Genomic DNA, 461,373 nt, shown 5'->3' on the forward strand with positions numbered 1-461,373 from the left:
TGGACGAGCTGTATGCGATCCGCGGGAGCATCGACAACTTCGACGCCCAGCTGGTTTACCTGCTGGCCGAACGCTTCAAGGCGACCCAGCGCGTGGGGCACCTGAAGGCCACGCATCAGCTGCCCGCCAGCGACCCCAACCGGGAAAAGGCCCAGATCGAGCGCTTGCGCCGGCTGGCCCACGAGGCGCACCTGGATCCGGAATTCGCCGAGAAATTCATGAATTTCATCATTTCCGAGGTCATCCGCCACCACCAGCACATCTCCGACAACCACCGGGGCCCCGCCGCCGATGCCTGAAACGCAGGACCTCTCGGCCGTTCCGGCACGCCGCCAGGATGTGCACGTCACCTCCTTCTGCCAGTTCCCGGGCACCGATCCGCTGGAGATCCACCGGGTCATCCGCGGGGAGCTGGGCGAACCGAACCTCGCCGTGCTGCCGCAGCTGCCTGACCGCGGCGTCGGAGCCGACGCCCTGGGCCGCAGCGCCACCATGGCCGCCGAGCTGGGTTTCGATCTGCAGCCGCACGGCTGGCGCATCGGGGTGCCCGATGGCATGGATGCCCGGCGCGCCCGCAGCCTGCTGCGCAGCGATGAGAACCTGCTGGCCGACGTGGCAGGTGCCGAGAAGAAGCGCCCGACCCGGCTGCTGGTCGATGTGCTCGGGCCCTGGAGCCTTGCCGCCGGCCTGCACCTGGCCAGCGGCGAAAAGGTGCTGTCCGACCACGGGGCGCGGCGCGACGTCATCGAGGCCTACGCCCACGGGGTGCGCGAGCACCTGGATCGGATCACCCGCGCCACCGGCATTACCGGGTTCACCCTGCAGCTCGACGAGCCGCAGCTTCCCGCCGCACTGGACGGCACCGTGCCCACCGCCAGCGGCTACCGCACCTTGCGCTCCATCCCGCGCAGCGAGGTGCGCACCAGCTATTCCGGCTTCCTGGCCGTGCTGTCCGGCGGGCAGGACCCCTCGCCGCTGCGCGTGACGGTGAACCTTCCCGCGGCCGACGTCTCGTGGATCGAGCGGGTCGACCTGCTGCACCAGGCGGGCATCGACGGATGGCTGCTGGACCCGGCCGCGATGGGCCACCGGCATTGGGAACGCGCTGCGGGCCTGGTCGAAACCGGCGCCCAGCTGTTCTTGCAGCTGCTGCAGCCCGGCGGCCGCGCCCCGGGTGTGGTGCAGGGCGTGAAAACCATCCTGCGCCCCTGGCGGCAGTTGGGCCTGCCGCTGTCCAGCCTTTCGGCCCTGACGCTGATGCCCGCCGGTTCCTTCGCCTCCAGCAGCGCGGCCGAGGTCGTGGACTGCCTGGGGCACCTGACCGGCTACGCCCAAGCCCTGGAACAGACCCGGGTCGACGCCTAGCTGGGGGATCTGCCTCCAATGGCGGGGCTTTGCGCCAGTCAACCGGCTGAATCGGGGGCTGGTCATGTATCTTAGAAACAATGGCGGTAGCTTAGCTGCGCACTGGTGACCAGCCGGTTGGGCGGGGCCGTGCAGTCCTGCCCCTGCCGGCAGGCCGCCCGCGGCTGTCCTAGCATTTCAGGGGGAAATTGGATGAAGGCACGAATTCTTGTTGTCGACGATGACGAGGCGTTGTCGGAAATGATCGGCATCGTCCTGCAGAACGACGGCTTCGAGGCCTCCTTCTGCTATGACGGTTCCGGGGCGCTGGAAGCCTTCCGCGAGTCAAACCCCGACCTGGTGCTGCTGGACCTGATGCTTCCGGGCATCGACGGAATCGAGGTCTGCAAGCAGATCCGCGCCGAATCCGACGTCCCGGTGGTCATGCTCACCGCCAAGTCGGACACCGCCGACGTGGTCCGCGGCCTGGAGTCCGGCGCGGACGACTACGTCCCCAAGCCCTTCAAGCCAGCCGAGCTGGTGGCCCGCGTGCGCGCCCGCCTGCGCCCGAACGAAACCCATGCGGCCGAGACCCTGCAGGTCGGCGAGGTCGCCATCGACGTGGCCGGCCACCGGGTGACCCGCGGCGGCACCGTGGTGTCGCTGACCCCGCTGGAATTCGACCTGCTGGTGACCATGGCGCGCAAGCCGTGGCAGGTCTTCAGCCGCGAGCAGCTGCTCGAAGCGGTCTGGGGCTACCGACACGCGGCCGATACCCGGCTGGTGAACGTGCACGTGCAGCGCCTGCGCTCCAAGATCGAGGTCGACCCCGAGAAGCCGCAGATCATCCAGACCGTGCGCGGTGTCGGATACAAGGCTGGATCGGCAAGTTGAACACGCACGCGCCGACCGGAAAAGAACTTGTCCCGGTCGATGTGCGTGTCCATGGCATTCCCCAGGCCCCGCGGTTCTACCGGCTGAAGCACTGGATCCGCCGTCCCGTGGAAGCGGTGCGCAACCGCTGGCAGCGCCATCTGCTGTTCCGCACAGTGATCTCCACGCTGCTGTTCACCTCGCTGGCGCTGCTGGCCGCCGGCGCGTTCCTCTCCAACCAGATCGCCTCCACGCTGTTCCAGGAACGCTTCAACCAGATCGAGAAGGAATCCGAGCGCGGCCTGACGCAGGCGCGCTCCATCCTCGAATCCGCCGCCACCACCGACCGCGCCTCCACCCAGGCCCTGGTGAACTCCACCTTGGCCACCCTGGAGGGCGACGGCGCCACCGTCATCCGAGACTTCGTGCTGATGCCCATCGCCGGGGACGAGAACCTCTACGTCGGCCCCATGGCCTCCGGTTCGCTGACTACCCGCGTGGTGCCCGAGGACCTCGCCGAATCCGTGGCGGGGGAACAGGGCATCTACTGGCGTTCCATCGAGCTGGGCGTCGAGGGCGACCAGTATCCCGGGCTGATCATCGGAACCAAGGTGCTGATCCCGCCGGGCCGAGAATACGGCCTCTACCTGGTCTACGACCTGTCCAGCGTGCAGGACACCCTGGCCTTCATCAACCGCGCCATGACCTTCACCGGGCTGGTGCTGCTGGCAGTGGTCGGCTTCGTCGCCTGGTCTGTGGCCCGCACCGTGGTGCGCCCGGTGGCCGACGCCGCCTACGTGTCCGAGCGCATCGCCGCCGGCGATCTGGACCGCCGCATGAAGGTCTCCGGCCGCGACGAGGTGGCGCGCCTGGGCACCGCCTTCAACCACATGGCCGCCTCCCTGCAGGAGCAGATCACCGCCCTGAACAACCTCTCGGCCATGCAGCAGCGTTTCGTCTCCGACGTCTCCCACGAGCTGCGCACCCCGCTGACCACCGTGCGCATGGCCGCCGAGCTGATCCACGACGCCCGCGAGAACTTCGACCCGCTGACCGCGCGCTCCGCCGAGCTGATGTACAACCAGATCGAGCGCTTCCAGAACCTGCTCAACGACCTGCTGGAGGTCTCGCGCTTCGACGCCGGCGTGGCAGTGCTGGACCGCGAATCCACCGACCTGAACGTGATTGTCGGGAAGGTCATCGTCACCGCCACCCCGGTGGCCGACGAATACGGCACCGTCATCCGGCTGAACTCCCCGCCCGAGGGATGCGTGGCGGAAGTCGACCCGCGCCGCCTGGAACGCGTCATCCGCAACCTGGTGCTCAACGCCGTGGAGCACGGCGAGGCGCAGCCGATCGACGTGACCATCGGCGCCAACGAATCAGCCGTGGCGGTCACCGTGCGCGACTACGGCATCGGCATGTCCGAGGAATCCTGCAAGCACGTCTTCGACCGCTTCTGGCGCGCCGACCCGGCTCGCGCCCGCACCACCGGAGGCTCGGGCCTGGGCCTGTCCATCGCGATGGAGGACATCAGGCTGCACGAGGGCCGACTGGAGGCCTGGGGCGAACTGAGCATCGGCTCGGTCTTCCGTGTCACCCTGCCGCGCACCGCCGCGGACACCATCGACTCCTCGCCGCTGCCGCTGGAACCGGCCACCGTGCAGACCCTGGACGAGCCGCAGGGTGACAGCTTCCCGCTGACCGGCGAAGTCCCCAAGATCGGCTACACCCCGCTGGTGCTGCCCGAGGACGACGATCTGGACGACGACATCGCCGATCCGGGCGCGCCGATTCCGCCCGCCTCGTCGGAGGAGAAATAATGCGACGCACGCTGATTTCGCTGCTGGCCATGCTGCTGGGAGTGGCGCTCACCGCCACCGGCTGCGCTTCCATCCCGCGCTCCTCCCCGGTCAAGCAGATCGAGGCGCATTCGGAGGACTCCGAGTCGGAGTCCTACAGCTACGCCGCGGACGGGCCCGCCGACGGCGCGGATGCCAGGGCGATCGTCGACGGTTTCGTGGCCGCCGGCCGTTCGGTGGCGGAGGACTACGCAGTCGCCCGCGAGTTCCTCACCCCGGAGCTGAGCCGGCAGTGGCGCGGGGACACCAGCACGCTGATCTACGAGGCTGTCAACGTGGTCAACGGCGCCGAGACCAACCAGTACACGATCCAGCTGGAGATCATCGGGGCGGTGGATGCCCAGGGCGTGCGCACCATGTACCCCGACCATTCAACCCGCGCGGTGGACGTCGCCGTGTCCAAGGTCGACGACCAGTGGCGCATCTCCGACGCGCCCAACGGCGTGATGCTGGAAGCCTCCACCTTCAACAAGATCTTCTCCGCCCAGACCCTGTACTTCTACAACGCCACCTACCGCTATCTGGTGCCTGACATCCGCTGGTTCGCCACCGGCAGCGGCACCGCAACCTCGATGGTCGAAGCGCTGCTGGAGGGCCCAGCGCCGTACCTGGAAAATGCCGTGGTCTCCGCTTTCAGCTCCGCCGGATCCCTGGTGCGCTCCGCGGTCCCGGTGCGCGACGGCACCGCGACCGTCGACCTGAGCAAGGCGACCTTCCAGGACGCCACCGACCAGATGCTGCTGCTCATGGACCAGCAGCTGGAAGCCACCTTGATCCCCTTGAGCAGCGTGACGAAAGTGCAGATGCTGCAGGAGGAAACCGAGATCACGCTGGCCGACCAGAGCATCACCATCGAGCCGGCGCAGGTCGACCCCAGCACCCCGGATACGCTGATCGGCATCGCGGACAAGTCGCTGGTCTACGTCAAGGGGCTCTCGGTCATCCCCGTCGGCGGGCTGCCGGATATCTCGCGCTACAATCCGCGCGAACCCGCCATGTCGCCCATCGGCAACCGCTACGCCTTCCTGAACGGATCGCGCAAGCAGCTGTGGACCATCGGCGAGGACGGCTCGCTGGACCTGGGCCTTGAAGGCGAATCACTGATCCAGCCGTCCATGGACTTGGCCGGCTGGACCTGGACGGCGGACAACCACGACAAGAACCCGCTGCGCGCGGTGCCCGACAGCATCGCGGGCAAGGGCGAAGCCCGCACGATCAGCGTGCCGTGGCTGGAAGGCTCCAGCGTCAGCTCGCTGCGCATTTCCCGCGACGGGGCCCGGGCGCTGATCGTCGCCACCAAGGACTCGGCAACCACCGTGTACGTCTCCGGAGTGATCCGCGATTCCGACGGGGTGCCGCGAGGCCTGAGCAAGACGCCGATGAAGATCTACCCCGACGTCCCGGTGAACACCGCGGTCTGGGAATCCGATCGTTCGATCATCGTCGCCGAGCTGAGCCTTACCGAGCCGGTGCTGGCCGAGCAGATCACCTTCCAAGGTGGCAGCAAGCACCTGCAGGTGCTGCTGGGCATGGTGGGCATCGCCGCCGGCACCGGAAAGCAGCGGGAAGTCTACGCCGAATCCCAGGACCAGCTGTTCAGCCTGGTGGGCAACTCCTGGCATGTGCTGGACGACTACGCCAAGGACATCTCCTACCCGGGCTGACCGGAGCGCACCGCGGCATCCACAATCGGCGTCCAGCGCCGGCGGCCATGCCGCGGCCGCGCCCATCCTGGAGCATGGGCTCCAACGACCGGGAAATCCTGCGGGACCTGGACCAGCTGTATGGCCAGCGGGTTCCGCAATGGGTGCGCTTTGCACTGCGCGAAACTTGCAACTTCCTGCTGCCTGCCAGCTGTGCGGTCTGCGGCAGGGCCGATGACAGGCTGTGCCCCACCTGCCGCGGCGCGGTGCGCCGCCAGCTCTGCCTCCCGCCGCTTCCCGACAGCCAGAGCCGCTACCTTGAACTGCCGGCGCTGGCCGGACAGATCCCCGTGGCGGCTTGCGGCGTCTACGGCAACGAGCTGGCCCGAGCCATCCTGTCCTACAAGGACCACCAGCGGTATTTCCTGAAAGAGCTGTTTTCGCCCTACCTCGCCGCCGCCCTGAATGCCTCGCTTGTTCCGCAGTCCCGCGCCCGGCGCACACTGGTCGTTCCCATGCCCACCTCGCTGAAGGCGATTGCGCGCAGGGGATACCGGCCGGTGGAAGCCATGCTCCAGTCGGCCGAGCGCCTCGGACTGCTCGACGCAGGGCTGGAACTGTCACCGGTGCTGCACTACCGGATGGGCCAGGTGTTCAGCGGGGCCCAGAAGAGCAAATCCGGCTCGGACCGGCGCGGGCAGCACGCGCAGCTGATTGCCGAGATCCCGCGTGTTCGCCAACAGCCGATCCTGCTTGTCGATGACGTGATGACCACCGGTTCCACCCTGCAAAATGCCGCAATTACCTGTAATAACGCGGGATACGACGTGCTCGGAGGGGTAGTGCTGGCACTCACTCGACCGCCGGGCGATGACCGGGGTGGACAATTACGCTGACCGCGATAGGAAATGTCCGCGTTCGGTACTTGAATCTGGGCCGCCGTGGCCTAAGGTGAAGTATGGGTTGCATCACACAGATGCAGCGAAGCCCATCTTCAGTTCGAAGAGATCAAACTTCCGAACTGTTGTGTCACCCGACTCAATTTTGGAGGACACCATGGAGCTGAACTACAGCGGACGCAACATCACCATCTCGGACCGTTTCCGGGAGTATGTTGATGAGAAAATCACCAAGGTCGACCAGCTGGCCACCAAGATCCAGCGCATTGACGTCAAGGTCGTCAAGGAAACTCACGCCCGTGACCAGAGCACCGCACTGTCCGTGGAACTGACGGTTGTCGGTCGAGGACCGGCAATCCGTGCAGAAGCCCGTGGGGCTGACAAGTTTGCAGCCTTCGATGTCGCATTCGCCAAGCTGCTTGAGCGTCTGCGCAAGGCCCGCGACAAGCGCAAGGTGCATCGCGGAAACCATGCCCCGGTGGCAGTCCATCAGGCCACCAGCGCGCTGCCGGTTGTTCCGACGGACAAGTCCCTCGTTGAGGAAACTCTCGCAGCCCAGGCCGCCGCCGAAGCGGAAGAAGCTGAAGCGAACGCCGAGTACTCGCCGGTCGTGATCCGCCGGAAGTCCTTCCCTGCCGAAGTCATGAGCGTTGACGACGCAGTGGACCGCATGGAGCTGGTGGGGCACCCGTTCTACCTCTTCGTCGATGAAGCCACCGGCGAGCACTCCGTGGTCTACGGCCGCACCCAATACCAGTACGGTGTCATCACCCTGGATGCTTCGCTCAGTGACGAAACCGAGTCGACCACCGAGACTCGCGGCTACCGCGACAAGGCAATGGCGACCGAGGGTTAGCCATTAGCGATCCAGCAAACAAGGGCGGTCGGCGCACCCTGAGCCTGTCACAGGCTCGACGGGTTGCGCTGGCCGCCCAAGGCTTGTCCCGGGCCCGCCCGGACAAGCCCGTGACTCTCCGGCGGATGAACTCGACGCTGGAGTCCATCGCCCAGCTGCAGATCGATTCGATCAACGTTGTCCAACGAGCCCACTACATGCCGCTTTTCGCGCGGCTTGGTGCCTACGACATCGGTGCGCTGGACAGGCTGGTGGCGCGCAAACGCGGCCCGATGACCGAATACTGGGCGCACGAAGCCAGCTATGTGCGCAGCGAGCTCGTCGCGGACCTGATCACCTGGCAGCGGCGCGGCTGGATCGACCGTTCGGACCTGTTCACAAGTGAGCACCGCGAACTGACCGACAACGTGCTGTCCTATCTCGCCACGCATCCGGGCACCACCGCCCGCGAGCTCAGCGCCGCGCTGGACATCCAGCCGGTCGGGGAGAAGCAGCACTGGGGCTGGAACTGGAACGATACGAAGTTCGTCACCGAAGCGCTGTTTGCCCAGGGCCGGATCCTTGCGCTGGGCCGCAGCAGCCAGTTCGAACGCCGCTTCGCGCTGGCCGAGGACGTGATCGACCTGCAACGGGCTCCTGTCCCGGGCGACAAGCGGTCCGCCCTTCGCCGGCTGGTGCTGCGGGCGATGCGCGCACTGGGCGTGGGCACCGCCCACTGCATCGCCGAATACTTCCGGCTGCCCGCCACCCAGGTCGCCGCACTGCTGCGCGAACTGGCCGCAGAGCGGCTGATTGAGCAAGTTGAGGTCGCCGGCCTCGCCGAAAACTGTTACCAGCTGCCCGGAACCGTCATTCCGCGCAGCGTCCAACCCGATCTGCGCCTGCTCTCGCCCTTCGATTCGATGGTCTTCAACAGGCGCAGGCTGGAGCGCTTCTTCGGCTTCGAATACCGGGTGGAAATCTATGTTCCGCAGGCCAAGCGGCGCTACGGGTACTACGTTTTTCCGATGCTCTACGGCGAGGACTTCGTTGGCAGGGTGGATCTGAAAGCCGACCGGAAAAACGGGGTGCTGCAAGCCAAGTCGGTGCATTACGAACCCGGAGTTTGCCCGGAAGTTTCGGGCGAGCTGGATCGCGAACTGGGGCGAATGGCGCGGTGGCTCGGGTTGGCCGCGGTTGAACGTTGACTGTGAACTGCCTGTTTGGTGCGTTGCCGTTCACCATAAGAACACCGCAGAGACTATCGAAATAGCGTTTGACGACGTTTTCCTCACGTAGACTAATTACGCCAGATTTACTGTGCTTGAGATATTGGGAGCTACCACGTGGCATCATTGCTAGAACGTATTTTGCGTACCGGCGACAAGAAGACCCTCAAGGTCCTTCGTAAGTACGCCGACACGATCAATACGTTGGAAGACGAGATTCGCGAACTTTCGGATGAAGAACTCCAGCGGGAGACCGAAAAGTTCCGGGCCCGACTGGCAGATGGTGAATCGCTGGACGCCCTGCTTCCCGAAGCATTCGCCGTCGTGCGCGAAGCCGCGGACCGCGTGCTGGGCATGCGCCACTTCGACGTCCAGCTCATGGGCGGCGCTGCGCTGCATATGGGCAATATCGCCGAAATGCGCACCGGTGAAGGCAAGACCTTGGTCGCGACCGCACCGGCCTACCTCAATGCCCTGACCGGCAAGGGTGTGCACGTGGTGACCACCAACGACTTCCTCGCGCAGTACCAGTCCGACCTGATGGGCCGCGTATTCCGCTTCCTTGGTCTGAGTTGCGGCTGCATCCTGGCGAACATGGATCCGGCCACCCGCCGCAAGCAGTACGCCGCCGACATCACGTACGGAACCAACAACGAATTCGGTTTCGACTACCTGCGCGACAACATGGCCTGGAGCAAGGACGAGCTCGTCCAGCGCGGCCACCACTTCGTTATCGTCGATGAGGTCGACTCGATTCTCATCGACGAAGCCCGTACCCCGCTGATCATCTCCGGGCAGGCCTCGGGCGACGTGAACCGCTGGTATGTCGAGTTCTCCAAGATCGTGGCCCGACTGACCCGCGAGGACGACTACGAGGTCGACGAAAAGAAGCGCACCATCGGCGTGCTTGAGAGCGGCATCGAGAAGGTCGAAGACTACCTGGGCATCGACAACCTCTACGAGTCCAACAACACCCCGCTGATCGGCTTCCTGAACAACGCCATCAAGGCCAAGGAGCTGTTCAAGAAGGACAAGGACTACGTTGTGGTCAACGGCGAAGTCATGATCGTCGACGAGCACACCGGCCGTGCGCTGCAGGGTCGCCGCTACTCCGAAGGCATGCACCAGGCCATCGAGGCCAAGGAAAGCGTGGAAATCAAGGCCGAGAACCAGACCCTCGCCACCGTCACCTTGCAGAACTACTTCCGCATGTACGAGAAGATCTCGGGCATGACCGGTACCGCCCAGACCGAAGCCGCGGAGTTCTACGGAACCTACAAGCTTGGCGTCGTGGAGATCCCGACCAACAAGCCGGCGATCCGCCAGGACCAGCCGGATCTGATCTACAAGAACGAGATTTCCAAGTTCAACGCGGTTGTCGAAGACATCGAAGAGCGCCACAAGACCGGCCAGCCGATCCTCGTGGGCACCACCAGCGTGGAGAAGAGCGAATACCTCTCCCGGCTGCTGGCCAAGAAGGGCATCCGCCACGAAGTGCTCAACGCCAAGCAGCACGCTCGTGAAGCCGCCGTGGTCGCCATGGCCGGCCGCAAGAACGCCGTGACCGTCTCGACCAACATGGCCGGCCGCGGTACCGACATCATGCTCGGCGGCAACGCCGAATTCCTCGCGGTGGCGGAAATGGAACGCCGCGGCCTGGATCCGGAAAACCACGCCGACGAATACAACAAGCAGTGGGACGACGTCTTCGAAGCGGCCAAGAAGACCGTTGCCGCGGAAGCCGAGGAAGTCACCAAGCTCGGCGGCCTGTACGTGCTGGGCACCGAACGCCACGAATCGCGCCGCATCGACAACCAGCTGCGCGGCCGTGCCGGTCGCCAGGGCGACCCGGGCGAATCCCGTTTCTACCTGTCGATGACCGACGACCTGATGCGCCGCTTCAACTCCGGCATGGCCGAGCGCATCATGAACAACCCGTCGATGCCCGATGATGTGGCCCTGGAATCCAAGATCGTATCCCGCGCCATCGAATCCGCGCAGGCCCAGGTGGAAGGCGTCAACGCCGAGCAGCGCAAGAACGTGCTGAAGTACGACGACGTCATGAACCGCCAGCGCGAGGCCATCTACACCGACCGCCGCGCCATCCTGGAAGGAGACGACCTCCAAGAGAAGGTCGGCCACTTCCTGGAAGACGTCGTGAAGGCCATGGTCACCGAGGCCACCCAGGTCGGCGACGCGGACGACTGGGATCTGAAGCAGCTGTGGACCAACCTGAAGCAGCTGTACCCGATCGGCATCACCATGACCGAGGTCATCGAAGAAGCCGGCGGCCTGGGCCGCCTCTCCGCCCAGTTCCTTGAACGCGAGATCCTCTCCGACGCGCAGTACCAGTACGAGCTGCGCGAGAATCGCGTGGGCTCCGGGGTCATGCGCGATCTGGAGCGCCGCGTGGTGCTGTCGACCATCGGCCGCAAGTGGCAGGAACACCTGTACGAGATGGACTACCTCAAGGAAGGCATCGGCCTGCGGGCGATGGCTCAGCGCGATCCGCTGGTTGAATACCAGCGCGAGGGCTACACCATGTTCCTGACCATGATGGAATCCATCCGCGAGGAAAGCATCGGCACCCTGTTCAACCTGGAGATCCCGAGCGGTTCCGAGGAATCCAGCCAAGCGCAGGGGGAGCCGGCGAACCAGCCGACGAACCTGCAGTTCACCGGCCCGGATGAGGAAGGCCATGCGAACACGACCCGTGCCCAAGCCGCCAAAGCCGAAGGCAAGTCGGAGAAGAAGGCCAACAAGAAGAAGACCAAGAACAGGCGCTAAAGCATTTCCACGCTTGTGACCTGCCACCGTCCGTGCCATGGCTCTACACGAAGAGCCACGGCGCGGACGCGGTATTTAAAGCCCAGGATCACCGTACATTCCCATCCGCCGCCCAGGGTGCTGCGCAGCCGCATGGACTGCACCTGCCCATGGCTGGTGCCCGGTTCAGGGGCGGTCTTGTAGCCGTCGGTCTCGATGAGCGCCTGGTCCCGGAGCTTGCGGATGCAGTCCGGGTTCATCACGAAGTTCAGTTGAGAGACCGTGCGATAGCCGGCAATGATCTCGAAGACCGCTCGGGACACCGCATGCGAGAGCCTGACCACGTCGATTCGTTCGCGAGGAAAGCCGGGACCGCGGTGGAAAATGTGGTCCATCGGCACCGCGATGGCTGAAGGGGTTCTGCCTTCGGCTGACGCCAACGGCAGCTGGCAGCGGCCGCGGGAACTCTTGTGCTGGTTCAGGACTTCTCTGCGTGCTTCGCTTTCCCTGACCGTGTACGCCAGGTCCTGGAAGCCAGTATCGATGCTCATGGGGGACTCCTCGTTGTGTGCTGGATGACGTGCGGCGGCAGGATGCGCCGCCCGGTTCACTGCAGGGGTGGAAGCACGAGAACCGCTCCGACCTGGAGCAGGTCCGGGTCCGCGCCGATGACCGTGCGGTTCAGCTCGTAGATGCGGGGCCACAAGGCGGAGATTTCCGCGATGGTCGCCTGCCGACCGAGCATGTGCGCGGCGATGCTCCACAGCGTCTGCCCCTCGGCGACCACCACCTCCTGCCGCGCGTCCCGGGGCGGCTCAGAGGATTGCTTCTGCCCGCCGACGATCCGGGCCATGGGCACATTGACGGGTTCGGCGGACCAGCGCGGCGAGGGCAGTCGGTCAACGGGGGTGCCTGGCTCGGAGGTCATGCTGGTGCGCGCGCCTGACGACGCCGCGGACTGCGAGGCCGCGAGGGCGTGTTGGGCGGGATCCGGAGCTGCCCAAGCGGCGGCAACAGCCGTGGAGGACAACGTCAGCGACGCGCCCAAGGCCGTGCCCAGCACGCTGCGCGCCAGCCGAGGGGCCACCCGTTGCAACAGCCGCAGGGTGCGTTGATGCTGCCGGGCCGCGGCCCAGGTGATGGCGCGGGCCGTGACGGTGCGCAGGGTGTAGAGCCCTAGGAAAAGCGCCGCGGCGTAGAGCGCGGGGAGGGCGACGGTGCCTGGACCCGGGTTCGCGGAATCGAAGACCGGGCGTTCTTGCCAGATCCAGAACGCAAGTCCTGCCAGGATGATGCCGCTCCCCAACGCCAGCAGCGTCAGGAGAATCATTCGTCGCAAGCCATCCATAGTTAGAACTCTTTTCATCTCATTTGACGCGATTTGATGAAGTTTGACTCACATGATGACAGCTTGGATCTATTTTGTGAAGAGGGTTTCGCCAACAAGTTTTCGCTCGTACAGTGGGCACATGCGTTGGGATTCACTTTTCGAGGACCTCGAATCACAGCTTCAAGCGCAGCTTGAGGCGCAATTCCGCGACGAGGTCGCCGAAAACATCCGCATTGAACGCGCTACCGAAAACCTGGCGGGAAAACTCAGGGCGTTGACCGGTCGCACCGTGCAGCTGCAGCTGCCAGGCTCTGTCGAAGCAGTGGGTACGGTAGGGCCGATGGGGGAGGACTACCTCTGCGTGGACGCCGAGGCCTCCAACCTGCTCGTCACCCTGCGAGCCATCCGGCGGATCACCGTGCCCCGCTCGTCAAGGCCCACAGCCCTGCCAAGACCCGAGCCCTCGCCCGTCAAGCTGCCGGCTCTATTGCGCGGGCTGCTGCGAGACCGGAGTCGGATGCGGATCCACGACGGGCATGGCGAGCTGCTGGCCGAAGGCACACCCACCCAAATCGGCCAGGACTTCTTGGTGATCGCCGCCCATCCGCGAGACGAGTTCCCCCGGGAATCCAGCATTACTGAACATTCGATCGTGCCTCTTGCCGCCATCGGGTGGATCTCGATTCCCCGGGGTTACTAATCCACAGTTTTCAACTTCGGCCTTTCGCGCTCCACCAACTTGTCGTAGGCTCGGCTCACATATATCCATGTGTTGGAGGTGCGTGCCGTGCCAGCAGAACGACGTGCGAACGAGTCCCATCCTGCCGCCGCGGCGAGGATCAAGCGGCCCAGCTGGAAGGATCCCCGGTTGGCTCTCGGCGCGGTGCTGGTGACCGCATCGGTCATCGGCACGGTCTACCTGGTGCGCGGCATGAACGAAACGACCACCGTGTACGTGGCCGGTGCGAATATCACCCTGGGCGAGCAGCTCACCAGCCGCAACCTCAAGCCGCAGGAAGTCCAGCTCGGCGATTCGCTGGCCAAGTACCTGGAAGAAGACACCCTGGATCTGGGCAATGCGCGGGCCAACACCTTCATCGGCGCCGGCGAGCTCATCCCGCTGTCATCGATCACCAGCAGCGAGCTCGGTTCGCGCCGCCCAGTGAACCTGGAGCTGCCGGCAGACCTGAGCGATGCGATTACGCCTGGAAGCTTCGTGGATGTCTGGGTCGCCCGGCGCGAAGCAGGCGGCACCAGCTACGGCGTGCCCGAACAGCTGGCGGTAATGGTCGAGGTCTCGGCCCGCGTCGCCCACGCCGGCGGGCTGGTCGGTAACAACGGAACGAACCTGGAGCTGCTGGTTGAATCCGACAAGCTGGAGGCTTTCCTGCAGGCTCTGGCCAACGATGCGCGGATCACCGTGATCTACAACCCTGCAGGCGGGCAGCAATGAGCATTTCGGTAGTGGTGCTCGGGCGCGACGAGCATCTGGTGCGCCAGATCGAGGGGTATCGCGGAGAGCTGATCGTGGTCAGGGTCTGCGACGACGCGGCGGAGGCCATCGCTGCCTGCACCGCCGGTGCGGTCGATGTCTTGCTGGTTTCCGAGCGGGCTCTCATGCCGCCGATGGAGCAAGTCGACCAGCTGACCGTACAGCGCACCATGGTTGCGCTGCTGGATCCGAAACCCGAGCGCACCGCCGCCGTCCCGGGACTTGTGGAAATCCAGGACACCGTCGGCATGGTCGAGCTTGAAGCGCTCATCACCCAGGCACTGGTCGGCCTTGGCCAGGAGGCAACGGAGCGGGAACCCGGATCCACGACAGCTCAGGGCAGCGGAGCGGGACGCGAGGGCAGCATCGTCTGCTTCTGGGGCTCCCCGGGCTCCCCGGGGCGCAGCACCGTCGCGCTGAACTACGCGGTCGAAGCCGCGGTGGCCGGGCTCTCTGTGGTGCTCCTGGACGCCGACACCTATGCCGCCTCCCTGGCAATCCAGCTCGGCCTGATGGACGAATCGGCCTCGATCGCCCAGATGTGCCGTGTGGTCGACTCAGGCTCCCGCGACCCGGCCCGCCTCCGCTCCGCCTGCCTGGCCGTCGAGGTCGCAGAATCCACGCTGATGGTCGCCACCGGCATCCCTCGGGCCAGCCGCTGGCCCGAGGTCCGTGCCGCGGCCCTGCGCAGGGCCGCGCTGACCCTTCGCGCCCACCATGATCTGGTGGTGCTCGACGTGGCGCCCTACATCGAGCTGGACGAGCAACTCAGCTTCGACACCCAGGCGCCCCAGCGCAACGCGGTCACCGTGGAAATGCTGCAGTGCGCCGATGAAGTTTTTATGGTGGTCGCCGCCGACAGCCTGGGCATTCCCCGGGCATTGCGGGCCATTGACGAACTCGAGGAAAAAGTCCCGGGAATCGAGGTGAAAATCATCTTCAACAAAGTATCCTCGGGTAATTCCGGACACGGACCCAAGCGCCGTATTCTGGAGGCCTGGGAGCGTTTTGGACCAACGCACCCCGTCGTTGGATTTCTGCCCAATGACAACCCAATTTGCCATGCTGCAATCTTGGCTGGAAGCCCATTAGTGGAAATAGCTCCCAAAAGTTCATTACGTTCAGAAATCCGGTCGTTGGCTGGCATTAAATCTTCGGATTCCCCGGCTAAGGGGAAGACTCGTCGATTGGCAAAGAACCTGTGAGCCCGAAGCGCTGGAAACATGTAATGTGGGTAAAACTACGGGTCCGCAAAGGCGCGGACCAATCGAACCGTTCTTGGAGGCGTTCACTTGAACTCGTCGGATTCCAGCATGACTGAATCATTCATGGAGGAGACTCTCACCCCAACCCTGGTGAGCGAGTACTACGGCCAGATCGCGAAAGAGGATGTTGCGGCCTACAGGCCCAACGAACTCGAATCGCGTGTTGCCGCCCATCTGGAAATCGGCTATCAGCGCGAAGCTGATCACGCCAACGTCGCCATCACCCGCAATGCGGGCATCTCGGTGGTCAACATCGTCACCGACGACATGCCGTTCCTGGTGGACTCGGTCACCGCGGCGCTCGTCAAACGAGAAGCACCCATCCAGCTTGTGGTCCACCCGACCTTCGTGGTTTCCCGCGACCGCGCCAACGGCCAGATCCAGAACCTACGCCACACCGGCACCCAGCACATGGCCAGCGGCGACACCGCTGCGCTGTCGGATTTGAGCACATTGGTCTCCTCCGACTCGCTGACCAAGATCGAATCGTGGATCTCGGTGGAGCTTGCCCGCGAGCTGAGCGACGAGCAGGCCGAAGCCATCATCACCGACCTCTACCACGTCCTGGGTGACGTGCGCGTCGCCGTGAAGGACTGGCCGGCCATGCTGGACCAGGCCAAGGCCATCGCCGAGAGCCTGCCGCAGACCACCAACGCCGGCCAGATCGCCGAGCTGGAGCAAGCCGTGGAGCTGCTGAACTGGATGGCTGACGACAAGTTCACCTTCCTGGGCTACCGCGAATACGACCTGGACACCGTGAACGGCGAAGACGTCCTGGTGGCCCGCCCCGGCACCGGCCTGGGCCTGATGCGCGAACTGGAAAACCAGGGCCCGCAGCACCTGACCAAGCGAGGCCGCATCACCGCCCGCGACAAGCGCGCGCTGATCGTCACCAAGGCCAATGCCCGCTCGACCGTGCACCGCGGCGTCTACCTGGACTACGTGGGCGTCAAGAGCTTCGACGCCAACGGCGAGGTCAACGGCGAACGCCGCTTTATCGGCCTGTTCTCCTCCAGCATGTACACCTCCAGCGTGAAGTCCGTCCCGGTCGTGCGCGAAAAGGTCAAGGCCGTGCTGAAGAATACCGGATTCGCCCGCAACTCGCATTCGGGCAAGGACATCACCACCATCCTGGAGACCTACCCGCGCGATGAGATGTTCCAAATCTCCGTGGAAGACCTGACCTCCACCGCCCTGGGCATCCTGCGCCTGCAGGAGCGCCGCCGCACCTCGGTATTCATCCGCACCGACGACTACGGCCGCTTCGTCACCGCCATGGTCTACATTCCGCGCGACCGCTTCTCCACCATGGTCCGCCACCGCGTGGAGCATGAACTGCAGACCTCCTTCAACGCCGACTCCGTGGAATACGAGGCCCAGCTGGGTTCCGGCGCGCTGGTGCGCCTGTTCTACCGCCTGCGCCTGCAGCGCCACGGCCTGGTCCCGGTCGTCGACCGCAAGGCCCTGGAGAACCGCATCGCCATGGCAGTGCGCTCCTGGTCCGACGCCATCGTCGACGCCGCCCGCGACAGCCTGGAAGCCGGCGTGGCCAACCAGCTGTCCAACACCTGGGCCGAGGCCTTCCCCGCCTCCTACAAGGTCCAGTTCGAAATCGACGACGCGCTGAACGACATCGAGCTGCTCGCCGAGCTGCAGGAGCCTGCTGCCGCCGCCGGCCCGGTCGTCTCCTTCTACGACCCGAAGACCGACGACGAAGACGCGCTGGTCACCAAGCGCATGAAGATCTACGTCGACCGCCCGCTGCTGCTTTCGCGCATCCTGCCGGTGCTGCAGGACCTCGGCCTGGACGTCGTTGACGAGCGCCCGTACGAGCTGAACCCGGAGGGCATCGGCCAGCGCTTCATCTACGACATGGGCCTGAAGGTCGACGAGTCCGTCGACTTCTCCGCCATCCAGGACAAGCTGGCCGCCGCCTACGCCGCGGTGGTCCGCAACGACGCCGAATCCGACAGCCTCAACGCCCTGGTGCTGCGCGAAGGCCTGGACTGGCAGGAAGTCGCGATGCTGCGCGGCTACGCCCACTACCTGCTGCAGCTGGGTGTGCCGAACTCGACCGGCTTCATCGCCAACGCCTTGGTCAGCAACGCCGCAGTCACCCACGGCATCGTGGAACTGTTCCACGCCACCTTCGACCCGAAGCTGAGCGCCGAGCAGTCGCAGGCGCTGCGCGCCTCCGCCCATGAGAAGATCACCGAAGCCCTGGAGGCCGTGCCGACGCTGGACGCCGACACCCTGCTGCGCCGTTTCGTCAAGGTCATCGAGGCCACCAAGCGCACCAATTACTACGCCGAGAACCAGCAGGCGCTGGCCTTCAAGCTGGCTCCGGAGGAAATCGACTTCGCTCCGTTCCCGCGTCCGAAGCACGAGCTGTGGGTCTACTCGCCGCGTGTTGAAGGAACCCACTTCCGCTTCGGCGCCGTCGCCCGCGGCGGCCTGCGCTGGTCGGATCGCCGAGAGGATTTCCGCACCGAGGTGCTGGGGCTGGTCAAGGCGCAGATGGTGAAGAACTCCGTGATCGTGCCGACCGGCGCGAAGGGCGGCTTCTACGCCAAGCAGCTGCCCAACCCGGCCGTTGACCGCGGCGCCTGGATGGAGGAAGGCAAGGGCGCGTACCGCGTTTTCATCCGCACCCTGCTGGAGCTGACCGACAACCTGGTGTCCGACGAGAACGGCGAGCACGTCGTGGCCCCGCCGAACGTGGTGCGCCGAGACGGGGACGATACCTACCTGGTGGTCGCCGCCGACAAGGGAACCGCGAGCTTCTCCGACACCGCGAACGAGATCTCCGAGGAAAAGGGCCACTGGCTGGGCGACGCCTTCGCGTCCGGCGGCTCGGTAGGCTACGACCACAAGGGCATGGGCATCACCGCCCGCGGCGCCTGGGAATCGGTCAAGCGCCACTTCTTCGAGCTGGGCATCGACACCCAGACCCAGGAGTTCACCGCGGTGGGCGTGGGCGACATGTCCGGTGACGTGTTCGGCAACGGCCTGCGACGCACCAAGACGATCAAGCTGGTCGCCGCATTCGACCACCGAGACATCTTTCTGGACCCGACCCCGAACCCGGAAGCAGCCTTCGAGGAGCGCGAGCGCCTCTACCACCTGCCGCGTTCCAGCTGGGCGGACTACAACCGCGAGCTGATCTCCGCCGGCGGCGGCGTCTACTCGCGCAGCTTGAAGTCGGTGCCGGTCAGCCCGGAGGTCCGCGAGGTCCTGGGTCTGGACGCCTCGGTCACGGCCATGTCGCCGAACGAGCTGCTTAAGGCCATCCTTTCGGCCCCGGTCGACCTGCTGTACAACGGCGGCATCGGCACCTACGTGAAGTCCTCCGCGGAGAGCCACGGCCAGGTCGGCGACCGCGCCAACGACTCGATCCGCGTGGACGGTGCGGATCTGCGGGTGAAGGTCGTCGGCGAAGGCGGCAACTTGGGCATGACCCAGCTGGGCCGCATCGAGGCGGCGCTGAACGGGGTCATCCTGAACACCGACGCCATTGACAACTCGGCCGGCGTGGACACCTCCGACCGCGAGGTGAACATCAAGATCTTCGTTGACCGCCAGATCAAGGCCGGCAACATCGATCCAGCCGAGCGCAAGGAATTCCTGCTGTCGATGACCGACAACGTGGGCGACCTGGTGTTGCAGACCAACTTCAACCAGAACGTGCTGCTGCTGAACGAAAAGCATGCCGCGCAGACCTGGGCTCCGGCCTACGAGCGTCTGATGCAGTGGCTCGAGGTGCACGCGGACCTGAACCGGGAACTGGAGTTCCTGCCCAGCTCCGAGGAGCTGGAAGCGCGCCGTGCCGCCGGCGGCGTCATGACCGCACCGGAGCTGTCGGTGCTGGCCGCCTACGCGAAGATCCAGCTGGCCCACGCCTTGTCCGAATCCGACCTGGCCGATGACCCATACTTCGCGCAGACCATGCGCCGGTACTTCCCGGAGCACCTGGTGGAGCGATTCGGAGACCAGCTGCAGTCCCATCCGCTGCGCAAGGAGATCATCGCCACGGTGATCGCCAACGACATGGTGAACATCGGCGGCATCACCTATGTGTTCCGCGCGATGGAGGAAACCAGCGCCAGCGAAGTGCACATCGCCAAGGTCTTCTGCGCCCTGCGCGAGGTCTACCGCTTCGACGCTCAATTCGACGCGATCAACTCCCAGCCTGCCGGCACCGACGTGGACTACTGGGGACGCCAGCACCACGACATGCGCCGCCTGCTGGACCGGGCCACCCGCTGGTTCATCAACCGCGTCGACCAGGAACTGCTGGTCGGCCAGGCGGTGGAGCGCTACGAGTCGATCGTGACCCAGCTGCGCGAAGAGCTGCCGCAGCTGCTGCGCGGCGACGACCAGGAACGTTTCCAGCAGTGGCATGCGGATGCGTTGGCCAACGGCATCGGCGAACGCCGCGCCAGCATGTGGGCCTCGCAGTTCGAATCCTTCGCGCTGCTGGACGTGGCGGATCTGGTGCACCGCACCCAGGAGGACGTGGAGAAGGTCTCGCAGACCTACTTCATGCTCTACAACCTGTTCAATGTCGACACGCTGCTGAACCGCATCACCAACCTGCCGCGATCCGACCGCTGGCAGGCGCTGGCCCGCGCGGCCATGCGAGACGACCTGTACAGCACGATCATCGACCTGACCAACGACGTTCTGGAATCCTCGGGCCAGATCACCGACGTGGCAGAGCGTGTTGCGGCGTGGGAAGAGGCAAACGCGGCTAATCTGGATCGTGCGAAGGCAATGTTCGCTGAAGTGAACAGCCTGGAACGCGATGACATGGCATCGCTGTCCGTGGCCCTTCGCCTGCTGCGTTCCATCGTCCGGAGGTAATCACCCCTAATGGCCCTCATCACCGAAGATCTACGTCGAAAAGCCGACCTCGGCCCCGGTGATGAGGACTGGCTCCACCTGCTGGTGGGGGATTGGCAGCTGGTCGCGGACCTCGCGTTCGCAGACCTGGTGCTCTGGTTCCCCACCGGCGATGGATCCTATGTCGCCTTGGCGCATGTGCGCCCGTCCACCTCGCACACGACCTTCCACACCGACTTCGTCGGTGAGCGCATCCGCAAGGATCTGCGCATCATGGTGGACCGCGCCTGGGACAGCCGAACCATCCAGCGTTCGGCCGAGCATCCCGGCGCCGATTTGATTCCTGGACTGACCACCGTTCAGGCTGTCCCGCTGGTTCGCCAGAACCGGACCGTCGCGGTGATCACCTCGCACTTCGACCGCAACCAGTCGCGCACCCCCTCGAACTTGGAGCTCGTCTACCGGCAAAGCGCAGACGACTTGCTGGCCATGGGCACCAAGGGGCTGTGGCCCGACTTCGCCAGCCCCACCGGCTCGCGCCGCGGTGCGCCCCGCGTGGGCGACGGCTTCATCCGCTTGAGTGTGGAAGGGACGGTGGAATTCGCCAGCCCCAACGCGGTCTCAGCTTTCCGCCGCCTCGGCGCCGCCGACGTGCTGCAGGGCCAGCCGCTGGCCGACCTGACCATGGCGCTGGTTCGCGACCGCCGTGTGGTCGATGAAACCCTCCCATTGGTCCTCCAGGGCAAGATGCCGTGGCGCACTGAAGTCGAGTACCGCGGCGTCACCCTCTCCCTGCGCGCTATCCCGCTGCGCGATGAATCCAAGCGCTGGGGCGCACTGGTCCTGTGCCGGGACGTCTCGGAACTGCGCCGGCGTGAAAAGGAGCTGGTGACCAAGGACGCGACCATTCGCGAGATCCACCACCGGGTGAAGAACAACCTGCAGACCGTGGCGGCGCTGTTGCGCATGCAGTCGCGGCGCATGAGCTCGGACGAAGGCAAGCAGGGTCTGGAACAGGCCATGCGCCGGGTATCCACGATTGCTTCGGTCCACGACTTCCTGTCCAAGGGACTGAACGAAACCGTGAAGTTTGACGACCTGATGGACCGCCAGTTCCGCCTGATCGTTGAAATCGCTTCGCCGGGGCAGAAGATCTCCACGTGCCGCGAAGGGGAGTTCGGCATGCTCGACGCCGACTTGGCCACCCCGCTGTCGTTGGTGATTAATGAACTGGTGACCAATGCCGTGGAGCACGGCTTGGCCAACCGCGACGGACAGGTGGCACTGATCGCCGAACGCTATCTCGGCACCGACTCCAAGGACTGGCTCAGGGTGACCATCGAGGACGACGGCCACGGGCTGCCGGAAGGGGAGCGCCGTGAAGGTCTCGGCCTGCAGATCGTGCGCACCCTGGTGACCAGCGAGCTGTCTGGGGAAATCCGCTGGCTGCCCGGTGACGAGGGGGGAACGCGGGTAGTCATCGAAATGCCGCTGACCCTGGATCGGCGGGCCTAGCGTCGCAAGACCGCGAAACGGCCAGCTGGTGCGCGCACGCCGGGCGCAATGCAAGGGGCGGCCCGGAGAAGTGGAAACTTCTCCGGGCCGCCCCTTGCGCAGTATTTAGCGGTACTGCTTCATCAACGACTTTACGCTGGCCACGTAGCGCTTGGTGTCGTCGTACATGCCGTACTTCTTCACGCCGCCGAGGCCCTGGTAGTACGCGGCGATGGCATCGTCCAGGTTGTCGGTGTTGTCGAGGTTGTAGCGGATGACTGCAACACCTGCGGTCACGTTGTCCTGCGGGTTGAGCAGGTTCAGCTTCTTGCCCAGGCGGGAGGACATCCACTCGCCGGTGCTCGGGATCACCTGCATGGCGCCCAGGGCGTTGGCGGGGGAGACCGCACGCATGTTGAATCCCGACTCCTGCATGGAGTGCGCCAGCGCCAGCGCCGGGTCAACGCCCATGCGGTTGGCGGTGGACACGATAATGCTTTGCATCTCGCTGCGGCTCGGCACCGAGATCGAGTCCAGGTAGTCCTTGTTCTCGTTCGCGCTGCTGACCACGTGGTCGGCATAGGTGCGGCCGAGGAAGGTGTTGCCAATCTTCTTCTTGGATCCACCGGTGGAGGTCGAGGACACCGAGGAGCCGCTGACCTTGACCTTGGTCCCGATCTGCAGCGGGGTCGAGGTGCTCAGCTGCGGGTTCTTGTCCAGCAGGTCTGACAGCTTCATTCCGTGCTTGGCCGCAATGCCGCCGAGGGTGTCGCCGGACTTCACCGCGTAGCTCGAAGCCTTGGACGATCCGCCCGAAGGCTTGGACGACGAGGAGGACGAAGAGGACGACGAAGCGCTGCCCGAGACCTTGATCTTGTCGCCCGGGAAGATCGGCTTGGAAGCCGAAATGCCGTTCAGGCTCAACAGGGTGCCCAGCTTCATGCCGTTCTTGGACGCGATGCCGCTGAGGGTGTCGCCCGACTTCACGGTGTAGCTCGCTCCGCCGGAAGGCTTCGAGGAAGACGAGGACTTGCCCGAGGAGCTGGAGGAGTTGGCCGAGCCGTTGATGGTGAGCTTGTCGCCCGGGAAGATCGGCTTGCTGGCCGAGATGCCGTTCTTGCTCAGCAGAGCCGAGAGGCTCATGTTGTGCTTGATGGCAATGCCGCCGAGGGTGTCTCCGGCCTTCACAGTGTAGCTGGCCGAGCCGGAACTGGTCGACGAGGACTTGCTCGACGATGACCGCTTGCTGGAGCTTTCGGCTGATCCGCCATCGACCTTGACCTTGTCGCCCGGGAAGATCCTCGTGCTGGAGGAGATGTCGTTTTTCTTCAGCAGGTCGGACAGGCTCATCTTGTGCTTGGCCGCGATCGCGCTGAGCGTGTCGCCGGACTTTACGGTGTAGCTGCTGGTTGCGGATGTGTTCGAAGACTTCGAGGACTTCGACGACGAGGAACCGTGGCCTGGCACCTTCAAGGTCTTGCCAGCGACGATGAAGTCGCTCTTGAGGTCGTTCAGGTCTTTCAGCTTGGAAACGGTGGTCTTGTACTCCACCGCCAAGCTGGACAAGCTGGCGCCTGCCGGGATCTTGATTTCCTTGGTGCTGGCCTTGGCAGGCAGGCCCAGGGAAGGCACGCGGGAAGCAATCAGGTGTGCCTTGATCTGATCTTCAGCGATCTTGATGTTTTCGGGTGTTACCGACTTCGCGGCCGAGCCTGGGGTGTTTACCGATACTGCTGGCGCTGCGTACGCAGCCGGGGCCAAGGCGAGGCTGCCGATGACAGCAGCGGGGATCGCTGCACCTGCGACAACACCTAGCGCATGCGTGGAGACATGGGTCGCTTTGTGGGGCATAGAGTCATTCCTCATTTGTACGGTTGCGATAATCGCGAACAGTCACAAGTGCACCTGAACCGGCTGCTTCAGGAGTTGTTTGTGTTGCAATTGTTATCAAAGTGATACATGAAAATTTACACTACTTGTGTGACGCATGGAAACAGCTGTGACTGGTTTGAACAAAGTTTCTGCGGTGAATCGCAATTTATGGGAACCTTAAGGGGTGAATGACATTCAAGAACTTGTTGGCCAGTGGCTGACCCTGCCCGATCTGGCCGAAGAACTAGACATTGATATTCGCCGCGTGCATCGCATGCTTGATGAGCGTACGATCGTGGCTCTACGCATCGGCGAGCGCAAGGTTCGTTCGGTTCCTGCGGAATTCGTTCAGGATGGCGCGGTTGTCGAGAGCCTCAAGGGTACCTTGTCGGTGTTGAAGGACTCGGGCTACTCCGATGAAGAGAGCGTCAAGTGGCTCTTCACCGAGGACGAGTCGCTTCCGGGCACCCCGATGAACGCGCTGCGCTCGGGCCGCAAGACCGAGATTCGCCGTCGCGCGCAAGCATTGGCTTGGTAGATACACGAAGCTTTGTATAAAGAATAGGTCTCGACATTCCTTTATTTGGAAGGAAAGTCGAGACCTATTGTTATCTATCGGTGATGTTCCGCAGGGCTAGCTACTGCGTTTGGTGACTGCATCGCTGAGGAACTTCATGCCGGCCAGCGCGAGGTCGTGGGTCTGGATTTCTCCCAGAGCCTGCAAGGACTGGACAGTTAGTTCGCTGATGCTGCGTTCGGTCTCCTGCAACGCACCGCTGCCCTGCAGGATAGTACTGAGCTTGTGCACTTCAGCGTCGGACAAGTCCAGGGCGCCGAGCCTGTTCTGGATGAAGTCCTGTTCCTCAGGGGACGTCAGCAGCAGTGCGTGGGCGATGAGTTCGGTCCGCTTGCCTTCACGCAGGTCGTCCCCGGCCGGCTTGCCGGTGATCTCGGGATCGCCGAAGACTCCCAGCACGTCGTCTCGAAGCTGGAACGCCTCGCCCAAGGGCAGTGCGAACGCGCTGTAGCTATCGAGCAGCTCAACGTTCGCGCGGGCGAGCGCACCGCCGAGCAGAATCGGATTCTCGGTGGAGTACTTGGCCGACTTGTAGCGGACGATGGTCCGGGCGCGCTTCACGGCTTCGGCCGGATCGTAGGCGGGGCCGGCCGACTCTTCGAGTACGTCGAGATACTGCCCGGCCATGACCTGGGTCCGCATGCGATTGAAGATGGTGCGCGTAGCGGCGTCAACGCTTGGAATCGCCGCGAAAAGCTCTTCACTCAACGAAAGGCACAAATCGCCGGTCAGGATGGCGCTGGCCATGCCGTAGTTCGCGGCGCTGCCGGACAAGCCCAGCGACTTGTGCTGCGCTTCAAAGTGCTTGTGCACACTCGGACGCCCGCGGCGGGTATCCGAATTGTCGATGATGTCGTCGTGGATCAACGCCGCGGCTTGGAAAAGCTCCAGCGCGGCGCCCAGCTGGATGACCTCTGCAGAATCCCTGGCGCCGCCTGCGCCCAGGAATCCCCAGTAGGCGAATAGCGGACGGAGCCGCTTGCCGCCCCGTGTCAGATCCCGAATCGCGTTGACGATTTCAGTTGCGCTGGTGGTAATTGACGAGACTTCATCATTCTTGTCGGAAAGGAAGTCCTCAAGCTTTGCGGCAACGGCGTCCGTATAGCTCCGGCTCAGCTCCTGGACTTCAGGCTCAAAGGCCGAGACGGTTTCAGGCAACGACATGCAAAATCAATTCTCCGCGTGAAGGGGCAGATGGCTAGGATCAACTCTACCGGGAATCCGGGAGGATATTTCCCGGATGCCATGGGCAAGTGCAAATGCAGTTCCGGGGTGTTCGGCCGCCAGCGCACTGTCGGAAGCGCGCACTAATATAGCTGTCATGAATGACAAAGAGCATCGCGCGATCCTGCACGTGGACATGGATGCCTTTTTCGTCTCGGTGGAACTTATCGACCATCCCGAACTTCTCGGCGAGCCAGTGATCGTCGGATTCCCGGGTGGGCGCAGTGTGGTCCTGTCGGCCTCCTACGACTGCCGGGCCAGGGGAGTTCATTCGGCCATGCCGATGAGCCAGGCGATTGCGCTGATGCCCGAAGCAAACATTGTCGAGCCGGTCCCCGGCAAGTACAACGCCATTTCCGAACGGATCATGGCTTACCTGCACACCGTGACCCCGGTGGTGGAACAGGTCAGCGTCGATGAGGCATTCCTCGACGTTACCGGGAGCATGAGGATGCTCGGAGGGCCGGTTGCCATCGGCCGGCGGATTCGAGAGCACATCCAGAGCGAATTCGGCCTGCCTTCCAGCGTTGGCATCGCCCGCAACAAGTTCGTGGCCAAGTTGGCTTCGACGTATGCCAAGCCGAACGGGATGACGGTCGTCGCGCCGGAACGCACCCTGGAATTCCTGCATCAGCTTCCGGTCACCAAGATGTGGGGAGTGGGCAAACGAACGGCAGACCAGCTCCACTCGCTGGGCATCGACACCGTGGCCCAGCTCGCGGCCGAACCTGAATCTCGGCTCGTACAGAAATTCGGGGAGCATGGCCGGGCTCTGTATTTGCTGTCCCGGGGCATAGATAACCGCCCGGTGCAACCCGTGCGGGAGGAGAAGAGCCTTTCCGCCGAACATACATTTTCCACGGATATCCGGGACAAGGACGTACTGGAGCGCGAACTGCTGAGGCTCGGGCACCGGGTCGGCCAGCGGTTGCGCGCCCAAGACAAAGTGGCTCGCGGCGTGGGAATCAAGTTGAAGTACCAGGATTTCAGTGGGATCAACAGGTCCAAGACCCTCGCCGCCGCAACAGATTCATCTTCGATGATCAGTTCCGAAGCGATTAGCCTGTTCCGCAACCTGTGGCCGCTGGCCCAGCCCATCAGGCTGCTTGGGGTCAGAGCCGAACGGCTTGAAGACTCGGCACAGGGGATTCAGCTGAGCCTGGATCCCAGAGACGAAAAAACACGGGAGGCCGAGCGGATCGCCGACCTGATCAGCCAGAAATTCCCGACGTCCTCCACCGGTCCGGCGCGTTTTCTGCGACCCAAGGAGTAAAGAGCATGTTTTGCCTACCAATGCCTAAGTTAACAGTGGTTAAGATCAACTAGCAGGGCGACGTCAAAAGAGACTATCCTAGAAGTGGGTTCGAATTATGACTGGGAACTTTTCCCGAGCATGAGGCGTTGAACCTGTAGACGGTGCATGATCGTCTGAAAGTCATTGGAAGGAGAAGGCGATGCCGCTATCGGAACACGAGCAGCGTCTGTTGGAGCAGTTGGAAAAGCAGCTGCACGAAGACCGTCGCTTTGCCTCCAACATGAAAGCCCCATCAAGCACGGGGCGGCTTTCAACCCGCAACATCGCGCTGGGTATCCTCTTGGTCATTCTCGGGCTGGCCGGTTTGATTTTCGGTATCTCCCAGCAGATCATCGTTGTTGGTGTCATCGGATTCGCGGTGATGTTCGGTGGAGTCATGTTGGCGTTGAAGAAGTCGGCAGCAGGAAAAATCGGCCAGGGCGCCAAGCCCCGCGCAGGATCCAATGCCAAGAACAATTCTCAGTTCATGAGTGGACTCGAAGAAAAGTGGAACCAGCGCAAGCGGGACCAGTCTGACGGCTAGAGCTGATCGCATTTAGAGGTGTAACCCGAGGGTTGCACCTCTTTGTTTTTTAAATTGTCTTTTGGGCCATTCCACAGGCCGTGCGGCATGATGGCGCTTTGGGCGGCCGGAAGGTCCTGCGCGGTGCCTCGCCGCCGACATGGCCGGGATTGCGATTCTCGGCAATTTCCTAGGGAACCATTTCCGGTTGTCGAACCACCGACTCCACTTCCCTCCCCAAGCCCCTCCACCTTCCACCACTGAGGGCCCAAATCCCGAAAACACGTGCATTTTCGCGCCTTATAGGGATTCTTCCGCACTTTTCGGTCCACAGCTGCCCCTGGAGCCTCCACTGCATTTTCTCCTTTAAACACGCGGAAATACGCTATTTTTTATGTCTAAACCTTCGGCAAACCCAGGTAGGTGCGTTGACAGTGGAGGGTTGTGGAGTAAAGTGGAGTGCAGTAGAGGGAATCGGGGATTCTGACCACTTCGCGGAGAAAGGCGGTGTGCATGTTCCTTGGAACTTACACGCCGCGACTCGACGAAAAGGGGCGCCTGATTCTGCCTGCCAAATACCGTGACGAGTTAGCTTATGGGCTGGTCTTGACCCGGGGACAGGAACGCTGCATCTACGTCTTCAGCCAACGAGAGTTCGAGAAGCAACATGAGCAACTTGCTCAGGCTTCGCTGACATCCCGCAAGGCCAGGGACTATGCCCGCGTGTTCCTTTCCGGTGCGTCTGATGAAGTTCCCGACAAGCAGGGGCGAGTCACAATCCCGCAGGTGCTTCGCACCTATGGCGGTCTCGACCGCGAGGTAACGGTGATTGGTGCGGGTAACCGCATCGAGATCTGGGATTCCGCAGCGTGGCAGCAGTACCTGCAGGAACAGGAAGAAGTGTTTTCCGAGACCGACGAGGATTAGTCGTCCGATCAGGGGCGGCCACTCAGGTCAACCAAGCAGCTGGGATGAGATCTCCAGCCACCTTGAAGGCGAAATCTTCTGGCTTCACTTCCCCGGAGCCAGAATGTCTCGCCGTCAACGGTTGGAGGGGGATCTGATCTCAGCACCGATTTGAACGCGAAAGGGGGCGCAGTGACGAATCAGGATTCCCAGCGACCAGCATCAGAACGACATGTTCCGGTACTTCTGGATCGTTGCGTCAATCTGCTGGCTCCGGGTATTGAACGAGCCAACGCAGAGGGACGTCGGGCAATCGTCGTCGACTGCACCCTGGGCATGGGCGGCCATTCGGAGGCCATCCTCCAGCGGTTCGAGAATCTCCACCTGATCGGCCTGGACCGCGACGAGCAAGCCCACGAGCTTGCCGGGGCCCGTCTGCGTCCCTTCGAGGACCGCATCGACCTCGTCCACGCGGTCTACGACGAGATCGCCGACGTTGTAGCCGATCTCGGTTTCCCCGGCGTCGACGGCGTGCTGTTCGACCTCGGCGTCTCCTCCCTCCAGCTAGATGAGCGTGAACGGGGGTTCGCCTACTCCTATGATGCTCCGCTGGACATGCGTATGGATACCTCGGCCGGACCTACCGCTGAAGATCTGGTCAACGACCTTGAACGCGAGGAACTGCTGCGGATCATCCGCCAATGGGGCGAAGAGAAATTCGCCGGCAGGATCTCCACTGCGATTGTCGAAGCCCGGGCCAAGGCACGGATCACCACCACCGCCCAGCTGGTGGACGTCATTCGATCCGTTGTTCCCGCCGCGGCGGCCCGCAACCACGGGCATCCGGCCAAGCGAACCTTCCAGGCACTGCGCATCGCCGTGAACGAAGAACTGGACGTCCTGGAGCGAGCCATCCCGGCCGCCATGGGCGCACTGAACATCGGAGGCCGAGTGGTGGTCATGAGCTACCACTCGCTGGAAGACAAGATCACCAAACGACACTTCGTCCAGGGATCGACCTCCTCGGCCCCTCCGGGATTCCCGGTTGAGCTGGAGGAACACAAAGCTGAGTTCAAGGTTCTCACCAAGGGAACCGAAAAGCCCAGCGAAGCTGAAATTGCAGAAAATTCACGTGCCGCCTCAGCCCGCCTGCGGGCCGTGGAACGAGTTCTGAAGAGGAGCTAGTATGAGCCAACGAGCCCAGCGCCGAGTGCAAAAGAACGCAGCCATGACGGCCCAACCAGTTGTTGACGGCAGTGCTGCCCGCGCCGTGCGCCCCGAGCCCGTTTCCGCTAGCGATCTCAAGTTTGCTGACACGCCTCAGCGCGTGACTCTTTCCTTGGTCCCACGGATCAACGAGACGAACAAGCGATCCATGGTCGTCACCTCGGTGGTCATGGTCATGTTATTCGTCGCGGTCATCGTGGCCCTGGTCCTGATGAACACCTCGGTGGCCCAGCGCCAGTACGACATCGTTTCCCTGCGCAATCAGGAACGCGCCCTCTCCCAGGAAAACCAGGCGTTGCTCAAGGACGCCCAGTCGCTCTCGGCACCGCAGGCACTGGCTCGCAAGGCTTCCGACCTCGGACTCGTCGCCCCGGGTGCGCCCGGACTGATTGACCTCTCTGAGGGAAAGATCACCCAGCCAGCTGAAGAAGCGGTCAAGGGCGACAAGAACGCGACGAATTACGACACTCTGCCGCTACCGGGCGAAAGCATCAACGGCACCAAGAAGGCCAAGGCCGCTGAAGAGAAAGCGAAGTCCACGACGCCCGAAACCACGGTTGGCAAGCAGACTTCCGAAAAGCCTGAGAAGGCCGCGGCAGCAGAGACCAAGCCGGAGACGGTCGAACGCAAGGTCGGGGACGACGGACGCCCCGTATTCACCGAGGGCGAGCTCAACGGCGGCACGATACCGGCGCCGACCATGAAATCCCCGACAGACTAAGGTTCGCTTCCTAAGCTTGAACACAGGGCGGCAAGTTGGCTGTCACCAATCCACGATGAAGGAAAGTTGGGTTCACCGTGAGTTCGACTGTCGCTGATACCGCGAAGAAACGCATGCGCTTCGTCTTGCTGCTGTCCATCCTGCTGCTGGTCATCATCGCCGGTCGACTCTTCTGGGTGCAGGGCATCAACCCCGCGGCGGCGGCCAAGGAAGCGGCCGATACGCGCAACCGCGTGGAGACCATCGCGCCCACCCGCGGATCCATCCTGGACAAGAACGGCAACGTCCTCGCCGTGTCGGTGGACCGCTACGACCTGGTTGTCGACCAGCGGGACCAGAAGGACACCATCCGGCGCAAGGCGCGCGACGGCTCCAACTCCCGCGAGCGGATTTCCTGGGAACAAGCAATCAAGGAACTGGCCGAGGTGCTCGACCAGGATGTCGACGAGCTGACCAAGGCCATCCGCCCGCAGGACGGCGCAAAGCCCAAGGGCTACGTCATGATCGCCAAGAGCGTCACCCCCGAGGTTCGCAACGAGGTTATGGAAATCGGCATTCCGCGACTGAACTCGGTGCTGCGCAGCGAACGCCAGTACCCGCAGGGCGTCATCGCCGGCCCGCTGCTGGGCTTCGTACGGAACTCCGAGGACCAGAAGGGCGTCGTCGGCGCCGAAGGCCTTGAACTGAGCCAGGAAGACCATCTCGCCGGCACCGCCGGCAAACGCAAGTTCGAGGTCAGTGCCGACGGCGTGCGCATCCCGACCACCGAACTGGAAGAGACCCCCGCAGTCAACGGCCAGGACGTGCTGCTGAGCATCGACAACGACATCCAGTACGTGGCCCAGCGCGCCGCGGAAGCCAAGCAGAAGCAGTTCAACGCCGAGTGGGCCACCGTCATCGTGCAGGAGGTCAAGACCGGCAAGCTGCTGGCCATCGGCGACTCGGCAGAGCTGGACCCCAACAACCCGGGCGCCACCGAACCTGAATTCCGCCGCTCGGTCTCCATCACCCGCGCCTTCGAGCCGGGCTCCACGGGCAAGGCGGCGATCTTCGCCGCGGCCATCGACCAGGGCAAGGTCAAGCCCCTGGACGAGTTCAAGGTCCCGAACAAGAAGACGTTCACCAAGGAGACCATCAACGACTCGCTGCCGCACGCCACCTACGACATGACGGCGGCTGGCATCTTCGCCCGCTCCTACAACACCGGCACGGTGATGGTGGGCAATCAGGTCAGCAAGCAGACCCGCTACGACTACATGCGTGCCTTCGGCCTGGGAACCCCGATCGACGTCGGACTGAACGGCGCCAGCGCCGGACAGCTGGCCGCCCCGGAAACCTGGGACCGCCGCCAGCAGTACACCACGATGTTCGGGCAGGGCTACTCGCAGACCGCCCTGCACACCGCATCCATCTTCCAGACGTTGGCCAACGGCGGCGTGCGCATCCAGCCCAGCCTGATCGACGGGTACCGCAACGAGGACGGCTCGATCTCCGAACCGGCCGAGCGCAAGGAAACCCGGGTTGTGAAGGAATCAACATCATCCGAGATGCTCAAACTCATGGAATCGGTCGTTGAGTCGGGAACCGGTACTAAAATGAAGATACCGGGCTACCGCGTTGGCGGTAAGTCCGGAACCGGCCAGGCCGCCAGCGCGAAGGGCTATGACGGTTACACGTACTCCTTCGCCGGCGTCGCCCCGCTGGACGACCCGCAGTACGTGGTCGTAGCCACGATGTACCGGCCGCAGGGCAATTGGCGCAACTTCACGGTGGCGGACACGTTCACCGAAGTGATGAGCCATACGTTGAATACGTACAACGTGCCACCGAGCACAAGCGATTCAGAGGCGTACGACGTCTTTGTAGGTGAGGAACAAAAGAAACCTTGGTAGTCCAGGAACCCGGCACGCCGCGCGCGCTGGAACGTCATTTGCGTCCGCAGTCAGTTGCGGAAACCAGCTTCGAGGAACTGTGCGCGGCGCTCGGCGCCGTGCGCGGTTCGCTGAACCCGGCGGCGAACCCCTTGGTTCGCGGGGTCAGCCTGAACCCGCAGGTGGTGCAGCCCGGGGATGTCTTCCTGGCGATCTCCGGCGCGCGCCGCCATGGGGCGGAGTTCGCCGCCACCGCGGTGGCCAACGGGGCACTTGCACTGATCACCGACGCCCAGGGCCTGGCCCATCTGCCGGCGGACTTTCAGCTGCCGGTGGCGACCGTGGAGAACGTGCGGGCCGTCGCCGCCGCCGCGGCCCAGCGCATCTACGGCACCGCCACCCGCTGCCCGCAGCTGTTCGGCGTAACCGGCACCAACGGCAAGACCACCACCACCTTCATGATCCGCTCCATCCTGGAGGCCCTGGGCACGGAGACCGGTCTGGTCGGCACCATCGAGATGTCCGCGCGTGGGCAGATCATTCCCAGCGTGCTCACCACCCCGGAATCCACCCAGCTGCACGGGGTGCTGGCCAGCATGGCCGAGCAGCAGGTCGACGCGGTGGCCATGGAGGTCTCCAGCCACTCGCTGAGCTACGGTCGGGTGGACGCCCTGTCCTTCGCGGTCGCCGGCTACACCAACCTCACCCAGGACCACCTGGACCTGCACGGGACCATGCAGGAGTACTTCGAGACCAAGGCCCAGCTGTTCACCCCCGAGCGAAGCCAACGCGCCGTGGTGATGGTCGACGACGCGTACGGCCAGCAGCTGGCCGACCGCGCGCTGGTCCCCACGGAATCGCTGAGCCTGGATGCCGGTCACCCGGGCGCCGACTGGCGTGTGGAGAACCTGCAGCACTCGGGCCTGGGCCACAGCTTCAACATCACCCACCGCGACGGACGCACCCTAAGCACCCGCACCGGGCTGCCTGGCATGTTCAACGTGGCCAACGCGGCGCTGGCGGCGCTGATGGTGCTGGCCAGCGGGGTGCCGCTTCACGCGCTGCAGCAGGCGCTGGACGCCAGCGACCCGCTGTCGGTCGCGGTGCCCGGACGCATGCAGGTGGTCGGCGAGTCGCCGGTGGCAGTGGTTGACTTCGCGCACAATTCGGACGCGCTGGCCAAGGCCCTGGACTCGGTGCGCCCGGGCCCCGGGGGACGGCGCATCATCGTCTTCGGTGCTACCGGCGACCGCGACACCACCAAGCGCCCGGACATGGGCGCGGTGGCGGTACGCCACGCGGATATCGTGATCGTCACCGACGACGACCCGCACGGGGAAGACCCGGCCCCGATCCGCGAGCAGGTGGCCGCCGGCGCCGCCCGCGCCATCGAGGCCGAACGCCCCGAGGTGCAGCTGCACAACATCGCGCCACGCGCCCAAGCCGTGGAGTTTGCTGTGAGTTTGGCGGGAGCCAACGACGCGATCCTCGTGGCAGGCCGCGGGCACGAAGTCAGCCAAGACGTCGCGGGAATGGACGTCGAACTTGACGATCGAGTGGAACTGGCCAATGCCCTGAAACTTCATGGTTTTGTGACCATTCCCTAGCACGCCCAAGTCCACCAACGTCATCGCCCGAGTGTAAAGTCCTTATTGCCATGATTGAACTGTCTTTGACCGACCTGCTGAGCATCACCGGAGGGAAAGCGACGAATACCGTCGCCCCCGGCACCGTGGTGACCTCGGCGACCACCGATTCCCGCGACGTCGTACCAGGCTCGCTTTTTGTCGCCAAGCCCGGAGAGTTCTCCGACGGCCACGCCTTCATCGACGCCGCGCTGTCCTCCGGGGCCGTACTGGCGCTGGCCGAGCGTGTCACGCTCGACGAGCAGCGCCGCGAGCACCCGGCGGTCATCGTCCCGGATGCCGTGGAAGCCATGGGCAAGATCGCGGCCCACATCGTCGCCTACCTGAAGCAGAAGAACGATGCGGTGGTTGTGGGCATCACCGGCTCGGCCGGCAAGACCACCACCAAGGACCTGCTGGCGGCCATCCTCTCCGAGGTCGCGCCGACCGTCTCGCCAATCGGCTCCTACAACGGCGAGGTCGGCGTGCCGCTGACCGTCTTCAATGCCACCGAGGACACCAAGTACTTCGTGATCGAGATGGGTGCCACCGGTATCGGTCACCTGACCTACCTGACCGACATGGTCCACCCGAAGATCGGCGTGGTGCTCTGCGTGGGCACCGCGCACGCCGGCGAATTCGGCGGCGTGGAGAACATCGAGAAGGCCAAGGGCGAGCTGGTCGAGGCGCTGGACGCCGACGGCATCGCCATCCTGAACGCCGAGGACCCGCGCGTGGCGCGCATGGCCTCGCGCTCCGGGGGAGCGGTCCGCTTCTTCGGCACCGGGAGCAAGCCGGTGGAGGGCGCCGGGGTCTGGGGCGCCGACGTGGAGGTCAACTCCCAGGGCCAGCCCGAAATGACCCTGCAGTTCCCCGACGGCTACTCCCAGCGCATCACCTCCGGCCTGCTCGGCCGCCACCACGTGGCGAACATCCTGGCAGCTGCCAACGCCGCCTACGCCCTGGACATCGATCCCGCGCTGATTGCCCGCGTGCTCAACGGTCGGAAGGCAGGAAGCCGCTGGCGCATGGAGCGCGTCGAGCGCGCCGACGGCGTGAGCATCATCAACGACGCCTACAACGCGAATCCCGAATCCATGCGCGCCGCACTGGTGACCCTGGCCGAGCTGGGCCTGCCCAGCGGCGAGACTCCGGGGCGGCGCACCTGGGCGGTGCTCGGTGAAATGCTGGAGCTGGGCGACGAGTCAATCCACCAGCACGACCTGCTGGGCCGCCTGGCGGTGCGGATGAACATCAAGAAGCTCGTGGTCGTCGGCCGCGGCGCGAAGGCGGCCTACAACTCCGCGGTGCTGGAAGGCAGCTGGGGCGACGAGGCGTTTTTCGTAGAGAACGTGGACGAAGCCCGCACCCTGCTGCAGGAGCAGCTGGAGCCGGGGGACATCGTCCTGTTCAAGTCCTCCAACGGCGCCGGCCTGCGCCATCTGGGTGATGACATCGCAGCATTCGTGAAGGAAGGCGAGAACGCATGATCGCATTAATCGTAGGAGCGGGCATCGCCCTGCTGCTGACCGTGGTGTTCATGCCGCTGTACATCAAGCTGCTCACGAAGAAGCAGTACGGACAGGTGGTCCGCGACGACGGGCCGATGTCCCACGCGGTGAAGTCCGGAACGCCCACCATGGGCGGCGTGGTCTTCGTGCTGGCGGTCTTCATCGCCTACTTCCTGACCCACGCCATCCTGGGCATGATGGGCCGGGCCAGCGCGGGCATCACGGCCAGCGGCCTGCTGGTGCTGCTGCTCTTCGGCGGCATGGGCCTGGTCGGCTTCCTGGACGACTTCATCAAGATCTTCAAGAAGCGTTCGCTGGGCCTGCGCGCCTGGCAGAAGATCGTGCTGCAGGCAGTGGTGGGCATCAGCTTCGCCGTGCTGGCGCTGCAGTTCCCCAATGACCAGGGGCTGACCCCTGGCTCCACCGCGATCTCCTTCCTGCGCGACACCAACATCGACTTGGCCTTCGCCGGACCGATGGTCGGCCTGATCCTGTTCGTCCTCTGGGCCAACTTCATCGTCACCGGCACCACCAACGGCGTGAACCTCACCGACGGCCTGGACGGCCTGGCCACCGGCGCCTCCATCATGGTCTTCGGCGCCTACACGCTGATGGGCATCTGGCAGCAGAACCAGGCCTGCAGCAACGCGAACGCGCTGGACGTGTGCTATTCGGTGCGCGACCCGCAGGACCTGGCCATGCTCGGCGCCATCCTCTCCGGCGCGCTGATCGGCTTCCTGTGGTTCAACGCCAAGCCGGCCAAGATCTTCATGGGCGACACCGGCTCGCTGGCCATCGGCGGCGCCGTCGCGGCCTTCGCGATCCTCTCCCGCACCCAGTTGCTGCTGGTCATCATCGCCGGCCTGTTCGTCATCATCTCGCTGTCCGTGATCATCCAGGTGGGCTACTTCAAGATCTCCGGCGGCAAGCGCGTGTTCAAGATGGCCCCGCTGCAGCACCACTTCGAGCTGTCGGGTTGGTCCGAGGAAAACGTCGTCATCCGCTTCTGGATCCTGGCAGGCCTGTTCGTGGCCGCAGGTCTGGGCATCTTCTACTCTGAATGGGTTGTCGCACTGTGAGCGCAAACGCCAATGCCGCACTGGCCGAACTGACAAGCTGGGATTCGAACTGGAAAGGCCTGCGCGTTCTCGTGGCGGGCCTGGGCCTGTCTGGCTTCTCCGCCGCCGACACGCTAATCGAGCTCGGAGCCGTCGTCACCGTCCTGGACGGCCGCGACGACGAGCTGAACCAGCAGCGCGGGGAAACCCTGATGATCGTCGGCGCGCACCAGGTGCTGCTGGGCGCCGAGCACGTCACGCACCTGCCGCAGGTGCAGGACCAGCAGCCGCAGCTGGTGCTCGCCTCGCCAGGCTGGAACCCGCGCCACCCGGTCATCGCCGAAGCCACCGAGGCAGGCATCCCGGTCTGGAGCGACATCGAGCTGGCTTGGCGCGTGCAGAACCGCGCGGGGCGCACGGCGCCGAAGTGGCTGGCCATCACCGGCACCAACGGCAAGACCACCACCGTGGGCATGACCGAAGCGATCCTGCAGGCCGCTGGCCTGAAGGCCATCGCCGTGGGCAACGTCGGCACCCCGATCCTGGACGCCGTGCGCGAGCCGGTGGACTACGACGTGTTCGCCGTGGAGCTGTCCAGCTTCCAGCTGCACTACACCCACAGCATTTCCCCGGTCGCTTCCGTGGTGCTGAACATCGCCGAGGACCACGTGGACTGGCATGATGGGTTCGAGAACTACAAGGCCGACAAGGCCAAGATCTACGAGCGCACGCAGATTGCCGCGATCTTCAACGTCGCCGACGAGGTCACCCTCGACATGGTGGAGAACGCAGAGGTCATCGAGGGCTGCCGCGCCATCGGCTTCACCACCAACACCCCGTCGGTGTCCATGGTCGGAGTGGTCGAGGACCTGCTGGTGGACCGCGCATTCATCGAGGACCGCCGCACCAATGCGGTGGAACTGATCGCGTTGAAGGACATCGGCGAGATCGTCCCGCGCCACACCGCTGCGAACGCAGCGGCCGCCGCCGCGCTGACCCGCGCCTTCGGCGTTCAGCCGGAAGCCGTGCACCGCGGCCTGAGCGGCTTCGACGCCGGCGCCCACCGAATCCAGGCTGTCGCCCGCCGCGACGACATCCTGTGGATCAACGACTCCAAGGCCACCAACCCGCACGCGGCCGACGCCTCCCTGGCGGCCTTCACCAAGGTCGTCTGGATTGCCGGCGGCCTGTCCAAGGGCGTGGACTACCACGAGCTGGTGGCCAAGCACGCGGCCCGGCTGCGCACCGTGCTGCTGATCGGCACCGACATCCAGGGGCTGCGCGAAGCGCTGGCCGAGCACGCGCCGAAGGTCGAGGTCATCGACATCACCGCCGCGGTGCACGATGAAACCGGCACCCTGCCCAGCGGCGCCCAGGTCATGGCCCGCGCCGTGCACACCGCAGGGAAACTTGCCCAGGCGGGGGACACGGTGCTGATGGCACCGGCCGCCGCGTCCATGGACCAGTTCAGTTCCTACGCCCAGCGTGGCAACGCCTTTATCAGCGCGGTCAGTGATCTGATGGATAGTGGTTCCACGGATCAGAATTCCGACGACTAACAGCACGCAAGAGAACCCGGCCAGTGCCGGAAAGCAACAACAGACGGGGGCATTGGTGGTGACCAAGGAGCGCAAGCAGCCGCAGGGCGCCAAGGCCGAAACCGGGAAGACCGCCGCCTCCGGCAAGAAGCCCGGCCTGCGCCCGCAGGGCGGGATCTTCAGCGGAGTCGAGAAGGCCAGCGCACGCCTGGCCTCGACCGACTACTGGCTGGTGCTGGTGACCTCGATCTTCCTGTCGGTGTTCGGCGTCATCATGGTGCAGTCCTCCGCCTCCGTCGAAGCAATCGCGGCCGGACGCAACGGTTTCACCGTGGCCCTGTCCCAGGCGATGTTCGCAGGAGTCGGCATCGTCTGCATGCTGGTCATGCAGTTCATCCACCCCTCCAAGCTCAAACGCCTCGCGTGGATCGCCGTGGGTGCCGCGATGGCGCTGCTGTTCCTGGTGGCGTTCACGCCGCTGGGACATGAAGTCCTCGGCAACCGCAACTGGATCAAGATCGGTGGATTCGGCCTGCAGCCCAGCGAATTCGCCAAGCTCGCCTTGGCGGTGTTCTCCGCCTTCATGCTCGAGAAGAAGCAGCACCTGCTGGGCGACATGAAGCACCTGATGATTCCGATCCTGGCACCGGTCGGCGCCATCATTCTTTTGCTTGTGGTGCTCGGCAAGGACGTGGGCACCGCCCTGGTGCTCATCATGATCCTGGCCACCGCGATGTTCCTGGGCGGCCTGCGCATGAAATGGCTGCTGGGCTTGGGCGCCGCAGGGTTCGCGCTGCTGACCGTCCTGGTCATGGCCTCGGCCAACCGCCGCGGACGCATCAAGGCATGGCTGGGCATCGACTGCGGCAGCGGAGACCAGTGCTACCAGTCGAACATGGGTATGCACGCCTTCGCCTCCGGCGGCTGGTTCGGCGTCGGCCCAGGCCAGTCCCGCATGAAATGGTCCTACGTACCCGAAGCGCAGAACGACTTCATCTTCTCCATCCTCGGTGAAGAGTTCGGCTTCATCGGCGTGATCTTCGTGCTCGCCTTGTTCGCCATCCTCGCCCTGGCCATGTACCGCATCGCCATGCGCGCCACCGACCTGTACACCCGCGTCCTCATGGGCTGCCTGATGTCCTGGATCATCGGCCAGACCTTCGTGAACCTGGGCACCGTTTCCGGCGTGCTGCCGGTCATCGGCGTGCCGCTGCCTTTCATCTCCTCCGGCGGTTCCGCGATGCTCGCGGTCATGCTTGCCATGGGCTTCGTGCTCTCCTCGGCCCGCCAGCAGAAGCAAGACCAAGTGGTCTCCGTCGTTCCTTCCACCAAGCCGGCGGCCAAACCCAAGCCCAAGCGCTGAGCCCACGGACCGGGCCCGGCACCCCCGCGGACGGTTCTCACCGAGCGCACCACAGAATTACCAACGGCACCCGCTGCCGACCAACCCAAGGAGTACACCAGCACCATGAGCGAACCGATTCGACTGGTAGTCGCCGGCGGCGGCACGGCCGGGCACATCTCGCCCATGCTGGCGATCGCCGACGCGGTCAAGGACGAAAACCCGGCCGCGCAGATCACCGCGCTGGGCTCGCCCGGGGGACTGGAAACCCGGCTGGTGCCCGAAGCCGGCTACCCGCTGGAACTGATTCCAAAGGCCCCGATGCCGCGCAGCATCAATCTCGACGTGCTGAAGTTCCCCTTCCGCTTCGCCAAGGCAGTGAACCAGGCCAAGGCGGTGCTGCGCCGGAGCAACGCGCAGGCGCTGCTGGGAGTTGGCGGCTACGTCTGCACCCCGGCCTACCTGGCCGCCAGGAAGCTCGGTGTCCCGATCTTCGTGCACGAAGCGAACTCGAAGGCCGGCATGGCCAACAAGCTCGGCGCCAAGCACGCTGCCGCCGTGGGCACCACCTTCGCCGGCACCGGGCTGCCCGGCGAGGAACAGGTCGGCATGCCCATGCGCTCCAACGTGGCCACCATGGACCGCGCCGCGCTGCGCGACGAGGCCCGGGCCCACTTCGGGCTGACCGACGACCGCCCGGTGCTGCTGGTCACCGGCGGCTCCTCGGGCGCGCTGAGCCTGAACAACGCCGTCGCCCAGTCCCTCCAGCAGCTGAACGCCGCCGGCATCCGCACCGTGCATATCACCGGCCGCGGCAAGCAGCTCACCGACGACTCCGGCGCGCTGCTGGCCCACGAGGGCTATACCCAGGTCGAATACGTTGACCGCATGGACTACGCCTACGCCGCGGCGGACCTGATGGTCTGCCGCTCGGGCGCCGGAACCGTCTGCGAACTCGAAGTGGCAGGCACCCCCTCGGTGCTGGTTCCGCTGCCGATCGGCAACGGCGAGCAGAAGCTCAACGCCCGCGAACTGGTCCAGGCCGGCGGCGCGCTGCTGGTCGAGGACAAGGACTTCTCCGCCGGCTACATCGCCGAGCATGTCATCCCATTGCTGGGCGATCGGCATAAACTGGAAGGGATGTCGCAGGCCGCCTCCTCACTGGGACGGCGCGACGCCGCGCAGATCATGGCACGGAAGATCATCACCGAAGTTTCATCCCGGGCACTGCCGGGACAGGAAGGCTAGAACATGTCGAAGCGAGCCGACGAGCTCAATGCCGAATTGGGCAAGGTACACCTCATGGGTGTTGGCGGTGTCGGAGTCTCGGCCGTGGCCCGGCTCATGCTGGACTACGGGCTGAGCGTCTCGGGATCCGACGCCAAGGACCTGCCGGTGATGGACGGGTTGCGCGAACGCGGGGCCCGCATTCATGTCGGCTATGCGCCGGAGAACCTGGGCGACGCGGACACCGTGGTGATCTCCTCGATCATCAAGCCGGGCAATCCCGAATACGACGAGGCAGTGCGCCGCGGACTGCGCATCCTGCACCGCTCCCAGGGGCTTGAAGCGACCATGCGCGGCCATGACCGCGTCGTGGCGATCGCCGGAACCCACGGCAAGACCACCACCACCTCGCTGACCGCCCACATGCTCAAGTCCGTCGGGGCCGTGCCGAGCTTCGCGGTGGGCGCCAACATCCCGAGCCTGGGTACCAACGCGGAACTGGGCAACGGAGGCTACTTCGTGGCCGAGGCCGACGAATCCGACGCATCGTTCCTGAACTACCGCCCGGACGTCATCATCGTGACCAACGTCGAGGCGGACCACCTTGATCACTACGGCACCGCCGAAGCAGTGCACCAGGCCTTCGTCGACTTCGCCCAGCTGCTGCCCGAGGACGGGCTGCTGATCTGCTGCGCCGACGATCCCGGCGCCAACGAGCTCGCGCACAAGATGCGCCAGAGCCGCAGCGACCTGCGGGTGCAGACCTACGGTTTCTCCGATCATGCAGACCGCCGGCTGAGCGATGCCCGCGCTCTGGACAACGGCCGCTTTGCCGCCACCATCGAATGGGGCAGCGGACAGGAGCACATCCTGAACCTCGCGGTGCCCGGCCAGCACAACCTGCTCAACGCCGCCGCGGCGCTCTCGGTGGGCATCGACGCCGGCGTGGACGTGGACGACGCGCTCGAAGCCCTGGCCGGCTTCACCGGCGCGGCCCGCCGCTTCGAGTTCAAGGGCGAAGCCGACGGTGTGCGGGTGTACGACGACTACGCCCACCATCCCACCGAAGTCACCGCCGCGCTGAAGGCCGGCCGCGTGATGGCGGGGGAGGGCAAGCTGCACGTGCTCTTCCAGCCGCACCTGTTCTCCCGCACCAAGGAGTTCTACCGCCAGTTCGCCAGCGCGCTCTCGCTCGCGGACACGGTGACCCTGCTGGAGATCTATCCCGCCCGCGAGGAGCCCATCGAGGGTGTCGCCAGCGAGCTGATCGCCGAACGCGTCGAAGTGCCGGCCCATGTGTTCGCGCCGGAGGCCGCGGTGGCCCATGTGGTGGAAAACGCCGAGCCCGGCGACGTGATCATGACCGTGGGAGCAGGAGACGTCACCTACCTCGGCGGCCGGCTGCTCGACGCTTTGTCCTGAGACCCGCTCGACGAACGCAACCCTAGGAACCAATGGACGAAAAAGCCAAGGTCGTTGAACTTCCGCCCAGCCCGGAGAAGAGGCGGCGCAAGATCATGCTCATCGGCGCAGCCGCCATCGTGGTGCTCAGCCTGGTCGTGGTCTTGGTGCTGAGTTTTTCCCCGGTGCTGGCAGCCAAGAAGATCGAGGTGACCGGGACCAAGCTGCTGAGCGAAAAGCAGCTGCTCGAGTCGCTGGCGCCCTTGGAAGGCACGCCGCTTCCGCGGATTTCCGAAGCCAAGGTCGAAGAGCTGCTCGGTGAGCAGCCGGCGATCGACAGCGTCGTGGTTCGGGCCCAGATGCCCAACACCCTGGTGGTGGAGATCCATGAGGAGGTTCCGGTGGCGATCCTGGTGGACGGCAAATCCAACTTCCTGGTGTCCGACACCGGCGCCAAGCTGAAGAAGCTCGGCGCCAAGGACAAAACCAAGTTGCCGAAGATCAAGGCCTCGGATGCCACCAAGGATCCAGAGCAGTTCAAGTTGCTGACCTCGATTCTCAGCGGGGTCGACGCCAAGGTGCTGGAGCAGGTTTCCACCGCTTCGTTGACCGAAGCGGGATTCATGGAACTTGCTTTGCCGCAGAAGCGTACACTGATTTGGGGCAACGGGGAGAAGGCGGCGTTGAAAAATCAGGTGACACAGATTTTCCTGAATAATTCAAAGGACAGCGCGGAGGCGAAGAAGACCATCGACGTCTCCAATCCGGAAAATCCGGTGACCTATTAAGTACGTCAGACTTGGGCGCGGGATGAACATTCTGAGCCAAAATTCTGGAAAGATAGGTTTGAAGTAGCGACACGCCTAGGCGGTCGTTGCACAAAGACCATACGACTCATAGCGTTCTTAATAACGATCGCTTGACAGAAACCTGACCTTCAGGCTAAGGGTGAAGGTTTCGGCATGGGTCGGATTCATGTAGCACATCTAACAAGGGAAGCGGGACGTGGCAGCTCCACAGAACTACCTCGCGGTCATTAAAGTCGTCGGTATCGGCGGTGGCGGTGTAAACGCAGTCAATCGTATGATCGAAGTCGGTTTGAAGGGCGTTGAATTTATCGCCATCAACACCGACGCTCAGGCACTGCTCATGAGCGACGCCGACGTCAAGTTGGATGTTGGACGTGAGCTGACTCGCGGTCTGGGTGCAGGCGCCAACCCTGAAGTTGGACGCCAGGCAGCCGAGGACCACGTCGAGGAGATCGAGGACGTCCTGCGCGGCGCCGACATGGTCTTCGTCACCGCAGGCGAAGGCGGCGGCACCGGTACCGGTGGCGCCCCTGTCGTTGCCCGCATCGCACGCTCCCTGGGCGCGCTGACCATTGGTGTGGTCACCCGCCCGTTCACCTTCGAAGGCCGCCGCCGTGCCAACTCGGCAGAGTCCGGCATCGAGGCGCTGCGCGACGAGGTCGACACCCTGATCGTCATCCCTAACGATCGTCTGCTGTCCATTTCGGACCGCAACGTGTCCGTTCTGGACGCATTCCGCCAGGCCGACCAGGTCCTGCTCTCCGGTGTCCAGGGCATCACCGACCTGATCACCACCTCGGGCTTGATCAACCTCGACTTCGCCGACGTGAAGTCCGTCATGCAGGGCGCTGGCTCCGCACTGATGGGCATCGGCTCGGCCCGCGGCGAGGACCGCGCGGTGAAGGCGGCCGAACTGGCCATCGCCTCGCCGTTGCTGGAAGCCTCCATCGACGGCGCGCACGGTGTGCTGCTGTCCATCCAGGGTGGTTCGGATCTCGGCCTGTTCGAGATCAACGAAGCCGCCCGCCTGGTCCAAGAAGTCGCCCACCCGGAAGCAAATATCATCTTCGGCGCCGTCATCGACGACGCACTGGGGGATGAAGCCCGCGTGACCGTGATCGCCGCCGGCTTCGACGAGCCGGACGTGACCAGCAAGCCGATGTCCGCACCGGCCCTGTCCAAGCCAGCCGTCAGCCGTGCAGCAGAGCCAGCTGCACCTGCCGCGCCTGCTGCTCCCGCCGTTGTCCCGCCGGCCGCCCCGGCACCTGCAGAGAAGCCTGCCGCAGAGCAGAACCCTTTCCAGGACCTGCCAGACGTTGTCGATTCGGACCTGAACGGCTCCAACGACGACCTCGACGTCCCGGACTTCCTGAAGTAAGAACAGCAGGAAGCTGAGCAGTGCTACATTTCGCGTCGAACCTCGATCCGAGCATCCAGCTGGCCTTCACGACGCAGGCCGAGGGAAACCTCGCCCTGCATGTGAATGACGATCCCCGCCTCGTGGCGGAGAATCGTGCCAGGCTGGAGGACTCGATCGGGGTTCGACGTTTTTCCCTGAATTTCATGAACCAGATCCACTCCACGCTGATCCATGCGGTCGACGGTGCGCAACGCACCTCGTGGAGCGACCCGGAGGCGCCGACCTGCGATGCGCTGGTCGACCCCTCAGGGCTTGAACCGCTGGCGGTCATGGTCGCGGACTGCCTGCCGGTGCTTTTCGTGGGGCGCAATCCAGAATCCGGCGGCAGTCTCACGGCCGCTGCCCACGCCGGACGCCGCGGACTGCTGGACGGAATACTGTCCAAGACCGTACACCAGCTGCGTTCCCACGGCGCGGTGCAGATCGAGGCCGTCATCGGCCCTTCGATCTGCGGCAACTGCTACGAAGTGCCGCAGCAGATGGCCGAGGAATCCGAGCAGCTTCGTCCGGGAATCCGCACCCGGACTTCCTGGGGAACCGAGGCGCTGGATCTTCCGGCCTCCGCGGCCCGGGAGCTGGCGGAACTGGACGTCCAAGTCCAGCTCAGCGGTCTCTGCACCTTGGAAGATGAACGATTTTTTTCATACCGCAGATCTACTGACTCGGGCCGACTTGCAGGACTTATTTGGCGCGAGTAACACCCGTGTGCGACACACCGGTGAGAAAATCTCGAATGAACATTGCTACCTGAATTCTGTGCGGTAGCGTCGAAGTAGCGGAATCATGCATGGGGTGCATGAACGGGACAAATTAGGAGAATTATCGTGGCTGACGGACTGCGCAAAGCAATGGTCTATCTCGGCTTGGCGGACGCCGTCGAGCACGAAGAGGCTGTGGTAGATAAGGCAGAACCGAAACCTCCGGTTCGCGTCGTCGAAGACCCTGCTCCGAAGCGTCCCGCCGAATCCCCGCGCCCGCAGCCAGTCGTTCGCGCGGCCGCTCCGCAACCAACAGCCACAGAACCGGATGCCGAATACCGTGCACCGGTAACCCCCATCAAGCGTGCCCCTTCAGTGAGGGATGAGGATTCCGAATTGCGTCAGATTACAACCGTGCACCCTCGTTCTTACAACGATGCCAAAATCATCGGTGAGAACTTCCGTGACGGCATTCCGGTGATTATGAACGTCACCGACATGGGTGAAACCGACGCCAAGCGTTTGGTGGACTTCTCCGCTGGCCTCGTCTTCGCGCTGCACGGATCGATTGAGCGAGTCACTAACAAGGTGTTCCTGCTCTCGCCGTCCACCGTCGAGGTGCTGGGCGAGGACCGCAAGCAGTCCGAAGCCCAGGCAACCTTCTTCAACCAGAGCTAAGACGCCAGGAGCGAGCGCACAAAAATGGTGTTCGGGATTATTTATCTCGCCTTAGCGATCCTGCAAATTCTGCTTCTGATGCGAATTGTGCTGGATATAACTGAAAACTTTGCCCGCCATTGGCGTCCCAAGGGCATCGCGCTGGTCGTCGCGTCGTTCGTCGTGTCGATCACCGATCCGCCGCTGCGGTGGCTCCGCGGGAAAATCAAGCCCCTGGATCTCGGCGGTATCCGCCTTGACCTGTCCTTTTTGATTTTCTTCATCGTCGTCATGATCGCGAAGGTCATCGTCGGCAATCTGGGGGCGAGCACAGGTATCTGAGTAGGAGTTTCTCCTCCAGCTAGGGGATTGTAGGCATAGCGCCTACAAGGTAGATTCAAAGAAAAAGAGACTCGGGTGAAGACCCGATTTCGTATTTAGTGTCCAAATCGTTATATCCTTTAGGAAATAGTGCTCCGACTTCACCGGTCGCGACACTGAAGAACGGTAAGTGTTTCGCAGGGCAACCAAAGGCCTTGCGGAAATGATCCCAGCATTGAGGTGACCCAATGGCTTTGACGCCAGAAGACGTAGTCAATAAGCGCTTTCAGCCGACCAAGTTCCGTGAAGGCTACGACCAGGACGAGGTAGATGACTTCCTCGACGAGATCGTGGTGGAGCTGCGTCGCCTAACCGGTGAAAACGAGACTCTCCGCCGCCGTCTGAGCGAACTTGGCGAAGACGCAAACGTTGTAGCCAAGGAACAGGCTGTTCCGGCTCCAGTATCCGCTGCTCCAGCTGCCAAGCCAGCCGAGGATAAGAAGGCTGAAACCAAGCCTGCCGAAGAAGCCAAGGCTGCTCCGGCTCCAGCTGCCAAGCCGGCAGAAGAGAACCAGGCCGAGCCAGCTCCGGCTGCCAAGCCTGCCGAGAAGAAGGTCGAAGCAGCTCCTGCAGCAGCACCGGCCGTCGCTCCTTCCGCCGAATCGGCTGCCAACGTTCTTGCCATGGCCCAGCGCCTGCACGACGAATACGTCGCATCCGGTGTTGAGCAGCGCGACAAGATCATCTCCGATGCCAAGACCGAGGCAAACTCCTTGGTCACCTCGGCAGAAGAGAAGAGCCGCAAGACCCTGTCTGCCCTGGAGCAGCAGAAGTCCGTCCTCGAACGCAAGCTCGAGCAGCTGCGCGGCTTCGAGCGCGACTACCGTGCTCGCCTGAAGACCTACATCGAAGGACAGCTGCGCGACCTCGAGTCGCAGGGTTCGATCGATGGCGCAGCAGGCAAGGCCAACTAACTGCCTGCGGTTCAACGCTTGAACTGGTCATAAAGTAAGATCATCGGTGGTGCACGGATTCTTTCCGGCACCACCGATGACGTTTAAAAGGAATTAATGGGTAACACCGTGAGTGAACCACAAGCGGGCAGCGCCGCCGCAAAGGCCAAACGCTACACCGGACTCGGCCTGATCATCGCCCTGATTGCCCTGGTTCTTGACCAGGGCGTGAAGCTCTGGGTCGAAAACAGCATGGAGCTGGGAGAGTCCTTCGAGGTGATCCCGGGGTTCTTTGACATCCACTACATCCTGAACCCGGGCGCCGCGTTCTCCATGGGCGAGAACTTCACCGTTGTGTTCACCATCCTGCAGGCCACGGTGGCCGTGGTCGTCACCTACCTGTTGTTCCGCCGGGTCAAGATCCGCAGTTGGTCCATTGTCCTCGGCAGCCTGCTGGGCGGCGTGCTCGGCAACCTGGGCGACCGATTGTTCCGCGAACCTGCCTTCGGTTTCGGCCACGTGGTCGACATGTTCTCGGTGACGAACTTCGCGATCTTCAACGTCGCCGATTCGTTCATCGTGTGCTCCATGATCGTGGTCGCCTACATGCTCATCCGCGGCATCAATCTGGACGGCACCATCGGGGACAAGCCGAAGGACAGCGGCTCCGCAGCCCAGGGCGACGACCCGCAGAAGCCTGCTTCATGAGCCCCCTGATGGACGCATCGCACCATGCCCTCTCGGTCGACGAGGCCGACGCCGGATCCCGGCTGGATGCTTACCTGGCGCGCGTACTGCAGATTCCCCGCACCCTGGCCTCCAGCCTGTGCAAGGACTCACAGGTGCAGGTCAACGGGAAAACTATTGCCAAGTCACTAAAGCTCAAAGCGGGGGACAGGCTGTCGGTGACCATACCGGCCCAAGCCGACCCGCTGGAAATCAGGGTGGAAGCCGTGAAAGACCTGAAGATCATCGCCGACGATGACGACTACGTTGTCATCGACAAGCCCGTGGGCGTCGCCGCCCACCCGTCGCCGGGCTGGGTCGGTCCGACCGTGGTCGGGGCGCTGATGGCCGAAGGCTACACGATCTCCACCTCCGGAGCTTCCGAGCGTCAGGGTATCGTGCACCGGCTCGACGTGGGCACCAGCGGACTGATGGTGGTGGCGAAGTCCGAACGCGCCTACACCGCCCTGAAGCGCGCCTTCAAGGAACGCACTCCGAAGAAGATCTACCACGCAGTCGTCCAAGGCCTGCCAGATCCGCTGGAAGGCACCATCGACGCACCCATCGGCAGGCATCCAGGGCACGACTGGAAATTCGCCGTGCTGGACGGCGGACGAAACTCGGTCACCCACTACAAGGTCATCGAGGCCTTCGGCCGCGCCAGCTTGGTGGAGGTGCACCTGGAAACCGGGCGCACCCACCAGATCCGCGTGCACTTCTCCGCATTCGGCCATCCCTGTGCCGGCGACCAGACCTACGGCGCCGACCCGAAGCTGGGGGCCGCGCTTGGGCTGACCAGGCAGTGGCTGCACGCCAAGCGCCTGGGCTTCGAACACCCGGTCACCGGGCAGTGGATGGAATACGAGAGCGAATACCCCTCGGACCTGTCCGGCGCGCTGGAGCTGCTGCGCGAGGGAACCTTCTAGGAACACCATGGAACGGGGTGCACCTGTAAGCGCCGGCGCGGCCCGGAAATTTTCCGGGCGGCTGTATCTCTTCCCACACCTGGTTCAGGCTCGAGGACTTCCGTGCCGGCTGTCGCTAGACTGGTTTGGTGAGCGCGACACGTGACGGATTTGTCCATCTTCATACACACACCGAATACTCCATGCTGGACGGGGCGGCCCGGCTAGGCGAACTGTTCGCCGAGGCCAACCGGCAGGGCATGGAAGCCATGGCGATCACCGACCATGGCTACCTCTTCGGAGCTTTCGACTTCTGGCGCCAAGCCACCGGTGCCGGCATCAAGCCGATCATCGGCGTGGAAGCCTATGTCACCCCGGGTACCCACCGCACCGACAAGACCCGCGTCAAGTGGCGCACCGAGGAACGCCAGAAGGGCGACGACGTCTCGGGCGGCGGCCTGTACAACCACATGACCCTGTTGTCCTACAACAACAAGGGCATGGACAACCTCTTCAAGGGCTCCTCGCGCGCCTCGCTGGACTCCGTGTTCGGCAAGTACCCGCGCTGGGACCGCGAGCTGCTCAACGACCACCACGAGGGCCTGATCGCCACCACCGGCTGCCCCTCGGGCGAGGTGCAGACCAAGCTGCGCTTGGGGCAGTACGATGCCGCGAAGGCCGCAGCCGCCGAATTCCAGGACCTGTTCGGCAAGGAGAACTACTTCTGCGAAATCATGGACCACGGCCTGGAAATCGAACGCCGAATCACCAAGGACCTGCTGCGGCTGGCCAAGGAACTTGCCATTCCGCTGGTCGCCACCAATGACCTGCACTACACCCACGAGGCCGATGCCAAGGCCCACGAAGCGCTGCTGGCCATCAACTCGGGCTCCACGCTGGATGAGCCGACCTACGACCAGGGCGGCAGCCGCTTCGCCTTCAGCGGCACCGGCTACTACCTGAAGAGCTCGCGCGAAATGCGCGAGTTGTTCAAGGAACTCCCCGAGGCCTGCGACAACACGCTGCATATTGCGGACCGCGTGGACCTCACCTTCGACACCAGCGCCAACTACATGCCGAAGTTCCCCTGCCCTCCCGGCGAGGACGAGACGAGCTGGCTGATCAAGGAAGTCGACAAGGGTCTGCACTACCGCTACCCGAACGGCATCCCGGAGGCTTCGCGCAAGCAGGCGGACTTCGAGCTGGACGTCATCATCAAGATGGGTTTCCCCGGCTACTTCCTAGTCGTGGCGGACTTCATCAACTGGTCCAAGGACCACGGCATCCGCGTCGGCCCGGGCCGCGGTTCCGGCGCAGGCTCCATGGTTGCCTACGCCATGCGCATTACCGACCTGGACCCGCTGGTTCATGGCCTGATCTTCGAGCGCTTCCTGAACCCGGAACGTGTTTCCATGCCCGACTTCGACGTCGACTTCGATGATCGCCGCCGCTCCGAAGTGATCCACTACGTCACCGAGAAGTACGGCGATGAGCGTGTGGCAATGATCGTGACCTATGGATCGATCAAGACGAAGCAGGCGCTGAAGGACTCCTCACGCGTGCTGGGCTACCCCTTCTCCATGGGCGAGTCCCTCACCAAGGCGCTGCCGCCGGCAGTCATGGCCAAGGACATCCCGCTCAACGACATCGAGAACCCGGAGTCCAAGCGCTACTCGGAGGCCGGGGACTTCCGCAACCTCGTGGCTAACGACCCCGAGGCCAAGCGTGTCTTCGAAACCGCCAAGGGGCTCGAAGGCTTGAAGCGCCAGTGGGGCGTGCACGCCGCCGGCGTGATCATGAGCTCGGACCCGATCATCGATGTCGTGCCGATCATGCGGCGCATCCAGGACGGGCAGGTCATCACCCAGTTCGACTACCCGACCTGTGAAGGCCTGGGGCTGATCAAGATGGACTTCCTCGGTCTGCGAAACCTCACCATCATCTCCGACGCCCTGGCCAATGTGAAGGCCAACAAGGGCGTGGAGCTGGACCTGGAGACCCTGCCGCTGGACGACGCGGCAACCTACCAGCTGCTGGCCCGCGGCGACACGCTGGGCGTATTCCAGCTCGATGGCGGTCCGATGCGCTCGCTGCTGAAGATGATGCGCCCGGATAACTTCGAAGACATTTCCGCGGTGCTCGCGCTCTACCGCCCGGGCCCCATGGGCGCGAACTCGCACACCAACTACGCGTTGCGCAAGAACAAGCTGCAGGAAGAAACCCCGATCCACCCGACACTGGAAGAGCCGCTGCGGGAGATCCTCGGGGGGACCTTCGGCCTGATCGTGTACCAGGAACAGGTCATGTCCATCGCGCAGAAGCTTGCAGGCTTCTCGCTGGGCCAGGCGGACATCCTGCGCCGCGCCATGGGCAAGAAGAAGAAGTCCGAGCTGGACAAGCAGTTCGCCGGCTTCTCCAAGGGCATGATGGACAACGGCTTCACGATGGAAGCCGTGCAGGCCCTCTGGGACATCCTGCTGCCCTTCTCCGACTACGCGTTCAACAAGGCCCACTCGGCTGCCTACGGCGTGGTGTCCTACTGGACCGCCTACCTCAAGGAGCACTACACGGCCGAGTACATGGCCGCGCTGCTCACCTCGGTGGGCGACGACAAGGACAAGCTCGCGCTGTACCTCAACGAGTGCCGCCACCTGGGCATCACCGTGCTGCCTCCGGACGTCAACGAATCGGCCCTGACCTTCACCCCTGTGGGCAACGATATCCGCTTCGGCATGGGCGCCATCCGCAACGTCGGCTCCAACGTCGTGGACGGCATGGTGCAGGCGCGCCAGGAAAAGGGCGCCTACACCGACTTCAGCGACTTCCTGAACAAGGTCCCCGCGGTGGTCTGCAACAAGCGCACCATCGAATCGCTGATCAAGGCCGGAGCCTTCGACTCCATGGGCCACCCCCGCCGCGCGCTGGTCGCGATCCACGAAGAAGCCGTGGACTCGGTCATCCAGCTCAAGCGCAACGAGGCGGCCAACCAGTTCGACCTGTTCAGCGCCCTGGATCCCTCCGAGGCCTCGGATGCCATGACCGTGGCCATCCCGGACCTCCCGGACTGGGACAAGAAGGAAAAGCTGGCCTACGAGCGGGACATGCTCGGGCTGTACGTTTCCGACCACCCGCTGCAGGGCCTGGGTTCCGCGCTGGAGCAGTATGCCGACATGTCCGTGACCCATGTGCTGTCCGACGACGGGCCGCAGGACGGGCATATCATCTCCATCGCAGGCATGATCTCCGGGTTGCAGCGGCGCATCGCCAAGAAGAGCGGCAACCCGTACGCGCGCTGCGAGGTGGAGGACCTCTCCGGTTCCATGGAGGTCATGTTCTTCGGACAGGCCTACCAGCCGATCGCCGAGGTGCTGGCCGACGACCTGATCGTGGTCATCAAGGGGCGCGTACAGCGCCGCGACGACGGGTCCATCACCCTCAACGCCCAGGAAATGATGATCCCCGAATTGTCCGAGGACGCCAACGGCGGCCCGGTGGTCATCGGCATCCCGACTCACAAGGCCACCGAATCCCTGGTGCAGAAACTCGGCGACGTGCTGCGCACCCACAGCGGCAACACCGAGGTCCGGGTGAAGCTCACCGGCAGCCGCGGCACCTCGCTGCTGCGCCTGGGCATGAACTTCCGGGTGAACCCTAACCCCGCCTTGTTCGGCGACCTGAAGGTCCTGCTCGGCCCCAATTGCCTGGACGTGTAGCGCTCCGGAGCATTGCGGCGCAGCCGCAGATGACCGGGTGAGGTAACCAATGGGTGCCGCACCCGGTCTTCGGCGTTAAAATGGGTACGTGACTTCCAATCCAGTAACCGTCTTTTCCGAACTCGCAACCCTCGACTGGCGCGCCGAGGACTTCAGCTACGCCCAGCTCAAGGCCAACCTGCCGCGCCCTGCCATGAACTCGCAGACCGCCGCTGAAACCGTGCAGCAGATTATCGATGATGTGCGTGCCCACGGCATGGGCACGCTCAAGGACCTGGCCCGGCGATTCGACCAGGTGGAGCTGGATCATACAAGGGTTGCGCAGGCGGAACTGGACAAGGCGCTGGCCGAACTTGATCCCGCGGTCCGCTTGGCGCTGGAGGAATCGATCTCCCGCGCTCGGCTCTTCGCCGCCGCCCAGGTGCCGGCCGACGCCGTGGTCGACTACAGCAACGGCGGATCCGTCACCCAGCGCTGGGTGCCGGTGCGCCGCGTGGGCCTCTACGTGCCTGGTGGACTGGCCGTCTACCCGTCCTCGGTCATCATGAACACCGTCCCGGCCCAGGCCGCGGGCGTGAAGTCCCTGGCCTTGGCCAGCCCGCCGCAGAAGGAGTTCGGCGGACTGCCGCACCCCACCATCCTGGCTGCCGCGAAGCTGCTGGGCATCGAGGAGGTGCACGCCATGGGCGGCGCCCAGGCCGTGGCGGCCTTCGCCTATGGCGTGGACGTGCCGGGGGACCCGCGCGGCGGCATCGAGCCGGTGGACGTGATCTCCGGTCCGGGCAACGTCTTCGTCGCTACCGCCAAGCGGCTGGTCAAGGGCGTCGTGGGCATCGACGCCGAGGCAGGGCCCACCGAGATCGCGATCCTGGCCGACAGCACGGCAAAGGCGGACTTCGTGGCCGCCGACATGATCTCGCAGGCCGAGCATGATGCCAACGCCGCCGCGGTGCTGGTCACCGACTCGCCGGCACTGGCTCAGGCCGTGCGCGAGCAGCTGGACGTCCAGGTCGCGGCCACCAAGCACAGCGAACGCGTCCGCGAGGCGCTGAGCGGCAGCCAGTCCGCGATCATCCTGGTCAAGGACCTGGACCAGGGCGTGGATGTCTGCAACGCCTATGCGGCGGAGCACCTGGAAATCATGACCGGCAACGCCGCGCAGGACGCCGCCCGCATCACCGCCGCCGGCGCGATTTTCGTGGGCGACTATGCCCCGGTGTCGCTTGGCGACTACTGCGCCGGGTCCAACCACGTGCTGCCGACCAGCGGCACCGCGTTGCACGCCTCGGGGCTGAACGTGAACACGTTCCTGAAGGCCGTGCAGGTCATCAGCTACGACAAGTCGGCGTTGGGCGATGTCGCGGCGCACGTGATTAATCTGGCGACTGCCGAGGACCTTCCGGCCCACGGCGACGCGGTCGCCGTGCGAAAGGCGCACAAAGCGCTAAACTAATACATGACATGTGTGGATTTCGGAAGGTACGCTTTGTGGAATCCAGTTTTAGCACTGAGTTGGAGGTGTCATGAACTGCCCTTATTGCCGCAACCCCGATTCGCGTGTGGTCGATAGCCGAGTTGCTGATGATGGCGTCTCCATCCGCCGGCGCCGGCAGTGCACCGCGTGCTCCCGTCGTTTCACGACGATCGAAACCGCAAGCCTGAGCGTCTTGAAGCAGTCCGGTGCGGTTGAACCGTTCTCCCGCAACAAGGTGATCAACGGCGTGCGCAAGGCCTGCCAGGGACGGCCGGTCACAGACCACGACCTGGCGATTCTGGCGCAGGAAGTCGAGGAAGCCGTGCGCACCTCGGGCGCCGCGGAGATCCCGGCGCACCAGGTGGGACTGGCAATCCTCGACCCGCTCTCGCGCCTGGACGAGGTGGCATACTTGCGTTTTGCCAGTGTCTACCACAATTTCCAGTCGCTGCAGGATTTCGAGGCGGCGATGGAGAAGCTACGCGAACAGCGCGGCAAGGCTCCGCAGGGGACCCAACGTCCACTGACCGCAGACTGACCCTTCGGGATACACCAGAGGCGTTGGCCCGGCCCTTTTCAGGGACCAGGCCAACGCCTCTGGTTTTTGCGCGCCGCGTCGGCGCCGCGCCCTATGGCAGGGTGAGGATCTCGGCGCCCGAGTCGGTGACCAGCAAAGTGTGCTCGAACTGCGCGGTGCGCTTCTTGTCCCGCGTGGTGACAGTCCAGTCGTCGGCCCACATGTCCCATTCAACGGTGCCCAGGGTGAGCATCGGCTCGATGGTGAAGACCATGCCCGTCTCGATCAGCGTGTTGTAGCCCGGCGCCGCATCGTAGTGGGGGATGATCAAGCCCGAGTGGAAGGCCTCGCCCACGCCGTGGCCGGTGAAGTCGCGGACCACGCCGTAGCCGAAGCGCTTGGCGTAGCTTTCGATGGTGCGGCCGATGACGTTGATTTCGCGGCCCGGCATGACCGCCTTGATGGCGCGCTTGAGCGAGTTCTCGGTGCGCTCGACCAGCAGGCGGGATTCCTCGTCCACGTCGCCCACCAGGAAGGTGGCGTTGTTGTCGCCGTGCACCCCTCCGATGAAGGCGGTGATGTCGATGTTGATGATGTCCCCGTCCTGCAGGACCGTGGAGTCGGGGATGCCGTGGCAGATCACTTCGTTCAGCGAGGTGCACAACGACTTCGGGAAGCCGCGGTAGCCCAGGGTGGACGGGTAGGCGTTGTGGTCCAGGAGGAACTCGTGGCCGATGCGGTCCAGCTCGTCGGTGGTGATCCCTGGCTGGCAGGCCTTGCCGACTTCGGCCAGCGCCTGCGCCGCGATGCGTGAGGCAATGCGGATGCGTTCGATGACCTCGGGGCTCTTGACCTCGGATGCGGTGTTCTTGGCCGGTTCGCGCTTGCCCACGTACTCCGGACGTTCAATGTTCTTGGGTACCGGGAGCTGGGGGGAGACCACGCCCGCGGTGAGATTTCCGATTGGTGCAGTTGCAACAGTAGCCATGAAGATATTCTATCGCCCGGCTGGCCCCCGGATTTGTGGATGAGCTGAGAGCCGAACGCATTTCACACCGAAAACTATCCCGGTGCGCTAGCGTTGAGCTAGGCAGCCATAGAACCATCTGAAGGAGCAGGCGATGAGCTCAGAAGGAACCCCCGGTGAGGGGAAGTACTGGTACAACGTGAACACGAAGAGCATCGAGAAGGGCGCGCAGTCGGACTGGTCCCAGCTGCTGGGCCCGTACGACACCGAGGCTGAAGCCCGCACCGCGCTGGAAAAAGTGCAGGCGCGCAACGACGCCTGGGATGCGGAAGACGAAGAAGACGACTAGTTCTCCTGCGTCCGCGCACAAGAAAACCGGTGCGAGCAGCCCCTGCACGGGGCCGCTGGCACCGGTTTCCTCTTTGCCGCGGCGTGGGCCGACGAAACGCTACTGGTCGAACTCGTACTCGGCCGACGGGAAGGTGCCGGCCAAGACGTCCTGGTGGTAGGCGCTGACCGCCTCGGAGACCGTCGTGCGCAAATCGGCGTACTTCTTGACGAACTTCGGGGTGCGGCGTCCCCCCAGTCCCAGCATATCCTGCCAGACCAGCACCTGGCCGGTGGTCGAGGCCCCGGCGCCGATGCCGATGGTTGGCACCACCAGTGCCTCGTCGATCAGCTTGGCGGCAGGGCTCGGAACCATTTCCATCAGGATGCAGAACGCGCCGGCGTCCTGCAGGGCCAGCGCATCGGCTTTCATGCCCTCCACGGCGTCGCCGCGGCCCTGGATGCGGTAGCCGCCCAGGGCGTGCTCGGACTGCGGGGTGAAGCCGATGTGCCCGATGACCGGAACCCCGGCCAGGACCATGGCGCGCACGTGGTCGGCGTAGGCGGCGGTGCCTTCCATCTTCACGGCGTGCGCATGTCCCTCCTTCATCAGACGGACGGCGGTGTCCACGGCCTGGGCAGGGGACTGCTCGTAGCTGCCGAACGGGAGGTCGGCGACAACCATGGCGCGCTTGCTTCCGTTGGCAACGGCCTTGGTGAAGATGATCATTTCATCGATGCTGATGGGAAGCGTGGATTCGTAACCGATGACGGTGTTGGCGGCTGAATCGCCCACGAGCAGGATCTCGATTCCCGCTTCATCGAAAATTTCGGCCATCATGACGTCATATGCGGTTAACATGGCGAATTTTTCGCCTTGTTCTTTGGCTTGCTGTAGATGGTGAACCCGGATGCGGGACGGGCCTTTTTCAGGGTTCGCTACGTATGGTTGAGGCATGAAACGACTTTATCGCACTTGGCGCAGGCGGTGCTTGCACGGCTAAAGAGGTCGAAACGTTATAGTCTTGCAACAGGTCAACATAACTACGGGCCTGATGGGCGCCGGACTCTAGTATTTATAAGGCGGTGGAATATGGATCGTCAGCAGGAATTCGTGCTGCGCACCATTGAAGAACGTGACGTTCGATTTGTGCGCATGTGGTTTACCGATGTGGTTGGTTCACTGAAATCTGTGGCGCTGGCACCCGCAGAAGTCGAGGACGCCTTTGAAGAAGGTCTTGGCTTCGACGGTTCCTCGATCGACGGCCTGTCCCGGATCTCCGAATCAGACATGCTCCTGCAACCCGATCCGGCCACCTTCCAGCTGCTTCCGTGGCGCGGTGAGGTCGAGCCGACCTCCCGCATGTTCTGCGACATCCTCACCCCCGAAGGCCAGCCCTCGAACGCCGACCCGCGCCAGGTGCTCAAGCGCCAGCTCACCGAAGCGGCCAATATGGGCTTCACCTGCTACACCCACCCGGAGATCGAGTTCTACCTGTTGAAGAACTCCGAGCTGGATGCCGAAGGGCGTCCGCAGCCGATTGACAGCGGCGGGTACTTCGACCATGTGCCGGACGGCGTCGGCCAGGACTTCCGCCGCGCCTCGGTCACCACGCTCGAAGCCCTGGGCATCTCGGTGGAGTTCTCCCACCACGAGACCGGACCGGGCCAGAACGAAATCGACCTGCGCTACGCCGATGCCCTGCAGACTGCGGACAACATCATGACCTTCCGCACCGTCATCAAGGAAATGGCCATGCAGAAGGGCATCCACGCCACCTTCATGCCCAAGCCCTTCGCCGAGCATCCGGGCAGCGGCATGCACACCCACTTCTCCTTGTTCGAAGGCGATGTCAACGCATTCTTCGAGGCCGGCCGCGAGTACCAGCTCTCCGACGTCGCCAGGTCGTTCATTGCCGGCATCCTGCACCATGCGCAGGAAATGACCGCGATCACCAACCAGTTCGTGAACTCCTACAAACGCCTGTGGGGCGGGGGAGAAGCCCCGAGCCACCGGTCATGGGGGCACAACAACCGCTCCGCCCTGGTGCGCGTGCCGCTGTACAAGCCGGGCAAGGGCCAAAGCGCGCGTGTGGAGTACCGCGGCATCGATTCAGCCGCCAACCCGTACCTCGCCTACGCCTGCCTGCTGGGCGCCGGCCTGAAGGGCATTCGCGAAGGCTACGAGCTGGAGGACCCGACCGAGGACGACGTCTGGAGCCTGTCCACCGCCGAGCGCCGGGCTTCGGGCCACGTGCCGTTGCCGGGCAGCCTGCATGACGCCCTGCGCGCCATGGAGGAGTCCGAGCTCATGGCCGAGATCCTCGGCGAGCAGGTGTTCAACTCGTTCTTGGCCAACAAGCGCGCCGAATGGGAAGAGTACCGACAGATCATCACCCCGTACGAGCTGGATAAATACCTGGGGATCCTCTAGGAGGACCCCGGCGCGCCGACGCGCGTCACACAGTCAGGAGCCGACGTTCACGCCATGACAGAAATTTCCTCGCGATCCCTGATCAACGCCGGGTTCTCCGACGTTGAACGGGCCAAGAAGTTCCTCGATTCCACGGAACTGTCCACCTTGGACCCGGAACTGATCGTGAAGATGATGGCGCACGCGCCGGACCCCGACCAAGCCCTGCTGCTTGCCCTGCGCTTGGTGGACCGCCACCCGCAGGCGGCGGAGATCTTCCTGCAGGCCGAGAGCTGCCAGGCGCTGATCCGGCTGCTGGGCAGTTCCGCGGCACTGGGCGAATTCCTGATCCGATGCGAGGACGCGCTGCAGGTCGTTGCGCAGGCACCGTCCACCAGCTTCACCAATGTGCCCGCAGACCAGCTGCGCAACGACATGCTTGCAGCGGTCGGCGCGGTGCAGACTCCGAACGGCCACTGGGTCGCCTCGTGCACGGGGGCCGAGGCGCGTCAGAAGCTGCGCGTCAGCTACCGGCTGGCGTTGCTCTCGCTGGCCTACCGCGATCTGGGATCGGCCCAGCCGCAATGGGTCATGCCGCAGGTCGCCGCCGAACTGGCTGACATGGCCGCGGCAGCCCTGGAAGGCGCCCTGGCCGTGGCCCGCGCCGAAGCCGGCGAACAGTACACCCCCGAACAGGTCGACCAGGTGAAGCTGGCCGTGATCGGCATGGGCAAGTGCGGCGCCCGCGAGCTGAACTACATCTCCGACGTCGACGTGATCTACGTGCATGGTTCGCTGCCGGGCATCGAGGAAGATCTGGCCGGCGCCGTCGCCACGGTGTTGTGCGGCAACGCCGCCCGCGCGCTGATGGTTCCCGGCCCCGAGCCGATGCTCTGGGAAGTGGACGCCAACCTTCGCCCCGAAGGCAAGGACGGCGCGCTGACCCGCACCCTGTCCTCGCATGAGGCCTATTACCGGCGCTGGGCGCACTCCTGGGAGTTCCAGGCGCTGCTCAAGGCGCGCGCCATCGCCGGCGACAAGGACCTGGGCGCAGCCTACGAGCGCATGGTCTCGCCCATGGTCTGGTCCAGCTCCGAACGCGACGGATTCGTGGAATCCGTGCAGGCCATGCGCCGGCGGGTGAACGACAACATCTCCAAGGACGACGTGCCCTGGCAGATCAAGCTGGGCCCGGGCGGGCTGCGCGACGTGGAGTTCACCGTGCAGCTGCTGCAGCTGGTCCACGGACGGGTGGAGCCTTCCATCCAGGTGCCCACCACCACCCTGGCCATCCACGCGATGAGCGAGACCGGCTACATCGGCCGCGAGGACGCCACCAACTTCGATGGCTCCTACCGTTTCCTGCGCCTGCTGGAGCACCGCATCCAGCTCAGCCAGCTGCGCCGCACGCACCTGATGCCGCGCAACGAAAACGCCCAGCGCGTGCTGGCCCGCGCCATCCGCGGCGCCGGGGACCTGCAAGCCACGAGCCCGGAAAAGCTGCTGCGCCGCTGGAACGAAACCAAGCGCCTGGTCCGCTCGCTGCACGAACGCATCTTCTACCGCCCGCTGCTCGTCAGCAGTTCCAATCTCTCGGCGGACGACGTCCGGCTCACCGCGGAATCCGCGCAGGCCCGGCTGCGCGCCCTGGGCTATCTGGACCCCAAGGCCGCGATGCGCCACATCGAGGCGCTCACCGGGGGAGTCTCCCGCCGCGCGGCCCTGCAACGCCAGCTGCTGCCGGTGCTGCTTGACTGGTTCGCCCGCGGCGTCGACCCGGACGCCGGGCTGCTCGGCTTCCGCCGCCTCAGCGAGTCCCTGGGCAAGACCCACTGGTTCCTGGGCATGCTGCGCGACACCAACGCCGCCGCCGAGCGCCTGAGCCACCTGCTGTCCAATACGCGCTTCCTCACCGACCTGCTGGCCAATGAGCCGGCCGCCGCCGCCTGGCTGGGCACCGACAGCTCGTTGATGCCGCTGAGCCGAGAAAGCCTGGCGCAGCAGAACACCTCCATCATCCAGCGCACCAAGGCACCCGAAGCCGCCATCCGGCAGATCAGGCTCGTGCGCCGCCGCGAGATCCTGCGCGTCGCGCTCGCCGACGGCGCGGGCCTGCTGCGGGTGGACCAGGTGGGCCGGGCCCTGTCGGACATCGACGGGGTCATGATCGACGGGATCCTCACCGTGCTGCTGGCCGCCGACCAGGCAGTTCACGGGGAGCAGGCGCGCATCGCGGTGATCGCCATGGGCCGCCAGGGCGGGCAGGAGATCGGCTACGGCTCCGACGCGGACGTGCTCTATGTCCAGCGCCCGGTTGCAGGCGCGACCGACCAGCAGGCCCAGGAGCAGGCCTCGCGTGTGGTCACCGAGCTGATGTCGTGGAGCTCCAAGCCGTTGAAGCCGGCCATCCCGGCCGAGGTGAAGTTGAAGATCGACTCGGACCTGCGCCCCGAGGGGCGCCAGGGCGCTCTGGTGCGCTCCTTCGATTCCTATGCCGCCTATTATGAGCGCTGGGTGGAAGTCTGGGAACGGCAGGCGCTGCAGCGCGCCCGGCCGTTCGCCGGCGACGAGCAGCTGGGCCAGGACTTCATGGAGCTGATCGAGCCGATCCGCTACGGCCGCGGCCTGGACGAGGCGGAGATCAAGGAGATCCGCAAGATCAAGGCGCGCGTAGAGGCAGAACGGCTGCCGCGCGGAGCGGATCCGAACCGGCATCTGAAACTCGGCCGGGGATCGCTGTCCGACGTCGAATGGCTGGTGCAGTTCTACCAGCTGCGCTACGCCTGGAAACACCATGAGCTGCGCACGCCGTCCACGCTCGTCGCGCTGGACCAGCTGGCGGCCTTGGAAATCATCACGGAAGAGCAGGCCGAGGTGCTGGACATCGCCTGGCGCCTGGCCACCCGCATCCGTTCCGCCGAGATCATCACCTCGGGTCGTTCCAGCGACGTGCTGCCCGGTTCCGCGAGGGACATGGAAGCCGTGGCCCGCTGGTGCGGCTACGAGGCGAACACCGGCATGGAACTGGAAGAAGACTACCTGCGCGCCACCCGGCACTCCCGGGCGTTGTTCGAGCAGCTGTTCTACGGCTTCGAAGACTAGCCTTGATGTCCCGGACGCAGATCCGCGAGGAGCGCTGGAGCCCGGAGCCCGGAGGCTGGCGTGTGTGGAGGCGCCGAGTATACCTCGGCTCGGGCAACGCGTTCTGGGAGCAGTCGGCGGCAGCGCTGCTGCGCTGGGAAGTGAAAACCCGCAGCGGATTTCGCATCAGCACGCAGGACAAAGTCTGCAGCGGAGCCAAGCCGCAGATCATCGTCCCCGTGGGACCGGTGTCAATCCACGAACCTGTCGAGGTGGTGGATGTCGTTGAATGCGGCAACCTGGCCGGATTCGCCTATCGGACCCTGCCGGGACACCCGGTCTGCGGCGAGGAAGCCTTCATCCTGCGCCGGATGGGGCCAGCGGTGTTCCTGGAGATCCGCTCGCTCACCGCCGCTTCGGACCGCTGGACCTGGCGTTCGGTCTTCTGGCTGCTGCTCGGAGCGCAGCGGTTCATCCGGTGGCGCTATCTGCGGGTGATGCGCCAGTGCACGTCCTGACCTGCATCTGCATCGGCGGGACGGCGGCAAGACCATGAATTTCATTTCGACCCTCGCACCCGCGCTTCATCAGACGATAGGCTGGGCAGGCAGTTCCAAATTTCGGTTCGGCGCCCCCGGATTGCCCGGCAGCGCCGATGGTTTGAGGGGGAAAAGGACATGGATCCGCAGTTAATGCAGGCAGCGGTCGACCAGTCGGTACTGGCGCTGGAAAGCAACGACAGCGGCCCGTTCGGGGCGGTCGTGGTACTGGACGGCAAGGTCATTGCCACCGGATACAACACCGTGGTGCATGATTCGGATCCGACGGCCCACGCGGAGGTCAACGTGATCCGCAAGGCCGGACAGGCTCTGGGAACCTTCGACCTGTCACAGTGCGAGCTCTACACCAGCTGCGAGCCGTGCCCCATGTGCCTCGGCGCCATCTACTGGGCGCGATTCAAGCACGTCTACTACGCGAACGACCGGCAGGACGCGGCGAACATCGGCTTCGACGACAACTTCATCTACACCGAACTGGAGCTTCCCATGAGCGAACGGCGCATCCCGTTCACCAAGGTCGAGCTGGCCTCGGCTCTGGGGGCCTTCGAAGCGTGGACCGCCAAGGTAGACAAGCAGGAATACTAGCCGCCGCTGATTCAGGGTTGGCTTGGCGATTAGCGGTGTTCCACGTCCGGCCAAGCCACGCGGAAGCGTTCGGTGGGCTGCAGGGCCTTGGTGCGCAGCGCATTGGCCAGGACGATGCCGTGGGGTGAGATTTCCAGTATGTTCAGCACCTCGGCGGCATCGCGGGAGCCGGCATCCAGCACCCAGGTGGTCATCACCTCGCTGATGCCGCGATCCACCAGCAGCTGCTCGCCGTCCACGTATCCGCAGGCATCCGCCGCTGCGTGGCCCAGGACATTGCGCGGGGTCACCAGTTTGTAGTCGGGATCCGCAGGGTCGAGATGACCCACGGTTTCGCCGTCTTCGCGCTGCACGCCGACCCGGGCGGAAAAGTCCATGACGCCAGCGTACCCCGGAACGAAACAACGCCGGGTTCCACCCGTTGGTGGAACCCGGCGTAGTGCTGTCACCCCGCAGGGCGGGGATTAGCAGCCGTAGTACAGCTCGAACTCGTATGGGTTCGGGCGCAGGCTCAGTGGCTTGATTTCGTATTCGCGCTTGTACTCGATCCAGGTCTGGATCAGGTCCTCGGTGAACACGCCGCCCTCGAGCAGGAACTCATGGTCGGCTTCCAAGGCCTTGAGCGCCTCCTCAAGGGTTTCAGGAGCACGCTGGATGTCCTTGGCCTCTTCGGCAGGAAGCTCGTAGAGGTCCTTGTCGATCGGGTCTGCAGGCTCGATGCGGTTCTTGATGCCATCCAGGCCAGCCATCAGCTGGGCTGCGAAGGCCAGGTACGGGTTCGAGGAAGCATCTGGAGCGCGGAACTCGATGCGCTTTGCCTTCGGGTTCGAACCGGTGATCGGGATGCGGATACCGGCCGAGCGGTTGCCCTGCGAGTACACCATGTTGACCGGTGCCTCGAAGCCCTTGACCAGGCGGCGGTAGGAGTTCACGGTCGGGTTGGTGAAGGCAAGCACCGCATCTGCGTGCTTCAGCAGGCCGCCGATGTACCAGCGGGCGGTGTCGGACAGGCCGGCGTAGCCCTTCTCGTCGTAGAACAGCGGATCGCCGTTGCTCCACAGCGACTGGTGCACGTGCATGCCCGAGCCATTGTCGCCGAAGACCGGCTTCGGCATGAAGGTTGCGGACTTGCCCCAGGCATCGGCCACGTTCTTCACGATGTACTTGAACAGCATCAGTTCATCGGCGGCATGCACCATGGTGTTGAACTTGTAGTTGATTTCAGCCTGGCCGGCAGCGCCAACCTCGTGGTGGCTGCGCTCGACTTCTAAGCCTGCTGCATCCAGCTCGACGCAGATGGCATCGCGCAGGTCAGCCTGCTTGTCGGTTGGGGAGACAGGGAAATAGCCGCCCTTGAACGGGGTCTTGTAACCCTGGTTGCCGCCCTCTTCCTTGCGACCGGTGTTCCATGGCGCTTCGTCAGAGTCGATCTTGTAGAACGCACCCTGCGGCTTGGACTCGTAGCGGACGTCTTCGAAGATGAAGAATTCTGCTTCCGGAGCGAAGAATGCGGTGTCGGCGATGCCGGTCGATTCCAGGTAGGCCTCGGCACGCTCGGCCACGCCACGCGGATCGCGGTGGTACGGCTCGCCGGTGCGGGGGTTGATGATCGAGAAGTTCATGGCCAGGGTCTTCTCGATACGGAATGGATCGATGAACGCGGTGCTGACATCCGGGATAAGCTGCATGTCGGAATCAGAGACACCTGCGAATCCGCGAATGGAGGAACCATCGAAGAGCTGGCCGTTGACGAAGAAGTCCGCGTCGACCGACTTGGCTGGAACATTGAAGTGCTGCTGGACACCTGGAAGGTCAGTGAATCGAATGTCGACGAACTTGACGTCCTCTTCGGCAATGTAGGCCAAAGCTTCTTCTGGACTCTTAAACATGTGCAGGTTACTCCCTGGTGAGATTTAGGTTTGGTAAACGGAACGATCACACGAAATGATCTGAGCTGTTCTCTTGCTTACCCATCAAGCTTACCTAGGATCCGTTTCTTATTGGTGTCTCTATTGTTTCGTCCGCGTTACAAACAACATGTTCGGGCGTGTCGTACGTCTCTGATCAGTGTGAAAGCACGGGTGTAACAAACAAATCCGTGCGGAAAATCAGTGAAAAATGTTTACACAGGGTGCGCGGATAGACTAGTGGGGTGGAACGCAAAGACTTTAGTTCGTGGCTTGAAGGCCCGCCCCAGCTTAATTCCCAGCATTGGCCGGGGGAGCACATGGGCCGTCCGGAGAAGGGCCCCGGCTCGATTGGGCGCCTGCCGCGCCGGCTCGGGGCAATCAGCATCGACTGGGGGCTGTCGATGCTGCTCAGCTGGTGGCTTTTCGACCTGAACGACTGGGCAACGTTGGCGCTGTTCGGCCTAGGCCAGATCATCGGAGTAGGCATCACCGGGCATACCATCGGCCATCGGGTCTTCAGGATGCAGGTCCAGTCGATGGACGGTACTGCGGTCACGCCGTTGCAGGGACTGATTCGCTCGGTGCTGCTCTGCCTTTTCATCCCGGTACTGATTGCCGACAAGGACCAGCGCGGACTGCACGACCGACTGGCCAAGAGCATCCTAGTCAACATCCGCTAGCAAGAGCAGGCTCCCTCGGCCCGGGCACGAGGTCCCTGGCGCTGCACAGAATCAAGACAAAAAAGAAACCGCATCGAACGATGCGGTTTCTTTTTATCCGGTCCTAGCCTCGCATGGCGCGGCGGTTCGGGCGAACGCGGTTCGGGTCGATGCCCTTGGGGATCGGCAGGCGATTCGCGGTCAGGGTGCTCAGACGCTTCTCGACTGCGCTGACCTCAAGCTTGGTGATCGACTTCGGAAGCTTCTTCATTTTCTTGGCGACGTCTTCCAAGGCCACCTGGTCTTCGTCCTGGCCGGCGTTGATCACGTGGATCGGAACGTTCGGCAGGACGCGGCCGACTCGTTTGCGCTCGGAGATCACCAGATCGCGCACGCGGGACTTGGGGCCTTCGGAGACCAGCACCACGCCGGCGCGGCCAATGGCCATGAACACGAGGTCCTGGTGGCGGTTGTAGGCAACCGGTTCCTCTTTCAGGATCCAACCGCGACGCAGTACGCTCATCGCTGCGCCGACAGCACCCGGTCGTCCGACCAGCTGCGAGAAGGCGGCCTTCTCGGCGCGGCGGGACATGATGTACATAGCAGCGAGCAGGGCCAGCGGGATCGAGATGATCAGCATGGTGACCCAGTTGCGGATCAGCAAGCCGATGACCAGGCCCACGGCGATGATTCCCAAGGCAGCCAGAGCCATCCACCAGACGACCATCGGGTCGTGGCGGCGGGTCATCTGGAAGACCTGGCCGATCTGCTTTAGGCGACCGGGCTCTTTGTTCTGCTTCTCAGCTTTTGGTTTACGCGAAAAAAGCCCACGCTTTGATTGCGAGGCAGCGTCGTTGTCGGAGTTTTTGGCCATAGTGCCTCAATTCTACGCGATGAATCTATGAGATCTAATCCAGTGCGGGAAATTGCCAGTCCCGTACGGCTGCGGGGGAGGGCCAACGCACGATGTCCCGGCCCGAATGGTCCGGAGTGTACCATTCGGGCCGGGACATTTCCGGCGGCGTTGCCTAGCTTCCGATCAGCGAGGCAGCTTCCTGACGGGTGTCGCCGGAGGATTCGATGTGCGCGAGCGCCTCGGGGATCTCGCGGCCCTTCTTGCGCATGGCTCCTGCCCACAGTCGCCCGGCCCGGTACGACGAGCGCACCAGCGGCCCGGACATGACCCCGGCGAAGCCGAGCTCTTCGGCTTCCTGCTGCAGCTCCAGGAATTCCTGCGGCTTCACCCAGCGGTCAACAGGCAGGTGACGTTCGGTCGGGCGCAGATACTGGGTAATGGTCAGCAGGTCGCAGCCAGCCTCGTGCAGGTCGCGCATGGCCTCCGAGATTTCCTCGCGGGTCTCGCCCATGCCCAGGATCAGGTTCGACTTGGTGATCATGCCGCGCTGGTGGCCATGGGTGATGACGCCCAGAGAGCGCTCGTAGCGGAACGCCGGGCGGATGCGCTTGAAGATGCGCGGCACGGTTTCCACGTTGTGCGCGAAGACCTCCGGAGCGGAGTCGCAGATCGCGTCCAGGTTCTCCGGCTTGCCGGAGAAGTCCGGGATCAGCAGTTCCACGCCGGTGTTCTCGTTGAATTGGTGGATGCGGCGCACGGTTTCCGCGTACAGCCAGACACCCTCGTCTTCGAGATCGTCGCGGGCGACTCCAGTCACGGTGGCGTAGCGCAGGTCCATCTTCTTCACGCTCATGGCGACCTTGAACGGCTCGGAGCGGTCCAGCGCCGCCGGCTTGCCTGTGTCGATCTGGCAGAAGTCGCAGCGGCGGGTGCACTCGGAACCGCCGATGAGGAATGAGGCCTCGCGGTCTTCCCAGCACTCGAAGATGTTCGGGCAGCCGGCTTCTTCGCAGACGGTGTGCAGTCCCTCGGACTGCACCAGGTTTTTCAGCCCCACGTATTCAGGACCGATGTTGAGTTTCGCCTTGATCCACTCGGGCTTGCGCTCCACGGGTACGGCGGCGTTGCGCTTTTCAACGCGCAGTAGTCGACGGCCTTCTGGCTCGATGCTCATTGACTGCTCTTTCTAAAGGAAGGGAGTGGTTGTCTAGACGACTTGAGGGGTGAGGAGACGCTCAAGCTCCTGCTGGACGCGATCGACCACGTCGCTGGGGGAGATTTCGCGGCCCAGTTCCTTGGAAATCGTGGTGACGCCGGCATCCGTGATGCCGCACGGGATGATCTGGTCATAGGCGTTGAGATCATTCGAGCAATTCAAGGCGAAACCGTGCATGGTCACGCCGTGGTTGATTCGAATTCCGATGGCGGCGATCTTGCGGTCCTGCTCGCCCTCCGCACCTGGAACCCACACCCCGGAGCGTCCCTTCACCTGCGCGGTGGGGATGCCGTACTCGTCGACCACGTTGATCAGCGCTTGTTCGAGGGTTTCCACGTATAGCCTGATTGCGCTGATCTTGCGCAGCTTGACGATGGGATAGCCAATGAGTTGTCCTGGGCCGTGCCAGGTGAGTTTGCCTCCGCGGTCAACGTCAACAACGGGGGTGCCGTCGAGGGGAAGATCTTCGGGTTCAGTTCGTTTGCCAGCCGTGTAAACGGCTGCATGTTCGAGGAAGAGGACTTTTGGGGTTTGTTCGTCCGCGGCCACCGCATCATGCAGCTGGATCTGGTAGTCCCAAGCCTGCATGTACGGAATGTATTCTGTGCCGAGTCCGACTCTTTCGAATTCGATCGCCATGGGGGTTACCCTACGCCGTTGAACCGGCGGTCGCTAATTCGCCACCACCCGCTGTACATGTGGATAACGAATTTGCAATTCGGGATTATTCGGTAGAACGGAACCATGGATGAATCAACGAATGTGCTGGCCTGGCCAACGTGCCCCGGTTACATGACAGTGAAACCCTTAAGTACCAAGTCACCATGCAAAGTTTGGCTCATTCGACGAGAGTCGGACCAGCAATATATGGTGCTGAAACTTAGTCTGACTATGGAAAATGTGGCATCGCAGAGGCTTCACAATGTCAATGCCGCGAGGAAATATGTCGTCGATTCTTACGGCATGCTCAGCACCCAGCTAGGCGACGGGTTGCTGATGGAGTACTGCCCGGGTGGCAGCCTCGCTGCGCTCATGGCTCGGCGCTCGAACTTCACGCTCGCCGAATGCGTGACAGCTCTGGCCCCCATCGCCCAGGCCATTGCGGGACTTCATGCAGCAGGGATGCGGCACGGGGACATTTCGCCGTCCAACATCATGCTCACGGCACAGGGCATGCCGAAGATCATCGACTTCCAGGAAGCCTCTTTGAGCCAGGATGCGGCTGAAGTCGCCGGGACGCCCGGATTCATCGCACCCGAGACGTTCACAGGCGCAGGGGAGGAGGAGCTCGGCGCCCGGGACGTCTTCGCGCTGGGAAGCTGCCTCTGGTACCTTTTGGACGGCGAACCACCGGACGAGCCGCATTACCGCCCGCCGGTCAGGGTCCAGTTTCCCGGCGTTCCCGAGATCATCCAGGAGCTCCTGGCCGACTCGTTGGACGAAGATCCGCTGCAGCGCCCCACCGCGGACCAATTCGCCCGGACGCTGTTCTCCAGCATTCCGGCCGCGCCGATCCACTGGGAAGGGTTCATCGACACTGACAGCAACCAGCTGATGGATACGATCCACCCTGACGTGGCGGCACGGACGCAACACCGTCGAGCCGGGTCACGTCGGAAAGCAGGAAAGACCAGCACCGTCATTCCGGGAGATAGTGGCAGCTGGCACGGGCACCGTCTACGCCGCACCCCCGGAGGCGCGAAGGTCGTTGCCGCGCTCGCGATCGGAGGCATCGCGTTTGCGGCCAGCTTCCTAGGGGTGAAATACCTGTTGCCCGGCCAACCGCCGGACCCGGCGGCACAGGGCGCAGTACCGGGCGAGACGCCAGGCTGCCGGATCCTGGACGTCGGGGAGGTCCCAGCCTGCTCCTTCGAAGCCGATACAGTCATTGCAAGCTTCCTGGCACTGTCCGCCGCGCGTGACCGGGCCATGAACTCAGGCGATTCCTCGGCGCTGCGAAAAATCTACGTCGAGGACTCGGAGCAACTGCAGAGGGACCGTGAAACCCTGGACTCGATGCGCAAGCTGAAATTGCGGTTCAATGGCCTCGAAACGAAATTGGAGGATGTCTCGATCCAGGCTCGCGGCTCCGCAGACACCGTGATCCTTCAGGCCCTTTCGACGCACAGTTCCTATACCTACGTTGATGCAGCCGGCACGTTGCGGCACCAGGTGGCCGCGGGCGACCCCGAACGGATCCAGGTCGAGGTCGAGCTTGTTGACGGCCAGTGGTTCCTCGGGACGGTGCTCAGTCGCAGCGACTGAGAATCAGCGCCCGTTAAACTGCAAACGGCCGTTCTCCCAGGAATCAGGGAGAACGGCCGGTGAGCGGACGCAACAGCGTGTTGGGCGATTAGCTCCAGAGCACTGCGACGGCAATGTTGACCAGTGCCAGCCCGCCGACTGCGTGGGCGATGCCGGTGGAGACTTCCTGGCCTGCCTTGACCTTCTTGCGGCCGATGAAGGCGGCCACGGCGATGCCCAGGGCGATGACGACCTTCACACCGATCTTGATGTGGTTGACGTCAGCGTCCTGCGCTTCGTAGATGCCTACCAGTGCCAGGCCGGTGATCACCTGCAGCAGCGCACCGTACCACTGCCACACGTTGACAGTAGGGGTCTTGAAGTTGGCCAGCCAGCCGCCGAAGATCGCTGCCGCACCCAGAATGTGCAGGAATACGAGGAAAGAGATTGCAAAAGTCATATCTCCAGAGTAGTCGAGGTTCGACGCATTGTAGAAACGACAAGGGGAAGCTTCCACCGCCGGCGAACCAACGTGAAAGCTTCCCCTTGCTAGAAGCGCTGAAGCGTCCCGGCCTTACAGGCCCAGATCGCCCTCGAATGCGCCGCCTTCAAGACGTGCCTTGACGGTCTGCAGGAAGCGACCGGCATCGGCACCGTCTACCAGACGGTGATCGTAGGTCAGGCACAGGTACATCATGTGGCGGATCGCAATCGAGTCATTACCCTCGGCGTCGGTGACGACCATTGGGCGCTTGACGATTGCACCGGTGCCGAGGATGGCAACCTGTGGCTGGTTGATGATCGGGGTGTCGAACAGGGCGCCAACCGAACCGATGTTAGTGATCGAGAAGGTGCCACCGGACAGCTCGTCCGGACCGATCTTGTTGCTGCGGGTACGGGCAGCGACATCAGCGATCTTGTTGGCCAGACCAGCAAGGTTCAGATCGCCAGCGTTGGAAACCACAGGAACCAGCAGTCCCTTGTCGGTATCCACCGCGAATGCCAGGTGCTCGGCATTGTGGTAGGTGATCTGCTGAGTCTCTTCGTTGTACTCGGCGTTCAGCTTCGGGTGGGCCTTCAGAGCCTCGGCAACAGCCTTGGCGATGAACGGCAGGTAGGTCAGGTTCACACCGTTGACTGCCTTGAAGTTGCTCTTGGCCGAGCCGCGCAGCTTCACGATGCGGGTCATGTCGATCTCGTGGACCTGGGTCAGCTGAGTCGAAACGTCCAGCGATTCGCGCATGCGGCGGGCGATGACCTGGCGGATGCGCGGAGCCTTCTCGGTGGTGCCGCGCAGGCTCGAAGCCTCCACTGCCGGGGCGGCTGGCTTGGCGGCAGCAGGAGCGGCGGCAGCGGCTGGAGCAGCTGCTTCCTTGGCGGCAACTGCGTCAAGCACGTCCTGCTTGCGGATGCGTCCGCCAACACCGGTGCCCTTGACCGAGGCGATGTCGATGCCGTGCTGGTTGGCCAGGCGGCGAACCAGTGGGGTGACATAACCCGAATCGTTCGACTCGGCGGCTGGAGCAGCTGGTGCGGCCGGAGCCGGAGCGGCAGCAGGTGCCGGAGCGGCCGGGGCTGCAGGAGCGGGGGCCGGAGCTTCTTCCTTGGCAGCCGGTGCTTCCTCCTTGGTGGCCGGAGCTTCTTCCTTGGCTTCCGGAGCTGGCTCGGCTGGAGCAGCAGGAGCTGCATCTGCCGAACCGATGACGGCCAGGACTGCGCCGACCTCAGCGGTCTCGTCTTCCGGAACGCGGATTTCCAGCAGGGTGCCGGCCACTGGGGACGGAACCTCGGTGTCGACCTTGTCGGTGGAAACTTCCAGCAGCGGCTCGTCGACGGCGACTTCCTCGCCGACTTCCTTCAGCCAGCGGGTGACGGTACCCTCGGTGACCGACTCGCCCAGGGCAGGCAGGGTGACCTCGGTGCCGGAAGCGGAGCCAGCGGCAGGAGCCGCAGGAGCAGACTCGGCAGGTGCTGGTGCTTCTTCAGCGGCAGGCGCCTCTGCGGATGCCTCTTCGGCGGCAGGAGCAGCAGGGGCAGCAGACTCGCCGGCACCCGATCCGTCGCCAATGCGGACCAGGGGAGCGCCGACTTCGGCTTCCTCGTCCTCGGCGACAAAAATTTCCTCGATGACTCCGGCAACAGGCGAAGGAACCTCGGTATCAACCTTGTCGGTGGAAACTTCCACCAATGGCTCGTCGACCTCTACGCGGTCGCCGACCTGCTTCAGCCAGCGGGTTACCGTACCTTCGGTAACACTTTCACCCAGTGCGGGCAGGTTTACGGTTTCAGACATCTTCCCGTATCTCCTCGTTTATAAAACTTGAATTTTGTAGGAGGCGTTGCCTCCGAGCCTAGACCATGCGGGCGGCGCGGCCGAAACCTGCGCCGCCCGCATGACTTGATGCGCTGTTAGCCGTGCAGAGGAGCGCCGGCCAGAGCCATTGCGGCTTCGCCCAGGGCTTCGTTCTGGGTCGGGTGCGCGTGGATCAGCTGTGCAACGTCCTCTGGGTAGGCTTCCCAGTTCACGATGAGCTGTGCTTCGCCGATCTGCTCGCCAATGCGGCCACCGATGCCGTGCACGCCGACGATAGGGCCGTTCTTGACACGGACCATCTTGATGATGCCGCTGGTGCCCAGGATCGAGGACTTGCCGTTGCCGGCCAGGTTGTACTCGGTGGTCTCGATCGAATCGGCGCCGAACTTCTCCTTGGCCTTGGGCTCCGTGTAGCCGACGGAGGCGATCTCTGGCTCGCAGTAGGTCACCTTCGGGATGTTGATGTCCTCGATGATGGTCGGCTTCTTGCCGGCGATTTCCTCGGCGACGAAGCGGCCATGCTGGTAGCCGCGGTGCGCCAGCTGGAGGCCTGGCACGATATCGCCGATGGCGTAGATGTTTCCAACGCCGGTGTGCAGGCGCTCATCGGTGATCACGAAACCGCGATCGATGGTGATGCCCTGCTCCTCGTAGCCCAGGTTCGCGGTGACCGGACCGCGGCCTACTGCAACCAGGACGATTTCTGCTTCCAGGGTCTTGCCGTCGGCCAGGGAGACCTTGACGCCGTTGGCATCCTGCTCGACCTTTTCGAAGAAGACACCGGTGTTGAACTTGATGCCGCGCTTCTTGAATGCGCGCTCCAGGTTCTTGATGATGGCAGGATCCTCGTTCGGAACCAGCGACGGCAGGCCCTCGACGATGGTGACGTCCACGCCGAAGGACTTCCAGACCGAGGCGAACTCGACGCCGATGACGCCGCCGCCAAGGACGATGGCGCTCTTCGGCAGGTCTTCCATGTTCAGGGCTTCGGTGCTGGTCAGGACGCGGCCGCCGATTTCCAGGCCGAAGGTCTTGGACTCGGAACCGGTGGCGAGCACGATGTACTTGCCCTTGTAAACGGTGCCATCAACATCGATGGAATCCTGCGAGACGAGGCGGCCGTTACCGGTGATAACGTTGACCTTCTTCATCTTCAGCAGGCCCTGCAGGCCCTTATGCTTGCCGGCGACGATGCCGTCCTTGTAGGTGCGGACGCCAGCCAGGTCGATCGACTGCAGCGAGGAGTTGATACCGTACTTGGCACCCTCACGTGCGTTCTCGGCAAGTTCTGCGGCATGCAGGTAAGCCTTGGTCGGGATGCAGCCGGTGTGCAGGCAGGTGCCGCCCAGCTTCTCCTTCTCGATCAGACCGACGGTGTAGCCCAGCTGGATGGCGCGCAATGCTGCCGAGTATCCAGCGGATCCACCGCCGAGGATGAGGACATCAAATTCTTGCGTTGCTGCCGAATCGGCCACGTGAACGCTCCCTCGTTATTAGCTTAGTGAGGCCGACTTTGGTCGGCCAGGGGATCGGGTCGCGGATCGATGGTTTGTGCTGGTAGGCGCGCGCCAGCAATCCGCAGTGATGTTTCAAAACTTACCTTAGTACCGTCGGCGCGGTGCAGTCACCTTCGCGCGCCCAAAAGTAGGGTATGTCTCGTTGCCCTGAACCGGCCGTGGCGCATGAAATTGATAAATTCCATGCGCCACGGATAGTCCTAGCGGGTGCCGGCCAGCTTTTCAGCGTAGGCAACCAGCGTGCGGACCTGCGAGCCGGTGCCGTTCTTCGGGGTGTAGCCCCAGGCCTTGCCCTCGTTGAAGGCGGGACCGGCGAAGTCGATGTGGGCCCAAGGGATCTTGGCGCCGTCGACCTCTCCGACGAACTCCTCCAGGAAGACGGCGGCGGTCATCATGCCGCCCATGCGTTCGCCGATGTTCGCCAGGTCTGCCACCTGCGAGTCGATGCTCGGGCGCAGCTCCTCGGGCAGCGGCATGGCCCAGGCCAGCTCGCCGGCTTCGTCGGACGCGGCGACCAGGTCGTCGCGGACCTGCTCGTTGCCCATGATGCCGGCGGTGCGCAGGCCAAGTGCCAGCATCTGCGCGCCGGTCAGGGTGGCCATGTCGATCATCACGTCAGGCTTTTCCTCGCTGGCTGCGGCCAGGCCGTCGGCCATCACCAGGCGGCCCTCGGCGTCGGTGTTCAGCACCTCGACGGTCTTGCCGCCGAACATGGTGATGACGTCGCCCGGACGGGTCGAGGCCCCGCCTGGCATGTTCTCGGCCAGGCACAGCCATGCGGTGACCTTCAGGTCCAGGCCCAGCTCGGCCACGGCGCAGATGGTCTGGAACATCGCGGCGGCGCCGGACATGTCCGACTTCATGGCGTGCATGCCTGCAGGCGGCTTCAGCGAGATGCCGCCGGTGTCGAAGGTGATGCCCTTGCCGATCAGCGCCAGGTGCTTCGGGGCCTTGGCCGGCGAGTACTCCACCTTGACCATGCGCGGCTGGCGGGCTGAGCCGCCGCCCACGCCGATCAGGCCGCCGAAGCCGTCCTTGGCCAGGCGCTTCTCGTCCATGACGGTGACCTTCAGCGGCAGCGGCTTGGTGTAGTCCTTGACCGCCTGGGCGAAGGACTCCGGGTAAAGCAGGTTCGCCGGGGTGTTGATCAAATCGCGGGTAGCGCGCACGGCGCGGCCGAGGATCGCGGCGCGCTTGAGGGCGTCCGGCAAGTCCTTGGAGGTCGCTGCGTCGGTGGCGACCATGGCTTCGGCGAGCACCGGCTTGTCGTTGGCGGCGGTGCGCAGGTTCTCGTAGCGGTAGGAGCCCAGGGCGATGCCCTCGGCGATCGCCGCGACGCGTTCGGTGGTGTCGGCAGGCAGCGCGTAGATCGCGCTCTTGGCGTTGGACATCTGGCGGGCGGCCGAACCGGCGGCGCGGCGCAGGGTCTCTGCATCCAGCTCCGACAGTTCTTTGACGCCTAGGCCGATGAACATCAGGACCTTGGCCTTGGTCTCCTCGACGGCTGGCAGCAGCGCCACCTCGTCGGCCTTGCCGCCGACGCCGATCAGGGTCAGCGACTTCTCAAGTTCGGTGGTGACGTCCGCGGAGAACGGGGACGCGGCAATTGACACCTTGTCGCCGTTCTTCAGTACGCCCAGCACCAGGGTATCGGCGCTCTTGCGCTTGATGTCGGTGCCGATGGCAGTCAGTGTGAGATCACTGGAGTTGATCACAAAATCATTCCTTCTATGCCTTTGTAGGGTCTAAGGACGAGACAGCCCAGAGTTCAATGCCGGAAACGGTGATGCCGGTGGGCTGCGTATCTCCCATAGACGATGTTATCCGAGGTCCGGCGTCGGCGTGCGATACTTCACAGCGAGCGAAAGCCCGCACGCGCTAGGATTGATGATTGAGCTGTGTCCGGATGCCGTGTGCCAGGAGCATCGTGGCGGGGCAGGAATTCTTTCCAGTGTGGTCAGTAGAGAGGTGGACATGTCCAGGGAACCGTTGATGACGTTGGTCGCGTCCGAGGTGGACGACGCCCGACTTCAGGGCCTGGGCATGTACGTGGCGCTGCGCGGAATGTCAGATGCAGGCCATGCCCACTCGCAGGTGGCCAACGAGCTGTTCGGCCGCCTGGACTCCGAGTTGTTCGCGACCTTCGACGCCGACGAGTTGGTGGCCTACACCTCCCAGCGGCCGCGGGTGACCTTCCTGGGCGACCATTTCGCCGGCTACCAGGCCCCGCGCTTGGAGATGTATCTCATGACCGACGAGCTTGAACGCAAGTTCTGGCTGCTGACCGGCGTGGAACCGGACCTGAAATGGGAGCGGCTGGTTGCCGAGCTGCTCGGCTTCATCGAGGCGTTCAACATCTGCCTCGTGGTCAGCACCGCGTCCCTGCCGATGCCGGTGCCGCACACCCGCCCGGTCGGGGTTACCGCCCACGGCAACCGCAAGGACCTGATCGAAAACATCTCGACCTGGAGCCCCACCGTGGAATCCCCGGCGGGACTGACCTCGCTGATGGAGATCCGCCTCAACGACGCAGGGCGCGACGTGGTCGGCTATTCGCTGCACACCCCGCACTACCTCGCCGAATCTGAGTACCCGGCGGTGGCGGTGGCCGCCTTGGAGCATGTCGGCGCCGCGCTGAAGCTCGCCCTGCCGACGGACAACCTGCGCGAAGCGGGCCGGCTGGTCGACACGCAACTGGCCGAGCAGCTCGAAAGCAGCACCGACGTGCGCCAGATGGTCGACGGCTTCGAACAGCGATTCGACGCGCACGCCCAGGAGCACGAGCGCCGTTCGCTGCTGCTCGACGAGGGGGAAGACATGCCGGATGCCGAGGAACTGGGCACCCGCGTTGAAGACTTCCTGGCGACGATCGAAGACACGCAGGACTGGCTGAACAATTCCGAGAATGACCCGTTCCCGGGTGAAACGGAACAGTGAGCACTTCCCACCTGAACTCGAAAAAATCGTGGCTCGTCTACGGTTTCGCAATACTTACCTACATTTCGGCCATTGCGCAGCGCACCAGCTTCGGCGTGGCCGGACTTGAAGCCACCGAGCGCTTCGACGCCAACGCGCAGATCATGGCCACCTTCTCGGTGGTCCAGCTGGTGGTCTATGCCGGGGCGCAAGTCCCGGTCGGGTTGCTCTTGGACCGTTTCGGCCCGCGCATCCTGATTACCACCGGCGCGATGCTGATGACCGCCGGCCAAGCGTTCCTCGCCATTTCAACCAACGTCCCCATGGGACTTGTCGGCCGTGTCATGGTCGGCATGGGTGATGCCATGGTTTTCGTCTCGGTGCTGAAGCTGCTGCCGCTGTGGTTCTCCGGATCGCGGATCCCCATCCTGACCCAGCTGACGGGAACGTTCGGCCAGTTGGGGCAGCTGATCAGCATCTTCCCGTTCCACATGATCCTCGTGGCCCGCGGATGGACTCCCGCCTTCTCGGTCCTCTCGGCCTTTGCCTTCGCGACGCTGATTACCACCATCGCCTTTGTCCGCAACGGCGACAGCTGGGCGCACGCCAAGCAGGGCGCCGGAACGCACCAGGGATCGCGCCTACTGGCGGCCTTGCGGCAGCCCGGCACCAGGCTCGGATTCTGGACCCACTTCTCCACCGCATTCATGATCAATACGTTCATGATGACCTGGGGCTACCCGTTCCTGGTCCAAGGCCAAGGGATCGACAGCGCACTGGCTTCGAGCCTGATGTCGGTGTTCGTCGTGGTCGCAGTGCTGGTCGGTCCGCTGCTTGGCGCCTTGACATCTCGGCATCCGGGCAAGCGCTCCTTCTTCGCGCTGGGAATCATCGCCGGGATGGTCGTGATGTGGGCTATCGTGCTGCTGTGGCCGGGACAGGCGCCGATGTGGGTGCTGATCATCCTCATGGTTGCAGTCGCCGCCGGTGGCCCGGCGTCGGTGATCGGCTTCGACTTCGCCCGCACGTTCAATCCGCCCCACCTGCAGGGAACCGCAACCGGCGTGGTGAACACCGGCGGCTTCATCGGCGCCTTCATCACGATCTACGTCATCGGATTCATCATGGACTGGGCCTACAAAGCCGGCGGCTCGACCGGGGAGCTCTACAACCTCCCGGCATTCCGCGTCGCGCTGTCCTTCCAGTTCGTCATGATGGTCATCGGGGTGTCCTTCATGCTGATTGAACGGGGTAAGGCCAGGCGATTCCTGGCCGAAAACGGCTAGCTCCGCGTCCTTCGCCGGCCTGCCCCTTTGGTTCTCCACAGTTCGCCAGGCATCGGGAAAGGACACGGGCCCGGTGCTTCACCGTGGGTTCATGACTACTACACCTGAACGCCACCCGCTGTCCCTCGCGGATGTTGAAGACATCCTCGCCTACATCCCGCACGCTTTGGGATTCCACCCCGTCGATTCGGTGGTGCTCCTGCTGGTCCAGGAACAACGGCTGGAAGCAACGCTGCGCGTCGACCTGCCCGCCATGCAACCGGAGGAAGGGCTGAATGCCTGGGTGTTGCAGGTGACAAACCTCCTGCGCCGGATGCCCGAAGTGCGCAGTGTTGTCGCCGTGGTCTACGCGCCGTCAGGGCTCGGAAGTTGCCGCGAAATTCCCTACCGGGCGATGCACGAGAAACTCCGCGACCGGCTGCAGCTGCGGGGCATCGAGCTGCGCCATGCCTGGTGCCTGGGGCCCCGGTGCATCTGGGACTACCATGCGGAAAGCGTCGAGGCCTGGCTGCCAAGGCCGGAGACCGACGGAAACGAGACGCACCTGTCGATGGTGCTGGCAGGATCGGCGCCGCTGGACAAGCCCTGGGACGGGTGCGGCATGGAGCCATGGCCCAACGCGGAGAACGTCAGGGAGCTGGCGGACGCGCTCAGAGGGAATTCTGTCGAAGGAATCGCCCGCTGGGCGAAGCTACTGGAGTTGCCGCCGGAACTTGCTGCCCGGGAAATCCATGAGGACCCAACCTGCGCGGCCGAACTGATCGACTCGTTGCGTTGGAAAGTCGTGCGCGACATCCTTCCCTATCTTGCCGGTACCAGCCATGGGGAAACGGTTGATGTTCTGGTCAAGTTGTCCGAACGCGAACCGGGGGAGGAAGTGCCGGAACTGGGCCAGTTCCTGCTGGGCCAAGGGTGGCGCAGTCCCGATTGGGAGCGCACCGAGAGGTTGTGGTACCTGGCCCGCGATCTGCTGGGCATTGCGCAGAACCACCAGCGCTACGCGCTGATGTGTGTGCTCGGCTGGATTGAATGGGCCAAGGGAAGGGGATCCCTGGCCATGACGCTGTTGGACCAGGTGTTGCGCGAATGCCCGGACTACAATCTGGCGAAGCTGCTGAAGGAAATGCTCAATCAGGGCATCATGCCGCATTGGGCCACCGACCAGCTGAGGGCTTGGAGGGCCCATTTCGCATGACACGATGCGCCTTTGCGCCCTCCAAGTGGTGTCCGGGCATCAATTCATGGATAATGGTTCCACAGACCCGGTTAGGTTCGAAAGCGCCTATGCCTCAAAGTCACTGATTTTGGGAACATTTGGCGGAGCTGGTGCGTTGTAAAGGATGTGCCAACTTACGGTGATTCGTCGTGTACGAATTGCTATCGGACTTGACAGGGTCATAGTGGTGTTACCGGCAGGTGCATCCGGAACGCATCGTTAGAAAGGTTATTCGTGTCATCTTCTGAGACGAACGCTAATCGCAAGGCAACCGAGGCTGAGGTCGACGTCGCCGAGGAATCGGTATCCAAGCCTGTAGCGAAGAAGCGCGCTACCAAGGCCCGTACCAAGAAGGCAGCAGCCGACTCCGTAGATCAGACCGAAGAGGCCACCGAGCCCGAGGAACTCGACGACGATGCCGAGGCAAACGCCGAAGCAAAGGCCGGCGAGAAGCCAGAGGAAGAGTCCAAGGGCTTCACCCTCTCGACCACCGACGACGACGCCCCGCAGCAACAGGTCATGGTTGCCGGCGCTACCGCGGACCCGGTTAAGGACTACCTGAAGCAGATTGGCAAGGTTGCCCTGCTGAACGCGGAACAGGAAGTCGATCTCGCGCTGCGTATCGAAGCCGGCCTGTTCGCGCAGGACAAGCTGGATCACCACAGCGAAGGCATCGACCAGCGACTGCGCTGGGACTACGAGCAGATCATCCACGACGGCAAGATCGCCAAGAACCACCTTTTGGAGGCCAACCTCCGCCTTGTGGTCTCGCTGGCCAAGCGCTACACCGGCCGCGGCATGCTTTTCCTGGACCTGATCCAGGAAGGCAACTTGGGCCTGATCCGCGCCGTGGAGAAGTTCGACTACACCAAGGGCTTCAAGTTCTCCACCTACGCGACCTGGTGGATCCGCCAGGCGATTACCCGTGCCATGGCTGACCAGGCGCGTACCATTCGCATCCCGGTCCACATGGTTGAAGTGATCAACAAGCTGGCACGCGTCCAGCGCCAGATGCTGCAGGACCTGGGCCGCGAACCAACCCCGGAAGAGCTGGCCAAGGAACTGGACATGACCCCGGAAAAGGTGGTCGAGGTCCAGAAGTACGGCCGCGAACCGATTTCGCTGCACACCCCGTTGGGCGAGGACGGCGATTCCGAGTTCGGCGACCTGATCGAAGACTCCGAGGCCGTCGTGCCAGCCGATGCGGTTTCCTTCACCCTGCTGCAGGAGCAGCTGCACTCGGTGCTCGACACCCTATCTGAGCGCGAGGCCGGCGTTGTCGCCATGCGCTTCGGCCTGACCGACGGACAGCCCAAGACCCTGGACGAAATCGGCAAGGTCTACGGCGTGACCCGTGAGCGTATCCGCCAGATCGAGTCGAAGACCATGTCGAAGCTGCGCCACCCGTCGCGTTCACAGGTGCTTCGGGACTACCTCGACTAAGTCTTTAGTGAGCTGTGGCCGGGCCGATCCGCAAGGATCGTCCCGGCCACAGCTGCTTAATCACCCAAGCGCGGCCAGCGCGACTGGCTCCGCCGGCAGCTTGGCGGCACAAAAAACCGCAGGCGGTCCCATCCAGTGATGGGACCGCCTGCGGTGCATCCCTCGCGGGACAAGTTACGATCAGTCGTTGATGTCGACCTTCGGCTTTTCGTGGAGCCGCGAGGACTCGTCATGCCACACGGAAGTCTGTGGGCGCAGTTTTGGTTCCACGTCCCGTGCATGGTGAGCGCAGAAGAGCAGCTCGCCGCCGGTAGAAGCCAGCACAGCCCGTACGTAGGCCTGTGCACCGCAGCGGTCGCACCGGTCGAGGGCGTTGAGTTCACGACTAGGTGTTGTAGTAGTCATCGCCAGCCTCCCTAAATAGATGGTTACTCTATACAACCAGCTTTGCCCCTGACTTTATCCCGAAAGGGCCGCGCTTTCGCTCACCGCGTAGCGAGTGTGGATAAGCTCTCACGGCCGGACCGGCAACCGCATTACCGCCAAATGCCGCCAATTCGAACAAAGTAACGATTAGAATGGAATGCAAAGTAGTTCTTTTCTCGCGTCAGTAGGAGACAGCAGCCCAGTGGCCTCATCCGAAAATTACAACGCCCGCCACCTCTCGGTTCTTGAAGGCCTGGAGGCCGTGCGCAAGCGGCCGGGTATGTACATCGGTTCCACCGATTCCCGCGGCCTGATGCATTGCCTGTGGGAAATCATCGACAACTCGGTTGACGAAGCCCTGGGCGGCTTCGGCCAATCGATCAACGTGATCCTGCATAGCGACGGATCGGTCGAGGTCCAGGATGACGGCCGAGGCATTCCGGTAGACGTTGAACCAAAAACCGGATTGAGCGGCCTAGAGGTCGTTTTCACCAAGCTGCACGCCGGTGGCAAGTTCGGCGGCGGTTCCTACAGCGCCTCCGGCGGCCTGCACGGCGTGGGCGCCTCGGTGGTCAACGCGCTATCCTCCCGGCTCGATGTCGAAGTGGACCGCGGCGGCAAGACCTACGCCATGCAGTTCCGCCGTGGCGAGCCTGGAGCCTTCGTGGACAAGGGCCGCAAGAAGTTCGATGCGGAATTCATCCCGCACGAAAAGGCCACCCCGCCGGAGGTCATCGGCAAGGCTAAACGCGGAGTCACCGGAACGCGCATTCGCTACTGGGCGGATAACTACATTTTCACTCCGGACGCGAAATTTTCCTATACCGACCTCCAGGACCGGGCGCGCCAGACGTCGTTCCTGGTTCCAGGACTGCGCATCACCCTGCGCGACGAGCGCGGCCTGCCCGGCACCCCCGGGGCCGAAGGGCCTCACGAAGAGGTCTTCCAGCATGACGGCGGCATCAGCGAGTTCGTCGACTTCTTGAGCAGCGATTCGCCGGTGACTGATATCTGGCGTTTCCACGGCAGCGGCTCCTTCCACGAGAAGGTCCCGGTGATCGACGAGAACGGCCGCAGCCACATCGAGGACGTGCAGCGCGTGTGCGAAGTCGACGTCGCGCTGCGCTGGGGGATTGGCTACGACACCACGCTGCGCAGCTTCGTCAACATCATCGCCACCCCCAAGGGCGGAACCCATACGACCGGTTTCGAGCAGGCCCTGCTGAAGTCGTTCCGCAAGAACGTCGAGGCCAACGCCCGCAAGCTGAAGTTCGGCCAGAAGGACAAGCTGGAGAAGGATGACGTCCTGGCCGGCATGACCGCAGTGCTCACCGTGCGCCTGGCCGAGCCGCAGTTCGAGGGCCAGACCAAGGAAATCCTGGGCACGCCCCAGGTGCGCCAGGTGGTTTCCAAGGTTCTGGAAAAGGCCATGAACGAACGCCTCGGCTCCAGCAAGCGCAGTGAGAAGGCCGAGGCCTCCTCCTTGCTGGAGAAGGTCGTCAACGAGATGAAATCCCGCGTCTCGGCCCGCATGCACAAGGAAACCCAACGGCGCAAGACCGCGCTGGAATCCTCGTCGCTGCCAACCAAGCTGCTGGACTGCCGCAGCAAGGAAGTCGGCCGTTCCGAAATGTTCATCGTCGAGGGCGATAGCGCCCTGGGAACCGCCCGCTTGGCTCGCTCCAGCGAATTCCAGGCGCTGCTGCCGATCCGCGGCAAGATCCTGAACGTGCAGAAGGCCTCGGTCTCCGACATGCTCTCGAACGCCGAATGCGCGGCGATGATCCAGGTGATCGGCGCAGGGTCGGGCCGCAGCTTCGACATCGAGCAGGCCCGCTACGGCAAGATCATCCTGATGACCGATGCCGACGTCGACGGCGCGCACATCCGAACCCTGCTGCTGACCTTGTTCTACCGCTACATGCGGCCGATGATCGAGCACGGGCGCGTGTACGCGGCGGTTCCCCCGCTGCACCGCATCGAGATCATCAACCCCGGATCCAAGCAGAACGAAGTGGTGTACACCTATTCCGAAGCCGAGATGCAGCGCCTGCTGGCCAAGATCGAAGCCGAGGGGCGGCGCTACAAGGAACCGATCCAGCGCTATAAGGGCCTGGGTGAGATGGATGCGGACCAGTTGGCCGAAACCACCATGGATCCGCGCCACCGCATGCTGCGCCGCGTGAACATCGAGCACGCCCAGCAGGCAGAGGAGATCTTCGACCTGCTGATGGGTTCGGACGTCGCGCCGCGCAAAAGCTTCATCATCGCCGGAGCCGAAGACCTGGAGCGCGAACGCATCGACGTGTAAAACCAGCGAAAACCGAGTCCGCCGCCGCCAGCCCACGTATCGTGGGCTGGCGGTGGCGGACTTCGTTGTTGGCGGGGCCGGCGGCTACCAAGCCAGCAGGCGCGGAGCGATCAGCAGGACGGTCGGGCACACCATGAGCAGCACGGTGCAGGCAAGGACCAGGCCGCGCTGCGGTTTAGCCAGCGGTTCCTCGGGGGTGAGCAGCCGTTGCAGGCGACGGGAGGAGACTTCGCCGCCGGGCATCCCTACCTGCTGCGCGTTGGATGAACCTGCGGCGGCGGAGCCCGGAGCCTCGGGGGCGGCGGCCGCCGCGACGGTGACGATGGCCTTGAGCAGGGTTTGGCGTCTGACCTGTTCCAGAGCCTTGTCATCGGCCAGCATCTCGATCAGCTGGCGCACCGCGTCCAGCGACAGTCGGGACGTCGGAAGCCAGGGCAGCGCCTCGTTCCATGCGGTGAACGCCAGGATCAGCAGATCGTGCCGCTGGTCCAGATGCGAGCTTTCATGGGCGATCACCGCAGCCTGTTCCTCGGGGGAGAGCTTGGTGAGCAGCCCGCGGGAGAGCACGGTGACGGATTGGGCGATCCCCGGTACGCAATAGGCGACCGGCATGTCGTGATCCAGCACCAGGGTATTGGGCCGGGTCTCGGAAGGGTTGCTTAGCAGGCGGAGCAGCTGCCGATGCTTGGCGCGCTGTCTGGTGGTGCGCCATGCGGCGCGGGCCAGGGTGAGCACCAGATGGAAGCCGAACAGCAGGGCGGTGCTCAAGGCGAAAAGGTGCACGACGCCGGGATAGGGGACACCGGGTTCGCCGGTGATCAAGCCCCAGCCGGCAATCAGCGCCGAGATCAGGTCGTTCCCCAGTGGCGCCAGGCCCCAGACCAGCATGGAGCCGATCATGGACAAGCCACCGCCAAGTGCGATGGCCTGCCAGAGCAGGACAGCTTGCACGGGAGCACGGGAGGTCCATTTTGCCTTGGACAACGCCAGCGGCGTTGGCCACGCCAATGCGATAGCCAACGCCGCTAGGAAATATGAGGTGAGAAGCACTCAGTCCCCGAAGTTCGTGTAAATTAGGCGGACTTTACAGTGTCCAAGATAGCACGAAGGGATGCTGCTTCATCTGCTGAAATGCCGCCGATAAAGCGGGCGAGAACTGCTTCGCGGTCCTGGGCGGTCCCCAGGGCGTCGTTGAGCAATCCCACAGTGTGATCCTCGCGGGTGGAGGACGCGGTGTAACGGTGAGGGCGGGTGGTACGTTCGCGTATCACGAGGCCCTTCTTCTCCAGTCGTGCCAACACGGTGAGAACCGTGGTGACTGCGAGTTCCTTTGCATCGGTACCAAGTGCCGCAAGATCGTCCCGGAGGTCGTTTGCGGTGAGTGGTTCTGCGGAATCCCACAGCAGGTCCATGACGGAGCGTTCCAGATCGCCAAGGCTGGCCACTAGGTAGTACCTCACTTGCTTTAGTTGCTGCGCACCAGGCCTCCCGTCGTAACGACGTGAAATCTGGTGCTTGGAAATCTCATTGTAGCGGCATTTGACCAATATTTCTACGTACCGTAAAAGAGCTCTGTGAGCACGCCGTTTCCTATTTGCGGCGTTCCGGCTGAAGTTATGAAGGGTACTTTTTGCTGACTTGGGGAATTTAATTTCCGTGGACGTGAAACGGTTTACGGGTTTAGAATCGCCCGAACCTGATTTTTAAGGGCTGCTTCCCAGATTTCCGGGCCGCGCGAGTGACATGGCCGACGCGATTTCTACATGTTGTCGAAATTGAACTATGGTGATCACGGGAGCTAATTTCTACGGGGCGTAGAAGTTGGCAATCAACCAACTCGCGACACATATATACAGAGGACCCGATGGATGCATTAGAGATTGCCCGGTGGCAATTTGGCATTACAACCGTGTACCACTTCTTGATGGTGCCCTTGACGCTGGGCCTGGGCTTGACCGTGGCGGTGCTTCAAACCGTCTGGTACCGCACGGGCAACGAGCAGTGGCTGCGCATGACCAAGTTCTGGGGCAAGCTGTTCCTGATCAACTTCATCATGGGCGTTGCCACCGGCATCGTCCAGGAATTCCAGTTCGGCATGGCCTGGAGCGAATACAGCCGCTATGTCGGCGACGTGTTCGGCGCTCCGCTGGCCATGGAAGCCCTGCTGGCTTTCTTCGTCGAATCGACCTTCCTCGGGTTATGGATCTTCGGCTGGAAGAAGCTTCCCAAGCTGGCCCACCTTGCCACGATCTGGGCCGCGGCGCTGGCTTCGCTGCTCTCGGCCTACTTCATCCTGGTCGCCAACTCGTGGATGCAGCACCCGGTCGGCGCTGAGATCATCGACGGCAAGGCCGTCATGACCGACGCCTGGGCGGTCTTCACCAACAACACCGCGCTGATCACCTTCCCGCACACGCTCTTCGGCGCATTCGCCGTCGCCGGCGGTTTCCTGCTGGGCATCTCCTGGTTCCACCTCTACCGCCGCCGCAAGGAAGGCATCGATTCCGTCGACTCCCAGGGGCGCGTTGTCGTCGGGCAGGACCTGAGCAAGGGCAAGAGCCGCGACAAGACCGACTACCACGTGTGGATCAAGTCGCTGCGCATCGGCGCCGTCGTCGCCATGGTCTCGTTCCTCGGCGTGGCACTGACCGGCCACGAACAGGCCAAGCTCATGTTCGAGCAGCAGCCAATGAAGATGGCTTCCGCCGAAGCAGCCTGCCATGACGGCACCGGCTTCTCGGTGCTCACCCTGGGAGATATCACCTCTCCGGGCTCCACCAACTGTGCAGACATCGTGGCCACCTTTGAACTGCCTGGCCTGCTGTCCTTCCTGGCCAACGGCGACTTCACCACTGAGGTCAAGGGCGTGAACACCCTGATCCCCGAATACCAGGAGAAATACGGCAAGTACTATCCGGAGGACCCGAACTTCGGCCCGTACGCAGGCCAGGAGATCAACTACCTGCCGGTCATGGAAGTCACCTACTGGGGCTTCCGTCTGATGATCACCCTGGGCGGTCTGTCCGCGCTCACCGCGGCTCTGGCCCTGTGGCTGACCCGCAAGGGCACCGTGCCGCAGAGCAAGTGGCTCTCCCGCCTGGCGCTGCTGAGCATCGCGGCCCCGTTCGGTGCGAACTCGGCAGGCTGGATCTTCACCGAAATGGGACGCCAGCCCTTCACCGTGGCGCCGAACCCGCAGATGGGCGGCATCGACCAGGTCTTCATGTACACCGCGGCCTCGGTTTCGCCGACGGTCAGCGCCGGGGAGATGCTCTTCTCGCTGATCACCCTGACCCTCGTCTACGGCGTGCTGCTGGTAGTTGAACTGGTCCTGCTCACCCGGTACATCCGGGGCGGCATCGGCTCGGCCATGCCGGAGCTGAACGCGGCCTCTGACAAGGATGACGCCGACGGCCCGGGACACGACAAGAACGACGACGGCGACGTGCTCGCCTTCGCCTACTAGACCCGCACAGAACATAGGAGAAACACCATGGATTGGCTACCAGCTCTCTGGTTCATCCTCATCGCTGTGCTCTGGTGCGGCTACCTCTTCCTGGAAGGCTTCGACCTGGGCGTGGGCATGCTCATCGGCCTGGGCAGGAACAGCGAGAAGCGCAAGCGCGTCCTGCTGAACACCATCGGCCCGGTCTGGGACGGCAACGAAGTCTGGCTGCTCACCGCCGGCGGCGCCACCTTCGCTGCCTTCCCTCACTGGTACGCCTCGCTGTTCTCGGCGCTGTACATCCCGCTGACGCTCGTGCTCGTGGCGCTGATCTTCCGCGCCGTGTCCATCGAGTACCGCGGCAAGGCGAAGACCGAACGCTCGCGCAAGCTGTGGGACGCAGCCCTGGGCTACGGCTCGCTGGTCGCGGCCTTCGGCGTGGGCGCCATGCTGGCGCTGACCACCCTGGGCCTGCCGCTGAACGAGAACGGCGACCGCGTGGGCGGACCGTTCGCGTGGTTGACCTGGTACGCAGTGCTCGGCGGCGTGGCGGTCGTGGCCTTCTGCTGGATCCACGCGCTGGCCTTCGTCCGGCTGAAGACCGACGGCCCGGTCCGCGAACGCGCCGGCAGGCTGTTCACCCGCTGGCTGCCGCTGGCCGTGCTGCCGCTGGTGGCCTGGGTATTGATGGTGCTGCTGGACAATGACTCGGCAGTGGCTTGGGCCCTGCTGGCCGCCGCGGCGCTAGCCCTGGTCGTCAGCATCGTCACCGCCCGCGCCGGACGCGAAGGCGTCTCGTTCATCGCCTTGGGCGTGATGCTCGCCGCCGGGGTGGCGGCGATCTTCACTGCGGCGTTCCCCGTCGTGCTGCCCTCCACCCTGGACCCGGCCTTCGACCTGACGATCTACACGGCCTCCAGCTCGGCCTACACGCTGAAGCTGATGAGCATCGTGGCGGCCTTCGGCGTCCCGCTGGTGCTGGCCTACCAGTCCTGGAGCTACTGGGTCTTCCGCAAGCGCGTCAAGGAGGAGCACATCCCCGAGGCGCACCACCCGGAACCGATCGTCAAGTAGCACACCCCACCGCGGCGACCGAAAGGAACGCACCCCATGCGCACACCGCGCTTCCTGCCCCGAGAGCTGATCGCTCCACGCCAGATCGTGGTCCTCACCGTGTTCTCGGTGCTCAAGACCGCCGGACTGGTGCTCGCCGCGTACGGCCTGGGCCAGTGGATCGCGAACATGGCCTCCGGAACCGGCAATACCCCGGCGCTGCTGGTCCTGGCCGCCGCCGGCGTGCTGGGCCGCGCCGCCGGGGTATGGGGCCTGAACACCGGGGCGCGGCGCATGGGGCTGGGTGCCAAGGAGCGGATGCGCGCCACCTTGGTGCGCACCGCGGCGAGCCGGCCGGGCATCGTCCCGGCCGACTCGGCCGACCACTCGGTGCCGGTCACCGCAACCCTGGCAAGCCACGGCATCGACAAGCTCGACGACTACTTCACCAAATTCATCCCGGCGCTCATCGGAGCCATGGTGCTCCCGGCGCTGCTGGGCATCTACATCCTGTCCCTGGACTGGATCAGCGCGGTGGTGCTGCTGCTGACCATCCCGCTGGTCCCGGTGTTCATGGCCCTGATCGGCCTGCACACCCAGGACACCCTGGCCGCCTCGCAGTCCAAGCTCGACGCGCTGGCCCACCAGATGTACGAGCTGGCCCAGGGCCTGCCCGCCCTGCTGGGCCTGGGCCGCGCCCGCCGCCACGGCAACGCCATCGCCGCGGTCAGCGAAAAGTACCGCCAGGCCACCATGGCCAATCTCAAAACCGTGTTCCTCTCCAGCTTCTGGCTGGAACTGATCTCCACCCTGTCAGTGGCGGTGCTGGCAGTGATGATCGGCGTGCGCCTGGTCGGCGGCAGCATGGACCTGGCTCCGGGCCTGATCATCCTGATCCTCGCGCCGGAGCTGTTTTCCGCGCTGCGCGAGGTCGGCTCCGCCTACCACGCCGCCGACGACGGGCTGGCCTCCTACCAGCGCTACCAGGCCATCACCGCCGAACAGGAAAACCACCAGATCCTCTCGCTGGTCCCCGCGACCCCGGGCAGCCTGCTGGAACTGCGCGACGTGTCCATCGGCTACCGCGCGGGAGAACCGGTGCACGAGCACCTGGACCTCACCCTGATGCCGGGGGAGCGCAAGCTGCTGTCCACCGCCAGCGGCACCGGCAAGACCACCGTGCTGCGCCTGGTCGCCGAGGCCTCCACTAGCGACAACAGCTTCGATGCGGCCCGCGTCAGCGGCCAGGTCTATGTGGGCAGCCAGCTGGCAGTCATCAGCCAGCACCCGCAGTTCAACGCCGCCACCGGCGAGGCCCAGCTGGCCCAGGACGTCCCGGACGCCGAGGAGCGGCTGGTCGCCGAGCTGGCGGCCCGGCTGGAACTGGAGACCATGCTGCCGCGGCAGATCGGCGAATACTCGCCGGGCGAGCTGCGCCGGCTGGAGGTGCTGCGCGCCGTGCTGCGCCTGCACAGCGTGCCAGACTGCCGCCTGCTGCTGGCCGACGAGCCCACCGCCCATCTGGATATGGCCAACGCCGCTGCCGTACGCCAGGTGCTGGCCGAGCTTCCGGCCGGCACCGCCGTGCTGGTTGCCAGCCACGACCCGCTGCTGGCCGCCAACCCGTCGCAGGCCGGCGAGAAGGGTGCGCCGCAGGCTTCGCAGCCTGCCCGGGACTTCGCGAGCCGGCATGCTGCGGCCCCGTCAGCCCAGGCGTCCGCTGTGCCAACGGCTTCAGCCGGCCCCGCGCCGCGCTTCAACCCGCTGCGCGAGCTGTTCTCCGGCTACGTCCCGGCCCGCAAGGCGGCGGTCTACGGCACCTTCGGCATCCTGTGCGCCGTGGCCCTGTCCGCACTGAGTGGATGGCTGATCGTCGAATCCAGCTACCAGCCGGCCATCTTGCACTTGACCGTCGCCTTCGTCATGGTCCGCACCCTGGGCATCGGCCGCGCCGCCTTCCGCTACCTGGAACAGCTGGCCATCCACGACGCAGTGCTCGGCTACGCCGGGGCGCTGCGTGAGAAGATCTGGACCTCCATGGTCGCCAACCCCGCCCGCTGGGGACTGGTCAGCCGCTCCTCGGTGGTGCTGCGCTTCCTGCTGGCTGAGGTCGACGAGCTGCGCGACCTGCTGGCCCGCGTGCTCTTCCCGCCGATCCAGGCCGTCGCCGTCTGGGCCGCCGGCATCGCTGTGCTGTTCTACATCCAGCCCGCCTTCGGCTGGGCCGCGCTGGCCGCCGGACTGCTGCTGGCCTTCCCGGGCCGCTGGCTCGTGCGCCGAGTCGAAGGCCTGCACCTGGCCCGGCAGCTGGCCCACCGGCTGAATGTGAACCAAGCCGTGCTGGGCATCCTGCGCAACCAGGGCGCGCTGCGCGCCTACGGGTCGCTGGCCCGGGTGCTGGACAAGCTTGCCATCGCCGAATCCGAGAACACCTCGGCTGCCCGGCGCCACGCGCTCGGCCAGGGCCTCGCCCCGGCCCTGGGTGCGCTGCTGACCGGCGCGCTGGCCGTCGCCTTCGCGGAGCTATCCACCAGCTCGGCCTCCTTCACCGCGCTCGCCGTGCTCATGGCCCTGGCCCTGGGCGAAGCCGCCACCGCCGCGCTGAGCGCCGTGCAGCAGGGCAGGGCGCTGAAGGAACTGACCACGACCCTCGCCTCGCGCGGCGTTGGGGGCAGCGCAGCCGAAGGCCAGACCGGGCTGCGGGAGACCTCCCCGGCCGGCGCGCCAGCTGTCCGCGGCTTCGTGCTGGAGGACGTGTCGCTCGGTTACGGGCCGCAGGCCCCGGTGATCGAGCAGCTGACCGCCCGCATCGAACCGGGCCAGTGGACCGCGCTGACCGGGCCGTCCGGCTCGGGCAAGTCCACGGTGCTCACCGCGCTACTCGGGGCGCTGCCGCTGGAGAGCGGGCGCCTGGCCGCGCTGGATGCGGACGGCCGGGAACACCAGTTCGCCGCGGCGAACCTGGATTCGGTGGCCTGGTGCCCGCAGGAAGCGCACCTGTTCGACTCCACGCTGCGCCGCAACCTGCTGCTGGGCGCCGCGGACGAGGTGCAGGTTTCCGACGACCAGCTCCAGGACGTGCTGCAGCAGGTGGGCCTGGGCGGCTGGCTTGCCGAGCAGCCCGGGGGACTGGACACGCGTATCGGCTCCGGGGGCCACCGGCTTTCCGGCGGCCAGCGCTGCAAGCTCGCCGTGGCCCGCGCTCTGGTGGGCGGGCACCAGGTGATCCTGCTGGACGAGCCCACCGCGCACCTGGGCCAAGACGAATCCGTGGAATTGATGCAGACCCTGCGCGGCGCGCTCGAAGGGCGCACCGTCGTGCTGATCACTCATGACGAGCAGCTCGCCCGCGAATGCCAAGGACAGATCCGGCTGCAGGCCAAGCTGGCTCCCGCCAGCTGACGGCTCGCGGCTCCGAGTGGCCAGCTACAACGCGGACAAGCCCGGGACCGGTTCAGTGCGAACCGGTCCCGGGCTTGACTGCTGCCGGGGGTCAACTACCGTTGGCCGGCGGAAACTGCTAGAGCACGACCCCGCCGTCGTCGAACGGCAAGGTGTCCTCGCCTGGCTGCACCGACGGGCGGGAGGACGGAACCACCGGGGGAAGCTCCGCGCCTGCCGTGGCCGCGGAGGCCGCGCGGGCCGGGGCTTCGCCGGTGCCGGTAGCGACGCTCAGCGAGCCGCCGAGGATGTTGATGCTCTGCGCCAGCGGGGCGCCGGAGCCGTCGCGCTTGCCGAATTCGGTCGGCAGGGCGCGCACCACGCCGGCCGCGGAGCTGGCGCGGGCCGGACCATGCCCGGCGTAGCCAAGCACCAGGTAGTCCTCGCCCTTGACGAAGCGGTGGGCACGCACGCCGGCGGTGGCACGGCCCTTGGCCGGGAATTCGCTGAACTCGGTCAGCTTCACCGACTGGCCGGAAGTGCCCGGCAGCGTCTGCGAACCGGCGGCGATGGTTGCCACCACCGCGTCCTGCGCGCCGGCGCGCACCACGCCGAAGTAGATGACCTTGTCCTCGGCGCTGAGCTTGATGCCCGCCATGCCTCGGCCGGTGCGGCCCTGCGCGCGCACGGCGGAGGCGCCGAAGTGCAGCAGCTGCGCCTGGCGGGTGAGGAACACCAGTTCGTCCTCGTCCTCGGCCGGGGCCGCGGCAATGACCTTGTCCCCGTCCTTCAGGGTGATGGCTTCGAATTCGTCGCGGTTCAGCGGGTAGTCAGGGGTGACGCGCTTGACCACACCTCGCTCGGTGCCGATGGCGATGACCTTGTTCAACGGCAGCAGCGCCACCGCCTCCTCGCCCTTGGGCAGCTTCAGGAAGTCGGCCACGGCCACGCCCTGGGCCAGCTGCGGGAAGCCGTGCATCTCGGGCAGCACCGGCACGTCGATCAACGAGATGCGGATCATCCGGCCGGTGGAGGTCAGCGCGCCGATCTCGCCGCGCGCGCTGGAGGCGACCTGTGAGACCAGCACGTCGTGCTTGATGCGGGCCGCGGAGAAGTCCAGCGCGGTGCGGTCGTGGGTGCGGGCGATCTGCCCGGTGGCCGAGAGCAGGACCCAGCAGGGACTGTCGGCCACTTCCATGGCCAAGGTGGCCTTCTTGCCCGACCCGACGGCCTCCGGCAGGGCGGTGCCCTTCAGCGGCTGCAGCTGAGCGCTCTTGGACAGCTTGGTGCGGCGCGGAGTGCCGAAGGTCTCGGCCATCTCGCCCAGCTCGCTGGACACCAGTTCGCGCAGCAGCGTCTCGGATTCCAGGATGGCGCGCAGTTCCTCGATCTCCTTGCGCAACTGCTCGGCCTCGGTCTCCAGCTCCAAGCGGGAGTACTTGGTCAGCTGGCGCAGGCGCAGCTCCAGGATGTGGTTGGCTTGGGGCTCGGAGAGGTCGAAGACCGTCATCAGCCGTTCGCGCGCCTCGGCGGTCTGCTCGGAGGAGCGGATGATCGCAATGACGTCGTCGATGTCCACGATCGCGATCAGCAGGCCTTCGACCAGGTGCAGGCGGTCCTCGCGCTTGGCCAGGCGGAAGGCGGTGCGGCGGCGGACCACGTCCACGCGGTGGTCCACGTAGACCGTCAGCAGTTCGCGCAGGCCCAGGGTCTGCGGCTGCCCGTTGACCAACGCCACGTTGTTGATGCCGAAGGAGTCCTCCAGCGGGGTGTGCTTGTAGAGGCTGGCGAGCACCGCGTTCGGGTTGAAGCCGTTCTTCAGCTCGATGACCAGCTTCAGGCCGTTGTGGCGGTCGGTCAGGTCCACGACGTCGGAGATGCCGGAGATCTTCTTGTTGTTGACCCCGTCCTTGATCTTCTCGATGATCTTCTCCGGGCCCACGCCGTAGGGAAGCTCGGTGACCACCAGCGCGGACTTGCGCGCGGAGACCTTCTCCAAGGCCACGGTGGCACGGGTGCGGAATAGGCCGCGGCCGGTGCGGTAGGCGTCCTTGATGCCGTCCAGGCCCACGATGGTGCCGCCGGAGGGCAAATCCGGGCCGGGCACGAACTTCATCAGGTCCTCGACGGTGGCGTCCGGCTGCACCAGCAGGTGCTGCGCCGCGGCGACGACCTCGCCCAGGTTGTGCGGGGCCATGTTGGTGGCCATGCCCACGGCGATGCCGGTGGTGCCGTTGACCAGCAGGTTCGGGAAGGCCGCGGGGAGCACCTCGGGCTGCATGAACTGGTTGTCGTAGTTCGGGACGAAGTTGACCACGTCCTCGTCGAGGTTCGCCGTCATGGCCACGGCGGAGGCAGCCAGCCGGGCCTCGGTGTAGCGGGCCGCGGCCGGACCGTCATCCAGCGAACCGAAGTTGCCGTGGCCGTCGATCAGCGGCAGACGCAGGGCGAAGTCCTGGGACAGGCGCACCATCGCGTCGTAGATGGCGGTGTCGCCGTGCGGGTGCAGCTTGCCCATCACCTCGCCGACCACGCGGGCCGACTTCACGTGGCCCTTTTCCGGGCGCAGGCCCATCTGCGCCATCTGGAACAGGATGCGCCGCTGCACCGGCTTCAGGCCGTCGCGGGCATCGGGCAGCGCGCGCGAATAGATGACGGAGTAGGCGTACTCCAGGAACGAGGATTCCATTTCGCTGGTGACATCGATGTCGACAATGTTCTCCACGAAATCCGCGGGGAGATCTTCAGACTTCTTTCGAGCCATGAACCTGTAATTCCTTCATCTGCATAACTTTTTGCTTAAGTCGCCGGCTGTTCGTGTTCCTGCTGGGCACAACGTCGAAGTCGCGACTATCCTAAGCCTATGGTGGATCGTAAACTTTCGGTGGCATATCCGGCCCATTGGGAAGCAGACGTGGTGCTCCGGGATGGCACTACGGCACATCTTCGGCCCATAACCCCGGCTGATGCGCAGGCCTTGCAGGACATGCATCAAAAGCAGTCCGAAACCTCGGTTTACCTACGCTATTTTACGTACAAGTCAGCGCTCACCGCGAAAGAGCTTGAGCGGTTCACGAATGTCGACCATGTGAACCGCGTCGCCTTCACGGTTTTCCGCGGCAGCAACATCATTGGCGTGGGCCGCTACGACCGGCTCGACGACCCCACCGAAGCCGAAGTCGCGTTCAACGTGTCCGACGCCTACCAAGGCACCGGCATCGGATCGATCCTGCTTGAGCACCTGGCCGCGGCGGCCCGCGAGAACGACATCACCCGCTTCACCGCCGAGGTGCTCCCGGAGAACCGCAAGATGCTTACGGTCTTCTCCGAGGCCGGCTACGCGGTGGCCCGCCACTTCGAAGACGGCGTGGTCATGCTCGAATTCCCGATCAACCCGACCGAACGCTCCCGCGAGGTGACCGAGGCCCGCGAGCACCGCGCCGAGGCCAGCTCGGTGGCAGGCCTGCTGGCTCCGAAGTCCATCGCGGTGGTCGGCGCCAGCCGGACCTGGGGCAAGCTGGGGCACAGCGTGCTGGACCGCCTGGTCGAGGGCGGCTACACCGGGGCCACCTACGCGGTGAACGACGCCGCGCTGGAAGTCGGCGGCCACATGGCCTACGGCAAGGTCAGCGAGATCCCCGGCCCGGTGGACCTGGCCGTCATCTGCGTGCCGCGCGACCAGGTCACCGGCGTCATCGAGGACTGCGGCGCCCACGGGGTCAAGGGCCTGGTGCTGATGACCGCAGGCTACGAGAACGCCGACGGGCTGGCCGCCCAGCGCGAGCTGGTCTCGCTGGCGCGCGCCAACGGCATGCGTGTGGTGGGCCCGGCCTCGCTGGGCCTGATCAATACGGCCCCCGAGGTCCGCATGGCCATCACCGGCACCACGGTGCAGCCCACCGCCGGCAACGTGGGCCTGTTCAGCCAGTCCGCCTCCATGGGCGCGATCCTCCAGGGGGTCAGCGTGCAGCACGGAGTGGGCGTGAGCAGCTCCATCTCAGCCGGGCTGCGCGCCGATGTCTCCGGCAACGACGCCATGCAGTACTTCGAGGACGACCCGCGCACCGACCTGGTCGCCATGCACCTTGAATCCTTCGGCAACCCGCGCAAGTTCGCCCGCATCGCCCGTCGCCTGGCCCGCAGCAAGCCGGTCATCGTGGCCAAGTCGGACCTGCTGGGCCGCCGCCTGCCGCCGGGGCACTCGGTGCGCGTGGGCCAGGCTCCGCCCGGCGCCCTGAACGCGATGCTGCGCCAATCCGGGGTGATTCGCGTGCAGTCCGTGGAAGAGCTCATGGACGTGGCCGGCCTGCTCTCGGTCTACAAGGCACCGGCCGGGCCGAATGTCGCGGTGCTCTCCAACTCGCTGACCTTGGCCGAGGTGGTCTGCGACGTCGCGGAGGCCTGCAATTTGAATGCCACCGCCGAACCCCGGGAACTGGACTACACGCTGGGCCAGTCGCGGGTGCTGCCGAAGCTGCGCGAACGGGTGGCCGAATTGGTCGCGAATCCCGACGTGCACTCGGTGATCCTCGCCCACCTGTCCTACTCGGGCATCTCCACGGACGCGGTGCTTGAGGTGCTCAGGGAATTCTCCACCCAGCCCAAGCCGGTCATCACCGTGCTGCCTGGGCAGATCGACCGGAAGATCGCCGGGGGAGTGCACCACGGGGTGCCGGTCTACACCTCGCCGACCTCCGCCGCCGGGGCGCTGGGCAAGGCCCACGGCTATCGCCAATGGCTCGACATCCCCTTCGAGCCGCTGGTCGAGCCCGAGGGTCTGCAGGTCGAGGCCGCCGCGGACTACCTGCACGAGCTCTCCGCCGGGATCCCCGGCACGGAGCTGCGCCAGCTGAGCACCGAGCAGACCACGAAGCTGCTGGGCTTCTACGGCATCAACATCTTCCCCTCCCAGGTGGTGCATACCGCGCAGGAGGCGGTCGACGCCGCCGACGAGCTGGGCTGGCCGGTGGTGCTCAAGGCCAACGACCCGGATCTGCGCCAACGCCTGGACCTGGGCGGGGTGCGCCTGAACATCCCCGATGCCGAATCCCTGCGCGCTGACTTCACCCACATGAGCGCACTGATGCGGCAGTACGGCGTCAACTCGCTGGAGGTGCAGTCCATGGCTTCGGCCGGGCAGGCCTGCGTGGTGAAGGCCATGGAGGACCCGCTGCTGGGCCCGGTGGTCTCCTTCGGGCTCAGCGGCGACGCGGTGAACCTGCTCGACGACTGGGCGCACGGGGTCGCCCCGTTCTCCGCCACGGACCTGGCCCGGCTGATGCACCGGCCGCGCAGCAGCGCCCGGCTCTTCGGTTACCAGGGACTGCCGGCGGTGGACCTGGACGCGTTGCGGGACTTCATCACCCGGGTCTCGCTGTTCAAGGACAACCACCCGGAAGTCACCATTGCGCAGTTCGCCCCGGTGTCGGTGTCCACCGATTCGCTCAGCGTGCTCGGGGTCAAGCTGAGCATCGGCAATGCCGAACGGCGCACCGACAACATCCGCCGGGCGCTGCGCGGCTGAGCCCAAGGACACGAAACCTGAAAGACGGCAGCGCACTGGGTAGAATTGGATCATGAGCTCTGCAACGTATTCGACGACTGCCGGTGCCGACCTCCAGCATGACCTGGTCCGCGCGGGATTCTACCCGCAAATGGTCCAGGACGTGCTGGCCGAAGCGATGCTGGATCTGCCGGTAGTTGACCACTTCCTGCACCTGGAGACCCATTTCGACCACACCGAGGTCCACCGCCACATCACCGTCATGGTCCGCAGCGAGAAGGTGCTGTTCATCGTGCACGTCGACGACCAGCAGCTGGACGACCACGGCCACGACGTGATGGCCCAGGTTTCGGTGGAAATGGTCAGCCTGGCGCGGATCGAGTCGGTGGCCACCAGCTACGTCTACCACCAGCCGCAGCACTACAGCGGCACCGATCTGGTGCGCGAGCTGACCTTCGGCATGTCCTGGGACGGCACCAAGCGCATCGACCTGGCCCCGGCCGAATGTGCCGACCCGCAGTGCGACGCCGACCACGGCCTGAACGGCACCTCGCAGCCCGAGGACCTGGTGCTGCGCGTCAGCTCCGAGGCCGACGGCCAGCGAGCGGTGGACAAGGCCCGCGAATTCGCGGTGCGCCTGCGCCTGGCGACGATCGCCTAGGGACGCCAAGCCAACGTGACTGACTCTTCGCTGCCCGTCCCCAGCCAGAAAATCCCCGCCGCGCCGGCCTACGGAGCGGCCACCCTGTCCGAGATCCTACCCTCGGCGGCCCACGCGCTGGGGATCCCCGGCTACGCGAACCCGCTGGGCCTGGCGCCAACCAAGCGCGTCGCCGTGATCATGGTCGACGGCCTGGGCTGGAACCAGCTCAAATCCCACCTCGGGCACGCGCCGTTCCTGCGCCCGCTGTTCGAGCGCGCGCAGAAGCTGGGCACCGGCTTCCCGTCCACCACCGCGACCTCGCTGTCCAGCCTCGCCATTGGCGCGGCGCCTGGCGAGCACGGGATGCTCGGCTACGACGTCATCGACCCCGCCCGCCGGCGCGTGGTCAACCAGCTGGGCGGATGGCCCGGCGACCTGGACCCGCTCTCGTGGCAGCCGCTGCCCACGGTCTTCGAGAAGGCCGCGGAGCACGGCATCCACACCGCGACGGTGTCCATCGCCCAGTTCTCCGACTCCTCGCTGACCCGCGCGGCGCTGCGCGGACCGAAGTTCGTCGCCGCGCGCCAGCCGGCGGCCCGCGCCCGCGCCACCGCCGAGGTGTTCGCCGCGCAGCGCAACGCGCTGGTCTACACCTACTTCAACGAGCTGGACAAGGCCGGGCACAAGTTCGGCGTCGATTCCCCGCAGTGGCGGGACACGCTCGAAGAGCTTGACTACGTCATCAAGACCCTGGTCTCGCGCCTTCCGGAGCAGACCACGGTCCTGATCACCGGTGATCACGGCATGGTGGACGTGCCCGCCTCGCAGCGCATCGACTACAGCCTGCAGCCCGAACTCATCGAGGGGGTTGAACTGACCAGCGGCGAGCCGCGCGGTGTGCAGCTGACCTTCGCCGAGGGCACCGATGCGGCCCAGCGGGCCAAGGTCCGCGAAGCCTGGCAGCGCGCCTACGGGTCCAAGGCGTGGATCCTGAGCCGCGAGGAAGCCGTGGAGCTCGGCTACTTCGGTGCGGTCCGTCCCGAATTCCTGCCGCGGCTTGGTGATCTGATGATCCTGGCCGCCGAGGCCATCGCATTCTACGACGGCCGCCGGGTCAAGCCCATGGCCTTCGAGATGGTAGGGCAGCACGGCTCGCTTACCGCGGCGGAGCGTTTCGTGCCGCTGTTCGTGCACCGCACCGCCTAGCGCGCAGCCGCAAGCAGAAAATCCGGGGGCAGCCAGCTGGCTGCCCCCGGATTTTTTGATCAAGTTCCGTTCGGAGGCTGGATTAGGAGTCGGTGTCCTTTTTGCGCTTGCCGAACATGATGTCGTCCCAGCTCGGCACGGAGGAGCGCTTGGCCTTGCGGCCGGAGCCGTCCTCGGCGGGCTCGTCGGCAGGCTTCGCGGAGGTGCCGGAGGACTTCTCGGCATCGGTGACGACCACCAGCTGCGAGGTGCGCGGCGAGATGCCCTGCGGCAGATGCGGCAGCGACTCGTCCTCTTCGGCGTCGTACTTGCTCATGCCGCGCTCGATGATGTCGTTGTAGCGGGCCTCGCGATCCGGATCCTGGTCCTGGGGACGCTGGCCGCGGCGTGCGTTCAGCAGGGAGACCAGTTCTTCGGTCTCATCGGGTTCCGGGGCGGCCGGGGCCGCAGGTTCCTCAACCTGCGAGATGGCCGAGACGGGTCGGAAGTATTCGGGCGCGACCTGCTCGCTGAGTGTCTGCGCCCAGCGGTTCAGGTTGCTCAGGGTCTTGCGGGCCGGGGAGAAGGACCAACGGGCCACGTTATCCGGCTGCGGCAGGGAGCTGTCCAGCTTTTCCACGTTTTCGGCCGGCAGTGGCGAATCGAATTCGACGGTGACGATCCACTGGCCCTCGGGATCCTTCCACGAGTTCCAGCGGGCCGTGAGCGGATCGATGTTCAGCTGGTGCAGGCGGTGGGCGACCATCGAGCCCAGGTCTGCGGGTTCCTCGCCGAAGACTTCGCGGTACTCGGCGTCGGTCTGCGGTCCGGAGACCTCTACGCGGCGGGCGAGCTCGGCGATGTGCTCGCGCTCGGCCAGCACTGGCCCCTCGTACTTGACGATCGACTCGACCGGGACGTCCCACTCCAGCGCCAAATCGTAGGCTGAAGCACCGGCGCGCACGCGGGCCTGGATCTCTCGGGGGGTGTGAACCGAGGACTCGTCGCGGTTGCGCGGCGCGCGGGAGCGCGCGATTTCGGCCATGGCACTGCGCAGGGCATCGTCAACGGGCAGCTCGAAGCTCATCCCGTCGTCGCTGCTGACCTGCAGACTGGAACCATTTTCATGAATTCCTACCAGTCTCAGCTGACGCATTACTACCCTCCACACGGTTCATTTACTGAATAAAACTTTGCCACTTGTCGCCCGATTTTCCTACCACCGGGCGGGGCGTGGCGCAAGATTAGTCGTCAAGCTCACCCAGAAAGTTGCCTTCGGGCTTCCGCCGTGGGCATAGCGCGCCGGGCTCGGGCAGAATCCGGGTCCGCCGGACGTTATACTTCTATGCCGGAATGAAAATCCCCTGCGCGGATTTCCACCCACTTCATCGCCTGCAGAAAAGAGCTGACAACCACCATGGCCACACAGTCTGCCGCCGTCCACCCGAGCGAAGCCGAGAAGGCCCGAGCCCGGGAAATCGCCGCGCTCAAAGCCGGGAAAACCGCGGCAATGGCGAACCTGATCGATGAGTCGGAATCCGAGCTGGCCGAGCTGTTCATCCTGCCCGGGGGAGAAGCCCAGGCCGAAGAGGCCAGCGTAGACTTCGTGCCGGAGCAGGCCGACGAATTCACCTGCGCCTCCTGCTTCATGGTGCGCCACCGCACCCAGCTGGTGCGCGAAGCGGGCGGGCAGAAGTTCTGCGCCGAGTGCGAAGGCTGACCGGCCGGGCTCTGCCCCCTGCGCGCCGCAACCTGCAGCGCATGAAAGAACCCCGGAACCCGCCGTGCGGCAGGTTCCGGGGTTTGATTCGTTCCGGAGGAGACTAGGGCTCCTGGGGGTGCTCCTCGTCCGCCTCGGCAGTCGCCTGGCGGCCTTCCTTGGTGAACTCGTACATGATGCCGCCCAGCGCGGCGGTCAGTTCCTCGGGGCGTCGGGTCGAAGCCAACCAGTACGGGGTGGCGTCGCGCTCGTCGGTGACCTCCATGCGGACCACTGCGTCGAGGTAGCCGCGCAGCAGCATGAAGGCCATCCCGTGCAGCTTCTGCCCGCGCTGCTTGAACGCTTCCTCACCGCGGTAGCCGACAACCTGCCCGATGTAGCGGCGCTCGATGGTGGCGCGGCCGACGGTGAGGGTCTTGTCGGTGACTTCGATGACCGGCACACGCAAGAGCATGATGACTGCCAGAGCCAGCAGCACGATGATGCCGGTGGCGTAGCCCGCAGCGATGTTGATCGGAGCCACGGCGATACCAGCGGTGATGGCAATCAGCAGCGGCCACATCCATGATCCGAACGATGGCCAGATCTTTTCGCGGAACAGGACGTTGGAAGCCTCTGGGCTGGTATTACTCATGAGTCCTAGTCTAGGCAATCTTTCGGTAGGCGCCGAACGGCCGGCTGTGGGTCGGCTGTGGGTCCGCAGACGGGCCGGGCGCGATAGAGTTGTGCAGGTAAATGCAGACCAGCTGCAACTTCCTAGAGTTCCGGGGGATGACCAAACCACGATGAGCGAGCCTACGATCTCAATCTCCATCAAGATGCTCGATAGCGAACTGCCCGTTCCAAGCTATGCCCATCCTTCGGATGCGGGTGCTGACCTGCATGCACGCACCTCGCTGGTGCTCGAACCGGGCCAGCGCGCCCTGGTGCCGACCGGCATCGCCCTGGCGTTGCCGCACGGCTATGTCGGGCTGGTGCACCCGCGCAGCGGCTTGGCCACCAAGCACGGCATCACCATCGTTAATGCCCCGGGAACCGTCGATGCCGGATATCGTGGTGAGATCATGGTCACCCTGCTGAATACCGACAGGGACCAGGCATTCGAAATCACCCGAGGCGACCGCATCGCGCAGCTGGTGATCCAGAAGGTCGAACAGGCGGCATTCGTTCAGGTTGACTCCCTGGAGGACTCGGCCCGCGGAACCGGCGGCTTCGGCTCGACCGGTGGATTCAGCGCCAACTAAGCACGCTTGGCGCCAAGCGAAACTCTCTAAGGACATCATGATTTTCAAGCGCAAGAAGGCGAACGCCGAGCCAGCAGCCGAGCAGGCTGCCGGCGCCACCGAACCGGTGGCCGAAACCCCCACCGAGCAGGCGACCGGGACTTCCGCCGAGCAGCAACCAGCCAAGAAGCCGGTGCTCAACGGCCCGTTCGACTACGCGGACATCGAGAACACCGACGAATACCTCGACTTCGGCTCCATCCTGGTCAAGCCGGTCGCCGGACTGAAGGTGCGCATGGACGTCGAACAGTCCAACCAGCGCGTCATCGCCGTCTCCCTGGAACTGGCCGAGTCCCGCGTCCAGCTGATGGCATTCTCCGCCTCCAAGTCCACCTCGCTGTGGCCGGGCATCAGCGACAAGATCCGCGAGGACATCGCCAGCCAGAACGGCGAGATCTACCAGCGCGACGGCGAATACGGCCAGGAGCTGCTGGCCCAGGTTCCGCAGCAGCTGCCCGACGGCCGCGCCGGGCATGTTGCGCTGCGCTTCGTGGGCATCGACGGTCCGCGCTGGTTCCTGCGCGCCGTCATCGGGGGCGCCGCCATCGGCGACGAGGAGGCTTCCAAGGCCATCGACGACCTGGTGCGAGGCGTCGTGGTGAACCGCGGCGACAAGCCGCTGCCTCCGCAGGAATTGCTGCCGCTGAACGTCCCGCGCAACGCCCAGACGCGCCCGGACGCCGAGGCGCAGGGCGAGACCGAGGCCGCCGGCCAGGCGCCGCAGCGTCCGGAACGCGGACCGGAAATCACCCAGATCGGCTAGCCGGATGCCCCTCGAATCCAAGCCGGTCACCCCGAAAATCGAGGGCACGCAAGCGGCGCGCAGCTTCACCCGGCTGAAGTCGCTGGCGCAGCTGCCGGCCAAGGGCAGGGTGGAGCACACCGGCTACATCCAGTCGGTCAGCTATTCGGCGCCCCACCAGGCGCCGCTGCTGACCGCGGTGGTGGTCGACCGGCTGGGAACCGGGGCTCCGCGCCGGGGCACCGTGCCGCACGTGCGGCTGCGGTTCATGGGCCAGAAGAACGTCCCGGGCATCAAGCCCGGGGTGAAGATCCAATACGCGGGAATGGTCGCGCCTGTCGACCAGATCCCCACCATCTATAATCCGCGTTACGTCATCGTTCCCGTTCCCCGCGGGTGAACGCCGAACGCCGCCGGCCGCAGCGCCTGCCGGATGAGCCCGCACTGGGCAGAAGCGAGAATACCGTGAACGAGAATCCACCAGCCGGCGAGCAGCCTAGGCCGGAGAAGAAGCCGAGCCTGGCCGAGGCGATCGGCGCCAGCGCCAAGGTCGCGCAGAACGCCGACGGCGGCATCGACGTGCTCTCCACCGTGGGCGGGGTGCGCGGCATCCTGGAAACCGTGGTCCCGGGCTTCGTGTTCGTGCTGGTCTACGCGCTGACCAACGAGCTGTCCTGGGCGCTGCTGTCCTCGATCGGGCTGGGTGTGGTTTTCATGGTGCTGCGGCTGCTGAACAAGTCAACGCTGGTGCAGTCGGCCAGCGGCCTGGTCGGCATCCTGATCTGCGCGCTGGTGGCCCGCACCTCGGGCAACGCCCGCGACTACTACGTGCCCGGCTTCCTGATCAGCGGCGGCTACCTGCTGGGATTGATGATTTCGATCTTCGTGAAATGGCCGCTGATCGGCCTGCTCTTCGGCTTCATCCGCAACGAGGGCGTGGCCTGGCGCCAGCAGCCGGACCGGTTGCGCCGCTACGGCATCGCGACCTGGATCATCTGCGCGGTGTTCGCATTGCGCCTGGCGGTGCAGCTGCCGATGTACTTCACCGACCAGGTGGTCTCGCTGGGCATCGCCCGCGCGCTGATGGGTGTGCCGCTATACGCGGCCGGCCTGTGGTTCGCCTGGCTGGTCTCCCGCCCCGCCACCGCCGGGCACGCCCCGACGCCCGAGGACCTGGCCTCCTAGCCGCGCGCAGCGGCCCCGTACGCGAAAAAACCTGGCATCCCAATTGCGCGATGCCAGGGTTTTCGCTGCCCGGGGCGGGGCTGCCGGCTACCGGGTGGCTGCCTGCAGCACCCGGCGCAGCAGCGGTTCGGCCCGCGGGGTGGTGATGAAGAAGATCTCGTCGCCGCCCTCGATGACGTCGTCGTCGCTGGGCGGGAACGGGGTCTTGTCGCGCACCACGGCCATGAGCGTGGTTTCCTCCGGCCACGGCACGCGCCCGATGGTGCGCCCGATCATGCCCGAATCATGCGGCACGGTGAACTCCACCATGTAGACCTCGCCGGCCTTCAGCGTCAGCAGGCGCACCAGGTCGCCGACCTCCACGGCCTCCTCGACCAGCGCGGTCATCAGGCGCGGGGTGCTCACCGCGACGTCCACGCCCCAGGCGTCGTCGAACATCCACTCGTTTTTCGGGTTGTTCACTCGGCCTACGGTGCGGCGCACCCCGAACTCGCTCTTGGCCAGCAGCGAGACCACCAGGTTGACCTTGTCGTCACCCGTGGCGGAGACGACCACGTCGTAGTCCTCCAGCTGCACGCGCTGCAGCACGGCGAGCTCGCAGGCGTCGCCGATCAGCCACTTGACGCCTTCAAGGTCGGCGCGCTGCTCCATTTCGGCCTTGAGGTCCACGAGCAGCACCTCGTGGTGGTTGGCCACCAGCTCGCGGGCGATGGAGGACCCGACCGAGCCGGCTCCGGCGATCATTACCTTCATTAACAGGCCTTTCGCTTAGTCTGCGGGGGCTGGCTTGGGGGCGCTGGCCAGGATCTTTTCCACTTCCTGGCTGCGGTCCAGGTGCATCATGACGTGGATCAGGTCCCCGCCCTGCAGCCTGGTGCGGTTTTCCGGAATGGTTCCCTCGCCAAAGCGGGTCAGGTAGGCCACGCGCACCCCGGCGGCGGCCTCCAGGTCCTTGACCAGGCGGCCGTACCATTCGCGGTGCAGCGCCACCTCGGTCAGTACCAGGCGTCCCGAGGGCTCGCGGAAGTCCCCGCGCATCGAGTAGTCCGGCAGGATGCGGCGCAGCACCTGGTCGGTGCTCCAGCGCACCGCAGCGACCGTGGGGATGCCCAGCCGCTGGTAGATCTCGGCGCGGCCCGGGTCGTAGATGCGGGCGACCACATGCGGCACGTTGTAGGTTTCGCGGGCGACGCGGGTGGCCAGAATGTTGGAATTATCACCGCTGGAGACGGCCGCGAAGGCGTAGGCCTGATCGATCTCCGCCTGCTCCAAGGTGTCCTTGTCGAAACCCAGGCCGGTGACGGTGCTGCCGGAGAAGTCGGCGCTGAGCCGGCGGAAGGCCTCCGGGTTCTGGTCGATGACCGCCACCGAATGCCCGGCGGAATCCAGCGTATGGGCCAGCGCCACCCCCACTCGACCGCAGCCCATGATCACAAAGTGCGCCACCAAAAACTCCTCGGGGTCCAGCGTCCGGATGAACTTCGCCGCGGCACCGCTGCTGGTGCCACGAATGCAACAATAGCGCTGATCGGGCCCGCGTTGGGTCCAACGAAGGCGGCATGCCGCGCGGAGCCTGCGATAACGTTGTCTCGTGCCTGCTTTATTTGATGGTCTGAAACGGATCCTCGTGGGCCGGCCCTTCAGCACCGAACAGCTGAAAAAGAAGCCGCTCCCACCGAAAATTGCGCTGCCGATTTTCTCCTCCAGCGCCCTGTCCTCGCTGGCCTACGCCCCGGACGAAATCCTGCTGACCCTGGCCATGGCCGGTGTGGCGGCGACCATGCTCTCCCCGGCGGTGGGCGTGGCAGTGCTGGTGGTGCTCGTGGTGCTGGTGCTGTCCTACCGGCAGTCCATCAAGGCCTACCCTTCCGGCGGCGGCGACTACGAGATCGTCCGCAAGAACCTCGGCGCCCGGCCGGGCACCGCGGTGGCCGCGGCCCTGCTGGTGGACTTCGTGCTCACCGTCGCGGTCTCCAGTTCCTCGGCCGCCCAGTACCTCAGCGGCATCGTCCCTGCGCTGGGGGAGCACCGCGGCCTGGTGGCGGCGGGCATCGTGGTCTTCCTAGTGGTGGCGAACCTGCGAGGGCGCGGGCAGAGCCGCTGGACGCTGGCCGTGCCGGTGTACCTGTTCGTCTTCGGCATGCTGGCGCTGATCGCGATCGGCGGGCTGCTTGCGGCCACCGGCAACCTGGGACTGGCGCCCAGCGCCGAGTTCACCATCGTGCCCGAGGAGCAGTTCTCCAACGGGTTGCACGGCGTGGTGGGCGCGCTGCTGATCCTGCGCGCCTTCTCCACCGGCTCCGCGGTGCTGACCGGCATCGAGGTGCCGATCTCCAACGTCCAGTACCTGACCAAGCCGCGCGCCCGCAACGCCGGACGCATCCTGCTGGTGGTCGGCTTGCTTTCGGGCGTGCTGACCCTGGGCACGCTGATGCTGGCACGGGCCAGCGGCCTGAAGATTGTCGCCGACCCGCAGAAGTCCCTGCTGCTGGACGGGCAGCCGGTTTCCGCAGACTACGTCCAGGTGCCGGTGCTCGGCCAGTTGGCGCAGGCGGTGTTCGGCAACTTCATGCTGGGCACCGTGGTCGTCTCGGTGCTGACCATCCTGGTGCTGCTGCTGGCAGGCAACCAGGCCTTCAACTCCTTCCCGTCGCTGGCCAGCCACCTGGCCACGGACGGCTACCTGCCGCGCCAGCTGCGCACGCGCGGCGACCGGCTGGGCTTCTCCAACGGCATCCTGTCACTGGGCGTGGCCGCGGTGCTGCTGGTCCTGGTGTTCCAAGGCGATGTCACCATCCTGATCCAGCTGTACGTGGTGGGAGTGTTCGTCTCCTTCACGCTCAGCCAGCTTGGCATGCTCAAGCACTGGCACCGCGAACTGGTGCCGGTCGCGGACCGGCGCATCCGCGCTGCGATAAAACGCCAGCGCCTGCTGAACCTGGTGGGCCTGGTGCTCTCCGGGCTGGTGCTGCTGATCGTGCTGGCCACCCGCTTTGTGCACGGCGCGTGGATCGCGGTGCTGGGCATCGTGTTGCTGATGCTCGTCATGAATTCGCTGCACCGCCACTACCAGCAGGTGGATGCCGAGCTGTCCATCGAGGACGGCGGCCAGGCCACCGCGCTGCCGGCGCGAGTGCACGCCCTGGTGCTGGTTTCCACGGTCCGCAAGCCGGTGCTGCGCGCCCTGGCCTTCGCCCGGGCCAGCCGTCCCTCGAAGCTCGAGGCGATCATCGTGGACGTGGAGCCGCAGAAGACCCAGCGCACCTTGGAGGACTGGGAGCGGCTGCGCATCCCGGTGCCCATCACGGCGCTGGCCTCGCCCTACCGCGACATCCCCGGGGCGCTGATCGAGCACATCCGCTCGATCAAGCGCGAATCCCCGCGGGATCTGATCGTGGTCTACATTCCCGAATACGTGGTCGGCCACTGGTGGGAGCAGCTGGTGCACAACCAGACCGCCCTGCGGGTGAAGAACCGGCTGCACTACGAACCCGGAGTGCTCATCGCCTCCGTGCCCTGGCGCCTGCTGAGCGCCAAGAACGCCCTGGGCGGAGGGCCGACCGAGGAATCCTCGGCCCACCGCGAATCGAACCCCCTGCCGAAGGACTAACCGTCGTGACCGAATCACCCACCCTGAAACTGCGTCTGGGCGCCATCGCCCACGGCGGACACACCGTGGCCCGCCACGAGGGGCGGGTCATCTTCGTCCGCCACGGCATCCCCGGCGAGCTGGTCACAGTCCGGCTGACCGACAGCGACGAGAACGCGAAGTTCTGGCGCGCGGATGTCGTCGAGGTGCACGAGGCCAGCGAGCACCGCGTGCCGCATTTCTGGGAGGCGGCCGACGCATTGCGCCACCGCGACCCGGTGGGCGGCGCAGAATTCGGCCACATCACTCTGGAGCACCAGCGCGAGCTGAAGGCCGGGGTGGCCGCCGAGCAGCTGACCCGGCTGGGTGGGATGAAGGCCGAGGACTACAACTTCCCGGCCGTGCAGGCGGTGGCCGGACAGGACGACGGCCTGGGCTGGCGCACCCGCATGTCCTACTCGGTGGACGCCGAAGGCAAACTGGCCATGAGCGGCTTCCGCAGCAATACGCTCACAGCTATCGACTCCATGCCGTTGGCCCACCCGGCCATCGAGCGCACCGGGTTGTACACGATGGACTTCTCCGGCATCGAGCGGGTGGAGGCCGCGGTTTCCAGCAGCGACGATTCCACGGTGCTGATCCTGTTGGCCGAATCCCGCCCCGGCGCCGCCCGCAAGGCGGCCCGCCAGTTCCCCGAGGGCGTGAACGTGGCGGCCTTCAGCCAGCAGGGCGGCTCGGCCGCCGACGGCCGCGGCGAGCTGCAGGCCCTGACCGGGCGCAGCTGGCTGCAGGAGTCGGTGCTGGGGGAGAGCTTCCGGATCACCGGCGAAGGCTTCTGGCAGGTGCACCGCGCGGCGGCCACCGTGCTCAGCGAGCGGGTCATGGAGCTGACCGAGCCGGCGCGCGGCGAGCAAATCGCGGACCTGTACGCCGGGGCGGGCCTGTTCTCGCTGCCGCTGGCGAAGGCGGTGGGCCCTGAGGGGCGCGTGTTCTCCATCGAGGGCGCCCCCGGCACCCACGCGGATGCCAAGAAGAACCTGCGCGAGCTGCGCCAGGCCAGCGTCATCCGCGGACGCGTGGAGCGCGTGCTGCGCCAGGTCGCGCGCGACGCCCAGCTCGATGCGGTGGTGCTCGACCCGCCGCGGGCCGGAATCGACAAGCAGGTGGCCGCCGAATTGGGTTCCAGCGGCGTTTCGCGCATTTGTTACGTCTCCTGCGACCCCGCATCTTTCGCCCGGGACACCGCTCGTTTGACCTCGCGCGGCTACGAATTAGCGCACATGGAGATTCACGATTTGTACCCGCACACCCACCATATGGAGTCGATTGGGCTCTTCGTGCGCCGTTAGACCATCGAATATTGCCGTTTGGACACGAATTTGGCGGAAAATTATCCCCGTTCATTCTTTTTGTCCTAGTTGGCGATAGACTGTTTTTAGCTCTGCAACGATACAAGCATGAGAATCTCAGTTAGGAACTCCTAACTGGAATGCGAGTGTGTGCGTGCAACAGAATGAGTGTCTGGCGAGAGGAGTCCCACGTGAGCAATGTGGACAGCTTCGGTGCCAAGGGCGTACTTGACGTCAATGGAACCGAATACGAAATTTACCGACTGAATACGGTCGAAGGCGCAGAAAGCCTTCCTTACAGCCTTAAGGTTCTTCTGGAGAACCTGCTTCGCACCGAAGATGGTGCGAACGTTACCGGCGAGCACATCAAGGCTCTGGGACAGTGGGATGCTTCGGCACAGCCGAACACCGAAATCCAGTTCACCCCGGCCCGTGTGATCATGCAGGACTTCACCGGCGTTCCATGTGTCGTCGACCTTGCCACCATGCGCGAGGCCGTCAAGGAACTGGGCGGCGACCCAACCCGTGTGAACCCACTGGCTCCTGCCGAAATGGTCATCGACCACTCGGTGCAGATCGACACCTTCGGTTTCGAAGGCGCCGTCGAGCGCAACATGGAGATCGAGTACCAGCGCAACGGCGAGCGTTACCAGTTCCTGCGCTGGGGCCAGACCGCATTTGACGACTTCAAGGTCGTCCCGCCGGGAACCGGCATCGTGCACCAGGTCAACATCGAGTACCTGGCGCGCACCATCATGACCCGCGAGGTCGACGGCGTGCTGCGTGCCTACCCTGACACCTGCGTCGGCACCGACTCGCACACCACCATGGTCAACGGCCTGGGCGTGCTGGGTTGGGGCGTTGGCGGCATCGAGGCCGAGGCAGCAATGCTCGGCCAGCCTGTCTCCATGCTGATCCCACGCGTTGTCGGCTTCAAGCTTTCAGGCTCGATCCCTGCCGGCGCAACCGCAACCGACGTGGTGCTGACCATCACCGAAATGCTGCGCAAGCACGGTGTTGTGGGCAAGTTTGTTGAGTTCTACGGCGAGGGCGTGGCAGCAGTGCCGCTGGCCAACCGTGCAACCATCGGCAACATGTCCCCTGAGTTCGGTTCGACCGCCGCCATGTTCCCGATCGACGATGTCACCCTCGACTACCTGCGCCTGACCGGCCGCAGCGAAGAGAACATCGCACTGGTCGAGGCTTACGCCAAGGAACAGGGCATGTGGCACGATCCAAGCCGCGAGATCCGTTTCTCGGAGTACATGGAACTGGACCTGTCCACCGTAGTTCCATCGATCGCCGGCCCGAAGCGTCCACAGGACCGCATCGAGCTGTCGAGCTCGAAGGAGCAGTTCCGCAAGGACCTGCACAACTACGTGTCGGCCACCGAGGACACCCAGGGCGTCGGCCGTCCATCGGTAGCCGTCGAGGTCACCAAGGAAGATGGACAGAAGTTCACCATCGACCACGGCATGGTCTCGATCGCATCGATCACCTCGTGCACCAATACCTCCAACCCTTCGGTGATGCTTGCAGCAGCAGTGCTCGCTCGCAACGCCGCCGAAAAGGGCCTGTCCTCCAAGCCATGGGTCAAGACTTCGGTCGCACCGGGCTCGAAGGTCGTCACCGAATACTACGAGGCTTCCGGCCTGCTGCCATACCTGGAGAAGCTCGGCTTCTTCGTGGTCGGCTACGGCTGCGCCACCTGCATCGGCAACTCCGGTCCGCTGGATACCGAGATCTCCGAGGCCATTCAGGCCAACGACCTCGCCGCCACCGCAGTGCTCTCGGGCAACCGCAACTTCGAAGGCCGCATCAACCCGGACGTGAAGATGAACTACCTGGCTTCCCCGCCACTGGTCATCGCCTACGCCCTGGCTGGCACCATGGACTTCGACTTCGAGACCGATTCGCTGGGCAAGGACACCGAGGGCAACGACGTCTTCCTGAAGGACATCTGGCCATCGCCTGTCGAGGTCCAGCAGATCATCGACTCGTCGATCGACAAGGACATGTTCGCCAAGGGCTACGACGGAGTCTTCGAGGGCGACGCCCGCTGGAAGGCACTGGACACCCCTGAGGGCGACACCTTCGCATGGGACGAGAAGTCGACCTATGCCCGCAAGGCACCATACTTCGAGGGCATGACCGCCGAGCCGCAGCCGGTCCAGGACATCGAGGGCGCTCGCGTGCTGCTCAAGCTGGGCGACTCGGTCACCACCGACCACATCTCGCCTGCGGGTTCCTTCAAGTCGGACACCCCGGCTGGTCGCTACCTGATCGAGAACGGCGTGGATCGCAAGGACTTCAACTCCTACGGCTCGCGCCGTGGCAACCACGAAGTCATGATCCGCGGTACCTTCGCGAACATCCGCATCAAGAACCAGCTGCTGGACGGCGTCGAGGGTGGCTTCACCCGCGACTTCACCCAGGAAGGCGCTCCGCAGTCGTACGTGTACGACGCTGCAGAGAACTACAAGGCTGCCGGCACCCCGCTGGTCGTTCTGGGCGGCAAGGAATACGGTTCGGGCTCCTCGCGTGACTGGGCTGCCAAGGGCACCGCGCTGCTGGGTGTCAAGGCCGTCATCACCGAGTCCTTCGAGCGCATCCACCGCTCGAACCTGATCGGCATGGGCGTTCTGCCGCTGCAGTTCCCAGAAGGCGAGTCGGCTGACTCGCTGGGCCTGACCGGTACCGAAACCTTCGCAGTCTCCGGCGTCACCGAACTGAACAACGGTGTCACCCCGAAGACCCTGAAGGTCACCGCAACCGCTGAAGACGGCAAGGTCGTCGAGTTCGACGCAGTCCTGCGTATCGACACCCCGGGTGAAGCAGACTACTACCGCAACGGTGGCATCCTGCAGTACGTGCTGCGCCAGATCGCAGCCGCCAACTAAGGACCCTGCTTAGATCACTGATCGACGTGAACCCTAGGTAGTTCCGCATCACCGGAACACCGTGAGACCCAAGGCCCCGGCCTTGGGTCTCACGTTTTAATCGTGCAAGAATGTTCTGGCACCAAGTAGCTGCCCGGATCCACCCGGACCGCCAACCAGCCCTGCCATGATGAAAACAGCGATGCGCGAGATGACGACTCGAAAACTCCTTCTTGATCAATTCCTTGATCCCGCACAACTCGATGCTGTCGAACGCTGGCTTCCGGGCTGCACCATGACCGCCGACCTTTCCTGGCACGAAACCGATACCCTGGTCCTGCACCTGCGCACGGCGGGTAGCGACTACATCCTGAAAAGCGCCGGATCTTCGAACCATCATTTCGAGCGTGAACTTGCAGCTCACCAAGGGCCGACGGCGGCATTGGTCGAGTCGGGGTACGGAGCTGCGCTGCTTTTCGCCGATTCCTCGGCCAGGCTCATGATCCTTGAATATCTTCCCGGAGGCCTCAGCGAGCACACCGCACGGGAACTGGACCCGGAATTCCACCGGCAAGCTGGAGACGCCCTGCGAACCCTGCATCAGGGCGAGGGGCATCTTGACTCAGCATATGAATCCAAGCTGCTGGCGATGAGCCTTAAACGGCTCAGCCAAGAGCACCGGATCGATCCGGAGAACGAGCGCCGGGCGTACGAGGTCCTGCGGGCTTATCAGCCACGGCCGGTCCGGCTGGTACCAACCCACGGAGACTGGCAGCCGCGCAACTGGTTAAGCGACCATGGAAAATTGAAGGTCATCGATTTCGGCCGTTTCGACTACCGTGCACCGTCCACGGACCTGGTGCGGCTGGCCAACCAGCAATGGCTGGGGCATCCCGAACTTGAATCGGCCTTCCTGCAGGGTTACGGCGGAGACCCGCGGCAGGCACGCAGCTGGCCGATCGAATGCCTGCATGAAGCCATCGGCACGGTCGTCTACGCCTATCGCCTCGGCGCTGAGGACTTCGAAGCCCAGGGCCATCGTATGCTCGGCCGGGCCTTGCAGCTCGCCGGGTGCTGAAGATCCTGGGCTGGTTCCGGTCTCCCTCCGGTCTTCCGCTGCGGCGGCAGCCCTAGCCGGAACGTGCGGTGCGCAGCATCTTCAAGACGTCCCTGACGGCGAAGATGCGCTGCCGAAGTCCGTGGGCGCCGAAGGGTTCCAGCGAAATGAGCATGCGGATCCGGTCGCGCAACCCCATCCGCAGCTTCGCGTGCTGGGTGCCGATGTCGGCCTCGGCCCGGGGGAGCTGGTCGAAGATCGATTCCCGGGCAGGAACCTCGCGGCGGATGACTACCGGCACCCAGTCGCCGTCGATCCTGGCCCGCGCCCGGTATTCCCACGCCGTGGCGGTGGGCACAACGCGGCCGGAGGCCAGGGGTACCGGAGGCTTCCCGCGCCGCCTGGTGACAAACCCGGTCACAGTTCCGGGCTGCATATCATCCAGCGGCAGCCACACGGTCAGCCGCACCCCGAACCCGTGTCCGGACAGGTGCTCGTTCCAGCTGACGCCAACCGGCCCATCGGTCATGGCGGTGCATCGGTAATCGGCGCGAACCCCTTCGGGCCGAGACCGCTCAAGATAGGCGACCGAGTCCCGGTATCCCATGGACATCAGCGTGGACGCGCTGATCCGCCCCAGATAGAAGACCGGGTCCAGCGGCAGCGGATGCTCCGGCTTTATGACATGCAGGACGAATTCCCGTCCGGCTGCCTTGGCCTGCTCAAAATCGGCGAGCAATCCGCCGGTGGCGCTCATCTCAATCATGTGCACGTACTGTTCCAGCGGGCCGTTGCCCCAGTACGGGGAGTTGCCCACGCACCAGAGCAGCCAGATTTCCCTGGCGCCATGCTCCAACGCAGCGGTGATGTTCGCATCCCGGATCCACGCCGCATCGGTCCAGGTGGCGCCGCCGCGATGCAACGGTGCGGTGAAAATCGGCAAGCTCATTCCAGCTGCCAGCAAGGGCAGATCCACGTCTTTTGAGGAGACCGCGATGCTGCGCTTTTCGGTGAAGTTGGCGATATTGAACGTTCCCGGGATCCTGTTTTTCCGGATGGCCTCTACATCCACTCCCATGGAGGGGAAGAGCTTGGTGATCATGGCCTCGGGGCTGGAAAACGCCGGCAGGTTCCAAGGCCCTCGCAGGTAGTCTCGGAGCGGCAGCGGCGAGGAGAAGTTGGAGACCTTGACAGAGGCCCAGTGCTTCATGATCTGCTCGGCATCCTGGCCGGAGAGCATCATGGCGGTGTTCAGGATTCCGCCGGAGGTCCCGTCCACGTGGGTGAATTCCAGGCCCGCTTCCTCAAGGGCCTTCAATACGCCGGCTTGCCAGGCCACGCGCATGCCGCCCCCGGCGAGCACCAGCGAGCGTTTCACCGCTGTGGCCGTTCATGCTTCGGGAGCATCTTCGCGCCCAGGCCGGCGGCCAGCACCGCGGCCGAGAGCAGGTCGAACGCCGCGACGGCCAGCGCCCGGCGGGCGAACACGCCGCGGTGCACCCCGATCGCCACCGCGCCGACCGCGCCGGCCTTTTGGACCACGGACCAGAACAGTGCCAGGCGCATCGACTTGCGGCAGAGCATTGAATGGGTCAACAGCCCGCCGGTGATCGTCATGAACATGCCGACCGTGCCGAACAGCTGGCGGGTCGCCGGCGAATTCTCGGCTCCCACGAGCTTCAGCACGAGTCCCGGAGCTGCTGCCTGGCTTGCGCCGGACACCACTGTCAACGCTCCGATCCCCAGTGCCGCGCGAGCCAGCATGGACGCGGGGCCGGATTCGACGTGTGTGCATTTCATGGCAGTGCCTCCCACAGTTCATGGCCTGCCAGCAGATAGCCGACCGCGGCCGCCCAGTAAATCAGTGCTGCATAGAATCTCGCCCAGTTGCGCGAGACCCACTGGTGCATCTTGGCACGCAACTCCGGCTCTTCGGACACCGCTCCAGTGAGCAGCTGCTGGTTAACCGGACGCATGGACAGTGCGTACCACAAGGCCAGGAAAATGTACGACGCGGCGGCGGCGATAGAGAATACCAGCGTCCACACGTGGGTGCGTCCCAGCCATATTTGGATCAGCGGGGCGACCAACAAGGGAAGGAACATGATCCCCAGAAAGCGGGTGATTGCAGTGATGGGCACGGCGAAGACCGTTGACAGCTCATCGAGCCGCAAGCCGAGGAATACCGGGCGCAGGAAGAACTGCGCCACCGTCATGAATCCGAGATACAACGATGCGCCGAAGACCGTCACCAGTGCCGAAATCAGTGCGGTCCAAGCCAAGGCAGTACTCATTGGACGCGGCTTTCGCCCCGCCGCGGCGGATCGGGCCATTCTTCGCCCAACCCCAGCCCGACCACCGAATCCATGCCGTCCCCGCCGTAGGGGGCGCGGTCCCGGCCGTACTGGAACCACGCCTCGTAGTGGTCATCGAGCACCCCGTGGGAATCGGGAATATACAGGGTGAACACCGGCTGCGGGTCGAAATCCAGTCCCGCCAGCCCGGCCACCTGCGGCAGGTCTCCGAACTCCAGCCGCGCCTTGGCTTGCCTGCCGATCGACACGTCGGCGGTGCCCTGGAAGTAGATGCTCGACTTGTAGAGCATGCCGCGGAACGAGCAATAGTTCACCGCACCGACCTTGAGCGGCAGCGCGGTGGGCGCCGGGCGGTCGATCTCCACCAGCGCGCCCTTCACCCCGTCCAGCTCATAGGCGCTGGACACCGTCCGATCCGTCACCTTGAAGTCCAAGCTGGCCTGGTGCTTCGGCATGCCCCAGATGCCCTTGCCGCCCTTGACCGAAATTTCAGTGCTCACCGGCAAATCCACCACGTACTGCCCCAGGTTCAGGGTTTTCTGGAACAGCATGGGCAGCAGCGGCGGTGCCGGGCGCATGCCGCGGGTGACAGCCAGCGCCAGCGAGTATTCGATGTAGGCGCCGATGTCCGTGGCAAGGTAGTTGATCACGGTGACCACCAGCAGCGAGCGTCCGCCTGGCAGCCTGAACGGATGCAGCTCTTCGCCCGGGATCAGCTTCGCGGCGGCACGGGCGTCAATGGGAAACGCGGTCATCAGCACCGGCGAGGGTTCGGAATTGACCGGCAGCAGGTAGCTGATGCCGTCCACGGTGGCCTTCTGCCCGGACAGTTGCCGCTGCCGAGCCGGCAGTGCCGAGGGCAGCAGGCGCAGCGCCGAGCGCAGCGGGGGTAGCAGATTCATGATGCAAGCTCCTGAAGGATCAAGGGATAGCTGTCGCGCCAGGCATCCCTGCCGAAAATAAGATCCAGATGTCCGTAGCCGGGAATCACGTGCAGCGAATGCTCCCCGGGGGCGTAATAGTCGAAGAATTCGTAGGTGCGCCGTTGCCCCTGCGGCAGGAAGCACCGGTTGTCCGCCCCGGCGATAAAGGAGAACCGTGCCTCGGTGCGCGGCGGCCCGTCCACCAGCGAGTCGGGAAGCTGGCTGTGCTGCCCGGTGGGCACCAGGTATCCGGCCTTCACGCACCCGGCCATCTGGCGGAAGAAAGACAGCGGGGCGCCGGCGAACTCCCCGATGATCCAGCGGTGCGTGGCATCGTCCAGGTTCGCGTGGGACCACAGGGCCGGATGCCCCGCCCCGTAGGTGAAGGACACCAGCCGGCACACGGTGTTGTCGCATTCGTGGTGGGTCAGCTTCACCCCCGAACGCACGATGCGCGAGAAGTAGCCCTGGGACTTGTAGCCCCAGCGCGGGGAGAGCATCGGGGTGAACCCGCCCAGCAGCGGCAGCAGGTGGGTGAGTTTCTGCCGGGATACCCACGGGACATCCACGAACAGCGAACAGGCGTTGGAGACGATGGTGCGCACCTGCGGCAGCAGCCCTGCCACCGCGGCCATGGTGAAGGAGGTCGAGCCCTGGCAGTGCACGAACGCGGCCAGCGAATCCGCCCCGGTGCGCGCCAGCACCTCGCGCACCGCCGCAGGATGGTCGAACACCGCCGCGTCGTCCAGCGTCCAGGCCACCGGCGGCAGGTCGATGGACGCACGCCAGTTCAGCATCCACACGTCCCAGCCCTCATCCAGCAGGGCGTCCACCAGGGTGCGCGCGATCGGCGGGCGGAACAGCTCGGCGCGCACCCCGGCCCCGTGCACCAGCAGCACCGGCCCGCGCGGGGCGTCCGGGCGGCGCAGCGAGGCGACATGCACCAGTGTCAGCGGCAGCCCGTCGTCGGCGCGGAACTGCACCACCTCGGTCGCATGATCGGCGCGGGTTGTCTGCATGGTGGTCATTGGACACCTCCCGGGGTGCTGAAGCCGTTGATGCTCACGGTGATCGGGTTTTCCAGTAGCCGCAGCGGCGGCAGCCCGTCGGCGGGCACCGGGCGCATCTGGTTCTGGGTGCTGGGTCCGGTATCCCAGTCATGGACGACGGTATCGGCAATCACCGGGTAGATCACCAAGGTGCCGTCGTCGCGCAGGTGCATCCGCAAGAAGCCCTTGCCATCCTCGTAGGCCAGCGCCGTCATTTTCAACCTGCCCACAGCCCCGGGCGGGGCGAACACCAGGTGCAGGGCGAAGACCATCGTGCCTACGGCGGCGCCCAGCACCGTGGCGTAGACCGCCGCCAGCAGCACGGTGATCCACCCTGCGCTCCAGTTCCGCTGCCAGGGCAGGGCGATGAGCCCGGTGAAAATGGCCGAGGCCAACAACAGCTGCAGGCCCACGATCAGCAGCGGCTGCACCATCGGATTGGATTTCGCGGAGGCCTCAGACCCGGCCTGGACCAGCCCCCGGGCATTGCGCGCCAGCCACAGCAGCAGGGCGATCAGCAGCGGCACCACGAACAGGAACACCACGATGCCCACGGCGTGGACCCAGTCGCCCGAACCCAGCGCCTCGGGATACGAGTCGCCGGTGATTCCGGAGAAGACGGTGCACAAGAACATGAAGCAGGCCAGGTGCACCACGCCCAGCCCGGTGCTGAACCAGGGGTTGCGCCAAGGCAGGAAAAACGCGCTGAACGGGTTGGCCAGCTGCCAGTGCAGCGCCCGCTCCTGCGTCGGGGTCGGGAACACGGTCTCGGCCAGCGCATACCGCTGGCGCTCAGCCGGATTCACCATCTCCCGCGAACCGGTGGGCGGCAACAGCAGCTCGGGCGACAGGTGCCGGGCACCCGAAAGGAAGGCGCCACCCAGGCCGCAGGTCAGCAGCTGCTCGCGGCGCGGGTCCTCGGGTCCGGCCTGCTCGTGCAGCTGGGCGTAGCGTGCGTAGTGGTGCTTGTCCCCGCTCAGCCGCACCCGGATCTGCGCCCCGGTAGGCGTCGATTCTCCGGTCGCCGGGTCCGTGCACTGCAGCAGGTAGTGGTTCTCGAAGTAGCGCAACGCGTTGTTCGCGTTCGGGTCGCCGTCCGGCAACGTGCCGGTGGCCTCCCAAGTGGGGGAGGAGGCGCACAGGATGATCGCATCGCCCGGCTTCAGGTGCCGCGTCACCTCCGCCTCGAAGTACTGCAGCTGCGGCCGGTCGATGTAGCTGCCCAGCTCGCTGTCCAGCGCGACCAGCCACCAGGTCTTCTGCACCGTGTTGGCTTCCAGGTTGGTCAGCCGCGCGGCGAAGTAGCCACGGGACTGCAGGGTCTGCCACCCGCCGATCTTCGCCTGCTGGCAGAAGATGCGTTCGAAGGCCGTCAGCCCGTCGTACCAGTCGTGGTTCCCGGGCAGGGCCAGCAGCGCGGCCGCCGGCCCCGGAAGCGAAGCGGCACGGTAGGGTCGCACCAGCCGGTCCTCGTAGGCGCGTTCGGAGGCCGCCGGGTAGACCTCGTCCCCGCCCATGACCAGCAGCTGCGACTTGGGCAGCCTTACCGGCGGCTGGCCGGGCTGCGCGGCCTGGACCTGCAGCTCGGGCTGGGCCAGCGCCCAGGCCATGGTGTAGGTCGCGTCGAAACCATCGCCGAGATCCGCGATGAAGTCGATCCAGCGGCCCTGCTCCTGCGGCGGGAATTCGGCCAGGTCCATGGCTCGCTGCGGGAAAATGCTCTGCATCTCCCGGTTGTCCATGAACCCCAGGAAGACCTGGGCGGCCAGCGCCTTGATTCCGGTGCGCACCAGCTCGGGCGGGGACAGCCAGCGCGCCGCCGGCCGCGGGCGGAACCCCAGTTCATGCTCGAACTGCTCCAACTCATGCTGGTTCATGATCGTTCTTCCGGACACGGCGCGGCGCAAGGTAGCTGCGGTACAGCGACCCCAGGAACAGCCCGCCAAAGGCCGACAGCGCCTGGACCTTGCGCGGCCCCTGCGCCCTGAAGGTCGTGAGCTGGCGCGCGAAGTCCAGCGGCTCGATATACAGGATGCCGGATCCCAGCACCGCCGGGTCCTCTGCCGCCAGCAGCCCGGAGGCCGCAGGGTGTTCCGGTGCCGGCGGGAAGACGTGGCCTTCCAGCAGCTGCACGAACAGGGTTGTGGTATCCGGCCAGAGGTCCACGCCCGGCCCGTCATGGATGTCCTTGAAACCCACCATGGTCAGCTGCCGCCCGCCCGGGGACTGGACATGCAGGCGGTAGAGCATCAGCCGGCGTTCCTGTTCATCCGGCACGAACAGGTTGAACCAGCCGCGTAGCACCGGGCAGTGCCCGCCGAGCACATCCGCGTCGAGGAAGCCCTCGGCGCTCGCCGGGTGGCGCGGATCGGCGGTGAAGCGGTCGATGTCCTTGGCCGTGATGGTCAGGGTGAACATCATGCGTTCGTGGCGCAGCGAGGCCTGTGCCAGGCCCGAGGCCGGCTCGCCCACGCCCAGCGTGAAATGCCCGCGCATGGTTTCGGTGAACGCCACCGAGGTGGCCCGGGGATTCAGTGGCTCGACCGGGGCGGCCGGGTCCTGCGCGGTATGCGCGTCAACAGGTCCGCCCTCCGGCGCCGCACCGGCTAGGGAAGATCCGGCCGCGACGACGGGGGAGGCCCACGACTGCTCGAGCAGGTGCTCGCAGGCCCGGTCCGCCATCGCGGCGATGGTCAGCGACGGATTCGGGCCGACCGGGCCGGGCATGGCGGCGCCGTCCACCACGTACAGGCCCGGCTGGCCGTACACCTCCGACCACGGGTCGCAGACGCCGACCTGGTCGTTGGCGCCGATCGGCGCCCCGCCCAGCGGATGCACCGTGACCACACGCTGGGCCTTCCACAGCGGGTTGTCGTTGAAAGCAGCACCCAGTTGGTCGCCGATGCCGCGCATGGCACCGCGCACGGATTCGAAGAACTCCTGCGAGGTGGACAGCGTCCAGTCGGCTGCCAGCCGGCCCTCGCGCAGGTACATGCGCCCGTCGGGCACGTCCCGGCCCATGCCCAGCAGGGGCAGCGCCGTGCTGGAAAAGCGTCCAGGGCCCAGCGCCATGGCCAGATCGGCAGATATGCTGCTGCGATTTCGCTGGAACAGCCGGTTCTCGATGATCTTGGCGGCCACCTTGCCGGCCCGGGGCAGAGCCTCGCGGAACTGCGAGAGTTCCATGAGCCAGTTGAAGAACGCCGGATAGCCGGCGTCCTGCAGGTAGTAGCCGCGGCCGGTGGCGCCGTTGCCGTCCAGCGCGTCCGCGACGCGCACGGTGCTGGTGATGACCGGACCGCGGTTCCCGTACAGCTGGCGCGGCACGGTGCGCCCTTCGACCTGCTCGCTGGCATTGAACAGCAGTCCGAGCAGGTCTCCGTTGCTGCTGAAGCGGGTGCCCAGCGCCGGGCTGATCCCGGGCAAGGTCATCCGGTTGCGCAGCAGCAGGTAGCTGGTGCCGAAGGTGCCGGCGGCCAGCAGCAGCTTGGCGCAGCGGATCAGCCGTTCGGGAAGGTCGCCGGTTGAGGAGGGGTGCTGAGGGTCGTGGATCACGTAGCGCACCAGCCAGCTGCCGTCCGACGCGCGGGAGAAGCCGCGCACCTCGTGCAGCGTGCGGATGTCGGCGTTGCCGGTGGCCGCCGCAGCTGAGAGGTAGTTGTGGTCAAGGGTGTTCTTGGCGCCCGAGTTGCAGCCCAGATCGCATTCGCCGCACAGCGTGCAGGTGGTGCGCGGCTTGCCGTGGAGGTTGCCGTAGTCCGCCAAGGGCAGCATCCGGCCCGGCTGGGCGGGGGAGTCCGCATCGGTGGAGAAGTTCACCGCCAGCGGGGGACGGAACACCGTGTGGCCGCCGGCCTGGGCGGCCTGCTCGAAGGCGTTGGTTTTGGCGGTGTCCTGGTAGGGGTAGCGGTCCACCCCGATCATGTCCTCGACGCGCTGGTAGTGCTGTTCGAGATCGCGGTATCCGATGGGCCAGGATTCGTACCCGCCGCCGGGCAGCGGGGATTCGTTGACGAACCACTTTTCGTCCTTGCGCAGCAGCACGTTGGCGTAGATCAGCGAGCCGCCGCCCAGGCCGCTGGAGACCAGCCCCTCGAGGCCCCGCAGGGTCCACGCGTCGAACAGTCCGTAGAGTTTTTCGCTGGGATCCCAGAAGGCGGTGGACAGCTCCGACGGAGAGCGGGCGAAATCGCCGGGCCCGTATGACCGGCCGCGTTCCATCAGGACCACTTGCTTGCCGGCGTCGGCCAGGCGGTAGGTTGCCACCGAACCGCCGAACCCCGAACCGACCACAACTGCATCTACATATTCCGTCGGCACTTGGCCGGCACGAATTTCCCCCATGTCCCCCTCCTGGGAAGACTTAGCAGATTCGCGAGGTGGAAAGCCCCGTGTCCAGAATTAGGCTCATTTTACCTACGCGGCGCGAGGGTGGAAAGAGGGAAATTCGACAGCTTCTAGTTTCTTTTCCGTCGTCGCGACCGCGGCCAAGCTGGGCGTAGCCAACATCATCATCGAAAAATTGGTTCCAGCCCAAAAGGTGGCGGATAATGGGAGCAGTCAAGTGCGCGATAGACTAGTTGTTTCGCACGGACTTGCGGTGCCCGCATGGGCAGAAATGTGAAGGGGATGACTGTGTCTTTACTCGGGACCATTAAAAAACCAAGCGACCTGCGGGCGCTTACCCTGGATCAGCTCACCCAACTTGCGCAGGAGATCCGCGCCTTCCTCATCGACAACGTCGCCCGCACCGGCGGCCACCTGGGGCCGAACCTCGGCGTGGTGGAACTGACCATCGCCATGCACCGCGTGTTCGATTCGCCGACCGATTCCATCGTGTTCGACACCGGCCACCAGTCCTACGTGCACAAGCTGCTCACCGGGCGCCAGAACTTCGAAACGCTGCGCCAGCAGGGCGGCCTGTCAGGCTACCCCGACCGCGGCGAATCCGAGCACGACATCGTCGAGTCCTCCCACGCCTCGTCCTCGCTGTCCTGGATCGACGGCATCTCCCGGGCCAATAAGCTGACCGGCCGCACCGAAAGCTATGCCGTGGGCCTGGTGGGCGACGGCGCGCTGACCGGCGGCATGGTCTGGGAAGCGGTGAACAACATCGCCGCTGACAAGGAACGCAAGGCGGTGATCGTGGTCAACGATAACGGCCGCTCCTACGCCCCAACCATCGGCGGCCTGGCCGACCAGCTCGCGGGACTGCGCCAGCAGCTGGACAAGTTCCGCACCCACCCCGCCTACGAGTCCGCCATGGACAAGCTCAAGGGCCGGCTGAAGGATTCCGGCCCGGTCGGCAGCTTCACCTACAAGTCGCTGCATGCCACCAAGAAGGGCATCAAGGACTGGTGGGCCCCGCAGGGGCTCTTCGAGGACCTTGGCCTGAAGTACATCGGCCCGATCGACGGCCACAATCTCGCCGCCGTGGAGGAAGCGCTCCAGCAGGCCAAGCAGTACGGCGGTCCCGTGCTGGTGCACGCGCTGACCGAGAAGGGCCACGGCTACGCGCCGGCCCTGGCCGACGAGGCCGACCAGTTCCACGCGGTGGGCGTCATCGACCCTGCCACCGGCGCCCCGGTCGCCAAGCCCAGCGCGCAGAGCTGGACCAGCGTCTTCGGCGACGAGATCGCCAAGATCGCCGACGAGCGCGAGGACGTTGTGGCGATCACCGGCGCCATGCTGCTGCCGGTGGGCCTGAAGAAGATGTCCGACGCCCACCCGGACCGCGTGCTGGACGTGGGCATCGCCGAGCAGCATGCGATGACCACCGCGGCCGGCCTGGCCTTCGGCGGCCTGCACCCGGTGGTGTGCGTCTACGCGACCTTCCTGAATCGCGCCTTCGACCAGCTGCTGATGGACGTCGCGCTGCACAAGGCAGGGGTCACCATCGTGCTTGACCGCGCCGGCGTGACCGGCCCGGACGGCGCCAGCCACCATGGCATGTGGGACATGGCGCTGACCCAGATCATCCCGAACCTGCACCTGGCGGCCCCGCGCGACGCCACCCGCCTGCGCGAGGAACTGCGCGAAGCCATGGACATCAACGACGCCCCGAGCGTGGTGCGCTTCTCCAAGGGCTCCGTGGGCGAAGAGGTCGAGTCCATCGACCGGCTGCCCGACGGCGTGGACGTGCTGGCCCGGCTGGGCGACCGCGCCGCGCCGGACGTGCTGATCGTCTCCGTCGGAGCGATGAGCGAGCTGTCCCTGGACGTGGCCCAGCGGCTGAACAGCCAGGGCGTCTCGGTGACGGTGGTCGACCCCCGCTGGGTGCTGCCCATGCCGTCCTCCGTGATTTCGCTGGCCGCCCGCCACCGCATCGTGGTCTGCATCGAGGACGGGGTGCGCGCCGGCGGCGTCGGTTCGCGCCTGCGCACCGAGATGCGCGCCGCCGGGGTGGACACCGCGCTGAACGAGGTGGGCCTGCCCACCAAGTTCCTGGCCCACGGCACCCGTGCCGAGGTGCTGGAGCGCGTCGGCCTGACCGCCCAGCAGGTCGCCCGGGACACGCTGGCCCAGGTGCTGGGCACCAAGGTCCCCTTCGCCCGGCCGCTGCCCGGCCAGGACCTGCCCACCGGACAGATCCCCAAGCTGTGAGCGCCCAGCCCGGCTGCCCCGAAGGGCTGCCCCGCAACCCTGCGAGCGTCGCCGCCGGCGCGCTGGTGGTGGCCCGCGCCTGGAAGTACGACGCCAGCCCGCACTGGGTGGTGCCCGGCTTCTACCTCGGCTCCGACGAGTACGGCCACTGGGTGCACCAGCCGGCCGGATCGCTGGTCTCTCGTCCGGGAACCGCGCACCTGGCCGCCTGCGACGCGCTGTGCCTGTTCCCCTCCGAAGGCCAGTGGATCGCCACGCTGTACGACGATCCGGACGAGGACTTCGACATCTACATCGACCTGGCCGGCAGCATCGGCTGGCGGCGGATGAAGCGCGGGGCCTGGGAAGTGAACTCCATCGACCTGGACCTCGACGTGATCCGCTCGCACAGCCGCGGCACCTTCCTGGACGACGAGGACGAGTTCGACCAGCACCGCCTGAGCATGGGCTATCCCGAGGCCCTGCAGCGCTCGATCCGCGCCGAAAGCAAGGTGCTGCTCGATGCGGTCCGCGCTGACGCGGCGCCATTCAACGCCGAGCACCGGCGGCGCTGGCTGGTCCGGGCCCGCAGCCTGCAGCACGTCGGCTGAGCCGGCAACACCACGCACTTTGAGACAAAACACCGAGAAACCAACCCCTGGGGGAGACCGATGGCGATCATTCGCACCTACCGGATGAACGAGAAGAACGAACTGCAGTTCCGCGAAGCGTGGTTCCAGCAGTTCGAGGACGAAGAGCTGGGCCAGTTCGTGGTCAACCACGGTCCGGTGGGCCACATGTCGCAGACCAGCGAGGTGCAGGACGTCACCGCCGACCGCGCCGACGAGCTGTTCGCCGGTTTCGCCGAGGCCTGCGCCGCCGAGGGCTACAAGGAGCTCTCCGACCAGGAGCAGTCCTGGGTCATCGTGCAGTACGCGCTGAAGACCGCCGAGGGCACCGCGCGCGACAAGTACCTGCAGAACAAGGCCACCGAGGCGCTGGCCGGTCACCTGGCCTGGCGTGGCCTGGGCACCGTGGAATCCAGCGACTTCGGCAACCGCAAGCTGAACATCCGCATCCTCTCGCCAGCCCCGAAGCTCGCGGTCAACGCCATCAAGGTCTGCATCCGCGAAGCCAAGCTGGACTTCACCAAGATGGTCATCGCCACCGCCCCGTACGACGGCCTGGATCAGGCGCGAATGGCCTACCCGATGCCGCCCAAGCCGTTCAGCCTCGACTAGGCTCCGCGGCGCGCATCCATGGTGGGCATCCGGCCACTGGTTCCGCAGGACTACCGCGCCGTGCGCGAGCTGTCGCGCAGCCTGGGCCGCACCAGCGCCCCGGAGCGCTTCGCTCCCGGCGGGTGCCTGCTGGCCGCCATGTCCGAGGACGGGCGCCTGGTCGGCTGGGCCAAGGCGCAGTGGTGGGATCCGCAGGACCCGGTGGCCCCGGCGGGCTACCACCTGGGCGGGGTCGAGATCGACCCCGGCTGGCAGCGCCGCGGAGTGGCCACGGCCTTGGGCCTGGCCAGGCTGAGCTGGGTGGCGCAGCGGGCGGATGCCGCCTGGTGCGTGGTGAATGCGCGGAACACCGCCTCGCTTGCGCTGCAGCGTTCGCTGGGATTCACCCTCGGGGCGCGGGCCGCCGGATTCGGCACGGTCCACTTCACCGGGGGAGCCGGAGTGCTGCTGTGCCGGACACTTCAAGATTTCGCGCCCGGCGACGGCGCGCACAACGACAAGCAGAAGTAGGGACTCATGATTCCTCAAGAAGACCGGGACGACAACGCCGGCGCCAAGCGCAAGCCAACCCACCTGGGGGCCACCCGGGTGCCGCTGCATCTGGTGTTCCAGGCCTGCGTGGGCGTCATCATCGGCATCGGCATCACCTCGCTGTTCTCCGGCGTCGACCACGCGCAGCTGGCGCTGGCCGGCGTGATCGTGGTGATCGCCGCCTGGATCGTCGAGCAGGGATTCCGCCTTCCGGAACCCAACACCACCTCCGGCGCCCGCATCCGGCTGGTGCTGCGCATCGTCTCGCTGGTCGGCTTCACCATCGCGGTCAGCCCGCTGCTGCAGCTGATCGAAGCCTAGCTGTGGCCGTCGAGCGGGCCAAGCCCCGCCGCACCCTGAAAGCGATGCTGTGGCCGGCCGCCCAGGTGCTGGTCGGCTTTTCCGCGGGGCTCGCGCTGGCCAAGACGATGTCGCTTCCCGAGGAGCAGATCGCGTTGATCGGCACCGTGATCACGCTGGTCACCTGGCTGGCGGACGAAGCGGTCACGCTCCCGGCGAAGGACACCCGGCTCGGGGCGGCCTTGCACGGCACCCTCAGGTTCCTCGCGCTGGTCGGATTCATCATGGCCCTGCAGTCCCTGGCGGCGCTCAACGGGCTGACCTCCTAAACCCCGCCGCGCTGCAACCCTGCGCGCAGGCCGCGCAGGGGTCCAGGCAACAAAAAAGCTCGGGCGGATGCTTCCAATCAAGGAAGCATCCGCCCGAGCTCTTAGCGTTCAACGCCGGGGCGTCGGAGCCTAGTCGGTGCCTGAATCGAAGGCGGCCAGCTCGTTGACGCGGTCGGTAGCCAGCTCGTCGCTGTCCACCGGGGTGGCGTCGACGATCGCGTCGGCGCCGCCGGCCTCCAGCGAGCCCACCAGCTTGGCGGTGGTGCCGCCGACCAGGCCCATGGCAGCGTACTGCTCCAGGCGGCCGCGGGAATCGGCGATGTCCAGGTTGCGCATGGTCAGCTGGCCGATGCGGTCCACCGGGCCGAAGGCGGCGTCGCCCACGCGCTCCATGGACAGCTTGTCCGGGTGGTAGCTCAGGTTCTCGCCGGTGGTGTCGACGATGGTGTAGTCGTCGCCGCGGCGCAGGCGGATGGTCACGGTGCCGGTGATGGCCGAGCCGACCCAGCGCTGCAGGGACTCGCGCAGCATCAGGGCCTGCGGATCCAGCCAGCGGCCTTCGTACATCAGGCGGCCCAGGCGGCGGCCTTCGTTGTGGTAGCTGGCCACGGTGTCTTCGTTGTGGATCGCGTTGACCAGGCGCTCGTAGGCGATGAACAGCAGCGCCATGCCCGGAGCCTCGTAGATGCCGCGGGACTTGGCTTCGATGATGCGGTTCTCGATCTGGTCGCTCATGCCCAGGCCGTGGCGTCCGCCGATGATGTTCGCCTCGTTGACCAGGGCTACCGGGTCGACGTATTCCTTGCCGTTGATGGCGACCGGGCGGCCGGCGGAGAAGGTGACGGAAACATCTTCCGAGGTGATCTCAACGCTTTCGTCCCAGTACTTCACGCCCATGATCGGCTCGACGTTCTCGATCGAGCTGTTCAGCAGCTCCAGGGTCTTCGCCTCGTGGGTGGCGCCCCAGATGTTGGCGTCGGTGGAGTAGGCCTTCTCAGCCGAGTCGCGGTAGGGGAAGCCGTGGGCGACCATCCACTCGCTCATCTCCTGGCGACCGCCCAGTTCAGCGACGAACTGCGGGTCGAGCCACGGCTTGTAGATGCGCAGCTTCGGGTTGGCCATCAGGCCGTAGCGGTAGAAGCGCTCGATGTCGTTGCCCTTGTAGGTCGAACCATCGCCCCAGACGTCCACGCCGTCCTCGCGCATGGCGCGCACCAGCAGGGTGCCGGTGACCACGCGGCCCAGCGGGGTCGTGTTGAAGTACGACTTTCCGCCCGAGCGGATGTGGAAGGCGCCGCAGGCCAGGGCGGCGAATCCCTCTTCGACCAGGCCCGGCTTGCAGTCGACCAGGCGCGAAGCCTCGGCGCCGTACTCCAGGGCGCGGCCCGGAACGGCGTCGATGTCCGGCTCGTCGTACTGGCCGAGATCGCCGGTGTAGGTGTACGGGATGGCGCCGTTGTGGCGCATCCAGGCGACGGCAACGGAGGTGTCGAGGCCACCGGAGAACGCGATACCGACGCGCTCGCCTACTGGGAGATTGGTAAGAACTTTAGACATGTTTCCATCCTAATGGATAAATATGCATTGTAGTGAATTGAGACTGAATGCCGGGGCGCGGAGACCTAGCAGATAGCCTATGGGTATACGACGCTCCAGTGAAGCGGAGCACAACTATGAAGTGAAGAGGTGTCCATGGAATTCCGCCAACTTGGCCGCAGCGGCCTGAGTGTTTCCGTCGTCGGTCTGGGCTGCAACAACCTGGGGCGGACCGGTACCGCCACCGAGTCCCAGGAGGGGACCAACGCGGTCGTCCATGCCGCGCTGGAGGCAGGAATCACGCTGTTCGACGTGGCCGACACCTACGGGCGTGAACCGGGCCTTTCCGAAATCCGCCTGGGCGCCGCGCTGGGCAGCGCCCGCGGGGACATCATCCTCGCCACCAAATTCGGCATGGACATGCGCGGGGTCAATGGGCCAGACTTCTCAGCGCGCGGATCGCGCCGCTATGTCGTCAAGGCGGTCGAGGCCTCGCTGAAGCGTCTGGGCACCGACTACATCGACCTGTTCCAGTTCCACACCCCGGATCCGAATACCCCGATCGAGGAGACCCTGCGGGTGCTGGACGACCTGGTGGCCAGCGGGAAGGTCCGCTACATCGGGCATTCAAACCGGTCCGGCTGGCAGATCGCGCAGGCCGAGTACGTGGCCCGGGAGCTTGGCACCGAACGCTTCATCTCCGCCCAGAACCACTACAACCTCATCGACCGCCGCGCAGAGCTGGAGGTGCTTCCGGCTGCGAGGGAATTCGGGCTCGGCGTGCTTCCGTACTTCCCGCTGGCCAACGGGCTGCTCACCGGCAAGTACTCCAAGGGCCACGCGCCCGAAGGAAGCCGCCTGACGCATTCACGGCAGTACCTGGTGGAATCCAGCAACTTCGAGCAGCTGCAGAAGTTCGCCGACTTCGCCGCAGCGCGCGGGCTCACCGAGATCCAGCTGGCCTTCTCCTGGCTGGCGGCCCAGCAACCGGTCGCCTCGGTGATCGCCGGAGCCACCCGTCCCGAGCAGATCACGGCCAACGCGGAGGCAGTCAGCTGGGTGCCGACCCCGGCCGAGCGCGCGGAGCTGGACGAGATCTTCCCGGCCCCGGAGAAGATCGCGCCGTTCTAAACGGAGCTTAAAAACACCATGCGGCGGAACCCCCGAATCGGGGAGTCCGCCGCATGGCGCTTTAAGCGACAGCAAACCAGCAGGGATCTATGCGTCGGCGGTGACGTAGACGACGATGTTCTTGTCCTTGATTTCCGCGGCGTAGCGCGGCAGCGCCGCCTTGGCCGGGCCGGCCACCACGGTGCCGTCCTTCGGGGCGAACTTCGAGCCATGGCAGGCGCAGTAGAAGTTCTCGTCCTGCGACTTCGGCGTCAGCGCGCAGCCCTGGTGGGTGCACTTGTTCGAGTAGGCCAGCACGGTCTTCTCATCCGGGCGGAACACCATGACCGCGGTCGCGCTGCCGTCCGGGTAGGTGGCCGGCGCCGAGGCGCGCGAGCCGACCGGCAGGTCCGAGACCGGCATCAGCACCTGGCCTTCGCCGCTCGGTTCGGGGATGGAATTGGCCTCTGGGGTTTCAACCGCTGATTCTCTGTTGCCGCAGGCGGTTAGCAGGGCTGCCGAACCGATCGCGGCGGAGGCGCACATGAACGTGCGGCGGGCTGGTCGGGCGAAGTCAGTCATGGCTTCATTGTTGCAGAATTATCTGTGACGTCGCCAAGAAGGCGCACCACACCCTGTTTCCGGACGCCGTATCTCTGTAGAGTGGGCGAATTCGCCAATGCCAGCGGAGAAGGACCCCGAGCCGAGGAGAACCCATGCGCACCTTGACCTACTACGTGGCGGTAAGCCTGGATGGATTCATCGCCGGACCGGCAGGGGAATTCGACGCGTTCCTCGCCGAGGGGGACCACATGCAAGCCATCGGCGAGCAGTTCCGCGGCACCGTGCCCACCGTCCTGGCCGAAGCCGTGGGTATCCCAATCCAGGACGGGCCCTTCGACACCGTGCTGATGGGATGGAACACCTACGCGGTCGGGATGCCCGACCAGCATCTGGCCAGCCCCTACGCCCACCTTCGCCAGGTCGTGTTCACGCACGGACGGCAGGGCCCGGAAGGCAGCCAGGACGTGCTGTTCACGGACCGGGATCCGGTGCAGCTGGTGCGCGAACTGAAAAAGGAAGACGGCAAGGACATCTGGCTGTGCGGCGGCGGCTCGCTGGCCGCCGCACTGGCCGAGGAGATCGACCAGCTGGCGCTGAAGATCAACCCGGTGACCTTCGGCGGCGGCATCCGGCTGTTCGGCGACCGCTCCTACCAGCCGCAGCCCTGGCGCAGCACCTCCGTGCAGGCCTTCGAATCCGGGGTCGCGCTGGCGCAGTACGAGCGGGCCTAGCGCTTCCCTCCAGTTGCAGAACACGACGGCGGGGCCCTCGGCCGGCGCATGCCGCCGCCAAGGACCCCGCAGTGATGCGCCTGGTCAGTTGTTGAACTTTGCTCCGTTGACGCGTTCGGAGGCGCCGACCTGGTCGAGGTACGGAGTGATGCCGCCCAGGTGCATCGGCCAGCCCGCGCCGGTGATCATGCACAGGTCCACGTCGGCCGCTTCGGCCACCACACCCTCGGAGAGCAGCAAGCCGATCTCCTGGGCCAGCGCGTCCTGGACCCGAGCCAGGATCTGCTCCGCACTTGACGGGTTGCTTCCTTGCATGATGACCTGCGCCGCTGCCGGGTTCAGCACCTGGCCGCCCTGCTCGTCGGAGACCCACAGCGAGGTGACCTTCGCGTCGATCAGCTTCTGCAGGTTCTGCGACACCGCGAAACGGTCGCCGAAGGCGGCGTGCAGGGATTCGGTGACATGCTGGGCCACAGGCAGCCCGACCATCGACAGCAGGGTGAACGGGGTCATCGGCAGGCCCATGCTGGACAGGGCGTTGTCCGCGGTCTTGGCGTCGGTGCCTTCGTCAAAGGCCGCCTGGACCTCGCTGAGCAGGCGCAGCAGCACGCGGTTGACCACAAACGCCGCCGCATCCTGGGCGAGCACGGTGGTTTTCCTCAGCGCCTTGCCCAGCACGAACGCGGTGGACAGCGCGGTGTCGCTGGTCCATTCGGTGGCGGCGATCTCCAGCAGCGGCATGAGGGCCACCGGGTTGAAGAAGTGGAAGCCCACCAGGCGTTCGGGGTGCATCAGGTCCCGGCCCATCTCGGTGACCGAGAGCGAGGAGGTATTGGTGGCCAGCACGCACTCGGGGGAGACGACCGCCTCGACCTCGGCGAAGACCTGCTTCTTCACGCCCAGCTCCTCGAAGACCGCCTCGATGACGAAGTCCGCGTCGGCGAAGCCCTCCTTGGAGACCGAGCCGGAGACCAGCGCCTTGGCGCGGTTGACCGCGTCCTGGCTCATCCGGTCCTTGGCATGCAGCTTGTCGATCTCGCCGTGGATGTAGCCCAGTCCCTTGTCGATGCGCGACTGGTCAAGGTCGGTGATGACCACCGGCACGTTCAGCCGGCGCACGAACAGCAGTGCCAGTTGGCTGGCCATCAGCCCGGCCCCGACGATGCCGACCTTGGTCACCGGGCGGGCCAGCCTGGCGTCGGGCGCTCCGGCCGGGCGCTTGCCGCGCTTCTGCACCAGGTCGAAGAAGGCGTAGATGGTGTTCTGGAACTGCCTGCTGCCCATCAGCTCGGTCAGTGCTTGGATTTCCAGCTGCGCCGATTCGGGCTGGGTCAGGGTCAGGCCCTGGCGGAAGACCTCCAGCACCTTGGACGGGGCGGGGGCGGCGCCGTGCAGCTTCGCGTCGACGAACGCCTGCGCGGCATCCGCGGCCTCCAGCCAGCGGCGGGCCACCTCGGGATCGCGCGGGTCCACCGCGTTGGGGCGTCGCACCTCGAGCTCTCCGTTGAGCACGCCGTCGACGAACGCGACCGAATGCTCAATGAAGTCCGCCGGCTCGAACAGGGCATCGGCTACACCCATCTTGTAGGCGGCAGGCCCGGAGAGGGTCTTGTTGTTGTTCAGCGGGTTCTCGATCATGACCTTCAGTGCGTTCTCCGGGCCCACCAGGCGCGGCAGGCGGTAGACGCCGGCCCAGCCCGGAATCAGCCCGAGGAACGCCTCGGGCAGGCCCAGCGCGCCGGCGGCGGTGCTGACGGTGCGGTAGGTGCAGGCCAGCGCAATTTCCAGGCCTCCGCCCAGGGCCAGTCCGTTGACGAAGGCGAAGGTCGGCACACCCAGGTCGGCTAGCAGGTCGTAGGCGTGGTGGCCCAGGGAGGCCATGGCGCTGCCCTGCTCGGGGGAGCGCAGCCGGGTGACCGCGGACAAATCCGCGCCGGCGATCAGGAAGTGCGGCTTGCCGGTGATGGCCAGCGCGTGGATCGCCCCGGCCTTGGCGCGCTCGGCCTGGGTTTCCAGCGCGGCGCGCAGCTCGATCAGCCCGTTGGGGCCCAGCGTGGTCGGCTTGCGGTGGTCCAGCCCGTTGTCCAGGGTCAGCAGGGCCAGCACCTTGCCGCTGGGCAGCAGGACGTCGGAGACCAGCGAGTGGGTGACGGTCTCGTCGCGCATGAGCTCGGCGACGTCCGAGAAGTTCTGTGAAGTTGCTGCGGTCATGGTTCTGCTCCTTTAGGCCTTGCTGCCGAAGTCGGGGTGGTTCGGGTTTTCCCAGATGACGGTGCCGCCCATGCCCAGGCCGATGCACATGGTGGTGATCCCGTAGCGTACCGAGTGGTCCTCGGAGAACTGGCGGGCCAGCTGGGTCATCAGCCGCACCCCGGAGGAGGCCAGCGGGTGGCCGACGGCGATGGCGCCGCCGTAGCGGTTCACCCGCGGGTCCTCCTGGTCGATGCCGTAGTAGTCAAGGAAGGAGAGCACCTGCACGGCGAAGGCCTCGTTGATCTCGAATAATCCGATGTCCTGAATCTCCAGCCCGGCCTTGGCCAGTGCCTTCTCGGTGGCGGGGACCGGGCCGTAGCCCATCACGTCCGGCGCGACGCCGGCGAAGGCGAAGGAGACCAGGCGCATCTTCGGGGCCAGCCCCAGCTCGCGCACGGCTTGGCCGCTGGCCAGCAGCGCGGCGGTGGCGCCGTCGTTCAGGCCTGCCGCATTGCCGGCGGTGACCCGGCCGTGGGCGCGGAAGGGGGTGCGCAGTTCGCTCAGCGATTCCATGGTGGTTCCCGGGCGCGGCGGCTCGTCCACGCGGTGCACCGCCCAGCCTTCGCCCGGGCGCTTGGCGGCCACGGAGACCAGGTCAGGCTGGATCTGCTGGTTCTGGTAGGCGGCGGCGAGCTTGGCCTGCGAGGCCACCGCGTAGCGGTCGGCGCGTTCCTTGGTGATCGCGGGGAAGCGGTCGTGCAGGTTCTCCGCGGTGTTGCCCATGTTCAGCGCCTGCGGGTCGACGATGCGCTCGGATACGAAGCGCGGGTTCGGATCGGCCCCGGCGCCCATCGGGTGGTTGCCCATGTGCTCCACGCCGCCGGCGATGACCAGGTCGTAGGCACCGAAGGCGATGCCGCCGGCCGTGGAGGTCACCGCGGTCATCGCGCCGGCGCACATGCGGTCGATCGCGTAGCCGGGCACCGACTGCGGGATGCCGGAGAGCAGCGCCACGGTGCGCCCGATGGTCAGGCCCTGGTCGCCGGTCTGCGTGGTGGCCGCCAGCGAGACCTCGTCGATCTTCTCGGCCGGCACCTGCGGGTTGCGCTCCAGCAGGCCGCGCACGGCCTTCACTGCCAGGTCGTCGGCGCGGGTGCCGTGGTAGATGCCCTTCTCGCCGGCGCGGCCGAACGGGGTGCGGACCCCGTCGATGAAGACGACGTCGCGGTCATCGAGCATTCTGCTTGCGTTCTCGTGCTCGGTCGTGGTGTTGGCACTCACCGGCGGGCTCCTTGCGGGGTAGGTTCTGCCTGCCGGAGGGGCCCGGCAGTGGCCACCGTCACAGTGACCTGCCTCATACGTTACTCATGAGTAACTTTTAGCGCAAGTGGAGATCCCGCCGGCTGGCCGGCATCGGGGCCGCAGGGGACGCAAAAGCCGCATGCGGCACCCGCGCCGAGGGCTCGGCGGCAGGGTGCTGCATGCGGCAGCGGTATGCAACGGTGCGGTTCACAGGCCGGGCGAAGGTGAACCCGAATTTCGGCTAGGCCTTCATCGCGGCGGCCAGCTTGCCGGCCAGCAGCTCGCGCTGCCACGGGCGGGCGCCCAGCGCGCTCAGGGCCTCGTCGATGGAGCCCTCGCTGAGCACCGCCGGGGGAGTCCAGCACAGTTCGCGCAGGAACTTGGGGGTCAGCAGGTTTTCGGCGGGGATGTTCCAGGCCTCGCTGACCTCGGTCACCACCAGCTTGGCGGCGGCCAGCCGGTCCGCGGCCTTCGGGTTCTTCTCGCTCCAGGCGCGCGGGTTGGGCAGCCCGGTCTTATCAGTGCGCAGCTCGGGCAGGTCGCGGGTGCTGCGGCCGCGCCGCACCGCATCCAGCCAGCGCGGGGCGTCGCGCTTCACGCTGCGCCCGTGGAAACCGGGGATCTGCAGCAGCGCCGGCACCGAGTTGGCCCGGTGCTCGATCGCCGCCATGATGGCGCGGTCCGGCAGCAGCCTGCCCGGGGCGACATCGCGGCTCTTGGCCAGCGATTCGCGCGAAAGCCACAGCTCGCGGGCCACTGCCAGGTTGCGTTTGCTCTTGATCTTGTGGATGCCCGAGAGCTTGCGCCACGGCTCGGCCACCTCGGCGACCTGCGGCGGAATCAGCTCGAAGGCGAATTCCTGCCGGGCGAACTCCAGCTTGCCCTGCTCCTCGAGCACGCCGGTGACCTCCTGGCGCAGCTCTTCGAGCACCTCGACGTCCAGCGCCGCGTAGGTCAGCCAGGATTCGGGCAGCGGGCGCGTGGACCAGTCGGCGGCGGAGTGCTCCTTGGCCAGCGCCAGGCCCAGCAGCTCGGCAACCATGGTGCCCAGCGAGACGCGCGGGAATCCGGCCAAGCGCCCGGCCAGCTCGGTGTCGAACAGCGAGGCCGGGGCCAGGCCCAGCTCGTTCAGGCAGGGCAGGTCCTGGGTGGCGGCGTGCAGGATCCATGGCTGCTCGTTGGCGAACTCGACCAGCGGGGACAGGTCCTCCAGGGTTTCCGGATCGATCAACCAGGTGCCGGCGCCTTCGCGGCGGATCTGGATCAGGAAGGCGCGCTGGCCGTAGCGGAAGCCGCTGGCGCGTTCGGTGTCCACCGCCAGGTCTCCGGTTCCCGCGCGCAGGGCGCGCACCGCGCGGCGCAGCGCCGGCGGGGTGTCGATGACTTCGGGCACGCCATCGCGCGGCGCGGTGAGCGGGATCAGCGGCGGCGCGGAAGGCTGCGAGTCGTCGGAGGCGGATAACGGTGCGGTCGGCTGGGAATTGCTCATGGTGATTCCATTCTAAGACCGCGCGGGGAACTTCGGCGCTAGCTCAGGCGGCGGCGCGGCAGCTGCTGCACGCCCTCGGGCAGCGGAGGCAGCCCGGCGAAGGTGCAGACCATGTCCGCCCAGGCGCTCAGGTGCACCCCCAGGTCTTCGGATTCGGGGGACCAGGAGGCGCGCAGCTCGATGTCGATGTGGTCCTGCTCCCCGGCCATGTTGCCGAAGGATTCGGAGATCACGCGCGTGGCGGTGCCGCCGGCCGAATGATAGGCCGCGCCGCGTTCGCACAACGCGTCCTCCAGCCAGCTCCAGGCGACCGAGGCGAGCATGGAGTCCTGCCCCATGTCGTTCTCGAGCCGGGCGCGGATGTAGGTGACGATGCGGAACTTGCCGTTCCACAGCTGCTGCCCGGCAGGGTCGTAGAGCAGGATGAAGCGGCCGGTGGCCAGCTGCTCGGCCGGCTGCAGGAACGGGGTGCGGCCCAATTCCTTGCCGAGGCGACCGTGGCTGGGACCGGCGTGCTCTAGCACGTCCCCGCTCAGGGCCAGGGCGAAGGGCGCGAGGCGTCCGGGGGCCGGGATTTCGGTGAACTGAAGCTCTTTGCGCACCGTGGCGCGGGACAACTCGTCCAGAGCCTTGGCGAAGGCCGGCGGGGTGGCGGCGGCAGGGCGTTCATTGGTCACAGTCAGAGTCTAAAACGCGCCGCACCGCTGGTGCGGTACGGCGCGCCGGTCGGCCCGCGGCCAACTGGAGTTCGAAGCTAGGCGGTCGCGAACTGGCCCATCAGTTCTTCGAGCTTCGCGGTGAAGGCGTCCACGTCGGCCTCGGTGGTGTCGAAGGAGCACATCCAGCGCACCTGCCCGGCGGCGCGGTCCCAGTCGTAGAAGCGGAAGTGCTGGCGCAGCTCGTCGCTGACCAATGTGGGCAGCTGCGCGAACACGCCGTTGGCCTGGGTCGGGTAGACCAGTTCCACGCCGTCGATGCGCTGCACCGCGGCGGCCAGCTTCGCGGCCATGGCGTTCGAATGCCCGGCCAGCTCGCGCCACAGCCCGGTGCCGTAGAGCTCGATCAGCTGCGCGGAGATGAAGCGCATCTTGCTGCCCAGCTGCATGTTCATCTTGCGCAGGTACTTCATGTCGGCGGCCAGCTCGCTGCGCAGCGTCAGGATGCCCTCGCCCAGCAGCATGCCGTTCTTGGTGCCGCCCAGCGAGACGATGTCCACCCCGGCGTCGGTGGTCAGCTCGCGCAGCTGGACGCCCAGCGAGGCGGCGGCGTTGGACAGCCGCGAGCCGTCCAGGTGCACCTTCATGCCCAGCTGGTGGGCATGCGCGGTGATCGCCTTGAGCTCTTCGGGGGTGTACAGCGTGCCCAGCTCGGTGGCCTGGGTGATCGATACGGCCAGCGGCTGCGCGCGGTGCTCGTCGCCCCAGCCCCAGGCCTGCTGGTCGATCAATTCAGGGGTCAGCTTGCCGTCCGGGGTGTCCACCTGCAGCAGCTTGAAGCCGCCCACGCGTTCTGGGGCGCCGTTCTCGTCCACGTTGATGTGGGCGCTGGAGGCGCAGATGACAGCACCCCAGCGCGGCAGCAGCGACTGCAGCGCGGTGACATTGGCGCCGGTGCCGTTGAACACAGGGAAGATCGCCGCCTGCTCGCCGAACAATTCGCGCGCCAGCGCATCGAGCTGTTCGGTGTACTGGTCCTCGCCGTAGGAGATCTGGTGGCCGCCGTTGGCGCGCTCGATGGCCGCCAGGATCCGCGGGTGCACGCCCGAGTAGTTGTCCGAGGCGAATCCGCGCAGTGCCGTGTCGTGGCTGAAGGTCATGATGGGTGAGGTCCTTTGCTGGTCGGGGCCGGCCGGTGGGCCGGGGAAAATGGTGGGCGCGGCGCATCGGCCGGTGGGCGGTGTTCCGCGCCGGTGGCGGCACGACGCCTGCCCGCCGCCGGGAGCGGTTGCGGGCAGGCGTGCGCGGGCTAGGCCTCGGGCGCCGCGGGCGTGGCCTTCGCGCCGGCCTTGGGCAGCGCGACGCGGGTGCCGTTGAGCTTCGCGGCGTCTGTCCGCAGCGCGTCCACCGCGGCCTTGGCCAGGAATTCGACCGGGGTGTGCCCCTCGGGCGCCTGGTCGGCCGGTTTGTCGCTGAGCGCCTTGACCACCCAGCTGAAGGCCGCGGCCTGCGGAGCCTGCTTGGTGAACAGCCGGGCCACGGCGTTGACCCAGTGCTCCGCGGCGGCCTTGACGGCGCCGTAGTTCGCGTTGGAGGGGGTCGGGTTCAGCACCGATTCGGAGCTGACGATCGCCAGCCGGCCGGCCTCGGAGGCCACCAGGTCGTCGACGAACACGCGGCTCGTGTTGCGCAGCGTGGTCATGACCGACTCGTGCAGGAAATCCCAGTCCTCGTCGCTCTGCCCGGCGATCGACTTGCCGCCGCGCCAGCCGCCGACCAGGTGCAGCAGCACGTCGATCGGGCCGTGCTGGCCGTGGATGGTGTCGCGCAGGTGCTCGACCGCCGGGTGGTAGGCAAGATCGCACTGGTAGCGCAGCACGCCGCGCGGCATGCGCTCCACCAGCCGATCCGCATCGCTGCCGATGGCCAGCACCTTGGCTCCCGCCTCCATCAGCGCTTTCGCGCAGGCGATGCCGGATGCCGAGGTGGCCCCGGCGATGAGAACCACCGGGGCCTTGCGGCCTTGCTGCTTCTGGTCCAATGTTTGTTCGCTCACGTACCTAGCCTAAATCAAGCGGGCCTGAAAAGGGCCGACTAGATGCGGTCAGCGCCGGTCATGCCGCGAGTGGACTCGATGACCGCGGTCATCTTCTTGGACAGCGCCTCGTAGAACATGGACAGCGGGAACTCGTCGTCCATCACCTGGTCGGTGATCTCGCGCAGCGGCGCGGTCAGCGGCAGCGCCTGAGGGCCCTTGGCCCACACCGAGGCCGGGTGCGGGGTGACGGTGGCGGACACCAGCTCGTAGGCGGCCAGCCAGTGGGCCAGCTTCGGGCGGTCGATGGACTTCCAGTACAGTTCGTCGATCGAGTCGCCCAGCGCGGCGACCACCGCGGGCACCTCGGCCCAGTCGATGCGCAGCTTGGTATCGGTCCAATGCAGCACGTGGTGCTGGTGCATCCAGGCGAACAGCAGCTGGCCGCCCAGGCCGTCGTAGTTGCGCACGCGCGAACCGGTGATCGCGAAGCGGAAGATCCGGTCGAAGATCACCGCGTATTGCACCAGCTTGGCCATCTTCGCGGTCTTGTCGTCCGCCTTCGGATCGGCGGCGATCTTCATGCATTCGCGGAACGCGGTCAAATCGCAGCGCAGCTCCTCGAGCGAGTACAGGAAGAATGGCATGCGCTGCTTGATCATGAACGGGTCGAAGGGCAGGTCCCCGCGCATGTGGGTGCGGTCGTGGATCAGGTCCCACATGATGAACGCCTCTTCGGCCAGCTGCTGGTCTTCGAGCAGCGCCGCGGCGTCGTCCGGCAGTTCGAGGTTGGTGATCTGCGCGGCGGCCTTGAGTACCTTGCGGAAGCGCGCGGCCTCGCGGTCCTGGAAGATCGCGCCCCAGGTGAACGACGGGGTCTCGCGGATCGCGACCGACTCCGGGAAGAGCACCGCGGAGTTGGTGTCGTAGCCGGCGGTGAAGTCGATGAAGCGCAGCGGCACGAACAGCTTGTTCGAGTACTCGCCGGCCTCGAGCTGCGAAATGAACTCGGGCCAGATCACCTGGACCAGCACCGCTTCGAGGTGGCGGTTGGTGGATCCGTTCTGGGTGTACATCGGGAAGAGCACCAGGTGCATCAGCCCGTCCACGCGCTGGGTCTGCGGCTGGAATTCCATGAGCGAATCGAGGAAGTCCGGCACGCCGAAGCCCTGCTCGGCCCAGCGCCTCAGGTCTGCGACGAGCTTGTCCAGGTAGTCGGCCTCGTGCGCGAAGAAGCCGCGCAGGGTCTGGATGGAGTCGACGATCGTGTCGACCAGCTCGCCGGCGCGGACGCGCTGCTCGGGCTCGGCCACGGAGCCGTCCTTGAGCTGCAGACCCTGGAATTCACTGGCGGCGGCCTTGAGTCCAAGCCATGCGTCGGACTCGGCGATGCGGCGGGCGTCGGAGGGGCTGGTCGGCCGTGGTTCTGCGGAAATCTGGGTCATTGAGATACACCTTCTTCTTCGGTAGGGCAGCGTTCAGTTGCTTGACTAGAACGCTACGCCCATCGAAAGGAAAAGTAATCCTGACTCCTCGGTGAATAAGTAATGCTTATTCTTGGGGTGACTTGCGTCGCTTCACGCTGAGCACTGTTTAGCCCTGCGTTTCGCGCAGCTTCAAGCTCAGCGAATTCATGCAGTACCGCAGGTCGGTCGGGGTTCCGAAGCCCTCGCCCTCGAACACGTGGCCCATGTGCGAATCGCAGTTGGCGCAGCGCACCTCCACGCGCTTCATCCCCATCGACTCGTCGGTGATGTAGCGGACGCGGTCTTCGGCCAGCGGTGCGAAGAACGAGGGCCAGCCGCAGCCGGCGTCAAACTTGGTGGTGCTGGCGAACAGTTCGGAGCCGCAGGCACGGCAGGAATACACGCCCTCGGTCGTCGTGTCCCAGTATTCGCCGGTGAACGGGCGTTCGGTGCCGGCCTGCCGCAGGACGTGGAATTCTTCGGGGGAGAGAACCTGGCGCCAATCGATCTCGGCGGGGTTCCGGTCTTCGGTGTTCTGGTTTTCGTTCATACTTAGGAAACTACCTCCGGGGCGTGATGATTCCCAACACGCCATCTGCAAAGATGAAAACATGGCTCGGAAAATCGTCGACAAGCTCGAACCACGCAAGACAGTTCCCGCGACCCTGATCGGCGCCGGTCTGGGAGTCGCGGCAGGTTCGCTGGTGGCCGCCAGCGTTTCCGCGCTGGCCGGGTACTTCGCCCGGCGCGTGGTCACCCCGGAGGAGCGGCGCGCCTCGAACGCGGTCATCCGCGAGATTACCACCGACGCGCAGGGCAAATTGTGGATGCATCTGGCCCGCGACGCGGAGACCGCCGAACCCGGCGGGTGCACCTTCCTGGCCGAATTCGATGCCTGCGCGGTGCGTTTGTCGGCTCCGCAGGATGTCGCGGGCAAACCGAAGATCGTGGCCCGGCAGATCGAGCAGGTCTACCGCGGCACCCTGGACGGGGTCAAGCGCGGCTACCTCTCCGGGGCGATGTACGAGCACCCCTCGGACCTGGGCTTCGAGGCCGAGGACGTGAGCGTCAGCCTCGACGTGGGCGACGGACCGGCCTGGCTGGTGCCCGGGACCAGCCACCAGGACGTCTGGGTGATCGGGGTGCACGGGCGCGGGGCCCGCCGCACCGAATCCATCCGCGCGCTGCCCGCTCTGGCCAAGGCCGGGGTGAGCACCTTGTTGATGAGCTACCGCAACGACGGACTGGCACCGACCGCCCCCGATGGGCGCTACGGGCTGGGAGACACCGAATGGCTGGATGTCGAAGCCGCGGTCCACTTCGCGACCTCGCGCGGCGCGCGGCAGGTCATCTTGCTGGGCTGGTCGATGGGCGGGGCGATCAGTCTGCAGATGGCCGACCGCTCGGACTTGGCCGACCGGGTGGATTCGCTGATGCTGGTAGGCCCGGTGATCAACTGGGTCGACGTGCTCTCCCACCAGGCGCGGGCGAACAAGATCCCGCAGTCGGTCGGGCGCTTCGGCCAGTGGCTGCTGTCCAACGAGGCCGGGCGCTGGATCACCGGCCAGGCCGCCCCGGTGAACCTGAAGCGGCTGAATTGGGTGGACCGGGCCGAGGAGCTGTCCCACCCGATCCTGCTCATGCATAGCAGGGACGACCAGTTCGTGCCCAACGGGCCGAGCCTGAAGCTCGCCGCGCTGCGCCCGGACCTGGTCAGCCTGAAGACCTTCACCCTGGCCGGGCATACCAGGGAGCCGAACGTGGATCCGGACGGATTCACGCAAGCGGTCAGTGACTTCCTCGCCGCGCGGATCAACGCATATACGGCGAGGTAGCCGACCGCCGCGCCGGACCGCCTAGCCGGCGGCGATCGACGCCCAGATGGCGCCGGTGGCCTTCGCGGCATCCTGCGGGGCGATCTCCAGGCTGAAGCCGCGGCGCCCGCCGGAGATGAACACCGTCTCGAACTGCAGTGCGCTGTCGTCGATCACGGTGCTGGAGTGCTGGCGCTGCCCGAACGGGGAGATCCCGCCCAGCACATAGCCGCTGCGCCGCTGGGCTGCGGCCTTGTCGGCCATCTGCACCTTCTTGGTGCCCAGCGCCGCGCCGACCGCCTTGAGATCCAGCATGCTGTCCACCGGCACCACCGCGACGGCCAGGTCCTGGGCCGCGGTGGCGCCGGTGGCGACCATCAGCGTCTTGAACACCCGGGCGCCGGGAACCCCGAGCTGCTCGGCCGCTTCTCCGCCGTAGCTTTCAGCCGAGTCGCTGTGCGTGTAGCTGTGCGCCACGTAGCCGATCCCGGCGGCATCCAGGGCCGCGGTGGCCGGGGTGGAGGCGGCGTGTTTCTTCTTGCCCACGGGCGTTTGAACCTTCCTGCGCGGTATGTTGCGCCGCGCCTAGGCGGCGAGCTGTTCGGCGATCTGGCGCTTGATGCGGCCCAGCATGGCGGTCATGCCGCGCATGCGCAGCGGCGAGAGCGCGCGGGTCAGTCCCAGCTGCTGTGGCATGTCATCGGGCACCGCCAGGATCGCGGCGGCGTCCTTTCCGTCCAGCCCGGCGGCCAGCACCGAGGCGAAACCACGGGTGGTCGGCGCCTCGGGAGGAGCGGAGAAGAACAGGCTCACCGGGTTCGCGTCCGCGGCGGACACCTCCACCACCAGGAACAGCGGCGACTGGCATTCGACCACCTGCTCGAACAGCTCCGGGTGCTCGGCCAGGCGCTCGGGCAGCTCGGGCAGCTCGCGGGAGTACTCCAGCAGCAGCTCCAGGCGGTCGGCCTCGGGCACCTCGGTGAATTCCTCGATGATTTCGGCCAGTTCTGCGGGAATCGTGCTCATGCGCGCACCCCGCGCTTGGCTGGAACCTCGCCCTGCTCGGCGCCGCGGACGATCGGCACGCCCACGGCGTTGCCCCATTCGGTCCACGAGCCGTCGTAGTTACGCACGGACTCGAAGCCCAGCAGGTGCTTGAGCACGAACCAGGTGTGGCTTGAGCGTTCGCCGATGCGGCAGTACGCCACCACGTCGTCGCCCGGCTTCAGCCCGGCCTCGTCCAGGTAGATCGCTTCGAGCTCGGCGCGGGAGCGGAAGGTGCCGTCCTCGGCGGCGGCGCGGGCCCACGGCACCGACGCGGCGCTCGGGATGTGCCCGCCGCGCAGCGCGCCCTCCTCCGGGTAGTTCGGCATGTGGGTGCGTTCGCCGGTGTACTCCTCGGCGGAGCGCACGTCGATCAGCGGGTTGCCCAGGTGCTCCAGCACCTGCGGCAGGAAGGCGCGGATTGCCTCGTCCGAACGCTCGATCACCGGGTACTGCGACGGGGAGACCGCCGGCTTCTGCGTGCTCAGCTCGCGGCCCTCGGCGATCCACTTGTCGCGTCCGCCGTCCATCAGGCGCACATCTTCGTGGCCGAACAGGGTGAAGACCCACAGCGCGTAGGCAGCCCACCAGTTCGACTTGTCGCCGTAGATCACCACGGTGCTCTCGCGGCTGATGCCCTTGGCCTGCATCAGCGCCGCGAAGCCCTCGCCGTCGACGTAGTCGCGGGTGACCTCGTCATTCAGCTCGGTGTGCCAGTCGATCTTCAGCGCGCCCGGCACATGCCCGGTGGAGTACAGCAGGATATCCTCGTCGGACTCCAGCACCACCAGGTTCTCGGCGCCCAGGTTGTCCGCGACCCACTGCGTGGAGACCAGCCGTTCAGGATGGGCATACGCTGCATACTTCTCGTTGGACTCAACGGGCAAAGGCATTTTCTATCACGTTCCTTGACGGTATCGGGGCGGCGGGAGATCCCCGCCGATCGCTTGCTCTGCTTCTAGCCTAGTGCTCCGAGCGCCCCGGCACTGTGTGGGGTGCGACATTTCACCGTTTCTGCGGGTCATTCAAGGTAAACTGGCCGATGGGCCGCCCGCGGGCCGCCCGCACATCACCGCATTCAACCGAAGGATCCCCGAAGCCCATGGCGACGATCACCCACCTGAGCGAAACCATCCCGCAGCTGTCGATCGACGAGCTGCTCGCCGGATTCCATCCGTCATACCGCTTCGGTGAGGTGTCCTTCAATACCTACCGCCCGGACCCGAACCAGCCTTCACAGACCGAGGCGGTCCACAAGCTCACCAGCTTCGCCGAATCGGTGGGCAAGAGCTCCTCGGGCTCCTTCCTGGGCAAGCTGTTCGGGAAGAAGAAGGTAACCAAGAACGGCATCTACCTCGACGGCGGCTTCGGCGTGGGTAAGACCCACCTGCTCGCCTCGCTGTGGCACGCCGCTCCCGGCCGCAAGGCCTTCGGCACCTTCGTGGAGTACACCAACCTGGTCGGCGCGCTGTCCTTCCGCCAGACAGTCGACGTGCTCAGCCAGTACTCGCTGGTCTGCATCGACGAATTCGAGCTTGACGACCCGGGGGACACCGTGCTGATGTCCCGCCTCATGCGCGAGCTGTCCGACGCCGGGGTGAAGCTTGCCGCGACCTCCAACACCCTGCCCGGCGCGCTGGGCGAGGGCCGCTTCGCCGCGGTGGACTTCCAACGCGAAATCAAGACCCTCTCCGAGCAGTTCGACGTGCACCGCGTGGAGGGCGAGGACTTCCGCCACCGCGGCCTGCCCGAAGCCCCGCAGCCGCTGGAGGACTCCGCCATCGAATCCTTCGCCGCCGAACGCTACCCGGATAAGACCCTGGCCGTGGACAACTTCGCGGACCTGGTGGCCCACCTGTCCAAGGTCCACCCCTCACGCTACCGGCAGCTGCTCTCGGAAACCGACGTGCTGGTGCTGCACAACGTCGACACCATCACGGACCAGGCCATCGCGCTGCGCTTCGTGGTGCTCGCCGACCGCCTCTACGACAAGGATGTGCCGATCGTTGCCTCGGGCAAGCCGTTCAGCGAGCTGTTCACCCCGGAAATGATGGCCGGCGGCTACCAGAAGAAGTACTTCCGCGCTGTCTCGCGCCTCACCGCGCTGGCCCGCGAAGGCCAGATCGGCGAAGCGGCGCTCTAAACCGCGCCCCGCACTTCCAGCTCATCGCCGGGCAGTCACCTGCTCGGCGATGACGTGTATTAACAGGCCGATCACCAACGCCCAGAACGCCCCGCCGATACCGAACAGCGTCACGTTCGCCGCGGCCACGAGCATCGTGGCCAGGGCGCTGAGCTGCCAGCGAGGCTCCTTCATGGCCCCGAGCATCGCATTGGCCAAGGTCGCCAGCAGGGCGAGGCCCGCAGCGGCCTCGAACAACCCGGCGGGGGAGAGCGTCGCCAGCGAGGCGACCAGCGCCGATCCCAGCGCGAACACCAGGTAGAACACCCCGGAGGAGGCCGAGGCCTTCCACCGCTGTCCGGGATCCTTGCCACCGGACTCGCCGGCGGACAGGGCGGCGGAAATCGCCGCCAGATTAATCGCATGGCCGCCGAAGAAGGCGCCGGCGGCGCTCCCGAACCCGGTGGACAGCATGCTCGAACGCCACGGGGTGCGGAACCCGAAGGACGACATCACTGCCACGCCCGGGATGTTCTGCGAGGCCATGGTCACGATGAACAGCGGCAGGCTGATGCTCGCCACCGCCTGCCAGGAAAACTCCGGCGCCACGAATTCCAGCGTCGGAAGTACCTCGATCTGCGCCCAGGAATGGGAAGCGCCGATCGAGAACAGTCCGCACCCCACAGCGCCGAGCATGCTCAGGGCCACCGCATAACGCGGCAGGAAACGCAGCCCCGCCAGGAACACCGCCAGGATCAGCACCGCCGCCACCGGGATGCTGCCCAGCGCGGTGAAGGGCTTGAGGCACAGCGGAATCAGCACGCCGGCCAGCATTCCGTGGGCGATCGGCACGGGAATCGAAGTCAGCAGCCGGTGCAGCACCGGGATGAGTCCGGTGAGTATGATCAGCATGCCGCTGATAATGAATGCGCCGACGGATTCGGCGAAACTGAAACTGCCCGCAGCCAGGCTTGCCAGCAGCGCCGCGCCCGGTGTGGACCAGGCAACGGTGATCGGCAGCCGGTGCTTCAGGGACAGTACCAGAGAGGCTACTCCCACTAGGAAAGTCAGCGCGAGCAGGCCGGAGGATGCCTGTGAGGGGCTTGCTCCCGCCTGCAGCAGCCCGGTGATGACCACTGCGAAAGACGACGTGAACCCGACCATGGTGGTGATGAACCCGGCGAGCACGGCTTCGCGTGGCAGACGCGGACGGCTGATGATGTTGCTTTCCATGCTTAGTTTCTATCGGTTCGCGAGCCGGGTGGGAAATTGCGGCGATCCGCCGACCAAGATGTGGGATCGGCAGGAGCGGGCAACCTGCCCGGAAACGTAGAAAAGCGCCACCCGCTGGGGTGGCGCTTTCCTACGTGCCTAGGGTAAGGCCAAAGCTCTAACGACTGGACGTTAGGCCTGATCCTTGTTTCCGAGGTTGCCCAGGAAGTTCTTGGCTCCATCCTGAACGCCATCGACCTTGTCGGCGTACTTGCCGCCGGTCTTGCGGTCGATGAAGTCCCCGGCCTTGTCGATGCCGTCTGAAATCTTGTCAGAGTTCTGGCTCGCGAATTCTCCGGCTTTCAGTGCCAGTCCTTCGACCTTGCCCTTTAGCTCGTTAAAACCTGCCAATGGACACCTCCCTTCAACACGGAGGGCCTCTTGCCCTCAACTCCTGCGTCCCATCATAGGGTGCAGCCTTCGCGTTGGGTAGTTCACACGGCGAACAAATATGTTTCAGGGCCAGATCGAAGCCACGGAAGTGCCCGCTGAGCAGGAAACTACTAACAGTTTTAGCTGAGAAAGAAACTTGGGACCCACACTGATGTGTGGGTCCCAAGTTTTTCGGAGCGGTCAACGAGGTTCGAACTCGCGACCTCAACCTTGGCAAGGTTGCGCTCTACCAGCTGAGCTATGACCGCAGGATCTATATGAAGTTATGGAGCGGTCAACGAGGTTCGAACTCGCGACCTCAACCTTGGCAAGGTTGCGCTCTACCAGCTGAGCTATGACCGCATGGACACTGAACTGTATCCAGTGCGCGATACTGGGATCGAACCAGTGACCTCTTCCGTGTCAGGGAAGCGCGCTACCGCTGCGCCAATCGCGCCGAAGATTCAATGAAGAATCCCGACAGAATTATCATTTTACCGATGAATTCTTGGAGCGGTCAACGAGGTTCGAACTCGCGACCTCAACCTTGGCAAGGTTGCGCTCTACCAGCTGAGCTATGACCGCATATATTTAGTTATGAAATCCGTAATCTGGTGGACTACGAGTTCCGTGCGCGATACTGGGATCGAACCAGTGACCTCTTCCGTGTCAGGGAAGCGCGCTACCGCTGCGCCAATCGCGCAAAAAAGATGAGCAATCTTCATTGCGAGGTGGGGACGGGATTCGAACCCGCGTATACGGCTTTGCAGGCCGCTGCCTCGCCTCTCGGCCACCCCACCAAATCCGGCCGAAGCCAGGCGACTAGTTTTACCTAGTCGGTGCATCTTTTTGCGAGCGGACAACGAGGTTCGAACTCGCGACCTCAACCTTGGCAAGGTTGCGCTCTACCAGCTGAGCTATGTCCGCAAAATGGTTGTTGTTGGAACGTTTTCGTTCTTTCCAACGAGTAAAAACTCTATACGAGTTTTCCCAAGCTTCCAAATCGAAAGGCTGAGATCTGGTTCACAAAGCCCAAAACCCGCGGAATTACGGGGAATAATTCCTAAACGCGCGGCGACTAGGGGCGAAGTGTCCACCTGCGGTGCAATCATCGTGTATATGACGTCACCGAAACTAGCGATTCAGACCGATCATGGCCGCATGTACAGCCGCCGGGACGGCGGCGAGGCAACGGTTCCATCGATTACGACAATCATTGGTATGGACCATGTCGACCTCACCGGTTGGGCGGGCTACATGGCAGCCAAGTCCTTATCCGAGGATGCCCGGCTTGCCGCGTCCATCTCCGAGCTCGGCCGTATGAGGTCGCTCGTGCGTGATTCGGCTACCGCGGCGGAGTCCTACCGTGATGCAGCGGCCGCACGTGGCGACCGGGTGCACAATTATGCAGAGCAGTGGGCGCTGGCGGAACTAGGCCAGCCGCACGAACTGGATTCGGCGCGCCAACTGCTGCAGGCCCATGGCGAACAGGACTACGCCGCCCACTTTGAATCCTGGTGGCGCGACTACCGGGTGGAGCCGGTGGCCGCGGAGGTGACCGTGTGGAACGAGAGCATCGGCTACGCCGGGACCATCGACCTGGTCGCGAAGATCGGCGGAAGGGACTGCCTGGTCGACTACAAAACAAAGACCAGCGACCGCGACGGCTTCGTCAAGCGGCCCGACGACAAGGTGATCATGCAGCTTGCCGCCGCCTGCAAGGCCGAGGAGCGGGTCGCCGACGCGGAGGCCGGGCAGTGGGAGCCGTGGCCGTATGGTGCTGACACCATGCTGCTGGCGGTGGCCCTGGGCCCCACCGGCAGCCGCACCTTCATGGCGCCTGCGGCCGCCATGCCCGACTACTGGGCCAAGTTCTACGCGCTGCGCCGCAACTGGGAGGCGTCCTTCAGGATCGCCAGGTCACGGGCCACGCTGGTGGAAATCACTCCACCACCTCAGCGCCAGCCGTGATCGACCGCGTAGACTGGATGGGCTTGGGTCTGGCGCGGCTGGACCGGGCGATCCGCTGAAAACAACAGAAGGCAGTTTGAAGAACTATGGCAATTTTGGGAATTCGGATCATCGGTGATCCCGTCCTTCGCACCCCAGCGCAGGAGGTGACCGAGTTCGGACCGGAAATCCAAAAGCTGGTCGAGGACATGGACCAGACCATGGAAAACGTCGACGGCGCCGGCCTGGCCGCGCCGCAGGTCGGCGTATCGCTGCGCGTCTTCACCTACCAGATCGGCGAGGAGCGCGGGCACATCATCAACCCGGTGCTCGAGCTGAGCGATGACTTCCAGGAGGACCAGGTCGAAGGCTGCCTGTCCATCCCCGGCATCGCCGCCCCGGTCCCGCGCCGCCGCCATGTGCGCGCCACCGGCTTCGACAAGTTCGGCACCCCGCTGGTCCTCGAAGGCGAAGGCATGCTCTCGCGCTGCGTGCAGCACGAAACCGACCACCTGGACGGCATCCTCTTCCTTGACCGCCTGCCCGCCGACGAGAAGAAGGCGGCCTGGCGCAAGCTGCGCGCCACCAGCTACTCGCAGACCGCCAACCAGACCATCGCCAAGCGCTCCGGATCGCTGGGCTCCAGCTTCGGCGCAGGATTGGGGAAGTAGCCCGTGCGCATCCTCTTCGCCGGCACCCCGCAGGTCGCCGTCACCTCCCTTGACTCGCTGCACGCGGCAGGATTCGACATCGCCGCCGTGCTCACCCGCCCCGACGCCCCGCTGGGCCGCAAGCGCGTGCTGACCCCTTCGCCGGTTGCCGCCCGCGCCGCGGAGCTCGGCCTGCCGGTCATCAAGGCCTCCAAGATCACCGCCGAGGTCACCGAGCAGCTGCAGGGCCTGGATCTGGACGCCGCCGCCATCGTCGCCTTCGGCGGGCTGGTCCCGGAAGCCGCGCTCTTGGTCCCGCGCCACGGCTGGATCAACCTGCACTTCTCGCTGCTGCCGAACTGGCGCGGCGCCGCCCCGGTGCAGCACTCCATCATCAACGGCGACGACATCATCGGCGCGGTGACCTTCCAGCTGGAAACCGGGCTGGATACCGGCCCGGTCTTCGGCCAGGTCACCGAGGTGGTCAACGAGCTGGATACCGCCGGAGTGATGCTGGAACGGCTCAGCGCCTCCGGCTCGATGCTGCTGGTGCAGACCCTGCAGGCGCTGGACGCCGGCCAGGCAGTCGCGGTCCCTCAGACCGGGTCGCACACCTACGCGCCGAAGATCACCGACGAGGACGCGCAGCTGGACTTCACCCGCCCGGCCACCGAGATCCGCCGCCGCGCCCACGGCACCACCCCGTTCCCCGGCGCCTGGTGCGCGGTGGGGGGCCAGCGCTACAAGTTCGGCCCGCTGCGCGAACGCCGCGACGTGGCCGGCCTGGCTCCCGGGCAGCTGCGCATCGAACCGGGCAAGCAGCCCACAGTGCTCATCGGCACCGCCACCTGGGCCCTTGAACCGACAATGATCCAGCCCCCGGGCAAGAAGATGATGAACGCCTCAGACTGGGCCCGCGGCATGCTGACCCAGGGAACGGAAGTGAGCTTCGCATGAGCGCGAACGAACAGCGCGGGAATTCCCGCCCAGGGCGCCGCGGCGCGGAGCACGGCGACGGCCAGCGCCGCAACGAGGCCGGGCGCACCCGCAACCGCGGCCAGGGCGGGCGCCCGCGCCAGTACTCGCAGGCAGCTCCCGGCCAGCGCAAGCGCAGCGCCGACCCGGCCCGCCTGGTCGCTTTCAAGACCCTGCGCGAGGTGTCCGGCGCCGACGCCTACGCCAACCTGGTGCTGCCCAAGCTGATCCGCGAATACCAGCTGGACCGCCGCGACGCGGGCTTCGCCACCGAGCTGGCCTACGGCGCGCTGCGCGGCCAGGGGTTGTACGACGCGATCCTCACCACGCTGGTCGACCGCCCGCTGGCCGAATTGGACCCGGCGATCCTGGACGCGCTGCGCCTGGGCGCCCACCAGCTGCTGGCCATGCGCGTGCCCAAACATGCTGCCCTGGACGAGACCGTGTCCCTGGCCCGCGCGCAGATCGGCGCCGGCCCCTCGGGGCTGATCAACGCCGTGCTGCGCCGCGTGAGCGAACGCGAGGCCGGCGAATGGATCGAGCAGCTCACCGCCGCCGCGGAGGGCGACGCCGCGAAGCTGGCCATCGAGCACTCCCACCCGGACTGGATCGTGCGCGCGCTGCGCGGCGCGCTGATCGCCCACGGCCGCGACGCCGGCGAGCTGGCAGCGCTGCTGGAAGCCGACAACGCCGCCCCGGTGGTCAACCTGGTGGCCCTGCCTGGGCTCGGCGACCTGTCCGGCGCGCTGGAATCCGGCGCGGAACCCGGCACCCTGCTGGCCGATTCGGCCACCTACAAGCACGGCGACGTGGCCCGGGTCCCCGGGGTGCGCGAAGGCACCGTGCGCGTGCAGGACGCCGGAAGCCAGGTCATGGCCCGCGCCCTGGCCAACGTGGAGCTGCCGGAAGCCGGCGACGACCGCTACTGGCTGGATCTGTGCGCCGGCCCCGGCGGCAAGGCGGCCCTGCTCGGCGCGCTGGCCGTGCAGCGCGACGCCCGGCTGACCGCCAACGAGCCCACCGCCCACCGAGCCCGCCTGGTGGAGAACTCCATGGACGCGGTGCCGCACGACTACTGGATGGTCACCCAGCAGGACGGCCGCGCCTACGGCGGGGAAGACTACGCCGGGGACTACGACCGCATCATGGTCGACGCCCCCTGCTCCGGCCTGGGCGCGCTGCGCCGCCGCCCCGAATCGCGCTGGCGCAAGGCCCCGCGCGATATCCCGGAGCTCACCGCCCTGCAGGGCGAGCTGCTGGACGCCGCCTTCCGCGCCGTGCGCGTGGGCGGGGTAGTCGGCTTCGTGACCTGCTCGCCGCACCAGGCCGAAACCCGCCTGGTGGTGGAGGACTTCCTCAAGCGCACCCCGCAGGCCAAGCTGCTGGACACCGGCGCCGAGGTCGCCAAGGTGATGTACCAGGACGCACCGGCCGCCGGCCACGCGCTGGGCGAGGGCTCCACCGCGCAGCTGTGGCCGCACCTGCACGGCACCGACGCGATGTTCATGGCGCTGCTGACCAAGGCCGCCCCGGCCGAATAAGGCCGCGCCGCGTCACCAACTGCCAGCGTCCGCCCGGACGCTGGCAGTATTGGCTTGAGAAGTATCCAGCCCCTGCCCGAACCCAAGGAGCCACCGTTGAGCACCGCGCGCATCCACCCCTCGATCCTCTCCGCCGACTTCGCCAACCTGGAGCGCGAGCTGCAGCGCATCCACACCGCCGACGGCGTGCACGTGGATGTCATGGACAACCACTTCGTGCCCAACCTGACCCTGGGCAAGCCGGTGGTCGAGGCGCTGCACAAGGTCAGCGAGCTGCCCATCGACGTGCACCTGATGATCGAGGACGCCGACCGCTGGGCCCCGGAATACGCGCAGCTGGGTGTTGACTCGGTGACCTTCCACGTGGAGGCCTCCACTGCGCCGATCCGGCTGGCCCGCGAGCTGCGCGCCGCCGGTTCCAAGGCCGCCATGGCGCTGCGCCCGGCCACGTCGATCGAGCCCTACCTGGACATGCTCGGCGAGCTGGACATGCTGCTGCTGATGACCGTCGAACCGGGTTTCGGCGGCCAGAAGTTCCTGGACCTGGTGCTGCCCAAGATCCGCCGCGCCCGCGCCGCCATCGACGGCTCCGGCAAACCCATCGCCCTGCAGATCGACGGCGGCGTCTCGCGCGACACCATCCTGCGCGCCGCGGAAGCCGGGGCCGACGTGTTCGTCGCCGGGTCCGCGGTGTACGCTTCGCCGGAGCCGTCGGTGGAAATCGACGTATTACGCAATCTTGCGCTGGGTGCGCACTGAAGCGCCACAAAGTATGCAACAATAACGAATGTAAACGTAAATACGTGCTCCGGGGTCGGTGAAAGTCCGAACCGGCGGTGATAGTCCGCGACCCGCGTCCAAGGCCACAAGCCGAGGAAGCGGTTGAGCCGGTGGAATTCCGGTACCGACAGTTAAAGTCTGGATGGGAGAAGCACGAATTTGATTTGCCTTGCGGTAGTGCCGGCGGTTCCCTGAGCGGAGCCGTATTCTTCGGCCCATGCCGCAGGTCCATCAAATGCACACCCCCGGAGCCGCCGCTTCGAGAAGGGTGGAAAGATGGATTTCCTGCGGTGGCTCATTGAAGCTTTTAATTCACAAATTGCGGTAGGTTCCTCGGCACTGCTGGTGCGCGAGGTTGTCGGCAACATCTTCGGCTTGGCCAGCGCCGTGGGCGGCATGCGCCGCAAGGTCTGGGCCTGGCCGGTCGGCATCGTCGGCAACCTGCTGCTGCTGACAGTATTCCTCGGCAGCCTGTTCGACACCGACTACGCCGCGAACCTCTGGGGCCAGGCTGGCCGCCAGATAATGTTCATCTCGGTCTCGATCTTCGGCTGGTACCGCTGGAAGCAGGCCCGCGACGGCAGCGGCAGCGCCGTCACCCCCGTCTGGGCCTCGAACAAGATCCGCCTGGGCCTGGCCGCCACGCTGGTGCTGGGCACCGTGGCGCTCACCCCGCTGTTCCGCATCCTCGGCTCCTACGAGCCGGTCTGGGCCGACGCGTGGACCTTCGTCGGATCGCTGCTGGCGACCTTCGGCATGGCCAAGGGCTGGGTCGAGTTCTGGCTGATCTGGGTCGCGGTCGACGCGGTCGGCGTGCCGCTGCTGTTCTCCGCCGGCTACTACGCCAGCGCGTTCATGTACCTGTTCTACGGCGCCTTCACGCTGATCGGCTTCTTCGTCTGGGCCCGGGCCAAGAAGGGCGACAAGCCGGCGGTGGAAACCGAGCTGCCCGACCCGACCCTGCAGTCCAAGCGGTAACCGCCATGGCCACCGAACAGCAGCTCGACGCGGCACTTGAAACCGCGCTGGAAACCGCCCGCCGGGGACACCGCGGCGCCAACCCGCTGGTCGGCGCCTGCATCCTGGACGAGAACGGTTCGCTGATCGCCACCGGCTACCACCAGGGCGCCGGCAGCCCGCACGCGGAGATCGACGCGCTGCGCCGCCTGGGCCGGATCTCCCGTGAACGCGCCGCCACGCTGACCATGGTCGTCACCCTGGAGCCGTGCAACCACACCGGGCGCACCGGTCCCTGCGCGGCGGCCATCGCCCAGGCGGGCCTCGGCGCGGTGCACTACGGGCAGGCCGACGACACCGCCGCCAGCGGGGGAGCGGACTACCTTTCCGCCGCCGGCGTGAAGGTCAGCCAGGCGCGCGAGGCCTCCGCGATCCGCGAGCTGAACCACCGCTGGATCCGCGCCAAGGAACAGGGCCGCCCGTTCATCACGGTCAAGACCGCCCAGTCCCTGGACGGGCGCATCAACGCCCCGGACGGCACCAGCCAGTGGATCACCTCAGCGCAGTCCCGGGCGCACGCCCACGCGCTGCGCGCCCGGGTGGACGCGATCGTGGTCGGCACCAACACCGTGGTGCACGACGACCCGCGGCTGAACGCCCGCGCCGCCGACGGCACCGCGCTGCCGCGCCAGCCGCACCGGCTGGTCATGGGCCGCCGCGAACTGCCCGGAACCCTGGCCCTGGCCTTCGACGAGCACTGGGAACAGGTGCGCACCCGCGAGGTGCACGAGCTGATCGCCCGCGCGAGCGAGCTGGGCTACGGGCACCTGCTGATCGAGGGCGGCGCCACCGTCGCCTCGGCCTTCATCGCCGCCGACCTCGCGGACGAGATCTACTGCTACCAGGCGCCGGTCATCATCGGCGCCGGGGACTGTTCGGTGAACATCGCCGCCACCCGCACCCTGAGTGACGCGCGCGCCTACCGGATCGACGCCTTCAGCGGCGAAACGCTAGCCCGGCTCGGCCCCGACATTATGCTGCACCTGGAACCGCTGCCGGACAATTAGGCGCCATCCAGCACTCCCGCACCACCACCGCGCCCCGGGCGGCGGCTTTGCCGCACCCGAAAACCAGCGGTCCCACGCACTTCAGACTAAGGAAACCACCAACCATGTTCACCGGAATCGTCACCGGAACCGGCACCATCACCGGCATCACCACCGATCCGCGCAAGGACCTTGCGGTCCTTACCCTGAAGGCCCCCGGGCACACCGAGGACCTGGGCCTGGGCGGCTCGCTGGCAGTCAATGGCGTCTGCCTGACCGCCACCGCGCTGGACGGGGACACGCTCAGCGTCGACGTCATGGGCGAAACGCTGAACCGCACCACCACCGGCCAGCTGGCCGAGGGCTCCATCGTGAACCTCGAACGCTGCACCCCGGCCGGGGCCCGGCTCGACGGCCACGTCGTGCAGGGCCACGTCGACGCGGTCGGCGCCGTGCTGGCCCGCGAGGACCACGGGCAGTGGACCACTTTCCGCGTCTCGGTGCCCGATCAGTACGCCCCGCTGACCGCGGAAAAGGGCTCGATCGCGCTGGACGGCATCTCGCTGACGCTCACCGCCGTCTCCCCGGCCGATACGCCTGCCGGCGGGCACTGGGTGGAGGTCGGCATCATCCCCATCACCCTGGCCGAAACCACCATGGGCTCCCGCCAGGTCGGGGACCGCATCAACATCGAGGTCGACGTCCTGGCCAAGTACGTCGCCCGCCTGAACGCTTTTGGAGGTCGAAACTAATGGCTGCCGCATCCTTTGATTCCATCCCCGCCGCCCTGGCCGCGCTGGCCGCCGGCCGCGCCGTAGTGGTCGTCGACGACGAAGACCGCGAAAACGAGGGCGACATCATCTTCGCCGCCGAGCACGCCACCGCGCAGCTGATGGCCTTCACCATCCGCTACACCTCCGGGGTCATCTGCGTTCCGCTGGATGCCGAACGCGCCGACGCGCTGCGCCTGGCCCCGATGGTCGGCATCAACCAGGACGCCAAGGGCACCGCCTTCACCGTCAGCTGCGACGCCGCCAGCGGCATCAGCACCGGCATCAGCGCCGCCGACCGCGCGCTGACCAGCCGGCTGCTCGCCGACCCGGACACCGTCCCGGAGCAGCTGCACCGCCCCGGGCACATCTTCCCGCTGCGCGCCGCCGCCGGCGGGGTGCTCGAGCGCCGCGGCCACACCGAAGCCGCCGTGGACCTGTGCCGCGCCGCGGGCCTGTCCCCGGTGGGCGTGATCGGCGAAATCACCCACGACAACGGCGAGATGATGCGGCTGGACGCGCTGCGCGTCTTCGCCGCCGAGCACAGCCTGCCGCTGATCACGATCGACGACCTGGCCCGCTGGCGCCGCATCAACGACGCAATCGAGCTCACCGACCCGGTCGCGCTGCCCACCGGCTTCGGCGAATTCACCGCCCGCGCCGCGCTGGTCGAGGGCCACGAGCACCTGGTGCTCAGCCATCCGGGCCCGGACGGCGCCGAGCCCGGCAACCTGGTGCGCATCCATTCCGAGTGCCTCACCGGCGACGTGCTCGGCTCCTACCGCTGCGACTGCGGCGAGCAGCTGCAGGCCGCGATGACCCGGATCGCCGCCGAGGGCGGGCATCTGGTCTACATCCGCGGCCACGAGGGCCGCGGCATCGGGCTGGTCAACAAGCTGCGCGCCTACGCCCTGCAGGAGCGCGGGCTGGACACGCTGGATGCGAACCTGCACCTTGGCTTCCCGGCCGACGCGCGCGAGTACTTCGCGGTCGCCGCGATCCTGGCCAAGCTGGGCCTGCAATCCATCCGGCTGCTGAGCAACAACCCGGACAAGCGGGACAAGCTCACCGAGGCCGGCATCCAGGTCGCCGAGCTGGTGCCCAGCCTGGTGCCGCCGCGACGCGAGAACGAGGACTACCTGCGCACCAAGCAGGCCCGCTTCGGCCACCAGCTGGGGTTGAACCTGCCCCAGGACGAGGCGCAGGCGCAAACCTACCACGGCGCCTGAGCGCCGACACCGACACGAACAAAGGACATCCCACCATGAGCAAGCACGGAGCACCCGCCAACGTCGCCGAGGAGTTGAAGGCGCTGGCCGCCGGCGATGCCTTCTCCCAGCTGAAGGTCGCCATCCTCGCGGCCAGCTGGCACGAGGTCATCATGAACGGGCTGATCGACGGCGCCCAGCGCGCAGCGAAGGACGCCGGGCTTGAAGCGTCCACCACGCTGATCCGCGTCCCGGGCACCTTCGAGCTGCCGGTCGCCGCAGCCACCCTGGCCGGGGACTACGACGCGGTCATCGCCCTGGGCGTGGTCATCCGCGGCGGCACCCCGCACTTCGACTACGTCTGCCTGGCCGCGACCAACGGCTTAACCAATGTGAGCGTGGACACCAAGACCCCGATCGGGTTCGGCGTGCTGACCTGCGACACCGAGCAGCAGGGCCTGGACCGCGCGGGACTGGAGAACTCCAGCGAAGACAAGGGCTACGAGGCCTACAGCGCCGCGGTCATGACCGTCGCGGCGCTGGGCTGAGCCGCCGGCCGGAGCACCGCCGCGCGGCCGGGTCCGGGCCCGGGGCCGAGCCGTCACAAAGCAGGCCCCGAGTTCGGCCCCGACCGCGCGAAACGCTAGACTGGTGGATGTGAAAACTTTTGAGGAGCTCTTCAGCGAACTGTCGCTCAAGGCCCAAACCCGCCCGGAAGGCTCTCGTACCGTCACCGAACTCGACTCCGGTGTCCACGGCATCGGCAAGAAAATCGTCGAGGAAGCCGCCGAAGTGTGGATGGCCGCCGAGTACGAATCGGACCAGGAAGCCGCCGAGGAAATCTCGCAGCTGCTCTACCACGTACAGGTCCTCATGATCGCCAAGGGAATGTCTCTGGCCGACGTTTACAAGCATCTCTAGCCGTCGCGCCGGCCGCGGTCGGATCCCTGTCCGGCGATCCGCACCGCGCCTACGCACGGCGGCAGTAGCAACGGCCAACGAAACCACTCCTTGGCGCTTGTTCTTGGCACCACGCCGCAGCGCCACACTCCTGAAACGAGTCACCTTATGCTCCGCGTAGCCCTGCCCAACAAGGGTGCCCTGTCCGATATCGCCTCCACCATGTTCAAGGAGGCCGGCTACCTCCAGCGCCGCGATTCGCGCGAACTGGTCATGGTGGACGAGGACAACCACGTTGAATTCTTCTACCTGCGTCCCCGCGACATCGCCGTCTACGTCGGCCGCGGCATCCTGGACGTGGGCATCACCGGCCGCGACCTGTACCTGGACGCGGATGTCGACGACGACGTCGAGGAGCTGATCCCGCTGGGCATCGGCAAGTCGGCGTTCCGCTTCGCCGCCCCGGTCGGCGCCTACACCGACGCCAGCCAGCTGAACGGCAAGCGCATCGCCACCAGCTACGACGTGCTGCTGCGCCACTACCTTGAGAAGTCGGGCATCGACGCCTCCGTCGTCCGGCTGGACGGCGCCGTCGAGTCCTCGGTCCGCCTGGGCGTGGCCGACGCGATTGCCGACGTGGTGGAAACCGGCAACACCATCAAGGCCGCCGGCATGGAGATCTTCGGCGAGACGCTGCTGGCCTCCGAGGCCGTGCTGATCGGCCGCATCGGCCACCAGCCTGCCGGGCTGGACGTGCTCACCCGGCGCCTGAGTGGCGTGCTCGTCGCCCGCCAGTACGTGATGCTGGACTACGACGTGCGCCGCGACCTGGTGGAGCAGGCCTGCGCGCTCACCCCGGGCCTGGAGTCGCCGACCGTCTCCGATTTGGCGAACTCCGAATGGTGCGCGGTGCGCGCCATGGTCAAGAAGTCGCAGACCAACAACATCATGGACGAGCTGTACGACGTGGGCGCCCGCGCCATCCTGGTCAGCCAGATCCACGCCTGCCGCATCTAGCCGGCCCGCACCCAAGGAGCAATTCGCGATGAGCGTTGCAATTCGAGTGATTCCCTGCCTCGACGTCGATGCCGGCCGCGTGGTCAAGGGCGTGAATTTCGAAGGCCTGCGCGACGCCGGGGACCCGGTGGAGCTCGCCCGCCGCTACAACCTGGCCGGCGCCGACGAGCTGACCTTCCTGGACGTCACCGCGTCCAGCTCGGACCGCGAAACCACCTACGAGGTGGTCCGCCAGACCGCCGAAGAGGTGTTCATCCCGCTGACCGTCGGCGGCGGCGTGCGCGCAGTGGAAGACGTGGACCGGCTGCTGCGCAATGGCGCCGACAAGGCCTCGATCAACACCGCCGCCGTCTCCCGCCCCGAGGTGATCAACGAGATCACCGAGCGCTTCGGCTCGCAGGTGCTGGTGCTGTCCCTGGACGCGCGCCGCACCACCGACCCGTCGATCGCCTCCGGCTACGAGGTGACCACCCACGGCGGCCGCCAGGGCACCGGCATGTGCGCGGTGGCCTGGGCGAAGGAAGCGGCCGAGCGGGGCGTGGGGGAGATCCTGCTGAACTCCATCGACGCCGACGGCACCAAGGACGGCTTCGACCTGGAAATGATCCGCGCCGTGCGCGCCGAGGTCAGCGTCCCGCTGATCGCCTCCGGCGGTGCCGGGCGCCCGGAGGACTTCCCGCCGGCCATCGAGGCGGGCGCCGACGCGGTGCTGGCCGCCTCGATCTTCCACTTCGGCCCGATCGACATGATCGCCCGCGTCAAGCAGAAGATCCGCGAGGCCGGCTACCCGGTCCGCTAACGCCGCAGGCAGAAAAGTGCCGGCCCCTTCCACCAGGGGGCCGGCACTTTTTGCGCCGTCGTGAACGCCCGCGGACTGAGGGTCCAGGCGGCGGGGACTAGAGCGAGGGCTTGTAGCGCTTGATGATTTCCAGCGCGGTGTCCCCGCCCTCGAAGGTGACCAGGCAGTGCTCGGTGCGCCCGAACGCATAGAGCATCAGCTCCGGCACCGGGCCGCTGATCGACACCGCGTTGCGGGCCTTCTTCGCCACGTGGCGCTGGCCGTCCGGGCGGGTGAGGATGATGCCGACCGGGGCCTTGCGGAACAGCAGCCGGGACATCCGGGTCAGCGACTGCCAGAGCATCTCGGTGTACTCCTTGTCCAGCACGCGCGGGGCCCACTGCCCGCGGGCGCGGCGCACGTCCTCGGTGTGGACGAAGTATTCGCTCAGGTTCGCGGCCTGGTCGACCTTGTCGATGGCGAACGGCGAGTACTTCGCCGGCCCCGAGCGGAAGCGGCGCACCAGCGCGGCGTAGCGCTCGGGGGATTGCGCCTCGGCGGCGGTCTGCCGCAGCTTCTCCTCCAGTTTCCCGGACAGCGGCTTGAACACCGTGCCGGCAGAGAGCAGCGAATTCTCGCGCAGGACGAGGTGCGCGGCCAGGTGGCGGGTCTGCCAGCCGGCGCACAGGGTTTCGGCGGTGGGACCTGCGGCCAGCAGCGTCTCGCCCAACGCCAATCGGGAAGCGTGAACTAAGTGCATCACCTCTGAAACTAGCACGCTTCGCGGTGCCGTGCGCGCAATGCGCGGCGGGTGTCGGGCACCTCCGGGCCCGGCCGGCGTCAACCCGCAGGTCACGGGGCACGGGATCGGGCGCGCACGCAGTATGCTGTAGGGGATGGCTACTTCTCATGAGGGTCCGCGCCCGGACCCCGAATCCCCGGAACTCGACCCTGCGATCGCGCAGCGTCTCAAGCGCGATGCCAACGGCCTGTTCGCCGCCATCGTGCAGCAGCACGACACCGGCAAGGTGCTGATGCTCGGCTGGATGGACGACGAGGCCCTGCGCCGCACGCTGGGCACCGGCCGGGTGACCTTCTTCTCCCGCTCCCGCCAGGAGTACTGGCGCAAGGGCGATACCTCCGGACATTTCCAGTTCCTCAAGTCCGCGGCGCTGGACTGCGACGGCGATGCGCTGCTGCTGCAGGTCGACCAGGTGGGCGCCGCATGCCACACCGGCACCGAATCCTGCTTCACCGGCCGCGAGCTGCCGGCCGTCGTCGGCCACCGCCCGGCCTAGGCCGCACCGGATCCGGCCGCACTGCCCAGGCATCGCCCGCACCAAGGCCCGCGCACGGGCCGGACGACCAGAGCATCGATCAGCGCGTAGAAGAAGAAACAGATGAAAACCCTCGGCACGATTACCCCCACCCGCGAGGCATTCCTCGCCATGGCCGCCACCCGCCGCGTCATCCCGGTGACGGTCTCGGTGCTGGCCGACTCGCTCACCCCGATCGGCCTGTACCGCACCCTGGCCGGCGGCCGTCCGGGCACCTTCCTGATGGAGTCGGCTGCGGCCGGCGGCGTCTGGAGCCGCTACTCCTTCATCGGCGTGAACTCGCCTGCCACCCTGAGCACCCGCGGCGGCCAGGCCTACTGGCAGGGCAACGCCCCGGCCGGCCTGCCCACCGGCGGCGTCGGCGTCGAGGTGCTGCGCGACACCGTGCGCGCCCTGCACACCGAGCCGATCCCCGGCATGCCCCCGCTGACCGGCGGCATGGTCGGCTTCATCGGCTGGGACTGCGTGCGCCACTGGGAGAAGCTGCCCCACCCGCCGGCCGACGACCTGAACCTGCCCGAGCTGAGCATGAACCTGGTCGGCGACATGGCGGTGCACGACGCCACCGAGGGCACGCTGACGCTGATCGCCAACGCCATCAACTTCGATGACAGCGACGAACGCGCCGAGGCGGCCTACGACGCCGCCGTGACGCGCCTGCAGGGCATGCTTGAGAAGCTCGACGCCCCGCTGCCGGGCACCGCCGCGGCGCTGTCCGGCACCGACGTGCCCGCTCAGCAGCTGATGTCCTCCGTCACGCACTCCTGGGAGGAATCCGGCTACCTGGATGCGCTGGCCAAGTCCAAGACGGCGATCGTGGACGGGGAGGTCTTCCAGATCGTGGTCTCGCGCCGCTTCGAGCTGGAAACCCAGGCCGACGCGCTGGACGTCTACCGCGTGCTGCGCGCCACCAACCCCAGCCCCTACATGTACCTGTTCAACTTCGTCAACGAGCACGGCGAGCCGTTCCAGATCGTCGGCTCCTCCCCGGAAGCGCTGGTCACCGTCAACGACGGCCACGTCGTCACCCACCCGATCGCCGGCTCCCGGCCGCGCGGGGCGAACTACGAGGAAGACCAGCTGCATGAGAAGTCGCTGGTCAACGACCAGAAGGAACGCGCCGAGCACCTGATGCTGGTGGACCTCTCGCGCAACGACCTCTCGAAGGTCTGCCAGGCCGGCAGCGTGGAGGTCACCCAGTTCATGGAGGTCGAGCGCTTCAGCCACATCATGCACCTGGTCTCAAACGTCGTGGGCAAGGCGCGCGAGGACGTGGACGCGTACGACGTGCTCGCCGCGACCTTCCCGGCCGGGACGCTGTCCGGGGCGCCCAAGCCGCGCGCCCTGCAGCTGCTGGATCAGTACGAGCCCTACCGCCGCGGGATCTACGGCGGCGTCGTGGGCTACCTGGACTTCGCCGGGGACATGGACATGGCCATTGCCATCCGCTCCGCCCTGCTCAAGGGCGGGCGCGCCTACGTGCAGGCAGGCGGCGGCATCGTGAACGACTCGAGGTTCGCCGACGAGGCCCTGGAAACCGTGAACAAGGCGGCCGCGCCGCTGCGGGCCGTCTGGGCCGCGCAGTCCATGCATGCCGCGCACACCACCACCGAATCGGATGAGAGCAAGTGAAGCAGAAACTGACTGCCCGCAATCTGGCCTTCCTCGGTGCGCTGGGCGCCGTGATCGTGCTGTGGTCCGCCACCCGCACCTGGATCACCGTCGATGTGCAGTCCGGCACCGTGCAGATCCCGCAGATCGTGGTCGACGGCGCCGCCGCGGCGGCCGCAACCACCGCGCTGTCCATCGCGGTGCTCGCCGGCTCACTGGCCTTGCTGATCGCCGGCAAGATCTCCCGCTACATCATCGCCGCCATCTGCCTGCTGGCAGGCCTCGCGATCATCTCCGCCGGCGTGGCCACGCTGGCCGATCCGCAGGCCGCCGCCTTCACCGCGGTGTCCACCGCGACCGGCCTGGCGCAGAACGCCGCCGAGTACTCCGTGAGCGCCTGGCCGGCGGTGGCCATCGCCGGCGGTGCGCTGATCTGCGTGCAGGCGGTGCTGGTGCTGGCCGTCGCCCGCAGCTGGGCGGTCAAGGCGGACAAGTATTCCCGGTCGGCGGGGAAAACCGCGGCTGAACCCAAGGACGCCTCCTCGCGGAACATCTCCAGCTGGGAGCAGCTTTCCGACGGCGAAGACCCCACCGAGGACCCGCGCTGAACTTGATTCCGGCCACCTGGTCGACACGTTCGCCGCAGGAATAGGACTGAAGCGAACTCAGATGGCAGAATGGAAGCAAGCAGATCACCGTGCAGGCCCGGCTACCGGGCAGGCGCACGCACCACAACAACCAAGGAGACATCGAGCAATGTCGCAGAAAACCGAGATCGATCCGGTATACACCGAGCAGATTGGCCACGGTAACTCCGTCGCAGCCTGGGCTTGCGTCCTGACCATGATGGTCGGCGCGATTGCCGGCGGCATCGCCTTCGCGAACCTGAACTGGACCTTCTTCTGGATCTCCATGGGCGTCGTCGTCCTGGGCCTGGTCCTCGGCGGCGTGCTGAAGGCCGCGGGCTTCGGCGTGGGCGGTTCGCGCAGCGGAGCAGCGCACTAAGTTGACTGTTCTTGATGACATCATCGCGGGCGTCCGGGAAGACCTGGGCGCCCGTCGCGCGCTTCAGAGCCTTGACGTGGTCAAGCAGCGCGCCGCGCAGGCCCCGGCGGCGCTCGACGCCTACGCCGCCCTGGGGGGCCATGCCGACCCCGCGCAGCGCGACACCGTCCTGCGGGTGATCTCCGAGGTCAAGCGCAAGTCCCCGTCCAAGGGCGCGCTGGCCGACATCCCGGAGCCGGCAGTGCTGGCCGGCGAGTACGAGGCCGGCGGCGCCTCGGTGATCTCCGTGCTGACCGAGGCCCGGCGCTTCGGCGGCTCGCTGGACGACCTGGACGCCGTGCGCCAGGCCGTGAGCATCCCGGTGCTGCGCAAGGACTTCACGGTCGACGAGTACCAGATCTACGAGGCCCGCGCCCACGGCGCCGACCTCGTGTTGCTCATTGTTGCGGCGCTGGATGACCAGAGACTGCGAACCTTTCTAGAATTGACCCATGACTTGGGAATGCACGCGCTGGTGGAGACGCACACCGAAGAGGAGATCGCGCGCGCGATCGCCGCGGGCGCGAAGATCATCGGCGTGAACGTGCGCAACCTGAAGACGCTGGACGTTGATCCGGCGAACTTCGGCAAGCTCGCCCACCTGCTGCCGGCCGACGCGGTCATCGTCGCCGAATCCGGCGTGGAGTCCACCGTGCAGGTGCGCCAGTACGCCGCGGACGGCGCCGACGCCATCCTGGTCGGCGAGGCGCTGGTCAAGCACGCCGACCCGCGCACCTCGGTGCAGGAGTTCATCCAGGCAGGAACCGCGGCCAAGCCGCAGCGCTGAGGCGGACGACCCCGACCACGGCGCAGCCCACCAAACTGATCGTGCCCCGCAGGAAGCTTCCGGCGGGGCACGAAATCTACCACGATTGACGTTTCGTTGAAGGAAAGAGGGAATCGATGAGCACACCGGAGCACTCCGAGCACGCCGACTCGATCGACCAGCAGTCGCTTAAGCACGCCAGCGGCCCGTACTTCGGTGCCTACGGCGGACGATGGATGCCAGAATCCCTCATGGCCGCCATGGACGAGCTGAACGAGACCTTCGAAGCGGCCAAGAACGACCCCGAGTTCGTCGCCCAGGTACGCGACTTGAACACCAACTACTCCGGGCGCCCCTCGCTGCTGACCGAGGCCAAGCGCTTCTCACAGCAGTACTGCGACGGCGTGCGCATCTTCCTCAAGCGCGAGGACCTGAACCATACCGGCAGCCACAAGATCAACAACGTGCTCGGCCAGGCCCTGCTGGCCAAGCGCATGGGCAAGACCCGCATCATCGCGGAGACCGGAGCGGGCCAGCACGGCGTCGCCTCGGCCACCGCCGCGGCTCTGATGGGTCTGGAGTGCGTGGTCTACATGGGCGCCGAGGACTGCCGCCGCCAGGCGCTGAACGTCGCGCGCATGCGCCTGCTGGGCGCCACCGTGATCCCGGTGACCGTCGGCTCCCAGACGCTGAAGGACGCGATCAACGAGGCGCTGCGCGACTGGGTCGCCAACGTTCAGACCACCCACTACCTGCTGGGCACCGCCGCCGGCGGCGCACCCTTCCCGGCGATGGTCCGCTACTTCCACGAGGTCATCGGCGAGGAGGCCCGCGAGCAGATCCTGGCCCAGGCCGGACGCCTGCCCGACGCGGTCACCGCGTGCATCGGCGGCGGCTCGAACGCCATCGGCATCTTCCACGGCTTCCTCGATGACAAGGACGTGGCGTTGTACGGCTTCGAGGCCGGCGGCGACGGCGTGGACACCGACCGCCACGCCGCGACCATCACCCTGGGCCGCCCGGGGGTGCTGCACGGCGCGAAAAGCTACCTGATGCAGGACGAGGACGGGCAGACCATCGAGTCGCACTCGATCTCCGCCGGCCTGGACTACCCGGGGGTCGGTCCGGAGCACGCCTTCCTGGCGGACATCGGCCGCGTGAACTACGAACCGGTCACCGACACCGAGGCGATGGACGCGTTCAAGGCGCTGTGCCGCACCGAGGGCATCCTGCCGGCGATCGAGTCCTCCCACGCGCTGGCCGGCACCATGCGGCTGGCCAAGAAGCTGGTCGCCGACGGCGCGACGCCGGAAGAGACCATCATCATCGTGAACCTCTCCGGCCGCGGTGACAAGGACGTGGGCACCGCCGCCGCCTGGTTCAACATGATCGACGAAAAAGACGCAGACGCGGAAATCAGCGGCGCCGCGGCGGCCGCCGAGCGCTCCGCAGCGGATGACGAGGAGAAGTAGATGACCCGCGTGACCAGCGCCCAGAAGATCGCCGCGGCCCGCGCCGAGGGGCGCCCTGCCCTGATCGGCTATTTGCCCGCAGGCTTCCCCGACGTGCCCACCAGCATCGAGGCTGCCGTCGCGCTGGCCGAGAACGGCGTGGACATCATCGAGATCGGTATTCCGTATTCGGACCCCGTGATGGACGGCGAGGTCATCCAGGCCGCCACCGTGCAGGCGCTGGCCAATGGCTTCCGCGTGGCCGACGTGTTCGAGATCGTGCGCGGCATCACCTCGCGCACCGACGCCGCGGTGATGGTCATGACCTACTGGAATCCGGTGCTGCGCATGGGCGTGGACGAGTTCGCCCGCCGCTTCGCGCAAGCCGGAGGCTCCGGGCTGATCACCCCGGACCTGGTGCCGGAGGAAGCGGCCGAATGGATCGAGGCCAGCGAAAAGCACGAGCTGGAGCGCGTGTTCCTGATCGCGCCGTCCTCCACGGCCCAGCGTGTGCAGCGCACTGTCGACGCCTCCTCCGGCTTCATCTACTGCGTTTCGCTGATGGGCGTTACCGGCGCCCGCGCCGAGGTGTCCTCCGCGGCGCAGGCAGTGGTCGACGCGGCCCATGCCGCCGGCGCGGAAAACGCCTGCGTGGGCCTGGGCGTCTCGCGCCGCGAGCACGTGCAGGAAATCGGTGCCTACGCGGACGGGGTGATCGTGGGCACCGCCCTGGTTGCCGCGCTGCGCGACGGGGGAGTCGCAGCGGTCGCAGCGCTGGCCGCGGAGCTGAGCGGCGCGGCCGCCAAGGAGCACGCCTAGGATGAACCTGTCCGCACAGCTTGCCCTGGCCCTGCCCGCCTCCATCCCGTCCCCGCCGCCGGAGTTCTCCAAGTTCTCCATCGGCCCGCTGACCATCCACGCCTACGCGCTGTGCATCCTGGCCGGCATCCTGATCGCCCTGTGGGTGACCAACCGCCGGCTGACGGCGCGCGGCGGCAATTCGGACATGCTCTGGGACATCGTCATCTGGGCGATCCCGTTCGGCATCGTCGGCGGGCGGCTCTACCACGTGCTGATCACCGACCCCGGCTACTACTTCGGCCTGGGCGGGCAGCAGTCCCACTGGGCTGAGATCCCGCAGCTGTGGCTGGGCGGGCTGGGCATCATGGGCGCGATCTCGCTCGGCGCGGTCGGCGCGCTGATCGGCTGCCGCCGCACCGGGATCCGGCTCTCGGCGTTCGCCGACACGGCCGCCCCGGGCGTGCTGCTCGCGCAGATGGCCGGACGCTGGGGCAACTGGTTCAACCAGGAGCTCTTCGGCGCCCCGACCACCCTGCCCTGGGGCCTGGAGATCGACCCGGGCAACCACAACTTCCCGCCCGGGCTGCCGGCGGACACGCTGTTCCACCCGACCTTCCTGTACGAATCGGTCTGGAACCTGCTGGGCTTCTTCGTGCTGATCGGGCTGGACCGCAAGTTCCAGCTGCGCCGCGGCGCGCTGTTCTGGTGCTACGTGATCTGGTATGGCATCGGCCGCACCTTCACCGAGTCGCTGCGCCTGGACCCGGCCGAAGTCATCACCATCGGCCCGCTGTCCCTGCGCATCCACCAGTGGCTGGCCATCGGCCTGATCGTGCTGGGCACCGTCGCGCTGATCTACGTGCTGGCCAAGCTGCGCCCGCAGCACCAGGACTCGATCTTCCTGCCGGGCCGCGAACCGGCGGCCGTGGACGCGGGCCAGGACGCGAGGGCCGACGACGCCTCCGCCTCGAACACGCCTGCCGACTTCGACAAGCCTGCCGACTCGGGCTCGCCCGAGGGCCCCGAGGCCAAGGGCTGAGCGCACCGCATCAAGCAACTCCGGCAAGGGGGCCATCCATCAAGGATGGCCCCCTTTGCCATGCCCGCCAGCAGGACCCGAATCGTCGACAACGCGCGTCCTGCTCGAAACCCCGCGTCAAAAACCCGCAATCGGGCGAAACATTCGCCCGCGCGCCGAACGCGGCGGCGTTGCGCGCGCAACATTTTCGAAACATGGCGCGGCTGCCGGTTTCGGGCAGAACGGCGGGGTTCGCGCCCAGCCTCGGCGGCGAAGCCGGCAGGGGAGCGCAGAAAGTTCATAGGTGCTTTTAACATTCCGGAAACACAACCGTGCGCACGAAAGAAACAAACCGTGCGTAGTCTGGATCCCACGCACCGCACTGCAAGCCTCCCCACCCCGCGGAGGCCCGGCGGCGCGTGAACCACAACGAGGTGGGAACCGTTCGTCCCTCATGACCTCGACCGTAGAGCCCACCGGCGCTACCCGTTCGATGTGTTGGGGAACGATGATGAAACACAGGTGGCCGGCAGCCGATGGATCCCTGCACCGAGCATTGCTGCCGCGCAGCGCAGCCTCGCCAGCCCGACCGCCTTTCCTGCTTGAACCATAGAAAGGCACGCTCATGAGCATGACCGGAGTCCAGTTGAACGCCTCGCCAGGCTTTGGCGGGGGACGCCCCTCGCCCTATACCCGATTCTCCGCCGTGCCACCCGCGCAAGGCCTGTACGACCCCGCCGCAGAGAAAGACGCCTGCGGCCTGGCGATGATCGCATCGCTCAAGAATTCCGCATCCCACCAGATCGTCTCCCACGCGCTGACCGCCCTGCGCCGCCTGGAGCACCGCGGCGCGATCGGCGCCGACGAAGGCACCGGCGACGGCGCCGGCATCCTGCTCCACCTGCCCGACGCCTTCCTGCGCAGCGTCGCCGAATTCGCCCTCCCCGCCCCCGGCAGCTACGCCGTCGGCATGGGCTTCCTGCCCGCCCAGGCCGCCGAACTGCAGCTGGCCCGCGAAGAGCTCGAAGCCCTGGCCGAAGAGGAAAACCTCACCGTGCTCGGCTGGCGCGACGTGCCAGTGGACGCCTCAGTGCTGGGCGCCTCGGCCCGCGCCGTGATGCCGCACATCACCCAGTTCTTCGTCGCCGCCCGCAGCGGCGCCGCGTCCGCCGCCGCCTCGCGCGAGCTGGACGCCGCCGCCTGGCGCATCCGCCGCCGCGCCCACAACAAGCTGGGTGTGTACTTCGCCTCGTTCTCCTCGCAGAGCATCGTCTACAAGGGCATGGTCTCCACCGCCCAGCTCGAGCCGTTCTACCCGGATCTGTCCGACGCCGGCTTCGCCAGCCGCTGCGCGATCGTGCACTCGCGCTTCTCCACCAACACCTTCCCCTCCTGGCCGCTGGCCCAGCCCTTCCGCACCATCGCGCACAACGGCGAGATCAACACGGTCAAGGGCAACCGCAACTGGATGCGCGCCCGGCAGTCCACGCTGGCCTCCGACCTGCTCGGCGAAGTGCCCGAGGAGCTGTTCCCGATCTGCACCGCCGGCGCCTCGGACTCCGCCTCCTTCGACGAGGTCGCCGAGATGCTCATGCTCTCCGGTCGCGACGTCGCCGAGGCGATCATGATGATGATTCCGCAGCCGTGGGAGAACGACACCGCCATGGACGCGGACCTGCGCGCCTTCTACCAGTACCACTCGATGCTCATCGAGCCGTGGGACGGCCCGGCCGCCGTGTGCTTCACCGACGGGAAGATGGCAGGCGCCGTGCTGGACCGCAACGGCCTGCGTCCTGCCCGCTGGTGGGTCACCGACGACGACCTGGTGGTGCTGGCCAGCGAGGTCGGCGTGATCGACGTCGCCGAGGAGCACATCCTGGCCAAGGGGCGCGTCGCCCCGGGCAAGATGTTCGCGATCGACCTGGACGCCGGGCACATCGTGCAGGATCACGAGATCAAGGCGCAGGTCGCCGCCGCCAAGCCGTGGCGCGAGTGGGTGTCGCAGAACCTGAAGTCGCTGGACGACTTCCCGGATCTGGAGCATGTGCGCCACAACTCGGCCTCCGTGCTGCAGCGCCAGCTGACCTTCGGCTACACCACCGAGGAGCTGCGCATCATCCTGGCCCCGATGGCCGCGAACGGCGCCGAGCCGCTGGCCGCCATGGGCACTGACACCCCGATCGCCGCGCTGGCCGACCGCCCGCGCCTGCTGTTCGACTACTTCACCCAGTCCTTCGCCCAGGTCACCAACCCGCCGCTGGACGCCATCCGCGAGGAGCTGGTCACCTCGCTGGGCACCTCCATCGGGCCCGACGGCAACCTCCTGGCCACCGGACGGGTGCCGCAGACCCAGCTGGCGCTGGACTACCCGGTGCTCTCCAACGACCAGCTGGCAAAGATCGTGAACCTGCGCGACGAATCCGGCGCCAAGTACTCGCTGAAGGTCCGCGGGCTCTACCGCCCCACCGGCGGCGAGTCCGAGCTGCGCGCCCGGCTGCAGGAAATCTGCGAGAAGGTCTCCGCCGCCGTGAACCGCGGCGTGCGCTACATCGTGCTCTCCGACCGCGACTCCTCGGCCGCCTGGGCGCCGATCCCATCGCTGCTGCTCACCTCCGCGGTGCACCACCACCTGCTCAAGAGCTCCACCCGCACCCGCGTGTCGCTGATCATCGAATCCGGCGACGCCCGCGAGGTGCACCACATCGCCGCGCTGGTCGGCTACGGCGCCAGCGCCATCAACCCCTACCTGGCCCTGGAGTCGGTGGAGCAGATGGCGGAGCACGGCGAGCTGCCCGGCGTCGGCCCGGGGAAGGCCAGCGCCAACCTGATCAAGGCCCTGGGCAAGGGGCTGCTGAAGATCATGAGCAAGATGGGCATCTCCACGGTTTCCTCCTACTGCGGCGCGCAGACCTTCGAGGCCGTCGGACTGTCCCAGCGTGTGGTGGACCAGTACTTCACCGGCACCGCCACCAAGCTCTCGGGCATCGAGCTGGACGTGGTGGCCGCCGAAGCCGCCGCCCGGCACTCCCGCGCCTACCCGCAGATCGACGGCGGCGCGCAGCCGGCCGAGCTGGAGACCGGGGGAGAGTACCAGTGGCGCCGCGAAGGCCCGCCGCACCTGTTCAACCCGGAAACCGTCTTCCGGCTGCAGCACTCCACCCGCACCCGCCGCTACGACGTGTTCAAGGAGTACACCAAGGCCGTCGACGACCAGGCCAAGGAGCTGAAGACCCTGCGCGGGCTGCTGGAATTCGACACCGCCGGCATCACCCCGATCGACATCGACGAGGTTGAGCCGGTGAGCGAAATCGTCAAGCGGTTCGCCACCGGCGCGATGAGCTACGGCTCGATCTCCGCCGAGGCTCACGAGACCCTTGCCATCGCGATGAACCGGCTGGGCGCCAAGTCCAACACCGGCGAGGGCGGCGAGGACCCCGAGCGCCTGCTGGACCCCGAGCGGCGCAGCGCGGTCAAGCAGATCGCCTCCGGGCGCTTCGGCGTGACCAGCCTGTACCTGACCAACGCTGACGACATCCAGATCAAGATGGCCCAGGGCGCCAAGCCCGGCGAGGGCGGCCAGCTGATGAGCCAGAAGCTCTACCCGTGGATCGCCAAGACCCGGCACTCCACCCCGGGCGTGGGCCTGATCTCCCCGCCGCCGCACCACGACATCTACTCGATCGAGGACCTGGCCCAGCTGATCCACGACGCCAAGTGCGCCAACCCGTCAGCCCGCGTGCACGTGAAGCTGGTCTCCGAGTCCGGCATCGGCACCGTCGCGGCCGGCGTGGCCAAGGCGAAGGCCGACGTGGTGCTGGTCTCCGGGCACGACGGCGGCACCGGCGCCTCGCCGATCAACTCGCTCAAGCACGCCGGCACCCCCTGGGAGCTGGGCCTGGCCGAGGCGCAGCAGACGCTGATCCTCAACGGGCTGCGCGACCGCGTGACCGTGCAGGTCGACGGCCAGCTGAAGACCGGGCGCGACGTGCTGATCGGTGCCCTGCTGGGGGCCGAGGAGTTCGGTTTCGCGACCGCCCCGCTGGTGGTCTCGGGCTGCATCATGATGCGCGTGTGCCACCTGGACACCTGCCCGGTGGGCGTGGCCACGCAGAACCCGGTGCTGCGCGAGCGCTTCTCCGGCAAGGCCGAGTTCGTAGTGAACTTCTTCGAGTTCCTGGCCCAGGAGGTGCGCGAGCTGCTCGCCAGCCTCGGGGCACGCACCCTGGCCGAGGTCGTCGGCCGCGTCGAGCTGCTCAAGGTCAGCCAGCAGCAGCTGGCCGCGCACCAGAAGGTCGCCGGCCTGGCGCTGGAGGCCATCACCCACGTGCCCGAGGTGCCGCTGGCCGCCCGCAGCCGCCGGATCTGTCAGGACCACGGGCTGGAAGCGCACCTGGACCAGCGCCTGCTGGCCGCCGCGCAGCCGGCCCTGGCCGACCGGCTGCCGGTGTCCATCGAGGCGGACATCGTGAACACCGACCGGTCGGTGGGCACGCTGCTGGGCCACCATGTGACCAAGACCTTCGGGCTGGACGAGCTGGATGCGGACACCATCAAGGTGAACCTGTCCGGCCGCGCCGGGCAGTCGCTGGGCGCGTTCCTGCCCGCCGGCATCACCCTCGCGCTGGCCGGGGACGCGAACGACTACGTCGGCAAGGGCCTGTCTGGAGGGCGGATCGCCATCCACCCGCCGCAGCGCACCGAATCCGCGCCGGAGGAGCAGGTCATCGCCGGCAACGTGGTGGGCTACGGCGCCACCAGCGGGCAGCTGTTCATCAACGGCTGCGTGGGCGAACGCTTCGCGGTGCGCAACTCCGGGGCGACCCTGCTCGTGGAGGGCATCGGCGAGCACGGCTGCGAGTACATGACCGGCGGCCAGGTGCTCATCCTGGGTCCCACCGGGCGCAACTTCGGCGCCGGCTTCTCCGGAGGCACCGCCTGGGTGCTGGACTTCGATGCGGCCACGCTGAACCCGCTGGCCGCCGCGGACGGCGACCTGCTGATCCGCGGGATCGACGACGAGGAAGCCCAGCGCATCTTCGAGCTGCTCACCGAGCACATCGCGCTGACCGCCTCGCCGCTGGCCCAGCGCCTGGTGCTGGACTGGGAGCGCACCCGCGCCCGGTTCACCAGCATCATCCCGCGCGGCTTCGCGGCCGTGCAGCAACTGCGAACCGACGCCGTCGCGGCCGGGGACAACCCCGACTCGCCGGAGGTCTGGACCAAAATTCTGGAGGTGACCCGTGGCTGATCCACGCGGATTCTTGACGGTGACCGAACGGGTCACCCAGCCCAAGCGGCCGGTGCCGATCCGGCTCATGGACTACAAGGAAGTGACCGAACGCCAGGCGGCCGGCACCCTGAAGTCGCAGGCCGGGCGCTGCATGGACTGCGGTGTGCCGTTCTGTCACAACGGCTGCCCGCTGGGCAACCTCATTCCGGAGTTCAACGACCTGGTCTACAAGGACCGGATGGACGACGCCGCCGCCCGGCTGCTGAGCACCAACAACTTCCCGGAGCTCACCGGGAAGCTGTGCCCGGCCCCCTGCGAGGCCTCCTGCGTGCTGGGCATCAACCAGCCGGCGGTGACCATCAAGCAGGTGGAGGCCGAGCTGGCCGAGCACCTGATGGACGGCGGGGACTTCACCCCCGCCCCCCCGGCGCGCCACACCGAGTTCCGCGTGGCGATCGTCGGCTCCGGCCCGGCCGGCCTGGCCGCCGCCCAGCAGCTGACCCGCGCCGGGCACACCGTGGCCGTCTACGAGCGCGACGAGGCCATCGGCGGGCTGCTGCGCTTCGGCATCCCCGACTTCAAGCTCGAAAAGCACGTGATCGACCGCCGGCTGGAGCAGATGCGCGCCGAGGGCACGATCTTCCGCACCGGCATCGAGATCGGCAAGGACATCACCTGGACCCAGCTGCGCCGCGACTACGACGCGGTCATCGTCGCCACCGGCGCCACCGTGCCGCGCGAGCTGCCGGTACCGGGGCGCGAGCTGGGCGGGGTGCACCACGCGATGGAATTCCTCACGGAGAACAACCGCGTGGTCGCCGGCCTGAAGTCCGAGCGCGGCATCGACGCGGCGGGCAAGCATGTGATCGTGCTCGGCGGCGGCGACACCGGCTCGGACTGCATCGGCACCGCGCTGCGCCAGGGCGCGGCCAGCGTCACCACGCTGGCCATCGGCAAGCAGCCGGGCACCGAACGCAGCGAGAACCACCCGTGGCCGATGATGCCGGTGCTCTTCGAGGTGCAGTCCTCCCACGAGGAGGGCGGCGAACGCACCTACCTGGCATCGACCGTCAACTTCGTCGGCGGCGAGGGAAGTAAGCAGAACACCGTGATCGGTGTTACAGTGGCAGAGACAGAATTTGTTGCTGGCAAGCGCCTCCCGAAGCCTGGAACCGAACGCGTCATCAAGGCGGATCTGGTTTTGCTTGCCCTCGGGTTCACCGGTCCGGAAGATTCCGGGTTGGTCGAACAGGTCAGTACCGAATTCGACAACCGGGGCAACGTCGCCCGAGATGGCTACTACATGACGAACGCCGACGGGGTGTTCGCCGCCGGAGACTCCGGTCGGGGGCAGTCGCTGATCGTGTGGGCAATCGCCGAAGGGCGTGCCTGCGCAGCCTCGGTGGACAAGTTCCTCATGGGCTCGACCACGCTTCCCGCGCCCGTAGCTCCAACCGATAGGGCCATCAGCATCATTTGAGAGTCACAGGCTTGAATGCGGCACACCCCGCCCGGGGTGGGCCGCATTTTGCCTACGGTTTACATGAAAGGCATATGGCTGACGGAATGAGACGCGCAAAGATTGTTGCTACCTGGGGCCCCTCCCTGGCGAGCTATGAAAACACCGTAGCGGTACTGAAGGCGGGCGTCGACGTGGCCCGCCTGAACATGAGCCACGGGGACCACTCGATGCACGCGCAATCCCTGGCGAACGTGCGCAACGCGGCGGCCGAGATCGGCCGCGCGGTCGGCGTCTTCGCCGACCTGCAGGGCCCGAAGATCCGCCTGGGCCGCTTCAAGGACAACGCGAAGTACATCCTGGAGGCCGGCGAGGAATTCACCATCACCATCGAGGAGGTCGAAGGCACCCGCAACCTGTGCGGCACCACCTTCAAGGGACTGCCCTCCGATGTGCAGGTGGGCGACTTCCTGCTGGTCAACGACGGCAAGGTCAAGCTCAAGGCCGTCGAGGTCACCGACACCGAGGTGCGCTCGGAGGTCGTCGTCGGTGGCGAGGTGTCCAATAACAAGGGCATCAACCTGCCCGGCGTAGCCGTGAACGTGCCTGCGCTGAGCGACAAGGACGAAGACGACCTGCGGTGGGCGCTGCGCGCCGGCATCGACATGGTCGCGCTGTCCTTCGTGCGCAATGCCAGCGACATCGAGCGCGTGCACGAGATCATGGACGAGGAAGGCCGCCGCGTGCCGGTCATCGCCAAGATCGAGAAGCCGCAGGCAGTGGACGCGCTGGAGGAAATCATCAACGCGTTCGACGCCATCATGGTCGCCCGCGGCGACCTGGGTGTGGAACTGCCGCTGGAAGACGTGCCCGTGGTGCAGAAGCGCGCCGTGGAGCTGGCCCGCCGCTGGGCGAAGCCGGTCATCGTCGCCACCCAGGTGCTCGAATCCATGATCGAATCGCCGACCCCCACCCGCGCCGAGGCCTCGGACTGCGCCAACGCGGTGCTCGACGGCGCCGATGCGGTCATGCTCTCGGGGGAGACCTCGGTGGGCGCCTACCCGGTGGAGACCGTGGAGACCATGTCCCGCATCATCGCCTCCACCGAGCAGCACGGCCTGGACCGCATCCCGCGCCTGGGCTCCAAGCCCAAGACCCGCGGCGGCGCGATCACCCGTGCCGCGGTGGAGATCGCCGACCAGCTCGACGCGAAGTACATCGTGGCCTTCACCCAGTCCGGCGACTCGGCCCGGCGCTTATCGCGCCTGCGGCCGAAGAAGCCGGTGCTGGCTTTCACCCCGCTGCAGCAGACCTACAACATCATGACCCTGATGTGGGGCGTGCAGGCCCGCCTGGTCGCCTACGCGGACCACACCGACAAGATGACCGCCCAAGTCGACGAGGCACTGCTCTCCGAGGGGTTGGCCGAGCTGAACGACATCGTTTGCATCGCCGCCGGTTCCCCTCCGGGGCAGGCAGGCTCGACCAACTCGCTGCGCGTGCACAAGGTCGGAGACCTCGCCGACGCCGGCCAGCTGGTCAACGGCAAGCCGATGCCGGCCCGCGAGAAGGTCGGGCCGTGGGCCGAGGAAAACGTTTCGGTGCCCAAGTCGCTCTAGCGCTTCGGCCTCGGCTGGCAGGCTGAAACCCAAGGACCCGTCCGCGCTTCGATCTCCATCGAAGAGCGGATGGGTCCTTCGCCTTCCTCCACCGGGTGCCGTCCGGCGAAGATGAGCGCAGCTGCCTTGGTGTCCGGTGACGCAAAAAATCCGCTGGCGGCAGTTGGAAAACTGCTGCCAGCGGATCTGCTTTGGTGCCCAAGGTGGGACTCGAACCCACACATCTTTCGATACCGCATTTTGAGTGCGGCGCGTCTACCGATTCCGCCACTTGGGCGAGCACAAAGAATATCCTACTTGAGCGTTCGCGGAATTCCTAATTGAGTTCGTGGTCGATATCAGCCCTGTTCCGTGCGCAAACCAGTAGGCTTAGAGGTGACACTGAGGCAACGGGGCTTCACGTACTGAAACCACCGAAATCTGCCGATCATGATGGCAGGCATTCTTAATACGAAGGACGGCGCCGAATGAGCGAGCTACCAGAAATCACCAGAATCCCCTCCGAGGCGAGCAGCGCGCCGCGCCGCGTCATCGTGGCCGAAGACGAGACCCTGATTCGCCTGGACATCGTCGAAATTCTGCGTTCCGAAGGCTACGACGTCGTCGCCGAGGCGGACAACGGCCAGAGCGCGTTGGAGAAAGCCCGCGAGCTGAAGCCTGATCTGGTGCTGATGGATGTCAAGATGCCGGTCATGGATGGCATCACCGCGGCCGAAGCCATCGTGAAGGAGCGTATCGCCCCGGTGGTACTGCTGACCGCGTTCAGCCAGAAGGAGCTCGTGGAGCGCGCCCGCGAGGCCGGTGCCATGGCCTATGTGGTCAAGCCGTTCACCCCGGCCGATCTGACCCCCGCGATCGAAATCGCCATCTCCCGCAACGACGAGCTGCGCGCGTTGGAGGAAGAAGTTTCCAGCCTGGCCGAGCAGTTCGAAACCCGCAAGCTCGTGGACCGCGCCAAGAGCCTGCTGATCACCAAGATGGGATTGAGCGAGCCCGAGGCCTTCCGCTGGATCCAGAAGACCTCCATGGACCGCCGCCTCAGCATGCGTCAGGTCGCCGAAACCGTCATCGATCAGGTGAAGTAACCGGCGGCAAGCCCGTAAACCATCGAAATGTGTGTCAGACCACCTGTGGTTTGACGCACATTTTTTATTTTCCGCGTCAAGCGCGCAATTCTCGATTCCGGTGTTTGCGCAGGAAGTTGCCGGTTGTTCACCTTCCGTTAACCTTGCGTTGCCATGGTGGACATGTTGACGAACCATTACATGGGCATAAGATTGAAATTACGCGCAGACCCTTGGTTTGGCGCGCCCTCCAACTTGCAACACGGATCGTCCGCGGTCCACGTAATTTTCCTTGCCGTTCGACCCCTCAGGCTGGTATTCAATGGATTTGACGCTTATCGTCGTCCTGGTCATTGCCTTGGCGTTGTTTTTCGACTTCACCAACGGTTTCCATGACACGGCCAATGCGATGGCCACCCCAATCGCAACCGGGGCAATCTCGCCCAAAAAAGCAGTTGCCCTCGCCGCAATTTTGAACCTCGTCGGCGCATTCCTTTCCACCGAGGTCGCCAAAACGATCTCCGGAGGCATCATCAACGAGGACCCCGCGACCGGGGTCGCCATCGGCCCGGCCATGATTTTCGCCGGTCTGATGGGTGCGGTGATCTGGAACCTGCTGACCTGGCTGCTGGGCCTGCCATCCAGCTCCTCCCACGCATTGTTCGGCGGCCTGGTGGGCGCGGCAATCGTCGGCGCCGGATTCGGCGCAGTGAACTACGGCGTACTGCTGTCCAAGGTGCTGCTGCCGGCCATCGTGGCCCCGTTGATCGCGGGTATCTCCGCGTACCTTTGCACCAAGCTGGCCTATGCGATCACCAAGCGCCAGTCGGGAACCTCGCCCAAGCGCGGCGGTTTCCGCTACGGCCAGATCTTCTCCTCCTCGCTGGTCGCGCTGTCGCACGGTACCAATGATGCGCAGAAGACCATGGGCGTCATCACCCTGACCCTGGTGGCCTCCGGCCTGCAGGACGCCGGCACTCCGGTGCACTTCTGGGTTGTCGCGGCCTGTGCGTTCGCGATCGCGCTGGGTACCTACACCGGAGGCTGGCGCATTATCCAGACCATGGGCTCGGGCCTAACCGACGTCAAGCCCGCACAGGGCTTCGCGGCCGAGATGTCGACCGCGTCGGCCATCCTGACCTCCTCGCACCTGGGCTTCGCCCTGTCGACCACCCAGGTCGCTTCCGGCTCCGTCATCGGTTCGGGACTCGGGCGCAAGGGCGCCGAGGTCCGCTGGGGCACCGCCGGGCGTATCGCCCTGGGCTGGCTGTTCACCCTGCCGGCAGCGGCAATCGTCGGCGGCCTGGCCGCGTGGATCACCCATGCGGGCACCGTCGGAGTCATCATCGTCGCAGTTGCCGGTTTGGTTTCGATGCTCGCCATCTGGGTGCTGTCGCGCAAGAATCCGCACACCCACGAGACGGCGATGTCCGACATCGACAACTCGGGCGCCGCAGTGAACATCCTGAGCAAGAAGGAACGCCGCGCGAAGGCCAAGGCCGAAGCCAAGGCGAAGCAGGCTGCCTTGCGCGCCAAGGCCGAACGCGAGGAAGCTGAAGAAGAGAAAGTTGACAAAGCATGATCGACTGGACAGCATTTCTGATCGTTGCCGTCGTCACCTGGGCCGCCGCCCTGCTGATCGTGGCCGCATACTCGATGGGTGTGCGATTGCTGGCCGTGGCCAAGGACAAGGGCGCCAACGTGGGACTGAACAAGTCCGGCGCCTACGCCTGCTTCACGCTGTGCGGGCTGATCGTCGCCTTCGGCGTGGTCCTGATCGTGCCGCAGCTGAGCGAGGCGATCCTGGGGATCTCCTAGGGCCACCGGCCTGACGTGCCGGGGCCCGGCGGACAACTGAATATTGCCTTCGATGGAGGCACCCATAGACTAGAGCCATGACAAGCTTCAAGTACTACGTGGGTGCCTCCATCGACGGTTTCATCGCAGATCGCGCCGGGGATGCGCATTGGCTCCAGCCCTTCTCCAAGCTGGCCGGAGTCCGCGAGCATTTTGACGAATTCTTCGCCGGCGTCGGCGCCATCGTGATCGGCGGCAAAACCTATGAGAACATCGCCCGCGATGTGGCCGAGGGCAAGCTGGAATGGGTCTACGGCGACAAGCCGGTGTGGGTGTTCACGCACCATGAGCTGCCGACGGTGCCGGGGGCGGACCTGACCTTCATCCGCGGAGAAATCGGCTTCTGGAGCCGCGACATCGCGCGCAGCGCCTCGGTGGGGGACGTCTGGGTGGTCGGCGGCGCCGACCTGGCCGGCGGCTTCGTCGAAGCGGGCATGCTTGACGAGCTGCTGCTGATCACCGAGCCGGTGCTGCTGGGCGGCGGGGCGAACATCTTCGGCCGCGGCGTGAACATGGAGCTGGACGGGCTGGAGCTCAAGGACCTGGGCGGCAACGTCTTCGCCTCGCGCTACGCCATCACCTGATCCGCCCGCGCCAGGCTGACTTCCTGCGGCATGACAGCGCCCGCCCCGGGTCCATCCGGGACGGGCGCTTTTTTCTGACCGGGACGTGACTTAGGGCTCGATGGGCAGCAGCATGTTGGTGATGCGCGCGGTGGCCACCCGTTTGCCGTCCGCGTCGCTGATCACGATCTCATGGGTGGTGCTGCGCCGGCCCAGGTGCAGCGGGGTACAGGCGGCGCTGACCAGCCCGGCGCGCCCGGCGCGGTGATGGGTGATGTTCAGGTCCACACCTACCGGGTTGGCCTTGCCTGCCCCGTGCAGGGCCGCGGCGAAAGAACCCAGGGTTTCGGCCAGCGCCGCCGACGCGCCGCCGTGCAGGATACCCATCACCTGGGTGTTGCCCTCCACCGGCATGGTGGCGCAGAGCCGGTCCACCGAGAACTCGGTGAATACAATGCCCAGCTTTTCCACCAGGGTGCCCACCCCATGGCGGGACAGGAAAGGCCACATTGATTCGGGGACCCCGTGGGCGGCCAGCTGCTGGGCAAACGGGTGTGCTGAAGATTGCGCGGTTCTGGAAGTGAAATTGTCGCTCATGCCAACTAGGCTTTCAGGTGTGAGCGAAACTACCAAACCGACGCCCACGTCGGACAAGACCCTGCTGATCATCGACGGACACTCCATGGCCTTCCGCGCGTTCTACGCGCTGCCCGCGGAGAACTTCGCCACGAGCACCGGTCAGCACACCAACGCCGTGCACGGCTTCGTCTCGATGCTGCTGACGATGATCCGCCAGCAGAAGCCCACCCACGTCGCGGTGGCCTTCGACTTGGACACCCCGACCTTCCGCGTGCAGGAATACAGCGAATACAAGGGCGGACGCAACAAGACCCCCGAAGAGTTCTACGGGCAGATCGAGCTGATCCAGCAGGTCATGCACGGGATGAACATCCCCACGGTGAGCCTCGACCCGTTCGAAGCCGACGATGTCCTGGCCACCCTGTCCACGCGGGGCGAGGAAGCCGGCTTCAAGGTCCTGGTTGTTTCCGGCGACCGCGACGCCTTCCAGCTGATCACCGACAAGACCCTGGTTTTGTACCCGAAAAAGGGCATCAGTGACATCCCGCCGATGGACGCCGACGCGGTGGAAGCCAAGTACTTCGTGCGCCCCGAGCGCTACTCGGATTTGGCCGCACTGGTCGGCGAATCCGCCGACAACCTGCCCGGCGTGCCCGGGGTCGGCCCCAAGACCGCGGCCAAATGGATCAACCAGTACGGCGACCTGGCCGGCATCCTGGAGCACGTCGACGAGATCAAGGGCAAGGTCGGCGAATCGCTGCGCGCCCACGTGGACAACGTGACCCGCAACCGCCGCCTGAACCAGCTGCGCCACGACCTGGACCTGCCGGTGACCCTGGACGAGATGGAGCTGGTGGCTCCGAACCGCGAGGAGATCGAGAACCTCTTCGACGCGCTGGAATTCAACACGCTGCGCAAGCGCCTGTTCGACCTGTTCGCCGCGCAGGAGGAGGACACCGCTCCGGAGGTCGCCGAGTTCGCGCGCGTGATCACCGACAACGCCGAATCGCTGGCAGCATTCCTGGCCGCCGGAGAAGGTGCGCCGGTCGCAGTGCAGCCCGGCGTCGCCAACGGCGAAGCCGTGGGCCTGGGCCTGTTCCGCGGCAACGAAGCCGCCTGGGTGGAGCTCTCCTCCCTGGACGAGGCCACCGAAACCGTGCTAGCGGACTTCCTGAAGGATGCCGACGCCCCGAAGATCTTCCACGACGCGAAGGTCGCCATGCACCTGCTGGCCGAGCGCGGGCTGGGCGTGGACGGGATCGCCGATGACACCCTGATCAGTGCCTACCTGATCCAGCCGGACCGGCGCAGCCACGAACTGGTCGACCTGGTGCAGTACCACATGAAGTACCAGGTGCCGGTGTACCAGGCGAAGAAGGGCGAACTGGATCTGGGGCTGGCCGGAGAACTGGCCGAACCGACCCTGGCCCAGGCGCAGGCGATCTTCGACCTGTCGGCCTACCTGGACACCAAGCTGGTGGAGAAGCATGCGGACAAGCTCGCCCGCGACATGGAGCTGCCGCTGATCCCGGTGCTCTTCGCGATGGAGCGCGCCGGCGTGGCGGTGAACCGCGCCCGCCTCGATGAGCTGCGCGCCCACTTCACCACCCAGGTGGACCAGGCGACCAATGAGGCGTTCGCCGCGATCGGCCATGAGGTCAACCTCTCCAGCCCCAAGCAGCTGCAGGTGGTGCTCTTCGAGGAGCTGGACCTTCCGCGGACGAAGAAGATCAAGACCGGCTACACCACCGATGCCGAGTCGCTGCAGGACCTGCTGGTCAAGACCGGGCACCCATTCCTGGTTGCGCTAATGGCCTACCGCGACGCGATCAAGCTGCGCCAGACCGTGGACGGGCTGCTGAAGTCCGTGCAGCCGGACGGCCGCATCCACACCACCTACGCGCAGACCGTCGCCGCGACCGGCCGCCTGTCCAGCCTGAACCCGAACCTGCAGAACATCCCGGTGCGTTCGGAGGAGGGGCGGCGCATCCGCGACGTCTTCACCGTCGGGGAGGGCTACGACACCCTGCTGACCGTTGACTACTCGCAGATCGAAATGCGCATCATGGCGCACCTCTCCGAGGACGAGGGCCTGATCGAGGCCTACCGCAACGGTGAGGACCTGCACCGCTACGTCGGCTCACGCGTGTTCAACGTCGAACCGGCCGAGGTCACTTCCGAGATGCGCTCCAAGGTGAAGGCGATGAGCTACGGCCTGGCCTACGGGCTGAGCAGCTTCGGGCTGTCCAAGCAGCTGAAGATCGGCGTCGACGAGGCCCGCAAGCTCATGAAGGACTACTTCGACCGCTTCGGCGCCGTGCGCACCTACCTGCGTTCGGTCGTCGAGCAGGCGCGCAAGGACGGCTACACCGAGACCATCTTCGGGCGCCGCCGCTACCTGCCTGAGCTGAACAGCTCCGACCGCCGCCTGCGCGACATCGCCGAACGCGCCGCGCTCAACGCCCCGATCCAGGGTTCGGCCGCCGACCTGGTGAAGGTCGCGATGCTCAAGATCGCCGACGGCCTGGCCTCCGGCGGCTACGCCTCGCGCATGCTGCTGCAGGTGCACGATGAACTCGTGCTGGAAATCGCCCCGGGCGAGCTGGACGCGGTACGCGAATTGGTGACCCTGGAAATGGGCCGCGCCGCGGACCTGCTGGTCCCGCTGGACGTCCAGCCCGGCGTCGGCGCCACCTGGCACGAGGCGGCGCACTAGCCCCCGGCCGCCACCGATTCCGATCCGCCGGGCCGCACCTTCCACCGGTGCGGCCCGGCGGTTTCGGCACCAGCCCACAAAACATCCACCAGCGAAAGGCCCGACACCATGAACCCTGCAACCCCCGAAGGGATCGAACTGGAATTCATCGGGTCCGGCCTCGTCGACGGCCAGCCCTCCGCGTCCTGGCTGCTGCTCGAACGCGCCATCGCCCGCGGCTTCCATGAATCCAGCGCGGACGCCGATGGCCGCAAGATCCTGGCGGAGCTTGACGAGCAGGACGAAGTGCAGTCCATCCTCGCCTTCGACCGCAAGGCGGCCGCGCCCAGCCTGCATGCCGCCGATCCCGTAGGCACCTATTCGTATTTTGCCGGCACGCTGAACGTCGGCGGGCCGCAGCTGCTGGAGGTGCACGAGATCACCTCGGTCACCGTCAGCCCGACCCACCGCCGCCGCGGCATCCTGCGCTCGATGATCACCACCCACCTGGACCGCGCCGCGGCCGACGGCGTCCCGGTGGCGGTGCTGACCGCCTCGGAAGCCACCATCTATGGCCGCTTCGGATTCGGGGTGGCCGCCGAACGCTGCCGCTTCGAGCTGAAGTCCGGGCAGGGCGCGCAGTTCCGTGCCCCGGCCTCCGGCACCGTGCAGGCCGTGGCCCCCTCGGCGATGGCCGAGCAGGTGGCGCAGCTCTACCGCGAGCACCACCTGGCCACGCTCGGCTCGGTGAGTAACAACTCCTTCGACCTGGGCACGGCCACCGGCCGTTGGGAAAGCTACGACAACCTCAAGCCGGCCGCGAAACTGCGCGGCGCCCTGCACTACGACGCGCATGGCACCCTGGACGGGTTCATCACCTACACCTTCGAGGGGTGGAAGCAAGAGGAGCCGGCGATGTCCATCGGCACCCTGTGCACGGTGAACGAGACCGCGCGCCGCGAACTTGTCGCCTACCTGTGCGACCACGACCTGATCGAACGCGTCACCGGGCGCGGCCCGGTGGACGACGTGCTGCCCACCGCGCTGCGCAATACCCGCGACTACAAAACCACCGCGCGCGGGGACCACCTGTGGGTGCGCATCCTTGACGTGCCCGCAGCGCTGGGCGCCCGGAGCTACCAGCGTGATGCGCGCGTGGTCCTGCAGGTCGACGACGATCTGGGCTACGCCGCGGGCACCTGGGTGCTGGAAACTGCCGGGGGAGTGATGTCGGTGCAGCGCGCGGACGGGGCCGCCGCCGACGCCCGGCTGGACGCCCGGGATCTGGCCACGCTCTACCTGGGCACGCGCAGCGCCACCCATCTGGCTGGCGCCGGGCTGCTCGCCGAGCACCGGGCCGGCGCCCTCGATGACCTGGATGCGATGTTCACCGGTCCGCGCACCCCGTACTGCCAGGCGGACTTCTAGACCCGATGCCGACCTTCGAACGATCACCCGCTCCCACCCGGCGCGGGGTCCTGCGCGGTGCGCTGGGTCTGGGAACACTTGCAATCGCCGCACTCACCGGGTGCGCACCCAATCCCGAAGCACCGGACCCGACCCGCGGCGGTCCCAGCGGGACGGACGCCCCACCCGCGCCCGAACCCTCGCGAAGCGCCTCCGCCGGCCCATCCGCGACGCCGCAGCCAAGAGCCGCGGCGGTCATGTCGCGCGCCGAGGCGGTCGCGAAGTACCACGGCCGGAAGCCCGGCACGTTCGGACTGGACGTCCCGGGGATCCAGCTCGGGCTGCCCCGCGGGAACAAAACCGCGGCGCTGACCTTCGATGCCTGCGGGGGACCGGGCGGAGCGTTATTCGACCCGGCGCTGATCACGGCGCTGCGCGACGCCGAGGCGCCGGCCACGCTGTTCGTCAACCAGCGCTGGGCGCGGGCCAACCGGTCCCTGGCCGCGGAGCTTGCCGCCGATCCTTTGTTCGAGATTGCCAATCACGGAACCAGCCATGCGCCGCTGGGCACCGCCGGGCAGATGGCCTATGGCATCCCGGGCACCGCGTCGGTGGGACAGGCCTACGACGAGATCATGGGCAACCAGCGCTACCTGCAGGAGGAGTTCGGCCTCACCGCAAAGTTCTTCCGATCCGGCACCGCCCACATGGACCAGGTCGGCGCCGCGCTGTGCCGCGACCTGGGGCTCGTGCCGATGAACTTCACGGTCAATCTGGATGCCGGGGCGACCTTCCCGGCCTCCACCGTCGCGGCGCAGGTCGGCGGCCTGCGCGCCGGCGACGTCGGGATCGGCCATTTCAACCGCCCGGATTCCGGCACGGCCGCCGGGGTTCGCCAAGGGCTCAAAACCTTGCAGGATGCCGGAGTCGAGCTCGTACGGCTTTCCCAGGGCTGGTGAACGGCTGCCCGGGCCCCGCCCGAGGAACGCAAATGTAGCGAACCTCACAAAGCAGAGCTGCGGATGTTGGGGTGATCTGCTTTGCCTCGGCAAAGCCCAGCGCGTAGACTTGAACAGCGTGCCGTGGCCATGCCATGTCCGCAAATTGTTTTACCCGCTCGAAATTCCGGGACTTCCGGGGTTTCGACTGATCAAATCTATCCACATCGGAGTCCCTACTACATGACCATCACCTCGAACGAGAACAACAGCGCACCAGTTGTCGCAATCAACGACATTGGATCCGCTGAGGACTTCTTGGCCGCAGTCGATGCCACCATCAAGTACTTCAACGATGGTGACCTCGTCGAAGGCACCGTCGTCAAGGTTGACCACGACGAAGTTCTGCTCGACATCGGTTACAAGACCGAAGGTGTCATCCCTTCCCGCGAGCTTTCCATCAAGCACGACGTTGACCCGGGTGACGTTGTCACCGTTGGCGACAACGTCGAGGCCTTGGTCCTGACCAAGGAAGACAAGGAAGGCCGCCTGATCCTGTCCAAGAAGCGTGCACAGTACGAGCGCGCTTGGGGCGACATCGAAAAGATCAAGGAAGAGGACGGCGTCGTTACCGGTACCGTCATCGAGGTTGTCAAGGGTGGCCTCATCCTGGACATCGGCCTGCGCGGCTTCCTGCCTGCGTCGCTGGTCGAGATGCGTCGCGTTCGCGACCTGGCCCCATACATCGGCCAGGAAATCGAAGCCAAGATCATCGAGCTGGACAAGAACCGCAACAACGTTGTGCTGTCCCGTCGTGCATGGCTCGAGCAGACCCAGTCCGAGGTCCGCTCGACCTTCCTCAACAAGCTGGAAAAGGGCCAGGTTCGTCCGGGCGTTGTTTCCTCCATCGTCAACTTCGGTGCATTCGTGGACCTGGGCGGCGTAGACGGCCTGGTACACGTTTCCGAGCTGTCCTGGAAGCACATCGACCACCCATCCGAGGTTGTCGAGGTTGGCCAGGAAGTCACCGTCGAGGTTCTGGAAGTCGATCTGGACCGCGAGCGCGTTTCCCTGTCGCTGAAGGCTACCCAGGAAGATCCATGGCAGACCTTCGCCCGCACCCACGCACTGGGTCAGGTTGTACCGGGCAAGGTCACCAAGCTGGTTCCATTCGGTGCGTTCGTTCGCGTCGAAGACGGCATCGAAGGCCTGGTTCACATCTCCGAGCTGGCAGTTCGCCACGTTGAGCTGGCCGAGCAGGTTGTCTCCGTGGGCGACGAGCTGTTCGTCAAGGTCATCGACATCGACCTGGAGCGCCGCCGCATCTCGCTGTCGCTCAAGCAGGCCAATGAAGGCGTGGATCCAGAGGGCACCGAGTTCGACCCAGCACTCTATGGCATGGCTGCAGAGTACGACGAGGCCGGCAACTACAAGTACCCAGAGGGCTTCGACCCAGAGTCGAACGAATGGCTTGAAGGCTTCGAGACCCAGCGCGCTGCATGGGAAGCACAGTACGCTGCTGCCCAGGAGCGTTGGGAAGCCCACAAGAAGCAGGTTGCTGCCGCAATCACCGCCGATGCAGAAGCAGAGCCTGCTGCTGCCGGCGAGGCTGCCCCAGCATCGTACTCGTCGGAGGCTCCAGCCACCGACGCCGGCACCCTGGCTTCCGACGAAGCACTGGCTGCTCTGCGCGAGAAGCTGACCGGCAACTAATTTCGCTTCTCCCGCTGCGGCGGGGTGAACGAAAGCGTTTGCTGTGCAAGGCCCAACCCGTTTCGGGTTGGGCCTTGCCCCATTTAACCGCCGGCTCCGCCCGGCCGGCCCAGACCGCGTCATCATTAGTGCTGATCCGCGCACTTCCAGATCGCTCCCGCGGTGGACTCCCGATAATAGATCCGATCGGTAGTCTAAACCCAAGAGCGGTTTCCCGACTCCGGCAACGGCCGGATCGCCGGTCCGAAGGAGTGCGCAAAATGCAGATGGCGAACCAGGCCGCGTCCGGGTCCACGTCGCACAAGAACATCCCGTTCTGTTCGCTGCGCGAGGACGAGTGGGCGCAGGTACCGCGTACCATCCCGGACCTGTGGCTGGGCGTCGGCGTCTGGGTCCCGCTGGGGGCCCTGTTGCTCTACCTCATCCGCTTCGCGCCGCAGCCCCTGGTTTTGGGCAGCTGGGCGCCAATCCTGCTGAGTTACTCGTTTTTCATCGGGGTCATCGTGCTGCTCGGCGGGGCCGGCCGGCACGCGGCGTGGATCGGGCTGGCGGCCGCCATCTGGTTCGATGCGCTGCTGGATCCGACAGGAACCGAGCAGCAAGTGCTGTATGCCGCCATGGGCTACTTCGGCCTGCTGGCGATCGCGGGACTGATCGGCCAGCTGAGATTTGCGGCATTGCTGACGACCTGGCACCGGCAAGCGCAGGGAAGCGTGCAGGTACCCTCGAACGCGCTCAAGCCGCTGGGCTACAGCCAGCTGATCCCCACTTGGATGTGGGGCCTGACCAGTGCCATCGTAGTTTGGCCGCTGCTCAAGGCAGGCTGGAAATTCTTCACCGTCGCCGACATGGACTTCGCCGCGGTTGACGCTGAGCTGTACTACGAACTAGGCGTGGGGCTCGGGGTGATGGCCCTGGTCCAGTTAGTCGGCCTCTTCAAGTGGTTCGAATCCCGTAGTGTTCCGCTGATGGCGCTGGAGATCCCGGTGGTACCCGAAACCGGGCCGCTGGGCTTCATCGGCGTGGGCAATGGGCTGCCGGCGTCCCAGGTACAGCCCGCGCAGTGCACCTGCGCCCAGGATGAGGCCAACAACCAGGCCGAGGACTTCAAGCATCCCGGCTGGTTTCGGGTGTCCGACCAGTGCGCGGTCCACGGCATCCGCGCCGTCAACGAGCTTTCCGCGGGGCAACTCCTGGAGATCGCGCAGGAGCCGTGGGTGTACGGAGCGAATGTGGAGGCACTGCCGTGCGCGGGCACCGGGCGTATGGTCATCTCCGGGTTGTACGGCTGGGGCGCGAAGCCGGTCCGGCTGGGCATTCGCAGCTTCTTCAGCGGCGGCCTCCAGACCGGGGCGCATCTGCTGCCCGGCACGGCGCGCGAACCGCTGCGCCGCGCCACGCGCAGCATCAGGTGGGTGGATCCGAGGGGCAACGCCCTGGCCCCGGAAGCGCTCGATGCCGCTTCGGAACGGGTCATCGACCGGATCAATCTGGCGCCGGTGGGCCTGCGCGGGCATGCCGTGCGCGTGGCAGGCCAACGGGTCCGCTTCGAGGCGGCCGATGCGCGGATACCGGCTGAACGGGACGCCGCGAGATCCTAGCATCGTGATCCCGCGCGGATTTATCATGCTTGCATGAGCGAACCGCATTCGATCGCCGTGATCGTCGCCCACCCGGACGACGATGCCTATGGGTGTGCGGGATCGATCGCCCTGCACGAAACCGACCCCGGCTTCAAGTTCATCCTGGTGATCGCGACCGATGGCGGGGCGGGACTGATCGCCGACGGCATCCCGGCGACCCCGGAAACCTTGGGCGCCTGGCGGCGCGGCGAAAGTGTGCGCGCCTGGCAGGCCCACGGGCGGGTGCCCGACCGCCATGTGTGGCTCGACTACGCCGATGGCGGGCTGCACCTGGTAGAACCCGGTGAGCTGGAGGACCGGGTGCGCCGGATCCTGCTGGAAGAACGGCCGCAGGTCGTGGCGACCTTCGGCCCCGACGGGATCACCGGGCACCGGGACCACATCGCCATCGGGCGGGCTGCCGACGCCGCCTTCCACCAGGCCAGGGAGGTCCCCGGGCCGGGGCTGCGCCGGCTGGTCCACGGGGCGGTGCGGGAATCGACCTTCCAGCGCTGGAACGCCTCGCGCGAACGTCGCGGGCTGCCGCCCTTCGACCCGGCGGTCGAATACCAGCTGCGGCCGGTGCCAGACAGCCTGATCGACATTGAGGTGGACACCACGCAGGTCGCCGGACGGATCCTCGCCGGGCTGCATGAACACCGCAGCCAGCGCCCGGTGCTGACCTACCCGGGCGGCGAAGCCGGGTGGGAGCGCATCGTGGGGCGGGAACCAGCGGTGCTCGCCTGGCCGCCGCGCCCACCAGGCGCACCGTTGTTGACCGACCTGTTCGAAGGGCTGTAAGCCCGGCACCGACTCCGGCACCGGGGCCGAGGCTAGGCGGCGCGGTGCTGGTTGACGGTGTTGCGCACCGGACGCTGGTCCGGGTCCATGAAGCGGGGCATGATCACCTGTGGCACCCCGCCGTTCGCAATGACCTTGATCAACCCCGCGTGCACATCGTGGTGGTGCTTCTCGCACAGCATTGCGCCCCAGTATACGGAGGTCACGCCACCTTCGGACCAAAGCCAGATGTGGTGGACGTTGCAGGACTCCGGATCGCGGGTGCACCCGGGCACGATGCAGCCTCCGTCGCGCACCGTGATCGCCAGGCGCATCGGCTCGGTGTGGTACCGCGCGGCCCGGCCCATGTCCAGGACCTGGCTCTTGCCGCCGAGCACCAGCGGGATGATTTTCGCCTCGGCCAGTGTGCGGCGCAGCTGCGCGGCGGACAGCTGATGCCCGTGCAGGGTGATGCCGTGGGTGGCGGCACGCTCCTCAAGCTCGGCCAGCGTGAGGGTGACGACGACCCGCGGCGCCACCGTGGCCACGCCCTGCGCCCCGTCGGTATCCCCGGTCCCGGGCAGCGGGTCCTGCCCGCCGGGTTCCACCAGCTTGCGCAGCCGCTGCGAATTGATGCGCAGGAAGCCGAGCAGGGCGTTCAGCCGGCGCAGCGCCACGGAGGGCTCCGGGGCAGGATCGGGCTCGGTGTGGGCGGCGGCTTCCTCGTCGGTCACGAAATCAGGGTGTTCGGGGATGGGGGCGGCGGATTCCTGACGCCCGAACGCGCCGAAAACGACGTTTGACTGACCTTCGCGCGCCTGCTGGCCGGCTTGGGTGCGCGGATTGTCCGCCTGCGCGACAATGGAGTCGAACAGCTCCGCGCCCAGTGGGTCCAGCAGCAGCTCGATGCAGGTCAACCCGTGGCGGGTGCCGCGACGGAACAGGCCCGCCAACGCGGCGGGATCCTCCTCTTCGGCCTGGGTGCGGGCCTGCTTGAAGATCTTGTTCACCCGCCGCTGCCGCGAGGTCGACTGCGGTTCGTCCAGGGCGTCGTTGATAAGCTGCTCCAGCAGCGCACCGGAGGCATCCTGCGCGGAAGCGGTGCGGGGGGCCGCGAATTCGGCGGCAGGTTCCTCGAACTTCTCCAGCCGGCGGGCGGCGGAGAGGATTTCGCGCGGGTGCTGGCCGGGATCCGCGAACCTGGCGGCCAGCCGGGTGAACTGCGGAGGGTGCTGCTGGTGCTGGTAGTCGAACTGGGCGATGACGTGGTGGGCATCGGCCATCCGGCGCCGCGCCTCGAAGAAGTCCACATCCAGCCAGGCGGCGGCCAGTTCCTCGGGGGAGGTGAAGCTGGGGCGGCCCTCGCACAGCTGCGGCGGCAGCGCCAGGTCGGATTCGGTCTCGCGCAGCGCGTCGAGCTCAAGCACCGACAGGCCATGGGCGGCGCTTGCCTCGATCAGGTGCGCGGCGTGGATCTGGACGCGCACGGATTCGTCGGCGGTTTCCTCCGCCGCGGCGGCCAGGGCCAGCGCGAAACGCGGATCGGCGGACGACGACGGGCCGCCGGCGGAGCGCACTCGGCGCAGGAGCGCGGGGATGAGCACGGCGAGGGCCAACGCGTCTCCGGCGCCCAGATCCGGCTGCTCCAGCCTGCGGGACAGGTCCTCGAGGACCTGCGTCAGTGGTGTGCTCATGGGCCCAGCATGCTCCCGCGCCGCCGGCCGCGGCGAGGGGCCGGCGAAAATGTGGATAACTATTTTTTGCGGGCTGTTCCCCCCGGGGTCAGCCCCGGCGGCGGGTGGAGGCGGTGACGGTGAAGGTCTTGTCGCGTGCCAGCTGGCGGGTGGGGCCGATGCGCCGGGCCAGCTCGCCGCGGTAGCGCAGGTGCGAATTGAACACGCAGAGCAGCTCGCCGCCGTCGGCCAGCACGCGGGCGGCGTCGTCGATCAGCTTTAAGGCGATGTCCGCGGTGACCGCATTGCCGATGTGGAACGGCGGGTTCAGCGTGATCAGAGTGGCGCTGGCCTCCGGCAGCCGGGACAGGGCGTCGTCCTGCACCGCGTCGATCCGCTCCGCCAGCTGGTTGGCGCGAGCGGCGGCCAGCGTGGAGGCGACGGCGGAGGCCGAGTGGTCACAGGCGGCGATGCGCAGCTGCGGGTGCGTGAGCGCCGCATAGATGCCGATGGAGCCGTTGCCGCAGGCCAGGTCCACCAGCGTCCGGTGCGCGGAGAGGTCGGGCAGGTGCTCCAGCAGCAGCCGGGTGCCCGGGTCCAGCCGGGCTGCCCCGAAGGTCGCGGCGCCCGCGGCCAGCGTGAAGGCGGTGCCGTTGACCTGGTGCTCGGCAAGCTGCGGGAAACGGCTGGCGGGGCGGGTTTCGCGCACCCCGCAGGCGGTGAGCACCCGGGACTTCTGCCTGGCCAGCGAGACGTCGACGCGCGAGAAGCGCTCGTCGAGCACCTGGTTCATCGAGCGGTTCATGTGCTTGATGCGCCCGCCGGCGAACACCTGCACCGCCGGGTCCGCCGTTGCGGCGATGGCGTCGGCCTGCTCGGCCAGCACGTCCAGCCCGCGCGGCAGGTTCATCAGCACGAGGCGCGCGCCGCGGGCCGCCTCGTCCAGCGAGGTGAACGCGACCCGCTCGGCCCACTGCGGGGCCAGGGATTCGAGGTTGTTCTCGATGGCGCGGCGGGAGGTCAGCGCGTCGGTGAATACACGCACCGTTCCGGCCCCGCGGGCCAGCGCCCCGAGGGTGAGCGCCCCGTAGTGGTCGCCGATCACGGCGAGCGTGCCGGGCCAGGGGGCGCCGAGCTGCGCCAGCGCTGCGGCGCAGGTGTCAAGCACCAGCCGGTCGGCGGCGTCGACCGCGAACAGGTTTTCCGCCTGCACGTCGGGCCAGCGGCTCAGCTGCGCGAGCAGGGCCCGGGCAGGGTCGGCGGGGGTCTGCGCGGGGGCCGGGATGCCGGCCGGGTCATGCTCGGTGCTCATGGAAGGTCCACCCATTTGGTGTCGAAGGGCTGCAGCCGGCCCGCGCCGGAAGTCAGCGCGGCGGTGAAGGCTGCCAGTTGGCCGGCGTCGTGCTCGGTGTCGTCGATCCCGATGTGCAGCACGGCGTGCGCCGCTTCCCAGACGCTGGGTTCGAGCTGGTAGCCGGCGGCACGCAGCTCGTTCTCCCAGCGCGCGGCCAGCGCGTGCGGGGCGGGCAGCGTGAAGATGCGCAGGCGCTGGCGCACATGCAGGGTCGAATGCTCCAGGGCCTGTGAGACCGAATCGGAGTAGGCGCGGACCAGGCCGCCGGCGCCGAGCTTGATGCCGCCGAAGTAGCGCACGCACACTGCCAGCACGTCGGACAGGTCGGTGCCGTGCCCGGTGTCGCGCTTGGCGAGGGCTTCGAGCATCGGGATGCCGGCGGTGCCCGAGGGCTCGCCGTCGTCGTTTGAGCGCTGGATCATCCGGTCCGGGCCCAGGATGAAGGCGCTGCAGTGGTGGCGGGCGTCGAAGTGCGTTTTGCGCAGCGCGGCGATGTGCTCGCGGGCCTGCGCCTCGGATTCGACCCGGAAGAGGTAGGTGATGAAGCGGGAGCGCTTGATCTCGACCTCGTGGACGCTGTCGCGGCTCAGGGTGGTGTAGGCCGACGCGCGAGAATCGGTGGAGTTCATTATCACCAGTTTATCGCGCGGCGCGCCAAGCGGTCCGGAAGCCGGTCCGGAAGCCGGGCCGCGGCAATAGTCCGCGCTGCACGATTTAACACGATGTGTGCACCTCGCAACGGTTTTTCAGGTTGATTTATCCGTGGTTTCAGCATTGACGCTAGGCCTTGGGGGTGGGAAAATATTCTCCACATGGGGCATCTACTGGGGCTGGTTTTGCATTGCTGGGGGAGTTGCCAATGGCTGCATCGTATGAAATTGAGCTGCTTGACCGATGGCGTCTGATTGCTGACTGCCAGCCGGTTAAACTGCGTTTGCGTGAACAGCGGGTACTGACCCTGCTGGCGGTCCATGGACCGGTCTCGCGGCGCCGGATGGCCGGAATGCTCTGGCCTGAAACCACCGAAATGCGCGCGGCCGACAGCCTGCGCGTAAGCCTGTGCCACATCCACCAGCAGTGCCCCGGGGCGATCCGCTGCGACGACGGGTGGGTGGAAATCGACCCTGCGGTATCCGTGGACCTGCACACCCTACGCCACCGGCTGCAGCACTTGTTGCTGGCCCCGGACGCCGACAGCCTGCAGGAGGACATTTTCCTGAACACCCGCCAGCTGCTGCCCGACTGGGACGAGCCGTGGCTGTTCGAGGAGCAGGAGGCGCTGCGCCAGCTGCAGCTGCGCGCGCTGGAGACCGCGTCGGCGCAGCTGCTGAACCTGGGGCTGCAGCATCGGGCCTGGCAGCTGGCGCAGAGCGCGCTGCGGCTGGATCCGATGCGCGAATCGGCTGCGAGCCTATGCGCCCGCGCCGAATCCGGGCAGGGCAACAACGCCTCGGCCACCGCGGGGCTGCTGCAATTCATCGGGCGGCTGAAGACCGAACTCGGGGTGGAACCGGGTCCCGAGCTGCTGCACACACTCACCCAGCTGCGCGGCGCGTAGCCGCCTAGCCGCCTAGCCGCCTAGCCGCCTAGCCGCCTAGCCGCCTAGCCGCCCGGCCGCCTAGCCGCCCGGCCGCCGCGGCACGGACGGTGCGCCAAGCCGCGGTGCGCCGTAAACCCGGTGCAGGCCGGCCCCGTACTAGGCTGGAACCCATGATGCATGTGGGCCTGACCGGTGGGGTGGCATCCGGTAAATCAGTAGTGGCGGCGAAATTGGCACAGCTCGGGGCGGTGGTGATCGACGCCGACGCGCTCGCGCGGGTGGTCGTCGAGCCGGGCACCCCCGGGCTGGCGGCGATCCGCGAAACCTTCGGCGAGCACATGCTGCAGGCCGACGGGACGCTGGACCGCGCGGCGCTGGGCGCTCTGGTGTTCTCCGACGACGGCGCCCGCGAAAAACTCAACGCGATCGTGCACCCGCTGATCCGCGAGGAAGCCGCCCGCCTGCGCCAGGCCGCGGCCCCCGGGGCGCTGGTGGTTGAGGACGTGCCGCTGCTGGCCGAATCCGGGCAGGCCGGAGCCTACGACGTGGTCATCGTCGTGCAGGCCCCGCGCGAGGAGCGCATCCGCCGCATGGTCGAGGACCGCGGCTGGACCCGGCAGGACGCCGAGGCGCGCATGGCCGCGCAGGCCACCGACGAGCAGCGCGCCGAGATCGCCGACTACCTGCTGGTCAACGACGGCACCCGGGAACAGCTGCTGGCCCGGGTCGAGGAGCTCTACCGGCAGGAGCTGGTGCGCTGATGCTGAAAACCGCCAAGTGGATCATGCTCGCCAGCTTCGCCGCCGCGCTGGTGCTCTGGCTGGGATTCGGTGGGCGCGGCGAATTCGTCGCCTCCGACGGGCCCTACTCGCCGGTGGTATATATCAGCGGCTGGCTGGCCCTTCTCGGGCTGGTGGCCGCGACCTGGCTAACGGTCGGGTTCTTCGGAGGGGCCATCCGCCGCACCGTGGCGCGCAATTCCATCCGCTACGGCATGAAGCGTGGACGCTAGGAAGCCTGAGACGCAGCGAGGCGCGGCAGGCCACGTGGCCCGCCGCGCATCATGCACTATCCCGGTGCGGAACCGGGCACCGGATCAGGAACCGCCCGGATCGGGCAGTCGGTCCAGCACCATGGGTTCTGGCGCAGCGTCCGGCCCTCCGGCGGCCATCTGGCCCAGCGCCATCGGCGTGGGCGCCGACCCCGTTGCGTCCTGTCCGGCTGCGGAAGCCGCCAGCTGTTCCAGCTGCATCGGAGACGGGGCCGAGGAATCCGCTCCGCCTCGGGAACCGTCCCCGCCGGTGCCGGCAACACTGATCTTGATCTCGTAGTCCTTGCTCATGTGCGTTTGCACCCCTTTCTTGGACCGTCGGGCTAGAGGTAGACCTGGGTGATGTTCTTCGCCGCATCCAGCACGATGTACACCTGCTTGCCGGTGGCCTTGGCCACCGAGAGCACCAGGTGGACGTTGGTCACCCCGTCGGTCGCTCCGGTCAGCACCTTGTGCCAGGCGTTGTCCGAGGCCAGATGGGCCCAGGCGTTCTGCGAATGGTTCGAGGTGAAGATCTGGTTGATGGTGGTCCACATGGTTGATCCTTCTTTCACGTTGCTCGTGCACGGTTTCACAGGTAGCACTGCGAGATGTTTGACGCGTCGGCGACGACGGTGACCTTCAGGCCCTTGGCCTGCGCCAGCGCGAGCATGGCCAGCATGTTGGTGATGCCGTCCGGGGCGCCGGTGGTGATCTTGCGCCATCCCAGGGTTCCCACGTGCGCCCATGCGTTCTGCGCATTGACGGTTGCGAAGACCTGGTTGACCGAGATGTTGTAGTAGGTGGCCGGACCGGTGTTCCGGGTGGCCACCGTCATCGAATGGGCGACCGCTGAGACGGACTCGATGTCCAGTCCCGAGCCGCTGCCGTCCCACCAGTTGCTGTTCGGCGCCGAGGAAGGGCCGAAGCTGGAGCCCGAACCCCCGTAGAGGTCGGTGGCGTCGCCGTAGTTCACCCGCCGCTCCAGATCGAAGCGGTTGTCCGCCTGCTCCAATGACAGTTCGTAGTGCTTGGCCGGGGTCATCTCCTGGTTGCTGTTGTTGCCGGTGGTGTCCACATGCCAGATCGCCACACCCGAATCAGGCAGCGAGGCGTCCCTGCCGGCCTGCTCGCGGTTCTCCACGATGAAGTACTCCGTGGCGCTGCGTGGATGCAGCAGGAACTCGTTGCGCCCTGCCGCGATGGTGTAGCTCTGCCCGGAAGCCATGGTGGTGGCCGCCGAGGACCAGCCCGCCGCATGCTTCAGGTAGGCGTCGACCTGGGTCGGGTTCTTGTCGTTGCCGCCGTAGCACATCAGCGAATAATGCCCGACGCCCAGGCCGACCCCGACGCTGTCGTAGTCGTACAGGTCCGGGAAGTCGCACACCATGTGCCCGTTCTCGTGGCAGAACGTGCGCAGCGTGAGCTGGTTGCCCAAATCCGTGATCTGGTAGTCGGAGAAGCGGCGCGTCGCGCTGAGCACGTACGGCGAGGCCAGCGCCCAGCTGTGCGGCCATAACCCTTCGCTCCACGCGTTCGAGCGCACCCCGGCGTAGAAGACGCTCAGCGCCTTGATGTAGCCGCCCGCGTCGGCCGTCAGCGAGGAGAAGTCGAAGCCGGCCGCGACCAGGCTGTCCAGCGCCTCGCGGATCAGCTCCTGGGCCCGGGTGCCGTAGCTGATGGCGGGGTCCGTGTAATAGGTGCGCGGATGCGCCGCCCGGTAGTAGGCGGCCACGAGGTTCTTGTAGGACAGCTTGCCGTCCGAGACGTCGCGGAAGTAGTCGAACGCCGATCCGTTGTTGCCGAAGCCGGTGTAGCCCGCCAAGTTGCAGAAGTCGTCGACCTCCTGCCGGCTGATCGTGGCCGGGAAGTCGCTGAAATCAATGAGCAGCACCAGCCCCCGGAAATTTCCGGTGGTCGGGTTCGCCGGCGGCGCCGCATCAGGGGAGGCCGACTGCGCCTTCAGCTGCGCCTGGGCTCCGGTGCGGCGCTGCATCCAGCGCGGCACCGGCCCTAGGGATTCGCGCGTCTCGCGGGCCTGCATGGCGCTGGATTCGCGGGTGATGCGCAGATGCTGCGGCAGGTTGAGTGTTTGCGGATCGGCGGTGTCTACGCGCTCGCCGGTGGGCTGCAACGATTCGCCGTTCTCGGCGAGCGCCGCGTACTGGTAGAAGCCGTCCTCGCCCTTGACGACGGTGTAGCCGTCCAGGGTTTCGAAGACCGCGTGGAACTGGTTGCCCCAGCCCTTGAGCGTCAACTCGGATCCGTCGGGGTTCTGAAAGGTGAATAATTCGCCTTGGAATGGGACTGGCATTCGGGTGCCTTCCTCCCTTGGGTGGCGTGGATTGGAATGGATCCCGCGCCGGCCGCGGCGAAGCGGCGGCAGACGGGACCCGCAAGGGCACAGCGAGGGGAGGTTCGAGAAAGCCGGCCCCCGGGTGTGCGTGTCAACGGCCAAGGGGACCGGGCGGCAATACATGCACCGGTTCGCCCCAGGACTCGCCCGTCCCCGGATGATCCGGCGGCGAACGTGCTGCCCCTACTATCGCGCGGCGAAATTACTGCGGTGTTACCCCGGCATTACCGCTGCGGCACCCCGTTGGCCACGGCGATCGTTCCATGCCCGAAACGGAGGGCGGATCGCAGCTTGGAGCAGAGCGAGGAGCACCCGAGAGCGGGATACGGCGTCTTTGCGGGGGTGTGGTTGCTCTATGGCCGGGTGGAGAGTCTGGGCGGTAGCAACCTTGGCCCTGGTTCACGCAGGTACCAGGTACTTGCCGCCGCCCAAGCAACATCTGCCCCCCCCCCCGAATCAATCAGGCTCAACTCGTCGAAAAGCGGCATCGGCGAATACCTGGTCCCGTTCCAGCAAGGTCTCGATCGCGCGAGCCTGCTGGACGGAGCAGGAGGAAGCCTCCGGCCGTGTCACCCCTTGCTGCGGCTGCCCCCCGCAGTGATGATCGACGATGTGCCCGGAACCCGGCGGGCCACGATCCTGAGGTTCGCATCAGACTTGGCCGCAGGGCAGACCGAAGTGATTACCGGCCGCCATCTATTGGCCAAGCACCCAATCGACGCGGACTGGGCACCGTCGAACAAGATGGTCTACGGATGGAATTCTTGGTGGCCTCACCGAGCACGTGGAATAACTCCTGCTGCGGTGAGCCGATCGTGCAGGTACACCATGTTGGCAGGCTACTTGTGCTGCCCTGTTTGCGGAGCGACACGGTGGCAATCTGGCCTGCGCTGTTTGAAGCGCTGGAAGGATCCATGTCGATGGGCACCGGCCGCGGCTCATTCTGCGCGGAAATCTCTCTTGCGGGGAACCTGTACGCCGCGGGTTTTCGCTGGGCGGGGTACCGGATCGCATCGGGTCGCCGGTTCTCATGCCCGCCGTGCTTGATGGGGCAAAGCGCTACTTCGACTGGGCCGATGCCATGGCGCGCCGCCCCATCCCGAGACCCCGAGCGCATCGAGGCGATTAACCGATTGCTGGATTCTTTCAGCCAATCGCCAGCAGCGCGCAAAGAGTCGGGACCCAGGGCGTAGCCTAGATGTATGAGTCTTGCACAGCCCATCAAACGAGTTGTCGCCCCCTTCGAGGTCATCAGCGAATACGAGCCTGCTGGCGACCAGCCGCAGGCCATCGCGGAGCTGACGCAGCGGATCCAGGCCGGTGAGAAGGACATCGTGCTGCTCGGCGCGACCGGTACCGGCAAATCCGCGACCACCGCCTGGCTGGTCGAGCAGGTGCAGCGCCCCACCCTGGTACTGGTGCAGAACAAGACCCTGGCCGCCCAGTTGGCCAACGAGTTCCGCGAGCTGATGCCGAACAACGCGGTCGAGTACTTCGTGTCCTACTACGACTACTACCAGCCCGAGGCCTACGTGCCGCAAACCGATACCTTCATTGAGAAGGACTCCTCGATCAACGAGGAGGTCGAAAGGCTGCGCCACTCGGCCACCAACTCGCTGCTGACCCGCCGCGACACCATCGTGGTCGCTACGGTCTCCTGCATCTACGGTCTGGGCACCCCGGAGGAGTATGTCGCCGGGATGGTGACGGTGCGCCAAGGCGAGGAGCTGAACCGCGACGCGATGCTGCGCCAGTTCGTGGCCATGCAGTACACCCGCAACGACATGGACTTCCACCGCGGCACCTTCCGGGTGCGCGGGGACACCGTGGAGATCATCCCGATGTACGAGGAGCAGGCGGTGCGCATCGAGTTCTTCGGCGACGAGGTGGAAGCGATCTACACGCTGCATCCGGTCACCGGCGAGGTGATCCGCGAGGAAACCGAGATGTACATCTTCCCGGCCAGCCATTACGTGGCGGGAGCCGAGCGCATGCACAAGGCGATCAAGTCCATCGAGGACGAGCTGGCAACGCGGCTGAAGGAACTGGAGTCGCAGAACAAGCTCGTCGAGGCCCAGCGGCTGCGCATGCGCACCACCTACGACCTGGAAATGATGGAGCAGATGGGCTTCTGCAACGGCATCGAGAACTATTCGCGGCACATCGACGGTCGTGCGCCGGGTTCCGCCCCGCACTGCCTGCTGGATTACTTCCCAGACGACTTCCTGCTGGTCATCGACGAATCCCACGTGACCGTACCGCAGATCGGAGCCATGTACGAGGGCGACATGTCGCGCAAGCGCACGCTGGTGGAGCACGGGTTCCGCCTGCCCAGCGCGATGGACAACCGTCCGCTGAAATGGGATGAGTTCCTGGAGCGCATCGGGCAGACGGTGTACCTGTCGGCTACCCCGGGAAAGTACGAGCTGGGCAAGTCCGACGGCTTCGTGGAGCAGATCATCCGCCCTACCGGCTTGATCGACCCGGAGATCATCGTCAAGCCGACCAAGGGCCAGATCGACGACCTGCTGGATGAGATCCGCACCCGCGTGGATCGCGACGAACGCGTGCTGGTCACCACCCTGACCAAGCGCATGGCGGAAGACCTGACCGACTACCTGACCGAGCACCAGGTGCGCGTGCAGTACCTGCACTCGGACGTGGACACGATCCGGCGCGTGGAGTTGCTGCGCGAACTGCGCATGGGCTCCTTCGACGTGCTGGTGGGCATCAACCTGCTGCGCGAGGGCCTTGACCTGCCCGAGGTGTCGCTCGTGGCGATCCTGGATGCCGACAAGCAAGGCTTCCTGCGCTCGGCGACTTCGCTGATCCAGACCATCGGCCGCGCAGCCCGCAACGTGTCCGGCCAGGTGGTCATGTACGCGGACAAGATCACCGACGCCATGAGCCAGGCGATCGAGGAGACCAACCGCCGCCGGCAGATCCAGCGGGCGCACAACGAGAAGCACGGCATCGACCCGATGCCGCTGCGCAAGAAGATCGCGGACATCACCGACCAGCTGGCCAGGGAGGACGCCGACACCCAGGAGCTGCTGAACAACAACCGGTTGGCCAAGGGCGCCAAGCGCACCTCGGCGTCGTCGACAGTGCGCAAGGACGGCCTGGCCGCCGCGCCGGCCGAAGACCTGCTGGGCCAGATCGAAGAGATGACCGGACAGATGCACGCGGCGGCGGCCGAGCTGCAGTTCGAGCTGGCGGCCCGGCTGCGTGACGAGGTGGCGGAGCTGAAGAAGGAGCTGCGGCAGATGAAGGCCGCCGGCCACGCCTGAGCGGCACTGCCTTCGGGAAAACGTCAACCCCGTCCGGACAAAAATCCCCGCCGGGACGGGGTTTCGCGCGCCCGGATGTCTGACTTGGCGTAGGACGCCCCACCCGGGGCTGTGATTTCGCTGTGGGATACAATGGTTGATTGGACGTAGGGGAGTATCCCAAATGCTGTGAACGTCAGCACGCGAATCAACGGCGATTCGCCGGGCGCAGCAGCCGAATTTCGCACCGCCGGATCGCGGTGCGGGCGGCGGAGAGACTTGCGAATATCAGCCATACCCTGCAATGAAAGGTCGCTCTTCCGTGGGCATTTCCGGGTTAACACTTCAATTTGAAACCATCGCACTGATCGTGCTGTGCGCGGTGCTCGTCGCCGATCTACTTTATGTGACCAAGCGTCCGCACATTCCTTCCATGAAGGAAGCTGGCATCTTCGTCGTCATCTACATCGGCCTGGCGCTGGCCTTCGGCGGCGTGCTCTGGTGGCAGGCAGGCCCGCAGCTCGGCCAGGAATTCTACGCCGGCTGGGTTACTGAATACGCACTGTCCGTGGACAACCTGTTCGTGTTCATCATCATCATGGCCCGCTTCTCGGTACCGCGAAAGTACCAGCAGGAAGTGCTGATGTTCGGCATCATCATCGCGCTGATCCTGCGCGCGATCTTCATCGTGGCCGGCGCAGCCATCATCGAGCAGTGGTCGTGGGTCTTCTACATCTTCGGAGCCTTCTTGCTGTGGACCGCATGGAACCAGCTGAAGGACGAGGGCGACGAAGACGAGGAAAGCGGTCTGGTCAAGAAGCTGACCAGCAAGCTGCCGATCTCCGACAGCTTCGACGGAAACAAGCTGCGCACCGTGGTCGACGGCAAGAAGCTGTTCACCCCGATGGTGATGGTGTTCATCACCATCGGCATGACCGACCTGCTGTTCGCCTTCGACTCGATCCCCGCGATCTTCGGGCTGACCCAGTCGGCGTTCATCGTGTTCACCGCGAACATCTTCGCCCTGATGGGCCTGCGCCAGCTGTACTTCCTGCTCGGCGGCCTGATGAACCGACTGGTGTTCCTGAAGCACGCACTGAGCTTCATCCTTGCGTTCATCGGCGTCAAGCTGGTCTTCCACGCCCTGTATGAGAACCAGGTGCCATTCATCAACGGCGGCGAGCCGCTGCACCAGTTCGCCTGGCTGGACATTCCGGTGGGCATCTCCCTGCTGGTGATCCTCGGCGCGATTGTCGTCGCCACCGTGCTGTCGCTGTGGACCCCGATGGGCCGCCGAGCCGCCGAAAAAGCCGAGGAAGCCGAGGCGATTTCCGCGGCAGCCAAGGCCGCGGCCGAGGCCAACGACGGCAAGTAGCAACGTCAGGCGAACTGCCCGCCGCCTGCCCGACCTGGGCCGGTCAGGCGGGCTTTTCGCTGTCCGGAATCCACCATTAACGCATTCTGCTAGGGTACACATCATGAGCACCACACCGTCCGCCGTCACCGAAACCGCCGCAGGAATTGCGGTGGCCTCCGGCACCCTCTCCCGACTGCTGGGGCATGCCGCCGGGCAGGGGCGATCCGTCACCGCCTGGCGCGTGCTCTCCGGGCTGGACCGGGACGGGGCGCAGCGCGTGGGGGATCTTGCACTCCAGCAGCGCGTCGCGCAGCCGACCATGACCGGACTGGTCATCAGGCTGGAACAGGACGGCCTGGTCGCCCGCCGTCCCGATCCCCACGACGGCCGCGCCAGCCTGGTCGAATTGACCGGGCAGGGCAGGAACGAGGTCGAAGCCTACCGGTTGCGCGCCTACACGGCGCTGGCCGGCGGCATCCAGACGCTGCCCGAAGCCGACCAGCAGATCCTGGGCACCGCCGCGCCGTTGCTGCAGAAGCTGTGCGATGAACTGGCCGACCAGCTGGATCGCTGAGCGGCTTCGACGCGCCTGCCAGGCCTAGGACCCGGAAAGTCCCTTCGCGGCGGCTTCCGGGTCCTCGCCATTTGTCATGGCCAGCAGTCGGCGGAAGATCGCCGGACCCTCGTCGCCCAGCCCGTCGTGGTGGAAGTCCTCGGTCACCCAGGCCTGCAGGCCCTTGACTCGCGAGGCGGTTTCCAGCGACAGGTCGCGGTCCACGTAGACGTCGTCGTGGTAGACCGCCGCGGCCACCGGCACGGTGTTCTCGGCCAGCACACCCAGGTCGTAGAGCGGGCCGAAGTGCTCGTGCTCGGCCAGGATCCGGGCCACGTCCTCCAGCGGGCGCAGGGCCGGGTCCTCGGCGAAGTGCCAGCGGAAGATCATCTCCCCGGTCAGCAACGGGGTTTTCGCATGCGAGGTGAACTGCGGGAACTCCGGCAGCACCGCCTCGGCCGCGAAGTTCGTCGCCGAGCACTGGGCGTAGATGCTCTCGTGCATCAGCGCATACAGCGGGTTGGCGGCGAAGGATGACTGCGCGTAGAGCGCCTCCAGGAAGGTGTCCGACAGGCGCGGGCCGCCGGGGGTGTCGATGAACGCTTCCTCGAACACATGGTGCAGCAGGTGCACCCGGCTGTTGCCACCTAGGTACATGCCCAGCATCTGCACCAGCGGCACGGTGACGCGCTGCCCGTTGGGCAGCACCTCGTCGCCGCCGTGGCGCACGTGCTCGTAGATCCGGCCCAGGACCTCGAAGTCCTGCGGATACCAGGAGAAGTACTCGGTATTGCGTTCGGCCATGCGCTGGTAGGTCGCCCGGTAGACATCCCGCGGATCGGCATCCAGGGAGGCCAGGCCGCCGGTGACCAGGCAGCGTTCGAGGGACTGCGGGAACAGCGACAGGTAGGTGAGCGTGCAGAACCCGCCGTAGCTCTGGCCCAGGGTGCTCCACATGTCGATGCCCAGGTGCTCGCGCAGCGCCTCGGCATCGCGCACGATCGAGTCCGCGCGGAAGTGCTCCAGGTAGCGGGCCTGGGCGGCGAAGTCGCCGCGCAGCGGCAGGGACTTCCGGGTGGCAGGGGTGGACAACCCGGTGCCGCGCTGGTCCAGCAGCAGCACGCGGAAGTGCTTGACCGCCTCGGCCAGCCAACCGGACAGGGATCCGGGACGCGGGGACTTCCCGCCCGGTCCGCCCTGCAGGAACAGCAGCCAGGGCAGGGTCGCATCGGTGCTGATCTCGCGGGCGAACACGCTGATCTTCTCGCCGGCCGGGCGCGCGTAGTCCAGCGGGACCTCGATGCGGTGCTCGGTGACGTCCATGCCGCGGTAGTGGTTCATCGTGCTGCTCCTTTGGTGCCCAGGGCGGTCAATGCGTCGCCGTCCAGGCGGCGGGTGGTCCAGCCGTCCATGGAGGACGAACCGATCGAATCGTAGAACTTGATGGCCGGCTCGTTCCAGTCCAGCACCGCCCATTCCAGGCGCTTGTAGCCGCGCTCGACGCAGATCTGCGCAAGCGTTTGCAGCAGCGCGGTGCCGGTGCCCGATCCGCGCCGGGCGGAGCGCACATACAGGTCTTCCAGGTGGATGCCGTGGCGGCCCTCCCAGGTGGAGTAGGTCAGGAACCAGATCGCCACGCCGATCACGGTGCCGGACTCGTCCTCGGCCACGTGGGCGAAGACCTTGGGGTCCGCGCCGAAAAGGTGGCTCTGCAGGTCCTGCACGGTGTTGCGCACCGCGTCCGGCTCCTTCTCGTACACTGCAAGTTCGTGGATCAGCTCCAGAATCTGCGGGCAGTCGGCCGGTGTTGCTTCGCGCACATTACTCATGTGCTCAAGCTTACCGCCGCCGCGCCGCCAATTCGTCGGTGACCAGTCTTAAGGTTGAATCCATGATGGGTGGACACCACGCCATGAGCGGCGCTGCCGCATGGCTAGCAATTACGACTCCGGTGAGCATTGGCTCCGTAGACCTCGGCTTCGGCGCGCTGCAGATGGACCGGTGGGAAACGCTGGCTGGGGCGATCGTGTGCGCGGGCGCCGCGCTGCTGCCCGACGCGGACCACCACGGCGCCACTATCGCCAGGTCGCTGCCGCCCATTTCAAGCATCTTCACCCGCATCATTGGCAAGGTCTCCGGCGGACACCGCAATGGCACCCATTCCATCCTAGGCATGGCGTTTTTCATCCTGCTGGCCTGGCTGGCCAACGGCTGGGCGGTGCAGACCGCAGCGCTGGGCATCGTGTATCCGGCCGCCGCGCTGTTCGCGGTGTTGCTGATCTCCTTCGCCGTGAAGTCGGTGAAGTTCATGCCCCCGGCCCTGTGCTGGGTCATCGCGCTGGCGGCCGGGGCGTTTGTCGGCATGAATACGCCCGAGGAGAACCAGTGGTTCCTGCTGGCGGTCGCCGTCGGCGTGGCGGCGCACGTGCTGGGGGACATGCTCACGATCGGTGGCTGCAACCTGATCTGGCCGATCAAGATCCGCTCCCCGCGCTGGTTCCGGCGCCTGCCGGTCATCGGCTCGGTGTGGAAGGCCAACGGGCGGGTTGCCGTGCCGGTTCTGGCCGCAACCGGGTCCGCCGCCGAATGGACTCTGGCCTCGCTGCTCACCGTGTACGTGGGGGTCGCACTGATCGTCGCATGACCGCGCCGGGAGGACCGGGGACGCGGCAGATCCTGGTAATGCTCGTGTAACGGGCGCCGGCGGATACTTGGCCTACCCGGGTGCTGGCGCATCGCCCCGGCCGACCGGGCCTCGTGGGCCTGCCCAGACCAAGCTTGGCAGGCTTCTTGTTTCCCGCCGGTGACCCGCTGTTCGGGGCTGCCGGCGGCCCGTACCGATTCTCTTTCCGCAGAACCACGGGCAGCAATCGAGGGATCAGCTATGGCGAACGCCGACGCGCATCCGCAATTCACCGCCAACATGGCCCAGCGCCGTTTCCCTATCGCCGTATCGGACCTCACTGCCTGGCAGGACGAGGCGCGCTACCTCGCCCAGTTGCCGCGCACCGCGGCAAACCCCGATGGGACGCAGCAGACAGCTGACGAGCTGGACCAGGCCATCAAGCACCATCTGGACGCGGCGCAGGCACGGCTGACCAGACCGCGGTTCAAGATGATGCTGGGCACCACGCTGATCGGCAGCGTCATGGCCCACGTGCACGCCGCCGAATCGCTGATGCTGCGCCGCGGCGACATCGACTACCTGATGGGCAAGCTGCCCAAGATCCAGTCCGACGTGCGCAACCACCTGAGGCTCAAGGACCCTCAGCGTATCGGCTTCGAACAACTCATGCGGGATCTGGACAAGCTTGGCGCCAACGCGCCGGCCAAACGCGAAGTGATCGCCTCCGGCCACGTGCGCGAGGAGATCATCAACGCCGGCACCGCGGCGAACATGGCGTACCGGCGCGAGTACGCGCGCATGCTCAGCTTCCACCGCGGGCTGACTGCGTGGACCGTGATCCTGCTGGTCCTGGCCGCCGGCCTGGCCTTCTGGGGCGCGGTGCGCCCGACCGACCTGGCGATCTGCTTCACCCCGCAGGGCCAGGGCACCGTGGTCTGCCCGACCCGAGAAAGCCCCTATGCCGCGGGACAGTCGGCGGCGCCGGCCGGCAGCGCGGACAACACCGAGAACTCCGCCCAGGTGTCCTCCGGCGAGCAGCGGCGCGACGAAGTCATCGCCGGCACCGTGCGGCCCACCGATATCGCCCTGCTGCTCTTCGTCGGCATGGCCGGGGCCGCGGTGTCGGCCGCCGGGTCCTTCCGCAGCGTCGGCGGCACAGCGACCCCGTTCAACCTGGCCATCGCCATGGCCCTGCTGAAGCTGCCGCTCGGGGCGCTGATCGCGGTGTTCGGGCTGTTGCTGATCCGCGGGGGATTCTTCCCTGGCCTTTCCGACCTGGACAGCGCCCCGCAGATTCTGGCCTGGGCGGTGATTTTCGGCGCCGCCCAGCAGCTGTTCACCGTGATGGTCGACGAGCAGGCCAAGCGCGTGCAGGACCAGGTCGGCGAGGTGGTGGAAGCGCCGAACGAATGAGCGGCGTCGGGGAAAGGACAAGGACATGCCATTGGCGAACGGGTACGGGGTGCTGATCGGGACCCTGCACGACTACTACCGGGACCCGCCGGATGACTTCGGGCGCTACTACCACGGCAACCTGGTGATCCACGCGCCGGCCGGCAACTACAAGTGCGCCATCGACGTGGATCCGAAGAACATGCCCGACGGCGTGCAGTGGCGCACCGTGCGGCTGCGCGCGCTGGACTTCGCGGCGCTGTCTTCCCTAGCCGACGGCTGGCACCCGCTGGCCTCCGATCCGTCCTCCGGGGCGCTGGACTACATCCGCGCCGCGGTGCTGCACCCGCCGGTCATCGTCCACCTGCTGCGCTTTTCAAGCTGCCTGAACCGGCTGCTGGCCTGGCTGCGCTGGAACCCGCCATGGAAGAGCGGCACCGGGTTCCAGGCGCTGACCGAGCTGGAAAGCGTGATTGATGCGGGCACCCGGTTCTTCGTGTTCGGCGAGCCGTTCTCCAGCGGGCTGGGAGTGCACAACGTGCACCAGAACCAGGGCGACCCGGTGGGCGGCGGGCACGATGCGGAGAACTGGATCTGGCAGGATGGCGGCACCATCGTGCTCAAGCCAGACGGGAGTCTGCTGGGATTCCTGAACAAGTTCCAGACCCAGTCGTTCAAGACCGATCAGACGGGCCGTCCGGCCTAGGTGTACAGCCCAGGGCGCAAGGGCGCCCCGGACCGTCCGGGATCCGACGGTCCGGGGCGCGATGCCGCGCGCGGCTACCAGTACATGATGCTTGACTTGCCGCTACCGCCTGCCCAGTACAGGCGCAGCCGCACCACGTAGCGGCGCCCGGCCAGCAGGCGGGTCTTCAGCTGGGCGTTCAGCCCGGTGCCGCTGTCGTCGTCGCCGCCCAGGTAGCGCAGCGAGCCGTTATCGTCCTCGAAGAGCACCAGCACCATGTCGGATTGGCCGAACGTGGCGATCGTGTAGTCCTGCGAGGCGTCCGGGACGATGGTGAAGTCCGCCTGCTGCCCGGCGGACAGCTGCAGCACCTTGGATTCAAAGGCTTTCAGCTCGGTGACGGCGGCGGTGGTGGCCGGGTAGAACTTCTTGGCCCACTCCTTGTCCTGGTCCGAGAGCCCTCCGGCAGGTTCCAGGCCGCCGGAATACTGGGCGGGCTGCACGATCAGGCCTGCGGGGAACCAGTACTCCATGACAGAGTTCGGATCCCACGGGGAGCCGTCCACCTCCTGCGCGCTGAACTTGTGCAGCACGTTCTGCTCGGTCTGCGCCCGCGTCCAGAAGTTTGGGGACCCGGTGAAGAACTTGTAGACCGCGTCCTCGTCCCACACGATGCCGGAGAACGGGTTCTGGTGCTCGTGCGGCAGGCCCAGGCTGTGCCCGATCTCATGCAAGGCGGTGGTGTGCCCGTAGTCGTCGGTCAGGTCCCAGCCGAAATTCATGGTGGTTTCGGTGGCGGGTATGCCCAGCAGGTCGCGTCCCACATAGGACCAGGATCCGTCAGCCTGGTCGAAGGCGATGCGGATTTCAGAGGATCCGCGGTCGGTGGTCTCGGTGAACTTCAGGCCCAGCGGCAGGGCCTTCCACTCGGCGAAGGCCTGGCGCACGGCTTCGCGCTGCGCTTCGGGCCCGTCGATGAAGAAGTAGTGCAGCTCGGTCTCATTGACCCAGACCTTGGACAGCACCCGTATGAGGCGCATCCGCAGGTCCGGCAGACCGGCCGGAAGCTCGCGTTGGACGATCGGCTTGGTCAGGCACAGCGGCCGGTTTTCATTGCTCATATCCTGCTCCCTGGATTCAGGTTTCACGGAGTTTCGAGGGTGCGCGCCGCACGGGGTGCGGCGCGCGGTCTGCCTAGCTGACGTAGACGAGCGGAACGCCAAGGTAGTTGGCATTGCCGTCGGCGAAGTTCAGCTGGGCGTTGGAGCCTCCGCCGCGCGCGTAGACGTAGAGCGCGACGGACAGCAGCAGGTAGGCCTGGTCGGCACCGAGCAGGTCCGAATAGTACATCGTGCGCCAGCCGTCGAAGCGGTCGTTGACGTTGATGTTGTCATCCCCGGTCGACAGCACGTTCACGCTGCCGGCCGGCTTGTAGTTGTACTGGTAGCCGCGGGCGGTCATCGAGATGTTGACCTTCGCCTCCTTGGAGTCGAACCATCCGTCGTCCGCCCGCACGATGTAGAAGCCGTTGAACGGGACGTAGATGGTCTGGGCGTAGTTGCGGTTCTCCGGGGCGCGGAAGGTGAACCACCAGTCCATGTACAGGGTGAACGAGCCGGCGCCGGTGCCGAAGAGCCCCGAGCCGGCGCCGCTGGCCCAGCAGGACGCGTCGATGTTGCCGGGGTTGTAGCCCTGCCAGGCGATGGCCCCGTTGGAACCGTGTAGCGTGCCGTAGTACGGGGTCAGCCAGCCCACCGCCGCCGCGGAAGGCCCGTTGCCCATGACCGCGGAGAGCGCCGTAGATTCGCGCGGCGCCTGCTCGGCCAGCGTTGCCGCGCAGGACTTCATGTCCTTCGCCGCTGCTTCCTCTGCGGAGGAATCGCTGCCCAGGTACGAGGCCAGGGATTCCGGCAGCGAGTCCTGCAGCGCGGCCAGGCTGCGCTGCCCGCGCGTCTCGACGTCGGCCAGCCGGTCGGCCTGCGCCTTCTGCAGGGCGACGACCTCTTCGCGCCGGGCCGCTAGCAGCCGGTCGAAGACCAGATCGGTCCCCTCATTGATATCCGCCATGATTTTTCCCCCTCATGCTGAGGCCAACGCCCGTGCCGTAGCCGGTGGATACCGGGTCGGCCGCCCGGGTTCGGGCGCGTCGGCCGCGTGGAGGCTCCAGCGTAGCCGGAGCGTCGTTACCCGGTTATTACCCCGGCGTTACGCGCCGGGATCATCCGGTGGACACCCGGTAGGCGACGCTGTTCAAGGTGGCCGGGTCCTCGTCGAAGGTGCCATGCGCGGAGGCCAGGCAGCGCCGGCCCGGGGCGCCGACTTGGGTCTTGGACCAGGTCGCGTCCGCCGCGGCGGTGCCCAGGAAGCCGGTCAGGTCCGCATCCGCGGCGACCGAGCGTTCCAGGCCGAGCAGGCCGACGCCGCGTTCGGCTTCCAGCGCGGAGCTGATCAGGCAGAGCAGCGAGCGCGGGTAAAGCCACAGCACGCTGTCGTCTTCTTCCAGCTGCCGGTGCAGGCCGAACAGGTGCAGCTGTTCGATGCCCTGCGGCGAGCCGACGAGCGGGCGCAGCAGCCGGTTGAAGTCGGCGATGGAAAGGGCCGCTGCCAGCAGGTTCAGCGAACTGACGCCGGTGCCCGAGCCGTGCTGCAGGTACAGCGGCAGGAAGCGTGAGTGGAAGATCGCGCCGGCCGAATGCCCTGCCGCGTGCACCTGGACGGCGCCGGGATTCCGGGCGGTGAATTCGGCTAGCCGCTGCGCCACGTAGGCGGCGCCGCCGTCCGCGGCCACGGCCTGGTCCGCGCCGACCTTCATTTGCGCCCAGACCTTCTGGCCCAGCGGGCGCACTGCCCGTTCCACCCCGGCGCTCCACAGGTCCTCGACGAGGTTGCGGGCCCGGCCCTGTTCCTGCAGCTCGCGGGCGCCGCTGCGCGGCAGCAGCGAGCACAGGGCGTCGAGCAGCCCGGTCTCCCAGATGAAGAAGATAGGGTAGATGCCGTGTTCCAGCCAGTGCGGCAGCAGGCGGGAAGCGCCGATGATGCCGCGCGCCTCGCTGACCAGCCCGCCGTGCGCCCAGAAGAGCAGCCGCAGCGGGCCCTCGTGCTGCTCCATGTAGCGGGGCAGGTGCTCGGCGAAGATCGCGTCCACGTCCTCGGCGCTGGTGACCAGGGCGCCGTCGTCGGAGAATTGCCCGTTGGAGAGGTTGACCAGGTGCGGGCGCAGGGCCTCCAGGTCAAGGGTGGGAGGCAGCGAATGCAGCGTCGCCGGTTCGGCTGGCTGCAGGCTCAGCAGTGTCATGGGGTGCTCCTTTGCGGTGCCGCGAACGCGGTGTTGGCACAAAGGATGGGCGCTGTAGCGTTACCGGAGCATTACCCGCCGGCTTGGGCCGGGGGATTCTCGCCCCGGTACACCATGGCCAGGCCTGCGGCGAGCAGGGCGAACTGCACGATGGTGGGCACCGCGCCTTCGGCGGAGAACAGCACCGACCAGCCGCTGAGCAGCAGCACTAGGGTCGGCAGGAGGATCAGTGCGCCGCACAGGCGCAGCCGCGGACCGTTCATGGCCAAATCCTACGACACGGCCCGCGGCAAGGCCAGAGCTGCTGGCGCTGCCGCGGGCCGTAGAAAGCACGCAGGTGCGGGGGAGTGGGAGGGACTCAGGAGTCCAGGCGTCCCACGGCGGTGACCGTGACCACCGGCTCGCCCACCGCGTCGGAGTCGTCCAGCGAGATGGTGGCGTTGATGCCCCAGTCGTGGTTTTCCTCCGGGTCGGCGAAGATCTGCCGGACCTCCCAGATCCGGCCGGGCTTCTCGGCGACGATGAACAGCTTGGAGCTGCGCCCGGTCGGGCCGTCGTCGATGTCCTCGTGCTCGTCGAAGTAGTCGTCCATGGCGTCGGCCCAGGTGTCCGCGTCGAAGCCGTTGTGCTCGTCCAGCTCACCCAGCGCCTTGTCCTGCTCGTCGGCGAAGAGCTTGACGCGGCGGAACATCTCGTTGCGGACCATCACGCGGAAGGCGCGCACGTTGCTGGTGAGCTTCTCCGGGGCCTGCGGGGTGATTTCCTCGGACTCGTCGTGCAGTTCGCCGCGGGAGAGCTCCTCCCACTCGTCAAGCAGCGAGGAGTCGATCTGGCGGATCATCTCGCCCAGCCACTCGATCAAGTCTTCCAGGTCCTCGCGCAGCGCGTCCTGCGGAACGGACTGGCGCAGCGCCTTGTAGGCGTCGGTCAGGTAGCGCAGCAGCACACCCTCGGAGCGAGCCAGCTGGTAGTACTGCACGAAGTCGGAGAAGCCCATGGCGCGCTCGTACATGTCGCGCACGACGGACTTGGGCTGCAGCTCGAAGTCAGCCAGCCACGGGGCGCCGGCGCGGTACTGCTCGAACGCCGCCTCCAGCTTCTCGGCCAGCGGCATCGGGTAGGTGACCTCTTCCAGCGCGGTCATGCGCGCGTCGTAGTCCATCCCCTCGGCCTTCATCGCGGCGATCGCCTCGCCGCGGGCCTTCTTCTCCTGCCCGGAGAGCACCTGGCGCGGCTTTTCAAGGGTCGCCTCGATGGTGGAGACCACATCCAGCGCGTAGCTGGCAGAGTCGGGGTCAAGCAGCTCCAGGGCCGCCAGCGCGAACGGGGACAGCGGCTGGTTCAGCGCGAAGTTCTGCTGCAGGTGCACCGTCAGCTCGTAGTAGTTGCCGTACTGGTCTGGCTGCTCGCGGCGCACCACCACGCCGGTGGCGATCAGCTCGCGCAGGATGCCGATGGCGCGCAGCTTCAGCTTGCGCTGCGCAGAGGCGGTCTCGTGGTTCTCGGTGAGCAGGCGCACCGCTGCCTCGAACGCGTTGTCCTCGCGCTCCAGGAGGTTCAGCAGCATCGAGTGCGAGACCTGGAAGGAGGACTTCAGCGTCTCGGGGGCGGCGTCCACGATCTTCTCGAAGGTCTTCTCACCCCAGGTCACGAATCCCTGCGGCGGCTTCTTCTTGGGGATCTGCTTGAGCTTGGTCGAGTCCTCGCCGTGCTTCTTCAGGGCCTTTTCCATGGCCTTATGGTTCTCGATCGCGTGCTCCGGGGCCTGCACCAGCACGGTGCCGGCGGTATCGAAGCCTGCGCGTCCGGCGCGTCCCGCGATCTGGTGGAATTCGCGGGCGTTCAGGATGCGGGTGCGGGTGCCGTCGAACTTGGACAGCGCGGTGATCACCACGGTGCGGATCGGCACGTTGATGCCCACACCAAGGGTGTCGGTGCCGCAGATGACCTTCAGCAGCCCTGCCTGCGCCAGCTGTTCGACCAGGCGGCGGTACTTGGGCAGCATGCCTGCGTGGTGCACGCCGATGCCGTGGCGGACCAGGCGGTTCAGCGTCTTGCCGAAGCCCGCGGCGAAGCGGAACCCGGCGATCAGCTCGGCGATGCGGTCCTTTTCCTCGCGGGTGGCCACGTTGATGCTCATCAGCCCGGTGGCGCGGTCGATCGCGTCCAGCTGGGAGAAGTGCACGATGTAGATCGGCACCTGGCGGGTCTTGATCAGCTCCTCCACGGCTTCCTGCACCGGGTCCATGGAGTAGTAGAAGTGCAGCGGAATCGGACGCTGGGTGTGCGCGACGGTGACGGTGGTCTTGCCGGTGCGCTCCTCAAGCTCCTTCTCGAAGCGGGACACGTCGCCCAGGGTCGCGCTCATCAGCAGGAACTGCGCCTGCGGCAGCTCGATCAGCGGCACCTGCCAGGCCCAGCCGCGCTGCGGGTCGGCGTAGAAGTGGAATTCGTCCATGATCACGCAGCCCACGTCGGCCCGCGAGCCTTCGCGCAACGCGATGTTCGCCAGGATCTCCGCGGTGCAGCAGATGATCGGGGCATCCGCATTCACCGACGAGTCGCCGGTGACCATGCCGACGTTCTCCGCGCCGAAGATCTTGCACAAATCGAAGAACTTCTCCGAGACCAGCGCCTTGATCGGCGCGGTGTAGAAGCTGATCTGGTCGCGGGCCATGGCGTAGAAGTGCGCGGCGATCGCGACCATCGACTTCCCGGAGCCGGTCGGCGTGGCCAGGATGACATTGCTGCCGCCGGCCAGGGCCATCGACGCTTCGTCCTGGGCCGGGTACAACTCGATGCCGCGGGTGGACACCCAGCGGCCGAAGGCCTCGTAGATTTCGTCGTCGGATACGTTTTTCGCGTCTGCAGGCAGGTAATCGGTGAGCAACATGATGCTCCAAGCCTATCCTTTGCGAACTGTGACCACGGGCTAGGCGATGACGCGCCGCGCGAATATGCTCTGGAATATGAAGTGGGACCCGACAAAGTACACCGAATTCGCCGACTACCGCGGCCGCCCCTACAAGGACCTGCTCGGCCAGCTGGGCGAGCTGGACCCAGCGAAGGTTGTCGACCTGGGCTGCGGGCCGGGAAACATGACCCGGCTGCTGGCCCAGCGCTGGCCACAGGCGCAGGTCACGGGTCTGGACTCCTCGCGGGAAATGATCCAGCGCGCCTCTGGCAGCGAGCACGAGCCGAATCTGGGATTCGCGCTGGCCGACGCCATGCACTGGCATCCGGACCCGGACACTGACCTGTTGTTCTCCAACGCCATGCTGCAGTGGCTGCCCGGGCACCGCGAGCTGCTCAGGGTGTGGCTCGATGAGCTGAAACCCGGAGCCTATGTGGCCATCCAGGTGCCGGGGAACTTCGGCTCCCCGTCCCATGCGGTGATGCGCCAGGTCGCCGACAGCGCCGCCTGGGCGGACAAGCTGGTCGGGGTGCTGCGCCACGACGACGTGGTGGGGGAACCTGACGAGTACCAGCGCATCTTGCTGCAGGCTGGGTTCCAGGCGAACGTCTGGGAGACCACCTACCAGCAGGTGATGATCGGCGAGGACCCGATCCTCGACTGGGTGCGGGGCACCGCGCTGCTGCCGATCAAGGCCGCGCTGAGCGCCGAGGACTACCAGCGCTTCGAGGATGACTACCGGGTGCAGATCTCGGCACACTATCCCTCGTTCGCCGGACCTGACGGAACGAAAGTCACGAACTTCCCGTTCCGCCGCATCTTCATGATCGGCCGCAAGCTCGGCTGACGACGCGCGTCCTGCCACCCGGCAGGCCACCGGCTCTGGCGCGACCGGGCCAAGCGGAGCATACTGTGTGCATGGACGCGTACGATGCCTTTCTTGCGGCACCGGAGCACTGCCTGAATCTGGCCCGGCTGCAAGCCGACTTCAATCGAGAGTTCGATTCGCCGTGTCCGCCGGTTGAGGTGCTCGCGCGGCGTCTGGAGTCCATGCTGGCCAGCGCGCAGTGTTTCGCCGTCGCCGCCCAAAATGGGCACGGCCTCGTGGGGCACGCGCTGCTCACCCTGCGGCCCACCATCTATTTCGACGGGCCGCTGGCGGTGCTCGACGAACTCTACGTGCAACCCGCCCTGCGCGGCCGGGGCATCGGGTCAGCCCTGGTCAGCTGCCTGCTCCAGGAACTGAAGCGGCGCGGCAGCCTGGAGCTGCATATCAACGTGGACGAGGACGACACCGGAACGCGGCGCTTTTATGAGCGCCACGGCTTCGCCAATCGCGAGCCGGGCAGCGAGTGGCGCATGCTGCTGTACTTCCAGGAGCTGCCGCCAGCCGGATAACCTGCGGCAGCCGCCTGAGGGTTCCTACCAGCCGCGTTCGCGCCATTCATCCAGGTGCGGACGCTCGGTGCCCAGATCCGTGGTACCGCCATGGCCGGGGAGGACCTTGGTCTCGTCGGGGAAGCGGTCGAAGATGCGTTCGGTGACGTCGGCGATCAGCGAGCTGAAGCGCTGCGGATCCTTCCAGGTGTTGCCCACCCCGCCCGGGAACAGGCTGTCGCCGCTGAGGATCACCGGCTGGCCCGAGGAATCCACCAGCGCGTAGGCGATGGATCCCGGGGTGTGGCCGCGCAGGTGGATCGCCTCGATGACCACGTCGCCCAGCTGGATCTTCTCTCCATGGGAGAGCGGATGGCTGATCTTCACACCCGACTCGTCGGCGATGCCCTGCCTGTCGTCGGCCCCCGCATAGGTGGTGACCGGGTACTTCTCGACCGCCGCGGCCAGCGCGCGCACATGGTCCCAATGCTGGTGGGTTGTCGCGATGGCAACGATCTCGGTGTCCGGTCCGTCCTCGGACGCGGCGGAGATCAACTCTTCAATGGCGGGGAAATCATCGGCCGCATCAACCAGCAGCTGCTTGCCGCTGGCCCTCTCGGTGATCAGGTACACGTTGTTGCTCATCTCGGATACGGAGATCCAGCGGATGCTTACATCGTCCAGAAGAAGTTCATTCATGTCCCCAGACTACGGGGAAACCAGGTGCGTACACGATAGGCTCGGAATACGACATCCAATCTATGAAACGGAGCGTTGCATGACCGACCTGGATTTTGTCAGCCTCGACCAGAAATCAACGGTAGCTCCATATCAGCAGGTGCGCGAGCAGATTCTGACGGCCATCTCCGATGGCAGGCTCGCCCCGGGAACCAAGCTTCCCTCGGTGCGCGCGCTCGCCGGATCGCTGGGCCTTGCAGTGAACACTGTCGCCAAAGTCTACAAGGAACTGGAGCTGCAGGGTGCGGTCGCCACCCGCGGCAGGCACGGGACGGTAGTCCAGGCCGCGGAGGACCGCGGGGACCAGGAAGTCAGCGACGCCGCCGCCGACCTGGCGCGGATCTCGCAGATGTGGAACGTGGACGAGGAGACCGCGGTGAAGTACCTGCGCGCCGCCTTCAGCTCGCTGCCCAAATAATCTGCGTCCCCGAAGCGCTGCGGAATTCCCTGCCCGGCCTCATCAGGAGGAGGGCGCCGCGGGTGGCGTCACCGTCAACGAATACCTGCCTGCGGGAAGCTTCGACGGCATCCGTCCCGCGCGCAGCGCGCCGAGCAGTTCCATCGGGTCCACGGTGAAGTCGACCAGTTGCTCGCGGCCGGTCATGATCGCCTGGTTGGCGGCCAGCTCGAATGCCGAGACCTGGGCAAGATGCGGTACCTCGGACCCGAGCGAACCGGACAGCGCCCATTCGATGAATTTGCGCGCCTCATTCGAAGCCATCTGCTCCGACGGGGTGCATGCCCAGAAGTCATCCAGCACCTGATCCACGCGGGCGGCGCCGAGCGTGAGCAGCAGCAGGCGCGTGGTCAGGGGCAGTGCGTCGGCGACCTTTCCGGCCCTGGCGGCGGAAATCAACTTGCGGATGACCCCGGCGCCGTCATCCCCGGCCAGTGATTCGGCGAAACCCGGAGCGGTGTGTTGGTGCGGCAGCAAGATCGAGGCCAGCGCTTCCTCCCATTGGCCAGGCGCAGGCAGCACCGGGCCCGGACGGGCTCCCGCTCGGCGCGGACCCGGAACCGGTGCCTCGGAAACCGCCGTGCCGCGCAACTGCCACAGTTTCCGCAATTGCGCGAACTGGTCGATCAGCGCATCATCGGTGATGCCGTAGGCCAGCAGGAACTGGGGCATGATCTCGAAGGTGATGGCCTTCAAGTTCGGCAGCCGGGGCACCACCTGCCGGGCAATGTCCATCAGTTCCGGGTCGGCGAGCCCGCTATGCGCGTCGACCCAGTACCCGCCGTATTCCTGGCCGCCGGCCAGATGCATTTCGATGACCCGCTCCAGCGGCAGCTGGTTGACCACCTCGCAGATGGGCTGGCGGCCATTGCGTTCGTTGGCCCAGAGATTGTGCAGGTCCAGGAGGATCCCGCAATCGGCCTGTTCGGCGACGGAGCGGAAGAACTCGCCGTCCGGCATTTCGCCGGGCAAGGGCTTGAGATAGTTGACCCCGGTTTCGACGGCGAGCGGCACCGGCAGGTGGCGCTTCAGGAAGCGGATGTTGTCCACCGCGCAAGCCACCGACTCGGGGGACTGGATCGGGGGAAGCAGGAAACCCATGTCGATCTCGCCGCCGGCTTGCCGCAGCCGATTGAAACTCAGGTGCTCGCTGGCCCACGGGGCGCCCAATCGGATAATGCTGCGCACGAATGCATCAACCTGTTCAGGGTCCGGTGGGCAGGTTCCTCCGACGGGGAAGCCGACACCGTGGGCCAGGCAGGTCTGCGGAGCCTCGGCGAGGTGGCTGAACACCGCTTCATCCAGCATGTACCCGTGTGTGTCGGGCCCGGGCTGGAACCAGAAGGCCTGCGGTTCCAGTTCGAGCACGTCCACGCCGTTGTCCGTCCGGGAGAGCACCCCGTCGAGGGCAGGCCAGTAGATCACTCCGACGCCGAGCTCGGGCAGAGCGGTGAGCGGAATCAAGCCAGCTCGTCCATCGGGCGGACAACAAGATCCTCATCGACCATGAACCTCCGGGCCAGATCGAAACGGATGTCGAAGCCCGAGCAACAGGCGGGGCAGCCGAGCCGTCCCAGCACCTCGCGCTGAATTTTCTGCATCTGGTCCAAGTCGTACATCGCCGTGGCGGGAACCGTCACCCTGATGGTTTTGTCATCCAGCAATACCGATCGGTTCAGTCGTTCCATCGCAGTCTCCTGGTTCTCGACGTGGGCGGGCTGCGCAAAGCGCTATCCGCGGGAGTTGCTGCGGCACTCCTGGAACACATGATGCGGGGCAGTCCATTACCCACGTATTACTGGGTACCTCTCACCAATGTTTTCCGGCTGTGGAAAACCTTCCACGAATTTTTCAGTAGCTCATAGGCTGTGCCAATCGACCCAACGGAAGATTCGGGAGCACACCATGAACCACACTGCTGAAAACCGGTTGAAACTGCCAACCGCTGTCGCGGCCTGCCTGATGGTCGGCCTGCTGGCAGGTTGTACGGCACCGCCTGCGCAGCCCGAGCCCCCTGCGGTTGACCGCAGTGCGCAACCGGTCTCGCTTGCCTGGAGCAGCAAGGAGAACGTCGTCTCGGAAATCCAGGTCGAAGAGCAGCTTGGTTTGGCCATCGCCTATGTTGAACGCCAGCGCAAGCTGACACTGGTGGCCCGCGAGCTCGCCGACGGTTCGCTGCGCTGGAAGCGCGAGGCATCGGTGGGGCACAACCCCGGGGGCATGAGGATGAGGCTGCCGGTGTTCGAGCACAACGGAAGCCGGATGGCGGCATTTGTTGAATCGGTGAAGGGGAAATCCGAACGGCTGGTGGTCATTGATCTCGCTACCGGGAAGAACACCTCGGCGAGTATTGAGGTTGACTTCATGACCAACCGTCCCGTTGAATGCGAAGAGACCTGGTGCGTTGAGGGTGACAGGAAATCCGGAGAACCGGTGAACATGCGCTACGACATGGAGAAGGGCCGCTGGAAGCAGCTCGCCGGGGAGGACCTTCCCACACCGAAAAAGAATCCGGACGACCGATTCGTCGGCGAAGGTCTCTCGTCGTCGTCGCAGCGCGGGCCCAGGGAGGAACTGCTCAGCTACGCGCGGGACGGCAAGATCCTGTGGAGCGTGCCCTACGAACAGGTCTTCGACTCGTACTACTCCACGGACAACGGGTGGGAGTGGACTACGTTCGAGGAACCGCAGCAGATCTTCGTCGGCCATGGTTCCCGGATTGACTACCAGTACCACCCCGAAGGCGATGCCTACGTGCAGGACTGGAACAAGGACGCCATGATGGTCGGGATCGACCCAGACACCGGAAAACGCCGGTGGGCGGTGCCCGGCGCGGACCAGGCCTGCTCCGGAATCGTTGAGACCCGCCAAGCCCAGACGCGCAGCACCTTCGTCACCTGCAGATTCCACCAGGCATTGGCCACGGTGCATCCGTCCACCGGCAAGCGCGGGGCGCTCACGGGCCTCGAATGGGACGTTGCAGGCATCGACGCGGCCACCGGCAAGGAACGCTGGGCGTATGACATGCCCGGATACGAGAAAGCTGTGGAACTGGCCAAGGCCAACAACAGAATCCTCGGCGACCAGAAATACGTGATCGTCCCCATGGCCTCGGGATTCGCCGCCGTGGACAGCTCGACCGGGGAAAAGCTCGAACTCTCCCACGTCCTTGGTGACACCGTCTTGTGCACCAGCGACCGCGATTCGGTGGAAGTCAGGCACATCGACGGATACGAACAGACGGCCTACCTGAGGGTGCCGCAGACCGTGCAACCATGCACCCGTGACACGCAGAAGGCCACGAAGGACCTTCCGCTGTATGCGGAGTTCCAGCGCACAGGCAAGGACCAGCAGCGGATCGCGGTGCTCCCGGACCGCGCGGGCATGGTCGCGTACCGCATGCCCGATGAATAGTGCCCCAGGCGGCAAACCCTGCGGGAAGCTTCTCTGGGAACAGGCCTGAAACTTGCTGGAATACCCTCCCAGAAACCAGGCCTACAATCACGTCTCATGACTACAGAATCCGCTCGGGTCACGTCAACGCGGCCTGCCATCCCAGTGCTCATCGCCCTGGGCCTCATGGCGCTGTCACTGCCGGCATTTATAGTCCGCGAACAGCTGTACACAGCGGTCACCGCGGCGGCCGGTTCCTCCCCGGCACTCACCCTGCTGGCGGTGTTCTTCGCCGACGCGGCGTTGCTGCTGCTGGTCTTGTTCACCGCCGGGCTGGCCGTATGGTCATGGTTCAGGGACCGGGCGGCGTTCGCGAGGCTGGTGCTGGGAGGCCTGGGAGTGATCCTCGCCTACGCCGCAAGCAGCACGCTCAAGCTGATCCTGACCGAGGCGCGGCCCTGCCAGAGCATTCACGTGGCCATTGCGGAAACCTGCCCGCCGCACGGGGACTGGTCCTGGCCTTCGAACCACTCGGTGCTCGCCGCCGCCTTCGCGACCGCCTGCGCCTTGGCCATCGTGCGGCTGCGCTGGTACCTGGCCGCCACGGCCCTGCTCATCGCCGTGGCGCGGGTGGGAGTCGGCGCGCACTACCCGCACGACGTGCTGTTCGGTCTTGGCCTGGGCATGCTGGTGGTCCTCGTTGTGTTCAATTTCCTCCCGCGACTTGTCCGTCGCCTGCCCGGAACCGCGCGGATCGCCCAGCAGGCCGGCGGGCACTGAGCCCGCCCGGTGCGGGGGATCGCACGGCGCTCGCCGGTCGACGGTGCGGCCTTTGGCGATTTGCATGTGAGTTGCGTCAGAGTTCACACTCATTCGAAGCAATTTTCGATTAGTATTGCTTCGTGGCTATTACTGCAGAGAGCAAGAAAACTGATCTGACGCGCCTGGTCGTGAAGGGCGCGCGCGAGCACAACCTGAAGAACGTGGACATCGATCTGCCGCGCGACGCGATGATTGTCTTCACCGGCCTGTCCGGGTCCGGCAAGTCCTCCCTCGCGTTCGACACCATCTTCGCCGAGGGCCAGCGACGTTATGTCGAGTCGCTCTCTGCCTACGCGCGAATGTTCCTGGGCCAGGTCGACAAGCCGGACGTGGACTTCATCGAGGGCCTGTCCCCGGCGGTGTCCATCGACCAGAAGTCCACTAGCCGCAACCCGCGTTCCACTGTCGGCACCATCACCGAGGTCTACGACTACATGCGTCTGCTCTGGGCGCGCGTGGGCCGGCCGCACTGCCCGGAATGCGGCGAGCCGATTTCCAAGCAGACCCCGCAGCAGATCGTGGACCAGCTCATGGAGCTGCCCGAGCGAACCCGCTTCCAGATCCTGGCTCCCGTGGTCCGCGCCCGCAAGGGCGAATTCGTCGACCTGTTCGCGGAGCTGTCAGCCAAGGGCTTCTCCCGCGCCCGCGTGGACGGGCAGACCATCCAGCTGACCGATCCGCCGAAGCTGGCCAAGCAGGTCAAGCACACCATCGAGGTGGTTGTCGACCGCCTGGCCATGAAGGAGGAGGTCCGCCAGCGGCTGACCGACTCCATCGAGACCGCGCTGGGCATCGCCGACGGCCGCGTGCTGGCCGACTTCGTGGACCTGGAGGACGACGACCCGAAGCGCATCCGCTCTTTCTCCGAGAACCTCGCCTGCCCGAACGAGCACCCGCTGGCCATCGACGAGATCGAGCCGCGCACCTTCTCCTTCAACAACCCCTTCGGCGCCTGCGCCGCCTGCTCCGGCATCGGCACCAAGCTGGAGGTGGACGAGCACCTGATCGTCCCCGACGACGAGGTGACCCTCAGTGAGGGCGCAATCGCCCCGTGGTCGCTGGGCAAGGCCACCACCGAGTACTGGAACCGGCTGATCGAGGGCTTGGGCAAGGACCTGGGCTTCAGCATGGACACCCGCTGGAAAGACCTTCCCGCCGCAGCCCGCCAGGCCATCCTGAACGGCAAGGACCACAAGGTCGTGGTGCAGTACAAGAACCGCTTCGGCCGCGAACGCAAGTACTCGACCGGCTTCGAGGGCGTCATCTCCTACGTGCACCGCAAGCACCAGGAAACCGAATCGGACCACGCACGCGACCGCTACGAGCAGTACATGCGCCAGATCCCGTGCCCGACCTGCGGCGGCGCCCGGCTGAACCCGGCCTCGCTGTCGGTGCTGGTGGGCGGCAAGTCCATCGCCGAGGTCTCCGCCATGGACTTGCGCAGCGCCGCCGAGTTCCTGACCACCCTGGAACTGAGCAACCGCGAGGCGCAGATCGCGGTGCAGGTGCTCAAGGAAATCGGCGCCCGCATGAAGTTCCTGCTGGACGTGGGCCTGGAATACCTGACCCTTGAACGCGCAGCCGGCACGCTGTCCGGCGGCGAAGCCCAGCGCATCCGCCTGGCCACCCAGATCGGCTCCGGCCTGGTGGGTGTGCTCTACGTGCTCGACGAGCCGTCCATCGGCCTGCACCAGCGCGACAACCGACGGCTGATCGAGACCCTGCTGCACCTGCGTTCGCTGGGCAACACCCTGATCGTGGTGGAGCACGACGAGGACACCATCGCCGAGGCGGACTGGATCGTTGACATCGGCCCTGGCGCGGGCGAGCACGGCGGCGAAGTGGTGCACTCCGGCTCCGTGGAGGGGCTGAAGGAGAACACCCGTTCGCTGACCGGCGACTACCTTTCGGGCCGCAAGCAGATCGAGATCCCGTCCAAGCGCCGCAAGGTGGACAAGGACCGCAAGCTCAAGGTCGTCGGCGCCAGCGAGAACAACCTGCAGAACGTCAGCGTCGAGTTCCCGCTGGGCGTGCTGACCGCGGTGACCGGCGTGTCCGGCTCGGGCAAGTCGACCCTGGTCAACGACATCCTCTACAAGGTGCTGGCGAACAAGCTCAACGGCGCGAAGCAGGTCCCCGGCCGGCACACCCGCGTGCAGGGCTTGGAGCACCTGGACAAGGTGGTCCACGTGGACCAGTCGCCGATCGGCCGCACCCCGCGCTCCAACCCTGCCACCTACACCGGCGTGTTCGACAACATCCGCAAGCTGTTCGCGGAGACCAACGAGGCGAAGCTTCGCGGCTACCAGCCGGGCCGCTTCTCCTTCAACGTCAAGGGCGGACGCTGCGAGGCCTGCTCGGGCGACGGCACGCTGAAGATCGAGATGAACTTCCTGCCGGACGTCTACGTGCCCTGCGAGGTCTGCCACGGGGCGCGCTACAACCGCGAAACCCTGCAGGTGCTCTACAAGGGCAAGAACATCGCGGACGTGCTGGACATGCCGATTGCGGAGGGCGCCGAGTTCTTCAGCGCCTTCACCCCGATCGCCCGCCATCTGAAAACCCTGGTGGACGTGGGCCTGGGCTATGTCCGCCTGGGCCAGCCGGCCACCACGCTCTCCGGTGGCGAAGCGCAGCGCGTGAAGCTTGCCGCGGAGCTGCAGAAACGCTCCAACGGCCGCTCCATCTACGTGCTGGACGAGCCGACCACCGGCCTGCACTTCGAGGACATCCGCAAGCTGCTGCTGGTGCTGCAGGGGCTGGTGGACAAGGGCAACACCGTGCTGACCATCGAGCACAACCTGGATGTCATCAAGTCCGCCGACTGGGTCATCGATCTGGGACCGGAAGGCGGTTCGGGCGGCGGCACCATCATGGCCACCGGCACCCCGGAGAAGGTCGCGAAGGTCGCCGAATCGCACACCGGACGGTTCCTGGCCGAAATCCTCTAGCCCGGGGGCGCCGCGAGCGGCGAACCCGGGGGAACGGGCGCGGGTATATTCGATTTCAGTTATGGATTATTTACCCGCGTCCGCTTCATGGGATGATGTCCTAGTGAATATGTCGGTAACCAGCGTGCTCTTTGATCTGGACGGGACCCTCGTGGACCCTGCAGGGTCCATAACCTCGGGAATCCGCCATGCCCTGGTGGCCCATGGGCTTCCGGATCCCGGCGAGGAAAAAATCGAAGCGTTGGTCGGCCCGCCGCTGCAGATCGGGCTGCGCACCCTGGACGGTGTCACCGACGCGAATATCGACTCGGTGATCGCCGCCTACCGGGCCCGATACTCGGAGGTCGGCATGCGTCAGTCGGTGGTCTACCCGGGCATGCGTACGCTGCTGGACGGGCTTCGCGCCGCCGGCATCCACACCGCGGTCACCACCGCCAAGCCGCTGCCCATCGCCCGCGAGCTGATCGAGGCGCAGTCCCTGGCCGGCAGCTTGGATGCGGTGCACGGGAACACCAGCGAAGGCGGATCCCACGGATCGAGCAAGGCGCACATCGTGGCCGCCGCGTTGAAGCACGCGGATCTGGATCCGTCGCGTAGCGTGGTGGTGGGGGACCGGCACTACGACCTGGACGCCGCGCGCGCGAACGGCGTGAAGTCCATCGGCGTGCGCTGGGGCTTCGCCCAGGGCGACGAGCTGGACGCCGCCGACTACCGGGTCTCCACCGCGGTCGAACTGGCGCAGCTGCTGCTGGGCAGGGACGGCGCGGCCGAATTGAACTTTGAAGAACTGATGCAGGAAGGTGCACGGTAGATGAGCATCTACACCATGACGCGATCCTCGATCCGCGGCATCATCCACGGCATCTGCCGCGCCGAGGTCACCGGCCTGGAGAACGTGCCCAAGGAGGGCGGCTTCATCGTCGCCTCCAACCACTTGTCCTTCTTCGACTCGCTGATCATCCAGGCGCTGACGCCGCGCGATGTCGCATTCTTCGCGAAGGCCGAATACTTCACCACGCCCGGAGTGAAGGGCAAGCTGATGAAGTCCTTCTTCGAGTCGGTGGGATCCATCCCGGTCCAGCGCGGCGAGCAGGCCGCCTCCGTGGCGGCCCTGGATTCGCTGGTGGAGATCATCGAGGGCGGTTCCGGCATCGGCATCTACCCGGAGGGCACCCGTTCGCGCGACGGCAGGCTGTACCGCGGCCGCACCGGGGTGGGTTGGCTGGCGCTGACCACCGGCGTGCCGGTGGTCCCGGTCGGGCTGATCGGCACCGAGAAGCTGCAGCCCGCGGGCACCAAGGGCTTCCGCCCGGCCAAGTTCCACATCCACTACGGCGAGCCGCTGTACTTCGACAAGCTCGGACGCAAGCACCCGCTGCCGCAGCGCCGCCTGGCCACCGATAGGATCGTCGACGCGATTGCCGAGCTTTCCGGCCAGGACCGCGTGGACTCCTACAACCAGCTGCCCCCGGACGCCAAGTAAGCCATGGCCGATCCCGCCAGCTACCGTCCGAAAACCTCGGACATCCCCACCAGGCCGGGCGTGTACCGCTTCCGCGACGAGCACGGCCGGGTCATCTACGTGGGCAAGGCCAAGATCCTGCGCAGCCGGCTGCTGTCCTACTTCGCCAAGCCCGAGCGGCTCACGCCCAAGACCCGCACCATGGTGTTCACCGCCGCGAGCGTCGAGTGGACCGTGGTGGGCTCGGAGCTGGAGGCGCTGCAGCTGGAGTACACCTGGATCAAGGAGTACAACCCGCGCTTCAACATCGTCTTCCGCGACGACAAGTCCTACCCCTACCTGGCCGTGACCATGGACGAGAAGTTCCCGCGCGCCTTGGTGATGCGCGGGGACAAGCGCAAGGGCGTGAAGTACTTCGGCCCGTTCTACCCGGCCAAGGCCATCCGCGAAACCCTTGACACGCTGCTGCGCGTCTTCCCGGTGCGCAGCTGCGCCCCCGGGGTGTTCAAGCGCGCGCAGGCCTCGGGCCGCCCGTGCCTGCTGGGATACATCGACAAGTGCGCCGCGCCCTGCGTAGGGCGCATCAGCGAGGAAGACCACCGGGCGCTGGCCGATGACCTGTGCACCTTCATGGGCGGGGAGGCCACCCGTTTCACCAAGGCGCTGACCGCCAAGATGCAGGAAGCCGTAGCCCAGCTCGAATACGAGCAGGCGGCCCGCTACCGCGACGACATCGCGGCGCTGAACAAGGTCTTCGAGCGCAATGCGGTGGTGCTGGCGGACAACACCGACGCGGACATCTTCGGCATCCACGGGGACGAGCTGGAAGCCGCGGTGCAGGTGTTCCACGTGCGCGACGGGCGCATCCGCTCCCAGCGCGGCTGGGTCGTGGAGAAGGTCACCGACACCACCGACGGGGAATTCGTCGAGCAGCTGCTCACCCAGGTCTACGCGGACCACGCCGACCGCATCCCGCGCGAGATCCTGGTGCCGACGCTGCCCGAGGACGTGGACGACGTCACGCAGTGGCTCTCCGAGCTGCGCGGCTCGCGGGTCTCGCTGCGCGTGGCCCAGCGCGGGGACAAGGCCGCGCTGGCCGGCACCGTGGTGGAAAACGCCGAGCAGGCGCTGCGCCTGCACAAGTCCAAGCGCGCCGGCGACATCACCACGCGTTCGCTGGCCATGCAGGAGCTGCAGGACGCGCTGGGCGCCGAGCAGGCGCTGCTGCGCATCGAATGCTACGACGCCTCGCACACCCAGGGCACCAACGTGGTCGCCTCGATGGTCGTGTTCGAGGACGGACTGCCCAAGAAGAGCGAATACCGCAAGTTCTCCATCACCGGGGAAGCCGCGCGCGACGATACCGCCAGCATGTACGACGTGATCCACCGCCGTTTCAGCCGCTACCTGAAGGAAAAGGTGGACCCGCTGGTGCTCGCCGGCGGCGAGGTGGAGCCCGGCACCGCCGAGGTGAAGAAGTTCGCCTACCCGCCCTCGCTGGTGATCGTCGACGGCGGCCCGCCCCAGGTCGCCGCCGCCCAGAAGGCCCTGGACGACCTGGGCATCGACGACATCCCCGTCGTCGGCCTGGCCAAGCGCCTGGAAGAGCTGTGGCTGCCGGATGACCCGTTCCCGCTGATCCTGCCGCGTGCCTCCGCCGCCCTGTACCTGGTGCAGCGGCTGCGCGACGAGGCGCACCGCTTCGCGATCACCTTCCACCGGGCCAAGCGCGGCAAGTCGATGCTCGCATCCGAGCTGGATGCCGTGCCGGGGCTGGGCAAGGCCAAGCAGGAAGCGCTGCGCAAGCATTTCGGCTCCATGAAGAAGATCCGCGCCGCCAGCGTGGAGGAGCTGCTCGAAGTGCCGGGTGTGGGCCCGAAGCTGGCGCAAACCATCAAGGATTCGCTTCAAGGCGCGTCACCGGGCGCGGTAAACATGACTACCGGAGAAATTCTGGACTAGCCTTGAAGTATGAGCGCTGAGTATGAAGCCGTAAAGCCCCCGGAGTCCGAGCTGGTGATCGTTACCGGCATGTCAGGTGCCGGTCGCACGACTGTTGCCCACGCCCTGGAGGACCAGGACTGGTATGTGGTGGAGAACCTGCCGCCGGCCATGCTCGGACCCCTGACCGAGCTGATGAGCCGCTCGCAGGGATCCATCCCGCGCATGGCCGTGGTGATGGACGTGCGCTCCAAGGACATGTTCCCGGAGATCCGCGACGCGCTGGCCAATCTGACGGCCAGCGGCGTCAAGTACCGCCTGGTCTACCTCGACGCCAGCGACGAGGTGCTGGTGCGCCGCTTCGAGCAGGGACGACGCCCGCACCCGCTGCAGGGCGACGGGCGCATCGTCGACGGCATCCAGCGCGAACGCGAAATCACCCGCGAGCTGCGCGACGCCGCGGAGATCATCCTGGATTCCTCCTCCATGTCGGTGCACGACCTGGCCCGCTCGGTCAACGAGCTGTTCAGCGAGTCCGGACCGATCATCCTGCGTATCAACGTGATGAGCTTCGGCTTCAAGTACGGCCTGCCCACCGACGCCAACTACGTGGCCGACGTGCGCTTCATCCCGAACCCGCACTGGGTGCCGGAGCTGCGCCCGCAGACCGGCCGCGACAAGGAAGTCTCGGACTACGTGCTCTCGCAGACCGGAACCAGCGAATTCATCGAGAACTACCTCAAGGCGCTGGAGCCCGTCTTCGAAGGCTACCGCCGTGAGAACAAGCACTACGCGACGATCGCCGTGGGCTGCACCGGCGGCAAGCACCGTTCGGTGGCCACCAGCATCGAGCTAGGCCGCCGGCTTGCCCAGCTGCCCAACGTCCGCGTCAACGTCAGCCACCGAGACCTGGGACGCGAGTAGGGATTATGGCTTTCGCTACCGGCCCCATCCCGATCCAGGGCCTGAACCGCAGCGACGACTACCGCAACCCGTCGGTCGTCGCCCTGGGCGGCGGACACGGCCTGTCCGCGTCGTTGTCCGCGCTGCGCCGGCTGTCCACCGACCTCACTGCCGTGGTGACCGTCGCCGACGACGGCGGCAGCTCCGGACGCCTGCGCAATTCCTTCGACGTGCTGCCCCCGGGCGACTTGCGCATGGCGCTGGCCGCCTTGTGCGACGACAACGACTGGGGCCGCACCTGGCGCGATGTCATGCAGCACCGCTTCGAGTCGCTGGAGAACGCTGACGAGCCGCTCAACGGCCACGCCGTGGGCAATCTGCTGATCCTGGCGCTCTGGGAGCTGCTGGACAGCCCGGTGGCGGGCCTGCGCTGGGCTGGCGCCCTGCTCGGGGCTCGCGGCCAGGTGCTGCCGATGAGCACGGTGCCGCTGTCCATCCACGGCGAGGTGCTGGAGGCCGACTCGGCCACCGATACGCTGGTGCGCCGACGCATCGAAGGCCAGGCGAAGATCGCCAAGGCGGGGCACGGGGGACTGGTCACCAACGTGAGCCTTGATCCGCCCGATGCGCCGGCCTGCGCCGAAGCCCTGGAAGCCATCGAACTGGCCGACTGGGTGGTCCTGGGCCCCGGCTCCTGGTACACCTCGGTGCTGCCGCACCTGCTGCTTCCCGACATGCGCCAGGCCATTGCCAGCACCACTGCCAAGCGGCTGCTGACCATGAACCTGGACCTGGAAACCGCCGAAACTTCCGGACTGGATGCCGCGGCGCACCTGGAGGTGCTCAGCCGCTACGCCCCGGAGGTGAAATTCGACGCCATTCTGGCCGACGAATCGCTGGTGAACAACAAGGAGCGATTTGAGCTGGCAGCGCAAAAACTCGGTGCCCGGACCTTTTTTAGTAGAGTAGGAGTATCTGACGGTCGTGCAGTGCACGACCCGTTGCGTCTAGCGGCGGCCTATCACGAGGTGTTTACCGCAATCGGATCCTAGGAAGGATCCATGTAAGGGAGTTTGATTCATGGCATTGACGGCTTCCGTCAAAGACGAGCTGTCGCGGGTGGAAATTCGCAAGCCTTCGGTCCGCAAGGCCGAAGTCTCTACCATGCTGCGCTTCAGCGGAGGATTGCATATCGTCTCCGGGCGAATTGTCATCGAAGCTGAAGTGGACCTGGCTGCGACCGCCCGCCGCTTGAAGATTGCCATTGGCGAGCTGTACGGCCACGATGCCGAGATCGTCATGGTGTCCGGATCGGGGATCCGCAAGGGCAGCCGCTACATCGTGCGCGTTTCCAAGGACGGCGAAGTCCTGGCCCGCCAGACCGGCTTGCTCGACCAGCGCGGCCGCCCGGTGCGTGGCCTGCCCTCGGTGATCGTCAACGGCTCGACGGCAGACGCCGAGGCCGTGTGGCGCGGTGCGTTCCTGTCCCACGGTTCGCTCACCGAACCCGGACGCAGTTCCGCCCTGGAAATCACCTGCCCGGGCCCCGAAGCAGCGCTGGCCCTAGTGGGCGCGGCGCGCCGCCTGGGGCTGACCGTCAAGGCCCGCGAGGTGCGCGGCGTGGACCGCGTGGTGATCCGCGACGGCGACGCCATCGCCCAGCTGCTGACCCGCATGGGCGCGCACGATGCGCTCATGGTCTGGGAAGAGCGCCGCATGCGCAAGGAAGTGCGCGCCACGGCCAACCGCCTGGCGAACTTCGACGACGCCAACCTGCGCCGCAGCGCGCAGGCCGCGGTGGCCGCCGGTGCGCGAGTTGAGCGCGCCATCGAGATTCTGGGTGACGAGGTGCCAGAGCACCTGCGTTACGCCGGACTGCTGCGCCTGGAGCACAAACAGGCGTCGCTGGATGAGCTCGGCCGCATGGCTGAACCACCCATGACCAAGGACGCGATTGCCGGCCGGATCCGCCGCCTTTTGGCGATGGCCGATAAAAAAGCCAGTGATCTGGGAATACCCGGCACCGAGTCCAGCGTTCCAGTAGATGAACTGGAACAGTAAAGTGTCCCCGCGGTAATCCTTTCCGCGGAGATTCATCCAATTGAACAGATTGAGGAGAATCATGGCTGTCTATTCGCTGCCAGAACTGCAGTACGACTACGCTGCCCTTGAGCCGAACATCTCGGCTCGCATCATGGAGCTGCACCACTCGAAGCACCACGCAACCTACGTTGCCGGCGCCAACTCGGCACTGGAGCAGCTGGCTGAGGCTCGCGAAAAGGGCGAGTTCGGCAACATCCCAAAGCTGTCCAAGGATCTGGCCTTCCACCTCGGCGGCCACACCAACCACTCGATCTTCTGGAACAACCTGTCCCCAGAAGGCGGCGACAAGCCTGAGGGCGAGCTGGCTGCCGCGATCGACGACTTCTTCGGTTCCTTCGATGCATTCCGCGGTCACTTCACCGCGTCGGCCATGAGCCTGCAGGGCTCCGGCTGGGCAGTCCTGGCATACGATGCAATCGGCGGCCAGCTGGTCATCGAGCAGCTCTACGATCAGCAGGGCAACGTCCCAGTGGCAACCATCCCGCTGCTGATGCTGGACATGTGGGAGCACGCCTTCTACCTGGACTACGTCAACGTCAAGGCCGACTACGTCAAGGCCTTCTGGAACATCGTGAACTGGGCCGACGTCCAGGCTCGCTTCGAGGCTGCCCGCAACGGCGCCGCCGGGCTGATCGTTCCAGGCAAGTAAACTGACTTATTCGGTAAGTTAGCTCACATTCAGCGCTGAGATGGCGTAGAATGTTTAAGTGTGTGGTGGATCCCGGCATCAGCCGGGATCCGCATGCACGGCACAACGGAGTGTCCTCTTTAAAGTAGGCCACTTCCGTAAGATTGCGGTCGTGGCATCATTTTCCCATTTAGAGGAGATAGTCACGTGACAACCCGTGTTGGAATCAATGGTTTCGGTCGTATCGGACGCAACTTCCTGCGTGCGGTCCTTGCCCACAAGGCGGACATCGATATCGTCGCCGTGAACGACCTTGGTTCAATCGATTCGCTTGCTCACCTGGTGAAGTTCGATTCCGTCCTCGGCCCGCTGGGCGAGCCGGTTTCCGTCTACGGCGACGAGATCGTCATCGGCGAACGCCGCATCAAGGTCCTGTCCGAGCGCAAGCCAGGCAACCTGCCATGGCGCGACCTGAACGTAGACATCGTCATCGAGTCCACCGGCCTGTTCACCAAGGCCGACGACGCCCGCCACCACATCGAAGCCGGCGCCAAGAAGGTCATCATCTCTGCCCCCGCCAAGCATGAGGACATCACCATCGTGATGGGTGTCAACCAGGACAAGTACGATCCGGCCAGCCACGCCATCATCTCGAACGCTTCGTGCACCACGAACTGCCTGGCCCCGGTGGCCAAGGTGCTCAACGACGAATTCGACATCGTCGACGGCTTGATGACCACCATCCACGCCTACACCGCCGACCAGCGGCTGCAGGACGCCCCGCACCGCGACCCTCGTCGCGCCCGTGCCGCGGCGCTGAACATGATCCCGACCTCCACCGGCGCCGCCAAGGCCATCGGCGTGGTGCTTCCGGAGCTGAAGGGCAAGCTCAACGGCTACGCCATGCGCGTGCCGGTCCCCACCGGCTCGGCCACCGACCTGACCGTCAACCTGGCCCGCACCGCCACCGTGGAAGAGGTCAACGCGGCCTTCGAAAAGGCGGCCAGCGAGGGCAAGCTGTCCAAGTACCTCGAATACTCGACCGACCCGCTGGTTTCCACCGACATTGTGACGAACCCGCATTCGGCGATTTTCGATTCCGGGCTGACCACCGTGATCGGCAACAGCGTGAAGGTTGTGGCTTGGTACGACAACGAGTGGGGATACACCTCACGCCTTGTTGACCTTGTCGAATTCGTGGGTTCCAGCCTCTAGTCGATAACCTAGAGACATGACTTCACATACTCTCGACGAATTGCTCGCTGACAACGGTGTCCGCGGACGCTACGTACTGGTCCGCAGCGACCTGAACGTACCGCTCGACGGAGCCACCGTGACCGATGACGGCCGTGTCCGCGCTTCGCTGCCGGTCATTTCCAAGCTGGCCGATGCCGGCGCCAAGGTCATCGTGATGGCCCACCTGGGCCGTCCGAAGGGCCAGTTCGACCCGAAGTACTCCATCGCTCCGGCGGCCAAGCGCCTGAACGAGCTGGCTGACTTCGACGTCACCGTGGCATCCGACGTCGTGGGCCCCTCGGCCCGCGAGGCGGCTGCCGGACTGGCCGACGGCTCGGTCCTGGTGCTGGAAAACGTCCGCTTCGACGCCCGCGAGACCTCCAAGATCGACGCGGAGCGTGTCGAGCTGGCCAAGGAACTGGCCGCGCTGACCGGCCCCGACGGCGCCTACGTCAACGACGCCTTCGGTGCAGTGCACCGCAAGCACGCTTCGGTGTACGACATCGCCGCACTGCTGCCGAGCTACCAGGGCGACCTGGTCGCGACCGAGGTCCAGGTCCTCAAGACCCTGACCGAAGCACCCAAGCGCCCCTACGTGGTCGTGTTGGGCGGTTCGAAGGTCTCGGACAAGCTGGCGGTCATCGACAACCTGATCGGCAAAGCCGACCAGCTGCTCATCGGCGGCGGCATGGCGTTCACCTTCCTTAAGGCCCAGGGTCATAACATCGGCGGCTCGCTGCTTGAAGAAGACCAGATCGCCGTGTGCCAGGAGTACCTGCAGCGCGCCGAGAAGCTCGTCTGCGACATCATCCTCCCGGTTGACGTCGTGGTGGCCGACAAGTTCGGCGCCGACGCAGCCCACGAGGTGCTGGACGCCGACAAGATCGAGGAAGCCAGCTTCGGCTCCAACGGCCTGGGCCTGGACATCGGCCCGAAGTCCGCGGAGAAGTTCGCCAGCTACATCACCGGCGCCAACACCGTGTTCTGGAACGGCCCGATGGGTGTCTTTGAGATCCCTGCGTTCGCCGAGGGCACCCGTACCGTCGCGCAGGCACTGGCCGGTTCGGAGGCGTTCAGCGTGGTAGGCGGCGGCGACTCTGCCGCGGCCGTGCGCGCGCTGGGCTTCTCCGAGGACGACTTCGGACATATCTCCACCGGCGGCGGCGCCTCCCTGGAGTACCTTGAAGGCAAGACCCTCCCGGGTGTTGCCGCACTGGAAGGCTAATTAATGACCATTTCGCAGAACGGCGCCTTTGTGCGCCAGCCGCTGATCGCCGGCAACTGGAAGATGAACATGGACCATGTCCAGGGCATCACCCTTGTCCAGAAGCTGGCGTGGACGCTGAAGGACCACGAGCACGACTACGATCGTGCAGAGGTTGCAGTCTTCCCGCCCTTCACCGACATCCGCGGTGTGCAGACCCTGACCCTGGGCGACAAGCTGGATCTTGTCTACGGTGCGCAGGATCTGTCCGCTCACGATTCGGGCGCCTACACCGGCGAGATTTCCGGGCAGTTCCTGAAGAAGCTGGGCTGCACCTACGTGCTGGTCGGCCACTCGGAACGACGCGAGTACCACAACGAAACCAACGAGGTCATCGCCTCGAAGCTCGCGGCGGCCTACCGCCACGAAGTGACCCCGGTTCTCTGCGTGGGCGAAGGCCTGGAAGTCCGCAAGGCAGGAGAGCATGTAGCCTTCACCCTTGAGCAGCTGAACGAATCCCTGGCGGGCGTGAGCGCCGAGCAGGCCGAAAACCTGGTCATCGCCTACGAGCCGGTCTGGGCCATCGGCACCGGCGAGGTCGCGGGACCGGCTGACGCGCAGGAACTGTGCGCGGCGATCCGCGGGGCACTGGCCGAGCGCTTCGGCGAGGACATCGCGCAGAAGACCCGACTGCTCTACGGCGGCAGCGTCAAGGCCTCGAATGCGGCTGCGATCATGCGTGAACGCGACGTCGACGGCGTGTTGGTTGGCGGAGCCAGCCTCGACGCCGAAGAATTTGCTAATATTGTACGGTTCGAGCATCATCTCGTTACCGACTGAATCTAACTAAGGAACCGTCGTCTTGGATATTATCAAGATCATTTTGCAGGTCCTGCTGGGCATTACCAGTGTCTTGCTGACCCTCCTGATTCTCCTTCACAAGGGTAAGGGTGGCGGTATGTCCGACATGTTCGGCGGCGGCATGACCAGTTCGATGGGCTCTTCGGGGGTCGCAGAGCGAAACCTGAACCGCATCACCATCATCCTTGGCCTGATCTGGGGCGCAGTCATTATTGGCTTGGCCCTGGTGATGAGATTCAATATCGAGGCATAGTCTTCGGCATCGCATCGCGTGCAATCGGTGGGCATTTTCCGCATACTTGTGGAAGATGCCCACCGATTTTTTAATTGCCTGAGCACCAGCATGAGTTCGGACCAGCAGCAGGAGAACGAACCCGCCGACCGCGCCAACGCCGGCTGGATTGCCGGTTTCGGAACCGTCGCCATGGCGCTCGGCGTGGCTTTGGTAGTGATGTTCACGGGGCAGGACTCCCTGCCGGCCGACGGCGGGCTCGCTGTTGCAAACGCCACCCGGACCGAATCCTTGGGCCCGCTGTTGGCAAGCATCATCGCCCCGCTGCTTATTTTCGGCGGCATGGCGTTGGTCTTGCTCTCGTGGTTCTCCGGGCGCACGCTCTCCGGTCTTTTCTAAGACTCAAAGACAGGAACACGTGGACCTCATCAACGTCATCCCCTTCATGGCGGGGCATCTGGATGTCACCGTGGTTGCAACGGTTCTGGCACCCTCGCTGCGCGGTGGCCGACTGCCGCGGAATACCGCGATCGCAATTAAGGCCAGACATACGCTGGCCAGCGATGCGGCGTGGCCATGCAGCCGGCGCACCAGCGCTGAATGCAGCTGTTCGCTGCGGTGGGAATCTGTTGTTAGCCGGTACTACCTCTTTGTGCCTGCTGCAACGGGCCGGATGGGCCTTCGAAGTGACGGGCCTCTGGTTGTGACTTCATCGCGGTGGCGATGAGTGGAGTTTATCCAATGCCGTAGGTTAATGTGGCGCCTTTTCGGGTTGCTTTAAGAAACGTCTAAGCTAACTGAACACAAGCCATTAATCTATTTTGTACTAGGACTATCCGCACCGCTAAGGCCTAGCCGCTCAAAGAGCGATTCACCAAGATGCCGCCGCAGAGGCTCATAGGTATTCGAGGTGAGAACTGAAACCTTTTTCAGTCGACCGCTTTGAGTAAGTGAGTTAATTTGCTTCAGGGCTAAATCATAGTCTTGCTCAAAAACAGATTTGATATGTGCATACAGGGGATCAATACCACGAATGTCCCATGCGGAAGCTTCTGCGCTGACAGAATCTATTTCGCCGAGCATCGTACGTGCTGCCCACGATGTACTTCTGATCCGACAGTCTACGATCAAGTCTGCACGGCCCTTACATAGCTCGGACAGCTTACGCGTAATGTCTAACGAACAGCTGAAATTCCGCTCTTCAAGGGCAATTTCAGCAACTCCTAGGCTCCAGTTAATGGGAGATTGAATACTCGTTGGGAAAAGTTTCATCGAGACACTGGTTACTAGCAATGCTCCCGCGGCTAGCATAAGTTGACATGATGACTCAAGGTACTCAACGGTTGGTTCAAGAACTGTTCCTTTGATGGGTAGTGTCTCGACCTCAGCATTGGCATCCTTCAATACTGACAAATACTGAGAGCTGACCTTACCGTTCGTGTGAACGACCAAATTTCGGCGAGCAAAAATTTCGCGAAACCTGGTCCAATCTCCAGTTACCTTTTTTAGATCGACATCGAATCTGGCAAACCACTTTATCCAGTCTTCAATAGAACCTCTGGCGAGATCCTCTACTGTATTCGCAATAAGATGATCGCGTGCATCATCTACGGAATCGAGATTCCTTAATTCAGATAATGTAATAGAAGATTCTTCTACTTTAGAAATCCCGGGTCTAATTTGAAGAATTTTAGTCGCTAAATCAGTCATTAAAGTCTCAAATCCGCTGACTAAAATGACAAGCATCGAACGGCTCATAAGAGCGGCATGTTCCGGTCGTTTAACTTTCCTTCCAGCTTCCATTATCATTTTCTCAAATACAAAGAAAACCTCAGGATCCCAGTCTTCGGAGGAAAGTGTGAGCCCTTCATCGGGGCCTTTGCTTTTGCTATCAACTGAAGCAGTCACATGTCTAGCAAATAATAATGAAAGTTCTTTTAGTTCCGCAGACTGTTCTTTCGTCAAGTGCTTGGTTAAATTGGGGTCCAGACTCAGGGGTGGCCCATCGTCTTGGCGTATGGTGTCAATTACGCTCAAGCATCCTGAAACGAAACTATAATGTTGTTCGCCGATATAATGGAAAATCTTTTGGTCTTCAATGAATTTATCATTCTGAGTCGCTGTGATTGATTGCTTGTTGGGCATGATTCCATTTCTAGTCTAGGTTTAAAGCCTTGTGGCGCGTGGACTAGGCCTTAGTGGTGGATGGTGCGACGCCAACAACCATTGTCCGGTGAGTTGTTGCGCGTATTCTCGTTAGATCCTGATAGAATACACTTATTGGTTTTGCGGTGAGGCAATTATAGATAAACTCTGAAATTAGCACTCGATATGATATCTATTTAACTTCGTAGAGTGCACTTGGTCAATAACTAGATGCGATAGTTTTCATCATAATTCCGTGTCACCTAAGTTTCGCTCAGAAATTTTGGTTTTATAAATCACTGAACTGCTGCGCAAGTTCAACAACCCGCCGTGCGGTGCCCCAGGACAGCTTGACTCCGGCGCCGCCGTGCCCGTAGGCCGCGATCACCGGCAGCGGGTGGCCTGCGACGTGATCCAGCCGGATGGTCTCTCGCGCCGGGCGCAGGCCGACCTTGTGCTCCAGCACTTCCAGGCCTTCCAGCTCCGGCACCAGCTTGGCAGCGCGCTCCAGGATGTCGATGGAGGTCTGCGGCTCGACCTCGCGGTTCCAGTCGTTCGCGGTGTCGGTGCCGCCGACGATGATGTCCTCGCGCCGGGGGATGATGTAGCTGACGCCTTGCGGGTAGTCGTCGTCGCACAGCCACTGCGTCAATTTCTTCGTGTTGGCCAGGCGCACCACCTGCCCGCGGATCGGGTAGACGGTCTCATCGTCGCCCAGCAGCTCGCCGCCGCGCAGGCCCGCAGCCAGCACCACCAGATCCGCTTCGTCCTTGAGCTCCGCCAGATCGCCAACGGTGCGCTTTTCGAACTTCACGCCCAGCGCTTCGACCTGGCCGCGCAGCCAGCCAAGGTAGGTGCTCATGGTGATGATCGGCACCGTCGCCCAGACGCCCGCGTGGGCACCGTCCGGCAGATCCGCTGGGGATGCTTCCTCGGTGCCGGCGACGATGCGGGTCCAGCTGCGGTCCGCGCCCGGCAAGTGGTCCACGTTCAGGCCGCGGCGCAAGTCGATGCCGGTCTCGGGGTTTTCCGAGAGCTGCTCGAAGCGGGCCAGCGAATCCGCCAGCAGCTGGTCGGCGGCCGGGGAGTTCTCCGAGTGGTAGGGGAACCAGATGGCCGCGGCGACCGAGGAGACGCACTCGTGCAGCTCCTGGTCGTAGGCGACGGTGACCTGGTGCCCGGCGGCGGCCAGCTCGTGGGCCGCGGACAGGCCGATGACGCCGGCGCCGATCACGGTGATGCTCGAGGCAGTGCTGGGCATGGGGGAGTCCTTTCGGGAAAAGCAAAGGCCGATGCCGCCAACAGCTGGTGTTGGCGGCATCGGCGGATAACGCGTTTTAGAGCAGCGTGGCGGCGGAGCGGTCCACAAGCCAGCGGGTGGCCTGCGTTCCCTGCACCGCGCTGGCGGGCACGGCGGCTTCGTTGACCTCGTGCTGCGCGGCGGCCAAGGCAGGAGCCTTCTCCGCCCCGGCCACCAGCAGCCAGACCTCGCGGGCCGAGTTGATGGTGCCCATGGTCAGCGACACGCGGTGCGGCGGCGGCTTGGGGGAGTCGTGGATCGCAATCGCTCCCAGCTCGGCCGACCTGGTGTGGTTCGGGAACAGGGATGCCACGTGCGAATCCGGGCCCATGCCCAGCATCAGCACGTCGAAGGCCGGGCTCGCGGCGCCTTCCGGAGCCTCCTGGGCCAGCAGGGCCGTGTAGGCGGCCGCCGCGTCCTCGGCGCAGTCGTACTGGTCGGTGGAGCCCATGGCGTGCACGGTCTCGCGGTCCAGTCCCAGCGTCTCAAGGGCCGCGAACAGCACCTCCGCCTGTCCGGCATTGCGGTCCGCCGAATCGGCGGGGACAAAGCGCTCGTCGCCCCACCAGAAGTGCACCTTCGACCAGTCCACGCTCACGCGGGCGGGATTCTCCGCCACGGCGGCCAGCGCGGCGATGCCCAGCGAGCCGCCGGTCAGCACCACGTGCGCCACCCCGCGGGCGGCAATGGCGTCGGCGATCGAGGTGACCAGCCGGGCGGCAATGCCGTGCGCGGTGGCTGCCAGGTCCTCGTGGATGACGATCTGTCTAGCGATCACTTGAACGGATGCTCCTCAAGTTGGTCAGGGCCAGGCCGCGGGTGATGACCTCGCCGAAGACGTCGTCCGCATCCAGGCGGCGCATCTCCTCGGCCAGGCATTCGGCCACCGAGCGGCGCGGCAGCGAGATGCGCTGCGGAGCGGAGCCCGGCAGGTACAGATGAGCCACGGGACCCGAGGGGCGGGAGAGTTCCACGTCGCCGCCCTCGCGGGAGAGCCGCACCGAGGACAGGCCCGCGGTGGACTTGTCAGCGGCGATGGTGACCGGCACGTCGAGGCACATGGTCAGCCAGGCTGCCAGCAGCGTGGTGGAGGGGGAGTTCTCCGAACCCTTCACGGTGATGCTGGTCAGGCCCTCGGTGCCCACCAGATCGATGATGCTCGCCAGCTGGGCGCGCCACAGGGTCAGGCGGGTCCAGGCCAGGTCGGTGTCGCCGGCGCGGTAGGTCGCCACGCGGCTGAACAGCGCCGCGGTGGGGTCCTTCGTCTCGCCGGAATCGGTGATGCGGCGGTGCGCGATCTTGCCCAGCGCGGTGGCCGCCGGGTCGACCGGCACACCGTGCGGCCACCAGGCCACGATCGGCGCGTCGGGCAGCAGCAGCGCGGAAATGAGCGCCTCGTCGGCCTCCATGTCCGGGCCGTGCGTGCGCATCACGATGACCTCCGAGGCGCCGGCGTCGCCGCCCACGCGGATCTGCACGTCCAGGCGGTTCTCGCCCTGCGCGGAGCCGCGCACCACCACGATGATGCGGCAGGGGTGCTCGCGGCTTGCGAGGTTGGCGGCCTCGATGGCGTTCTCCGCGAAGCCCTCGCGGGTGATGACCACCAGGGTCAGCACGCGGGAGAGCGCCACCACGCCGTGGGTGCGGCGCGAGGAGATCAGCTTCTTGGCGACCTTGGAAGTGGTCGTGTTGGGAAGTTCGATCATCATGGGCGTCGCCACGTCCTTCCATCCTTGGCCATCAGTTCGTCGCTGCTGGCGGGGCCCCAGGAACCAGGGGCGTAGGGGTCCGGCTGCTCGGGCTGGGCCGCCCAATACTCCTCGAAGGGATCCAGGATGCGCCAGGACTGCTCGACCTCTTCATGGCGCGGGAACAGCGGAGGCTCGCCCAGCAACACGTCCAGGATCAGGCGCTCGTAGGCCTCCGGGGAAGATTCGGTGAACGCGTTGCCGTAGCCGAAGTCCATGGTCACGTCGCGGATCTCCATCTGGGTGCCGGGCACCTTGGAGGAGAAGCGGATGGTCGCGCCTTCGTCTGGCTGCACCCGGATCACGAACGCGTTCTGCCCGAACTCGTCGTCCTTGTGGTCGGTGAACAGCAGGTTCGGGGCCTTCTTGAACACCACCGCGATCTCGGTGACGCGCCGTCCCAGGCGCTTGCCGGCGCGCAGGTAGAACGGCACCCCGTCCCAGCGGCGGGTGTTGATGTTCAGCCTGATCGCCGCGTAGGTCTCGGTCTTGGACTTGGGATTGAAGCCCTCCTCGTCCAGGAAGCCGACAACCTCCTCGCCGCCCTGCCAGCCGGAGGTGTACTGGCCGCGCGCCGAAGCCGCGCCCAGGTCCTGCGGCAGCTTGACCGCTGCGAGCACCTTTTCCTTCTCGCTGCGCAGGTGGTCCGCGTCGAAGCTGATGGGCTCCTCCATGGCGGTCAGCGCCAGCAGCTGCAACAGGTGGTTCTGGATGACGTCGCGGGCCGCGCCCACGCCGTCGTAGTAGCTCGCGCGCCCGCCGATGCCGATGTCCTCGGCCATGGTGATCTGCACGTGGTCCACGTACTTGTTGTTCCACAAAGGCTCGAACATCTGGTTGCCGAAGCGCAGCGCCAGCAGGTTCTGCACCGTCTCCTTGCCCAGGTAGTGGTCGATTCGGAATACGGCGTCCGGCGGGAACACCGACTCGACGATCTCGTTCAGCTCGCGCGCGCTGGCCAGGTCGTGGCCGAAGGGCTTCTCGATGACCACGCGCTCCCAGCCCTCGTTGGCGTCGTTGGCCAGCTTGTGCTCGGAGAGCTTTTCGCAGACCACGTCGAACCAGCTGGGCGGGATGGACAGGTAGAACGCGTGGTTGCGTCCGGTGGAGCGGGTCTCTGCCAGCTCGTCCAGGGTGGCGGAGAGCTGCTCGTAGGCGTCGTCGTCGTCGAAGGCGCCGGAGATGAAGCGCATGCCGGAGGCCAGCTGCGCGAACACCGTCTCGTTGAACGGGGTGCGGGCGCTGGCCAGGATCCATTCGCGGGCCTGGGCGGCGAAGTCCTGCGCGGACCAGTCGCGGCGGCCGAAGCCGACGATGGCGAAGTTCGGGGGCAGCAGGCCGCGGCTGGCGAGGTCGTAGACCGCCGGCATCAGCTTCTTGCGGGCAAGGTCGCCGGTGATTCCGAAGAACACCAGCGCGCCCGGACCGGCGATGCGGTTAAGCCGCCGGTCGCGGGCGTCGCGTAGTGGATTGCTCATCTGCGGCTACTTCGCCGCCTCGAGCAGGGCCGCGATGCCGGCCTTGCGGTCGGTGAGGTTCACGCGCAGCACCGGGCGGTTGTGCGCCGCATCGGAGAGCACCCCGGCGTCGCCGCTGGCCTGGGCGGTGATCAGCCCGCCGAAGCTGTAGGGGCGGCCCGGGATTTCCAGGTCCTCGTGGTGGTCCGCGGTGACCTGCAGGAATACGCCCTGGGCAGGTCCGCCCTTGTGGTACTGGCCGGTGGAGTGCAAGAAGCGCGGGCCCCAGCCGAAGGTCACCGGGCGGCCGGTCTTGGCGGCCAGCGCGTCGCGCAGGCCTTCGAGATCCGCGTCGCCATTGCGGTCGAGGTAGGCCTGCACCGCGAGGTAGCCGTCGTCCGGCAGCGCGGCGGTGAGCTCGTCCAGCGCGCCGGCCAGGGTGGCGGCAGAGGTGCCAAACAGCTCAACGGAGCCGTCCACTGCATCCGGGGCGGACGCGGCCGGGGCGTCGAGCAGCGAACGGGCGGCGACCTTGGCGGCTTCCACGTCCGGCTGGTCGAAGGGGCTGATGCCCAGCAGGTAGCCGGCCACGGCGGTTGCATACTCGAAGATCATGAACGAGGTGCCCAGCGGGGCGCTGAAGTGCACCGCAGTGGCCTCCTCGTCGATGTCCTCGGGCAGCTGATCGTAGACGTAGAGCGGCAGCACGTCGGCGGCCGGCTCGCGCAGCTCCGGGGCCCCGGGGTGCGCCACCACCGGCAGCACGCCCTTGGAGTCCTTGCCGGTGGATTCGGCGATGAGCTGCTCGGCCCAGTCGCCGAAGCCCGGCAGCGCGTCGCCCACGCCGGCAATGACCAGCTTGTCGCGCCCGGCGGTGGCCATGGCCGCGCCCAGGTGCAGGGCCAGGTTGTCCTCGTCGTCGGTTGCCAGCACGTCGTGCAGCAGGCCGGCTTCCTCGATCAGCGCCTCGATGTCGGCGCCGGCCAGGCCCGAAGGCACCAGGCCGAAGGCGGTCAGCGCGGAGTAGCGCCCGCCCACGTTCGGGTCGGCGTTGAAGACCGCGCGCACACCCTCGGGGTTGTCCATCGGGGAACCCGGGTCGGTGACCAGCACCAGGCGGGTTGCCGGGTCGATGCCGGCGGCCTGGAAGGCGGCGGTGAAGGCGCGGCGCTGCGAGTCGGTCTCCACGGTGGAGCCGGACTTCGAGGCCACGACCACCACGGTGCGCTCCAGGTCAGTTGCGAGGATCGGGCGCAGCATGGCCGGGTCGGTGGTGTCGCAGATGACCAGGTCCACCTCGTCGTGCGCGGCGATGACCTCGGGGGCCAGCGAGGAGCCGCCCATGCCGCACAGCACGATGCGGGTCAGGCCCTCGGACTGCAGCTGCTCGCGCAGCTGGAGGATGGCCGGGAGCAGCTGCTCGGCGGCCTCGAAGGGGTTGACCCAGCCCAGGCGGATGGCGGATTCGGCTTCCGCGGCCGGGCCCCAGATGGTGGGGTCCTGCGCCGCGATGCGGCTGCCGATGCGGGCCTCGATCAGCTGCGGAAGCAGCTCGTCGACTGACTTCAGGGCGTCGCCGGAGGTGACCAGACCCAGTTCCATCTACTTTGCTCCCTTCAGGGCCACCGACATGTCCTCGAGCAGCTCGTTCCAGGCGTCCTCGAACTTCTTCACGCCCTCGACCTCCAGCAGGTCCACGATCTCGTTGTAGTCGATGCCCAGGGCCGCGAGCTTGTCCAGCACGCGGTTGGCGGCGTCGTAGGTGCCGGCGATCGCGTTGCCGCGCACCTCGGCCTCGGCCGCGGTGGCGTCCAGGGTCTTCTCCGGCATGGTGTTCACGGTCTGCGGCGCCACCAGCTCGGTGACGTACAGGGTGGACGGGTAGGCGGGGTCCTTCACGCCGGTGGAGGCCCACAGCGGGCGCTGCACGTTGGCGCCGGCGTTGGCCAGCACCTCGTAGCGGGCCGAGGTGAAGGATTCCTCGAAGACCTGGTAGGCCAGGCGGGCATTGGCCACGCCGGCCTGGCCGCGGACCGCCGCGGCGGCCTCGGTGCCCAGGGCGTCCAGGCGCTTGTCGATCTCGGTGTCCACGCGGGAGACGAAGAAGGAGGCGACCGAGTGGATCTTGGACAGGTCCAGGCCCTTGGCGTGGGCCTTCTCCAGGCCGATCAGGTAGGCGTTGATGACCTCGCGGTAGCGTTCCAGCGAGAAGATCAGGGTGACGTTCACGCTGATGCCCTCGGCGATGGTCTCGCTGATGGCTTCCAGACCCTGAACGGTGGCGGGGATCTTGATCAGCACGTTCTCGCGGTCCACGCGCTCGTACAGGGCCTTGGCCTGCGCGATGGTCGGTGCGGTCTCGTGGGCCAGGCGCGGGTCCACCTCGATGGACACGCGGCCGTCGAAGCCCTTGCTCGACTCGTAGACGCCTTTGAACAGGTCGCAGGCGGCGGCGACGTCGTCGCTGGTGATTTCGGTGATCGCGTCTTCCACCGAGTGGTGGCGCTGCGCGGCGATGGCATCGCCGTAGACCTCGGCGTTGGACAGCGCGGCGGCGAAGATCGCGGGGTTGGTGGTCACGCCGACGACGTTCTTCTCTTCGATCAGCGCAGCCAGCGATCCGCTGGTGAGTCGTTCGCGGGACAGGTCATCGAGCCAGATGGATACTCCGGCGTCGGACAGTGCCTGGGTGTTGGGGTTGCTCATGATGTGTGCTTGAGTTCCTTAGTTGGCGGCGTTCTGGACGGAGGTTTCGGCGGCGGCCACCACGGCTGCGGTGGTGATGCCGAACTCCGAGTAGAGCTTCTTGTAGTCGGCGGAGGCGCCGAAGTGGTCCAGCGAGACGATTTCGCCATGGGCGCCGACCAGCTCGCGCCAGCCCTGGGCCACGCCGGCCTCAACCGAGACGCGGGCGGCGACGGCTGCGGGCAGCACCGATTCGCGGTAGGCGGCGTCCTGCTTGGCGAACCATTCGTGGCTCGGCAGCGAGACGACGCGAGCGGCAATGTTCTTGGCTGCCAGCTCCCCGCGGGCCTCCACTGCCAGCTCGACCTCGGAGCCGGTGGCGATCAGGATGACGTCGGGGGTGACCTCGGCGCCGTCGCGCACCGCTTCGGCCAGCACGTAGCCGCCCTTCAGGGTGCCTTCGGCGGAGCGGAAGCCGGCTGCCGAACGGTCGTAGATCGGCAGGTTCTGGCGGGAAAGCACGATGCCGGACGGGGTGCCGGTCAGCTCCAGCATGCCGCGCCAGGCGTAGGCGACCTCGTTGGCGTCCGCCGGGCGGATCACGTCGAAGTTCGGGATGGCGCGCAGGCTGGCCAGCTGCTCCACCGGCTGGTGGGTCGGGCCGTCTTCACCGAGGCCGATCGAGTCGTGGGTCCATACGAAGATCGACGGGACGCCCATCAGCGCGGCCAGGCGGATGGCCGGGCGCTGGTAGTCCGAGAAGATCAGGAAGGTGCCGGAGAACGCGCGGGTCGGGCTGGAGAGCACGATGCCGTTGACGATCGAGGCTGCGGCGTGCTCGCGGATGCCGAAGTGCAGCACGCGGCCGTACGGGCTGGCCGACCAGGAGTCGGTCGAGCGGCGCTCGGGCGCGAAGGACTTGGCGGTGTCGATGGTGGTGTTGTTCGAGCCGGCCAGGTCGGCCGAGCCGCCCCACAGCTCGGGCAGCTCATCGGCGATCGCGTTGATGACCTTGCCGGAGGCGGCGCGGGTGGCCATGGTGGAGCCGGGTTCGAAGACCGGCAGCTTCTCGGTCCAGCCCTCAGGCAGCTGGCCGGATTCCAGGCGGGCCAGCAGCGCGGCGCTTTCCGGGTTGGCTGCCTTCCATGCGTCGAATTCCTTGTTCCAGGCTTCGTGGGCGGCGGCGCCGCGGGCAACGGTCTGGCGTGCGTGGGCCAGCACCTCGTCTTCGATGGCGAAGGTCTTCCCGGTGTCGAAGCCCAGGGCCTTCTTCAGGCCGGCGACTTCTTCGCCACCGAGCTTGGATCCGTGGATTCCGCCGGTGTTCTGCTTGGTCGGCGATGGCCAGCCGATGATGGTGCGCAGCGAGATGATCGACGGGCGGCCGGTCTCTGCCTTGGCGGCGCGGATGGCTGCATCCAGGGCGGCGACGTCTTCGACGTATTCGCCGGTTTCGGTCCAGTCCACGCGCTGGGTGTGCCAGCCGTAGGCGGCGTAGCGGCCCAGGACGTCTTCGGTGAAGGCGATGTCGGTGTCGTCTTCGATGGAGATCTTGTTGTCGTCGTAGATGACGACGAGGTTGCCCAGTTCCTGGTGGCCTGCCAGCGAGGAGGCTTCGGAGGTGACGCCTTCCTGAAGGTCGCCGTCCGAGGCAATGACGTAGATGGTGTGGTCGAACGGGCTGGTGCCGGCCGGTGCGTCGGGATCCAGCAACCCGCGCATGCGGCGCTGGGAGTAGGCGAAGCCCACGGCGGAGGCGAGGCCCTGGCCCAGCGGGCCGGTGGTGATCTCGACGCCGGCGGTGTGGCCGAACTCCGGGTGGCCGGGGGTCTTGGCGCCCCAGGTGCGCAGGGCGGCGATGTCTTCCATTTCCAGGCCGTAGCCGGAGAGGAACAGCTGCAGGTACAGGGTCAGCGAGGTATGGCCTGGGGAAAGGATGAAGCGGTCGCGGCCGATCCAGTTCGGGTCCTTCGGATCGTGGCGCAGGTGCTTGTGGAAGATCAGATAGGCAGCAGGGGCCAAGCTGATGGCGGTGCCGGGGTGGCCGTTGCCTACTTTTTCAACAGCATCTGCCGCCAGGACACGGGTGGTGTCAATGGCTTTACGGTCCAACTCGGTGAGGGAGAACTCTTCTACTAAGGATTCAGTCGCCACTGCGGCGTTCCTTCCATTCAGGCTTGGACGGGAGAAATACTCCCGCTGACACGCAATACGCCGTCGGTCCTATGTACCCGGTGTTCGAGCTTAGAGGGGTCATTGGTCGCGACGGCGCAATCAGGTTCAACTCTATCGCGAAACGCCCATTTGATGCGCGGGTTAAGCAAGATGACACCCAAAGATTTGTAACCGCGAGCAACTCGTTGCGTTTGCCGGCGCGTTTTGTGCCCGTTGCCGCCAGTTCAGGAGCGGCTCTTCGGGCTGATCGGAATGGACGAATCGTGTCCGGGAAGACGTGGCGAGCGGTTTGGTCAGCGTACGGCAGCGGCGTGCCGCATCGTCTCCATACCAAGGAACGGGAACCTTTGAACAAGATCTATAATTTGTGCATGAACAGCCCACTATGTTTGAATTTTGTTGGTTAATGGCCAATGCGATCGGGTTCCAATGATTTTGCGGCCCATCGGGTGGCTGGGTGCGGGCGGGATGATGTCGACGGGCGGATTTCATGACCTGCTTTGGCGTCGCGCGGCGGCGGATCGGTTGCGCGGGGCGAATCCATTTGTTGAAGCGCTTGGGTTCGCCAGCAATGTTGCGGCATGGACTTTGCGTTCAGCGATGGTCTGTTGATCGTGTGCCAGTGGGCGCGCGCTCGGCCTGCATGAGACGCCATGTTGACTCAAATCACCTTGTTTCGGCCGAATCCCTGATTGGGGAGAGTTTCTTTCAATTTCTATAACACGTAGAATGGTTGTGTCTGTCCTTGTACCCTGCGAAGAACTGAGTGCGTTTAATTGAAGACTCAAAGTGTCGCCGACTTGTCAGTGCCACGCGCATCGCGCCAGCCTGATGAATCCACCGGCGACTTTCTGAAGCGCAAGGCCAGTGCCTACCTCGCACTGACCAAGCCTCGCGTGATCGAGTTGCTGTTGGTGAGCACGCTTCCAACCATGATCTTTGCCCAGCGCGGATTCCCTCCGGTCTGGCTCATGGTTTCCACCATTGTTGGCGGTGCCATGGCCGCTGGCGCTTCGGGCGCATTCAACTGCTACATCGATCGCGACATGGACAAGCTCATGAAGCGAACCAAGGGCCGTCCGCTGGTTACCGGCGACCTGACGCCCAAGGAAGCGCTGATCTTCTCGTGGACCCTGGCTATCGCTTCGCTGGTGGTGCTCTGGGTGGGAACCAACCCGCTGACCACCGCGCTGGGGCTTGCGGCGATCCTGCTGTACGTCGTTCTGTACACCATGATTCTCAAGCGCCGCACCGCGCAGAACATCGTCTGGGGCGGTATCGCCGGGTGCATGCCTGTGCTCATCGCTTGGGCGGCCGTCAAGGAAACCATCGAATGGCCTGCGATCATCCTGTTCCTGGTGATCTTCCTGTGGACCCCGCCGCACTACTGGCCGCTGTCCATGAAGTACGCGGACGACTACAACGCGGCATCGGTTCCAATGCTGGGTGCCATCGCCAATGCGCGCCGCGTTTCCGTTCAGGTTGTGCTCTACGCATGGGCCACCGTGGTGTGCTCGCTGCTGCTCGTGCCGCTGGGTGACGCGGGAATCGTCTACACGGCGATCGCTGGCGGCGCCGGCGCGTGGTTCGTCTACGAATCCCATGTGCTCTACCGCGAGGCGCAGCGCGACCACAAGCCAGCCGAGGTCAACCGCAAGGCCATGAAGGTCTTCCACATCTCGATCACCTACCTTTCGATCGTGTTCCTGGCCTTGGCCATCGACCCGTTCGTGGGAAGCCCGCTTTTCGGCTAGGACTTCTCCCGCGCTTCAAGCATCCGGTGCTGAATCATTTGATTCAGTGCCGGATGCTTGTTTTAACGCCGATTCGCAACAGAAACGAACCTTGCCCTGCTATGCAAGTCTTGTTATGCAAGGTAAGGTTCCAAGCATGGAAGAACAGGGCGAGAAGATTGCGACGAATATCCGCAAGGGCGTCTTGGAATACTGCGTACTGGCTTTGCTGGCGCAAGGAGACAAGTACGGCCTTGAGCTCGCCGATGAGCTGGTAGAGCGCAATCTGACGGCCAGCGAGGGAAGCCTCTATCCCTTGCTGGCGCGGATGAAAACTGCGGACCTGGTGACCACTCGGTGGGAGGAAAGCGATACCGGCCGGCGGAGGAAGTATTACGCGATGACCGATCGGGGAGCATCGCACCTGCGTCAATTCGATGCGGTATGGAACGAAATATCTGGGCAAGTAGGCGAACTACTCGGGAGACGACATGAACATGACTGAGAACCATGGTGCTGTAGGCAAATATCTGGAAGCGCTCGACCACGAGTTGCGGAAGGTTCCTCCAGCGCGGCGCGAAGCAGTCGTCGCCGACCTTGCGGAGCATATCGACGAAGCCAGGGAACGCGGCCGCAGCGATGACCAGATCATCGCCGGCCTCGGGCCGGTTCAGGCCATCGCCGCCGAGGTCCAGGCGGACTTCGCCGATGGAGCCGTGGAAATGGAGCAACGCGCGAAGCGCAAGGTTCTGGGCTTCATTGCACTTGCGGCGGGAGTGCTGGCCGCAGTGGTCGACACGTGGATCTACCCGTCCTTGAATGTTGATGAATTCTGGCCGGATTGGTTGCATTCGAGCGCGATTAACTACGATGCGAGCACCCGATTCGGAGCGGGTTTGATGCTGCTCTTCCTGCTTCCAGGCCTCATGGTTGCGGCGGGATCCATGATGAAATCCCCAGCTGCGCGCATCTGCAGGACGGTCGCTGCGGTGATCGTGACGGCACTGCCCTTCGTGATCGGCTTCAACCTCGGAGTCTTCTACCTGCCGCTGATCGTGGCCGCGTGGATGATCGTTGGAGTATCCTACCGTCGGCAACAGCGGGCTCAGGGCCGCAGGCACCTGCCCTTGCGGATGACTGCCGGGCTGGCAGCGGGAGTCCCTGCCGCGGCGCTGCTGGCCGGCCTGGCCACCGGAACCGTGGAGACCGGGGTGCAGGGGATTGCAGTGCTGGCGGTTTTGGTCCTGGCCGCCGTGGGAGCGATTCGGGGCCTGCGCGCAGCCTACTGGGTCTTGGCGGCGTGCGGTGCGCTGTTGCTGGTCGCGTCGGTCTTCGACATGGGTATGCTGGTGCTCGGCTTCTGGATCGCGGGGACGATCTATTTCTTTGCCGGGCTGGCAGGGTTGCTGCGGCTCCAACCCGCGCAAAAGGCCTAGGAAAAGTTGCGCATAAACAACGGGCGGCTCCCAACAATACGTTGGGAGCCGCCCGTCGTCGCAGGGGAAGGGAACTAGTCCTGGTCGATGCGCGCGGACTTGGGCATCAGGCTCGAACGATCCCAGACGTTGGTCGCTGCGACCATGAGCATGCTGGCTCCGAGCATGTGCAGCAGCACCAGGACGACCGGCAGGCCGTTGAAGTGCTGGATGTAGCCGATGGCTCCCTGGACCAGGATGGCAACAACCATCCACCAGCCGGCCGCACGAAGCTTCGGATTGTTGGACGTGCGGTAGGCGAGCACCATGAAGGCGATGGTCGCGAGGATCAGCAGGTACACCGGACCGGTATGCAGCGGGGTGACGATGCGCGGATCAAACAGGTGGCGCGGTGCATCGGCGTCGCCCGCGTGCGGGCCGGTGCCGGTGACGATGGTGCCCATGATGATGGCGATGCTCGCCAGAAGCAGCACCAGGGTGCCGACCTGCGCGATGGCTTTGGTCGTGGCCGGCGCTTCGTCACGCTTGAGTTCGCGGCGGGTGCGGTTGACCAGGATGGTGGCCAAAGCGACCAGCGATGCCGAGAGCAGGAAGTGCAGCGAGACAACCCACGGGTTCAGGCCGGTCAGCACGGTGATGCCGCCGATGACACCCTGGCCAGGAATGCCGATCAGCAGCACCAGTCCCAGCTTGTACAAGGTGGAGTGGGTCTTGCGCATATTCCAGATCGAAACCAGGAAAGCGATGGCAATGACCAGAAGGACAAAGGTCAGCAGTCGGTTGCCGAACTCGATCAGGCCGTGGATACCCATCTCTGGGACCGGGGTCATGGAACCGGGCACGCAGTTCGGCCACTGCGAGCAGCCCAAGCCTGACTTGGTCAGGCGTACTGCGCCACCGGTGACGATGATGCCAATCTGGGAGATCAGTGATGCGATCGCCAGACCGTGAACGAGGCGGGTTACCTTCGTTGGCAGCTTATCGGCCCAGCTCTTTGCGGCTAGGTCTGAAGACATGAGAATCATCCCTTTTGGCTTGGTGTGGTGGTTAGTTCCATTTGAACTTCTTGATAGCAGCGAATGAGCCGGCAGCGGCCCACAGCACCAGGAAGATCAGTCCGGGAAAATTGAAGTGCCCGTTGATCAGTGCATCGCGCATGGCATCGCCCAGGGCTGCCGACGGCAGTGCGCTCAAGGTGGGCTGTAGCCATTCCGGGGCCATGCTCAGCGGATAGAGGACGCCGCCGGCGCCTGCGAGCAGGATCCAGGCCAGGTTGGTGATGGCCAGCGTCGCTTCCGGGCGGACGGTTCCGGCGATCAGCAGACCCAGGGAGGTGAAGGCCGCGGCGCCCAGGAGCAGGAAGAGGATCCCGGGAATAATGCCCCAGGGATTCGGCTGCCAGCCCAGCAGCAGCGCCACGGCGCTGATCAGGACCGCCTGGATCACCAGCACGGTCAGCACGGCGATGACCTTGCCGAAAATGAGTCCTGTTTTGCCCAGCGGGGTGGTGGAGAACATTCTCAGCACCCCGTAGCGGCGGTCGAACCCGGTGCCGATGCCCTGGCCGGTGAATGCGGTGGAAATGACGCACAACGCCAGGACTCCGGGCACCGCTGCATCAATGGTGCGCTCGGCGATATCCGAAATCAGATCCGTGAACGTCAGGACAAAGAGGGCGATCATCGGCATGACCACGGCCAGGATCAGCTGCTCGCCGTTGCTGAGCATCTGGAGCGCTTCGTACTTGCCCTGGATCAGGATGCGCTTGAGCGGTGAAACCGCGTTGGACTCGGTGCTGACCTGGGTCATGCCTGTTCCTCCTTCTGCGCAAACTCGAGGAAAACATCTTCCAAGCTGCGTGACTGCAAGTTCAATTGGGTCGGCAGGATCGATTCCCTGGCCCACCAGCTGGTCAGCCAGTTCAGGTGTTCGGGAGTCGTCACGCCGTCCAAGCGGTACTGTCCGGCCGAGGTCTCCGCAAGGTACAGGCCAAGCGGTGGTTGGGGGAGTGCGAGCCCTGCAGTGGCGCTGAATGAGACCGGACGTGCATCGTGGCCCTCTTCCGCCCTGGCGATGAGCTCCGAGACGGTGCCCTGCGCAACGGTGCAGCCCTTGTCGATGATGTACACGTAATCGCTCAGGCGCTGCGCGTCATCCATGAGGTGCGTGGTCAGCACGATCGCCTTGCCGGCGTCGCGCAGCTCCGAGATCAGGTCGAAAACGACTTGCCGGGACTGCGGATCGAGTCCGGCGCTCGGTTCGTCGAGGAACAGCACTTCCGGATCTCCGGCCAGGGCCAGAGCCAATGCCACCCGCTGCTTCTGGCCGCCCGAGAGGCGGCGAATATTACGCGATCCGAAGGATTCCAGATCCAGGCGTTGGATCAACGCGTCGATGTCCACCGGGTTCCGGTAGAGCGAAGCGACATGGCGCAGCAGCGGCACCGGCCGCATCGACGGGGGGAGCCCGCCGTCCTGCAGCATGACGCCGACGCGTGCCCGAAGTTCCGGGTTGTCGCCGTAGGGGTCCTGGCCCAGCAGTTCGATGGAACCGCCATCCGGATGCATCAGTCCCTGGGCGCAGGCCAGGGTCGTGGACTTGCCAGCGCCGTTGGAGCCCAGCAGCGTGGTGATTTGCCCCGGGTAGGCCTTGAGCGAGACCGATTCCAGGACTCGCAGCATGCGATTATCCAGGGCCGGAACTGGACCTAAATCTTTGGCCAGCTCATTAATGACGAGGCTGGGGGTTACAGAAGACACCACAGCATTCTACGTCATGTCGAACTCTCCAGCCTGAGTGGTTGGTCACCATCACTCGAGTTGTCGGCGCCAACGCGAGAGAATTGAAGATGTCAGAAGCAGTTCGAAAACCGCGTACCTTCTAGGCGGGAAAGCCCATCCTTAGTAAGTCCTTCCTTACTAGACTGATCGCGAAAATATACGCATGATTGTGTTGTGTATTCATCTAATTCAAACTCAGTGAGTAGCTCGACCAGCGTCGTCGCCGGCGCTGCGGGTGATACAGAGGAACGCACGCGCGACCGGGTCCTGAACGCTGTTCTCGAAGATGGGCCGGTCAGTGCAGCCGAGCTTGGCAGCAAGCTTGGCTTCACACCCGCGGCGGTCCGCCGTCACCTTGACGCCCTGTCCAAGGCAAGGCTCGTCGAGGTAAAGCTCGTGGCCAACCAGAAGACCGGTGCTGGCCGCCCGTCCCGCAGATACGTGCTCTCGCACCGAGGGCAGGCCAAGCTTGGCAACGATTACTTGGAAATCGCCACCGATGCACTGAAGGTGCTCGGTGAGGCAGCCGGCGAGGATGCGATCCGCAAGTTTGCCCGCGATCGATTTGCGGCGATGGAAGACCGCTACGCCAAGGCCCTGGCCGGCGTGGAAGGCCTGGAAGCCCGGGCTGACGTTTTGAGCGAACTGCTCAGCACGGACGGCTTTGTTGGGTACACCCGCAAGGTCGACACCAAGGTGGCTACGGCCCTGATGCATAGCGTCCAGCTTTGCCAGGGGCACTGCCCAATACAAGACTTGGCACGGGAGTTTCCGGTGTTTTGCGACATGGAAACCGAAATGTTCGCCCGCTTGATCGGGGTTGATGTGCGTAGGCTCTCAACCTTGGCCGGAGGCGGACACGTGTGCACGACCCACATCCCTGTGGGGCGTGAAAAGGCGCCAATGCGCGCCGAGAAGAGAACTCGAATTCAGTTCACGAAGCAGGAGAGGCCGCGATGACGGATCAGATTGCACAGGAGTCTGCAGACCCAGGTGTAATTTCCGAGATTCTGGAAAAGAACCCTGAACTCCAGGGAATCGGTAATTACGAATTCGGCTGGGCCGATAAGAACGACGCCGGAGCCAACGCGCGCCGCGGTGTCGACAAGGATGTAGTAGCTAACATCTCCGCTCTGAAGAACGAGCCGGAATGGATGCTGAACCTCCGCCAGAAGGCACTGAAGTACTTCGACCGCAAGCCTATGCCGACCTGGGGTCCAGACCTCTCGGGCATCGACTTCGACAACATCAAGTACTTCGTGCGTTCCACTGAGAAGCAGGCCACCAGCTGGGACGACCTGCCCGAGGACATCAAGAACACCTACGACAAGCTGGGTATCCCGGAGGCTGAGAAGCAGCGTCTGGTTTCCGGTGTTGCCGCGCAGTACGAGTCCGAGGTCGTCTACCACCAGCTGCGTGAGGACCTTGAGGCCCAGGGTGTTATCTTCCTTGACACCGACACCGGCCTGAAGGAACACGAAGATATCTTCAAGGAGTACTTCGGTTCGGTTATTCCGGCTGGCGACAACAAGTTCGCTTCGCTGAACACCGCGACCTGGTCGGGCGGTTCCTTCGTGTACGTCCCGAAGGGCGTCCACGTGGAGATCCCGCTGCAGGCCTATTTCCGCATCAACACGGAAAACATGGGTCAGTTCGAGCGCACCCTGATCATCGCCGACGAGGGCTCCTACGTCCACTACATCGAGGGTTGCACCGCCCCGATCTACCAGTCCGACTCGCTGCACTCCGCAGTGGTCGAGATCGTCGTGAAGAAGAACGCCCGCGTTCGCTACACCACGATCCAGAACTGGTCGAACAACGTGTACAACCTGGTGACCAAGCGCGCCGTCTGCGAAGAGGGCGCCACCATGGAATGGGTCGATGGCAACATCGGTTCCAAGGTCACCATGAAGTACCCGGCCGTCTATCTGGTCGGCGAGCACGCCAAGGGCGAGACCCTGTCCATCGCCTTCGCCGGCGAGGGCCAGCACCAGGACACCGGTTCGAAGATGGTCCACATCGCCCCGAACACCTCCAGCGCCATCGTGGCCAAGTCGGTAGCCCGCAACGGCGGCCGCTCGGCGTACCGCGGCCTGGTCCAGGTGCAGGAAGGCGCCAAGGGCACCAAGAACTCGGTCGTCTGCGACGCGCTGCTGGTTGACCAGATTTCGCGTTCGGATACCTACCCGTACATCGACGTCCGCGAGGACGACGTGACCATGGGCCATGAGGCAACCGTTTCCCGCGTTTCCGAGGAACAGCTGTTCTACCTGCAGTCCCGCGGCCTGGCCGAGGACGAGGCCATGGCAATGATCGTGCGCGGCTTCGTCGAGCCGATCGCGCGCGAACTGCCAATGGAATACGCGCTGGAACTGAACCGCCTTATTGAACTTCAGATGGAAGGATCGGTCGGCTAAGAATGTCGGAGACCACCACCCATATCCCGGAAGAGAAGTCGCGCATCGGCGCACCATCGATTCCCGGTTTCACCGAAGAGGGCGAAAACCTTTCGCCGATCAACGACTCCAACGGCTCGCCGCTGGGTGGCGCTTCATCGAAGGCGCACAGCCACGGCGGCGGCGTAGGCGTTCCGGACTCCTCGCGTGCAGGCCGTCTGACCAGCTACAACGTCGAGGACTTCGCCAAGCTGACCGGCCGCGAAGAGGACTGGCGCTTCACCCCGCTCAAGCGCCTGAAGGGCCTGCACACCGACGAGCTGACCGGTGCCGCCCCGAAGGTCGAGCTGACCGGCAGCGATGCAGTCGTGCTGACCGAGGTCGCCGCCGATGACGTGCTCAACGGCATCGCCCACACCCCGGATGACCGCGTCTCGGCCAACGCCTGGAAGTACGCTTCCAGCTCGCAGGTCGTCACCGTTCCGAAGGGCGCCGAAGGCGTGCAGGCCACCCTGCGCATCACCGGCGAGTCGCTGGATGCCGCCGCCCAGCACATCATCGTGGTTGCCGAGGAGAACACCGAAGCAACCATCATCCTGGACCACGTCGGCTCCGCCGTGCTGGCGCAGAACATCGAATTCGATGTCCGTGCCGACGCCCGCCTGACCGTGATCTCGCTGCAGGCCTGGGAGAACGACGCCGTCCATGCTTCCTCGCAGCAGGCGCTGGTTGCCGCCGGTGCATCGTTCAAGCACATCGCCGTCACCTTCGGTGGCGACCTGGTGCGCGTGAACCCGTCGGCACGCTTCACCGGCGAACGCGCCGAGATCGAGCTGTACGGCCTGTACTTCGCCGATGCCGGCCAGCACCAGGAGCACCGCCTGTTCGTTGACCACGCCGTGGCCAACTGCAAGTCCAACGTGCTCTACAAGGGTGCGCTGCAGGGCAAGGACGCGCACACCGTATGGGTCGGCGACGTGCTGATCCAGAAGGCCGCCGTGGGCACCGACTCCTACGAAGCGAACCGCAACCTGGTGCTGACCGACGGCGCACGCGCCGACTCGGTGCCGAACCTGGAAATCGAAACCGGCCTGATCGACGGTGCGGGACACGCATCGACCACCGGCCGTTTCGACGACGAGCACCTGTTCTACCTGATGGCCCGCGGCATCGACGAGAAGACCGCACGCCGCCTGGTGGTTCGCGGCTTCCTGAACGAAATCGTTCAGCAGATCGGCGACGAAGCTCTGCAGGAGCGTCTGACCGAGACCATCGAATCCGAACTGGCTGCAACTGACAACTAGTCAGTGCCTGTCTTCATCAGCTTTTAGAAAGAAACGGAACGACGTATGTCTACTCTGGAAATCAAGGACCTGCACGTCTCGATCGACACCGAGCAGGGCTCCAAGGAAATCCTCAAGGGTGTAACCCTGACCATCAACACCAATGAGACCCACGCAATCATGGGCCCCAACGGTTCGGGCAAGTCGACCCTGGCGTCGACCATCGCCGGTCACCCGCGCTACAACGTCACCAGCGGTTCGATCACCCTGGACGGCGAAGACGTGCTGGAGATGAGCGTTGACGAGCGCGCCAAGGCAGGCCTGTTCCTGGCCATGCAGTACCCGGTCGAGGTTCCGGGCGTGACCATGACCAACTTCCTGCGCACCGCCAAGACCGCTATCGACGGCGAAGCCCCGAAGCTGCGTACCTGGACCAAGGACGTCAAGGAAGCCATGGGCAAGCTGAAGATCGATGCCGACTTCGCACAGCGCAACGTGAACGAGGGCTTCTCGGGCGGCGAGAAGAAGCGCGTCGAGATCCTGCAGCTGGAACTGTTCAAGCCGAAGTTCGCCGTGCTGGACGAGACCGACTCCGGCCTGGACGTCGACGCACTGAAGATCGTCTCCGAGGGCGTCAACCGCGCCCAGGAGGAGAACCAGATGGGCACCCTGCTGATCACCCACTACACCCGCATCCTGCGCTACATCAAGCCGGACTTCGTGCACGTGTTCGTGGATGGCAAGATCGCTGAACAGGGCGGCCCGGAGCTTGCCGACCGCCTGGAAGAAGAAGGCTACGACCGTTACCTGAACGTCAACGCCTAGTTAGGAAAGTTCCCATGAGCGAAGCTACGGAACAGAGCAAGGGCTCCACGACTACTCCGCTGGAGGACGTCGAAGAAGCACTGAAGGACGTCATTGACCCGGAACTCGGAGTCAACATTGTCGACCTGGGGCTGCTCTACGGATTGAAGTACGCCGAAGACGGCGCGCTGGTCCTGGACCTCACCCTGACCACCGCCGCCTGCCCGCTGACCGACATCATCGAGGAGCAGGTAGCCTCCGCGCTGGAGAGCGTCGTCGACGATCACCGGTTGAACTGGGTCTGGATGCCGCCTTGGGGTCCTGAACGGATCACCGATGACGGACGCGACCAGATGCGAGCCCTCGGGTTCAACATCTAGTCACGGCTGAGCCACAAAGGCGCCGCACGAATTTCGTTTCGTGCGGCGCCTTTTGCCATCTGCTGTCGGCTCGCGGTACGGCTGCAGGGGCAAAATCTCTGCCCATTTCGACTCAGTGGGACTGGCGGTGGCAGGCGGCGCGAAGCCGTGCGTATAGTTCCCTGTATTCCAGTGAGGGCTAGCTCACATAGAGTGCGACAGGGGAGAGAATCGTGACAGAAACGACGCACGCAACCGCCAAGCTGGTTGCCAAGCCCATTGAGGACATTGAAGAAGCGTTGCGGGATGTCATTGACCCGGAACTCGGTGTGAACATCGTTGACCTGGGCCTCGTGTACGGGTTGCGCTTCGCCGAGGACGGCGCCCTGGACATCGACATCACGCTGACCAGCGCGGCTTGCCCGCTGACCCCGGTCATCGAGGACCAGGTGGAAAACGCCTTGCAGAGCCTCGTCGAGGCCTACCGCCTGAACTGGGTCTGGATGCCGCCATGGAGCCCCGAACACATCACCGAAGACGGCCGCGACCAGATGCGCGCGCTGGGCTTCAACCTCTAATCCTGCTTACTGGGCATCGATTCGAAGGCGACTGCGCTTCCGGTGCCTCCTGCGGCGGCCATCAACGCGACGGCACGCTGGCCCGGGGTGCGGGCCTGCTGGGCCTGCCAGAATAAACGGGTGACCAGGACCGCTCCGCTGGCCCCGTAGGGATGCCCGAGGGCCAAGGCTCCGCCTTGGCGGTTCACCCGGTGTTCGCCAATGCCCAATTCGTCCAGGCAGGCCAGCGCCTGCACCGCGAACGCCTCATTGAATTCAATCAGCGCGTCGCTGCGCGTGGGATCCTCGCCGAGCAGGCGGACCAGATTCCGGTAGGCGGGCGTCGCCGCCATGCCGAGGATTTCCGGATCGCTCGCTCCGGAGGCCGCGCCGAGGTAGCGCAGGGCAAAGTCAGGTTCCAGCTGTTCGAGCATCCGCTCGCTGGCCAGCACGACCGCGGCCGCGCCGTCGTTGATCGGGCAGGCGTTGCCCGCTGTGACGCTGCCTCCAGGCACGAAGGCCGGCTTGAGCGCTGCGAGCTTGCGCGGGGTGAGCCCCGGGCGCGGGCAGGTGTCGGCCTCGACCAGCCCGTCTGAAGTCGGGATGCCCACCAGCTCGGCGCTGAATGCCCCGGATTCCATGGCCTGCAGCGCCTTGCGGTGGCTGTCCAACGCGAACTTGTCCTGCCGCTGCCGGCTGATGCCGTAGCGCTGCGCGATATTCTCCGCCGCGACTCCCATGTCCGGGTCCGGATCGGGAACTGGCGTGAAGCGCGCCCGCGAATAGAGCCGCGGCTGCATCATGGGATCGGTCTGCTTCTCCACGCGCCACGGCGCGGTGCTCGCGGATTCAACACCTCCGGCAATCACTAGGTCCGCTTCGCCGCAGCGGATCATGCGCGCCGCCGCCGCGATGGATTCCAGTCCGCTGGCGCACTGCGCATCCACGCTGGTGGCCGGAACCGTCTGCGGCAGCGCCGAGGCGAGAGCCGCAACCCGGGCAATGTTCCCGCCCGGTCCGGCGGCGTTGCCGGCATAAACATGGTCCACGGCCTGGGGTGCAATGCCCGTGCGTTGCAGCAGCGCATCGACCACGGTCCCGAGCAACCTGTCCGCGGTGATCCGGGTGAACTCCTTGCCTGCGCGGACAATCGGAGTGCGCGCGGCGCCGATAATGTAGGCGTGATTCATCTCAGGGCCACCTTCGCTAGGTCGGGAATACTCGAATCGGGAAGTTCGGCGTCGGCGATCTTTCCGCTGGAAGTCATCGGCCAGCGTTCAAGAAATACCAGTTCGCGGGGGATCTTGTAGCTCGGCAGCAGCTCGCGCAGCCGGCCGGCAAGCTCCGGGCCCGGCTGCGGTTCCGTGCAGGTGTAGGCCAGCAGCGTTTTGCTGCCGCCGCGCAAGGACATGCGGATCCGCACGTCCGCCAGGCCAAGCCGTGCGAAGGCCTGCGCGATTTCACCCGGATGCACGTTATTGCCGTTGAGGTTGAGCATCGCTCCGCCGCGTCCGTGAAGTTCCAATCGGCCATCGTCGAGCAGCCGCCCGAGGTCGCCGACGCTGGTGGAGGCTCCGCACCGGTTGATGCACACGGCGCCGGAAGAATCGTAGCCTTCGGCGTTGAACGGGCTGTCTACGAAGATCGCGCCCCCGGGCGAAGCCCCCTCCTCACGGTGGATGTGCACCTTCACCCCGGGGAACGGAATGCCAATGAAGTTTCCGGCGGGCTCTTCGCCTGGTTCGCGGTGGCGGTAGGCAATCAGGCTGTGCTCCGAGCTGCCGTAGTATTCGGTGCAGGCCGTCGCAGGGGTATCGGTGAAAATCGTCTCCACCGTGGGGGCGGGCAGCGGTTCACCGCCGCTGACCACCGTGTTAAGCGAGTCCAGTGCGCCGTCGGGGGACGCATCGAGCAGCCGCTGGATGATCGTCGGGACCGAGACGATGTGGGTGCAGGCGTACCTTCCAAGCAGGGTGCGGGCCGTATCGGTGTTCCAGCGTCCGCTGGCCAGCAGGGTTCCACCGGTATGCAGCGATTCGACCAGCGCGTACAGTCCGAGCCCATGGGATATCGGCCCGGGGCATAGGGTGAGCGCGGCGGGAACTGCGCCGAGGATCGCGGCGCCCGAGGACAGCGACTGCTGCCATGAGCCCTGGCTGCGCACGATTGCCTTGGGCTCGCCGCTGGATCCGGAGGTGCAGATGACCAGCAGTTCGCGCTCTGCAGAGGCCGGCCGGACCGGGTGCAGGGGACCTGCGCCGTCAACTGGAACCGAATGGGTGGAGAAACCAAGGTTTTGGAGCACAGCTGCGTGCTCCGGGGCGGTGACCACCAAGGAGGCTCGGAGGCGTCGGGCGGTTGCTGCTAGCTGTTCCTGCGTCCAGGCTGGATCGAGGACAACCAGCGACTTTCCGGCCAGAACCGCCGCATGGAACCCGACCGCCATGGCCACCGGGTCCTGGGTATGGATGCCCACGCGCAGGCCCGGGTGCCGGCGAAGGCGCGTGGATAGACCTTGGGCCCGAAGCATCAGCTGGCCGAAGGTCAGTTCCTCCTTGGCGGAGGCCACTGCGATCCGGTCCGGCGTGCTTCGAGCCCAATGCTCCACGGCAAGCGAGAGATCCACGAGGTTACTTCAGCAGTCCGCGGTAGCTGCGGTGGACGGTCAGGGCGACGAGCGTGGCCACCACTGCCTTGAGCAGGTCACCGGGCAGGAATGCGAGGGAGCCGACCAGCGAGGTCTTCAGGTCGAGACCGGTGACGACCGCGGTCCACGGGACGCCGAACAGGTAGATCACCACGATGCCGCCGAGGATGGTGGCAACCAGGCCGGACACCAGCTGCAGGAGCTTGGACTGCATGCGGATCACCCAGTACTTGAACAGCGCACCGATGACCAGCGAGCCGAAGAACCATCCGACCAGGTAGCCGCCGGTTGGGCCCAACAGCACACCCAACCCGCCGCGGCCTCCGGCCAGCAGCGGCAGTCCGGCCACGGAGAGCACGATCACGACCAGCGAGGCCAAGGAGCCGCGCCAAGGGCCCAGCATGGCGCCGGCGAGCATGACGCCCAGGGTCTGCAGGGTGATCGGCACCGGGATGACGCCCAGGGTGATGGGCGGAACCAGTCCCATTGCGGCGATCATCGCCGCGAAGACTGCGACGTACACGGTATTGCGTGTTTGGGAGGGGGCGGTGGTGGTGGACATGGGTACTCCTAGAGACGGGTGAAGGCGATGAAGGGTGGTGGGGCGGCTAGAGCCGGTGGTGCCGTGCCGGTGCGGAATCATAGCCGCGGGCGTCGAGCGCTTCGGCGGTCTCGTCCGCGATTTTCAGGGATCGAATGACCAACGGGACGCTTACCGCGAGCGGGTTGTTGCCCAGACCGCGGGCGTGCTGCGCCTCGCGGACCTCAAGATAAACGCGTTTGAGCTCCGGGATGAACCGGATGGCCATGGACAGGGCCAACGCGATCTGCGCCGGATTGGCGCCGAGAACGCGCAGGGGAGAAGCGACCTTCTGGAACAGCTCCAGCATGGCGTCGAAACTCGTGGTCAGGCTGACCGAATAGGCGAATATGCACATGGTGAGCAAGCGCAGCACCGCGATGGTTGCGTTGAGCCAGCCTGTTTGGATTCCCAGCAGGATCAGCACCACAGCGAGGATGGCGGCCAGCGTTACCAGCGGCATGCGCAGCTGCTTGAAGTCCACCCGGGCCGATACCAGCGTGGCGATGCTCACGAGCAACAAGGCCAGCAGCACTTGCCAGAAGGAGATCAGATACAGGCTGATGCTGATCGCCAGCAGGGTTCCGAACTTCCATCCCGCGGGGATTCTGGACAGCCACGACGTATTTTTCGCCGCGATCATGCGTGGCTCCACTGACGGTAGTGGGCAATGGCCTGGTCCGGAGCCCCGTCGAATCCGATGCCGCCGTCGGTGACCACCACGACCCGGTCGAAGTCCGCGAGGATCTCCAAGTCATGGGTGACCACGATGGCCCGCTGGTCCAGCCGGGCGATTTCTCGTTGGAATGCCAGCCGGTTCTTCAAGTCCAGCATGGTGGTCGGTTCGTCGAAGACAATCGTTCGCGGCTGCATCGCGATGACAGCGGCCAGCGCGACCATCTGTTGCTCTCCACCGGAGAGGGTGTGGCTTTCACGCTCCGCGAGATGCGTGATGTTCAGCTGCGCCAGGGTGTCGGCGACGCGGAACTGGCGTTCCTGCTTTCCGAGTCCGAGATTTTTCAATCCGAAGGCGATGTCTTCGGCCACCAGCGGCATGATGATCTGGTTTGCAGGGTTCTGGAAAACGAACCCCACATCGCGCCGGATCTGCTTTGCATGCTTGGCCGTGGTGAGCTCGCCGACGCGGACGGTGCCCGTGGTAGGCAGGACCAATCCGTTCAGCAGACGGGACAGGGTGCTCTTTCCCGCACCATTGGCACCGATGATTCCGATGCGCTGTTCGTTGAGTGCGAGCGTGAGATTGGTCAGCACGTCACGGTCGTCGTAGCTGACCGTCACGTTCTCCAGTTGAATCTGAGGTAAGTTCACAATGCTCCAGCAGGTCACTCATGCAAGGCCGATGAGATCTGCTGGGTGCAGTTCGATCAGTCATGCTCTTAGTTCATGGCTTGGGTGGCCACAATTAAGAGGATACTTGATCACCGTTCAATTTTCTTGATCACTGTTCAAGAAAGTAGCTATACGACGAAAAACTGCTCGTAAATCAAACCCAGAGCGAGGCCGATCATGATGATTCCGGAGCTGAAGGTCACCATGCGGGCGGCCACGGGCCTGGAGCGAAGCAGGACCCGGGCGGCCTTGGCCACGGAGAAGTACACGGCGATCGATACCACGAAGTGCCCGAGGCCGAGAATGGCCGTTTGCACCGTCATCGGCATGGGCTGCGCGCTATCGAGGAACTGGGGGATCAGTGCAACATAAAGAAGCAAGGCCTTGGGGTTGGTGCCGCTGGTGAGCAGACCCTTGAAGAACGGGGCGCGCCATGCGCCGGCGGACTTCACCTCGGTCGGGGCCTTTTGCAGCAGGGCAACCGAAGCCGACGCCTGCGGGGCGTCCGGTGTAGGGTCGGTGGCGACTTCCTGGAGTCCCGGGCCGGCGGAACCGTCATAGAACTTGGCTTTCTTCCAGCTGCGCAACGTCGAGATGCCAAGCCAGAGCAGGTAGAGCGAACCGGCCATGGTCAGGCCCATCAAGAGATTGGGGGAGCTTGCCACCAGGGCGGCCATGCCGCAGACCAGAAGTGCGGTGTGGAACAGGTATCCGGAGAGCAGGCCCCAGACTGCCGGGCGGTAGCTGGTCTTTCCCAGCGCGGAGGAGATGATGTAGGCCCAGTCGGCGCCAGGGGTGCAGGCAAGGGTAATTGAAACCAGCAAAAAACCCGTCAGCTGACTGATTTCCATTGTTCCTCCAGTGTGTATCTGATGACCTGGGAACAACGTTAGGAGAAAAAACGGGAATTGTGCTTGCCGAATCTTTGCCTTGACGGACCACATGAGCAATATAAATCATTCTTACTCAGAACTTAAGCAAAATATTTGTGCAGTACTATCAAGCTATGGATAAATTGGATCGCGCCATCATAGCTGAACTGCAGCAGGACGGGCGAATGAGCGCCACTGCTGTTGCCGCCCGCGTCGGACTATCGGTTGCGCCATGTCACCGACGGATGCGCGAGCTGGAACGGTCCGGTGTGATCACCGGATACCAAGCCGTGGTCGATCCGAGGCAACTGGGGCTCGGATTCGAGGCGCTGGTGTTCGTCACGCTCAGGGACCGTTCGCATTTGAAGGAATTCGAGGCAGCCGTCGAATCGGAGGAGCTCATCGTGGAGGCGCAGCGCCTGTTCGGCGAACCCGACTTCCTGCTGCGGGTATTCGCCAAGGATCTGCCGCACTACCAGCGGGTCTATGACGAGGTGCTGGTGAACTTGCCGGCGGTTGAAAAGTTGACCAGCACCATTGTCATGCGAAACATCAAGGGCAGGGCGGTCCTGCCGGTCTAGCCGACACTCGTAATCTTTGCCGGCACGCGGGTTACGCGTGGTGTCAGCAGCAAGGACATCAACATGACCCCGAAAGCGATCCACAGGGCTTCCGGCAGGCCGGTATGATCGACGGCGAATCCGATCAGTGGTGGGCCGGAAAGCATCGCGCCGTATCCGAAGGCGCTGATGATGCTTACAGCGTTGGGGCCAAGTCTGCTGCCCTGCGAGGCGGCGATGGTCATGCCCACCGGGAAGCCCAATGAACTTCCCAGGCCCCACATGACCGCTGCGATTCCAAGGACGATAGGGCCGTGGCCGATCAGGAATATGCAGATGCCGGCCAACCCTATCGAGCCCATGAGCAGCAGGGTGCGCCGTGGTCCGACGCTGTCCACGATCTTGCCACCAGCAAACCGCCCGGCCGTCATGGCTGCCACGAAAAGGGTGAACATGAGCGCGCCGGTGTGATGGGGCAAGCCATGGCCATTGACGGTTGCCAGAGCAATCCAGTCATTGGCCGCGCCTTCGGCGAAGCTTAGGCCGGCCACCATGAGCCCGAGCAAGAGCAGCAGGCCCAACTTTTGGTTCGACGCGGTATTGCTCCTGTTCGACGGTTTGGATCGAGTTCCGTAGTTTTCTTGTTCCCAGCCAACTAGCCCCACCTGTGCCAGAACGGCGATAGCCACCAGCATGGCGGCGACAATCGAGAAATGCCAGATGGTCAGCATCCGGAGGCTAATTGTTGCCGTCGCGATCCCCGCGCCGAGTAGCGTTCTGAGACTGAAGAATCCATGGAATATCGGCATGAGGCTTCGCCCTTGATGCCGTTCAACACGAGCGCCGCTGACATTCATCATGATATCCAGGCATCCGAAAAATATCCCATTAATAAAAAGGAAGATGAACGCAGTTATTGGTGTGCGCGTAATTGAAATTGAAATACCAAGGGCGACAAGGCACGCAGCGAGTAGAATTGGGAAGTAGAAAAGTAGTTTTCGAGTATTTATTTTTCTACTAATTATCGGAATTATCGAAATGCCCAATAGGGTTCCCGCGGTCATGCACAGCAGGAATGAACCGAACGTCAGGCCCGAAAAATTGAAGACCTCATCAATGACGGTCAGGCGACCGGCCCACGATGCGAAAGAGATGCCAGCAGCTAGAAAAATGAGATTAATGCTAGTCCGCTCGGTGAGAACTCTCCGAGAAGCTGTGCTGGTGGCCTGTGTCATTTACCCTTTCGCCCTTCAACGTGAAACTGCTTAAAAGTTTATCTCATTCCGCGTTAGTTTCCTTGCGTGATGCCCTCGTTAGAGCGATTTTCAGTGTCGGTGTTGCGCTTGCTCGTATGCCATTCACAGAATCGGATAATGCGCCCGCCTCAGCCTGATTGGTCCAGTCGAGATTAGATCCTCGGGCTCTGTAATTATTGCCCAAGTCAAACAAATGCAAGGCTGGTGTGATTTGCCGATGCCACGTAGGCTCTGAGCATTATCTGAAGCTCTTCCAACGAAGCGGGGATATGGTAGTGGGAGCCAAGGCACTGAAAACTGATGTGGTGATCATCGGATCCGGGTTGTCTGGACTGGTTGCGGCGGCCGAGGTCATAGACGCCGGGCTGCACGTAACCGTCCTGGACCAGGAAAACTCGAACAATCTCGGCGGGCAGGCATATTGGTCATTCGGCGGGCTGTTTATCGTTGACTCGCCCGAGCAACGGCACCTCCGTGTCAAGGACTCCTTCGAGCTTGCTTGGAGCGACTGGCGGGACAGCGCACAGTTTGATCGGCTGGAAGATCAGGACGCCTGGGCTGTGAAGTGGGCCAAGGCCTATGTTGAATTCGCCGCTGAGGAAAAACGCTCGTGGATTCGCGAACAGGGCATCGAGCTGACTCCGGTTGTCGGCTGGGCCGAGCGGGGTAGCGGCGCCGCGGGAAGCCACGGGAACTCCGTTCCACGCTTCCACATTTCATGGGGAACGGGTACTGGCGTTAGCGGCCCCTTCGCAGAGAAAGTTCTTCAAGCGCACCGGGACGGCAAAGCAGATCTCTGCTTCAGGCATCGGGTGACCGAACTCGTCGTGACTGATGGGACCGTCACCGGGGTGCGCGGCAGCGTCCTGGAGCCGGATGCCAGTGCCCGTGGCGTCAGATCCTCTCGGGTCGTCGAAAGCGAGTTCGAGATCCATTCGCAGGCAGTGGTCGTGGCCACCGGCGGGATCGGGGGCAACCATGATTTGGTCAGGAAATACTGGCCGGACCGCCTTGGCAATGCGCCAGCCCACATGATTTCGGGGGTGCCTGCGTACGTTGATGGTAGCGGACTGGACCTTGGCGAAGCTGCGGGGGCAAACGTCGTGAACCGCGATCGCATGTGGCATTACACCGAAGGAATCAGAAACTGGGACCCGATTTGGCCACTGCATGGCATCCGGATACTCCCGGGTCCCACATCAATGTGGTTCGATGCAAACGGCAACCGCCTGCCTGCGCCCGGTCTGCCGGGGCACGACACCATCGGTACCCTCCGTCATCTGAGAACCGATCCGAGCTCTTCCGCGTTTGACCATTCGTGGTTCGTCTTGAACCAGCGGATCATCGAGAAAGAATTCGCGCTCTCCGGCTCCGAGCAGAATCCGGACCTCACCAACCATGATCGCAAGGCAGTGGTCAAAGACCGGCTTTTCGGCAAAGGCGCCCCGGCTCCCGTCGCGGCGTTCCTGGAGCATGGGGCGGATTTCGTGTCATCCGATACTCTCGAAGGCCTGGTCGCGAAAATGAACGCGATTGCGCCAGAGGCACAGTTGGACACGGAACTCCTGCGCCGGCAAATAGAATCACGAGATCTCCAAGTGGAGAACGCCTTCAGCAAGGACTCGCAGATGCAAAGCATCCGGAATGCGCGCAGGTATCTGGGCGACAGGCTCATGCGCGTCGTCGCGCCGCATCGGATCCTCGACCCTGCCGCCGGGCCGCTGATCGCCGTGAAGTTGCATGTGCTGACCCGCAAGTCGCTTGGCGGATTGCAAACCGACCTCTCGGGGCGTGTGCTGTCTCCGGAAGGCAGGCTTCTGAATGGACTCTACGCCGTGGGGGAAGCCTCAGGCTTCGGCGGCGGGGGTATGCACGGATACAACGCTCTTGAGGGAACTTTTCTGGGCGGTTGTCTCTTCACCGGTCGCCAAGCAGGTCGAGCCATTTGCTCGCAGGTCATCTAACGGTGGAGAAAGCGCGGTCCGCAGCACGCCCTCGCGCTGGCTCACAATGCCAGTCGCGATCGATCAGCCCGGTTCAGGGACCGCCTGCAGTGACAAGAGCCTTGTCAATGTTGGCATCCGGGGATTGCGGCGGACTGGACTAGAGGTTTCTGACCGAAGAAAAGAATCGCCGTGCACCTGTTTGACCAAGTGAACGGCGGTTCCTGTTTTGCGCCCCCGGCGGGATTCGAACCCACGACCTAGAGATTAGAAGGCTCTTGCTCTATCCAGCTGAGCTACGGAGGCAGAACCCAAAATAGTTTAGCCTATGGTTCGCATGGAACGCGATTCGAAACGGATAGGGTGGGATTGGCAGTGGTTTTACAGTTGCTGATTAGGCGAGGTTAACGTGCAGCGATGGAAAATCGGGAGAGTTCAAGGAACTGTGCTGTTCTGTCTCTTGAGCATGATTCTTGCGTGGATCGTCGCCATGCCGCTATGGCTTGGCGGGGGACTTGCCCATCCATCATTCAGGTGGATCGCGCTGGCGATGATGATCACTCCGAGCATTGCGGCTGTTATCGTAGCGTCCCTCGAAGGGAAGCTCGGTAAATTTTTTGAGCACGTCGGCATGTGGCCAGTGCGCCGTCCTTGGCGGTTCATCACCGCCATGCTGCTCGGAATACTGATTCCGGTGTTCTTGATCCTCCAGGCGGTCTTCGTCGGGTCCTGGCTCGGCGTCTTTCCCGGGGATCTGCAGAACTTCACGATCTTGAAAATCGTTTCAGGCGAGGATGGTATCGGCCACTACCTCGCAGATCAGGGTGGTTTGATCCTTGTTGCGGGACTGATGAACCTGCTTCCTGCTCTGGGTGAAGAAGTCGGTTGGCGTGGCTGGTTGTGGCCCCGCCTGCAGCCGATGGGCCAACTTCCCGCCATTCTGATTTCCGGAATCGTGTGGGGAATTTGGCATGCACCACTAATCCTTCTCGGCTACAACTACCCGTTGGCCGACGCAGCATGGGGCGTAGTGTCCATGTGTGGAATGTGCGTTGTGGTGGGCGCATTCTTCGCCTGGTTGCGGACCTTCTCCCAGTCGGTCTGGCCTGCCGCCCTCGCCCACGCGATCTTCAACGCCAGTGCGGGACTCGTATCGCTATTCATGGTGATGGGCGTAATCCTTGATACGCAAAAGGCCTCGATCCTCGGATGGTCCGGGTGGATCCTTCCTGCAATTCTGATTGCTGTCATGCTGTCCGTCCGCGCCTTCGGCGAACCGGCAACACCGCGATTATCCACAGATCGTCCGATTCGGTCCTGAATAAAAGGAGCATGGCTGAACATGGAGTGGAAGCCGGCATTCGCTGGTTCCACGTTCAAAGGAGAACAGGCCATGACCGATTTGATGACCATCCGGGGGATTGTCGGTACGGAACCGCAATTGAGCATTACCCCGAAGGGGCTCGCGGTACTCAAGTTCCGTGTTGCGACTCATGAACGCAAACGCGACGGCGAAACCGGGCAGTGGGTCGATGGCGCAACCAGCTGGTTTTCCATCTCGGCATTTCGCGCCCTGGCAGAAAACGCGATGGAGTCGATTGCCCAAGGAGACCATTTGGTGATCTTCGGAAAACTGCAGATTCGACAGTTTGACCGGCCCGACGGCACCCGGGGGATGAGCGCCGACCTCGAGGCATATTCGCTGGGCCATGATCTCAGGTTCGGCACGTCGCTATTCACCAAGGTTCGCAGTGACGGCGGCGAAGCCGAACGCGTGACGCACACCTCGGCCGCGGGGAATTCTCGATCTTCGGACGAAGTGCGGGGAGAGAACATGTGGGCCAGCGAGGACACCGACGCGGCCTGAAACCCGCAAAACCTTCGGTGCCCGGGCGGACTTTGTGAATCCGGGCACCGTGAGAGGAAGATTCTGCCCCATGGATTGGGTTTTGGAGCCTGCGACAGACTAGCCTTAAGGGTATGGCGGAATTCATTTATACGATGACCAAGGCTCGCAAGGCCGTTGGTGACAAAGTCATTCTTGACGATGTCAGCATGTCGTTCTATCCGGGCGCCAAAATTGGTGTCGTGGGCCCTAACGGTGCTGGTAAGTCAACAATCCTGAAGATCATGGCGGGGATTGATACCCCGTCGAACGGTGAGGCTCGACTCTCACCAGGCTACTCGGTCGGCATCCTCCTGCAGGAACCGCCGCTGAACGAAGAAAAGACTGTCCTGGGCAACGTCCAGGAAGGCGTTGGCGAGATCTACGAAAAGATCCAGCGCTTCAACGAAATCTCCGAAGAAATGGCCCAAGACGGCGCCGACTTCGATGCCCTGCTGGAAGAGATGGGCAAGCTGCAGGAAGCGATTGACGCTGCCGACGCTTGGGACATCGACAACCAGCTTGAACAGGCCATGGATGCCCTGCGCTGCCCGCCGGGCGACGAAATGGTCACCCACCTCTCCGGTGGTGAGCGCCGTCGTGTAGCACTGTGCAAGCTGCTTCTGCAGAAGCCGGACCTGCTGCTGCTCGATGAGCCCACCAACCACTTGGACGCCGAGTCGGTCCTGTGGCTGGAGCAGCACCTGTCGGCCTACCCGGGCGCCGTACTGGCCGTGACCCACGACCGTTACTTCCTCGATCACGTCGCCGAATGGATCTGTGAAGTCGACCGCGGTCGTCTGCACCCATACGAGGGCAACTACTCCACCTACCTGGAGAAGAAGCGCGAACGCATGGAGGTCCAGGGCAAGAAGGACCAGAAGCTGGCAAAGCGCCTGGCCGAGGAACTCGAATGGGTTCGCTCCAACGCCAAGGGACGCCAGACCAAGTCCAAGGCCCGTCTGGCACGTTACGAGGAAATGGCAGCTGAAGCCGAGCGCACCCGCAAGCTTGACTTCGAAGAGATCCAGATCCCGCCAGGCCCGCGCCTGGGCCAGGTAGTTATCGAGGCCACGGACCTGAAGAAGGGCTTCGGCGACCGCGTCCTCATCGACGGCCTATCGTTCTCGCTGCCGCGCAACGGCATCGTTGGCGTTATCGGTCCGAACGGTGTCGGTAAGTCGACCTTGTTCAAGACCATCGTGGGCATGGAGCAGCTGGACGGCGGCAACCTGAAGGTCGGCGAAACCGTCAAGATCTCCTACGTTGACCAGAACCGCGAAAACATCGATCCGAACAAGAGCCTGTGGGAAGTTGTTTCGGACGGACTGGACTACATCCAGGTCGGCCAGGTCGAAATGCCTTCGCGCGCCTATGTTTCGGCGTTCGGCTTCAAGGGCCCGGACCAGCAGAAGAAGGCAGGTGTGCTCTCCGGTGGTGAGCGCAACCGCCTGAACCTGGCACTGACCCTCAAGCAGGGCGGCAACCTGTTGCTGCTCGATGAGCCTACCAACGACCTCGATGTTGAAACGCTGTCCTCGCTGGAAAACGCGCTTCTGGAGTTCCCGGGCTGTGCAGTGGTCGTCTCCCACGACCGTTGGTTCCTGGACCGCGTGGCCACCCACATCCTGGCCTACGAGGGCACCGAAGAGAACCCGTCGAACTGGTACTGGTTCGAGGGCAACTTCGAGTCCTACGAAGCCAACAAGATTGAGCGCCTGGGCCCGGATGCAGCGAAGCCGCACCGCGTCACCCACCGCCGCTTGACCCGCGACTAAAGATTCCGGGTAAGGGAAAAGCCGCCACGAAAGTGGCGGCTTTTTTCGTACCCCGGCGCGGGCTCCTGTGAGCGCCTAGGTGTTTGGCGAGGCGGCCATGAGCCCGGACAGCCGGAGGTACTGGCGGTCTTGGTGGAGCAGGTGCTGCTGGTGGGTGCCGTGCAGGATCTCGTGGACCTCGGCGGCGATCAGCCGGGAACCGCCGATGCCGATCGAGGAGTGGAGGCTCGCGCGAAGCGCCACCGGAGCATGCGGGAAATACGGTTCACCGGTGGGCAGGAACTGGAATCCCTGTTCCTCGGTGAAGCGGGGAGCTCCCGGCTTGGCAAAGTTCGTTGCCAGTTCGTGATGGTCTTCGCCCAGCAGGTGGATCATGAAGCTCGATGCGGACAAGACCGCTCCTGCGGCTCCGGACTCCTTGGTCAGGGAAAAGGACACAGCGACGGGTTCAATGGACAGCGAGGCCAGCGATGACACCGTCAGGCCGTAGGGAATGCCGTCGACCGTTGCGGTGATGAGCGCGACGCCGGCGGGGTGATGACGGAATGCGGTACGGAAATCATCAGACAAAGTCGACATATTCACTGATCCTTCTGCTGGGCTGTATGGGGCAGTCCAGTGTTGGTCAGGGCCGATGCTGGCCCTGAATCTAAACCATCTATACGCCCCACACTAAGACTTCAAGTAAACTTGAGGTCAAGCGGAGGTGTGGTGATCATGGACACAATGAGCGGCAAAGAGCTGGCTCGCGAGATGCCCGGGCAGGAACTGCTGAGCATCGGCTCGGTGAGCGAGCGAACCGGGGTCGCCCGTTCGGCCCTGCACTATTACGAAGACGTGGGACTCATTGCGTCGCTTCGGTCGGCGGGCAACCAGCGCCGGTATCCGCGGCACATGTTGCGGCGTATCTCGCTGATCACCGTTGGCAGCAAGCTGGGTATTCCGTTGAGTGACATCAAGCGAGCGCTTGAACCGGTGCCGATGAACACCATGCCCTCCGAAGCCGACTGGCTACGGGCGACAGCCGAATGGAAACGGGTCCTGGAAGCACGCCGAAGGGCCATCGAGGAACTCGAAGACCGCTTGATGGGCTGCATCGGCTGCGGCTGCCTCTCAATGCAGGCCTGCACGTTGCTGAACCCGGACGACGCGCTGGCCCAGGAAGGCTCGGGCGCGCGCCGCCTGGAAGCCGCCGACGACGAGGACTTGCGCCCAACCTGACCCGGCCCGCCGCTGGGCTCGCTACAGCGAGTCCTCCGGCAGCCTGACCATTCCTTCCTGAGCCACCGTCGCCACGAGCGTTCCCTCTCGGTTGAAGAACTGCCCGGTCCCCAGCCCGCGGGCCGATGAGGCCGACGGCGAATGCAAGACGTACAGCAGCCATTCATCGGCGCGGAAATCCCGGTGCCACCACATTGCATGGTCCAGGCTTGCGACGCTCAAGCCCGGGTGGACCCAGGTCTTGCCGTGGGCGCGGAGCACCGGTTCCAGCAGCATGTAGTCGCTGGCGTAGGCCAGGGCGGCGCGATGCAGCGCCGGGTCGTCGGGCAGCTTGGCGGTGGTGCGCAGCCAGACGACGGCCTCGGGGGACTTCTCGAACTTGTGCGGAAGGTAGATGGCGTCGGTGACATGCCGGACGTCGAACGGCCTCTGGTAGGCCCACTCGCGGGCCACCGGGTGGTCGATGTGCCCGATCAGCTCGGCCGTGGTCGGCAGCGTCTCGGGGTCCGGGGCCGAGATCGGCAGCGGATCGTGGTGCTCGATGCCCTGGGCCGGTTCCTGGAACGAGGTGATCATCGACAGGATCGGCTCGCCGTTCTGGTAGGCGTGCACACGCCGTGCCGAGAACGAGCGTCCGTCGCGCAGGCGCTGGACGCCGAAGGTGATGTTCTGGGTGGGGTCCCCGGGGCGCAGGAAATAGCCGTGAAGCGAATGCACAGCGCGGCTGGGTTCGACCGTGCGCGTTGCCGCGACGACGGACTGCGCCAGCACCTGGCCGCCGAAGACGCGCCCCAAGGTGTGCGACGGCGTATGTCCGACGAAGATGTCCTCGTCGGTTCGCGCATGGTCATCGCCATCCAGATTGAGCAGATCCAGCAGCATTTGTGTTGTGCCTAGTTCTTCGGACACGATCTCGACTCCTTCAGGTACATAATGCGGAGGAAGGGCAACGCCGTGTACCGCAAAGTAACATGACGTCTTCCATCCACAGTCTCATCGTCCAACTATACGTTTCATGGCAGTTCATGACGCCATTAGCGGAAGCTGGGATTTGCCGAACGTGAGTCGTGAGACCATGAATGCATGGCAAGCAGCGCATTAGTTTTTGACGACAATACCTCCGTGGCGGATCTGGCGAACTTCATCAGCCGCGCCAAAACTGTGGAAGACGATGCGGCGCTGCTCATGGCCCGGGGTGCCGCGCTGGCAGTCTACGTCCCGGTACTGGTTTCCGCAGACCTGGGCCAGGGCGAATACACGATCCTCGCCATGCGGGTGCACCGGTTGGCCCAGCCGGCGGAGCTGACGCGCAGCTACTCCCTGGCTTCGATGCAGGACCGCCTGGCCCGCATGACGGACGGCTCCGTCGAGTTCTCACTTCCTCCGGTGCAGGAGAACCCCCGCTGGGCCGGGATCTCGGTACCGGTTTCGGGATGGATCGATAGCGGCGCCATCGCCGACGACGTGCTGCGCAGCGCGGCCCAAACGGGTATCGATGCCGTGGCCAAGGCCCTTCCCGAGAATCCCGGAAAGCCAGTGGTCGCCCAGATCCGCCAGCGGATCTGGTCATCGCCGATTGCCGGTGCCGAGCACGAGCTTCCCATGGGGGCAGCCTTCGCGATGCAGGCCCTGGGATTCCTGGCACCGGGAAGCGAAAGCCGGGTCTTCCGCAACGGGAGCTGGGTGCGGATTAGCAACGGCCGCGGGCACGTGGTGCTGCGCAGGTCCTCGCTGCTGGGCTAGGCGGCAGCGCGGGGCGTTAAGCGAACCATGGGCTGGAACTCCTTCGGGGGAGTTCCAGCCCATTCGCTCTCTGCGGCAGGCTACATGGTGTCCGGGGTGTTCTGCAGCGAGTGCGCGGCGCGCTCGAAGTAGTCGCGCAGCGTCTCGGCCTGGAGCATCGGAAGCTCGAGCTGGTCGATGGCCTTGTTCATGTGCCCCAGCCAGACGTCGCGGTAGTGCGAGTTGATCGGGTAGTTGTGGTGGCGCATGCGCAGGCGCGGGTGGCCTCGATGCTCGGAGAAGGTCGTGGGGCCGCCCCAGTACTGCTCCAGGAACAACTGCAGGCGCACCTGGGCCGGGTGCAGGTCTTGCTCGGGGTACATCCGGCGGAAGTCCTCGTCCTCGGCCACGGAGGCGTAGAAGTTCTTGGTCAGCTGGGCGAAAACCGGTCGGCCGCCGACTTCCTCGTAGAAGGTTCCTGCGTACTGCGAGATATCCACCGGCTCCTGCGCCAGGTCGAGGAATTCCTGCGAGGATTTCCCCATCACCAATGGGTTGCTCATGGGGTCGCGTCGGGCGACCTGCGGAAGGAACTGTGGTTCGCTCATTGGCTAAGTCCTCGGGTATCTGTCGGTTGGAAGGTGACTGGCTCGTGCAGGACCGGGAAATTCACGGACCGCGCGATAAAACAAACCTTGTTGGCCTCGTGGTGCAGCGAGTCGGCCAGTTCCCGCTGGGACTCGTCGGCGAGTTCCACGCGGGGATGCAGCACCACCTGGGTGAATTCTCCGCTGTTGTCGCGGTTCAGGCGTAGGGTGCCGGTTGACTGGTCGCTGTAGCCGGTGACCACGACGCCGTGGGTCACCGCCACATGCAGGTAGGAGAGCATGTGGCATTGGGTCAGCGCCGCCAGCAGCAGCTGCTCGGGATTCCACCGGTCCTTGTCGCCATGGAAAGTGGGGTCGGCGGTCCCGGGAAGATCGGGCAGGCCCGGCGCCCGGACGATGTGGTCCCGGCCGTAGCTGCGGTATCCCTCGGTGCCGGACCCGCGGTTGCCGGTCCAGTCGATGCTCACCTGGTATCGGTGCTGCGAGAGGTCCATGACCCCATTCTCCCACCCTTTAAACGAAACGTGGTGTGCCTTCACGCACACGGCGCGTGGCACACCACGGGATCGCTATGGGCTAGGCCTGCGCGTCAGCGGCGCGGGCGGCCAAGGCGCGCTCCACGTCTGCCTTGGACTCCACCAGCAGTCGGCGCATGGCTGGGTGCTTCTGGCCGAGCGAGGCCAGGAAGCTGTCGGTCTGCGCCAGCGTCTGCTCGGAGACGTTCGAGCCGGGGTAGAAGCCCAGCACGATCTGCTTGGCCATTTCATGGGAGAAAGACTCCCACGTGGTGACCAGCAGGTCGAAGTACTGCTGCGCATATCCGGAAATCAGCTCGGAGTCGTGGGTGGTGTTGAAGCCTGCGATGACCGCGCTCTGCTGGTCGTTGGACAAATCCCCGCTGGTTGCGGCCGCGAACGCGGCGGCCTTGGCTTCCGCAGTGGGGCGCGCGGCGCGGGCGGTGTGCCAGGAGGCCTTGCCCTTGGCGGTGTCGTCGGCGGCGAGCACCGCGTCCAGCCCCGCGTCGTCCATGCGGCCGCCGGCGGACAGCGCGATGGCCAGCGCCCAGCGCAGATCGGTATCGACGGCTAGCCCGTCGAGCGCGGTGGAGCCGTCGAACAGCGCCTGCACCGTATCCAGCTGCGCGGCGGTGCGCGAGCGGTGGGCGAAGGCCTTGGCGAACTGCAGCTGCGCGTCGGATCCGGCTTCGGCCTCGGTGGCCAGCTCCCACAGCCGGTCGGCGGCGTGGATGCCGAGCTCCTGGCTGTGCTCTGCGGCCACGAAGGAATCCAGCGAGGTGTTCAGCTGGCGCAGCAGCACCATGATCACCGTCGAATCGACCTCGTGGCCGATGTTGTTCAGCAGCAGCTGGACGTAGGTGCGGGCCGGGGACTCCGCTTCGCGGACCGCATCCCAGGCGGCGGACCAGACCAGCGTGCGCGGCAGCGACTGCGCGAAGTCCTTCAGGTGCTCGGTCGCGGTGGCCAGCGAACGCTCGTCCAGGCGGATCTTGGTGTAGGTCAGGTCGTCGTCGTTCAGCAGCACCAGATCCGGGCGCGCCAGGCCGACCAGCGCCGGCACCTCGGTGAGCTCGCCGTCGATGTCCAGCTCCTCGCGGTGCACACGCTGCAACTTGCCCCCGGCGTCCAGCGAGTAGAAGCCCACGGCCAGGCGGTGCTGGCGCAGGGTCGGGTAGTCCGCGGCGGCGCTCTGGTGGATGGCGAAGTCGGTGATCACGCCGTTCTCATCCTCGGAGATCTGGGCGGTCAAGGTGTTCACGCCGGCGGTCTCCAGCCAGGATCCGCCCCAGTGGCTCAGGTCGCGGCCGCTGGCCGCTTCCAGCTCGCGCAGCAGGTCGGGCAGCTCGGTATTGCCCCAGGCATGCTTCGCAAAGTACTCGCGCACGCCGGCCATGAACTCCTCCTGGCCCACGAAGGCCACCAGCTGGCGGAGCACCGAGGCGCCCTTGGCGTAGGTGATGCCGTCGAAGTTGACCTCGACGTCTTCCAGGTCGTTGATCGGGGCCACGATCGGGTGGGTGGAGGGCAGCTGGTCCTGGCGGTAGGCCCAGTTCTTCTCCAGTGTGTTGAAGGTGGTCCAGGCGCTGGTGAACTCGGTGTTCTGCGCGGCGGCCAGCGTGGACATGAACTCGGCGAAGGATTCATTGAGCCACAGGTCGTTCCACCATTTCATGGTGACCAGGTCGCCGAACCACATGTGGGCCAGCTCGTGCAGGATGGTGATGGCGCGGCGTTCAACCATGGCGCCGGTGGGCCGGGAGCGGAAGACGTACTCTTCCAGGAAGGTCACCGCGCCCGCGTTCTCCATCGCTCCGGCGTTGAACTCAGGCACGAACAGCTGGTCGTACTTTTCGAACGGGTACGGGGTACCGAAGTTCTTCTCGTAGAATTCGAAGCCCTGGCGGGTGATGGTCACGATGTTCTCGACATCCAGGTACTCCATCAGCGAAGCGCGGGCGAACACGCCGAGTTCCACGGTGCGGCCGCTGGAGGAGACCAGCGAGTCGCGGGCCACCTGGTAGGGGCCGGCGATCAGCGCGGTGATGTAGCAGGAGATGCGCTGGGTCGGCGCGAAGTCCCAGGTTGCGGCCTCGCCCTTCTCGACCGGTTGCGGGGTCGGGGCGTTGGAGACGACGTTCCAGTACTTCGGCGCGGTCACCGAGAACTGGAAGGTGGCCTTCAAATCCGGCTGCTCGAAAACGGCGAACATGCGGCGGCAGTCGGCGACCTCGAACTGGGTGTAGAGGTAGACCTCCTGATCCACCGGGTCCACAAAGCGGTGCAGGCCTTCGCCGGTGTTCATGTACAACGCATCCGCGTCGATCACCAGGACGTTCTCAGCGGTCAGATTCGGCAACTGGATGCGGATGCCGTCGGCCACCTCGGCCGGGTCCAGCTCGACGCCGTTCAGGTTCACCGAACGCACGGTGTCGGTCACGGCGTCGATGAAGCTCGCGGCTCCCGGGGTCGCGGTGAATCGCACGGTGGTCTGCGAGGTGAACACGCGCTCGCCGCGGGTCAGGTCGAGATTCACCTCGTAGGACTCGACGTTGATCACGCTGGCGCGTTCGGCGGCCTCGGCGCGCGTGAGGTTCATTCCTGGCATGGGGGCTCCAATTTCTCGTGAGGCATCACCTCACCCGAAGTTCTGAAATGGATATTGAATATCTATGCCTATTGTGTCACCCGCCACCCGCCCCTCCGCAACCCCCGGGCCGGGGGAATCCGTATATTTCGCGTGTTTTTTCGGCGTCACCATTCTTAGTTCCCCGAATCGGGCGGTGACTTCACACAATTACCCGGAGCGCGACGCAATGCCTGCGGCGCGCGTGTTGGTCGCTAAGCTAGAAAAGACAGCAACAACCGTCCACAATGAATGAGGCTCCACACGATGCGCGTGCATATCGCCACCGACCATGCCGGTCTTGAACTCAGCGACTACTTGGTCAAGCACCTGACCGCTAAGGGCTACGAGATGGTCAACCATGGACCGAAGGCCTATGACGCGGAAGACGACTACCCGGCCTTCTGCATCAACGCGGCCAAGGCAGTGGTCGCCGACCAGCGTGCCGGCGTCGAAGCGCTGGGCATCGTACTGGGCGGTTCGGGCAACGGCGAGCAGATCGCCGCCAACAAGGTCGAGGGCATCCGCGCCGCACTGGCCTGGAACCTGGACACCGCCAAGCTGGCCCGCGAGCACAACGACGCCAACGTGATCGCCGTGGGCGGCCGCCAGCACACTGTGGAGGAAGCCGCCGAACTGATCGAGGCATTCCTGGCCGAGCCGTTCAGCGAAGCCGAGCGCCACGTTCGCCGCATCGGCAAGATCGCGACCTATGAAACCACCGGCGAGGTCATCGACTAGCCGTGCCCGAAGGACACTCCCTTCACCGTCTGGCCCGCCAATTCGACGACGTATTCGGCGGCCAGACGGTCCACGTTTCTTCCCCGCAGGGCCGCTTCGCCGTCGACGCGCAGCGCATCGACGGGTGCGAACTTGAATACGCGTTCGCCAAGGGCAAGCAGCTGTTCTGCCATTTCTCCAACGACCTGTACCTGCGGGTGCACCTGGGTCTCTACGGAGCCTTCAGCTTCGGCGGAGACAGCTACTTCACCGGCGCGTCATCCATCGGCGCCCCGCGGAAGATCGGTGAACGCGAAACCGCTTCGCCGCAGGACGCGGGGGAGTACTCCGGTCCGCCGGCTCCCGTGGGCGCCGTGCGCGCACGCATCGTGTCCGAGCACGGCTGGGCGGACTTGCGCGGCCCAACAGCCTGCGAGGTGCTGGACCACGAACAGGTGCAGGCCCAGTTGGCCAAATTGGGGCCGGACCCGTTGGTCGGTGCCGCCGTCAGGTTCCGGGCGGCTAAGGGCCAGGCGGATGCCGCCGAGGCGGACGCACGGCTGGATGAGTCCTACACGCTGTTCCGCGCGAACCTGTTGCGCACCAAGTCGCCGATCGGCATCGTGCTGATGAACCAAAACCTCATCAGCGGCGTCGGAAATATCTACCGCGCGGAAACGCTGTTCCGCAACCGGATTTCTCCCGATCTTCCGGCCAACGAGCTTTCGACCCGGGCCGCCAAGAAACTGTGGAACGACATCGTGGCGACGATGGAGGACGGCGTGCGCGACGGGAAGATCATCACGACCCGCCCCGAAGACCGTGATTCCGAAGGACTTCTCTGGCCGGATAATGCCTACTACGTTTACCAGCGCCAAGGGATGGGATGCAGGAAATGCACCGCGACGATCTCCCTCGCTGAGGTCGCCGCCAGGAAACTGTACTGGTGCCCCAAATGCCAGCGCCTGCCGCGCAAGCGCGCCGGTAAATAAGCATGCGCTGCGCCGGGAATTCGGATTTATTCTTTTAAATTCAAATTCCCGGCGTGTACTGTCTTTTCTGGGTGGCGCTCCGTGCTAGGCGAATGCACCCAAGTCGGAGACTGGTTTCCCGATTTGCAATGCCCAAGTTTTATGGTCTAGACTAGAACTTGTTCGAAGCGAAGTAGCTTCGAAATGGGGATGTAGCTTAATGGTAAAGCCTTAGTCTTCCAAACTAATGACGCGAGTTCGATTCTCGTCATCCCCTCCAGAGAAACCCCGCTCCGGCGGGGTTTTCGTTTATCCGGTAAGTGTCGCCCGTTGCTGGCCCTCGCTGGAATCCGAATCGCTGGCCATCTGCCTTCCCAGGACTTTCGCGGTAGGGCATCGGATTTCTGCGCTGGAACCCACGCGCATTGATTCGGCCTGACCGGCAAGGGGACTTCGATCTTGCCTGGCATCGAGAAAACCTGCGTCGCCCGCAAAATCTGGCCGAGGGCGATGATGATGCCAGGGTCGCGTGCCCAGAAATCCGATTCCGCGAGCAGCACGATGTCATGCCACGAGAAGTACGGCACTGCAAGATGCATGCTGCCTGGTCCGCTGGCAGTGAACTGCACCGGAACGCGGACCCAGTGGCCGCAGGGCGTCATGGGAGAGTCCGCGGCGGTGGCTGGCGCTTGGGCTGCCGCCTGTTGGGTTCAAGGGGGAAGGCTTGCCTGAATGCGGGAAGACCCGATGTTCGCGGAGCCGCTGGCGCCGGGAACGGCCCCAGCCGCTGAGGTGTGCCGGTCAACTTTCCTGCGCTGGTTCCCGTTGTTTCCAGCCCCTACGCCCCGACGGGAAGTTTTAGCGTCGAGAATTCCGCGTCTTTTCGCCCGTTGATGCGTCGATGGCTACGGCTTATGGTGTCGCCCTCCCGGGGCTCGCGAATAATAAATCTCCTGTTACTCAACTCACGTCGGGGTGGAATATACGTCAAAATCGAAGGTAATTCTCGGAAAATCCCCGGAAACACGCGGTTTCCCGGCGGTGCTGGGAGAGGGATCCTGATTTTGCATTTACCCCGAACCCGTGTATCTTTATTTCTTGTGGTCAGGCGCGGATAAACAAATCCAAACCTGAATTCACAAAGAGTTGGTTCAAGTGAGAAGCGATTTTCACAAGAATTCAACGGGGTGTAGCTCAGCTTGGCTAGAGCGCGCGCTTTGGGAGCGTGAGGTCGCAGGTTCGAATCCTGTCACCCCGACTCATGAACTAAGGATTCCGGTCTGGATGTACATGAAACTTGAGAGCTAAATATTATTTAGATCTTGTGATCTTCGGATGCTAGTGAAATAGACCCGAACTGCATCACAAACGATTAGTGGATACAGGAAAACGTCGGTTAGACTGATCACTGCTAATCGGGGTGTAGCTCAGCTTGGCTAGAGCGCGCGCTTTGGGAGCGTGAGGTCGCAGGTTCGAATCCTGTCACCCCGACTCTGTCGAACAACCCCGCAACGCCACCATGTTGCGGGGTTTTTTGCAGATTAGACCTAATTATTACAACTCAGGAGTACAACGCTGTGAAGAGCGCCGTCGAAAACGTCAACCCGACCCGGGTTAAGCTGACCGTTGAAGTTCCTTACGCAGAGCTGAAGCCCCGCGTCGATGAGGCGTACAAGACTATCGCTCAGCAGATCCAGATCCCAGGCTTCCGCAAGGGCAAGGTTCCTTCCCGCCTGATCGATCAGCGCGTTGGCCGGGGCTACGTCATCGAGACCGCGGTGAACGAGGGTCTGAACGAGTACTACCAGGCCGCCATGGTCGAGAACGAGCTCACCCCGCTGTCGCGCCCAGAGGTCGACATCACCGAGCTGCCTTCGATCGAGAAGGAAGGCGAAGGCCAGCTGGTCTTCACCCTGGAAGTTGACATCCGCCCGACTGTCGAGCTGCCTGACTACAAGGGCATCGAGGTTTCCGTTGAGGCCAAGGAAGTTTCCGACGAGGACATCGAGAAGGCTCTTGACGACCTGCGCGGCCGCTTCGGCACCCTGAAGGACGTCGAGGCTCCAGCAGCTGCCGATTCCTTCGTCACCATCGACCTGACCGCTTCGGTCGAGGGCGAAGAGGTCGACTCGGCTCAGGGCCTGTCCTACCAGATCGGCTCGGGCAACATGCTTGAGGGCATGGACGAGGCCATCACCGGCCTGTCCGCTGGCGAAGACGCAACCTTCGAGACCGAGCTGGCTGGCGGCGAGTACGCCGGCAAGCCTGCCACCGTCAAGGTTGTCGTGACCGCTGTGAAGCAGCGCGAACTGCCAGAAGCCAACGATGATTTCGCGCAGCTGGCTTCCGAGTTCGACACCATCGCCGAGTTGCGCGAGGACCTGAGCAAGTCCGCCGCCGAAGGCAAGATCGTCGAGCAGGGCGTTGAGGCCCGCGAGCTGGTCCTGGACAAGCTGCTGGAACTGGTTGAGGTTCCGGTGCCTGAGTCGGTTATCAACGAGCAGATCGAGCAGCACTTCGACCAGCCGAACGCCGAGGACGACCACGACACCGAAGAGCACCGTGCGGAAGTTCGCGAGAACACCGAGCGTGCCTTCAAGAACGAAATCATCCTGGACGCAGTTGCCAACGCCGAAGAGGTTGGCGTGGAGCAGTCCGAGCTGATCGACTACATCGTGCAGACCGCAGGCCAGTACGGCATGGAGCCGAACCAGTTCGCTCAGATGCTGGACGGCGCAGGCCAGGTTCCAATGCTGCTGGGCGAGGTTCGCCGCCGCAAGGCACTGGCAAAGGTCCTGGAGTACGCAACGGTCACCGACTCGAACGGTGCAGCTGTGGATCTGAGCTCCTTCGTGAAGCCAGCTGGCGAGGACGAAGCAGCAGAGGCTGAGGCCGAGTCCGAGGCAACCGAAGCCAAGTAGTCTTCACCCAAATCATTGATGGCCGTCGGCCAGCATGTGCAAACACGCTGGTTGACGGCCATTTTTGTTCGCTTCAGGCGTGCAGCATGCGCCGTGAGCGAAACAGGGGCATGAATCGCCCCATCGAGGACTTGAAGTAAGTAATCTGCAAGTAAACCAGTTGCAGCTTTGGGATTCGGACTTTGGATCCCAGAATCTGATCTACACGTTTGGAAGAGGTAGAGAACATGTCAAATGATTCGCGCACTCCCACCATGGCTACCGTTGACCCGGCAGGCCGTGAGGATTACATTTACAACCGCCTCCTCAAGGAGCGCATCATCTGGCTGGGCTCCGAGGTCCGCGACGACAATGCGAACGCCATCTGCTCGCAGCTGCTGCTGCTCTCGGCGGAGGACCCTGAGAAGGACATCTACCTGTACATCAACTCGCCAGGCGGCTCCATCACCGCGGGCATGGCGATCTACGACACCATGCAGTACATCCCGAACGACGTGGTGACCGTGGCCACCGGCCTGGCGGCCTCCATGGGCCAGTTCCTGCTGTCCTCCGGCACCCCGGGCAAGCGCTTCGCCACCCCGAACGCCCGCATCCTGATGCACCAGCCATCGGGCGGCATCGGCGGCACTGCCTCGGACATCAAGATCCAGGCTGAGCTGATCATGCACATGAAGAAGGTCATGAGCGAGCTGACCGCCGAGCAGACCGGCCAGACCGTGGAGCAGATCCTCATCGACAACCAGCGCGACAAGTGGTTCACCGCCGAGGACGGGCTGGCCTACGGCTTCTTCGACAAGATCGCCAAGCACGCCGGTTCCGTCACCGGTGGCGGCGGAGTCGAATCCTAAGCGCCGCACCCACTTGCTTGAATCACACAGACTTGTCCTAGGAGAACACCATGCACTTCAATCCTGAAGCCACCAGCGGCCAGATGCCTTCGGCCCGCTACATCCTGCCGCAGTTCGAAGAGCGTACCCCGTACGGCTTCAAGCGCCAGGACCCGTACGCCAAGTTGTTCGAAGACCGCATCATCTTCCTCGGCGCCCAGGTCGACGACGCCTCCGCGGATGACGTGATGGCCCAGCTGCTCGTCCTGGAATCGATGGACCCGGAGCGCGATGTCACCCTGTACATCAACTCCCCGGGCGGTTCGTTCACCGCGATGACCGCGATCTACGACACCATCCAGTTCATCCGCCCAGAGGTGCAGACCGTCTGCCTCGGCCAGGCCGCCTCGGCCGCGGCCGTGCTGCTGGCCGCCGGCACCCCGGGCAAGCGCCTGGCCCTGCCGAACGCCCGCGTGCTGATCCACCAGCCTGCCATGGGCGGCGGGGAGCGCGGCACCGCGACCGACCTGCAGATCCAGGCCGAAGAAGTCATGCGCATGCGCTCCTGGCTGGAGACCACCATCGCATCGCACTCGGGCCAGACCGTGGAGAAGGTCCGCGACGATGTGGAGCGCGACCTGTTCATGACGGCAGAAGAAGCGAAGGCCTACGGCATCGTGGACGAGGTCCTGACCCCGCGCAAGATCAACCGCGCGATGCTGGGGCACTAGTCCGAGCCGGGAATAATTGTTGAATACTGGCGGTTTACCTGAAATGTGGCTTTCACTCGAAAATGACTCATGACAGGTAAGCCGCCTTGTTCAGCTATTTCGGGGACTACCTAGCCTAGAATTAAGTAAGTCCAAAGCTACTGAAGGCAAATGGGAGAATGGTGCGATGGGACGTATGAGCGAGGGCTCGGACCTGTTGAAGTGCTCTTTCTGCGGAAAGAGTCAAAAACAGGTTAAGAAGCTGATTGCCGGGCACGGCGTCTACATCTGCACCGAGTGCATTGAGTTGTGCAATGAGATCATTGCCGAAGAATTTGCCGAAGAGCAAGTCAATGAGGAATTCTCCCTGCCCAAGCCGCGTGAGATCTTCGATTCGCTGCAGGAATACGTGATCGGCCAGGAGAATGCCAAGCGCGCCCTCTCCGTCGCCGTATACAACCACTACAAGCGGATCCATGGCAACCAGGAGCCTGCTCCGGTAGCCGCCCTGACCAACGACGACCCGCTGGGCGACGTCGAGGTCTCGAAGTCCAACATCATGCTCATCGGCCCTACCGGTTGCGGCAAGACCTACCTCGCCCAGTCGCTGGCCAAGAAGCTTAACGTGCCGTTCGCCGTCGCCGACGCCACCAGCCTGACCGAGGCCGGATATGTGGGCGAAGACGTCGAGAACATCCTGCTCAAGCTCATCCAGGCCGCGGACTACGACGTCAAGAAGGCCGAAACCGGCATCATCTACATCGACGAAATCGACAAGATCTCCCGCAAGAGCGAGAACCCGTCGATTACCCGCGACGTCTCGGGCGAGGGCGTGCAGCAGGCCCTGCTGAAGATCCTCGAAGGCACGGTCGCAGCGGTACCGCCGCAGGGCGGGCGCAAGCATCCGCACCAGGATTTCCTGCAGCTGGACACCACCAACATCCTGTTCATCGTCGCCGGCGCCTTCGCGGGCCTGGAAGAGATCATCTCCTCGCGAGCAGGTCGCAAGGGCATCGGCTTCGGCGCCCCGTTGACCGCGCTGAAGTCCGAGGTGGCCTCGTACTCCGACGTGCGGCCGGAAGACCTGCTGAAATTCGGCCTGATTCCGGAGTTTATCGGCCGCCTGCCGGTCATCACCACCGTCGAGCACCTCGACCGCGATGCGCTGGTGCGCGTGCTGACCGAGCCGAAGAACGCACTGGTCAAGCAGTACCAGAAGATGTTCCAGATGGACGGGGTGCAGCTGAGCTTCGAACAGCCGGCACTCGACGCCATCGCGGAACTGGCCATCGAACGCGAGACCGGAGCGCGCGGCCTGCGCGCCATCCTGGAAGAAACCCTGGCCGGGATCATGTTCGACCTGCCGAGCCGCGAGGACGTCGCCGAGGTCGTTGTGACCCGCGAAACCGTAATGGACGGCGCCGAACCAACCCTGCTGTCGCACGCAGTGGTGGCCAAGCGCAACAAGAAGTCCGCATAGTTCAGCCCATCATCAGCCTGCCGGGTTCCGGCAGGACACCCTAGGAAAGTTGGTAGTTCATGGCTTCGCGTCAGCATGTCGATTTCTGGTTTGACCCAATCTGCCCGTTCGCCTGGGCGACGAGCCGCTGGATCAAGGAAGTCGAAAAGGTCCGCGACATCGAGGTTTCCTGGAATGTCATGAGTCTCTCGGTGCTGAACGAAGGACGCGACCTGCCTGCCGACTACCGCGCGAAGATGGACGACTCGTGGGGCCCGGTCCGGGTCATCATGAAGGCCGCGCAGGAGCACGGCGACCAGGTCAAGGACCAGCTCTACACCGCCATGGGCGAGCTCTTCCACTACGAGAACCTGACCGACCGCGACGAAGTCATTGCGAAGGCACTGCAGCAGACCGGCCTGCCGGCCGAGCTCGCTGCAGCAGCCCGCACCGATCAGAACGACGACGCGCTGCGCGCCAGCCATGAAGTCGGCATCAGCAAGGTCGGCCAGGACGTTGGAACCCCGATCGTCGCCGTCGACGGGGTTGCCTTCTTCGGACCTGTCATCACCCGGGTTCCGAAGGGCGAAGAAGCCGGCAAGATGTTCGACGCGGCCGCCCAGTTGGCCGCCTTCCCGTACTTCTTCGAACTCAAGCGCTCGCGCACCGAAAGCCCGGTGTTCGACTAATTTATGCAGCTGCTTCAGGGACGTTCCGCTACGGAACGTCCCTGAAGCATTTAAAACGTCCCTGAAGCATTTAACCCGTCCGATCCATACCGATCACACAGGCAATGCCCGACGCGAAAACACGGAGGATTGCTAAGGTGGTGTAGTCAGGGCCGATTTTGGCCGGCTCCAGGAAGGACAAACCGTGCCTGAAACAATTTTCCGCTGGCGATCCGTCGCCGCGAGCGTAGTCTTGATCATCGGCCTGGTGCTCGCGCCGATCTCAATCGCCGGCTTGTGGGCGACCAAGTACGTGACCAACACCGACGGTTTCACCCAGACTCTGGCGCCGCTGGGCAAGAATCCGCAGCTGCAGGAGAATGTCTCCGGACAGATCTCCCAAGCGATTTCCAACCAGCTGCAGCTTGAAGAACGCATTGATTCGCTGACCGGCGACGGGTTCATCTCGAAGCTGGTGCCCAGTGGCCAGATCGCCGAAAAGGTGGACGGCATCGTCGGCGGCGCCGTGCACAACCTGGTGCAATCCAATCAGTTCGCCTCGTTGTGGGAATCCACCCTGCGCGCAAGCCATGCGAAAACCGTGGCGATCCTCTCCGGCAACAGCGCCTCCGTGGCCCTTGACGACGCGGGCGCCCTGACCTTCCAGCTCAGCGACGTGCTCGGCGAAGTAGTGTCCTCGCTGACGAACCTGGGCATCCCGGGGCTCGGCGCGGTGACGAATCTCGAGTGGGATGTGCAGATCATCCAAAGCGACGCGTTGCCGGCCGTGCAACGGGCCTATACGCTCATCGAAACCTACGGGCCCTGGCTGGTCTACGTTTCGGCGGGCTTGCTTATCGCCGCGGTCATCCTGAATCCGCGCTACGTGACCCGCGCGCTGATCGGCCTGGGGCTGGTGACCGGAGTCAGCGCCCTGGCCATGGCGACCCTGATTGCCGACTACACGGGGGAGCACCTGTTCTCGAATCTCGACCCCGCGGTCGCCGACCTGATCTACCACCAGGCCACCGGGTCGCTGACCGGCGCCCTGACCACAGTTGCAGTGGTTGCGGGAATCCTGGGCGCGTCCTCCTGGCCGATCTCCACGATCCTGCGCCGGCGGCAGGGGACGCAGCGGGAGCAAGTCAGCCGGACCCTGGCCGGACAGTAACAGCAGGCAAAACAAACGGCGGGCCGCCAGGGAAAAATTCCTGGCGGCCCGCCGTTTATTCTTACGGAGCCTAGGCTTCTTCGACCGGCGCCAACTCGACGTTGGCGACGGTCAGTTCACCGTCGGCCTCCACGAGGGTCAGCTCGCGGGCGTTGGCCGCGGACTTCAGGTCCTCGAAGCCTGCGCGCAGCTGAGCGATCTGTGCAGCCGGAGCATGCACCTCGCCGGAGAGCACCTCGGTGCGCTGCTTGACCTTCGCGTCCGACTTGGCCTTGCGGATGCCTGACAGGGCGGTGCCCACCAGCGGCAGCACCTCTGCGTCCGCATCGGCAATCGCCGCGGCCAGGTGGCCGGTGGTCGGCCACTGGGCCTGGTGCACCGAACCGGCACGCCACCAGCCCCAGACCTCTTCGGTCGCGAACGGCAGGAACGGGGCGAACAAACGCAGCACCGAATCCAAGGTGGTGGCCAAGGTGGCCAGCACGCTGGCCTGCTGCGCTTCGCCGTGTCCGCCGTAGGCGCGGTCCTTGACCAGTTCCACGTAGTCGTCGGTGAACGACCAGAAGAAGGACTCGGTGATGTCCAGGGCACGGGCGTAGTCGTAGTTCTCGAACGCACGCTGGGCGTCGCCGATCACCGTCGACAGGCGGGTCAGCAGCGAGTGGTCCAGGCCGTTGATGACCACGGAGGCGTCATCGGTCAGCACGTTGGCCTCGGTGGCGCCCAGGTTCAGCACGAACTTCGACGCGTTCAGGATCTTGATGGCCAGGCGGCGGCCGATCTTCATCTGGTTGATCTCATACGCGGTGTCCGCGCCGAGCTTCGCGCTGGCGGCCCAGTAGCGGACGGCGTCCGCGCCGAACTTGTCCAGCACGTCGTTCGGGACCACCACATTGCCCTTGGACTTGGACATCTTCTTGCGGTCCGGATCCAGGATCCAGCCGGAGATCGCGGCGTGCTTCCACGGGATGTCGCCGTGCAGCGCATCGGCACGGACCGCGGTGGAGAACAGCCAGGTGCGGATGATGTCGTGGCCCTGCGGGCGCAGGTCGAACGGGTAGACCTTCGAGAAGAACTCGTCGTCGCGGCCCCAACGGCCGACAATCTGCGGGGTCAGCGAGCTGGTGGCCCAGGTGTCCAGCACGTCGGCGTCGCCGATGAAGCCATTGGCCTGACCGCGCTGCGCCTCGGTGTAGCCTGCCGGGGCGTCGGCGGCCGGGTCGACCGGCAGCTGCGAGACCTCGGGCAGGATCGGGGCGTCGTAGTTCGGCTCGCCGTGCTCGTCGACCGGGTACCAGACCGGCACCGGCACGCCGAAGAAGCGCTGGCGGGAGACCAGCCAGTCGCCGTTCAGGCCTGAAACCCAGTTCTCGTAGCGCGAGCGCATGAAGGACGGGTGGAAGTCGATCTGCTGGCCGCGCTCGATCATGCGGGCGCGGCGGTCCTCGTCGCGGCCGCCGTTGCGGATGTACCACTGGCGCGAGGTGACGATTTCCAGGGGCTTGTCGCCCTTTTCGAAGAAGTTCACCGGGCGGGAGATCTTCTTCGGCTCGCCGTCCAGCAGGCCCGCCTCGGTCAGCAGCTCGACCATGGCCTCCTTGGCGGAGAACGAGGTCTTGCCGGCGATCTTGGCGTAGGTTTCCTTGCCTGCCTCGGAGGTGATCCATTCCGGGGTGTCGGCCAGGATGCGGCCGTCGCGGCCGATGATCGGGCGGGTCGGCAGCTGCAGCTCGCGCCACCAGGTCACGTCGGTCAAGTCGCCGAAGGTGCAGACCATCGCGATGCCCGAACCCTTGTCGGCCTGGGCCAGCGGGTGCGGGTAGACGGTGACCGGAACGCCGAACAGCGGAGAGGTGACGGTCTTGCCGAACAGGTGCTGGTAGCGCTCGTCATCAGGGTGCGCGACCAGGCCGGCGCAGGCCGCCAGCAGCTCGGGGCGGGTGGTCTCGATGAAGACCTGCTCGCCGGACTCGGTGGTGAACCCGTAGCGGTAGTAGGCGCCGGGCATCTCGCGGTCCTCGAGCTCGGCCTGGGCCACTGCGGTGCGGAAGGTGACGTCCCACAGGGTCGGGGCCTCGGCCATGTAGGCGTCGCCCTTGGCCAGGTTCTCCAGGAAGCCGCGCTGCGACACCGCACGCGAGTTGTCATCGATGGTGCGGTAGGTCATGCGCCAGTCAACGGACAGGCCCAGGGTGGTGAACAGCTGCTCGAAGACCTTCTCGTCCTCGACGGCCAGCTCTTCGCAGATCTCGATGAAGTTCTTGCGGCCGATGACATCCCAGTCGCGCTGGTTCTTCGCCGGCTTCTCCGGCGGGCGGTAGCCCTCGATGTACGGCTTGGTCGGGTCGCAGCGGACGCCGAAGTAGTTCTGCACGCGGCGCTCGGTCGGCAAGCCGTTATCGTCCCAACCCATCGGGTAGAACACGTTCTTGCCGTTCATGCGCTGGTAGCGGGCCAGCACGTCGGTCTGCGTGTAGGAGAACATGTGTCCTACGTGCAGTGAACCGGACGCGGTTGGCGGGGGAGTGTCGATGGAGTAGACGGCCTCGCGGGTCGTGTCCTCGTTGAAGTGATAGGTGCCCTCGGTGCGCCACCGGGACGAGAGACGTTCTTCCAAGCCTTCCAAAGCCGGCTTGTCAGGAACGGAAACCGTTGCGGGCGTGTCTGTGCCCAAGTTTTCTTCTGCCATGGCTTCATTCTTTCACGTTTTATCCGGGCCGCGCTCATCCGTGTCCATGGTTTGCCCCACGTCGGACGGGCGAGGGGCGGGAACCGACAAGCTTGCCTGCATGCCCATAGGCAGCGCCGCGCGCACGGCGTACCATCGGTTCCATGATCGAGCATCGCGCCCCCGTGATTCCGCCGCCGGTCGTTGTTGCCGCCGCCCTCGCGGCCCAGCGCCGGTTGGCCGGTCGACGCCGTGGCGGCCCGGTGTCCACCACGGCCGCCGGGGTGCTGCTGGCCGCCAGCGCTGGCATTTCGGTGTGGGCGGACCTCGGGTTCGGCGCCGCCAAGACCTCCATCAACCCCCTGCATCCCGAGAAGAGCAGCACGCTGGTCGTCTCCGGCGCGAATTCCATCAGCCGCAACCCGATGTATCTGGGCATGGTGGGCGCGGTGACAGCCCATGCGCTGTGGCGCGGTTCGTTCCGCGCACTGCTTCCTGCCGTCGGCGTCGCCCTCTGGCTGGACCGCTTGCAGATCCCCGCCGAGGAGGAAGCGCTGCAGGCCAAGTACGGGCAGGCCTATGCGGACTACACGAACCGCGTCCCGCGCTGGATCCAGCTGCCTTCCACCCTCATCTGGCTGGCCAGCCGCGACCGGTTGCGCATCGCCGGCTGAATCCCGTACCGGCCGCAAGCCGCGTGATTCGGGTGTCCGCGGATCATATGATGTGGGTATGGCACCTTTCACCGGCCTGTCTGGGCACGAACTGTTCATCTTCGGCTACGGATCGCTTGTCTCATCCGCTTCGGTTTCACGCACGCTCCGGCGCGAGATCCAGCAGCAGCACATGCCGCTGGCACTGCTGCACGGCTTCGCGCGCGACTGGGAAATCAGGGTGCCCATCGTCTTCGACGACGGCCACGCCTGCAACGGCCAATTCCTGGACATCAGCCCGCAGCCCGATGCGACAGTCAACGGCGTGCTGATCCCGGTCACCGAAGGGGAACTGGAGATGCTCAGCCGCCGCGAGGCGCAATACGACGCCGTCGAGGTCGGCGCCCGGATCCAGCCGGCCCTGGCACCCGGTGCCAAGGTCCTCGCCTTCCAGGGCCGCCACGAATTCCGCCGGCACACCCCGCAGGTGGCCAGCTACCGTCCCTACAGCTACCGATCCCTGGTCGAAACAGCCGTGCTCAGCCGCGGGGAGGACTTCCTGGCCCAGTTCCATGCCATGACGAAACCCGCAACGGTCAACGAGTACCAGGGCGGCTACCGTTTCGCCGATCCTGCCCAGGAACTCGCCGCCCGGCCGCTGGCCGGCTGAGGAAAGAAAAATTCACGGCTTACCTCGGGTTCGGCGCGAAGTTCTAAACTAAACCCATGACTATTTGGGAAAACACCTCGTCCAACCGTTCGGCCGTCGTCACCGGGGCATCCTCCGGCATCGGGCAGGCCACCGTCCGCGCACTGCGTGCGCAGGGATGGACAGTCTTCGCCGTGGCCCGCCGCGCGGAACGCCTGGAAGCGCTCGCCCAGGAAACCGGCGCCATCGCCATTCCCGCAGACGTCAGCAACCAGACCGACGTCGACTCGCTGGCTCTGGCCGTGGCCGAGCACGGGGGAGCTGACACCCTGATCAACGTGGCCGGCGGCGCCCGCGGCACCGACTACTGGGCCGACGCGGTGGACGAGGACTGGGAGTTCATGCTGCAGTCAAATGTCATGGGAACCATGCGGCTGACCCGCGCCCTGCTGCCCTCGCTGCGCAAGGTGCACGGCACCGTCCTGAACCTGACCTCCACCGCAGCCCTGGCCAGCTATGAAGGCGGCAGCGGCTACAACGCGGCCAAGGCCGCGCAGAGCGCCATGACCCAGGCCCTGCGCCTCGAGGAGGTGGAGCACGGCATCCGCGTCATCGAGGTGCTTCCCGGCCTGGTGCAGACCGAGGAATTCTCGCTGCGCCGGCTGGGCAACCAGCAGGCGGCGGACAACGTCTATGCAGGGGTCGAACAGCCGCTCACCGCCGACGACGTGGCCGAGGTGATCCGCTACGCGGTCAGCGCCCCGGCCCACGTGAACCTGGACCAGATCGTCATCCGTCCGCAGGCCCAGGCCGCCAACCACAAGCTGATCCGCACGGGCAACTAGCAGCCCGCCGTTTCTGGCAAGGAGCCACCATGAGCAGCACTCCCGAGGTCATCCACGTGGTGGCCGCCTCCCACGGAACCGACAACCCCGACGGCCAGCGGCTGATCAACCACCTGCGCGGCCAGCTCGAAGTGCTGGCCGCCGGCTGGCTGCCCGAGCTGCGCTGGCACGAGGCCTATGTGGACGTGCAGCGCCCTTCCCTGCCCGAGGTCCTCGATGGCCTGCCCACCGGCGAGCCTGCCGTGGTGCTGCCGCTGCTGGTGGCCGACGGCGTGCACACCACGCAGGATGTCGCCCAGGCCGTCGCCTCCCGGGAGCACACCGTCGCCGCTAAGCCGCTGGGCCCGCTGCCGCAGCTCGCCCGGGTGCTCGCACAGCGCGCCCAGGGTCACCTGGATGACAACCCGCAGGTGATCCTGGCCGCGGCCGGGACCCGGCTGGAAGTCGGCCAGCGGCAGGTCGTCGAGCTCGCCGGGCAGCTCGGGAACCTGCTGGAGCGCGAAGTCCAGGTGGCCTACTGCGCCGGGGCGCAGCCGAACGTCCTGCAGGCTGTCGCCGAGGCGGGCACCCGCCCGGTGCTGCTGCTCAGCGTCCTGCTGGCCGACGGCTACTTCCAGGACAAGCTGGCTAGCACGGGAGCCGCGGTGGTGACAAGGCCGCTGTTGCCGGACGTAACGATCGCAGAATGTTTCCTCGTGCGACTGAAATCTGCGCTTGAAACCGCCGGTTTCATGACGCCGCATGACGAAGTTCGACCTCTCTAGGCCTCGCGTGTTCATGTGACATCCGGCGGTTGCCAGCGCCCGGGGGCGGTTTTCTACGCTGGATCACATGACGCAGACAACCACACCGGCCCGGCCCCAGCGGGCGGCCAAGCCCAATGGCCAATGGAAGATCGACGGCACCACCCCGCTGAACGCGAACGAGGAAATGAAGGCCGCGGACAACGGCCTGAACGTCCGGGCGCGGATCGAAGAGATCTACGCCGTGCAGGGCTTCGATTCAATCGATCCCGAGGACCTGCACGGCCGCTTCCGCTGGTGGGGCCTGTACACCCAGCGCGCCCAGGGCATCCCGGGCGGAAAGACCGCCACGCTGAGCCCCGAAGAGCTCGAAGACCGCTTCTTCATGCTGCGGGTGCGCATCGACGGAGGCGCGCTGACCACGCAGCAGCTGCGGGTGATCGGGGGCATCTCCACCGACTTCGCCCGCGACACCGCAGACTTCACCGACCGCCAGAACATCCAGCTGCACTGGGTTGACGTGGTGGACGTGCCGGAAATCTGGCGCCGGCTGGAATCCGTCGGACTGCACACCACCGAGGCCTGCGGCGACGTGCCGCGCGTCATCCTCGGTTCCCCGGTCGCGGGCATCGCCGCCGAGGAGATCATCGACCCGAGCCCGGTCATCGCCGAGATCTCCCGCCGCTACATCGGCAACCCGGAGTTCGCGAATCTGCCGCGCAAGTTCAAGACCGCCATCTCCGGGCATCCCAGCCAGGACGTCGTGCACGAAATCAACGACATCGCGTTGATCGGCATCGAGCACCCGCAGCTGGGCCCGGGCTACGACCTCTGGGTGGGCGGCGGACTGTCCTCCAACCCGCGGCTGGGCGAACGCCTGGGCGCCTTCGTCACCCAGGAGCAGGCCCCGGACGTCTGGGAGGGCGTGACCTCCATCTTCCGCGACTACGGCTACCGCCGGCTGCGCAACCGGGCCCGGCTGAAGTTCCTGCTGGCCGACTGGGGAACCGAGAAGTTCCGCAAGGTCCTTGAGGAAGAATACCTGGGCTACGCGCTGCCGAACATCGGACCCGGCCCGCAGCCTGCCACCGCCGGGGACCACTCGGGGGTGCACCCGCAGAAGGACGGCAAGTTCTTCATCGGGCTCACCGCGGAAGCCGGACGCTCCTCCGGCACCACGCTGACCGCCCTGGCCGACCTGCTCGAAGCCCACGGCTCCACCCGGCTGCGCACCACCCCGCACCAGAAGGTCATCGCCCTGGACATCGCCGAGGAGCAGGTCAAGGACTTCGTGGGCGGCGCCCGCACGCTGGGCCTGGAAGCCTATCCGGGGCTGCTTCGCCGCTCGGCCATCGCCTGCACCGGCATCGAATACTGCAAGCTGGCCATCGTGGACACCAAGAACACCACCATCGACGCGGTGCGCGAGATCGAATCCCGGCTCGCCGACCACAACGGCAAGCTGCCCAAGGCGTTGTCCCTGCACGTGAACGGCTGCCCGAACTCCTGCGCCCGGGTGCAGACCGCCGACCTGGGTTTCAAGGGCCAGCTGATCACCAACGACGCCGGGGAACAGGTTTCCGGGTTCCAGGTGCACCTGGGCGGCACGCTGGCCGGGTTCGAGAACGGCGAAGCCACCCTGGGCCGCACCGTGCGCGGCCTGAAGGTCGCCGCCCACGAGCTGCCCGACTACGTCGAACGCGTGGTGAAGAACTACTCCGTCCTGGCCGAAGACGGCGAATCCTTCGCCGCCTGGGCGCACCGGGCCGCCGAGGAGGACCTGTCATGAGCACCCGAACCCTGAAGACCGAGGACGAGCTGCGCGCCATCGCCGCGCTCGGAGCCACGGAGCTGGGCTGGGACGCCGGCGCCGCGCAGGTGGTCGAGTTCGCCGCCCGCCACCTGGAGGTGTCCGAGATCGCGGTGGCCTGCTCCATGGCCGACGCGGTGCTGCCGCACCTGGTCGCCCGGCAGCTGCCCGGGGTGGACGTGCTCTTCCTGGACACCGGCTACCACTTCACCGAAACACGCATCACCCGCGACGAGGTCGCCGAAAGGCTTCCGGTCAGAGTGGTGGACGTGCTGCCCGAACTCACCGTGGCGCAGCAGGACGAAGAATACGGCAAGGACCTGTTCGCCCGCGACGCGGCCGCCTGCTGCAAGCTGCGCAAGATGGACCCGCTAAAGCGTGCCCTGTCCGGCTACGGCGCCTGGTTCACCGGGGTCCGCCGCGACGAGGCCCTTACCCGCAGCAACACCCCGCTGGTGTCCTTCGACGAAACCCATGGGCTGCTCAAGTTCAACCCGGTGGCGACCTGGAGCTTCGATCAGCTGATCGGCTACGCCACCGAACACCAGGTCCCGGTGAACCTGCTGCTGGCCCACGGCTACCCGTCCATCGGCTGCGAGCCTTGCACCCGGCCCGTCGCCGAGGGAGAGGACCCGCGCGCCGGACGCTGGGCCGGCCTGTCCAAAACCGAATGCGGCATCCACATCTAACTTTTGAAGGACCTCCCCATGAGCCTCACCGCTACCGCCCCGACCGGCACCCAGCGCAGCGTCCTGGACGCCCTGGAAGCCGAATCCATCCACATCATCCGCGAGGTGCTCGCCGAATTCGAGAAGCCCGGACTGCTCTTCTCCGGAGGCAAGGACTCCGTGGTGGTGCTGCACCTGCTGGCCAAGGCCGTCTACCCGGGCCGCGTGCCGATCCCCGTGGTGCACATCGACACCGGCCACAACTTCGGCGAGGTGCTGAACTTCCGCGATGCCGTGGTCGAGAAATACGGCCTGAACCTGGTGGTCGGCTCCGTGCAGGAGTACATCGACCGCGGCGAGCTGGCCGAACTGCCCGACGGCACCCGCAACCGGCTGCAGACCCGGGTGCTGCTTGACACCATCGAATCCAACGGCTTCGACGTGGTCTTCGGCGGGGCCCGCCGCGACGAGGACAAGGCCCGCGCCAAGGAGCGCATCCTGTCCCTGCGCGACGAGTTCGGCGTCTGGGATCCGCGCAACCAGCGCCCGGAAATCTGGAACCTGTACAACGGCCGCCACGAGCCTGGCTGGCACGTGCGCGCCTTCCCGATCTCCAACTGGACCGAACGGGACATCTGGGCCTACATCCAGCGCGAGAACATCGCGCTTCCCTCCATCTACTTCGCCCACCAGCGCCAGGTCTTCGAACGCGACGGCATGTGGCGGGCGGTCACCGCGGTCAGCCAGCCCGAACCGGCCGAACAGGTCGTTGTCCGCCAGGTGCGCTACCGCACCGTGGGGGATGCCAGCTGCACCGGCGCGGTGCTTTCCGCCGCTGACACCGTGGAGAAGGTGCTGGACGAGCTGGCCGTGGCCACGCTGACCGAACGCGGCGCCACCCGCGCCGACGACAGAATTTCCGCCGCGGGCATGGAAGACCGCAAGACCGAAGGGTACTTCTAAGATGACCACCACACTTTTGCGCATCGCCACCGCTGGATCCGTGGACGACGGCAAGTCCACGCTCGTGGGACGGCTGCTGCACGACGCCAAGGCCATCCTCGCCGACTCGCTGGACGACCTGGCCCGCACCAGCGCCGAACGCGGCTTCGGCGGACAGGCCGGCGCCCTGGACCTGGCGCTGGTCACCGACGGGCTGCGCGCCGAACGCGAACAGGGCATCACCATCGACGTGGCCTACCGCTACTTCTCCACCGCCCGCCGATCCTTCATCCTGGCCGACTGCCCGGGCCACGTGCAATACACCCGCAACACCGTCACCGGCGCCTCCACCGCCGATGCCGCCATCGTGCTGGTGGACGCCCGCCACGGGGTGCTTGAGCAGACCCGCCGCCACCTGGGGGTGCTCGCCCTGCTGCGGGTGCCGCAGCTGGTGCTCGCGGTCAACAAGATGGACCTGGTCGACTGGGACGAGCAGCGTTTCAGCGCCATCGAAACCGAGGTGCTGGACCTGGCCGCGCAACTGGGCCTGCAGGCCGCCACCGTCATCCCGGTCAGCGCGCTGCACGGGGACAACGTGGTGGATCCCTCCGCCCACAGCGACTGGTACGCCGGGCCCACCCTGCTCGGGCTGCTCGAAGAGCTGGCGCCGGGGCGCCCCGCCGGGACCGCCCGGCTGGACGTGCAGTACGTGATCCGCCCGCAGGGAGCGCTGGCTCCAGGCCTGGACCCGGAAGCGTACCGCGACTTCCGCGGCTATGCAGGCACCCTGGCCGACGGCAGCCTCTCGGTGGGAGAGACGGTGGGCATCCTGTCCAACGGCTACCCGGCCACCAGCCGGGTCAAGGCCATCGGCACCCCGTCCGGGCCGGTGGGCACCGCGCAGCCGGGGGATGCGATCGTCCTTGAACTGGAGGACGAGGTGGACATCGCCCGCGGGGACACCGTGGTGGCAGGCCAGCTGCCGCAGGCGGTGCGCGAATTCGACGCCGAGGTGTGCATCCTGGCCCCGGCCACGCTGGCCGAGGGGCAGCGGGTGCTGCTCAAGCACGGCACCAAGGTCGCCGCCGCGAAGATCGGGCCGATCAGCCACGTGCTCGACGTAGCCGACTACTCGCACCGGCAGGCCGACACCCTGGGGCTCAACGACCTGGGACGGCTCACGGTGCGCAGCTCCGCGGCCCTGAGCCCTGCCGACTACAGCGATTCGCGCACCGGCGGCAGCTTCCTGCTCATCGAACCGGCCACCGGGCGCACCCTGGCCGCCGGGATCATCGGAGCCGGGCATGCAGCCGCCTGAGCGGCCGGCCGCCGGACGCACCCGGCTGACCGCGCACGCCCCGCGCGCCAACCGGCGCGGTAGGGCCCTCGGGGCAGCCGCGGCGGGGCTGCTGGCGGTGGCCGCGGTGCTCACCGCCTTCGTCCCGGCCCCGGCCAAGAATGCCGGGACGGCCGCCGACCAGGGACCGGCCGCCACCTTGCGCCTGGGCTACTTCGCGAACGCCACCCACGCCCCGGCGCTGGTGGCCGACGCCAAGGGCATCCTGGGCAAGGCAGTGGGCGCGGACGGCACCACGGTGGAAACCCAGATCTTCAACGCGGGCCCCGCGGCCATCGAGGCGCTGAACTCCGGGGCCATCGACGCGGCCTACCTGGGTCCCAGCCCTGCGCTGAACAGCTACCTGTCCAGCGGGGGGACCTCGCTGCGCGTCATCGCCGGGGCCGCGTCCGGCGGGGCCAGCCTGGTTGTCTCCAAGGACATCACCGAGGTGTCCCAGCTGGCCGGCACCGAACTTGCCACCCCGCAGTACGGCGGCACCCAGGACGTGGCGTTGCGCAGCTTCCTGAAGGAGCGGGGCCTGGATGAGTCGGTCACCGTCACCCCGAGCACCAACGGCACCGTGCCGCAGCTGTTCGCCCGCGGCTCCATCGACGGGGCCTGGCTGCCCGAACCGCACGCCTCGCTGCTGGTCAAGCAGTACGGGGCGCACCGCCTGGTCAACGAGGCGCAGTTGTGGCCGGAAGGCAAGTTCCCGACCACGGTGCTGGTGGCTTCGCAGGAGTTCATCACCAAGCACCCGGACACCGTGCGGGAGCTGGTGCAGGCCAACGCGGAGGCCATCGTCTGGCTGAACACCACCGGCGAGCAGCAGAAGCTTCACACCGTGCAGCAGGCCCTGGCCGCGCACGGCGGCGGCACCCTGTCCGATGAGGTGATCTCCGCGGCGCTGGACCAGATCAGCTTCGATGAAACGCCGCTGAGCGGAACCTTCGACACCCTGGTGGCCCATGCGGCCGCGGTGGGCATCGGGGAACCGGGCAGCACGCAGGGCCTGGTGGATGACTCCTTCGCCGCCGGGGAGGGGAAGTAATGGGAGTGCAGCTGAACGAGGTGTCCCTGAGCTACCCGGGCACGGGGCTGGTCATCGACAGGCTCAGCGCCCGCATCGAGGACGGCGAATTCATCGCAGTGCTCGGCGCCTCGGGCTGCGGCAAGTCCTCGCTGCTGAACCTGATCGCCGGGCTGCTGGCCCCCACCGAGGGCTGGCTGGACGTCCCGGACGACGGGGCGGCGTTCATGTTCCAAGATTCGAACCTGCTGCCCTGGCTGAGCGCGGGCCGCAACGTGGAGCTGGCGCTGAAGCTGGCCGGGCATCCGAAGGACACCCGGCAGGCACGGGTGGACCAGCTGCTGGAGCTGGTCCAGCTGGGGCACGCGGTGCACAAGAAGCCGCACGAGCTCTCCGGCGGCATGCGCCAGCGTGTGGCGCTGGCCCGGGCGCTGGCCCAGGACCGGCAGGTGCTGCTGATGGACGAGCCCTTCGCGGCCCTGGACGCCATCACCCGCGACCTGCTGCACGAGGAACTGCGCTCGCTGTGGGAGCAGACGGGCAAAACCATCATCTTCGTGACGCACAACGTGCGCGAGGCCATCCGCCTCTCCGGGCGCATCCTGGTCCTCTCCTCCCATCCCGGACGCATCCTGGAAACCCGGAGAATCACCGAGGACCTGCGCCGCAACCCGGCGCAGTCGGCCGCCCTGGCCGACGAACTGACCACCATCCTGCGAAAGGAGCAGCGCAAGCATGAGCGCACTGACGCAAACTAGGGCCGCCGCCGCGCTCCGCCCGGCCGCCGCGCTCCGCCCGGCCGCCGTGCTGCGCCGCCGCGGGCGCGCCGATGCGGTTATCGCCCCGCTGATCACCCTGGTGGTGCTGGTCAGCCTGTGGCAGATCGCCGCCTGGGCTTCGCCGCTGCGCGAGGACCTGTTCCCCGGCCCGGCGGCCGTGGCCGCCAAGCTGCCCGAGCTGCTGGCCGACGGGACCCTGCTTTCCGCGGTGGGCACCTCGCTGTTCCGGGCGCTGTCGGGCTTCGTGATCGCGGTGCTGGTCGCCACCCCGGCGGCCCTGCTGCTGGCCCACCTGCCGCTGCTGCGCAAGGGCTTGGGCCCGCTGGTCTCGGCCATGCAGGTGCTGCCCTCCATCGCCTGGGTGCCGGCGGCGATCATCCTCTTCGGGCTGAGCGACGCGACCATCTACACCGTGCTGCTGCTCGGGGCGATTCCCTCGATCATCAACGGACTGCTCTCGGGCATCGACATGATCCCCGCCCAGTACTCGGCCCTGTCCCGGGTGCTCGGGGCCAGCAGGCGCCAGCATATCGTGCATGTCGAGCTTCCCGCGGCGCTGCCCGGCTACGTGGCCGGACTGCGCCAGGGCTGGGCTTTCGCCTGGCGCTCGCTGATGGCGGCGGAACTGATCGCGGTGGGCGGCTCACTCGCCCTGGGCGTCGGCTCGCTGCTGCAGCGCGGCCGGGATCTGGCCGACCTGCCCCTGGTGATGTTGGTCATACTGGTGATCCTGCTGGTGGGCGTGCTGATCGAACTACTGTGTTTTGCCCCGCTGGAACGCAAACTGCTGCGCGACCGCGGAATGACTCGAACTGGAGAAAACCATGGCTAACGGACATATCACCCTCATCGGCGGGGGACCGGGCGACCCGGAACTGATCACGGTCGCCGGCTACAAGGCCCTGCTCGCCGCGGACGTGGTGCTGGCAGACCGGCTCGGGCCGACCGAACTGCTTGCGGACCTGGCTGACGACGTGATCGTGGTGGACGTGGGCAAGGCCCCGGGCTGCCACGTGAAAACCCAGGACGAGATCAATGAATTGCTGGTCAAATACGCTTTGGAGGGAAAGAACGTGGTGCGCCTGAAGGGCGGGGACCCGTTCGTGCTGGGCCGCGGCGGCGAAGAGCTGCTCTATGCGGCCAAGTTCAACATCCCGACCCGGGTGATCCCCGGCATCACCAGCTCCATTTCGGTTCCGGCGGCCGCCGGCATCCCGGTGACCCACCGCGGGGTGGCCGCGGGTTTCACCGTGGTCAGCGGCCATACCGAGCTGGCGGACGTGCCCATCCGCAGCGACCACACCCTCGCCGTGCTGATGGGAGTCTCGAATTTGCCGAAAATTGTTGAGACATTGCTTACCCGCGGTTTACCGTCAAGTACGCCAATTGCGATAGTTGAGCGAGGTTACTCACAGACGCAGCGGACAACTATCGGTACGCTAGAAGGGATTGTAATGCGAGCCCGCAAGGCCGCAGTGGCGAATCCGGCCGTCATCGTGATTGGTGATGTCGTTCGGCTAGCCCCGGAAGCCTCCGACAGCCTGGCAGGCCTCCTGCCGCTAGAGAACGCCGACGTCCCTGCGGCGGCCACATTCGTTGACTAAGAAAGAGATGTTGTTTGATGAGTGAACTGATCGTCCCCGAGCACCTTTCGGCCCGCGCCCTGCGCGTGGCAATTGTCGGCGCCGGCCCGGCAGGCATCTATGCCGCTGATCTGCTCAACAAGAGCCAGCCGGTCTCCTCCGGCGCGCTGAGCCTGAAGGTAGACCTGTTCGACGAGCTGCCAACCCCGTTCGGCCTGATCCGCTACGGCGTGTCCCCGGACCACCCGCGTATCAAGGGCATCATCACCGCCCTGCACAAGGTGCTGGACAACGACTGGATCGACTTCTACGGAAACGTCGGACTGGGCCGTGACATCACCCTTGAGGACCTGCGCGCCCGCTACGACGCGATCATCATCGCCACCGGCGCCCAGAAGGACGCGGACCTGAACATTCCAGGCATCGACCTGGACGGTTCCTACGGCGGCGCTGATTTCGTGTCCTGGTATGACGCCCACCCGGATGCAGACAAGGACTGGGACCTGTCGGCCCGCGAAGTCGCGGTCATCGGCAACGGCAACGTGGCGCTGGACGTGGCCCGCATCCTGTCCAAGCACGCCGACCAGCTGCTGGAAACCGAAATCCCCGCCCACATCTACGCGCAGCTGAACGACTCCGCCGTCACCGACGTGCACGTGTTCGGGCGCCGCGGCCCGGCCCAGGTGAAGTTCACCCCGCTGGAACTGCGCGAGCTGTCCCACTCCAAGGACGTGGACATCGTGCTGTACCCGGAGGACTTCGAATTCGACAAGGCCTCGGATGAGGCCATGAAGACCAACAACCAGACCAAGACCATGGTCTCCACGCTGACCAACTGGCTGATCGAGCAGGAAGAGCGCGAAGAAGCTCCAAGCGCCTCGCGCCGCCTGCACCTGCACTTCCTGCAGTCCCCGATCGAGGTACTGGGCGAAGACGGCAAAGTGACCGGCCTGAAGGTCGAGCGCAACGAGCTGGACGGCAACGGCGGCGCCCGCGGCACCGGCGAATTCATCGAGTACCCGATCCAGGCGCTCTACCGCGCGGTGGGCTACTTCGGCTCGGCCGTCGGCGAGATCGAATACGACGGCGCCAAGGGTGTGCTGCCGAACGTCGAAGGCCGTGTCCTGGACGCAACCGGCACCCACGTGCCCGGACTGTACGCCACCGGCTGGATCAAGCGCGGCCCGGTAGGCCTGATCGGCCACACCAAGGGCGACGCCCTGGAGACCATCAACCACCTCTTGGAGGACCTGGGCTCCCTGGCCCAGCCGTCCATCGAGCAGTCCATCGCGGATCTGCTGGACGAGCGCGGTGTGCAGTTCTCCGACTGGGATGGCTGGAAGTCCCTGGACGCGCACGAGAAGGAGCTGGGCGCTGCCGAAGGCACCGTGGCCACCCGCTTCGGCGACATCACCCGCGACCGCATCAAGGTTGTCGAGCGCGAAGACATGTTGGAATTCTCCCGCGCAAAAAAACTAGCTGAGAGTCTGTAAGCTCCACCCCAGACTCTGACATCTCAGGGATGGTCCCGCCGCACTGCCGGCGGGGCCATCCCTTGGTGTTTGTGCAGTGAACCGGTCCTGAGGGCGGTTCAGGCGAGCAGCGTGTCCCAGAGGTAGTCCTCCGACACCACTGGAATGCCGTAGTCCCGGGCCTTCTTGGCCTTGCCTGACAGGGAATCCGGATCCGCGGCCACCAGAAGGCTCACCTTCTTGGTGATGGCGCCATGCGGAACATAACCAGCGGCCCGGAGGTCCTCCTCGATCTGCGCGCGGGCCCGAGACATGTCCCCGGTGAGCACCACCAGAGATCCGGGAGCGAGTTTTCCGGCTGATGGCACCGCCTCAGCCGTGGCTAGTTCGATATCCGCAGGCGGTCTCAGCGCTCTCTGCACGCTTTGCTGCCCAAGCCCGAGCAGGCCGGCGACCGTCTTGAGATCCAGAAGTTCTTCCTCGGTCAGCGTGCCGTCGGCCCAGGCTGCGCGCACCAGCTGCTGGAAATACAGCTCGTGGAGTTCCAGCGCCCCGGCCCGGTCGAGTCCCAGCTCCGCGGCCAGCGAGATCAGCTGCTGTTCCTCGTGGGCCGACAAGTACCGGTCCATCAGCGCCCGGTCGAGGATCGCCAGGTAGTCGTCCTGGGCTTCGGTGCCGGTGAACTGGGGCAAGCGGGTGGTCAGCCGGTCCAGGAAGTGGCGGGCCGGTTCGGCGTCGGCGGCGGCCCGTCGCACAGGAATGATGCGCCCTCCCGGGGACGCCTTGATCCACGCCGATTGCGCCGCCCGGCCAAGGCGCAGATCCCATTCGGGATTCTGCTCATCGAGTTCCATGTAGCGCGAGAGCAGGACTGCGGTGGCGGCCGCGTCCCCGGCCGCGCTGTGGGCTTCCAGGAGCTCGATGCCGAAGGAATCGCAGCAGTCCTGCAGCGAGCGCCCGGCGCCGTGCAGGTACTGATGGGACATGCGCATGGTGCACAGCCCATGCTCTAGAAAGTGCCCCGGCACCGGCATGCCGGCCCGGCGGAACTCCGCGTCCAGGAACCGTGCATCGAAGGAGAGGTTGTGGGCCACCAGCACGGTGCCTGACAGCCGCCATGCCAGTTCTGCGGCCAGGTCGCTGAACGTCGGGGCACCGAGCAGATCACGGCTGCGGATTCCATGCAGCGACTGCTTGCCCAGGTCCCGCTGCGGGTTGACCAGCGTTTCCCAGCGGTCCAGCACTTCGCCGTCGCGGTTCATTCTCACGATGGCGATCTCCGCGATCCGGTCATGTCCGCCGGGGAACAGCCCGGTGGTCTCGGTGTCGAGGACGGAGAAGACTCCGCTGGCCATTTTCATATTTCCCCCTGTACTTTTCTCCGGCTGAATCCGGTAACTCCCATTCTGCCCACCGGATGCGCGTGGCTGAAACCCTGGGGTTCACATATGATCAGTTCACAGTCGCTTTTTCGTTCAGGTCGATCCCGACGCCCCAGGCCTCGGCATGAAATGGATGGTGTACCGTTTATGCGCAACGCTTTTCCTTCATCCCTGCGCCACCTCGCCGAGGGGACACGGCTGTATGGCCGGGACCAACCAGGGCAGATGGCGGCCATTCTCGCCCTGAGCATTTACCTTCCCTTGACCCTGCCGCTGCTGCGCGAGGGAGTCTGGATCGGCTTTTCCGCGTGGGTTGAAGCCGTGACGGTACCGGGTCCCGGGCTGATTCTGGCAGGCTATGCGGTGATTGTTGCCATCGTGATCGCGTTGGCCCTGGCAGCTCCGGGCCTGGCCGCCACTGCGCCGCTGGCGCCCTACCCTGTGGAGCGGCCGGTGAAGATCCGCATCCTGCAAAATTGCCGGCTCTTCCTGGGCAGCATGATCGGTATGGGCGCGATCGGGGTGCTCTTTACTTCCGGCATTGAGCGCCTTGAACACATCGTCTGTGTTGCCATCGGCGCCCTGCTGCTGCAATTGGGCCATCTTGACGAGGTCAACGCGGCGCAGGCCGACGCCGTGCTTGGACTTCTGGGGGAAGAACCGCTGCAGGCCTACGACCAGTGGTATGCCAAGCAATGGGGGAGGCCAAGAGCCGGTGGACGGGTCCGCGCCCGGGCTTCGCTGGTTCGCCGCAAGCTCTGGATCATCGCGCTGATGATGCTGGTTCATCTGGGTGTGCTCGTGGCCTACATTGCGATTGTCCACGGAACCGCGGGCTTGGCCCGCCACTGGGCGACGGTGCTGTTCCTGTCCGCTGCCGCGTCGGTGGTGAACCTCTTGATCATCGACGCGGTCCTTATGACGCTGCTGGCGATACGGCACACCAGGGGGAGCCGTCACAGCAGATGGGTTTCGCATCCGGAAACGTATTTCGCGCTCATGGCCATGGGCGCCAAGGTCCTCGCCACCGCGGCCATGGCCGCGCTGCCGGCGCTGTGGATGAACGAAGAGAATCGGCAAACGTCGTTGGCGTACCTGCTCTTCCTTGGCATTGAATTGCTCCTGGTTTTTGTGCTGGTGCTGCTGCTAGTTCGCAGATGGCTTGTACCGGGCAGCTTGCCTCCGCAGCCCTTGGGCCGATACGACGGCGATGCGATGGCGGTGCTGCTCAAGAAGCGGGCGGCCCGAGATCGCGCAGCCATACGCGGGGCGGTTGCCTACCGCAGCCACCAAGAGAGAGCATCATTGAAATTGGCTGTGGACAAATAGGGGCGCCATGGTCGACAACGTAATTCTTTTCATGGCGTGAGGGGACTGCAAAAAAGTATGTGAATTCCACCGCGCCATCACAAATGGCTCGAATTTCGAGTTGCTAGGCGTTGCAAGCCATCGGACTTCAGCCAACGTCCACAATGGAACCTACTGTCGAGGCCGACGGAGCAGGACTTCGACGATACACAACGCGACCAGCGACAAGATGCCGGCACCGAGAAGTACAAGTCCAACTGGCTCCAGATCAATGACTCGCGATGTGTAGAGGTCTTCCGAGCCATAATTCTTGTCCCAGACAACCGTGCTTTGGGCGGACACGAAGAAAACTCCAAGTGCCGTGGAAACCGAGGCAACTGCCCATCCAAGAATGTGAAACAGTCTTGTTTCTTGAGTCAAAAACAACTTTTGGTTTCCTTCGTTCGAAATGGACATTAGGCGAAAACGTCCCGGCATGTGCGAATCGCCGGGCGAACTTGACCCCGATGCGACCGAGGAGCTGCCCTAGTCGCCAATGATTTCAAAGCATAGCCCGTGACAGTTGTGTTTGAGGAAGAATCATAAGAAATATCTAGTCATCGCATTCGAATCGGTGCACTTTCTGCCGAGTATTGCTGTCAAAAAACGGATTGGATAATGAGCGCTACGCGGATTTCCCCATTGTATGTTCCTGACTGCTTTTCTCATTGCGGGCAAAACGCCGCGGCCGTTCCCGGTTTGAATCGAGGGAACGGCCGCGACGTTTTAGTCGCTTGGTACTAGGCTCTTAGGCGCCAACAGCCTTCGAAACCTTGGCGGCAGGAACGCTGCGGCGCAGCATGACGAACAGCAGAACCATGCCGACCGTCAGCGCGATGTGCCCCAGCCCGGCGATACCTGCAATCATGGCGCTGGATTCCTTGCCCAATACGGTCAGCGATCCGTGCACGGTGAGCATGGCCGCGGTCAGGACGACACCGATGTTGTAGGTCCACATGAACCATGCGTAGAGCTTGGCATGGGCGCTGATGTTGAACGCCTTCTCCAGCAACAGGACCATGAGCAGGACCATGAATCCGAGCACCAGCAGGTGGGTGTGGACGACTGACAGCTGGGTCCAGCCGCCTTCCGGGAAGTCGTTCATTTTGGTGAATTCGCGGTAGAACAAGCCGGAGGCCACACCGACGGCCATGTAGATGAACGAAAGATTGACGAGCTTACGCATTGATGGAGCTTTCTGTCGAAGGTGAAGTTTCGGATTCAACGGCATACTGGACGCCTGAACCCTTGCCGAAGACCGGCTTGTTGTTGGAACCGAGGACTGCGAACAGTGCCGGCAGCAACAGGGTGCGGACCACGAAGGTATCCAACAGGACGCCGAGGCCCACGATGAGTCCCAGCTGTCCCAGAACCATCAGCGGCAGGGCGGAGAGGGCTGCGAAGACTCCGGCAAGGACCAGGCCGGCGCTGGTGATTACCGAGCCGGTGCTGCGTGCCGCATTGGCCACGGCATCTGTCAGCGAGGACGTGGCGGAGTTCTGGCGGACTCGCTGGGTGAAGAAGATCGTGTAGTCAACACCCAGAGCGACCAGGAACACGAAGGCCAGCAGCGGAACCTGGACGTCCAATGCCGAGACATCGAAGACCATCGACGAGATCAAGGAGCCGAGTCCCACGGCCGCCGCGGCGCTGAGCAGGTTGACCAAACCCAGAGACAGGGCCGTACGCCAGGAACGGGTCAGCCAGCCGAGCATGGCGAAGCAGATGATCATGATCATCGGAGCGATGACATACAGGTCGCGCAGGTGGCCCTGATGCGAGTCGTACTGCGATGCGCTCTGCCCGCCCACCAAGACCGTGGCAGTGCTTGCCTCGTCGGCGGTCGAACGGATCTGGGCGACCAGATCCATGGCCTCGGAGCCGGAAGGATCATCCGAGGAGATCACGGAGAACTGCTGCCAGGAGGAATCCCCGAGTTCGCGGGCTTCGCCGACGCGCACCACCCCGTCGAGGCCCTTGAGCCGCTCCTGCAGGACAGTGGTGTCGGATCCATCAACCAGCACGGTGATTGGCTGTGCTTCGCCGGCCGGGTAGTGCTCGGAGAGCACGGTCATGGCGCTCGCCGATTCGGTCGGGGTACGGAACTGCTGGGTCTGGTCCAGACCGAGACGGGTTCCGGTCAGCGCGCCGGCCAAGACCAGCAGCAGCACAACCAGGGCTGCGAGGTTGGCCCCCGGTTTGCGCATGACCGCGGTGGCGGCTTTGCCGAAGTACTTGCCGCGGGTGTTCGGCTGGCCCGGCTTGGGAACCAGCGGCCAGAACACCTTGCGTCCGCACAGAGCGAGGACCGGCGGCAGCAGCAGGAAAACGAACAAGGCTGCGATGAGCAAGCCGGCGGCGCAGACGATGCCCAAGCCGCGGGTGTCTTCCATGACGGCAAGAGACAAGGTCAGCAGAGCCAGGACTACGGTGAGGTTGGAAGTGAGGATTGCTTCGAAGCTGGCGGCCCAGGCCTTGGCCAGCGCCTTGCGGTGGTCCTCGTTCTTCTGCAGTTCATCGCGGTAGCGGGAGATCAGCAGCAGCGCGTAGTTGGTGCCCGCGCCGAAGACCAGCACGCTGAGCACGCCGGAATCGAAATGCAGGTCCCAGGCGTTGCCCAGAACGTCGGCGACCATCGAGGCGCTACGGTCGGCCAAGGCCACCACGGCCAGCGGAATCAGCCAGAGAATGGGGGAGCGGTAGGTGGCGATTAGCAGCACCGCCACGATGCCGACGGTGACTGCCAGCAGGGTGAAGTCGGCGCCTGCGAAAGCCTGGCTGACGTCAGCTGCGAAGGCGGTTGAACCAGTCATCTGCAACTGGACGCGGGACAACTCGTGCGCGCCCAGCCAGTCGCGGATCTCGGTCAGGGTCTGCTTGTCGGCGTCCAGGTCGACGGTGTCCCAGGAAACTGGAACCATCACGGCCTTGGCGTCCTCGCTGGGAAGAGCTGGACCTGTCTTGACCGCCAGGTCGGAAGCCATCTGCGGTGCGAGCTTGGTGACCTGATCGATTTTGCTGCTGCTCAACGCTTCCCCAGTGGAACCGTTGGCGACAAGGATGGCGGAGGTTGTGGTGCTGTCGCTGTTCTGTGCCAGCAGTTCGGCGACCTTGGCGGAATCTGAGCCGGCAACGAGCGAACTGTCTGCGCGCTTGGGGGCATCCACCCCGCTCAAAGCGCCAAAGAGCAACACGACCACGGCGAGCAGGGCCACGGTCCACCAACGGGCTGAACGCCGGGAAGTCAGCGAACTGGCGACGCGGGAAATGACTGGAACTTTCATACTTCCAGTCAACTCGGATTAACAGTGTCTGCCATCGTGGCTTGTGCTGATTCAAAGATCAACCGAACGGTTGAGGCGGCCTCGGGCGAGTCGCCATGGCTTCCGCCTGGTTAGAGCAGGCCGAGGTCCTTGGCTGCATGGATTGCCCCCGTGCGGGAGCTTGCCTGGAGCTTGTCGAAAATATGCACCAAGTGGGTTTTGACTGTCGCTTCCGAGACGAAGAGGGTCTTGGCGATCTGCTTGTTGCTGGCACCGGTCGCCAGCTGCTGCAGCACTTCGGACTCTCGCTGGGTGAGTTCCACCTTGGGACGGCGCATCCCAGCCAGCACCCGTTGCGTCATTTCAGGTGCCAAAACCAGCTGCCCTGCCGCAGCCTGGCGGATCGAGTCGATAATGGTCTGGGACGAGACGTCCTTCAGCAGGTAGCCTGCCGCTCCGGCCTCGATGCACTGGATGATCTCGGCATCCTTGTCGAAGGTGGTCAGAATGAGCACCTGCGGGGGATTAGGCATCGCCCGCAACGCAGCAGTGGTCGCCACGCCGTTCATGCCGTCGCCCAGGCGCAGATCGCACAGCACCACATCCGCCGGATCCCTCTGGGTGATCGCTACCGCTTCCTCGCCGCTGGAGGCCTCCCCGAGCACCGAGATTTCCGGATAATTGGCCAGCAACGCCCGCAGTCCGGTGCGGACAATGGGATGGTCATCAACCAGCAGCACTTTGATCACTGTGCATCCTTCCGAGGAGTCATTGGCAGGTGCGCGCACAGGGCGGTGCCTTCACCTGGTGAGCTTTCAATGTCCAGGCCGCCACCGAGCTCGCCCAATCGCTGGATCATTGCGGTCAAACCAAAGCCGCCGGCTGGTGTTGCCCCGTGTCGCGGTGACTCGACATCAAATCCTATGCCGTCATCAACGATATCCATGCGCACCTCGTTGGCAAGCACCCCAAGGTTCAGGCTGACCCGTGTGGCCTGCGCGTGGCGCCTGACGTTGGACAGTGCTGACTGCGCCGTACGCAGCAGCGCAATCTGGATGCTGGGATCCAGCGCGGGGATGCCTTCCTCAACGTTCAAGCGAGTCGCGACTTTCGAATCAGTTTCGAATGACGCCAGTACACGTTCCAAGGCTCCGGCGAGCGCCTGGGTGTCCAGTTCCGCCGGGGCCAGTGCCGCGATGATCCGGCGCAAGTCGTTGAGCGACTGTCCGGAGAGCTCATCAATACGCGCCAGAGCGTCCAGGGCAGTCTGCGCATCCGCGGCAGCGGTTGCCGCCTTGGCATGGAGCCCGATCGAGGAAAGCTGCTGGGCCACCGTGTCGTGAATCTCCCGCGCCAAGCGGGTGCGCTCGGCAGCGATACCCGCCTCATGCTGCGAGCGGGCCAGTTCTTCCTGGAGGTCCGCCATTTCCTGCTGGGCACGCATCAATGAATCCACCAGCTTGCTGCGGATCTCCGCATCGCGTTCAAGCTGCAGGTAGCCGCGGGAGATGCCCCAGGCGAACAATCCGCCGACCAAAGGCCCGACGACGGATGCCAAGGAGGACTGTCCATTGTGCAGGTACGGGGTCATGATGGTGAAGGCGTAAAGCACCAGAGACCAGAGGATGGACGGGAGCAAGGGCAGCTGGTGTCCCAGCAACAGCCAGAGACTGAACGCCAGCCACATGAACTCCGGGGTCGTCCAAAGGCTCGCCACCCAGACGGCCAGGAGCACGGCAATCCACCAAGATGGAAGCTTGGCTTCCCCGCGCACCGCCATGCGGACGAAGCCGGCAATGTACCACCCAGCAAATAGCGTTGCCGCCAGGAGCACCGGCCAGAGGCTGGCTTCCGTGGAGAGGCCGCGCAGCACCACCACCGCGAGAAGGATGGCGGTGACCACATGCTGGCCCCAGCGGAGGATCGCCGGTGAAGTGATCAGCTGGTGTCCTGATTCCAGATGTGGCGCTGAGGACGGGTAAAGGCTCATGTCTTGAGACTACCGAACATCCGTGGTTGGCCATGTTCCTCTTTTGGGGAAGGAACGCTATGCGCTCGCCGATTTCCCTGGCTCCAATCCGATGTTTTATACCTCGGCAAAGTTGCTTCCCGAATTGGGCGAGACGAATAGGGGGATATGAAAATCCCCTCCGCGTAAACTCAGTACATGTGCATCGCTTTCGTTCAGATGTCGGCCTCTGATGCCGACGAGCTGCTCAAGTTCCTGACCGCCAATCGATTCCCGTTCCATGTCCAGCAGGCACCCCGTGTTGAAGACGTACGGACAAGAATCGAAAATAGCTATTACTAGAATGAAGACCGGCAAGGCTACTGGGTAGCGCAAGGCGAACAACGCATTGGAATGGTTGTCTTGGAAGACTTGCAGGACGCCGAATCTCCGCTGTTCGATCTGCGTCTGGTCGAGTCGTATAGAGGGCAAGGGATCGGCGTGAAGGTACTGCGCGCCCTATGCGACTTGGTTTTCGAATCAATGCCGCACACTCTCCGCTTCGAAGGCCAGACGCGGGAAGACAACATCGCCATGCGCAAGACCTTTATTCGCTCTGGGTTTCTAAAGGAAGCTCACTACCGAATGGGATGGCCAACAACGGATGGTCGACCCATGGCCTCGATCGGCTACTCAATCCTGCGTGACGACTGGTCAAGTGGAACCGTCACCCGTTTCGAATGGGATGACATCGCGGTGTAAGAATTTTCTGCCTTTCGGCATCGGTTCCGGCAATCCGCCGGGCTTTACGAGATACCTCGTCGGCTTCATGCGGTGCCTGTTCTAGCCGCATCGTGCAGCACCACCAGCTGCGAGGTGGCTCGGGTCATGGAGACGTAGCGTCGCACGGATCCTTCCACGCCGGAACCAAAGCGCTCGGGCCGGTACAGCAGGACAAGGTCGAATTCCAGCCCCTTGGCCTGCTCAGGGCTCAACGCGGCAACCCTCGGCCGCGGTACGAACGAGTCGTGGCCGATGACCGCGGCGATACCTTCAGCGTGGTTTTGCAGCCAGGCACTGAGAATCGGTTCCAGTTCATCGGGATGTGCATATCGTACCGGTGCGCCATCGGAGCGAATGGACACAGGAACATTCGCCTCAGGCATCTGCTGGCGGATGACACTTGCGGCGGCATCCATGACCTGGGCGGTGGTTCGATAATTGATGTTCAGTTGTGCAACATTGACGTCCCGTATGCCTGCCCGGGCTAGGCGCTCAGCCCAGGACTCGCTGAAACCTCCAGTTGCCTGCGCCCGGTCGCCGACAATCGTCAGGCTGCCCGAGGGACAACGCCTCAGCACCATCGCCCACTGGGCATCGGTCAGATCCTGGGCTTCATCAACAATCACGTGGGAGAAAGGCCCTGCCAAGGCGTCGCCAGGTGGTTCCTCGACGGACCGTTGCTGGATTAAGCGATCCTGCAGGTCGGAATTCATCAGCTGCGAGGACAGGTCTTCCTTGTCATCGGCGGAAGCGATCAGGTCGTCGATGACCTGTCGCATCAGCCTGCGTTCCGAAGCGAATTCGGCGGCACGCCGCAAACGGACCTGCTCACCGTGCGGGTCGCCAACCAGCGCCCGGGCTGCATCGAGCAACGGCAAATCAGACTCGGTCCACGCTGTCCCGGCCCCTGCCTGCAGCAGCGTGTCGATGTCGTCCAAGCTCAGCTCCCGGGCACAGTAGCGAAGCAAGGGTGCGTTCGAATACAGGGTCCGCAAGAGATTGCCCGGATCCAAGACAGGCCAGTACTCCTCCAAGCAGGCATCCAGCTGGTCGCTGGTAGCAACTGCTTGCCTGGCTTCTGAACCGCTGACCTCGTCGCCGGATATCTTCGCCGCCAACTGGTCGACAAGTATCTCGCGCAACTGGGAGCGCGCGGCGTTATGGTCCAAACCCGATTCGAGCGAATTCACCGCGGCCGTCCATTGGGCAGGGGAGAGCATGAGATCAGCCCACGGGGTTTCAATGACCAATTCCTGCACGGGAGGCTGTTCGAACACCTGAATGGCTCGTTCCACGGCGTCAACCATCGCGGCGGTAGCCTTGAGCTGCCTGATGCGCGCGTCGGACTCCACCTCGATGGCACCAGCGTTCGAAACCATGTTCGAAAGTGTTGAAACCAGTACCTCGTCCTCCCCGAGGTTCGGCAAGACGTCGGAAACATAGGCTGTATAGGAATCATGGGGACTTACCACGAGCACCCGACCGCCCTGGCTTTTCATCCGAACGTCCGAATACAGCAGATACGCGGCACGATGCAGCGCTACAACAGTCTTGCCCGTCCCCGGACCCCCGTCCACCACGAGGGCCCCGGTCGATGGTCGGCGGATGATCGCGTCCTGGTCACCGTGGATCGTCGCCAGGACATCCTGCATCTTCCCGGTGCGCTGCTCACCCAGCAATGCAAGAAAAGCCGAATGGTCATCCAGCGAGGTGCTGTCGCCCAGATGCTCCAGGTCGAACACCTCGTCGAAGTAGCCGGCGATCAACTGCTTGCGCCAGCGGTACCTCCGGCGCATCACCAAACCCTGCGGGTTCGCATGGGTCGCAGCGAAAAACGGTTTCGCAGCTGGCGCACGCCAGTCGATCATGAGAGGGTTGCCCTGTTCATCGCTTAGGCCCAGGCGTCCGATGAAAAGGCGCTCGCCGGAAGACGTCTGCATAAATCCCAGGCAGGACTGGGGACCGACGCGGTCCAGCTGCGCCAGCCGCTGGCCCAGCTCGGTGACTTCCACGTCCCGTTCCAGGGATTGTTGCAAAACCCCCGCCCGGTCGGCACCGCGCGAAATGAGCCGGTGCCGGGTTTGGGTTCGAAGGTACTCCACACGCAGCCAGATTTCTTGCAGTCGCACATTGTCCGCGTCGAGCGACCCGGCAGGCAAGCGGCCGGCCTGCGTGTTGGACAGTGCGAAAAAATCAGGTAGCGGCGCGCCAGCGGCTGAAGGGAAATAGGGCATTCGAAGACTCCTGGCATTGCATCAAACTAGCGGGGCAAACATCGATTATGCGCCCTGCCCGGGGCCTTGCGGCAAGGGGGTGCCGGTGGGCTATTCTGAAAATGAGGGTCAAGGGAACTTCGCCGTCTCCGAGGTCGAAGAATGCCACGATTTTTCGACTTGAACGCATTGGCGATGTGACAGTGCGCTCACTGCGCACTTTGTTGGTGCCGCGAATTTTCACAGTGCCCAAGTCGCGATAAGATAGATGAACCATGACTTTGAACCGGCCATCACCGGGGAGTCGTCGGAAGAACAGCGTTTTTCGATCACGTTCGCCGAGCGCCAAGTAGAACCGACCGGGTCCAGCCCGTCACAGCTGAAGAGAAGCGATTTTCCGCCAGTGCCCACAGCACCCGGCGGGGGATAAGCGGGGTGGTACCGCGGCGAAAGTCGTCCTCGTAGGCAAGGATTTATCGACCCTACGCTTGAAGGACGGCCAAAGCGATGAGCTTCTACCCGAAGGTCACTACTGACCCAACCGGTTCGACCCCGGCTTCGCCGCGTTTCCCAGAAATTGAGAAGCGCGTGCTCGACTACTGGAAGAACGACAACACTTTCCAGGCCTCCATCGACCAGCGCGAGGGCGAAGAATTCGTCTTCTACGACGGCCCTCCATTCGCCAACGGCCTGCCGCACTATGGCCACCTGCTGACCGGCTACGTCAAGGACCTGGTTGCCCGCTACCAGACCCAGCGCGGCAAGCGCGTGGAACGCCGCTTCGGCTGGGACACCCATGGCCTGCCGGCGGAGCTGGAAGCCATGAAGCAGCTGGGCATGAACGACAAGCAGCACATCCTGGAGATGGGCATCGACAAGTTCAACGACGCCTGCCGCACCTCGGTGATGAAGTACGCCGACGAATGGCAGGACTACGTCACCCGTCAGGCGCGCTGGGTGGACTTCGAGAACGACTACAAGACCCTCAATGTGGAATACATGGAGTCGGTCATCTGGGCGTTCAAGCAGCTGAGCGACAAGGGCCTGACCTACCAGGGCTTCCGAGTGCTCCCGTACTGCTGGAAGGACGAGACCCCGCTGTCCAACCACGAGCTGCGTATGGACGACGACGTCTACAAGGACCGCCAGGACCAGACCGTCACCGTGGGCTTCACCATCCTCGCCGGCGAAAACCCGGTCTCGGCCGAGCTGGCCGGCGTGCAGGCCCTGGCCTGGACGACCACCCCGTGGACCCTTCCGACCAACGAAGCCCTGGCCGTGCACCCGGACGTTGAATACGTCGTGGTGCCCGCGGGCGAGAACGGCGTGAAGGCCTCGGAGGCCGCCGGACCGTTCCTGCTGGCCAAGGACCTGCTGGGCTCCTACGCCAAGGACCTGGGCTACAAGGACGCCAAGGCCGCCGCCGCTGCCATCACCGCCAGCTACACCGGCGCCCAGCTGGCCGGCGTGCGCTATGCTCCGCTGTGGGACACCTACACCGACACCGAGAAGTACGGCACCGAAAACGCCTGGCAGATCCTCACCGCCGACTACGTCACCACCGCGGACGGCACCGGCCTGGTCCACCAGGCTCCCGCCTACGGCGAGGAAGACCAGAAGGTCTGCGAGTCCAACGGCATCCCGGTGATCCTCTCCGTGGACGAGGGCGCCAAGTTCCTGCCGGTCTTCACCGGCGGCCCGCTGAACGACATCGCAGGCGTGCAGGTCTTCGAGGCCAACAAGACCATCACCAACGTGCTCAAGGCCGACGGCCGACTGGTCAAGCAGGCCTCCTATGAGCACTCCTACCCGCATTGCTGGCGCTGCCGCACCCCGCTGATCTACCGTGCGATCTCCTCCTGGTATGTCGAGGTCACCAAGATCAAGGACCGCATGCTGGAGCTGAACGAGCAGATCAACTGGATCCCGGGCAACGTCAAGCACGGCCAGTTCGGCAAGTGGCTGGAGAACGCCCGCGACTGGTCGATCTCCCGCAACCGCTTCTGGGGCTCCCCGATCCCGGTCTGGGAATGCGACGGCGTGGAGTGCGAGCACCGCGAGGTCTTCGGCTCGCTGGACGAACTGAAGAACTTCTTCGGACGCCTGCCGGTGAACCACGACGGCCAGCCGGATCTGCACCGCCCGTTCATCGACGAGCTGACCGCCGCCCATGAAGGCTGCGCCGCCGGCGGCACCCTGCGCCGCGTCGAGGACGTGCTGGATGTCTGGTTCGACTCCGGCTCGATGCCCTACGCCCAGGTGCACTACCCGTTCGAGAACCAGGAATGGTTCGACGGCGGGCACAATCCTGCGGACTTCATCGTGGAGTACATCGGCCAGACCCGCGGCTGGTTCTACACCATGCACATCCTGGCCACCGCGCTGTTCGACCGCCCTGCCTACACCAACGTGATCTCCCACGGCATCGTGCTGGGCTCGGACGGGCAGAAGATGTCCAAGTCCCTGCAGAACTACCCGAACGTCACCGAGGTCCTGGACCGCGACGGCTCCGACGCGATGCGCTGGTTCCTGATGGCCAGCCCGATCCTGCGCGGCGGCAACCTGATCGTCACCGAACAGGGCATCCGCGAGGGCGTGCGCCAGGTCCTGCTGCCGCTGTGGAACGTGTGGCACTTCTTCAACCTCTACACCAACGCCGCGAACAACGGTGCCGGCTACGAGGCCAAGTTCTCCACCGACTCCACCGACCCGTTGGATACGTACATGCTGGCCGCCACCGGCCAGCTGGTGCGCGAGGTCACGCAAGCGCTAGATTCCTACGAGGTCTCCGACGCCACCGAGGCAGTGCGCCGCTACATGGACACGCTGACCAACTGGTACGTGCGCCGTTCGCGCCAGCGCTTCTTCGACGAGGACACCCAGGCCTTCGACACCCTGTACACCGCGCTGGAAACCTTGGTGAAGGTGACCGCCTCGCTGCTGCCGCTGGCCAGCGAGGAGATCTACCGCGGCCTGACCGGTCAGCGCTCGGTGCACCTGACCGACTGGCCGGACGCCAACGACTTCCCGACCGACGCCACGGCCCTGGAAGCCATGGAAACCACCCGCAAGATCTGCTCGGTGGGCTCCTCGCTGCGCAAGGCCAAGAACCTGCGGGTGCGCCTGCCGCTGGCAGAGCTGAAGATCGTGCTCACCGATGCCGCCCGCCTGGCCGGCACCTACGAGTCGATCATCGCCGACGAGCTGAACCTGAAGTCGGTCACCCTGATCGAATATTCAGATTCTGCCCGCGCAGAATATGGAATCGGAATGACTTTGAAGCTCAACTTCAGAGAACTGGGGAAAGTATTTGGCAAAAACGTCCCTTTGATTAAGAAAGCTATCGATTCGGGTAACTTTGTGGGCGGACCTGAAGGATTGAGCATGAACATCGATGGTGAATCAATCGTTGTTACTCCTAATCTTTTCGAAATGACAACAGTTATTGGTGAATCCGATGGCTCGTGGAGCGCCGCTGTGCTCGATGAAGCCGGATTTGTGGTGCTGGACACCGAGGTCACCGCCGAGCTGGCCGCCGAAGGCACCGCCCGCGACATGATCCGCTCCATCCAGTCCGCCCGCAAGGACGCGGACCTGCAGGTCTCGGACCGCATCCGCACCGTGGTCACCGCCACCTCGGAGACCATCGCGGCGCTGGAAGCCAACCGCGAGCTGGTGACCGGCGAGACGCTGACCGCGCAGCTGGAGCTACTGGTCGACGACTCGGTCGAATCCGAGCAGGTCACCGTCGTCGTGATGCAGGACGCGGCCAAGTGAGCGAACTGAGCCGCGTCTACCGCGACCTGCTGGACCGCGCGCCGGAAAACAAGATGGAACCGCGCATGGACCCGATGTTCCGCGCCATGGAGATCCTGGGCGAGCCGCAGAAGGCCTGCCCGGTTATCCACATCACCGGCACCAACGGCAAGACCTCGACCGCCCGCATGATCGAGTCCCTGCTGCGCGCGCACGACCTGCGCACCGGCCGCTACTCCTCGCCGCATCTGGTCTCCGTGACCGAGCGCATCAGCGTGGACGGCGAACCGGTATCGGAGGAAACCTTCGTGCGCGTCTGGGACGAGATCAGCCCGTTCCTGGAGATCGTCGACGCCGAGCTGGACGAGCGCGGGGAAACCCGCCTGACCTACTTCGAGGCAGTCACCATCCTGGCCTTCGCGATCTTCGCGGAGGTACCGGTGGACGTGGTGGTCCTGGAGGTGGGCCTGGGCGGCATCACCGACGCCACCAACGTGGCCGACGGCGACGTCTCGGTGATCACCCCGATCTCGCTGGACCACACCGACCTGCTGGGCGACACCACCGAGCTGATCGCCCAGGAGAAGGTGGGCATCCTGAAGCCCGGCGGCTACCTCGTCTCCTCGGTGCAGCCGGTGGACGCCGCCGACGTGCTGCTGGCCCGCGCCCGCGAACTGGAGGTCCGCACGGCCTTCGAGTCCCTGGACTTCAAGCTGCTGGACCGCCAGATCGCCGTGGGCGGCCAGCTGCTGAGCATCCAGGGCCAGGCCGCGACCTACGACGAGATCTTCCTGCCGCTGTTCGGAGCCCACCAGGCGCAGAACGCCGCGGTGGCGCTGGCCGCCGTGGAAGCGTTCCTGGGCGGGGGAGAGCGCGAGTTGAATGCGGACCTGGTCCGCGAGGGCTTTGCGCAGGCCTCCAGCCCCGGACGCCTGGAACTGGTGCGCACCGCGCCGAGCATCCTGGTGGATGCCGGGCACAACCCGGACGGCATCCGCGTCTCGGCCGAGGCGATCCGCGAATCCTTCGGCTTCTCCCGGCTGGTGCTCATGGTGGGCATCCTGCAGGAGAAGGACGCCGAAGCCATGCTCTACACCATGCGTGAGGAGTACGGCGACCTGGTGGAGGACCTGTGCATCACCCAGTCCTCCTCGCCGCGGGCCATCCCGGCCGGGGAACTGGCAAACATGGCGCTGGCCGCCGGCTGGCCTGAAGAAGACATCCACGTCACCGAAGACCTGGAAGACGCCATCGAGTGGTCCGTCGGCCGCGCCGAGGCAGGCAACGACCTGTCCGGCGGCGTGCTGGTGACCGGCTCGATTACACTGGTGGGCGAGATTACGACCCTGCTCAAGGGAGGAGCCTAGTCATGGCCAAGCTGACCCGCGCCCAGCGCGAGTGGCGCCCGGGCATGCAGAAAAAGCAGCGCTCGGTTAAAACGATGTTCGCCTCCACCGTGCTGGTCTGCGAGGCCCTGCTGGCGGTATTCGTCACGCTGGCGGCCTTCGGGCTCAAGCGCGGCGAGCCGGCGGTGATCCTCAGCCTGGGCGCCGCGGTCGCGGTGCTGTGCATCGTGACCTGCGCGATGCTGACCAAGAAGATCGGTTTCATCATCGGCTGGGCCCTGCAGGTGGTGTTCTTCCTCAGCGGTTTCATCCTGGTGGACATGTTCTACCTGGCCAGCGCGTTCACCCTGTGTTGGTGGTACGCGCTGTCCAAGGGCGAAAGCATGGACCGCGAGAACGCCCAGCGCGCCGCCGCCCAGGAAGCCTGGGACAAGGCCCACCCCGAACAGGCCTAGGCCCGTTCGACCACGAAGTTTCAACCACCGATACGAAGAGGTAGTCACATGACTGAACGTACCCTGATCCTGGTCAAGCCGGATGGCGTCAAGCGCGGCTTGACCGGCCAGATCATCGCCCGCATCGAAGCCAAGGGCTACACCATCGCCGAGCTGAAGCAGGTCACCGCGACCCGCGAAGTGCTGGCCCAGCACTACGCCGAGCACGAAGGCAAGCCGTTCTACGAGCCGCTGGTAGAGTTCATGCTCTCCGGCCCGGTTGTCGCGATTGTGGCCGAGGGCCACAACGTGATCACCGGCTTCCGTTCGCTGGCCGGCACCACCGACCCGACCACGGCCGCTCCGGGCACCATCCGCGGCGACCTGGGCCGCGACTGGGGCCTGAAGGTCCAGCAGAATCTGGTTCACGGCTCGGACTCGGAAGAGTCTGCAGCACGCGAGATCGGCATCTGGTTCGGCAACTAGCCGATGAAACACGCAATCCCAGGGACCCTTCGGGGTCCCTGGGATTGCGTGTTTAAAGGGGATGCCTACAACCAGCCATCGAGGTTGTTGTTGGTTCCGGGAGGAGGGGCTGCCAGCGTGGGGGCCGGGAGGCCGCCGGTGCTGATCGAATCGAAGTCGTCCTTAGAGATCAGGACCACCGATTCATGGTTAGCACCTTGGACGGTGATGACCTCGTGGCCGGTCGCCACGTTGTCCAGCAGGTGCGAAAAATTCTGTAGGGCTTTTTCATAGCTGAAATTCAGCATGCAGATTCCTCCTGGTGTCATGTGTTCAAAGCGTCGAGGATGGGGCGATGCCTGCACCGTGGATGAAGGCCACGGTACTAAACGGCCAAGTGGCCGTCCGGGGAGTATGTTCTCTGCATCGCTCCAGGTAATTCACATGAGTCACATTAAACACACAAACATCGGGCAATACAATCTTCAGCATTATTTTGTGACACGAATTGATGAATCCGTGGATTGCCGCTGGCGGTATCGATGCCGCCGCGGTGGCAAGGTTCCAAGATCCGCAGGACGCGCCCCTGACGCAGCGTGAACCGATGGGACTAGTCCGTGGCGAGCCTGGCGAAGAGCAGCGAGTCGCGGCGACCCGTTGCCGTGCGCTTGTGGGCTCGCAAAAGCCCCTCGTAGCTGAACCCGGATTTTTCAAGCACCCTGCGCGAGGAGGTGTTCTCCGGCGCGCAGGTGGCCTCGATGCGCTGCAGTCCTAGGTCGCTGAAACCAAGGTCGAGCAGGAATCCCGCCACGACCGTTGCGTACCCTCGGTCCCAGCACGTGCTGTTCATGGCGTAGCCCAGTTCTCCGCATGCATGCTGCCCGCTCGCGGTCCATACCGCGCCAGCTCCGATGGCCTCGTTGTCCAGCGTCACCGCAAGGTTCAACGCGCTGGCGGCGGAGGCCATAGCCTCGTTGATGAACGCCTCGGTGTCGGGTCGGGAGTTCGGGCCCCAGTCGACGTACCGGCAGACCAGCGGATCCGAGGCATAGGCATGCACGGCATCGATGTCCTGCAGGGTGAAGCTGCGCAGGGCAAGGCGGCCGCCATTGGGCACCAGGTGTTCTCTGAGCGGTTTCATACGGTGTTCGGTTTCCCTTTCCCGGGTGTGCAGCAGGGTATGGCGCAGGCGGCTGAAAACAAGGGGTCCAGCTTCCGGGTGATGGAAGCTGGACCCCTTGGACGTACACAGCGGGCAGTGCGCGGTGTTGAACTACTCGGCGGCGTCCTTCACCTCGTCGGAGGCCGGATGAGCAGGCTTGGCTGCTTCCGCCTTGTTCTGAGGCGCCCGCTCCTTGGCGGCCTTCTCCTTGGCGTCGAGGCGTTCGAGTGCGGATTCCTCCTCATCGAGCGCGACCTCCGCGAGGATGTCCTGTTTCGCCTCGACCGCTGGATCCTTCTTCTCGCGTCCTGTCCAGACCTTGATCACGGCCCATGCAGCGGCCGTCAGGGGCACGGCGAGTACCGCTCCGATGATGCCGGCCAGCACGGTGCCGGCGGTCAGCGCCATCAAGACGACCAGCGCATGCAGGCTCAGGGCGTTGGCCATGACGACCGGCTGCAGGAAGTTGCCTTCCAGCTGGTTCACGATGATGACCGCGGCCAGCACGATCAGGGCAACCACCGGCCCGTTGGTGACGAGGGCGACAAGGGTGGCCAGCACGCCTGCTACCGTCGCGCCGACCATCGGCACGAAGGAACCCAGGAAGACGATGACACCCAGCGGGATGGCCAGCGGAACCTGCAGGACCAGCAAGGTGGCGGTGATACCGATCGAGTCGACTGCCGCCACGATCGAGGTGCCGCGGATGTAGCCGCCGAAGGTGTGCAGCGCGCGGTCGCCGGACAGGATCCACTTGTTGCGGTAGTGCTTCGGGGTCCAGGAGACCGCGAAGGCCCAAATACGGTCGCCGTCCTTCAAGAAGAAGAACAGGATGACCAGCAGCAGGATCAGCCCGGTGATGAAGCTGCCGGCGGCGCTGATCGTATTCAGCGCCCCGGTGCCGAACTGGGAACTGGTCAGGAATCCAGTGACGGTTTGAACTGCCTTGTCGATCTGCTCCTGGTCGATGGTGAACGGAATGTCGACCAGCATTTTCTGGACAATCTCGTTGAGCTGGTTGAAGCCCTGGACCGCCTTGTCGACGAGCGTCGACCATTCGTTGGTTACGGAGAACACCAACCCAGTGCCGATGCCGCCGAGCACGAGCAGGGAACCGAGGAAAACGATCCACGCCGAAAGCAAGGCGTTGAAGACCTTGCGCAGCTTGACAACCAGTGGCCACAACGCGCAGGCGATGATGATTGCCAGCAATGTCGGGATGACGATCGTGGTGAGCCTGAGCATGCCGACGATGATGAACCCGGCCAACGCGCCGACAACCAGGATCTGCGCGCTGCGGATTCCCATGCGTCCAAGCAGGTCGGTCCACAGCCCGCTGACGGTGAATTCCGGCGGCTGCTCGGCGCTCAAGCCCAACGCCGCGTCGGCCTTCACCTTTGGCGCCCTCTCCTTCGTCGAGGGTTTCGCCCTGCGAAACAAACTCATACTCGCTCCTCTATGCCGTTTGTGATAGCTCCAACAATAGGCTAGCGAAATGAATAGCTGGTTGATCAACACCGTGAGGATGATCTTTTGCCAGCTCAGTGATGACTTGCGCGTGCTCTGGGTGGATGATCGGGGCTAGGAACGCGGTCCGAAGTATTCGCTGGCCAGCAGGCCCATGATGATCCGATCGTGGAACTGGCCATCATGGAAGCCAGCCTGGCGTTCGCGTCCTTCTTCGCGGAATCCTGCCCGGTTGAAGGTGCGCAGCGCACGCTCATTGTAGGCCCAGACGCTCAGTCCGATGCGGTTAAGCCCCATTTCGCGGAAGCCGAAATCGATAATCATCTTGGTTGCCATGGTGCCGTAGCCCTGGCCCACGTTGGAGCCGCCGATCATGATCATCAGCTCGGCCGAGCGGGCCGGGGCGTTGTAGTTGTACAGCGCCGTGTGGCCGATCAGGGTGTCGTCGGGCAGCGTGATGCACAAGCCCACCCCGTCGGTGGTGCCCCGGTTCAGGCTGCGGCCCTTGAAGAGCTCGGCGGCTTCGGTTCCCGGATGCGGGAGCACCAGGGAGCCCTGCAGCGCCATGAACTCCGGGCTATTCCACCACTGGGTCAGGATTGGCAGGTCATCGTCCTGCAGTTCGCGCAGTCGGATGTGCTCCGAAATCAGCAGATTGATTCCGTAGTCCTGGGCGTTCTCTGTGTTCCATATGTCACTGGCCATGCATCCAATCTACCCTGTTGCGTATTTCACGTTCCTCGAAACGAGCTGCGGCTGGATCAACGTATACGCAACGGAAAAGGTGGTTTGGCTAGGAGTTAAGCTAAAGAATTGCTTCAGTGGGACGCGCTGGACACGCCGGAGTCGCTCACCGGGGCTTGGGCACGGACTTCGAGTGTTTGCCCAGCCAGAAATCCAGCGCTGCGGACAGCAGGATCCCCAGCGCATAGGCCGCGAGATCCAGCGCAGCGAATCCGGAGCCGAACACCAGATGGGCTGCCGGGAGCATGGAAGCCATCAGCGCTGGCAGGCCGGTGAGCTGCAGGAATTCGATCCCGAAGCACCACAGGAAAGCCAGGGAGGCTGGTAGCCACGGGGAACGCCTGACGAAGATGAAGGCGAGCAACACGTAGAACAATGCTGCGTACAGCACCCCGCCGGAGAGGTCTGCGGCCAGCCCGTCGGCCAGGTATCTGGCGCTTAAACCAACGGGGACCATCGCGATGGCGATGATCCCCAAGGTCAGTCGGCGTGCGGAAACACTGCCCATGCTTATCCGAAGAAGGCGTTCGGGAAACGCAGGATGACGGTCGCGGCGACCAGCAGCCACAGGATGGCGGTGATGATCCAGCTCCATTCGCGGAACAGCTTCTTGACTCCTTCGCCGGAGGGGATCACGCCGTTGAGCACGTTGCGTCCGGTGGTGAAGACAAAGAGCGGGATGACCATGGTCCACACGACCATGCAGTAGAGGCACAGGGCGTTGATTTCGTACAGTGCCTGGTACCAGAACCAGATGACCAGGCCCAACGCCGCGGTGATGCCCAGCTGGAAGCAGATCCAGAACCAGCGCTGCAGCTTGGTGGCCCCGGCCAGCAGCGTGAAGCCGATGGTCACCACGACGGCGAAGCAGACGATGCCGAAGAACGGGTTGGGGAACCCGAAGATGCCGGCCTGCTCGGTCTTCATGACCGTGCCGCAGGAAATCCATGGATTGACGTCGCAGCTGGTGACGTAGTCGGGATTCTTGTAGAGTTCGATCCGCTCCAGAACCAGGATCCCGGCCGCGACCCAAGCGATGAAGCCGGTGATGATGGTGAACAGGCCGAACCCGCGATCCCTCGCCCACCAGGGCAACACGCCCGGGGCCTGTTGATTTTCAAGTGATGAAACCATGCTTTGACTATTCCATATGTTCCTAGGAAAGCGGATGTCTCCGCCGTGTGCGTTCTTATCCTAGAAAGATTTTCTGTGCAACGGATATGTGCCCGTGAACGCGATGTGAACGAAATATGAGAGAATGGGAATGGTTGTTCGCGGATCCACAGTCTGCTTTCAACCCAACGAGAGACTTTCGAAACGACAGATCGTCAGGCGATGCATCGCTTCGGTTGAGTGCCCAATATGTGCGCCTCCCGAGGGAATACCGCGGATCGAAGGGCTGCAAAGGAAAGCAGCTGGTTTGAAAGGGCCGCGTTGAGCCGCAGTTGCTGCGTCGGGATCGGTAAACCGGACCCGCGGCGTGGATAGCTGCGGAATATATAGAGCTTTTGCGTCCGGCCGACTCATAGAAGAAGGCCGAGCCGCACGTCATGATTGTAGATTCAGCCAAGGCGCCGTCTGTGGAGGATGCCGACGTTGGACATTAGTAGGAGTACGCGAAATTAAATGAGCGCATCAAATCAGCGAAAGGGTGGGGCGCAGGGAAACAAGCGAGGCAATCGTTCGACGCGCGCCCGCCGCACCCAGGTGTCCACCACTCCGGCCCGTCCTTTGCGCCGTGCCATGACCTTGGCAGAGCTGAACGCCGCTGCCGGCGTCGAGGATACCCAGTACCGCTGGCGGGCCACCCGCCGCACCCAGGTGTCCACCCCTGACTCCAGCAAGCGCGCCAGCCGCCAGGCCGACCGCCGCGCCCAGAGCGCGCGCAGCGCAGCCGCCGACGAGGCAGTGAACGAGCAGGCCGCCAAGCAGCAGGCAGCCGAGGCCGCCGCTTCCGAGCAGCCGCAGGATTCGGCCGCCGAAACCGTCGAGGCGGCCGCACCGGCAGCTTCGCTGGAAACCGTCGAGGCCATCGCCCAAGCAGCCATCGAGGCCGAGGCGCACGCCGAGCCCGAAGACCGCACCGGCGCGTTGCTGGCCGAGCACGGCAACACCATGATCATGAACCCGTTTGCGATCCCTGAATCGGCCCACTCGGTGCTGGCCCAGGCCGTCGCGAAGAAGACCCGCACCACGCCGCGCCCTGAAGCCGAGGAGCAGTCCGAGGGCGAAGACGTCACCTCGCGCCGCCGTCGTCGCCGCCGCCGCGGAGACGTGGACCTGGAACTCGAAGGCGGCTCGCAGGACGATCCGCCGAACACCGTCACCCGTGTCCGCGCCCCGCGCGCCGGCATCGAAAGCCACGCCAGCGTGAACAACAAGGTCGCCTCGGTGCGCGGTTCCACCCGCCTGGAAGCCAAACGCCAGCGCCGCCGCGAATCCCGCGAGACCGGCCGCCGCCGCCAGGTGATCACCGAGGCCGAGTTCCTGGCGCGCCGCGAGTCGGTTGAGCGCAAGATGATTGTGCGCCAGCGCGAGGACCGCATCCAGATCGGCGTGCTGGAAGACGGCGTGCTCGCCGAGCACTTCGTGTCCAAGACCCAGCAGGATTCGCTGATCGGCAACGTCTACCTGGGCAAGGTGCAGAACGTGCTGCCGTCCATGGAGGCCGCCTTCGTGGACATCGGACGCGGGCGCAACGCCGTGCTGTACGCCGGCGAGGTCAACTGGGACGTGGCAGGCCTCGAAGGCCAGCCGCGCCGCATCGAGAACGCCCTGAAGGCCGGCGACTCGGTCCTGGTGCAGGTCACCAAGGACCCGGTGGGCCACAAGGGCGCCCGCCTGACCAGCCAGGTCTCCCTGCCGGGCCGCTACCTGGTGTACGTGCCGGGCGGCTCCATGACCGGCATCTCCCGCAAGCTGCCCGACGTCGAGCGCCAGCGTCTGAAGAAGATCCTGAAGGACCACCTGCCGGAGAACGCCGGCGTGATCGTGCGCACCGCAGCGGAAGGCGCCTCGGAAGAGGAGCTGACCAATGACATCAACCGCCTGCGTGCCCAGTGGGAAGGCATCGAGGAGCAGTCGACCTCGACCAAGACCCTGGCCCCTGAGCTGCTGTACTCCGAGCCTGATCTGACCATCAAGGTCGTCCGCGACGTCTTCAACGAGGACTTCACCAAGCTGATCGTCTCCGGCGAGCAGGCCTGGGACACCATCGAGGCCTACGTCATGTACGTGGCGCCGGATCTGATGGGCCGCCTGGAAAAGTGGGAGCAGGACGAGGACATCTTCGCCAACTACCGCGTGGACGAGCAGATCGCCAAGGCGCTGGACCGCAAGGTCTTCCTGCCTTCGGGCGGCTCGCTGGTCATCGACCGCACCGAAGCCATGACGGTGATCGACGTGAACACCGGCAAGTTCACCGGTTCGGGCGGCAACCTCGAAGAGACCGTCACCAAGAACAACCTGGAAGCGGCCGAGGAAGTCGTGCGCCAGCTGCGCCTGCGCGACATCGGCGGCATCATCGTCATCGACTTCATCGACATGGTCCTTGAATCGAACCGCGACCTGGTGCTGCGCCGACTGGTCGAGTGCCTGGGCCGCGACCGCACCAAGCACCAGGTGGCCGAGGTGACCAGCCTGGGCCTCGTGCAGATGACGCGCAAGCGCATGGGCACCGGCCTGCTGGAAGTCTTCGGCGAGGAGTGCGAGCACTGCGCCGGCGCGGGTGTCATCACCCACGAGGAGCCTGTTGAATCCCGCAAGTCCTTCAACTCGCATGGCGAGAGCCATTCGAAGAAGTACGCCGAGAAGCCTTCGCGCAACCGCCGCCGCCGCGGCGGGGACAAGGACGAGAGCAAGCCGGTAGAGCAGGAGCACACCGAGGTCGTCGAGGAGAAGACCGAAGCCACGCGCCATGCCCTGGCCAACATCGCCGCGGCCTCGCACCTGGATCACCCGGCCGAGCACGCCGTGAAGATCGGCGACGACGAGGTTCCGATGCCGAAGCACGTCGAGACCGGCTCCGCCGACTCGTCCCTCACCCTGGAATCGCTGGAAGCAGCGCTGCCGGAAGGCGAAGGACAGGGCGAGCAGTCCGACTCCGGGCGCAAGCCACGGCGCCGCTCCCGTTCCCGCGGCCGCAACCGCGGCCAGGACGAGCAGCAGGGGGCCGAGTCCCAGGCCGAAGAGCAGCAGGCTGCCGCCGAGCCGGAGAACGCAGCAGAACAGGTTTCCTCGAAGCCTGCCCGCAGCCGTTCGCGCCGCGCCTCGCGTCCGCAGGAGGCCTCCTCGGGGGAGCAGCCGGTCCTGACCGGCCTGGCCCTGCCGGCTTCCCAGGCCCCCGTTGCCGAGCAGACCGCAGCACCTGCTGCGCCTGCCGCCGCCGCTTCGGCGGCCCCACAGAGTTCCACCAAACCAAAGCGACGCAGCCGTCGGGCCACCTCGGTCCAGGGCGATGCGAACGCGGCGGTGGAAGTGGTCGAGGTATCCGCTGCTACCGGTTCGGTAGTCCAGATGGATACCGCCAGTTCACGGGCTGAAAAGCCTGCCGAACCGGCCGGTGCTCCGGTCATGTTCGGTGTCGGAGTTCCGGTCCGCGAACTGAAATAGATGAACTTGGTCACGGTTCACCCACTGGGGCAGTTTGTATTTGCCCCAGTGGCGTGGACTAGCGTAATCTAGTTGATCGGTGCTAAACGCCAAGATCACGGACTTTTGGTCCGCTCGGCGTCAAGGCACAAGCGCATGAGATCCCTGCGTAACGGACCTGAACAAGGTTTGCGGGTTGATTTCTGCGCCGGTAAGACAATAAACGTCGAGTAGAAGTGAGTACCCACGTGGTGTACGCAATTGTCCGCGCAGGCGGCCACCAGGAAAAGGTTTCCGTTGGAGACCTGATCACCGTTGACCGTCTTCAGGCTGCCCCAGGTAGCTCCATTGAGCTTCCTGCCTTGCTGCTGGTGGACGGCGAGAAGGTAACTTCCGCCGCTGCCGACCTGGCTAAGGTCAAGGTCACCGCCGAGGTCGTTGAAAACCTCCGCGGTCAGAAGATCGTTATCCAGAAGTACAAGAACAAGACCGGTTACAAGAAGCGCCAGGGTTTCCGTGCTGCTCTGACCAAGGTCAAGGTCACCTCGATCGCCTAATTAGGCGCTCGTACTATCCATTTTTTGTAGCGAAAGAGGCTAAATCATGGCACATAAGAAAGGTGCGAGTTCCACTCGCAACGGTCGCGATTCCAACGCACAGTACCTGGGCGTAAAGCGCTTCGGTGGTCAGGAAGTCAAGGCAGGCGAAATCATCGTTCGCCAGCGTGGCACCCACTTCCACCCAGGCGCCGGCGTAGGCCGCGGCAAGGACGACACCCTGTTCGCTCTGGCTGCCGGTGCAGTCGAGTTCGGCACCCGTCGTGGTCGCCGCGTGGTGAACATTGTGGCTGCTGCCTAACTCAGGCACGCAACAGCATTTTTAGTACACAAGGGGTGGGCCGATTCCGGTCCGCCCCTTGCGTGCGTAGATAGACTTTTAAGCGAGCAAAAGTTCGCACCCCTTTTCTAGGAGTAGATGGCCCCGTGGCTGCATTCGTTGATCGCGTTACCCTTCATGCCACCGCAGGCAACGGTGGTCACGGTTGTGTGTCCATCAAGCGTGAGAAGTTCAAGCCGCTGGGCGGCCCCGACGGCGGCAACGGCGGCAACGGCGGCGACATCATCCTGCGTGTCGACCCGCAGGTCACCACGCTGCTTGACTTCCACCACCTGCCGCACCGCAAGGCCGGCAACGGCGAGCCGGGCAAGGGCGGCCTGCGCCCGGGCAAGCAGGGCCAGGACCTGATCCTGGGTGTGCCTGCAGGCACCGTCATCAAGACCCGCGACGGCGACATCCTCGCCGACCTGGTCAACGTGGGCGATGAATTCCTCGCCGCCGCCGGCGGCCAGGGCGGGCTGGGCAACGCCGCCATCGCCTCCGACAAGCGCAAGGCCCCGGGCTTCGCGCTGCTGGGTATTCCCGGCCAAGAGCAGGACGTCGTCATGGAGCTCAAGTCCGTGGCCGACATCGCGCTGGTGGGCTATCCTTCGGCCGGCAAGTCCTCGCTGATCGCTGCGGTCTCCGCCGCGCGCCCTAAGATCGCCGACTACCCGTTTACCACCCTGGTGCCGAACCTGGGCGTCGTGCAGGCCGGCGAGGTCCGCTTCACCGTGGCCGACGTGCCGGGCCTGATCCCTGGCGCCTCCGAGGGCAAGGGCCTGGGCCACGAGTTCCTGCGCCACGTCGAGCGCTGCGCGGCCATCGTGCACGTGCTGGACTGCGCCTCGCTGGAATCCGACCGCGACCCGATCACCGATCTGGAGACCATCGAAGCCGAGCTGGCCAACTACGAGGCCGACTCCACCTTCACCGGCACCGACGGCACCATCGTCCCGCTGGTCGAACGCCCCAAGCTGGTGGCGCTGAACAAGGTCGACATGCCGGACGGCAAGGACATGGCCGACTTCGTGCGCCCGGAGCTGGAGAGCCGCGGCTACCAGGTCTTCGAGATCTCCGCGCTGGCCCGCGACGGCCTGCGCGATTTGTCCTTCGCGATGGCCAAGCTGGTGGAGGAGGCCCGCGCCTCGCGTGTCGTGGAAACCCCTGTGGTCGAGGTGCCGGTGATCCGCCCGCGCTCGGTCAACAAGCGGGAATTCTACATCCGCCGCGAAGAGCAGAACCTCGAACCATTGTGGCGCGTCATCGGCGAGAAGCCGGAGCGCTGGATCATGCAGACCGACTTCCGCAACGACGAGGCCGTCGGCTACCTGGCCGACCGCCTGGCCAAGCTCGGCGTGGAGACCCAGCTGTTCAAGGCCGGCGCCAAGCCGGGCGACGCGGTGGTCATCGGCGTGGAGGAGAACTCCGTGGTCTTCGACTGGGAGCCGACCATGGCCGCCGGCGCGGAGCTGCTGGGCAGCCGCCGCGGCGAGGACGTGCGCCTGGAGGACCGCGGCGCCCGCAAGACCCGCGAGGAGAAGCGCGCCGAGCACGAGGACCGCAAGGCGGCCAAGGCCGCTGCCCGCGACGAGCTGGAGGCCGAGCGCCGCGCAGGCATCTGGACCGAGTCCGTGCATGCGAAGGCCGCTGAGCGCAAGGCCAAGCAGCGCGCCCAGGAAGACCAGTGAACACCACCAAGACCCTCTCCGCGGTGTCCTCCCGCGCCCAGCTGCCCCAGGCCAAGCGCCTGGTCGTCAAGGTGGGCTCCAGCTCGCTGACCACCGTGGAAGGCGGCATCTCCCAGGAGCGGCTCGACTTCCTGGTGGATACGCTCTCGCGCACGGTGGCCGTGGGCACCGAGGTGGTGCTGGTGTCCTCGGGCGCCATCGCCGCCGGCCTGGCTCCGCTGGCGCTGGCCAAGCGCCCCAAGGACCTGGCCACCCAGCAGGCGGCCGCCTCGGTGGGGCAGGGCCTGCTGCTGGCGCAGTACACCGCGCAGTTCGCGCAGCAGGGGATCACCGTCGCCCAGGTGCTGCTCACGGCCGATGACCTGATGCGCCGCACCACCTACACCAATGCGCTGCGCGCGCTGGTGCGGCTGCTGAACCTCGGGGTGCTGCCGATCGTCAACGAGAACGACACGGTCGCCACCCACGAGATCCGCTTCGGCGACAACGACCGCCTGGCCTCGCTGGTGGCCCACCTGGTCAAGGCCGACGCGCTGCTGCTGTTCTCCGACGTGGACTCCGTCTACGATGCGCATCCCGCCCAGGGCGGCAGCCGCATCCCGCTGGTCGGCCACCCGGACGAGATCAGCGCCATCGACCTGGGCACCTCGGGCTCGTCGGTGGGCACCGGAGGCATGATCACCAAGGTGCAGGCCGCCACGCTCAGCGCTTCGGCCGGCATCCCGGCCCTGGTCACCTCCACCGCCAACGCCGCCCGCGCGCTGGCCGGCGAGGACGTGGGAACCTGGTTCGCCGCGCGCAACACCCGCCGCTCGGCCCGCGACGTCTGGCTGGCCCACCTCGCGGTGGCCCACGGCCGGCTGATGCTGGACGCCGGCGCGGTGCGCGCCATCCGCAGCGGCGAGAAGTCGCTGCTCGCCGCAGGCATCACCTCGGCTACCGGGGACTTCGAAGCCGGGGACGCGGTGGAGATCTGCGACGCCTCAGGAACCGTGGTGGCCCGCGGCCTGGTGAACTACGCCGCACTGGAACTGCCGGCAATGTTCGGCCGCTCCACCTCCACGCTGCTGGCCGACCTCGGCGAAGGTTACGAAAAACCGGTAGTACATGTCGATGACTTGGCGCTGATCTAGGTTCCGGAACCTACAATGGGTGCATGACCCTCACCGTTTCCGAGACCGATGCAGCCGTCCACAAGCTGGCCGACCGGGCCCGCCGCGCCTCGCGCGTGCTGGCCCGCGCCAACCGCGACTGGAAGGACAAGGCCCTGCGCGCCATTGCGGCGTCCATCGACGCCAACCGCGCAGGGATCATCGCCGCGAATGCCAAGGACCTTCAGGCCGGCAAGGCCAACGGGACCTCGGCGGCGATGCTGGACCGCCTGAAGCTGGATGCTCCGCGCATCGATTCGCTGATCTCCGCCCTGCACGAACTGGCCGGCCTGCCCGATCCGGTGGGCCGCGTCGTACGCGGCGAAACCCTGCCCAACGGCCTGCGCATGCGCCAGGTCAACGTGCCCATGGGAGTCATCGGCACCATCTACGAAGCCCGTCCCAACGTCACCGTGGACATCGCCGGTTTGTCGCTGAAGAGCGGCAACGCGGTCTTGCTGCGCGGCGGCTCGGCGGCCCTGAACTCCAACCTGGCGCTGGTCGGCTTCATCCGCGACGCCCTGGAATCCGTGTCGCTGCCCCGCGACCTGGTCATCTCCGTGGACGAATACGGCCGCGAAGGCGCCGACGCCATGATGGGGGCCCGCGGCAAGATCGACGTGCTCATCCCGCGCGGCGGGCGCGAGCTGATCCAGCGGGTGGTCACCACCGCCAAGGTGCCGGTCATCGAAACCGGCGAGGGCAACGTGCACATCTACCTGGATGAGAGCGCCGACCTGGAAATGGCCACCGACATCCTGCTCAATGCCAAGACCCAGCGTCCGAGCGTCTGCAATACCGTGGAAACCCTGTTGATCCACCAGAATGCCGCGGCCGCCGCCGGCGTGCTGCAGGCCTTGTCGGCCGCCGGGGTCACCCTGCACGCCGAGGAACGCGCCGCCCAGCTGGTGCCGGAGATTGCCACGGTGCAGGCGGGGGAGGACGACTGGGCCAACGAGTACCTCGACCTTGACATCGCGGTGAAGGTGGTGGACGACATGGACCAGGCGCTGGAGCACATCCGCGCCTACTCCACCGGCCACACCGAGGCGATCATCACCTCCTCGCTGCGCAATTCAGAGCGCTTCATCGCTGAAATCGACTCCGCCGCGGTCATCGTCAACGCATCGACCCGCTTCACCGATGGCGGCCAGCTTGGCCTGGGCGCCGAAGTTGGCATCTCCACCCAGAAGATGCACGCCCGGGGACCCATGGGACTGGCCGAACTGACCACGACCAAGTGGATCGTCCAAGGCGACGGACATGTCCGTAAATAGTTTCTGACCGCCTAATTCGGTACCATGTAGAAGAACGCTACCGTGACCTTTCGGGCCACTGCCCGGGCTAGCCCCCGACGCGGCAGGCAACGAGGAAAACAACTGGAGAAATATCTTGAACGCGCTGATTATGGCTTCCGCAGCCGCAAGCACCACTGGGTTGGATTCGCATACCTGGGCCCTGATCATTGGCGGCGGCATCTTCCTGGCATTTATGCTGTTGCTGCTGGTCACCGTTTCTTACACCAACGTAGGCCTGCGCCACGAAATCAAGCCTGACGATTTCGACGAGCACCGCCAGTTCAAGACCCACGCCGAGCACCACTGATCTTGGCGGACGAACAAGTCAAGAACCGCCCATTGCGCCTCGGCGTGATGGGCGGTACTTTTGACCCCATTCACAACGGCCACCTGGTTGCCGCGAGCGAGGTCGCCGCGGAATACGACCTGGACGAAGTGGTTTTCGTGCCCACGGGCGAACCTTGGCAGAAGGCCGACCGCAGCGTCACCGATGCCGAGCACCGGTACCTGATGACCGTCATCGCCACGGCGTCGAACCCGCGCTTCACCGTCAGCCGCGTGGATATCGACCGCGAGGGCGCCACCTACACCCGTGATACGCTGCTCGACCTGCGCGCCCAGCGCCCCGACGCCGAGCTGTTCTTCATCACCGGTGCCGACGCCATGAGCCAGATCATGAGCTGGCGGGACATCGACCAGGTCTGGGACCTCGCGCATTTCGTAGGCGTTAGCCGTCCGGGGTACGTGATTTCCGATTTGGGCCGGGACAACGTCTCCCAGCTGGAGATTCCTGCACTGGCGATTTCCTCCACCGACTGCCGCGAACGCGTCGCCGAGGACAAGCCCGTCTGGTACCTGGTACCCGATGGTGTGGTGCAGTACATTGCAAAATATGGGCTCTATACCGAGTCGTAACCTCACATTGAGCCGTAATACACGGCATAATCGATTAAGGTGACGGTATTTGTCTATGCGGTCGGGAGTAGCACCAGATGAGCGATAACTCGCAGCCAGTTTCCAGTAGGCGGGCATTGCGTGAAAAGCGACGCGCCGAAATGGAGGCGCTGCTCGCCAATAGCAAGGCTGAACAGGCCGCCAAGGAACAGGCGGACAAGAAGGCCAAGGCTGAATCCGCCAAGACCGATTCCAAGAGCTCTTCTGCTCCGGCTAAACCCGTACCATCTGCATCGAAGCCTGCTGATTCCAAGCCTGCGCCTGCCAAGACAACGGAATCCAAGCCTGCCGCCAAGCCGACAACTGCTGCCAAGAAACCGGCAGCCAATTCCGGTACCCCGAAGGCTCCCGCGAAGCCTGCCGAGAAAACCCCGGCCGCCAAATCTGCGCCCAAACCCCAGCCGGCCAAGACGGCAGCCTCCAAGCCTGCGGCACCTAAGCCCGCTGAAGCCAAATCAGCACCGGTCAAGAGCGCACCGGACAAGCCGGCGCAGTCCAAGCCCGAAGAGAGCGAGACTGCCGCTTCCAAGGCAGCTGCATCTACTCCCGCAGCGCAGAAGCCTGAAGCATTGGGGGAGCGCGCCTCATTGCGTCGCGCCCGTGACCGCGAAGCCTTGCGTGAGCGCCGCCGCCTTCAGGAAGAAGTCGGCTCGCTGACAAGCCATGTCCCAACCGTGGAGCCTGCCGATGATCCGAAGCCGCTGACCCGCCGGCAGCTGCGCTTGCAGGCATTGGCCGACCAGAACAAGGGAGCCGCTACGGCCAAACCTGTCCAGGCTGCCAAGCCTGCAAAGCAGCCAGGAGCGGAGGGCGCGCCTGATACAACTGTCATGAGCGTCGAGGACGCGTTGGCCGCACGACGTGCACACGACCCGAAATCTCCGGTCGAACCAATCCTGCTGGGCGAAGACGACTCCGAAATCGATCTTGAAGTTCTGGCCCATCAGCGCGAAATGGCTGCGCGTGCCGCAATTATTTCGCGCCGTGCTGCCGAGCGTGAGCGCCTGCGCGTGGAAAATTCCAAGCAGGGCAAGGAAGAAGTTGCTTCCGACCCATTCACTGGCGCGATGGGCAACATTCGCGAAGTCGAAGAGCGGATCGCCAAAACTGGTATCTCCGGGCCGAAAACCGAAAGCGTTTCGCTGTCGTTGGATGCCCAGGGGAAGATCGCTTCCAAGCCTCCCGTGAAGCCCGCCGCCAAGCCTGCGCCGAAGCCTGCAGCGAAAGCTCCTGCCAAACCTGCACCGAAACCGGCGGCAGCCAAACCAGCTGCAAAGCCAGAGCAAAAGCCTGCTGCGAAACCGGCTCCAAAGCCGGGTCCGGCCGCGAAGCCGACACCGGTTGCCAAGGCCCCTGTCGCGGCCAAGCCCGCGCCGGCATCAGCGTCCGAAAACAAGGTCGTCGAACTACCTCGTATCGAGGCAGTTGATGCCCAAGGTCTACAGCCGCTTGACGTGCAGACTCACGGTGTACGCCGTGCCAATAACATGCTTATCGCCATGATCGTGGCCTTGGGCGTTGGCGGCGCGGCCCTAGTGGCCGGCCTGATCATGTTGTTGACCAACTAGTTTTTATAGGACAATTAAGTCCTTGATCCACCCCTTCCTAAAGGAGACACCCAACTTCATGGGCGCACACGCAGACTCAATTGCCCTCGTGCATACCGCGGCACTGGCCGCCGCAGAAAAACTTGCCGAGGATATGGTCGCACTCGACGTGGCCGAACGTTTGGGCATCACCGATGCCTTCCTGATCGTCTCCGGCGGTTCCGAGCCTCAGGTCAATGCCATTGTGGACGAGATCCAGGCCAAGGTGATCGAGAAGTTCGACCTGCGCCCCGTTCGCCGTGAAGGCTTCGGCCTCGGCCGCTGGGTGCTGCTCGACTACGGAGACGTGGTAGTTCACGTACAGCACCAGGAAGACCGGGTCTTCTACGCGCTGGAGCGCTTGTGGTCCGATTGCCCGGTGATCGAGCTGCCTGCTGCCGACGGCAAAAAGAACTAGTCGAGATGGATTTGCATCCTGTTCAGACATTCATTTATGATAGATGAGTTGCCTGATCAGGTAGCGATCCTCACGGGGGTATGGCGCAGTTGGTAGCGCGTCTGCATGGCATGCAGAAGGTCAGGGGTTCGAATCCCCTTACCTCCACAAATGTGAAGAGTCGAGAGAACCTTGACAAAATTTGATCAGAATCCCCCGGCCATCGGCGGGGGGATTTCTGCTTATCCGGCCAGTAGTTCCGGGCCGGGTCGATCAGGTGCCGGCTGAGGATTTCCGAGGTCTGCGGGTCCAGCACGGTGACTTCTTCGGTGTCGATCAGCATCACCACTTTCTTGCGTCCGTGGATATTGCGGACCCCCAGGTGGCGCAGTTTCCCGTCGTGTCTCAGGGTCACTTTCCCGTCCTTGTCGATGTGGTTGTGGCAGTTCCGGAACTCGCGGTTGCGGGTCACATCGATCTGATTCAGGGTTTTCCGCGCGCCACGAATCGGTTGTAGTCCATCGCGGCACCGACCCAGAAAGACAGTGGACCACCTTCGCTCAATGCGTCCGCTGCGATTTCGATCCACCCCGGCGCCATTTCGCGACCAGATCCCATGAGTGCTTTTGTTGCCTCCGGCCGTTCCAGATACTCTTCGAGCTGATCGGTATTGACGCGTACAAGCAGGGTCCCGCTTTTTCGAACGCTCACGACCATCTTGCCATTCACCATGATTGACCTGCCTCCAAACATCGATACTTCGCGAAGTTCCGGTTCGTCGGCCAGCAGGGTACGGATGCGCTGGACGATCACAGTCTGCTCGGGCGTCATCTCGTCTACCTCGGCTAAATCCGCTTGGGAGGACCGTAGGAGAGCCGATCGAAGATCAGAATGTTCTCTACAATTTTGCCGTCAGTGATGGTGAATAATTCTGCTGCGGGTGCTGTGGAAGTCGCAGCAGTCTGGGGGTAATAGAACAGCGCCACGCGGTCCCCGTCGACGAACTCCGCGATCTCCCCAATGCCGACGAGCGTCGGAGCAAAACCGGCGATAAAGGTCCTGTAGGCGTCTTTGCCCTGGAAATCCGCCCCGGGGGATCGGCAGGTGATGTCATCGGAGACGTAGCTCATCGCCAAATCCACATTGCCGCTGGTCCACGCACGGTGGTAGTCCAGCACGATGTTGTAGGCGCTGTCCTACTTCATGAGACGCTCCCTGCTCGAAAGTGTGGATGCGGATGCAATGTTTCCGTGATGCAGTGGCTCCCAATAATATTCTCTGAAATCGACTTCGACACCGACTTGCGTGAATCATGTCAACAACATTTCCTGTCCAGCCGTTTGCCACGAGAGACTTTGGCATTGCTGGAAGATCCGTGGGCCAACACCTATTGACAGCGCAGCTGACGGAGTTGATCATTCAATACATGAAGTGTAATCCCGGGGGTGACATATCTCTGGACAGTTTCGATGTTCGTGCTGATCCGGAATGGTTACGTGTGCTCGCACATCGCCAGCGCGAACCAGTTGCTGTCCTGGAAGCTGTAATTGAGCGATTTCGCGCGGCCGGTGTCACCCCAGGAAGTGTTGAGTCCCATCTCCAGGATGCCGGGGATCGACTCTACGCGGCCGCTGCTTCCGGACGGGTTTCGTGGGCCGCTGAATTTGGGGGAGACCGCGTAGTCGCTCTTATCGCTGCGGAAGTTAGCGCACTTGCTTCACATCTAGTCGCTCGCGCGGCGGGCATACGTGCAGCCAGCATTGAAGCGTTGCTGGAGGAATACAGCGCAGTCACCGTGGCCAGCTCTCTGGGTGTGGCCAGGCAGAAAGTCTACGAACTCGCCAAAGGCAGTGTAGGCACCGACTTCATAAAAACCACGCCGTGGAGCTCGAAATGAATGAGATGAACGAAGCTGTAGATCTGCCAGATTTCTCGAAGAAAAAGTTCTTGCATCCCCTCGACGTGGCGGAGGCACGCGCACTTTACTTGCGTGGATGGTGGTTTGCACGATTGAATTCAGTACCGGTGCTTGTCGCCATTGGGGCAGTCGTATGGGTCGCCACGAACGATCTGTTTGCGGCCCTAGTCGCACCCGCTGGATCCCTGGCCATCGGCTTGCTCTCAAGCCGTTGGTTTATTGCTCGAGCGTGGGATTACATCCCGCGCAAGCGCCAACTCAACGAGGGAGCAGGGAGGTGGCGGGTAATCGCATCCGTTATCGATGCTGTTGCGATCTTGGTTATTGCAGCAGTAGTGATTGTCTCGATTCAAACTGCCGCGCCGGACCCTGGCGTCATTGCGTTCGCAACTGGTTCGGGCATCGGTGTTGCGCTGGTACAGGCCACAGAGCTGTTTGCAGGGTGGAAGCATGGTGCGGAGAACTTGGAAACCGCTAAGCGACTCATTCTGTTGGCCGCCGTTGTCGTGGCAACGGCGACCGTTGGATTGATAGGACTCGGTACGGTGTGGGGCGCCTGGACCATCGGAACCGTTGCGATGGGCGCCGTGACCGTAGTGGCCGCCCAGACAATTTTCTGGCTTGCGTCAACCACACTCCATCGTGGCCGCTTGGCGTAGAATTCCACCGGCCGGTCGGTAACCCGTTCAGCCTTCCGCGCCTGGGGGCTGCGGTCGTGAATTCCCGGGCGCGCAGCGCCGTTTCGGAGACTAGTCCTACGAGGCAGATTTGCGGCTGACCATCTCAGTGATCCAGATGGGTGCGAAAGGCGAGGTGCATCCCGGAGGTGTTGGATAATCGGCCAGGACCTGCAGATCCTCGCCGATTTGCAGGGCGCGCGACCGCAATGGCTCATGTTCGATACCGATTTGGGCCAAGGTGTTGTTCATCGCCCACTGCAAGCGTTCGGGTGCTGTCTTCATTTCGGCTTCGACAGTGTCCAGCAAATTCGTAAGCTCCAGATTCTCCGGTGACTTGACGACCTGATGCGCGGTCAATTCCCAGCCGGCACTGGCAACAATTGGGTCCGCGTCCTCAACGAGCATCCTACGGAGGTCTTCCAGATGCTTGCTTTTCTTCACCACGTAATTCACGAACCAGCCTTGGACCTTCGGAGTCCTGGCTTCACGGAGCCATCGCTCCAAATCATCAAGGGTGAATACGCGCGGCTTGCAGATCAGGATGGCGACCAGTCGGGTGGCCGTCTCACGGGTTGCCCAGAGCTGCTCCGCCAATTCCTGATTGCTTTTCAGGGCTTTCGCCAGGCCGCGAAGCTTGGTGAGATTCACGCCGAGGTCATCACCATGCTTTTCATTGACTGCACGCATGCGCGGGTCGTCCAACTCGGCGAGAGCCGTTTGAACCTCGGCCACCGTGCTCTGCGGCGTCAGGACAGTGCTCATGACTTGCTCCTTGAGTTTCCTTGGGTTATTTGCGCGAGGCCAGGACCACCGGCTGGCGAAGTATGGTACGAAGCTTCTCTGGTTGAACTCGACGAGGGTCGGAGAGGTAGATCTCGTGATGCTTCCCGCTCAGGTCCATGCCTTGCTCATTGATGAATTCATGCATTCGAGCCAATACGGGTGCTTCATCGTCATAGGAGCCGATGTGCAGCACCTGGACACAACTGCCTTCGGAAAGGCATCCAAGCCGGATCTTGTCTCCGGCGGGAAGTTCGCCCGAGGACTGTGCGGTGTCCAACGCCTGCGCGACGTCATCCGGGCCAAGCCATTCGGGAACCATCAGCATCATCGTCCAGTCCCACTGGGACTTGTCCCGCGCCACCGTGAACGATTCCATCTGCTCGGCCCACCAGAGACCTTCCAATGGCGGCATCACATAGTCCCGACCCGCCAGCTTGCTGGCGAACTTCAGTTTGTAGGCCACCGGGTAGAGGGTCTTCAGTGCGTCCTGGTAAGCCTGTGCGGTGTTCGGGTCACCATGTCCATCAATCATGAGATACTGCATCTGCGGCACATCGATGGACTGGAACGTCTTGGGCGCATGATAGGAATCGGTCTTCTTGAAATCGATCTTGTCCATCAGAACCACTTTCTCCATTTGAAGACACCATAAAGCCCGGCGGCAAACAGCACCATGCCCCCGATCGCCACGGGGTACCCCAGCGCCCAATGCAACTCCGGCATGTTGTCGAAGTTCATGCCGTAGATGGCGGCAATGAGCGTCGGAGCGAACAAGATTGCCGCCCAACCGGAGATCTTCTTCATGTCCTCGTTCTGGCGCTGGGCCACCAGCGTGGAGTTCACGTTGAGGATCTGGGACAGCGCGTCCCGGTACTCCTGCGTTTGGGTGTGGGCGCGGGTCAGGTGGTCCGAGACATCCTGGAGGTAGGTCTGCAGTTCGCCGGGCACGTTGTACTTCTCGAAGCCGGAAGCCAGCGAACGGACGACCTCGCTGAGAGAGGCGGTCGCATGCTGCATGTCGATGACTTCCTGGCTGAGCCGGTAGATGCGCTCGGTGACCGTGGCATCGCCGCCGAATACCTGCAGCTCGATTTGCTCCTTGTCGATGCCGAGTCCCTGCAGGGCAGGGACGTAACCGTCGACAATTTCGTCCAACAGCCGGTAGAGAATCGCTTCGGCCCCCAACTTCAACAACGCCTGGTTTGCCAGGAGCTGCTTGTCCAGAACCGCCTGGCTGCCGCCTATGTCCTCGGCCCAGTCGCGCCCCGGGGTCCCATCAATCCAGCGGTTATCCTGGCACAGGATCGCCAGCGCGCCGGGTCGAAGCAGCACATGGAATTCCGAAAGCTCGACTTCTTCGGCCTCGTCAAGGTACAACGCAGATCGGACGACCAGCAAAGTCACGTCCCCGTAGCGTTCGAGCTTTGGGCGCTGCCCGGCATGGAGCAGGTCGTCAACTAAAACTGGGTGCAGCTGCCAAGCCCGAGCCAACTCGTGGATGTCTTCGCGAGCGGGGACCGGGTAGATTCCGAGGCCAACCCGATTTGCCTCCGGCTGGGAGAATTCCAGCACCGACGCGATATCGGCATCCTTGGGAGCTTCAACGATCGCTCCATCTTGGATGAAACGGAAGATGGCCGGCACGCGGCTTGGCGTGCAGTGCTTCGGCGACCGGCGGGGGAGACTACCTGCCAAGGGACGAGACCCCACTCTCTTTGCTGGGTTCTTTTTCGAACCTGCCGACGTCTGATTGTGGAAGCGGATGATACGAAAACAGCCGGGCTCATGATTCATGAACCCGGCTGGGAATCCGTGGAGCTAAGGGGATTCGAACCCCTGACCTCTTCATTGCGAACGAAGCACTCTACCAACTGAGCTATAGCCCCCTACTGGGTAAACACTACTCCGATGGGCTTTCAACGCAAAACCGGGCGCGCCCATGATTCAGGTTCCTGAGCCCGCCAGCTACAAATGCGAAGCCCACCACGGCGCTCAGGGCGTCAAGGGAATCACTCAGCCTTCCTGGCTTTGGAAGTAATCCCGTTGGGCGGGGTAGTAGTCATCCCAGACGGGAAGCGGCCCACCCGTGATTGAAGCGAGCAACTGGTCGAGGTAATACTCCCAGCCCGGTCCAATGTCCCCGACTGCTCCTGGCACCAGTCCATGGTGCACAAAGCGCAGCTCGGTCGCTTGGGCCGCTGAGGACAACTCGATGGACAGATCCCATGAGCCGGAATCATCGACGGTCTGGGCCCGCAGGAAATTCGGCGCCCGGCATTCGGTGATGACGACGTCGGACCAGGAACTTCCTTCTTCGAAGCCCATCTGAAGCTTGATGGTCTGCCCCTGGGCCCCGGTTCCTTCCCACCGTCCGATCCACCGAGCTGTGCTGTCGGGCTCGGTGAGTGCCGCCCATGCCTCCTGAAGTCCAACAGGAAGCATTCGTGTCAGGACAAGGTCGATTCCGTTCGCATTTTTCTCCACGCGCCCGGTGGGTTTCGGTGTTCTCATGCCGGCTCCTCGGTGATGATCGCTGCTGCGAGCCATATGGGTTCTCTCCGTGCTTGTTCGCGCTGAACTCGGAACCTCGGTGAGAGCTGTAGAGCCAAGGGTAACGAGTCGAGCTCGAAATGTCTCCAGCTTGAATGAATCTGCCGTTGCGGTAGGTTTTTGAATCCGGGTAAAGAAAAATCTCAGGATGCTGGTGCATCCTGAGATTAATTTTCGTGGAGGTAAGGGGATTCGAACCCCTGACCTTCTGCATGCCATGCAGACGCGCTACCAACTGCGCCATACCCCCGTGAGGATTGCTACCTGATGAGGCAACTTGATAATCATAGAACACAATTCCGGGAACGCGAAATCGGGCATTGCGCCAAGTGAAAACCACCTTGAAAGCGACAATGGCTCCGACCCGCAGTGCAGATCGGAGCCATTGGCCAGGGGGCCTAGGCGACCTCGTCGACGTGCTCCACGTCGATCACCTCAGGTACGTTGCGCAGCGCGATCTTGGAAACGATCCAGATCACTGCGGTCAGCCCCGCGGTCAGCAGCAGCTGGGTGCGGGCCGCCGCATCGGTCATGGAGACACCGATGATGCCTGCCAGGACCACCATGGTCGCGATGGACAGGTACGGGAATCCCCACAGGCGCACCGGCAGGTGCTCGCCGTTCCGGTCGGCGCGGCGGCGCAGGATGTACTGCGTGACAGCGATGAATGACCAGATCACGATGATCGTGGAGCCGACCACGTTCAGCAGGATCGGCATGACCTTCTCCGGCCAGATCCAGTTCAGGCCAACGGCCAGGAAGGAGAAGGCAACGGAGCTGATCACGGCCTTGGCGGGAACGCCCTTGCCGGTCACGTGGGTTACTGCCACCGGGGCCAGCTTGCGCTTGCCCAGCGAATACAGCATGCGCGAGGAGCCATAGATGTTGGCGTTCATGGCCGAGAGCAGCGCGATGACCACTACGGCGTTCATGACGACCTCGACACCCGGGACGTTCAGCACGCTGAGCACCGCGGCGAACGGCCCGGTCACGATGGCCGGATCATTCCACGGCACCACGGCGACGATGACCAGGATGGAGCCCAGGTAGAAGACCAGGATTCGAGCCATCACCGAGCGCACCACGCGCTTGATGTTGTCAGCCGGGTTGTTGGACTCGGCCGCGGCGATGGCAACCACTTCGGTGCCGCCGAAGGAGAAGATCACGATCAGCACTGCGGCGGCGATGCCTGCCATGCCGCCCGGGGCGAAACCGCCGTGCGCGGCCAGATTGCCCAGGCCCACCGGCTGATCGGTCGGGATGATGTAGCTGAGCACCAGAGCGCCGAGCACCAGGAAGGCGATGATCGCCGCGACCTTGATGACCGCGAACCAGTATTCGAAGCGCCCGTAGTTGCGCACGCCCAGCAGGTTCGCGCCGGACAGGGCGATCACGAAGAGCAGGACCCAGCCCCACTGCGGGACGCTGGGGAACCATCCGGCGACGATGGCCGCGGCGCCGGTGGCCTCGGCGGCCACCACCACAACCAGCTGGATCCAGTACAGCCAGCCCAGGGTGCTGCCAGCCGATCGTCCCATCGCCTTGTGGGCGAAGGTGCTGAACGCGCCGGAGGACGGGTTGGCGGCGACCATCTCGGCCAGCATCGCCATGATGACGATGATGACGGTGCCGGCCAGCAGGTAGGAGACCAGCACGGCCGGGCCGGCAATGGAGATCGCCTGACCGGAGCCGACGAACAGGCCGGCGCCGATGGCGCCGCCCAGGCCCATCATGGAGATCTGGCGGCGGGTCAGCCCCGCATGCAGATGCTGCTCCGACTGGTCTTTCAGTGCCGCGCTCACGCGATGGCACCTTCGGCTGCGGCCACGGCGGCGGAATCGGCACCCAGCGCTGCCAGCACGCGGTCCACGTCCAGCTCGGAACCGGAGGAGATGCGCAGGCCCTCGCCCGGGAAGGCGCGGGCGACCACGCCGCCGGCCTCAAGGCGGGCCTCGATGTCAGCGGTGGCGTCGCCGGCGGCGATCCATACGAAGTTGGCTTCGGACGCGACGACCGGGTAGCCGGCGGCGGCCAGGCCCGCGTACATGCGCTCGCGCTGCGCGACGACCTCGTTGATGCGCACGGCCAGCTCGTCGGCGGCTTGCAGCGAGGCGACTGCCGCGCGCTGGGCCAGATCCGAGACGCCGAACGGGATGGCGACCTTGCGCAGGTTCTCGGCCACCTCCAGCGGGCTGATGGCGTAGCCGATGCGCAGGCCGGCCAGGCCGTAGGCCTTGGAAAAGGTGTGCAGCACCGCGACATTCGGGTTCTTCTTGAACAGCTCCACGCCGTCGGCGCGCACTGCCGAGCGGTCGAAGTGTACGTAGGCCTCGTCGATCACGATCAGCACGTCGCGCGGCACGGCGGCGATGAAGCGCTCCAGCGCCTCGGCTTCCACCACGGTGCCGGTCGGGTTGTTCGGGTTGCAGATGAAAATAAGACAGGTCTTCTCGGTGACCGCGGCCAGCATCGCGTCCAGGTCGTGCTTGGCGTCGGCGTCCAGCGGCACCTCGACCGGGGTTGCCCCGGCGATGCGCACCAGCGACGGGTAGGCCTCGAAGGAGCGCCATGCGTACATGACCTCATCGCCCTCGGCGGCGACCGCATGGATCAGCTGCGCGGCCACCTCGACGGAGCCTGCGCCCAGGGTCAGGTGCGCCGGATCCACGCTGTGCAGCGCGGCCAGTTCCGCAGTGACCTGCGGGGCGGCGATGCTCGGGTAGCGGTGGATGCTCTGGATCTCGTCGCGGATGGCGTCGAGCACCGACGGCAGCGGCTCGTGCGGCGACTCGTTGGACGAGAGCTTCGAGGCTCCAGCGGCGGCGGGCTTTCCCTGCTTGTAAGCGGGGACTGCCTGCAAGGAAGGGCGCTGGTGAAGGGTCATGGGTTCCTCTCTGAAGACCATGGGCACAAATGGGGGTGCGGGTGGCCCCGCTCATATCCTCGCGTGTCGCGATTCACAAGCTTCGACTCTAGAGTGGCAGATCAGGCCGTTTCAATCGCCGCGCGCACCGCTATGCAACCTGCATAGCGTAAATTGGTCAACACCCCATTTTACTGGTCAGTCTGCACAGTTCCCGAACCAGCTTTCGCACAGGCTTCTACCAGGGGAAGGGTGCGTCCCTGGAAATGCTCGTGCAGGGCGAAGGACGAGGAGGTGCGGGCAACCCCGGGCACGGTGTTGATCCGGTTGAAGATGTCCTGCAGGTCCTCGGGAGTCCTGGCCACTACGCGCAGCTGCAGATCCGAGGTGCCGGTGACGGTGTACATGTCCACGATCTCCGGGATCGCTTCCTCCAAGGCGGTGGCCACCGGATCGTGCCCGTACTTCTGGATGATCTCCACCGAGCAGAAGGCCACCAGCGTGTAGCCGAATCCCGCAGGCTCGATGCGCGGCACGATGCCGCGGATCACCCCCGCCTCGTGGAGCCGCGCCAGCCGGCTGCTGACGGTGCCGCGGGCCACCCCGAGGCGGCGGGCGCATTCCATGACCGGCAGCATGGGGGAGTCGGTGAGCAGCTCAATCAGGTCTGCATCCAGTTGGTCGATGCGCATTCGGTCCTCACTTCGTCTTCGGCTGCATAGGCTGCGGAGCGATCCCGCAGATTCAAGGCTAGCGCGGCACGCCGCCTGCCCGGGGTCCCGGGACAGCCTCGCGGCTATGGGGCATCTCACAAGATATTCTGGACTTTTCAGACCCCCGGGGAAAGGTGCATCATGGCGCGCAGGCAGGTTTTGGAATCGGTCGACGGACTGGCGGTGCTGGTCACCGGAGCGGCCCAGGGCATGGGGGAGCTGTTCGCACGCCGGGCCTGCGTCGACAAGGCGGCGCGGGTGGTCCTCTGGGACCTCAACGAGCTGCTGCTGGAACAGGCCGCCGATGCCCTGCGCGCGGCATTCCCGCAGACCGCCATCGAGACCCGGGTGGTGGACCTGGCCGACCCCGCGCAGATCGCCGAGGGCGCAGCGCAGGCGCTGGCGGCCGGCGGCATCGACATCCTGGTCAACAACGCCGGGGTGGTGACCGGCAAGCCCTTCGCCCAGCACAGCACCGGGCAGATCCACTCCGCCATGGCGGTCAATGCGCTGGCGCCGATGTACCTGACCCATGCGCTGCTGCCGCAGCTGGGAGTGCGGCGGCCGGGCCGCATCCTGACCATCGCCTCGGCCGCGGCGCTGGTATCGAACCCGAACATGAGTGTGTACGCGGCGTCCAAGGCCGCTGCCGCCAGCTTCAGCGACTCGCTGCGCCTCGAGCTCGAGCGGGAGCCGGGAAGAAACCTGGCGGTGACCACCTTCTGCCCGACCTACGTGGATACCGGAATGTTCGCCGGGGCCCGGCGTATGCTCTTCACCCCGATGCTACAGAAGCAGCAGGTGGCGGACCGCGCGTGGGATGCGATGCTGCGTGCCACCCCCATGGTGCTGCTGCCGTGGACCAGCAAGCTGGGGCAGGCGCTGCGCGGGGTGCTGCCGCGGGCGGCCTGGGATTTGCTGGCCGAAAAGGTGCTGGGCATCTACCACTCCATGGACGAATTTTCCGGACGGGCCCCGGCTGCTGACCGGTCGGCGCAAACCCCGGGCAACAGCGCGGTGTAGGGCTGGCAAACCCGAACTGGGAATCGGTCTCGAAGTATTCCGCGCGCGCTGCGCAGCAGGTAGCATCAGGTGCGCGGACGGCATCCGCCGCGGCCGCGCGACCTGGCCATACCCCGGCATGCCGGTGGGCAGATCGGCATCGCAAGAGCGCACATTCGTGAGGACCAGTCATGCAGAAGCTCAGAGTCAATTTGTGGATGAACGGCACCGGCGAGGAAGCCGGAAACTTCTATGCCGATGCCCTGCCCGGGAGCTCCATGGAGGTGGAATCGCGCTACCCCACCGAGGGCCTGCTGGACTTCCAGCAGCCGCTGGCAGGCCAAGCCCTGACGGTTGCGGTGTACGTGCGCGGCCAGCGGATCACCCTGGTCAATGCCGGCCCCGATTTCACCCCCAACCCCTCGATCTCGCTGATGCTGAATTTCGACCCCGCGGACTACGAGGGCAGCGTCGACGCGGCCCGGGCCGACCTGGACGCCACTTGGGCCAAGCTGTCGGCCGGCGGGCAGGTGCTGATGGAGCTGGGCGAATACCCCTACAGCCCCCGCTACGGCTGGGTGCAGGACAAGTACAACGTGTCCTGGCAGCTGATCCTGAGCGGCCCAGAGGGTGATCCGCGTCCCTTCGTGATGCCCAGCCTGCTCTTCGGCGGAGCGGCCCAGAACCGCGCGGCGGAAGCGGTGGCCCACTACAAGGAAGTGTTCGGCGCCCGCGAGGGCATGTTCGTCACCTATCCCGAGCCCACCGGGCCGGCGGCCGCCGGATCGGTGATGTTCTCCGACTTCGCGTTGGACGACGACTGGGTGACCGCCATGGACTCCGGTGTCGAACAGGACTTCTCCTTCACTCCCGGCGTCTCGCTGGAGTGGCCCTGCGACGGGCAGGAGGAGCTGGACCGGGTGTGGGATGCCATGAGCGCGGTGCCCGAAGCGGAGCAGTGCGGCTGGCTCGCGGACAAGTTCGGGGTCAGCTGGCAAATTGTTCCCGCCAACTTGGGTGAGCTCATGTCCAGGCCAAATGCCTTTGAGCACATGATGGGCATGAAGAAGCTGGTGATCGACGAGTTCTAGGGGATCGGGCGCGTACAGTGGGGTGGCAGTACCATTCACGCCGCACGTCAGGAGCACCATGCCAGCGCCCAAGATCCGTCCGTTCATCCTGCCCGAGCTGGCCCAGGGCTACGCGGGGGATCTAGACGCCGGAGGCTACCTCGACCAGCTGCGCTTTGCCGGGCTGGACGGGGAGATCGCGGCCGACGACGTGCGGTTCGAGCAGTGCGAATTCTCCGGACTGAACGCCGACCGCTTCTCGCTGTGCAATGCCCGGGTGTTGCAGAGCGAGCTGAACCAGGTCTCCGCTCCGGTGCTAGCCGCCGCCGCCGTGCGCCTGGACGAGGTGCGCATCTCGCACAGCCGCTTTGGCTCGGCCGACCTGGCCGAGTCCAGCGTCGACTCGCTGCTGGTGGAGAACTGCAAGTTCGGTTGGCTGAACCTGCGCGGCGCCACGCTGCGCGATGTGGAGTTCCGCGATTGCCAGTTCGACGAACTGGATTTGGGCACCCTGCAACGGGTGCGCTTCACCAGTTCGCGGACCAAGGTGCTGGCGGCCCATCAGGCGAAGCTGAGTTCGGTGGACCTGACGGGCCTTGAATTCGATATGGTCGACGGGGTGACCGGGCTGCGCGGCGCGCAGGTCACGCAGCTGCAGCTCATGTCGCTGGCGCCGCAGCTGGCCGACCATCTGGGTATCAAGATCGCAGGCTGATCTGCGGGTGGCGCTGGGCCAACTGGCCCGCGGTCTGCAACAGCAGCTCGCGCATCGCGATGGCCGCCGCCCCGGGAGGGGTGTCGCGGCGATGCGCCAGCCCGATGGTGCGTTCAAGGTTCGGCTGGGCAAGATCCGTGTCCTTGCGCGGAGTGCTGCGCAGCGCCCTGCCGTGCAGCTGGCTCCGTCCGACCAGGGCCGTGGCCGGCACGATGGCCACGCCCAGTCCGACCTGGACGAAGCGCAGCACTGCGTCCATTTCACCGCCGTCAATGACCACGTTGGGGCTCAGCTCCAGCGTGCGGTAGGCGCTCTGCGTCGCCGCCCGCAGGTCGTAGCTGGGGGAGAAGGCGATCTGCGGCACCATTGCCAGGTCCCGCAATTCCACCGGGCCCTGGCCCAATCGAGGATGCTGCATCGAATCGGCCACCACCAGCTGCTCCACCAGCACTTCGGTGTGCGCCAGGCTTGGCTCGGTCACCGCGTGCTCGCTGGTGACGATCAGCGCCAAGTCGAGCTGGCCGCCGGTGAGCTGCTCCAGCAGCGTCCGGGAACCTGCCTCGGAGATCTGCAACTCGATGCCGGGATACGTCGCGCGATAGGTTTCCAGCACCTCGGCCACCAGCGACACGCATAGCGTCGGCGGCGCGCCCAAGCGCACCCGGCCGCGGCGCAATCCGGCCAGTTCGGCCATCTCCACGCGAATCGACTCCGCATCTGCAAGCATCCGGGTAGCCAGCGGAAGCAGAGCGCGCCCCGCGGCGGTCAGCGTGAGGTTGCCGCGCGTGCGGTTGACCAGCGTGGTGCCCAGATCGTGCTCCAGCGTGGAGATCTGCCGGCTCAGCGACGGCTGGGAGAGGTGCAGGGCCGCGGCCGCGCGTGTGAAGTGCCCCACGCGGGCAATGGTGGCGAACCCTCGAAGTTGCTCTAGATTCATGATGCATAGCTTACTGCTATGGAAATCATGAAGATAATTCATTGGACGTATCGTGGACCCGGGCAGATGCTGGAAAACATGAAACCAGAACAGCAGATATCCACGTCAGTCCTCGTCATCGGCACCGGAGGATCCGGCCTGCGCGCCGCGATCGAATTGGCCGAGCAGGGCGTCGACGTGTTGGCGGTGGGCAAGCGCCCGCGCCACGACGCGCACACCTCCCTGGCCGCCGGCGGCATCAATGCGGCGCTGGGCACTATGGACGAGGAAGACAGCTGGCAGCAGCACGCGGCCGACACCATCAAGGAAAGCTACTTCCTGGCCGACCCGCGCACCGTGCAGGTGGTCGCCCAGGGCGCCGCCCGCGGCATCGAGGACCTTGAACGCTACGGGATGAACTTCGCCCGCGAGGTGGACGGCCGCATCTCGCAGCGCTTCTTCGGCGCCCACACCTTCCGCCGTACCGCCTTCGCCGGGGACTACACCGGCCTGGAGATCCAGCGCACGCTGATCAAGCGGGCCGAGCAGCTGCAGGTGCCGATCCTCGACACCGTGTACATCACCGAGCTGCTCACCGCCGAAGGGCAGATCTTCGGAGCCTACGGCTTCGACGTCAACCACGGCACCGGCTATCTCATCCACGCCGATGCGGTGATCCTGGCCGCCGGCGGGCACAACCGCATCTGGCGCCGCAGCAGCTCGCGCCGCGATGAGAACACCGGCGACTCGTTCCGCCTGGCCGTCCAGGCCGGCGCCCGGCTGCGCGACCCCGAGCTGGTGCAGTTCCACCCCTCGGGCATCATCGAACCGGAAAGCGACGCCGGAACCCTGGTCTCCGAGGCCGCGCGCGGCGAAGGCGGAATCCTGACCAATGCGCTGGGCGAACGCTTCATGGCCCGCTACGACGCCAAGCGCATGGAGCTGTCCACCCGCGACCGGGTCGCGCTGGCCGCCTACACCGAGATCCGCGAGGGACGCGGCACCGAGAACGGCGGGGTGTGGCTGGACGTCTCGCACCTTGACCGCGAAGTCATCATGAAGCGCCTGCCGCGGGTCTACCAGACCATGATGGAACTGCAGATGCTGGACATCACCTCGCAGAAGATGGAGATCGCCCCGACCGCGCACTACTCCATGGGCGGGGTCTGGGTGGACCCGCTGACCCATGCCACCGAAGTTCCCGGGCTCTACGCCATCGGCGAGGCCTCCTCCGGGCTGCACGGGGCCAATCGGCTGGGCGGCAACTCGCTGATCGAGCTGCTGGTCTTCGGGCGCATCGTGGGACAGCACGCGGCGCAGTACTCCGCGTCGCTGGCCTCCCAGCCGCGCTCGGCGCGGGCCATCGCCGCCGCCCGCGCCCACATCGCAGAGCTGCTCGGATCCCGCGGCCAGGAAAACGTGCGCAGCCTGCAGCGCGCCATCCGCGACCTGATGACCGAGCACGCCGGGGTGGTGCGCGACGAGGCCGGGCTGCTGGAAGGCCTGGCGAAGCTTCAGGCCATCGAGCAGCGCATGGCCAACGTGGGAATCCACCCGGACATCGCCGGCTACCAGGACCTGGCCCACGCCTTCGACCTGCAGTCCTCGGCGCTGGCCGCCCGCGCCACGCTGGAAGCAGCGCTGGAACGCCGCGAAACCCGCGGCTGCCACAACCGCAGCGACTACCCGGCCATGGATCCTGAGCTGCAGGTGAACCTGGTCTGGTCGCCGAGCACCGGGATCACCCGCGAACCGATTTCCGAAGTTCCGGCGCAGATCGCGGAACTGATCACCGAGGTGTCCCAGGAAGGCAAACTCGTGGAGTAACGATTCGGCGCGGACTTGCCACCCGGGCATCGGTATCTGAAACTGTGGTTAGCGGCAGGACGCGGGTCCCGATGCCCGGATCCGCATCCGGGTGCGCCGCGTGCGAGTGGAGGAACCCATGGTCCATGTCGGGCTGGTTTTTGTAGGCCTCATCCTGTTTGTCAACGGGCTGGTTTCACTGGGCCGGATTCCGGCGCGGTCGGCCGCTGTGCTGAACCTGCTGGTCGGTGGGGTGCAGATCCTGCTGCCCACTCTGATCATGGTGCAGGCCGAGGGCGATCACGTGCTGATCAACGATACGTGGCCCAGCTACTTGTTCGGCATGACCTACCTGCTGGTAGGGCTGAATACGCTCTTCGGCTTCGATGCAACAGCCTTCGGCTGGTTCAGCAGCTTCGTGGCGGGCATTGCCGTCTACAAGGCGCTCATGTCCCTGGACTTCGACCCGGTTTTCGCGGTCATTTGGCTTGCCTGGGCGATCATGTGGCTGTGCCTGTTCCTGCAGCACGCGCTGGGCGTGAGCAGTCTGGGGAGCATCGACCTGCAGCGTTTCGCCGGATGGCTGCTGGTTAGCGCCGGCATCCCGTCGAGTACGGTGCCGGCGCTGTTCGCGCAAAACGGGTTGTGGAGCACCAGCGGCGCCGCGGGCCTCGGTGCGCTCCTCGCCCTGGCCGCGGCCCTGTGCTTCAGCGCGTGGCAGGGGAGCAGGATGACCAAGCCCGCGGCCAGCACCGGGCACCTCGCCGCGTAGCATCCACTGTCGGGTTTAGCGTTCGCGCTGCACGCGGGTCTCGTCCCACACCGGGGTGTCGGATTCGTAGACCTTGCCGTCCGAGCCGAAGACCAGAAAGCGGTCGAAGCCGCGGGCGAACCAGCGGTCGTGGGTGACTGCCAGCACCGTGCCCTCGAACGCGTCGATGGCGCGCTCCAGCGCCTCGCCCGAATGCAGGTCGAGGTTGTCGGTGGGCTCGTCAAGCAGCAGCAGGGTTGCGCCGGAGAGCTGCAGCAGCAGGATCTGGAAGCGCGCCTGCTGCCCGCCGGAGAGCGAATCGAACTTCTGCTCCGACTGGCCTGCCAGCCCGTAGCTGTCCAGCGCGCCGGCGGCCGCCTCGCGCGGCAGGCCGGAGCGGTGCTCGTCGCCGCGGTGCAGGATGTCCAGCAGGGTGCGGCCGAACAGATCCGGGCGCGAGTGCGTCTGGGCGAAGTAGCCCGGACGGATGCGCGCGCCGAGTTTCACCGTGCCGGCATGCTGCACCGGCTCGATCACCACGTCGGACACCGGCAGGTGCTCGCGCTCCGGATCCGTGCCGCCGGAGGCCAGCAGGCGCAGGAAGTGCGACTTGCCCGAGCCGTTGGAGCCGAGCACGCCCACGCGGTCCCCGAACCAGATCTCCGCGTCGAAGGGCTTCATCAGGTTGGTCAGTTCAAGCTTTTCGGCGACCACCGCGCGCTTGGCGGTGCGCCCGCCCTTCAGGCGCATGTTCACGTTCTGCTCCAGCGGGATGGCCTGCGGCGGGCCGGCCTCCAGGAACTTCTCCAGCCGGGTGGTCGCGGCCTGGTAGCGGTTGGCCATGTCGGAGCGGAACGCCGCCTTGGTCTTGTACATGTTCACCAGCTCTTTGAGCTTGGCGTGCTCCTCGTCCCAGCGCTTGCGCAGCTCCTCGAAGCGTTCGTTGCGCTCCTTGCGGGCTTGAACGTAGGAGCCGAATGCGCCGCCGTGCACCCAGGCGGTGGCGCCGCCGTGGCCCGGTTCCAGGGTCACGATGCGGGTGGCGGCATTGTTCAGCAGCTCGCGGTCGTGGCTGATGAACAGCACGGTCTTGTTGGAGCGGGACATGGTGTCCTCGAGCCAGCGCTTGCCCGGCACGTCCAGGTAGTTGTCCGGCTCGTCGAGCAGCAGCAGTTCGTCGTTGCCCTCGAAGAGCGCTTCGAGGACCAGGCGCTTCTGCTCGCCGCCGGAGAGCGTGCGGGCCAGCCGGTCGCCGGCCTTGTCGAACCCGATGCCCAGGGCCGCCATGCAGACCTTGTCCCAGGTGGTTTCCAGTTCGTAGCCGCCGGCGTCGCCCCATTCGATGATCGCCTCGGCGTAGCGCATATGGACTTTCTCGTCCTCGCTGGTGAGCATCTTCGCCTCGTACTCGGCGACCTTCGCGGCGGCCTGGGCCAAGGCAGGGGCGGCGGTGGACAGCAGCAGGTCCTTCACCGTGGACTCGTCGCGCACCTGCCCGACGAACTGGCGCATGATGCCCAGGGTGCCGGTGCGGTTGATGGAGCCTTCGTCGGCTTTCAGGTCGCCTGCGATGATCTTGAACAGGGTTGTCTTGCCGGTGCCGTTGGGTCCGATCAGCGCGGTCTTGGAACCGGCGGTGACCTTGAAGGTCACCCCGCCCAGAAGCTGGGTGCCGTCGGAGAGGAAATACTGGATGTCTGTCACGTCGATATGAGCCACCTGGCAATCCTATCGGGCTTTGGCCGGTTCGTTCCGTCGCCGGCGCGTGCGCTCGGCTACGGTGGTGCCATGCAGATCGAGTTGGAAATCCACGGGGCGCTTCACACCTGCTGCCACCCGGGCTTCGAGGTGGGCCAGCAGGTGCAGTGGGAGATCGCCCGGCTGCGCCATCCGGATGGCACCGTGGTCTACGAACTGAACGACCATGACGTGCTCAGTGATTCCGGCGTGCCGGTCGCGGCGGTTCACGGCACGGTGAAGGAGATCCACTACATCGACCGCCGCTACGAGCCGGCCATCGGCGATCCGGTCCAGCTGCTGCCGACCGGGGAGCCTGCCCGGATCACCCCGACCACCAGCGTTCCGGCGGGCACTGACTTCGACCACGACCTGATCCATGTCACCCTGAAACTGCAGGACCCCGGGCAGCTGCCGGAGATCTGCGACTGGGATCCGCAATTGGAATGCCCAGCGGAGCCGGGAGCGCGCGAAGGCGTCGCCCGTGCGCAATTCGAGCTCAGTGACGCAGCCGTCCAATTGCGTGAACTCGCGGAGGAACTGGCCCAGCGCTACGGCCACCTGGCCGACGCGCGGATCGACGCCACGGGTCTGGCCTCGTTGCTGCCCCGGGCCCGGGGAGCCGCCGAAGTGCACTGGCGACTTGATTTCACCGACGTCCCGGCACAGCTGGTGATGGAGATTGCAGGTGTCGAATTCACCTTCCTGCCGGATACAGCGTCCATCAGGCAGGTGGAGCGGATCGTGGAGGCGGTCGCCGCCGGACGGCTCCGCGAGGAGCAGCGGGCAAAGGGCGCCTCCCTGGTCCTTGAAATGAGCATCGAACTGGCCGACGGCACCACGATCACCCAGCGGGACACGGTGCAGGGTATTGCTGGGCAGGATTCCTTTTCGATCATCCGTCCCCTCGGAGACCGGTTGGCTCGAACCGGCGCATTCACGGCCTGGGCTTAGCGGCTGCCTGTCTGCGGGAGTGTGGGCCCATCGAAAATGACGACGAGTGGACTACTACGCGTCGCCCGGTGTTCACCTGCCGGTCGGAAAGAATTGCGACTCTTGGGAGGCCATCTTGAGCAAACACCAAGCTATTTTTTGGGGGGACTACCCACGTGAATCGAACCGCAAAGAGGTCAGCAGGCATTATTGCCGCGCTGGCATTGGGGGCCGGCGGTCTGGCGCCGCTGACACTGTCCGCAGCCGCCAGCGCGGACACCGGAAGCTATTTTGAACGCACCGCCACCTACTCGGTTTACCAGAACCACCCCGAGGGGGCCGCGGCTGAGACCGCCGCGGAAATCTCCACTGTCTCAGCCGACGGACAGACGCTGATCTATACCGATGCCTTGTCCCGCATGATCGGCTTCGTCGACATCTCGGACGCCTCGAATCCAGCGGGCTTGGGAACCCTGCCGCTGCACCAGCTGGGTAGCGCCGAGGACGAGCCGACCAGCGTCGCCGCCTACGGCGAGTACGTGTTCGTGGTCGTCAAGACCTCCAAGAGCTACATCGACCCGTCGGGCCGCGTGGACGTGGTGCACATCGCGGATCGCAAACTGGTGCACAGCATCGAGCTGTCCGGGCAGCCCGACTCCATCGCACTGTCCGCCGACGGATCCTACGCGGCGATCGCCATCGAGAATGAACGCGATGAAGATGCCGGGGACGGTGGACTGCCGCAGACTCCGGCCGGTTCGGTGGCCATCCTCGATCTGCTGGGCGGCGCCCCGGACGAATGGACGCTTCGCGAAGTGCCGCTGGCCGGCGGCACCCGTGAAAAGCCGGTAGCCCTCGACCAGCTTGCCCAGGCCGGACTTGATACCCCGCAAGATCCGGAACCCGAATATGTCACTATCAATGACCGCAACCAGGTGGCGGTAACCCTCCAGGAAAACAATGGCATTGTCCTCATCGACCTGCCGAGCGGAAAGATTACCAAGGCGTTCAGCGCCGGATCCGTGGATCTGGCCGGCATCGACACGCAAGACGACGGAAAACTCGACCCCAGCGGTTCGCTTCAGGGAGTTCCCCGCGAACCGGATGCCATCGGATGGATCCAGGACCGCTACCTTGCGATCGCCAATGAGGGGGATTGGAAGGGTGGCACCCGCGGCTTCACCATTTTCGATTCCCTCACCGGCGAACCGGTGTGGGACGCCGGAAACCGTTTTGAGCGCCTTGCGCTGTCCCAGGGGTTGTTCCCCGAAGGCCGCGCAGGCAAGAAGGGCACCGAGCCCGAAGGCCTGGCCGTGCATGAGTACCGGGGTGTCGAGTACGCCTTCGTCGCCTCCGAACGCGGAAATTTCGTGGCGGTCTACGACCTGAGCGACCCGCGCGAGCCGAAATACCTACAGACGCTGCCCACCACCAATGGTCCCGAAGGGATCCTTCCGATCCCGGGGCGCGACCTGCTCGCCGTCTCCTCGGAAACCGACGAGGCCGACGAGGGTGTGCGTTCGGCGCTGACCCTGTTCAGTTTCGCTGCCGCCACGCCGCAGTTCCCGCAGCTGTCTTCCGATCCGTCCGCTCCAATGCCCTTCGGAGCGCTCAGCGGGCTGAGCGCCGACCCGGAGGCTGCGCACCAGATTTTCGCGGTCAGTGACAATGCCTACGAACCGCTGATCTACACCATCGATGCCGGCCAGGGGCTGGTCACGGACTCCCTGCCGGTGACCGAGGACGGCGCCCCGGCGAAATTGGACCTGGAAGGCATCTCCGCCCGTGCAGGGGGCGGCTTCTGGGCGGCCAGCGAGGGAGCCGAGGGCGCGGGCAACACGCTGGTGCGCATCGATGCCGACGGCGCGGTCGCCGAGCGGGTGCAGCTGCCGCAGGACATTGTCGGGACGTTGAAGGGCCAGGGGCTGGAAGGAGTTGCGGCCTTCGGCGCGGGGGAGGAAGAAGAAGTGGTCTTCGCCCTGCAGCGCGAGGTGGGGGGCGAGGACTTCGTCCGCATCGGGCGCTACCTCCCAGCCAGCGGCGAATTCTCCTGTTATGGCTACCAGCTGGAGGATGCCGGGGACGACGGGAGCTGGAACGGTCTCTCGGAGATCACCCGGCTCTCGGACGGCAGTTTTGCGGTGATCGAGCGCGACAAGCGCATCGGCGAGAACGCCAAGCTGAAGGCCGTGTACCAGTTCGCCCTGCCCGAAGCCTCGGCCAGCGCGCCGAACGACACGGTTCCCCTACTGGAGAAGAAGCTGGCGGTGGACGTCCTGCCGGTGCTGGAGCGGACCAACGGCCGGACCCAGGAAAAGCTTGAAGGCCTCGCTGTCGCCGGCAACGGCCAGGTCTACGTGGTGACGGATAACGACGCGGTGAAGGATGCCAGCGGAGAAACCGTCTTCGCCAGCCTCGGGGCCGAGGCCGAAGCCTTCGCCCTGGCGCCTGCGGCGAGTACCGCTCCGACCGAATCTGCGGCGCCCACCGCATCCTCGACTCCCACCGATTCGGCTGCACCGAGCACCTCGCCGTCGAGCACTCCGTCCACCAGCGAGGGCAAGGGTGACGGCTCAGCGGGCGCGCCGGACGGCGCCGAGTCCGCCGCGCCGGACGCCGGGGAAACCTCGGCCGCGGAACCAGCCACGGATGACCTGGCGCAGACAGGGGTGGGCAGCCTGTGGTTCCTGCCCCTGGGCTTGGTCCTGGCTGGGGTTGGCGTGGCCGCGGCCCTGAAGGCACGCGGCAATGCACGCGGGCACTGACAACCGAGAATAGCGGGGACCGCGGTGGCTGCCGACAGCCGCCGCGGTCCCCGCTTCATGCGTGGCATGCTTCTATACTGGCATGATGCAGATCACCGTGATCCTCGATCCTGCCGAGCAGGCCTGCTGCGGCGGGATGCTGAGCCTCGGCCAGCACGTCGAGTGGGTGCTTGCCTACGCTACGCGCGGCGACCAGCCCTACTACATGCGTGATACGCACGAGCAGTTCTCCTACCACGGTGCGAAGACCAGCATGGTTTCCGGTTCGGTGTCGGCGATCCGCGAGCTGGCCATCCACCCATCGCGGGCGGATGGCACGCCAGTGCGCCGCATCTGGCGTTCGCTGTCCACGCTGCCCGATGGGGTGGACTATGACAGCGACGGCATCGAAGTTGATCTGCAGGTCGATCAGAGTCAGCAGCTGCCCGAACTGTTCAGCTGGCCACGCCGCTAGTTGTACTTGTAGAAGCCCTCGCCGGTCGCCGCGCCCAGTTTGCCCTTCTCGATGTACTCGTTCTTGAGCAGGGCGGCGAACTTCTTGCTTGTCTCATCACCCATGCTGGAAATGTTGTAGGCGGTGTTCAGCCCCACGATGTCGTAGATCTCGAAGGGTCCCTTCGGGGCGCCGGTGCCCAGCTTCCACGTCTTGTCGATGGTCGGAGCGTCGGCCACGCCGTTGACCAGCAGGTGGCTTGCGGCCTGGAGGAACGGGACCAGCAGGGAGTTGAGCAAGTAGCCCGGCTGCTCCTTGAGGACGCGAATGGCCACCAGACCGGTGCGTTCGGCGAAGTCGACCACGGCCTCAAAGGCTTCGCTGCCGGTGAGCGCGGTGCCCATGATTTCGCCGGTGTTGTTCTGCCAGACGTGGTTGGCGTAGTGCAGGGCCAGGAACTTCTCCGGGCGCCCGGTGTGCGGTGCGATGGCTGACGGGAGCAGGGTGGAGGAGTTGGTGGCGAACACGGTGCGCTCCGGCGCCACGGCAGCTAGGGCCTCGTAGGTGCCCTGTTTGATATCGAGGGATTCCGGGACGGCCTCGATGACGAAGTCTGCGTCCTTGACCGCATCGGCCAGGTCCATTGACAGTCGGATGGAATCGCGCGCTGCCTGGGCCTTGGAGCGGTCTCCTGCGTCGAAGTAGTCCGCGTAGGTCTGCACCAGTGAATCCAGGCGGTGGTTTGCCGCCTCCAGTGCCTGTTCGGTGATGTCGTATCCCACGACGGGCAGGCCGTGATAGGCGGTCTGGAAGATGATCTGCGCGCCCAGCACGCCGGTGCCCAGGACTGTGGTGTTGGTGAGGATCATGGGATTGCCCCGATTCCGCCGGCAGGAGCTGGCAATTGTTTTCGGCGCAACGGCCGCCGTGCCGCCAACCAGTAAGTTACCGATTGGTAACTTCATTGTGCGGCACCCGGTGGCCTGCTGCAACGTTCTGTGAGGCGAAGAACGAGCTGCTGGGGCCCAGACCACATGGCAGGCATGCAAAAGGGCATCCGGGTATGCCCCGGATGCCCTTCGGATCTCAAGCCTTAGGCGGTCTTCTTTTTCAGGACCACTGCGGCCACCGCGGCAACGATCAGCGAAATGATCAGGAAGTTGCGGCCCTTGTGACTCTGCTTCGGAGCCAGCGACTTCTGCGCGCTCTTCACCGCATTCTCCACCGAGGCGCGGGTGCGCTTGGCCGCCTTGGACTTGCCCGTCACGTTCTCCACCAGATTCGCCCCGGCGTGGCTGATCGCTTCGACGTTCACGCCGGAAATCGCGTTGTTCCAGGTTTCGCGCAACTCGTCCGGCAGCTCTTCCTTGGCGGACTTGGCGAGCTTGGCCAGCGACTTCTCTACTTCTTTGAAATTCTTGGCGGTCTTCGACATAACTTCCTCTCGGTTGGCCCGCGCCCGTGGATGGGACGCCGTGCGTTCACGTCTCCAGCCTAGCCAGCACCGATAACGTGCTCAAGCACCGTTGGTTGCGCTCAGTGCGAACTCCCAGAGACTTCACGGGCGCGGCTTACGCGGCGGGCTCGCCGTCCGCAGGCTCCTGGGGATCCCGCAGCCGACGCAGCCGGGTGCGCACCGCGCTGGCAAGGCACAGCAGCAGCAACAGCGTGGCGACGCTCGCCACCCCGGCGAACAGGGGCGAGGAGGCCTGCCACGTGTAGCGGTCGATGGTGATCCAGAAAACGACCCACAGGGCCCCGGCGTTCATGTAGAGCCCGATGGGTTTCTTGAAGGTCAGCGCGCACAGGGCAAGGCTGACCAGCAGCAGCACCAGGGCCGCGATTCCCTTGAACATCAGCCGGTTCGAATCCACTCCCAGGGCCGCCAGCCAAGCCGCCGCCTCGCCGAGCACGATGATGACCAGCCATCCGGTGAACAAGCCGAAGCTGGACCGGGTGATCCAGCGGTCCATGTTGTTGCGCAGCGTGGTGCGGTCGATCATCAAGGCGATCCGGGTCAGCACCAGGAGCATGAGCAGCGCGAACAGCAGGCTGAAGCCCATCCGGTCGCGCTGCAGCAATTGCAGCCACAGGGCATTAAGCAGGACCAGCGCGAGTACCCAGGGGCGCAGCTTGCCGTGCAGGTCCGTGTGCCTGGCGGTGGGCATGCATTGCCACACCGCATAGATGCCCAGGCTAGCCATCAGGGCGAACCAGGGCAGCTGGGCCACCAGCGGAACCGCCATCACCGTGGCGTCGGCTTCCAACCAGCCGCCGGCGATCTGGCCCAGATGCGAGCCGCGGATCGCTCCGGTGCCGAACACCGCCCAGTTCAAGGCCGCGAAAACGACCAGTGCGTAACAGATAGACACTAGTGGTGTCGCATTTTGACGGGCCTTGGCCATGGCATCCCTTATCCGATACTTCGTCTCGAGTCTGAAACTACCACGGCTGTGCGGAGATTGCCTGATGGCGCGACAGGTGGCGATAAGCTGGTTTGATGACGCAATCAACCCAGTGGGTCCGCGAGGCCATCTCCCTGCTTGACGCCGATGCAAACCGCAGCGCCGATACGCATCTGCACCGCTTCGAACTGCCCAAGCAATGGGGGATCGAGTTGTACCTGAAAGACGAATCGGTGCACCCCACTGGATCGCTCAAGCACCGTCTGGCGCGGTCGCTGATCCTCTACGGCCTGGTGAACGGCAAGATCCAGGAGGGCACCACGCTGGTGGAGGCCTCCAGCGGCTCCACCGCAGTCTCCGAAGCGTACTTCGCCCGCATGCTGGGACTTGAATTCATCGCCGTGGTCCCTAAGTCCACGAGCACCGAGAAGATCGAGCTCATCGAGTTCTACGGCGGGCGCTGCCATCTGGTGGACCAGGCCGGGCAGGTCGACGCGGCGGCCCGCGAGCTGGCCGCCGGCCCCGGCGGCTACTACCTGGACCAGTTCACCTTCGCCGAGCGGGCCACCGACTGGCGCGGCAACAACAATATCGCCGAATCAGTGTTTGCGCAGATGAGCGCCGAGCGCTACCCGATCCCGAGCTGGATCGTGGTGGGTGCCGGCACCGGCGGCACCAGCGCGACCTTCGGGCGCTTCGTGCGCTACAAGCGCCACGACACGAAGGTCGCCGTGGCGGACCCCGAAGGCTCCTCCTTCTACGAGGGCTGGCGCACCGGGAACATGGGCTACTCCACCGGCGTGGGCTCGCGGATCGAGGGCATCGGACGCCCGAGCGTCGAGCCGTCCTTCGTGCCCGGGGTCATCGACGAGATGATCCAGGTCCCCGACGCCGGCTCGCTGGCCGCCATGCGCCTGCTGCGGGCCAAGACCCGCTATTTCGCCGGCGGCTCCACAGGCACCAACCTCTACGCCGCATTCCAGATCATCGCCGGCATGCTCCAGCGCCGTGAGCGCGGCAGCATCGTCACGCTGATCTGCGACTCCGGCGAGCGCTACGCCAACACCTATTACAACGACGACTGGCTGGCAGACCAGGGCCTTGACCTTGCCCCGCACACCGCGGTGCTGGAGCGCTTCCTGGCCGAGGGGATCTGGGAGGACTAGGTCTCGCTGGGCCGGTGCGCGGGCATCAGCCCGGCGGTCTTCTTGCGCTGGTGCACAGAGAAGTAGGACAGCCCCTGCTCGCCGGCGACGAAGTGTCGCCGGGCCCTGGCCGGCAGGTAGATGATGTCCCCGGCACCCAGCTGCACGGTGGTTCCCTCGCCGTGCAGCAGGCCGGAGCCGGCGACCACGTGCAGCAGCACGTCCAGCTCCGGGCCCACGTGCTCGCCGATCTCGGCTCCCGGTGCCAGCGCGATCACGTTCGCGTCCAGGTCCCGCCGGCCCGGTTCAAGTTTCCACAGCGCCCCGTTGCGGCCGTCCGCCTGGGCGGCGAGGTCTGCGGTGTTGGCCATGCGGCGCGGGACCGGGGGCATGCTGGTCATCGGGAGCTCCTGTTCAGCGCCGGAATTCGGGCCGGTGCGCGGATGTCATCTGTGCACCCAGCATAACCGCGCACCGTGGACGCGGTCGTAGGATGGAATCATGAGTGAACACCCCTCCGCAGCAGCCCACGCCCAGACCCAGGCGGACTTCGCCGCGAACCTCGCCTCGGTGCGGGAGCGGATCGCCCGCGCGGAAGCATCCGCGGGCCGCGCGCCGGGCAGCGTGCGCCTGCTGCCGGTCACCAAGACCGTGCCCTCCGAGCGGCTGCGCCTGGCGATCGCCGCCGGGGTGGACTGGCTGGGGGAGAACAAGGTGCAGGAAGCGCTGCAGAAATCCGAGGAGCTGGCGGACCTGCCGCAGCTGAAGTACTCGGTGATCGGGCACCTGCAGACCAACAAGTCCAAGTACGTGGCGCGCTTCGCCCACGAGTTCCAGGCGCTGGACAACCTGCGCCAGGCCGAGGCGCTGCAGCGCCGCCTGGAGCTGGAGGACCGCACCCTGGACGTATTCGTGCAGGTGAACACCTCCGGCGAGGAATCCAAGTTCGGCATGCCGCCGGAAGCGGCGCCCGGCTTCGTCAAGCAGCTGCCGGCCTTCGACCGTCTGCACGTCAAGGGCCTGATGACCCTGGCGATCTTCTCCACCGACCAGGTGGCGGTGCGCCGCTGCTTCCAGAAGCTGCGGGCCGTGCGTGACACCGTGCGCGAGGCCGACGAGCGGATCGCGGAACTGTCCATGGGCATGAGCGGCGACTTCGAGCTGGCCATCGCCGAGGGCGCCACAGTGGTGCGCGTGGGGCAGGGCATCTTCGGGGCCCGCGCGCTGCCGGACTCGCACTACTGGCCCGGATTCGCCGGCTGAGCCCCGGCCGACACGCCTGTGACCTGAGAGGCAGCGGGGTATCTGCAAAAACACTTAGCCCGCAGGGCGCTGGCGCAGTAGGGTGAAAGTGACACCGTCACTGTTCCAAAGGAGCTGTCTTGCCTACCGTTGCCGAACACCTTATCGACCAGCTCGACGCCCAGGGGGTCCGCCGGATCTACGGCATTCCCGGCGATTCGCTCAATGGCCTGACCGACGCGCTGCGGGTCAACGGCCGCATCGAATGGATCCACCACCGCCACGAGGAAGCCGCGGCGTTCGCCGCCGCGGCGGAGGCTGAAATCACCGGGGAGCTGGCCGTCTGCGCCGGATCCTGCGGGCCGGGCAACCTACACCTGATCAACGGGCTGTACGACGCGCAGCGCTCACGGGTTCCGGTGCTGGCCATCGCCGCGCACATCCCCACCGAGGAAATCGGCTCCAACTACTTCCAGGAAACCCATCCTGTGGAAGTCTTCCGCGGCTGCTCGGTATACGCCGAACAGGTCTCGGACCCCAAGCAGATGCCGCGCATGCTGCGCATCGCGATGCGCGAGGCCATCGAGAAACGCGGCGTGGCAGTGCTGGTGGTCTCCGGGGACGTGGCCCTGTCGAGCATGGAGCGCAGCGAAACCCACCAGATCGTGAAAACCAACCCGCGCATCCTGCCCGACGAGCAGGAGCTGGAGCGCGCCGCGGAGATCCTTGAATCCTCGCGCAGGGTCACCATCCTCGCCGGGGCCGGCACCGCCGGCGCCCACGACGAGGTCATCGCCCTGGCGGACAAGCTGGGCGCCCCGATCGTGCACGCGCTGCGCGGCAAGGAGCACATCGAATACGACAACCCCTTCGACGTGGGCATGACCGGCCTGCTCGGCTTCGCCTCGGGCGCCAAGGCCATCGCCGAATGCGAGGTGCTGCTGATGCTGGGCACCGACTTCCCGTACCAGCAGTTCTACCCGCAGCAGGCGACCATCATCCAGGTGGACATCCGCGGCGAGCAGATCGGCCGGCGCACCCGGGTGGATGTGCCCCTGGTGGGCACCGTGAAGGATACCGCCGCCGCGCTGGCAGCGCTGCTGCCGGTGCAGACGCACCGCAAGCACCTGGACACTGCGCTGGAGCACTACCGCAAGACCCGGACCAAGCTCGACGAGCTGGCCACCGGGTCCAAGCCGGGCACCGCGATCCATCCGCAGTACCTGGCCCGGCTGATCGACCAGGCGGCCGACGAGGACACGATCTTCACCGCGGATGTGGGTTCCCCGGTGATCTGGGCGGCCCGCTACCTGTCCATGACCGGCAAGCGCCGGGTGCTGGGTTCCTTCAACCACGGCTCCATGGCCAACGCACTGTGCCACGCGCTGGGCGCCCAGGCCATCGACCGCTCCCGCCAGGTGATCGCCTTCGCCGGCGACGGCGGGCTGGCCATGATGCTCGGCGAGCTGCTCACCGCCACGCAGAACAAGCTGCCGATCAAGGTGGTGGTCTTCAACAATTCCTCGCTGAACTTCGTGGAACTTGAAATGAAGGCCGCTGGATTCGTCACCTACGCCACCGACCTGCAGAATCCCGACTTCGGCGCGCTGGCTAACGCCGCCGGGCTGAAGGGCTACCGCGTGACGGACTCCTCCCAGTTGGAGGACACCATCAAGGACTTCCTGGCGCACGACGGACCGGCGGTGCTGGACGTGGTGACCGACCGCCAGGAGATGTCCATGCCGCCGTCGATCAAGCTGGAACAGGCCAAGGGTTTCGCGCTCTACGCGATCCGCACGGTCATGTCCGGGCGCGGCGACGAGCTGCTGGATCTGGCCAAGACCAACTGGCGGCAGATGTTCTAGGAATTAATTGCCTATGCTTAATGCCGGTGCCGTGAATGCGGCGCCGGCATTTTGCGTGTGAACTTCAGAAAGAGGCGTAGGCGCTTTGACTTCGCAACCTGCCGCGGCCCACGCGGCAACCACCAAGGACTTCTCCCACAATCTGGCTGCGGTGCGCGAGCGGATCGCCCGCGCGGCCCGCTCGGTGGGCCGGGACCCGGAAGCGGTGCGCCTGCTGCCGGTCACCAAGACCATCCCGGCCGAGCGGCTGCGCCTGGCCATTGCCGCCGGCGTGGACACGCTGGGGGAGAACAAGGTCCAGGAGGCGCAAGCCAAGCACGAGGAGTTCAAGCAGGACTACCCGCATCTGCGCTACTCGGTGATCGGTCCGCTGCAGCGCAACAAGGCGAAGTTCGTGGCGCAGTTCGCCGACGAGTTCCATGCCCTGGATTCGCTCCGGCTCGCCGAAACCCTGCAGAGCCGGCTGGAAGCCGAAGGCCGCCACCTGGATGTCTTCATCCAGGTGAACACCTCCGGGGAGGAATCGAAGTCCGGCATCGAAGCGGCAGAAGCCGCCGACCTGCTGGCCGCGCTGAAGCCGCTGGACCGCCTGAAGCCCGTCGGCCTGATGACCATGGCGGCGAATACCAGCAACGAGTCCTCCATCCGCGCCAGCTTCACCCTGCTGCGCGAGACGCTCGCCGAGCTGCAGGCCGCCGGAGCCCCGGAGGAATTCGCGCAGCTGTCCATGGGCATGAGCGGCGACTTCGAGATCGCCATCCAGGAAGGCGCCACGGTCGTCCGTGTGGGCCAGGGGATCTTCGGGGCCCGCCAGTACCCCGCCTAGGCATTCCTGGATGCTTGCAAGCCTGGCAGCGGCGGTGTGGGACGTCGTCGGTGTAGCGCGCCTTTGTATCCATTCCACGGGTGTGTCCACACCCTGCCTTGAACCGTCCTAAAGTGTCGGTTCCCTGGCGGATACTACATGTAGGTACAGACACTTCAGCCATGGCACAAGTCGACGGAGGGGAAACACGCCGAGGAACTTCTCACACCAAGTATTTTTAACCCACAAGTTCGATATCCCAAGCTGTGGACAAACCAGGCTGTACCGCGAGAAATCGGGGTTTAATCAGGGGCCGGTATCCACAATTCCTGTGGACTCCCTTGTGGGGGAATCACATAGCTGTAATACATCATCTTGTGGCCGCTTGACCGGCCAGACACAAGATGTAGTATTGAATCCGATGGCGCGATAAACGCCGAAAACACCCCGAAGGTGAACTTTGGGGCATCCGAGAGGTTGGTCCGCACCGCCGTGAAAACGGTGAGAAGACGGACCGAAACTAGGACTTTTTAAAGGGGATCAGGGACTATGTCCATCACGGTTTACACGAAGCCTTCCTGCGTACAGTGCAACGCCACCTACCGCGCGTTGGACAAGAAGGGTGTCGAGTACAACAAGGTCGATATCTCTCAGGATGCTAACGCCTTGGAGCACGTGCGTGGCCTTGGATACATGCAGGCACCGGTTGTCGTGACCGACAACGATCACTGGTCGGGCTTCCGCCCGGACAAGATCGCTCTGCTGGCTCCGGCAAACTAACCAGATACCGAGCCCATTCGGTACTAAATCCGCTCTTTTGTAGTGGAGGCGAAATACCATGCCACCGACAGCTCTTGCCGACAGGCAACACGCTGAGGCGCACGAACCAGTGGTGTACACCGATTCGAAGTTGATCTACTTTTCTTCGATATCGGAGTACACCCGGCGGTTCGTCGAAAAACTTCAGATGGATTCGGCCCGGATTCCGCTTTACGGGTACGAGCCGAAACTCATCACCACAGCTCCGTACGTCCTGCTGATTCCCACCTATGGGGGAGACGGCGGCAAACGATCAATCCTGCCGCAGATCATGAAATTTCTCGGGTATGAAGAGAACCGCAAGAACCTACGCGGTGTCATCGGAGCAGGGAATACAAACTTCGGCGAGTACTACTGCATTGCGGCCAAGCGAATCGCGGCCAAATGCGATGTGCCCGTGCTTTATACATTCGAACTCATGGGAACGCAGGAAGATGTTCTCAAAGTCAAAGAAGGGCTTGAAACCTTTTGGAAACCAGCGTCGCAGAAGCAGCAGGAACGATGAAGGACTCGAAAGAGCTCCCCGCGCAGTTCCAGGGGTTGAGCTACAACGACCTCAATGCCATGCTGAACCTCTACGGTCCAGACGGCAAGATCCAGTTCGAGGTGGATCGCTACGCGGCTCGCCAGTACTTCCTGGATCACGTGAACAACAACACCGTGTTCTTCCACGATCTGGATGAGAAGCTCGAATACCTGGTCAAGCACGAATACTACGAGCGTGAAACCCTCGACCAGTACTCGATGAACTTCATCCGCGACCTGTTCAAGCACGCCTTCTCCAAGAAGTTCCGTTTCGAAACCTTCTTGGGCGCCTTCAAGTTCTACACCTCGTACACCCTGAAGACTTTTGACGGCAAGCGTTACCTGGAGCGCTACGAGGACCGTGTCTGCATGGTTGCCCTGCACCTGGCTCGCGGCAACGAAGAACTGGCCACCCAGCTCGTCGACGAAATCATCGAAGGCCGTTTCCAGCCTGCTACCCCGACCTTCCTCAACGCTGGCAAGGCCCAGCGCGGCGAATTGGTCTCCTGCTTCCTGCTTCGCATCGAAGACAACATGGAATCGATCGCCCGTGCCGTGAACTCCTCGCTGCAGCTGTCCAAGCGCGGCGGCGGCGTGGCCCTGGCCCTGACCAACCTGCGCGAGCACGGTGCACCGATCAAGCAGATCGAGAACCAGTCCTCCGGCGTCATCCCTGTCATGAAGCTTCTGGAAGACTCCTTCTCCTACGCCAACCAGCTTGGCGCACGCCAGGGTGCCGGCGCGGTCTACTTGAACGCCCACCACCCGGACATCTACCGCTTCCTCGACACCAAGCGCGAAAACGCCGACGAGAAGATCCGTATCAAGACCCTGTCGCTGGGTGTTGTCATTCCTGACGTCACCTTCGAACTCGCTCGCAAGAACGAGGACATGTACCTGTTCAGCCCGTACGACGTCGAGCGCGTCTACGGCAAGCCGTTCAGCGAAATCTCGGTCACCGAGAAGTACACCGAGATGGTTGATGATTCGCGCATCAAGAAGACCAAGATCAACGCCCGCGAGTTCTTCCAGACCCTGGCGGAGATCCAGTTCGAGTCCGGCTACCCGTACATCATGTTTGAAGACACGGTGAACAAGGCCAACCCGATCGAGGGCCGCGTCTCCATGTCGAACCTCTGCTCGGAAATCCTGCAGGTCTCCTCGCCGTCGGAGTACAACGACGACCTGAGCTACAAGACCGTGGGCAAGGACATCTCCTGCAACCTGGGTTCGATGAACATCGCCAAGGCCATGGATGGCAAGAACTTGGCCAAGTCCGTGGACATCGCCATCCGCGCGCTGTCCGCAGTCTCCGACATGTCCTACATCGACTCCGTTCCTTCGGTTGCGGACGGAAACCGGAAGTCGCACGCCATCGGCCTGGGCCAGATGAACCTGCACGGCTTCCTGGCTCGTGAGCGTATCTACTACGGTTCCGAAGAAGGCATCGACTTCACCAACATCTACTTCTACTCGATTCTGTTCCACGCGCTGACCGCGTCGAACAAGATCGCGATTGAACGCGGCGAGGTCTTCGACAACTTCGAGAACTCCAAGTACGCATCGGGTGAATTCTTCGACAAGTACATCGACGTGGAATGGGCTCCAGCCACCCAGCGTGTGCGCGAACTGTTCGACGGCATCCACATTCCAACCCAGGAAGACTGGATCGCGCTGAAGAAGTCGGTCATGGAACACGGTATCTACAACCAGAACCTGCAGGCAGTGCCGCCAACCGGTTCGATCTCCTACATCAACAACTCGACCTCGTCGATCCACCCTGTTGCTGCGAAGGTCGAAATCCGCAAGGAAGGCAAGATCGGCCGCGTCTACTACCCGGCCCCGTACATGACCAACGAGAACATCGAGTTCTACGAGGACGCGTACGAAATTGGCTACGAGAAGATCATCGACACCTACGCCGCTGCTACCCAGCACGTCGACCAAGGCCTGTCGCTGACCCTGTTCTTCAAGGACACCGTAACCACCCGTGACATCAACAAGGCCCAGATCTACGCATGGCGCAAGGGCATCAAGACCTTGTACTACATCCGCCTGCGCCAACTGGCCCTTGAAGGCACTGAGGTGGAGGGCTGCGTCTCCTGCATGCTTTAATGCCTGAAATGCGGTGCTGACCAGTGCAATACTGCAACTCGAAACAAGCTGTCGAACCCTCGCGGGTTCGACAGCTTGTTGTCGTTAAATGCCTAGTCAGAGCGGAAAATAGTTGATGGTGTCGTTGGTCAAGTTATTATGTTTTGCGCTCCGGTGGCGGTAGGATTTAAGCGACTAACCATAATTCAGTCTCCAATCGATGAGGGGCAATGACCGAGAAGCTTAAGCTCGCCAATAAGGTTGAAGCGATCAACTGGAACCGTATCCAGGATGACAAGGACGTGGAGGTCTGGAACCGACTCGTCAATAACTTCTGGCTGCCGGAGAAGGTGCCGCTGTCCAACGACATCCAGTCGTGGGGAACCCTGACCGAAGACGAAAAGCTGCTGACCATGCGCGTCTTCACCGGCCTGACCCTGCTCGACACCCTGCAGGGCACCGTTGGCGCAGTGTCGCTGATCCCGGATGCGATCACCCCTCACGAAGAGGCCGTGTACACCAACATTGCCTTCATGGAGTCGGTGCACGCCAAGAGCTACTCCTCGATCTTCTCCACCCTGGCTTCCACCAAGGAAATCGACGAGGCCTTCCGCTGGTCGACTGAGAACGTGAACCTTCAGAAGAAGGCGCAGATCATCGAGAGCTACTACTACGGCGACGACCCGCTCAAGCGCAAGATCGCTTCGACCCTGCTCGAATCGTTCCTGTTCTACTCCGGCTTTTACCTGCCGATGCACTGGTCCTCGCACGCCAAGCTGACCAACACCGCTGACCTGATCCGCCTGATCATCCGTGACGAAGCCGTTCACGGCTACTACATCGGCTACAAGTTCCAGAAGGGTCTTGAAGGCCTGAGTGAAGAGCGCAAGCAGGAACTGAAGGACTACACCTTCGAGCTGCTGTTCGAGCTGTACGAGAACGAAGTTCAGTACACCCATGATCTGTACGATCCAGTGGGCTTGGCTGAGGACGTCAAGAAGTTCCTGCACTACAACGCCAACAAGGCGCTGATGAACTTGGGCTACGAGGCCATGTTCCCGTCCACCGTGACAGATGTGTCGCCAGCCATTCTGGCAGCGCTGAGCCCGAACGCCGATGAGAACCACGACTTCTTCTCCGGCTCCGGCTCCTCGTATGTCATCGGCAAGGCAGTGAATACCGAAGACGAAGACTGGGATTTCTAAGCTTTCCCCAATTCACGGATAGCTAGCCAAATCCAAAACCCGAACCCGCGTTTCGTGGGTTCGGGTTTTGTCGTCTTGTGGTCCCGAGACGCTGCATGGCTTCCCTTGTAAGTTTGCTTAGAAATTTCTGTCGACAGCTTCAGCTTAAAAAGTAGTGTACGGATCGTTCTCTAATCTGTAGCATGGCCTCATGGAAAAACCGCAGATCCTGCCTTTGGCATTAGCTTCCCAAGACAACCTGAATGTCGTCGGAGGCAAGGCCGCGGGTTTGGGCGAACTGATCAAGCTGGGGGAAAACGTGCCTCCGGGATTTGTCGTGACGACGGATGCCTACGAAGAATTCCGGTCGGCTGGTTCCTCCACCGCGCTCAGCGGAACAAAACTGGCCGAAGTGATCGGAGCAGCTTACCGAGAACTAGGAAGCCCTTTGGTTGCCGTCCGTTCCAGCGCGACGGCAGAAGACCTTCCGGGTTCCGCTTTCGCCGGACAACAGGAGACATACCTGGGCATCTCGGGCGAGAGGCAGCTGTTCCGGGCTGTTGAAGACTGTTGGGCTTCCTTGTACTCCGACCGCGCCCGAGCGTATCGAAGTGAGCGAAAGATCGATGAATCGGTGATGTCGATGGGCGTCGTGGTTCAGTCAATGGTGGATGCAGACTTCGCCGGGGTGATGTTCACCGCTGATCCGGTGACCGGGGGCAGGGACCACATCGTGGTGGAATCTAACCCGGGCTTGGGCGAAGCAGTGGTTTCGGGAATGGTGACCGCAGATCGGGCGGTCATTGATTCCAAGGGGAGGATCATCGAGCGCCGAGCCGGGCTGGCCGGCCCTGTCATCAAGCTGAACTCCGACGGTGGAACCAGAAATGAGACTCCCGAGGAAAACCAGCAGGTTCCCGAGGAGACACTGCGCGAGATTGCGGAAGCCGGCGTTCGCATCCGCGAAGGTTTCGGCCGACCCATGGACATCGAATGGGCTGTAGCCAATGGCGATCTCCTGATCTTGCAGGCCAGGCCGATGACAGCCTTGCCTCCAGCCCCGCGCAATATCGGCCCGCTGGCACGGAAAATCGCACCGATGCTCTACGAGTTGCTGCCGCAGCGCCCCACTATTTTGGAAACCGAAGCATGGATCGATGCCGGCATCGCCCCATTGGTCGCGGGTATGCTGCACGGAATCGCCGGGGTTCGTGTGGACTACTCCGCATGGTTGAAGCGCGAGAACGGGGTCGTCACCGAATTCATTCCCGTCACGCCGAAACCATCAGCGGCAACGCCGCGGAAAATCGTTCAAGCCTTTACGCAGAAAGCTCCGAGCGGATCGTGGCGAAAAGATCCCTTGTATGACGAGTACCTGCGCAACTGCCAACAGCTCAACGAACTCCAAGTGGCGGATCTGTCCTGGAAGGAACTGTCGGAGATTCCAAGTAGGGCCACCACCAGCATGCAACTTGTGACTGAGCTGCGAGTGAAATACCTACGCCAGGCGATCCCTGCGGGAATCAAGCTGATCCTGGTACTGGCGTTAACCGGAAAGCTGTCGCAGTTTGCGCCGCTGAGCGTGACTGCTGATACCGAGACCCACCGAATCAACGACGATCTGCAACGTATTGCTAAACTGATCGCCGAGATGCCCGGAGGCACCCAGCTTCTGCGGGATACGGAGCCAGAATCAACAATCCAGGCGCTGCGCTCGCAACCGCACATGGACGAAATCGCTGACCAGATCGATGAATTTCTTGCTCGCTACGGCCACAGGGAATCAGCCAGCTTGCTGCTGCCGCGAGCAGCGACCTGGGGAGCCGACCCATCCCCGGTAATCAACCTGCTGCGCATGCTGATCGATGGAACTGGCGCAGAAGGAGGGGAAATAGACGCCTTGGAAAATCTGATATCCCACCCGCTGCTTGGCAGCCGGTGGCTGGAACCGCGAATCAGACGATGGGTCAAGGGGCTGCGTGGATTCATCTCCGTGCGCGAAGACACGCATTTCGAAATCACCCGGACCATGCCGGCAGTACGCTCCGCCATCAATGAAATGGGGCGCCGACTGCACGATGCCTCGGCCTTGGAAGACCCAGGAGATATCTGGTTCGTGAACTATGACCTCCTGCGCCGCGCGCCCGGTGCCGCTGCACTCAGCGGTGGCCAACTTGCCCAGATTGCGGCCGGCCGTCGACGGCGCCATGATGAGCTGGGCGGTGCACCGATGATTTCTCCAGCCACCCTCTACGATCTGTCACCGGTGCCAGGGGCATTACTGCACGGCACCGGTTCCGGCGGAGGCAGGGCCAGCGGAAGCGTTCGCATAATCAATTCTCCAGAAGAGTTCGAAAAGCTGCTGCCCGGAGAAGTCCTGGTCTGTCCTGCTACCAACCCGTCGTGGACTCCGTTGTTCTCCCGGGCCGCGGCGGTGGTGGTCAATCACGGTTCTGCCGTCTCCCACGCAGCTATCGTTGCCCGTGAATACCGGATCCCAGCGGTCATGGGATGCGCTAACGCCACCACCGTATTGGCCGATGGCCAGCAAATCATCGTTGACGGCGACCGTGGTCTCGTGTTGGAGCCAGAACATGGCTGACCAGAAAGATTATCGATCAGGCCCACGACGGCGCGGGGAGCAACTTGTCACTGCAATACTCGATGCCGCGGCGTTGGAGCTGGCGCAGTCCGGATTCGCCGCCCTGAGCGTTGAAGCAGTGGCACGTCGGGCCTCTGCGTCCAAGGTGTCCATCTACCGGCGGTGGCCGAACAAGATTGAATTGGTGCGGGCCGTCGCGGCGCATAAAGCCGTCATGCCGGTCCTGCCGGAACAGGCTGCAACACTTCGCCAAGACTTGCTCCTGGTGCTGCGCTCGATGGCAGCGCAGATCGACGAACCGATTGGCGAGCTGTTGCGGGGCTTGGTCATCGCGAGTTTGTCGGAACAAGCGCCGAGCATGGCAGACATGTCGTGGGGGATGGGCCCCAACATGATGCATCTGGTTGCTGAACGTGCTCAGGCGCGCGGGGAACTGGCGGAGATCCCGTCCGAACTGCTGCTTCGGGTCCCCACCGAACTGTTCAAGCAGCGTTTCATCAGTTTTGGGAAGGTTACCGACCGGTTCATTGTTGAACTAGTTGATCAGATCGCCTTACCGCTGTGGACCCTGAAACCCGGGGAGCCTCACGCGAGCTAATCGCTCAGCCATGGCGATGCACCCGAAGCTATAGAATACGGTGAACCCAGCTGGGCGACGTACCAAGGAGAAATCATTACAAAGTCAGATGCCAGAGCCGAGCAGTTGAGCGAGCCTCAGATCCGCGCAATTCGCCGGCGGTCTATTTCAGTGCTCGCTCTGGGGCAGATACTGGGAGGGCTCGGCGGCGGCGCAACGATAACACTGGGTTCCCTGCTCATCGTTGATGTTTCGGGCCTCGACTCGCTGGCCGGCATGGCCGCGACCATGAACACCCTCGGTGCGGCGATCATGGCGATCCCATTGGCGATGCTGGCGCGCCGCTTTGGGCGCCGGATCTCGCTTTCCACCGGCGCCTTGATCGCGGTTCTCGGCTCGCTGCTGATCGTCACCTCGGCGATGCTTGATTTGGTGCCGCTGCTATTCCTCGGAATGCTGGTGCTGGGAACCGCTTCGGCGATGAACCTGCAATCGCGTTTCGCTGCGACCGACCTGTCGGACGAGAAGACCAGGGGCCGGGATTTGTCCTTGGTGGTGTGGACGACAACCATCGGTGCCGTGATCGGTCCGAACCTCTTCGCGCCAGGCGAAGTAGTGTCCACCGCATTGGGACTGCCCGCCTATACCGGAGGATTCTTGATTGCGATGGCGGCGCAGCTGGCTGGCATGAGCATTTACCTCCTTGGGCTGCGGCCGGACCCGATGAAGGTCGCCCTGCAGCAAAACAGCGGTAGCGTACCGGCTGTCGCGCGCCGTGGCGGGGGTTTCCATCTCCTGCGTGAGAGGCCTGCGGCTCGTCGGGCCGTGGTGACCGTTGCGCTGAGCCATGCCTACATGGTGGCGCTCATGTCCATGACCCCCGTGCACATGCAGCACCATGGGGCAACGCTGACGCTCATCGGATTCACCATTTCGCTTCACGTGCTGGGCATGTACGCGCTGTCGCCGCTCTTCGGCTGGCTCACTGACCGGCTCGGCGGGTCTCGTGTTGCACTGATGGGGCAAGTCCTGCTGATCGGGTCGAGCCTCTTCGTCTGGTTCAACCCGGAGGACCACGTCGTGGTGACTGTTGCCTTGGCGTTGCTGGGCCTGGGCTGGTCCGCCTCTACGGTGGCGGGCTCGACCATGGTTTCGGCAGCTGCGCCGATTCACGAACGCACCAGTCTCCAGGGCACCAGCGACCTGCTGATGAACCTCGCCGGTGCACTGGGTGGCCTCAGCGCGGGGCCTCTGCTGGCGCTCTTCGGGTTCCACGGGTTGGCGCTGCTGCTGTTGGCTCTGGCAGTAGTCGTGATTTTTGCCAATCGCGATGCACTGAAGTCGAGCCAACGCGTGGCTCTCTAGACTGGTGCGAAGCCTCCGGCCCGCTGAGCCGGGGGGACGGGCCTGAAAACAATAACGGCGTGGACTTCATCAAATGATGAAGTCCACGCCGTTATTTCAAAGACTCTTAGCGGGCCTGAATGTTGGTTGCCTGTGGGCCCTTTGGACCGGCTTCCAGGGTGTACTCAACGGTCTGGCCTTCTTCGAGGCTGCGGAATCCGAAGCTCTGGATAGCGCTGTAGTGTGCGAAGACATCAGCCGATCCATCCGAAGGAGCGATGAAGCCGAAGCCCTTTTCAGCGTTGAACCATTTCACGGTGCCAGTGGCCATAGTGTTATTTCCTTATTATTGGTTGGCCACAGCGTGGCCTGAGTGCCGATCCGGAGATTCGAATCGGAAATTTTTGAGGTTACCTCGGGCAGTGCCATCCGAAACGATTCGCCTGCCGTCGATACGGGGGATCGATTACTGATTTTGCCGGTATCGGCCAAAAACGGATGTCGCTGCACTGGATTAGTTATCCGCGAGATTCCGGGAGACGGACGGTGATGAACCAGTCCGATCGAAGTAGAACACGGAATCGTTTGTCATCGGACGCACTGATGCGTCTGGATAACCAGTTTGCAGTGAAGAAGAGAAGATGAAGAATTCGTTTCGGTTAGGAGCTGATCTGATCCAGGATCTGACCAGCCGATATGTGCTGCACAGACGATTTGTTGGCTGTGCTACAAATCCATACTGCTAACGCTTGCTGGCGGGTGAGTCACACCATCAAGCGCCGAGGTAACTCAATAACTCTACCATCTGGAGCCGAGGATGTCTTCGTGACCTTCCTAACGGACCGCTGGGACCGGAGCAGAGTGTGGTTGCTGGCGGTTACGGGCGGGTGTCAAGGCCTGTTCTGGCTGCGATCTCGATTGACCGCTCGTAATGAGATTTGGTGAAGTGCCCGGCAACTTCAGAGATTACTTGTTGGAAGAAGGAGCCATGAGCGGACTCGGCGATTTCCACGACTTTTCGTCGAGCAACTCGATCGTCAAAGGCCTCGCGATGGTTGCTCTGAGTGTAACCACCGCAAGACCTGTAGCCGTTAGGAGTGTATTTTGCTCGGCTCCGAACTAATGCTCGCCATGGCAAGGTCTGCGTTGAGTGCCGCTCCAGCGATGGTGCCAGATGCAGCCGCGGCCATGACCATGGCGCCCAAGTTCACTGCGTTGCCAGCTGCGTAGACCCCGGGAATACCCGTTAGCCCCATTTCGCTTACCTGGATAAACGTGCCCAGAGGATGCTCTTGCAACCTGCCGCCGAGCTGCTGGTATAGGTCTGCATTGGCATTCATTCTGCTGGCTACAACGGCTGCTTGGGCCTTAACCAGATCGCCGTTGCTCAGCTCAACGCCTTTGAGCTGCCCGTCGCCGTCCACTCGAAGCTTCGCAATCCTGCGCTCCAGGATTGGCACACCCAGCTTTTCAAGTGTTGCCCGGTTTTCCTCGGAAAGAACATCTGGCTGGTGGTTGATGAATACCACGTGGCTGCTGAGTTGTGCGAACAGTAGGGCCTGGTGGGTGCTCATGGGACCGACCCCCAAAACGGCGACTGCCTGATCCCGCACCTCCCATCCGTGGCAGTACGCGCAGTGGATGGCGGAGATGCCCCAGGCTTCGCGCAACCCTGGGATCTCTGCAAGGTTGTCGGTGAGTCCGGTGGCCAGCACGATGCGCGAGGCGGAGTACTCGCTGGCGCCGGTTTTGACGGTGAATCCGTCCTCGACGGATCCGGTCAGGCGCTCCGCCTCCTCGTGGACGATCCGTGCGCCGTAGTGTTCGGCTTCGCTTCGCCCGAGCTCCAAGAGATGCTGCGGGCTGTTTCCTTCTTGGCCCAAGACGTTATGGGCGTGTGATGCGCGAGCATTTCGCGGCTGGTTCGTGTCGATGACTAAAACCGTCCGGCGAGAACGCCCCAACGCTACCGCCGCTGCAAGTCCAGCGCCGCCACCACCGATGATGATTGCGTCGTAGTGTTCCATTGCTGTGTCCTTTCGGGTGGTTGTGAGAACTACCGTAGAGAGAAATTGCTTCCTAGGAGTATTGTTTTGCGTATGACGCAAGAACTTGATGTGGACAGCACGATTCGCCAGCGGATTCGCGCGCTGCGGCAAAGCCGGGGCTGGTCCTTGGAGTCCTTGGCAACCAAGGCGAAGCTCAGCGTCTCAACACTGAGCCGCATCGAAACCGGCTCTCGGCGTATCGCCTTGGACCAGCTGGTGCCCATCGCCCGCGCCCTGGGCGCCACGCTTGACGAATTGGTGGCGACGGCCGGGGAAGACGTCGTCATCAGGCCCGAGCCAGTTGACCTGCCGGGAATGACCATTTGGAAACTGACGAATGAGGATGCGGTCAACGGCGTGACGGTGTCGAAAATCCGCTATGACTCCGCGACCGCCCCGGCGCCCAGCGAGGCTAGGATCCATCAGGGCAAGGAATGGTTCACTGTGCTCTCCGGCGAAGTGCAGTTGAAGCTCGGCGAAAGAACCTACCACGTCGTCGCCGGGCAAGCGGCCCAATTCGACACGTTGACCCCGCACGTCATCTGGGCAGTGAACGGGGTTGCTGAAATTCTCAGCATCATGGATCACGAAGGCCGGCGAGCGCATCACGGTGATCGACCGAGCTGATCCGGCGTGGTGGATGATTTAGTGGTTTGGCTCACCCATTGGATACGCTGGGATCAACGACACATCCGCGCGAACATGCCTGGAGGGCAGCAATGACGCATCAGCTCACCGAGGACCTGGACAAGATTCTTGCGTCGGGGGACTTCTACTTCGAGTCGCTGGGCGAGGGGCGCTACCGTTCTTCGTGGCATGCCCAGGGTGCGTGGAATGCGCACGAGCAGCACATGGCGCCGGCTTCGGGGATCATGGCGCATGAACTGGAGCAGTTCCAGCCTCGAAGCGACATGCGCATTGCGCGACTGAGCTTTGAAATCCATGGCCTGATCCATGCCGGCGAATTCGAGATCACCACGCGCATGGTGCGCCCGGGCCGGACGATCGAATTGATCGAAGCCGAAATGAAGGCCAAGGGCCGGACGAGCATTGTTGCGCAGGCTTGGCGCGTGATTACCGGGGACTCCTCGGCTGTTGCGGGTGTTGAGGATGCACCGGTGGTTGGGCCGCAGGACTGCGAAGCGTTGGAGATTTCAAAGCTCTGGCCCGGGGGATACATCAAGTCCGTTGAAATGCGTGCCGCTGAGGGTCGCCGCAAGGGAAAGGGGCTTGCCTGGCTGCGCACTCCCTACGATCTGGTGGACGTCCACAATGCCTCGTCGATGTCCCGCCTGATTGGGCTTGTCGACACCGCCAATGGTGTCGCTCCGCGGGTGGAACCCGGCGCCGGCGAGTGGATGTTCCCGAACCTCGATCTGCAGATCCACATGTACCGTGCCCCGGCGGGAGAATGGCTGGGGCTGGAGGCACAGCAAAGCTACGGCACCGATGGCATTGGGCTGACCTCGACGGTTCTGCACGATGAAAGCGGGCCGTTCGGACGAGCAGAGCAGATCCTAACGGTCCGCTCGCGCTAGGAAACCGGGCTGAGGTTTGCCAGCAGCTTCTTCAGCTGGGGCTTCGGCATGATCGTGAATCCCTTGGCCCGGTAGTTTTCCCTGTCGGAGGCATGCGACTTGAAGAGCGCATAGCCTCGCTTGATGAGGAACAGCAGCGGCTTGCGGCGCTGGGAGACGTCCCTGACGAAGCGGCGGATCGTCGTCAGCAGCGCCGGCTCGTCGACGTAGTAGGCCTGGACATCGATTCCCTGGGCGCGTAGCGGCTCGAGGATTTCCGAGAGGAAGATCCCTTCCGCGATGATGGGGCCGCCATTGCCGCAGATCTTTCGATGCCCGTCGTAGCTTGAGGTGGAGATGGAGTAGTTCGGCACCATGGTGCTGTCCGATTCCAATAGCTCGTTGACTGCCTTCAACGCTGCGTCCATGTTCCAGGTGCCCGGGTGGTCCCAGTCGACTTCTCCGTAGGGAGTGCGGGGGAATGCCTCGGGGTGCCCGTCTTCGGAAAGCTGGCGGTAGAACTCATCGAGTGGAAGATGCGGATTTCCGAACCGAGCTGCAAGGTATGACTTGCCTGAGCCTGAGGGTCCGCCGATGAGAATTACTGGTGTAGATGAAGAAGGCACACGACCAATTATGTCCTACTGCGTCCAACGCCCAGTAATTTTCACCCTCACCTCACCCAGCCGGTGACTGGGCGTCATACGTTCGAAGCGGCTTCGCCGGCTGAATTAGACTCATGACCATGACCTTGTGGAATCGCCAATCTGATGCTCCGTTGACCTTGCTGCGCGAGGAACCCAGCGGAGATCCCGGTGCTGATCTGGAGCGCGGGGTGCAGCTGTTGCGCGAAGTCCAGTCCGGTGAGCGCGGGCCGCTGCTGCGCCTGTACCGGCCGGACCCCACCTTGGCGTTCGGCCAGCGTGATGTTCGCCTCCCGGGCTTCGAGCTGGCCAGCCGGGCGGCCGCGAACCAGGGATTTGCACCGTTGGTGCGCAAGGCGGGCGGCCGGGCAGCCGCCTACCACCGTGGCACCTTGATCGTCGACCATATCGAGCCGCAGGCCGAAGCGATCATGCACCAGCAGCAGCGGTTCGAGATTTTCGCCCGGCTCTATGCCGATGCATTCCGCAGGGCCGGGGTTCAAGCCGAGGTAGGGCCGATCGACGGCGAGTACTGCGTCGGGGACCATTCGGTGCACGGAGTGCCTGGGGCTGGCTCCGCGATCGGGCATGCGGTCAAGCTGGTGGGCACCGCGCAGCGGGTGATTTCCGGAGCTTGGCTGTTCTCCAGCGTTTTCGTGGTGGAGAATTCCGAGCCTCTGCGACGCGTGCTGGATGCCGTCTACCAGGCCATGGAAGTCCCGATGAATCCCGCGACGGTGGGTGCCGGTGACGACCTGGCGCCAGGGCTCACGACCGAAACCTTCATCGAGGCGCTGCTGGCCGAATACCGGGAGCATGTCGCCGTCCCGGAGCAGACGGCCGGTTAAACACGATGTTCCCGGAACCCTCAAGGTTCCGGGAACTGTGCATTTAAGGCGAAACTACGCTCCGACGCGCTCGACGACTTCCTCGATGCGCGGGTTGGTTGCAGCGGTGCCGTCGGGGAAGATCAGGGTCGGGACGGTCTGGTTGCCGTTGTTGAACGACTCGACGATCTGCGCGGTGCCCTCGACCTCTTCGATATTCACCTCGGTGTAGGCCACGCCCTTCTGGTCCATCAGGCGCTTCAGGTTGCGGCAGTAGCCGCACCAGCTGGTGGTGAACATGGTGACTCCGCCGGCGGCAGGAACGTACTTCTCAAGGTTCAATTCGTTGCTCATACTTCATGTAACCACGCGACCTGCCCGTTTGTTCCGCCTGACCCGGCTGCCACCACTGTTTTCCGCCGCTCGTCGGACTACACTGGGAACAAAATTCGAACAAATCTGCGGGGGTTCATCATGTGCGGACGCTACGTCATGGCCAAGGCCATCGGCGACCTGGTTGCCGAGGCGGAAGCGGAGGCGGACGCCAACCTTGAGCTTCGCCAGTCGTGGAACGTCGCGCCGACCACCGACGTGCCGGTGGTGCTCGAGCGGATGATCGACGGGCAGCTGCACCGCCAGGTCCATGTGGCCCGCTGGGGCCTGGTTCCCGGCTGGGCCAAGGAGCTGTCGGTGGGGGTGCGCGCCTTCAACGCGCGCAGCGAAACCGCCTCCTCCAAGCCGACGTTCCGTTCGGCGGTCAAGAAGCGCAGGGCCGCGGTGCCAGTGCAGGGCTATTACGAGTGGAAGAAGGAAGGCAGCAAGAAGCGCCCCTTCTTCGTGCACCGAGAGGACGGCAAGCTGATCTTCTTCGCAGGGCTGTACGAATGGTGGAAGGACAAGGATGGAAGCTGGATCCTGTCCACCTCGATCATGACCATGGATTCGCCATCGAGCGAAGAGCCGGGGGTGCTCGGCGAGTTGGCCGGGCTCCACGACCGCCTGCCGATTCCGCTGGATCGGGAAATGATGGCACGCTGGCTGGATCCGGAGCAGGAGGACGGCGAAGGGCTGATCGAGCAGATCCGGTCTGAGGCCTTCGACGTGGCCTCGACCTGGACCATGCACGAGGTGGATCCAGCGGTGGGAAACGTGCGCAACGACGGCCCGGAGCTGATCGAACCGCATCGCTCGCTGTTCTAGGAGTCCGCGCTCCGGGAGCGCGCTCCCGCATGCAGCCCGAAGCCCAGGCCGATGGCCCCCAGGCCCAGCGCGCTGAGCAGCTTGCCGAGGATCTGCGTCCCTGTCACCCAGGGGGCGGGGGAGAAAGCGCTGTTGTCCAGCGGCGCGTAGGCGAACCAGCCGAAGCTCTTGACCTGCAGCGCATCCCAGATCAGCAGGCCGGTTCCGCCGGCCAGCACCAGCAGCCCGGCGAGCCAGATGATGCGCGTGGTGAGCGTGTGCTTCCTGCTTTTGAGCATGCGGCGTGCCAGGATCAGTCCCAGGCTCAGGCACAGCGCCCCGAAACCCAAGGCCAGCAGCAGCTCGCCGGAGACCTGCAGCAAGGAGGGGCCGATGGAAAACGTGTCGACCGGTTGCGGTTCGGTGCCGCCGGAATACAGCAGGTACTCGGCTTGGATGTCGCGCCAGAGCAGCACGCTGCCGGCCAGGATGGACAGCGTTCCGATCCAGCCGGGGATTTTCGCCGAGCGCACGCGGGCAGAGGATTCAGGCATGGGTTCATCATTCCACACGAAAGCCCAAGCCGGGATGGAATTGCTCATTCCACCCCGGCTTGGGCTCAGCGTTGCGCACCGCTATGGGGCTAGTGCCCGCGGGCGATCCACTCATCCAGGTTCGGCGCTTCGTCGCCGATGGTGGTGGCGGCGCCGTGGCCGGTGTTGACCACGGTTTCCGCCGGCAGGGTCAGCAGCTTGGAGCGGATCGAGTCGATGATCGTCTCGAAGCTCGAGTAGCTGCGCCCGGTGGCGCCGGGCCCGCCGTTGAACAGGGTGTCGCCGCTGAACAGCACCCCCAGGTCCTCCGAGTAGAAGCAGGTGGATCCCGGCGAGTGCCCCGGGGTGTGCAGGGCTGTCAAGGTGGTCCCGGCGACGGTGAAGCTGTCGCCTTCGTGGATTTCCGCGTCGATATCGCGCTCCGGGTACACCGCGTCCCAGAGCATCTGGTCTTCGGGGTTCAGGAACAGCGGGGCGTCGACCTCGTCGGAGAACTGCGCGGCGGCGCGGATGTGGTCGTCGTGCCCGTGGGTGAGCAGCACCGCCATCACCTCGCGCTTGCCGATGGCCTCGCGGATGGCCTGCGGGTCGTGGGCCGGGTCGATCACGATGACCTCGGCGTCGTCCCCGATGAGCCAGACGTTGTTGTCCACCTCCCAGGTGCCGCCGTCCAGGCTGAAGGTGCCGGAGGTGACGATGTTCTCGATGCGCGCGGCCACTAGATTTCCACCACCGATCGCAGCACGGTGCCCTCGTGCATCTTGTCGAAGGCTGCCTCGACGTCGTTGATGCCGATGCGCTCGGTGACGAAGGAGTCCAGGTCCAGACGGCCGAGCTTGTACTGCTGGACCAGCATCGGGAAGTCGTGGCTCGGCAGGCAGTCGCCGTACCAGGAGCTCTTCAGCGAACCGCCGCGGCCGAAGACATCCAGCAGCGGCAGCTCAAGGGTCATCTCCGGGGTCGGCACGCCCACCAGCACCACGCGCCCGGCCAGGTCGCGGGCGTAGAAGGCCTGCTTGTAGGTTTCCGGGCGGCCCACCGCGTCGATGACCACGTCGGCGCCGAAGCCGCCGGTGAGCTCCTGGATCGCGGTGACCGCGTCCACCTGGGCGGAGTTCACGGTGTGGGTGGCGCCGAAGCGCTTGGCGGTTTCCAGCTTGTCCTGGTTGACGTCCACCGCGATGATGGTGGTAGCCCCGGCCAGCTGGGCGCCGGCGATGGCCGCCGAGCCCACGCCGCCGCAGCCGATGACCGCCACGGATTCCCCGCGCTTGATCTCTCCGGTGTTGATGGCCGCGCCGATACCGGCCATAATGCCGCAGCCCAGCAGGCCCACGGCCGCCGGATCAGCGTCCTCGTCCACGATGGTGCACTGCCCGGAGTGGACCAGGGTCTTTTCGGCGAAGGATCCGATGCCCAGCGCAGGGGACAGTTCGGTGCCGTCTTCCAGGGTCATCTTCTGGGTGGCGTTGAAGGTGTTGAAGCAGTACTTCGGCTCGCCCTTGGCGCAGGCGCGGCACTGGCCACAGACCGCGCGCCAGTTCAGGATGACGCGGTCGCCGACCTTGACGTTGGTGACGTTCTCGCCGATCTGGCTGACCACGGCAGTGGACTCGTGGCCCAGCAGGTAGGGGTAGTCGTCACCAATGCCGCCGAGCTTGTAGTGCAGGTCGGTATGGCACACGCCGGTGGTCAGCACGTCGACCACGACCTCTCCCGGTCCCGGATCCGGAACGATGATGTCGACAACCTCGACCGGGGCGTCTTTGGCGCGGGAAATGACCGCTTTGACCTTGTGGGACATGTCAGTGAGCTCCTTGTGGTGGATTGTGCTTCTGACCCGATGCTATCGGTGCGGCAGACGGGAATCTAGGAGCCGCGCGCCAAATGACCAAGTGTGGCGCGGGATGGATGCGCTGTGCGGCCGATTCGCCGATTGTCCCGGAATCCTACATAGTCGCTGACGTGTTTGGTCGTGGACTTTTGCGCGGCGGCCGCTTAATACTTGAATGGATTAGCCAAGGCGATAAGCGCAGGTCAGGGACGAGGGAGTAGGAATGCAGGAACAGCACACGATCGAGTTGGCGCCGGGGTTGCGGATTCCGGCCATCGGGCTGGGCACCTGGCCGCTGACCGGCGAGGAAGCGGCTGATGCGGTGGCCCGGGCGCTGGGCAACGGCTACCGCCACGTGGACACCGCGGCGAACTACGGCAACGAGCAGGCGGTCGGCGAGGGCATCGCGCGGGCCGGGGTGGGGCGCGAGGCGCTGTGGGTGACCAGCAAGTTCAACAAGGAGGACCACTCGCGCGACGGCGTGGCCGCCGCCTACGAGCGCGCCTGCGAGCTGATGGGGTTGGATTACCTGGACTTGTATCTGGTGCACTGGCCCAATCCGCAGCAAGGTGCCTTTGTCGAGGCCTGCCACGGGCTGGAGGAACTGGTGCAGGCAGGCAAGCTGCGCGCCTGGGGCGTGTCCAACTTCAAGCCGGCGCACCTGCAGGCCGTTTATGATGCGGGGCTGCGCCCGGCGCTGAACCAGGTGCAGGTCGACCCCGAGCACCTGCAACGCGGGCAGCTTCAAGCCCACGCGAAACATCGGCTGGCCACCGCCGCCTACAGCCCGCTGGGCCGTGCCGGGGATTTCCTGTCCCACCCGGCGATCACCGAAGCGGCGGAGCAGTATGGCAAGACCCCGGCGCAGGTGGTGCTGCGCTGGCATTTGGACTCGGAGCGTATCGCGGTGCCCAAGTCCGCCAGTGATGTGCGGCAGCGCGAGAACCTTGATGTTTTCGACTTCTCCCTGACCGGGCAGCAGCTGGCGGCGATCGATGCGCTGGATACCGGTGCCGGCCCGCGCCTGGATGCGGATTCCTTCGGCCACTAACCTCCCTCGCGCAGACCAGGGGCGCCCCTCGGGGCGGCCCTTTGCCGCGTTAACGGGGCCTGCACACGGCAAATCGCCGTTGACCTGCAAGGCACCGAGCGCCTGCGGGAGATTTTCGGATCGGCGAATTTTCTTTGGAATTTCCCTAGGTGTTGCGGATCACGCAGGAGTACACTCAAGTGTGCGCAAAACGTACCACTGTTCGGATAGCGTGCACATCGGTTCTTGTTACTTGGAGGTTCCCCATGGCGATTGACCAGAGCAGCGCAGTTGTCGGTACAGATCTCTCGCGTGTCGAGCAGAGCTACCGGATGAAGCGGGCGAAGAAAGCGGCGCTGGCCGCGTTCCTCGGAGGCATGCTGGAGTACTACGACTTCTTCATCTATGCGACCGCCGCGTCGCTGATCTTCTCGCATATCTTCTTCCCGGCGGGGGATCCCACGATTACCCTCATGGCCTCGTTCGCCACCTTCGGCGTCGCCTACGTGGCCCGCCCATTCGGGGCCATCGTGTTCGGCCACCTGGGCGACCGACTGGGGCGTAAGAACACGCTGGTGCTGACCCTGATGCTGATGGGAGGGTCGACCTTCGCGATCGGCCTGCTGCCGAACTTCGCGCAGGCCGGCTACCTGGCCCCGGCCCTGCTGGTGTCCCTGCGGCTGGTCCAGGGCCTGTCCGCCGGCGCAGAGACGGCGGGGTCCTCGACCCTGACCATGGAGGAATCCCCGGTGGGGCGGCGCGGTTTCTTCCCGTCCTTCGCCATGAGCGGGATCTCGGCGGGCATCGTGCTGGCCTCGCTGGCATTCATCCCGGTCGCCGCGATGGAGGAAACCGCCAGGATGTCGTGGGGCTGGCGTGTTCCCTTCCTGCTCTCGGTGGTCGTCATGATCGTGGCCATGCTGGTGCGCCGCTCGCTCGAGGAGCCTGAAGTCTTCGAGGACGAGGTCAAGGCGCAGGCCGGCGACGCCAAGGAGAAGCTGCCGTTCCTGCTGATGCTCAAGACCCACCCGGCGCAGTTCTTCCAGGTCTCGCTGATGTCCTTCCAATGCGTCACCAACACCCTGATGCAGGCCTTCGGCCTGGCCTACGCGGTCAGCGTGGGCATCCCCGCGGCCACTATGCTGGTGGTCAGCATCGTGGGCAACGTGCTGGCGATCTTCACCCAGCCGCTGAGCGCCTACCTCTCGGACCGCTTCGGCCGCCGCCCGATCTTCATCACGGGCATCCTGTCTTCCGGCGTGCTGATCTGGGTGTACTTCTGGGCGATCTCCACCTCCAACATCGCGCTGGTCTTCCTGCTGAGCATCGCGATCACCGCCGGCAGCTACGCGGTGTCCAACGCGATCTACCCGGCCTGGTTCTCCGAGCTGTTCCACGTCAAGGTCCGCTACTCGGGTGTCGCCATCGGCCTGCAGGTGGGCATCCTGTGCGCCGGGTTCACCCCGATGATCGCCACCGTGCTGGTCGGCGGGATCCCTGCCAACTACGGCCCGGCGGCCTGGATCGTTGCCGGATCCTCCATCGTGGCGGCCATCGGAGCCATCTGGGCCCGCGAAACCTTCAAGACCCCGCTGCACGAGCTGGGCAACCGGGTGGAGTAGAACCTCCGTCTCCTGCCAAGGGCCCGGAATCCGCTGGTCGTCGACCGGCTGGTTCCGGGCCTTCGTGCCACCGGGGCGGCATGGCGGCCCGTCCCGTTCAGCGGGACAAGCGGATTTCGGCGGCGCGCGGGCGGGATGTAATCGAGCCACGCGCGCCCGGGACCTCGGGCGCGCCAGAATCACGGGAGGAAATCGATGACCCAGAAAACCCGACGCGTCGCAGTTGTCACCGGAGCCAGCCGCGGGGCTGGCAAGGGGATCGCGCTGGCGCTGGGCGAAGCCGGGACCAAGGTCTACGTCACCGGGCGCACCACCACCGAAGGCGAGGCCCCGCTGCCGGGGACCGTTTTCGCCACCGCCGGGGAAATCGCCGCCCGCGGCGGGATCGGCGTGCCGGTGGTGCTCGACCACACCGACGACACCCAGGTGAAGGCGCTCTTCGAACGCATCGCCGCCGAAGACGGGGCCATCGACATCCTGGTCAACAACGCCTACGCGGTCCCGGCGGAGCTGACGCTCACCGGAGCGTTCTGGGAGAAGTCCTTGGACCTGCTTCAGGTGTTCAACGTTGGGCTACGCTCCAGCTACGTCGCCAGCTACTACGCCGCGCCGCTGCTGATCGCCGGCGGCGGCCTGGTGGTGAACACCTCCTCTTTCGGCGGCACCTGCTACATGCACGGCCCGGCCTACGGAGCCGGCAAGGCCGCCGTGGACAAGATGGCCAGCGACATGGCCGTGGACTTCAAGCCGCACGGCGTCGCCGTTCTCTCCCTGTGGATGGGGATGCTGAAGACCGAGCGCACCCTGGCCGAGCTGGCGAAAAGCCCGGAGCAGTACGGGGACCTGGAAGCCACCGCCGAATCCCCGGAATTCCCCGGCCGGGTCATCGACGCGCTGCACCGCGACCCGCAGTTGATGCAGCGCAGCGGCCAGGTGCTGATCGCCGCGGAAGTGGCCGCGGAACTGGGGGTGCAGGACGTGAACGGTGCGCAGCCGGTCTCCCACCGCCCCATGCTTGGAAACCCGCCGGTGTTTTCCGACGCAGTCATCGGCTGAACCCCAACCGAACACCCGCCCGAAATAATTTTGAGGAGAACAATCCATGGATTTGGAACAACGCCTTGCCGCGCTGGAAGCGATCGAAGAGATCAAGGCGCTCAAGCACCGCTACTGGCGCGCCTGCGACGGCAAGGACCCGCAGGGATTCCGCGACTGCTTCATCGAACGCGGCGCGATCATCGACTACGGCCCCATGGGCGCCTTCGACGACGTGGAGCCGATGGCCGAGATCTTCACCCAGGTGGCGCTGGCGAAGGTCGACGGGAAGCACGTGATCTTCGACATGCACCACGGCATGCACCCGGACATCACGCTGATTAGCCCCACCACCGCCCGGGGACGCTGGACGCTGCGCTTCCGCCAGGTCAACCTGGCCGAACGCACCGAGTACCTGAAGACCGGCGAATACGACGACGAATACGTGCTGGTGGACGGCCAGTGGAAGATGTCCGCCTGCCGCTTCACCGACACCTGGTCGATGACCCGCGCGCTTGATGAGAGCGTGCAGATCGTAGAGGGCGAGTTCCTGGCGGTTCCGGCACCCTAGCGGCGCCCGTCGAAGGCCCGGAGCCCGAGCGGATCATCCGCTCGGGCTCCGGGCCTTTGCCGTACCTTCCGCAGCAGCGCCGCGAGCGGTGAACTGATCAAAAAAATTGTTCACGAAACCGGGCCCGCGCCAAACTGTCGGCCGGGCTGACTAGTGTAGCTACCGATCGAACACATGTTCGAATAGAATGAATTTGTTGAGTAAGGAGCGCACACGTGGGCATGTTCACCGAGCCGATTGAGGTCACCCGCGCAGCGAACGGAATACCGCTGCGCGTCACCTGGCGAGGGAAAGACTACCGCCTGGTGGCTGAACCCGAACGTTGGTTCGAACGCCGCAAATGGTGGGAGGAGAACATGAGAATCCCGCGTGGACTAGGGGCAGGGGTGGCCGATTATGAGATGTGGCGACTGCAGCTGGCCGATGCCTCGGGCCGTTCGGAGCCGTTCAGCATCGATGTCAGCTTCGATGCGCAAAGCACCCGCTGGCGCCTGGTCCGCCTGCACGAGCAGCATGCCCGCAGCGCCTGAGGCGCTACTCGAATACATGTTCGAGGCGATGGCATGAGCTTCACGCACCTGAATGTCGCCTCCTCCTACAGCGCCCACTACGGGGTCTCCACCCCGCCCCAGCTGGCCGCCGCCGCGCACGCCATGGGCGCCGAAGCGCTGGCCCTCACCGACCGCGACGGGCTCTACGGGGCGGTCAAGCACGTAGCCGCCTGCATGGAACACGGGCTGCATCCACTGCTGGGCGTGAACCTGGCACTGCTCGACACCCCGGGCCATGCAGTTGGCCGGATCATCCTGCTGGCCCGCGGGCGCAGCAACGGAGCTGGCTACGCGGCCCTGTGCCGCAGCATCAGCCAAGCCCACCAGGCGCCCCGCGGCATCCCCGGGTTGACCCGGCGCCAGCTCGCCCACCGGGTGGCCTCCGGAAACCTCATGCTGCTGGTCGGCGGGGAATCCGACGTGGCCCGGGCGCTGGCCCGCGGGCAGTATGCCAAGGCCCGCGCACTGCTGGCCGACTGGAAAAAACTGGCAGGCCCCATGCTGCGCGTGGAAATCACCACCCATCTGTCCACCCCCGGATCCCGCTACAACCTCGGGGAAGCCGGCAGGATGCTGCGCTACGCCGAGGAACTGGGCCTAAAGGCGGTGCTGAGCAACGCCGTGCGCTACGCCGACCCCGACGGCGCGGTCACCGCCGACCTGCTGGACTCCGCCCGCACCCTGAACAGCCTGAGTGAAATGGACTCCTGCCAGCCCAACGGGCAGGGCTGGCTCAAGTCCCCGCAGGAGATGCGCCAGCTGGCCTCCGAAATCGCCCGCGCCACCGAACGCGGCTGGATGCGCAAGCTGCTGCGGGAAACCGAGACAGTCGCCAGCTTCGCCGCCCTGGACCCCGCCGGCGACCTGGGCTGGAAAAAACCTGTCATCCCCGAAGCCTCGGTGCTGGGCCTGCACCGCCCGGCCATGCAGGAGCTGACCGAACGCGTCTACGCCGCCGTGCCCCGGCTGCTGCCCAACGAGACGAAGCACACCGTCGAGCAGCGGCTGTCCCTGGAACTCGGGGTCATCAACCGGCTGGATTTCGCCGGCTACTTCCTCACCGTCGCCGAAACCGTCAAGCTCATCACCGGCATGGGGGTGCGCGTGGCGGCCCGCGGCTCCGGCGCCTCCTCGCTGGTCAACTACCTGCTGGGCATCAGCCAGGTCAACCCGCTGGCCCACGACCTGGTCTTCGAACGCTTCCTCTCCGACACCCGCACCACCCTGCCGGACATCGACATCGACGTGGAATCAGCCCGCCGCCACGAGATCTACCGCAAGATCTTCGCCAGCTTCGGCGAAGAACGCGTGAGCCTGATGAGCATGCAGAACGCCTACCGGGCCCGCGGAGCGGTCCGCGACGCCGGAGCCGCCCTGGGCCTGGAGGACGGACAGGTGGACGGCATCGCCAAGCAGCTGTGGCGCTTTTCCGCCTCCTCCTTCCGCGAAGCGCTCGCCGAGAAGCCGGAGCTGGGCGAACTGGCCGAACGCCTCACCGAGGACTCCCAGCTGGACATCCTGATCGACGCCACCGAACGCCTGGACCGGCTGCCGCGGCACATCTCCATGCACCCGTGCGGCGTCATCCTCTCCGACGCCTCGCTGCTGGACCGCACCCCGGTCCAGCCCTCGGGCATCGCCCTGCCGATGAGCCAGTTCGACAAGCACGACATGGACCTCATGGGGCTGATCAAGCTCGACGTGCTCGGGGTGCGCATGCAGTCGGCCATCGCCTACACCCTTCAGGAGATCGCGCGCCTGCACCCCGATGCGGCCGCGGTCGCCCGCGCCGGGGGACACGCCACCACCAGCTATATCGACCCGGCCGGTCATATCGACCTGGCCAAGGTCCCGCTGGATGACGCCCCCACCTTCGAGCTGATCCGCTCCACCCACACCCTGGGCTGCTTCCAGATCGAATCCCCGGGCCAGCGCGAGCTGATCGGCAAGCTCGCCCCCGCCGAATTCAACGACCTGATCATCGATATCTCGCTGTTCCGCCCCGGCCCCATGCAGTCCAACATGGTCAAGCCCTACCTGGAGCACCGCCACGGCTTCGCCCCCGAACAGTACCTGCACCAGGAACTCAAGCCCGCGCTGGCCGAAACCCACGGGGTAGTGGTCTTCCACGAACAGGTGCTGCGCATCCTGGACACCATGACCGGCTGCGGCCTGGGCATGGCGGATGTCTACCGCCGCCACCTGGGCAACCCCGTCCAGGAACCGGCGGTCGAAAAATACTTCCGCGCCAGCGCCGCCGCCAAGGGCTACACCCCGGAAACCATCGACAAGGTCTGGACGGTGCTGGCGGGCTTCGGCTCCTTCGGCTTCTGCAAGGCCCACGGGGCGGCCTTCGCCGTACCCACCTACCACTCGGCCTGGCTCAAGGCCCACCACCCCGAAGCCTTCCTCGCCGGCATCTGGGAACACGACCCGGGCATGTACCCCAAGCGGCTGCTGGTCTCCGAAGCCCGGCGCATGGGCATCCCCATCCTGCCGCTGGACATCAACCGCTCCACCGGGCACTACCGAGTCGAACGTATCTTCGAATACGCTTCCGCCGCGGCCCCCGCCGTGCCCCGCGCGCCCGGAACCCTGCGCCCCGGACGCTATGGTGTCCGCCTGGCCTTCCGCGACATCCACCAGATGAGCGAACGAGAGGTCGAACGCCTGGTCGCCGGGCAGCCCTACGAGCACCTGGCCGACGTGCGCCACCGCGCCGGCCTGTCCCGGCGCACCTACCAGAACCTCGCGGCCCTGGGTGTCTTCGACTCCCTGCTCACCGGCACCAGCCGGGCGGACACCATCGCCCACACCCAGTCCATGGCCCGCACCAGCCTGCCGGCCAAATACCGGCCCGGCCCCGGCCAGCTCACCCTCGACCTCGGGCAGATCGAACACATCAATAACACCGGAGCGCAGCTGGAACCGGCCGAGATCATCCGCACCGAACTGGACCTCATGCACCTGGACGCCAGCGAACACCTCATCACCTCCTACCGGCAACGCCTGGCCCACCTGCCGATCACCCAGGCCATCGAGCTGCTGCACCTGCGCAACGGCACCGAGGTGCTGGTCGCCGGGGTGCGCGTGGCCACCCAGACCCCGCCCATGCGCGGAGGCAAACGCGTCGTGTTCATCTCCGTGGACGACGGCACCGGCTGTATCGACGCCACCTTCTTCGACGACACCCAGCAACGCACCGGACCGCTGCTGTTCTCCACCCGCATGCTGCTCATCCACGGCATCACCCGGCGCACCGGACCCCGCGGCATCTCGCTGCAGGCGCTGAACGCCTGGGACCTGCACCAGCCCGAAACCCTGCCCGCCGCCGGATACCTGGACTCCGCAGCGCGCCCGCGCCCCAGCTACCGGCCCAAGCTCGGACAGAGCCCCACCGAAACCGTTGGAGAACTCGCCCGCCGCATGAACGCCGAAGGCCTGGACCAGCGTGGAGCCTGACCTATCTAGATTTCTTGTTCTAGGCCCTCGAGATAGGCCTGCAGACAGAGAGTCAATGCCAAACTAGTGCCACTATCGATTTCTTCAACAGAAACGTCTCCAAATTTGTCCAGCATTCCAATTTCTACTTCGACTTCTAGCCAGAAACGGTCCAAAGATTTGAAAATCGATACGGCTTCAAGAAGCAGTTCAACGTCCGGGCTCTGAGAAGAGTCAACAACATATTTGAGTAGTTCATGAGTGAGATCGTGTCTGTGGAGGTATATGCGTTCTAGAACTATGGACTGGCTATCGGAGAGCGCACCCATGTGGACCAACCAAGATAAGGATGCACGGAAAGGACTTTTGGGCGCACGGCTCAGGACCTTATCTTGATACTCGGATTTAGCATCATCCCCGCCAAGCCATTCGTTGCTATCTCCAACTTGAACGAAACCGAAAAATAACTTGGTGCGTTCGATGACGGACCATTTGATGAGCTCATGCGTGATTTGAAAGAGCCCTGCAAATGCCAGCGTGTTCCGAATAACCGGAAGACGCAACTTGTGCATAATTTTAGATCTCTCAGCCTCATACTCATCATCAGTCATAGGGAAAATCTTGACACATCAATAGTGGCAGCGAGATAGCCCCATTGACCGAATCGAATGTCTGAGTATAAGCCGAGACGCCCTTACTGCTCGTTGAAGTTATTAGACCGAGGACACGTGGCCGTCCGCATCAATGACAAATGACGGATTGTGCACAAAATCCCAGCGGAACCCATCCGGATCGGCCACGCAGGCGCTCATCCCGCCCCACGGCTGCACGGTAGGAGCCGTAATGGACTGGGCCCCGGCATCAAGCGCTCGCCGGTAGAGCTGTTCAACTTCCGCATCGGTGTGCACATTGTGCCCCAATGAAACTGGGGGAGCTTTCTCACCGTGCCCGATGTCGCCATACTCGTTGGGCATCTGCGTAATGTCCCACAAGGCCAGCATCAAGGAATGCCCGGCGCGGACAAAGGCAATCTCCGGGTGGGCTGGCTGCACCAGCTCGAAACCCAGTCCCTCGGTATAGAACCTGGTTGAAACACCGACATCACGCACGCCGAGGGTGATCGCGCTGATGGTCGGCGGGGCCGACTTGTTCATATGACCAGCCTAGGGGGCGGTGACCTCGAATGATAGGTCTAGGGATAGCCAGACGCTGATTCTCAAACCGTTCCAGTGGGCTGGGAGTACAAATAACCAACTCATACCAGTTAGCCGTTCCCTTGCGGCCTGCGCGGAAGCTCTTAGCTACGCGGTGTCGGAGGAAAGACGCGCGTGCAGATGCATATCGTGCCAACCATCAATGTGCAGGGCCTGCTGTCGCTTGGTTCCCTCGTAGCGATAACCGCACTTGCGGGCCACTGCGCAAGACGCCGGATTATCCACTGAGTGCGAAAGTTCGAGACGGTGAAATCCTGCGGTTACAAATGCCCACACAGTGAGGGCACTCAATGCCTTCGAAGCGAAACCATGCCCACGCGCATTCGGCAGAGCCCAATAGGAAATTTCGCCAGAGCCTGCCGACAGATCTACGCGGCGTAAACTAATCTGCCCTACAACCTCGCCTCGATGGGAGATCGCCCACCCGGCCCCGGATTCATTTTCCCAACGACCCTCCCAATGCAGTACCCACGCGCGGGCTTCAGCCGTATTCAGGGTTCGCCCGTGCCACTGGATGATCGAGGGATCTTGGAAAGCTTCCTCGATGACCGCTGCATCGGTGGCTACCCATGGTCGCAGCCGCAATTCATCATCGGATATCACCGGCTGAGCAGTTCGGGAGAGGTCCCCGGGCGAAAACACTGGCTTTGTCAACTCAGGCATGTGCCAATTCAACCAGAACAGGCTTCGCGCCATCGTCGTATCGCCGGTTCCTCCCTGAGAGAGGGCCGCCGTCAATCCCGATCGCTGTCGCTGAACCGCCTCCGACGAATAGGGGCGGACTGCCGGACCGATACTAGGCTGCGAGCCGACAACAGTGCACCCAGCGTATTTGAGCGGAACTGTGTGGGTCCGTAGACTGCAAACGATACCCACCTGGTCGAACGTATGGAGCCCGCAAATTCATGTTGGATAATCGACCACCACGCACCTATACAACCGGCGCAGTAACCAAAACCTTGCGTATCCTGGGGATCATGCTGGTCGCCTGTACCGTCATCACCCTCTTGGTCAATTACCCCAAGATGCCGACGACGGTCCCCACGCATTTCAACATCCGCGGTGAAGCAGACGCGTTCGGCTCAAAATCAAGTGTGCTCTGGCTGGCGCTGACCATGGCTATCACGCAAACCCTGCTGGCGTGGGTCTCCACGAAGCCGCGAATCATGAACTATCCGGCGCGCATCACCGAACAGAATGCGCAATCGCTCTACCGCGAAGGCGAACGCCTCCTTGTATGGGTCGGGCTTTGCGTCGGCGTGCTCCATGCAAGCAACGGGCTGGACTTCGTCTCGACCGCAGGAGGGAGGGTCGTCGCCGCGGCGGGAACCGGGCTAATCGTGGTGACGATCATTGGGATCATTCGCCTCGTGCGGGCTTCGGGGCATGTCGCAGAGACCACATCACCCAATCACAGGTAGATCCACTGCTCATTGCGCGGCGAAGACAAATAGCGCTCACGCTGAGCACGGAACTCTTGATCGATACTGCGCGGCGCGTGATGGTTGCGCTGTTCACTGCTGGGGATGCGGCGCAAGCCAAGCCTCCCGGCAGAAACTGACGACCTTGATGCTGGATGGTTTTTCATGCTCGGTTCTCCTTGAGCCTGCGGCAGCTCGCTCTCTGTAGACACCACGTCTGCAGATTCCCTCGCCTCCGCTTCGATCTGAGAATTTGCGCTCGCCGGTTCGCTGGTCCAGTGATCCGGGTGCGGGATGCCGCGCACGTGCCGTGAGCACCAGGCGGCGACGGTTGCAACGATCACCAGGGAGCTGAAGAACAGCAAGGTCGGCCCCATACCCAGCCACTGAAGGCCGAGCCCGGTGAGAAACGGCGCCAGCGGCAAAACCGACAGGGCCATGAACAAGATCAGGGAGTTGGCGCGTCCTGCCATCTCCCGTGGCACCACTGCCATGAAATAGCCTCCAACCGACGCATTCAGCGCCGGAACACTCAGGTAGGCGATCAGCAGCATGGCGCCCAGCCAGATCAGGTTCGTATTGAACCCCATGAGCAGCATCGCGCCGCCCAGAACGCTCAAGCAGCTGCAGGCAAGCACCCCGGTCCGGAACTTCTCGATCAGGCGTCCGGCGAACAGCGAGCCGGCGAACATGCCCAGTCCCATGAAGGTGGATACCAAGCCGATCACCCAGGGGGCTTCGCCGCGTTGCTGCAACCCGTAGATCAACGTCGTGTTCAGCCCGTTGGTTCCGATATTGATGACGGTGATCAGGAGCAGCAGGCTGCGCAGCTGCGGCCTGGCGAAACACCACCGCATGCCTGCCGCGATGCCGGGGGAGACCGGTGCGCTGCCGGCAGGGGAGTTTTCCACGGGCTTGGAGTCGGCCTCTGCCGCGCGCAACGGCCCGCGCAGCCCGAATCCCGAAACGGCGGCGAGCAGCTGCAGGAAACTGACGGCAAGCAGGGCAAATGCCGCGCCCAGTCCGAGCAGGAGTCCGCCCAGCGGGGCGGCTCCCAGCATGAGCACCGAATCGCGCCCCTGGTTTGAGGCCATGGCTCGTCCCAGTTGCTTGGGATGGACCACGTCCTTCAGCGCGGCATTCGTGACCGTGCCGAAGTAGCCTCCGCGCAGTTCCATGAGCACGTGGGCGACGCACAGCACCGCGACGCTCAGCGACCCGCTGGTGCTGGCCACTGCCAGTGCCGAGGTGAGCGCCGCACCGCAAATCCCTCCGAGGAGCATCATGCGCGCCCGGTCGGAACGGTCGGCCACGGAGCCGCCGAGCAGCGTCAGGCTGGCCCGCGCGGCCAGGCCTACGGCTGCCAGCGTGCCTGCCTGCACCGGCGAACCTGTCAGTGCCAGCAGGATCAGCGGCAGCACGAAGGCGTAGATGCCGCCGGCCAGCAGGGCCGTGGTGTCGGCGACCCACCAGATGCGGTAGCCGCGCTGGTGGCGCAACGCCGGCAGCCGCTGTGCGCCGGCGTCGGCCGTCTGCGACTGAAGCAGGGGAGTCTGATCCGTGGTCATGCGCCAACCATAGACCTGCAAATAAAGTTGCGCAATAGAACTTGCGCAATTTTATTTGAGCAATTGCTATGCTGAATCCATGACTCAAGCTCAGTCGAACGTCACGTTCACCACGCCCATGCTCAAGGCCATGGCCAACCCGCTGCGCCGGCAGATTTTCGATGCGCTGGCGGCCATGCGCACCGGGCGCGCCTCGGATATCGGCGAGCTGCTGGGCCTTGCCCCGAACAAGGTCAGTTTCCACCTGCGCGAGCTGGCCAAGGCCGAGATGATCGAGGAGGCTCCCGAGCTGGCGCGCGACAAGCGCGACCGCGTCTGGCGCCCGGCCGCCACCGGCTACACCACCGGCCAGCCCGCCGACCGCACCGAGGATGGCTCGGCTACCGCCATGAACGCCTACCTCGGGCAGGTCATCCATGACGAGCAGCGTCGCCTCGAAGCCACCTTGGCCCACGCCCAGCGCTGGTACGACAGCGGCGAGGCCAGGGCGGACCTGGCGCGGCTGAGCACCAGCAACCTGATGCTCACCGAGGACGAGCGCCAGGAGCTGCAGCGCCGGTTGGATGCGGTGATCCCGGCCTTCCGCGAGGACCAGAAGAAGGGGAAGATCGCCAGCTCGCAGCCGGCCTCCGAGCGCAAGCTGTGGCACTATTCGGGGCTGTTGTCGGCCGATGAGCTGTTGAACGGGTCACACTCGGGCGGACAAACGGCACAAAAGCCGAAGTGAACCGGTTGCGCAGCGCAATGCTGAACTAAACTGGGTTCTGGCTGGCTGTGGCCAAGGTATGCCACAAGCTATGAAGCCATCACAGATTGAAAGGTAGAACCCGATCTCATGAGCGAGCAGCTGACTCTCACCATCGACGGCGAGCAGGTACAGGTGGACGCGGGAACGACCGGTTTGCAGTTCTTCGCCAAAGACAAAGACGTTGTAGTCATGCACGTCGACGGCGTACTGCGAGACCTGTCCCGCGAACTCGAAGCCGGAACCACTGTCACCCAGATAACCATCGCCGATCCTGAGGGTCTGGAGGTGTTGCGCCACTCGACCGCCCACGTGATGGCCCAGGCGGTGCAGCAGCTGCGTCCCGATGCCAAGCTCGGCATCGGCCCGTACATCACCGACGGCTTCTACTTCGACTTCGATGTCGCCGAGCCGTTCACTCCCGAAGATCTGAAGCAGCTGGAAAAGATGATGCTCAAGATCGTCAACCAGAACCAGCTCTTCTCCCGCCGCGAGGTTTCCCCGGAGGAAGCCAAGGCCGAGATGGCCAACGAGCCGTACAAGTGCGAGCTGCTGGCCAAGGCCGATTCGGCCGACACCTCCGGCGAAGGCGTGACCGTCGAGGTCGCCGCCGGCGAAACCACCATCTACGACAACGTGGACCGCAAGTCCGGCGAAACGGTCTGGAAGGATCTGTGTCGCGGCCCGCACCTGCCGAACACCAAGCTGATCAAGAACGCCTTCTCGCTAACCCGTTCGGCCGCCGCCTACTGGCTGGGCAGTGAAAAGAACAAGCAGCTGCAGCGCATCTACGGCACCGCCTGGCCGACCAAGGAGGACCTCAAGGCCTACCAAGAGCGCCTGGCCGAGGCTGAGCGCCGCGACCACCGCAAGCTGGGCGCCGAGCTGGATCTGTTCTCCTTCCCTGACGAGCTGGGCTCCGGCCTGCCGGTGTTCCACCCCAAGGGCGGCATCATCAAGCGCGAGATGGAAGACTACGTGCGCGACCGCCACGTGGAAGCGGGTTTCCAGTACGTAGGCACCCCGCACATCTCCAAGGACGGGCTGTTCCACACCTCGGGCCACCTGCCGTACTACGCGGACACCATGTTCCCGGCGTTGCACATCGATGAAGAGCGCGATGAAGACGGCAACATCACCAAGCAGGGCCAGGAATACCGCCTGAAGGCCATGAACTGCCCGATGCACAACCTGATCTTCCGCGGCCGCGGACGTTCCTACCGCGAACTGCCGCTGCGCCTGTTCGAGTTCGGCCACGTCTACCGCTACGAGAAGTCCGGTGTGGTCCATGGCCTGACCCGCGTGCGCGGTTTCGCCCAGGACGACTCGCACTCCTACGTCACCAAGGAGCAGGCCCCGTCCGAGGTCGAGCACCTGCTGAACTTCATGCTGTCCCTGCTCAAGGACTTCGGCATGGACGACTTCTACCTGGAGCTGTCCACCCGCGATCCCGAGTCGGACAAGTTCATCGGCTCCGACGAGCAGTGGGAGGAAGCCACCGCGGTGCTGGAGCGCGTTGCCACCGAAACCGGCGTCGAGCTGGTCGCCGATCCGGGCGGCGCCGCGTTCTACGGCCCGAAGATCTCGGTCCAGGCCAAGGACGCCATCGGCCGCACCTGGCAGATGGGCACCGTGCAGTACGACTTCAACCAGCCGGCACGCTTCGGCCTGGAGTACCAGGCAGCCGACGGCTCCCGCCAGGAGCCGGTGATGATCCACGCCGCCAAGTTCGGCTCGATCGAACGCTTCCTGGGTGTGCTCACCGAGCACTACGCTGGCGCCTTCCCGGCCTGGCTTGCCCCGGTGCAGGTTCGCGCCATCCCGGTGGCCGAGGCCTTCAACGACTACCTCGCCGAGGTCGTCGCGAAGCTCAAGGCTCAGGGCGTGCGTGTGGAGCTGGATGACTCCTCGGACCGCTTCCCGAAGAAGATCCGCAACGCGTCCAAGGAAAAGATCCCGTTCGTGCTCATCGCTGGCGGCGAGGATGCCGAAGCCAACGCGGTCTCCTTCCGCTTCCGCGACGGCAGCCAGGACAACCAGGTTCCTGTCGACGAGGCGGTTGCCCGCATCGTCGAAGCCATCAAGAGCCGCGACAACAACAACTAAGCACACCGGAATAGGGAGTCCACCAGCATGCAGTATCCGCAGGACGCACAGGTCACCGACGACTTCGAACTCGCCGGCGTGCCCGACTCGTTCCAACGCTTGTGGACTCCCTACCGGATGGCCTACATCAAGGGCGGCCAGGACCAGGTCAAGGACGAGGCGAGCTGCCCCTTCTGCGCCGGTCCGCACCGCACCGACAGCGAGGCGCTGATCGTGCACCGCGGGGAAACCTGCTTCGTGATCCTGAACCTGTTCCCGTACAACCCGGGCCACCTGCTGATCTGCCCGTACCGCCACGTGCCGAACTACACCGACATCACGCTGGAGGAGACCGCTGAAATGGCGGCCCTGGCGCAGAAGTCGATGCGTGTGCTGCGCGCGGTGTCCAACCCGGCCGGCTTCAACCTGGGCATGAACCAGGGCGAGGCAGGGGGAGCTGGCATCGCCGCGCACCTGCACCAGCACGTGGTGCCGCGCTGGAACGGCGACGGGAACTTCTTCCCGATCATCGCCCGCACCAAGGCGATCCCGCAGACCCTGTCCGAGGTGCGCGAAGCCATCGCCGCCGCCTGGCTGGAGGTCGAATAGGCCGAAGGCCGGCTGCAAGCAGGCCTGCAACGTTGAATGAGCGCGCCGCGGCCCGAAGGAGAAATCCCTCGGGCCGCGGCGCGCTTTTTGCTGCCCGAAAACAGCCGCGCCGGTGATCGACGCCGGATGGAGGGGTGATCGAGTTCGGCAAGTCGGTGCGTGGACGCGGCGAGCCCCGGGGCTTGGCGGATCCACGGGGCGGCGCATCCTGCAGGGACTGGGAAGTGCGCCGGCGAACCTTCGAATTCCGCCAAAATCAAGGGAAAATGACCTCACCGCGCAGCGGCTGCCGCGCTCTTGCGCCCCGGGTGATCCGGGCCAGCTGCGAAAGTCCGCGTGGTTTCGGATCTTCGCGACACACAGTTGAACGGTGTTCAAGAAAACTCCGGCATGGGTGTACGGTGTGTAATCAATACACATTGAACACCGTTCAAGGAAGCTGTGGCGGGTAAAAACTCGCGCCCCCGCAGCGCTCCGGAACGGGTTCGCGATCGAAAGGCACCGCCATGACCTTGAACACCGCAGCCGCAGATACCGCCGCACCGGCGGCGCTCGACGCAGACCAGCTCGCCGCCCGCATCGCCGCCGGGCACCGCCTCACCGAGGCCGAGGCGCTGGCGGTGCTGGCCACCCCCGACTTCGCCACGCTGCCGCTGGTCGGCGCCGCCGGCACCCTGCGCCGCAAGCACTTCGGCAACACCGTCAAGGTCAACTACCTGGTCAACCTGAAGTCGGGCCTGTGCCCGGAAGACTGCACCTACTGCTCCCAGCGACTGGGCTCGAAGGCCGAAATCCTGAAGTACACCTGGCTCAAGCCCGACGAGGCAGTCGCCCAGGCCGGCTACGGCATCGCCGGCGGCGCCTCCCGCGTCTGCATGGTCGCCTCTGGCAAGGGCCCCACCGACCGCGACGTGGACCGCGTGGCCACCATGGTCGAGCAGCTCAAGGAAGAGCACCCGCAGGTCGAGGTCTGCGCCTGCCTGGGCATCCTGAAGGACGGGCAGGCCGCGCGGCTCAAGGACGCCGGGGCGGACGCCTACAACCACAACCTGAACACCTCCGAATCGCTCTACCCGGAGATCTGCACCTCGCACAGCTACCAGGACCGGGTGGACACCGTGCAGCAGGCGCAGTCCGCCGGGCTGTCCTCCTGCTCCGGGCTCATCGTGGGCCTCGGCGAAACCCCGGAGCAGCTCGTCGAGGCGGTGTTCGCACTGCGCGAGCTGGGCTCGGATTCCATCCCGGTCAACTTCCTGATGCCCTTCGACGGCACTCCGATGGAAGGCACCTGGCTGCTGACCCCGCTGGCCTGCCTGCGGATCCTGGCCCTGGTGCGCCTGACCTGCCCCGACAAGGAGCTGCGCATCGCCGGCGGCCGCGAAATGCACCTGCGCTCGCTGCAGTCCACCGCGCTGGAGGTCGCCAACTCGATTTTCCTGGGCGACTACCTCACCAGCGAAGGCCAGGGCGCGGCCAAGGACCTGGACATGATCGCCGACGCCGGCTTCGTGGTCCTGGGCCAGGAGGCCTCCAGCCCGGCCGAGGTGGCCCGCCGCCTGCAGCACGCGGCCCACGCGGCCTCCGCCCACGAAGCCCCGGCCGGCGGCTGCGCCAGCGGCTGCGGCACCGGCTGCGGCCCGGCCTCGTCCGCCGACGCACCGGGCTGCGGCAGTGCCGCCACCGGCTGCGGACCGAGAGCCGCGCGCGAACCGGTGCTGCGCCGCCGCGGCGCTGGAACCCAGCAGGGACCGAACGCATGAGCACCGCAACCGGCCTGCTGAGCAGGGATTCCGGGATGCTCTGGCACCCCTACGCGCCGCTGGATGCCGGAGCGCTCTACGCGGTGAGCGAGGCCGGCGGGGCCGAGCTCACGCTGCGCGATGCCCGCGGCGCCGAACATCGGGTCATCGACGGCATGGCCTCCTGGTGGTCCATGGTGCACGGCTACCGCAACCCGGTGCTGGACGCCGCCGCGCATGCGCAGATCGATACATTCAGCCACGTGATGTTCGGCGGGCTGACCCATGAACCCGCCATCGAGCTGGCCGAACGGCTGGTCGGGCTCGCTCCGGAAGCACTGCGCCACGTGTTCCTGGCCGACTCCGGATCCATCAGCGTCGAGGTAGCGCTCAAGCTCACCCTGCAGTACCAGGACGCTTGCGGACGGCCCGAACGCCGCCGCTTCCTGGCCCTGCGCGGGGGCTACCACGGAGACACCTTCGCCGCCATGAGCGTGTGCGACCCGGTCGACGGCATGCACGCCGCCTTCGCCCCGCTGGCGAGCGAGCAGCTGTTCCTGCCGCGCCCGCCCGCCGCCGAGCGCACCATCGCCGGGGACTGGCTCTGCGACGAGGACGAACTGGAGCTCTGGGCAGCCCGGGCCCGCCGGCTGGCCGCCGAACACGCCGCAGAGCTGGCCGGCATCATCTGCGAACCTCTGCTGCAGGGCGCCGGCGGCATGTTCATCTACCCGCCGCGGGTGCTGCAGGTGCTGCGCGAGATCGCCGACGAGCACCGGATGCTGCTGATCGTTGACGAGATCGCCACCGGCTTCGGGCGCACCGGCAAGCTCTTCGCCGTGGGGCACGCAGGCATCGAGCCGGACATCATGTGCGTGGGCAAGGCGCTGACCGGCGGCTACCTGTCCCTGGCCGCGATGCTCTGCACCAACAAGATCGCCCGGGCGCTGGCCTCGGGCGGAGCCACCGCCGGATCCGCGCTGCTGCACGGTCCCACCTTCATGGGAAACCCGCTGGCCTGCGCCGTGGCCTGCGCCTCGCTGGACCTGCTCGCCGGCCCCGGCGCGGCCGATTCCGAACCTGCGCCGTGGCAGGCCCAGGTGGCCCGGCTTGAACGCGGGCTGAACAGCTCGCTGGCCGGCGCCCGGAAGCTGCCGGCCGTGCGGCAGGTGCGGGTACTCGGCGGGGTCGGGGTGATCCAGCTGCACGAACCGGTCAAGGTCGCGGAGGTGACCCGCGCCGCCGTTGCATGCGGCGCCTGGGTGCGCCCGTTCCGCGACCTGGTCTACGTGATGCCGCCGTACATCTGCACCGACGGGCAGCTGCAGACCCTGGGCACGGCCCTGACCGGCGCGGTATCGGAGGTCCACGGTGGCTGAACTGACGCTCGCTCCTGCGACCACGGCCTGGGAAGGCTGGCTGCGCGGACGCTCAGCGGTGCGCGCCAAGCGGGACATGCAACGCACCGACAGCGCACGCTCCACCCGCTACGACCTGGCCTCCAACGACTACCTGGGCCTGGGTGCGCACCCGGTGGTGCGCACCGGGGCCATCAACGCGCTGTGCATCGCTGGCGCCGGCGCTTCGGCCAGCCGGGTCGCCTCCGGCACTTGGGAAATCCACCGCGAGCTGGAAACCGCCCTGTGCAGCTACACCGGCCGTTCGCAGGCGCTGGTGTTCTCCAGCGGCTACACCGCGAACCTCGGGGTGCTCGGCGCGCTGGGCGGACCGGGCAGCCTGTTCCTGCTCGACGCCCACGCCCACGCCAGCCTTCTCGACGGGTCCAAGCTCTCCGGCGCCGCCTGGCACAGCTTCGAGCACAACAACCTGGACGCCGCCGAGCAGCTGCTGCGCGCCAACCGCGACGCCGCGGCCCCCAAGCCGCGCGTGGTGCTCGTTCTCGAATCGCTCTACTCGGTGCTCGGCGACGCCGCACCGCTGGAGCAGGCTGCCGCGTTGTGCGCCGAGTACGGGGCGGTGCTGCTGGTCGACGAGGCGCATTCGCTGGCGACGGTGCCCGGTGGATCCGCCGTGCGCGCGGCGGGACTGGAGCAGACCGGACACGTGCTGGCCACCGCCACCTTGTCCAAGGCGCTGGGCGCCCAGGGCGGCGCGGTGCTGCTCGGCGGAGACGACGCCGAACTGTGGCGCGAGCACCTGCTGAACACCGCCCGCACCTTCATCTTCGACACCGCGCTGGCCCCGGCCGCCGCGGGCGCGGCGCTGGCCGCGCTGGGCCTGGCCACCGACGAGCGGATCGCGCAACTGGCGGCCAACACCCGGCTGATCCGCGACACCCTGTCCGCCGAGCCGCGGCTGGCCGACCGTATTGAAGCCTCGGCGGGCCCCGTGCAGTCGGTGCGCATGAACACTCCCGCGCAGGCCGCGGCCGCCGCGGCGCTGCTGCGCGACCGCGGCTACGCAGTGAACTGCTTCCGCCCGCCCAGCGTGCCCGACGGCGTGTCCCGGCTGCGGCTGACCGCCCACGCGCACCACCATCCCGACACCCTGGCCGCCGCGCTGCGCAGCGTCATCGGCGCCATCCTGGAGGTTGAAGCATGAGCTGCCCCTACGCCGGAACCCTGTCGGCAGCGTCCGGCGCACCCCTGGCCCGGCCGCTGCAGGAGGTCTTGCCGAATGCGGTAACCGGACGCTACCGCAGCATCGAAGACCCTGCGACGGTCCGCGAAATCCTGCGCCGCGCAGAGGACTTCACCCCGGCCAACGCGCTGCATGCAGCGGTCGAACTGGCTCCTGCCACGCTGCGCATCCTGGCCCGCGGACGCTTCGCGCTGCCGCCGGTGCTCGCCAGCGCCACCGGCCCCGAACACCTGGCCGTGCGCCGGGTGGTCGCCGGCTTCTTCAGCCCCGCCAAGGTCGCCGCGCAGACTCAGTTCATCACCTCACGCACCGGGCAGCTGTGCCGGCAGCTGCGCGAAGAGCTCGATGCCGGAGCGGAGCTGGATTTGGCCGTCGAGCTGGCCGCCGTCATCCCGCCGGAGGTCATGGCCCGCTTGACCGGAACTCCGGTGCCGCCGGTTGAGAAGCTCAAACGATGGAGCCGGGACTCGCTGGAACTGTTCTGGGGCTGGCCTGATGCGCAGCGCCAGCAGGAGCTGGCCCGCAGCGCCGTCGAATACCACGCTTGGCTGCGCGGCACGGTGGCCGATGCCTTGGCGCGAGACGACGAAAACCTCTACGCCGCGCTGCACCGGGCCGGGGTGGACGCCAAACGCATCGTCTCGCTGGCCTACTTCCTGGGCATCGCCGGGCAAGAAACTACCGCAATGCTCATCCAAAGCGCGCTGTTCTGCGCCCTGCACGACGGCGACTGGGCCGACTGCGCCGATCCGGCCACCGGCGACTCCGTCAGTGCCAGGGTAGTGCAGCGGGTGCTCCTGGAAGCGAGCTCGGTCCCCACCTGGCGCCGCATCACCCGGGTCGATACGGAGCTGGACGGTGAACGCTTCGCCCCGGGCGATGAACTGGTGCTGCGCCTGTCCGGCGGCCAACTGGCCGAGTTGGGGGACGATTCCCTGGTCTTCGGCTTCGGGCTGCACCGCTGCTTGGGCGCTGGACTGGCCCGCATGGAAACCGAGGTGGTGCTGCGCACCGCCGCCGAAGCATGGCCCAAACTGGAACTCGTCGACAGCAACCAACCCTGGGGCCATCTGGTTTCCTTCCAATCACCGACTACAGTCCGCGTTCGCCGCGCCACTTTCGAAAGGACCCAGCCATGATCCACGTCATCACCGGAACCGACACCGATGTGGGCAAAACCGTCGCCACCGCCGCCCTGGCCGCCCGGGAGCTTGCCGCCGGACGCCGCGTCGCGGTCTACAAACCCACCCAGACCGGGGTACAGCCAGGGGAGGCCGGCGATGCCCAGAACATCGCCGCCTGGCTCGGGCATCCGACCGGCCTGGTGGTTGCCGAAGGCATCCGGCTGCGCGAGCCCATGGCGCCGGTGGACGCAGCGCTGGTCGAGGGCGGGTCCGCCGCCGTGGCGAAGCTTCCGGTGCTGGCCGACCATCTGGCACGCATCACCCAGCTGGCCGCGGACTACGACACCGTGCTGGTCGAAGGTGCAGGCGGTTTGCTGGTGGAACTCACCGCGGCAGGGGAGAACATCGCGGATCTGGCCCGAGCGCTCGGGGCCGCGCTGGTGGTGGTCTCGCGCCCGGACCTCGGAACCCTGAACCACACCGCACTGACCCTGGAGGCGGCCGTGAACCGCGGATTCGCCTCCGGTACCCTGCTGCTGGGAAGCTACCCCGCGCAGCCGACCGTCCTGCACCGGAGCAACCTGGAGAACCTGCAACAGCTGGCGGCACGGCACGGCTGGCACTGGGCCGGAGCGATGCCCTCCGGCCTGGTCGCAGGTGACACAGGAAAATCCCTGCTCACCGCGGGAATGGCGCTCACCCAGCTGCGTGCCGCGGCGGTTCGCTGAGACCGGTTGAACCGGGGCGAAACAAGGGACTGAAACCCGTAGGAAAAACCCATTGCCAACTCCTATACACCGGAGTAGCCTCCTATACGTGAGTACAGCCCAGGATGATCTGACCGCACGGGCCAGGTTGCGCGACGCCGCAATCGAGGCCTTCGCCGCGCAGGGATTCGACGAATCCCTGCGGGCCATCGCCGCCCGCGCACAGGTCACCGCCGGGCTGGTGCGGCACCACTTCGGGTCCAAACAGGCATTGCGCGCCGAGTGCGATGCCACGGTACTCGAACGCTACCGCCGGCTGAAGGAAGAGTCCCTGCGCGTCAATCCCGGCCAGGTGCTCAACCACCTGCCTACCTCGCGGGAGAGCGGGGTTCTGTTGCTGTACATCTTGCGCTCCGCGCGCGAGGGCGCGCAGGCCGGAAGGCAGTTCACCGAACAGCTGATCAACGAGGCTCTCGCCCTGCTGGACCAAGCCGTATCCAGCGGCCTGATCGTCCCGAGCCGCAACGAGCCGGCCCGGGCACGTTACCTGATCCTGCAGTCGCTGGGAGCGCTGGTGCTCTACTTTGCGCTGTACCCGCCGAAGGATCCGGAAGACTTTTCCACCGTGGTCAAGGACTACTACGGACAAATCGCCCTGCCCACGCTGGAGCTGTACACCGAAGGGCTGTTCGCCGACCCGGGATACCTCAACGAGTACCTGGCCTCCGACGCAGCGCATATCCCGCCCGCGGGATCCGCGGGAGACACCGTATCCCGGTAAGGAGCACACCATGGCCACCACCATCCCGGCCATTGAAGTGAGCGGACTGACAAAGAACTACGGGCGCACCGCCGCCCTGACGGGCCTGGACCTTCGGGTAGAAACAGGCCAGGTCGCCGGATTCCTCGGGCCGAACGGTTCGGGAAAGTCCACCACCATCCGCATCCTGCTCGGCCTGCTGAAGGCCGATGGGGGAGAAGCACGCATGCTCGGCGCAGACCCCTGGAAAGATGCGGTCGCCCTGCACCGCCGGGTGGCCTATGTCCCCGGCGAAGTGAACCTCTGGCCCAACCTCACCGGCGGGCAGGCTATCAGCATCCTGTCCAAGCTGCACGGCCAGAGTGATGAGCGCCGCCGCGCCGAACTGCTCGAGCGCTTCGATCTGGACCCCACGAAGAAGGCCCGCAGCTACTCCAAGGGCAACCGCCAGAAGGTCGCCCTGGTCGCCGCGCTGTCCTCCGATGCCGAACTGCTGCTGCTGGACGAGCCGACCTCGGGGCTGGATCCGCTGATGGAGCAGGTTTTCACCTCCTGCATCCGCGAAGCCGCCGCCGAGGGACGCAGCGTGCTGCTTTCCAGCCACATCTTCGCCGAGGTGGAAAAGCTCTGCGACACCGTCACGATCATCCGCGACGGGCAGACCGTGGAAGCCGGCCGCCTGTCCGACCTGCGCCACCTGCAGCGCACCCAGGTCAGCGTGGAGATCTCCGGCAACCCCGCCGAGCTGGCCGCGGTGCCGGGCATCGAGGAGCTGCAGCTGGCCGGCGCCACCGTCAACTTCAGCGTGGATCCGGCGCAGCTTCCGGGTGTGCTGGCGGCACTGGCGGCGCATTCGCCGCGCAACCTCGTCAGCGCCCCGCCCTCGCTGGAGGACCTGTTCCTGCGCCACTACTCCGACGCGCCGGCCCAGCCGGCCGCGACCCGGGGAGGCGAGCGGTGATGAGCACCGGAACCGCCCGCGGGCGCCATGCGCCGGCCGAGCACCTGGTGCACCCGACCGCCTCGAGGCGCGGCACCGGCACCCTGACCGGGGCCGGCACCGCGGCGCTGTTCATCCTGCGCCGCAACTGGCTTCGCCTGGCCATCTGGGCGCTGGTGCTGGCCTCGATGATCCCGGTGGTCTACGACTCGCAGCAGCAGGCGTTCCCCACGCAGGCCGCGCGCGACGCCTACGCGCAGGTGGCCAACACCCCTGCGGTGGCCGCCATGACCGGCCTGCCCTATGCGGCTGGTTCGCTGGGAGGCATCCTAGTCATCAAGATCTGGATGACGCTCGCGGTGGCACTGGGCTTCGCCGTGGTTTTCCTGGTCACCCGCAACGGTCGGGCCGATGAGGAAGCCGGGCGCACCGAACTGCTGCGCTCCACCGCGCTGGGGCGCCATGCCTACCCGACGGCGAACTATCTGGTTGCCGCGGGACTGTGTGCGGTCGCGGGCCTGCTGATCAGCCTGCTGTGCCTGGCGGTGGCGCTGCCGGCAAACGGCAGCTGGGTCATGGGCGCGTCCATCGCCGGCACCGGCCTTGCTTTCATCGGCCTGGGCGCGATCTGCGGCCAGCTGGCCTCCACCAGCCGTGGGGCGAACTCGCTGGGCGTGGCGTTGATCGGGCTGTTCTACTTCATCCGCGCCGCCGCCGACCTGCAGGCCGACGGGGTCGACCCCACCGCACTGAGCTGGTTCTCGCCCGTCGGCTGGGCGCAGAACATGCGCGCCTTCGGCGAGGACAACTGGTGGCCGCTGCTCGCCCTGGTCGGCCTGGGCCTGGCCGGATGCCTGTTCGCCCTGCGCCTTGAAAGCACCCGCGACCTGGGCGCCGGACTGCTGCCCGAACGCCGGGGTCCCGCCGCGGCCGGAAACTTCACCACTACCGCGCTGGGACTGGCGCTGCGCCTGCAGCGCTCCTCGCTGGTCGGCTGGTTCATCGGAGCAGCCGTCTCGGGCCTGTTCTTCGGCTCCGTGGCGCAGGCCATGAGCTCGCTGCTGGATCCGCAGAACCCGTTCGCCCGTAACTTCGTGGGCACCGGGCACAGCATGCTCGACGGCGTGCTGGGCATCTTCGTGCTCTTCAACGCCCTGCTGGCCGGAGCCTTCGCCATCCAGTGTCTGGGCGCGGCGCGCAGCGAGGAGGAAGGCGGACGGCTGGAGCAGCAGCTGGCAGGCTCCCTGTCCCGCGGTACCTGGCTCAGCGCGCACCTGCTGATCGCCGTGCTCGGCTCCGGGTTCATGCTGGTGCTGGGTGGATACCTTACCGGCGCAGCCTCGCAGGGGTCGGCCGATCCCGGACAGCTCGCGGGCGCAGCCCTGGCTTTCTGGACGGCGGTGCTCTCCATGCTGGGACTGCAGCTGCTGACCTTCGGCTACCTGCCGCGATCCACCACCGCGATCACCTGGGCCGTCTACGGCATTTCGGTGATGGCGGCGATGTTCGGCGGGCTATTCTCGCTGTCGGAAGACGTCATCCGCGCCACGCCGTTCGGTGCCATCCCGAGGGTTCCGGCAGAGGACTTCAGCTGGACCCCGCCGGCGGTGCTGCTGCTGATTTCACTGGCACTCGGAGCTGCGGGCATGGCCCGATTCAACCGCCGCGACGTGCTGACGAACTAGCCTGCCGGGACCGGCCGGCCCACCAGTGCACCGAGCTGGGCGGCCGACCGGCCCGCCAAGCTGTCCCACCGCACCAGTCCGGGCAGCGCTTCCAGTGGCACCATGTTGGGCACTCCGACGGTGCACAGCCCAGCCGCCAGGGCGGAGCGCACTCCGGGCGGCGAATCCTCGACGGCGACCATGGCACGGGCTGCCTCCTGCGGCAGCTCGTGCCTCCGGCACAGCTGCTGCACTGCCAGCAGGTACGGTTCCGGATCGGGTTTGCCGCACCGCACCATTTCGCCGGTCACCACCACGTCGAAGGTATCCGGCGGCAGCGCATCGAGCAGCACCTGGGCCAGGGGGCCGCGGCTCATCGTGACCAGCGCGCAGGGGACACCCAAGGAGTCCAGCTCCTGCAACAGCCGTCTGGCGCCCGGACGCCACGGGATTTCGGCCCGGGTGCGTGCCGCCACCTTGCCGATCAGCGTACCGATCAGCTCGTCGGCAGGCAACGGAACCCCGAGTTGCTGGAAAAACGCGGCCGAATCCGGCAGTGCGCTGCCGACCAGCTCATGCGCCTGCTCCTGGGTCCACGCAATCGAGTAGCGGCCGAGCAGTTCGCGCTGCGCCAGGAACCAGTAGGGTTCGGTGTCGACCAGCGTCCCGTCCATGTCCCACAGCACCGCGCGTGGAAGTTCCTGGTTCATTCGGTGATTCCCTCCATCGCGTCGGGGGCCACGTGCACCCGGACCCCCAGTGTTTTCAGCTGGCCCAGGAAGTCCGCCGGCGCCAGCGCATCGGTAATCAGGTCGTCGACGTTGTCCCACCCGCCAAGGCGGTGCATGGAGCTCTGGCCGAGCTTGCTCGAATCCATGAGCAACACCCTGCGCCGCGCCGAGCGAAGCATCGCCATCTTCAACTCGACGATCGCTTCTTCCTGGTGGTAAAAGCCATCGGCATCGGCGGTGCTGGTGGAAACGAAGGCCATGTCGACGCGCAGCTCCTGCACTGCACGCACCGCTGCCAGCCCCAGGAACGACTCGTGGCTGTGGTCATAGGTTCCGCCGATGGCCCGCACCTCAGCGGCACCGCCCTCGGCCAGCGTGTTGAGCAATGGCAGGTAGTTCGTCGAGATGCCAAGCCCGTCGATGTTGGCGACTGCCGGCGCCATGAATGCCACGGTGGTTGAGTCGTCAAGGAAAAGCGACTGCCCCGGAGCGAGCAAACCAGCCGCACACTGCGCCAGACGCTGCTTGTTCTCGGTCGCGATGTTGCGCCGCAGCGAGGCGGCGATCTCATGGTTCCCCGTGCGGGCGACGGAGACGCCGCCGTGGAATTTGCGGACCATCCCGCGGCGTTGCAGCTCGTCGAGGTCGCGGTGGATGGTCATGACGGAAACGTCGAAACGAGCCGCGAGGGATTGCGCCGAGCTCTTTTCATCGTCCAGTAGCAACTGGAGAATTTCTTCAAGCCGCTGCGGCCGGGTTCCGGTCTTAGGTGTGCTCATGGCCTGCCTTTCAGGGGTTTATAACAACTTACCCCATCCAGTGATTTCACTTAAAAATAGTTATGAACCCTAAATGAACTTCGCCTGAAATTGGCTTGTCGCGTTCATGTCGTGCAGATGGACCGAGGCGCGCGATGTTGAACAAAAATGGAAAACTCCCTTGTAAATCTGCGAATTCCTGCAATTTAAGTAAATTCATTTGTGACCTGAATCGCATGGAATGGGTGAGTTGACCGCCTGTGGGCCGGGTGAAACTATCGTTCTCGAGTACGTGAAATCTCAAGAAGTCATGTGAAATTTGAGAGGCATGAGAATGACGGTTCTCGAAACCGACCGAACGTCGCCCACCGTTGGCGCAGCCAAGGCCCTTCATACCGAGTCCCCGATAGAGACTCCCGCGGAACCGCAAACAAGGAACGGCCGGAAATACCTATTGTTTGCGCTCTTCGCATTTCCCAACCTGCTGCTGATTGCAGTTTTCGCCTATTGGCCGATCCTGGGAAATCTGCTCTTGAGCCTCACCGACTGGGACATGATCTCCCCGTTCCCGAATTTCGTCGGCCTGGACAACTACACCGCGCTTTTCACCGATCCCGGCTTCGTCGACGTCATGCGGCGGACACTGATCTGGGTCGTGGCAGTGGTCGGAGCCAGCCTCGTTTTTGGTCTGGGTATGGCGCTGCTGTTCAACGGCGGTGCCAAGGGCACCAAAGCCGTGTCCACCTTGGCTTTCACGCCACACGTTATTTCCGGTGCTGCGGTGGCGGCGGTCTGGCTGTTCGTCTTCGACCCCAACTACGGTCTGTCGCGGCTGTTGTTCAACGCCATCGGCATGGACTCGCCTCACTGGACAACCGATCCGGACATGGCGCTATCCGCGCTGATCATCGTTGCAGTGTGGAAGGGTGCGGGCTTCGTGGCCATCGTCTACTTGGCCGCATTGCAGTCGATTCCACGTGACGTCATTGAAGCCGCGCAATTGGACGGCGCTGGCCGATGGAAGACTTTCAGCAAAATCGTCTGGCCGTTGCTGACGCCGACAACCTTTTTCCTGTGCGTCACCCAGATCATTGGCGCCTTCCAGGCATTCGACCTGATCGCCATGATGACCAGCGGCGGGCCGGCAGGTTCAACCACGACGCTGAGCTGGTACATCTACGAGCAAGGATTCCAGGAATTCAATATCGGATCCGCGGCAGCCTCCTCGGTTTTCATGTTCATCATCCTGCTCGTGGTCACCGCGGTGCAGATGCGATTCGCAGAACGAAAGGTGCACTACTCGTGAGCGCCCTGGCATCCCCTACACGTGAGACGACAACCGCGGCCGGCGGTCGTCCACCGGCCAAGCGCCGGAAGCCCCATCTCGCCAGCTACCTGCTGCTGGGCCTGATCGCACTGGTTTTCCTGGTGCCGGCCTATTGGATGGTCTTGGCGGCGATCAAGCCCAACGACGAAATCTACCAGTGGCCATTCACACCGTGGCCCAGCGAGCCAACCACCGAGAATTTCTCGGCGGCGTTGGCCGCCGCGCCATTCGACCAGTTCTTCATGAATTCGCTGCTGGTCACCACCGTCGGCGCCACGGTGAAAGTGGCGCTCGCGGCCCTCACCGCCTACGCCTTCGCATTTCTGCCCTTCCCCGGCAAGAAGTGGCTGTTCCTGGGAGTGCTCGGCGCGCTCATGGTTCCGGGCCATGTCACCTTGCTGCTGAACTACTCGACGATCAGCAATCTCGGGCTGATCAACACCTATGCCGGCATCATCCTGCCGGGGCTCGGCTCCGCCTTCGGAACCTTCCTGCTGCGCCAGCATTTCATGGGCTTGCCCAAGGAAGTGCTGGAAGCGGCCGAACTCGACGGGGCCGGTCATTTGCGCAAGCTGTGGTCCTTCGTGCTGCCGATGTCCAAGCCGGCGGTCATCACCGTGGCGCTGATCGCGGTCATCGACGAATGGAACGACTTCATCTGGCCGCTGCTGGTCACGAACACCCTCGATATGCGCACGATGCCCATCGGCCTGATGTTCCTGAAGCAATCCGAGGGACTGGACGACTGGGGCATGATCATGGCCGCGACGCTGATGATTGTCCTGCCGATGCTGCTGCTCTTCCTCTTCGCCCAGAAGTACATCATCAACGGCATGGCCGGCGCCGCAGTGCGGCGCTAGGCCGTAAACCTCGAAATCCGCAAACCACCCGCAATTCACCGCAATCACAAAGGACCCAACCATGCAGAACAACCCGCTTGCCAGCACACTGGAGAAATCATCGTCGCGCCGCAGCTTCCTTGGCGCCCTCGGCCTCACCGCCCTGGCCATTCCTGCACTGGCGGCCTGCAGGAACTCCTCCGCCGCAACCTTCGCGCAGCCGGCCACAAAGGTGCCCGCCGGCTTCGCCGGCCGCCGCAACGTCGTGATCTGGAGCTCGTGGGGAGGCGACAACGGCAAGATGTTCGCCGATCTGATCAAGAAGTTCAACGAGTCGCAGACTGCGATCTATGCCGAGGTCCAGCAGTTCGACGGCTATGACGGAGTGGGCGAGAAGCTCACTGCAGGCCTGCGGGCTAAGCAGGTTCCGGATCTCGTGGTGCTCTCCGACATCCACTGGAACCGCTACTTCCTCTCCGACGCGCTGGAGCCGCTGAACAAGTACCACGACTCCAGTTTCGGCCCATCGGTATACACGGAGAATTTCTACAAGGAAGGAACCGTGCGCGACGAGTCCTACTGGGTTCCCTTCGCCCGTTCGACTCCGCTGTTCTACTACAACCGGGATCTCTTCGCCAGCGTCGGCCTACCTGATCGAGCACCGGAAACCTGGGATGAATTCCGCAGCTGGGGCAAGGAAGTCACCGGTGCGAAGTTCAAGGGCAACACCATGAAGATGCGCGCCCTGACCGGCGCCGACGACTGGTACTTCAGCGGACTGCTCTGGGCCTTCGGAGGCGCGATCTCCAACGGGCTGGACGTGCGTCTGGACAGCGCCGAGTCGCTGGCCGCCGTGGACTTCGAACGCCAGCTGGTCCACGAGGACAAGAGCATGTACCTGGCGCAGAGCTTCGTCAACGACTTCAGCAACGGCCAATGCGCCACCGTCACCCAGTCCACCGGCGGGCTGACCAGCATCACCAAGGCAGCCAAGTTCGAGGTCGGCACCGGCTTCATGCCCAAGGGCCCTGCCGGGACGGGAACTCCTACCGGAGGCGGCGGCCTGTCCGTCCTGCGTCAGATCAGCGACGAGCGCAAGGCCGATGCGGTCGAGGTCCTGCGCTTCCTGGCCAGCGACGAAATCTCCTCGCAGTGGACCGTCGGCACCGGGTACCTTCCGGTGACCAAGGGGGCAACCAGCTCCAAGCTCGTCACCGACCTGATGGGCAAGAATCCCAACTACCAGGTCGCCGTAGACCAGCTGCAGATCGCCTCGGGTCCGGACGATGTGCGCCGCTACGTCACCTCCGCCATTTCGGAGCTCAAGCAGATGGTGCAGAAGAACTACACCGCCAACGTCAAGCCGGAGGAGCTCGTGAAGCCGGTAGCTGCGAAGCTGCGCGCCGAAGCGGACAAGATCCGCGCCACCTACGAAGAGAAGGTTGCCTAACCATGAGCCAGATGACTGGAATGCGACTTGTCGGGCACCGCGGCGCCATGGCCCATCGCCCGGAAAATACGCTGGAATCCTACCGCTATGCCGAAGAGCTGGGTGTTGCCGAGATCGAGCTGGATATCAGGCTGTCTGCCGACGGCGAGGTGTTCATCCTGCATGACGAGACGATTGACCGGGTTGCCCCCACACCGGGTGCCCTCGCCGGCATCAATGTAGCTACCCTGACCCTGGAAGAACTTCGAGGTGTCGATCTGGGGGAGTGGCTGGGTATTCCCACGCTCACCGAGGCACTGGACGCCACGACCACCGCCATCCAGATCGAGATCAAGGATCCCCGTGTCGTCCCGGCAGCTGCTGCGATCGTCAACGCCAGGCCGCAGGACTTCGAGCGGCTGCAGTTCACGAGCTTCAACCATGAGGCACTGGTGCAGATCAAGACATTGTGCCCGCAGGTTTCGCGGGGATTCATCCTCGGAGGCAACACCACCCTGACCGACGATGTTGACGCGCTGTTTGGATTGCTCGACGAAAACCAAGCGAGCTTTGTTCACCTGAACGTCAACGCCGTGCGCGATGCCGCGGTGCAGGAGCTCCACCGTAGGGGATACCTGCCTACTCTCTGGCCGCTTCGCGGTCCGGACGACGTGCGTCGGGCGCTGGCCATCGGAGCCGCCGCGGTATGCGCCGATGATCCGGCAGCAGCCAAAACATGGATAGCCGACATCGTGGCCGAGATTCCTGCATAACCAGCAGATCCATGGCACCGTCATTCCGAAGCTCACGCTCACCGAATGGCGGTGCCTTCTGCATATATGCAATGCGCACGAAACGTGCGTGGACCGACGCATCGGTCCGCGCTAAAAACATGCGAAACCAGAAACGAACACGACCCACGAGCCCGGCGCAGACGACGTTGTCGAAGGCTGGCCATCAACAGGGATGCACTGACCGGGCAGTGAAAATCTGCCGCCGAATGTCGGAATCTACCAAGACTGCTGGCGAGAGCCGTAGATGCCCGAAGCGCAGCATTGATCCGCATGGCATTGGAGCCCAGAATGTGACACCGGGGTTTTGCCCTATGACAACTCATCTAGCGTGCGGCAATGTCGTAGCAAATTCGTGAAAATAGGCTTTGACCAGAGGTAACGCGGAGATCCAATTGTTACGCCGGAAACCTGATCTAAGGGATAAATCTCCTACCGTAACAATGTTACGCAACACTCAAGGTTATGAACTTCGCTGATCCTACGATGAATGGGTACTACCTCGTCGCTCCCCGCATTCCACGGTAGAATCTCGGGCGCCCAGCGACATTTTTATGCAGTATTGAAAGGAACCAGTTCTCCCCATGTCTTCGAACTCCCAGAACCCAGTTATCGGTTCGGACCGCGTTAAGCGCGGCATGGCTGAAATGCTCAAGGGCGGCGTCATCATGGACGTTGTCACCCCGGAGCAGGCACGTATCGCTGAAGATGCAGGCGCGGTCGCTGTCATGGCGCTGGAGCGGGTTCCTGCCGATATCCGCGCCCAGGGCGGCGTATCCCGCATGAGCGATCCGGACATGATCGACGGCATCATCAACGAGGTCTCCATCCCGGTGATGGCCAAGGCCCGCATTGGCCACTTCGTCGAGGCGCAGATCCTCCAGTCGCTGGGTGTCGACTACATCGACGAGTCCGAGGTTCTCTCGCCAGCCGACTACGAGAACCACATCGACAAGCAGCCGTTCACCGTGCCTTTCGTCTGCGGTGCCACCAACCTCGGCGAAGCTCTGCGCCGCATCAACGAAGGTGCCGCGATGATCCGCTCGAAGGGCGAAGCAGGCACCGGCGACGTTTCCAACGCCACCGGCCACATGCGCAAGATCCGCGCAGAAATCGCAAAGCTCTCGGCCCTTCCGGAAGACGAGCTGTACGTTGCCGCCAAGGAACTGCAGGCTCCATACGAGCTGGTCAAGGAAGTTGCCGCCACCGGCAAGCTCCCGGTAGTGCTGTTCACCGCGGGCGGCATCGCAACCCCTGCCGACGCTGCCATGATGATGCAGCTGGGTGCCGACGGCGTCTTCGTTGGCTCGGGCATCTTCAAGTCCGGCAACCCGGTGCAGCGCGCCGAAGCCATCGTGAAGGCCACAACCTTCTTCGACAACCCGGACGAACTAGCGAAGATCTCGCGCGGCCTGGGCGAAGCCATGGTCGGCATCAACGTCGCCGATGTTCCTGTGCCTCACCGTTTGGCTGAGCGCGGCTGGTAAGCACCTGCTCTATCTGATTGAAACCCCCAAGGCCACCTTGGGGGTTTCGTCGTCTCCTGAATAGCGGTGTGCCTTGAACGCGGGTGTGCCTGCTCTCCGCACGAACGATTGCTGTGGTTGCGATTCCTTGTCCACTCAGACTGGCAACGATATCGTAAAGTCCATCGGACGTTTCAAGGGGGGGGGACCATGTGCCGTTGGCTCGCTTATCTCGGTTCGCCAATAGACATCGCAGACATCCTGCTGCGCCCCAATCACTCGCTGATCGACCAGAGCCTGCACGCGCGCGAACTGTACCTGCCCCACTACCGGCTAGCCGAGGGCTTTGCAGCTCATGCGTTCCCCACGAACGGGGATGGGTTCGGCGTGGCGTGGGCCGGGTTGCGGGGAACGCTGGGGCGGTATCGGCAGATCGGCCCGGCCTGGGACAGCCAGAACCTGCGCCATCTGGCGCAGCAGATTCAATCCAACTGCGTTCTTGCTCATGTCCGGGCTGCGCCCGGCGGTACGATCGCCGAGCAGAACTGCCACCCATTCGTCCACGACAGCTGGATGTTTCAGCATAATGGAACGATCCCGGAATTCGACACACTCAAACGCGAGCTCACCTTCGACGTCGACGCGGCGCTCTACCCCTCCATCCTTGGCAATGCAGACACCGAGGTTTGCTTTTTCCTAGCGTTGACCTATGGACTGGATCAGGATCCTGTGGCGGGCATGTTGCGCATGGTGGCACGGGTGGAACGGGCACGCAACGAGCACGGGATCGCCGATCCGTTCACCGCTACCATGTGCGTATCCAACGGGCAGCAATTGATAGTCCTGCGCTGGGTCAGCCCGGATGCGCAGGGCGTCCAAGCCCCGTCGCTCTACCACGCAACGGGCCCTACCGTGTTGCTGACTGTCGATGGCCAAAATGATCGTTTGCCTGAAAATGCGCAGCTGGTGGTTTCCGAGCCCCTCGAACTGCACTGGAGCAGGCATACATGGCGGGAAGTTCCCAGCGCGTCGATCGGGATCCTGGAAACCGGCCAGCCTGCGCGATTTATGCCGATCAACCTCGACTCCTGAGGGGCCCGGCCGGAGCCGGCAGCGTGTTTAGACTTGGTCCATGGGTGAAATAATCTTTGATGCCGCAACCACGCTCAATGGCTATCTGGCCGATGCCGACCACAGCCTCCAATGGCTATTCGACGTCGGAGGGGATGAACAACCAGACCCGGATCTGTTGCCGCGGGACGTGTCCGTACATGTTGAAGGCGCCAACACGTACCTCTGGGTGCTTGAGCATGAGAAATTCATGGAGCACCCCGCAAAATGGCACACCTATTACGGGGACCGGCCCACGTACGTCTTTACGCATCGCGACTTGCCAATCCCGCAGGGGGCAAATGTCCGGCTGCTGCGTGGTGCGGTAGCCCAGCATCTGGACCACATCCGCAATGCCGCAGGCACCGGCAATATCTGGGTGCTGGGCGGCGGAGAGCTTCTCGGGCAGTTCCTTGACATCGACGAGCTCGACGAGCTGGCGCTGACGATCGCACCGGCAACCGTTGCTGCCGGTGCGTCACTGCTGCCTCGTGCGATAGGCAGCGACCGTCTCAAGCTCGTGGAAGCACGGCAAGCCGGACCGTTCGCGAGGCTGCGGTACCGGGTGCTCAAAAGGGAATGAAGTTCGGTCGCAGCTACGTCAAGGGATGCAAAGCGGCGGGATCGACACCGATTCCGGCCCTTGCCGATCAACAAAGTCTCAAGCAGCTTCTAGGCCCAAGAACGCAGAACCATATGACGGCCTCGCCCAAGGAGCTTCAGGCCGTTGGCCGTGAAGAAATCGGCGCTGGACGGAGTGGCCGCTGCGAGCAATTCGGTCGGGCCCTCGTCTTCGACGGGAGCCAGCGGGTTGATCATCGAACGCGACAGGCCGTGCAGCAGTGCAGTGCCGATGCCCTGACGGCGGAAATCGCTGCCGACGGCCAGCGCATGGACCATCAACTGTCCGCCGAGACCCTGTTGGGCGAAACCGCGGCCGACAATGTTGCCTTCCTCGGTGCGGGCAACCGCATGCTCTACCCGGCGCAACGCCGGGTGGCCGCTGGAAAGCTGGGGTGAGGCTTCCCGCCACAGATTCGTGACTGCCAGTTCAGCGGCGTCGGCTCCGGTGGCTTCCGGAACATTGTTGCCAAGGCGGATCTTTCCGTCCCAGCGGTCCATCGGAATGGCCAGCGGCCCCGCATGCCAGGAGACCTGGGCGTTATCGCTGAACCCGGCGGCCTTCAGCTGCGTGGCATCCGCGCCCGAATTCACCCAGGCTTCCACCCGGCGGGCGCCGAGCCGCATGCCTTCGGCCAGGGCGGGGCGCAGGCCTGCAGGTTCCGGGTTTTCCGGGAAGAGCAGCACCAGGCGTCGGCGCACCGGCTGCCAAGCCCATGAGCAGCCGTGGGTGGTAAAAATCTTGCCGCCAGTGGCAACGGCCAGCGCCTGATGCCAGTGGCTCAACGCTTCCTGTGCGGAGGCAATCGTCGTCATTATTCTGCGTTCACCAATCCTCGACGGCGCAGCAGCGGTTCGACCTCTGCATTGCGTCCGCGGAACAATCTGTAGGACTCAAGGGGATCGCGCGTATTGCCGCGCGACAGCAGCTCCTCACGGAACCGATTACCATTTTCCCGCATTAGGCCACCATTTTCCGCGAACCACTGCACAGTGTCGGCATCGAGCACCTCACTCCAGATGTAGGAGTAGTACCCGGCCGAGTAGCCGTTGGCGAAGATATGCTGGAAGTAACCGGTGCGGTAGCGCGGCGCGATCATCTGCGGATCGAATCCAGCCTCCACCAGCACCTGCTGTTCGAACGCTTCCGGATCGGCGATGACGGTTCCCGGCTCAATGGTATGCCAGGCCCAGTCGAGAACGCTCGCGGCCAGGTATTCGGTCGTCGCGAAGCCCTGCCCCCACAATTCCGAGGCCCGCAAGCTTTCCAGCACGGATGGATCCAACGGCTCGTCGGTCGCGTAGTGCTTGGCATATCCGCCGACCACGTCTTCATGCAGCGCCCACATCTCGTTGACCTGGGAAGGGAATTCCACGAAGTCCCGTGGCACCGAAGTTCCGGAGAGCGAGGCGTACTTCCCATTCGCGAACATCCCGTGCAAGGCGTGCCCGAACTCGTGGAACAGCGTGTTGGTCTCGTCCAGCGTCAGCAGTACCGGTTCTCCATCAGCTGGCGGGGCGATGTTCAAGGTGTTGGTGACGATGGGGCGCTCATTGAGGAACGATGCGCCGTCGCGCAGCGTCGTCATCCATGCGCCACCCTTCTTGGTGGGCCGAGCCAGGAAATCTCCGCTGTACAACGCCAGTGCGCTGCCATCGGCGTCGAAGACCTCCCAGACACGGACATCAGGATGGTAGCCAGGTAGATCGAATCGCTCGGTGAAGGTGATTCCGTACAATCGGGTCGCGGTGGCAAAGACGCCCTGAACCAGGACCCGCTCAAGCTCGAAGTACTCGCGAAGCGCCGACGTATCTACCGAGAACTTCTCCTGAAGCACCTTCTCCGAATAGTAGCGCCAGTCCCATGCATTGATCGGGCCTCCGGCAAGGCTGGAAAGTATCCCAGCCTCGGCGTTTGCATTGCGCACGGCTGGGACAGTCAGCTCCGCGAGTCGTTCGGCTACGGCTGCGGTGCTCGGTGCCGTTGCATCGGCGAGCACCGTCTCGGCGTGATTGGCGAAGCCGAGTACCGAGGCTCGTTCTGCACGCAGGGATGCCATTTGTGCCGCGAGTTCCAAGGTCGACTTCAGGCCGCGGGATAGCGACGCCTCGTGAACCTTGCGACGGGATTCCGAGCGAGCCAGTTGGGAAAGCACAGGCTGCTGCGAAGGCGAAACCAGAGGCAGCAAAAAGCCGTCTTGATACCCGGCGTCAAGAGCAGCCTTGGCCGCCGCAGCTATTGCCGCGTCGCCCAATCCTTCAAGCTCCGCTGCGTCGGCGAAATGCACCGCATGCTTATTCTGGTTTTCCAATGCCAGATTCGAGAACTGGCTGGAAAGCTCCGAAATTTGTTCGTTCAGCTTCGAGAGCTTGTCCTTGGCCTCTGAACCCAAGGCCGCTCCTGCCTGTTCAAATTCCCTGAGGGTCTGTTCGGCCAGTCGAGCATCCTCACCTACCAGAGAATCAAGGTTTAAAGCTTGTAAACGAGAAAACAAAGTTTCGTTCAGGTGAATGGCGTCCTGCTGGCGTGTCATGATGCTCGACATCTCGCTTTGGATCGCACGCAGGTCCTCGGTTCCGTGCGCGGAGAGCACGGTGAAGTATGTCATCAGCGTCCGACGAAGCACCTGGCCTGAAGCTTCGAGAGCTACCAGCGTGTTATCGAATGTCGCAGGGTCATTATTGGACGTAATCGCCTCCAGCTCCTCCTGCTGCAATGCGGCGCCTTGGCGCGCTGCAACAACATAGTCTTCGGCGGTAAGCGACTGGAATTCGGGCCATTGATAAGGATTTTGGCTGGGAGAAAGGAGCTGATTCGACATGCCCTAAGGTTCCCATATTGAACGTGACCCAGCTTGCATTGACGCCAATGTCATGCCAAGGGCGAACTGCGATCCACCGGTATGCTGTGGCGTATGAGCTTTCCCTTGCCCATTCGCTTCGCTGCGCTGACCGTATCAATTGCACTTCCTGTGGCCCTGGCATCTGGATGCAGCGTTGCGCCGCAAATACAATCAGGCGCGCTCACATCGACATCTGCCGCACCGACCGTTGAAGCTTCGCAGCCAGCAAAGGACCAGGATGGCCCGAAGGAAACACCAATGGATCGACCCGAGGAGTTGTCCCTCATGGTGACCGGGGATGTGCTGCTCCACCCGCAGTTGCTAGATGAAGCAGAAACCGCTGCCGGGAAATCCGACGGCAATGGCAAGGACTTCGACTTCGAGCCACTCTTGGCTGGCCTCAAGCCATACGTTCAGGACGCAGATGTAGCCCTGTGCAATCTGGAGACGCCGATCGGCACCCCTCCTTATTCCGGATACCCGCTATTCACTGTTCCCTCGCAAATCGTCTCCGATCTCGCCGCTATCGGCTATGACGGGTGCACCACCGCGACGAATCACACCGTGGACGTGGGCACCAAAGGAGTCATCCGAACCCTTGACACTCTGGCAAAGAATGAAATGTTCTCGACAGGAAGCTATAAGAGCAAGAAGGACTCCGAGCAGCCACCCATTATGGACATCAGTGGCGTGAAGCTCGGTGTTGTTGCCACAACGTACTCGTTGAACGGGATGCGCGCTGATTCTGACTGGCGAGTCGACACGGGGGTCAACTCATCGAAACTCATTGATCGTGCGAAATCTGCACGTAAGGCCGGGGCTGACATCGTGGTGGCTGCGGTGCACGACGGCGCGGAGTACACGAGTGCGCCAACTGAGTCCCAGCGAAAACTCGGCCGAGCATTGGCCAGCTCGGGAGAGTTCGATTTCGTCTACATGCACCATACGCACTCGGTCTTGCCGATCGAGAAGTACAAGGAAACGTGGATCGTGTACGGTCTTGGGAACTCGGTCGCAAAGCATGCCACCCCTACGATCCTGAATCGCGAAGGGATCAGCGTAAAGGCAACTTTTACTCGCGACGGCGAGAACTGGGACGTGTCAAAACTTCAGTGGGTTCCGCACCAGCTAAGCAAAGCGCCGGTGGCATGGTGCCAGGTCGCCACCACAGAAACATGTGTATCCGATGCGGATGCTAAAGCGTCACTTCAACGGACGCTAAAGACCGTTGATGCCTACGGAGCTGTTGATGATGGTCTGGAGGAGTGGACTCTGCCTTAATGGGCTTCCGCTCCCTCATTCATTCATTTGCGATCAATTCTTTCTTGGTTCTCCAAACGTCCATCGTTATTGGAGTGCTGGGTACGGCCGCTTGTCCTGGAATGCTTTGCCACGGCCCGCCGTCCACGCTGAATTCACCGCGATACAAAGTTGTCAGACCCACACTGAACTTTCCAGTTACTTCATAGACATGACTTGTGGGCGTCTGATCATGCAAGGTGTGCTGTGGGTCTGGTTCTCCGGGGAAATTGTTATTCCGTGCTGAGCCATCACCATAATTCCAATTCCACTGGATTGGAATCGCCCTAATACGAACATCTGAGCCAGACATGTTGGATCTAAATTCTTGAATTCTTCGACTTGCCCAGAAGTGGGTGTTGCCGTTTCTCAACGAAAAACCATCCGGATCACTTCCGATCGTAGATTCTACTATAGGGAAAGAGCGAAACATTGCGGGAGTAACGCGAATTTCTTCTTTTTTGATTGCTTCTCCTTCAAGAGTCGGTGCTGGGTCCCCTGGGCAATATGAGTATTGTTGAACTACGAGCCCTTCGAGGTCAACAATCTGCCGTTGAATTGGATATGATCCGTCGTCACATTCTTTGATATCAGCATTGCTATCACAGCCAATTGCTTTCTCAAGCCCGGGAATACAAGTATCGTACTCGCGCAACTTATACTTGGGCTCTTCTTTTTTGTTAGTTTTGGGAAGACTTTGATACCACGGCTGTGAAGTCCCAAAGTCATCACTATCTACTTCGGGGCATTTGTCGCTAGAGTGTTGAATGTCTTTGGGATTTACACGAAGAAGCATTTCTGGGCAAACTGCAGGACTTCCGGTCCGCATTTCAGGGCTCGGAACCTGCATGAAGATCGCGACAAGTAGGAGTGAAATTCCGAATAATTTGATCATATCTTCTAACCTTCACCAACGATACTGTCTACTTTCCAGCCATCGTCGAATAGAAGATTGATCGCAAGAATTGACGTCGGAAGGCTCTCAAGGGTCGCTACAGGTTTGTTTTTCGTTACATAGAACTCGGACTTATCAACTTTATATCTGACGGAAACGGCAGTTCGTTTCGTTGTTGTCTTGAAAACATCTACTACCTCAAAGTGATGCTTTCCGCCGACTTGCCACATTTTCTTTTGCTTGGCTCGTGCTGCCGGATCAATGATATCTTCACCGCATACTTGGCATTGACGAGTTGTAACCTTCTTCAATTGTTCAACATCATTCGTCTCAATTGAATAGTTGATCAGCGAAAAATAATATTCCGTGAAGCTTTTTGCGCCATTATCTGAATTTTTCGTGGCAGTTGCAGGCATCTTGGGGATAGGGACGTTCTTGGCGGGCGCCACCGCACTCGCGGGCTCATATCGTTCACTTGCGCTTGGTGAAGAGGTCGACGATCTAGTGGGCACTGAGTCCGGTGTCTGATTTTCTTCACTCTGAGATTGCGTTGGAGTAGGCGGCGTTTCGGGGCCGGACTCGCATGCTGCGAGTGCGATCGAGCTGGCTGCAAGCAGAGCTACACATGCAATTTTCCGAGCGCTCATAGGAACTCTCCGTAGTCACTGGGATGCCGTAGTGAGCGTCATCCTATGCCCGGCGCTCAAAGATTGGGAGAGTTTTGCTCAAATCTGTGGATAACTGGCGCAAAGCGATGCAGTCGTGCTTACTTGAAAATTCCGGAATCTACTCAAAGCTGCTGGTATGCAATTCAGACCGCGAGGCCCACTAGTAGTAGTCAAGTGCGAAAGCGGGCAACGCAGATAGTTGTTTCGAGCGCTTCTGGAGATGCGAAAGAATCGCGACACGCCTGGTAATAAAACCTGCATGAGCTGTGGGGGAGGAATAACGTTGATCCGGCGCTTGCTGGATTGCCTGCGCGCTGTCCCGATGGATTCCGTTTTTTGAGCGTCGAGTCCGTGGGGGATCGATTCAATTGTGAAGGTAGAACCATGCCGCTCTTCGGTGTCCTTGCCCTGCAGGGTGATTTTCGTGAACACCTGGCTTCGTTGACAGAACTTGGTGAAGTCGCTGTGCCCGTGCGTACTGTTGAAGATCTGGGGCGGATCGACGCGCTGGTTATTCCTGGCGGCGAGTCGTCGGTGATTGACCGCCTGTCGCGCATTTATGGTCTTGCGGAACCGATTCGCCGACGTATTGCCGACGGCATGCCGGCATACGGTTCTTGCGCAGGAATGATCATGTTGGCTGATCGTCTGGAAAATCCCGCCGTTGCCAGCAATGGCGCGGTCCAGGAGACTTTCGGCGGGATCGACATGACGGTTCGTCGCAACGCTTTCGGACGGCAGGTCGATTCGTTCGAGAACCGACTGGATTTCAACGGCGTCAACCTCGAAGCGGTGTTCATCCGAGCCCCTGAAGCGGTGCAGGTTGGCCCGGACGTTGAAGTGATCAGCACCGTACCCGGAGCGGATCCGTCGTCACAAGGTAGAATCGTTGCAGTACGTCAGGGAAATCTGTTGGCAACCAGCTTTCATCCGGAGGTATCCGGAAGCGCTGCCATCCATGAATTCTTCATCAAAATTACGCGAGGAGACGCTTAAAGCATGTCAGGCCACTCCAAATGGGCAACAACCAAGCACAAGAAGGCAGCCATTGACGCCAAGCGCGCCAAGGCCTTCGCGAAATTCATCAAGGGCATTGAAGTAGCAGCCCGTGCCGGCGGTGCCGATATGGCCGGCAACCCTGCTCTTGAACTTGCGGTCAGCAAGGCCAAGAAGAACTCCGTGCCGATCAACAACATCGACCGCGCCGTCAAGCGTGGTGCGGGCCTGACCGGCGAGGTCGTCGACTACACCGAAATCATCTACGAAGCGCGCGGTCCGCAGGGCTCCGCACTGCTGATCGAGTGCCTCACCGACAACAAGAACCGTGCGGCCTCCGAGGTCCGCGTGGGCATCACCCGCAACGGCGGCTCCATCGCCGACCCGGGCTCCGTGAGCTACCTGTTCGCGCGCAAGGGCGTTGTCCGCCTGCCGAAGGGCGAGCTGACCGAAGACGACCTGCTGATGGTTGTCCTGGATGCGGGTGCCGACGAGATCCTGGACGAGGACGACAGCTTCGCCATCGTCTGCGAGCCAAGTGACCTGCGCGCCGTGGCAGCTGCGCTGGATGAGGCCGAAATCGCCTACGAGTCCGACGAAATGGAATTCCTGCCGTCCATGAAGGTGGACCTGGACGTGGACGGGGCCCGCAAGTTCCTGAAGCTGTTCGACGCGCTGGAAGAGCTGGACGACGTGCAGAACGTCTACACCAACGCCGACCTGTCCGACGAGGTTCGCGCAGCGCTGGACGAGGAGAACTAGGGGTTTGTCCCTTCGAGTCGTGGGCGTCGACCCCGGCCTGACCCGCTGCGGGTTGGCCGTGGTCGACGTTTCTGCAAGCCGACTAGTAGAACTCGTCGACGTCACCGTCGCGGGCACGCCGCCGGGCACCCCGCTGGATGCCCGCCTGCTGGCCATCGCGAACGCGATCGACGCCTGGCTGGATACCCACAAGCCGGACGTGCTGGCCATCGAACGGGTTTTCGCCCAGGTCAACGTCTCAACGGTGATCGGCACCGCGCAGGTGACCGGCATCGTCATCACCGCTGCCGCCCGCCGCGGCATCCCCGTGGCGTTGCATACCCCGACCGAGGTCAAGGCCGCGGTCACCGGCTCCGGGCAGGCCACCAAGGCCGCCATCGGCAAGATGGTCGCCAAGATCTGCCGCCTGGACGAGCCACCCAAACCAGCTGACGCCGCCGACGCGGTCGCCCTGGCGATCGCCCACGCATGGCGCGGCGCGGCCGCCGGCTCCAATGCCTCCGCCTCCGCTGCCAGTTCCTCCGGGTCCCGGCAGCTCACCACCGCCCAACGCGCCTGGATCGCCGCCGAGGCCTCGGCCAAGCACCGCGCCGCCCGGCGCTGAGACTCACCCGCGACAGGCAGACGTCGCGCTTCGTAGGTATCTTCGATAAACTGTCTGGGATCGAACATATATCCCAAGGAGTGGCATGATCAGCTCATTGACCGGCACCGTCCAAGCGGTGTCCCTGAACACCGCCGTGCTCAACGTGAACGGCTTTGGCATGTTGGTCAATGCCACCCCCGGCACGCTGTCCACCCTGCACCAGGGACGCGAGGCCACCGTGCACACCTCCATGGTGGTGCGCGAGGACTCGATGACCCTGTTCGGCTTCGCCACCACCGAGGAACGCGACGTCTTCGAGGTGCTCATCGGCGTTTCCGGCATCGGGCCGCGTACCGGCCTGGCCATCCTCGCCGTGCACACCCCCGAAGAAGTGCGCATCGCCGCCAACACCAAGGACACCGCCGCCTTCACCAAGGTCTCCGGCATCGGCCCCAAGGGCGCCAGCCGCATCGTGCTGGAGCTGAACGGCAAGCTCGTTCCCACCGGCGCCCCGGTGCCCTCCGGATCCGCAGCTGCCGGTTCCGCCTCGGTCTGGGAACCGCAGGTCATCGAGGCGCTCACCGGGCTGGGCTGGAGCGAGAAGGATGCCACCGCCACGCTCAAGGCGCTGTCCAAGGCGGATCCCGACATCGTCGCCACCGGCAACGTGGCCGACATCCTGCGCGCGGCCCTGCGCAGCATGTCCAGCGCCAACCGCGCCCGATAGGATTACCCCGTGTCTGATTCCAAACCGCTGACCCACGCCGGAAGCGAACCGGAGGAGCATGCGCTGGAAGCCGCGCTGCGCCCGCGCAACCTGGACGACTTCGTGGGCCAGGCCCGCGTGCGCCAGCAGCTTTCCCTGGTGCTCGAAGCGGCCAAGATCCGCGAACGCAGCGCCGACCACGTGCTGCTTTCAGGCCCTCCGGGGCTGGGCAAGACCACCTTGTCGATGATCATCGCTGCGGAAATGAACGCGCCGCTGCGCATCTCCTCGGGACCTGCCATCCAGCATGCCGGCGACCTGGCCGCCATCCTGTCCTCGCTGACCGAAGGCGAAGTGCTGTTCCTGGACGAGATCCACCGCATGTCGCGGCCGGCCGAGGAAATGCTCTACATGGCGATGGAGGACTTCCGCGTCGACATCGTCGTGGGCAAGGGCGCCGGCGCGACCGCCATCCCGCTGGATTTGCCGCCGTTCACCCTGGTGGGCGCCACCACCCGCGCAGGCCTGCTGCCCGGCCCGCTGCGCGACCGCTTCGGCTTCACCGGCCATCTGGAGTTCTACGCCGTCGAGGAGCTTGAGCTGGTGCTGCGCCGCTCGGCCATGATGCTGGACCTGCGGGTTACCTCGGCAGCCTTCTCCGAAATCGCCGGACGCTCCCGCGGGACCCCGCGCATCGCCAACCGCCTGCTGCGCCGCGTGCGCGACTGGGCGCTGGTGCACAAGCTCGAGGAGATCGACGCGCAATCCGCGGCAGCCGCGCTGGACATGTACGAGGTCGACTCCAGGGGATTGGACCGACTTGACCGGTCGGTGCTCGAGGCGCTGTGCCTGAAGTTCGGCGGGGGACCGGTGGGCCTGTCCACCCTGGCCATTGCGGTCGGTGAGGAAACCGAAACCGTGGAGACCGTCGCCGAGCCATATCTCGTGCGCGAGGGCTTGATGGGACGCACCCCGCGCGGGCGAATCGCAATGCCCAGCGCCTGGCAGCATCTGGGGATCGCCATGCCCAAGGACGCCATTTTCGCCAGCGCCCAAAGCTATGAAAACGATGAGGATTAGACCAGCATCGCTTCACCGGACGCGTAAATGGTTCGCCCGTAGTCGCGCACCCATTAGACTAAAGACGCCTGACCTATGCCCTCGACAGGGCCTGGGTGGGGCGTCTTTGCTGTTTTGCGCGTCGCTGACGCCCGCAGCATCCCGAATTTTCAGCATTCGCAACGAATCGTTAGCAGGTAATTTACGTGAACTCTCTGGTGATCGCCCAGGCCGCCGGCGGCGGCTTCAACCCCTCGATGATCCTGATGATCGCGCTGTTCGCAGTGCTGATTTTCATGATGTTCCGCGGGCGCAAGAAGCAGGCAGCCCAGCAGGAGAAACTGAAGAACAACACCGTCCCGGGTGCGAAGGTCATGACCAATTCGGGCATCTTCGGTACCGTCGTCGGTATCGATGCCGAGGACCGCGTGCAGGTCGAAGTCGCCAACGGCGTGGTGCTGACCCTGCACCGCCAGGCCATTGCAACCTTCCTGGACAACGACGCTGCTGCCGCGGCGACCGCCCCTACTGTGGCCGAGGCCGATGCCCCGTCGTCCACCGTGGAAACCCCGGAGGAGTCCCTTCGTCGCCTGAACGACGAGGGCAAGGACGAGCGCAACGCCTAGCCAGGCCGATTCGCGGCGGTCCGCATCTGGTCCGCCTAGACGAGAAAGCACATTAGATGTCATCAATTAGACCTGTGAAGCAGGCACGCAAAGCCTTGCTGTGGCTGCTGGTGGTCTTCCTCATCGCCTCCGGCGTGCTGGTGGGCGGCGTGCTCAGCGGCAAGACGAGCTTCGCACCGAAGCTCGCGCTGGACCTGGAGGGCGGCACCCAGATGATCCTGGCCCCGCGTGTCCAGGGCGACCAGGCGATCAGCCAGGAGCAGCTGGACCAGGCGGTGGAGATCATCCGCCAGCGCGTTGACGGCGCCGGCGTGACCGAATCGGAAATCACCACCCAGTCCGGACGCAACGTCGTCGTCTCGATGCCGGGTGTTCCGAGCCAGGAGACCCGCGACCTGATCCAGGCCTCGGCGAACATGGAGTTTCGCCCGGTGCTGATCACCGGCGCGTTCAACGCCACCCCGGAGGCCGACCGCACCCCTGCCAAGGACCTGCCGAAGCCGACCGGCAAACCGGAGAACCCTTCGGACACCAACTGGATCAGCGCAGACCTGTACAAGCAGTTCGAGGCCTACGACTGCCCGACCGAGCTGAAGGAAGCCAGCACCACCACGCACGATCCTGCCAAGCCGATGATCTCGTGCGATGAGCGCATGGGCGTGAAGTACATCCTCGGTCCGCAGGAGATCCCCGGCGACCAGATTTCCGACGCCTACGCCCAGCTGGCGCGCGGCGTGAACGGCTCGGTCACCGGCGAATGGGTTGTGGTCATCGAGTTCAACTCCGAAGGCACCAAGACCTTCGCCGACACCACCCAGCGGCTGATCTCGCTGACCGGTTCGCGCAACCAGTTCGCCATCGTGCTCGACGGCAACACCATCTCCGCCCCGACGACCAACGCCGTGATCTCCGACGGCCGCCCGCAGATTTCCGGCGGCTTCACTCAGGAGACCAGCCAGGCGCTGGCCGAGCAGCTGAAGTACGGCGCCCTGCCGATCAGCTTCGACATCCAGTCCGAGCAGCAGGTTTCCGCCACCCTCGGCGCCGACCAGCTCAAGGCCGGCCTGATCGCCGGCATCATCGGCCTGTTCGCGGTGTTCATCTACTCGATCTTCCAGTACCGCGCGCTGGGCTTCGTGACCATTGCGTCGCTGATCGCCTCCGGCGTGCTGACCTACCTGGCGCTGGTGCTGCTGGGCTGGGGCATGAACTACCGCCTGTCGCTGGCCGGCGTGGCAGGCCTGATCGTGGCCATCGGCCTGATCGCCGACTCGTTCATCGTGTACTTCGAACGCGTGCGCGATGAGCTGCGCGACGGGCGTCCGCTGGCAAGCGCCGTGGCCATCGGCTGGAAGCGCGCCGAGCGCACCATCCTGGCCTCCAAGGCGGTCAACGTGCTGGCGGCAGTGGTGCTGTACATCGTGGCCGTGGGCAACGTGCGAGGCTTCGCCTTCACCCTGGGTTTGACCGCCATCATCGACCTCGTGGTCGTGTACGGCATGACCCACCCGACGCTGGTGCTGCTGGCACGCACGAAGTTCTTCGCCGAGGGCCACCGCTTCTCCGGCCTGGACCCCTCGCTGCTCGGCGCCGAGCCGCTGTACAAGGGCGCGGGCCAGATCCGCCGCTTCACCGACAACGTCGATGCGAACCGCGGGAAGAAGAACCAGAAGGCGGGCGCAGAGGCCGCCAAGCGCATGACCATCGCCGAACGCCGCCGCGCCGAAGCGGTCTCCGCCTCCACCAAGGCGAAGGCCGCCAAGGACCAGGCGCAGGAGGAGAACAATGAATAAGCTGGTCACGTGGGGCAACGAGCTCTACACGGGCAAACGCTCCTACCCGTTCACCTCCAAGCACCGCCTGTGGTTCAGCATCGCGGCGGTCCTGGTGGTCTTGTCCATCCTGTTGCCCGTCGTCAAGGGCGGCTTCAATCTGGGCATCGACTTCCGCGGCGGCTCGGAGTTCACCGTGTCGAACACGACCCACACCGAGCAGGGCATCGGCGAGGAGGCAGTCAAGGCCGTCGCGCCGGAGGCCGAGGCGACCGTCACCAACATCGCCCCGGGCACCATGCGCATCCAGACCGAGCGCCTGTCCGACGACCAGACCCTGGCCATCGCCAAGGACCTGGCCGCCGGCTACGGCGTGAGCGCCGACGAGGTCACCAGCAACTTCATCGGCCCGACCTGGGGACAGGACGTCTCCCGCCAGGCCCTGGTCGGCCTGCTGGTCTTCGTGGTGCTGGTGGGCCTGCTGATGGCCGCGTACTTCCGCACCTGGAAGATGTCGCTGGCCGCCATCATCGGCCTGTTCACGGTGATCATCGTGACCGGCGGCATCTACTCGCTGACCGGTTTCGAGATCACCCCGAGCGCGATCATCGGCTTCCTGACGATCCTGAGCTACTCGCTGTACGACACCGTCGTGGTGTTCGACAAGATCCGCGAAAACACTAAGGACTTCTCCAAGCGCAATGAACGCACCTTCGAGCAGCAGGTGAACCTGGCGATCAACCAGACCCTGGTGCGCTCGATCAACACCTCCGTGGTGGCGGTCCTGCCGGTCGCCTCGATCCTTTTCATCGGTTCCTACCTGTTGGGCGCCGGTACGCTCAAGGACCTGTCGCTGGCCCTGTTCGTCGGCATCATCGTGGGCACCCTGTCCACGATCTTCGTCCAGGCCCCGCTGTACGCGTGGCTGCGCCGCAACGACCCCGAGGTCGTCGCGCACACCAAGAAGCTGGAAGCCGCCGCGGCCTAGTCCGCCGGCCCCCGGCCCGAAGAAAATCGGCACCCGCCACCTGTGTGGCGGGGTGCCGATTTTCTTAACCCGTGACACCGCGGAATTCGTGGACACCGGGTTCACGTGCTATAACGAATAAACTGGAGAACGTGTTTTTACTGGTAGCCGCGGTAACCCCCGCGGCGGCACTGATCTCGACCGAACGCAGGCAGTGGCGTCGGCACCTGGCGATCATCTCGCCGTGCGCGACGCCGTCTCTGTTTGACCGGTGCAACGTGGAAGGAGCGGGGCATGGCCAACACGCCTAACCTGAACAATGGGAAACGACGCTCGATCTCACGTTTGGTGCGCTTCGCAGGCCGCGGCAGCACCCCGAGCACCTCGCCGACGCTGGAACCGCTGCTGCGCACCGTGAAGTCCAAGCACCCCAAGGCGGACCTGGACCTGCTGGTCCACGCCTACGAGGTCGCCGAGAAGTACCACGAGGGGCAGAAGCGCAAGAGCGGGGACCCCTACATCACCCACCCGGTGGCAGTGGCCACGATCCTGGCCGAAATGGGCATGACCGGCTCGATCCTCGCCGCCGCCCTGCTGCACGACACCGTGGAGGACACCGAGTACTCCCTGGAGTCGGTCAAGAAGGAATTCTCCGAGGAGATCGCGATGCTGGTGGACGGCGTCACAAAGCTGGACAAGGTCACCTACGGCGACGCGGCCCCGGCCGAGACGGTGCGCAAGATGGTGGTGGCGATGTCCCGCGACATCCGGGTGCTGCTGATCAAGCTGGCCGACCGACTGCACAACGCCCGCACCTGGCGCTACGTCTCGCCCGAATCCAGCTCGCGCAAGGCCAAGGAAACCCTGGAGATCTTCGCGCCGCTGGCCCACCGCCTGGGCATGAACACCGTCAAGTGGGAGCTGGAGGACCTGTCCTTCGCCGCTCTGCACCCGCTGGTCTACCAGGAGATCGTGCGCATGGTGGGGGACCGCACCCCCGAACGCGAGAAGTACCTGGCCAACATCCGCCAGACCCTGGACAAGGATCTCGGCGAAGTGGCGATCCACGCGTCGGTCTCCGGCCGCCCGAAGCACTACTACTCGATCTACCAGAAGATGATCGTGCGCGGCAAGGACTTCGACGACATCCACGACCTGATGGGCGTGCGCATCCTGGTGGACAACGTCAAGGACTGCTACGGCGCCCTGGGCGTGGTGCACGCGCAGTGGAACCCGCTGCCCAACCGCTTCAAGGACTACATCGCGATCCCGAAGCTGAACCTGTACCAGTCGCTGCACACCACCGTGATGGGCCCCGAGGGCAAACCGGTGGAGATCCAGATCCGCACCCACGACATGCACGTGCGCGCCGAATACGGCGTGGCCGCGCACTTCCAGTACAAGCACGGGCAGCACGCGAACTCCATGCTCTCCCCGGAGCAGAACATGGACTGGCTGCGCTCCCTGATGGAATGGCAGGCCGACACCGAGGACTCCGAGGAGTTCCTGGACGGGCTGCGCTACACCATCAGCTCCGCAGAAGTCTATGTCTTCACCCCGAAGGGCGACATCATGTCGCTGCCGGTGGGCGCCACCCCGGTGGACTTCGCCTATTCCATCCACACCGATGTCGGGCACCGCACCATCGGCTCCCGCGTGAACGGCAAACTGGTCCCATTGCACACCGAGCTCAAGCAGGGTGACGTGGTGGAGGTCTTCACCTCCAAGGCCGAGGGGGCCGGGCCGTCCCAGGACTGGCAGAACTTCGTCAAGTCCCCGCGCGCCAAGGCCAAGATCCGCGGCTACTTCTCCAAGGAGCGCCGCGAGGAGGCCATCGAGAAGGGCAAGGAGCTGCTCACCAAGGAGCTGCGCCGCAACCAGCTGCCGCTGCAGAAGCTGATGACGCACGACCTGCTCTCCGCGGTGGCCAGCGAACTGCACCACTCGGACATCTCCGCGCTCTACCAGTCGGTCGGCGACGGGCACACCAGCGCGCAGAACGTCATCGAGCACCTCACCGCGCTCATCGGCCCTCCGGAGGCCGAGCAGGTCGACGAGGAAGCCGACGTCAAGGTCAACGCCCCCACCAAGCGGACCGGGAACGACGCCGGCGTGATCGTGGAAGGCGTGGGCGACGTGCTGGTCAAGCTGGCCCGCTGCTGCACCCCGGTGCCGCCGGATGAGATCCAGGGCTTCGTCACCCGCGGTGCCGGCGTCTCGGTGCACCGCACCGACTGCCTGAACCTGGCGCAGCTGGCCGGGGAGCCGGACCGCATCGTGAACGTCTCCTGGGCTTCGAAGCACAACGGAGTCTTCCTGGTGGAAATCCAGGTCGAGGCGCTGGACCGCAAGTCGCTGCTTTCAGACGTGACCCGGATCCTCTCCGAGAACCACCTGAACATCCTCTCCGCCTCGGTGCAGACCAGCAGGGAACGTGTGGCGATTTCCCGCTTCTCCTTCGAGATGGGCGACCCGAAGTTCCTGAGCCACGTGCTGAACCAGGTGCGCCGGATCGACGGCGTGTACGACGTTTACCGCACCACCGCAGGCTCCCGGCGCTAGCTAGGCCGCAGCCGGCCGGTCCCCGTCCAGCTGGCGCTCCGGGGCGAAGGACTCGACCAGCCGCAGCGCCCGGGACACCTCGGGCTGCGCGGGATACTGCGCCAGCCGCTGCGCCACCGCATCCAAATGCAGGAACTTGTCCTGAAGCCGCACCACCTCCGCCAGCACCCTGGTGGCGCTGGGCAGCGGATCGTAGGCTGCGCAGACGCACACCGTGCGCAGCAGGCTGGTGACCTTCACCCGATGGCGGAAGATGATCTCCTCCTCGGCCAGCTCGAGCTGCGAGAAGCTCACCTGCAGCCCGTTGCCCGGGCGATAGGGCCGCCGGTAGCCGGGCGAATTGATCCGCAGCGCGAAGGTGTAGGGCAGCAGGCCGTGCACCCAGGCGGCGGTCTCGCGGCAGATCACGTCGTGGCGCTGCAGCTGGCGCCCGGAGACGAACGCGGCGATCCGCGCCCGCACCCCGGCGTCGTACCTGAAGAACATGGGCACGAAGCAGTTGCCCATCGCCTCGCGCACCAGGCCGCGCCCGGCCATGGCCCCGAGTTCATTGCGGCTGAACAGCTCGCCGGCAATCAGCAGATCCTCCGGAATGCGCAACGCGGCGGCGCACCGTCCAGAAGCCGTGGGATGTAGATTCTCCATAGGGCTACTGAAGCAGGTGACGCCGCCGCGTTGGCGGTGCACAGGCGAACTGTGGATTATTACTCGAAGTCGGCTGCCGACTTCTCCAGGGTGCTCAGCCACATGCGGCGGGCGTCCAGGGCTTCCTGGGCCGAAGCGATCTGCTTGGCGTTGCCCTTGGCCTGCGCGGCGGCCAGGTCGGCCTCCAGTGCGGCAATGGTCTCCTGCAGCTGCGAGAGCATGGAGTTCGAGCGGGCCTTGGTCTCCGGGTTGGACCGGCGCCACTGCTCTTCCTCGGCGCTCTTCACGGCGTCCTCCACCTGGCGCAGCGCCGACTCGATGCGCTGCAGGTCCCCGCGCGGCACCTTTCCGGCGTCTTCCCAGCGGCCGCGGATCGAATCCAGCTTGGCCTTGGCGGCGGCCAGGTCGTTGATCGGCAGCAGCGCGCGGGCTTCCTCCAGCAGGGCTTCCTTCACCACGAGGTTGGCGGCGAATTCGGCGTCCACGGCGGCGTTGGCCTCGGCGCGGGCCTGGAAGAACACGTCCTGGGCGGCGCGGAAGCGGCCCCAGAGCTGGTCGTCGTCCTTGCGCGAGGCGCGGCGCGACTTCTTCCACTCGTCCATGAGCTTGCGGTACTCTGCGGCGGTAGCGGCCCAGTCGGTGGAGTTCTGCAGCGCCTCGGCGCGCGCGATCAGCTCCTCCTTGACTGCCTTCGCGGCGGCGTTGGTGGAATCCAGCTGCGAGAAGTAGGCGCGGCGGTGGCGGTCGAAGGTCGTGCGGGCGGCGCGGAAGCGCTTCCACAGGGCGTCTTCGGTGGCGCGCGGCAGGCGTACCGAGGAGCGCTGGGTCGCCTTCCAGTTCTCGAACAGCTCGTTCATGGCCGCCGAGGCGGTCTTCCACTGGATCTGTTCAGGGCGCTTGGCGGCCATGGCTTCGGCCTGCTCGACGATGCCCTCGCGCACGGCCAGCTGCTCGGCGCGGGCGGCTTCGTTGGCCTGGCGCTGGGCGGCGGACAGCTCCTGCACCGCCACGCGCACGGTTTCCAGCCGGGATTCCAGCAGCGCGATGTCGCCGACCATGTGGCGCTCGGCCACGGCGGCGGCCAGCGCGTCGATGGTCTTGCCCATCTCGCCGGCCGGGGCCTTGGCTGCCACACGCTGCTCGAGCAGCATCAGCTGGGAGAAGACGTCGTCATATTTGCGCACAAAGTAGGCCAGGGCCTCCTCGGCGGTCGCGTCCGGGTACTGGCCGACCGGGTGCTCGGCGCCGTCGATGATGACGAATACGTGGCCGTCCTCGGCGACGCGGGCGAACTTGGCCGCTTCGTCAAGGGGCGTGGAATGCACGACTGGCTGGGCTACGACCGGCTTCGCGGCAGGCTTTACGGCCTGCGGCACGGGGGTCTTCTGGCTGTCGTCGGATTGCTGACTGGTGGTCACCGCTGAAACTCTTTCACTTTTTGCGCTGTACTTGCTCAGCCAACTCTACCTGTGACCTCCGCTTCTTAGTAAGCCGACGTGCGCAGGTTTCTTCGTGTTGGCGCTATAAGATGGGTAGGTGGCGCGTTCGCACGGCGGTTTGCGCGCAGTTTTTGCCTACAGCACGATGCACCAAGGAGTTTCATGGCACGCAAGGCCTCCCTATCAGGTTTCCCCGAATGGCTTCCGGCCGAGCGGGTGGTCGAGCAGCATGTGCTCGACACCTTGCGCCGCACCTTCGAGCTGCACGGCTTCGCGAACATCGAGACCCGCGCCGTGGAAACCCGGGCGCAGCTGCTGCGCAAGGGCGAGATCGACAAGGAGGTCTACGGCCTTTCCCGCCTGGCCGCCGAGGACGACAAGGACGATCCGAACGCGCTGGCCCTGCACTTCGATCTGACCGTGCCCTTCGCCCGCTACGTGGTGGAGAACGCCGGCCACCTGGCCTTCCCGTTCCGCCGCTACCAGATGCAGAAGGTCTGGCGCGGCGAACGCCCGCAGGACGGCCGTTTCCGCGAATTCACCCAGGCCGACATCGACGTGGTCGGCGAGGGCACCTTGCCCTTCAGCTACGACGTCGAGCTGGCGCTGACCATCGCCGACGCCCTCTCCGCCCTGCCGATCGGCGACTTCCGGCTGCGCGTGAACAACCGCAAGCTCGCCGAGGGCTTCTACCGCGGCCTGGGACTCGACGACCCGGACGCGGTGCTGCGCGCCATCGACAAGCTGGAGAAGATCGGCGACGACGCCGTGGCCAAGATCCTCATCGAGGACGTCGGCGCCACCGCCGAGCAGGCGGCCGCCGCGCTGGCGCTGGCCAAGATCCGCACCATGGACACCTCCTTCGTCGAGCAGGTCCGCGCCCTGGGCGTCGAGCACGAGCTGCTGGACACCGGCCTGGACGAGCTCTCGCAGGTCATCGCCGCCGCCTCCAAACGCGCCCCGGGCAAGGTCATGGCCGACTTGTCCATCGCCCGCGGCCTGGACTACTACACCGGCACCGTCTACGAGACCGTGCTGGTGGGCCACGAATCGCTGGGCTCGATCTGCTCGGGCGGACGCTACGAGTCGCTGGCCTCCAAGGGCAAGAAGACCTACCCGGGTGTTGGCCTGTCCATCGGCGTCACCCGCCTGATCTCCCGCATCCTCGCCGAGGAAACGGTGAAGGCCGCGCGTTCGGTGCCCTCGGTGGTGTATGTCACCCTCGCCCACGACGACTCCTGGCACGAGGCGCAAGACGTCGCCGCCGCGCTGCGCGGACGGGGGATCGCCTGCGAGGTGGCCTCCAGCGCGGAGAAGTTCGGCAAGCAGATCAAGTACGCAGATCGCCGCGGGATTCCGTTCGTCTGGTTCACCCACGCGGACGGCACCCACGAGGTCAAGGACATCCGTTCCGGCGAGCAGGTTTCCGCCGATCCGGCCGTCTGGGCCCCGCCGGCGCAGGACCTGTACAACACCGTCGGCTAGGCTCCGGCCGCCCTGCACCCGCACCGGGTGCACTAAACTCTTGCGAAGAAGAACTTCGCACTTTGTCGAATCGACCGAAAGGATCGTAGTGCTACGCACTCATCAGCTGGGCGTGCTAAACGCCGAGCACATTGGACAGCAGGTCACCCTCACCGGCTGGGTCGCCCGCCGCCGTGACCACGGTGGAGTGGCGTTCCTGGATCTGCGCGACGCCTCGGGCGTGGCCCAGGTCGTGGTGCGCGACGAGGAGGACTTCCACCCGCTGCGCAATGAGTTCGTGCTGCAGATCAAGGGCACCGTCGAGCGCCGCCCGGAGGGCAACGAGAACCCGAACCTGCCCACCGGCGAAATCGAGGTGATCGCCGACGAGGTGATCGTGCTGAACACCGCCGCGCCGCTGCCGTTCCAGGTTGATGAGCACGTCGAGGTCGGCGAGGAGGCGCGCCTGCGCCACCGCTACCTTGACCTGCGCCGCCCGACCCCGACCCGCAACCTGCGCCTGCGTTCCGAGGTCAACCGCGTGGCCCGCAACCTGCTGCACGACGAGGGCTTCGTGGAGATCGAGACCCCGACGCTGACCCGCTCCACCCCGGAAGGCGCCCGCGACTTCGTCGTTCCCGCCCGCCTGTCCCCGGGCAGCTGGTACGCGCTGCCGCAGTCCCCGCAGCTGTTCAAGCAGCTGCTGCAGGTCGGCGGCTTCGAGAAGTACTACCAGATCGCGCGCTGCTACCGCGACGAGGACTTCCGCGCCGACCGCCAGCCGGAGTTCACCCAGCTGGACATCGAGGCCTCGTTCGTCGAGGAAGACGACATCATCGCCCTGGGCGAGAAGCTGGTCAAAGCCATCTGGGCGCTGATCGACGTTGAGATCCCGACCCCGATCCGCCGCATGACCTATGCCGAGGCCATGGAGAAGTACGGTTCGGACAAGCCGGACCTGCGCTTCGGCCTCGAGCTGACCGAGATGACCGAGTACTTCGCGAACACCTCCTTCAAGGTGTTCCAGTCGGCCTACGTCGGCGCCGTGGTCATGCCCGGCGGCGCCTCGCAGCCCCGCCGCACCCTGGATGCCTGGCAGGAATTCGCCAAGCAGCGCGGCGCGAAGGGCCTTGCCTACGTGCTGCTCAAGGAAGACGGCGAGCTGGCCGGCCCGGTGGCCAAGAACCTCTCCGATGAGGAGAAGGCGGGCCTGGCCGCCGCCACCGGTGCCAAGCCGGGGGACTGCATCTTCTTCTCCGCCGGCGACAAGGCCGAATCCCGCGCCCTGCTCGGCTCGGTCCGCGTGGAGATCGGCCACCGCACCGGATTGATCAAGGACGGCGACTGGGCCTTCGTGTGGGTAGTTGACGCACCGATGTTCGAACCTGCCTCCGCCGCGGTCGCCTCGGGCGACGTGGCAGTGGGCGCCGGCGCCTGGACCGCTGTGCACCACGCGTTCACCAGCCCGAAGCCAGAGTTCCTGGACACCTTCGACACCGACCCTGCCTCGGCCCTGTCCTACGCGTACGACATCGTCTGCAACGGCAACGAAATCGGCGGCGGCTCGATCCGTATCCACCAGCGCGACGTGCAGGAGCGCGTCTTCAAGCTGATGGGCGTGAGCGAGGAGCAGGCGCAGACCCAGTTCGGCTTCCTGCTCGAGGGCTTCAAGTACGGCGCCCCGCCGCATGGCGGCATCGCCCTGGGCTGGGACCGCGTGCTGCAGCTGCTCACCGGTTCGGAGTCCATCCGCGACGTCATCGCCTTCCCGAAGACCGGCGGCGGCTTCGACCCGCTGACCCAAGCTCCGGCGCCGATCACCGCGCAGCAGCGCAAGGAGGCCGGGATCGACTTCAAGCCCGAGAAGAAGAAGGCCGACGCCGAGTCGAGGGCTGAGGCAGAAGCCAAATAGCCTTGGCCCAAGCTGCCTGGACGGGGCCGGGAGAATCCGCATGGATCCTCCCGGCCCCGTTGCCGTTAAGCCGGGCCCGTGCTGGCGCTTGCCATGGGAAAAAAACTGCACTAGGTTGAAAACTGATCTAGTAGGACGACTTCGGCGAGGCGGCGATGGGCAGCAATCCAGAACGCAGCAATCCAGAACTCAGCACAACCGCGAAAATCATCAACTCCTACCCAGCGGGCGACCGCGAATGGGCCGAGCAATTCCATGCGGCCATGGTCATCGCCGATGCCACGCCGGCGCAGTGCGAAGAAGAGCTGCTCGCCCAGCGCGAGTGGATCCATGCCAGTGGCGAATCCGCCGAGCAGCTCCTGGGCAACGGCTGGATTTTTGGCAAGCATCGAGTGCGCGAAATCAAATCCCCCCAACAGCTTGGCCAGGATGAACTGCCCGTTGACAGCTTCCGCACGCTCGTTCTGGGATTTGGCCTCACCATCGGTGCCATGGCCGTCGGCTTCGGCCTCTGGATCGCATTCAGGGACGGCTGGCTCGCCTGGAGTTGGACGTACTGGCAGCTGGGTTGCTTCATCGCGGGAGGCTCCCTAGCCCTCATTGGAACGGGCTTCGCCTACCTGCGTCTCGCTTCGCGTTTCAAGGCGGCATGGCTGTTGTTGTCCGTAGGGCTTCCCACGACCGTCCTGGTGGCAGTGCCGCTGTTCATGATGGCCGGGGAGGATGCGGCGATCCCAGCGCCCAATGCCGTTGTCCCTATGCTTGGCCTACTGCTCGCAGTGGGCGTCTTCTTCCTGCCAGAGGCGAGCGCGAAGCCGCATTCCCCAGCCGACGAGGCGGCCCTGAATCTGGATCCAGGTCTATGGTTTGCGCAGACCAGGAGAATCCTTCGCGGCCGCTACGGATTCACCCGGCGGGAAGCTGCCTCTGTGCTGGAAGAAGCCAGGCAGGGCTGGCACGAGAACTCCCAGGAGGCGAACACCACGGACATCGTCAACGATCTGGGCACACCCAACGAATTCGCCATCCAGGCGGCGCCGGGCAATGCAGCCGCGGTGCATCGTCGCTGGATGCTCAAGAATTGCGCGCTGCTGCTGCTATTCGGCTACTACCTGTCCGGTAATATAGGCGAAATATCCACCAACGGAATCTCGTGGTGGACTGCCTTCCTCGCCTTTTTGTGCATGCTGCTGCTGGCTTACTTCGCTACCAGACTGCTTCCCTCGCAGCGTGGAGAGCATGTTCAGGCGAAGCTGCGAGCCCTGCAACAGGCAGCCGATGCCGTCAGCGAACGCCAGGACAATATCTAGTGTTTGTAGAACCCTTTACAAGCAGCAACGGTCGCGCCAGAACAGGCCGGGCATGACAAGCAATTCACATTTTCCTGCCGGTTGGCAGCGAGCCGTGCTGCCAACGCTGCTGCTGACCCAGCTCGAGAACGGTCCCGCCCATGGCTATGCAATTGCCAAGGCATTGGCCGCCGGGGGATTCGACCCGCCCAAGGGTGCAGCGCTCTATCCCGCGCTGGCAAAACTCGAAGCTTCCGGAGCAGTGAGCACGACGTGGGAAGAAGGCCAGGGCGGACCTGGACGCAAGGTCTACGAGCTGACACCGGCAGGGCGGGAACAGCTCGCCCGGCAGCTGCGGCTCTTTGCGGACTTCGCCAAGCTTGTCGTGGGTGAAAACTGAGAACTACGCCAAGTGCGCCGAATCCACGATGATCGTCATCGGCCCGGAGTTCACCAGCGACACGTTCATCATTTCCCCGAAGCGCCCCGTTTCCACGTGCGCCCCGAGCTGGCGCAGGCAGCCCACGAAGTACTCGTACAGCGGTTCGCTCACCGCTCCCGGCGCGGCGGCGGACCACGAGGGGCGCCGGCCCTTGCGCACCGAGGCGTACAGCGTGAACTGGCTGATGACCAGCAGCGGCGCGTTCGTCGACTCGGCGCTGGCCTCGTCCTGGAGGATGCGCAGGCGCCAGATCTTCTCCGCGACCTTGCGCGCGGTCGCCTCGTCGTCCTCATGGGTGACCCCGAGCAGGACCACCAGCCCCGGGGAGGGCAGTTCGCCGACGATCGATTCCTCGACCTCGACGTGGGCGGTGCTGGCGACCTGGATGACGGCGCGCATGTGATCCTTTCCAAAGCGGCGGGGTGGCGGCGCCCGGCGTGCGGGCGCAGCCTCCAGAGTATCGCTAGGCTGGGTGGGTGAGCGATTTGTTCGATGCCCTGGATGACGATGACTTTGCCGCCGCGCGCAGCGAAGGCGCAATCAATCGGCCGCGTCCGCCGCTGGCGGTGCGCATGCGCCCGCGCACCCTGGACGAGCTGGTCGGCCAGCAGCACCTGCTCGGCCCCGGCTCGCCGCTGCGCCAGCTGGCCGAGCACCCGGAAACCGGACCGGCAGGGCCCTCCAGCGTGATCCTCTACGGCCCGCCGGGCATCGGCAAAACCACCATCGCCCACGTGATCGCCCGCGCCACCGATCGCAAGTTCGTCGAGCTCTCCGCGATCACCGCAGGGGTCAAGGACGTGCGCCGGGTCATCGAGCAGGCCAAGGACGACCGCGATTTGCGCGGGGTCACCACGGTGCTGTTCCTCGACGAGATCCACCGCTTCAACAAGGCCCAGCAGGACGCCTTGCTGCCCGGGGTGGAGAACCGCGTGGTCGTGCTGGTCGCCGCCACCACCGAAAATCCCTCCTTCTCCGTCATCTCCCCGCTGCTCTCGCGCTCGCTGCTGCTGACCCTGCGCCCGCTGACCGACGCGGACCTGGCCGAGCTGGTGGATCGGGCCGTGTCCGACGAGCGCGGCTTCGACGGCCAGGTCGCACTGGATCCCGAGCAGCGCGAGGCGATCGTCCGGCTGGCCCAGGGCGATGCCCGGCGCGTGCTCACCGTGCTGGAGGCCGCCGGCGCCGTCGCCTGGAACGCCGCGGGCAAGGACGTGGCGCCGCCGGTGCAGGTCGAGGCTTCCCACGTGCACCTGGCCATGGACCAGGCCGTGCAGCGGTACGACAAGGACGGCGACCAGCACTACGACATCATCTCCGCGTTCATCAAGTCGATCCGCGGCTCGGACGTGGACGCGGCCCTGCACTACCTGGCGCGCATGCTGGCCGCGGGGGAGGACCCGCGCTTCATCGCCCGCCGCCTGATGATCTCCGCCAGCGAGGATGTCGGCATGGCCGATCCCACCGCGCTGCCGCTGGCGGTGGCCGCCGCCCAGTCCGTGGCGCTGACCGGCATGCCAGAGGCGCGCATCATGCTCGGCCAGGCCACCGTGCACCTGGCCACCGCTCCGAAGTCCAACGCCTCGTACAACGCGATCAACGCCGCGCTGGCCGACGTGAACGAGGGCCGCGGCTCGCTGGTCCCCGACCATCTGCGCGACGCCCACTATCCGGGCGCCACGGCGCTGGGCCACGGCACCGGCTACATCTACGCCCACGACGCCCCGCATTCGATCGCCTCCCAGCAGTACCTGCCCGACGACCTGCTTGGCACCAACTACTACACGCCCACCGCCAACGGGGCGGAGAAGACCATCGGCGCCAGGCTGTCCCGACTGCGCGAGATCATCCGGGCCAAGGACCCGCGCCGCAAACGCTGAGCTCCGCCCGGCCGCGGATGTGGGGCAAACCTCACCGCGGGCGCAGGCTCATTCGTGTAAACTTGAACTTTGGCTGGCAAGCCGCATTCTCCCCGGGCGACCGGGGCCTATGCGGTTGCAGTGTTTCATCGGGACGCGACGCCCAAGCACTCTCCGTCCGGGAGGCCAGTAGACTCCGTCGCTTAAATGAAAAGGACACATCAATGGCTAATGCCCGTGCCCGCCGTACCGTGCGCCTCTCGCGCGCCCTCGGCCTTGCCCTGACCCCTAAAGCTGAAAAGTACATGGAGCGTCGTCCGTACGGTCCAGGTCAGCATGGCCGCGCCCGCAAGAAGCAGGACAGCGACTACGCAGTGCGTCTGCGCGAGAAGCAGCGTCTGCGCGCCCAGTACGGCATCCGCGAAGTACAGATGCTCAACGCCTTCAAGGAAGCCAAGCGCCTCGGCGGCCAGACCGGTGACAACCTGCTGGCTCTGCTCGAGTCCCGCCTGGATGCCCTCGTTCTGCGTGCCGGCTTCGCCCGCACCATCCAGCAGGCCCGCCAGCTGGTAGTGCACCGCCACATCCTGGTCAACGGCCAGCGCGTGGACCGCCCATCGTTCCGCGTGAAGCCGGGTCAGCTGATCCACGTTCACGAGAAGAGCGAGAAGATGGTTCCGTTCCAGATGGCCGCAGCCGGCGAGCACGCACAGGTGCTGCCAGCCGTTCCTGCCTACCTGGACGTCAAGCTGGAATCCCTCCAGGCCACCTTCCTGCGCGCTCCTGAGCGCGCCGAGATCCCGGTGACCTGCGAAGAGAACCTCGTGGTCGAGTACTACGCACGCTAAACCCGTGCGCCAGATGGCCCGCAACCGATTTCCGGTTGCGGGCCATCCGCTTAACTACCTGTTCAGGCTCACACTTCGATAAGGTGGACTGGCAGCAAAAACCCAAGCAGAAGAGGAAGCACATGTCGGGTTCGGATATCGCAGGGCTCATCGCCGCTGGAGCGTTCGTCATATTGGTGGCAATCCTCGCGGTGCCGATCATCAAGTTGGGCAAGGTGTTCGACGAGCTGCGCAACTCGATCAAGGACCTGGCAGACGGAACCACCCCGTTGATCGGCGAGGTCACCAACACCGTCGCGACCACGAACGACCAGCTCAAGAAGGTCGACGCGATCACCTCCAACGTCTCCGACGCCACCGCCAACGTCTCGGCGCTGTCCTCCCTGGTCGCCGCCACCGTCGGCAAACCGCTGATCAAGGTCGCCGCCTTCACCGAGGGCGTCAAGGCCGCGATGAACTCCAAGCCCTCAGGCAAGGCCCGCCGCAGCCGCTAACCGCAGACGACCAACTGCCTCTCAGGCAAGGAGACTAGAATGAAAAAGCTCTTGTGGGTTTCGATCGGCGTCGGCATTGGCGTGCTGGCGTCCAAAAAATACACCGAAGTTTCCTCCGGGGCGGCCCTGAACCGCCAGGTCGGCAAGTACGCCGACCGCGTCTCGGAGATCGCGCAGGCATTCAGCACCGCAATGCATGCACGCGAAGAAGAATTACGTTCCGCCCTCGGCGTGGACTCAGCTAAATGAAGGGATCATCCGTAACACGATGAAAACGCAGGAAATTGCCCGTCGATGGGTCGACTTTTTCGTCTCCAAGGGCCACACCGCCGTGCCCAGCGCCTCGCTGGTCTCGGCCGACCCGTCCTTGCTGTTCACGGTGGCCGGCATGGTCCCGTTCATCCCTTACCTGACCGCGCGCGAAGAGCCGCCGTACACTCGCGCCACCTCGGTGCAGAAGTGCATCCGCACCGGTGACATCGAAGAAGTCGGCAAGACCGTGCGCCACGGCACCTTCTTCCAGATGTGCGGCAACTTCTCCTTCGGCGACTACTTCAAGAAGGAAGCCATCCACTTCGCCTGGGAGCTGCTGACCAACAGCCTCGAGGACGGCGGCTACGGCCTGGAGAAGGACCGCCTGTGGGTCACCGTCTACGAGGACGGCGACGAGAAGGACCTCGAGGCCCGCCGCATCTGGGAAGAGGAAATCGGCCTGCCGCGCGAGCGCGTCGTCGGCACCGGCAAGGAAGACAACTACTGGAACACCGGCCAGCCCGGCCCCGGCGGCCCCTGCTCGGAGATCTACTACGACCGCGGCGCCGAGTACGGCCAGGAGGGCGGCCCGGCGGTCGACGAGACCCGCTACATCGAGATCTGGAACCTCGTGTTCATGCAGTACCAGCTCTCGGCGGTGCGCTCGAAGACCGACTTCGACGTGGCCGGCGAACTGCCCAAGCGCAACATCGACACCGGCCTGGGCCTGGAGCGCCTGGCGATGATCCTGCAGGGCGTCGAGAACATGTACGAGACCGACCAGGTCCGCCCGGTGCTGGACAAGGCCGCGGAACTCGCCGCGATCACCTACACCTCCACCGAGGATCCCGAGGATCCGAACCACGCCAACGACGTGCGCCTGCGCATGATCGCCGACCACATCCGCTCCTCGCTGATGCTGATCTCCGACGGCGTCACCCCGGGCAACGAAGGCCGCGGCTACGTGCTGCGCCGCCTGATCCGCCGCGCCGTGCGCGCCATGCGCCTGATGGGCGTGGACACCGAGGTGCTTCCCGAGCTGCTGCCGGTCTCCCGCGACGCCATGAAGGGCGTCTACCCGATCGTTGAAGAGGACTTCGAGCGCATCGCCCGCATCGCCTACGCCGAGGAGCGCGCTTTCCGCCGCACCATCGCCTCGGGCACCACCCGTCTGGACGAAGCGCTGACCCATGCCAAGGCAGAGGGCCACGACCTCTCGGGCGACGACGCGTTCGCGCTGCACGACACCTACGGCTTCCCGATCGACCTGACCTTGGAGATCGCCTCCGAGGCGGGCCTGGCGGTCGACGAGGCGCGCTTCCGCGAGCTCATGAACGAGCAGCGCACCCGCGCCCAGAAGGACGCCAAGGCCAAGAAGTCGGGCCACGCCGACCTGTCGGTGTACACCGCGCTGGCCGAGGCCGGCCATGTGCACTTCACCGGCTACGACACCCTGGCCGGCGAGTCGAAGATCCGCGGCATCATCCGCGACGGCGCCGTGGTGCCGTTCGCCGAGCAGGGCCAGGAAATCGACCTGGTGCTGGAGGAGACCCCGTTCTACGCCGAATCCGGCGGCCAGGCCGGAGATGTCGGCCTGATCACCGGCGACGGCTTCGTGCTGGAGGTCACCGACGTGCAGGCCCCGGTCAAGGGCCTGAACGTGCACAAGGTCATCGTGCGCGAGGGCGAGCTGCCCGCCGAGGCGCTGGTGCGCACCCAGGTCGACGCGATCCGCCGCCACTCCGGCGAGCAGGCGCACTCGGCCACCCACCTGGTGCATGCCGCGTTGCGCCAGCTGCTGGGGGACACCGCCACCCAGGCCGGTTCCTTCAACAAGGCAGGCTACCTGCGCTTCGACTTCTCCTGGGCCGAGGCACTGTCGACGTCCGCCCGCAGCGAGGTCGAAGAGGTCGTGAACCTGGCGATCGCCGCCAACCACCAGGTCGTCACCAACGAGATGGCGCTGGCCGAGGCGAAGAAGCTGGGGGCGATGAGCCTGTTCGGCGAGAAGTACTCCAACGACGTGCGCGTGGTGGAGATGAACGGCGCCTGGTCGCGCGAGCTGTGCGGCGGCACCCACGTGGACTCCACCGCCCGCATCGGCCAGCTGACCCTGCTCTCCGAAGCCTCCGTGGGCTCGGGGAACCGCCGCGTCGAGGCGCTGGTGGGCATGGAGGCGTTCCGCCACGGTGCCGCCGAGCGCGCCCTGGTCTCCGAGCTCTCGGGCCTGTTCCGCGTGCCGAGCAACCAGGTCTCCGAGCGCGTGAACGAGACCGTGGCCAAGCTGAAGGCAGCGGAGAAGCAGATTGCGGAGCTCAAGAGCGCCGCGATGCTCGCGCAGTCCGCGCAGCTGCTGGAGAAGGTCGTCACCATCGGCGCCACCCGCCTGCTGGCGCACAACGCCGGCGCGGTCGATTCGGCCGATGCACTGCGCACCATGGCCCTTGACCTGCGCGGCAAGCTGGGTTCGGACGCCGCGGTGATCGTGCTGATCGGCGTGTCCAACGGACGCCCGCTGGTGCTCGCGGTGACCAACGAGGAAGCCCGCGCCAACGGCTTCAAGGCCGGCGCGCTGGTGCGCACCGCCACCGGCGTGCTCGGCGGCGGCGGCGGCGGCAAGGACGACATGGCCCAGGGCGGCGGCCAGGATGCTTCGCGCATCGACGACGCCCTGGACGCGATCCGCGCGGCGCTGGCCAATGGCTAGCATCGCGCTCGGCGTCGACGTGGGCCTGGCCCGCGTCGGCGTCGCCGTCTCCGACCCCTCGGGCTTGCTCGCCACCCCGGTGATGACGCTGCGCCGCGACGCGAAGAAGAACTCCGACCGCCGCCTGCTGCTGCGCATGATCGTGGACCGCGGTGTGTCCGAGGTCTACATCGGCGAACCCAAGGCCCTGTCCGGGAACGCCACGGAATCCACCAAAATGGCACGTGACTACGCCATTGCCTTGGTCGAAGAGGCAAATGCGGCTAGCATCGAGGTTGAGGTTTTCCTGGTCGACGAGCGCCTGAGCAGCGTCAGCGCCCACCGTGCGCTGCATGCCTCAGGCAAGAAGATGGCTTCGCACCGCGAGGTCGTCGACCAGGCCGCCGCGATCGAGATCCTGCAGCAGGTGCTGGACATGCGACGCAACAGCGTGCGTGTGCAGGCAAGCCGCGTGGTGCTGAAGTAGCGCCCGAACCCGGCAACCCGGGAACCCACCGGAGAAAAGAGAGTTGATGCGAGAGACGACCCGCGCCGAACGGCAGCGCGCCACCCAACTGGCGCTGTACGAGCGTTTCGCCGCGGGCTCGTCCTCGCATCCGGACCCTCTCGCCGCCCCCTCCGCGCCGGAGCTGACCGGGCTGGGCTACTACCAGCTGCAGCCGGTCGACCCGGAAACTTCCGGCACCGCGGGTGCCTCCGGCGCCCAGCCGGCCACCGAGTACATTCCAGTCGCCGCGCCCGCCGAGGGCCAGGCGGCAGACCCCGAACAGCAGCCGCGCAACGAGCAGTCCTACGACGACTACGCCGGGGGTTCGGCGCCCGCCGCGGACCTGGTCGGGGAACCGCTGGACGCGCAGGCCGAGGCCGGCAAGAAGCAGCGCCGCAAGCGCACCAAACGCCGCCGCAACTTGGTGATGCTCGCCGTGGTGCTGGTGTTCGCGCTGGTAGTCGCCGGCTCGGTGCTGACCGTGAAGTCAGTGCTCAAACAGTTCAACCCGGACGACTACCCCGGCCCCGGCGGGGAAGCGGTTGAATTCACCGTCGAGGACGGCTGGGGTGTGCAGGTCATCTCCCGCAAGCTCGAGGAGCTGGACGTCGTCTCCAGCGACAAGCTCTTCGCCCAGGCCGTGGAGCAGTCCACCGCGCCCAGCAAGGTCATCCACCCGGGCAACTACCTGCTCAAGAAGCAGATGCGCGCCGCGGACGCCGCCGGCGAGCTCATCAACAACAAGCCGGACAAGGTCTTCTACGTCGCGCTGAAGGCGAACCTTCGGATGCCGGCGGCGCTGGAGGAGATCGCCAAGGGCTCGGGCCTGGAACTGGCCGAGCTGACCAAGCTCGCCGCGCAGCCCCAGAAGTTCGGCCTGCCCGCCGAGGTGAAGAACCTCGAAGGCTGGCTGCACCCGGGCGAATACCGCTTCGCGCTGGACACCAGCGCGCAGAAGGTGCTGCAGTCGCTGGTCGACGCGACCAAGAAGTCGCTGAAGGCCGCCGGTGAGCCCGACCTGTCCAAGGGCTACCGCGCCCTGAAGGTCGCCTCGATCATGCAGGCCGAGGCCACCGTAAACGACTACCCAGCCGTCGCCGGCGCGATCGAGAACCGCCTGCACAAGGACAACACCGAAACCCACGGGCTGCTGCAGGTCGACTCCGCGGTGATCTACGGGCTGGACCGCTACACCCTGCAGTTCAGCGCCGAGGAGCGCGCGGACAAGTCCAACGCGTACAACACCTACGTGCACCCCGGGCTGCCGCCCACCCCCATCGGCTCGCCCAGCAACGACGCGATCAAGGCCGCGGTGAACCCCGCGCCGAACGACTACTACTACTGGGTCACGGTCAATACGCAGACCGGCGAAACCAAGTTCGCCGCCACCTACGCCGAGCACCAGCAGAACCAGGCCGAATTCCGCGCCTGGTGCGCCGCGAACGCCGACGTCTGCCAATAACCCCTCCAAGCGGCCCCGCTGCCCGCCGCGCCCCCGCGCGCACCGGGCCCGGGGCAGAAAGATCCGGGACACGCCATGGTGCACCCAGCACAGCCGCCGCAGGACAAGCCGCAGGACAACCAGCCGATCCAGCCGCTGCAGGCAGCCGTGCTGGGCAAGCCCATCGGACATTCCAAGTCGCCGGTGCTGCACCGCGCGGCCTATGAGCTGCTCGGCGCGCCCGTGCGCTACGAGGCGATCGAGCTGGACCCCGCGCAGGCCGCCGAGCACATCGCCCGCGTGCGCGCCGGGGGATGGGCCGGCTGCTCGGTGACCATGCCGCTGAAGGACGTGTTCGTGCCCTACATGGACGAGCTCTCCGACCGCGTGGCGCGGCTCGGCGCGCTGAACACCATCGTCGTGCGCGAGGACGGGACCCTGTTCGGGCAGAACACCGACGTGGACGGGCTGGTGCTCGCGCTGGCGGACTTCGGGCTCACGCGCTGCGAGCAGCCCACGATCCTCGGGTCGGGCAATACCGCGCTGGCCGCCATCGAGGCCTGCGCCGAGCTCGGCGCCCGGCGGCTGAAGCTGATCGTGCGCGACGCCTCACGAGCGAACCGCGCCACCGCCCTGGCCAGCTCGCTGGGCATCGAGCCGCAGGTGCTGGAGATCTCCGCACTGGACGGCCAGGCGGTCGAGCAGGACGAGCTGGTGTTCAGCACCCTGCCTCCGCGCGCCGCGGACGGCTGGATTCACAAGCTCGGCCCCGGCGCCGGCATCCTGCTGGATGTCGCCTATGATCCGTGGCCCTCGGCACTCGCCTCGTCCTGGGGCGGAACCATCATTTCCGGGCTGCACATGCTGGTGCACCAGGCGGTCGAGCAGGCCCGGGCCTTCAGCCGCATCGACTTCGATCAGGCGCAGCGCGAGAACGTCACAAATGCGATGTATGACTCCCTGGGGCTTCATCGACACGGTTAATGCGTGCAGGTCATGGCAAAATGGTGGACATGTTGCGTTGGTTGACCGCGGGCGAATCTCATGGCCCCGCCCTTGTAGGAATTCTTGAAGGTCTGCCCGCCGGAGTCTCGGTGGACAGTGAAGCAGTGCGCGATGCCCTCGCGCGCCGGCGCCTCGGCTATGGCCGCGGCGCCCGGATGAAGTTTGAAAAGGACCAGGTCACCTTCCTCGGCGGCGTGCGCCACGGCAAGACCCAGGGCGGCCCGATCGCGATCGAGATCGGCAACACCGAATGGCCCAAGTGGCAGAAGGTGATGAGCGCCGATCCGGTCGACCTGGACGAGCTGGCTTCGATGGCCCGCAACGCGCCGCTGACCCGCCCGCGCCCGGGGCACGCTGATTTCACCGGCATGCAGAAGTACGGCTTCGACGACGCCCGCCCGGTGCTCGAGCGCGCCAGCGCCCGCGAAACCGCGGCCCGCGTCGCCCTGGGCGAGGTGGCCTCCCGCTTCCTGGCCGACCTGGGCATCCAGCTCGTCTCCCACACCACCGCCGTCGGCGCTGTGTCCGCGCCGCAGGACGCCGCCCTGCCCACCGCCGCGGACGTCGCGGCCCTGGACGCCGATCCGCTGCGCTGCTTCGATAAGGAGACCTCCGCCGCGATGGTGGCCGAAGTCGACGACGCGCACAAGGCGGGGGAGACCCTCGGCGGCGTGGTCGAGGTGCTCGCCTACAACCTGCCCCCGGGCATCGGCTCCTACGTGCACTGGGACCGCCGCCTGGACGCGCGCCTGGCCGGGGCCCTGATGGGCATCCAGGCCATCAAGGGCGTGGAAGTCGGCGACGGCTTCGCCACCGCTGCCCGGCGCGGCTCCGCGGCCCACGATGAGATCGTGCGCGGCGACGACGGCACCATCCGGCGCGCCTCGAACCGCGCCGGCGGCATCGAGGGCGGCATGAGCATCGGCGAGGTGCTGCGCGTGCGCGCGGCCATGAAGCCGATCGCCACCGTCCCGCGCGCCCTGCGCACCGTGGACACCGCCACCGGCGAGGACACCACCGCGCACCACCAGCGTTCGGACGTTTGCGCCGTGCCGGCCGCCGGTGTCGTCGCCGAGGCCATGGTCGCCCTGGTGCTGGCCCAGTCGCTGCTGGAGAAGTTCGGCGGCGATTCGGTGACCGAGACCAAGCGCAACATCGACACCTACCTGGCCAGCATCCCGGACAGCCTGGAATCGACTGGCGTCTAGGCGCGCCCGAGGAACAACAACCGCATGATCTACCTCATTGGCCCGATGGCCAGCGGCAAGTCCACCGTGGGCAAGTCGCTGGCCGCCGCGCTGTCGCTGCCCTTCGTGGACACCGACGAGCTCATCGTCGCCGCCCACGGCTCCATCGCCTCCATCTTCGCCGCCCACGGCGAGCAGCGCTTCCGCGACCTGGAAGAGGAAACCCTGGCGGGCGTCCCCGAGGGCGTCATCGCCACCGGGGGAGGCGCGGTGCTGCGCGAGTCGAACCGCAAGGTCCTGGCCGGCGGCACCGTGGTCTACCTGGAGATGACCGCAGACGGCGCCGCCGCGCGCATCAAGGGCGACTCCACCCGTCCGCTTCTGGCAGGTGATCAGGCACTCAACGCCTGGAAGACGCTGCTGGCGGCCCGCAAGGACATTTACGAATCAATCGCTGACGTGCGCATATTGGTCGACGGCAAGCCAGTTCTACAAATTGTCGAAGAGATCGCGGCCCGACTTGGGCGTATGTGATTAGTGCCACGAGATGGCATATCTGCCCGTGTGCAGGGCTACGCTTGAAAAATCAGCACCATCAGGAGGTTTTAAACTGATGCCTTTAGCACCAACCACACTGCAGGTCACCGGAACCACCCCGGCGGAATCCTATCCCGTCCTGGTCGGCACCGGATTGCTGGGCCAGCTGCCCGAGCTGCTCGGGCCCGCAGTCAAGAAGGTCCTGGTGATCCACCCCCGCGCGCTTCGGGCCACCGGCGACGTGGTGCGTGACGACCTGGCCAAGGCCGGCCTCGAAGCGCTGACCGCGGAGATCCCGGATGCCGAAGAGGGCAAGCACATCCAGGTCGCCTCCTTCTGCTGGGAAGTCCTGGGCAAGAACGACTTCACCCGCTCCGACGCCATCGTCTCGGTAGGCGGCGGCGCCGTCACCGACGTCGCCGGCTTCGTGGCAGCCACCTGGCTGCGCGGCGTGAAAGTCGTCCACATCCCGACCTCGCTGCTGGCCATGGTCGACGCCGCCGTGGGCGGCAAGACCGGCATCAACACCGCCGAGGGCAAGAACCTCGTCGGCGCCTTCCATCCGCCGGCCGCCGTGCTGGCCGATCTGGACGCGCTGGCCACCTTGCCGAAGAACGAACTTGTCACCGGCATGGCCGAGATCGTGAAGACCGGCTTCATCGCCGACGAGCGCATCCTGGAACTCATCGAAGAGGACCCGCAGGACGCGATCGACCCCTCCAGCGAGCGCCTGCGCGAGCTGATCGAACGCACCATCGCGGTGAAGGCGGACGTGGTTTCCCGCGACCTGAAGGAATCGGGCGACCGCGAATTCCTGAACTACGGCCACACCCTGGCCCACGCCATCGAGCTGGCCGAGCGCTACCAGATGCGCCATGGCGCAGCGGTCTCCATCGGCCTGTGCTTCGCCGCAGAGCTTGGCCGCTCGGTGGGCTACACCTCCGACGCGGTCGCCGACCGCCACCAGAGCATCCTGAAATCCCTGGGGCTGCCGACCACCTACCGCAACGACCGCTGGGCTTCGCTGCTGGACGGCATGAAGCGCGACAAGAAGGCGCGCGGCAGCCAGCTGCGCTTCGTGGTGCTGGAGGACATCGGCCGTCCACGCATCTACGAAGTGCCGGACAGTTCGCTGCTCTTCGCGGCCTACCAGGAAATCGGGGAATAAGCATGGGCGACTACACCGCATACGCCATCGACGTCGCATCGGTGAACCGCGAGGGCGTCGGCACCTCGATCAACGGCGTGTTGATCGATCCCGAAACCCTCAAGCCGTACATCGCCGACGCGGAAGCCGCCGAGCAGCAGATGCAGGTCGGTTCGCCGACCGACCGGGTTGTCATCCTGCTGGCCCGCGGCGAACTGGCCGCGGCCGGCGAGCTGATCGCCGAATCGCGCCTGCTGGATCCGACGAACGCCCATTTGCGTGTGCTGGACACCGAGCTGACCCGCATGCAGGGCAACTTCGACCGCGCGATCAACCGCCTGCGCAAGCTGGCCGAGGAGTTCGCCGGCACCTTCTACGAGCCGCTGATGCACCACCACCTCGGTTTCAGCTTCTTCGCGAAGGGCGACTACAAGGCCGCCGCGACCCGTTTCCGCAAGGCCATGGAGCAGCGCATCGCCATGAACGACGACGCCTACCTGGTCAACGCCTCGAGCACCTGCCTGCAGATCGCCGAGGAACGCGCCGCAGCGTAGCCGCCAGTGCCCCGAACGGGCGCTAGGCGGCCGCGCGTAATGCGCGCCACCGCACGAACACACGCCAGCGGGCCCCTGATGGGGTAAACTGGTCAATGGATTTTTGACAATGCCGGCCCTGCGCAGGCGAAAATAGAGGATTGAGGAACCGTGGCGGATACAACCGACATCAAAAACGGCCAGGTCATCAAGATCGACGGCCAGCTGTGGACCATCATCGACTTCCAGCACGTGAAGCCGGGCAAGGGCGGCGCGTTCGTCCGCACCAAGATGCGCAACGTCATCTCGGGCAAGGTTCTGGACAAGACCTACAATGCCGGCACCAAGATCGAGCTGGCCACCGTCGACCGCCGCGACTACCAGTACCTCTACCAGGACGGCGAAGACTTCGTCTTCATGAACCTGGACGACTACGACCAGATCACCGTCGCCGGCGCCACCGTGGGCGACGCCGCAGGCTACATGCTGGAAAACCAGGAACTGACCATCGCCATGCACGACGGCAGCCCGCTGTACCTGGAACTGCCTGCCTCCGTGGTCCTGGAGATCACCTACACCGAGCCGGGCCTGCAGGGCGACCGCTCCTCGGCCGGCACCAAGCCAGCCACACTGGAAACCGGCAAGGAGATCCAGGTGCCGCTGTTCGTCGAGCAGAACACCAAGGTCAAGGTCGACACCCGCACCGGCGACTACCTGGGTCGTGTCAACTAGTGCGAGCCCGAGCCAAAGCCCGACGCCGCGCCCTCGAATTCCTCTTTGAGGCCGAGGCGCGCGATGTTGACCCCATCAAGGTGGCCATCGCACGCCGCGAGAACTCCGACATCAGCCTGAACGAGTACTCGATGACCCTGCTTGAAGGGGTCATGGCGCATCTGGACCGCATTGACGAGGTGCTGGAAAGCTATGTCAAGGACTGGACCATCGACCGCATGCCCGCCGTCGACCGTGCGGCCCTGCGCATCGGCGTCTGGGAACTGCTTTACAACGACGACGTGCCCGACGCGGTTGCCGTGTCCGAGGCGGTCATCAACGTTCGCGAGCTGTCCACCGACGAGTCGCCTGAATTCGTCAACGGCGTTCTGGGCCGCATCCAGAGCGTCAAGGACACCCTGATCGACTAGCACTCCGCACGTCTTCACGCCGCAGCCTGAACCCCCGTTCCCGGGGGTTCGGGCTGCGGCTTTTTCATGCCCTGTCGCTGCCTGGACGCTAGCGCACGGCAGCGCTGGAACGCACCGCCGGGCATGTGGTGAATGCGACAACAGCCCCCGGCACTGCGCTGAATCCTGCAGGTTGCCCGGGATTGCGCGAGGGTTGGCGGCGCCGCCTTGCGACGCCGTGGCGCAATTCACGCCGTATTCACCCTCATGCATACCCTTGCGCTCGAGAATCGGTCTTCACCCGTGATAATTTGAAGTAGCAATATTCCTTTAAGACCGTCCCGTGAGGCGGAGAAGGGAGAGGTGCACAGCATGAATGAAAATTCAGCGTCGGACGGTGCCCGTACGGTTCTTACCGGGGACGACATCGAACGTGTACTGACCCGCGTGGCCTTCGAGATCATCGAGGCCAACAAAGGCATCGAGGACCTCGTTCTCCTAGGCATCCCGCGCCGCGGCTTCCCGTTAGCCCAGCGCCTGGCGGCCCGCATCGCGGCTTCCGCCGACACCCCCATCGATCCGGCATCCTTGGTCGGACAGCTCGACATCACCCTGTACCGCGATGACCTGCGTCATTCAACCACCCGCACCCCAGAGCCCACGAAGCTGCCCGCCGGCGGCATCGACGGCAAGGTCGTGGTGCTGGTGGACGACGTGCTCTACTCCGGCCGGACCATCCGCGCCGCCCTGGACGCCCTGTCCGACTGGGGCCGCCCGCGCATCGTGCGCCTGGCCGTGCTGGTGGACCGCGGACACCGCGAACTTCCCATCCGCGCCGACCACGTGGGCAAGAACCTGCCCACCGCGAAGAGCGAGAAGGTGCGCGTGCACCTGGAAGAGATCGACGGAACCAATGAAGTGATGATCGAGGCTGCTGAATGAAACACCTGCTATCGACCGCCGACCTCTCGCGCGAGGAAGCGGTCAAGATCCTCGACATCGCCGGCGAGATGCGCGAAGCCGGAACCCGCGTGGTCAAGAAGCTCCCGGCCCTGCGCGGGCGCACCGTGGTGAACCTGTTTTTCGAGGACTCCACCCGCACCCGCATCTCCTTCGAGGCGGCCGCCAAGCGGCTGAGCGCGGACGTCATCAACTTCTCCGCCAAGGGCTCCTCGGTGTCCAAGGGCGAGTCGCTGAAGGACACCGCGCAGACGCTGCTGGCCATCGGCGCCGACGCCGTGGTCATCCGCCACCCGGACTCCGGGGCACCGGCCCGCCTGGCCGCCACCGACTGGATCGACCTGCCGATCATCAACGCCGGCGACGGCACCCACGAGCACCCGACCCAGGCGCTGCTGGACGCGTTCACGCTGCGCCGCCAGCTGGCCCTGCGCGACGGGGTCTCCGCCACCGGGCTCGGCCTGGACGGGCTGAAGGTCGCGATCGTCGGAGACATCCTGCATAGCCGCGTGGCCCGCTCGAACCTCTGGCTGCTGAACACCCTGGGCGCCTCGGTGACCATGGTCGCCCCGCCGACCCTGCTGCCGGTGGGCGCCGAGTCCTGGCCGTGCACCATCAGCTACGACCTGGACCAGGTCATCGCCGAGGGTGTCGACGCGCTGATGATGCTGCGTGTGCAGGGCGAGCGCATGAAGGCCGCCTACTTCCCGAACCCGCGCGAATACTCGCGCTACTGGGGGCTGGACGACGCCCGCCTGGGCACGCTGGACGCGGCCGGCGCCGAAACGCTGATCATGCACCCGGGCCCGATGAACCGCGGCTTGGAGATCTCCTCCGCGGCGGCCGATTCCCCCCGCTCCACCGTGCTCGATCAGGTCACCAACGGTGTGGCCGTGCGCATGGCAAGCCTCTACATGCTCCTCTCCGGCGACCTGATCTAAGGAAGAACCCATGAACTACCTCATTCAACAGGCCTCCATCCTGGGCGTCGAGCCCCAGGACGTGCTCATCGCCGACGGGCGCATCGCCCAGCTCGGCTCCATCGCGCCGGCGGACGGCGTGCAGGTCGTCGACGGGCGCGGCCTGGTGCTGCTGCCCGGCATGGTCGACCCGCACACCCACCTGCGCGAACCCGGCCGCGAAGACGCCGAGACCGTGGAAACCGGCACCCGCGCCGCCGCCAAGGGCGGCTACACCGCGGTGCATGCGATGGCCAACTCGACCCCCGTGGCCGACACCGCCGGCGTCGTCGAGCAGGTCTACGAGCTGGGCCGCAAGGCCGGCTGGGTGGACGTGCGCCCGGTGGGCGCTGTCACCGTCGGGCTGGAAGGCAAGCAGCTGAGCGAGATCGGCGCCATGGCCGATTCCCGCGCCCAGGTCAAGATGTTCTCCGACGACGGCATCTGCGTCTCGGACCCGCTGCTGATGCGCCGCGCGCTGGAGTACGTGAAGGCCTTCGACGGCGTCATCGCCCAGCATGCCCAGGAGCCCCGCCTGACCGACGGCGCCCAGATGAACGAGGGCGAAGTCTCCTCGGTGCTGGGCCTGCCCGGCTGGCCTGCCGTGGCGGAGGAGTCGATCATCGCCCGCGACGTGCTGCTGGCCGAGCACGTCGGCGCCCGCCTGCACGTGTGCCACGTGTCCACCGCCGGCTCGGTGGAGATCATCCGCTGGGCCAAGGCGCGCGGCATCCAGGTCACCGCCGAGGTCACCCCCCACCATCTGCTGCTCACCGACGAGAAGGTGCGCACCTTCGACCCGGTCTTCAAGGTCAACCCGCCGCTGCGCCGCGAGGAAGACGTGATGGCGCTGCGCGCAGCGGTCGCCGACGGCACCATCGACGTGATCGGCACCGACCACGCGCCGCACCCTGCCGAATCCAAGGAATGCGAGTGGGCAGCGGCCGCCATGGGCATGACCGGGCTGGAGACCGCGCTGTCCATCGTGCAGCACGCCCTGGTTGACACCGGGCTGCTGTCCTGGGCAGACGTCGCCCGCATCACCTCGACCACCCCGGCGCAGATCGGCCGCGTCGCGGACCAGGGCCGCCCGATCGCCGTGGGCGAGCCTGCAAACCTGGTGCTCGTGGATCCGGCCGCGCGCTGGATCGTGGATCCGTACGCGATGGCCACCAAGGGCCGCAACTCGCCGTTCGCCGGCATGGAGCTGCCCGGTTCGGTGCGCGCGACCTTCTTCCACGGCCACCCCACGGTGCTCGACGGCCAGCTGGCCACCCCGAGGCCTGCCGATGCCTAGGGAAGCCATCGTGCCGGTGCTCATCACGGTGCTGGTCATCGTCGGCGCCTGCGCGCTGATCCTTCTCGGTTGGCGCAACCTCAAAGCCCGGCAGGCGAACGTGCCCGAGCCCTTCGAGCCCTTCGCCGACAAGGTCGACCACGAGTTCTCCGGGATGTACGTGGCCACCACGAAGTACGAGGACTGGCTGGAGCGCATCGCGGTGCACGATCTGGGGGTCCGCAGCAATGCGCAGCTGCAGCTCGGCGCCGCGGGCCTGCACCTGGTCCGCCCCGGCACCCGGGACCTCCACGTCCCGTGGAGCGCCTTCGAGAAGGTCAGCCGTTCCTCCGGCATGATCGGGAAGTTCGTCGAGAAGAACGGCCTGATCGTGATCAGCTGGGAGAAGGACGGCTTCGCCTTCGACACCGGCTTCCGCCCCCGGTTCGCCGAGGACACCCCCAAGATTTATCAGTTGCTGGCGTCGCACCACCGCGGCGCAGCCGAGCAGGAGACAAACAAGTGAATTCCCTGAGCAACCTACCCGCAGTGCTGGTCCTCGAAGATGGCCGCATCTTCCGCGGCCGCAGCTACGGCAAGATCGGCACCGCGCTGGGCGAGGCAGTGTTCACCACCGGCATGACCGGCTACCAGGAGACGCTGACCGACCCGTCCTACGCGCACCAGATCATCACCCAGACCTTCCCGCACGTGGGAAACACCGGGGTGAACGACGAGGACAACGAGTCCAAGCGCATGTGGGCCGCCGGCTACGTGGTCCGCGAGGCCAGCCGACGCCCGAGCAACTGGCGCTCGGAGCGCACCCTGGAAGACGACCTGCTCAGCAACGGGATCGTCGGCATCCGCGGGGTCGACACCCGTGCGCTGACCCGCCACCTGCGTGACGCCGGCGCCATGAAGTCCGGCATCTTCTCCGGCGACGCGGCCGCGGCATCCGAGGCCGACCTCATCGCGCAGGTCACCGCGCAGCCGCCGATGGCAGGGCGCAACATCTCCGCCGAGGTTTCCACCGATGAGGCCTACGTCGTCGAACCGGCCGACCACGGCTATGAGGGCCAGGCCAAGCACACCGTCGCCGCCATCGACCTGGGCATGAAGTCGATGACCCCGCACCGCCTGGCCGAGCGCGGCCTGCGCGTGCACGTGCTGCCGTACAACGCCACCCTCGAGGACATCAAGGCCACCGGGGCCACCGGCGTGTTCTTCTCCAACGGCCCGGGCGACCCCGCCGCGGCCGCCGCGCAGGTCGAGCTGGTGCGCTCGGTGCTCGACGCGGGCATCCCGTACTTCGGCATCTGCTTCGGCAACCAGATGCTCGGCCGCGCGCTGGGCCTGGAAACCTACAAGCTGCGCTTCGGCCACCGCGGCATCAACCAGCCGGTGATGGACAAGGCCACCGGCCGCGTGGAAATCACCAGCCAGAACCACGGCTTCGCCGTCGACGCCCCGATCGAAGGCAGCTTCACCGCCCCGATCGAGCGCTACGGCAAGGTCGAGGTCTCCCACTTCTCCCTGAACGACCAGGTCGTCGAGGGCCTGAGCTGCCTCGACATCCCTGCGTTCTCCGTGCAGTACCACCCAGAGGCAGCCTCCGGCCCGCACGATGCCGCCTACCTCTTTGACCGTTTCGTCTCCGCCATGGATTCCGCCGCAGAAAAGGACGCCAAGTAATGCCTAAGCGCACCGATCTCAACTCAGTTCTCGTCATCGGTTCGGGTCCAATCGTCATTGGCCAGGCCGCCGAGTTCGACTACTCCGGCACCCAGGCGCTGCGCGTGCTGAAGGAGGAGGGCCTGCGGGTCATCCTGGTCAACTCCAACCCCGCCACCATCATGACCGACCCGGAATTCGCCGACGCCACCTACGTCGAGCCGATCACCCCGGAGGTCGTCGAGAAGATCATCGCCAAGGAGCGCCCCGACGCGATCCTGCCGACCCTGGGCGGGCAGACCGCGCTGAACACCGCCATCGCGCTGGACAAGTCCGGCGCCTTGGAGAAGTACAACGTCGAGCTGATCGGCGCGAACATCGAAGCCATCGAGCTGGGCGAGGACCGCGAGAAGTTCAAGGGCGTCGTTGAGCGCTGCGGCGCCGAATCGGCCCGCTCGGTTATCGTGCACACCCTTGACGAGGCCTTCGCCGCCGTCGAGGAGCTGAACTACCCGGTCGTCGTGCGCCCGTCCTTCACCATGGGCGGCCTGGGCTCGGGCATGGCGTACAACGCCGAGGACCTGACCCGCATCGCCGGCGCCGGCCTGCAGTACTCGCCGACCACCGAGGTGCTCCTGGAGGAGTCGATCCTCGGCTGGAAGGAGTACGAGCTGGAGATGATGCGCGACAAGAACGACAACGTCGTGGTCGTCTGCTCCATCGAGAACTTCGATCCCGTCGGCGTGCACACCGGCGACTCCATCACCGTGGCCCCTGCGATGACCCTGACCGACCGCGAGTACCAGAACCTGCGCGACATCTCCATCGCCGTGATCCGCGAGGTGGGCGTGGACACCGGCGGCTGCAACATCCAGTTCGCCATCGAGCCCGACACCGGCCGCGTGGTGGTCATCGAGATGAACCCGCGTGTGTCGCGTTCCTCCGCGCTGGCCTCCAAGGCCACCGGCTTCGCCATCGCGAAGATCGCCACCAAGCTCTCCCTGGGCTACACCCTGGACGAGATCCCGAACGACATCACCCAGAAGACCCCGGCCTCCTTCGAGCCGGCGCTGGACTACGTCGTCGTCAAGGTACCGCGCTTCGCGTTCGAGAAGTTCCCGGCCGCCGACGCCACCCTGACCACCACCATGAAGTCCGTCGGCGAGGCCATGGCCCTGGGCCGCAACTTCACCGAGGCGCTGCAGAAGGCCCTGCGCTCCCTGGAGCAGAAGGGCTCGGAGCTCTCCTTCGATCCGATCGAAGCCGACGAGCTTGACTCGGTCATGAAGCACATCGAGAAGGGCTCCACCGAGCGCATGTCCCTGGTGCAGCGCGCGCTGCTGTCGGGCAAGAGCGTCGAGGAGCTGTTCGAGGCCACCGGCATCGACCCGTGGTACCTGGACCAGCTGGCGCTGATCAACGAGACCGCCGCGATGATCGCGCAGAACAAGGACCTGGGCGAGGACGTGCTGCGCGAGGCCAAGCGCCACGGCTTCTCCGACGCGCAGATCGCCAAGCTCACCGGCAAGTCCGAGGCAGTGGTGCGCGGCGTGCGCCATGCGCTGGGCGTGCGCCCGGTCTACAAGACCGTCGACACCTGCGCCGCCGAGTTCGAGGCCTTCACCCCCTACATGTACTCCTCCTACGACGAGGAGACCGAGCTGGTCGCGCACGAGAAGAAGTCCGTGATCATCCTGGGCTCCGGCCCGAACCGCATCGGCCAGGGCATCGAGTTCGACTACTCCTGCGTCCACGCGGTGATGGCGCTGCGTGCCGAGGGCTACGAGACCGTCATGGTCAACTGCAACCCGGAAACCGTCTCCACCGACTACGACATCTCCGACCGCCTGTACTTCGAGCCCCTGACGCTGGAAGACGTGCTGGAGATCATCCACGCGGAAGAGGAGACCGGCGGCGTGCTGGGCGTGTTCGTGCAGCTGGGCGGGCAGACCCCGCTGAAGCTGGCAGCAGAGCTGAAGGAGGCCGGCGTGAACATCCTGGGCACCTCCCCGGAGGCCATCGACCTGGCCGAGCACCGCGGCGCCTTCCAGCGCGTGCTGGACAACTCCGGGCTGATCGCCCCCAAGAACGGCACCGCAGTGTCCTTCCCTGAGGCCAAGGCCATCGCGGACTCGATCGGCTACCCGGTCCTGGTGCGCCCGAGCTACGTGCTGGGCGGCCGCGGCATGGAAATCGTCTACGACGAGGCCTCGCTGGAGCGCTACATCGCCAACGCCACCGAGATCACCGTGGACCACCCGGTCCTGGTCGACCGCTTCCTGGAAGACGCCATCGAGATCGACGTCGACGCCCTGTTCGACGGCACCGACCTCTACGTCGGCGGCATCATGGAGCACATCGAGGAGGCCGGCATCCACTCGGGCGACTCGGCCTGCACCCTGCCTCCGATCACCCTGGGCCCTGACGTGCGCGCCCGCGTGAAGGAAGCAACCCGCGCCATCGCCGAGGGCGTGGGCGTGCGCGGCCTGATCAACATCCAGTTCGCGCTGGCCTCCGACATCCTCTACGTGATCGAGGCGAACCCGCGCGCCTCGCGCACCGTGCCGTTCACCTCCAAGGCCACGGGCGTGCAGCTGGCCAAGGTCGCGGCGCTGATCGGCGTGGGCAAGACCCTGGCCGAGCTGCGCGGCAGCTACCTGCCTGCCGAGGGCGACGGTGCGAACCTGCCGGACTCGGCACCGATCGCGGTCAAGGAAGCGGTCATGCCGTTCGCCCGCTTCCGCACCCCGGAGGGCAAGGTCGTCGACTCGCTGCTCGGCCCTGAGATGCGCTCCACCGGCGAGGTCATGGGCATCGACAAGTACTTCGACACCGCCTTCGCCAAGTCGCAGGCCGCGGCGAACAACCCGCTGCCGACCAGCGGCAAGGTCTTCGTCTCGGTCACCAACCGCGACAAGCGCTCGATCGTGATGCCGGTCAAGCACCTGGCCGACCGCGGTTTCGAGATCATCTCCACCGGCGGCACCGCCGAGGTGCTGCGCCGCAACGGCATCCCGACCCAGATCGTGGGCAAGCTGCACGAGGGCGGCGAGTCGATCGTCGACCTCATCCAGGCTGGCGAGATCGGGCTGATCCTGAACACCCCGTCGGGTTCCGATGCCCGCGGCGACGGATACGAGATCCGCGCTGCAGCCACCAGCGTCGGCACCCCGGTGATCACCACCGTGGCGGAGTTCGGCGCGGCCGTCCAGGCCATCGACGCCCTGCGCGAATACGCCTGGGACGTCACCAGCCTGCAGGAGCACGAAACCGCACTGGAAGCAGCGCGCAATGCCTAGTCCGGTGCCATTCGGGACCCGCCTTCGGGCGGCCATGGACTCCAGCGGACCGCTGTGCGTGGGCATCGACCCGCACCCGGGGCTGCTGGAGGCCTGGGGACTGCCGAACACGGCCGAGGGCGTGCGCGTGTTTTCGCTCACTGTGGTGGAGGCGATGACCGGCGTGGCCGCCATCCTGAAACCGCAGGTGGCCTTGTACGAGCGCTTCGGTTCGGCCGGCTTCGCGGCGTTGGAGGAGACCCTCCAGGCCGCGAAGGCTGCCAACCTGCTGACGCTGGCCGACGCCAAGCGCGGGGACATCGGCTCCACCATGGCAGCCTACGCGACCGCCTGGCTGGACGATTCCTCGCCGCTGGCCTCGGACGCCGTGACCCTGAGCCCGTACCTGGGCTACGAGTCACTGCGCCCCGCCATCGACCTGGCTGCGGCCACCGGCAGGGGAGTGTTCGTGCTGGGGCTGACCTCCAACCCGGAGGGCGCTTCGGTGCAGCATGTCGGCGGTGATAAGTCAGTTGCTAAATCAATCATCGAGCAGGTCAGCGCGGAAAATGCAGATGCCGAAGATTTGGGGCATGTCGGCTTGGTGGTCGGTGCGACCATCGGCGACGCACCCGCGAAACTCGGCATTGACCTGAGCGCTTCCAAGGCTCCGCTGCTTACCCCGGGCCTCGGCGCCCAGGGGGCGACGGCGCAGGACATCGCAACGGCGTTCGCCTCCAGCTACCGCCAGGTACTGGGGACCAGCAGCCGCGACATCCTGAAGGCAGGCCCGGACGTGAACGAGCTTCGAGACAAGGCGCGCAGCGTGCGCGACGAACTGCTCGCAGCGAAGTAGCGACAACTAAATATGCGACCCAATCGCGTTGTGGCCGATAGAGTTTCTACTGGCCACAACGCGATTAGTCTTGCCAAACGCGTGTTGGAAAGCTATGTTCGGTTCATAGCCTTAGTCCACTACACATTAAGGATGGCTGAACGATGGTTCTGCGAGAACTCTCTGACGAAGACCGCATCCGGGCACGCGCCAAAGCACTTGCTGCCCGCACCCGTCGTGCTGAAATCAAGGCCCAGTTCAGTGCCGGCAAAATTTCCATCACCGAGGTACTAGACTTGGTATACGAAGATGAGGCCGTGGGACGCATGCGTGTCATGGACCTTCTGGAATCGGTACCGGGCGTTGGTGAAGTACGCGCGGCGAATTTGCTGGAGCGACTTGGCATTTCCCCATCCCGCCGGCTGCGCGGACTGGGACGCAAGCAACGCACCGCAATTACCGAGCACTTCAAGCAAAGCCCGCCAAAAACGAAAGTGTAGTCAATGACCGTTGCGTCGGTAACTGTTCTAGCCGGCCCCACGGCTGTAGGTAAGGGCACCGTGTCCACCTACATCCGAGATAACTATCCAGACGTCTGGCTTTCGGTGTCGGCAACGACACGCGATCCACGACCCGGTGAAACCGACGGAGTCCACTACTTCTTTGTGGGCCCCGAGAAGTTCCACCAGCTCGTCGACGAGGGCCAGATGCTGGAGTGGGCCGTGGTCCACGGCCAGAATAGCTATGGCACCATCCGCTCAACGGTGGAAGACGCGGTAGCCGAGGGCAAGAAGGTGCTGCTGGAGATCGATCTTCAGGGCGCCCGTCAGGTCAAGGAGTCGATGCCCGAGGCAAAATTCGTCTTCCTGGCCCCGCCGTCATGGGACGAATTGGTCCGCCGCCTGATTGGCCGCGGCACCGAAACGCCCGAAGAACAGCAGCGTCGGCTGGAAACCGCTAAACTAGAACTTGCGGCGGAATCAGAATTCGACGTGACCATCGTCAACGACGATGTCGCACGTGCCGCCGAAGAGCTTGTGGCCCTCATGGGGCTGAAGAATGACTAAAGGGAGTCTTGTGTCCAACCTAGAGGGAATCATCAACCCATCGATCGACTCGTTGCTTGAGACGAACGACTCGAAGTACGCGATCGTGCTGAATTCGGCCAAGCGTGCCCGCCAGATCAACGCCTACTACGCACAGCTGAACGAAGGCCTGTTCGAGTACGTCGGTCCGCTGGTGGAAACCAAGCTGAACGAGAAGCCTCTGACCATCGCCCTGCGCGAGCTGGATGAGAACCTCCTGAAGGTGACTCCGGCCGAGGTCACCGAGGACTAGTCGAAAAGGTGGCGCCCCATTAGTGGGCGCCTTCTTTTTCGTTAAGCACCAAAAAACACGCCCGCAACGGGTCGATGCTCCGCGGTGCGGTGAAAATCACTGCGACCGCCCAACCATCCAAGGAAGAGCTGCGTGAAGCGAATCGTCTTAGGCGTCTCAGCAGGGATCGCCGCCTACAAATCCGTGCTCCTGCTGCGCCTGCTGCGCGAGGCCGGACACCACGTCGACGTCATCCCCACCGGGAACGTCGCCAAGTTCGTCGGCAACGCCACCTGGGAGGCGCTCTCCGGCAATCCGGTGACCTCCAACGTCTTCGACGCCGTCGATACCGTGAACCACGTGCGCCTGGGCCAGCAGGCCGATCTGGTGCTCGTGGTGCCGGCCACCGCCGACATCCTCGCCCGCGCCGCCTCCGGGCTGGCCGACGACCTGCTCACCGGCACTTTGCTGGCCACCCGCGCGCCGGTGGTCATGGCCCCGGCCATGCACACCGAGATGTGGCAGCACCCGGCCACCGTGGCGAACACCGCCGTGCTGCGCGAGCGCGGGGTGCGCGTGATCGAACCGGCCTCGGGACGGCTGACCGGCAAGGACAGCGGCCCCGGCCGCCTGCCCGAGCCCGATCAGATCTTCGAGTCCATCCAGGACCTGCTCTCCGAGCCGATCCTGGCCGGTCGCAAGGTGCTGATCACCGCCGGCGGCACCCGCGAGCCGCTGGATCCGGTGCGCTTCCTGGGCAACCGCTCCTCGGGGCGCCAGGGCGTGGCGCTGGCGCAGGCCGCCCGTGACGCCGGCGCCCAGGTCACGCTCATCGCCACGCACCTGGAGGTGCCGGCCCCGCACGGGGTGGAGCTGGTGCATGCCTCCAGCGCGCTGGAACTGCGCGAGGCGGTTTTCGCCCACGCCGAGGGGCAGGACGCGCTGATCATGAACGCCGCCGTCGCCGACTTCCGCCCGGCGACTATCGAGGGCTCGAAGATCAAGAAGCGCGACGAGCATTCGGCACCGGTCATCGAACTGGTGCGCAATCCCGACATCCTGGCAGAGATCGTCTGCGCCCGCGGCGCGAACGACCAGCTGCCGCCGGTGATCGTCGGCTTCGCCGCGGAAACCGGCGACGACCAGGGCAGCGTGCTGGACTACGGCAGGGCGAAGCTCGCGCGCAAGGGCTGCGAGCTGCTGGTGGTCAACGAGGTCGGCGCCAACTTGACCTTCGGGACCGACAGCAACACCGTGCAGGTGCTGTTCGCCGACGGGAAACCTGCAGTGGGCGCCGCCGGAAGCAAAATCGAGGTGGCCCGCGTCGTCATCGAGCAGCTCGCCGCCGAAATAAACGGACATGTTGCCGACGCAAAGTGAGCCGCGCCATATAGCGCTTGGTCACGAACGCAGCAAGTTCTGCCAACCGGTCGATACGACCAGATAGAGTACAAAGGTGACTTCAACAACCCCTGAACTACGTCTTTTCACCTCGGAATCCGTTACCGAGGGCCACCCGGACAAGATCTGCGACCAGATCTCCGACGCGATCCTCGACGCCATGCTGGCGCAGGACCCGGATTCCAAGGTCGCCGTCGAAACCCTGACCACCACCGGCCTGGTGCACGTGGCGGGCGAGGTAACCACCAACGGCTACGTCGAGATCCCGGAGATCGTGCGCCGCACCATCCTGGACATCGGCTACGACTCCTCGGCCAACGGCTTCGACGGGGCGCGCTGCGGCGTGTCGGTCTCGATCGGCCAGCAGTCCCAGGAGATCCACGACGGCGTGTTCAACTCGTTGGAGTCCCGCGAAGGCATCGCCAAGGACCCGCGCGACATGCAGGGCGCCGGCGACCAGGGCCTGATGTTCGGCTACGCCTCGAACGAGACCGCCTCGCTGATGCCGACCCCGATCTTCCTGGCGCACCGCCTGTCCGAACGCCTGACCCAGATGCGCAAGAACGGCCGCATGCCGCTGCTGCGCCCGGACGGCAAGACCCAGGTCACCATCGGCTACGACGGCGACACCCCCGTCTCCGTGGACACCGTGGTGGTCTCCAGCCAGCATGCCTCCGAATACGAGCTGAACACCCTGAAGGCCGACCTGCTCGAGGAGGTCGTGACCCCGATCCTGGAGCGCTCGGAGCTGGACATCTCCAGCACCAAGGTGATCCTGAACCCCTCGGGACCGTTCATCATCGGCGGCCCGGTGGGCGACGCGGGCCTGACCGGCCGCAAGATCATCGTGGACACCTACGGCGGCTTCGCCCGCCACGGCGGCGGCGCCTTCTCCGGCAAGGACCCGTCGAAGGTCGACCGCTCGGCCGCCTACGCCATGCGCTGGGTCGCGAAGAACGTCGTGGCCGCTGGGCTGGCAAGCCGCGCCGAGGTCCAGGTGGCCTACGCGATCGGCGTCGCGCGTCCGGTGGGCCTGTACGTGGAGACCTTCGGCACCGAGACCGTGGACCCGGCGAAAATCACCGCCGCGATCAACGAGGTGTTCGACCTGCGCCCGCTGGGCATCATCGAGGACCTTGACCTCAAGCGCCCGATCTACCGCAAGACCGCCGCGCACGGCC

Annotated in this window: 414 protein-coding genes, 15 tRNA genes, 2 pseudogenes and 1 riboswitch (2 of these 432 only partly in view); of the genes and pseudogenes, 285 read left to right on the plus strand and 146 right to left on the minus strand. The window is 65.1% G+C overall.

Features of this window, described 5'->3' with window-relative positions:
* From ATC04_RS07200 to secA, 9 genes are all read left to right on the plus strand, one after another.
* Positions 1-299, plus strand: the 3' portion of a protein-coding gene (locus tag ATC04_RS07200) for a chorismate mutase (protein ID WP_047119511.1). Its footprint begins 85 nt before the window's first position; 299 of the gene's 384 nt are visible here — the last part of the coding sequence; its start codon lies off the left edge, out of view; its stop codon occupies positions 297-299.
* Complete coding sequence (locus ATC04_RS07205; RefSeq protein WP_047119510.1) at positions 292-1,365, plus strand: hypothetical protein; 1,074 nt, start codon at positions 292-294, stop codon at positions 1,363-1,365. The genes ATC04_RS07200 and ATC04_RS07205 overlap by 8 nt, the downstream gene beginning before the upstream one ends.
* A 192-nt stretch (positions 1,366-1,557) precedes the next feature.
* Positions 1,558-2,238 (plus strand): MtrAB system response regulator MtrA, encoded by a 681-nt coding sequence (gene mtrA, locus ATC04_RS07210; protein ID WP_047119509.1) that lies wholly within the window; start codon positions 1,558-1,560, stop codon positions 2,236-2,238.
* Positions 2,235-4,040 (plus strand): MtrAB system histidine kinase MtrB, encoded by a 1,806-nt coding sequence (mtrB, locus tag ATC04_RS07215; RefSeq protein ID WP_052772409.1) that lies wholly within the window; start codon positions 2,235-2,237, stop codon positions 4,038-4,040. The genes mtrA and mtrB overlap by 4 nt, the downstream gene beginning before the upstream one ends.
* Complete coding sequence (locus tag ATC04_RS07220) at positions 4,040-5,743, plus strand: LpqB family beta-propeller domain-containing protein (protein ID WP_047119508.1); 1,704 nt, start codon at positions 4,040-4,042, stop codon at positions 5,741-5,743. Before mtrB ends, ATC04_RS07220 begins: the two co-directional genes overlap by 1 nt.
* Before the next feature lie 74 nt (positions 5,744-5,817).
* Complete coding sequence (locus ATC04_RS07225) at positions 5,818-6,618, plus strand: phosphoribosyltransferase family protein (RefSeq protein WP_047119507.1); 801 nt, start codon at positions 5,818-5,820, stop codon at positions 6,616-6,618.
* A gap of 160 nt (positions 6,619-6,778) precedes the next feature.
* A complete protein-coding gene (gene raiA / locus ATC04_RS07230; RefSeq protein WP_047119506.1) occupies positions 6,779-7,477 on the plus strand; it encodes a ribosome-associated translation inhibitor RaiA in 699 nt (232 codons plus the stop codon).
* A 125-nt stretch (positions 7,478-7,602) separates the two neighbouring features.
* On the plus strand, positions 7,603-8,664 hold the full coding sequence (locus tag ATC04_RS07235; protein ID WP_052772408.1) for a crosslink repair DNA glycosylase YcaQ family protein: 1,062 nt from the start codon (positions 7,603-7,605) through the stop codon (positions 8,662-8,664).
* A 138-nt stretch (positions 8,665-8,802) separates the two neighbouring features.
* Positions 8,803-11,472: a preprotein translocase subunit SecA gene (gene secA / locus ATC04_RS07240; RefSeq protein ID WP_047119504.1), complete on the plus strand. Its 2,670-nt coding sequence runs from the start codon at positions 8,803-8,805 to the stop codon at positions 11,470-11,472.
* On the opposite strand, the gene ATC04_RS07245 is transcribed toward secA, so the two are convergent.
* Entirely contained in the window at positions 11,469-12,002 is a 534-nt protein-coding gene (locus ATC04_RS07245) for an Rv3235 family protein (RefSeq protein WP_047119503.1), read from the minus strand. The two genes, secA and ATC04_RS07245, sit on opposite strands and share 4 nt — an antisense overlap.
* A gap of 56 nt (positions 12,003-12,058) precedes the next feature.
* A complete protein-coding gene (locus tag ATC04_RS07250; RefSeq protein ID WP_052772407.1) occupies positions 12,059-12,781 on the minus strand; it encodes a LysM domain-containing protein in 723 nt (240 codons plus the stop codon).
* A 139-nt stretch (positions 12,782-12,920) separates the two neighbouring features.
* Here ATC04_RS07250 and ATC04_RS07255 point away from each other — a divergent pair, with 139 nt between their 5' ends.
* From ATC04_RS07255 to ATC04_RS07275, 5 genes are all read left to right on the plus strand, one after another.
* On the plus strand, positions 12,921-13,481 hold the full coding sequence (locus tag ATC04_RS07255; RefSeq protein ID WP_152666857.1) for a hypothetical protein: 561 nt from the start codon (positions 12,921-12,923) through the stop codon (positions 13,479-13,481).
* Positions 13,482-13,568: 87 nt separating this feature from the next.
* Positions 13,569-14,234, plus strand: coding sequence for a hypothetical protein (locus tag ATC04_RS07260; RefSeq protein WP_146955835.1), 666 nt, complete (start codon positions 13,569-13,571; stop codon positions 14,232-14,234).
* Positions 14,231-15,478 (plus strand): hypothetical protein, encoded by a 1,248-nt coding sequence (locus tag ATC04_RS07265; protein ID WP_047119500.1) that lies wholly within the window; start codon positions 14,231-14,233, stop codon positions 15,476-15,478. Before ATC04_RS07260 ends, ATC04_RS07265 begins: the two co-directional genes overlap by 4 nt.
* Positions 15,479-15,586: 108 nt before the next feature.
* The gene (locus tag ATC04_RS07270) at positions 15,587-20,401 is read left to right on the plus strand and encodes an NAD-glutamate dehydrogenase (RefSeq protein ID WP_047120795.1); all 4,815 of its coding nucleotides are present in this window, start codon (positions 15,587-15,589) and stop codon (positions 20,399-20,401) included.
* 9 nt (positions 20,402-20,410) lie between these two features.
* On the plus strand, positions 20,411-21,895 hold the full coding sequence (locus ATC04_RS07275) for a PAS domain-containing sensor histidine kinase (protein WP_047119499.1): 1,485 nt from the start codon (positions 20,411-20,413) through the stop codon (positions 21,893-21,895).
* Positions 21,896-22,000: 105 nt separating this feature from the next.
* On the opposite strand, the gene ATC04_RS07280 is transcribed toward ATC04_RS07275, so the two are convergent.
* Positions 22,001-23,725 (minus strand): lytic transglycosylase domain-containing protein, encoded by a 1,725-nt coding sequence (locus ATC04_RS07280; protein WP_052772406.1) that lies wholly within the window; start codon positions 23,723-23,725, stop codon positions 22,001-22,003.
* 205 nt (positions 23,726-23,930) lie between these two features.
* Between ATC04_RS07280 and ATC04_RS07285 the strand changes: the two genes are divergently transcribed.
* On the plus strand, positions 23,931-24,284 hold the full coding sequence (locus ATC04_RS07285) for an Rv2175c family DNA-binding protein (RefSeq protein ID WP_047119498.1): 354 nt from the start codon (positions 23,931-23,933) through the stop codon (positions 24,282-24,284).
* Between the two features lie 96 nt (positions 24,285-24,380).
* On the opposite strand, the gene ATC04_RS07290 is transcribed toward ATC04_RS07285, so the two are convergent.
* Positions 24,381-25,487: a polyprenyl synthetase family protein gene (locus tag ATC04_RS07290; RefSeq protein ID WP_082123924.1), complete on the minus strand. Its 1,107-nt coding sequence runs from the start codon at positions 25,485-25,487 to the stop codon at positions 24,381-24,383.
* A gap of 157 nt (positions 25,488-25,644) precedes the next feature.
* Between ATC04_RS07290 and dinB the strand changes: the two genes are divergently transcribed.
* The 24 genes from dinB to nrdR all read left to right on the plus strand — a co-directional run bounded on the left by dinB (position 25,645) and on the right by nrdR (position 54,005).
* A complete protein-coding gene (dinB, locus tag ATC04_RS07295; protein ID WP_047119497.1) occupies positions 25,645-26,820 on the plus strand; it encodes a DNA polymerase IV in 1,176 nt (391 codons plus the stop codon).
* Between the two features lie 181 nt (positions 26,821-27,001).
* Positions 27,002-27,385 carry a DUF3040 domain-containing protein gene (locus tag ATC04_RS07300; protein WP_047119496.1) on the plus strand — a complete coding sequence of 128 codons (384 nt, stop codon included), beginning with the start codon at positions 27,002-27,004 and terminating at the stop codon, positions 27,383-27,385.
* Between the two features lie 492 nt (positions 27,386-27,877).
* Positions 27,878-28,291, plus strand: coding sequence for a division/cell wall cluster transcriptional repressor MraZ (gene mraZ, locus ATC04_RS07305; protein ID WP_047119495.1), 414 nt, complete (start codon positions 27,878-27,880; stop codon positions 28,289-28,291).
* 171 nt (positions 28,292-28,462) lie between these two features.
* Positions 28,463-29,455, plus strand: coding sequence for a 16S rRNA (cytosine(1402)-N(4))-methyltransferase RsmH (gene rsmH, locus ATC04_RS07310; RefSeq protein WP_047119494.1), 993 nt, complete (start codon positions 28,463-28,465; stop codon positions 29,453-29,455).
* 142 nt (positions 29,456-29,597) lie between these two features.
* Complete coding sequence (locus tag ATC04_RS07315; RefSeq protein WP_152666856.1) at positions 29,598-30,218, plus strand: hypothetical protein; 621 nt, start codon at positions 29,598-29,600, stop codon at positions 30,216-30,218.
* A 77-nt stretch (positions 30,219-30,295) separates the two neighbouring features.
* Entirely contained in the window at positions 30,296-32,110 is a 1,815-nt protein-coding gene (locus ATC04_RS07320; protein WP_047119493.1) for a penicillin-binding protein 2, read from the plus strand.
* On the plus strand, positions 32,104-33,696 hold the full coding sequence (locus ATC04_RS07325) for a UDP-N-acetylmuramoyl-L-alanyl-D-glutamate--2,6-diaminopimelate ligase (protein WP_047119492.1): 1,593 nt from the start codon (positions 32,104-32,106) through the stop codon (positions 33,694-33,696). Before ATC04_RS07320 ends, ATC04_RS07325 begins: the two co-directional genes overlap by 7 nt.
* A 50-nt stretch (positions 33,697-33,746) precedes the next feature.
* The gene (gene murF, locus ATC04_RS07330; RefSeq protein ID WP_047119491.1) at positions 33,747-35,204 is read left to right on the plus strand and encodes a UDP-N-acetylmuramoyl-tripeptide--D-alanyl-D-alanine ligase; all 1,458 of its coding nucleotides are present in this window, start codon (positions 33,747-33,749) and stop codon (positions 35,202-35,204) included.
* Positions 35,201-36,304: a phospho-N-acetylmuramoyl-pentapeptide-transferase gene (mraY, locus tag ATC04_RS07335; protein WP_047119490.1), complete on the plus strand. Its 1,104-nt coding sequence runs from the start codon at positions 35,201-35,203 to the stop codon at positions 36,302-36,304. The genes murF and mraY overlap by 4 nt, the downstream gene beginning before the upstream one ends.
* Entirely contained in the window at positions 36,286-37,842 is a 1,557-nt protein-coding gene (gene murD / locus ATC04_RS07340; protein ID WP_047119489.1) for a UDP-N-acetylmuramoyl-L-alanine--D-glutamate ligase, read from the plus strand. Before mraY ends, murD begins: the two co-directional genes overlap by 19 nt.
* Before the next feature lie 55 nt (positions 37,843-37,897).
* Positions 37,898-39,184 carry a putative lipid II flippase FtsW gene (gene ftsW, locus ATC04_RS07345; RefSeq protein WP_231735933.1) on the plus strand — a complete coding sequence of 429 codons (1,287 nt, stop codon included), beginning with the start codon at positions 37,898-37,900 and terminating at the stop codon, positions 39,182-39,184.
* A gap of 105 nt (positions 39,185-39,289) precedes the next feature.
* Positions 39,290-40,411: an undecaprenyldiphospho-muramoylpentapeptide beta-N-acetylglucosaminyltransferase gene (murG, locus tag ATC04_RS07350; RefSeq protein WP_047119487.1), complete on the plus strand. Its 1,122-nt coding sequence runs from the start codon at positions 39,290-39,292 to the stop codon at positions 40,409-40,411.
* A gap of 3 nt (positions 40,412-40,414) precedes the next feature.
* On the plus strand, positions 40,415-41,812 hold the full coding sequence (gene murC, locus ATC04_RS07355) for a UDP-N-acetylmuramate--L-alanine ligase (protein ID WP_047119486.1): 1,398 nt from the start codon (positions 40,415-40,417) through the stop codon (positions 41,810-41,812).
* Positions 41,813-41,844: 32 nt separating this feature from the next.
* Complete coding sequence (locus ATC04_RS07360) at positions 41,845-42,579, plus strand: FtsQ-type POTRA domain-containing protein (RefSeq protein WP_047119485.1); 735 nt, start codon at positions 41,845-41,847, stop codon at positions 42,577-42,579.
* Between the two features lie 217 nt (positions 42,580-42,796).
* Positions 42,797-43,978 carry a cell division protein FtsZ gene (ftsZ, locus tag ATC04_RS07365; protein ID WP_047119484.1) on the plus strand — a complete coding sequence of 394 codons (1,182 nt, stop codon included), beginning with the start codon at positions 42,797-42,799 and terminating at the stop codon, positions 43,976-43,978.
* 20 nt (positions 43,979-43,998) lie between these two features.
* Positions 43,999-44,718 carry a polyphenol oxidase family protein gene (locus tag ATC04_RS07370; protein WP_047119483.1) on the plus strand — a complete coding sequence of 240 codons (720 nt, stop codon included), beginning with the start codon at positions 43,999-44,001 and terminating at the stop codon, positions 44,716-44,718.
* Between the two features lie 126 nt (positions 44,719-44,844).
* Entirely contained in the window at positions 44,845-45,396 is a 552-nt protein-coding gene (sepF, locus tag ATC04_RS07375; protein ID WP_047119482.1) for a cell division protein SepF, read from the plus strand.
* Between the two features lie 24 nt (positions 45,397-45,420).
* Positions 45,421-45,717, plus strand: coding sequence for a YggT family protein (locus ATC04_RS07380; protein WP_047119481.1), 297 nt, complete (start codon positions 45,421-45,423; stop codon positions 45,715-45,717).
* Positions 45,718-45,944: 227 nt separating this feature from the next.
* Complete coding sequence (locus ATC04_RS07385; protein WP_047119480.1) at positions 45,945-46,670, plus strand: DivIVA domain-containing protein; 726 nt, start codon at positions 45,945-45,947, stop codon at positions 46,668-46,670.
* A gap of 108 nt (positions 46,671-46,778) precedes the next feature.
* Complete coding sequence (gene lspA, locus ATC04_RS07390) at positions 46,779-47,357, plus strand: signal peptidase II (protein WP_047120791.1); 579 nt, start codon at positions 46,779-46,781, stop codon at positions 47,355-47,357.
* Positions 47,354-48,301 carry an RluA family pseudouridine synthase gene (locus ATC04_RS07395; protein WP_231735934.1) on the plus strand — a complete coding sequence of 316 codons (948 nt, stop codon included), beginning with the start codon at positions 47,354-47,356 and terminating at the stop codon, positions 48,299-48,301. The genes lspA and ATC04_RS07395 overlap by 4 nt, the downstream gene beginning before the upstream one ends.
* 128 nt (positions 48,302-48,429) lie before the next feature.
* A complete protein-coding gene (dnaE, locus tag ATC04_RS07400) occupies positions 48,430-51,993 on the plus strand; it encodes a DNA polymerase III subunit alpha (RefSeq protein ID WP_047120790.1) in 3,564 nt (1,187 codons plus the stop codon).
* A gap of 88 nt (positions 51,994-52,081) precedes the next feature.
* Positions 52,082-53,446, plus strand: coding sequence for a histidinol dehydrogenase (hisD, locus tag ATC04_RS07405; protein ID WP_047119478.1), 1,365 nt, complete (start codon positions 52,082-52,084; stop codon positions 53,444-53,446).
* A gap of 70 nt (positions 53,447-53,516) precedes the next feature.
* Positions 53,517-54,005 (plus strand): transcriptional regulator NrdR, encoded by a 489-nt coding sequence (gene nrdR / locus ATC04_RS07410; protein ID WP_047119477.1) that lies wholly within the window; start codon positions 53,517-53,519, stop codon positions 54,003-54,005.
* A gap of 91 nt (positions 54,006-54,096) precedes the next feature.
* Here the strand turns inward: nrdR and map are convergent, their stop codons facing one another.
* The gene (map, locus tag ATC04_RS07415) at positions 54,097-54,972 is read right to left on the minus strand and encodes a type I methionyl aminopeptidase (protein WP_047119476.1); all 876 of its coding nucleotides are present in this window, start codon (positions 54,970-54,972) and stop codon (positions 54,097-54,099) included.
* A gap of 133 nt (positions 54,973-55,105) precedes the next feature.
* Between map and ATC04_RS07420 the strand changes: the two genes are divergently transcribed.
* The gene (locus tag ATC04_RS07420; RefSeq protein WP_047119475.1) at positions 55,106-55,300 is read left to right on the plus strand and encodes a hypothetical protein; all 195 of its coding nucleotides are present in this window, start codon (positions 55,106-55,108) and stop codon (positions 55,298-55,300) included.
* Between the two features lie 99 nt (positions 55,301-55,399).
* Here the strand turns inward: ATC04_RS07420 and panB are convergent, their stop codons facing one another.
* Positions 55,400-56,236, minus strand: coding sequence for a 3-methyl-2-oxobutanoate hydroxymethyltransferase (panB, locus tag ATC04_RS07425; protein ID WP_047119474.1), 837 nt, complete (start codon positions 56,234-56,236; stop codon positions 55,400-55,402).
* A gap of 135 nt (positions 56,237-56,371) precedes the next feature.
* Between panB and glnA (ATC04_RS07430) the strand changes: the two genes are divergently transcribed.
* From glnA (ATC04_RS07430) to ATC04_RS07445, 4 genes are all read left to right on the plus strand, one after another.
* A complete protein-coding gene (gene glnA / locus ATC04_RS07430; RefSeq protein WP_047119473.1) occupies positions 56,372-57,712 on the plus strand; it encodes a type I glutamate--ammonia ligase in 1,341 nt (446 codons plus the stop codon).
* Positions 57,713-57,766: 54 nt separating this feature from the next.
* The gene (locus ATC04_RS07435; protein ID WP_047119472.1) at positions 57,767-60,793 is read left to right on the plus strand and encodes a bifunctional [glutamine synthetase] adenylyltransferase/[glutamine synthetase]-adenylyl-L-tyrosine phosphorylase; all 3,027 of its coding nucleotides are present in this window, start codon (positions 57,767-57,769) and stop codon (positions 60,791-60,793) included.
* Between the two features lie 5 nt (positions 60,794-60,798).
* Complete coding sequence (locus ATC04_RS07440) at positions 60,799-61,290, plus strand: DUF1990 family protein (RefSeq protein ID WP_047120789.1); 492 nt, start codon at positions 60,799-60,801, stop codon at positions 61,288-61,290.
* Positions 61,291-61,449: 159 nt separating this feature from the next.
* Entirely contained in the window at positions 61,450-61,917 is a 468-nt protein-coding gene (locus tag ATC04_RS07445; RefSeq protein WP_047119471.1) for a nucleoside deaminase, read from the plus strand.
* Positions 61,918-61,946: 29 nt separating this feature from the next.
* Here the strand turns inward: ATC04_RS07445 and ATC04_RS07450 are convergent, their stop codons facing one another.
* Together ATC04_RS07450 and glnA (ATC04_RS07455) are read right to left on the minus strand one after the other, a co-directional pair.
* Positions 61,947-62,294 carry a hypothetical protein gene (locus ATC04_RS07450; protein WP_047119470.1) on the minus strand — a complete coding sequence of 116 codons (348 nt, stop codon included), beginning with the start codon at positions 62,292-62,294 and terminating at the stop codon, positions 61,947-61,949.
* Positions 62,295-62,381: 87 nt separating this feature from the next.
* Positions 62,382-63,806, minus strand: coding sequence for a type I glutamate--ammonia ligase (glnA, locus tag ATC04_RS07455; protein ID WP_047119469.1), 1,425 nt, complete (start codon positions 63,804-63,806; stop codon positions 62,382-62,384).
* A 263-nt stretch (positions 63,807-64,069) separates the two neighbouring features.
* On the opposite strand from glnA (ATC04_RS07455), the gene ATC04_RS07460 reads away from it, so the two are divergent.
* Positions 64,070-64,507: an RDD family protein gene (locus ATC04_RS07460; protein WP_047119468.1), complete on the plus strand. Its 438-nt coding sequence runs from the start codon at positions 64,070-64,072 to the stop codon at positions 64,505-64,507.
* Between the two features lie 103 nt (positions 64,508-64,610).
* Here ATC04_RS07460 and ATC04_RS07465 read toward each other — a convergent pair whose 3' ends face one another.
* The 3 genes and pseudogenes from ATC04_RS07465 to lipB form a co-directional block, all read right to left on the minus strand.
* Complete coding sequence (locus ATC04_RS07465) at positions 64,611-65,360, minus strand: DUF4191 domain-containing protein (protein WP_047119467.1); 750 nt, start codon at positions 65,358-65,360, stop codon at positions 64,611-64,613.
* A 154-nt stretch (positions 65,361-65,514) separates the two neighbouring features.
* Positions 65,515-66,516 carry a lipoyl synthase gene (gene lipA, locus ATC04_RS07470; RefSeq protein WP_053798379.1) on the minus strand — a complete coding sequence of 334 codons (1,002 nt, stop codon included), beginning with the start codon at positions 66,514-66,516 and terminating at the stop codon, positions 65,515-65,517.
* Between the two features lie 33 nt (positions 66,517-66,549).
* Positions 66,550-67,200 (minus strand): annotated as a pseudogene (gene lipB / locus ATC04_RS07475) (lipoyl(octanoyl) transferase LipB); the annotation flags it as partial.
* A gap of 249 nt (positions 67,201-67,449) precedes the next feature.
* On the opposite strand from lipB, the gene ATC04_RS07480 reads away from it, so the two are divergent.
* On the plus strand, positions 67,450-68,823 hold the full coding sequence (locus ATC04_RS07480; protein WP_197413522.1) for a protein kinase: 1,374 nt from the start codon (positions 67,450-67,452) through the stop codon (positions 68,821-68,823).
* Between the two features lie 88 nt (positions 68,824-68,911).
* Here the strand turns inward: ATC04_RS07480 and ATC04_RS07485 are convergent, their stop codons facing one another.
* The 4 genes from ATC04_RS07485 to ATC04_RS07500 all read right to left on the minus strand — a co-directional run bounded on the left by ATC04_RS07485 (position 68,912) and on the right by ATC04_RS07500 (position 74,348).
* A complete protein-coding gene (locus ATC04_RS07485; protein WP_047119462.1) occupies positions 68,912-69,262 on the minus strand; it encodes a hypothetical protein in 351 nt (116 codons plus the stop codon).
* A gap of 114 nt (positions 69,263-69,376) precedes the next feature.
* The gene (gene sucB, locus ATC04_RS07490) at positions 69,377-71,095 is read right to left on the minus strand and encodes a 2-oxoglutarate dehydrogenase, E2 component, dihydrolipoamide succinyltransferase (protein ID WP_047119461.1); all 1,719 of its coding nucleotides are present in this window, start codon (positions 71,093-71,095) and stop codon (positions 69,377-69,379) included.
* A 116-nt stretch (positions 71,096-71,211) separates the two neighbouring features.
* On the minus strand, positions 71,212-72,591 hold the full coding sequence (lpdA, locus tag ATC04_RS07495; protein WP_047119460.1) for a dihydrolipoyl dehydrogenase: 1,380 nt from the start codon (positions 72,589-72,591) through the stop codon (positions 71,212-71,214).
* Between the two features lie 242 nt (positions 72,592-72,833).
* A complete protein-coding gene (locus ATC04_RS07500) occupies positions 72,834-74,348 on the minus strand; it encodes a leucyl aminopeptidase (protein ID WP_047119459.1) in 1,515 nt (504 codons plus the stop codon).
* Between the two features lie 277 nt (positions 74,349-74,625).
* On the opposite strand from ATC04_RS07500, the gene ATC04_RS07505 reads away from it, so the two are divergent.
* The 4 genes from ATC04_RS07505 to ATC04_RS07520 all read left to right on the plus strand — a co-directional run bounded on the left by ATC04_RS07505 (position 74,626) and on the right by ATC04_RS07520 (position 79,494).
* Positions 74,626-75,570: a PAC2 family protein gene (locus ATC04_RS07505; RefSeq protein ID WP_231735936.1), complete on the plus strand. Its 945-nt coding sequence runs from the start codon at positions 74,626-74,628 to the stop codon at positions 75,568-75,570.
* Positions 75,567-76,835: an MFS transporter gene (locus tag ATC04_RS07510; RefSeq protein WP_052772402.1), complete on the plus strand. Its 1,269-nt coding sequence runs from the start codon at positions 75,567-75,569 to the stop codon at positions 76,833-76,835. The genes ATC04_RS07505 and ATC04_RS07510 overlap by 4 nt, the downstream gene beginning before the upstream one ends.
* Before the next feature lie 91 nt (positions 76,836-76,926).
* The gene (locus ATC04_RS07515; RefSeq protein ID WP_047119457.1) at positions 76,927-78,030 is read left to right on the plus strand and encodes a DUF4192 domain-containing protein; all 1,104 of its coding nucleotides are present in this window, start codon (positions 76,927-76,929) and stop codon (positions 78,028-78,030) included.
* Positions 78,031-78,285: 255 nt separating this feature from the next.
* The gene (locus ATC04_RS07520) at positions 78,286-79,494 is read left to right on the plus strand and encodes an RNA polymerase sigma factor (RefSeq protein ID WP_120989248.1); all 1,209 of its coding nucleotides are present in this window, start codon (positions 78,286-78,288) and stop codon (positions 79,492-79,494) included.
* A gap of 180 nt (positions 79,495-79,674) precedes the next feature.
* Here the strand turns inward: ATC04_RS07520 and ATC04_RS18770 are convergent, their stop codons facing one another.
* The gene (locus ATC04_RS18770; protein WP_047119455.1) at positions 79,675-79,899 is read right to left on the minus strand and encodes a hypothetical protein; all 225 of its coding nucleotides are present in this window, start codon (positions 79,897-79,899) and stop codon (positions 79,675-79,677) included.
* 223 nt (positions 79,900-80,122) lie between these two features.
* On the opposite strand from ATC04_RS18770, the gene ATC04_RS07525 reads away from it, so the two are divergent.
* On the plus strand, positions 80,123-82,231 hold the full coding sequence (locus ATC04_RS07525) for a DNA topoisomerase IV subunit B (protein WP_047119454.1): 2,109 nt from the start codon (positions 80,123-80,125) through the stop codon (positions 82,229-82,231).
* Between the two features lie 84 nt (positions 82,232-82,315).
* Here ATC04_RS07525 and ATC04_RS07530 read toward each other — a convergent pair whose 3' ends face one another.
* The gene (locus ATC04_RS07530) at positions 82,316-83,281 is read right to left on the minus strand and encodes a M56 family metallopeptidase (RefSeq protein WP_047119453.1); all 966 of its coding nucleotides are present in this window, start codon (positions 83,279-83,281) and stop codon (positions 82,316-82,318) included.
* Between the two features lie 23 nt (positions 83,282-83,304).
* Positions 83,305-83,676: a BlaI/MecI/CopY family transcriptional regulator gene (locus tag ATC04_RS07535; protein ID WP_047120787.1), complete on the minus strand. Its 372-nt coding sequence runs from the start codon at positions 83,674-83,676 to the stop codon at positions 83,305-83,307.
* A 419-nt stretch (positions 83,677-84,095) separates the two neighbouring features.
* Here ATC04_RS07535 and ATC04_RS07540 point away from each other — a divergent pair, with 419 nt between their 5' ends.
* From ATC04_RS07540 to cydC, 3 genes are read left to right on the plus strand one after another with little or no spacing between them, the layout of a single operon-like run.
* Positions 84,096-85,697 (plus strand): cytochrome ubiquinol oxidase subunit I, encoded by a 1,602-nt coding sequence (locus ATC04_RS07540; protein WP_047119452.1) that lies wholly within the window; start codon positions 84,096-84,098, stop codon positions 85,695-85,697.
* Positions 85,698-85,724: 27 nt separating this feature from the next.
* Positions 85,725-86,750 carry a cytochrome d ubiquinol oxidase subunit II gene (gene cydB, locus ATC04_RS07545; RefSeq protein WP_047119451.1) on the plus strand — a complete coding sequence of 342 codons (1,026 nt, stop codon included), beginning with the start codon at positions 85,725-85,727 and terminating at the stop codon, positions 86,748-86,750.
* A gap of 36 nt (positions 86,751-86,786) precedes the next feature.
* Positions 86,787-90,131, plus strand: coding sequence for a thiol reductant ABC exporter subunit CydC (gene cydC, locus ATC04_RS07550; protein WP_047119450.1), 3,345 nt, complete (start codon positions 86,787-86,789; stop codon positions 90,129-90,131).
* A gap of 118 nt (positions 90,132-90,249) precedes the next feature.
* Here the strand turns inward: cydC and ATC04_RS07555 are convergent, their stop codons facing one another.
* Positions 90,250-92,874: a DNA topoisomerase IV subunit A gene (locus tag ATC04_RS07555; protein ID WP_047119449.1), complete on the minus strand. Its 2,625-nt coding sequence runs from the start codon at positions 92,872-92,874 to the stop codon at positions 90,250-90,252.
* Positions 92,875-92,973: 99 nt separating this feature from the next.
* Here ATC04_RS07555 and ATC04_RS07560 point away from each other — a divergent pair, with 99 nt between their 5' ends.
* The 3 genes from ATC04_RS07560 to ATC04_RS07570 are packed head-to-tail and all read left to right on the plus strand — an operon-like array spanning position 92,974 to position 97,462.
* Positions 92,974-95,634, plus strand: coding sequence for a GNAT family N-acetyltransferase (locus ATC04_RS07560; protein ID WP_047119448.1), 2,661 nt, complete (start codon positions 92,974-92,976; stop codon positions 95,632-95,634).
* Positions 95,635-95,686: 52 nt separating this feature from the next.
* Positions 95,687-96,274 carry a DUF5998 family protein gene (locus ATC04_RS07565; RefSeq protein WP_047119447.1) on the plus strand — a complete coding sequence of 196 codons (588 nt, stop codon included), beginning with the start codon at positions 95,687-95,689 and terminating at the stop codon, positions 96,272-96,274.
* 15 nt (positions 96,275-96,289) lie between these two features.
* Entirely contained in the window at positions 96,290-97,462 is a 1,173-nt protein-coding gene (locus tag ATC04_RS07570) for a nucleotide pyrophosphatase/phosphodiesterase family protein (protein WP_231735937.1), read from the plus strand.
* An 82-nt stretch (positions 97,463-97,544) separates the two neighbouring features.
* Here the strand turns inward: ATC04_RS07570 and sepH are convergent, their stop codons facing one another.
* Complete coding sequence (gene sepH, locus ATC04_RS07575) at positions 97,545-98,597, minus strand: septation protein SepH (RefSeq protein WP_052772401.1); 1,053 nt, start codon at positions 98,595-98,597, stop codon at positions 97,545-97,547.
* Between the two features lie 261 nt (positions 98,598-98,858).
* Here sepH and ATC04_RS07580 point away from each other — a divergent pair, with 261 nt between their 5' ends.
* Positions 98,859-99,161, plus strand: coding sequence for a DUF4193 family protein (locus ATC04_RS07580; RefSeq protein ID WP_047119446.1), 303 nt, complete (start codon positions 98,859-98,861; stop codon positions 99,159-99,161).
* 103 nt (positions 99,162-99,264) lie between these two features.
* Here the strand turns inward: ATC04_RS07580 and ATC04_RS07585 are convergent, their stop codons facing one another.
* Positions 99,265-99,795 carry a DUF3093 domain-containing protein gene (locus ATC04_RS07585; RefSeq protein WP_047119445.1) on the minus strand — a complete coding sequence of 177 codons (531 nt, stop codon included), beginning with the start codon at positions 99,793-99,795 and terminating at the stop codon, positions 99,265-99,267.
* Between the two features lie 151 nt (positions 99,796-99,946).
* Between ATC04_RS07585 and dut the strand changes: the two genes are divergently transcribed.
* The 4 genes from dut to ATC04_RS07605 all read left to right on the plus strand — a co-directional run bounded on the left by dut (position 99,947) and on the right by ATC04_RS07605 (position 102,371).
* Positions 99,947-100,405 (plus strand): dUTP diphosphatase, encoded by a 459-nt coding sequence (gene dut / locus ATC04_RS07590; protein ID WP_047119444.1) that lies wholly within the window; start codon positions 99,947-99,949, stop codon positions 100,403-100,405.
* 37 nt (positions 100,406-100,442) lie between these two features.
* Positions 100,443-101,207: a DUF3710 domain-containing protein gene (locus ATC04_RS07595; protein WP_047119443.1), complete on the plus strand. Its 765-nt coding sequence runs from the start codon at positions 100,443-100,445 to the stop codon at positions 101,205-101,207.
* A 4-nt stretch (positions 101,208-101,211) separates the two neighbouring features.
* On the plus strand, positions 101,212-101,586 hold the full coding sequence (locus tag ATC04_RS07600; protein WP_047119442.1) for a hypothetical protein: 375 nt from the start codon (positions 101,212-101,214) through the stop codon (positions 101,584-101,586).
* Between the two features lie 65 nt (positions 101,587-101,651).
* Positions 101,652-102,371: a DUF3159 domain-containing protein gene (locus ATC04_RS07605; RefSeq protein ID WP_052772579.1), complete on the plus strand. Its 720-nt coding sequence runs from the start codon at positions 101,652-101,654 to the stop codon at positions 102,369-102,371.
* An 87-nt stretch (positions 102,372-102,458) separates the two neighbouring features.
* Here ATC04_RS07605 and ATC04_RS07610 read toward each other — a convergent pair whose 3' ends face one another.
* Both ATC04_RS07610 and ATC04_RS07615 read right to left on the minus strand, forming a co-directional pair.
* The gene (locus ATC04_RS07610) at positions 102,459-103,124 is read right to left on the minus strand and encodes a TrkA family potassium uptake protein (RefSeq protein WP_047119441.1); all 666 of its coding nucleotides are present in this window, start codon (positions 103,122-103,124) and stop codon (positions 102,459-102,461) included.
* Between the two features lie 15 nt (positions 103,125-103,139).
* A complete protein-coding gene (locus ATC04_RS07615) occupies positions 103,140-103,817 on the minus strand; it encodes a TrkA family potassium uptake protein (RefSeq protein WP_047120783.1) in 678 nt (225 codons plus the stop codon).
* A 145-nt stretch (positions 103,818-103,962) separates the two neighbouring features.
* Here ATC04_RS07615 and ATC04_RS07620 point away from each other — a divergent pair, with 145 nt between their 5' ends.
* The 4 genes from ATC04_RS07620 (at position 103,963) to ATC04_RS07635 (ending at position 111,266) form a co-directional block, all read left to right on the plus strand.
* Positions 103,963-105,981: an APC family permease gene (locus tag ATC04_RS07620; RefSeq protein WP_181728012.1), complete on the plus strand. Its 2,019-nt coding sequence runs from the start codon at positions 103,963-103,965 to the stop codon at positions 105,979-105,981.
* 5 nt (positions 105,982-105,986) lie between these two features.
* Entirely contained in the window at positions 105,987-107,309 is a 1,323-nt protein-coding gene (locus ATC04_RS07625; RefSeq protein WP_052772400.1) for a class I SAM-dependent RNA methyltransferase, read from the plus strand.
* 164 nt (positions 107,310-107,473) lie between these two features.
* Positions 107,474-110,209 (plus strand): aconitate hydratase AcnA, encoded by a 2,736-nt coding sequence (gene acnA / locus ATC04_RS07630; protein WP_181728011.1) that lies wholly within the window; start codon positions 107,474-107,476, stop codon positions 110,207-110,209.
* A gap of 166 nt (positions 110,210-110,375) precedes the next feature.
* Positions 110,376-111,266, plus strand: a complete 891-nt coding sequence (locus ATC04_RS07635) for an aminoglycoside phosphotransferase family protein (protein WP_082123922.1) — start codon at positions 110,376-110,378, stop codon at positions 111,264-111,266.
* 52 nt (positions 111,267-111,318) lie between these two features.
* Here ATC04_RS07635 and ATC04_RS07640 read toward each other — a convergent pair whose 3' ends face one another.
* From ATC04_RS07640 to ATC04_RS20025, 7 genes are read right to left on the minus strand one after another with little or no spacing between them, the layout of a single operon-like run.
* Positions 111,319-112,623 carry a patatin-like phospholipase family protein gene (locus ATC04_RS07640; protein ID WP_047119439.1) on the minus strand — a complete coding sequence of 435 codons (1,305 nt, stop codon included), beginning with the start codon at positions 112,621-112,623 and terminating at the stop codon, positions 111,319-111,321.
* On the minus strand, positions 112,620-113,045 hold the full coding sequence (locus ATC04_RS07645; RefSeq protein ID WP_152666855.1) for a hypothetical protein: 426 nt from the start codon (positions 113,043-113,045) through the stop codon (positions 112,620-112,622). Before ATC04_RS07645 ends, ATC04_RS07640 begins: the two co-directional genes overlap by 4 nt.
* Positions 113,042-113,539, minus strand: a complete 498-nt coding sequence (locus tag ATC04_RS07650; RefSeq protein WP_053798359.1) for a hypothetical protein — start codon at positions 113,537-113,539, stop codon at positions 113,042-113,044. The genes ATC04_RS07645 and ATC04_RS07650 overlap by 4 nt, the downstream gene beginning before the upstream one ends.
* A complete protein-coding gene (locus ATC04_RS07655; protein ID WP_047119436.1) occupies positions 113,536-114,462 on the minus strand; it encodes an acetoacetate decarboxylase family protein in 927 nt (308 codons plus the stop codon). Before ATC04_RS07655 ends, ATC04_RS07650 begins: the two co-directional genes overlap by 4 nt.
* Positions 114,459-115,511, minus strand: coding sequence for an alpha/beta fold hydrolase (locus ATC04_RS07660; protein WP_047119435.1), 1,053 nt, complete (start codon positions 115,509-115,511; stop codon positions 114,459-114,461). The genes ATC04_RS07655 and ATC04_RS07660 overlap by 4 nt, the downstream gene beginning before the upstream one ends.
* A complete protein-coding gene (locus ATC04_RS07665; protein ID WP_047119434.1) occupies positions 115,508-117,409 on the minus strand; it encodes a hypothetical protein in 1,902 nt (633 codons plus the stop codon). Before ATC04_RS07665 ends, ATC04_RS07660 begins: the two co-directional genes overlap by 4 nt.
* Positions 117,396-119,876: a GMC oxidoreductase gene (locus ATC04_RS20025; RefSeq protein WP_047119433.1), complete on the minus strand. Its 2,481-nt coding sequence runs from the start codon at positions 119,874-119,876 to the stop codon at positions 117,396-117,398. Before ATC04_RS20025 ends, ATC04_RS07665 begins: the two co-directional genes overlap by 14 nt.
* Before the next feature lie 291 nt (positions 119,877-120,167).
* On the opposite strand from ATC04_RS20025, the gene dxs reads away from it, so the two are divergent.
* The 6 genes from dxs to ATC04_RS07700 are packed head-to-tail and all read left to right on the plus strand — an operon-like array spanning position 120,168 to position 124,515.
* Positions 120,168-122,135, plus strand: a complete 1,968-nt coding sequence (gene dxs / locus ATC04_RS07675; protein WP_047120779.1) for a 1-deoxy-D-xylulose-5-phosphate synthase — start codon at positions 120,168-120,170, stop codon at positions 122,133-122,135.
* Positions 122,132-122,725 carry a DUF402 domain-containing protein gene (locus tag ATC04_RS07680; protein ID WP_047119432.1) on the plus strand — a complete coding sequence of 198 codons (594 nt, stop codon included), beginning with the start codon at positions 122,132-122,134 and terminating at the stop codon, positions 122,723-122,725. The genes dxs and ATC04_RS07680 overlap by 4 nt, the downstream gene beginning before the upstream one ends.
* Before the next feature lie 60 nt (positions 122,726-122,785).
* A complete protein-coding gene (locus ATC04_RS07685) occupies positions 122,786-123,355 on the plus strand; it encodes a hypothetical protein (protein WP_047119431.1) in 570 nt (189 codons plus the stop codon).
* An 18-nt stretch (positions 123,356-123,373) separates the two neighbouring features.
* A complete protein-coding gene (locus ATC04_RS07690) occupies positions 123,374-123,865 on the plus strand; it encodes a GNAT family N-acetyltransferase (protein ID WP_047119430.1) in 492 nt (163 codons plus the stop codon).
* A 6-nt stretch (positions 123,866-123,871) separates the two neighbouring features.
* Positions 123,872-124,207 (plus strand): hypothetical protein, encoded by a 336-nt coding sequence (locus ATC04_RS07695; RefSeq protein WP_047119429.1) that lies wholly within the window; start codon positions 123,872-123,874, stop codon positions 124,205-124,207.
* Positions 124,208-124,251: 44 nt separating this feature from the next.
* Positions 124,252-124,515, plus strand: a complete 264-nt coding sequence (locus tag ATC04_RS07700; protein WP_146955824.1) for a hypothetical protein — start codon at positions 124,252-124,254, stop codon at positions 124,513-124,515.
* Positions 124,516-124,644: 129 nt separating this feature from the next.
* Here the strand turns inward: ATC04_RS07700 and argG are convergent, their stop codons facing one another.
* Positions 124,645-126,072, minus strand: a complete 1,428-nt coding sequence (argG, locus tag ATC04_RS07705) for an argininosuccinate synthase (protein WP_047119427.1) — start codon at positions 126,070-126,072, stop codon at positions 124,645-124,647.
* A 135-nt stretch (positions 126,073-126,207) separates the two neighbouring features.
* Here argG and ATC04_RS07710 point away from each other — a divergent pair, with 135 nt between their 5' ends.
* On the plus strand, positions 126,208-127,182 hold the full coding sequence (locus ATC04_RS07710; protein ID WP_047119426.1) for an aldo/keto reductase: 975 nt from the start codon (positions 126,208-126,210) through the stop codon (positions 127,180-127,182).
* Between the two features lie 87 nt (positions 127,183-127,269).
* Here ATC04_RS07710 and ATC04_RS07715 read toward each other — a convergent pair whose 3' ends face one another.
* Positions 127,270-127,743, minus strand: coding sequence for a Rieske (2Fe-2S) protein (locus tag ATC04_RS07715; RefSeq protein WP_047119425.1), 474 nt, complete (start codon positions 127,741-127,743; stop codon positions 127,270-127,272).
* Between the two features lie 134 nt (positions 127,744-127,877).
* Between ATC04_RS07715 and ATC04_RS07720 the strand changes: the two genes are divergently transcribed.
* A complete protein-coding gene (locus ATC04_RS07720) occupies positions 127,878-128,456 on the plus strand; it encodes a dihydrofolate reductase family protein (RefSeq protein ID WP_047119424.1) in 579 nt (192 codons plus the stop codon).
* 84 nt (positions 128,457-128,540) lie between these two features.
* Here the strand turns inward: ATC04_RS07720 and ATC04_RS07725 are convergent, their stop codons facing one another.
* From ATC04_RS07725 to msrB, 8 genes are all read right to left on the minus strand, one after another.
* Positions 128,541-130,667 (minus strand): 3-hydroxyacyl-CoA dehydrogenase NAD-binding domain-containing protein, encoded by a 2,127-nt coding sequence (locus ATC04_RS07725; RefSeq protein ID WP_047119423.1) that lies wholly within the window; start codon positions 130,665-130,667, stop codon positions 128,541-128,543.
* Between the two features lie 12 nt (positions 130,668-130,679).
* A complete protein-coding gene (locus ATC04_RS07730; protein ID WP_047120778.1) occupies positions 130,680-131,888 on the minus strand; it encodes an acetyl-CoA C-acyltransferase in 1,209 nt (402 codons plus the stop codon).
* Positions 131,889-132,192: 304 nt separating this feature from the next.
* Positions 132,193-133,440 (minus strand): HRDC domain-containing protein, encoded by a 1,248-nt coding sequence (locus tag ATC04_RS07735; protein ID WP_047119422.1) that lies wholly within the window; start codon positions 133,438-133,440, stop codon positions 132,193-132,195.
* Between the two features lie 38 nt (positions 133,441-133,478).
* Positions 133,479-134,117, minus strand: coding sequence for a DUF3000 domain-containing protein (locus tag ATC04_RS07740; RefSeq protein ID WP_047119421.1), 639 nt, complete (start codon positions 134,115-134,117; stop codon positions 133,479-133,481).
* Positions 134,118-134,194: 77 nt separating this feature from the next.
* Positions 134,195-135,256: a low specificity L-threonine aldolase gene (locus tag ATC04_RS07745; RefSeq protein WP_047119420.1), complete on the minus strand. Its 1,062-nt coding sequence runs from the start codon at positions 135,254-135,256 to the stop codon at positions 134,195-134,197.
* 149 nt (positions 135,257-135,405) lie between these two features.
* Positions 135,406-136,152, minus strand: coding sequence for an SDR family oxidoreductase (locus ATC04_RS07750; protein WP_047119419.1), 747 nt, complete (start codon positions 136,150-136,152; stop codon positions 135,406-135,408).
* Between the two features lie 38 nt (positions 136,153-136,190).
* On the minus strand, positions 136,191-137,576 hold the full coding sequence (locus tag ATC04_RS07755) for a DUF6421 family protein (RefSeq protein WP_047119418.1): 1,386 nt from the start codon (positions 137,574-137,576) through the stop codon (positions 136,191-136,193).
* Between the two features lie 148 nt (positions 137,577-137,724).
* Positions 137,725-138,147: a peptide-methionine (R)-S-oxide reductase MsrB gene (gene msrB, locus ATC04_RS07760; protein WP_047119417.1), complete on the minus strand. Its 423-nt coding sequence runs from the start codon at positions 138,145-138,147 to the stop codon at positions 137,725-137,727.
* 61 nt (positions 138,148-138,208) lie between these two features.
* Between msrB and ATC04_RS07765 the strand changes: the two genes are divergently transcribed.
* Complete coding sequence (locus ATC04_RS07765; protein WP_047119416.1) at positions 138,209-139,432, plus strand: alpha/beta fold hydrolase; 1,224 nt, start codon at positions 138,209-138,211, stop codon at positions 139,430-139,432.
* Positions 139,433-139,453: 21 nt separating this feature from the next.
* On the opposite strand, the gene ybaK is transcribed toward ATC04_RS07765, so the two are convergent.
* The 3 genes from ybaK to ATC04_RS07780 are packed head-to-tail and all read right to left on the minus strand — an operon-like array spanning position 139,454 to position 141,348.
* Complete coding sequence (ybaK, locus tag ATC04_RS07770; protein ID WP_047119415.1) at positions 139,454-139,957, minus strand: Cys-tRNA(Pro) deacylase; 504 nt, start codon at positions 139,955-139,957, stop codon at positions 139,454-139,456.
* Between the two features lie 39 nt (positions 139,958-139,996).
* The gene (locus ATC04_RS07775; RefSeq protein ID WP_047119414.1) at positions 139,997-140,437 is read right to left on the minus strand and encodes a SufE family protein; all 441 of its coding nucleotides are present in this window, start codon (positions 140,435-140,437) and stop codon (positions 139,997-139,999) included.
* Positions 140,434-141,348, minus strand: coding sequence for a sulfurtransferase (locus tag ATC04_RS07780; RefSeq protein ID WP_047119413.1), 915 nt, complete (start codon positions 141,346-141,348; stop codon positions 140,434-140,436). Before ATC04_RS07780 ends, ATC04_RS07775 begins: the two co-directional genes overlap by 4 nt.
* Before the next feature lie 209 nt (positions 141,349-141,557).
* Here ATC04_RS07780 and zapE point away from each other — a divergent pair, with 209 nt between their 5' ends.
* Positions 141,558-142,598, plus strand: a complete 1,041-nt coding sequence (gene zapE / locus ATC04_RS07785; RefSeq protein ID WP_047119412.1) for a cell division protein ZapE — start codon at positions 141,558-141,560, stop codon at positions 142,596-142,598.
* Between the two features lie 21 nt (positions 142,599-142,619).
* Here zapE and ATC04_RS07790 read toward each other — a convergent pair whose 3' ends face one another.
* The 9 genes from ATC04_RS07790 to ATC04_RS07830 form a co-directional block, all read right to left on the minus strand.
* Positions 142,620-143,810: a benzoate/H(+) symporter BenE family transporter gene (locus ATC04_RS07790; protein ID WP_047119411.1), complete on the minus strand. Its 1,191-nt coding sequence runs from the start codon at positions 143,808-143,810 to the stop codon at positions 142,620-142,622.
* Positions 143,811-143,981: 171 nt separating this feature from the next.
* Complete coding sequence (locus ATC04_RS07795) at positions 143,982-144,200, minus strand: antitoxin (protein ID WP_047119410.1); 219 nt, start codon at positions 144,198-144,200, stop codon at positions 143,982-143,984.
* A 217-nt stretch (positions 144,201-144,417) separates the two neighbouring features.
* A tRNA-Gly gene (locus ATC04_RS07800) sits at positions 144,418-144,490 on the minus strand.
* A gap of 18 nt (positions 144,491-144,508) precedes the next feature.
* A tRNA-Gly gene (locus ATC04_RS07805) sits at positions 144,509-144,584 on the minus strand.
* Positions 144,585-144,606: 22 nt separating this feature from the next.
* Positions 144,607-144,678, minus strand: a tRNA-Val gene (locus tag ATC04_RS07810).
* Between the two features lie 52 nt (positions 144,679-144,730).
* Positions 144,731-144,806 (minus strand) — tRNA-Gly (locus ATC04_RS07815).
* Between the two features lie 46 nt (positions 144,807-144,852).
* Positions 144,853-144,924, minus strand: a tRNA-Val gene (locus tag ATC04_RS07820).
* A gap of 26 nt (positions 144,925-144,950) precedes the next feature.
* Positions 144,951-145,021: transfer RNA gene (locus tag ATC04_RS07825), tRNA-Cys, on the minus strand.
* Between the two features lie 54 nt (positions 145,022-145,075).
* Positions 145,076-145,148, minus strand: a tRNA-Gly gene (locus ATC04_RS07830).
* 294 nt (positions 145,149-145,442) lie between these two features.
* On the opposite strand from ATC04_RS07830, the gene ATC04_RS07835 reads away from it, so the two are divergent.
* The 13 genes from ATC04_RS07835 (at position 145,443) to hisF (ending at position 156,814) form a co-directional block, all read left to right on the plus strand.
* Entirely contained in the window at positions 145,443-146,192 is a 750-nt protein-coding gene (locus ATC04_RS07835) for a cytochrome (protein ID WP_231735938.1), read from the plus strand.
* 86 nt (positions 146,193-146,278) lie between these two features.
* Positions 146,279-146,842, plus strand: a complete 564-nt coding sequence (gene def / locus ATC04_RS07840) for a peptide deformylase (protein ID WP_047119409.1) — start codon at positions 146,279-146,281, stop codon at positions 146,840-146,842.
* Between the two features lie 3 nt (positions 146,843-146,845).
* Positions 146,846-147,778, plus strand: a complete 933-nt coding sequence (gene fmt / locus ATC04_RS07845) for a methionyl-tRNA formyltransferase (protein WP_047119408.1) — start codon at positions 146,846-146,848, stop codon at positions 147,776-147,778.
* Positions 147,775-149,337: a transcription antitermination factor NusB gene (locus ATC04_RS07850; RefSeq protein ID WP_047119407.1), complete on the plus strand. Its 1,563-nt coding sequence runs from the start codon at positions 147,775-147,777 to the stop codon at positions 149,335-149,337. The genes fmt and ATC04_RS07850 overlap by 4 nt, the downstream gene beginning before the upstream one ends.
* Positions 149,338-149,433: 96 nt before the next feature.
* Positions 149,434-150,096: a ribulose-phosphate 3-epimerase gene (gene rpe / locus ATC04_RS07855; protein WP_047119406.1), complete on the plus strand. Its 663-nt coding sequence runs from the start codon at positions 149,434-149,436 to the stop codon at positions 150,094-150,096.
* Between the two features lie 41 nt (positions 150,097-150,137).
* Positions 150,138-150,275, plus strand: a riboswitch (FMN riboswitch).
* Positions 150,276-150,393: 118 nt separating this feature from the next.
* Positions 150,394-151,095, plus strand: coding sequence for a nicotinamide riboside transporter PnuC (gene pnuC, locus ATC04_RS07860; protein ID WP_047119405.1), 702 nt, complete (start codon positions 150,394-150,396; stop codon positions 151,093-151,095).
* A 5-nt stretch (positions 151,096-151,100) separates the two neighbouring features.
* Positions 151,101-152,141: a bifunctional diaminohydroxyphosphoribosylaminopyrimidine deaminase/5-amino-6-(5-phosphoribosylamino)uracil reductase RibD gene (gene ribD, locus ATC04_RS07865; RefSeq protein ID WP_047119404.1), complete on the plus strand. Its 1,041-nt coding sequence runs from the start codon at positions 151,101-151,103 to the stop codon at positions 152,139-152,141.
* A gap of 104 nt (positions 152,142-152,245) precedes the next feature.
* A complete protein-coding gene (locus ATC04_RS07870) occupies positions 152,246-152,872 on the plus strand; it encodes a riboflavin synthase (RefSeq protein WP_047119403.1) in 627 nt (208 codons plus the stop codon).
* Positions 152,872-154,119: a bifunctional 3,4-dihydroxy-2-butanone-4-phosphate synthase/GTP cyclohydrolase II gene (locus ATC04_RS07875; RefSeq protein WP_047119402.1), complete on the plus strand. Its 1,248-nt coding sequence runs from the start codon at positions 152,872-152,874 to the stop codon at positions 154,117-154,119. Before ATC04_RS07870 ends, ATC04_RS07875 begins: the two co-directional genes overlap by 1 nt.
* A 35-nt stretch (positions 154,120-154,154) precedes the next feature.
* Positions 154,155-154,646: a 6,7-dimethyl-8-ribityllumazine synthase gene (gene ribH, locus ATC04_RS07880; RefSeq protein WP_047119401.1), complete on the plus strand. Its 492-nt coding sequence runs from the start codon at positions 154,155-154,157 to the stop codon at positions 154,644-154,646.
* A 109-nt stretch (positions 154,647-154,755) separates the two neighbouring features.
* Entirely contained in the window at positions 154,756-155,019 is a 264-nt protein-coding gene (locus tag ATC04_RS07885; protein WP_047120776.1) for a phosphoribosyl-ATP diphosphatase, read from the plus strand.
* A gap of 147 nt (positions 155,020-155,166) precedes the next feature.
* On the plus strand, positions 155,167-156,015 hold the full coding sequence (gene hisG / locus ATC04_RS07890; RefSeq protein ID WP_047119400.1) for an ATP phosphoribosyltransferase: 849 nt from the start codon (positions 155,167-155,169) through the stop codon (positions 156,013-156,015).
* Between the two features lie 28 nt (positions 156,016-156,043).
* Positions 156,044-156,814, plus strand: a complete 771-nt coding sequence (gene hisF, locus ATC04_RS07895; RefSeq protein WP_047119399.1) for an imidazole glycerol phosphate synthase subunit HisF — start codon at positions 156,044-156,046, stop codon at positions 156,812-156,814.
* A gap of 97 nt (positions 156,815-156,911) precedes the next feature.
* Here the strand turns inward: hisF and ATC04_RS07900 are convergent, their stop codons facing one another.
* Positions 156,912-157,553 carry a TIGR03085 family metal-binding protein gene (locus tag ATC04_RS07900; RefSeq protein WP_047119398.1) on the minus strand — a complete coding sequence of 214 codons (642 nt, stop codon included), beginning with the start codon at positions 157,551-157,553 and terminating at the stop codon, positions 156,912-156,914.
* A gap of 136 nt (positions 157,554-157,689) precedes the next feature.
* On the opposite strand from ATC04_RS07900, the gene hisI reads away from it, so the two are divergent.
* The 11 genes from hisI (at position 157,690) to pyk (ending at position 173,129) form a co-directional block, all read left to right on the plus strand.
* On the plus strand, positions 157,690-158,091 hold the full coding sequence (gene hisI / locus ATC04_RS07905) for a phosphoribosyl-AMP cyclohydrolase (RefSeq protein ID WP_047119397.1): 402 nt from the start codon (positions 157,690-157,692) through the stop codon (positions 158,089-158,091).
* A gap of 102 nt (positions 158,092-158,193) precedes the next feature.
* A complete protein-coding gene (locus ATC04_RS07910; protein WP_047119396.1) occupies positions 158,194-159,762 on the plus strand; it encodes an anthranilate synthase component I in 1,569 nt (522 codons plus the stop codon).
* Positions 159,759-160,349, plus strand: a complete 591-nt coding sequence (locus ATC04_RS07915; protein ID WP_047119395.1) for a Trp biosynthesis-associated membrane protein — start codon at positions 159,759-159,761, stop codon at positions 160,347-160,349. The genes ATC04_RS07910 and ATC04_RS07915 overlap by 4 nt, the downstream gene beginning before the upstream one ends.
* Positions 160,350-160,497: 148 nt before the next feature.
* On the plus strand, positions 160,498-160,746 hold the full coding sequence (locus ATC04_RS07920) for an HGxxPAAW family protein (RefSeq protein ID WP_047119394.1): 249 nt from the start codon (positions 160,498-160,500) through the stop codon (positions 160,744-160,746).
* Between the two features lies 1 nt (position 160,747).
* Positions 160,748-161,572 (plus strand): indole-3-glycerol phosphate synthase TrpC, encoded by an 825-nt coding sequence (gene trpC / locus ATC04_RS07925; RefSeq protein ID WP_047119393.1) that lies wholly within the window; start codon positions 160,748-160,750, stop codon positions 161,570-161,572.
* A gap of 116 nt (positions 161,573-161,688) precedes the next feature.
* The gene (gene trpB / locus ATC04_RS07930) at positions 161,689-163,023 is read left to right on the plus strand and encodes a tryptophan synthase subunit beta (RefSeq protein WP_047119392.1); all 1,335 of its coding nucleotides are present in this window, start codon (positions 161,689-161,691) and stop codon (positions 163,021-163,023) included.
* Positions 163,024-163,821 (plus strand): tryptophan synthase subunit alpha, encoded by a 798-nt coding sequence (gene trpA / locus ATC04_RS07935; RefSeq protein ID WP_047119391.1) that lies wholly within the window; start codon positions 163,024-163,026, stop codon positions 163,819-163,821.
* A 1-nt stretch (position 163,822) separates the two neighbouring features.
* Positions 163,823-164,842: a prolipoprotein diacylglyceryl transferase gene (gene lgt / locus ATC04_RS07940; RefSeq protein ID WP_047119390.1), complete on the plus strand. Its 1,020-nt coding sequence runs from the start codon at positions 163,823-163,825 to the stop codon at positions 164,840-164,842.
* Positions 164,843-165,452: 610 nt separating this feature from the next.
* Entirely contained in the window at positions 165,453-170,069 is a 4,617-nt protein-coding gene (gltB, locus tag ATC04_RS07945; RefSeq protein ID WP_047120775.1) for a glutamate synthase large subunit, read from the plus strand.
* A complete protein-coding gene (locus ATC04_RS07950; protein WP_047119389.1) occupies positions 170,062-171,531 on the plus strand; it encodes a glutamate synthase subunit beta in 1,470 nt (489 codons plus the stop codon). The genes gltB and ATC04_RS07950 overlap by 8 nt, the downstream gene beginning before the upstream one ends.
* Before the next feature lie 86 nt (positions 171,532-171,617).
* Complete coding sequence (pyk, locus tag ATC04_RS07955; RefSeq protein ID WP_047120774.1) at positions 171,618-173,129, plus strand: pyruvate kinase; 1,512 nt, start codon at positions 171,618-171,620, stop codon at positions 173,127-173,129.
* A 192-nt stretch (positions 173,130-173,321) separates the two neighbouring features.
* Here pyk and ATC04_RS07960 read toward each other — a convergent pair.
* A tRNA-Leu gene (locus ATC04_RS07960) sits at positions 173,322-173,406 on the minus strand.
* Positions 173,407-173,596: 190 nt separating this feature from the next.
* Here ATC04_RS07960 and ATC04_RS07965 point away from each other — a divergent pair.
* The 4 genes from ATC04_RS07965 to ATC04_RS07980 all read left to right on the plus strand — a co-directional run bounded on the left by ATC04_RS07965 (position 173,597) and on the right by ATC04_RS07980 (position 176,634).
* Complete coding sequence (locus ATC04_RS07965) at positions 173,597-174,214, plus strand: response regulator (protein ID WP_047119388.1); 618 nt, start codon at positions 173,597-173,599, stop codon at positions 174,212-174,214.
* Between the two features lie 301 nt (positions 174,215-174,515).
* On the plus strand, positions 174,516-175,775 hold the full coding sequence (locus ATC04_RS07970) for an inorganic phosphate transporter (protein ID WP_047119387.1): 1,260 nt from the start codon (positions 174,516-174,518) through the stop codon (positions 175,773-175,775).
* Entirely contained in the window at positions 175,772-176,011 is a 240-nt protein-coding gene (locus tag ATC04_RS07975; RefSeq protein WP_047119386.1) for a hypothetical protein, read from the plus strand. The genes ATC04_RS07970 and ATC04_RS07975 overlap by 4 nt, the downstream gene beginning before the upstream one ends.
* A 77-nt stretch (positions 176,012-176,088) precedes the next feature.
* The gene (locus ATC04_RS07980; protein ID WP_047119385.1) at positions 176,089-176,634 is read left to right on the plus strand and encodes a dihydrofolate reductase family protein; all 546 of its coding nucleotides are present in this window, start codon (positions 176,089-176,091) and stop codon (positions 176,632-176,634) included.
* Positions 176,635-176,724: 90 nt separating this feature from the next.
* On the opposite strand, the gene ATC04_RS07985 is transcribed toward ATC04_RS07980, so the two are convergent.
* Entirely contained in the window at positions 176,725-177,210 is a 486-nt protein-coding gene (locus ATC04_RS07985; protein ID WP_047119384.1) for a hotdog fold thioesterase, read from the minus strand.
* Between the two features lie 19 nt (positions 177,211-177,229).
* On the opposite strand from ATC04_RS07985, the gene polA reads away from it, so the two are divergent.
* The 6 genes from polA to ATC04_RS08015 all read left to right on the plus strand — a co-directional run bounded on the left by polA (position 177,230) and on the right by ATC04_RS08015 (position 186,368).
* Positions 177,230-179,908 carry a DNA polymerase I gene (gene polA, locus ATC04_RS07990; RefSeq protein ID WP_286158844.1) on the plus strand — a complete coding sequence of 893 codons (2,679 nt, stop codon included), beginning with the start codon at positions 177,230-177,232 and terminating at the stop codon, positions 179,906-179,908.
* Positions 179,909-180,016: 108 nt separating this feature from the next.
* Positions 180,017-181,315, plus strand: coding sequence for a GNAT family N-acetyltransferase (locus ATC04_RS07995; protein ID WP_052772397.1), 1,299 nt, complete (start codon positions 180,017-180,019; stop codon positions 181,313-181,315).
* A 5-nt stretch (positions 181,316-181,320) separates the two neighbouring features.
* A complete protein-coding gene (locus tag ATC04_RS08000; RefSeq protein WP_047119383.1) occupies positions 181,321-182,253 on the plus strand; it encodes a polysaccharide deacetylase family protein in 933 nt (310 codons plus the stop codon).
* Between the two features lie 222 nt (positions 182,254-182,475).
* Complete coding sequence (gene rpsA, locus ATC04_RS08005) at positions 182,476-183,945, plus strand: 30S ribosomal protein S1 (protein ID WP_047119382.1); 1,470 nt, start codon at positions 182,476-182,478, stop codon at positions 183,943-183,945.
* Between the two features lie 260 nt (positions 183,946-184,205).
* Positions 184,206-185,546, plus strand: a complete 1,341-nt coding sequence (locus tag ATC04_RS08010; protein ID WP_047119381.1) for a hypothetical protein — start codon at positions 184,206-184,208, stop codon at positions 185,544-185,546.
* Between the two features lie 33 nt (positions 185,547-185,579).
* Entirely contained in the window at positions 185,580-186,368 is a 789-nt protein-coding gene (locus ATC04_RS08015; protein ID WP_047119380.1) for a PIG-L family deacetylase, read from the plus strand.
* A gap of 32 nt (positions 186,369-186,400) precedes the next feature.
* Here ATC04_RS08015 and ATC04_RS08020 read toward each other — a convergent pair whose 3' ends face one another.
* From ATC04_RS08020 to ATC04_RS08030, 3 genes are all read right to left on the minus strand, one after another.
* Positions 186,401-188,041 (minus strand): HNH endonuclease signature motif containing protein, encoded by a 1,641-nt coding sequence (locus tag ATC04_RS08020; protein ID WP_052772396.1) that lies wholly within the window; start codon positions 188,039-188,041, stop codon positions 186,401-186,403.
* Between the two features lie 88 nt (positions 188,042-188,129).
* Entirely contained in the window at positions 188,130-189,332 is a 1,203-nt protein-coding gene (locus ATC04_RS08025; RefSeq protein WP_082123920.1) for a methyltransferase, read from the minus strand.
* Positions 189,329-190,003, minus strand: a complete 675-nt coding sequence (locus tag ATC04_RS08030) for a YigZ family protein (protein WP_047119379.1) — start codon at positions 190,001-190,003, stop codon at positions 189,329-189,331. Before ATC04_RS08030 ends, ATC04_RS08025 begins: the two co-directional genes overlap by 4 nt.
* A 230-nt stretch (positions 190,004-190,233) precedes the next feature.
* On the opposite strand from ATC04_RS08030, the gene ATC04_RS08035 reads away from it, so the two are divergent.
* The 3 genes from ATC04_RS08035 to ATC04_RS08045 all read left to right on the plus strand — a co-directional run bounded on the left by ATC04_RS08035 (position 190,234) and on the right by ATC04_RS08045 (position 191,926).
* Positions 190,234-190,932, plus strand: coding sequence for a BTAD domain-containing putative transcriptional regulator (locus tag ATC04_RS08035; protein WP_047119378.1), 699 nt, complete (start codon positions 190,234-190,236; stop codon positions 190,930-190,932).
* A gap of 152 nt (positions 190,933-191,084) precedes the next feature.
* Positions 191,085-191,675, plus strand: coding sequence for a dephospho-CoA kinase (gene coaE, locus ATC04_RS08040; RefSeq protein ID WP_047119377.1), 591 nt, complete (start codon positions 191,085-191,087; stop codon positions 191,673-191,675).
* The gene (locus ATC04_RS08045) at positions 191,675-191,926 is read left to right on the plus strand and encodes a hypothetical protein (RefSeq protein ID WP_047119376.1); all 252 of its coding nucleotides are present in this window, start codon (positions 191,675-191,677) and stop codon (positions 191,924-191,926) included. The genes coaE and ATC04_RS08045 overlap by 1 nt, the downstream gene beginning before the upstream one ends.
* Before the next feature lie 84 nt (positions 191,927-192,010).
* On the opposite strand, the gene ATC04_RS08050 is transcribed toward ATC04_RS08045, so the two are convergent.
* The 3 genes from ATC04_RS08050 to ATC04_RS08060 are packed head-to-tail and all read right to left on the minus strand — an operon-like array spanning position 192,011 to position 194,258.
* Positions 192,011-192,256 carry a hypothetical protein gene (locus ATC04_RS08050; RefSeq protein ID WP_047119375.1) on the minus strand — a complete coding sequence of 82 codons (246 nt, stop codon included), beginning with the start codon at positions 192,254-192,256 and terminating at the stop codon, positions 192,011-192,013.
* A gap of 32 nt (positions 192,257-192,288) precedes the next feature.
* Positions 192,289-192,501, minus strand: coding sequence for a hypothetical protein (locus tag ATC04_RS08055; RefSeq protein ID WP_047119374.1), 213 nt, complete (start codon positions 192,499-192,501; stop codon positions 192,289-192,291).
* A 35-nt stretch (positions 192,502-192,536) separates the two neighbouring features.
* Complete coding sequence (locus tag ATC04_RS08060; RefSeq protein ID WP_047119373.1) at positions 192,537-194,258, minus strand: M6 family metalloprotease domain-containing protein; 1,722 nt, start codon at positions 194,256-194,258, stop codon at positions 192,537-192,539.
* 1,244 nt (positions 194,259-195,502) lie between these two features.
* Between ATC04_RS08060 and uvrB the strand changes: the two genes are divergently transcribed.
* The 3 genes from uvrB to ATC04_RS08075 all read left to right on the plus strand — a co-directional run bounded on the left by uvrB (position 195,503) and on the right by ATC04_RS08075 (position 199,500).
* Entirely contained in the window at positions 195,503-197,590 is a 2,088-nt protein-coding gene (gene uvrB, locus ATC04_RS08065; protein WP_047119372.1) for an excinuclease ABC subunit UvrB, read from the plus strand.
* Positions 197,591-197,873: 283 nt separating this feature from the next.
* Positions 197,874-198,944, plus strand: coding sequence for a TerC/Alx family metal homeostasis membrane protein (locus ATC04_RS08070; protein WP_047119371.1), 1,071 nt, complete (start codon positions 197,874-197,876; stop codon positions 198,942-198,944).
* Positions 198,945-199,047: 103 nt separating this feature from the next.
* Positions 199,048-199,500, plus strand: coding sequence for a MarR family transcriptional regulator (locus tag ATC04_RS08075; RefSeq protein ID WP_047119370.1), 453 nt, complete (start codon positions 199,048-199,050; stop codon positions 199,498-199,500).
* Positions 199,501-199,524: 24 nt separating this feature from the next.
* Here the strand turns inward: ATC04_RS08075 and ATC04_RS08080 are convergent, their stop codons facing one another.
* On the minus strand, positions 199,525-200,820 hold the full coding sequence (locus ATC04_RS08080; protein WP_047119369.1) for an alpha/beta fold hydrolase: 1,296 nt from the start codon (positions 200,818-200,820) through the stop codon (positions 199,525-199,527).
* A complete protein-coding gene (locus ATC04_RS08085) occupies positions 200,817-201,308 on the minus strand; it encodes a GNAT family N-acetyltransferase (protein ID WP_047119368.1) in 492 nt (163 codons plus the stop codon). Before ATC04_RS08085 ends, ATC04_RS08080 begins: the two co-directional genes overlap by 4 nt.
* A 38-nt stretch (positions 201,309-201,346) precedes the next feature.
* On the opposite strand from ATC04_RS08085, the gene ATC04_RS08090 reads away from it, so the two are divergent.
* The 3 genes from ATC04_RS08090 (at position 201,347) to ATC04_RS08100 (ending at position 204,203) form a co-directional block, all read left to right on the plus strand.
* On the plus strand, positions 201,347-202,123 hold the full coding sequence (locus tag ATC04_RS08090; RefSeq protein ID WP_231735939.1) for a metal-dependent hydrolase: 777 nt from the start codon (positions 201,347-201,349) through the stop codon (positions 202,121-202,123).
* 240 nt (positions 202,124-202,363) lie between these two features.
* A complete protein-coding gene (locus ATC04_RS08095) occupies positions 202,364-203,518 on the plus strand; it encodes a hypothetical protein (RefSeq protein WP_052772395.1) in 1,155 nt (384 codons plus the stop codon).
* 25 nt (positions 203,519-203,543) lie between these two features.
* Entirely contained in the window at positions 203,544-204,203 is a 660-nt protein-coding gene (locus ATC04_RS08100; RefSeq protein WP_047119366.1) for a DUF2278 family protein, read from the plus strand.
* Positions 204,204-204,277: 74 nt separating this feature from the next.
* Here ATC04_RS08100 and ATC04_RS08105 read toward each other — a convergent pair whose 3' ends face one another.
* The 5 genes from ATC04_RS08105 to ATC04_RS08125 form a co-directional block, all read right to left on the minus strand.
* Positions 204,278-205,303 (minus strand): M12 family metallopeptidase, encoded by a 1,026-nt coding sequence (locus tag ATC04_RS08105; protein WP_047119365.1) that lies wholly within the window; start codon positions 205,301-205,303, stop codon positions 204,278-204,280.
* Positions 205,304-205,376: 73 nt separating this feature from the next.
* A complete protein-coding gene (locus tag ATC04_RS08110; protein ID WP_047119364.1) occupies positions 205,377-206,249 on the minus strand; it encodes a hypothetical protein in 873 nt (290 codons plus the stop codon).
* Between the two features lie 151 nt (positions 206,250-206,400).
* The gene (locus ATC04_RS08115; RefSeq protein ID WP_047119363.1) at positions 206,401-207,477 is read right to left on the minus strand and encodes a hypothetical protein; all 1,077 of its coding nucleotides are present in this window, start codon (positions 207,475-207,477) and stop codon (positions 206,401-206,403) included.
* A 71-nt stretch (positions 207,478-207,548) separates the two neighbouring features.
* Positions 207,549-207,740: a hypothetical protein gene (locus ATC04_RS08120; RefSeq protein ID WP_047119362.1), complete on the minus strand. Its 192-nt coding sequence runs from the start codon at positions 207,738-207,740 to the stop codon at positions 207,549-207,551.
* Between the two features lie 95 nt (positions 207,741-207,835).
* Entirely contained in the window at positions 207,836-210,370 is a 2,535-nt protein-coding gene (locus tag ATC04_RS08125; RefSeq protein WP_047119361.1) for a DEAD/DEAH box helicase, read from the minus strand.
* Between the two features lie 76 nt (positions 210,371-210,446).
* On the opposite strand from ATC04_RS08125, the gene ATC04_RS08130 reads away from it, so the two are divergent.
* A complete protein-coding gene (locus ATC04_RS08130; RefSeq protein WP_047119360.1) occupies positions 210,447-211,238 on the plus strand; it encodes a trans-aconitate 2-methyltransferase in 792 nt (263 codons plus the stop codon).
* Positions 211,239-211,309: 71 nt separating this feature from the next.
* Positions 211,310-211,789: a GNAT family N-acetyltransferase gene (locus ATC04_RS08135; protein ID WP_047119359.1), complete on the plus strand. Its 480-nt coding sequence runs from the start codon at positions 211,310-211,312 to the stop codon at positions 211,787-211,789.
* Positions 211,790-211,813: 24 nt separating this feature from the next.
* Here the strand turns inward: ATC04_RS08135 and ATC04_RS08140 are convergent, their stop codons facing one another.
* Positions 211,814-212,467, minus strand: a complete 654-nt coding sequence (locus ATC04_RS08140) for an MBL fold metallo-hydrolase (protein ID WP_047119358.1) — start codon at positions 212,465-212,467, stop codon at positions 211,814-211,816.
* A gap of 79 nt (positions 212,468-212,546) precedes the next feature.
* Here ATC04_RS08140 and ATC04_RS08145 point away from each other — a divergent pair, with 79 nt between their 5' ends.
* A complete protein-coding gene (locus ATC04_RS08145; protein WP_047119357.1) occupies positions 212,547-212,924 on the plus strand; it encodes a GntR family transcriptional regulator in 378 nt (125 codons plus the stop codon).
* Positions 212,925-212,966: 42 nt separating this feature from the next.
* Here ATC04_RS08145 and ATC04_RS08150 read toward each other — a convergent pair whose 3' ends face one another.
* Together ATC04_RS08150 and ATC04_RS08155 are read right to left on the minus strand one after the other, a co-directional pair.
* The gene (locus ATC04_RS08150; RefSeq protein ID WP_052772393.1) at positions 212,967-214,427 is read right to left on the minus strand and encodes a DUF692 family multinuclear iron-containing protein; all 1,461 of its coding nucleotides are present in this window, start codon (positions 214,425-214,427) and stop codon (positions 212,967-212,969) included.
* Positions 214,424-214,651 (minus strand): hypothetical protein, encoded by a 228-nt coding sequence (locus ATC04_RS08155; RefSeq protein WP_047119356.1) that lies wholly within the window; start codon positions 214,649-214,651, stop codon positions 214,424-214,426. Before ATC04_RS08155 ends, ATC04_RS08150 begins: the two co-directional genes overlap by 4 nt.
* A 217-nt stretch (positions 214,652-214,868) precedes the next feature.
* Here ATC04_RS08155 and ATC04_RS08160 point away from each other — a divergent pair, with 217 nt between their 5' ends.
* From ATC04_RS08160 to ATC04_RS08230, 15 genes are all read left to right on the plus strand, one after another.
* Positions 214,869-216,377, plus strand: a complete 1,509-nt coding sequence (locus ATC04_RS08160; protein WP_047119355.1) for a PQQ-binding-like beta-propeller repeat protein — start codon at positions 214,869-214,871, stop codon at positions 216,375-216,377.
* 96 nt (positions 216,378-216,473) lie between these two features.
* A complete protein-coding gene (locus ATC04_RS08165) occupies positions 216,474-217,136 on the plus strand; it encodes a phosphatase PAP2 family protein (protein ID WP_082123918.1) in 663 nt (220 codons plus the stop codon).
* Positions 217,137-217,258: 122 nt separating this feature from the next.
* Positions 217,259-220,129, plus strand: a complete 2,871-nt coding sequence (gene uvrA, locus ATC04_RS08170) for an excinuclease ABC subunit UvrA (protein WP_047119354.1) — start codon at positions 217,259-217,261, stop codon at positions 220,127-220,129.
* Between the two features lie 109 nt (positions 220,130-220,238).
* Positions 220,239-220,940: an HAD hydrolase-like protein gene (locus ATC04_RS08175; protein WP_047119353.1), complete on the plus strand. Its 702-nt coding sequence runs from the start codon at positions 220,239-220,241 to the stop codon at positions 220,938-220,940.
* The gene (locus ATC04_RS08180; RefSeq protein ID WP_047119352.1) at positions 220,941-221,612 is read left to right on the plus strand and encodes a lysophospholipid acyltransferase family protein; all 672 of its coding nucleotides are present in this window, start codon (positions 220,941-220,943) and stop codon (positions 221,610-221,612) included. It abuts the gene before it with no gap.
* Positions 221,613-221,615: 3 nt separating this feature from the next.
* Entirely contained in the window at positions 221,616-223,553 is a 1,938-nt protein-coding gene (gene uvrC / locus ATC04_RS08185; protein ID WP_047119351.1) for an excinuclease ABC subunit UvrC, read from the plus strand.
* Positions 223,554-223,562: 9 nt separating this feature from the next.
* Complete coding sequence (gene rapZ / locus ATC04_RS08190) at positions 223,563-224,456, plus strand: RNase adapter RapZ (RefSeq protein ID WP_047119350.1); 894 nt, start codon at positions 223,563-223,565, stop codon at positions 224,454-224,456.
* Positions 224,457-224,461: 5 nt separating this feature from the next.
* Complete coding sequence (gene yvcK / locus ATC04_RS08195) at positions 224,462-225,487, plus strand: uridine diphosphate-N-acetylglucosamine-binding protein YvcK (RefSeq protein WP_047119349.1); 1,026 nt, start codon at positions 224,462-224,464, stop codon at positions 225,485-225,487.
* 28 nt (positions 225,488-225,515) lie between these two features.
* Entirely contained in the window at positions 225,516-226,496 is a 981-nt protein-coding gene (whiA, locus tag ATC04_RS08200) for a DNA-binding protein WhiA (protein WP_047119348.1), read from the plus strand.
* A 61-nt stretch (positions 226,497-226,557) separates the two neighbouring features.
* Positions 226,558-227,187, plus strand: coding sequence for a superoxide dismutase (locus ATC04_RS08205; protein ID WP_047119347.1), 630 nt, complete (start codon positions 226,558-226,560; stop codon positions 227,185-227,187).
* 186 nt (positions 227,188-227,373) lie between these two features.
* Positions 227,374-228,381, plus strand: a complete 1,008-nt coding sequence (gap, locus tag ATC04_RS08210; protein WP_047119346.1) for a type I glyceraldehyde-3-phosphate dehydrogenase — start codon at positions 227,374-227,376, stop codon at positions 228,379-228,381.
* Positions 228,382-228,397: 16 nt separating this feature from the next.
* Positions 228,398-229,627 carry a phosphoglycerate kinase gene (locus ATC04_RS08215; protein ID WP_047119345.1) on the plus strand — a complete coding sequence of 410 codons (1,230 nt, stop codon included), beginning with the start codon at positions 228,398-228,400 and terminating at the stop codon, positions 229,625-229,627.
* A 3-nt stretch (positions 229,628-229,630) separates the two neighbouring features.
* Positions 229,631-230,446: a triose-phosphate isomerase gene (gene tpiA / locus ATC04_RS08220; protein WP_047119344.1), complete on the plus strand. Its 816-nt coding sequence runs from the start codon at positions 229,631-229,633 to the stop codon at positions 230,444-230,446.
* Between the two features lie 22 nt (positions 230,447-230,468).
* Positions 230,469-230,720: a preprotein translocase subunit SecG gene (gene secG / locus ATC04_RS08225; RefSeq protein WP_047119343.1), complete on the plus strand. Its 252-nt coding sequence runs from the start codon at positions 230,469-230,471 to the stop codon at positions 230,718-230,720.
* Positions 230,721-230,810: 90 nt separating this feature from the next.
* Positions 230,811-231,098: a hypothetical protein gene (locus ATC04_RS08230; protein WP_047119342.1), complete on the plus strand. Its 288-nt coding sequence runs from the start codon at positions 230,811-230,813 to the stop codon at positions 231,096-231,098.
* 417 nt (positions 231,099-231,515) lie between these two features.
* Here ATC04_RS08230 and ATC04_RS19280 read toward each other — a convergent pair whose 3' ends face one another.
* The 8 genes from ATC04_RS19280 to tkt all read right to left on the minus strand — a co-directional run bounded on the left by ATC04_RS19280 (position 231,516) and on the right by tkt (position 242,188).
* Entirely contained in the window at positions 231,516-232,844 is a 1,329-nt protein-coding gene (locus ATC04_RS19280; protein ID WP_152666853.1) for a hypothetical protein, read from the minus strand.
* A gap of 289 nt (positions 232,845-233,133) precedes the next feature.
* A complete protein-coding gene (locus ATC04_RS08235) occupies positions 233,134-234,105 on the minus strand; it encodes an FAD-dependent oxidoreductase (protein WP_047119341.1) in 972 nt (323 codons plus the stop codon).
* Between the two features lie 76 nt (positions 234,106-234,181).
* Positions 234,182-234,922, minus strand: a complete 741-nt coding sequence (pgl, locus tag ATC04_RS08240) for a 6-phosphogluconolactonase (protein ID WP_047119340.1) — start codon at positions 234,920-234,922, stop codon at positions 234,182-234,184.
* Entirely contained in the window at positions 234,912-235,853 is a 942-nt protein-coding gene (locus ATC04_RS08245) for a glucose-6-phosphate dehydrogenase assembly protein OpcA (protein ID WP_047119339.1), read from the minus strand. Before ATC04_RS08245 ends, pgl begins: the two co-directional genes overlap by 11 nt.
* Positions 235,850-237,370 (minus strand): glucose-6-phosphate dehydrogenase, encoded by a 1,521-nt coding sequence (zwf, locus tag ATC04_RS08250; RefSeq protein WP_047119338.1) that lies wholly within the window; start codon positions 237,368-237,370, stop codon positions 235,850-235,852. The genes ATC04_RS08245 and zwf overlap by 4 nt, the downstream gene beginning before the upstream one ends.
* 6 nt (positions 237,371-237,376) lie before the next feature.
* Complete coding sequence (locus ATC04_RS08255) at positions 237,377-238,951, minus strand: glucose-6-phosphate isomerase (protein ID WP_047119337.1); 1,575 nt, start codon at positions 238,949-238,951, stop codon at positions 237,377-237,379.
* On the minus strand, positions 238,952-240,055 hold the full coding sequence (gene tal, locus ATC04_RS08260; RefSeq protein ID WP_047119336.1) for a transaldolase: 1,104 nt from the start codon (positions 240,053-240,055) through the stop codon (positions 238,952-238,954).
* Between the two features lie 18 nt (positions 240,056-240,073).
* Positions 240,074-242,188: a transketolase gene (tkt, locus tag ATC04_RS08265; RefSeq protein ID WP_047119335.1), complete on the minus strand. Its 2,115-nt coding sequence runs from the start codon at positions 242,186-242,188 to the stop codon at positions 240,074-240,076.
* Between the two features lie 821 nt (positions 242,189-243,009).
* Here tkt and ATC04_RS08270 point away from each other — a divergent pair.
* The 3 genes from ATC04_RS08270 (at position 243,010) to ATC04_RS08280 (ending at position 245,378) form a co-directional block, all read left to right on the plus strand.
* Positions 243,010-243,963, plus strand: coding sequence for a heme o synthase (locus ATC04_RS08270; RefSeq protein WP_047119334.1), 954 nt, complete (start codon positions 243,010-243,012; stop codon positions 243,961-243,963).
* Positions 243,964-244,099: 136 nt separating this feature from the next.
* Positions 244,100-244,447: a PadR family transcriptional regulator gene (locus ATC04_RS08275; RefSeq protein WP_047120766.1), complete on the plus strand. Its 348-nt coding sequence runs from the start codon at positions 244,100-244,102 to the stop codon at positions 244,445-244,447.
* On the plus strand, positions 244,440-245,378 hold the full coding sequence (locus ATC04_RS08280; RefSeq protein ID WP_047119333.1) for a DUF1700 domain-containing protein: 939 nt from the start codon (positions 244,440-244,442) through the stop codon (positions 245,376-245,378). Before ATC04_RS08275 ends, ATC04_RS08280 begins: the two co-directional genes overlap by 8 nt.
* 74 nt (positions 245,379-245,452) lie before the next feature.
* Here the strand turns inward: ATC04_RS08280 and ATC04_RS08285 are convergent, their stop codons facing one another.
* The 3 genes from ATC04_RS08285 to ATC04_RS08295 are packed head-to-tail and all read right to left on the minus strand — an operon-like array spanning position 245,453 to position 248,140.
* Entirely contained in the window at positions 245,453-246,394 is a 942-nt protein-coding gene (locus tag ATC04_RS08285) for a COX15/CtaA family protein (RefSeq protein WP_052772576.1), read from the minus strand.
* A 31-nt stretch (positions 246,395-246,425) separates the two neighbouring features.
* The gene (locus ATC04_RS08290; RefSeq protein WP_047119331.1) at positions 246,426-247,187 is read right to left on the minus strand and encodes an ABC transporter permease; all 762 of its coding nucleotides are present in this window, start codon (positions 247,185-247,187) and stop codon (positions 246,426-246,428) included.
* The gene (locus ATC04_RS08295) at positions 247,184-248,140 is read right to left on the minus strand and encodes an ABC transporter ATP-binding protein (protein WP_047119330.1); all 957 of its coding nucleotides are present in this window, start codon (positions 248,138-248,140) and stop codon (positions 247,184-247,186) included. The genes ATC04_RS08290 and ATC04_RS08295 overlap by 4 nt, the downstream gene beginning before the upstream one ends.
* 216 nt (positions 248,141-248,356) lie before the next feature.
* Between ATC04_RS08295 and ATC04_RS08300 the strand changes: the two genes are divergently transcribed.
* From ATC04_RS08300 to ATC04_RS08325, 6 genes are all read left to right on the plus strand, one after another.
* Complete coding sequence (locus ATC04_RS08300; protein WP_231735940.1) at positions 248,357-249,118, plus strand: metalloregulator ArsR/SmtB family transcription factor; 762 nt, start codon at positions 248,357-248,359, stop codon at positions 249,116-249,118.
* Positions 249,115-250,575, plus strand: a complete 1,461-nt coding sequence (sufB, locus tag ATC04_RS08305; protein ID WP_047119328.1) for a Fe-S cluster assembly protein SufB — start codon at positions 249,115-249,117, stop codon at positions 250,573-250,575. Before ATC04_RS08300 ends, sufB begins: the two co-directional genes overlap by 4 nt.
* A 2-nt stretch (positions 250,576-250,577) precedes the next feature.
* Positions 250,578-251,858, plus strand: a complete 1,281-nt coding sequence (gene sufD, locus ATC04_RS08310) for a Fe-S cluster assembly protein SufD (protein WP_047119327.1) — start codon at positions 250,578-250,580, stop codon at positions 251,856-251,858.
* A gap of 45 nt (positions 251,859-251,903) precedes the next feature.
* Positions 251,904-252,662, plus strand: coding sequence for a Fe-S cluster assembly ATPase SufC (gene sufC / locus ATC04_RS08315; RefSeq protein ID WP_047119326.1), 759 nt, complete (start codon positions 251,904-251,906; stop codon positions 252,660-252,662).
* A gap of 14 nt (positions 252,663-252,676) precedes the next feature.
* Complete coding sequence (locus ATC04_RS08320) at positions 252,677-253,021, plus strand: metal-sulfur cluster assembly factor (protein ID WP_047119325.1); 345 nt, start codon at positions 252,677-252,679, stop codon at positions 253,019-253,021.
* 212 nt (positions 253,022-253,233) lie between these two features.
* Positions 253,234-253,578, plus strand: coding sequence for a metal-sulfur cluster assembly factor (locus ATC04_RS08325; RefSeq protein WP_047119324.1), 345 nt, complete (start codon positions 253,234-253,236; stop codon positions 253,576-253,578).
* On the opposite strand, the gene ATC04_RS08330 is transcribed toward ATC04_RS08325, so the two are convergent.
* From ATC04_RS08330 to ATC04_RS08355, 6 genes are all read right to left on the minus strand, one after another.
* Entirely contained in the window at positions 253,575-254,747 is a 1,173-nt protein-coding gene (locus ATC04_RS08330) for a thiolase family protein (RefSeq protein WP_047119323.1), read from the minus strand. The genes ATC04_RS08325 and ATC04_RS08330 overlap by 4 nt on opposite strands.
* The gene (locus ATC04_RS08335; RefSeq protein ID WP_082123916.1) at positions 254,744-256,183 is read right to left on the minus strand and encodes a class I adenylate-forming enzyme family protein; all 1,440 of its coding nucleotides are present in this window, start codon (positions 256,181-256,183) and stop codon (positions 254,744-254,746) included. Before ATC04_RS08335 ends, ATC04_RS08330 begins: the two co-directional genes overlap by 4 nt.
* A gap of 4 nt (positions 256,184-256,187) precedes the next feature.
* The gene (locus ATC04_RS08340; RefSeq protein ID WP_047119321.1) at positions 256,188-256,766 is read right to left on the minus strand and encodes a BioY family transporter; all 579 of its coding nucleotides are present in this window, start codon (positions 256,764-256,766) and stop codon (positions 256,188-256,190) included.
* A 46-nt stretch (positions 256,767-256,812) separates the two neighbouring features.
* The gene (locus tag ATC04_RS08345) at positions 256,813-257,427 is read right to left on the minus strand and encodes an energy-coupling factor transporter transmembrane component T (RefSeq protein WP_047119320.1); all 615 of its coding nucleotides are present in this window, start codon (positions 257,425-257,427) and stop codon (positions 256,813-256,815) included.
* Positions 257,424-258,113: an ABC transporter ATP-binding protein gene (locus ATC04_RS08350; RefSeq protein WP_052772391.1), complete on the minus strand. Its 690-nt coding sequence runs from the start codon at positions 258,111-258,113 to the stop codon at positions 257,424-257,426. The genes ATC04_RS08345 and ATC04_RS08350 overlap by 4 nt, the downstream gene beginning before the upstream one ends.
* 149 nt (positions 258,114-258,262) lie before the next feature.
* Positions 258,263-258,985 carry a LysE family translocator gene (locus ATC04_RS08355; protein WP_047119319.1) on the minus strand — a complete coding sequence of 241 codons (723 nt, stop codon included), beginning with the start codon at positions 258,983-258,985 and terminating at the stop codon, positions 258,263-258,265.
* 155 nt (positions 258,986-259,140) lie between these two features.
* Here ATC04_RS08355 and ATC04_RS08360 point away from each other — a divergent pair, with 155 nt between their 5' ends.
* Positions 259,141-259,587 (plus strand): Lrp/AsnC family transcriptional regulator, encoded by a 447-nt coding sequence (locus ATC04_RS08360; protein WP_047119318.1) that lies wholly within the window; start codon positions 259,141-259,143, stop codon positions 259,585-259,587.
* Here the strand turns inward: ATC04_RS08360 and ATC04_RS08365 are convergent.
* Complete coding sequence (locus ATC04_RS08365; RefSeq protein ID WP_047119317.1) at positions 259,584-260,801, minus strand: MFS transporter; 1,218 nt, start codon at positions 260,799-260,801, stop codon at positions 259,584-259,586. The two genes, ATC04_RS08360 and ATC04_RS08365, sit on opposite strands and share 4 nt — an antisense overlap.
* Positions 260,802-261,112: 311 nt before the next feature.
* On the opposite strand from ATC04_RS08365, the gene ATC04_RS08370 reads away from it, so the two are divergent.
* Positions 261,113-262,786 carry an FAD-binding dehydrogenase gene (locus tag ATC04_RS08370; RefSeq protein WP_152666930.1) on the plus strand — a complete coding sequence of 558 codons (1,674 nt, stop codon included), beginning with the start codon at positions 261,113-261,115 and terminating at the stop codon, positions 262,784-262,786.
* A gap of 211 nt (positions 262,787-262,997) precedes the next feature.
* Here the strand turns inward: ATC04_RS08370 and ATC04_RS08375 are convergent.
* Positions 262,998-263,071, minus strand: a tRNA-Arg gene (locus ATC04_RS08375).
* A gap of 160 nt (positions 263,072-263,231) precedes the next feature.
* On the opposite strand from ATC04_RS08375, the gene ATC04_RS08380 reads away from it, so the two are divergent.
* The 3 genes from ATC04_RS08380 (at position 263,232) to ettA (ending at position 266,428) form a co-directional block, all read left to right on the plus strand.
* Positions 263,232-264,086: a CPBP family intramembrane glutamic endopeptidase gene (locus tag ATC04_RS08380; RefSeq protein WP_047120764.1), complete on the plus strand. Its 855-nt coding sequence runs from the start codon at positions 263,232-263,234 to the stop codon at positions 264,084-264,086.
* Positions 264,087-264,158: 72 nt separating this feature from the next.
* Positions 264,159-264,632 (plus strand): single-stranded DNA-binding protein, encoded by a 474-nt coding sequence (locus tag ATC04_RS08385; protein ID WP_160309084.1) that lies wholly within the window; start codon positions 264,159-264,161, stop codon positions 264,630-264,632.
* A 113-nt stretch (positions 264,633-264,745) separates the two neighbouring features.
* Positions 264,746-266,428 carry an energy-dependent translational throttle protein EttA gene (ettA, locus tag ATC04_RS08390; protein ID WP_053798281.1) on the plus strand — a complete coding sequence of 561 codons (1,683 nt, stop codon included), beginning with the start codon at positions 264,746-264,748 and terminating at the stop codon, positions 266,426-266,428.
* Between the two features lie 75 nt (positions 266,429-266,503).
* Here the strand turns inward: ettA and ATC04_RS08395 are convergent, their stop codons facing one another.
* Positions 266,504-267,007 carry a flavin reductase family protein gene (locus ATC04_RS08395; protein ID WP_060617005.1) on the minus strand — a complete coding sequence of 168 codons (504 nt, stop codon included), beginning with the start codon at positions 267,005-267,007 and terminating at the stop codon, positions 266,504-266,506.
* Between the two features lie 138 nt (positions 267,008-267,145).
* Between ATC04_RS08395 and soxR the strand changes: the two genes are divergently transcribed.
* Positions 267,146-267,649: a redox-sensitive transcriptional activator SoxR gene (gene soxR, locus ATC04_RS08400; protein WP_231735941.1), complete on the plus strand. Its 504-nt coding sequence runs from the start codon at positions 267,146-267,148 to the stop codon at positions 267,647-267,649.
* Between the two features lie 21 nt (positions 267,650-267,670).
* Here soxR and ATC04_RS08405 read toward each other — a convergent pair whose 3' ends face one another.
* The gene (locus ATC04_RS08405) at positions 267,671-268,531 is read right to left on the minus strand and encodes an acyl-CoA thioesterase II (RefSeq protein ID WP_047119313.1); all 861 of its coding nucleotides are present in this window, start codon (positions 268,529-268,531) and stop codon (positions 267,671-267,673) included.
* A 201-nt stretch (positions 268,532-268,732) separates the two neighbouring features.
* On the opposite strand from ATC04_RS08405, the gene ATC04_RS08410 reads away from it, so the two are divergent.
* On the plus strand, positions 268,733-269,392 hold the full coding sequence (locus tag ATC04_RS08410) for a hypothetical protein (RefSeq protein ID WP_047119312.1): 660 nt from the start codon (positions 268,733-268,735) through the stop codon (positions 269,390-269,392).
* 80 nt (positions 269,393-269,472) lie between these two features.
* Here ATC04_RS08410 and ATC04_RS08415 read toward each other — a convergent pair whose 3' ends face one another.
* From ATC04_RS08415 to pepN, 3 genes are all read right to left on the minus strand, one after another.
* Positions 269,473-269,979 (minus strand): globin, encoded by a 507-nt coding sequence (locus tag ATC04_RS08415; RefSeq protein WP_082123915.1) that lies wholly within the window; start codon positions 269,977-269,979, stop codon positions 269,473-269,475.
* Entirely contained in the window at positions 269,976-270,473 is a 498-nt protein-coding gene (locus ATC04_RS08420) for an OsmC family protein (protein ID WP_047119311.1), read from the minus strand. The genes ATC04_RS08415 and ATC04_RS08420 overlap by 4 nt, the downstream gene beginning before the upstream one ends.
* 82 nt (positions 270,474-270,555) lie before the next feature.
* Positions 270,556-273,102, minus strand: coding sequence for an aminopeptidase N (gene pepN, locus ATC04_RS08425; protein WP_047119310.1), 2,547 nt, complete (start codon positions 273,100-273,102; stop codon positions 270,556-270,558).
* Positions 273,103-273,387: 285 nt separating this feature from the next.
* Between pepN and ATC04_RS08430 the strand changes: the two genes are divergently transcribed.
* From ATC04_RS08430 to ATC04_RS08480, 11 genes are all read left to right on the plus strand, one after another.
* Positions 273,388-273,861 (plus strand): ribose-5-phosphate isomerase, encoded by a 474-nt coding sequence (locus ATC04_RS08430; RefSeq protein WP_047119309.1) that lies wholly within the window; start codon positions 273,388-273,390, stop codon positions 273,859-273,861.
* A 2-nt stretch (positions 273,862-273,863) separates the two neighbouring features.
* Positions 273,864-274,832, plus strand: a complete 969-nt coding sequence (locus tag ATC04_RS08435; RefSeq protein WP_047119308.1) for a DNA glycosylase — start codon at positions 273,864-273,866, stop codon at positions 274,830-274,832.
* Between the two features lie 185 nt (positions 274,833-275,017).
* A tRNA-Gly gene (locus ATC04_RS08440) sits at positions 275,018-275,091 on the plus strand.
* Positions 275,092-275,994: 903 nt separating this feature from the next.
* Positions 275,995-276,069: transfer RNA gene (locus ATC04_RS08445), tRNA-Pro, on the plus strand.
* Positions 276,070-276,227: 158 nt separating this feature from the next.
* Positions 276,228-276,302, plus strand: a tRNA-Pro gene (locus tag ATC04_RS08450).
* Between the two features lie 86 nt (positions 276,303-276,388).
* Complete coding sequence (gene tig, locus ATC04_RS08455) at positions 276,389-277,732, plus strand: trigger factor (RefSeq protein ID WP_047119307.1); 1,344 nt, start codon at positions 276,389-276,391, stop codon at positions 277,730-277,732.
* A gap of 254 nt (positions 277,733-277,986) precedes the next feature.
* Positions 277,987-278,580, plus strand: a complete 594-nt coding sequence (locus ATC04_RS08460; RefSeq protein ID WP_047120760.1) for an ATP-dependent Clp protease proteolytic subunit — start codon at positions 277,987-277,989, stop codon at positions 278,578-278,580.
* A 50-nt stretch (positions 278,581-278,630) separates the two neighbouring features.
* Positions 278,631-279,290, plus strand: coding sequence for an ATP-dependent Clp protease proteolytic subunit (locus ATC04_RS08465; protein WP_047119306.1), 660 nt, complete (start codon positions 278,631-278,633; stop codon positions 279,288-279,290).
* Between the two features lie 166 nt (positions 279,291-279,456).
* Complete coding sequence (gene clpX / locus ATC04_RS08470) at positions 279,457-280,749, plus strand: ATP-dependent Clp protease ATP-binding subunit ClpX (protein WP_047119305.1); 1,293 nt, start codon at positions 279,457-279,459, stop codon at positions 280,747-280,749.
* A 59-nt stretch (positions 280,750-280,808) separates the two neighbouring features.
* Positions 280,809-281,417, plus strand: coding sequence for a DsbA family protein (locus tag ATC04_RS08475; protein WP_047119304.1), 609 nt, complete (start codon positions 280,809-280,811; stop codon positions 281,415-281,417).
* Positions 281,418-281,601: 184 nt separating this feature from the next.
* The gene (locus ATC04_RS08480) at positions 281,602-282,567 is read left to right on the plus strand and encodes a hypothetical protein (protein ID WP_060617006.1); all 966 of its coding nucleotides are present in this window, start codon (positions 281,602-281,604) and stop codon (positions 282,565-282,567) included.
* Positions 282,568-282,637: 70 nt separating this feature from the next.
* Here the strand turns inward: ATC04_RS08480 and valS are convergent, their stop codons facing one another.
* Positions 282,638-285,256, minus strand: coding sequence for a valine--tRNA ligase (gene valS / locus ATC04_RS08485; protein WP_047119302.1), 2,619 nt, complete (start codon positions 285,254-285,256; stop codon positions 282,638-282,640).
* A 143-nt stretch (positions 285,257-285,399) separates the two neighbouring features.
* Between valS and ATC04_RS08490 the strand changes: the two genes are divergently transcribed.
* The 13 genes from ATC04_RS08490 (at position 285,400) to ATC04_RS08550 (ending at position 297,769) form a co-directional block, all read left to right on the plus strand.
* On the plus strand, positions 285,400-285,909 hold the full coding sequence (locus ATC04_RS08490; RefSeq protein WP_047119301.1) for an isoprenylcysteine carboxylmethyltransferase family protein: 510 nt from the start codon (positions 285,400-285,402) through the stop codon (positions 285,907-285,909).
* A 58-nt stretch (positions 285,910-285,967) separates the two neighbouring features.
* Entirely contained in the window at positions 285,968-286,558 is a 591-nt protein-coding gene (locus ATC04_RS08495; protein ID WP_047119300.1) for a gamma-glutamylcyclotransferase family protein, read from the plus strand.
* A gap of 56 nt (positions 286,559-286,614) precedes the next feature.
* Entirely contained in the window at positions 286,615-287,382 is a 768-nt protein-coding gene (locus tag ATC04_RS08500; protein ID WP_047119299.1) for an SDR family oxidoreductase, read from the plus strand.
* A 29-nt stretch (positions 287,383-287,411) separates the two neighbouring features.
* Complete coding sequence (locus ATC04_RS08505) at positions 287,412-288,146, plus strand: CbiX/SirB N-terminal domain-containing protein (RefSeq protein WP_047119298.1); 735 nt, start codon at positions 287,412-287,414, stop codon at positions 288,144-288,146.
* A gap of 67 nt (positions 288,147-288,213) precedes the next feature.
* Entirely contained in the window at positions 288,214-289,914 is a 1,701-nt protein-coding gene (locus ATC04_RS08510; protein ID WP_047119297.1) for a nitrite/sulfite reductase, read from the plus strand.
* Positions 289,911-290,624 carry a phosphoadenylyl-sulfate reductase gene (locus tag ATC04_RS08515; protein ID WP_047119296.1) on the plus strand — a complete coding sequence of 238 codons (714 nt, stop codon included), beginning with the start codon at positions 289,911-289,913 and terminating at the stop codon, positions 290,622-290,624. The genes ATC04_RS08510 and ATC04_RS08515 overlap by 4 nt, the downstream gene beginning before the upstream one ends.
* 18 nt (positions 290,625-290,642) lie before the next feature.
* Positions 290,643-291,566 (plus strand): sulfate adenylyltransferase subunit CysD, encoded by a 924-nt coding sequence (gene cysD / locus ATC04_RS08520; protein ID WP_047119295.1) that lies wholly within the window; start codon positions 290,643-290,645, stop codon positions 291,564-291,566.
* 1 nt (position 291,567) lies between these two features.
* Positions 291,568-292,863 carry a GTP-binding protein gene (locus ATC04_RS08525; protein WP_047119294.1) on the plus strand — a complete coding sequence of 432 codons (1,296 nt, stop codon included), beginning with the start codon at positions 291,568-291,570 and terminating at the stop codon, positions 292,861-292,863.
* On the plus strand, positions 292,850-293,935 hold the full coding sequence (locus tag ATC04_RS08530) for an ABC transporter substrate-binding protein (protein ID WP_052772388.1): 1,086 nt from the start codon (positions 292,850-292,852) through the stop codon (positions 293,933-293,935). Before ATC04_RS08525 ends, ATC04_RS08530 begins: the two co-directional genes overlap by 14 nt.
* Entirely contained in the window at positions 293,935-294,672 is a 738-nt protein-coding gene (locus ATC04_RS08535) for an ABC transporter ATP-binding protein (RefSeq protein ID WP_047119293.1), read from the plus strand. Before ATC04_RS08530 ends, ATC04_RS08535 begins: the two co-directional genes overlap by 1 nt.
* Positions 294,650-295,525 (plus strand): ABC transporter permease, encoded by an 876-nt coding sequence (locus ATC04_RS08540; RefSeq protein WP_047119292.1) that lies wholly within the window; start codon positions 294,650-294,652, stop codon positions 295,523-295,525. The genes ATC04_RS08535 and ATC04_RS08540 overlap by 23 nt, the downstream gene beginning before the upstream one ends.
* The gene (cobA, locus tag ATC04_RS08545) at positions 295,518-296,297 is read left to right on the plus strand and encodes a uroporphyrinogen-III C-methyltransferase (protein ID WP_047119291.1); all 780 of its coding nucleotides are present in this window, start codon (positions 295,518-295,520) and stop codon (positions 296,295-296,297) included. Before ATC04_RS08540 ends, cobA begins: the two co-directional genes overlap by 8 nt.
* 17 nt (positions 296,298-296,314) lie before the next feature.
* Positions 296,315-297,769, plus strand: coding sequence for an FAD-dependent oxidoreductase (locus ATC04_RS08550; RefSeq protein WP_047119290.1), 1,455 nt, complete (start codon positions 296,315-296,317; stop codon positions 297,767-297,769).
* A 98-nt stretch (positions 297,770-297,867) separates the two neighbouring features.
* On the opposite strand, the gene ATC04_RS08555 is transcribed toward ATC04_RS08550, so the two are convergent.
* The gene (locus ATC04_RS08555) at positions 297,868-299,109 is read right to left on the minus strand and encodes an exonuclease domain-containing protein (RefSeq protein ID WP_231735942.1); all 1,242 of its coding nucleotides are present in this window, start codon (positions 299,107-299,109) and stop codon (positions 297,868-297,870) included.
* A gap of 168 nt (positions 299,110-299,277) precedes the next feature.
* Here ATC04_RS08555 and ATC04_RS08560 point away from each other — a divergent pair, with 168 nt between their 5' ends.
* Entirely contained in the window at positions 299,278-300,459 is a 1,182-nt protein-coding gene (locus ATC04_RS08560; RefSeq protein ID WP_047119288.1) for a hypothetical protein, read from the plus strand.
* Between the two features lie 150 nt (positions 300,460-300,609).
* Here the strand turns inward: ATC04_RS08560 and ATC04_RS19285 are convergent, their stop codons facing one another.
* The 5 genes from ATC04_RS19285 to ATC04_RS08580 form a co-directional block, all read right to left on the minus strand.
* Positions 300,610-300,894, minus strand: coding sequence for a hypothetical protein (locus ATC04_RS19285; RefSeq protein ID WP_152666851.1), 285 nt, complete (start codon positions 300,892-300,894; stop codon positions 300,610-300,612).
* A gap of 331 nt (positions 300,895-301,225) precedes the next feature.
* The gene (locus tag ATC04_RS08565) at positions 301,226-301,663 is read right to left on the minus strand and encodes a DUF2871 domain-containing protein (protein WP_047119287.1); all 438 of its coding nucleotides are present in this window, start codon (positions 301,661-301,663) and stop codon (positions 301,226-301,228) included.
* The gene (locus ATC04_RS08570; protein WP_047119286.1) at positions 301,656-303,761 is read right to left on the minus strand and encodes an MMPL family transporter; all 2,106 of its coding nucleotides are present in this window, start codon (positions 303,759-303,761) and stop codon (positions 301,656-301,658) included. Before ATC04_RS08570 ends, ATC04_RS08565 begins: the two co-directional genes overlap by 8 nt.
* Before the next feature lie 110 nt (positions 303,762-303,871).
* Complete coding sequence (locus tag ATC04_RS08575) at positions 303,872-304,489, minus strand: response regulator transcription factor (protein WP_047119285.1); 618 nt, start codon at positions 304,487-304,489, stop codon at positions 303,872-303,874.
* The gene (locus ATC04_RS08580) at positions 304,486-305,730 is read right to left on the minus strand and encodes a sensor histidine kinase (protein ID WP_052772387.1); all 1,245 of its coding nucleotides are present in this window, start codon (positions 305,728-305,730) and stop codon (positions 304,486-304,488) included. The genes ATC04_RS08575 and ATC04_RS08580 overlap by 4 nt, the downstream gene beginning before the upstream one ends.
* Positions 305,731-305,907: 177 nt before the next feature.
* Between ATC04_RS08580 and ATC04_RS19860 the strand changes: the two genes are divergently transcribed.
* A complete protein-coding gene (locus ATC04_RS19860) occupies positions 305,908-306,051 on the plus strand; it encodes a hypothetical protein (protein ID WP_231735943.1) in 144 nt (47 codons plus the stop codon).
* A gap of 24 nt (positions 306,052-306,075) precedes the next feature.
* Positions 306,076-306,450, plus strand: a pseudogene (locus ATC04_RS19865) (GNAT family protein); the annotation flags it as partial.
* A gap of 65 nt (positions 306,451-306,515) precedes the next feature.
* Here the strand turns inward: ATC04_RS19865 and helR are convergent.
* Positions 306,516-308,705 (minus strand): RNA polymerase recycling motor ATPase HelR, encoded by a 2,190-nt coding sequence (gene helR / locus ATC04_RS08590; RefSeq protein ID WP_052772386.1) that lies wholly within the window; start codon positions 308,703-308,705, stop codon positions 306,516-306,518.
* A gap of 486 nt (positions 308,706-309,191) precedes the next feature.
* Here helR and ileS point away from each other — a divergent pair, with 486 nt between their 5' ends.
* The 4 genes from ileS to ndk are packed head-to-tail and all read left to right on the plus strand — an operon-like array spanning position 309,192 to position 314,706.
* On the plus strand, positions 309,192-312,461 hold the full coding sequence (ileS, locus tag ATC04_RS08595; protein ID WP_047119284.1) for an isoleucine--tRNA ligase: 3,270 nt from the start codon (positions 309,192-309,194) through the stop codon (positions 312,459-312,461).
* Between the two features lie 53 nt (positions 312,462-312,514).
* A complete protein-coding gene (locus tag ATC04_RS08600; protein WP_082124058.1) occupies positions 312,515-313,807 on the plus strand; it encodes a Mur ligase family protein in 1,293 nt (430 codons plus the stop codon).
* A 2-nt stretch (positions 313,808-313,809) separates the two neighbouring features.
* Entirely contained in the window at positions 313,810-314,241 is a 432-nt protein-coding gene (locus ATC04_RS08605; protein ID WP_047119282.1) for a DUF4233 domain-containing protein, read from the plus strand.
* Positions 314,242-314,289: 48 nt separating this feature from the next.
* A complete protein-coding gene (gene ndk / locus ATC04_RS08610) occupies positions 314,290-314,706 on the plus strand; it encodes a nucleoside-diphosphate kinase (protein WP_047119281.1) in 417 nt (138 codons plus the stop codon).
* A 65-nt stretch (positions 314,707-314,771) separates the two neighbouring features.
* On the opposite strand, the gene ATC04_RS08615 is transcribed toward ndk, so the two are convergent.
* From ATC04_RS08615 to ATC04_RS08640, 6 genes are all read right to left on the minus strand, one after another.
* Positions 314,772-314,993, minus strand: a complete 222-nt coding sequence (locus ATC04_RS08615; protein ID WP_047119280.1) for a type II toxin-antitoxin system Phd/YefM family antitoxin — start codon at positions 314,991-314,993, stop codon at positions 314,772-314,774.
* A gap of 302 nt (positions 314,994-315,295) precedes the next feature.
* On the minus strand, positions 315,296-315,826 hold the full coding sequence (locus tag ATC04_RS08620) for a GNAT family N-acetyltransferase (protein ID WP_047119279.1): 531 nt from the start codon (positions 315,824-315,826) through the stop codon (positions 315,296-315,298).
* 132 nt (positions 315,827-315,958) lie between these two features.
* The gene (locus ATC04_RS08625; RefSeq protein WP_082123913.1) at positions 315,959-317,293 is read right to left on the minus strand and encodes an AI-2E family transporter; all 1,335 of its coding nucleotides are present in this window, start codon (positions 317,291-317,293) and stop codon (positions 315,959-315,961) included.
* Positions 317,294-317,428: 135 nt separating this feature from the next.
* On the minus strand, positions 317,429-318,019 hold the full coding sequence (locus ATC04_RS08630) for a GNAT family protein (protein WP_047119278.1): 591 nt from the start codon (positions 318,017-318,019) through the stop codon (positions 317,429-317,431).
* Positions 318,020-318,164: 145 nt separating this feature from the next.
* Positions 318,165-318,566: a DUF2809 domain-containing protein gene (locus tag ATC04_RS08635; RefSeq protein ID WP_047119277.1), complete on the minus strand. Its 402-nt coding sequence runs from the start codon at positions 318,564-318,566 to the stop codon at positions 318,165-318,167.
* A 2-nt stretch (positions 318,567-318,568) separates the two neighbouring features.
* A complete protein-coding gene (locus ATC04_RS08640; protein ID WP_047119276.1) occupies positions 318,569-319,192 on the minus strand; it encodes a vitamin K epoxide reductase family protein in 624 nt (207 codons plus the stop codon).
* A gap of 609 nt (positions 319,193-319,801) precedes the next feature.
* On the opposite strand from ATC04_RS08640, the gene ATC04_RS08645 reads away from it, so the two are divergent.
* The 11 genes from ATC04_RS08645 to ATC04_RS08695 all read left to right on the plus strand — a co-directional run bounded on the left by ATC04_RS08645 (position 319,802) and on the right by ATC04_RS08695 (position 330,769).
* Positions 319,802-322,669, plus strand: a complete 2,868-nt coding sequence (locus tag ATC04_RS08645; protein WP_047119275.1) for an Rne/Rng family ribonuclease — start codon at positions 319,802-319,804, stop codon at positions 322,667-322,669.
* A gap of 227 nt (positions 322,670-322,896) precedes the next feature.
* Complete coding sequence (gene rplU / locus ATC04_RS08650) at positions 322,897-323,205, plus strand: 50S ribosomal protein L21 (RefSeq protein WP_047119274.1); 309 nt, start codon at positions 322,897-322,899, stop codon at positions 323,203-323,205.
* 46 nt (positions 323,206-323,251) lie between these two features.
* Positions 323,252-323,506, plus strand: a complete 255-nt coding sequence (gene rpmA / locus ATC04_RS08655; RefSeq protein ID WP_022875303.1) for a 50S ribosomal protein L27 — start codon at positions 323,252-323,254, stop codon at positions 323,504-323,506.
* Positions 323,507-323,631: 125 nt separating this feature from the next.
* A complete protein-coding gene (gene obgE / locus ATC04_RS08660; protein ID WP_047119273.1) occupies positions 323,632-325,215 on the plus strand; it encodes a GTPase ObgE in 1,584 nt (527 codons plus the stop codon).
* Positions 325,212-326,348 (plus strand): glutamate 5-kinase, encoded by a 1,137-nt coding sequence (gene proB / locus ATC04_RS08665; RefSeq protein ID WP_047119272.1) that lies wholly within the window; start codon positions 325,212-325,214, stop codon positions 326,346-326,348. The genes obgE and proB overlap by 4 nt, the downstream gene beginning before the upstream one ends.
* 23 nt (positions 326,349-326,371) lie before the next feature.
* Complete coding sequence (locus ATC04_RS08670) at positions 326,372-327,643, plus strand: glutamate-5-semialdehyde dehydrogenase (RefSeq protein ID WP_047119271.1); 1,272 nt, start codon at positions 326,372-326,374, stop codon at positions 327,641-327,643.
* A 115-nt stretch (positions 327,644-327,758) separates the two neighbouring features.
* The gene (locus ATC04_RS08675; RefSeq protein WP_047119270.1) at positions 327,759-327,971 is read left to right on the plus strand and encodes a hypothetical protein; all 213 of its coding nucleotides are present in this window, start codon (positions 327,759-327,761) and stop codon (positions 327,969-327,971) included.
* 47 nt (positions 327,972-328,018) lie between these two features.
* Complete coding sequence (gene nadD / locus ATC04_RS08680; protein ID WP_047120755.1) at positions 328,019-328,579, plus strand: nicotinate-nucleotide adenylyltransferase; 561 nt, start codon at positions 328,019-328,021, stop codon at positions 328,577-328,579.
* 77 nt (positions 328,580-328,656) lie between these two features.
* The gene (locus tag ATC04_RS19290; RefSeq protein WP_157359280.1) at positions 328,657-330,186 is read left to right on the plus strand and encodes a hypothetical protein; all 1,530 of its coding nucleotides are present in this window, start codon (positions 328,657-328,659) and stop codon (positions 330,184-330,186) included.
* A 58-nt stretch (positions 330,187-330,244) separates the two neighbouring features.
* Positions 330,245-330,622 carry a ribosome silencing factor gene (gene rsfS, locus ATC04_RS08690; RefSeq protein ID WP_047119269.1) on the plus strand — a complete coding sequence of 126 codons (378 nt, stop codon included), beginning with the start codon at positions 330,245-330,247 and terminating at the stop codon, positions 330,620-330,622.
* A 74-nt stretch (positions 330,623-330,696) separates the two neighbouring features.
* Positions 330,697-330,769 (plus strand) — tRNA-Ala (locus ATC04_RS08695).
* 315 nt (positions 330,770-331,084) lie between these two features.
* Here the strand turns inward: ATC04_RS08695 and ATC04_RS08700 are convergent.
* Both ATC04_RS08700 and ATC04_RS08705 read right to left on the minus strand, forming a co-directional pair.
* Positions 331,085-331,432: a TfoX/Sxy family protein gene (locus ATC04_RS08700; protein ID WP_047119268.1), complete on the minus strand. Its 348-nt coding sequence runs from the start codon at positions 331,430-331,432 to the stop codon at positions 331,085-331,087.
* 14 nt (positions 331,433-331,446) lie between these two features.
* Entirely contained in the window at positions 331,447-331,779 is a 333-nt protein-coding gene (locus ATC04_RS08705; protein ID WP_286158845.1) for a nuclear transport factor 2 family protein, read from the minus strand.
* Between the two features lie 197 nt (positions 331,780-331,976).
* Between ATC04_RS08705 and ATC04_RS19295 the strand changes: the two genes are divergently transcribed.
* Positions 331,977-332,498: a hypothetical protein gene (locus ATC04_RS19295; RefSeq protein WP_147407181.1), complete on the plus strand. Its 522-nt coding sequence runs from the start codon at positions 331,977-331,979 to the stop codon at positions 332,496-332,498.
* Positions 332,495-333,178 carry a hypothetical protein gene (locus tag ATC04_RS08710; protein WP_047119267.1) on the plus strand — a complete coding sequence of 228 codons (684 nt, stop codon included), beginning with the start codon at positions 332,495-332,497 and terminating at the stop codon, positions 333,176-333,178. Before ATC04_RS19295 ends, ATC04_RS08710 begins: the two co-directional genes overlap by 4 nt.
* A 96-nt stretch (positions 333,179-333,274) precedes the next feature.
* Here the strand turns inward: ATC04_RS08710 and ATC04_RS08715 are convergent, their stop codons facing one another.
* From ATC04_RS08715 to ATC04_RS08755, 9 genes are all read right to left on the minus strand, one after another.
* Complete coding sequence (locus tag ATC04_RS08715; protein WP_047119266.1) at positions 333,275-333,961, minus strand: DNA alkylation repair protein; 687 nt, start codon at positions 333,959-333,961, stop codon at positions 333,275-333,277.
* A gap of 25 nt (positions 333,962-333,986) precedes the next feature.
* Positions 333,987-334,601, minus strand: a complete 615-nt coding sequence (locus tag ATC04_RS08720) for a GyrI-like domain-containing protein (RefSeq protein ID WP_047119265.1) — start codon at positions 334,599-334,601, stop codon at positions 333,987-333,989.
* Complete coding sequence (locus ATC04_RS08725; RefSeq protein ID WP_231735946.1) at positions 334,601-335,626, minus strand: magnesium and cobalt transport protein CorA; 1,026 nt, start codon at positions 335,624-335,626, stop codon at positions 334,601-334,603. Before ATC04_RS08725 ends, ATC04_RS08720 begins: the two co-directional genes overlap by 1 nt.
* A 169-nt stretch (positions 335,627-335,795) precedes the next feature.
* A tRNA-Ala gene (locus tag ATC04_RS08730) sits at positions 335,796-335,868 on the minus strand.
* A gap of 127 nt (positions 335,869-335,995) precedes the next feature.
* Entirely contained in the window at positions 335,996-336,493 is a 498-nt protein-coding gene (locus ATC04_RS08735; RefSeq protein WP_047119264.1) for an SRPBCC domain-containing protein, read from the minus strand.
* 216 nt (positions 336,494-336,709) lie between these two features.
* Positions 336,710-336,782: transfer RNA gene (locus ATC04_RS08740), tRNA-Ala, on the minus strand.
* A gap of 148 nt (positions 336,783-336,930) precedes the next feature.
* Positions 336,931-338,334 (minus strand): amino acid permease, encoded by a 1,404-nt coding sequence (locus ATC04_RS08745; protein ID WP_047119263.1) that lies wholly within the window; start codon positions 338,332-338,334, stop codon positions 336,931-336,933.
* Positions 338,331-339,416 (minus strand): histidinol-phosphate transaminase, encoded by a 1,086-nt coding sequence (hisC, locus tag ATC04_RS08750; protein ID WP_047119262.1) that lies wholly within the window; start codon positions 339,414-339,416, stop codon positions 338,331-338,333. The genes ATC04_RS08745 and hisC overlap by 4 nt, the downstream gene beginning before the upstream one ends.
* Before the next feature lie 170 nt (positions 339,417-339,586).
* Positions 339,587-340,087 (minus strand): Lrp/AsnC family transcriptional regulator, encoded by a 501-nt coding sequence (locus ATC04_RS08755; RefSeq protein ID WP_047119261.1) that lies wholly within the window; start codon positions 340,085-340,087, stop codon positions 339,587-339,589.
* Between the two features lie 162 nt (positions 340,088-340,249).
* Here ATC04_RS08755 and ATC04_RS08760 point away from each other — a divergent pair, with 162 nt between their 5' ends.
* The 3 genes from ATC04_RS08760 to ATC04_RS08770 all read left to right on the plus strand — a co-directional run bounded on the left by ATC04_RS08760 (position 340,250) and on the right by ATC04_RS08770 (position 342,895).
* A complete protein-coding gene (locus ATC04_RS08760; RefSeq protein ID WP_047119260.1) occupies positions 340,250-341,131 on the plus strand; it encodes an SDR family NAD(P)-dependent oxidoreductase in 882 nt (293 codons plus the stop codon).
* Positions 341,132-341,301: 170 nt separating this feature from the next.
* Positions 341,302-342,201, plus strand: coding sequence for a VOC family protein (locus ATC04_RS08765; RefSeq protein WP_047119259.1), 900 nt, complete (start codon positions 341,302-341,304; stop codon positions 342,199-342,201).
* A 58-nt stretch (positions 342,202-342,259) separates the two neighbouring features.
* Positions 342,260-342,895 carry a hypothetical protein gene (locus tag ATC04_RS08770; RefSeq protein WP_052772384.1) on the plus strand — a complete coding sequence of 212 codons (636 nt, stop codon included), beginning with the start codon at positions 342,260-342,262 and terminating at the stop codon, positions 342,893-342,895.
* Here ATC04_RS08770 and ATC04_RS08775 read toward each other — a convergent pair.
* Positions 342,879-343,832 carry a LysR family transcriptional regulator gene (locus ATC04_RS08775; RefSeq protein WP_047119258.1) on the minus strand — a complete coding sequence of 318 codons (954 nt, stop codon included), beginning with the start codon at positions 343,830-343,832 and terminating at the stop codon, positions 342,879-342,881. The two genes, ATC04_RS08770 and ATC04_RS08775, sit on opposite strands and share 17 nt — an antisense overlap.
* Positions 343,833-343,910: 78 nt before the next feature.
* On the opposite strand from ATC04_RS08775, the gene ATC04_RS08780 reads away from it, so the two are divergent.
* The gene (locus ATC04_RS08780) at positions 343,911-345,638 is read left to right on the plus strand and encodes an FAD-dependent oxidoreductase (RefSeq protein WP_047120751.1); all 1,728 of its coding nucleotides are present in this window, start codon (positions 343,911-343,913) and stop codon (positions 345,636-345,638) included.
* 118 nt (positions 345,639-345,756) lie between these two features.
* Entirely contained in the window at positions 345,757-346,389 is a 633-nt protein-coding gene (locus ATC04_RS08785) for an AmiS/UreI family transporter (RefSeq protein WP_047119257.1), read from the plus strand.
* A gap of 15 nt (positions 346,390-346,404) precedes the next feature.
* On the opposite strand, the gene ATC04_RS08790 is transcribed toward ATC04_RS08785, so the two are convergent.
* On the minus strand, positions 346,405-348,087 hold the full coding sequence (locus ATC04_RS08790; protein ID WP_047119256.1) for an ATP-binding cassette domain-containing protein: 1,683 nt from the start codon (positions 348,085-348,087) through the stop codon (positions 346,405-346,407).
* Between the two features lie 69 nt (positions 348,088-348,156).
* Here ATC04_RS08790 and ATC04_RS08795 point away from each other — a divergent pair, with 69 nt between their 5' ends.
* The 3 genes from ATC04_RS08795 (at position 348,157) to ATC04_RS08805 (ending at position 352,257) form a co-directional block, all read left to right on the plus strand.
* Complete coding sequence (locus tag ATC04_RS08795; protein WP_157359281.1) at positions 348,157-349,059, plus strand: hypothetical protein; 903 nt, start codon at positions 348,157-348,159, stop codon at positions 349,057-349,059.
* A gap of 155 nt (positions 349,060-349,214) precedes the next feature.
* Positions 349,215-351,803, plus strand: coding sequence for an esterase-like activity of phytase family protein (locus ATC04_RS08800; RefSeq protein ID WP_047119254.1), 2,589 nt, complete (start codon positions 349,215-349,217; stop codon positions 351,801-351,803).
* An 82-nt stretch (positions 351,804-351,885) separates the two neighbouring features.
* The gene (locus ATC04_RS08805) at positions 351,886-352,257 is read left to right on the plus strand and encodes a DUF6578 domain-containing protein (RefSeq protein ID WP_047119253.1); all 372 of its coding nucleotides are present in this window, start codon (positions 351,886-351,888) and stop codon (positions 352,255-352,257) included.
* On the opposite strand, the gene ATC04_RS08810 is transcribed toward ATC04_RS08805, so the two are convergent.
* The 3 genes from ATC04_RS08810 to ATC04_RS08820 form a co-directional block, all read right to left on the minus strand.
* On the minus strand, positions 352,254-353,105 hold the full coding sequence (locus ATC04_RS08810) for a 3-hydroxyacyl-CoA dehydrogenase (RefSeq protein ID WP_047119252.1): 852 nt from the start codon (positions 353,103-353,105) through the stop codon (positions 352,254-352,256). The genes ATC04_RS08805 and ATC04_RS08810 overlap by 4 nt on opposite strands.
* A gap of 224 nt (positions 353,106-353,329) precedes the next feature.
* Positions 353,330-353,671: a hypothetical protein gene (locus ATC04_RS08815; RefSeq protein WP_047119251.1), complete on the minus strand. Its 342-nt coding sequence runs from the start codon at positions 353,669-353,671 to the stop codon at positions 353,330-353,332.
* A 136-nt stretch (positions 353,672-353,807) separates the two neighbouring features.
* Complete coding sequence (locus tag ATC04_RS08820; RefSeq protein ID WP_152666848.1) at positions 353,808-354,608, minus strand: hypothetical protein; 801 nt, start codon at positions 354,606-354,608, stop codon at positions 353,808-353,810.
* A gap of 128 nt (positions 354,609-354,736) precedes the next feature.
* Between ATC04_RS08820 and ATC04_RS08825 the strand changes: the two genes are divergently transcribed.
* Positions 354,737-355,807 carry a PLP-dependent cysteine synthase family protein gene (locus ATC04_RS08825; RefSeq protein WP_047119249.1) on the plus strand — a complete coding sequence of 357 codons (1,071 nt, stop codon included), beginning with the start codon at positions 354,737-354,739 and terminating at the stop codon, positions 355,805-355,807.
* On the opposite strand, the gene ATC04_RS08830 is transcribed toward ATC04_RS08825, so the two are convergent.
* Positions 355,804-356,187 carry a cupin domain-containing protein gene (locus ATC04_RS08830; RefSeq protein ID WP_047119248.1) on the minus strand — a complete coding sequence of 128 codons (384 nt, stop codon included), beginning with the start codon at positions 356,185-356,187 and terminating at the stop codon, positions 355,804-355,806. The genes ATC04_RS08825 and ATC04_RS08830 overlap by 4 nt on opposite strands.
* A gap of 100 nt (positions 356,188-356,287) precedes the next feature.
* On the opposite strand from ATC04_RS08830, the gene ATC04_RS08835 reads away from it, so the two are divergent.
* The 10 genes from ATC04_RS08835 to ATC04_RS08880 all read left to right on the plus strand — a co-directional run bounded on the left by ATC04_RS08835 (position 356,288) and on the right by ATC04_RS08880 (position 368,864).
* The gene (locus tag ATC04_RS08835) at positions 356,288-357,049 is read left to right on the plus strand and encodes a YggS family pyridoxal phosphate-dependent enzyme (RefSeq protein ID WP_047119247.1); all 762 of its coding nucleotides are present in this window, start codon (positions 356,288-356,290) and stop codon (positions 357,047-357,049) included.
* A gap of 119 nt (positions 357,050-357,168) precedes the next feature.
* Positions 357,169-358,893 carry a ubiquinone-dependent pyruvate dehydrogenase gene (gene poxB, locus ATC04_RS08840; protein WP_047119246.1) on the plus strand — a complete coding sequence of 575 codons (1,725 nt, stop codon included), beginning with the start codon at positions 357,169-357,171 and terminating at the stop codon, positions 358,891-358,893.
* An 85-nt stretch (positions 358,894-358,978) separates the two neighbouring features.
* Positions 358,979-359,719 carry a YggS family pyridoxal phosphate-dependent enzyme gene (locus tag ATC04_RS08845; protein ID WP_047119245.1) on the plus strand — a complete coding sequence of 247 codons (741 nt, stop codon included), beginning with the start codon at positions 358,979-358,981 and terminating at the stop codon, positions 359,717-359,719.
* Between the two features lie 528 nt (positions 359,720-360,247).
* A complete protein-coding gene (gene nrdH, locus ATC04_RS08850; protein ID WP_047119244.1) occupies positions 360,248-360,478 on the plus strand; it encodes a glutaredoxin-like protein NrdH in 231 nt (76 codons plus the stop codon).
* A gap of 58 nt (positions 360,479-360,536) precedes the next feature.
* On the plus strand, positions 360,537-361,022 hold the full coding sequence (nrdI, locus tag ATC04_RS08855; protein ID WP_047119243.1) for a class Ib ribonucleoside-diphosphate reductase assembly flavoprotein NrdI: 486 nt from the start codon (positions 360,537-360,539) through the stop codon (positions 361,020-361,022).
* Entirely contained in the window at positions 361,019-363,157 is a 2,139-nt protein-coding gene (gene nrdE / locus ATC04_RS08860) for a class 1b ribonucleoside-diphosphate reductase subunit alpha (protein WP_047119242.1), read from the plus strand. The genes nrdI and nrdE overlap by 4 nt, the downstream gene beginning before the upstream one ends.
* Positions 363,158-363,366: 209 nt before the next feature.
* Positions 363,367-364,341, plus strand: coding sequence for a class 1b ribonucleoside-diphosphate reductase subunit beta (nrdF, locus tag ATC04_RS08865; protein WP_047119241.1), 975 nt, complete (start codon positions 363,367-363,369; stop codon positions 364,339-364,341).
* 190 nt (positions 364,342-364,531) lie between these two features.
* A complete protein-coding gene (locus tag ATC04_RS08870) occupies positions 364,532-366,922 on the plus strand; it encodes a PEP/pyruvate-binding domain-containing protein (RefSeq protein WP_060617008.1) in 2,391 nt (796 codons plus the stop codon).
* The gene (locus tag ATC04_RS08875; protein WP_047119239.1) at positions 366,915-367,520 is read left to right on the plus strand and encodes a TetR/AcrR family transcriptional regulator; all 606 of its coding nucleotides are present in this window, start codon (positions 366,915-366,917) and stop codon (positions 367,518-367,520) included. Before ATC04_RS08870 ends, ATC04_RS08875 begins: the two co-directional genes overlap by 8 nt.
* A 105-nt stretch (positions 367,521-367,625) precedes the next feature.
* Positions 367,626-368,864 (plus strand): MFS transporter, encoded by a 1,239-nt coding sequence (locus ATC04_RS08880; protein WP_231735947.1) that lies wholly within the window; start codon positions 367,626-367,628, stop codon positions 368,862-368,864.
* 106 nt (positions 368,865-368,970) lie between these two features.
* Here the strand turns inward: ATC04_RS08880 and ATC04_RS08885 are convergent, their stop codons facing one another.
* Both ATC04_RS08885 and ATC04_RS08890 read right to left on the minus strand, forming a co-directional pair.
* Positions 368,971-369,174 (minus strand): cold-shock protein, encoded by a 204-nt coding sequence (locus tag ATC04_RS08885; RefSeq protein WP_013349123.1) that lies wholly within the window; start codon positions 369,172-369,174, stop codon positions 368,971-368,973.
* Between the two features lie 760 nt (positions 369,175-369,934).
* Positions 369,935-370,870, minus strand: coding sequence for an NAD(P)/FAD-dependent oxidoreductase (locus tag ATC04_RS08890; RefSeq protein ID WP_047119237.1), 936 nt, complete (start codon positions 370,868-370,870; stop codon positions 369,935-369,937).
* A 72-nt stretch (positions 370,871-370,942) separates the two neighbouring features.
* Here ATC04_RS08890 and ATC04_RS08895 point away from each other — a divergent pair, with 72 nt between their 5' ends.
* Positions 370,943-371,518: a helix-turn-helix transcriptional regulator gene (locus ATC04_RS08895; protein WP_047119236.1), complete on the plus strand. Its 576-nt coding sequence runs from the start codon at positions 370,943-370,945 to the stop codon at positions 371,516-371,518.
* Between the two features lie 92 nt (positions 371,519-371,610).
* Entirely contained in the window at positions 371,611-372,429 is an 819-nt protein-coding gene (locus tag ATC04_RS08900; protein ID WP_047119235.1) for a thioesterase family protein, read from the plus strand.
* Here the strand turns inward: ATC04_RS08900 and ATC04_RS08905 are convergent.
* Complete coding sequence (locus tag ATC04_RS08905; RefSeq protein ID WP_082123907.1) at positions 372,426-373,034, minus strand: uridine kinase; 609 nt, start codon at positions 373,032-373,034, stop codon at positions 372,426-372,428. The two genes, ATC04_RS08900 and ATC04_RS08905, sit on opposite strands and share 4 nt — an antisense overlap.
* Before the next feature lie 119 nt (positions 373,035-373,153).
* Here ATC04_RS08905 and ATC04_RS08910 point away from each other — a divergent pair, with 119 nt between their 5' ends.
* Positions 373,154-373,900, plus strand: a complete 747-nt coding sequence (locus ATC04_RS08910; protein ID WP_183043098.1) for a lipoate--protein ligase family protein — start codon at positions 373,154-373,156, stop codon at positions 373,898-373,900.
* 54 nt (positions 373,901-373,954) lie between these two features.
* Here ATC04_RS08910 and ATC04_RS08915 read toward each other — a convergent pair whose 3' ends face one another.
* Positions 373,955-374,233, minus strand: a complete 279-nt coding sequence (locus tag ATC04_RS08915; protein WP_047119232.1) for a mycoredoxin — start codon at positions 374,231-374,233, stop codon at positions 373,955-373,957.
* A 120-nt stretch (positions 374,234-374,353) separates the two neighbouring features.
* On the opposite strand from ATC04_RS08915, the gene ATC04_RS08920 reads away from it, so the two are divergent.
* Positions 374,354-375,079 carry an SOS response-associated peptidase gene (locus ATC04_RS08920; protein WP_047119231.1) on the plus strand — a complete coding sequence of 242 codons (726 nt, stop codon included), beginning with the start codon at positions 374,354-374,356 and terminating at the stop codon, positions 375,077-375,079.
* Here the strand turns inward: ATC04_RS08920 and ATC04_RS08925 are convergent.
* The 3 genes from ATC04_RS08925 to ATC04_RS08935 all read right to left on the minus strand — a co-directional run bounded on the left by ATC04_RS08925 (position 375,076) and on the right by ATC04_RS08935 (position 377,416).
* Complete coding sequence (locus tag ATC04_RS08925) at positions 375,076-375,612, minus strand: hypothetical protein (protein WP_047119230.1); 537 nt, start codon at positions 375,610-375,612, stop codon at positions 375,076-375,078. The genes ATC04_RS08920 and ATC04_RS08925 overlap by 4 nt on opposite strands.
* An 89-nt stretch (positions 375,613-375,701) precedes the next feature.
* Positions 375,702-376,331 (minus strand): MBL fold metallo-hydrolase, encoded by a 630-nt coding sequence (locus tag ATC04_RS08930; protein WP_047119229.1) that lies wholly within the window; start codon positions 376,329-376,331, stop codon positions 375,702-375,704.
* Complete coding sequence (locus tag ATC04_RS08935; protein ID WP_047119228.1) at positions 376,331-377,416, minus strand: S-(hydroxymethyl)mycothiol dehydrogenase; 1,086 nt, start codon at positions 377,414-377,416, stop codon at positions 376,331-376,333. The genes ATC04_RS08930 and ATC04_RS08935 overlap by 1 nt, the downstream gene beginning before the upstream one ends.
* Positions 377,417-377,669: 253 nt before the next feature.
* On the opposite strand from ATC04_RS08935, the gene ATC04_RS08940 reads away from it, so the two are divergent.
* The 6 genes from ATC04_RS08940 (at position 377,670) to dnaE (ATC04_RS08965) (ending at position 385,717) form a co-directional block, all read left to right on the plus strand.
* Positions 377,670-378,497: an aldo/keto reductase gene (locus tag ATC04_RS08940; RefSeq protein ID WP_047119227.1), complete on the plus strand. Its 828-nt coding sequence runs from the start codon at positions 377,670-377,672 to the stop codon at positions 378,495-378,497.
* Between the two features lie 245 nt (positions 378,498-378,742).
* A complete protein-coding gene (locus ATC04_RS08945) occupies positions 378,743-380,098 on the plus strand; it encodes an MFS transporter (protein ID WP_047119226.1) in 1,356 nt (451 codons plus the stop codon).
* A gap of 195 nt (positions 380,099-380,293) precedes the next feature.
* Positions 380,294-381,154: an SDR family NAD(P)-dependent oxidoreductase gene (locus ATC04_RS08950; protein WP_047119225.1), complete on the plus strand. Its 861-nt coding sequence runs from the start codon at positions 380,294-380,296 to the stop codon at positions 381,152-381,154.
* 46 nt (positions 381,155-381,200) lie between these two features.
* On the plus strand, positions 381,201-381,704 hold the full coding sequence (locus tag ATC04_RS08955) for a nuclear transport factor 2 family protein (protein WP_047119224.1): 504 nt from the start codon (positions 381,201-381,203) through the stop codon (positions 381,702-381,704).
* A gap of 221 nt (positions 381,705-381,925) precedes the next feature.
* The gene (locus tag ATC04_RS08960) at positions 381,926-382,234 is read left to right on the plus strand and encodes a DUF6504 family protein (RefSeq protein WP_231736074.1); all 309 of its coding nucleotides are present in this window, start codon (positions 381,926-381,928) and stop codon (positions 382,232-382,234) included.
* A 33-nt stretch (positions 382,235-382,267) separates the two neighbouring features.
* Positions 382,268-385,717: a DNA polymerase III subunit alpha gene (dnaE, locus tag ATC04_RS08965; RefSeq protein WP_047119222.1), complete on the plus strand. Its 3,450-nt coding sequence runs from the start codon at positions 382,268-382,270 to the stop codon at positions 385,715-385,717.
* Between the two features lie 5 nt (positions 385,718-385,722).
* Here dnaE (ATC04_RS08965) and ATC04_RS08970 read toward each other — a convergent pair whose 3' ends face one another.
* From ATC04_RS08970 to ATC04_RS18785, 3 genes are all read right to left on the minus strand, one after another.
* On the minus strand, positions 385,723-386,307 hold the full coding sequence (locus ATC04_RS08970) for a hypothetical protein (protein WP_047119221.1): 585 nt from the start codon (positions 386,305-386,307) through the stop codon (positions 385,723-385,725).
* 102 nt (positions 386,308-386,409) lie between these two features.
* Positions 386,410-386,850, minus strand: coding sequence for a VOC family protein (locus ATC04_RS08975; RefSeq protein ID WP_047119220.1), 441 nt, complete (start codon positions 386,848-386,850; stop codon positions 386,410-386,412).
* A gap of 147 nt (positions 386,851-386,997) precedes the next feature.
* Complete coding sequence (locus tag ATC04_RS18785; RefSeq protein ID WP_082124057.1) at positions 386,998-387,573, minus strand: GNAT family N-acetyltransferase; 576 nt, start codon at positions 387,571-387,573, stop codon at positions 386,998-387,000.
* A 242-nt stretch (positions 387,574-387,815) separates the two neighbouring features.
* Between ATC04_RS18785 and ATC04_RS08980 the strand changes: the two genes are divergently transcribed.
* Entirely contained in the window at positions 387,816-388,331 is a 516-nt protein-coding gene (locus ATC04_RS08980; RefSeq protein ID WP_047119219.1) for a DUF1648 domain-containing protein, read from the plus strand.
* Here ATC04_RS08980 and ATC04_RS08985 read toward each other — a convergent pair.
* Positions 388,322-389,899 (minus strand): MFS transporter, encoded by a 1,578-nt coding sequence (locus ATC04_RS08985; protein WP_047119218.1) that lies wholly within the window; start codon positions 389,897-389,899, stop codon positions 388,322-388,324. The genes ATC04_RS08980 and ATC04_RS08985 overlap by 10 nt on opposite strands.
* Positions 389,900-389,978: 79 nt before the next feature.
* Between ATC04_RS08985 and ATC04_RS08990 the strand changes: the two genes are divergently transcribed.
* From ATC04_RS08990 to ATC04_RS09040, 11 genes are all read left to right on the plus strand, one after another.
* Positions 389,979-390,626 carry a helix-turn-helix domain-containing protein gene (locus tag ATC04_RS08990; protein WP_082123905.1) on the plus strand — a complete coding sequence of 216 codons (648 nt, stop codon included), beginning with the start codon at positions 389,979-389,981 and terminating at the stop codon, positions 390,624-390,626.
* 108 nt (positions 390,627-390,734) lie between these two features.
* Complete coding sequence (thrS, locus tag ATC04_RS08995) at positions 390,735-392,750, plus strand: threonine--tRNA ligase (protein ID WP_047119217.1); 2,016 nt, start codon at positions 390,735-390,737, stop codon at positions 392,748-392,750.
* 27 nt (positions 392,751-392,777) lie between these two features.
* The gene (locus ATC04_RS09000) at positions 392,778-393,338 is read left to right on the plus strand and encodes an HIT domain-containing protein (RefSeq protein WP_047119216.1); all 561 of its coding nucleotides are present in this window, start codon (positions 392,778-392,780) and stop codon (positions 393,336-393,338) included.
* A 506-nt stretch (positions 393,339-393,844) separates the two neighbouring features.
* Positions 393,845-395,098 carry a biotin synthase BioB gene (bioB, locus tag ATC04_RS09005; protein WP_047119215.1) on the plus strand — a complete coding sequence of 418 codons (1,254 nt, stop codon included), beginning with the start codon at positions 393,845-393,847 and terminating at the stop codon, positions 395,096-395,098.
* Positions 395,095-396,456: an adenosylmethionine--8-amino-7-oxononanoate transaminase gene (gene bioA / locus ATC04_RS09010; RefSeq protein ID WP_047119214.1), complete on the plus strand. Its 1,362-nt coding sequence runs from the start codon at positions 395,095-395,097 to the stop codon at positions 396,454-396,456. Before bioB ends, bioA begins: the two co-directional genes overlap by 4 nt.
* The gene (locus ATC04_RS09015; RefSeq protein WP_052772381.1) at positions 396,449-397,639 is read left to right on the plus strand and encodes an aminotransferase class I/II-fold pyridoxal phosphate-dependent enzyme; all 1,191 of its coding nucleotides are present in this window, start codon (positions 396,449-396,451) and stop codon (positions 397,637-397,639) included. The genes bioA and ATC04_RS09015 overlap by 8 nt, the downstream gene beginning before the upstream one ends.
* Positions 397,636-398,817, plus strand: a complete 1,182-nt coding sequence (locus ATC04_RS09020) for a cytochrome P450 (RefSeq protein ID WP_047119213.1) — start codon at positions 397,636-397,638, stop codon at positions 398,815-398,817. Before ATC04_RS09015 ends, ATC04_RS09020 begins: the two co-directional genes overlap by 4 nt.
* On the plus strand, positions 398,814-399,530 hold the full coding sequence (gene bioD, locus ATC04_RS09025; RefSeq protein WP_047119212.1) for a dethiobiotin synthase: 717 nt from the start codon (positions 398,814-398,816) through the stop codon (positions 399,528-399,530). The genes ATC04_RS09020 and bioD overlap by 4 nt, the downstream gene beginning before the upstream one ends.
* An 88-nt stretch (positions 399,531-399,618) precedes the next feature.
* Positions 399,619-400,290 (plus strand): TetR family transcriptional regulator, encoded by a 672-nt coding sequence (locus ATC04_RS09030; protein ID WP_160309083.1) that lies wholly within the window; start codon positions 399,619-399,621, stop codon positions 400,288-400,290.
* Between the two features lie 10 nt (positions 400,291-400,300).
* A complete protein-coding gene (locus ATC04_RS09035; RefSeq protein WP_047119211.1) occupies positions 400,301-401,230 on the plus strand; it encodes an ABC transporter ATP-binding protein in 930 nt (309 codons plus the stop codon).
* Entirely contained in the window at positions 401,230-402,894 is a 1,665-nt protein-coding gene (locus ATC04_RS09040) for a hypothetical protein (RefSeq protein WP_052772379.1), read from the plus strand. Before ATC04_RS09035 ends, ATC04_RS09040 begins: the two co-directional genes overlap by 1 nt.
* On the opposite strand, the gene ATC04_RS09045 is transcribed toward ATC04_RS09040, so the two are convergent.
* Positions 402,891-403,583 (minus strand): HAD family phosphatase, encoded by a 693-nt coding sequence (locus ATC04_RS09045; RefSeq protein WP_047119210.1) that lies wholly within the window; start codon positions 403,581-403,583, stop codon positions 402,891-402,893. The genes ATC04_RS09040 and ATC04_RS09045 overlap by 4 nt on opposite strands.
* Positions 403,580-404,383, minus strand: coding sequence for a DeoR/GlpR family DNA-binding transcription regulator (locus tag ATC04_RS09050; RefSeq protein ID WP_047119209.1), 804 nt, complete (start codon positions 404,381-404,383; stop codon positions 403,580-403,582). The genes ATC04_RS09045 and ATC04_RS09050 overlap by 4 nt, the downstream gene beginning before the upstream one ends.
* A gap of 433 nt (positions 404,384-404,816) precedes the next feature.
* Between ATC04_RS09050 and ATC04_RS09055 the strand changes: the two genes are divergently transcribed.
* The 7 genes from ATC04_RS09055 to ATC04_RS09085 all read left to right on the plus strand — a co-directional run bounded on the left by ATC04_RS09055 (position 404,817) and on the right by ATC04_RS09085 (position 411,907).
* Positions 404,817-405,668 (plus strand): sugar ABC transporter permease, encoded by an 852-nt coding sequence (locus tag ATC04_RS09055; protein WP_197413524.1) that lies wholly within the window; start codon positions 404,817-404,819, stop codon positions 405,666-405,668.
* Entirely contained in the window at positions 405,665-406,549 is an 885-nt protein-coding gene (locus ATC04_RS09060) for a carbohydrate ABC transporter permease (protein WP_197413525.1), read from the plus strand. The genes ATC04_RS09055 and ATC04_RS09060 overlap by 4 nt, the downstream gene beginning before the upstream one ends.
* A 61-nt stretch (positions 406,550-406,610) precedes the next feature.
* Positions 406,611-407,978, plus strand: a complete 1,368-nt coding sequence (locus tag ATC04_RS09065; protein WP_047119208.1) for an ABC transporter substrate-binding protein — start codon at positions 406,611-406,613, stop codon at positions 407,976-407,978.
* Between the two features lie 2 nt (positions 407,979-407,980).
* Positions 407,981-408,730 (plus strand): glycerophosphodiester phosphodiesterase family protein, encoded by a 750-nt coding sequence (locus tag ATC04_RS09070; RefSeq protein WP_052772378.1) that lies wholly within the window; start codon positions 407,981-407,983, stop codon positions 408,728-408,730.
* Positions 408,731-409,332: 602 nt separating this feature from the next.
* Positions 409,333-410,235, plus strand: a complete 903-nt coding sequence (gene pdxS, locus ATC04_RS09075) for a pyridoxal 5'-phosphate synthase lyase subunit PdxS (protein ID WP_047119207.1) — start codon at positions 409,333-409,335, stop codon at positions 410,233-410,235.
* A 189-nt stretch (positions 410,236-410,424) separates the two neighbouring features.
* A complete protein-coding gene (locus ATC04_RS09080; RefSeq protein WP_047120743.1) occupies positions 410,425-411,306 on the plus strand; it encodes a class II glutamine amidotransferase in 882 nt (293 codons plus the stop codon).
* Between the two features lie 40 nt (positions 411,307-411,346).
* On the plus strand, positions 411,347-411,907 hold the full coding sequence (locus ATC04_RS09085) for a dihydrofolate reductase family protein (protein ID WP_047119206.1): 561 nt from the start codon (positions 411,347-411,349) through the stop codon (positions 411,905-411,907).
* 89 nt (positions 411,908-411,996) lie between these two features.
* Here the strand turns inward: ATC04_RS09085 and ATC04_RS09090 are convergent, their stop codons facing one another.
* Together ATC04_RS09090 and ATC04_RS09095 are read right to left on the minus strand one after the other, a co-directional pair.
* On the minus strand, positions 411,997-412,761 hold the full coding sequence (locus tag ATC04_RS09090; RefSeq protein WP_047119205.1) for a GNAT family N-acetyltransferase: 765 nt from the start codon (positions 412,759-412,761) through the stop codon (positions 411,997-411,999).
* Positions 412,761-414,767, minus strand: coding sequence for a M3 family metallopeptidase (locus ATC04_RS09095; RefSeq protein ID WP_047119204.1), 2,007 nt, complete (start codon positions 414,765-414,767; stop codon positions 412,761-412,763). Before ATC04_RS09095 ends, ATC04_RS09090 begins: the two co-directional genes overlap by 1 nt.
* 93 nt (positions 414,768-414,860) lie before the next feature.
* Here ATC04_RS09095 and ATC04_RS09100 point away from each other — a divergent pair, with 93 nt between their 5' ends.
* The gene (locus tag ATC04_RS09100; protein ID WP_082124054.1) at positions 414,861-416,069 is read left to right on the plus strand and encodes a CapA family protein; all 1,209 of its coding nucleotides are present in this window, start codon (positions 414,861-414,863) and stop codon (positions 416,067-416,069) included.
* Positions 416,070-416,088: 19 nt separating this feature from the next.
* On the opposite strand, the gene ATC04_RS19300 is transcribed toward ATC04_RS09100, so the two are convergent.
* Complete coding sequence (locus tag ATC04_RS19300; protein ID WP_152666846.1) at positions 416,089-416,982, minus strand: hypothetical protein; 894 nt, start codon at positions 416,980-416,982, stop codon at positions 416,089-416,091.
* 5 nt (positions 416,983-416,987) lie between these two features.
* Positions 416,988-417,629: a DUF6318 family protein gene (locus ATC04_RS19305; RefSeq protein ID WP_152666845.1), complete on the minus strand. Its 642-nt coding sequence runs from the start codon at positions 417,627-417,629 to the stop codon at positions 416,988-416,990.
* Between the two features lie 405 nt (positions 417,630-418,034).
* Between ATC04_RS19305 and pdxT the strand changes: the two genes are divergently transcribed.
* The 9 genes from pdxT to ATC04_RS09145 all read left to right on the plus strand — a co-directional run bounded on the left by pdxT (position 418,035) and on the right by ATC04_RS09145 (position 427,686).
* Positions 418,035-418,646 carry a pyridoxal 5'-phosphate synthase glutaminase subunit PdxT gene (pdxT, locus tag ATC04_RS09105; RefSeq protein ID WP_047119202.1) on the plus strand — a complete coding sequence of 204 codons (612 nt, stop codon included), beginning with the start codon at positions 418,035-418,037 and terminating at the stop codon, positions 418,644-418,646.
* A 3-nt stretch (positions 418,647-418,649) separates the two neighbouring features.
* Complete coding sequence (locus tag ATC04_RS09110) at positions 418,650-419,408, plus strand: YebC/PmpR family DNA-binding transcriptional regulator (protein ID WP_047119201.1); 759 nt, start codon at positions 418,650-418,652, stop codon at positions 419,406-419,408.
* A 4-nt stretch (positions 419,409-419,412) separates the two neighbouring features.
* Complete coding sequence (gene ruvC, locus ATC04_RS09115; RefSeq protein WP_047119200.1) at positions 419,413-420,012, plus strand: crossover junction endodeoxyribonuclease RuvC; 600 nt, start codon at positions 419,413-419,415, stop codon at positions 420,010-420,012.
* 85 nt (positions 420,013-420,097) lie between these two features.
* Positions 420,098-420,721 carry a Holliday junction branch migration protein RuvA gene (ruvA, locus tag ATC04_RS09120; protein ID WP_047119199.1) on the plus strand — a complete coding sequence of 208 codons (624 nt, stop codon included), beginning with the start codon at positions 420,098-420,100 and terminating at the stop codon, positions 420,719-420,721.
* A gap of 9 nt (positions 420,722-420,730) precedes the next feature.
* A complete protein-coding gene (ruvB, locus tag ATC04_RS09125) occupies positions 420,731-421,780 on the plus strand; it encodes a Holliday junction branch migration DNA helicase RuvB (protein ID WP_060617010.1) in 1,050 nt (349 codons plus the stop codon).
* Between the two features lie 185 nt (positions 421,781-421,965).
* Positions 421,966-422,385: a preprotein translocase subunit YajC gene (yajC, locus tag ATC04_RS09130; protein ID WP_052772376.1), complete on the plus strand. Its 420-nt coding sequence runs from the start codon at positions 421,966-421,968 to the stop codon at positions 422,383-422,385.
* Between the two features lie 56 nt (positions 422,386-422,441).
* Entirely contained in the window at positions 422,442-424,178 is a 1,737-nt protein-coding gene (gene secD, locus ATC04_RS09135) for a protein translocase subunit SecD (RefSeq protein ID WP_047119198.1), read from the plus strand.
* Positions 424,171-425,145, plus strand: a complete 975-nt coding sequence (secF, locus tag ATC04_RS09140) for a protein translocase subunit SecF (RefSeq protein WP_047119197.1) — start codon at positions 424,171-424,173, stop codon at positions 425,143-425,145. Before secD ends, secF begins: the two co-directional genes overlap by 8 nt.
* A gap of 273 nt (positions 425,146-425,418) precedes the next feature.
* Positions 425,419-427,686 carry a bifunctional (p)ppGpp synthetase/guanosine-3',5'-bis(diphosphate) 3'-pyrophosphohydrolase gene (locus ATC04_RS09145; RefSeq protein WP_047119196.1) on the plus strand — a complete coding sequence of 756 codons (2,268 nt, stop codon included), beginning with the start codon at positions 425,419-425,421 and terminating at the stop codon, positions 427,684-427,686.
* On the opposite strand, the gene ATC04_RS09150 is transcribed toward ATC04_RS09145, so the two are convergent.
* Both ATC04_RS09150 and ATC04_RS09155 read right to left on the minus strand, forming a co-directional pair.
* Positions 427,687-428,331 (minus strand): hypothetical protein, encoded by a 645-nt coding sequence (locus ATC04_RS09150; RefSeq protein ID WP_152666844.1) that lies wholly within the window; start codon positions 428,329-428,331, stop codon positions 427,687-427,689.
* 59 nt (positions 428,332-428,390) lie between these two features.
* Complete coding sequence (locus ATC04_RS09155) at positions 428,391-429,749, minus strand: DUF349 domain-containing protein (protein ID WP_047119194.1); 1,359 nt, start codon at positions 429,747-429,749, stop codon at positions 428,391-428,393.
* A 183-nt stretch (positions 429,750-429,932) separates the two neighbouring features.
* Here ATC04_RS09155 and hisS point away from each other — a divergent pair, with 183 nt between their 5' ends.
* The 4 genes from hisS to ATC04_RS09175 all read left to right on the plus strand — a co-directional run bounded on the left by hisS (position 429,933) and on the right by ATC04_RS09175 (position 434,835).
* Entirely contained in the window at positions 429,933-431,255 is a 1,323-nt protein-coding gene (gene hisS / locus ATC04_RS09160; RefSeq protein ID WP_047119193.1) for a histidine--tRNA ligase, read from the plus strand.
* An 88-nt stretch (positions 431,256-431,343) separates the two neighbouring features.
* The gene (aspS, locus tag ATC04_RS09165; protein ID WP_047119192.1) at positions 431,344-433,146 is read left to right on the plus strand and encodes an aspartate--tRNA ligase; all 1,803 of its coding nucleotides are present in this window, start codon (positions 431,344-431,346) and stop codon (positions 433,144-433,146) included.
* 155 nt (positions 433,147-433,301) lie between these two features.
* A complete protein-coding gene (locus ATC04_RS09170) occupies positions 433,302-434,456 on the plus strand; it encodes a hypothetical protein (protein WP_047119191.1) in 1,155 nt (384 codons plus the stop codon).
* 52 nt (positions 434,457-434,508) lie between these two features.
* A complete protein-coding gene (locus ATC04_RS09175) occupies positions 434,509-434,835 on the plus strand; it encodes a PadR family transcriptional regulator (RefSeq protein ID WP_047119190.1) in 327 nt (108 codons plus the stop codon).
* 3 nt (positions 434,836-434,838) lie between these two features.
* On the opposite strand, the gene dtd is transcribed toward ATC04_RS09175, so the two are convergent.
* Complete coding sequence (gene dtd / locus ATC04_RS09180; RefSeq protein WP_047119189.1) at positions 434,839-435,276, minus strand: D-aminoacyl-tRNA deacylase; 438 nt, start codon at positions 435,274-435,276, stop codon at positions 434,839-434,841.
* A gap of 98 nt (positions 435,277-435,374) precedes the next feature.
* On the opposite strand from dtd, the gene ATC04_RS09185 reads away from it, so the two are divergent.
* The 26 genes from ATC04_RS09185 to metK all read left to right on the plus strand — a co-directional run.
* On the plus strand, positions 435,375-436,757 hold the full coding sequence (locus ATC04_RS09185) for a replication-associated recombination protein A (RefSeq protein WP_231736077.1): 1,383 nt from the start codon (positions 435,375-435,377) through the stop codon (positions 436,755-436,757).
* A gap of 203 nt (positions 436,758-436,960) precedes the next feature.
* Positions 436,961-437,584, plus strand: a complete 624-nt coding sequence (gene rpsD / locus ATC04_RS09190; RefSeq protein WP_047119187.1) for a 30S ribosomal protein S4 — start codon at positions 436,961-436,963, stop codon at positions 437,582-437,584.
* A 122-nt stretch (positions 437,585-437,706) separates the two neighbouring features.
* Positions 437,707-438,078: a DUF948 domain-containing protein gene (locus ATC04_RS09195; protein ID WP_047119186.1), complete on the plus strand. Its 372-nt coding sequence runs from the start codon at positions 437,707-437,709 to the stop codon at positions 438,076-438,078.
* 39 nt (positions 438,079-438,117) lie between these two features.
* Positions 438,118-438,327: a hypothetical protein gene (locus ATC04_RS09200; RefSeq protein WP_047119185.1), complete on the plus strand. Its 210-nt coding sequence runs from the start codon at positions 438,118-438,120 to the stop codon at positions 438,325-438,327.
* Between the two features lie 19 nt (positions 438,328-438,346).
* A complete protein-coding gene (gene alaS / locus ATC04_RS09205) occupies positions 438,347-441,037 on the plus strand; it encodes an alanine--tRNA ligase (protein WP_047119184.1) in 2,691 nt (896 codons plus the stop codon).
* On the plus strand, positions 441,030-441,503 hold the full coding sequence (gene ruvX, locus ATC04_RS09210; RefSeq protein WP_047119183.1) for a Holliday junction resolvase RuvX: 474 nt from the start codon (positions 441,030-441,032) through the stop codon (positions 441,501-441,503). The genes alaS and ruvX overlap by 8 nt, the downstream gene beginning before the upstream one ends.
* 46 nt (positions 441,504-441,549) lie before the next feature.
* A complete protein-coding gene (mltG, locus tag ATC04_RS09215) occupies positions 441,550-442,986 on the plus strand; it encodes an endolytic transglycosylase MltG (RefSeq protein ID WP_052772375.1) in 1,437 nt (478 codons plus the stop codon).
* A gap of 75 nt (positions 442,987-443,061) precedes the next feature.
* Positions 443,062-443,949 (plus strand): shikimate dehydrogenase, encoded by an 888-nt coding sequence (locus ATC04_RS09220; protein ID WP_052772374.1) that lies wholly within the window; start codon positions 443,062-443,064, stop codon positions 443,947-443,949.
* Positions 443,950-443,978: 29 nt separating this feature from the next.
* On the plus strand, positions 443,979-445,178 hold the full coding sequence (aroC, locus tag ATC04_RS09225) for a chorismate synthase (RefSeq protein WP_047120738.1): 1,200 nt from the start codon (positions 443,979-443,981) through the stop codon (positions 445,176-445,178).
* Between the two features lie 24 nt (positions 445,179-445,202).
* On the plus strand, positions 445,203-445,691 hold the full coding sequence (locus tag ATC04_RS09230) for a shikimate kinase (protein WP_047119182.1): 489 nt from the start codon (positions 445,203-445,205) through the stop codon (positions 445,689-445,691).
* A gap of 79 nt (positions 445,692-445,770) precedes the next feature.
* Positions 445,771-446,862, plus strand: a complete 1,092-nt coding sequence (aroB, locus tag ATC04_RS09235) for a 3-dehydroquinate synthase (RefSeq protein WP_047119181.1) — start codon at positions 445,771-445,773, stop codon at positions 446,860-446,862.
* A gap of 2 nt (positions 446,863-446,864) precedes the next feature.
* Positions 446,865-447,395, plus strand: a complete 531-nt coding sequence (locus ATC04_RS09240; protein ID WP_052772373.1) for a hypothetical protein — start codon at positions 446,865-446,867, stop codon at positions 447,393-447,395.
* 150 nt (positions 447,396-447,545) lie between these two features.
* Complete coding sequence (gene efp, locus ATC04_RS09245; protein WP_047119180.1) at positions 447,546-448,106, plus strand: elongation factor P; 561 nt, start codon at positions 447,546-447,548, stop codon at positions 448,104-448,106.
* A complete protein-coding gene (nusB, locus tag ATC04_RS09250; RefSeq protein WP_047119179.1) occupies positions 448,106-448,516 on the plus strand; it encodes a transcription antitermination factor NusB in 411 nt (136 codons plus the stop codon). Before efp ends, nusB begins: the two co-directional genes overlap by 1 nt.
* A gap of 351 nt (positions 448,517-448,867) precedes the next feature.
* Positions 448,868-449,437 (plus strand): bifunctional pyr operon transcriptional regulator/uracil phosphoribosyltransferase PyrR, encoded by a 570-nt coding sequence (gene pyrR / locus ATC04_RS09255; RefSeq protein ID WP_047119178.1) that lies wholly within the window; start codon positions 448,868-448,870, stop codon positions 449,435-449,437.
* A complete protein-coding gene (locus ATC04_RS09260) occupies positions 449,434-450,396 on the plus strand; it encodes an aspartate carbamoyltransferase catalytic subunit (protein WP_047119177.1) in 963 nt (320 codons plus the stop codon). Before pyrR ends, ATC04_RS09260 begins: the two co-directional genes overlap by 4 nt.
* Before the next feature lie 10 nt (positions 450,397-450,406).
* Entirely contained in the window at positions 450,407-451,711 is a 1,305-nt protein-coding gene (locus ATC04_RS09265; protein WP_047119176.1) for a dihydroorotase, read from the plus strand.
* Positions 451,704-452,216, plus strand: a complete 513-nt coding sequence (locus tag ATC04_RS09270) for a hypothetical protein (protein ID WP_047119175.1) — start codon at positions 451,704-451,706, stop codon at positions 452,214-452,216. The genes ATC04_RS09265 and ATC04_RS09270 overlap by 8 nt, the downstream gene beginning before the upstream one ends.
* The gene (gene carA / locus ATC04_RS09275; RefSeq protein ID WP_047119174.1) at positions 452,213-453,382 is read left to right on the plus strand and encodes a glutamine-hydrolyzing carbamoyl-phosphate synthase small subunit; all 1,170 of its coding nucleotides are present in this window, start codon (positions 452,213-452,215) and stop codon (positions 453,380-453,382) included. The genes ATC04_RS09270 and carA overlap by 4 nt, the downstream gene beginning before the upstream one ends.
* Entirely contained in the window at positions 453,382-456,660 is a 3,279-nt protein-coding gene (gene carB, locus ATC04_RS09280; protein WP_047119173.1) for a carbamoyl-phosphate synthase large subunit, read from the plus strand. Before carA ends, carB begins: the two co-directional genes overlap by 1 nt.
* Positions 456,653-457,495 (plus strand): orotidine-5'-phosphate decarboxylase, encoded by an 843-nt coding sequence (gene pyrF, locus ATC04_RS09285; protein ID WP_047119172.1) that lies wholly within the window; start codon positions 456,653-456,655, stop codon positions 457,493-457,495. The genes carB and pyrF overlap by 8 nt, the downstream gene beginning before the upstream one ends.
* A 143-nt stretch (positions 457,496-457,638) precedes the next feature.
* Entirely contained in the window at positions 457,639-457,974 is a 336-nt protein-coding gene (gene mihF, locus ATC04_RS09290) for an integration host factor, actinobacterial type (protein WP_047119171.1), read from the plus strand.
* A 3-nt stretch (positions 457,975-457,977) separates the two neighbouring features.
* Complete coding sequence (gene gmk / locus ATC04_RS09295; RefSeq protein ID WP_047119170.1) at positions 457,978-458,541, plus strand: guanylate kinase; 564 nt, start codon at positions 457,978-457,980, stop codon at positions 458,539-458,541.
* The gene (gene rpoZ, locus ATC04_RS09300) at positions 458,534-458,812 is read left to right on the plus strand and encodes a DNA-directed RNA polymerase subunit omega (RefSeq protein ID WP_047119169.1); all 279 of its coding nucleotides are present in this window, start codon (positions 458,534-458,536) and stop codon (positions 458,810-458,812) included. Before gmk ends, rpoZ begins: the two co-directional genes overlap by 8 nt.
* A 132-nt stretch (positions 458,813-458,944) precedes the next feature.
* Complete coding sequence (gene coaBC, locus ATC04_RS09305) at positions 458,945-460,171, plus strand: bifunctional phosphopantothenoylcysteine decarboxylase/phosphopantothenate--cysteine ligase CoaBC (RefSeq protein WP_047119168.1); 1,227 nt, start codon at positions 458,945-458,947, stop codon at positions 460,169-460,171.
* A 76-nt stretch (positions 460,172-460,247) separates the two neighbouring features.
* Positions 460,248-461,373 carry the 5' portion of a methionine adenosyltransferase gene (gene metK / locus ATC04_RS09310; RefSeq protein ID WP_047119167.1) on the plus strand. 80 nt of this gene lie beyond the right edge of the window, so the window shows 1,126 of its 1,206 coding nt (coding positions 1-1,126); its start codon is at positions 460,248-460,250; the stop codon falls past the right edge of the window.

It is taken from the genome of Arthrobacter sp. YC-RL1 (assembly GCF_001454985.1).
Taxonomy (GTDB): domain Bacteria; phylum Actinomycetota; class Actinomycetes; order Actinomycetales; family Micrococcaceae; genus Glutamicibacter; species Glutamicibacter soli.

Bases quoted from the DNA above. Each gene is read 5' to 3' on its own strand.
- ATC04_RS07205 (WP_047119510.1), top strand. From the start codon at position 292: ATGCCTGAAACGCAGGACCTCTCGGCCGTTCCGGCACGCCGCCAGGAT.
- mtrA (WP_047119509.1), top strand. From the start codon at position 1,558: ATGAAGGCACGAATTCTTGTTGTCGACGATGACGAGGCGTTGTCGGAA.
- ATC04_RS07220 (WP_047119508.1), top strand. From the start codon at position 4,040: ATGCGACGCACGCTGATTTCGCTGCTGGCCATGCTGCTGGGAGTGGCG.
- ATC04_RS07225 (WP_047119507.1), top strand. From the start codon at position 5,818: ATGGGCTCCAACGACCGGGAAATCCTGCGGGACCTGGACCAGCTGTAT.
- raiA (WP_047119506.1), top strand. From the start codon at position 6,779: ATGGAGCTGAACTACAGCGGACGCAACATCACCATCTCGGACCGTTTC.
- ATC04_RS07235 (WP_052772408.1), top strand. From the start codon at position 7,603: ATGAACTCGACGCTGGAGTCCATCGCCCAGCTGCAGATCGATTCGATC.
- ATC04_RS07245 (WP_047119503.1), bottom strand. From the start codon at position 12,002: ATGAGCATCGATACTGGCTTCCAGGACCTGGCGTACACGGTCAGGGAA.
- ATC04_RS07250 (WP_052772407.1), bottom strand. From the start codon at position 12,781: ATGATTCTCCTGACGCTGCTGGCGTTGGGGAGCGGCATCATCCTGGCA.
- ATC04_RS07255 (WP_152666857.1), top strand. From the start codon at position 12,921: ATGCGTTGGGATTCACTTTTCGAGGACCTCGAATCACAGCTTCAAGCG.
- ATC04_RS07265 (WP_047119500.1), top strand. From the start codon at position 14,231: ATGAGCATTTCGGTAGTGGTGCTCGGGCGCGACGAGCATCTGGTGCGC.
- ATC04_RS07270 (WP_047120795.1), top strand. From the start codon at position 15,587: ATGACTGAATCATTCATGGAGGAGACTCTCACCCCAACCCTGGTGAGC.
- ATC04_RS07275 (WP_047119499.1), top strand. From the start codon at position 20,411: ATGGCCCTCATCACCGAAGATCTACGTCGAAAAGCCGACCTCGGCCCC.
- ATC04_RS07280 (WP_052772406.1), bottom strand. From the start codon at position 23,725: ATGCCCCACAAAGCGACCCATGTCTCCACGCATGCGCTAGGTGTTGTC.
- ATC04_RS07290 (WP_082123924.1), bottom strand. From the start codon at position 25,487: ATGTCGTTGCCTGAAACCGTCTCGGCCTTTGAGCCTGAAGTCCAGGAG.
- dinB (WP_047119497.1), top strand. From the start codon at position 25,645: ATGAATGACAAAGAGCATCGCGCGATCCTGCACGTGGACATGGATGCC.
- ATC04_RS07300 (WP_047119496.1), top strand. From the start codon at position 27,002: ATGCCGCTATCGGAACACGAGCAGCGTCTGTTGGAGCAGTTGGAAAAG.
- mraZ (WP_047119495.1), top strand. From the start codon at position 27,878: ATGTTCCTTGGAACTTACACGCCGCGACTCGACGAAAAGGGGCGCCTG.
- murF (WP_047119491.1), top strand. From the start codon at position 33,747: ATGATTGAACTGTCTTTGACCGACCTGCTGAGCATCACCGGAGGGAAA.
- mraY (WP_047119490.1), top strand. From the start codon at position 35,201: ATGATCGCATTAATCGTAGGAGCGGGCATCGCCCTGCTGCTGACCGTG.
- murD (WP_047119489.1), top strand. From the start codon at position 36,286: ATGGGTTGTCGCACTGTGAGCGCAAACGCCAATGCCGCACTGGCCGAA.
- murG (WP_047119487.1), top strand. From the start codon at position 39,290: ATGAGCGAACCGATTCGACTGGTAGTCGCCGGCGGCGGCACGGCCGGG.
- murC (WP_047119486.1), top strand. From the start codon at position 40,415: ATGTCGAAGCGAGCCGACGAGCTCAATGCCGAATTGGGCAAGGTACAC.
- ATC04_RS07360 (WP_047119485.1), top strand. From the start codon at position 41,845: ATGGACGAAAAAGCCAAGGTCGTTGAACTTCCGCCCAGCCCGGAGAAG.
- ATC04_RS07380 (WP_047119481.1), top strand. From the start codon at position 45,421: ATGGTGTTCGGGATTATTTATCTCGCCTTAGCGATCCTGCAAATTCTG.
- ATC04_RS07385 (WP_047119480.1), top strand. From the start codon at position 45,945: ATGGCTTTGACGCCAGAAGACGTAGTCAATAAGCGCTTTCAGCCGACC.
- ATC04_RS07395 (WP_231735934.1), top strand. From the start codon at position 47,354: ATGAGCCCCCTGATGGACGCATCGCACCATGCCCTCTCGGTCGACGAG.
- nrdR (WP_047119477.1), top strand. From the start codon at position 53,517: ATGAACTGCCCTTATTGCCGCAACCCCGATTCGCGTGTGGTCGATAGC.
- map (WP_047119476.1), bottom strand. From the start codon at position 54,972: ATGGCTACTGTTGCAACTGCACCAATCGGAAATCTCACCGCGGGCGTG.
- ATC04_RS07420 (WP_047119475.1), top strand. From the start codon at position 55,106: ATGAGCTCAGAAGGAACCCCCGGTGAGGGGAAGTACTGGTACAACGTG.
- panB (WP_047119474.1), bottom strand. From the start codon at position 56,236: ATGCCTCAACCATACGTAGCGAACCCTGAAAAAGGCCCGTCCCGCATC.
- glnA (WP_047119473.1), top strand. From the start codon at position 56,372: ATGGATCGTCAGCAGGAATTCGTGCTGCGCACCATTGAAGAACGTGAC.
- ATC04_RS07435 (WP_047119472.1), top strand. From the start codon at position 57,767: ATGACAGAAATTTCCTCGCGATCCCTGATCAACGCCGGGTTCTCCGAC.
- ATC04_RS07440 (WP_047120789.1), top strand. From the start codon at position 60,799: ATGTCCCGGACGCAGATCCGCGAGGAGCGCTGGAGCCCGGAGCCCGGA.
- ATC04_RS07445 (WP_047119471.1), top strand. From the start codon at position 61,450: ATGGATCCGCAGTTAATGCAGGCAGCGGTCGACCAGTCGGTACTGGCG.
- ATC04_RS07450 (WP_047119470.1), bottom strand. From the start codon at position 62,294: ATGGACTTTTCCGCCCGGGTCGGCGTGCAGCGCGAAGACGGCGAAACC.
- glnA (WP_047119469.1), bottom strand. From the start codon at position 63,806: ATGTTTAAGAGTCCAGAAGAAGCTTTGGCCTACATTGCCGAAGAGGAC.
- ATC04_RS07465 (WP_047119467.1), bottom strand. From the start codon at position 65,360: ATGGCCAAAAACTCCGACAACGACGCTGCCTCGCAATCAAAGCGTGGG.
- lipA (WP_053798379.1), bottom strand. From the start codon at position 66,516: ATGAGCATCGAGCCAGAAGGCCGTCGACTACTGCGCGTTGAAAAGCGC.
- ATC04_RS07480 (WP_197413522.1), top strand. From the start codon at position 67,450: ATGGAAAATGTGGCATCGCAGAGGCTTCACAATGTCAATGCCGCGAGG.
- ATC04_RS07485 (WP_047119462.1), bottom strand. From the start codon at position 69,262: ATGACTTTTGCAATCTCTTTCCTCGTATTCCTGCACATTCTGGGTGCG.
- sucB (WP_047119461.1), bottom strand. From the start codon at position 71,095: ATGTCTGAAACCGTAAACCTGCCCGCACTGGGTGAAAGTGTTACCGAA.
- ATC04_RS07505 (WP_231735936.1), top strand. From the start codon at position 74,626: ATGACGTTGGTCGCGTCCGAGGTGGACGACGCCCGACTTCAGGGCCTG.
- ATC04_RS07515 (WP_047119457.1), top strand. From the start codon at position 76,927: ATGACTACTACACCTGAACGCCACCCGCTGTCCCTCGCGGATGTTGAA.
- ATC04_RS18770 (WP_047119455.1), bottom strand. From the start codon at position 79,899: ATGACTACTACAACACCTAGTCGTGAACTCAACGCCCTCGACCGGTGC.
- ATC04_RS07540 (WP_047119452.1), top strand. From the start codon at position 84,096: ATGGATGCATTAGAGATTGCCCGGTGGCAATTTGGCATTACAACCGTG.
- cydB (WP_047119451.1), top strand. From the start codon at position 85,725: ATGGATTGGCTACCAGCTCTCTGGTTCATCCTCATCGCTGTGCTCTGG.
- cydC (WP_047119450.1), top strand. From the start codon at position 86,787: ATGCGCACACCGCGCTTCCTGCCCCGAGAGCTGATCGCTCCACGCCAG.
- ATC04_RS07555 (WP_047119449.1), bottom strand. From the start codon at position 92,874: ATGGCTCGAAAGAAGTCTGAAGATCTCCCCGCGGATTTCGTGGAGAAC.
- ATC04_RS07560 (WP_047119448.1), top strand. From the start codon at position 92,974: ATGGTGGATCGTAAACTTTCGGTGGCATATCCGGCCCATTGGGAAGCA.
- ATC04_RS07565 (WP_047119447.1), top strand. From the start codon at position 95,687: ATGAGCTCTGCAACGTATTCGACGACTGCCGGTGCCGACCTCCAGCAT.
- sepH (WP_052772401.1), bottom strand. From the start codon at position 98,597: ATGCGTCAGCTGAGACTGGTAGGAATTCATGAAAATGGTTCCAGTCTG.
- ATC04_RS07580 (WP_047119446.1), top strand. From the start codon at position 98,859: ATGGCCACACAGTCTGCCGCCGTCCACCCGAGCGAAGCCGAGAAGGCC.
- ATC04_RS07585 (WP_047119445.1), bottom strand. From the start codon at position 99,795: ATGAGTAATACCAGCCCAGAGGCTTCCAACGTCCTGTTCCGCGAAAAG.
- dut (WP_047119444.1), top strand. From the start codon at position 99,947: ATGAGCGAGCCTACGATCTCAATCTCCATCAAGATGCTCGATAGCGAA.
- ATC04_RS07595 (WP_047119443.1), top strand. From the start codon at position 100,443: ATGATTTTCAAGCGCAAGAAGGCGAACGCCGAGCCAGCAGCCGAGCAG.
- ATC04_RS07600 (WP_047119442.1), top strand. From the start codon at position 101,212: ATGCCCCTCGAATCCAAGCCGGTCACCCCGAAAATCGAGGGCACGCAA.
- ATC04_RS07610 (WP_047119441.1), bottom strand. From the start codon at position 103,124: ATGAAGGTAATGATCGCCGGAGCCGGCTCGGTCGGGTCCTCCATCGCC.
- acnA (WP_181728011.1), top strand. From the start codon at position 107,474: ATGAGTGTCTGGCGAGAGGAGTCCCACGTGAGCAATGTGGACAGCTTC.
- ATC04_RS07635 (WP_082123922.1), top strand. From the start codon at position 110,376: ATGATGAAAACAGCGATGCGCGAGATGACGACTCGAAAACTCCTTCTT.
- ATC04_RS07645 (WP_152666855.1), bottom strand. From the start codon at position 113,045: ATGAAATGCACACACGTCGAATCCGGCCCCGCGTCCATGCTGGCTCGC.
- ATC04_RS07650 (WP_053798359.1), bottom strand. From the start codon at position 113,539: ATGAGTACTGCCTTGGCTTGGACCGCACTGATTTCGGCACTGGTGACG.
- ATC04_RS07655 (WP_047119436.1), bottom strand. From the start codon at position 114,462: ATGAATCTGCTACCCCCGCTGCGCTCGGCGCTGCGCCTGCTGCCCTCG.
- ATC04_RS07660 (WP_047119435.1), bottom strand. From the start codon at position 115,511: ATGACCACCATGCAGACAACCCGCGCCGATCATGCGACCGAGGTGGTG.
- ATC04_RS07665 (WP_047119434.1), bottom strand. From the start codon at position 117,409: ATGAACCAGCATGAGTTGGAGCAGTTCGAGCATGAACTGGGGTTCCGC.
- ATC04_RS20025 (WP_047119433.1), bottom strand. From the start codon at position 119,876: ATGGGGGAAATTCGTGCCGGCCAAGTGCCGACGGAATATGTAGATGCA.
- ATC04_RS07685 (WP_047119431.1), top strand. From the start codon at position 122,786: ATGGCGATCATTCGCACCTACCGGATGAACGAGAAGAACGAACTGCAG.
- ATC04_RS07690 (WP_047119430.1), top strand. From the start codon at position 123,374: ATGGTGGGCATCCGGCCACTGGTTCCGCAGGACTACCGCGCCGTGCGC.
- ATC04_RS07695 (WP_047119429.1), top strand. From the start codon at position 123,872: ATGATTCCTCAAGAAGACCGGGACGACAACGCCGGCGCCAAGCGCAAG.
- ATC04_RS07700 (WP_146955824.1), top strand. From the start codon at position 124,252: ATGCTGTGGCCGGCCGCCCAGGTGCTGGTCGGCTTTTCCGCGGGGCTC.
- argG (WP_047119427.1), bottom strand. From the start codon at position 126,072: ATGTCTAAAGTTCTTACCAATCTCCCAGTAGGCGAGCGCGTCGGTATC.
- ATC04_RS07710 (WP_047119426.1), top strand. From the start codon at position 126,208: ATGGAATTCCGCCAACTTGGCCGCAGCGGCCTGAGTGTTTCCGTCGTC.
- ATC04_RS07715 (WP_047119425.1), bottom strand. From the start codon at position 127,743: ATGACTGACTTCGCCCGACCAGCCCGCCGCACGTTCATGTGCGCCTCC.
- ATC04_RS07720 (WP_047119424.1), top strand. From the start codon at position 127,878: ATGCGCACCTTGACCTACTACGTGGCGGTAAGCCTGGATGGATTCATC.
- ATC04_RS07725 (WP_047119423.1), bottom strand. From the start codon at position 130,667: ATGACCGCAGCAACTTCACAGAACTTCTCGGACGTCGCCGAGCTCATG.
- ATC04_RS07730 (WP_047120778.1), bottom strand. From the start codon at position 131,888: ATGCTCGATGACCGCGACGTCGTCTTCATCGACGGGGTCCGCACCCCG.
- ATC04_RS07735 (WP_047119422.1), bottom strand. From the start codon at position 133,440: ATGAGCAATTCCCAGCCGACCGCACCGTTATCCGCCTCCGACGACTCG.
- ATC04_RS07745 (WP_047119420.1), bottom strand. From the start codon at position 135,256: ATGACCTTCAGCCACGACACGGCACTGCGCGGATTCGCCTCGGACAAC.
- ATC04_RS07755 (WP_047119418.1), bottom strand. From the start codon at position 137,576: ATGACCCAGATTTCCGCAGAACCACGGCCGACCAGCCCCTCCGACGCC.
- msrB (WP_047119417.1), bottom strand. From the start codon at position 138,147: ATGAACGAAAACCAGAACACCGAAGACCGGAACCCCGCCGAGATCGAT.
- ATC04_RS07765 (WP_047119416.1), top strand. From the start codon at position 138,209: ATGGCTCGGAAAATCGTCGACAAGCTCGAACCACGCAAGACAGTTCCC.
- ATC04_RS07775 (WP_047119414.1), bottom strand. From the start codon at position 140,437: ATGAGCACGATTCCCGCAGAACTGGCCGAAATCATCGAGGAATTCACC.
- ATC04_RS07780 (WP_047119413.1), bottom strand. From the start codon at position 141,348: ATGCCTTTGCCCGTTGAGTCCAACGAGAAGTATGCAGCGTATGCCCAT.
- zapE (WP_047119412.1), top strand. From the start codon at position 141,558: ATGGCGACGATCACCCACCTGAGCGAAACCATCCCGCAGCTGTCGATC.
- ATC04_RS07790 (WP_047119411.1), bottom strand. From the start codon at position 143,810: ATGGAAAGCAACATCATCAGCCGTCCGCGTCTGCCACGCGAAGCCGTG.
- ATC04_RS07835 (WP_231735938.1), top strand. From the start codon at position 145,443: ATGGACCATGTCGACCTCACCGGTTGGGCGGGCTACATGGCAGCCAAG.
- def (WP_047119409.1), top strand. From the start codon at position 146,279: ATGGCAATTTTGGGAATTCGGATCATCGGTGATCCCGTCCTTCGCACC.
- ATC04_RS07850 (WP_047119407.1), top strand. From the start codon at position 147,775: ATGAGCGCGAACGAACAGCGCGGGAATTCCCGCCCAGGGCGCCGCGGC.
- pnuC (WP_047119405.1), top strand. From the start codon at position 150,394: ATGGATTTCCTGCGGTGGCTCATTGAAGCTTTTAATTCACAAATTGCG.
- ribD (WP_047119404.1), top strand. From the start codon at position 151,101: ATGGCCACCGAACAGCAGCTCGACGCGGCACTTGAAACCGCGCTGGAA.
- ATC04_RS07870 (WP_047119403.1), top strand. From the start codon at position 152,246: ATGTTCACCGGAATCGTCACCGGAACCGGCACCATCACCGGCATCACC.
- ATC04_RS07875 (WP_047119402.1), top strand. From the start codon at position 152,872: ATGGCTGCCGCATCCTTTGATTCCATCCCCGCCGCCCTGGCCGCGCTG.
- ribH (WP_047119401.1), top strand. From the start codon at position 154,155: ATGAGCAAGCACGGAGCACCCGCCAACGTCGCCGAGGAGTTGAAGGCG.
- hisG (WP_047119400.1), top strand. From the start codon at position 155,167: ATGCTCCGCGTAGCCCTGCCCAACAAGGGTGCCCTGTCCGATATCGCC.
- hisF (WP_047119399.1), top strand. From the start codon at position 156,044: ATGAGCGTTGCAATTCGAGTGATTCCCTGCCTCGACGTCGATGCCGGC.
- ATC04_RS07900 (WP_047119398.1), bottom strand. From the start codon at position 157,553: ATGCACTTAGTTCACGCTTCCCGATTGGCGTTGGGCGAGACGCTGCTG.
- hisI (WP_047119397.1), top strand. From the start codon at position 157,690: ATGGCTACTTCTCATGAGGGTCCGCGCCCGGACCCCGAATCCCCGGAA.
- ATC04_RS07910 (WP_047119396.1), top strand. From the start codon at position 158,194: ATGAAAACCCTCGGCACGATTACCCCCACCCGCGAGGCATTCCTCGCC.
- ATC04_RS07920 (WP_047119394.1), top strand. From the start codon at position 160,498: ATGTCGCAGAAAACCGAGATCGATCCGGTATACACCGAGCAGATTGGC.
- trpB (WP_047119392.1), top strand. From the start codon at position 161,689: ATGAGCACACCGGAGCACTCCGAGCACGCCGACTCGATCGACCAGCAG.
- trpA (WP_047119391.1), top strand. From the start codon at position 163,024: ATGACCCGCGTGACCAGCGCCCAGAAGATCGCCGCGGCCCGCGCCGAG.
- lgt (WP_047119390.1), top strand. From the start codon at position 163,823: ATGAACCTGTCCGCACAGCTTGCCCTGGCCCTGCCCGCCTCCATCCCG.
- gltB (WP_047120775.1), top strand. From the start codon at position 165,453: ATGACCGGAGTCCAGTTGAACGCCTCGCCAGGCTTTGGCGGGGGACGC.
- pyk (WP_047120774.1), top strand. From the start codon at position 171,618: ATGAGACGCGCAAAGATTGTTGCTACCTGGGGCCCCTCCCTGGCGAGC.
- ATC04_RS07965 (WP_047119388.1), top strand. From the start codon at position 173,597: ATGAGCGAGCTACCAGAAATCACCAGAATCCCCTCCGAGGCGAGCAGC.
- ATC04_RS07970 (WP_047119387.1), top strand. From the start codon at position 174,516: ATGGATTTGACGCTTATCGTCGTCCTGGTCATTGCCTTGGCGTTGTTT.
- ATC04_RS07975 (WP_047119386.1), top strand. From the start codon at position 175,772: ATGATCGACTGGACAGCATTTCTGATCGTTGCCGTCGTCACCTGGGCC.
- ATC04_RS07980 (WP_047119385.1), top strand. From the start codon at position 176,089: ATGACAAGCTTCAAGTACTACGTGGGTGCCTCCATCGACGGTTTCATC.
- ATC04_RS07985 (WP_047119384.1), bottom strand. From the start codon at position 177,210: ATGAGCGACAATTTCACTTCCAGAACCGCGCAATCTTCAGCACACCCG.
- ATC04_RS07995 (WP_052772397.1), top strand. From the start codon at position 180,017: ATGAACCCTGCAACCCCCGAAGGGATCGAACTGGAATTCATCGGGTCC.
- ATC04_RS08000 (WP_047119383.1), top strand. From the start codon at position 181,321: ATGCCGACCTTCGAACGATCACCCGCTCCCACCCGGCGCGGGGTCCTG.
- rpsA (WP_047119382.1), top strand. From the start codon at position 182,476: ATGACCATCACCTCGAACGAGAACAACAGCGCACCAGTTGTCGCAATC.
- ATC04_RS08010 (WP_047119381.1), top strand. From the start codon at position 184,206: ATGCAGATGGCGAACCAGGCCGCGTCCGGGTCCACGTCGCACAAGAAC.
- ATC04_RS08015 (WP_047119380.1), top strand. From the start codon at position 185,580: ATGAGCGAACCGCATTCGATCGCCGTGATCGTCGCCCACCCGGACGAC.
- ATC04_RS08020 (WP_052772396.1), bottom strand. From the start codon at position 188,041: ATGAGCACACCACTGACGCAGGTCCTCGAGGACCTGTCCCGCAGGCTG.
- ATC04_RS08025 (WP_082123920.1), bottom strand. From the start codon at position 189,332: ATGAGCACCGAGCATGACCCGGCCGGCATCCCGGCCCCCGCGCAGACC.
- ATC04_RS08030 (WP_047119379.1), bottom strand. From the start codon at position 190,003: ATGAACTCCACCGATTCTCGCGCGTCGGCCTACACCACCCTGAGCCGC.
- ATC04_RS08035 (WP_047119378.1), top strand. From the start codon at position 190,234: ATGGCTGCATCGTATGAAATTGAGCTGCTTGACCGATGGCGTCTGATT.
- coaE (WP_047119377.1), top strand. From the start codon at position 191,085: ATGATGCATGTGGGCCTGACCGGTGGGGTGGCATCCGGTAAATCAGTA.
- ATC04_RS08045 (WP_047119376.1), top strand. From the start codon at position 191,675: ATGCTGAAAACCGCCAAGTGGATCATGCTCGCCAGCTTCGCCGCCGCG.
- ATC04_RS08050 (WP_047119375.1), bottom strand. From the start codon at position 192,256: ATGAGCAAGGACTACGAGATCAAGATCAGTGTTGCCGGCACCGGCGGG.
- ATC04_RS08055 (WP_047119374.1), bottom strand. From the start codon at position 192,501: ATGTGGACCACCATCAACCAGATCTTCACCTCGAACCATTCGCAGAAC.
- ATC04_RS08060 (WP_047119373.1), bottom strand. From the start codon at position 194,258: ATGCCAGTCCCATTCCAAGGCGAATTATTCACCTTTCAGAACCCCGAC.
- uvrB (WP_047119372.1), top strand. From the start codon at position 195,503: ATGAGTCTTGCACAGCCCATCAAACGAGTTGTCGCCCCCTTCGAGGTC.
- ATC04_RS08070 (WP_047119371.1), top strand. From the start codon at position 197,874: ATGAAAGGTCGCTCTTCCGTGGGCATTTCCGGGTTAACACTTCAATTT.
- ATC04_RS08075 (WP_047119370.1), top strand. From the start codon at position 199,048: ATGAGCACCACACCGTCCGCCGTCACCGAAACCGCCGCAGGAATTGCG.
- ATC04_RS08080 (WP_047119369.1), bottom strand. From the start codon at position 200,820: ATGAACCACTACCGCGGCATGGACGTCACCGAGCACCGCATCGAGGTC.
- ATC04_RS08085 (WP_047119368.1), bottom strand. From the start codon at position 201,308: ATGAGTAATGTGCGCGAAGCAACACCGGCCGACTGCCCGCAGATTCTG.
- ATC04_RS08095 (WP_052772395.1), top strand. From the start codon at position 202,364: ATGGCGAACGCCGACGCGCATCCGCAATTCACCGCCAACATGGCCCAG.
- ATC04_RS08100 (WP_047119366.1), top strand. From the start codon at position 203,544: ATGCCATTGGCGAACGGGTACGGGGTGCTGATCGGGACCCTGCACGAC.
- ATC04_RS08105 (WP_047119365.1), bottom strand. From the start codon at position 205,303: ATGAGCAATGAAAACCGGCCGCTGTGCCTGACCAAGCCGATCGTCCAA.
- ATC04_RS08110 (WP_047119364.1), bottom strand. From the start codon at position 206,249: ATGGCGGATATCAATGAGGGGACCGATCTGGTCTTCGACCGGCTGCTA.
- ATC04_RS08115 (WP_047119363.1), bottom strand. From the start codon at position 207,477: ATGACACTGCTGAGCCTGCAGCCAGCCGAACCGGCGACGCTGCATTCG.
- ATC04_RS08120 (WP_047119362.1), bottom strand. From the start codon at position 207,740: ATGAACGGTCCGCGGCTGCGCCTGTGCGGCGCACTGATCCTCCTGCCG.
- ATC04_RS08125 (WP_047119361.1), bottom strand. From the start codon at position 210,370: ATGTTGCTCACCGATTACCTGCCTGCAGACGCGAAAAACGTATCCGAC.
- ATC04_RS08130 (WP_047119360.1), top strand. From the start codon at position 210,447: ATGAAGTGGGACCCGACAAAGTACACCGAATTCGCCGACTACCGCGGC.
- ATC04_RS08135 (WP_047119359.1), top strand. From the start codon at position 211,310: ATGGACGCGTACGATGCCTTTCTTGCGGCACCGGAGCACTGCCTGAAT.
- ATC04_RS08140 (WP_047119358.1), bottom strand. From the start codon at position 212,467: ATGAATGAACTTCTTCTGGACGATGTAAGCATCCGCTGGATCTCCGTA.
- ATC04_RS08145 (WP_047119357.1), top strand. From the start codon at position 212,547: ATGACCGACCTGGATTTTGTCAGCCTCGACCAGAAATCAACGGTAGCT.
- ATC04_RS08155 (WP_047119356.1), bottom strand. From the start codon at position 214,651: ATGGAACGACTGAACCGATCGGTATTGCTGGATGACAAAACCATCAGG.
- ATC04_RS08160 (WP_047119355.1), top strand. From the start codon at position 214,869: ATGAACCACACTGCTGAAAACCGGTTGAAACTGCCAACCGCTGTCGCG.
- ATC04_RS08165 (WP_082123918.1), top strand. From the start codon at position 216,474: ATGACTACAGAATCCGCTCGGGTCACGTCAACGCGGCCTGCCATCCCA.
- ATC04_RS08175 (WP_047119353.1), top strand. From the start codon at position 220,239: ATGTCGGTAACCAGCGTGCTCTTTGATCTGGACGGGACCCTCGTGGAC.
- ATC04_RS08180 (WP_047119352.1), top strand. From the start codon at position 220,941: ATGAGCATCTACACCATGACGCGATCCTCGATCCGCGGCATCATCCAC.
- uvrC (WP_047119351.1), top strand. From the start codon at position 221,616: ATGGCCGATCCCGCCAGCTACCGTCCGAAAACCTCGGACATCCCCACC.
- rapZ (WP_047119350.1), top strand. From the start codon at position 223,563: ATGAGCGCTGAGTATGAAGCCGTAAAGCCCCCGGAGTCCGAGCTGGTG.
- yvcK (WP_047119349.1), top strand. From the start codon at position 224,462: ATGGCTTTCGCTACCGGCCCCATCCCGATCCAGGGCCTGAACCGCAGC.
- whiA (WP_047119348.1), top strand. From the start codon at position 225,516: ATGGCATTGACGGCTTCCGTCAAAGACGAGCTGTCGCGGGTGGAAATT.
- ATC04_RS08205 (WP_047119347.1), top strand. From the start codon at position 226,558: ATGGCTGTCTATTCGCTGCCAGAACTGCAGTACGACTACGCTGCCCTT.
- ATC04_RS08215 (WP_047119345.1), top strand. From the start codon at position 228,398: ATGACTTCACATACTCTCGACGAATTGCTCGCTGACAACGGTGTCCGC.
- tpiA (WP_047119344.1), top strand. From the start codon at position 229,631: ATGACCATTTCGCAGAACGGCGCCTTTGTGCGCCAGCCGCTGATCGCC.
- ATC04_RS08230 (WP_047119342.1), top strand. From the start codon at position 230,811: ATGAGTTCGGACCAGCAGCAGGAGAACGAACCCGCCGACCGCGCCAAC.
- ATC04_RS19280 (WP_152666853.1), bottom strand. From the start codon at position 232,844: ATGCCCAACAAGCAATCAATCACAGCGACTCAGAATGATAAATTCATT.
- ATC04_RS08235 (WP_047119341.1), bottom strand. From the start codon at position 234,105: ATGCCCAGCACTGCCTCGAGCATCACCGTGATCGGCGCCGGCGTCATC.
- ATC04_RS08245 (WP_047119339.1), bottom strand. From the start codon at position 235,853: ATGATGATCGAACTTCCCAACACGACCACTTCCAAGGTCGCCAAGAAG.
- zwf (WP_047119338.1), bottom strand. From the start codon at position 237,370: ATGAGCAATCCACTACGCGACGCCCGCGACCGGCGGCTTAACCGCATC.
- ATC04_RS08255 (WP_047119337.1), bottom strand. From the start codon at position 238,951: ATGGAACTGGGTCTGGTCACCTCCGGCGACGCCCTGAAGTCAGTCGAC.
- tal (WP_047119336.1), bottom strand. From the start codon at position 240,055: ATGAGCAACCCCAACACCCAGGCACTGTCCGACGCCGGAGTATCCATC.
- ATC04_RS08275 (WP_047120766.1), top strand. From the start codon at position 244,100: ATGGAAGAACAGGGCGAGAAGATTGCGACGAATATCCGCAAGGGCGTC.
- ATC04_RS08280 (WP_047119333.1), top strand. From the start codon at position 244,440: ATGACTGAGAACCATGGTGCTGTAGGCAAATATCTGGAAGCGCTCGAC.
- ATC04_RS08285 (WP_052772576.1), bottom strand. From the start codon at position 246,394: ATGTCTTCAGACCTAGCCGCAAAGAGCTGGGCCGATAAGCTGCCAACG.
- ATC04_RS08290 (WP_047119331.1), bottom strand. From the start codon at position 247,187: ATGACCCAGGTCAGCACCGAGTCCAACGCGGTTTCACCGCTCAAGCGC.
- sufB (WP_047119328.1), top strand. From the start codon at position 249,115: ATGACGGATCAGATTGCACAGGAGTCTGCAGACCCAGGTGTAATTTCC.
- sufD (WP_047119327.1), top strand. From the start codon at position 250,578: ATGTCGGAGACCACCACCCATATCCCGGAAGAGAAGTCGCGCATCGGC.
- sufC (WP_047119326.1), top strand. From the start codon at position 251,904: ATGTCTACTCTGGAAATCAAGGACCTGCACGTCTCGATCGACACCGAG.
- ATC04_RS08320 (WP_047119325.1), top strand. From the start codon at position 252,677: ATGAGCGAAGCTACGGAACAGAGCAAGGGCTCCACGACTACTCCGCTG.
- ATC04_RS08330 (WP_047119323.1), bottom strand. From the start codon at position 254,747: ATGAATCACGCCTACATTATCGGCGCCGCGCGCACTCCGATTGTCCGC.
- ATC04_RS08340 (WP_047119321.1), bottom strand. From the start codon at position 256,766: ATGTCCACCACCACCGCCCCCTCCCAAACACGCAATACCGTGTACGTC.
- ATC04_RS08345 (WP_047119320.1), bottom strand. From the start codon at position 257,427: ATGATCGCGGCGAAAAATACGTCGTGGCTGTCCAGAATCCCCGCGGGA.
- ATC04_RS08355 (WP_047119319.1), bottom strand. From the start codon at position 258,985: ATGGAAATCAGTCAGCTGACGGGTTTTTTGCTGGTTTCAATTACCCTT.
- ATC04_RS08360 (WP_047119318.1), top strand. From the start codon at position 259,141: ATGGATAAATTGGATCGCGCCATCATAGCTGAACTGCAGCAGGACGGG.
- ATC04_RS08365 (WP_047119317.1), bottom strand. From the start codon at position 260,801: ATGACACAGGCCACCAGCACAGCTTCTCGGAGAGTTCTCACCGAGCGG.
- ATC04_RS08380 (WP_047120764.1), top strand. From the start codon at position 263,232: ATGATTCTTGCGTGGATCGTCGCCATGCCGCTATGGCTTGGCGGGGGA.
- ATC04_RS08385 (WP_160309084.1), top strand. From the start codon at position 264,159: ATGACCGATTTGATGACCATCCGGGGGATTGTCGGTACGGAACCGCAA.
- ettA (WP_053798281.1), top strand. From the start codon at position 264,746: ATGGCGGAATTCATTTATACGATGACCAAGGCTCGCAAGGCCGTTGGT.
- ATC04_RS08395 (WP_060617005.1), bottom strand. From the start codon at position 267,007: ATGTCGACTTTGTCTGATGATTTCCGTACCGCATTCCGTCATCACCCC.
- soxR (WP_231735941.1), top strand. From the start codon at position 267,146: ATGGACACAATGAGCGGCAAAGAGCTGGCTCGCGAGATGCCCGGGCAG.
- ATC04_RS08405 (WP_047119313.1), bottom strand. From the start codon at position 268,531: ATGCTGCTGGATCTGCTCAATCTGGATGGCGATGACCATGCGCGAACC.
- ATC04_RS08410 (WP_047119312.1), top strand. From the start codon at position 268,733: ATGGCAAGCAGCGCATTAGTTTTTGACGACAATACCTCCGTGGCGGAT.
- ATC04_RS08415 (WP_082123915.1), bottom strand. From the start codon at position 269,979: ATGAGCGAACCACAGTTCCTTCCGCAGGTCGCCCGACGCGACCCCATG.
- ATC04_RS08420 (WP_047119311.1), bottom strand. From the start codon at position 270,473: ATGGACCTCTCGCAGCACCGATACCAGGTGAGCATCGACTGGACCGGC.
- pepN (WP_047119310.1), bottom strand. From the start codon at position 273,102: ATGCCAGGAATGAACCTCACGCGCGCCGAGGCCGCCGAACGCGCCAGC.
- ATC04_RS08430 (WP_047119309.1), top strand. From the start codon at position 273,388: ATGCGCGTGCATATCGCCACCGACCATGCCGGTCTTGAACTCAGCGAC.
- ATC04_RS08460 (WP_047120760.1), top strand. From the start codon at position 277,987: ATGGCTACCGTTGACCCGGCAGGCCGTGAGGATTACATTTACAACCGC.
- ATC04_RS08465 (WP_047119306.1), top strand. From the start codon at position 278,631: ATGCACTTCAATCCTGAAGCCACCAGCGGCCAGATGCCTTCGGCCCGC.
- clpX (WP_047119305.1), top strand. From the start codon at position 279,457: ATGGGACGTATGAGCGAGGGCTCGGACCTGTTGAAGTGCTCTTTCTGC.
- ATC04_RS08475 (WP_047119304.1), top strand. From the start codon at position 280,809: ATGGCTTCGCGTCAGCATGTCGATTTCTGGTTTGACCCAATCTGCCCG.
- valS (WP_047119302.1), bottom strand. From the start codon at position 285,256: ATGGCAGAAGAAAACTTGGGCACAGACACGCCCGCAACGGTTTCCGTT.
- ATC04_RS08490 (WP_047119301.1), top strand. From the start codon at position 285,400: ATGATCGAGCATCGCGCCCCCGTGATTCCGCCGCCGGTCGTTGTTGCC.
- ATC04_RS08495 (WP_047119300.1), top strand. From the start codon at position 285,968: ATGGCACCTTTCACCGGCCTGTCTGGGCACGAACTGTTCATCTTCGGC.
- ATC04_RS08500 (WP_047119299.1), top strand. From the start codon at position 286,615: ATGACTATTTGGGAAAACACCTCGTCCAACCGTTCGGCCGTCGTCACC.
- ATC04_RS08505 (WP_047119298.1), top strand. From the start codon at position 287,412: ATGAGCAGCACTCCCGAGGTCATCCACGTGGTGGCCGCCTCCCACGGA.
- ATC04_RS08510 (WP_047119297.1), top strand. From the start codon at position 288,214: ATGACGCAGACAACCACACCGGCCCGGCCCCAGCGGGCGGCCAAGCCC.
- ATC04_RS08515 (WP_047119296.1), top strand. From the start codon at position 289,911: ATGAGCACCCGAACCCTGAAGACCGAGGACGAGCTGCGCGCCATCGCC.
- cysD (WP_047119295.1), top strand. From the start codon at position 290,643: ATGAGCCTCACCGCTACCGCCCCGACCGGCACCCAGCGCAGCGTCCTG.
- ATC04_RS08525 (WP_047119294.1), top strand. From the start codon at position 291,568: ATGACCACCACACTTTTGCGCATCGCCACCGCTGGATCCGTGGACGAC.
- ATC04_RS08530 (WP_052772388.1), top strand. From the start codon at position 292,850: ATGCAGCCGCCTGAGCGGCCGGCCGCCGGACGCACCCGGCTGACCGCG.
- ATC04_RS08535 (WP_047119293.1), top strand. From the start codon at position 293,935: ATGGGAGTGCAGCTGAACGAGGTGTCCCTGAGCTACCCGGGCACGGGG.
- ATC04_RS08540 (WP_047119292.1), top strand. From the start codon at position 294,650: ATGAGCGCACTGACGCAAACTAGGGCCGCCGCCGCGCTCCGCCCGGCC.
- cobA (WP_047119291.1), top strand. From the start codon at position 295,518: ATGGCTAACGGACATATCACCCTCATCGGCGGGGGACCGGGCGACCCG.
- ATC04_RS08550 (WP_047119290.1), top strand. From the start codon at position 296,315: ATGAGTGAACTGATCGTCCCCGAGCACCTTTCGGCCCGCGCCCTGCGC.
- ATC04_RS08555 (WP_231735942.1), bottom strand. From the start codon at position 299,109: ATGAAAATGGCCAGCGGAGTCTTCTCCGTCCTCGACACCGAGACCACC.
- ATC04_RS08560 (WP_047119288.1), top strand. From the start codon at position 299,278: ATGCGCAACGCTTTTCCTTCATCCCTGCGCCACCTCGCCGAGGGGACA.
- ATC04_RS19285 (WP_152666851.1), bottom strand. From the start codon at position 300,894: ATGTCCATTTCGAACGAAGGAAACCAAAAGTTGTTTTTGACTCAAGAA.
- ATC04_RS08565 (WP_047119287.1), bottom strand. From the start codon at position 301,663: ATGCGTAAGCTCGTCAATCTTTCGTTCATCTACATGGCCGTCGGTGTG.
- ATC04_RS08570 (WP_047119286.1), bottom strand. From the start codon at position 303,761: ATGAAAGTTCCAGTCATTTCCCGCGTCGCCAGTTCGCTGACTTCCCGG.
- ATC04_RS08580 (WP_052772387.1), bottom strand. From the start codon at position 305,730: ATGAGCCTTTACCCGTCCTCAGCGCCACATCTGGAATCAGGACACCAG.
- ATC04_RS19860 (WP_231735943.1), top strand. From the start codon at position 305,908: ATGTGCATCGCTTTCGTTCAGATGTCGGCCTCTGATGCCGACGAGCTG.
- helR (WP_052772386.1), bottom strand. From the start codon at position 308,705: ATGCCCTATTTCCCTTCAGCCGCTGGCGCGCCGCTACCTGATTTTTTC.
- ileS (WP_047119284.1), top strand. From the start codon at position 309,192: ATGAGCTTCTACCCGAAGGTCACTACTGACCCAACCGGTTCGACCCCG.
- ATC04_RS08600 (WP_082124058.1), top strand. From the start codon at position 312,515: ATGGAACCGCGCATGGACCCGATGTTCCGCGCCATGGAGATCCTGGGC.
- ATC04_RS08605 (WP_047119282.1), top strand. From the start codon at position 313,810: ATGGCCAAGCTGACCCGCGCCCAGCGCGAGTGGCGCCCGGGCATGCAG.
- ndk (WP_047119281.1), top strand. From the start codon at position 314,290: ATGACTGAACGTACCCTGATCCTGGTCAAGCCGGATGGCGTCAAGCGC.
- ATC04_RS08615 (WP_047119280.1), bottom strand. From the start codon at position 314,993: ATGCTGAATTTCAGCTATGAAAAAGCCCTACAGAATTTTTCGCACCTG.
- ATC04_RS08620 (WP_047119279.1), bottom strand. From the start codon at position 315,826: ATGAAACCGCTCAGAGAACACCTGGTGCCCAATGGCGGCCGCCTTGCC.
- ATC04_RS08625 (WP_082123913.1), bottom strand. From the start codon at position 317,293: ATGAGTTTGTTTCGCAGGGCGAAACCCTCGACGAAGGAGAGGGCGCCA.
- ATC04_RS08630 (WP_047119278.1), bottom strand. From the start codon at position 318,019: ATGGCCAGTGACATATGGAACACAGAGAACGCCCAGGACTACGGAATC.
- ATC04_RS08635 (WP_047119277.1), bottom strand. From the start codon at position 318,566: ATGGGCAGTGTTTCCGCACGCCGACTGACCTTGGGGATCATCGCCATC.
- ATC04_RS08640 (WP_047119276.1), bottom strand. From the start codon at position 319,192: ATGGTTTCATCACTTGAAAATCAACAGGCCCCGGGCGTGTTGCCCTGG.
- ATC04_RS08645 (WP_047119275.1), top strand. From the start codon at position 319,802: ATGACCTTGGCAGAGCTGAACGCCGCTGCCGGCGTCGAGGATACCCAG.
- rpmA (WP_022875303.1), top strand. From the start codon at position 323,252: ATGGCACATAAGAAAGGTGCGAGTTCCACTCGCAACGGTCGCGATTCC.
- ATC04_RS08670 (WP_047119271.1), top strand. From the start codon at position 326,372: ATGACCCTCACCGTTTCCGAGACCGATGCAGCCGTCCACAAGCTGGCC.
- nadD (WP_047120755.1), top strand. From the start codon at position 328,019: ATGGGCGGTACTTTTGACCCCATTCACAACGGCCACCTGGTTGCCGCG.
- ATC04_RS19290 (WP_157359280.1), top strand. From the start codon at position 328,657: ATGAGCGATAACTCGCAGCCAGTTTCCAGTAGGCGGGCATTGCGTGAA.
- rsfS (WP_047119269.1), top strand. From the start codon at position 330,245: ATGGGCGCACACGCAGACTCAATTGCCCTCGTGCATACCGCGGCACTG.
- ATC04_RS08700 (WP_047119268.1), bottom strand. From the start codon at position 331,432: ATGACGCCCGAGCAGACTGTGATCGTCCAGCGCATCCGTACCCTGCTG.
- ATC04_RS08710 (WP_047119267.1), top strand. From the start codon at position 332,495: ATGAATGAGATGAACGAAGCTGTAGATCTGCCAGATTTCTCGAAGAAA.
- ATC04_RS08715 (WP_047119266.1), bottom strand. From the start codon at position 333,961: ATGAGCACTGTCCTGACGCCGCAGAGCACGGTGGCCGAGGTTCAAACG.
- ATC04_RS08720 (WP_047119265.1), bottom strand. From the start codon at position 334,601: ATGGACAAGATCGATTTCAAGAAGACCGATTCCTATCATGCGCCCAAG.
- ATC04_RS08735 (WP_047119264.1), bottom strand. From the start codon at position 336,493: ATGAGAACACCGAAACCCACCGGGCGCGTGGAGAAAAATGCGAACGGA.
- hisC (WP_047119262.1), bottom strand. From the start codon at position 339,416: ATGACCCTTCACCAGCGCCCTTCCTTGCAGGCAGTCCCCGCTTACAAG.
- ATC04_RS08755 (WP_047119261.1), bottom strand. From the start codon at position 340,087: ATGCGCATCGACCAACTGGATGCAGACCTGATTGAGCTGCTCACCGAC.
- ATC04_RS08760 (WP_047119260.1), top strand. From the start codon at position 340,250: ATGGCGCGCAGGCAGGTTTTGGAATCGGTCGACGGACTGGCGGTGCTG.
- ATC04_RS08765 (WP_047119259.1), top strand. From the start codon at position 341,302: ATGCAGAAGCTCAGAGTCAATTTGTGGATGAACGGCACCGGCGAGGAA.
- ATC04_RS08770 (WP_052772384.1), top strand. From the start codon at position 342,260: ATGCCAGCGCCCAAGATCCGTCCGTTCATCCTGCCCGAGCTGGCCCAG.
- ATC04_RS08775 (WP_047119258.1), bottom strand. From the start codon at position 343,832: ATGAATCTAGAGCAACTTCGAGGGTTCGCCACCATTGCCCGCGTGGGG.
- ATC04_RS08780 (WP_047120751.1), top strand. From the start codon at position 343,911: ATGAAACCAGAACAGCAGATATCCACGTCAGTCCTCGTCATCGGCACC.
- ATC04_RS08785 (WP_047119257.1), top strand. From the start codon at position 345,757: ATGGTCCATGTCGGGCTGGTTTTTGTAGGCCTCATCCTGTTTGTCAAC.
- ATC04_RS08795 (WP_157359281.1), top strand. From the start codon at position 348,157: ATGCAGATCGAGTTGGAAATCCACGGGGCGCTTCACACCTGCTGCCAC.
- ATC04_RS08805 (WP_047119253.1), top strand. From the start codon at position 351,886: ATGATGCAGATCACCGTGATCCTCGATCCTGCCGAGCAGGCCTGCTGC.
- ATC04_RS08810 (WP_047119252.1), bottom strand. From the start codon at position 353,105: ATGATCCTCACCAACACCACAGTCCTGGGCACCGGCGTGCTGGGCGCG.
- ATC04_RS08815 (WP_047119251.1), bottom strand. From the start codon at position 353,671: ATGTCGAAGACCGCCAAGAATTTCAAAGAAGTAGAGAAGTCGCTGGCC.
- ATC04_RS08825 (WP_047119249.1), top strand. From the start codon at position 354,737: ATGACGCAATCAACCCAGTGGGTCCGCGAGGCCATCTCCCTGCTTGAC.
- ATC04_RS08830 (WP_047119248.1), bottom strand. From the start codon at position 356,187: ATGACCAGCATGCCCCCGGTCCCGCGCCGCATGGCCAACACCGCAGAC.
- ATC04_RS08835 (WP_047119247.1), top strand. From the start codon at position 356,288: ATGAGTGAACACCCCTCCGCAGCAGCCCACGCCCAGACCCAGGCGGAC.
- nrdH (WP_047119244.1), top strand. From the start codon at position 360,248: ATGTCCATCACGGTTTACACGAAGCCTTCCTGCGTACAGTGCAACGCC.
- nrdI (WP_047119243.1), top strand. From the start codon at position 360,537: ATGCCACCGACAGCTCTTGCCGACAGGCAACACGCTGAGGCGCACGAA.
- nrdE (WP_047119242.1), top strand. From the start codon at position 361,019: ATGAAGGACTCGAAAGAGCTCCCCGCGCAGTTCCAGGGGTTGAGCTAC.
- nrdF (WP_047119241.1), top strand. From the start codon at position 363,367: ATGACCGAGAAGCTTAAGCTCGCCAATAAGGTTGAAGCGATCAACTGG.
- ATC04_RS08870 (WP_060617008.1), top strand. From the start codon at position 364,532: ATGGAAAAACCGCAGATCCTGCCTTTGGCATTAGCTTCCCAAGACAAC.
- ATC04_RS08875 (WP_047119239.1), top strand. From the start codon at position 366,915: ATGGCTGACCAGAAAGATTATCGATCAGGCCCACGACGGCGCGGGGAG.
- ATC04_RS08885 (WP_013349123.1), bottom strand. From the start codon at position 369,174: ATGGCCACTGGCACCGTGAAATGGTTCAACGCTGAAAAGGGCTTCGGC.
- ATC04_RS08890 (WP_047119237.1), bottom strand. From the start codon at position 370,870: ATGGAACACTACGACGCAATCATCATCGGTGGTGGCGGCGCTGGACTT.
- ATC04_RS08895 (WP_047119236.1), top strand. From the start codon at position 370,943: ATGACGCAAGAACTTGATGTGGACAGCACGATTCGCCAGCGGATTCGC.
- ATC04_RS08900 (WP_047119235.1), top strand. From the start codon at position 371,611: ATGACGCATCAGCTCACCGAGGACCTGGACAAGATTCTTGCGTCGGGG.
- ATC04_RS08910 (WP_183043098.1), top strand. From the start codon at position 373,154: ATGACCTTGTGGAATCGCCAATCTGATGCTCCGTTGACCTTGCTGCGC.
- ATC04_RS08915 (WP_047119232.1), bottom strand. From the start codon at position 374,233: ATGAGCAACGAATTGAACCTTGAGAAGTACGTTCCTGCCGCCGGCGGA.
- ATC04_RS08920 (WP_047119231.1), top strand. From the start codon at position 374,354: ATGTGCGGACGCTACGTCATGGCCAAGGCCATCGGCGACCTGGTTGCC.
- ATC04_RS08925 (WP_047119230.1), bottom strand. From the start codon at position 375,612: ATGCCTGAATCCTCTGCCCGCGTGCGCTCGGCGAAAATCCCCGGCTGG.
- ATC04_RS08935 (WP_047119228.1), bottom strand. From the start codon at position 377,416: ATGTCCCACAAGGTCAAAGCGGTCATTTCCCGCGCCAAAGACGCCCCG.
- ATC04_RS08940 (WP_047119227.1), top strand. From the start codon at position 377,670: ATGCAGGAACAGCACACGATCGAGTTGGCGCCGGGGTTGCGGATTCCG.
- ATC04_RS08945 (WP_047119226.1), top strand. From the start codon at position 378,743: ATGGCGATTGACCAGAGCAGCGCAGTTGTCGGTACAGATCTCTCGCGT.
- ATC04_RS08950 (WP_047119225.1), top strand. From the start codon at position 380,294: ATGACCCAGAAAACCCGACGCGTCGCAGTTGTCACCGGAGCCAGCCGC.
- ATC04_RS08955 (WP_047119224.1), top strand. From the start codon at position 381,201: ATGGATTTGGAACAACGCCTTGCCGCGCTGGAAGCGATCGAAGAGATC.
- ATC04_RS08960 (WP_231736074.1), top strand. From the start codon at position 381,926: ATGTTCACCGAGCCGATTGAGGTCACCCGCGCAGCGAACGGAATACCG.
- dnaE (WP_047119222.1), top strand. From the start codon at position 382,268: ATGAGCTTCACGCACCTGAATGTCGCCTCCTCCTACAGCGCCCACTAC.
- ATC04_RS08970 (WP_047119221.1), bottom strand. From the start codon at position 386,307: ATGACTGATGATGAGTATGAGGCTGAGAGATCTAAAATTATGCACAAG.
- ATC04_RS08975 (WP_047119220.1), bottom strand. From the start codon at position 386,850: ATGAACAAGTCGGCCCCGCCGACCATCAGCGCGATCACCCTCGGCGTG.
- ATC04_RS18785 (WP_082124057.1), bottom strand. From the start codon at position 387,573: ATGCCTGAGTTGACAAAGCCAGTGTTTTCGCCCGGGGACCTCTCCCGA.
- ATC04_RS08980 (WP_047119219.1), top strand. From the start codon at position 387,816: ATGTTGGATAATCGACCACCACGCACCTATACAACCGGCGCAGTAACC.
- ATC04_RS08985 (WP_047119218.1), bottom strand. From the start codon at position 389,899: ATGACCACGGATCAGACTCCCCTGCTTCAGTCGCAGACGGCCGACGCC.
- ATC04_RS08990 (WP_082123905.1), top strand. From the start codon at position 389,979: ATGACTCAAGCTCAGTCGAACGTCACGTTCACCACGCCCATGCTCAAG.
- thrS (WP_047119217.1), top strand. From the start codon at position 390,735: ATGAGCGAGCAGCTGACTCTCACCATCGACGGCGAGCAGGTACAGGTG.
- ATC04_RS09000 (WP_047119216.1), top strand. From the start codon at position 392,778: ATGCAGTATCCGCAGGACGCACAGGTCACCGACGACTTCGAACTCGCC.
- bioB (WP_047119215.1), top strand. From the start codon at position 393,845: ATGACCTTGAACACCGCAGCCGCAGATACCGCCGCACCGGCGGCGCTC.
- bioA (WP_047119214.1), top strand. From the start codon at position 395,095: ATGAGCACCGCAACCGGCCTGCTGAGCAGGGATTCCGGGATGCTCTGG.
- ATC04_RS09020 (WP_047119213.1), top strand. From the start codon at position 397,636: ATGAGCTGCCCCTACGCCGGAACCCTGTCGGCAGCGTCCGGCGCACCC.
- bioD (WP_047119212.1), top strand. From the start codon at position 398,814: ATGATCCACGTCATCACCGGAACCGACACCGATGTGGGCAAAACCGTC.
- ATC04_RS09035 (WP_047119211.1), top strand. From the start codon at position 400,301: ATGGCCACCACCATCCCGGCCATTGAAGTGAGCGGACTGACAAAGAAC.
- ATC04_RS09040 (WP_052772379.1), top strand. From the start codon at position 401,230: ATGAGCACCGGAACCGCCCGCGGGCGCCATGCGCCGGCCGAGCACCTG.
- ATC04_RS09045 (WP_047119210.1), bottom strand. From the start codon at position 403,583: ATGAACCAGGAACTTCCACGCGCGGTGCTGTGGGACATGGACGGGACG.
- ATC04_RS09050 (WP_047119209.1), bottom strand. From the start codon at position 404,383: ATGAGCACACCTAAGACCGGAACCCGGCCGCAGCGGCTTGAAGAAATT.
- ATC04_RS09065 (WP_047119208.1), top strand. From the start codon at position 406,611: ATGCAGAACAACCCGCTTGCCAGCACACTGGAGAAATCATCGTCGCGC.
- ATC04_RS09070 (WP_052772378.1), top strand. From the start codon at position 407,981: ATGAGCCAGATGACTGGAATGCGACTTGTCGGGCACCGCGGCGCCATG.
- pdxS (WP_047119207.1), top strand. From the start codon at position 409,333: ATGTCTTCGAACTCCCAGAACCCAGTTATCGGTTCGGACCGCGTTAAG.
- ATC04_RS09080 (WP_047120743.1), top strand. From the start codon at position 410,425: ATGTGCCGTTGGCTCGCTTATCTCGGTTCGCCAATAGACATCGCAGAC.
- ATC04_RS09085 (WP_047119206.1), top strand. From the start codon at position 411,347: ATGGGTGAAATAATCTTTGATGCCGCAACCACGCTCAATGGCTATCTG.
- ATC04_RS09090 (WP_047119205.1), bottom strand. From the start codon at position 412,761: ATGACGACGATTGCCTCCGCACAGGAAGCGTTGAGCCACTGGCATCAG.
- ATC04_RS09095 (WP_047119204.1), bottom strand. From the start codon at position 414,767: ATGTCGAATCAGCTCCTTTCTCCCAGCCAAAATCCTTATCAATGGCCC.
- ATC04_RS09100 (WP_082124054.1), top strand. From the start codon at position 414,861: ATGAGCTTTCCCTTGCCCATTCGCTTCGCTGCGCTGACCGTATCAATT.
- ATC04_RS19300 (WP_152666846.1), bottom strand. From the start codon at position 416,982: ATGATCAAATTATTCGGAATTTCACTCCTACTTGTCGCGATCTTCATG.
- ATC04_RS19305 (WP_152666845.1), bottom strand. From the start codon at position 417,629: ATGAGCGCTCGGAAAATTGCATGTGTAGCTCTGCTTGCAGCCAGCTCG.
- pdxT (WP_047119202.1), top strand. From the start codon at position 418,035: ATGCCGCTCTTCGGTGTCCTTGCCCTGCAGGGTGATTTTCGTGAACAC.
- ATC04_RS09110 (WP_047119201.1), top strand. From the start codon at position 418,650: ATGTCAGGCCACTCCAAATGGGCAACAACCAAGCACAAGAAGGCAGCC.
- ruvA (WP_047119199.1), top strand. From the start codon at position 420,098: ATGATCAGCTCATTGACCGGCACCGTCCAAGCGGTGTCCCTGAACACC.
- secD (WP_047119198.1), top strand. From the start codon at position 422,442: ATGTCATCAATTAGACCTGTGAAGCAGGCACGCAAAGCCTTGCTGTGG.
- secF (WP_047119197.1), top strand. From the start codon at position 424,171: ATGAATAAGCTGGTCACGTGGGGCAACGAGCTCTACACGGGCAAACGC.
- ATC04_RS09145 (WP_047119196.1), top strand. From the start codon at position 425,419: ATGGCCAACACGCCTAACCTGAACAATGGGAAACGACGCTCGATCTCA.
- ATC04_RS09150 (WP_152666844.1), bottom strand. From the start codon at position 428,331: ATGGAGAATCTACATCCCACGGCTTCTGGACGGTGCGCCGCCGCGTTG.
- hisS (WP_047119193.1), top strand. From the start codon at position 429,933: ATGGCACGCAAGGCCTCCCTATCAGGTTTCCCCGAATGGCTTCCGGCC.
- ATC04_RS09170 (WP_047119191.1), top strand. From the start codon at position 433,302: ATGGGCAGCAATCCAGAACGCAGCAATCCAGAACTCAGCACAACCGCG.
- ATC04_RS09175 (WP_047119190.1), top strand. From the start codon at position 434,509: ATGACAAGCAATTCACATTTTCCTGCCGGTTGGCAGCGAGCCGTGCTG.
- dtd (WP_047119189.1), bottom strand. From the start codon at position 435,276: ATGCGCGCCGTCATCCAGGTCGCCAGCACCGCCCACGTCGAGGTCGAG.
- rpsD (WP_047119187.1), top strand. From the start codon at position 436,961: ATGGCTAATGCCCGTGCCCGCCGTACCGTGCGCCTCTCGCGCGCCCTC.
- ATC04_RS09195 (WP_047119186.1), top strand. From the start codon at position 437,707: ATGTCGGGTTCGGATATCGCAGGGCTCATCGCCGCTGGAGCGTTCGTC.
- ATC04_RS09200 (WP_047119185.1), top strand. From the start codon at position 438,118: ATGAAAAAGCTCTTGTGGGTTTCGATCGGCGTCGGCATTGGCGTGCTG.
- alaS (WP_047119184.1), top strand. From the start codon at position 438,347: ATGAAAACGCAGGAAATTGCCCGTCGATGGGTCGACTTTTTCGTCTCC.
- ruvX (WP_047119183.1), top strand. From the start codon at position 441,030: ATGGCTAGCATCGCGCTCGGCGTCGACGTGGGCCTGGCCCGCGTCGGC.
- mltG (WP_052772375.1), top strand. From the start codon at position 441,550: ATGCGAGAGACGACCCGCGCCGAACGGCAGCGCGCCACCCAACTGGCG.
- ATC04_RS09220 (WP_052772374.1), top strand. From the start codon at position 443,062: ATGGTGCACCCAGCACAGCCGCCGCAGGACAAGCCGCAGGACAACCAG.
- aroC (WP_047120738.1), top strand. From the start codon at position 443,979: ATGTTGCGTTGGTTGACCGCGGGCGAATCTCATGGCCCCGCCCTTGTA.
- ATC04_RS09230 (WP_047119182.1), top strand. From the start codon at position 445,203: ATGATCTACCTCATTGGCCCGATGGCCAGCGGCAAGTCCACCGTGGGC.
- aroB (WP_047119181.1), top strand. From the start codon at position 445,771: ATGCCTTTAGCACCAACCACACTGCAGGTCACCGGAACCACCCCGGCG.
- ATC04_RS09240 (WP_052772373.1), top strand. From the start codon at position 446,865: ATGGGCGACTACACCGCATACGCCATCGACGTCGCATCGGTGAACCGC.
- pyrR (WP_047119178.1), top strand. From the start codon at position 448,868: ATGAATGAAAATTCAGCGTCGGACGGTGCCCGTACGGTTCTTACCGGG.
- ATC04_RS09260 (WP_047119177.1), top strand. From the start codon at position 449,434: ATGAAACACCTGCTATCGACCGCCGACCTCTCGCGCGAGGAAGCGGTC.
- ATC04_RS09265 (WP_047119176.1), top strand. From the start codon at position 450,407: ATGAACTACCTCATTCAACAGGCCTCCATCCTGGGCGTCGAGCCCCAG.
- ATC04_RS09270 (WP_047119175.1), top strand. From the start codon at position 451,704: ATGCCTAGGGAAGCCATCGTGCCGGTGCTCATCACGGTGCTGGTCATC.
- carB (WP_047119173.1), top strand. From the start codon at position 453,382: ATGCCTAAGCGCACCGATCTCAACTCAGTTCTCGTCATCGGTTCGGGT.
- pyrF (WP_047119172.1), top strand. From the start codon at position 456,653: ATGCCTAGTCCGGTGCCATTCGGGACCCGCCTTCGGGCGGCCATGGAC.
- mihF (WP_047119171.1), top strand. From the start codon at position 457,639: ATGGTTCTGCGAGAACTCTCTGACGAAGACCGCATCCGGGCACGCGCC.
- gmk (WP_047119170.1), top strand. From the start codon at position 457,978: ATGACCGTTGCGTCGGTAACTGTTCTAGCCGGCCCCACGGCTGTAGGT.
- rpoZ (WP_047119169.1), top strand. From the start codon at position 458,534: ATGACTAAAGGGAGTCTTGTGTCCAACCTAGAGGGAATCATCAACCCA.